418 protein-coding genes, 1 tRNA gene, 1 other RNA gene and 2 pseudogenes (2 of these 422 only partly in view) are annotated in these 455,502 nt (G+C 63.1%); 214 read left to right on the top strand and 208 right to left on the bottom strand.

Features of this window, described 5'->3' with window-relative positions; all coding sequences use genetic code 11:
- The 4 genes from GYA95_RS19380 to dmeF all read right to left on the bottom strand — a co-directional run.
- Positions 1-417, bottom strand: the start of a protein-coding gene (locus tag GYA95_RS19380) for a hypothetical protein (RefSeq protein ID WP_015271821.1). 561 nt of this gene lie to the left of the window's left edge; the window shows 417 of its 978 coding nt (coding positions 1-417); its start codon is at positions 415-417; the stop codon falls past the left edge of the window.
- 10 nt (positions 418-427) lie between these two features.
- Entirely contained in the window at positions 428-916 is a 489-nt protein-coding gene (locus GYA95_RS19375; protein ID WP_003258410.1) for an Hcp family type VI secretion system effector, read from the bottom strand.
- 307 nt (positions 917-1,223) lie between these two features.
- Positions 1,224-1,568, bottom strand: a complete 345-nt coding sequence (locus GYA95_RS19370; RefSeq protein ID WP_003258412.1) for a cupin domain-containing protein — start codon at positions 1,566-1,568, stop codon at positions 1,224-1,226.
- A gap of 96 nt (positions 1,569-1,664) precedes the next feature.
- Positions 1,665-2,606, bottom strand: a complete 942-nt coding sequence (dmeF, locus tag GYA95_RS19365) for a CDF family Co(II)/Ni(II) efflux transporter DmeF (RefSeq protein WP_015271820.1) — start codon at positions 2,604-2,606, stop codon at positions 1,665-1,667.
- A gap of 70 nt (positions 2,607-2,676) precedes the next feature.
- On the opposite strand from dmeF, the gene GYA95_RS19360 reads away from it, so the two are divergent.
- Positions 2,677-2,952 (top strand): metal/formaldehyde-sensitive transcriptional repressor, encoded by a 276-nt coding sequence (locus GYA95_RS19360; RefSeq protein WP_015271819.1) that lies wholly within the window; start codon positions 2,677-2,679, stop codon positions 2,950-2,952.
- 216 nt (positions 2,953-3,168) lie between these two features.
- On the opposite strand, the gene GYA95_RS19355 is transcribed toward GYA95_RS19360, so the two are convergent.
- The 7 genes from GYA95_RS19355 to GYA95_RS19325 form a co-directional block, all read right to left on the bottom strand.
- Positions 3,169-4,101, bottom strand: a complete 933-nt coding sequence (locus tag GYA95_RS19355; protein WP_015271818.1) for a phosphatidate cytidylyltransferase — start codon at positions 4,099-4,101, stop codon at positions 3,169-3,171.
- 1 nt (position 4,102) lies between these two features.
- Positions 4,103-4,726, bottom strand: coding sequence for a lysophospholipid acyltransferase family protein (locus GYA95_RS19350; protein ID WP_015271817.1), 624 nt, complete (start codon positions 4,724-4,726; stop codon positions 4,103-4,105).
- 10 nt (positions 4,727-4,736) lie between these two features.
- Positions 4,737-5,168, bottom strand: coding sequence for a hypothetical protein (locus GYA95_RS19345; protein WP_015271816.1), 432 nt, complete (start codon positions 5,166-5,168; stop codon positions 4,737-4,739).
- A complete protein-coding gene (locus GYA95_RS19340; RefSeq protein WP_015271815.1) occupies positions 5,165-6,496 on the bottom strand; it encodes a phosphatase PAP2/dual specificity phosphatase family protein in 1,332 nt (443 codons plus the stop codon). The genes GYA95_RS19345 and GYA95_RS19340 overlap by 4 nt, the downstream gene beginning before the upstream one ends.
- Positions 6,497-8,251 carry a bifunctional alpha/beta hydrolase/class I SAM-dependent methyltransferase gene (locus GYA95_RS19335; RefSeq protein WP_015271814.1) on the bottom strand — a complete coding sequence of 585 codons (1,755 nt, stop codon included), beginning with the start codon at positions 8,249-8,251 and terminating at the stop codon, positions 6,497-6,499.
- Between the two features lie 30 nt (positions 8,252-8,281).
- Positions 8,282-8,887, bottom strand: coding sequence for a CDP-alcohol phosphatidyltransferase family protein (locus GYA95_RS19330; protein ID WP_015271813.1), 606 nt, complete (start codon positions 8,885-8,887; stop codon positions 8,282-8,284).
- A 133-nt stretch (positions 8,888-9,020) separates the two neighbouring features.
- A complete protein-coding gene (locus GYA95_RS19325) occupies positions 9,021-9,902 on the bottom strand; it encodes a LysR substrate-binding domain-containing protein (RefSeq protein WP_015271812.1) in 882 nt (293 codons plus the stop codon).
- A 77-nt stretch (positions 9,903-9,979) separates the two neighbouring features.
- Between GYA95_RS19325 and GYA95_RS19320 the strand changes: the two genes are divergently transcribed.
- Complete coding sequence (locus tag GYA95_RS19320) at positions 9,980-10,744, top strand: sulfite exporter TauE/SafE family protein (RefSeq protein ID WP_015271811.1); 765 nt, start codon at positions 9,980-9,982, stop codon at positions 10,742-10,744.
- On the opposite strand, the gene GYA95_RS19315 is transcribed toward GYA95_RS19320, so the two are convergent.
- Entirely contained in the window at positions 10,734-11,048 is a 315-nt protein-coding gene (locus GYA95_RS19315; RefSeq protein ID WP_003258316.1) for a putative quinol monooxygenase, read from the bottom strand. The two genes, GYA95_RS19320 and GYA95_RS19315, sit on opposite strands and share 11 nt — an antisense overlap.
- 156 nt (positions 11,049-11,204) lie before the next feature.
- Between GYA95_RS19315 and GYA95_RS19310 the strand changes: the two genes are divergently transcribed.
- The 3 genes from GYA95_RS19310 (at position 11,205) to ggt (ending at position 14,549) form a co-directional block, all read left to right on the top strand.
- Positions 11,205-11,795 carry an NAD(P)H-dependent oxidoreductase gene (locus GYA95_RS19310; protein WP_015271810.1) on the top strand — a complete coding sequence of 197 codons (591 nt, stop codon included), beginning with the start codon at positions 11,205-11,207 and terminating at the stop codon, positions 11,793-11,795.
- A 72-nt stretch (positions 11,796-11,867) separates the two neighbouring features.
- Positions 11,868-12,764 (top strand): LysR family transcriptional regulator, encoded by an 897-nt coding sequence (locus tag GYA95_RS19305; protein WP_015271809.1) that lies wholly within the window; start codon positions 11,868-11,870, stop codon positions 12,762-12,764.
- Between the two features lie 117 nt (positions 12,765-12,881).
- Entirely contained in the window at positions 12,882-14,549 is a 1,668-nt protein-coding gene (gene ggt, locus GYA95_RS19300; protein WP_015271808.1) for a gamma-glutamyltransferase, read from the top strand.
- Between the two features lie 134 nt (positions 14,550-14,683).
- Here ggt and GYA95_RS28455 read toward each other — a convergent pair whose 3' ends face one another.
- The 3 genes and pseudogenes from GYA95_RS28455 to ypfJ form a co-directional block, all read right to left on the bottom strand.
- Complete coding sequence (locus tag GYA95_RS28455; protein WP_408003946.1) at positions 14,684-15,547, bottom strand: methyl-accepting chemotaxis protein; 864 nt, start codon at positions 15,545-15,547, stop codon at positions 14,684-14,686.
- A pseudogene (locus GYA95_RS28450) lies at positions 15,539-16,468 on the bottom strand (methyl-accepting chemotaxis protein); the annotation flags it as partial. The pseudogene GYA95_RS28450 and the gene GYA95_RS28455, both read right to left, overlap by 9 nt.
- A gap of 381 nt (positions 16,469-16,849) precedes the next feature.
- Positions 16,850-17,737 (bottom strand): KPN_02809 family neutral zinc metallopeptidase, encoded by an 888-nt coding sequence (ypfJ, locus tag GYA95_RS19290; protein WP_015271806.1) that lies wholly within the window; start codon positions 17,735-17,737, stop codon positions 16,850-16,852.
- A 227-nt stretch (positions 17,738-17,964) separates the two neighbouring features.
- Between ypfJ and pcaH the strand changes: the two genes are divergently transcribed.
- Together pcaH and pcaG are read left to right on the top strand one after the other, a co-directional pair.
- Positions 17,965-18,684, top strand: a complete 720-nt coding sequence (gene pcaH, locus GYA95_RS19285; protein ID WP_003251597.1) for a protocatechuate 3,4-dioxygenase subunit beta — start codon at positions 17,965-17,967, stop codon at positions 18,682-18,684.
- A 10-nt stretch (positions 18,685-18,694) separates the two neighbouring features.
- Positions 18,695-19,300, top strand: a complete 606-nt coding sequence (pcaG, locus tag GYA95_RS19280) for a protocatechuate 3,4-dioxygenase subunit alpha (protein WP_015271805.1) — start codon at positions 18,695-18,697, stop codon at positions 19,298-19,300.
- 127 nt (positions 19,301-19,427) lie between these two features.
- On the opposite strand, the gene trmA is transcribed toward pcaG, so the two are convergent.
- The 3 genes from trmA to GYA95_RS19265 all read right to left on the bottom strand — a co-directional run bounded on the left by trmA (position 19,428) and on the right by GYA95_RS19265 (position 23,307).
- On the bottom strand, positions 19,428-20,513 hold the full coding sequence (gene trmA, locus GYA95_RS19275) for a tRNA (uridine(54)-C5)-methyltransferase TrmA (RefSeq protein WP_015271804.1): 1,086 nt from the start codon (positions 20,511-20,513) through the stop codon (positions 19,428-19,430).
- Positions 20,510-21,805: an NCS2 family permease gene (locus GYA95_RS19270; RefSeq protein WP_015271803.1), complete on the bottom strand. Its 1,296-nt coding sequence runs from the start codon at positions 21,803-21,805 to the stop codon at positions 20,510-20,512. The genes trmA and GYA95_RS19270 overlap by 4 nt, the downstream gene beginning before the upstream one ends.
- 281 nt (positions 21,806-22,086) lie before the next feature.
- Positions 22,087-23,307: an MFS transporter gene (locus GYA95_RS19265; protein WP_015271802.1), complete on the bottom strand. Its 1,221-nt coding sequence runs from the start codon at positions 23,305-23,307 to the stop codon at positions 22,087-22,089.
- Between the two features lie 344 nt (positions 23,308-23,651).
- Here GYA95_RS19265 and GYA95_RS19260 point away from each other — a divergent pair, with 344 nt between their 5' ends.
- Genes GYA95_RS19260 through GYA95_RS19250 form a run of 3 tightly spaced genes read left to right on the top strand, consistent with a single transcriptional unit; the run spans position 23,652 to position 26,264 of the window.
- Positions 23,652-25,088, top strand: a complete 1,437-nt coding sequence (locus GYA95_RS19260) for a cytochrome ubiquinol oxidase subunit I (RefSeq protein WP_015271801.1) — start codon at positions 23,652-23,654, stop codon at positions 25,086-25,088.
- 3 nt (positions 25,089-25,091) lie between these two features.
- Positions 25,092-26,099, top strand: a complete 1,008-nt coding sequence (gene cydB, locus GYA95_RS19255) for a cytochrome d ubiquinol oxidase subunit II (protein WP_015271800.1) — start codon at positions 25,092-25,094, stop codon at positions 26,097-26,099.
- A gap of 9 nt (positions 26,100-26,108) precedes the next feature.
- A complete protein-coding gene (locus tag GYA95_RS19250; protein ID WP_013974218.1) occupies positions 26,109-26,264 on the top strand; it encodes a DUF2474 domain-containing protein in 156 nt (51 codons plus the stop codon).
- Positions 26,265-26,583: 319 nt separating this feature from the next.
- Here the strand turns inward: GYA95_RS19250 and GYA95_RS19245 are convergent, their stop codons facing one another.
- Complete coding sequence (locus tag GYA95_RS19245; RefSeq protein WP_015271799.1) at positions 26,584-27,708, bottom strand: methyltransferase; 1,125 nt, start codon at positions 27,706-27,708, stop codon at positions 26,584-26,586.
- 96 nt (positions 27,709-27,804) lie between these two features.
- A complete protein-coding gene (locus tag GYA95_RS19240) occupies positions 27,805-28,512 on the bottom strand; it encodes an autoinducer binding domain-containing protein (protein ID WP_015271798.1) in 708 nt (235 codons plus the stop codon).
- Positions 28,513-28,724: 212 nt separating this feature from the next.
- On the opposite strand from GYA95_RS19240, the gene GYA95_RS19235 reads away from it, so the two are divergent.
- The gene (locus GYA95_RS19235) at positions 28,725-29,501 is read left to right on the top strand and encodes a ferredoxin--NADP reductase (RefSeq protein WP_015271797.1); all 777 of its coding nucleotides are present in this window, start codon (positions 28,725-28,727) and stop codon (positions 29,499-29,501) included.
- A gap of 134 nt (positions 29,502-29,635) precedes the next feature.
- Here GYA95_RS19235 and mscL read toward each other — a convergent pair whose 3' ends face one another.
- Positions 29,636-30,055 carry a large-conductance mechanosensitive channel protein MscL gene (mscL, locus tag GYA95_RS19230; protein ID WP_015271796.1) on the bottom strand — a complete coding sequence of 140 codons (420 nt, stop codon included), beginning with the start codon at positions 30,053-30,055 and terminating at the stop codon, positions 29,636-29,638.
- A 177-nt stretch (positions 30,056-30,232) separates the two neighbouring features.
- Here mscL and radA point away from each other — a divergent pair, with 177 nt between their 5' ends.
- The gene (gene radA, locus GYA95_RS19225) at positions 30,233-31,603 is read left to right on the top strand and encodes a DNA repair protein RadA (RefSeq protein WP_015271795.1); all 1,371 of its coding nucleotides are present in this window, start codon (positions 30,233-30,235) and stop codon (positions 31,601-31,603) included.
- Positions 31,604-31,779: 176 nt separating this feature from the next.
- Here the strand turns inward: radA and GYA95_RS19220 are convergent, their stop codons facing one another.
- Complete coding sequence (locus tag GYA95_RS19220; protein WP_013974213.1) at positions 31,780-33,297, bottom strand: nucleobase:cation symporter-2 family protein; 1,518 nt, start codon at positions 33,295-33,297, stop codon at positions 31,780-31,782.
- A gap of 263 nt (positions 33,298-33,560) precedes the next feature.
- On the bottom strand, positions 33,561-33,923 hold the full coding sequence (locus tag GYA95_RS19215) for a PilZ domain-containing protein (protein ID WP_013974212.1): 363 nt from the start codon (positions 33,921-33,923) through the stop codon (positions 33,561-33,563).
- 178 nt (positions 33,924-34,101) lie between these two features.
- On the opposite strand from GYA95_RS19215, the gene GYA95_RS19210 reads away from it, so the two are divergent.
- The 3 genes from GYA95_RS19210 (at position 34,102) to yjiA (ending at position 37,542) form a co-directional block, all read left to right on the top strand.
- The gene (locus GYA95_RS19210) at positions 34,102-36,168 is read left to right on the top strand and encodes a carbon starvation CstA family protein (protein WP_015271794.1); all 2,067 of its coding nucleotides are present in this window, start codon (positions 34,102-34,104) and stop codon (positions 36,166-36,168) included.
- 13 nt (positions 36,169-36,181) lie between these two features.
- Positions 36,182-36,379, top strand: a complete 198-nt coding sequence (locus GYA95_RS19205) for a YbdD/YjiX family protein (protein WP_013974210.1) — start codon at positions 36,182-36,184, stop codon at positions 36,377-36,379.
- A gap of 185 nt (positions 36,380-36,564) precedes the next feature.
- Positions 36,565-37,542, top strand: a complete 978-nt coding sequence (yjiA, locus tag GYA95_RS19200; protein ID WP_015271793.1) for a GTPase — start codon at positions 36,565-36,567, stop codon at positions 37,540-37,542.
- Here yjiA and GYA95_RS19195 read toward each other — a convergent pair.
- On the bottom strand, positions 37,502-38,989 hold the full coding sequence (locus GYA95_RS19195; RefSeq protein WP_015271792.1) for a methylenetetrahydrofolate reductase C-terminal domain-containing protein: 1,488 nt from the start codon (positions 38,987-38,989) through the stop codon (positions 37,502-37,504). The two genes, yjiA and GYA95_RS19195, sit on opposite strands and share 41 nt — an antisense overlap.
- A 315-nt stretch (positions 38,990-39,304) precedes the next feature.
- On the opposite strand from GYA95_RS19195, the gene metE reads away from it, so the two are divergent.
- A complete protein-coding gene (gene metE / locus GYA95_RS19190; protein ID WP_015271791.1) occupies positions 39,305-41,596 on the top strand; it encodes a 5-methyltetrahydropteroyltriglutamate--homocysteine S-methyltransferase in 2,292 nt (763 codons plus the stop codon).
- A 136-nt stretch (positions 41,597-41,732) separates the two neighbouring features.
- Here the strand turns inward: metE and GYA95_RS19185 are convergent, their stop codons facing one another.
- On the bottom strand, positions 41,733-42,911 hold the full coding sequence (locus GYA95_RS19185) for an acetyl-CoA C-acetyltransferase (protein WP_015271790.1): 1,179 nt from the start codon (positions 42,909-42,911) through the stop codon (positions 41,733-41,735).
- Positions 42,912-43,087: 176 nt separating this feature from the next.
- On the opposite strand from GYA95_RS19185, the gene GYA95_RS19180 reads away from it, so the two are divergent.
- The 4 genes from GYA95_RS19180 to GYA95_RS19165 all read left to right on the top strand — a co-directional run bounded on the left by GYA95_RS19180 (position 43,088) and on the right by GYA95_RS19165 (position 46,415).
- Positions 43,088-43,354, top strand: coding sequence for a PepSY domain-containing protein (locus GYA95_RS19180; RefSeq protein WP_043936270.1), 267 nt, complete (start codon positions 43,088-43,090; stop codon positions 43,352-43,354).
- Positions 43,351-43,884 carry a cytochrome b/b6 domain-containing protein gene (locus GYA95_RS19175; protein ID WP_015271788.1) on the top strand — a complete coding sequence of 178 codons (534 nt, stop codon included), beginning with the start codon at positions 43,351-43,353 and terminating at the stop codon, positions 43,882-43,884. The genes GYA95_RS19180 and GYA95_RS19175 overlap by 4 nt, the downstream gene beginning before the upstream one ends.
- Before the next feature lie 243 nt (positions 43,885-44,127).
- On the top strand, positions 44,128-45,339 hold the full coding sequence (gene fabV, locus GYA95_RS19170; RefSeq protein WP_015271787.1) for an enoyl-ACP reductase FabV: 1,212 nt from the start codon (positions 44,128-44,130) through the stop codon (positions 45,337-45,339).
- 167 nt (positions 45,340-45,506) lie between these two features.
- Positions 45,507-46,415, top strand: coding sequence for an alpha/beta hydrolase family protein (locus tag GYA95_RS19165; RefSeq protein WP_015271786.1), 909 nt, complete (start codon positions 45,507-45,509; stop codon positions 46,413-46,415).
- 128 nt (positions 46,416-46,543) lie between these two features.
- On the opposite strand, the gene GYA95_RS19160 is transcribed toward GYA95_RS19165, so the two are convergent.
- The 4 genes from GYA95_RS19160 to GYA95_RS19145 are packed head-to-tail and all read right to left on the bottom strand — an operon-like array spanning position 46,544 to position 48,515.
- Positions 46,544-46,885, bottom strand: coding sequence for a HopJ type III effector protein (locus tag GYA95_RS19160; protein WP_003260709.1), 342 nt, complete (start codon positions 46,883-46,885; stop codon positions 46,544-46,546).
- Entirely contained in the window at positions 46,878-47,174 is a 297-nt protein-coding gene (locus GYA95_RS19155) for a DUF1244 domain-containing protein (protein ID WP_003260708.1), read from the bottom strand. Before GYA95_RS19155 ends, GYA95_RS19160 begins: the two co-directional genes overlap by 8 nt.
- A gap of 9 nt (positions 47,175-47,183) precedes the next feature.
- Positions 47,184-47,921 (bottom strand): dihydromonapterin reductase, encoded by a 738-nt coding sequence (gene folM, locus GYA95_RS19150; RefSeq protein WP_015271785.1) that lies wholly within the window; start codon positions 47,919-47,921, stop codon positions 47,184-47,186.
- Positions 47,922-47,954: 33 nt separating this feature from the next.
- Entirely contained in the window at positions 47,955-48,515 is a 561-nt protein-coding gene (locus GYA95_RS19145) for a hypothetical protein (protein ID WP_015271784.1), read from the bottom strand.
- Positions 48,516-48,734: 219 nt separating this feature from the next.
- Between GYA95_RS19145 and GYA95_RS19140 the strand changes: the two genes are divergently transcribed.
- A complete protein-coding gene (locus GYA95_RS19140; RefSeq protein ID WP_015271783.1) occupies positions 48,735-49,667 on the top strand; it encodes a MerR family transcriptional regulator in 933 nt (310 codons plus the stop codon).
- Here the strand turns inward: GYA95_RS19140 and GYA95_RS19135 are convergent.
- Together GYA95_RS19135 and GYA95_RS19130 are read right to left on the bottom strand one after the other, a co-directional pair.
- The gene (locus tag GYA95_RS19135; RefSeq protein ID WP_015271782.1) at positions 49,652-50,269 is read right to left on the bottom strand and encodes a hypothetical protein; all 618 of its coding nucleotides are present in this window, start codon (positions 50,267-50,269) and stop codon (positions 49,652-49,654) included. The genes GYA95_RS19140 and GYA95_RS19135 overlap by 16 nt on opposite strands.
- Before the next feature lie 56 nt (positions 50,270-50,325).
- On the bottom strand, positions 50,326-50,754 hold the full coding sequence (locus tag GYA95_RS19130; RefSeq protein ID WP_015271781.1) for a PAS domain S-box protein: 429 nt from the start codon (positions 50,752-50,754) through the stop codon (positions 50,326-50,328).
- 128 nt (positions 50,755-50,882) lie between these two features.
- On the opposite strand from GYA95_RS19130, the gene GYA95_RS19125 reads away from it, so the two are divergent.
- Positions 50,883-51,338 carry a flavodoxin gene (locus tag GYA95_RS19125; protein WP_015271780.1) on the top strand — a complete coding sequence of 152 codons (456 nt, stop codon included), beginning with the start codon at positions 50,883-50,885 and terminating at the stop codon, positions 51,336-51,338.
- Positions 51,339-51,485: 147 nt separating this feature from the next.
- Here GYA95_RS19125 and GYA95_RS19120 read toward each other — a convergent pair whose 3' ends face one another.
- Complete coding sequence (locus GYA95_RS19120) at positions 51,486-52,367, bottom strand: LysR family transcriptional regulator (RefSeq protein ID WP_015271779.1); 882 nt, start codon at positions 52,365-52,367, stop codon at positions 51,486-51,488.
- Between the two features lie 96 nt (positions 52,368-52,463).
- On the opposite strand from GYA95_RS19120, the gene GYA95_RS19115 reads away from it, so the two are divergent.
- From GYA95_RS19115 to GYA95_RS19100, 4 genes are all read left to right on the top strand, one after another.
- Complete coding sequence (locus tag GYA95_RS19115; protein ID WP_015271778.1) at positions 52,464-52,850, top strand: CidA/LrgA family protein; 387 nt, start codon at positions 52,464-52,466, stop codon at positions 52,848-52,850.
- Positions 52,840-53,526: an LrgB family protein gene (locus GYA95_RS19110; RefSeq protein ID WP_015271777.1), complete on the top strand. Its 687-nt coding sequence runs from the start codon at positions 52,840-52,842 to the stop codon at positions 53,524-53,526. The genes GYA95_RS19115 and GYA95_RS19110 overlap by 11 nt, the downstream gene beginning before the upstream one ends.
- Positions 53,527-53,702: 176 nt before the next feature.
- Positions 53,703-54,608: an alpha/beta fold hydrolase gene (locus GYA95_RS19105; RefSeq protein WP_039613040.1), complete on the top strand. Its 906-nt coding sequence runs from the start codon at positions 53,703-53,705 to the stop codon at positions 54,606-54,608.
- A 220-nt stretch (positions 54,609-54,828) separates the two neighbouring features.
- Positions 54,829-55,743: an SDR family oxidoreductase gene (locus GYA95_RS19100; protein WP_015271775.1), complete on the top strand. Its 915-nt coding sequence runs from the start codon at positions 54,829-54,831 to the stop codon at positions 55,741-55,743.
- Between the two features lie 353 nt (positions 55,744-56,096).
- On the opposite strand, the gene GYA95_RS19095 is transcribed toward GYA95_RS19100, so the two are convergent.
- Positions 56,097-56,879 (bottom strand): IclR family transcriptional regulator, encoded by a 783-nt coding sequence (locus tag GYA95_RS19095; protein WP_015271774.1) that lies wholly within the window; start codon positions 56,877-56,879, stop codon positions 56,097-56,099.
- 174 nt (positions 56,880-57,053) lie between these two features.
- Between GYA95_RS19095 and hmgA the strand changes: the two genes are divergently transcribed.
- The 3 genes from hmgA to maiA are packed head-to-tail and all read left to right on the top strand — an operon-like array spanning position 57,054 to position 60,296.
- Positions 57,054-58,355 carry a homogentisate 1,2-dioxygenase gene (hmgA, locus tag GYA95_RS19090; protein ID WP_015271773.1) on the top strand — a complete coding sequence of 434 codons (1,302 nt, stop codon included), beginning with the start codon at positions 57,054-57,056 and terminating at the stop codon, positions 58,353-58,355.
- A 3-nt stretch (positions 58,356-58,358) separates the two neighbouring features.
- Entirely contained in the window at positions 58,359-59,651 is a 1,293-nt protein-coding gene (gene fahA, locus GYA95_RS19085; protein WP_015271772.1) for a fumarylacetoacetase, read from the top strand.
- Positions 59,652-59,663: 12 nt separating this feature from the next.
- Entirely contained in the window at positions 59,664-60,296 is a 633-nt protein-coding gene (gene maiA, locus GYA95_RS19080) for a maleylacetoacetate isomerase (RefSeq protein WP_015271771.1), read from the top strand.
- Here the strand turns inward: maiA and GYA95_RS19075 are convergent.
- The gene (locus tag GYA95_RS19075; protein ID WP_013974185.1) at positions 60,290-61,096 is read right to left on the bottom strand and encodes a SirB1 family protein; all 807 of its coding nucleotides are present in this window, start codon (positions 61,094-61,096) and stop codon (positions 60,290-60,292) included. The two genes, maiA and GYA95_RS19075, sit on opposite strands and share 7 nt — an antisense overlap.
- A gap of 124 nt (positions 61,097-61,220) precedes the next feature.
- On the opposite strand from GYA95_RS19075, the gene GYA95_RS19070 reads away from it, so the two are divergent.
- Positions 61,221-62,240 carry a Leu/Phe/Val dehydrogenase gene (locus tag GYA95_RS19070; protein WP_015271770.1) on the top strand — a complete coding sequence of 340 codons (1,020 nt, stop codon included), beginning with the start codon at positions 61,221-61,223 and terminating at the stop codon, positions 62,238-62,240.
- A gap of 238 nt (positions 62,241-62,478) precedes the next feature.
- Here GYA95_RS19070 and GYA95_RS19065 read toward each other — a convergent pair whose 3' ends face one another.
- Positions 62,479-62,742, bottom strand: coding sequence for a YebG family protein (locus tag GYA95_RS19065; RefSeq protein ID WP_003260692.1), 264 nt, complete (start codon positions 62,740-62,742; stop codon positions 62,479-62,481).
- Between the two features lie 600 nt (positions 62,743-63,342).
- On the opposite strand from GYA95_RS19065, the gene GYA95_RS19060 reads away from it, so the two are divergent.
- Entirely contained in the window at positions 63,343-63,813 is a 471-nt protein-coding gene (locus GYA95_RS19060; protein ID WP_013974183.1) for a phosphate-starvation-inducible protein PsiE, read from the top strand.
- 3 nt (positions 63,814-63,816) lie between these two features.
- Here the strand turns inward: GYA95_RS19060 and GYA95_RS19055 are convergent, their stop codons facing one another.
- Both GYA95_RS19055 and GYA95_RS19050 read right to left on the bottom strand, forming a co-directional pair.
- Entirely contained in the window at positions 63,817-64,107 is a 291-nt protein-coding gene (locus GYA95_RS19055; RefSeq protein WP_015271769.1) for a DUF3509 domain-containing protein, read from the bottom strand.
- Positions 64,108-64,228: 121 nt separating this feature from the next.
- Complete coding sequence (locus GYA95_RS19050) at positions 64,229-64,576, bottom strand: HPF/RaiA family ribosome-associated protein (protein ID WP_003260689.1); 348 nt, start codon at positions 64,574-64,576, stop codon at positions 64,229-64,231.
- A gap of 233 nt (positions 64,577-64,809) precedes the next feature.
- Here GYA95_RS19050 and GYA95_RS19045 point away from each other — a divergent pair, with 233 nt between their 5' ends.
- From GYA95_RS19045 to GYA95_RS19020, 6 genes are all read left to right on the top strand, one after another.
- Positions 64,810-65,115 (top strand): DUF3649 domain-containing protein, encoded by a 306-nt coding sequence (locus GYA95_RS19045; RefSeq protein WP_013974181.1) that lies wholly within the window; start codon positions 64,810-64,812, stop codon positions 65,113-65,115.
- Positions 65,112-66,689 carry a PepSY-associated TM helix domain-containing protein gene (locus tag GYA95_RS19040; protein ID WP_015271768.1) on the top strand — a complete coding sequence of 526 codons (1,578 nt, stop codon included), beginning with the start codon at positions 65,112-65,114 and terminating at the stop codon, positions 66,687-66,689. The genes GYA95_RS19045 and GYA95_RS19040 overlap by 4 nt, the downstream gene beginning before the upstream one ends.
- Positions 66,689-67,027, top strand: coding sequence for a DUF3325 domain-containing protein (locus tag GYA95_RS19035; RefSeq protein ID WP_161551461.1), 339 nt, complete (start codon positions 66,689-66,691; stop codon positions 67,025-67,027). Before GYA95_RS19040 ends, GYA95_RS19035 begins: the two co-directional genes overlap by 1 nt.
- 22 nt (positions 67,028-67,049) lie before the next feature.
- The gene (locus tag GYA95_RS19030; RefSeq protein WP_015271766.1) at positions 67,050-67,607 is read left to right on the top strand and encodes an RNA polymerase sigma factor; all 558 of its coding nucleotides are present in this window, start codon (positions 67,050-67,052) and stop codon (positions 67,605-67,607) included.
- Entirely contained in the window at positions 67,604-68,587 is a 984-nt protein-coding gene (locus GYA95_RS19025; protein WP_015271765.1) for a FecR family protein, read from the top strand. The genes GYA95_RS19030 and GYA95_RS19025 overlap by 4 nt, the downstream gene beginning before the upstream one ends.
- A 137-nt stretch (positions 68,588-68,724) precedes the next feature.
- Complete coding sequence (locus GYA95_RS19020; protein ID WP_015271764.1) at positions 68,725-71,115, top strand: TonB-dependent siderophore receptor; 2,391 nt, start codon at positions 68,725-68,727, stop codon at positions 71,113-71,115.
- 90 nt (positions 71,116-71,205) lie between these two features.
- On the opposite strand, the gene GYA95_RS19015 is transcribed toward GYA95_RS19020, so the two are convergent.
- Complete coding sequence (locus GYA95_RS19015) at positions 71,206-72,081, bottom strand: helix-turn-helix transcriptional regulator (protein WP_015271763.1); 876 nt, start codon at positions 72,079-72,081, stop codon at positions 71,206-71,208.
- 273 nt (positions 72,082-72,354) lie between these two features.
- Between GYA95_RS19015 and GYA95_RS19010 the strand changes: the two genes are divergently transcribed.
- Positions 72,355-73,257 carry a DMT family transporter gene (locus GYA95_RS19010; protein WP_015271762.1) on the top strand — a complete coding sequence of 301 codons (903 nt, stop codon included), beginning with the start codon at positions 72,355-72,357 and terminating at the stop codon, positions 73,255-73,257.
- Positions 73,258-73,383: 126 nt separating this feature from the next.
- Here GYA95_RS19010 and GYA95_RS19005 read toward each other — a convergent pair whose 3' ends face one another.
- From GYA95_RS19005 to GYA95_RS18995, 3 genes are all read right to left on the bottom strand, one after another.
- The gene (locus GYA95_RS19005) at positions 73,384-73,929 is read right to left on the bottom strand and encodes a hypothetical protein (RefSeq protein WP_015271761.1); all 546 of its coding nucleotides are present in this window, start codon (positions 73,927-73,929) and stop codon (positions 73,384-73,386) included.
- A gap of 202 nt (positions 73,930-74,131) precedes the next feature.
- Complete coding sequence (locus GYA95_RS19000) at positions 74,132-75,106, bottom strand: 2-hydroxyacid dehydrogenase (protein ID WP_015271760.1); 975 nt, start codon at positions 75,104-75,106, stop codon at positions 74,132-74,134.
- Between the two features lie 216 nt (positions 75,107-75,322).
- Positions 75,323-76,270: a LysR family transcriptional regulator gene (locus GYA95_RS18995; RefSeq protein WP_015271759.1), complete on the bottom strand. Its 948-nt coding sequence runs from the start codon at positions 76,268-76,270 to the stop codon at positions 75,323-75,325.
- Positions 76,271-76,461: 191 nt separating this feature from the next.
- Between GYA95_RS18995 and GYA95_RS18990 the strand changes: the two genes are divergently transcribed.
- Genes GYA95_RS18990 through GYA95_RS18975 form a run of 4 tightly spaced genes read left to right on the top strand, consistent with a single transcriptional unit; the run spans position 76,462 to position 81,241 of the window.
- Positions 76,462-77,991 carry an efflux transporter outer membrane subunit gene (locus GYA95_RS18990; RefSeq protein ID WP_015271758.1) on the top strand — a complete coding sequence of 510 codons (1,530 nt, stop codon included), beginning with the start codon at positions 76,462-76,464 and terminating at the stop codon, positions 77,989-77,991.
- On the top strand, positions 77,988-80,165 hold the full coding sequence (locus GYA95_RS18985; protein ID WP_015271757.1) for an FUSC family protein: 2,178 nt from the start codon (positions 77,988-77,990) through the stop codon (positions 80,163-80,165). The genes GYA95_RS18990 and GYA95_RS18985 overlap by 4 nt, the downstream gene beginning before the upstream one ends.
- A 4-nt stretch (positions 80,166-80,169) precedes the next feature.
- Positions 80,170-80,370: a DUF1656 domain-containing protein gene (locus GYA95_RS18980; RefSeq protein ID WP_003257154.1), complete on the top strand. Its 201-nt coding sequence runs from the start codon at positions 80,170-80,172 to the stop codon at positions 80,368-80,370.
- A 10-nt stretch (positions 80,371-80,380) separates the two neighbouring features.
- Complete coding sequence (locus GYA95_RS18975) at positions 80,381-81,241, top strand: efflux RND transporter periplasmic adaptor subunit (protein ID WP_013974168.1); 861 nt, start codon at positions 80,381-80,383, stop codon at positions 81,239-81,241.
- A 105-nt stretch (positions 81,242-81,346) separates the two neighbouring features.
- Here the strand turns inward: GYA95_RS18975 and GYA95_RS18970 are convergent, their stop codons facing one another.
- The gene (locus GYA95_RS18970) at positions 81,347-81,796 is read right to left on the bottom strand and encodes a universal stress protein (protein ID WP_015271756.1); all 450 of its coding nucleotides are present in this window, start codon (positions 81,794-81,796) and stop codon (positions 81,347-81,349) included.
- Between the two features lie 272 nt (positions 81,797-82,068).
- Between GYA95_RS18970 and GYA95_RS18965 the strand changes: the two genes are divergently transcribed.
- From GYA95_RS18965 to GYA95_RS18945, 5 genes are all read left to right on the top strand, one after another.
- On the top strand, positions 82,069-82,977 hold the full coding sequence (locus GYA95_RS18965; RefSeq protein WP_015271755.1) for a LysR family transcriptional regulator: 909 nt from the start codon (positions 82,069-82,071) through the stop codon (positions 82,975-82,977).
- Positions 82,978-83,204: 227 nt separating this feature from the next.
- Entirely contained in the window at positions 83,205-84,746 is a 1,542-nt protein-coding gene (locus tag GYA95_RS18960) for an MFS transporter (protein ID WP_015271754.1), read from the top strand.
- Between the two features lie 28 nt (positions 84,747-84,774).
- A complete protein-coding gene (locus GYA95_RS18955; protein ID WP_015271753.1) occupies positions 84,775-85,836 on the top strand; it encodes an HlyD family secretion protein in 1,062 nt (353 codons plus the stop codon).
- Positions 85,833-87,284: an efflux transporter outer membrane subunit gene (locus tag GYA95_RS18950; protein WP_015271752.1), complete on the top strand. Its 1,452-nt coding sequence runs from the start codon at positions 85,833-85,835 to the stop codon at positions 87,282-87,284. Before GYA95_RS18955 ends, GYA95_RS18950 begins: the two co-directional genes overlap by 4 nt.
- A gap of 136 nt (positions 87,285-87,420) precedes the next feature.
- On the top strand, positions 87,421-88,215 hold the full coding sequence (locus tag GYA95_RS18945; RefSeq protein WP_015271751.1) for an SDR family NAD(P)-dependent oxidoreductase: 795 nt from the start codon (positions 87,421-87,423) through the stop codon (positions 88,213-88,215).
- A 68-nt stretch (positions 88,216-88,283) separates the two neighbouring features.
- On the opposite strand, the gene GYA95_RS18940 is transcribed toward GYA95_RS18945, so the two are convergent.
- The 15 genes from GYA95_RS18940 to yaaA form a co-directional block, all read right to left on the bottom strand.
- Entirely contained in the window at positions 88,284-89,096 is an 813-nt protein-coding gene (locus tag GYA95_RS18940; protein ID WP_015271750.1) for an SDR family oxidoreductase, read from the bottom strand.
- Positions 89,097-89,247: 151 nt separating this feature from the next.
- Positions 89,248-89,712, bottom strand: coding sequence for a hypothetical protein (locus GYA95_RS18935; RefSeq protein ID WP_015271749.1), 465 nt, complete (start codon positions 89,710-89,712; stop codon positions 89,248-89,250).
- A gap of 97 nt (positions 89,713-89,809) precedes the next feature.
- The gene (locus tag GYA95_RS18930) at positions 89,810-91,264 is read right to left on the bottom strand and encodes a mannose-1-phosphate guanylyltransferase/mannose-6-phosphate isomerase (RefSeq protein WP_161551484.1); all 1,455 of its coding nucleotides are present in this window, start codon (positions 91,262-91,264) and stop codon (positions 89,810-89,812) included.
- 35 nt (positions 91,265-91,299) lie between these two features.
- Entirely contained in the window at positions 91,300-91,947 is a 648-nt protein-coding gene (locus tag GYA95_RS18925; protein ID WP_013974158.1) for an alginate O-acetyltransferase AlgF, read from the bottom strand.
- A 16-nt stretch (positions 91,948-91,963) separates the two neighbouring features.
- Entirely contained in the window at positions 91,964-93,121 is a 1,158-nt protein-coding gene (locus GYA95_RS18920; RefSeq protein WP_015271747.1) for an alginate O-acetyltransferase, read from the bottom strand.
- A gap of 10 nt (positions 93,122-93,131) precedes the next feature.
- The gene (locus tag GYA95_RS18915) at positions 93,132-94,589 is read right to left on the bottom strand and encodes an MBOAT family O-acyltransferase (RefSeq protein WP_015271746.1); all 1,458 of its coding nucleotides are present in this window, start codon (positions 94,587-94,589) and stop codon (positions 93,132-93,134) included.
- A gap of 197 nt (positions 94,590-94,786) precedes the next feature.
- On the bottom strand, positions 94,787-95,890 hold the full coding sequence (locus GYA95_RS18910; RefSeq protein ID WP_015271745.1) for a mannuronate-specific alginate lyase: 1,104 nt from the start codon (positions 95,888-95,890) through the stop codon (positions 94,787-94,789).
- Positions 95,891-95,897: 7 nt separating this feature from the next.
- Positions 95,898-97,340: an alginate O-acetyltransferase gene (locus tag GYA95_RS18905; RefSeq protein WP_015271744.1), complete on the bottom strand. Its 1,443-nt coding sequence runs from the start codon at positions 97,338-97,340 to the stop codon at positions 95,898-95,900.
- A gap of 13 nt (positions 97,341-97,353) precedes the next feature.
- Positions 97,354-98,913, bottom strand: coding sequence for a mannuronan 5-epimerase AlgG (algG, locus tag GYA95_RS18900; protein ID WP_015271743.1), 1,560 nt, complete (start codon positions 98,911-98,913; stop codon positions 97,354-97,356).
- A 15-nt stretch (positions 98,914-98,928) separates the two neighbouring features.
- On the bottom strand, positions 98,929-100,407 hold the full coding sequence (locus tag GYA95_RS18895; RefSeq protein ID WP_013974153.1) for an alginate export family protein: 1,479 nt from the start codon (positions 100,405-100,407) through the stop codon (positions 98,929-98,931).
- Complete coding sequence (algK, locus tag GYA95_RS18890; RefSeq protein ID WP_043936268.1) at positions 100,404-101,783, bottom strand: alginate biosynthesis TPR repeat lipoprotein AlgK; 1,380 nt, start codon at positions 101,781-101,783, stop codon at positions 100,404-100,406. The genes GYA95_RS18895 and algK overlap by 4 nt, the downstream gene beginning before the upstream one ends.
- Before the next feature lie 165 nt (positions 101,784-101,948).
- Entirely contained in the window at positions 101,949-103,115 is a 1,167-nt protein-coding gene (locus tag GYA95_RS18885) for an alginate biosynthesis protein Alg44 (RefSeq protein ID WP_015271741.1), read from the bottom strand.
- A 36-nt stretch (positions 103,116-103,151) separates the two neighbouring features.
- On the bottom strand, positions 103,152-104,633 hold the full coding sequence (locus tag GYA95_RS18880) for a glycosyltransferase family 2 protein (RefSeq protein ID WP_031324250.1): 1,482 nt from the start codon (positions 104,631-104,633) through the stop codon (positions 103,152-103,154).
- A gap of 73 nt (positions 104,634-104,706) precedes the next feature.
- The gene (locus GYA95_RS18875) at positions 104,707-106,023 is read right to left on the bottom strand and encodes a nucleotide sugar dehydrogenase (protein ID WP_003257136.1); all 1,317 of its coding nucleotides are present in this window, start codon (positions 106,021-106,023) and stop codon (positions 104,707-104,709) included.
- Positions 106,024-106,927: 904 nt separating this feature from the next.
- Complete coding sequence (gene yaaA, locus GYA95_RS18870) at positions 106,928-107,707, bottom strand: peroxide stress protein YaaA (RefSeq protein ID WP_013974148.1); 780 nt, start codon at positions 107,705-107,707, stop codon at positions 106,928-106,930.
- A gap of 136 nt (positions 107,708-107,843) precedes the next feature.
- On the opposite strand from yaaA, the gene GYA95_RS18865 reads away from it, so the two are divergent.
- The 5 genes from GYA95_RS18865 (at position 107,844) to moaE (ending at position 112,108) form a co-directional block, all read left to right on the top strand.
- Positions 107,844-108,971: a polysaccharide deacetylase family protein gene (locus GYA95_RS18865; RefSeq protein ID WP_015271740.1), complete on the top strand. Its 1,128-nt coding sequence runs from the start codon at positions 107,844-107,846 to the stop codon at positions 108,969-108,971.
- Between the two features lie 461 nt (positions 108,972-109,432).
- Complete coding sequence (locus GYA95_RS18860) at positions 109,433-110,827, top strand: PhoH family protein (protein ID WP_013974146.1); 1,395 nt, start codon at positions 109,433-109,435, stop codon at positions 110,825-110,827.
- A 116-nt stretch (positions 110,828-110,943) separates the two neighbouring features.
- Positions 110,944-111,414: a cyclic pyranopterin monophosphate synthase MoaC gene (moaC, locus tag GYA95_RS18855; protein ID WP_013974145.1), complete on the top strand. Its 471-nt coding sequence runs from the start codon at positions 110,944-110,946 to the stop codon at positions 111,412-111,414.
- Positions 111,414-111,659, top strand: a complete 246-nt coding sequence (gene moaD, locus GYA95_RS18850) for a molybdopterin converting factor subunit 1 (protein WP_015271739.1) — start codon at positions 111,414-111,416, stop codon at positions 111,657-111,659. The genes moaC and moaD overlap by 1 nt, the downstream gene beginning before the upstream one ends.
- Before the next feature lie 2 nt (positions 111,660-111,661).
- Positions 111,662-112,108 (top strand): molybdopterin synthase catalytic subunit MoaE, encoded by a 447-nt coding sequence (moaE, locus tag GYA95_RS18845; protein ID WP_013974144.1) that lies wholly within the window; start codon positions 111,662-111,664, stop codon positions 112,106-112,108.
- 128 nt (positions 112,109-112,236) lie between these two features.
- Here moaE and rhlB read toward each other — a convergent pair whose 3' ends face one another.
- Positions 112,237-113,700 carry an ATP-dependent RNA helicase RhlB gene (gene rhlB, locus GYA95_RS18840; protein ID WP_054573302.1) on the bottom strand — a complete coding sequence of 488 codons (1,464 nt, stop codon included), beginning with the start codon at positions 113,698-113,700 and terminating at the stop codon, positions 112,237-112,239.
- 101 nt (positions 113,701-113,801) lie between these two features.
- Positions 113,802-114,458, bottom strand: coding sequence for an alpha/beta hydrolase (locus tag GYA95_RS18835; protein WP_015271737.1), 657 nt, complete (start codon positions 114,456-114,458; stop codon positions 113,802-113,804).
- A gap of 331 nt (positions 114,459-114,789) precedes the next feature.
- Here GYA95_RS18835 and GYA95_RS18830 point away from each other — a divergent pair, with 331 nt between their 5' ends.
- From GYA95_RS18830 to GYA95_RS18815, 4 genes are all read left to right on the top strand, one after another.
- Positions 114,790-115,818, top strand: coding sequence for an amino acid ABC transporter substrate-binding protein (locus GYA95_RS18830; protein WP_015271736.1), 1,029 nt, complete (start codon positions 114,790-114,792; stop codon positions 115,816-115,818).
- Positions 115,819-115,885: 67 nt separating this feature from the next.
- Positions 115,886-117,064, top strand: a complete 1,179-nt coding sequence (locus GYA95_RS18825) for an amino acid ABC transporter permease (RefSeq protein WP_015271735.1) — start codon at positions 115,886-115,888, stop codon at positions 117,062-117,064.
- A gap of 10 nt (positions 117,065-117,074) precedes the next feature.
- Complete coding sequence (locus tag GYA95_RS18820) at positions 117,075-118,172, top strand: amino acid ABC transporter permease (protein ID WP_013974139.1); 1,098 nt, start codon at positions 117,075-117,077, stop codon at positions 118,170-118,172.
- Positions 118,173-118,182: 10 nt separating this feature from the next.
- The gene (locus GYA95_RS18815; RefSeq protein ID WP_003251792.1) at positions 118,183-118,947 is read left to right on the top strand and encodes an amino acid ABC transporter ATP-binding protein; all 765 of its coding nucleotides are present in this window, start codon (positions 118,183-118,185) and stop codon (positions 118,945-118,947) included.
- 121 nt (positions 118,948-119,068) lie between these two features.
- On the opposite strand, the gene algW is transcribed toward GYA95_RS18815, so the two are convergent.
- The gene (gene algW / locus GYA95_RS18810) at positions 119,069-120,229 is read right to left on the bottom strand and encodes a Do family serine endopeptidase AlgW (RefSeq protein ID WP_015271734.1); all 1,161 of its coding nucleotides are present in this window, start codon (positions 120,227-120,229) and stop codon (positions 119,069-119,071) included.
- 167 nt (positions 120,230-120,396) lie between these two features.
- Between algW and GYA95_RS18805 the strand changes: the two genes are divergently transcribed.
- The 3 genes from GYA95_RS18805 to cysN all read left to right on the top strand — a co-directional run bounded on the left by GYA95_RS18805 (position 120,397) and on the right by cysN (position 124,304).
- The gene (locus GYA95_RS18805) at positions 120,397-121,155 is read left to right on the top strand and encodes a Nif3-like dinuclear metal center hexameric protein (RefSeq protein ID WP_015271733.1); all 759 of its coding nucleotides are present in this window, start codon (positions 120,397-120,399) and stop codon (positions 121,153-121,155) included.
- 313 nt (positions 121,156-121,468) lie between these two features.
- Positions 121,469-122,386 (top strand): sulfate adenylyltransferase subunit CysD, encoded by a 918-nt coding sequence (gene cysD / locus GYA95_RS18800; RefSeq protein ID WP_013974136.1) that lies wholly within the window; start codon positions 121,469-121,471, stop codon positions 122,384-122,386.
- A gap of 16 nt (positions 122,387-122,402) precedes the next feature.
- Positions 122,403-124,304 carry a sulfate adenylyltransferase subunit CysN gene (gene cysN, locus GYA95_RS18795; protein WP_015271732.1) on the top strand — a complete coding sequence of 634 codons (1,902 nt, stop codon included), beginning with the start codon at positions 122,403-122,405 and terminating at the stop codon, positions 124,302-124,304.
- A gap of 212 nt (positions 124,305-124,516) precedes the next feature.
- On the opposite strand, the gene GYA95_RS18790 is transcribed toward cysN, so the two are convergent.
- The 3 genes from GYA95_RS18790 to GYA95_RS18780 form a co-directional block, all read right to left on the bottom strand.
- Entirely contained in the window at positions 124,517-124,780 is a 264-nt protein-coding gene (locus GYA95_RS18790; RefSeq protein ID WP_015271731.1) for a bacteriocin immunity protein, read from the bottom strand.
- Complete coding sequence (locus tag GYA95_RS18785) at positions 124,777-127,035, bottom strand: S-type pyocin domain-containing protein (RefSeq protein WP_015271730.1); 2,259 nt, start codon at positions 127,033-127,035, stop codon at positions 124,777-124,779. Before GYA95_RS18785 ends, GYA95_RS18790 begins: the two co-directional genes overlap by 4 nt.
- A 112-nt stretch (positions 127,036-127,147) precedes the next feature.
- A complete protein-coding gene (locus tag GYA95_RS18780) occupies positions 127,148-127,627 on the bottom strand; it encodes an Lrp/AsnC family transcriptional regulator (RefSeq protein WP_015271729.1) in 480 nt (159 codons plus the stop codon).
- A 127-nt stretch (positions 127,628-127,754) separates the two neighbouring features.
- On the opposite strand from GYA95_RS18780, the gene GYA95_RS18775 reads away from it, so the two are divergent.
- Positions 127,755-128,951 (top strand): methionine gamma-lyase, encoded by a 1,197-nt coding sequence (locus GYA95_RS18775; RefSeq protein WP_015271728.1) that lies wholly within the window; start codon positions 127,755-127,757, stop codon positions 128,949-128,951.
- A 162-nt stretch (positions 128,952-129,113) separates the two neighbouring features.
- Here GYA95_RS18775 and GYA95_RS18770 read toward each other — a convergent pair whose 3' ends face one another.
- Complete coding sequence (locus GYA95_RS18770) at positions 129,114-129,548, bottom strand: Z-ring associated ZapG family protein (protein ID WP_003257164.1); 435 nt, start codon at positions 129,546-129,548, stop codon at positions 129,114-129,116.
- Positions 129,549-129,683: 135 nt separating this feature from the next.
- Between GYA95_RS18770 and GYA95_RS18765 the strand changes: the two genes are divergently transcribed.
- The 3 genes from GYA95_RS18765 to zapE all read left to right on the top strand — a co-directional run bounded on the left by GYA95_RS18765 (position 129,684) and on the right by zapE (position 132,955).
- The gene (locus tag GYA95_RS18765; protein ID WP_015271727.1) at positions 129,684-130,319 is read left to right on the top strand and encodes an alpha/beta hydrolase; all 636 of its coding nucleotides are present in this window, start codon (positions 129,684-129,686) and stop codon (positions 130,317-130,319) included.
- Positions 130,320-130,344: 25 nt separating this feature from the next.
- Complete coding sequence (locus GYA95_RS18760) at positions 130,345-131,694, top strand: tryptophan--tRNA ligase (protein WP_015271726.1); 1,350 nt, start codon at positions 130,345-130,347, stop codon at positions 131,692-131,694.
- A 166-nt stretch (positions 131,695-131,860) separates the two neighbouring features.
- Complete coding sequence (zapE, locus tag GYA95_RS18755) at positions 131,861-132,955, top strand: cell division protein ZapE (RefSeq protein ID WP_015271725.1); 1,095 nt, start codon at positions 131,861-131,863, stop codon at positions 132,953-132,955.
- A 119-nt stretch (positions 132,956-133,074) separates the two neighbouring features.
- Here zapE and GYA95_RS18750 read toward each other — a convergent pair whose 3' ends face one another.
- Positions 133,075-133,995: a GlxA family transcriptional regulator gene (locus GYA95_RS18750; protein WP_169774643.1), complete on the bottom strand. Its 921-nt coding sequence runs from the start codon at positions 133,993-133,995 to the stop codon at positions 133,075-133,077.
- Positions 133,996-134,305: 310 nt separating this feature from the next.
- Positions 134,306-135,346 carry an NADP(H)-dependent aldo-keto reductase gene (locus GYA95_RS18745; protein ID WP_015271724.1) on the bottom strand — a complete coding sequence of 347 codons (1,041 nt, stop codon included), beginning with the start codon at positions 135,344-135,346 and terminating at the stop codon, positions 134,306-134,308.
- Between the two features lie 257 nt (positions 135,347-135,603).
- Here GYA95_RS18745 and rplM point away from each other — a divergent pair, with 257 nt between their 5' ends.
- The 7 genes from rplM (at position 135,604) to GYA95_RS18710 (ending at position 140,468) form a co-directional block, all read left to right on the top strand.
- Entirely contained in the window at positions 135,604-136,032 is a 429-nt protein-coding gene (rplM, locus tag GYA95_RS18740; protein WP_003260798.1) for a 50S ribosomal protein L13, read from the top strand.
- 14 nt (positions 136,033-136,046) lie between these two features.
- Complete coding sequence (gene rpsI, locus GYA95_RS18735; RefSeq protein ID WP_003260797.1) at positions 136,047-136,439, top strand: 30S ribosomal protein S9; 393 nt, start codon at positions 136,047-136,049, stop codon at positions 136,437-136,439.
- Between the two features lie 262 nt (positions 136,440-136,701).
- On the top strand, positions 136,702-137,295 hold the full coding sequence (gene petA, locus GYA95_RS18730; RefSeq protein WP_015271723.1) for a ubiquinol-cytochrome c reductase iron-sulfur subunit: 594 nt from the start codon (positions 136,702-136,704) through the stop codon (positions 137,293-137,295).
- Complete coding sequence (locus GYA95_RS18725; protein ID WP_003260795.1) at positions 137,295-138,506, top strand: cytochrome b; 1,212 nt, start codon at positions 137,295-137,297, stop codon at positions 138,504-138,506. Before petA ends, GYA95_RS18725 begins: the two co-directional genes overlap by 1 nt.
- Positions 138,506-139,285 (top strand): cytochrome c1, encoded by a 780-nt coding sequence (locus GYA95_RS18720; protein WP_013974125.1) that lies wholly within the window; start codon positions 138,506-138,508, stop codon positions 139,283-139,285. The genes GYA95_RS18725 and GYA95_RS18720 overlap by 1 nt, the downstream gene beginning before the upstream one ends.
- 117 nt (positions 139,286-139,402) lie before the next feature.
- Positions 139,403-140,026 (top strand): glutathione S-transferase N-terminal domain-containing protein, encoded by a 624-nt coding sequence (locus GYA95_RS18715; RefSeq protein WP_015271722.1) that lies wholly within the window; start codon positions 139,403-139,405, stop codon positions 140,024-140,026.
- A 10-nt stretch (positions 140,027-140,036) separates the two neighbouring features.
- Positions 140,037-140,468, top strand: coding sequence for a ClpXP protease specificity-enhancing factor (locus GYA95_RS18710; RefSeq protein ID WP_015271721.1), 432 nt, complete (start codon positions 140,037-140,039; stop codon positions 140,466-140,468).
- A gap of 51 nt (positions 140,469-140,519) precedes the next feature.
- On the opposite strand, the gene GYA95_RS18705 is transcribed toward GYA95_RS18710, so the two are convergent.
- The 5 genes from GYA95_RS18705 to GYA95_RS18685 all read right to left on the bottom strand — a co-directional run bounded on the left by GYA95_RS18705 (position 140,520) and on the right by GYA95_RS18685 (position 144,345).
- Positions 140,520-140,738, bottom strand: a complete 219-nt coding sequence (locus GYA95_RS18705) for a YgdI/YgdR family lipoprotein (RefSeq protein WP_003260792.1) — start codon at positions 140,736-140,738, stop codon at positions 140,520-140,522.
- A 163-nt stretch (positions 140,739-140,901) separates the two neighbouring features.
- Entirely contained in the window at positions 140,902-141,480 is a 579-nt protein-coding gene (locus GYA95_RS18700) for a BON domain-containing protein (RefSeq protein ID WP_015271720.1), read from the bottom strand.
- Positions 141,477-142,070, bottom strand: coding sequence for a phosphoheptose isomerase (locus GYA95_RS18695; protein WP_012274070.1), 594 nt, complete (start codon positions 142,068-142,070; stop codon positions 141,477-141,479). Before GYA95_RS18695 ends, GYA95_RS18700 begins: the two co-directional genes overlap by 4 nt.
- An 86-nt stretch (positions 142,071-142,156) precedes the next feature.
- Complete coding sequence (locus GYA95_RS18690; protein ID WP_015271718.1) at positions 142,157-142,528, bottom strand: YraN family protein; 372 nt, start codon at positions 142,526-142,528, stop codon at positions 142,157-142,159.
- Positions 142,528-144,345 carry a penicillin-binding protein activator gene (locus GYA95_RS18685; protein ID WP_015271717.1) on the bottom strand — a complete coding sequence of 606 codons (1,818 nt, stop codon included), beginning with the start codon at positions 144,343-144,345 and terminating at the stop codon, positions 142,528-142,530. Before GYA95_RS18685 ends, GYA95_RS18690 begins: the two co-directional genes overlap by 1 nt.
- A 186-nt stretch (positions 144,346-144,531) precedes the next feature.
- Here GYA95_RS18685 and rsmI point away from each other — a divergent pair, with 186 nt between their 5' ends.
- The 18 genes from rsmI to lpxC all read left to right on the top strand — a co-directional run bounded on the left by rsmI (position 144,532) and on the right by lpxC (position 163,951).
- The gene (gene rsmI, locus GYA95_RS18680; RefSeq protein ID WP_043935900.1) at positions 144,532-145,407 is read left to right on the top strand and encodes a 16S rRNA (cytidine(1402)-2'-O)-methyltransferase; all 876 of its coding nucleotides are present in this window, start codon (positions 144,532-144,534) and stop codon (positions 145,405-145,407) included.
- 67 nt (positions 145,408-145,474) lie between these two features.
- Positions 145,475-145,834: RNase P RNA component class A (gene rnpB / locus GYA95_RS18675), an RNA gene on the top strand.
- A 308-nt stretch (positions 145,835-146,142) separates the two neighbouring features.
- A complete protein-coding gene (gene mraZ / locus GYA95_RS18670; RefSeq protein ID WP_004575120.1) occupies positions 146,143-146,598 on the top strand; it encodes a division/cell wall cluster transcriptional repressor MraZ in 456 nt (151 codons plus the stop codon).
- Entirely contained in the window at positions 146,595-147,542 is a 948-nt protein-coding gene (rsmH, locus tag GYA95_RS18665; RefSeq protein WP_015271715.1) for a 16S rRNA (cytosine(1402)-N(4))-methyltransferase RsmH, read from the top strand. The genes mraZ and rsmH overlap by 4 nt, the downstream gene beginning before the upstream one ends.
- Positions 147,539-147,832 (top strand): cell division protein FtsL, encoded by a 294-nt coding sequence (gene ftsL, locus GYA95_RS18660; protein ID WP_003260787.1) that lies wholly within the window; start codon positions 147,539-147,541, stop codon positions 147,830-147,832. The genes rsmH and ftsL overlap by 4 nt, the downstream gene beginning before the upstream one ends.
- On the top strand, positions 147,832-149,574 hold the full coding sequence (locus GYA95_RS18655) for a peptidoglycan D,D-transpeptidase FtsI family protein (protein ID WP_161551483.1): 1,743 nt from the start codon (positions 147,832-147,834) through the stop codon (positions 149,572-149,574). Before ftsL ends, GYA95_RS18655 begins: the two co-directional genes overlap by 1 nt.
- Positions 149,571-151,061 (top strand): UDP-N-acetylmuramoyl-L-alanyl-D-glutamate--2,6-diaminopimelate ligase, encoded by a 1,491-nt coding sequence (murE, locus tag GYA95_RS18650; protein ID WP_170976258.1) that lies wholly within the window; start codon positions 149,571-149,573, stop codon positions 151,059-151,061. Before GYA95_RS18655 ends, murE begins: the two co-directional genes overlap by 4 nt.
- Positions 151,054-152,421: a UDP-N-acetylmuramoyl-tripeptide--D-alanyl-D-alanine ligase gene (locus GYA95_RS18645; RefSeq protein WP_015271712.1), complete on the top strand. Its 1,368-nt coding sequence runs from the start codon at positions 151,054-151,056 to the stop codon at positions 152,419-152,421. The genes murE and GYA95_RS18645 overlap by 8 nt, the downstream gene beginning before the upstream one ends.
- Positions 152,421-153,503, top strand: coding sequence for a phospho-N-acetylmuramoyl-pentapeptide-transferase (mraY, locus tag GYA95_RS18640; RefSeq protein ID WP_015271711.1), 1,083 nt, complete (start codon positions 152,421-152,423; stop codon positions 153,501-153,503). The genes GYA95_RS18645 and mraY overlap by 1 nt, the downstream gene beginning before the upstream one ends.
- Before the next feature lie 6 nt (positions 153,504-153,509).
- Positions 153,510-154,856 (top strand): UDP-N-acetylmuramoyl-L-alanine--D-glutamate ligase, encoded by a 1,347-nt coding sequence (gene murD / locus GYA95_RS18635; RefSeq protein WP_015271710.1) that lies wholly within the window; start codon positions 153,510-153,512, stop codon positions 154,854-154,856.
- Positions 154,853-156,067 carry a putative lipid II flippase FtsW gene (gene ftsW, locus GYA95_RS18630; RefSeq protein WP_015271709.1) on the top strand — a complete coding sequence of 405 codons (1,215 nt, stop codon included), beginning with the start codon at positions 154,853-154,855 and terminating at the stop codon, positions 156,065-156,067. The genes murD and ftsW overlap by 4 nt, the downstream gene beginning before the upstream one ends.
- On the top strand, positions 156,057-157,136 hold the full coding sequence (gene murG, locus GYA95_RS18625; protein ID WP_015271708.1) for an undecaprenyldiphospho-muramoylpentapeptide beta-N-acetylglucosaminyltransferase: 1,080 nt from the start codon (positions 156,057-156,059) through the stop codon (positions 157,134-157,136). Before ftsW ends, murG begins: the two co-directional genes overlap by 11 nt.
- Positions 157,129-158,577 (top strand): UDP-N-acetylmuramate--L-alanine ligase, encoded by a 1,449-nt coding sequence (gene murC, locus GYA95_RS18620; RefSeq protein ID WP_013974110.1) that lies wholly within the window; start codon positions 157,129-157,131, stop codon positions 158,575-158,577. Before murG ends, murC begins: the two co-directional genes overlap by 8 nt.
- Positions 158,574-159,530, top strand: a complete 957-nt coding sequence (locus tag GYA95_RS18615) for a D-alanine--D-alanine ligase (protein ID WP_015271707.1) — start codon at positions 158,574-158,576, stop codon at positions 159,528-159,530. The genes murC and GYA95_RS18615 overlap by 4 nt, the downstream gene beginning before the upstream one ends.
- A gap of 4 nt (positions 159,531-159,534) precedes the next feature.
- Positions 159,535-160,404: a cell division protein FtsQ/DivIB gene (locus GYA95_RS18610; RefSeq protein WP_012274056.1), complete on the top strand. Its 870-nt coding sequence runs from the start codon at positions 159,535-159,537 to the stop codon at positions 160,402-160,404.
- A gap of 14 nt (positions 160,405-160,418) precedes the next feature.
- Positions 160,419-161,675 carry a cell division protein FtsA gene (ftsA, locus tag GYA95_RS18605; RefSeq protein WP_015271706.1) on the top strand — a complete coding sequence of 419 codons (1,257 nt, stop codon included), beginning with the start codon at positions 160,419-160,421 and terminating at the stop codon, positions 161,673-161,675.
- Between the two features lie 55 nt (positions 161,676-161,730).
- Positions 161,731-162,927 carry a cell division protein FtsZ gene (ftsZ, locus tag GYA95_RS18600; protein ID WP_003260772.1) on the top strand — a complete coding sequence of 399 codons (1,197 nt, stop codon included), beginning with the start codon at positions 161,731-161,733 and terminating at the stop codon, positions 162,925-162,927.
- Positions 162,928-163,039: 112 nt separating this feature from the next.
- Positions 163,040-163,951 (top strand): UDP-3-O-acyl-N-acetylglucosamine deacetylase, encoded by a 912-nt coding sequence (lpxC, locus tag GYA95_RS18595; RefSeq protein ID WP_003260771.1) that lies wholly within the window; start codon positions 163,040-163,042, stop codon positions 163,949-163,951.
- 47 nt (positions 163,952-163,998) lie between these two features.
- Here the strand turns inward: lpxC and GYA95_RS18590 are convergent, their stop codons facing one another.
- Positions 163,999-164,454 carry a DUF721 domain-containing protein gene (locus tag GYA95_RS18590; protein WP_161551460.1) on the bottom strand — a complete coding sequence of 152 codons (456 nt, stop codon included), beginning with the start codon at positions 164,452-164,454 and terminating at the stop codon, positions 163,999-164,001.
- A gap of 392 nt (positions 164,455-164,846) precedes the next feature.
- On the opposite strand from GYA95_RS18590, the gene secA reads away from it, so the two are divergent.
- From secA to GYA95_RS18570, 4 genes are all read left to right on the top strand, one after another.
- Complete coding sequence (secA, locus tag GYA95_RS18585; RefSeq protein WP_015271704.1) at positions 164,847-167,582, top strand: preprotein translocase subunit SecA; 2,736 nt, start codon at positions 164,847-164,849, stop codon at positions 167,580-167,582.
- A 196-nt stretch (positions 167,583-167,778) separates the two neighbouring features.
- Positions 167,779-168,996: a bifunctional glutamate N-acetyltransferase/amino-acid acetyltransferase ArgJ gene (argJ, locus tag GYA95_RS18580; protein ID WP_015271703.1), complete on the top strand. Its 1,218-nt coding sequence runs from the start codon at positions 167,779-167,781 to the stop codon at positions 168,994-168,996.
- Between the two features lie 144 nt (positions 168,997-169,140).
- Positions 169,141-169,773 (top strand): glutathione S-transferase family protein, encoded by a 633-nt coding sequence (locus tag GYA95_RS18575; RefSeq protein ID WP_015271702.1) that lies wholly within the window; start codon positions 169,141-169,143, stop codon positions 169,771-169,773.
- Positions 169,770-170,714 (top strand): Nudix family hydrolase, encoded by a 945-nt coding sequence (locus GYA95_RS18570; RefSeq protein ID WP_015271701.1) that lies wholly within the window; start codon positions 169,770-169,772, stop codon positions 170,712-170,714. The genes GYA95_RS18575 and GYA95_RS18570 overlap by 4 nt, the downstream gene beginning before the upstream one ends.
- Positions 170,715-170,857: 143 nt before the next feature.
- On the opposite strand, the gene GYA95_RS18565 is transcribed toward GYA95_RS18570, so the two are convergent.
- Genes GYA95_RS18565 through GYA95_RS18555 form a run of 3 tightly spaced genes read right to left on the bottom strand, consistent with a single transcriptional unit; the run spans position 170,858 to position 174,412 of the window.
- Complete coding sequence (locus GYA95_RS18565) at positions 170,858-171,424, bottom strand: cob(I)yrinic acid a,c-diamide adenosyltransferase (protein ID WP_015271700.1); 567 nt, start codon at positions 171,422-171,424, stop codon at positions 170,858-170,860.
- Position 171,425: 1 nt separating this feature from the next.
- Positions 171,426-173,456 carry a sensor histidine kinase gene (locus tag GYA95_RS18560; RefSeq protein ID WP_013974101.1) on the bottom strand — a complete coding sequence of 677 codons (2,031 nt, stop codon included), beginning with the start codon at positions 173,454-173,456 and terminating at the stop codon, positions 171,426-171,428.
- Positions 173,457-173,494: 38 nt separating this feature from the next.
- Positions 173,495-174,412 (bottom strand): putative 2-dehydropantoate 2-reductase, encoded by a 918-nt coding sequence (locus tag GYA95_RS18555; RefSeq protein ID WP_015271699.1) that lies wholly within the window; start codon positions 174,410-174,412, stop codon positions 173,495-173,497.
- A gap of 100 nt (positions 174,413-174,512) precedes the next feature.
- Between GYA95_RS18555 and GYA95_RS18550 the strand changes: the two genes are divergently transcribed.
- The 3 genes from GYA95_RS18550 (at position 174,513) to GYA95_RS18540 (ending at position 177,411) form a co-directional block, all read left to right on the top strand.
- Positions 174,513-174,998 carry a YajQ family cyclic di-GMP-binding protein gene (locus GYA95_RS18550; protein ID WP_013974099.1) on the top strand — a complete coding sequence of 162 codons (486 nt, stop codon included), beginning with the start codon at positions 174,513-174,515 and terminating at the stop codon, positions 174,996-174,998.
- Positions 174,999-175,112: 114 nt separating this feature from the next.
- Positions 175,113-175,955: a mechanosensitive ion channel family protein gene (locus GYA95_RS18545; RefSeq protein ID WP_015271698.1), complete on the top strand. Its 843-nt coding sequence runs from the start codon at positions 175,113-175,115 to the stop codon at positions 175,953-175,955.
- A 211-nt stretch (positions 175,956-176,166) separates the two neighbouring features.
- Positions 176,167-177,411, top strand: a complete 1,245-nt coding sequence (locus tag GYA95_RS18540; protein WP_015271697.1) for an MFS transporter — start codon at positions 176,167-176,169, stop codon at positions 177,409-177,411.
- 115 nt (positions 177,412-177,526) lie between these two features.
- Here the strand turns inward: GYA95_RS18540 and GYA95_RS18535 are convergent, their stop codons facing one another.
- Together GYA95_RS18535 and GYA95_RS18530 are read right to left on the bottom strand one after the other, a co-directional pair.
- On the bottom strand, positions 177,527-179,074 hold the full coding sequence (locus tag GYA95_RS18535; protein WP_013974096.1) for an AmpG family muropeptide MFS transporter: 1,548 nt from the start codon (positions 179,072-179,074) through the stop codon (positions 177,527-177,529).
- Positions 179,075-179,117: 43 nt separating this feature from the next.
- Positions 179,118-179,471: an MGMT family protein gene (locus tag GYA95_RS18530; RefSeq protein ID WP_003260756.1), complete on the bottom strand. Its 354-nt coding sequence runs from the start codon at positions 179,469-179,471 to the stop codon at positions 179,118-179,120.
- A gap of 166 nt (positions 179,472-179,637) precedes the next feature.
- Here GYA95_RS18530 and GYA95_RS18525 point away from each other — a divergent pair, with 166 nt between their 5' ends.
- The 5 genes from GYA95_RS18525 (at position 179,638) to groL (ending at position 184,288) form a co-directional block, all read left to right on the top strand.
- The gene (locus GYA95_RS18525; protein ID WP_043935899.1) at positions 179,638-180,648 is read left to right on the top strand and encodes a DUF481 domain-containing protein; all 1,011 of its coding nucleotides are present in this window, start codon (positions 179,638-179,640) and stop codon (positions 180,646-180,648) included.
- Between the two features lie 149 nt (positions 180,649-180,797).
- Complete coding sequence (locus GYA95_RS18520) at positions 180,798-181,529, top strand: HugZ family pyridoxamine 5'-phosphate oxidase (RefSeq protein ID WP_015271695.1); 732 nt, start codon at positions 180,798-180,800, stop codon at positions 181,527-181,529.
- Between the two features lie 67 nt (positions 181,530-181,596).
- Positions 181,597-182,058 carry an FxsA family protein gene (locus GYA95_RS18515; RefSeq protein WP_015271694.1) on the top strand — a complete coding sequence of 154 codons (462 nt, stop codon included), beginning with the start codon at positions 181,597-181,599 and terminating at the stop codon, positions 182,056-182,058.
- 247 nt (positions 182,059-182,305) lie between these two features.
- Positions 182,306-182,599 carry a co-chaperone GroES gene (locus GYA95_RS18510; protein ID WP_003260750.1) on the top strand — a complete coding sequence of 98 codons (294 nt, stop codon included), beginning with the start codon at positions 182,306-182,308 and terminating at the stop codon, positions 182,597-182,599.
- A 48-nt stretch (positions 182,600-182,647) separates the two neighbouring features.
- Positions 182,648-184,288, top strand: coding sequence for a chaperonin GroEL (groL, locus tag GYA95_RS18505; protein ID WP_013974091.1), 1,641 nt, complete (start codon positions 182,648-182,650; stop codon positions 184,286-184,288).
- Positions 184,289-184,489: 201 nt separating this feature from the next.
- Here the strand turns inward: groL and GYA95_RS18500 are convergent, their stop codons facing one another.
- Positions 184,490-185,218 carry a phosphatase PAP2 family protein gene (locus GYA95_RS18500; RefSeq protein WP_015271693.1) on the bottom strand — a complete coding sequence of 243 codons (729 nt, stop codon included), beginning with the start codon at positions 185,216-185,218 and terminating at the stop codon, positions 184,490-184,492.
- 183 nt (positions 185,219-185,401) lie between these two features.
- On the opposite strand from GYA95_RS18500, the gene colR reads away from it, so the two are divergent.
- The 5 genes from colR to GYA95_RS18475 all read left to right on the top strand — a co-directional run bounded on the left by colR (position 185,402) and on the right by GYA95_RS18475 (position 189,114).
- On the top strand, positions 185,402-186,085 hold the full coding sequence (gene colR, locus GYA95_RS18495) for a two-component system response regulator ColR (RefSeq protein ID WP_003255215.1): 684 nt from the start codon (positions 185,402-185,404) through the stop codon (positions 186,083-186,085).
- Positions 186,075-187,385, top strand: a complete 1,311-nt coding sequence (locus GYA95_RS18490; protein WP_015271692.1) for a sensor histidine kinase — start codon at positions 186,075-186,077, stop codon at positions 187,383-187,385. Before colR ends, GYA95_RS18490 begins: the two co-directional genes overlap by 11 nt.
- Before the next feature lie 107 nt (positions 187,386-187,492).
- The gene (locus GYA95_RS18485) at positions 187,493-188,176 is read left to right on the top strand and encodes a class I SAM-dependent methyltransferase (RefSeq protein WP_013974088.1); all 684 of its coding nucleotides are present in this window, start codon (positions 187,493-187,495) and stop codon (positions 188,174-188,176) included.
- Between the two features lie 6 nt (positions 188,177-188,182).
- Positions 188,183-188,884 (top strand): lipopolysaccharide kinase InaA family protein, encoded by a 702-nt coding sequence (locus GYA95_RS18480; protein ID WP_013974087.1) that lies wholly within the window; start codon positions 188,183-188,185, stop codon positions 188,882-188,884.
- Positions 188,881-189,114 (top strand): hypothetical protein, encoded by a 234-nt coding sequence (locus GYA95_RS18475; RefSeq protein WP_025340525.1) that lies wholly within the window; start codon positions 188,881-188,883, stop codon positions 189,112-189,114. Before GYA95_RS18480 ends, GYA95_RS18475 begins: the two co-directional genes overlap by 4 nt.
- Positions 189,115-189,221: 107 nt before the next feature.
- Here the strand turns inward: GYA95_RS18475 and GYA95_RS18470 are convergent, their stop codons facing one another.
- From GYA95_RS18470 to GYA95_RS18420, 11 genes are all read right to left on the bottom strand, one after another.
- A complete protein-coding gene (locus tag GYA95_RS18470) occupies positions 189,222-192,266 on the bottom strand; it encodes a multidrug efflux RND transporter permease subunit (RefSeq protein WP_015271690.1) in 3,045 nt (1,014 codons plus the stop codon).
- A 12-nt stretch (positions 192,267-192,278) separates the two neighbouring features.
- Positions 192,279-193,427, bottom strand: coding sequence for an efflux RND transporter periplasmic adaptor subunit (locus GYA95_RS18465; protein ID WP_015271689.1), 1,149 nt, complete (start codon positions 193,425-193,427; stop codon positions 192,279-192,281).
- 233 nt (positions 193,428-193,660) lie between these two features.
- Entirely contained in the window at positions 193,661-194,758 is a 1,098-nt protein-coding gene (locus tag GYA95_RS18460; RefSeq protein WP_015271688.1) for a DUF1513 domain-containing protein, read from the bottom strand.
- A gap of 2 nt (positions 194,759-194,760) precedes the next feature.
- The gene (locus GYA95_RS18455; protein WP_015271687.1) at positions 194,761-195,825 is read right to left on the bottom strand and encodes an imelysin family protein; all 1,065 of its coding nucleotides are present in this window, start codon (positions 195,823-195,825) and stop codon (positions 194,761-194,763) included.
- 20 nt (positions 195,826-195,845) lie between these two features.
- On the bottom strand, positions 195,846-197,273 hold the full coding sequence (locus GYA95_RS18450) for a di-heme oxidoreductase family protein (protein ID WP_015271686.1): 1,428 nt from the start codon (positions 197,271-197,273) through the stop codon (positions 195,846-195,848).
- Between the two features lie 277 nt (positions 197,274-197,550).
- Positions 197,551-198,888, bottom strand: coding sequence for an imelysin family protein (locus GYA95_RS18445; protein WP_013974080.1), 1,338 nt, complete (start codon positions 198,886-198,888; stop codon positions 197,551-197,553).
- A gap of 156 nt (positions 198,889-199,044) precedes the next feature.
- Complete coding sequence (locus GYA95_RS18440; protein ID WP_015271685.1) at positions 199,045-201,099, bottom strand: putative bifunctional diguanylate cyclase/phosphodiesterase; 2,055 nt, start codon at positions 201,097-201,099, stop codon at positions 199,045-199,047.
- A gap of 425 nt (positions 201,100-201,524) precedes the next feature.
- Positions 201,525-202,493, bottom strand: a complete 969-nt coding sequence (locus GYA95_RS18435; RefSeq protein WP_161551459.1) for a TauD/TfdA family dioxygenase — start codon at positions 202,491-202,493, stop codon at positions 201,525-201,527.
- Between the two features lie 29 nt (positions 202,494-202,522).
- Positions 202,523-203,260, bottom strand: a complete 738-nt coding sequence (locus GYA95_RS18430) for a TSUP family transporter (RefSeq protein ID WP_043935892.1) — start codon at positions 203,258-203,260, stop codon at positions 202,523-202,525.
- A 190-nt stretch (positions 203,261-203,450) separates the two neighbouring features.
- A complete protein-coding gene (locus GYA95_RS18425) occupies positions 203,451-205,907 on the bottom strand; it encodes a membrane-bound PQQ-dependent dehydrogenase, glucose/quinate/shikimate family (protein ID WP_015271682.1) in 2,457 nt (818 codons plus the stop codon).
- A gap of 212 nt (positions 205,908-206,119) precedes the next feature.
- Positions 206,120-207,022 carry a GntR family transcriptional regulator gene (locus GYA95_RS18420; protein WP_161551458.1) on the bottom strand — a complete coding sequence of 301 codons (903 nt, stop codon included), beginning with the start codon at positions 207,020-207,022 and terminating at the stop codon, positions 206,120-206,122.
- Between the two features lie 92 nt (positions 207,023-207,114).
- On the opposite strand from GYA95_RS18420, the gene GYA95_RS18415 reads away from it, so the two are divergent.
- Positions 207,115-207,864 (top strand): hydroxypyruvate isomerase family protein, encoded by a 750-nt coding sequence (locus GYA95_RS18415; RefSeq protein ID WP_054573318.1) that lies wholly within the window; start codon positions 207,115-207,117, stop codon positions 207,862-207,864.
- Positions 207,865-207,981: 117 nt separating this feature from the next.
- Here the strand turns inward: GYA95_RS18415 and GYA95_RS18410 are convergent, their stop codons facing one another.
- Positions 207,982-208,578, bottom strand: a complete 597-nt coding sequence (locus GYA95_RS18410; RefSeq protein WP_013974076.1) for a superoxide dismutase — start codon at positions 208,576-208,578, stop codon at positions 207,982-207,984.
- 283 nt (positions 208,579-208,861) lie between these two features.
- Positions 208,862-209,461, bottom strand: coding sequence for a LysE/ArgO family amino acid transporter (locus GYA95_RS18405; RefSeq protein ID WP_003258234.1), 600 nt, complete (start codon positions 209,459-209,461; stop codon positions 208,862-208,864).
- A gap of 97 nt (positions 209,462-209,558) precedes the next feature.
- On the opposite strand from GYA95_RS18405, the gene GYA95_RS18400 reads away from it, so the two are divergent.
- From GYA95_RS18400 to GYA95_RS18390, 3 genes are all read left to right on the top strand, one after another.
- On the top strand, positions 209,559-210,449 hold the full coding sequence (locus tag GYA95_RS18400; protein WP_015271679.1) for a LysR family transcriptional regulator ArgP: 891 nt from the start codon (positions 209,559-209,561) through the stop codon (positions 210,447-210,449).
- A gap of 49 nt (positions 210,450-210,498) precedes the next feature.
- Complete coding sequence (locus tag GYA95_RS18395; RefSeq protein ID WP_015271678.1) at positions 210,499-211,494, top strand: NAD-dependent epimerase/dehydratase family protein; 996 nt, start codon at positions 210,499-210,501, stop codon at positions 211,492-211,494.
- A gap of 87 nt (positions 211,495-211,581) precedes the next feature.
- On the top strand, positions 211,582-212,451 hold the full coding sequence (locus GYA95_RS18390) for a hypothetical protein (protein ID WP_015271677.1): 870 nt from the start codon (positions 211,582-211,584) through the stop codon (positions 212,449-212,451).
- A 123-nt stretch (positions 212,452-212,574) separates the two neighbouring features.
- Here the strand turns inward: GYA95_RS18390 and GYA95_RS18385 are convergent, their stop codons facing one another.
- Positions 212,575-213,624 carry an alkene reductase gene (locus tag GYA95_RS18385; RefSeq protein WP_015271676.1) on the bottom strand — a complete coding sequence of 350 codons (1,050 nt, stop codon included), beginning with the start codon at positions 213,622-213,624 and terminating at the stop codon, positions 212,575-212,577.
- 17 nt (positions 213,625-213,641) lie between these two features.
- Complete coding sequence (locus GYA95_RS18380) at positions 213,642-213,944, bottom strand: ArsR/SmtB family transcription factor (protein ID WP_015271675.1); 303 nt, start codon at positions 213,942-213,944, stop codon at positions 213,642-213,644.
- A gap of 150 nt (positions 213,945-214,094) precedes the next feature.
- Here GYA95_RS18380 and GYA95_RS18375 point away from each other — a divergent pair, with 150 nt between their 5' ends.
- Entirely contained in the window at positions 214,095-214,679 is a 585-nt protein-coding gene (locus tag GYA95_RS18375; protein WP_015271674.1) for an acyl carrier protein phosphodiesterase, read from the top strand.
- A 61-nt stretch (positions 214,680-214,740) separates the two neighbouring features.
- Here the strand turns inward: GYA95_RS18375 and GYA95_RS18370 are convergent, their stop codons facing one another.
- The gene (locus tag GYA95_RS18370) at positions 214,741-215,529 is read right to left on the bottom strand and encodes a lysophospholipid acyltransferase family protein (RefSeq protein WP_015271673.1); all 789 of its coding nucleotides are present in this window, start codon (positions 215,527-215,529) and stop codon (positions 214,741-214,743) included.
- On the bottom strand, positions 215,529-216,284 hold the full coding sequence (gene olsB / locus GYA95_RS18365) for an L-ornithine N(alpha)-acyltransferase (RefSeq protein WP_015271672.1): 756 nt from the start codon (positions 216,282-216,284) through the stop codon (positions 215,529-215,531). The genes GYA95_RS18370 and olsB overlap by 1 nt, the downstream gene beginning before the upstream one ends.
- A gap of 160 nt (positions 216,285-216,444) precedes the next feature.
- Here olsB and GYA95_RS18360 point away from each other — a divergent pair, with 160 nt between their 5' ends.
- From GYA95_RS18360 to GYA95_RS18335, 6 genes are all read left to right on the top strand, one after another.
- Positions 216,445-217,332, top strand: a complete 888-nt coding sequence (locus GYA95_RS18360; protein WP_015271671.1) for an acyl-CoA dehydrogenase middle domain-containing protein — start codon at positions 216,445-216,447, stop codon at positions 217,330-217,332.
- Positions 217,333-217,504: 172 nt separating this feature from the next.
- Positions 217,505-218,584, top strand: a complete 1,080-nt coding sequence (locus GYA95_RS18355; RefSeq protein WP_015271670.1) for a serine hydrolase domain-containing protein — start codon at positions 217,505-217,507, stop codon at positions 218,582-218,584.
- Positions 218,581-218,877, top strand: coding sequence for a hypothetical protein (locus tag GYA95_RS18350; RefSeq protein ID WP_013974066.1), 297 nt, complete (start codon positions 218,581-218,583; stop codon positions 218,875-218,877). The genes GYA95_RS18355 and GYA95_RS18350 overlap by 4 nt, the downstream gene beginning before the upstream one ends.
- Positions 218,878-218,921: 44 nt before the next feature.
- On the top strand, positions 218,922-219,503 hold the full coding sequence (locus GYA95_RS18345) for a YceI family protein (RefSeq protein WP_015271669.1): 582 nt from the start codon (positions 218,922-218,924) through the stop codon (positions 219,501-219,503).
- A 1-nt stretch (position 219,504) separates the two neighbouring features.
- Entirely contained in the window at positions 219,505-220,662 is a 1,158-nt protein-coding gene (locus tag GYA95_RS18340; RefSeq protein ID WP_015271668.1) for a phospholipase D-like domain-containing protein, read from the top strand.
- Positions 220,663-220,713: 51 nt separating this feature from the next.
- Entirely contained in the window at positions 220,714-221,292 is a 579-nt protein-coding gene (locus tag GYA95_RS18335) for a DJ-1/PfpI family protein (protein ID WP_015271667.1), read from the top strand.
- 124 nt (positions 221,293-221,416) lie between these two features.
- On the opposite strand, the gene GYA95_RS18330 is transcribed toward GYA95_RS18335, so the two are convergent.
- Positions 221,417-221,815 carry a nuclear transport factor 2 family protein gene (locus tag GYA95_RS18330; protein WP_015271666.1) on the bottom strand — a complete coding sequence of 133 codons (399 nt, stop codon included), beginning with the start codon at positions 221,813-221,815 and terminating at the stop codon, positions 221,417-221,419.
- A gap of 115 nt (positions 221,816-221,930) precedes the next feature.
- Between GYA95_RS18330 and GYA95_RS18325 the strand changes: the two genes are divergently transcribed.
- The gene (locus GYA95_RS18325; RefSeq protein ID WP_013974061.1) at positions 221,931-222,521 is read left to right on the top strand and encodes a GNAT family N-acetyltransferase; all 591 of its coding nucleotides are present in this window, start codon (positions 221,931-221,933) and stop codon (positions 222,519-222,521) included.
- Positions 222,518-223,396, top strand: a complete 879-nt coding sequence (locus GYA95_RS18320) for a carbon-nitrogen hydrolase family protein (protein ID WP_015271665.1) — start codon at positions 222,518-222,520, stop codon at positions 223,394-223,396. Before GYA95_RS18325 ends, GYA95_RS18320 begins: the two co-directional genes overlap by 4 nt.
- A 121-nt stretch (positions 223,397-223,517) precedes the next feature.
- Here the strand turns inward: GYA95_RS18320 and GYA95_RS18315 are convergent, their stop codons facing one another.
- The gene (locus GYA95_RS18315; protein ID WP_013974059.1) at positions 223,518-225,041 is read right to left on the bottom strand and encodes a fumarate hydratase; all 1,524 of its coding nucleotides are present in this window, start codon (positions 225,039-225,041) and stop codon (positions 223,518-223,520) included.
- A 248-nt stretch (positions 225,042-225,289) separates the two neighbouring features.
- Here GYA95_RS18315 and GYA95_RS18310 point away from each other — a divergent pair, with 248 nt between their 5' ends.
- Positions 225,290-226,210 (top strand): iron-sulfur-binding ferredoxin reductase, encoded by a 921-nt coding sequence (locus tag GYA95_RS18310; RefSeq protein WP_015271664.1) that lies wholly within the window; start codon positions 225,290-225,292, stop codon positions 226,208-226,210.
- A gap of 139 nt (positions 226,211-226,349) precedes the next feature.
- On the opposite strand, the gene pyk is transcribed toward GYA95_RS18310, so the two are convergent.
- A complete protein-coding gene (gene pyk, locus GYA95_RS18305; RefSeq protein WP_013974057.1) occupies positions 226,350-227,804 on the bottom strand; it encodes a pyruvate kinase in 1,455 nt (484 codons plus the stop codon).
- A gap of 179 nt (positions 227,805-227,983) precedes the next feature.
- Between pyk and GYA95_RS18300 the strand changes: the two genes are divergently transcribed.
- From GYA95_RS18300 to sbcB, 3 genes are all read left to right on the top strand, one after another.
- A complete protein-coding gene (locus GYA95_RS18300) occupies positions 227,984-228,370 on the top strand; it encodes a tol-pal system YbgF family protein (RefSeq protein ID WP_003259593.1) in 387 nt (128 codons plus the stop codon).
- Positions 228,371-228,493: 123 nt separating this feature from the next.
- Positions 228,494-228,853, top strand: a complete 360-nt coding sequence (locus GYA95_RS18295) for a PilZ domain-containing protein (RefSeq protein WP_003259592.1) — start codon at positions 228,494-228,496, stop codon at positions 228,851-228,853.
- Between the two features lie 71 nt (positions 228,854-228,924).
- The gene (gene sbcB, locus GYA95_RS18290) at positions 228,925-230,358 is read left to right on the top strand and encodes an exodeoxyribonuclease I (RefSeq protein WP_015271663.1); all 1,434 of its coding nucleotides are present in this window, start codon (positions 228,925-228,927) and stop codon (positions 230,356-230,358) included.
- Positions 230,359-230,443: 85 nt separating this feature from the next.
- Here the strand turns inward: sbcB and mvaT are convergent, their stop codons facing one another.
- Positions 230,444-230,821 (bottom strand): histone-like nucleoid-structuring protein MvaT, encoded by a 378-nt coding sequence (gene mvaT / locus GYA95_RS18285; protein WP_015271662.1) that lies wholly within the window; start codon positions 230,819-230,821, stop codon positions 230,444-230,446.
- Positions 230,822-231,105: 284 nt separating this feature from the next.
- On the opposite strand from mvaT, the gene purU reads away from it, so the two are divergent.
- Positions 231,106-231,957: a formyltetrahydrofolate deformylase gene (gene purU / locus GYA95_RS18280; RefSeq protein WP_015271661.1), complete on the top strand. Its 852-nt coding sequence runs from the start codon at positions 231,106-231,108 to the stop codon at positions 231,955-231,957.
- Positions 231,958-232,243: 286 nt separating this feature from the next.
- On the opposite strand, the gene GYA95_RS18275 is transcribed toward purU, so the two are convergent.
- The 5 genes and pseudogenes from GYA95_RS18275 to GYA95_RS28370 form a co-directional block, all read right to left on the bottom strand.
- Positions 232,244-233,236: a lysylphosphatidylglycerol synthase transmembrane domain-containing protein gene (locus GYA95_RS18275; protein ID WP_015271660.1), complete on the bottom strand. Its 993-nt coding sequence runs from the start codon at positions 233,234-233,236 to the stop codon at positions 232,244-232,246.
- On the bottom strand, positions 233,233-233,997 hold the full coding sequence (locus GYA95_RS18270) for a DUF2334 domain-containing protein (protein WP_015271659.1): 765 nt from the start codon (positions 233,995-233,997) through the stop codon (positions 233,233-233,235). The genes GYA95_RS18275 and GYA95_RS18270 overlap by 4 nt, the downstream gene beginning before the upstream one ends.
- Positions 233,990-235,111 (bottom strand): glycosyltransferase family 4 protein, encoded by a 1,122-nt coding sequence (locus GYA95_RS18265; protein ID WP_015271658.1) that lies wholly within the window; start codon positions 235,109-235,111, stop codon positions 233,990-233,992. Before GYA95_RS18265 ends, GYA95_RS18270 begins: the two co-directional genes overlap by 8 nt.
- 251 nt (positions 235,112-235,362) lie before the next feature.
- On the bottom strand, positions 235,363-236,127 hold the full coding sequence (locus GYA95_RS28375; RefSeq protein ID WP_370464237.1) for a methyl-accepting chemotaxis protein: 765 nt from the start codon (positions 236,125-236,127) through the stop codon (positions 235,363-235,365).
- A 93-nt stretch (positions 236,128-236,220) separates the two neighbouring features.
- Positions 236,221-237,237, bottom strand: a pseudogene (locus GYA95_RS28370) (cache domain-containing protein); the annotation flags it as partial.
- 169 nt (positions 237,238-237,406) lie between these two features.
- On the opposite strand from GYA95_RS28370, the gene GYA95_RS18255 reads away from it, so the two are divergent.
- Complete coding sequence (locus GYA95_RS18255; RefSeq protein WP_015271656.1) at positions 237,407-238,882, top strand: helicase HerA-like domain-containing protein; 1,476 nt, start codon at positions 237,407-237,409, stop codon at positions 238,880-238,882.
- A gap of 224 nt (positions 238,883-239,106) precedes the next feature.
- On the opposite strand, the gene GYA95_RS18250 is transcribed toward GYA95_RS18255, so the two are convergent.
- Positions 239,107-240,579, bottom strand: a complete 1,473-nt coding sequence (locus tag GYA95_RS18250; RefSeq protein WP_013974049.1) for an inorganic phosphate transporter — start codon at positions 240,577-240,579, stop codon at positions 239,107-239,109.
- 311 nt (positions 240,580-240,890) lie between these two features.
- A complete protein-coding gene (locus GYA95_RS27710; protein WP_003259583.1) occupies positions 240,891-241,091 on the bottom strand; it encodes a hypothetical protein in 201 nt (66 codons plus the stop codon).
- 489 nt (positions 241,092-241,580) lie between these two features.
- Here GYA95_RS27710 and pcaR point away from each other — a divergent pair, with 489 nt between their 5' ends.
- The 9 genes from pcaR to pcaC all read left to right on the top strand — a co-directional run bounded on the left by pcaR (position 241,581) and on the right by pcaC (position 251,265).
- On the top strand, positions 241,581-242,471 hold the full coding sequence (gene pcaR, locus GYA95_RS18240) for a pca regulon transcriptional regulator PcaR (RefSeq protein WP_013974048.1): 891 nt from the start codon (positions 241,581-241,583) through the stop codon (positions 242,469-242,471).
- Positions 242,472-242,799: 328 nt separating this feature from the next.
- Positions 242,800-244,146 (top strand): MFS transporter, encoded by a 1,347-nt coding sequence (locus GYA95_RS18235; protein WP_015271655.1) that lies wholly within the window; start codon positions 242,800-242,802, stop codon positions 244,144-244,146.
- A 230-nt stretch (positions 244,147-244,376) separates the two neighbouring features.
- A complete protein-coding gene (locus GYA95_RS18230) occupies positions 244,377-245,237 on the top strand; it encodes a CoA transferase subunit A (RefSeq protein WP_015271654.1) in 861 nt (286 codons plus the stop codon).
- Positions 245,234-246,013, top strand: a complete 780-nt coding sequence (locus tag GYA95_RS18225) for a CoA-transferase subunit beta (protein ID WP_015271653.1) — start codon at positions 245,234-245,236, stop codon at positions 246,011-246,013. Before GYA95_RS18230 ends, GYA95_RS18225 begins: the two co-directional genes overlap by 4 nt.
- A complete protein-coding gene (gene pcaF / locus GYA95_RS18220) occupies positions 246,010-247,215 on the top strand; it encodes a 3-oxoadipyl-CoA thiolase (RefSeq protein ID WP_169774743.1) in 1,206 nt (401 codons plus the stop codon). Before GYA95_RS18225 ends, pcaF begins: the two co-directional genes overlap by 4 nt.
- A gap of 189 nt (positions 247,216-247,404) precedes the next feature.
- Positions 247,405-248,694 (top strand): MFS family transporter, encoded by a 1,290-nt coding sequence (locus GYA95_RS18215; RefSeq protein ID WP_015271652.1) that lies wholly within the window; start codon positions 247,405-247,407, stop codon positions 248,692-248,694.
- Between the two features lie 9 nt (positions 248,695-248,703).
- Positions 248,704-250,056, top strand: coding sequence for a 3-carboxy-cis,cis-muconate cycloisomerase (locus GYA95_RS18210; protein WP_015271651.1), 1,353 nt, complete (start codon positions 248,704-248,706; stop codon positions 250,054-250,056).
- Positions 250,057-250,067: 11 nt separating this feature from the next.
- Entirely contained in the window at positions 250,068-250,859 is a 792-nt protein-coding gene (gene pcaD / locus GYA95_RS18205) for a 3-oxoadipate enol-lactonase (protein ID WP_015271650.1), read from the top strand.
- Positions 250,860-250,869: 10 nt separating this feature from the next.
- On the top strand, positions 250,870-251,265 hold the full coding sequence (gene pcaC, locus GYA95_RS18200; RefSeq protein WP_015271649.1) for a 4-carboxymuconolactone decarboxylase: 396 nt from the start codon (positions 250,870-250,872) through the stop codon (positions 251,263-251,265).
- A 113-nt stretch (positions 251,266-251,378) separates the two neighbouring features.
- On the opposite strand, the gene GYA95_RS18195 is transcribed toward pcaC, so the two are convergent.
- From GYA95_RS18195 to ttgA, 6 genes are all read right to left on the bottom strand, one after another.
- Complete coding sequence (locus tag GYA95_RS18195) at positions 251,379-251,903, bottom strand: Mpo1 family 2-hydroxy fatty acid dioxygenase (RefSeq protein ID WP_015271648.1); 525 nt, start codon at positions 251,901-251,903, stop codon at positions 251,379-251,381.
- A gap of 192 nt (positions 251,904-252,095) precedes the next feature.
- Positions 252,096-253,019 carry a LysR family transcriptional regulator gene (locus tag GYA95_RS18190; RefSeq protein ID WP_015271647.1) on the bottom strand — a complete coding sequence of 308 codons (924 nt, stop codon included), beginning with the start codon at positions 253,017-253,019 and terminating at the stop codon, positions 252,096-252,098.
- A gap of 183 nt (positions 253,020-253,202) precedes the next feature.
- Positions 253,203-254,459, bottom strand: coding sequence for an OprD family porin (locus GYA95_RS18185; RefSeq protein ID WP_015271646.1), 1,257 nt, complete (start codon positions 254,457-254,459; stop codon positions 253,203-253,205).
- A gap of 299 nt (positions 254,460-254,758) precedes the next feature.
- Entirely contained in the window at positions 254,759-256,216 is a 1,458-nt protein-coding gene (locus GYA95_RS18180; RefSeq protein WP_013974037.1) for an AdeC/AdeK/OprM family multidrug efflux complex outer membrane factor, read from the bottom strand.
- The gene (gene ttgB / locus GYA95_RS18175; RefSeq protein ID WP_015271645.1) at positions 256,213-259,365 is read right to left on the bottom strand and encodes a multidrug efflux RND transporter permease subunit TtgB; all 3,153 of its coding nucleotides are present in this window, start codon (positions 259,363-259,365) and stop codon (positions 256,213-256,215) included. The genes GYA95_RS18180 and ttgB overlap by 4 nt, the downstream gene beginning before the upstream one ends.
- Before the next feature lie 3 nt (positions 259,366-259,368).
- A complete protein-coding gene (gene ttgA / locus GYA95_RS18170; protein WP_013974035.1) occupies positions 259,369-260,523 on the bottom strand; it encodes a toluene efflux RND transporter periplasmic adaptor subunit TtgA in 1,155 nt (384 codons plus the stop codon).
- A 258-nt stretch (positions 260,524-260,781) separates the two neighbouring features.
- Between ttgA and ttgR the strand changes: the two genes are divergently transcribed.
- On the top strand, positions 260,782-261,414 hold the full coding sequence (gene ttgR, locus GYA95_RS18165; RefSeq protein ID WP_013974034.1) for an efflux transport transcriptional regulator TtgR: 633 nt from the start codon (positions 260,782-260,784) through the stop codon (positions 261,412-261,414).
- A 221-nt stretch (positions 261,415-261,635) separates the two neighbouring features.
- Here ttgR and GYA95_RS18160 read toward each other — a convergent pair whose 3' ends face one another.
- Positions 261,636-263,087 (bottom strand): MDR family MFS transporter, encoded by a 1,452-nt coding sequence (locus GYA95_RS18160; protein WP_015271644.1) that lies wholly within the window; start codon positions 263,085-263,087, stop codon positions 261,636-261,638.
- 440 nt (positions 263,088-263,527) lie between these two features.
- On the opposite strand from GYA95_RS18160, the gene GYA95_RS18155 reads away from it, so the two are divergent.
- Positions 263,528-264,397: an isocitrate lyase/PEP mutase family protein gene (locus GYA95_RS18155; RefSeq protein WP_003259571.1), complete on the top strand. Its 870-nt coding sequence runs from the start codon at positions 263,528-263,530 to the stop codon at positions 264,395-264,397.
- Positions 264,398-264,422: 25 nt separating this feature from the next.
- Here GYA95_RS18155 and GYA95_RS18150 read toward each other — a convergent pair whose 3' ends face one another.
- Positions 264,423-265,328, bottom strand: coding sequence for a LysR family transcriptional regulator (locus GYA95_RS18150; RefSeq protein ID WP_015271643.1), 906 nt, complete (start codon positions 265,326-265,328; stop codon positions 264,423-264,425).
- Positions 265,329-265,431: 103 nt separating this feature from the next.
- Here GYA95_RS18150 and GYA95_RS18145 point away from each other — a divergent pair, with 103 nt between their 5' ends.
- Positions 265,432-266,307 (top strand): MBL fold metallo-hydrolase, encoded by an 876-nt coding sequence (locus GYA95_RS18145; RefSeq protein WP_054571989.1) that lies wholly within the window; start codon positions 265,432-265,434, stop codon positions 266,305-266,307.
- A gap of 27 nt (positions 266,308-266,334) precedes the next feature.
- Positions 266,335-266,949: an NAD(P)-dependent oxidoreductase gene (locus GYA95_RS18140; protein WP_015271641.1), complete on the top strand. Its 615-nt coding sequence runs from the start codon at positions 266,335-266,337 to the stop codon at positions 266,947-266,949.
- 36 nt (positions 266,950-266,985) lie between these two features.
- Here the strand turns inward: GYA95_RS18140 and GYA95_RS18135 are convergent, their stop codons facing one another.
- Positions 266,986-267,861 carry a LysR substrate-binding domain-containing protein gene (locus GYA95_RS18135; RefSeq protein ID WP_015271640.1) on the bottom strand — a complete coding sequence of 292 codons (876 nt, stop codon included), beginning with the start codon at positions 267,859-267,861 and terminating at the stop codon, positions 266,986-266,988.
- A gap of 114 nt (positions 267,862-267,975) precedes the next feature.
- Between GYA95_RS18135 and GYA95_RS18130 the strand changes: the two genes are divergently transcribed.
- Positions 267,976-269,613 carry a 5-guanidino-2-oxopentanoate decarboxylase gene (locus tag GYA95_RS18130; RefSeq protein ID WP_015271639.1) on the top strand — a complete coding sequence of 546 codons (1,638 nt, stop codon included), beginning with the start codon at positions 267,976-267,978 and terminating at the stop codon, positions 269,611-269,613.
- 135 nt (positions 269,614-269,748) lie between these two features.
- On the opposite strand, the gene GYA95_RS18125 is transcribed toward GYA95_RS18130, so the two are convergent.
- On the bottom strand, positions 269,749-270,669 hold the full coding sequence (locus GYA95_RS18125) for an AraC family transcriptional regulator (RefSeq protein WP_003258430.1): 921 nt from the start codon (positions 270,667-270,669) through the stop codon (positions 269,749-269,751).
- A 202-nt stretch (positions 270,670-270,871) separates the two neighbouring features.
- On the opposite strand from GYA95_RS18125, the gene GYA95_RS18120 reads away from it, so the two are divergent.
- Both GYA95_RS18120 and GYA95_RS18115 read left to right on the top strand, forming a co-directional pair.
- Positions 270,872-271,165, top strand: a complete 294-nt coding sequence (locus GYA95_RS18120) for a putative quinol monooxygenase (protein ID WP_015271638.1) — start codon at positions 270,872-270,874, stop codon at positions 271,163-271,165.
- Between the two features lie 130 nt (positions 271,166-271,295).
- On the top strand, positions 271,296-271,562 hold the full coding sequence (locus GYA95_RS18115) for a hypothetical protein (RefSeq protein WP_015271637.1): 267 nt from the start codon (positions 271,296-271,298) through the stop codon (positions 271,560-271,562).
- On the opposite strand, the gene GYA95_RS18110 is transcribed toward GYA95_RS18115, so the two are convergent.
- Entirely contained in the window at positions 271,563-272,168 is a 606-nt protein-coding gene (locus GYA95_RS18110) for a flavin reductase family protein (protein ID WP_013974025.1), read from the bottom strand.
- Between the two features lie 118 nt (positions 272,169-272,286).
- Positions 272,287-272,652 (bottom strand): hypothetical protein, encoded by a 366-nt coding sequence (locus tag GYA95_RS18105; RefSeq protein ID WP_015271636.1) that lies wholly within the window; start codon positions 272,650-272,652, stop codon positions 272,287-272,289.
- 344 nt (positions 272,653-272,996) lie between these two features.
- On the opposite strand from GYA95_RS18105, the gene GYA95_RS18100 reads away from it, so the two are divergent.
- Entirely contained in the window at positions 272,997-273,749 is a 753-nt protein-coding gene (locus GYA95_RS18100; RefSeq protein WP_013974024.1) for a COG4705 family protein, read from the top strand.
- Positions 273,750-274,016: 267 nt separating this feature from the next.
- Here GYA95_RS18100 and GYA95_RS18095 read toward each other — a convergent pair whose 3' ends face one another.
- The 4 genes from GYA95_RS18095 to bglX all read right to left on the bottom strand — a co-directional run bounded on the left by GYA95_RS18095 (position 274,017) and on the right by bglX (position 281,078).
- Positions 274,017-275,336: an MFS transporter gene (locus GYA95_RS18095; protein ID WP_003258436.1), complete on the bottom strand. Its 1,320-nt coding sequence runs from the start codon at positions 275,334-275,336 to the stop codon at positions 274,017-274,019.
- A gap of 278 nt (positions 275,337-275,614) precedes the next feature.
- Positions 275,615-276,949: a sigma-54-dependent transcriptional regulator gene (locus GYA95_RS18090; RefSeq protein WP_015271635.1), complete on the bottom strand. Its 1,335-nt coding sequence runs from the start codon at positions 276,947-276,949 to the stop codon at positions 275,615-275,617.
- Positions 276,943-278,700: a sensor histidine kinase gene (locus GYA95_RS18085; protein WP_015271634.1), complete on the bottom strand. Its 1,758-nt coding sequence runs from the start codon at positions 278,698-278,700 to the stop codon at positions 276,943-276,945. Before GYA95_RS18085 ends, GYA95_RS18090 begins: the two co-directional genes overlap by 7 nt.
- Before the next feature lie 86 nt (positions 278,701-278,786).
- The gene (gene bglX, locus GYA95_RS18080) at positions 278,787-281,078 is read right to left on the bottom strand and encodes a beta-glucosidase BglX (RefSeq protein ID WP_043935888.1); all 2,292 of its coding nucleotides are present in this window, start codon (positions 281,076-281,078) and stop codon (positions 278,787-278,789) included.
- Positions 281,079-281,264: 186 nt separating this feature from the next.
- Here bglX and GYA95_RS18075 point away from each other — a divergent pair, with 186 nt between their 5' ends.
- The 4 genes from GYA95_RS18075 (at position 281,265) to GYA95_RS18060 (ending at position 284,331) form a co-directional block, all read left to right on the top strand.
- Complete coding sequence (locus GYA95_RS18075) at positions 281,265-281,882, top strand: TPM domain-containing protein (RefSeq protein WP_015271632.1); 618 nt, start codon at positions 281,265-281,267, stop codon at positions 281,880-281,882.
- Between the two features lie 258 nt (positions 281,883-282,140).
- Positions 282,141-283,355, top strand: coding sequence for a class I SAM-dependent methyltransferase (locus tag GYA95_RS18070; RefSeq protein ID WP_015271631.1), 1,215 nt, complete (start codon positions 282,141-282,143; stop codon positions 283,353-283,355).
- A 194-nt stretch (positions 283,356-283,549) separates the two neighbouring features.
- Positions 283,550-283,825: a hypothetical protein gene (locus GYA95_RS27975; protein WP_080604900.1), complete on the top strand. Its 276-nt coding sequence runs from the start codon at positions 283,550-283,552 to the stop codon at positions 283,823-283,825.
- Between the two features lie 5 nt (positions 283,826-283,830).
- A complete protein-coding gene (locus GYA95_RS18060; RefSeq protein WP_015271630.1) occupies positions 283,831-284,331 on the top strand; it encodes a helix-turn-helix transcriptional regulator in 501 nt (166 codons plus the stop codon).
- Here the strand turns inward: GYA95_RS18060 and GYA95_RS18055 are convergent.
- Positions 284,316-285,194 carry a response regulator transcription factor gene (locus tag GYA95_RS18055; protein ID WP_061303741.1) on the bottom strand — a complete coding sequence of 293 codons (879 nt, stop codon included), beginning with the start codon at positions 285,192-285,194 and terminating at the stop codon, positions 284,316-284,318. The two genes, GYA95_RS18060 and GYA95_RS18055, sit on opposite strands and share 16 nt — an antisense overlap.
- Positions 285,195-285,642: 448 nt before the next feature.
- Between GYA95_RS18055 and GYA95_RS18050 the strand changes: the two genes are divergently transcribed.
- The 14 genes from GYA95_RS18050 to GYA95_RS17985 all read left to right on the top strand — a co-directional run bounded on the left by GYA95_RS18050 (position 285,643) and on the right by GYA95_RS17985 (position 298,440).
- Positions 285,643-285,834, top strand: coding sequence for a Flp family type IVb pilin (locus tag GYA95_RS18050; protein WP_015271628.1), 192 nt, complete (start codon positions 285,643-285,645; stop codon positions 285,832-285,834).
- Positions 285,835-285,863: 29 nt separating this feature from the next.
- The gene (locus GYA95_RS18045) at positions 285,864-286,382 is read left to right on the top strand and encodes an A24 family peptidase (protein WP_015271627.1); all 519 of its coding nucleotides are present in this window, start codon (positions 285,864-285,866) and stop codon (positions 286,380-286,382) included.
- 15 nt (positions 286,383-286,397) lie between these two features.
- Complete coding sequence (locus tag GYA95_RS18040; protein WP_015271626.1) at positions 286,398-287,732, top strand: DEAD/DEAH box-containing ATP-dependent helicase; 1,335 nt, start codon at positions 286,398-286,400, stop codon at positions 287,730-287,732.
- 12 nt (positions 287,733-287,744) lie between these two features.
- Positions 287,745-288,557 (top strand): Flp pilus assembly protein CpaB, encoded by an 813-nt coding sequence (cpaB, locus tag GYA95_RS18035; RefSeq protein WP_015271625.1) that lies wholly within the window; start codon positions 287,745-287,747, stop codon positions 288,555-288,557.
- Positions 288,558-288,644: 87 nt separating this feature from the next.
- Complete coding sequence (locus GYA95_RS18030) at positions 288,645-290,132, top strand: type II and III secretion system protein family protein (protein WP_015271624.1); 1,488 nt, start codon at positions 288,645-288,647, stop codon at positions 290,130-290,132.
- A 15-nt stretch (positions 290,133-290,147) separates the two neighbouring features.
- Positions 290,148-290,423: a hypothetical protein gene (locus GYA95_RS18025; RefSeq protein ID WP_043935887.1), complete on the top strand. Its 276-nt coding sequence runs from the start codon at positions 290,148-290,150 to the stop codon at positions 290,421-290,423.
- A 31-nt stretch (positions 290,424-290,454) separates the two neighbouring features.
- Complete coding sequence (locus GYA95_RS18020; RefSeq protein WP_015271622.1) at positions 290,455-291,777, top strand: TadE/TadG family type IV pilus assembly protein; 1,323 nt, start codon at positions 290,455-290,457, stop codon at positions 291,775-291,777.
- Between the two features lie 9 nt (positions 291,778-291,786).
- The gene (locus GYA95_RS18015; RefSeq protein WP_015271621.1) at positions 291,787-292,257 is read left to right on the top strand and encodes a TadE/TadG family type IV pilus assembly protein; all 471 of its coding nucleotides are present in this window, start codon (positions 291,787-291,789) and stop codon (positions 292,255-292,257) included.
- A complete protein-coding gene (locus GYA95_RS18010) occupies positions 292,257-292,760 on the top strand; it encodes a TadE/TadG family type IV pilus assembly protein (protein WP_015271620.1) in 504 nt (167 codons plus the stop codon). Before GYA95_RS18015 ends, GYA95_RS18010 begins: the two co-directional genes overlap by 1 nt.
- On the top strand, positions 292,754-293,971 hold the full coding sequence (locus GYA95_RS18005) for an AAA family ATPase (RefSeq protein WP_043935884.1): 1,218 nt from the start codon (positions 292,754-292,756) through the stop codon (positions 293,969-293,971). Before GYA95_RS18010 ends, GYA95_RS18005 begins: the two co-directional genes overlap by 7 nt.
- A gap of 3 nt (positions 293,972-293,974) precedes the next feature.
- Complete coding sequence (locus GYA95_RS18000; protein ID WP_043935883.1) at positions 293,975-295,417, top strand: CpaF family protein; 1,443 nt, start codon at positions 293,975-293,977, stop codon at positions 295,415-295,417.
- Positions 295,414-296,400, top strand: a complete 987-nt coding sequence (locus tag GYA95_RS17995; RefSeq protein WP_015271617.1) for a type II secretion system F family protein — start codon at positions 295,414-295,416, stop codon at positions 296,398-296,400. The genes GYA95_RS18000 and GYA95_RS17995 overlap by 4 nt, the downstream gene beginning before the upstream one ends.
- Before the next feature lie 26 nt (positions 296,401-296,426).
- Positions 296,427-297,395: a type II secretion system F family protein gene (locus GYA95_RS17990; protein ID WP_015271616.1), complete on the top strand. Its 969-nt coding sequence runs from the start codon at positions 296,427-296,429 to the stop codon at positions 297,393-297,395.
- A gap of 1 nt (position 297,396) precedes the next feature.
- Positions 297,397-298,440, top strand: coding sequence for a tetratricopeptide repeat protein (locus GYA95_RS17985; RefSeq protein ID WP_015271615.1), 1,044 nt, complete (start codon positions 297,397-297,399; stop codon positions 298,438-298,440).
- Between the two features lie 378 nt (positions 298,441-298,818).
- Here the strand turns inward: GYA95_RS17985 and GYA95_RS17980 are convergent, their stop codons facing one another.
- The 6 genes from GYA95_RS17980 to GYA95_RS17955 all read right to left on the bottom strand — a co-directional run bounded on the left by GYA95_RS17980 (position 298,819) and on the right by GYA95_RS17955 (position 304,334).
- Positions 298,819-299,829, bottom strand: coding sequence for a DUF4917 family protein (locus GYA95_RS17980; protein WP_015271614.1), 1,011 nt, complete (start codon positions 299,827-299,829; stop codon positions 298,819-298,821).
- 215 nt (positions 299,830-300,044) lie between these two features.
- Positions 300,045-301,751: a SulP family inorganic anion transporter gene (locus GYA95_RS17975; protein ID WP_015271613.1), complete on the bottom strand. Its 1,707-nt coding sequence runs from the start codon at positions 301,749-301,751 to the stop codon at positions 300,045-300,047.
- Between the two features lie 165 nt (positions 301,752-301,916).
- Positions 301,917-301,990, bottom strand: a tRNA-Gly gene (locus GYA95_RS17970).
- Positions 301,991-302,101: 111 nt separating this feature from the next.
- On the bottom strand, positions 302,102-302,989 hold the full coding sequence (locus tag GYA95_RS17965; protein WP_013974016.1) for an alpha/beta fold hydrolase: 888 nt from the start codon (positions 302,987-302,989) through the stop codon (positions 302,102-302,104).
- Between the two features lie 430 nt (positions 302,990-303,419).
- Complete coding sequence (locus GYA95_RS17960; RefSeq protein ID WP_015271612.1) at positions 303,420-304,112, bottom strand: pseudouridine synthase; 693 nt, start codon at positions 304,110-304,112, stop codon at positions 303,420-303,422.
- 9 nt (positions 304,113-304,121) lie between these two features.
- Positions 304,122-304,334 (bottom strand): cysteine-rich CWC family protein, encoded by a 213-nt coding sequence (locus tag GYA95_RS17955; protein WP_015271611.1) that lies wholly within the window; start codon positions 304,332-304,334, stop codon positions 304,122-304,124.
- A 143-nt stretch (positions 304,335-304,477) separates the two neighbouring features.
- Here GYA95_RS17955 and GYA95_RS17950 point away from each other — a divergent pair, with 143 nt between their 5' ends.
- The gene (locus tag GYA95_RS17950) at positions 304,478-304,930 is read left to right on the top strand and encodes a lipoprotein (RefSeq protein WP_015271610.1); all 453 of its coding nucleotides are present in this window, start codon (positions 304,478-304,480) and stop codon (positions 304,928-304,930) included.
- Positions 304,931-305,077: 147 nt separating this feature from the next.
- Here GYA95_RS17950 and GYA95_RS17945 read toward each other — a convergent pair whose 3' ends face one another.
- Positions 305,078-306,184 (bottom strand): enoyl-CoA hydratase/isomerase family protein, encoded by a 1,107-nt coding sequence (locus tag GYA95_RS17945; RefSeq protein WP_015271609.1) that lies wholly within the window; start codon positions 306,182-306,184, stop codon positions 305,078-305,080.
- Between the two features lie 126 nt (positions 306,185-306,310).
- Between GYA95_RS17945 and ung the strand changes: the two genes are divergently transcribed.
- A complete protein-coding gene (gene ung, locus GYA95_RS17940) occupies positions 306,311-307,003 on the top strand; it encodes a uracil-DNA glycosylase (RefSeq protein WP_015271608.1) in 693 nt (230 codons plus the stop codon).
- A 120-nt stretch (positions 307,004-307,123) separates the two neighbouring features.
- Here ung and GYA95_RS17935 read toward each other — a convergent pair whose 3' ends face one another.
- The 5 genes from GYA95_RS17935 to GYA95_RS17915 form a co-directional block, all read right to left on the bottom strand.
- Positions 307,124-308,155, bottom strand: coding sequence for an AbrB family transcriptional regulator (locus GYA95_RS17935; protein WP_015271607.1), 1,032 nt, complete (start codon positions 308,153-308,155; stop codon positions 307,124-307,126).
- Positions 308,148-309,662 carry a tripartite tricarboxylate transporter permease gene (locus GYA95_RS17930; RefSeq protein WP_013974009.1) on the bottom strand — a complete coding sequence of 505 codons (1,515 nt, stop codon included), beginning with the start codon at positions 309,660-309,662 and terminating at the stop codon, positions 308,148-308,150. Before GYA95_RS17930 ends, GYA95_RS17935 begins: the two co-directional genes overlap by 8 nt.
- A 3-nt stretch (positions 309,663-309,665) precedes the next feature.
- Positions 309,666-310,124 carry a tripartite tricarboxylate transporter TctB family protein gene (locus tag GYA95_RS17925; protein ID WP_015271606.1) on the bottom strand — a complete coding sequence of 153 codons (459 nt, stop codon included), beginning with the start codon at positions 310,122-310,124 and terminating at the stop codon, positions 309,666-309,668.
- A gap of 178 nt (positions 310,125-310,302) precedes the next feature.
- Positions 310,303-311,283 (bottom strand): Bug family tripartite tricarboxylate transporter substrate binding protein, encoded by a 981-nt coding sequence (locus tag GYA95_RS17920; RefSeq protein WP_013974007.1) that lies wholly within the window; start codon positions 311,281-311,283, stop codon positions 310,303-310,305.
- Positions 311,284-311,329: 46 nt separating this feature from the next.
- A complete protein-coding gene (locus GYA95_RS17915) occupies positions 311,330-312,619 on the bottom strand; it encodes an OprD family porin (RefSeq protein ID WP_015271605.1) in 1,290 nt (429 codons plus the stop codon).
- A 200-nt stretch (positions 312,620-312,819) separates the two neighbouring features.
- Between GYA95_RS17915 and GYA95_RS17910 the strand changes: the two genes are divergently transcribed.
- Entirely contained in the window at positions 312,820-313,491 is a 672-nt protein-coding gene (locus GYA95_RS17910) for a response regulator (protein WP_013974005.1), read from the top strand.
- Positions 313,484-314,863: a sensor histidine kinase gene (locus GYA95_RS17905; RefSeq protein ID WP_015271604.1), complete on the top strand. Its 1,380-nt coding sequence runs from the start codon at positions 313,484-313,486 to the stop codon at positions 314,861-314,863. The genes GYA95_RS17910 and GYA95_RS17905 overlap by 8 nt, the downstream gene beginning before the upstream one ends.
- Positions 314,864-314,989: 126 nt before the next feature.
- On the opposite strand, the gene GYA95_RS17900 is transcribed toward GYA95_RS17905, so the two are convergent.
- Complete coding sequence (locus GYA95_RS17900; RefSeq protein WP_015271603.1) at positions 314,990-315,796, bottom strand: HDOD domain-containing protein; 807 nt, start codon at positions 315,794-315,796, stop codon at positions 314,990-314,992.
- A gap of 55 nt (positions 315,797-315,851) precedes the next feature.
- Positions 315,852-316,793 (bottom strand): CAF17-like 4Fe-4S cluster assembly/insertion protein YgfZ, encoded by a 942-nt coding sequence (ygfZ, locus tag GYA95_RS17895; protein WP_015271602.1) that lies wholly within the window; start codon positions 316,791-316,793, stop codon positions 315,852-315,854.
- A 133-nt stretch (positions 316,794-316,926) separates the two neighbouring features.
- Here ygfZ and GYA95_RS17890 point away from each other — a divergent pair, with 133 nt between their 5' ends.
- Together GYA95_RS17890 and GYA95_RS17885 are read left to right on the top strand one after the other, a co-directional pair.
- Positions 316,927-317,181 carry an FAD assembly factor SdhE gene (locus GYA95_RS17890; protein WP_003252043.1) on the top strand — a complete coding sequence of 85 codons (255 nt, stop codon included), beginning with the start codon at positions 316,927-316,929 and terminating at the stop codon, positions 317,179-317,181.
- Positions 317,165-317,629 carry a protein YgfX gene (locus GYA95_RS17885; protein ID WP_015271601.1) on the top strand — a complete coding sequence of 155 codons (465 nt, stop codon included), beginning with the start codon at positions 317,165-317,167 and terminating at the stop codon, positions 317,627-317,629. Before GYA95_RS17890 ends, GYA95_RS17885 begins: the two co-directional genes overlap by 17 nt.
- Before the next feature lie 100 nt (positions 317,630-317,729).
- Here the strand turns inward: GYA95_RS17885 and nadB are convergent, their stop codons facing one another.
- A complete protein-coding gene (gene nadB / locus GYA95_RS17880) occupies positions 317,730-319,334 on the bottom strand; it encodes an L-aspartate oxidase (RefSeq protein WP_013974000.1) in 1,605 nt (534 codons plus the stop codon).
- A 434-nt stretch (positions 319,335-319,768) separates the two neighbouring features.
- Here nadB and rpoE point away from each other — a divergent pair, with 434 nt between their 5' ends.
- The 4 genes from rpoE to GYA95_RS17860 all read left to right on the top strand — a co-directional run bounded on the left by rpoE (position 319,769) and on the right by GYA95_RS17860 (position 323,570).
- A complete protein-coding gene (gene rpoE, locus GYA95_RS17875) occupies positions 319,769-320,350 on the top strand; it encodes an RNA polymerase sigma factor RpoE (protein ID WP_003252049.1) in 582 nt (193 codons plus the stop codon).
- A 31-nt stretch (positions 320,351-320,381) separates the two neighbouring features.
- The gene (locus GYA95_RS17870; RefSeq protein WP_015271600.1) at positions 320,382-320,972 is read left to right on the top strand and encodes a sigma-E factor negative regulatory protein; all 591 of its coding nucleotides are present in this window, start codon (positions 320,382-320,384) and stop codon (positions 320,970-320,972) included.
- Between the two features lie 12 nt (positions 320,973-320,984).
- Positions 320,985-321,947 (top strand): MucB/RseB C-terminal domain-containing protein, encoded by a 963-nt coding sequence (locus tag GYA95_RS17865; protein WP_015271599.1) that lies wholly within the window; start codon positions 320,985-320,987, stop codon positions 321,945-321,947.
- A gap of 222 nt (positions 321,948-322,169) precedes the next feature.
- On the top strand, positions 322,170-323,570 hold the full coding sequence (locus GYA95_RS17860; RefSeq protein WP_370290353.1) for a DegQ family serine endoprotease: 1,401 nt from the start codon (positions 322,170-322,172) through the stop codon (positions 323,568-323,570).
- A gap of 79 nt (positions 323,571-323,649) precedes the next feature.
- On the opposite strand, the gene GYA95_RS17855 is transcribed toward GYA95_RS17860, so the two are convergent.
- Positions 323,650-324,843 carry a hypothetical protein gene (locus tag GYA95_RS17855; protein WP_015271597.1) on the bottom strand — a complete coding sequence of 398 codons (1,194 nt, stop codon included), beginning with the start codon at positions 324,841-324,843 and terminating at the stop codon, positions 323,650-323,652.
- A 202-nt stretch (positions 324,844-325,045) separates the two neighbouring features.
- Here GYA95_RS17855 and lepA point away from each other — a divergent pair, with 202 nt between their 5' ends.
- The 6 genes from lepA (at position 325,046) to pdxJ (ending at position 331,089) form a co-directional block, all read left to right on the top strand.
- Positions 325,046-326,845, top strand: a complete 1,800-nt coding sequence (lepA, locus tag GYA95_RS17850; RefSeq protein ID WP_013973995.1) for a translation elongation factor 4 — start codon at positions 325,046-325,048, stop codon at positions 326,843-326,845.
- Positions 326,846-326,850: 5 nt separating this feature from the next.
- A complete protein-coding gene (lepB, locus tag GYA95_RS17845) occupies positions 326,851-327,705 on the top strand; it encodes a signal peptidase I (protein WP_003258486.1) in 855 nt (284 codons plus the stop codon).
- A 161-nt stretch (positions 327,706-327,866) separates the two neighbouring features.
- A complete protein-coding gene (rnc, locus tag GYA95_RS17840; protein WP_003258487.1) occupies positions 327,867-328,556 on the top strand; it encodes a ribonuclease III in 690 nt (229 codons plus the stop codon).
- Positions 328,549-329,451 carry a GTPase Era gene (era, locus tag GYA95_RS17835; protein WP_015271595.1) on the top strand — a complete coding sequence of 301 codons (903 nt, stop codon included), beginning with the start codon at positions 328,549-328,551 and terminating at the stop codon, positions 329,449-329,451. Before rnc ends, era begins: the two co-directional genes overlap by 8 nt.
- A gap of 170 nt (positions 329,452-329,621) precedes the next feature.
- Positions 329,622-330,305 (top strand): DNA repair protein RecO, encoded by a 684-nt coding sequence (gene recO, locus GYA95_RS17830; protein WP_015271594.1) that lies wholly within the window; start codon positions 329,622-329,624, stop codon positions 330,303-330,305.
- A gap of 61 nt (positions 330,306-330,366) precedes the next feature.
- Positions 330,367-331,089 carry a pyridoxine 5'-phosphate synthase gene (gene pdxJ / locus GYA95_RS17825; protein ID WP_153670549.1) on the top strand — a complete coding sequence of 241 codons (723 nt, stop codon included), beginning with the start codon at positions 330,367-330,369 and terminating at the stop codon, positions 331,087-331,089.
- Positions 331,090-331,154: 65 nt separating this feature from the next.
- Here the strand turns inward: pdxJ and GYA95_RS17820 are convergent, their stop codons facing one another.
- Positions 331,155-332,537, bottom strand: a complete 1,383-nt coding sequence (locus GYA95_RS17820) for a heavy metal sensor histidine kinase (RefSeq protein ID WP_015271592.1) — start codon at positions 332,535-332,537, stop codon at positions 331,155-331,157.
- Positions 332,534-333,208, bottom strand: a complete 675-nt coding sequence (locus tag GYA95_RS17815; protein ID WP_003258489.1) for a heavy metal response regulator transcription factor — start codon at positions 333,206-333,208, stop codon at positions 332,534-332,536. The genes GYA95_RS17820 and GYA95_RS17815 overlap by 4 nt, the downstream gene beginning before the upstream one ends.
- 349 nt (positions 333,209-333,557) lie before the next feature.
- Between GYA95_RS17815 and GYA95_RS17810 the strand changes: the two genes are divergently transcribed.
- Positions 333,558-333,761, top strand: a complete 204-nt coding sequence (locus tag GYA95_RS17810; protein ID WP_015271591.1) for a hypothetical protein — start codon at positions 333,558-333,560, stop codon at positions 333,759-333,761.
- A gap of 69 nt (positions 333,762-333,830) precedes the next feature.
- Here the strand turns inward: GYA95_RS17810 and cmoB are convergent, their stop codons facing one another.
- The 7 genes from cmoB to GYA95_RS17775 form a co-directional block, all read right to left on the bottom strand.
- Positions 333,831-334,787 (bottom strand): tRNA 5-methoxyuridine(34)/uridine 5-oxyacetic acid(34) synthase CmoB, encoded by a 957-nt coding sequence (gene cmoB / locus GYA95_RS17805; protein ID WP_015271590.1) that lies wholly within the window; start codon positions 334,785-334,787, stop codon positions 333,831-333,833.
- Positions 334,784-335,527, bottom strand: a complete 744-nt coding sequence (gene cmoA, locus GYA95_RS17800; RefSeq protein ID WP_015271589.1) for a carboxy-S-adenosyl-L-methionine synthase CmoA — start codon at positions 335,525-335,527, stop codon at positions 334,784-334,786. Before cmoA ends, cmoB begins: the two co-directional genes overlap by 4 nt.
- A 147-nt stretch (positions 335,528-335,674) precedes the next feature.
- On the bottom strand, positions 335,675-336,067 hold the full coding sequence (locus GYA95_RS17795) for a protease inhibitor I42 family protein (protein ID WP_015271588.1): 393 nt from the start codon (positions 336,065-336,067) through the stop codon (positions 335,675-335,677).
- A gap of 170 nt (positions 336,068-336,237) precedes the next feature.
- The gene (lon, locus tag GYA95_RS17790) at positions 336,238-338,658 is read right to left on the bottom strand and encodes an endopeptidase La (protein WP_054573742.1); all 2,421 of its coding nucleotides are present in this window, start codon (positions 338,656-338,658) and stop codon (positions 336,238-336,240) included.
- Between the two features lie 236 nt (positions 338,659-338,894).
- Positions 338,895-341,306, bottom strand: coding sequence for a glucose/quinate/shikimate family membrane-bound PQQ-dependent dehydrogenase (locus GYA95_RS17785; protein ID WP_013973985.1), 2,412 nt, complete (start codon positions 341,304-341,306; stop codon positions 338,895-338,897).
- 30 nt (positions 341,307-341,336) lie between these two features.
- Positions 341,337-342,671, bottom strand: a complete 1,335-nt coding sequence (locus GYA95_RS17780) for a carbohydrate porin (RefSeq protein ID WP_013973984.1) — start codon at positions 342,669-342,671, stop codon at positions 341,337-341,339.
- A gap of 315 nt (positions 342,672-342,986) precedes the next feature.
- A complete protein-coding gene (locus tag GYA95_RS17775) occupies positions 342,987-345,038 on the bottom strand; it encodes a TonB-dependent receptor (RefSeq protein ID WP_015271586.1) in 2,052 nt (683 codons plus the stop codon).
- A gap of 165 nt (positions 345,039-345,203) precedes the next feature.
- Between GYA95_RS17775 and GYA95_RS17770 the strand changes: the two genes are divergently transcribed.
- Together GYA95_RS17770 and GYA95_RS17765 are read left to right on the top strand one after the other, a co-directional pair.
- Positions 345,204-345,425 carry a VF530 family protein gene (locus tag GYA95_RS17770; RefSeq protein WP_003252112.1) on the top strand — a complete coding sequence of 74 codons (222 nt, stop codon included), beginning with the start codon at positions 345,204-345,206 and terminating at the stop codon, positions 345,423-345,425.
- A gap of 1 nt (position 345,426) precedes the next feature.
- Positions 345,427-346,062 carry a Pr6Pr family membrane protein gene (locus GYA95_RS17765; RefSeq protein WP_015271585.1) on the top strand — a complete coding sequence of 212 codons (636 nt, stop codon included), beginning with the start codon at positions 345,427-345,429 and terminating at the stop codon, positions 346,060-346,062.
- Between the two features lie 283 nt (positions 346,063-346,345).
- On the opposite strand, the gene GYA95_RS17760 is transcribed toward GYA95_RS17765, so the two are convergent.
- The 3 genes from GYA95_RS17760 to GYA95_RS17750 all read right to left on the bottom strand — a co-directional run bounded on the left by GYA95_RS17760 (position 346,346) and on the right by GYA95_RS17750 (position 350,884).
- Complete coding sequence (locus tag GYA95_RS17760; protein WP_015271584.1) at positions 346,346-347,107, bottom strand: siderophore-interacting protein; 762 nt, start codon at positions 347,105-347,107, stop codon at positions 346,346-346,348.
- On the bottom strand, positions 347,100-347,645 hold the full coding sequence (locus GYA95_RS17755) for a PadR family transcriptional regulator (RefSeq protein WP_015271583.1): 546 nt from the start codon (positions 347,643-347,645) through the stop codon (positions 347,100-347,102). The genes GYA95_RS17760 and GYA95_RS17755 overlap by 8 nt, the downstream gene beginning before the upstream one ends.
- Before the next feature lie 89 nt (positions 347,646-347,734).
- Positions 347,735-350,884, bottom strand: a complete 3,150-nt coding sequence (locus GYA95_RS17750; protein ID WP_024087671.1) for a transglycosylase domain-containing protein — start codon at positions 350,882-350,884, stop codon at positions 347,735-347,737.
- Positions 350,885-351,361: 477 nt separating this feature from the next.
- Between GYA95_RS17750 and GYA95_RS17745 the strand changes: the two genes are divergently transcribed.
- Positions 351,362-352,780, top strand: coding sequence for an amino acid permease (locus tag GYA95_RS17745; protein ID WP_013973978.1), 1,419 nt, complete (start codon positions 351,362-351,364; stop codon positions 352,778-352,780).
- 143 nt (positions 352,781-352,923) lie between these two features.
- Here the strand turns inward: GYA95_RS17745 and GYA95_RS17740 are convergent, their stop codons facing one another.
- On the bottom strand, positions 352,924-354,543 hold the full coding sequence (locus GYA95_RS17740; protein WP_015271581.1) for an FMN-binding glutamate synthase family protein: 1,620 nt from the start codon (positions 354,541-354,543) through the stop codon (positions 352,924-352,926).
- Positions 354,544-354,820: 277 nt separating this feature from the next.
- Positions 354,821-359,089, bottom strand: a complete 4,269-nt coding sequence (locus tag GYA95_RS17735; protein WP_015271580.1) for a DEAD/DEAH box helicase — start codon at positions 359,087-359,089, stop codon at positions 354,821-354,823.
- A gap of 226 nt (positions 359,090-359,315) precedes the next feature.
- Here GYA95_RS17735 and GYA95_RS17730 point away from each other — a divergent pair, with 226 nt between their 5' ends.
- A complete protein-coding gene (locus tag GYA95_RS17730) occupies positions 359,316-359,729 on the top strand; it encodes an NUDIX hydrolase (RefSeq protein WP_015271579.1) in 414 nt (137 codons plus the stop codon).
- Here GYA95_RS17730 and metR read toward each other — a convergent pair.
- A complete protein-coding gene (metR, locus tag GYA95_RS17725; RefSeq protein ID WP_003258025.1) occupies positions 359,713-360,630 on the bottom strand; it encodes a transcriptional regulator MetR in 918 nt (305 codons plus the stop codon). The two genes, GYA95_RS17730 and metR, sit on opposite strands and share 17 nt — an antisense overlap.
- Before the next feature lie 196 nt (positions 360,631-360,826).
- Here metR and GYA95_RS17720 point away from each other — a divergent pair, with 196 nt between their 5' ends.
- Positions 360,827-361,822, top strand: coding sequence for an alpha/beta fold hydrolase (locus tag GYA95_RS17720; protein ID WP_015271578.1), 996 nt, complete (start codon positions 360,827-360,829; stop codon positions 361,820-361,822).
- Positions 361,823-361,990: 168 nt separating this feature from the next.
- On the opposite strand, the gene GYA95_RS17715 is transcribed toward GYA95_RS17720, so the two are convergent.
- The 12 genes from GYA95_RS17715 to GYA95_RS17660 form a co-directional block, all read right to left on the bottom strand.
- Positions 361,991-362,326, bottom strand: a complete 336-nt coding sequence (locus tag GYA95_RS17715; RefSeq protein WP_015271577.1) for a GlpM family protein — start codon at positions 362,324-362,326, stop codon at positions 361,991-361,993.
- Between the two features lie 25 nt (positions 362,327-362,351).
- Positions 362,352-363,680: a two-component response regulator AauR gene (aauR, locus tag GYA95_RS17710; RefSeq protein ID WP_013973972.1), complete on the bottom strand. Its 1,329-nt coding sequence runs from the start codon at positions 363,678-363,680 to the stop codon at positions 362,352-362,354.
- Positions 363,677-365,581: a two-component sensor histidine kinase AauS gene (gene aauS / locus GYA95_RS17705; RefSeq protein ID WP_015271576.1), complete on the bottom strand. Its 1,905-nt coding sequence runs from the start codon at positions 365,579-365,581 to the stop codon at positions 363,677-363,679. The genes aauR and aauS overlap by 4 nt, the downstream gene beginning before the upstream one ends.
- A 72-nt stretch (positions 365,582-365,653) precedes the next feature.
- Complete coding sequence (locus tag GYA95_RS17700) at positions 365,654-366,388, bottom strand: amino acid ABC transporter ATP-binding protein (protein WP_015271575.1); 735 nt, start codon at positions 366,386-366,388, stop codon at positions 365,654-365,656.
- Positions 366,385-367,056 carry an amino acid ABC transporter permease gene (locus GYA95_RS17695; RefSeq protein ID WP_013973970.1) on the bottom strand — a complete coding sequence of 224 codons (672 nt, stop codon included), beginning with the start codon at positions 367,054-367,056 and terminating at the stop codon, positions 366,385-366,387. The genes GYA95_RS17700 and GYA95_RS17695 overlap by 4 nt, the downstream gene beginning before the upstream one ends.
- A complete protein-coding gene (locus GYA95_RS17690; protein WP_015271574.1) occupies positions 367,057-367,803 on the bottom strand; it encodes an amino acid ABC transporter permease in 747 nt (248 codons plus the stop codon). It abuts the gene before it with no gap.
- Positions 367,804-367,944: 141 nt separating this feature from the next.
- Positions 367,945-368,862 (bottom strand): glutamate/aspartate ABC transporter substrate-binding protein, encoded by a 918-nt coding sequence (locus GYA95_RS17685; protein WP_015271573.1) that lies wholly within the window; start codon positions 368,860-368,862, stop codon positions 367,945-367,947.
- A 321-nt stretch (positions 368,863-369,183) separates the two neighbouring features.
- A complete protein-coding gene (locus GYA95_RS17680) occupies positions 369,184-373,332 on the bottom strand; it encodes an NEL-type E3 ubiquitin ligase domain-containing protein (RefSeq protein WP_161551457.1) in 4,149 nt (1,382 codons plus the stop codon).
- 119 nt (positions 373,333-373,451) lie between these two features.
- Positions 373,452-374,984: a glycerol-3-phosphate dehydrogenase gene (gene glpD, locus GYA95_RS17675; protein ID WP_015271571.1), complete on the bottom strand. Its 1,533-nt coding sequence runs from the start codon at positions 374,982-374,984 to the stop codon at positions 373,452-373,454.
- Between the two features lie 252 nt (positions 374,985-375,236).
- A complete protein-coding gene (glpR, locus tag GYA95_RS17670; protein WP_015271570.1) occupies positions 375,237-375,992 on the bottom strand; it encodes a DNA-binding transcriptional repressor GlpR in 756 nt (251 codons plus the stop codon).
- A 276-nt stretch (positions 375,993-376,268) separates the two neighbouring features.
- On the bottom strand, positions 376,269-377,768 hold the full coding sequence (gene glpK, locus GYA95_RS17665) for a glycerol kinase GlpK (RefSeq protein WP_015271569.1): 1,500 nt from the start codon (positions 377,766-377,768) through the stop codon (positions 376,269-376,271).
- Between the two features lie 51 nt (positions 377,769-377,819).
- Positions 377,820-378,671, bottom strand: a complete 852-nt coding sequence (locus GYA95_RS17660; RefSeq protein ID WP_015271568.1) for an MIP/aquaporin family protein — start codon at positions 378,669-378,671, stop codon at positions 377,820-377,822.
- Between the two features lie 304 nt (positions 378,672-378,975).
- Here GYA95_RS17660 and ybaK point away from each other — a divergent pair, with 304 nt between their 5' ends.
- Positions 378,976-379,446 (top strand): Cys-tRNA(Pro) deacylase, encoded by a 471-nt coding sequence (gene ybaK / locus GYA95_RS17655; RefSeq protein ID WP_015271567.1) that lies wholly within the window; start codon positions 378,976-378,978, stop codon positions 379,444-379,446.
- A 121-nt stretch (positions 379,447-379,567) separates the two neighbouring features.
- Here ybaK and GYA95_RS17650 read toward each other — a convergent pair whose 3' ends face one another.
- The gene (locus GYA95_RS17650) at positions 379,568-380,677 is read right to left on the bottom strand and encodes an ABC transporter ATP-binding protein (RefSeq protein ID WP_015271566.1); all 1,110 of its coding nucleotides are present in this window, start codon (positions 380,675-380,677) and stop codon (positions 379,568-379,570) included.
- A complete protein-coding gene (gene argF / locus GYA95_RS17645; protein ID WP_015271565.1) occupies positions 380,674-381,594 on the bottom strand; it encodes an ornithine carbamoyltransferase in 921 nt (306 codons plus the stop codon). Before argF ends, GYA95_RS17650 begins: the two co-directional genes overlap by 4 nt.
- Positions 381,595-381,991: 397 nt before the next feature.
- Here argF and GYA95_RS17640 point away from each other — a divergent pair, with 397 nt between their 5' ends.
- Both GYA95_RS17640 and grxD read left to right on the top strand, forming a co-directional pair.
- Positions 381,992-384,100 carry a molybdopterin oxidoreductase family protein gene (locus GYA95_RS17640; protein ID WP_015271564.1) on the top strand — a complete coding sequence of 703 codons (2,109 nt, stop codon included), beginning with the start codon at positions 381,992-381,994 and terminating at the stop codon, positions 384,098-384,100.
- Positions 384,101-384,191: 91 nt separating this feature from the next.
- The gene (grxD, locus tag GYA95_RS17635; protein WP_003254949.1) at positions 384,192-384,527 is read left to right on the top strand and encodes a Grx4 family monothiol glutaredoxin; all 336 of its coding nucleotides are present in this window, start codon (positions 384,192-384,194) and stop codon (positions 384,525-384,527) included.
- A gap of 57 nt (positions 384,528-384,584) precedes the next feature.
- Here the strand turns inward: grxD and bfr are convergent, their stop codons facing one another.
- Both bfr and GYA95_RS17625 read right to left on the bottom strand, forming a co-directional pair.
- Positions 384,585-385,058: a bacterioferritin gene (gene bfr, locus GYA95_RS17630; protein ID WP_003258014.1), complete on the bottom strand. Its 474-nt coding sequence runs from the start codon at positions 385,056-385,058 to the stop codon at positions 384,585-384,587.
- A 201-nt stretch (positions 385,059-385,259) separates the two neighbouring features.
- Positions 385,260-385,478, bottom strand: coding sequence for a bacterioferritin-associated ferredoxin (locus GYA95_RS17625; protein ID WP_003254947.1), 219 nt, complete (start codon positions 385,476-385,478; stop codon positions 385,260-385,262).
- A 224-nt stretch (positions 385,479-385,702) separates the two neighbouring features.
- On the opposite strand from GYA95_RS17625, the gene GYA95_RS17620 reads away from it, so the two are divergent.
- A complete protein-coding gene (locus tag GYA95_RS17620; RefSeq protein WP_003254945.1) occupies positions 385,703-386,305 on the top strand; it encodes a peroxiredoxin in 603 nt (200 codons plus the stop codon).
- Positions 386,306-386,464: 159 nt separating this feature from the next.
- Here GYA95_RS17620 and rnt read toward each other — a convergent pair whose 3' ends face one another.
- Together rnt and pyrC are read right to left on the bottom strand one after the other, a co-directional pair.
- Positions 386,465-387,076: a ribonuclease T gene (rnt, locus tag GYA95_RS17615; RefSeq protein WP_230388460.1), complete on the bottom strand. Its 612-nt coding sequence runs from the start codon at positions 387,074-387,076 to the stop codon at positions 386,465-386,467.
- 59 nt (positions 387,077-387,135) lie between these two features.
- Positions 387,136-388,182, bottom strand: a complete 1,047-nt coding sequence (pyrC, locus tag GYA95_RS17610) for a dihydroorotase (RefSeq protein ID WP_015271562.1) — start codon at positions 388,180-388,182, stop codon at positions 387,136-387,138.
- Between the two features lie 130 nt (positions 388,183-388,312).
- On the opposite strand from pyrC, the gene GYA95_RS17605 reads away from it, so the two are divergent.
- Positions 388,313-389,230 (top strand): flagellar protein MotY, encoded by a 918-nt coding sequence (locus tag GYA95_RS17605; protein ID WP_015271561.1) that lies wholly within the window; start codon positions 388,313-388,315, stop codon positions 389,228-389,230.
- 156 nt (positions 389,231-389,386) lie between these two features.
- Positions 389,387-390,604, top strand: a complete 1,218-nt coding sequence (locus tag GYA95_RS17600; RefSeq protein ID WP_013973956.1) for an argininosuccinate synthase — start codon at positions 389,387-389,389, stop codon at positions 390,602-390,604.
- 58 nt (positions 390,605-390,662) lie between these two features.
- Here the strand turns inward: GYA95_RS17600 and GYA95_RS17595 are convergent, their stop codons facing one another.
- A complete protein-coding gene (locus tag GYA95_RS17595) occupies positions 390,663-391,145 on the bottom strand; it encodes a hypothetical protein (RefSeq protein ID WP_015271560.1) in 483 nt (160 codons plus the stop codon).
- Positions 391,146-391,507: 362 nt separating this feature from the next.
- Between GYA95_RS17595 and GYA95_RS17590 the strand changes: the two genes are divergently transcribed.
- A complete protein-coding gene (locus GYA95_RS17590) occupies positions 391,508-392,128 on the top strand; it encodes a response regulator transcription factor (RefSeq protein WP_015271559.1) in 621 nt (206 codons plus the stop codon).
- A gap of 43 nt (positions 392,129-392,171) precedes the next feature.
- Here the strand turns inward: GYA95_RS17590 and GYA95_RS27705 are convergent, their stop codons facing one another.
- The 7 genes from GYA95_RS27705 to metG form a co-directional block, all read right to left on the bottom strand.
- Positions 392,172-392,348: a PA3496 family putative envelope integrity protein gene (locus GYA95_RS27705; RefSeq protein ID WP_003258006.1), complete on the bottom strand. Its 177-nt coding sequence runs from the start codon at positions 392,346-392,348 to the stop codon at positions 392,172-392,174.
- A 104-nt stretch (positions 392,349-392,452) separates the two neighbouring features.
- The gene (nth, locus tag GYA95_RS17585; protein ID WP_013973953.1) at positions 392,453-393,091 is read right to left on the bottom strand and encodes an endonuclease III; all 639 of its coding nucleotides are present in this window, start codon (positions 393,089-393,091) and stop codon (positions 392,453-392,455) included.
- Positions 393,092-393,095: 4 nt separating this feature from the next.
- Positions 393,096-393,620: an Rnf-Nqr domain containing protein gene (locus GYA95_RS17580; RefSeq protein ID WP_015271558.1), complete on the bottom strand. Its 525-nt coding sequence runs from the start codon at positions 393,618-393,620 to the stop codon at positions 393,096-393,098.
- Entirely contained in the window at positions 393,613-394,215 is a 603-nt protein-coding gene (locus GYA95_RS17575; RefSeq protein WP_015271557.1) for an RnfABCDGE type electron transport complex subunit G, read from the bottom strand. Before GYA95_RS17575 ends, GYA95_RS17580 begins: the two co-directional genes overlap by 8 nt.
- Positions 394,212-395,186, bottom strand: a complete 975-nt coding sequence (locus GYA95_RS17570; RefSeq protein WP_013973950.1) for an RnfABCDGE type electron transport complex subunit D — start codon at positions 395,184-395,186, stop codon at positions 394,212-394,214. The genes GYA95_RS17575 and GYA95_RS17570 overlap by 4 nt, the downstream gene beginning before the upstream one ends.
- On the bottom strand, positions 395,183-395,731 hold the full coding sequence (locus tag GYA95_RS17565) for an Rnf-Nqr domain containing protein (protein WP_015271556.1): 549 nt from the start codon (positions 395,729-395,731) through the stop codon (positions 395,183-395,185). The genes GYA95_RS17570 and GYA95_RS17565 overlap by 4 nt, the downstream gene beginning before the upstream one ends.
- A 165-nt stretch (positions 395,732-395,896) precedes the next feature.
- Positions 395,897-397,936 (bottom strand): methionine--tRNA ligase, encoded by a 2,040-nt coding sequence (metG, locus tag GYA95_RS17560; RefSeq protein WP_015271555.1) that lies wholly within the window; start codon positions 397,934-397,936, stop codon positions 395,897-395,899.
- 158 nt (positions 397,937-398,094) lie between these two features.
- On the opposite strand from metG, the gene apbC reads away from it, so the two are divergent.
- Positions 398,095-399,189 (top strand): iron-sulfur cluster carrier protein ApbC, encoded by a 1,095-nt coding sequence (apbC, locus tag GYA95_RS17555; RefSeq protein WP_015271554.1) that lies wholly within the window; start codon positions 398,095-398,097, stop codon positions 399,187-399,189.
- A 124-nt stretch (positions 399,190-399,313) separates the two neighbouring features.
- Here apbC and GYA95_RS17550 read toward each other — a convergent pair whose 3' ends face one another.
- On the bottom strand, positions 399,314-399,523 hold the full coding sequence (locus GYA95_RS17550) for a cold-shock protein (RefSeq protein WP_003254922.1): 210 nt from the start codon (positions 399,521-399,523) through the stop codon (positions 399,314-399,316).
- A 328-nt stretch (positions 399,524-399,851) separates the two neighbouring features.
- Here GYA95_RS17550 and dcd point away from each other — a divergent pair, with 328 nt between their 5' ends.
- Both dcd and GYA95_RS17540 read left to right on the top strand, forming a co-directional pair.
- On the top strand, positions 399,852-400,418 hold the full coding sequence (gene dcd, locus GYA95_RS17545) for a dCTP deaminase (protein WP_003258001.1): 567 nt from the start codon (positions 399,852-399,854) through the stop codon (positions 400,416-400,418).
- Between the two features lie 93 nt (positions 400,419-400,511).
- A complete protein-coding gene (locus GYA95_RS17540; RefSeq protein ID WP_015271553.1) occupies positions 400,512-400,739 on the top strand; it encodes a hypothetical protein in 228 nt (75 codons plus the stop codon).
- 10 nt (positions 400,740-400,749) lie between these two features.
- Here GYA95_RS17540 and pdeM read toward each other — a convergent pair whose 3' ends face one another.
- The 8 genes from pdeM to GYA95_RS17500 all read right to left on the bottom strand — a co-directional run bounded on the left by pdeM (position 400,750) and on the right by GYA95_RS17500 (position 412,637).
- Positions 400,750-401,403 (bottom strand): ligase-associated DNA damage response endonuclease PdeM, encoded by a 654-nt coding sequence (gene pdeM, locus GYA95_RS17535; protein ID WP_015271552.1) that lies wholly within the window; start codon positions 401,401-401,403, stop codon positions 400,750-400,752.
- Complete coding sequence (locus GYA95_RS17530; protein ID WP_015271551.1) at positions 401,400-403,853, bottom strand: ligase-associated DNA damage response DEXH box helicase; 2,454 nt, start codon at positions 403,851-403,853, stop codon at positions 401,400-401,402. Before GYA95_RS17530 ends, pdeM begins: the two co-directional genes overlap by 4 nt.
- A gap of 67 nt (positions 403,854-403,920) precedes the next feature.
- Positions 403,921-405,036, bottom strand: coding sequence for a succinylglutamate desuccinylase/aspartoacylase family protein (locus tag GYA95_RS17525; RefSeq protein WP_015271550.1), 1,116 nt, complete (start codon positions 405,034-405,036; stop codon positions 403,921-403,923).
- A gap of 223 nt (positions 405,037-405,259) precedes the next feature.
- Positions 405,260-406,918: an ATP-dependent DNA ligase gene (locus GYA95_RS17520; protein WP_015271549.1), complete on the bottom strand. Its 1,659-nt coding sequence runs from the start codon at positions 406,916-406,918 to the stop codon at positions 405,260-405,262.
- Complete coding sequence (locus GYA95_RS17515; RefSeq protein ID WP_015271548.1) at positions 406,915-407,931, bottom strand: ligase-associated DNA damage response exonuclease; 1,017 nt, start codon at positions 407,929-407,931, stop codon at positions 406,915-406,917. Before GYA95_RS17515 ends, GYA95_RS17520 begins: the two co-directional genes overlap by 4 nt.
- A gap of 98 nt (positions 407,932-408,029) precedes the next feature.
- Positions 408,030-408,371, bottom strand: a complete 342-nt coding sequence (locus GYA95_RS17510; RefSeq protein WP_161551456.1) for a hypothetical protein — start codon at positions 408,369-408,371, stop codon at positions 408,030-408,032.
- A 105-nt stretch (positions 408,372-408,476) separates the two neighbouring features.
- On the bottom strand, positions 408,477-410,918 hold the full coding sequence (locus GYA95_RS17505; RefSeq protein ID WP_015271546.1) for a penicillin acylase family protein: 2,442 nt from the start codon (positions 410,916-410,918) through the stop codon (positions 408,477-408,479).
- A 378-nt stretch (positions 410,919-411,296) separates the two neighbouring features.
- Positions 411,297-412,637 (bottom strand): aminotransferase-like domain-containing protein, encoded by a 1,341-nt coding sequence (locus GYA95_RS17500; RefSeq protein WP_015271545.1) that lies wholly within the window; start codon positions 412,635-412,637, stop codon positions 411,297-411,299.
- Positions 412,638-412,791: 154 nt separating this feature from the next.
- On the opposite strand from GYA95_RS17500, the gene GYA95_RS17495 reads away from it, so the two are divergent.
- The gene (locus GYA95_RS17495) at positions 412,792-413,988 is read left to right on the top strand and encodes an MFS transporter (RefSeq protein ID WP_015271544.1); all 1,197 of its coding nucleotides are present in this window, start codon (positions 412,792-412,794) and stop codon (positions 413,986-413,988) included.
- A 54-nt stretch (positions 413,989-414,042) separates the two neighbouring features.
- On the opposite strand, the gene GYA95_RS17490 is transcribed toward GYA95_RS17495, so the two are convergent.
- Genes GYA95_RS17490 through GYA95_RS17475 form a run of 4 tightly spaced genes read right to left on the bottom strand, consistent with a single transcriptional unit; the run spans position 414,043 to position 415,709 of the window.
- Positions 414,043-414,240, bottom strand: a complete 198-nt coding sequence (locus GYA95_RS17490) for an SEC-C metal-binding domain-containing protein (RefSeq protein WP_003258907.1) — start codon at positions 414,238-414,240, stop codon at positions 414,043-414,045.
- A gap of 7 nt (positions 414,241-414,247) precedes the next feature.
- Entirely contained in the window at positions 414,248-414,733 is a 486-nt protein-coding gene (locus GYA95_RS17485; protein ID WP_015271543.1) for an LEA/WHy family protein, read from the bottom strand.
- A 2-nt stretch (positions 414,734-414,735) separates the two neighbouring features.
- Positions 414,736-415,212, bottom strand: coding sequence for a YchJ family protein (locus GYA95_RS17480; RefSeq protein ID WP_015271542.1), 477 nt, complete (start codon positions 415,210-415,212; stop codon positions 414,736-414,738).
- A gap of 2 nt (positions 415,213-415,214) precedes the next feature.
- Positions 415,215-415,709, bottom strand: coding sequence for a DUF6231 family protein (locus GYA95_RS17475; protein WP_015271541.1), 495 nt, complete (start codon positions 415,707-415,709; stop codon positions 415,215-415,217).
- Positions 415,710-415,868: 159 nt separating this feature from the next.
- On the opposite strand from GYA95_RS17475, the gene GYA95_RS17470 reads away from it, so the two are divergent.
- The 4 genes from GYA95_RS17470 (at position 415,869) to GYA95_RS17455 (ending at position 418,495) form a co-directional block, all read left to right on the top strand.
- Positions 415,869-416,561 carry an OmpA family protein gene (locus GYA95_RS17470; RefSeq protein ID WP_003258902.1) on the top strand — a complete coding sequence of 231 codons (693 nt, stop codon included), beginning with the start codon at positions 415,869-415,871 and terminating at the stop codon, positions 416,559-416,561.
- A gap of 89 nt (positions 416,562-416,650) precedes the next feature.
- A complete protein-coding gene (locus GYA95_RS17465) occupies positions 416,651-417,370 on the top strand; it encodes an OmpA family protein (protein ID WP_015271540.1) in 720 nt (239 codons plus the stop codon).
- Positions 417,371-417,468: 98 nt separating this feature from the next.
- The gene (locus tag GYA95_RS17460; RefSeq protein WP_013973933.1) at positions 417,469-417,744 is read left to right on the top strand and encodes a DUF1145 domain-containing protein; all 276 of its coding nucleotides are present in this window, start codon (positions 417,469-417,471) and stop codon (positions 417,742-417,744) included.
- A complete protein-coding gene (locus GYA95_RS17455) occupies positions 417,737-418,495 on the top strand; it encodes a hypothetical protein (protein ID WP_015271539.1) in 759 nt (252 codons plus the stop codon). The genes GYA95_RS17460 and GYA95_RS17455 overlap by 8 nt, the downstream gene beginning before the upstream one ends.
- Before the next feature lie 151 nt (positions 418,496-418,646).
- Here the strand turns inward: GYA95_RS17455 and GYA95_RS17450 are convergent, their stop codons facing one another.
- Entirely contained in the window at positions 418,647-419,111 is a 465-nt protein-coding gene (locus GYA95_RS17450) for a CopD family protein (protein ID WP_015271538.1), read from the bottom strand.
- A 98-nt stretch (positions 419,112-419,209) separates the two neighbouring features.
- On the opposite strand from GYA95_RS17450, the gene dinG reads away from it, so the two are divergent.
- The 5 genes from dinG to pdxH all read left to right on the top strand — a co-directional run bounded on the left by dinG (position 419,210) and on the right by pdxH (position 426,816).
- A complete protein-coding gene (dinG, locus tag GYA95_RS17445; protein ID WP_013973931.1) occupies positions 419,210-421,354 on the top strand; it encodes an ATP-dependent DNA helicase DinG in 2,145 nt (714 codons plus the stop codon).
- 81 nt (positions 421,355-421,435) lie between these two features.
- The gene (locus GYA95_RS17440; RefSeq protein WP_015271537.1) at positions 421,436-423,670 is read left to right on the top strand and encodes a beta-galactosidase; all 2,235 of its coding nucleotides are present in this window, start codon (positions 421,436-421,438) and stop codon (positions 423,668-423,670) included.
- A 257-nt stretch (positions 423,671-423,927) separates the two neighbouring features.
- Complete coding sequence (locus GYA95_RS17435) at positions 423,928-425,073, top strand: EstA family serine hydrolase (protein WP_015271536.1); 1,146 nt, start codon at positions 423,928-423,930, stop codon at positions 425,071-425,073.
- Positions 425,074-425,172: 99 nt separating this feature from the next.
- A complete protein-coding gene (locus GYA95_RS17430) occupies positions 425,173-426,150 on the top strand; it encodes an OmpA family protein (RefSeq protein ID WP_015271535.1) in 978 nt (325 codons plus the stop codon).
- An 18-nt stretch (positions 426,151-426,168) separates the two neighbouring features.
- Positions 426,169-426,816, top strand: a complete 648-nt coding sequence (pdxH, locus tag GYA95_RS17425; protein ID WP_015271534.1) for a pyridoxamine 5'-phosphate oxidase — start codon at positions 426,169-426,171, stop codon at positions 426,814-426,816.
- A 40-nt stretch (positions 426,817-426,856) separates the two neighbouring features.
- Here the strand turns inward: pdxH and GYA95_RS17420 are convergent, their stop codons facing one another.
- Complete coding sequence (locus tag GYA95_RS17420; protein WP_015271533.1) at positions 426,857-427,090, bottom strand: hypothetical protein; 234 nt, start codon at positions 427,088-427,090, stop codon at positions 426,857-426,859.
- Between the two features lie 146 nt (positions 427,091-427,236).
- Between GYA95_RS17420 and GYA95_RS17415 the strand changes: the two genes are divergently transcribed.
- Positions 427,237-427,701, top strand: a complete 465-nt coding sequence (locus GYA95_RS17415) for an outer membrane lipoprotein (RefSeq protein WP_013973925.1) — start codon at positions 427,237-427,239, stop codon at positions 427,699-427,701.
- Positions 427,702-427,770: 69 nt separating this feature from the next.
- Here GYA95_RS17415 and nhaA read toward each other — a convergent pair whose 3' ends face one another.
- The 8 genes from nhaA to GYA95_RS17375 all read right to left on the bottom strand — a co-directional run bounded on the left by nhaA (position 427,771) and on the right by GYA95_RS17375 (position 436,768).
- On the bottom strand, positions 427,771-428,946 hold the full coding sequence (nhaA, locus tag GYA95_RS17410; RefSeq protein ID WP_015271532.1) for a Na+/H+ antiporter NhaA: 1,176 nt from the start codon (positions 428,944-428,946) through the stop codon (positions 427,771-427,773).
- Between the two features lie 249 nt (positions 428,947-429,195).
- Positions 429,196-430,803 (bottom strand): NAD(P)/FAD-dependent oxidoreductase, encoded by a 1,608-nt coding sequence (locus tag GYA95_RS17405; RefSeq protein ID WP_015271531.1) that lies wholly within the window; start codon positions 430,801-430,803, stop codon positions 429,196-429,198.
- Between the two features lie 103 nt (positions 430,804-430,906).
- Positions 430,907-431,581 (bottom strand): COG3650 family protein, encoded by a 675-nt coding sequence (locus GYA95_RS17400; RefSeq protein WP_015271530.1) that lies wholly within the window; start codon positions 431,579-431,581, stop codon positions 430,907-430,909.
- A 243-nt stretch (positions 431,582-431,824) separates the two neighbouring features.
- On the bottom strand, positions 431,825-432,526 hold the full coding sequence (locus tag GYA95_RS17395; RefSeq protein ID WP_013973921.1) for an ABC transporter ATP-binding protein: 702 nt from the start codon (positions 432,524-432,526) through the stop codon (positions 431,825-431,827).
- On the bottom strand, positions 432,527-433,294 hold the full coding sequence (livG, locus tag GYA95_RS17390; protein WP_013973920.1) for a high-affinity branched-chain amino acid ABC transporter ATP-binding protein LivG: 768 nt from the start codon (positions 433,292-433,294) through the stop codon (positions 432,527-432,529). It abuts the gene before it with no gap.
- On the bottom strand, positions 433,291-434,547 hold the full coding sequence (locus GYA95_RS17385) for a high-affinity branched-chain amino acid ABC transporter permease LivM (protein WP_015271529.1): 1,257 nt from the start codon (positions 434,545-434,547) through the stop codon (positions 433,291-433,293). The genes livG and GYA95_RS17385 overlap by 4 nt, the downstream gene beginning before the upstream one ends.
- Positions 434,544-435,467 carry a high-affinity branched-chain amino acid ABC transporter permease LivH gene (gene livH, locus GYA95_RS17380; RefSeq protein ID WP_013973918.1) on the bottom strand — a complete coding sequence of 308 codons (924 nt, stop codon included), beginning with the start codon at positions 435,465-435,467 and terminating at the stop codon, positions 434,544-434,546. The genes GYA95_RS17385 and livH overlap by 4 nt, the downstream gene beginning before the upstream one ends.
- A gap of 185 nt (positions 435,468-435,652) precedes the next feature.
- On the bottom strand, positions 435,653-436,768 hold the full coding sequence (locus tag GYA95_RS17375; RefSeq protein WP_015271528.1) for a branched-chain amino acid ABC transporter substrate-binding protein: 1,116 nt from the start codon (positions 436,766-436,768) through the stop codon (positions 435,653-435,655).
- Positions 436,769-437,127: 359 nt separating this feature from the next.
- On the opposite strand from GYA95_RS17375, the gene GYA95_RS17370 reads away from it, so the two are divergent.
- Both GYA95_RS17370 and GYA95_RS17365 read left to right on the top strand, forming a co-directional pair.
- Positions 437,128-437,439: a DUF2288 domain-containing protein gene (locus GYA95_RS17370; RefSeq protein ID WP_003258939.1), complete on the top strand. Its 312-nt coding sequence runs from the start codon at positions 437,128-437,130 to the stop codon at positions 437,437-437,439.
- Between the two features lie 308 nt (positions 437,440-437,747).
- Positions 437,748-438,635, top strand: coding sequence for an NAD(P)-dependent oxidoreductase (locus GYA95_RS17365; protein WP_015271527.1), 888 nt, complete (start codon positions 437,748-437,750; stop codon positions 438,633-438,635).
- Here the strand turns inward: GYA95_RS17365 and GYA95_RS17360 are convergent.
- Positions 438,535-440,799 carry a putative bifunctional diguanylate cyclase/phosphodiesterase gene (locus GYA95_RS17360; RefSeq protein WP_102059507.1) on the bottom strand — a complete coding sequence of 755 codons (2,265 nt, stop codon included), beginning with the start codon at positions 440,797-440,799 and terminating at the stop codon, positions 438,535-438,537. The two genes, GYA95_RS17365 and GYA95_RS17360, sit on opposite strands and share 101 nt — an antisense overlap.
- A 291-nt stretch (positions 440,800-441,090) precedes the next feature.
- Entirely contained in the window at positions 441,091-443,937 is a 2,847-nt protein-coding gene (gene rapA / locus GYA95_RS17355; RefSeq protein WP_015271526.1) for an RNA polymerase-associated protein RapA, read from the bottom strand.
- A gap of 161 nt (positions 443,938-444,098) precedes the next feature.
- Between rapA and GYA95_RS17350 the strand changes: the two genes are divergently transcribed.
- The 7 genes from GYA95_RS17350 to GYA95_RS17330 all read left to right on the top strand — a co-directional run bounded on the left by GYA95_RS17350 (position 444,099) and on the right by GYA95_RS17330 (position 449,004).
- Entirely contained in the window at positions 444,099-444,794 is a 696-nt protein-coding gene (locus tag GYA95_RS17350) for a M949_RS01915 family surface polysaccharide biosynthesis protein (protein WP_015271525.1), read from the top strand.
- Positions 444,795-444,857: 63 nt separating this feature from the next.
- Positions 444,858-445,187 (top strand): hypothetical protein, encoded by a 330-nt coding sequence (locus GYA95_RS17345; protein WP_015271524.1) that lies wholly within the window; start codon positions 444,858-444,860, stop codon positions 445,185-445,187.
- Between the two features lie 67 nt (positions 445,188-445,254).
- Positions 445,255-445,416 (top strand): hypothetical protein, encoded by a 162-nt coding sequence (locus GYA95_RS27700; protein ID WP_003258944.1) that lies wholly within the window; start codon positions 445,255-445,257, stop codon positions 445,414-445,416.
- Between the two features lie 135 nt (positions 445,417-445,551).
- A complete protein-coding gene (ccoM, locus tag GYA95_RS28215; RefSeq protein WP_003254862.1) occupies positions 445,552-445,668 on the top strand; it encodes a cytochrome c oxidase subunit CcoM in 117 nt (38 codons plus the stop codon).
- Between the two features lie 272 nt (positions 445,669-445,940).
- Positions 445,941-447,929: an FUSC family protein gene (locus GYA95_RS17340; protein ID WP_054573717.1), complete on the top strand. Its 1,989-nt coding sequence runs from the start codon at positions 445,941-445,943 to the stop codon at positions 447,927-447,929.
- Positions 447,916-448,122 (top strand): DUF1656 domain-containing protein, encoded by a 207-nt coding sequence (locus GYA95_RS17335; protein WP_013973910.1) that lies wholly within the window; start codon positions 447,916-447,918, stop codon positions 448,120-448,122. Before GYA95_RS17340 ends, GYA95_RS17335 begins: the two co-directional genes overlap by 14 nt.
- A gap of 12 nt (positions 448,123-448,134) precedes the next feature.
- Positions 448,135-449,004 (top strand): efflux RND transporter periplasmic adaptor subunit, encoded by an 870-nt coding sequence (locus tag GYA95_RS17330; protein WP_015271522.1) that lies wholly within the window; start codon positions 448,135-448,137, stop codon positions 449,002-449,004.
- A gap of 39 nt (positions 449,005-449,043) precedes the next feature.
- Here GYA95_RS17330 and GYA95_RS17325 read toward each other — a convergent pair whose 3' ends face one another.
- Positions 449,044-449,802: an SDR family NAD(P)-dependent oxidoreductase gene (locus GYA95_RS17325; protein ID WP_015271521.1), complete on the bottom strand. Its 759-nt coding sequence runs from the start codon at positions 449,800-449,802 to the stop codon at positions 449,044-449,046.
- A 112-nt stretch (positions 449,803-449,914) separates the two neighbouring features.
- Between GYA95_RS17325 and GYA95_RS17320 the strand changes: the two genes are divergently transcribed.
- Together GYA95_RS17320 and GYA95_RS17315 are read left to right on the top strand one after the other, a co-directional pair.
- On the top strand, positions 449,915-450,823 hold the full coding sequence (locus tag GYA95_RS17320; protein WP_015271520.1) for a LysR family transcriptional regulator: 909 nt from the start codon (positions 449,915-449,917) through the stop codon (positions 450,821-450,823).
- 123 nt (positions 450,824-450,946) lie between these two features.
- Positions 450,947-451,276: a DUF2025 family protein gene (locus GYA95_RS17315; RefSeq protein WP_015271519.1), complete on the top strand. Its 330-nt coding sequence runs from the start codon at positions 450,947-450,949 to the stop codon at positions 451,274-451,276.
- 42 nt (positions 451,277-451,318) lie between these two features.
- On the opposite strand, the gene GYA95_RS17310 is transcribed toward GYA95_RS17315, so the two are convergent.
- Together GYA95_RS17310 and GYA95_RS17305 are read right to left on the bottom strand one after the other, a co-directional pair.
- Complete coding sequence (locus GYA95_RS17310; protein WP_015271518.1) at positions 451,319-453,904, bottom strand: bifunctional diguanylate cyclase/phosphodiesterase; 2,586 nt, start codon at positions 453,902-453,904, stop codon at positions 451,319-451,321.
- A gap of 51 nt (positions 453,905-453,955) precedes the next feature.
- Positions 453,956-455,029: a diguanylate cyclase gene (locus GYA95_RS17305; RefSeq protein WP_043936262.1), complete on the bottom strand. Its 1,074-nt coding sequence runs from the start codon at positions 455,027-455,029 to the stop codon at positions 453,956-453,958.
- 130 nt (positions 455,030-455,159) lie between these two features.
- Between GYA95_RS17305 and GYA95_RS17300 the strand changes: the two genes are divergently transcribed.
- Positions 455,160-455,502, top strand: partial view of an MBL fold metallo-hydrolase gene (locus GYA95_RS17300; protein WP_015271516.1) — the start only. The gene runs 749 nt beyond the window's last position; the window shows 343 of its 1,092 coding nt (coding positions 1-343); it begins with the start codon at positions 455,160-455,162; its stop codon lies beyond the right edge, outside the window.

The raw sequence follows: 455,502 nt of genomic DNA, 5'->3' as shown, positions 1-455,502 counted from the left end.
CCCTGACCCGAGATGCTGTTGATGCAGCTTCTCGATATCCATCAAGGTGGCCTCGATAGCTTTCAGGTGCTTGCTCCACCCTTCACTGACTACACCAGCGCCCACAGATGCATGCGCGATGAGGCTCTTCAAGGTCTCGAAATTGTCCAGGAAAAAGTTATCCACACCTTGGCCGTTGCGCATCAGCCCCATGTGCGCAATCGTCGCCTGTCTCATCATCCAGGCTTCCTGGCTGGTGCAGGAAGCCGTGGTGGGATCGCCGATGATGATAAGTTCACCGCTACGGACCACAGTATTGGCGATGTGCGAATTCAGCACGTCAAACTTTTCCAGGGAATGACCGGTCAGCGCCAGGTCGGATTTCAGCCTATGATAGTTTTGCAGCTTGAGATTGAGAAACGCCCGGGCTTCAGACATAGCCTTGTCCTCACGCGTATTTCTTGTTGCCGATCCGGTCCCAGCCGCCGGCGATATTGCCGCCACCGGCACCATCAATGCGCCGCTGCTGGGTATAGGTGGTCTTGATCCGGCCGTAGTTGAGCTGCACTACTTCAAGCGGTACGCCGGTGTCCACGCTCTGCGAATACTCGGCGATGATCACTTCCTCGAGGATGATTTCGTAGTACTTGAGTTTGTCACCACCCGCGCGGCAGAGTGCCAGTTTCACTTCCTTGAGGTGCTGCCCGGTGCAACTGGCCTCCATCAGTTTGCAACTGGCACTGTCGAGGTATTTGGTGAAAGTGAAGTTGGTGACAGAGGTACGGCCGGAAGTGGCTCCGCCAGTAGAACTTGCAGTGGCAGATGTGCTTTGGCTGACGCCGAAATCGTAGCCAAGCACTTCAATCCATTTGCTGTATTGCTTGTCCAGTGCTTCGCCTGGAATGTTGTCGATCTGAATGTAGGCGTCGAAAGCCACGTTTTCTTCTCCCTGGCAATTGAATCAATTGGGTATTGCTGCCCGGTGACCCGGATGATGTGCAGAGCCTAGGCCTGCGATGAGTCGGGGGCAATACTTCAGGGGATGAAGAGGTGCAGTTCAGAAATGGACTACAAATGAAGGGGGGAAGCTGAATTCATATGTCAAAAAATGTAACTGTTATCCTTGCAATAGGGTGATGTTTATTAAACTTCTGGTTGCCTTATTCATCATGTTGAATTGCGAGCAGAGTCATGTGGGAGTTTTCACTCATCCCACATGACCCAAACCAAGGTCCGCTTATGAATCAAGCAAAGACAAAGTACTTGCGCACGGTCTCGACCACTTCCCAGGTGCCTTTCATCCCCGGTTCGATCACGAACACATCACCCGCTTTCAGGTGCTTCGGCTCTTCGCCTTCCGGGGTGATGATGCAGTAGCCATCAAGGAAGTGGCAGAACTCCCACTTCTCGTAGTTGACCTCGAACTTGCCCGGGGTGCAGATCCAGGTGCCCATGATCTTGCTGCCGTCGGCCGACAGGTAGGCGTTGAGGTTGACGGTGTGCGGATCGCCGCCGATGCGCTTCCACTTGGTGGCGTCCACGACCGGCGTCGGGCAGGTTTCGCGCAGGACGGTGATGAAATCGGACATGGCACAACTCCTGGTGACTGGCTGAATGACTCGTCACCATAGGGCCATCGGCCGAGCCGCAGTTGCCTGGGCTCGACGTCCAGCTGTCTGGTCGCGCTATGCCAGGCGGTTGACCTCGACGGTGATGTGTGCCAGTTCTTCGTGTACGCCCAGGGACTGGCGCACGCTGTCGGCGCTGAGTTCGGCCCGGGCGGCCAGGCCGAGAATGCAGGCGTACTGGTCTTTGCCCACGCGCCACACGTGCAGGTCGGTGATGCTGGCCGGCACCGGCAGCTGCGCGACCACCTCGCGGATTTCCTCCACTACCGGCGCGTCCATCTCCGCATCCAGCAGCACTCGCCCGGTATCGCGCAGTAGCCCGCGGGCCCACAGCGCCACCAGCAGCGCACCGACCAGGCCCATGACCGGGTCGAGCCAGCCGGCGCCCCAGTACTTGCCGGCCAGCAGGGCGACGATAGCCAGCACCGAGGTCGCGGCGTCGGCCATCACGTGCAGGTAGGCCGAGCGCAGGTTCAGGTCGTGGTGATGGTGGCCATGGTCATGGTGATGGTCGTGGCCATGGTGGTGATGATCGTGATGGTGATGGTCGTCACGCAGCAGCCAGGCGCAGATCAGGTTTACGGCCAGGCCCACGGCGGCGATGAAGATCGCCTCGTCATAGTGGATCGGCCCCGGTGCCAGCAGGCGCTCCACCGACTGGAATGCCATCAGCCCGGCCACGCCCAGCAACAGCAGGGCGCTGGAGTAGCCGCCGAGAATCTCGATCTTCCAGGTGCCGAAGGCAAAGCGCCGGTCGCCGGCATAACGCCGCGCGGCGGCATAGGCCAGCAGCGACAGGCCCAGGGCCAGGGCGTGGGAGCTCATGTGCCAGCCGTCGGCTAGCAACGCCATGGAATTGAAGAACCAGCCCCCGGTAATTTCCGCCACCATCATTACCGCGGTCAGCCACACGGCCAGGCGCGTCTTGCGCTCGGCGCTCAGGTTGCTGGTATGGAACTGGTGGCTGTGCTGCCAGCGGTCTGAGGTTTGTGTTGCCATGGTTTATCATGCTCCCGGAACGTCGAGAAATATACTATACCCCAGTATACCTAGCATGGTGTGAAACCCAATGGCACATACCCTGAAGAGCAAGAAGCAGCTGCTGACCCGGGTGCGCAAGATCAAAGGCCAGGCCGCCGCCCTGGAGACAGCGCTGGAGCAGGACAAGGACTGCCTGGCGATACTGCAGCAGATCGCCGCCGTGCGCGGTGCGGTGAACGGGCTGATGGCCGAAGTGATGGAAGGGCATATCCGCGAACACCTGGTGGCGGAAGGGCTGAGTGCCGAGGAGCGGCAGGACGAGGCGGACAAGGTGGCGACGTTGCTGCGGTCGTACCTCAAGTAGCAGACCGGCCAAGCTATGGCGATACGGATACTCCTGGGGGGTATAGGTGCCCGATGGTACTTGCTGATTTCTTACGTGTCAGAAGGCATGTGCTTACTTTGCCATCCGATCAGTCCGCTTAGTGCTCGCCTTTAGTTTTCTAGTGCCTGTGAGATCGAGCGCCGCGCGGGCGGCGCTCGATCTTACGGGTACTAGAAAGTTCAAGGCGAACACGTTCTACGCCCACCAATACCGCACAAAGTGGAAGAACACCGGCGCGGCAAAGCACACCGAATCCATGCGGTCGAGCATGCCGCCGTGGCCTTCGATCATGTGCCCCCAGTCCTTCACCCCACGGTCGCGCTTGATCGCCGACATCACCAGCCCGCCGAAGAAGCCCATGGCGTTCACCGCCAACGCCATCAGCGCGGCCTGCCAGAAGGTGAACGGGGTGATCCAGCACAGCAGGGCGCCGATCAGGGTGGCCAGTGCCACGCCGCCGGCCAGGCCTTCGACGGTCTTGGATGGCGACAGGTTGGGCGCTACCTTGTGCTTGCCGAACAGCTTGCCGCACACGTACTGCAGCACGTCGCTGATCTGCACCACAAGGATCAGCCAGGCAATCAGCAACAGGTTGCGGCCCTCGTAACCCGGGATGTCCAGGGTCATCAATGCCGGCACCGACGACACGCAGTACACCGCGATCATCAGCCCCCACTGCACCTTCGAGGCGCGCTCGAGAAAGCGCGTGGTGTCGCCGCCGAAGCTGGCCAGGATCGGCAGCAACAGGAACAGGTACACCGGGATGAAGATACTGAACAACCCGTACCAGTCCATGGCGATCAGCACGTACTGCACCGGCAGTGCCACATAGAACGCAGCCACCAGTGCCGGGTAGTCGCTGCGCCGGGTCGGGGTGAGCGTCATGAACTCGCGCAAAGCATAGAACGACACGCCGTAGAACAGCACGATCACGCCGTACTTGCCGAACAGGAAGGCGATGCCGATCACCAGCACCATCACCCACCAGGCGTTGATGCGGGCGTTGAGGTTGTCGATCACCGCGTGCGGTGCCGGGCCGGCGCGCCATTTGAGCAGGCGGCCGATCACGCTGGCGAGCAGCAGCAGGGCGCCGATGCCGGCAAACAGGGAAAGGGTATTGTCGTCCATCTCAGGCATCCTTGGGGGCCAGGTTCAGCAGGGCCTGGCTGGCCCGCTCGAGAAAGGCTTGCTTGCTTTCATCCGCCTGCAGGTGCAGCGGCTCGCCAAAGCTCAATGTGCACAACAACGGCAACGGCAGGGCGCGCCCCTTGGGCATCACCCGGTTGAGATTGGCGATCCACACCGGCACCAGTTCGACTCCAGGGTTGGCTGCTGCCAAGTGATACAACCCGCTCCTGAACGGCATCAGCGGCTCGTCGCCGAGATTGCGGGTGCCCTCCGGAAAGAAGATCAGCGAGTCGCCCTGGGCCACTGCTTCGAGGATCGGCTGCAACGGGCTGCCCTGGCCGGGGCTGTGTTGCCGGTTGATCAGCACACCGTTGAAGACCTTGCGGATAAGAAAATCGCGAATGCCCGGCTTGGCCCAGTAATCGGCACCGGCTACCGGACGGGTACGCTTGCGCAGCGGCTGCGGCAGCGAGGCCCACAGCAGTACGAAATCACCATGGCTGCTGTGGTTGGCGAAATACAGGCGCTGCACCGGCAGCGGCGTGCAGCCCAGCCACAGGGCGCGGGCGCCGGTGATCAGGCGGGCGGCGGAAGTGATGAGGTAGGCGGTCAGGTTGGCGAGCATGGATCGGTAGTCATCCCTTCAAAGGCAGTGTCAGCAGGGTAGCCAAGGCCAGCGACAGCTGCAGGCCCAGGTACACTGCCTGGCGGCGTAACAGGGTCAGCGCGGCCCGGCTACGGGCAGGCCATGCTCGGGTGTCGGCGGCCTGCGGTTTGAGTTTCAGCTCGAACAGTGCGTGGTCCAGGGCCTGGGTGTCCGCCGCCAGGTCGCGGCTGGCGGCGAGGTGGGCGAACAATTGGGCATCGATGGCCACACGGATGGCCCAGTACTTGTGCAGCACGCCTAGTACCAGCAGCGCAATGCACAGCAGGCTGGCCAGCGGTTGCAACTGGGCTCCCAGCAAGGGCGCCAGGCCGTAGGCCAGGGCCAGCAGGGTGAGGCCGTCCGACAGGCGTTCCAGTTGTTTGCCACAGCCCAGCAGGCTGGCCACCACGTACAGCGTCATGGTTGTGTCCCTAGCCGTTGCAAGGCTTGGCGATGTGCGCTGTGCAGGACCACGCCGGGGCGGGCCTTGCGGATCAGCGCCTCGGCCTGGCGAGCATCACTGCAGCGGCCCGTGAGTACCAGCCAGGCTGCCACGGCGCTGGCGCTGCGCGAATAGCCCAGGGCGCAGCAGACCAGCACCGGGCCTTGCGAGCGCAGGCGTTCGATGGTGACGGCGGCTTGGTGCAGCAATGGGCTTTCCGGGGCGATCAGGTCCAGGGTAGGAAAACATGCGTAGCCAACGGCGGACGCGACCTGTGTAGGAGCGCTGTCCTGAACATGGCACGGTAGCTCTGCGCACAAATCGACTACCGCAGCGAACTGCGCGTCACACCCAGGAATCCGCCCAAGGTAGACGCCATCACACACTTCATCCGCCTGCGTGTGCCGCCATGTCCACAACCGCGAGTTGACCCACGCCCCAATCAGGTAGGGTGCCAGCAGCCAGCTGGCTGCATTCGACAAGCGCCCATCGGCGCCTTTCTGGAACCCGCCCGCACCGAGCACGCCATAGTTCAGCGCCACCAAAGCCAGCGACACGGCCGGCCAGGTCAACCACAGCCAGGCGCCGCCCAACGCAACGGCAGGCACTGCGCACAGCAGCCCACCCACTGTATAGAACAACGCCAACCGCCAACACTTGGCATCCCGCGCAAGGCGCACCTGCTGCCAGGGCAGTTGCCCTTGATGTGGCCACAACCAGACGCAGACGAACCCCGCCAATGCCCCTGTCGGCACGTCGATGAAATGGTGCTGCCAGGTGGTCAGTACCGAGACCCCGATCAGTGCCATCCAGCCATGCATCAGCCAACGCCAGGGCTGGCGCTGCACGTGCCGGGCAAACATCGTCCAGATGATCACCAGCAGGGCAATATGCAGCGAAGGCGCCTGGTTGAACGGCTTGTCGAAGCCCATCAGCACATCGAACATCCAGCCGAACACCCCGCCCAGTTCCGGCCGCTCGAAGGTGAAGCGCAGCGGCCAGAGCAGGAAGCAGCTGACGCTGATCAGCTGCGCGGTTAGCAGCGCCAGCGCGTGCCGGTCCATTTCCTGGCGCGTGCGTGGCAGCAGGAAGGACAAACCGTAGAGCAGGTCGATCGACCAGTACGGGATGATCGTCCACGGCCACAACGGCATGCGGCTTTCCCAGCCGAACACCAGGCTGCCGACATCACTGCGCCCGGCGGTATGGTTGTTCGCCAGCCCGTAACTAAGAAAAAACAGCGGCCCCAGCAAAAGAAGCCAGAACACGCCTCGGCGGATCAGCCGGGGCTCGCGTGATGGGCTCATTCAGCGCACCCGTTGTGCCAGGCTGACGCTGAAAATGCCCCATTCATCGATGCGTTGGGCCAGCTTGCGGAACCCCGCCGCTTCTACCAACTGGTCCATTTCGGCCTGGCTGCGGCGACGCATGACCCAGGCCTCCCCGCCGCGGTGGCTGGTGAGGGCGCGGGCGATCATTTCCAGTTGCGGGTGCCACGGCTGGCCGGTGTAGACCAAATAGCTGCCATCTTCCAGCGCATCGGCCAGGCCGGCCAGCGAGTTACCTACCAACTGGTTGCTGGCGAACAGTTCGTACAGGCCGGAGACCACGGCCAGGGTCGGTGGTTGTTCCAGGGTCGCCAGGCTCTGGCGGTCGAAGGCATCGCCCTGGACGAAGCGGGCGATGTCGGTCAGGCCTTTTTCTGCAATCAGTGCGCTGCCTTGCTGCACGTTCAGTTCGCTGTAGTCACGCAGCAGGATCGAATCCGGCAGTTGTTCGAGCTCCTGCAGGGCCTCGAGAATGTAGCGGCCATGGCCGGCGGCGATATCGACGATGTGCACCGGCCGCTGCTGGTCGCGCAGGCGGACGATGGCCAGGCGCAGCAGTTCCTCTACGTGCAGCTTGCGCTGGCGGATGCCGCGCCAGCCGATGGCGTCGAGGTAGTTCTGGTCGATCAGGCGACCGAGCTTGCCTTTGCCGGTCGGCTGGTTGCGGTACACGTAGTCCAGGGTACTGCCCGAATCGAAACCGGTATCGAAACCCAGCTTCACACCTTCGGACAGCCCCTTGCCCAGCCGCAGCCCGGCACGGGTAGCACGCCAGTAAAGGTCGCGGGGCGAGTTGCGCGGCAGCGGTGCGGCCAGGCTTTCGGCCTCGGCGCAGCTGGCGCCGGTCTTGTCGGCATCGAGCAGTGATGGCAGGGCGGCGGGGCTGGCGAAGCAATGTTCGACAAACCGCTCGATGCGCCGCAAGGCATGGGCCCTGTCACGCTCGCCAAGGGTGTCGTGGAAAAAACCTGGCAGGATGTGCATTTCCTTGCGCGCACTGCCCAGGCGTTCGAAGAAGCGTTCCTGCGGTTGGCGTTCGACCACGAAGTCGGCACCGGACACCAGCAGTTGGGTTGGCAACTGAATGGCCTGGGCATCCGCCACCACCCGGTCGGCGGCTTCGTACAGGCCCAGCAGCATGGTTACCGAAATCGGCCGGCTGATCAGCGGGTCGGCCACGTACGACATGACCCGTTCGGGGTCGTGGGTGAGCAGGCGGGGCTTGACGTAGCTGTTTACGAAGAAGTTTCCGCGCAAGGCTTTCAGCAGTTTCAGGCCGGTGCGGGCGAACGGCACATACAGTTTGACCTTGAACGCTGGCGAGGCCAGCACCAGGCAGCGCACCTTGGGCGCGTAGTCGTGGGCCCAGGTGGCGACGAGCACGGCCCCTACGCTCTGCGCCAGCACCACCAGGTCCTGTTCGGCGATGCCATGGCTGGCCTGGATGTGCTCGATGAAGGTCTGCACATCGCGCACGCTGGTGGCGAAGCCCGGGCTGTCGCCACGCGCGCCCGGCGAATGGCCGTGGCCGCGGGCATCCCAGGCGAAGAAATCGTAGCCCGGCATGTCCAGCTCGTCGGCCAGGTGTGCCATGCGCCCGCCGTGTTCGTGGCCGCGATGGAACATCACCACGGCCCGGCGTGGCTGGTGTTGGTTACGCGTGGCAGGCCAGTGACGGTAATACAGCTCGACGCCGTCATGGGTGGAGAAGTGCAGCGCTTGCGCTTGGCGCATGGTCGACATCCTTTTGCGACGGCAGTGGGCTCAGCGGGTTTCGGCCAGCCCCTGGCGAACCCGGTTGTAGAGGGTATAGAGCGAGAGTGCGAGGATGACCAGCAACAAGCCGTTGAGCCAGGTGCCATTCAGCAGGCCTAGGGCGACACCGGTACCCAGCACACCGAAGGCAAAGGCCCGGTCGCTCTTGCCCATTGGGCCATCGTAGCGCCGTGAAGCACCGGCCAGTGGGCCCATGACACCGGCGTATTCGCTGAAGGTGGCGCTGAGCACCACGAGCACGACCAAGGTTGGCGATACACCGGCCAGCAGGGCGAAGGGCAGGTACAGCGCGGCATCGGCGATCACGTCGCACAGTTCGTTGAGGTAGGCACCGAGGGTGGATTGCTGGCCGAACTCACGGGCGAGCATGCCGTCGACGGCGTTCAGTGCCATGCGCAGCAGCATCCAGACTGGCACCAGAATGAACAGCCAGGTGAGATGGGGCAGGGCAGCCAGCAGCAGGCCCAGCAGGATCGACAGCAGGGCGGCGGCGACAGTGACCTGGTTGGCGGTGACACCGCGGTCGTGGAGGCGCTGGACAGCAGGGCGGAGCATGGCCTGGAAGCGCGGTTTGAGCTGGTAGATCGATGCCACTGGAAAGTCCTTTTCGGTGGTGCGATGGGAGGATTGTGTGCGAGCGGCTAAAAAAATGCACTTACTGTGCACGCTCCTACATCGATCGCGTTGGCTTCAAGTCATGCGCAGTACATGCAACATACTGATCGGGTCAGCGGGTGAGGGTGGTTACCAACCCTCCGGCATACCCCGGCAATGCCGCAAAATCGCGTGCACACACCAGCAACCGGCGATTGGCCCATGGTTCCGTCAGCGCCACCCAGTGCAACGGCAACACCCCTTGCCAACGCTTCACCGCAGCCAGCGGCACCACCCCCACCCCGGCCCCGCCCGCAACCATGCGGATCACGCCATCGAACCCTTCGGCACGCACCCGAACCCGCATGCGCCGCCCCTCGCGCAGCGCCTGCTCTTCCAGGTACAACGCCAGTGCACTGCCGGCACCCAGGCCGACATAGCCATGGGCCAGGCTATCGATAAAGCTCGGCGCTACCTCGCTGGCCAGTGGATGGCGCTGCGGCGTTACAAGCACCAGTGGGTCTTCGCGAAACGGCCGGGTCTGCAGGTGCTCGCTGGGGGCGGCGGTCGAAACTATGCCCAGGTCCGCCATGCCCTGGGTAATCGACTGCACGATGCGCAGGCTCGGCAACTCCTGCACATCCACGCTGACGCCTGGGTTTTCAGCCAGGTAGCCGGCCAGCAGCTCCGGCAGGTACTCCGTGAGTGCAGCCGTGTTGCACAGCAGGCGCACCTGGCCCTGCTGCCCTTGAACGTACTGGCCCAGGTCGAACTGCAGGCGCTCGACCTGCTGCGATATCAGCCGGGCATGCTGCAGCAGTGCCTGGCCGGCCAGAGTTGCTTGCACGCCACGGCGGTTGCGTTCCAGCAAAGGGATGCCCAGCGAAGCCTCCATGGCGCGGATCCGCGCACTGGCTGCTGCCAGCGAAAGATGGCTGCGGCTGGCACCGGCGGTGATGTTGCCGCACTCCAGGGTGTGCTGGAACAGCCTGAGGTCGATCAGATCGAAATGCATGTGGCTCTGTCCTGGCAAGAGTCTGGCTGAGTATATGGCAGATTTTCAGCCCGGCTGGCGCACGCCATTATCGGCCTATGAATACCTTGCTCGCTTTCTACCAGAACATTGGCCCAGCGCTGTCGCTGCTGGTGGTACTGACTTTCCTGCTGGCCGGCGCGGTGAAGGGCTTGATCGGCCTCGGCCTGCCGACAATCGCCATGGGCCTGCTGGGCCTGGCTATGTCACCGGCGCAGGCTGCGGCATTGCTGATTGTGCCTTCGACCCTCACCAACCTCTGGCAGCTGGCCAGTGGGGGGCACCTGCGGAGGTTGCTGGCACGCCTGTGGCCGATGCTGGCGATGATCTTCGTCGGTACCTTGCTGGGCAGCGCCTGGCTGGGGATCAACAGCGGCCCTTGGGCCGCACATGCACTGGGCGCGGCCTTGATGGTGTATGCGCTGTACGGGCTGGTCGGTCCGGGTCTGCGCCTGGCACCGGGGCGGGAGCCTTGGCTGGCGCCGCTTTGCGGGCTGGTCACGGGCGTGGTCACGGCGGCGACCGGGGTGTTCGTGATACCGGCTGTGCCCTACCTGCAGAGCCTGGGTTTGAATCGGGATCAGATGGTCCAGGCCCTGGGCCTGTCGTTCACGGTTTCGACCCTGGCCCTGGCCGTTGGCCTGGCCGGGCAGCATGTCCTGGGTGGCCAGGCGCTGGGTGCTTCGCTGCTGATGCTGGCGCCGGCCTTAGTCGGCATGCTGGCCGGCCAGTGGCTGCGTCAGCGCATCAGTACGCCGCTGTTCAAACGGTGCTTCTTCATCGGCCTGGCCGCGCTCGGCGGCCATTTGCTGATCAGCGGTTAGCGCTTGATGCGCTGAGCATGTCGATCATCTGGATGTCGAAATCGCGTTCCAGGTAGTCCATGCGTTTTTCGAAGAACGCGGTCATGTGCGGCAGTGCCGAATGCACATCCAGCGCTGCCTTGTCGGCCCAGACCTCGAAGAACACGAACAGGCTCGGGTCCTGCTTGTCGCGCAGCATGTGGTACTCGATGCAGCCCGGCTCCTGGCGGCTTGGCTCGACGTAAGCGCGGAACAGCGTTTCGAACGCTTCAGCCATTTCCGGGCGGGTCTTGGCTTTGAGGATGAAGGCGTACTGCTCACTCATGGGTCGCTACTCGGTGATGGGAGGTGATGCGATTCTAAGGCAATAATGCATTATTGATTCGTGACTTCAGGTCAATTGTATTTTGCCGCTGCATTACTGTATCCCGCGCCCGCGAGCCCCTAACCTGCCGGCCTGAATTTTTTCCGCGAGGCCCGCATGAAGAAGATCCTTTTGCTCAACGGTGGTAAACAGTTCGCCCACTCCGACGGCCGTCTGAACACGACCTTGCACGAAGCGGCCATCGCTCACCTGGACCGGGCCGGTTTCGATGTACGCCAGACCTTCATCGACGGTGGCTATGATGCCCAGGAAGAGGTGGAGAAGTTCCTCTGGGCCGATGTGGTCATCTACCAGATGCCCGGCTGGTGGATGGGTGCGCCATGGACCGTTAAAAAGTACATCGACGAGGTGTTCACCGCCGGCCACGGTAGCTTGTATGCCAACGACGGCCGTACCCGTGCGGACCACTCGCAGAAGTACGGCAGTGGTGGCCTGGTGCACGGCAAGCAGTACATGCTTTCGCTGACCTGGAATGCACCGCAGCAGGCATTCGACGACCCTAGCGATTTCTTCGAGGGCAAGGGGGTGGATGCGGTGTACTTCCCATTCCACAAGGCCAACCAGTTCCTCGGCATGACCGGGTTGCCGACTTTCCTGGCGGTGGATGTGATGAAGCGGCCTGATGTGCCGGCTGCTTTGGCAGCCTATGAGGCGCATCTGGACAAGGTGTTTGGCAAGGCACAGTAAGGTTTTTCTGTGCTGGACTTGGCCTAGACAAGCGGCTATCTATTCCGGCAGAGACCAACCGCAGGCGCAGATGTGAAAACCCGATCCGAAGAGCTCCAGGTATTCGTCACCGTCATCGACTGCGGCTCGATTTCCGCTGCTGCCGAGCAGATGGGCCAGACCCCGTCTGCCGTCAGCCGTACCCTGTCGCGCCTTGAAGGCAAGCTGGGTACCACGCTGGTCAACCGCACCACCCGGCGCATGGACCTGACCGAGGAGGGCCGCTTCTTCCTCGAGCGCGCGCGGTTGATCCTGGAACAGATGGACGAGATGGAAGAGCGACTGTCGATGAACCGCCAGACCCCTACCGGGCGCCTGCGCATCAACGCCGCCGCGCCGTTCATGCTGCATGCCATCCTGCCGTGGATCGGCGAGTTCCGCCGCCAATACCCTGGTATCGAACTGGAACTCAATACCGACGACTTGATCATCGACCTGCTGGAGCAAAGCACCGATGTGGCGATCCGCATCGGTGAACTGGCCGACTCCAGCCTGCACGCACGCAGCCTGGGATGCAGCCCGGTACAGGTGCTGGCCAGCCCGGCCTACCTCGAGCAACACGGCACGCCGCAGCGGGTCGAGGACCTGGCCAACCACTGCCTGCTCGGCTTCAGCCAGCCCGAATCGCTCAACCATTGGCCACTGCGCCATGCCCAGGGGGACCGCTGGAGCATTCGCCCGTCGCTGATCGCCTCCAGCGGCGAGACCTTGCGCCAATTGGCGCTGGCCGGCGAGGGCATCGTCAGCCTGTCGCACTTCATGACCCACGAGGACATTCGCGCCGGGCGCCTGCAAGTGCTGCTGAGCGAAGCCAACAACGGCTATCGCCAGCCGATCCATGCGGTGTACTACCGCAACACCCAGCTGGCGCTGCGTATCCAGTGCTTCCTCGATTTCATCCAGCGCAAGTTGGCGATGTACGCCAGCTGAGTTGCCTGAACGCGACAGATCCTGTCCACAGGCGGCGAACTTTCCTGCGATTGATTGCACAGTCGAAGCGCTTCGGCCTTACTGACTGCTCAACAAAAACAACACCAAGGAAGTGTCATGCGTATTGCTCCGTTCCAGTACCTGGCTCTCGCAGCCGCGATCCTGAGCTGTTCCTCGGTTCATGCCGCCAACCTTGAGGGCGGCGCGGTGGCCGCGCCCGATCAATATGGTGCACAGGTGGCCGCCGACATCCTCAAGAAAGGCGGCAACGCGGTGGATGCGGCAGTGGCCACGGCTTTCACCCTGGCGGTGACTTATCCCGAGGCCGGCAACATCGGTGGTGGCGGGTTCATGACCCTGTTCGTCGACGGCAAACCTTACTTCCTCGACTACCGCGAAGTCGCGCCCCAGGCCGCCACGCGCAACATGTACCTGGACGAAAAGGGTGAGGTCATCGAAAACCTCAGCCTGGTCGGGGCACGTGCTGCTGGCGTTCCGGGCACGGTGATGGGTTTGTGGGAGGCGCATCAGAAGTTCGGCAAGCTGCCCTGGAGCGAACTGCTGACCCCGGCCATCGGCTATGCGAAAAACGGCTTCAAGGTTGCGGCCAAGCAGTACCAGTACCGCAACGACGCCCAGGGCATGTTCAAGACCGCGACCAATTTCAACGACTACTTCGGCAACATGAAGGTCGGCGAGCTGTTCAAGCAACCGGAAATGGCCCAGACCCTGGAGCGCATCGCCGACAAGGGCGTGAGCGAGTTCTACCAGGGCAAGACTGCAGACCTGCTGGTGGCGCAGATGCAGTCCGACAAGGGCCTGATCACCAAACAGGACCTCAAGGACTACAAAGCCGTATGGCGTGAGCCGATGGCCGTGAGCTGGCGTGGCAACGTGGTGTATACCGCACCACCGCCTAGCTCCGGTGGTGTCGCCCTGGCCCAGCTGCTGGGTATCAAGGAAAACCGCGCGGCGGACTTCAAGGGTGTGGCGCACAACTCGGCGCAGTACATTCACCTGTTGGCCGAGATCGAGAAGCGCGTGTTCGCCGACCGCGCCGACTACCTTGGCGACCCGGCCTTCACCAAAGTGCCGGTGGATCAGCTGGTGGCCAAGGACTACCTGGCCAAGCGCGCCGCGCAGGTCAACCCGAAGGCCATTTCCGATACCGACAAGGTCAAGCCGGGCCTGGAACCGCACCAGACCACGCACTTCTCGATCGTCGACAAGCAGGGCAATGCGGTCAGCAACACCTACACCCTCAACCTCGACTACGGCAGTGGTGTGGTGGTGAAAGGCGCCGGCTTCCTGCTCAACGACGAGATGGACGATTTCAGCGCCAAGCCGGGGGCGGCGAACGCCTTTGGTGTAATAGGTGGCGATGCCAATGCTATCGCCCCGGGCAAGCGCATGCTGTCGTCCATGAGCCCCAGCCTGATGACCCGCGATGGCAAGGTCGAGCTGGTCATCGGCACTCCGGGTGGCTCGCGGATCTTCACCTCGATCTTCCAGGTGATGAACAACCTGTACGACTACGACATGCCGCTGGACAAGGCGGTGGCGGCGCAGCGCGTGCACCATCAGTTGCTGCCCAAGGACACCATCTACTTCGACAGCTATGCGCCGCTGACCGGGCCGGTGGCTGATGAACTGAAGAAGATGGGCTATGTGCTGGAGGACCAGGGCTGGGAGATGGGGGATATCCAGGCGATCCGGGTTGATGGGACGAAGCTGGAGACCGCTTCGGATCCGCGTGGGCGTGGGGTGGGGATGATCGTCAAGTAAGCGGTCGTCAGTGCCGGCCCTATCGCCGGCAAGCCAGCTCCCACAGGTACGGCGCAGCCCCGAGGCTTGTGCTATTCCTGTGGGAGCCTGGCTTGCCGGCGATGGGCCGCAAAGCGGCCCCCGGGGTCTTCAGGTCAGACGCGGAACTGGCTGACCAACGTCTGCAACTGCCCACCCAACCGCGCCAACTCCACGCTGGACGCCGCCGTCTCGTCACTGGCAGCCGCCGTCTGCTCCGACACATCGCGCACATTCAGGATGCTGCGGCTGATCTCCTCCGCCACCGCACTCTGCTGCTCCGCCGCCGCGGCAATCTGCTGGTTCATCGACTGGATGCTCGACACCGTGCTGGTGATGCTCTCCAGCGAAGCCCCGGCCTTGCGCGCCAGCTCGACGCTGCTGTCGGTCAGGGTACGGCTGCCGTGCATGGCCGTAGCCACTTGCTGGGTCCCATGCTGCAGGCTGGCGATCAGTTCTTCGATCTCTTCGGTGGATTTCTGTGTGCGCTGGGCCAGGCCGCGCACTTCATCGGCGACCACGGCAAAACCACGGCCGGCCTCGCCGGCACGCGCCGCCTCGATCGCTGCGTTCAGCGCCAGCAGGTTGGTCTGTTCGGCCACCGACTTGATCACGTCCATCACGCTGCCGATCTTCTGGCTTTCCTGCTGCAGCAAGTTCATGGCTTCGGTGGAGCGGTGCATGTCCTCGGCCAGGCGTTCGATCTGGCCAATTGCTTCGCCCACCACGCGGTCGCCGGCACGGGCTTCGTCATCTGCACCGGTGGCGGCATGCGAGGCCTGTTCGGCATTGCGCGCCACTTCCTGAACGGTAGCGGCCATTTCGTGCATGGCGGTGGCCACTTGGTCGGTCTCGACCTTCTGGCTGTTGGCGCCGGCGCTGGTCTGCTCGGTCACCGCCGACAGTTCCTCGGCAGCGCTGGCGATCTGGGTGACGCCGTCGCGGATGCCGCTGATCAGCTCGCGCAAGGTGGTGCCCATGCGGGCGATGCCTTGTTGCAGCACGCCCAGTTCGTCGCGGCGGGTGACGCGCAGATGCTGGGTGAGGTCGCCGCTGGCGATCTTTTCCACTGCCACCATGGTGTCGCGCAGCGGGCGGGTGATCTGCCGGGTGATCAGCACTGCCGCCAGCACGCCGACCAGCAGCGCCAGCAGCGTGGCGATGGCCTGCAGGCTGCGGGCCTGGGTACTTTCCATGTCGCGGCGCTGCAGCTGGATCTGGTACAGAGCGTCGCTGCGCTTGACGATGTCGGCACCCTGAACGGTCATCTCGGCGCGCGCAGTGGTGATGTTGGCGACCGCATCGCGGAATTGACGCACGGCTTCACGGTAGGCCAGCACCGAGCCTTCGAACTGTCGCAGGCGCGTGTCTTCGGCCGGCAGCTGGCGCTTGAGGTTGTCGATTTCGGCCAGGGCGGTGTCCAGCTGGCGCAGGGCTGCCTGCTCGTTGGCAGCGCTGTTTTCGGCAATGTAGCCGCGTACGTCGATGCGCACCTGCAGCAGTTGCTGGCGGGCCTTGCTGATCAGCTGGTACTGGGCCAGGCGCACGCTGTCGGCTTCGGGGCGCGCCATGACTTCCTGGCTGAGGGCGTCCATGGCCTGGTCGGCACGGCTGGCCGAGCCGTCCATGGCCGTGCGCGCGGTGCGGGTGGCATCGTAGCCCTGGCGCATCTTGTTCAGCGACACCTTGTAGGCGCTGATGGTCTCGCCCAGTTCACCCAGCAGCTTGATGTTTTCCGGGCTCTTGAAGGTGCTGGCCAGGTAGGCCTGTTGCTTGCTGAAGGCGTCAAGCTTGGTCTGGGTGTTGGCGGCGGCAGCATCGTCACCGTTGGCGATCATGTACTGCAGGCGCGCAATGCGCAGGTCGGTCAGGTCCTTGTTGAGCTGGCCGATATCGCCCATCCAGTTGCTGCGGTCAATCAGGCTGCCCAGGCTGGTCCAGCCGGTCAGGGCCAGCAGGCCGGTGAGGATCAGTACTAGGCCGAAGCCCAGGCCGAGTTTGAGGTTGACGCTGATGTTGGCGAACCAGCTGTTCATGCACGCTCTCCAGAAGTTGTTTTCGCTCGCTTGATCTTCGATCGCCAGGCGTTGTTGTTCTGGATGCCCGCTGATTCGTGCAGGGGTTATCGGCAGTGATGGAGGAAGCTGAAACGCTTTTTCAGCAGATTTGTAACTGGCTTGATTGGGGCTGCCTTGCAGCCCTTCGCGGTGGATGGCACCGGCTTTGCCGGTGTTCGCGGCTAAAGCCGCTCCTACAGGGATCGCGTCGGTTTTGGAAGCTATTCAAAGGTTGCGCGCGCTGAAGGTATCGCAGCGGTTCACCTCACCCTCGGCAAACCCGGTCTTGAACCAGCGCACCCGTTGCGCTGAGGTGCCGTGGGTGAACGAGTCTGGTACCACGCGCCCGCGGCCTTGCTGCTGCAGGCGGTCATCGCCGATGGCATTGGCCGCGTTCAGGGCCTCTTCGACGTCGCCCGGCTCCAGCCAGTTCAGGCGCTTCTGCGCCTGGTAGGCCCATACACCGGCCAGGCAGTCGGCCTGCAGTTCCTGACGCACCAGCAGGCCATTGTCGCCTTCCATGCGCTGGCCGCTGCGGCGCGCGGCATCGACCTTGGCCGACACGCCCAGCAGGGTCTGCACGTGATGGCCGATTTCGTGGGCGATCACGTAGGCCTGGGCAAAGTCGCCGGCGGCGGCGAAGCGGGTTTCCATTTCGCGGAAGAACGACATGTCCAGGTAGACCCGTTGGTCTGCCGGGCAGTAGAACGGCCCCACCGCCGCCGAGGCAAAGCCACAGGCCGAATTGACCTGGCCGCTGAACAGCACCAGCTTGGGGTCGCGGTACTGCTTGCCGCCCTCGGCGAACAGGGCTTTCCAGGTGTCTTCGGTATCGCCCAGGATCGAGGCGACGAACTCGGCCTGCTGGTCGTTGGCCGGCGGCGCCTTGCCGCCCGCGCTGCTCGGTGCCTGCTGTTGTTGTTGCTCCATCTGGCCGGCGAGCTGGCCAAGAATCTGCAACGGGTCCTGGCCGGTGAGCCAGCCGATGCCGACAATCAGCAGCACCGCACCAAGCCCCAGCCCCTTGCCGCCGCCGAAACGCATGCCGCCGCCACCACCTTCGCCTCGGGCATCGACCACATTGTCGCTGCGTCGACCTTTTCGCCAATCCATGAATACTCTCCGGAGCGTGAAACAAGAAGACAAAGATTAGTCCACGACAGCGGCGAGTGTCAGGCCAAGGTGCTTATGCATAACCAAATGGTTATGTTTGATGTTGCTGATTTCAATATTCATTGCGCGCTACCTGCCTGAAACTGCATGTGGGAGCGGGCTTGCCCGCGACAGGGTTTCAAATAATCCCCCCGCGCATTTCCATAATTCCAAGAGAGGAAACCGGCATGCCCGCCCAGGACAACAGCCGCTTCGTGATCCGTGATCGCAACTGGCACCCGAAAGCTCTTACGCCTGACTACAAGACGTCCATTGCCCGTTCGCCACGCCAGGCACTGGTCAGCATCCCGCAGTCGATCAGCGAAACTACCGGCCCGGACTTTTCCCACCTGGGCTTCGGCGCCCATGACCATGACCTGCTGCTGAACTTCAACAACGGCGGCTTGCCGATCGGCGAGCGCATCATCGTTGCCGGCCGTGTCGTCGACCAGTACGGCAAGCCTGTGCCGAACACCCTGGTGGAAATGTGGCAAGCCAACGCCGGCGGCCGCTACCGTCACAAGAACGACCGCTACCTGGCGCCGCTGGACCCGAACTTCGGTGGCGTCGGCCGCTGCCTGACCGACCGTGATGGCTACTACAGCTTCCGCACCATCAAGCCGGGCCCGTACCCATGGCGCAACGGCCCGAACGACTGGCGCCCGGCGCACATCCACTTCGCCATCAGCGGCCCGTCGATCGCCACCAAGCTGATTACCCAGCTGTACTTCGAGGGTGACCCGCTGATCCCGATGTGCCCGATCGTCAAGTCGATCGCCAACCCGCAAGCCGTGCAGCAGTTGATCGCCAAGCTCGACATGAGCAACGCCAACCCGATGGACTGCCTGGCCTACCGCTTCGACATCGTGCTGCGCGGCCAGCGCAAGACCCACTTCGAAAACTGCTGAGGACCCCGCCATGCCAATCGAACTGCTGCCGGAAACCCCTTCGCAGACCGCCGGCCCCTACGTACACATCGGCCTGGCCCTGGAAGCGGCCGGCAACCCGACCCGCGACCAGGAAATCTGGAACCGCCTGGCCAAGCCGGACGCGCCGGGCGAGCACATCCTGCTGATCGGCCAGGTGTATGACGGTAACGGCCACCTGGTGCGCGATTCGTTCCTGGAAGTGTGGCAAGCCGATGCCAACGGCGAGTACCAGGATGCCTACAACCTGGAAAACGCCTTCAACAGCTTTGGCCGCACTGCCACCACCTTCGATGCAGGTGAATGGACCCTGCACACGGTCAAGCCGGGTGTGGTGAACAACGCTGCGGGCGTGCCGATGGCGCCGCACATCAACATCAGCCTGTTTGCCCGGGGGATCAACATCCACCTGCACACGCGGCTGTATTTCGATGACGAGGCCGAGGCCAATGCCAAGTGCCCGGTGCTCAACCTGATCGAGCAGCCGCAGCGGCGCGAGACCCTGGTGGCCAAGCGTTGCGAGGTGGACGGGAAGACGGCATATCGCTTCGATATCCGTATTCAGGGGGAAGGGGAGACGGTGTTCTTCGACTTCTGAGTTGGACCTCGGGGGCCGCTTTGCGGCCCATCGCGACACAAGGCCGCTCCTACAGGGAATCGCGTTCCTCCTGTAGGAGCGGCCTTGTGTCGCGATGGGCTGCAAAGCAGCCCCGGCGATCCGAAGGTCAGCGCCGAACCAGCAAAACCCCACTCTCCATATGGTGGGTATACGGGAACTGGTCAAACAACGCACACCGCTCGATGCGGTGAGTGTCCTGCAGCTGGGCAATGTTCGCCGCCAGCGTCTCCGGGTTGCACGAGATGTACAGGATCCGCTCGAAACGCCGGGTCAGCTCGCAGGTATCCGGGTCCATCCCCGCCCGCGGCGGGTCGACGAACACCGTACCGAACTCGTAGCTCTTAAGGTCGATGCCTTCCAGCCGGCGGAACGGCCGCACCTCATTCAGCGCCTGGGTCAGCTCTTCTGCCGACAGGCGCACCAGCCGCACGTTATCTACAGCGTTCTCGTCGAGGTTGCTCAGCGCGGCATTGACCGAGGTCTTGCTGATTTCCGTGGCCAGCACCTGGCGCACGCGGGTGGCCAGCGGCAGGGTGAAGTTGCCGTTGCCGCAGTAAAGCTCCAGAAGGTCGTCCTTGCGTTCGCCCATGGCCTCGAAGGCCCAGCTCAGCATCTTCTGGTTCACCGCGCCGTTGGGCTGGGTGAACGCGCCTTCCGGCTGGCGGTAGCTGAACACACGGCCAGCGACTTCGAGTTTTTCCACCGCGTAGTCTCGGCCGATGACCAGGCGTTTGCCCTTGGAGCGGCCGATAATGCTGACGCCCAGGTCTTCGGCCAGCTGCCGTGCGGCCGTTTCCCACGCCTCGTCCAGCGGGCGGTGGTAGCACAGGGTGACCATGGCATCGCCAGCCAGGGTGGTGAGGAACTCCACCTGGAACAGGCGGTTGCCCAGCTCCTCGCTGGCCTGCCAGGCCGCCTTCAGGCGCGGCATCAGTGCATTGATGCGCTGGCTGGCGATAGGGAAGTCCTCGATCAGGATCGCCTTGTGCTTCTCGCCCGGGGCGAACATGGCGTAGTGGCGCTGGCCATCCTCGCGCCACAGGCGGAATTCGGCGCGCAGGCGGTAATGCTCGCGCGGCGAGTCGAAAACAGCCGGCTCCGGCGCGCCGAACGGCGCCAGCAGCTCGCGCAGCCGGGCCACCTTGGCGTCCAGCTGGGTGGTGTAGGAGGAGGGGTCGAAAGCAGCACTCATGCGTTGAACCAGCCCAGCTTGATGACGAACAGGATGGAAAGGATCACCAGGGCCGGGTTCAGGTCGCGGTGGCGGCCGGAGATCAGCTTGACGGCGGTCCAGGAAATGAAGCCGAAGGCGATGCCGTTGGCGATCGAGTAGGTCAGCGGCATGGCCAGGGCGGTCACTACCACCGGTGCGGCTTCGGTGACGTCGTCCCAGTTTATTTCCGCCAGGCCCGAGGCCATCAGCACCGCGACGAACAGCAGCGCCGGGGCGGTGGCGAAGGCCGGCACGCTACCGGCCAGCGGGGCGAAGAACAGCGCCAGCAGGAACAGCACGGCGACCACGATGGCGGTCAGGCCGGTGCGGCCACCGGCGCTCACGCCCGCTGCGGATTCGATGTAGCTGGTAGTGGTCGAGGTGCCCAGCAGGGAACCGGCCATGGCGGCGGTACTGTCGGCGATCAGGGCACGGCCCATTTTCGGCATGTGGCCGTCCTTGCCCATCAGCCCGGCGCGCTTGGCCACACCGATCAGGGTGCCGGAGTTGTCGAACAGGTCGACGAACAGGAAGGCGAAGATCACGCTGACCAGGCCCACGTCCAGCGCGCCGGCGATGTCCAGTTGCAGGAAGGTCGGGGCCAGCGAAGGCGGCATGGAGACCACGCCGCCGAAGGGCGTCACGCCCATCAGGATCGAGGCGATGGTTACGGCGAGAATGCCGATCAGCACGGCACCGCGCACTTTCAGCGACTCAAGGCCGACGATCAGGAAGAAGCCCAGGGTGGCGAGGATCGGTGCCGGCTGCTTGAGGTCGCCCAGGCCCACCAGGGTGGCTGGGTTATCGACGACGATGCCTGCGTTATGCAGGGCGATCAGTGCCAGGAACAGGCCGATACCCGCGGCAATGGCCGAACGCAGCGGCAGCGGGATGCTGTTCACGATCCATTCGCGGATGCGGAAGATCGACAGCAGGAAGAACATCACCGCCGACAGGAACACCGCACCCAGTGCCACCTGCCAGGTGTGGCCCATGTGCAGGACCACGGTGTAGGTGAAGAACGCGTTCAGGCCCATGCCCGGCGCCAGGGCGATCGGGTAGTTGGCGATCAGGCCCATGGTCACCGAGCCGATGGCCGCGGCCAGGCAGGTGGCGACGAAGATCGCGCCCTTGTCCATGCCGGTCTCGCCGAGGATGCTCGGGTTGACGAACAGGATGTAGGCCATGGCCAGGAAGGTGGTGACGCCCGCGAGAATCTCGGTGCGCACATTGGTGTTGTGTGCTTTTAGTTGAAACAGCCTTTCCAGCATGCCCGCTCCCCAAGGCGCCCCCGGCGCCATGAATATATCGACCCCATCAGCAAAGCACAGACCGTACCGGTTGCCGTGGTTTTGTGTGGGGCGGAAAAAAGCCGCGCATCATACCAGCATGCTCGGCGGGGGCCTATGGCCGTTGGGGAATGGGTTCTCTATAGCCTGTACCGGCCCTATCGCCGGCAAGCCAGCTCCCACAAGTACTGCACAGGGTTCGGAAACTGTGGTGTACCTGTGGGAGCTGGCTTGCCGGCGATAGGGCCAGAACAGGCCTACGATCAACCGTTATGCAATCGATCTCGCTTGGCCAGTGTCGGGAACAGCTTTATCCACACCCCAGTCACCACCAAAGTGCCCACCCCACCCAGCACCACCGCCGGCACTGTGCCAAACCAGTGCGCGGTCACCCCCGATTCGAACTCGCCGAGCTGATTCGAGGCACCAATGAACAAGCCGTTCACCGCACTCACCCGCCCGCGCATTTCATCCGGCGTCTCCAATTGCACCAAAGCGCCGCGGATGACCATGCTGATCATGTCCGCCGCGCCCAGCACCACCAGCACTGCCAGCGAGAACCAGAACGAGGTAGACAGGCCGAAGGCAATGGTCGCCACGCCGAACACGCCCACTGCCGTGAACATGGTCCGCCCCACGTTGCGCTCGAACGGGAAGCGCGCCAGCCACAGCGACATCAGCAACGCCCCCACCGCTGGCGCAGAGCGCAGCAGGCCGAGGCCCAGCGGGCCGGTCAGCAGGATGTCCTTGGCGAACACGGGCAGCAGCGCGGTGGCCCCACCCAGCAGTACGGCGAACAGGTCCAGCGAGATGGCGCCGAGGATGTCGGGCCGGCTGCGGATGAAGCGGATGCCGGCCAGCAACGATTCGATGCTGGCGCGCCCGCGCTGTGCCACCTGGCCGCGTGCCTGCAGGCTCAGGGTCAGCACGCAGGCGATGGCGTAAAGGGCCACGGTGGGGCCGTATACCCAGATGCTGCCGAAGGCATACAGGAAGCCGCCTACCGCCGGCGCCACGATGGTTGCCGATTGGGTGGCCGATGCCGAAGCCGCCACCGCGCGTGGGAAGAGCCCGGCTGGTACCACGTTGGGCAGCAGCGCCTGGGTCGCCGGCATTTCGAACGAACGCGTGGCACCGAGCAGGAAGGCAAGAGCAAAGATCAGCTCGCGGGTAACGTTGTCGGTGGCACTGCCCAGCGCCAATGCCAGGGCTATCAGCCCCTGCAGGCTCTGGCACAGCGCAGCGACCTTGCGCCGGTCATAGCGGTCGGCGACATGCCCGGTGTGCAGCATGAACAGCACCCGTGGGGCGAATTCGACCAGGCCGACCAGGCCCAGGTCCAGCACATTGCCGGTCAGCTGGTAGAGGTGCCAGCCAATGGCCACGGTGAGCATCTGGAAGCCGCTGGCGGTGAACACGCGGGCCAGCCAGAAGGCCAGGAAAGGGCGGTGGTGACGCAACAACTGCGGTGCGGAATCGGACATCGGAAACCAGGGGCCTCGGCGCAGTAGAGGGGGGCGCAGCGTATCATCTGTTTGTAACAAACAGTTACTGTTTGCCGGGGACGGCACTTTTTCTCGTCTCATGAAAGGGGGTGGGGCAACCGGTCACGCGGCAATCAACCACACGGCCCGGCGGGCCATTCAGGACTATGCTTCCTAGCAATCGTTGATCTGGGTCAATCGTTCCAGATGTAACGATCGGGCCCTTGGGCCGAAATCCCTGCGATCGAACAGAACAATTCCAACGCGCCGCACTCGACTACCGTGGGGGCAGTGGGCGACGGGGCCAGCGGCCCGGACGCCGGATTATCTGAAGAGGAAGCACCATGTTCGGAATAGAGGCCTTAGAGCTCGCCCGAATGCAGTTTGCCTTTACCGTGTCGTTCCATATCCTGTTCCCGGCCATCACCATTGGCCTGGCGAGCTACCTGGCAGTCCTCGAAGGCCTCTGGCTGCGGACCAATAACCAGGTCTACCGTGACCTCTATCACTTCTGGTCGAAAATCTTCGCCGTCAACTTCGGCATGGGGGTGGTCTCCGGCCTGGTCATGGCCTACCAGTTCGGTACCAACTGGAGTCGTTTCTCCGACTTCGCCGGCGCTATCACCGGCCCGCTGCTCACCTACGAGGTATTGACCGCGTTCTTCCTCGAGGCTGGCTTCCTGGGGGTCATGCTGTTTGGCTGGAACCGTGTCGGCCGTGGCCTGCACTTCTTCTCCACGGTGATGGTGGCGCTCGGCACCTTGGTCTCGACCTTCTGGATCCTCGCCTCCAACAGTTGGATGCAGACCCCGCAAGGTCACGAGATCATCGACGGCCGGGTTGTGCCGGTGGACTGGCTGGCAGTGGTATTCAACCCCTCGTTCCCCTACCGCCTGATGCACATGGCCACTGCCGCGTTCGTTTCCACCGCGTTCTTCGTCGGTGCCTCGGCGGCCTGGCACCTGCTGCGCGGGCGTGACAACCCGGCCGTGCGCAAGATGCTGTCGATGGCCATGTGGATGGCGCTGATCGTCGCCCCGATCCAGGCGGTGATCGGTGACTTCCATGGCCTGAACACTCTCAAGCACCAGCCGGTGAAAATTGCCGCGATCGAAGGCCACTGGGAGAACGTGCCCGGCGAGCCGACCCCGCTGATCTTGTTCGGCATCCCCGACATGCAGGCCGAAACCACCCGCTTCAAGCTCGAGATCCCGGCACTCGGCAGCCTGATCCTGACCCACAGCCTGGACAAGCAGGTGCCGGCGATGAAGGAGTTTCCGCCCGAAGACCGGCCCAACTCGACCATCGTCTTCTGGTCGTTCCGGATCATGGTCGGGCTGGGTTTCCTGATGATCTTCGTCGGCCTGTGGAGCCTCTGGCTGCGCAAGCGCGGCACGCTTTACACCTCGCGGCCGTTCCTGTACGTGGCCCTGTGGATGGGCCCTTCCGGGTTGATCGCGCTGCTGGCCGGCTGGTTCACCACCGAAATCGGCCGCCAGCCTTGGGTGGTGTATGGCCTGATGCGCACCGCAGACGGTGTGTCCAACCATAGCTACGCCCAGCTCGGCTTCACCCTGGTGGCCTTCGTGGTCGTGTACTTCGCCCTGTTCGGCACCGGCCTTGGCTACATGATGCGCCTGGTGCGCAAAGGGCCGCGGACCGGTGAGGGAGACGAGCACAACCCTGGTGGCCCTGGCACCAAACGCACGCCGGCGCGACCGCTGTCCGCCGCCGATGATGGCCGAGAGGCCAACTCCGCCAGCCTGAGCAAGGGGAACTGAGCCATGGGTATCGACCTTCCGCTGATCTGGGCCGTGATCATTATCTTCGGCGTCATGATGTACGTGGTGATGGATGGTTTCGACCTGGGGATCGGCATGCTCTTCCCGTTCGTCAAGGGCGAGCATGACCGTGATGTGATGATGAACACCGTCGCCCCCGTTTGGGATGGTAACGAGACCTGGCTGGTGCTGGGCGGTGCCGGGCTGTTCGGGGCGTTCCCGATGGCTTACTCGGTGGTGCTGGAGGCCCTGTACCTGCCATTGATCCTGATGCTGATCGGTCTGATCTTCCGCGGCGTGGCCTTCGAGTTCCGCTTCAAGGCCAAGGCCGACAAGCGCCACATCTGGGACAAGGCGTTCATCTGGGGCTCGTTGATCGCCACCTTCTTCCAGGGCGTGGCGCTGGGTGCATTCCTCGAGGGTTTCAAGGTGGTCGACCGGCATTTCGCCGGTGGCACCCTTGACTGGCTGACCCCGTTCAGCCTGTTCTGTGGCCTGGGGCTGATCGTTGCCTACACCCTGCTGGGCTGCACTTGGCTGATCATGAAGACCGAAGGGGCGCTGCAGCAGAAGATGCACGACATTGCCCGGCCGCTGGCGCTGGTGCTGCTGGTGGTGATCGGCATTGTCAGCCTGTGGACACCGATCGCCTACCCGCAGATCGCCGAGCGCTGGTTCAGCATGCCTAATCTGGTCTGGTTCATGCCAGTGCCGATCCTGGTGCTGGTAACCTTCTACGGGTTGCTCAAGGCGGTGGCGCGCAATGCGCACTACACGCCGTTCCTGCTGACGTTGGTGCTGATCTTCCTCGGCTACAGCGGCCTGGGCATCAGTCTGTGGCCGAACATCATCCCGCCATCGATCTCGATCTGGGATGCCGCGGCGCCACCGCAGAGCCAGGGCTTCATGCTGGTGGGCACACTGTTCATCCTGCCGTTCATCCTCATGTATACCTTCTGGAGCTACTACGTGTTCCGCGGCAAGGTGACCCATGAAGACGGCTATCACTAGGAGGGCTGCATGATGACCGGCAAGCCTGGCTTGGAGGAGAAGAAACCCCTGTGGCAGCGGTTGGGCTGGCTGCTGCTGATCTGGGCGATGAGCGTGGCGGCCCTGGGCGTGGCGGCCTACGTGATGCGCCTGTTCATGGGGGCTGCGGGGCTGACCACCCATTGAGGTAAGCCTGCTCTGGCCCTATCGCCGGCAAGCCAGCTCCCACAGGTAAGTCACTGTCCTTGAATGCAGTGCAGTACCTGTGGGAGATTACCCAGCCCTTTTGGGCTGCGCTGTCGCGCAGAGAACAAATATCGCTCGTTTGACGCGGCCTTTGTAGGAGCAGCCTTGTGCTGCGAAGAGGCCGGTACAAGCAACAGACAGGCTTTGTCAGTACCGGCCTCTTCGCAGCACAAGGCTGCTCCTACAGAACCTCGCCGAACCAATGAGTCATGTGTTGTTCCATGAGAGCTGGCTTGCCGGTGATAGGGCCGGTACAGGCTTACTTGCGGGCTTTCAGGATAACGAACTTGGGCGTTGCCGCCACCTGTTCCACCCCCCGGAACAACCGCGCCAGCTTGCTGTGATAGCCCAGGTGCCGGTTACCCACGATATACAGCGCCCCGCCCACCACCAACGCCTCACGCGCCTGCTGGAACATGCGCCAGGCGAGGAAATCGCCCACCACCTGCTGCTGGTGGAACGGCGGGTTGCACAGCACCACGTCCAGCGACTGCTTCTCTACCCCCGCCAACCCATCGGCTGCCTCGAACACCGCCGGGCGCTCGCCCAGCGCGGCCTGCCAGTTCTCCCGCGCCGATTGCACCGCCATGTACGACTCGTCGACCAGGGTGTACTGGGCATCCGGGTTGGCCAGGGCGCTGGCTATCGCCAGCACGCCGTTGCCGCAGCCCAGGTCCGCCACCCGCGCGCGGCCCAATTCGCGGGGCAGGTGCGGCAGGAACGCCCGCGTGCCGATATCGAGCCCCTCCCGGCAGAACACGTTGGCGTGGTTGAGCAGCTCCAGCGCCGGCGCGTCGAGGCGGTAGCGGCTAGGGTAGGGCGAGCGGGCGACCGGCCGTTCGGCCACCGTCGCGGTCAGCAAGCGGGCCTTTTTCTGCGCCAGCGAGGCTTGCACCGGGCCGATGTACTTCTCCATCAGGTCTCCGGCCGCCCGTGGCAGGTGCTTTATCATCGCCCCGGCAATCACCTGCGCACCGGGTGCCAGGTGGCCCTGCAGGCGGATCAGCTGTTCTTCGAGCAGGGCCAGGGTCTTGGGCACGCGCACCAGTACCCGGTCGAACGGGCCTTGCCAATGTTCGCTGGCCGGCACGAACGGCACGCTGTCGAACGGCAGGCCATTGCGTGCCAGGTTCTTTTCCAGTGCCAGGTGCGCCAGGTGCGAATCGCCACTGCTGACCACCTGCAGCTTGCCTGCCAGGCTGGCGGCCAGGGCGCCGAAGCTGTCATTGAGCACCAGCACCCGGCAGTCGGCCCCTGGGGCCTGTTCGTGCAGCTGCGCAAGCAGGTACTCGTCGGCGGCATCGAAAGCCTGCAGTGGGTCGTTGGCCTGTTCCGGCTGGCGGATCAGGTCGAGTTCGGCGTAGGGGGTGGTCAACAGGGGCATGGCGTCTGGCTCGGGTACGAAACTGCCCGTTGCGGTTCGCCCCGGGCTTTGCCGGGCGATTCTACAGGGCTTTGCCCAAGGTCGCAGGTTTGAAGGTCAGATCCAGCCACGCATGACGGCGATGGCGATGGCGCCGGCCTTGTTGGCGGCGTTGGTCTTGGTGATGACACTGCGGATATGGAAGTTCACCGTGCTTTGCGACAGTGACAGGATGCAGGCGCACTCGGCGGCGGTCTTGCCGGCGGCCGACCATTTCAGCACTTCCAGCTCCCGCTCGCTCAGTTTCGGCTGCGGCGGGCATAGTGCAGTGAGGTGATGTGCGCTGATCACCTCATGCAGTTTGTGACTCAACCACTGCACATTGCCGGCCTTTCTGTAGAGTTCGACAATACTGATGGGCCTGGTGGACCTGGCCACGCTTATCTGGCTTTCGTTGTGCTGCTGGTCATGCAATGACTGCGTCCAGCCATGGCGCAAACCGCTCTGGCAGGCAGCTTCACGAAATAGCGGAGCCCCGCGATACAGGTCATCGGTCCATAGCACAGGCATGGTGGATTTGTGGCTCAAATCGGCAGCCGGGTCCTGCTTGTGCAGGTCATCGCGCTGGTAGCGCTCGATCCATTCTTGGGGGTAGTTGCTGTACAGGAACAGGTGGGGTGTTTGCGTAGCGATCTGGATGCGAATGTTCAACCCCAGGTACTCCATGCCCAGATCCTGCACCATATGTACGGCCATGCCGAACAACTTCTGTGGGCAGCGTTCGGCGTCGAACGCACGAAGATACTCGGGTTTCCAGTGGCGCATCTGAAATACTCCTAGAGCCTCAGGTCCAGTCCGTTTGGGTGCCCGCATGATTGTAGGAAAAGACCTACCAATGTGCTGAGATTTTTTTGTTATAGCGGTCAGGATCCGATGCGACTTGGGCAGGATCGCCGCAGACGAGGCCCTACAAAGCAGTGGTTTTTATCCGCGTCACTTTGCGCGACACTGTGCGTACGCCAAACCTGGAGCCCGATATGACCGCTAGCGCCGAAAAGTTCACCCGCCAGACCCTGCTCGATGTTCAGCCACTCACGCCGAACCTCTTCAGCCTGCGGGTTACGCGCGATGCGGGGTTCCGCTTCCGTTCCGGCCAGTTTGCCCGCCTGGGTGTGACCAAGGCTGATGGCAGTGTGGTGTGGCGCGCTTATTCCATGGTCAGCGCGCCCCATGACGAGCACCTCGATTTTTTCTCCATCGTGGTGCCAGGCGGGGAGTTCACCAGCGAACTGAGCCGGCTGGGGGCAGGCGATACCCTGCTGATCGACCGCCAGGCCTTCGGCTTCCTTACCCTCGACCGCTTCGTTGGTGGCCGTGACCTGTGGTTGCTGGCGACCGGTACTGGTATTGCGCCGTTCATGTCGATCCTGCAGGACTTCGAGGCCTGGGAGCGTTTCGACAACATCAAGCTTGTGTACTCGGTGCGCGAAGCGAAAGAGCTGGCCTATGTGGACGAGATTGCCGGGCTGGAGCAGCGCGATTACCTGTCCGAATTCGCCGGCAAGTTGCAGTTCATTCCGGTGGTGACCCGTGAACAGCACCCAGGGGCGTTGAACCAGCGGATTACCACGCTGATCGAGAATGGCGAGCTGGAGAAGGCGGCGGGGCTGGAACTGTCGCCGGAACATTCGCGGGTGATGCTGTGTGGCAACCCGGAGATGATTGATGAGACGCGCAAGGTACTGAAGGCGCGCGACCTGCAATTGAGCCTGAGCAAGCGGCCGGGGCAGGTGGCTGTGGAAAACTACTGGTAAGGCCGTTGGGGCCGCTTTGCGGCCCATCGCGACACAAGGCCGCTCCTACAGGAACCGCGATTCCTGGGAGATGCAAAAACCTTGTAGGAGCGGCCTTGTGTCGCGATAGGGCTGCAAGGCAGCCCCCGGCAATCTCAAGGCAAGCGGTTCTGGTTCTGCGCCTTGAGAAGGTCGCGAATCTCGGTCAGCAAGGTCTCTTCTGCAGTTGGCACAGGCGGTGCAGTCGGCGCCACGGCCTCTTCACGCTTGAGCTGGTTGATCGCCTTCACCCCCATGAAGATGGCAAAGGCCACGATCAGGAAGTCGATCACGGTCTGGATGAACTTGCCATACGCCAGCATCACCGCCGGAACGTCACCTTCGGCAGCCTTCAGGGTAATTGCCAGGTCGCTGAAGTCCACGCCACCGATCAACAGGCCCAATGGCGGCATGACCACGTCACCGACGAAAGACGAGACGATCTTGCCGAAGGCCGCGCCGATGATGATACCAACCGCCATGTCGACGACATTGCCTTTGACCGCGAAGGCCTTGAATTCACTGATCATGCCCATGTTTGGTTCCTTGTAACAAAAGGTAAGGTTTACGCAGTGTAAGCCACTCAAACGCTTCATGCGTTGTGCTCAGGGCCACAGACTGCTGTTAGAACGAATAGTTTTGTCGCATCCCGAGGCGTTCGAGGCACGTCCAGCTCGGCTATCATGGCGGTTTTTTTCCAGGAGACCCCAGCCATGGCCAAGGCCAAGCGCTTGTATGGCTGCACCGAGTGCGGTGCGACCTTCCCCAAATGGGCCGGCCAGTGTGGCGAATGCGGGGCCTGGAACACCCTGGTCGAGACCATGATCGAAAGCGGCGGTGCCGCTGCGCCCAGTACCGGCCGTGCCGGCTGGACCGGGCAGCAGGCGCAGATCAAGACCCTGGCCGAAGTCAGCGTCGAGGAGATCCCGCGCTTCACCACCAGCAGCACCGAACTGGACCGCGTGCTGGGCGGTGGCCTGGTGGATGGCTCGGTGGTGTTGATCGGTGGTGACCCCGGCATCGGCAAATCGACCATCCTGCTGCAGACCTTGTGCAACATTGCCGTGGGCATGCCGGCGCTGTATGTGACCGGCGAGGAGTCGCAGCAGCAGGTGGCCATGCGCTCCCGGCGCCTGGGCCTGCCCCAGGACCAGCTCAAGGTGATGACCGAAACCTGCATCGAGACCATCATCGCCACGGCCCGCGTCGAGAAACCGCGGGTCATGGTGATCGACTCGATCCAGACCATTTTCACCGAGCAGCTGCAATCGGCACCCGGCGGCGTGGCCCAGGTGCGCGAAAGCACGGCGTTGCTGGTGCGCTACGCCAAGCAGAGCGGCACGGCGATCTTCCTGGTCGGCCATGTGACCAAGGAAGGTTCGCTGGCCGGCCCGCGGGTACTCGAGCACATGGTCGACACCGTGCTGTATTTCGAGGGCGAGTCCGATGGCCGCCTGCGCCTGCTGCGGGCAGTCAAGAACCGCTTTGGCGCGGTCAACGAGCTGGGTGTGTTCGGCATGACCGACCGGGGCCTGAAGGAGGTGTCCAACCCCTCGGCGATCTTCCTCAACCGCACCCAGGAGGAAGTACCGGGCAGCGTGGTGATGGCGACCTGGGAGGGCACCCGACCGATGCTGGTGGAGGTGCAGGCGCTGGTCGACGACAGCCACCTGGCCAACCCGCGCCGGGTGACCCTGGGCCTGGACCAGAATCGCCTGGCCATGTTGCTGGCAGTGCTGCACCGCCACGGCGGTATTCCCACCCATGACCAAGACGTGTTCCTCAACGTGGTGGGCGGGGTGAAGGTGCTGGAAACCGCTTCTGACCTGGCGTTGCTGGCGGCGGTGATGTCCAGCCTGCGCAACCGGCCCCTGGCCCATGGCCTGCTGGTGTTTGGCGAGATCGGCCTGTCTGGCGAGGTACGGCCGGTGCCCAGTGGTCAGGAGCGTTTGAAGGAGGCCGCCAAGCATGGTTTCAAGCGGGCCATCGTGCCCAAGGGCAATGCCCCGAAAGAGGCTCCGGCCGGGTTGCAGGTGATTGCCGTTACCCGGCTGGAGCAGGCTCTGGATGCGTTGTTCGAATAGTTTGTCGCCTGTACCGGCCTCTTCGCGGGTACGCCCGCTCCCACAGGATCACCTCAGTCTCCGAAACTTGTGCAGTCCCTGTGGGAGCGGGCGCGCCCGCGAAGAGGCCGGTACAGGTAAATGAAAAAGGGGCCGACGATGCGCATCGGCCCCCCACCTCACCGCTCAGTCAGCGGTCAATGCTCGGCAACCGCACTGCGCCTGACCGTTTCATTGCCATGCTCGTCCAGTTCCAGCATCGGCACCTCATTACCCTCGGCATCGAACAGCTTGCCATCCTTGAAGTAGTCGCCATCACGCAGCGCTGAAATGTCCGAGTACTGGATGGTGCGCTCGTACGCGGCGGCAAACACCGACTGCTGGTCCGAGTTGCCGGCGGTGAAGTGGTTGAAGATCAGGTTCAGCAGGATGGCCATGATCGCCGCCGAGCTGATGCCCGAGTGGAAGATGGTCTCGAACCAGTTCGGGAAGTGGTGGTAGAAGGTCGGTGCGGCAATCGGGATCATGCCGAAGCCCAGCGAGGCAGCGACGATGATCAGGTTGACGTTGTTCTTGTAGCTGACCTTGGACAAGGTGCGGATACCGCTGGCTGCCACGGTGCCAAACAGCACGATGCCCGCGCCACCCAGTACCGGAGTAGGGACTGCGGCAATCACCCGGCCCATGATCGGCAGCAGGCCGAGCACCACCAGGATCAAGCCACCGGTGGCCACCACGTAGCGGCTCTTGACCCCGGTCACGGCTACCAGGCCGACGTTCTGGGCGAACGCGCTCTGGGTGAACGAGCCGAAGATTGGCGCCAGGATGCTCGATGCCATGTCGGCGCGCAGGCCATTGCCCAGGCGTTTGGAGTCGACCTTGGTGTCGATGATCTCACCCACGGCGAGGATGTCGGCCGAGGTTTCCACCAAGGTCACCATGATCACGATGCACATCGACAGGATCGCGGCGATGTGGAATTCCGGCATGCCGAAATGGAACGGCGTGGGGAAGGCGAACATCGGGCCCTCTGTGACCTTGCTGAAGTCGGCCATGCCCAGCGCCCAGGCGATCAGGGTGCCGACCACCATGGCCAGCAGGATCGACAGGCGTGAAATCGCCGCGCTGCCCAGCTTGCTCAGCAGCAGCACGATGGCGAAGGTCAGGGCCGCCAGGCCGATGTTGGCCACGCTGCCGAATTCCGGCGAGGCGCTGTTGCCACCCATCACCCAGCGAGCGGCCACGGGCATCAGGGTCAGGCCGATGGTGGTGATGACGATGCCGGTCACCAGCGGCGGGAAGAACTTGGTGATGCGCGAGAACACCGGGGTGATCAGAAAGCCGATCAGCGATGCTGCCATGACCGCACCGAGCACGCCCGGCAGACCACCGCCGCCCTCGCTGCTGAGGATTGCACCCATGGTTGCCACGCCGGCGAACGAAACGCCCTGCACCAGCGGCAACTGGCAGCCGAAGAACGGCAGACCGAGGGTTTGCAGCAGGGTGGCCAGGCCACCGGCAAACAGCGAAGCGGCGATCAGCATGCCGATTTCGGCACCGTTCAGGCCCGCGGCCTGCCCCAGGATCAGGGGTACCGCGACGATCCCCCCGTACATGGTCAGCACATGCTGCAGACCATAGGCCAGGTTGGCACCAAGGCCGAGGTTTTCATCCTCGGGGCGCTTGGCGGGAGACGTGCTAGGGGACGTAGTCATGGAGCAGGCTCTCTGTTTATTGTTGTGGTGCTACTGTAGACACTTCCTACAAATGATTGCCACAAGAATTGTATACAATATTTTGATCGGAGCGCGCACAAGAGCGCCCGCAAGGTGTGCGAGAGCTCAATGCAGAAGGCGTACCAACTTGTCAGAGGCTGTACTAGAGGGGTGTGTACAAAGCGCTGCTACCCAGGCTTAAAGCTGTCTGGGTAGACAGGAAACAAAAGGTGGGGAAGCGATTAGCTAGCTAAGAGATTTCATTATTCGATCAGTTCGCGCAGCTCACGCATCATTTCGGTGCTGTCGGCCACGTTCAATTCCACAAGACGGTGCAGATGGCTCATCGAATCGAGGTCGATGTACAAGCAGATGAAACCCAGGCGGTCTGGTTCCTCATGGCGTAGTTCAACCTGCATCTGCACGCGTGCATCGGGGCCCAGGTGAATGATGGCATCGAAGTCCTGGGTCAGGTCGACATCCCAATTGGCCGGTCGTTCGATCAGCAAACCCTTGAGGGAAAGGTCCAGCAGCTTCGCAGGCCAGCGTCGCAGGCCCTGGCGCAGCTCGGTGGGGGCGTCGAAATCGATGCGCTGGAAACGGCGGCGTTCGTCGTGGTCGCTCATGGGTTAGATCCTCGCATAGGTCTTCAGGTGACATCCTGACTATAGTTAGAGTGGTATGTACATCAGGTACCGCAATCTGGCCGCAGAGGCTCTAGACCAAAGCAAGTGTGGCAATGCGCGATGACTCGCCCTAGACTCGATGGGCGGTCTTTTCCAATCCACCAGCTGGAAGCAAACCATGAACAACAATAATAGCCTGCTACGCCACATTCCGTGGCTGGCGCTGGCAGTCATAGGAGCCTGTGCGCTGGGTGTGGTTGCCCTGCGTCGCGGCGAGGCGATCAATGCCTTGTGGATCGTGGTCGCGGCAGTGGCCATCTACCTGGTCGCCTATCGTTACTACAGCCTGTTCATCGCCACCAAGGTGATGCAGCTCGACCCTCGCCGTGCCACCCCGGCGGTGCTCAACAACGACGGCCTGGACTACGTTCCGACCAACAAACACATCCTCTTCGGTCACCATTTCGCCGCCATCGCTGGCGCAGGCCCCTTGGTCGGCCCGGTACTCGCCGCGCAGATGGGCTACCTGCCCGGTACGCTGTGGCTGATCGCCGGCGTGGTGCTGGCTGGTGCGGTGCAGGACTTCATGGTCCTGTTCCTGTCCACCCGCCGCAACGGCCGCTCGCTGGGCGACATGGTGCGCGAGGAGATGGGCCGCATTCCAGGCACCATCGCGCTGTTCGGTTGCTTCCTGATCATGATCATCATCCTTGCGGTGCTGGCATTGATCGTGGTCAAGGCCCTGGCCGAAAGCCCTTGGGGCATGTTCACGGTGATGGCGACCATCCCGATCGCGATGTTCATGGGCATCTACATGCGCTACATCCGTCCGGGCCATATCGGTGAGATATCGGTCATCGGCGTGGTGCTGCTGCTGGCTTCGATCTGGCTGGGGGGCCAGATTGCCGCAGACCCGACCTGGGGCCCGGCGTTTACCTTTACCGGTGTGCAGATCACCTGGATGCTGGTGGGCTACGGTTTCGTCGCCGCGGTACTGCCTGTATGGCTGGTACTTGCGCCACGTGACTACCTGTCGACCTTCCTCAAGATCGGCACCATCGTCGGCCTGGCCATCGGTATCCTGATCATCGCGCCCGAGCTGAAGATGCCGGCGCTGACCCAGTTCACCGACGGCACTGGCCCGGTGTGGAAGGGCACCCTGTTCCCGTTCCTGTTCATCACCATCGCCTGTGGTGCGGTGTCCGGCTTCCACGCGCTGATCTCCTCGGGGACCACGCCGAAGCTGCTGGACAACGAAACCAACGCTCGCTACATCGGCTACGGCGGCATGCTGATGGAATCGTTCGTTGCCATCATGGCCATGGTCGCCGCCTCGGTGATCGAACCAGGCGTGTACTTCGCCATGAACAGCCCGGCCGCGGTGGTCGGTGCCGATGTGGCGTCGGTGGCGCAGACGGTCAGCAGCTGGGGCTTCCTGATCACCCCTGAGCAACTCGAGGCCACTGCCCGCGACATTGGCGAGCACACCGTGCTGGCTCGTGCCGGTGGTGCGCCGACCCTGGCTGTGGGTATCGCGCAGATCCTGCACCAGGTGCTGCCGGGTGAAAACACCATGGCCTTCTGGTACCACTTCGCGATCCTGTTCGAGGCGCTGTTCATCCTCACCGCAGTGGACGCCGGCACCCGTGCCGGGCGCTTCATGCTGCAGGACCTGCTGGGCAGCTTCGTGCCGGCGCTCAAGCGCACCGAATCGTGGACTGCCAACCTGATCGGTACTGCCGGCTGCGTGGCCCTGTGGGGCTACCTGCTGTACCAGGGCGTGATCGACCCGCTGGGTGGCATCAATACCCTGTGGCCGCTGTTCGGCATTTCCAACCAGATGCTGGCGGGTATCGCCCTGATGCTCGGCACCGTGGTGCTGATCAAGATGAAGCGTCAGCGCTACGTCTGGGTCACCCTGCTGCCGGCCGTGTGGCTGCTGATCTGCACCACCACTGCCGGCCTGATCAAGCTGTTCGATCCGAACCCGGCAGTGGGCTTCCTGGCCCTGGCCAAGAAGTACAGCGCCGCGCTGGACGCCGGCCAGGTACTGGCCCCGGCCAAGGACATCGGGCAGATGCAGCACGTGATCTTCAACGCCTACACCAATGCCGGCCTGACCGTGCTGTTCCTGGTGGTGGTGTTCAGCGTGCTGTTCTTCGCTGTAAAGGTCGGCTTCGCCGCCCTCGGCCGCAAAGAGCGCACCGACAAGGAAACCCCGTTCCAGGCCCTGCCTGACGCTTGAGAGGACTGCTGCGATGTTCAACGACCTGGGTCGACTGGGTAAATACCTGGGGCAGGCAGCCCGCCTGATGGTCGGCATGCCCGACTACGACAACTACGTCGAGCACATGCAGACCAAGCACCCGGACAAGCCGGTCATGACGTACGAGGAGTTCTTCCGCGAACGCCAGGAGGCGCGTTACGGCGGCAAGTCCGGGCCCAAGTGCTGCTAAGTCCAGGCTAGCGCGGTGCTATGTAGGAGCGGCCTTGTGTCGCGATCGGGCCGCAACGCGGCCCCGGCAATTTTGGCTGCGAAGCTGAAAATCCGGGGCCGCGTTGCGGCCCGATCGCGACACAAGGCCGCTCCTACATGGATCGCGCTCTCCCCGTCCATTTCACTGCACAGGAGATGTTCTGCGTGCAGACGCCTATCCCCGTAACCGTACTCACTGGCTTCCTCGGTGCCGGCAAGACCACCTTGCTCAAGCACATGCTCAAGGCCGAGCACGGCCTGAAGATCGCCGTGATCGAAAACGAATTCAGCGAGGCCGGCATCGACAGCCAGCTGCTGGGCGACGAGCCGGTGCAGGTGATGACCCTGGCCAATGGCTGCGTGTGCTGCAGCATCCACGGCGACCTGACCCGCGCCTTGTACCTGCTGCTCGAACGCCTGGATGCCGGCGAGATCGCCTTCGACCGCCTGGTAATCGAATGCACCGGCCTGGCCGACCCGGCGCCGGTGGCCCAAACCTTCTTCATCGACGAGGAACTGCGTGAGCGCTACATCCTCGATGGCATCATCACCCTGGTCGATGCCGCCCACGCCGAGCTGCACCTGACCCAGACCATCGCCCAGGCCCAGGTCGGCTTTGCCGATCGCCTGCTGCTGAGCAAGACCGACCTGGTCGAGCCCGCTGCGGTGGAGGCCCTGCGCGAGCGCCTGGCCCGCATCAATGGCCGGGCGGCGATCCGCGTGGTCGAGCATGGTCGCATCGACCTGGCCGAGCTGCTGGATGTGCGTGGTTTCAACCTCAACCCCGATCTGGGCGCGAACCTGAAGCCAGCGCTACGCCCGTTGCTCAAGCCCGCTACCCCGGACCGGATCTCCACCTTGGTGCTGCGCACGGAAAGCGCGCTGGACATCGACCGCCTCAGCGACTTCATGAACGAACTGCTGGAAACCCACGGCAAGCAGCTGCTGCGCTACAAGGGCGTGCTGAACATTGCCGGTGAAGCGCGCAAGCTGGTGTTCCAGGGTGTGCTCAAGCTCTATGGCTTTGACTGGGACGCCGAGTGGGCCGAGGGTGAAACTCGCGAGAGCGTGATGGTGTTCATCGCTGACGAATTGCCCGAGGCTACGATTCGGGCTGGGTTCGAGGCGCTGGCTGCGGGCTGAGCTGACGCGGCGTCTGGGCCTGGAACCACTGCGGCCATGAGCTGCGGTGGCGTGTCTCGAGCTCGATGCACGGGATCAGGCGCTCGGTCAGCAGCGCCGTCTGCCGCACCGCCTTGGCGGTGCGGTACTTGACGCTGTGGATGCATTCGCGGTCGCCGAACTCGCAGCGGTTCAGCGCGGTGCCGCCGCAGGGGCCGTTGGCCAGGCCCTTGGGGCAGGTTTCCGGGCAGATGTACAGGGTGTCTTCCAGGCGGCAGCGGCCACAGGTTTCGCAGCCTACCAGCGGGTGCTTAACCGCGTGTTCCACCTTGTGCAGCACCTGTGCGCCAAGGCGGGTAGCCCACATCGGTTGGCGCACGGCCCAGCCAAATGCCTTGCTCAGGCTATTGCGGCGGCTGAACAGCAGCGAATGCATGCCGTGCATCAGGTGATAGCGCGCTTTCTCCTTGAACGAGGCATCGACCCGTGACTCGCCCTGGCGCCAGCTTGCCTGCGGCGGATGGAAGCTGACTGCCGGCAGGCCGGGCATCTGCCAGCTGGCCTGCCAGGCCGGCGCCCATTGTTCCAGTGTGTGGATTTGCGCCTGCCAGTGCTCGATGCGTGCCTCCAGGGCCAGCAGTTGCTTGAGTTCGTGAACCCCCGACAGATGCACGCCGGCGTAGCCCATCAGCTTCACGCCGATGATCTGCAAGGCCAGGCGGTCGACGCTGCGCGCCTGGGCAAAGGCCTTGGACTGCGCCGCTTCCGCTTCCAGCATGTCGCGCATGGACGGCGTGACGGTCACGCCGGCCACGTGTTCGAGCATCGTCGCGCGCCCGTGAGTGAGGCTCATCAGGCAGGCCAGCATCGGCCTGGGCGCGGCCTGGCGGTTCATCCAATGCATGGCTTCCTGGTGTTTGCCGGCATCGAAGCCCAGTTGCAGGGTGAGGAAGTCGGCGCCCGCCGCCAGTTTTTTCTCGGCCTTGAAGTATTGGGCACCGCCTTCGTCCTCGCAGTACTTGAACGGGTTGAGCGCCGCGCCAAGCAGCCAGTGTGGGCAGGCCTGGCGGGCGATCTGCAGGGCTGCGACCGATTCCAGGTAGCGCACCGGGCGTTGGCCAGGCTGGTGGCCGGGCAGGCGGTCGCCGGTAAGCAGCAACAGTTGGTCGAGGCCTGCGGCATCCATGCGTTGCAGTTGGGCGAGCAGGTGGTGGCGTTCGCGGTCCTTGCCGGAGAAGTGCGGCAGGGCGGGTACCGGGTTGCTGAACGAGGCGAGGGCGTCCAGTGGCGACATGTCCAGCGGGCTGCCGACGCGGTCGCCGATTGCCACGGTCATCGGCCAGCCGCACAGGTGCGCACGGGCCAGGATCGCGTCCATGGCGGCGAAGCGCTCTGTGGAGGGCTTGGGGACGAACTCCATGACGCAGACGAAGGTTTTTTCGCGCAGCGCGGTTTTCAGCAGGCTCATGGGGCCGGGTACCTGATTTGGTCAGGCTGGCATTGTGCGGCAGAAGGCGGGTGCGGTCATGTCCGGATGCGCAGGCTGGTGCTCTGAATGAGACATCCGGGCTTGCCTGTGCCGGCCCTTTCGCGGCTAAAGCCGCTCCCGCAGGGTGGCGCGGTACCTGTAGGAGCGGCTTTAGCCGCGAAAGGGCCCGTACAGGCAGTACAAATTCACGAACATGAATAAATCTTGAGTTCATATCAAATTTAATGAGTTTGTCTCAAGATGAAAGTGCCCGGAAAATCCCCTCATTCATTTATGCATGCTGAGGGACAAGACATGGCACTGGCACACAACCTGGGCTTTCCACGTATCGGCCGCGACCGCGAGCTGAAAAAGGCCCAGGAAGCCTTCTGGAAGGGCGAACTCGACGAAGCCGGCCTGCGCGCCGTCGGCCGCGAGCTGCGTGCCCGCCACTGGCAGGTGCAGAAAGACGCTGGCATCGAACTGCTGCCGGTTGGCGACTTCGCCTGGTACGACCAGGTGCTCACCCACTCGCTGACCTTCGGCGTGATCCCGCAGCGCTTCCGCAGCCACGACGCTGCCAGGCCCACTCTCCAGACCCTGTTCGCCATGGCCCGTGGCGCCGTGGGTGACAATTGCTGCGGCGGCGCGCACGCCCAGGAAATGACCAAGTGGTTCGACACCAACTACCACTACCTGGTCCCCGAATTCACTGCCGACCAACAGTTTGCCCTGAGCTGGGAGCAACTGTTCGAAGAAGTGGCTGAAGCCCAGGCCCTGGGCCATGCGGTCAAACCGGTGGTAATCGGCCCGCTGACCTACCTGTGGCTGGGCAAGGCCAAAGGTGGCAATTTCGACAAGCTGGAGCTGCTCGACCGCCTGCTGCCGCTGTATGACCAGATCCTCAACCGCCTGGCTGCCCAGGGCGTGGAGTGGGTGCAGATCGATGAGCCGATCCTGGCCCTGGACCTGCCTCAGGACTGGAAGAATGCCTACGAGCGCGTCTACAACATCCTTCAGCGGGCGCCACTGAAGAAGCTGATCGCCACCTACTTCGGCGGCCTGGAAGACAACCTGGGCCTGGCCGCCAACCTTCCAGTCGATGGCCTGCACATCGACCTGGTGCGGGCGCCCGAGCAGTACCCGACCATCCTCGACCGCCTGCCGGCCTACAAGGTGCTGTCGCTGGGCCTGGTCAACGGCCGCAACGTCTGGCGCTGCGACCTGGAAAAGGCGCTGGAGGTACTGCGCCATGCCCATGAGCGCCTGGGTGAGCGGCTGTGGGTGGCGCCGTCCTGCTCGCTGCTGCACAGCCCGGTGGACCTGGACCGTGAAGACCAGCTCGATGCCGAACTGCACAGCTGGCTGGCCTTCGCCGTGCAGAAGTGCCAGGAAGTGGCGCTGCTGGCCAAGGCCATCAATGCCCCGCACGCCGCCGACGTGGCCGCCGCATTGGCCCAGAGCCAGGCCGTGCAGGCCAGCCGCGCCGCTTCGCCGCGTATTCACAAGCCTGGCGTGCAGGCCCGCCTGGCAGCCATCAAGCCCGCTGACAGCCAGCGAAAATCAGCCTTTGCCCAACGTATCGTCAAGCAACGTGCGGGGCTCGACCTGCCGGCGTTCCCGACCACCACCATCGGTTCGTTCCCGCAGACCTCGGCGATTCGTCTGGCACGCCAGGCCTACAGGCAGGGCAAGCTGACCGAGGCCGATTACGTCGAGGCCATGCACAGCGAGATCCGCCATGCGGTGAAAATCCAGGAGGACCTGGGCCTGGATGTGCTGGTGCACGGCGAGGCCGAGCGCAACGACATGGTCGAGTACTTCGCCGAGCAGATCGATGGCTATGTATTCACCCGCTTTGGTTGGGTGCAGAGCTATGGTTCGCGATGTGTGAAGCCTGCGGTGATCGTTGGCGACCTGAGCCGGCCGAAGGCCATGACCGTGGAGTGGATCACTTATGCCCAGGGCCTGACCAGCAAGGTGATGAAGGGCATGCTGACCGGCCCGGTGACCATGCTGATGTGGTCGTTCCCGCGTGAGGACGTGAGCCGCGAAGTGCAGGCGCGCCAGCTGGCGCTGGCGATCCGCGACGAAGTGGTCGACCTGGAAGCGGCGGGTATCAGGATCGTGCAGATCGACGAAGCGGCGTTCCGTGAAGGCTTGCCGCTACGCCACGGCGCCTGGGCCCATTATCTGGAGTGGGCCACCGAGGCCTTCCGCCTGTGTGCTTCGGGGGTGCGTGACGAAACCCAGATTCACACCCACATGTGCTACAGCGAGTTCAACGACGTGATTGAGTCGATCGCGGCGATGGATGCCGACGTCATCACCATCGAGACCTCGCGGTCCGACATGGAACTGCTGGCGGCTTTCGAACGGTTCGCCTACCCCAACGAGATCGGCCCGGGTGTGTATGACATTCACTCGCCACGGGTGCCGACCCGTGAGGAAATGGTCAAGCTGCTGCACAAGGCTGCCCAGCGTATCCCGGCCGAGCGCCTGTGGGTCAACCCGGATTGCGGGCTGAAGACCCGCGGCTGGCCGGAGACCGAGGCAGCGCTGGTGAACATGGTCGCAGCTGCCCGCGAGCTGCGTGCCACTGCCTGATTTTCTTGTTGCCTGTACCGGCCTCTTCGCGGGCTTGCCCGCTCCAACAGGGATATCACTGGATTCAGCTCAGTGGGGTCCCTGTGGGAGCGGGCAAGCCCGCGAAGAGGCCGAGCCTGCTTGAGTCAGTCCGAGATCACCGCTCGATTGCCAAGGCCACGCCTTGCCCGCCACCAATGCACAGGGTTGCCAGGCCTTTCCTGGCGTCCCGCTTGATCATCTCGTGCAGCAGGGTCACCAGCACCCGGCACCCGGACGCACCAATCGGGTGGCCAAGGGCAATCGCCCCGCCATTCACGTTGACCCGCGTGGCATCCCATTCCAGCGCCTTGCCCACGGCCAGCGCCTGCGCGGCAAAGGCTTCGTTGGCTTCGATCAGGTCCAGATCGGCCAGTTGCCAGCCGGCCTTGTCCAGGCAGCGCTGGGTGGCCGACACCGGGCCGATGCCCATGATCGCCGGATCTACACCGGCACTGGCGTAAGCCGCGATCCTGGCCAGCACCGGCAGGCCCAGGGCCTTGGCCTTGGCGGCGCTCATCAGCAGTACGGCGGCGGCACCGTCATTCAGGCTCGAGGCGTTGCCAGCGGTGACGCTGCCGTCCTTCTTGAACGCCGGGCGAAGTTTGCCCAGGGATTCAGCGGTGGTATCCGGGCGTGGCTGTTCGTCCCGCGCGAACACCTTGGGTTCTCCCTTCTTCTGCGGCAGCACGATCGGGGTGATTTCATCATCGAAGCGGCCGGCTTCCATCGCCGCCACCGCCTTGCGCTGCGACTCGGCGGCAAAGGCATCCTGCTGCTCACGGCTGAGGCCGTACTGGTCCACCAGGTTTTCGGCGGTGATACCCATGTGGTAGTCGTTGAAGGCATCCCACAGGCCGTCGCTGATCATGCTGTCGATCAGCTGGCCATGGCCCATGCGCTGGCCGGTGCGGGCTGAAGGCATCACATAAGGGGCAAGGCTCATGTTCTCCTGGCCGCCGGCGATGACCACCTCGGCATCACCGCAGCGAATGGCCTGAGCGGCCAGGTGCAGTGCCTTCAGGCCCGAGCCGCAGACCTTGTTCAGGGTCATTGCCGGCACGCTGAAGGGCAGGCCGGCCTTGATCGCGGCCTGGCGTGCCGGGTTCTGCCCGGCGCCGGCGGTAAGCACCTGGCCGAGGATGACTTCATCGACCTGCGCCGGGGCCAACCCGGTCTGTTCCAGCAGGCGCTTGATCACGGCGGCACCGAGGTCTACTGCAGGCACAGTGGCCAAGGCGCCCTGGAAGCTGCCGATGGCGGTACGGGTTGCGGCGACGATGACCACGTCGTTCATGTTGTTGTTCTCCGTGCGATGGGCGTAATGCCTCAAGCATCGGTGGCTTTGGCTCATTTGTTAAGTTTGTTTTTCTTTGCGATTGATGTGTAAAGCAAATGAATGAGCGCGAAGCGACCTGCGGAACTATGCTCAGGGATGCGCTATTACACTCATCTGGATGGGAGCACATGCCCATGCGTACATTGATCGCCATGACCCTCCTGATCGGCAGCAGCGCTGCATTCGCCGCCACCGAATGCACCACCGCTGACAAAAACACCTGGCAGGATCAGGAAAAATTCCAGGCGCAGCTCAAGGAGCAGGGCTACAAGATCAACAAGTTCAAGGTCACCAAGGGTAACTGCTACGAGATCTACGGTTTCGACAAGGATGGCAAGAAGGTCGAGATCTACCATGACCCAGTGACGGGCAAGGCAGTCAAGACCGAGTACCACGATTGAACAGCGACGGCACGGTACAGCTGTGGGACCCCCTGCTGCGGCTGTGCCACTGGTCGATCGCCGTGGTGTTCTTCGCCAACTACTTCTTCAACGAAGAGGGTGAAGGCTGGCACCAGTGGCTGGGCTACTACGCACTAGCCGTTGTGGTGGTGCGTGTGGTCTGGGGCTTTGTCGGGCCACGCAGCGCGCGCTGGGCCGATTTCTGGCCATCCCCGGCAAGCCTGGTCGGACATGCCCGTGCGCTGCTGCATGGGGGGCTTGACCATCATATGGGGCATTCGCCGATTGGCGCCCTGGTGATGGTGCTGATGCTGACTTGTATCGCCGGCCTGGGCCTTACCGGGTGGGCGTCGCAGGAGGTGGACGCACTGTTTGGTGTCGACTGGCCGATGGACCTGCACAGCTGGCTGGCCAACGCGCTGCTGGTGCTGGTTTGCGTGCATGTGCTGGCGGCCATCTACGAGAGCGTGCGCATGCGGGAAAACCTGCCGTGGTCGATGATCACGGGGCGCCGTCGGCACCGCGATTGACGTTGGCAGCCACTTCCCGGCTGAACCTGCTCCCACAGCTACTGCGCAGCCCTCAAGATCTGCGCGGTCTCTGTGGGCAGGTTTACCCGCGAGGAGGCCGGCACAGGCAAACCTTGGTTTTGAATCCCTTTGATCACCCCGTAATATGTGTCGGATAACCTGCGGGGGTAGTCTCACCCTCTGATCAACCGGAATCGCCCATGGCGGCGCTTCCCCCGGCATAAACCTGACGAGGTACAGACATTGGCCATCATTCATCCTAAGGTCCGCGGTTTCATCTGCACCACGACTCACCCGAAGGGCTGCGAGCTCAACGTCCGTGACCAGATCGAAGCCACCCGCAAGCTGGGCGTGCGCGAGGATGGCCCGAAGAAGGTTCTGGTCATCGGTGCTTCCAGCGGCTACGGCCTGGCAGCTCGCATCACCGCGGCGTTCGGCTTCAAGGCCGACACCTTGGGCGTGTTCTTCGAAAAACCAGGCACCGAGACCAAGGCCGGCACCGCTGGCTGGTACAACGCTGCAGCCTTCGACAAGTTCGCCAAGGCCGAGGGCCTGTACAGCAAATCGATCAATGGTGACGCCTTCTCCGACGAAGCTCGTGCCAAGGTCATCGAACTGATCAAGAACGAAATGGGCGGCAAGGTCGACCTGGTCATCTACTCGCTGGCCTCGCCAGTGCGCAAGCTGCCGCAGACCGGTGAACTGGTGCGTTCGGCCCTGAAGCCGATCGGCCAGCCGTACAAGTCGACCGCCATCGACACCAACAAGGACACCATCATCGAGGCCAGCATCGAGCCGGCTACCGAGCAGGAAATCGCCGATACCGTCACCGTCATGGGTGGCCAGGACTGGCAGTTGTGGATCGACGCCCTGGCTGGCGCCAACGTGCTGGCCGAAGGCGCCCGCACCGTGGCCTTCAGCTACATCGGCAGCGACATCACCTGGCCGATCTACTGGCACGGTGCGCTGGGCCAGGCCAAGCAGGACCTGGACGAAACCGCCCTGCGCCTGGACAAGAAGCTGGCCGGTGAAGTCAAGGGCGGCGCCAACGTGGCGGTGCTGAAGTCGGTGGTTACCCAGGCCAGCTCGGCAATCCCGGTGATGCCGCTGTACCTGTCGATGGTGTTCAAGATCATGCAGGAGAAGGGTGTTCACGAAGGCACCCAGGACCAGCTGGACCGCATGTACCGCGACCGCATGTACCGTGCCGACGGCGCGCCGGCCGAGGTCGACGAGAAGGGCCGCCTGCGCCTGGACGACTGGGAACTGCGTGATGACGTGCAGGACGCTTGCAAGGCGCTGTGGCCACAGGTGACCACCGAGAACCTGTTCGAGCTGACCGACTATGCCGGTTACAAGAAGCAGTTCCTCAACCTGTTCGGCTTCGAGCGCGCTGACGTCAACTACGACGAAGACGTGGCTACCGATGTGAAGTTCGACTGCATCGAGCTGTAATCGATGCCGGCCTGTACCGGCCCTTTCGCGGGTAAACCCGCTCCCACAGGGATCCCTTTTAACTTGAGGGAGATGGAGTACCTGTAGGAGCGGGTTTACCCGCGAAGAGGCCGGTACAGGCTATAAAATCTTTGCTAGCTTTGGCGCACAACAACAGGGAATGTGCCATGAGCAGCCTCACCCAACCCGCCACTGCCTTTCGCCACACCGCAGCCGACGGCTACAGCCTCGGCGGTTTCCGCTGGCGCCACGCCCGACCTGACCCCCAGCGCCCGCTGGTGATCATCAACGCTGCCACTTCGGTACGCTGCCACTACTACTCGCGTTTCGCCGACTACCTGTTCGCCCAGGGGTGCGATGTGCTGACATACGACTACCGTGGCATTGGCGAATCCCGCCCGGCCTCGCTGCGTGGCTTCCAGGCATCCTGGAGCGACTGGGGCCGGCTGGATTTCGAAGCCATGCTGGTGAATGCCGCAGAACATTTCCCCGGCCAGCCGGTGGATGTGGTGGGGCACAGTTTTGGCGGCTGCGCAGTGGGGCTGGCACCGTCGGCGCACAAGGTACGCCGGGTGGTGATGGTTGGCGCGCAATTCGCCTACTGGCGCGATTATGCGGCTGACCAGCGTTGGCAGCTGTTCTGCAAGTGGCATGTGGTAATGCCGCTGCTCACCCGTGTGTTCGGTTATTTTCCCGGCAAGCGTCTGGGTTGGCTGGAGGACACGCCATCCGGCGTGGTGCACGATTGGACCACCCGTACCCCGCGCTATGAGCACCGACCCAGCGGGCGTGCACTGGAGGCACTACCGTTCGCCCAGGTGCGGGCGGCGACGCTGGCCATCAGCCTGACCGATGATCCCTTTGGTACCGTGGCGGCGACCGAGCGTTTGCTGGGTTATCTGCAGGGCGCCGAGCGCCAGCACCTGCGTATTGCGCCTGTGGATATCTCGGTCGATGAAATTGGCCATTTCGCGTTCTTCCATGACCGCTTTCGCGAAAGTTTGTGGCCGGTGGCCTTGCAGTGGTTGCAGCAGGGTGGCTTGGCGGGAGGGGTGCCGGGAACCATCATCAGCTGAGGTTGGTTTCGAGATTTTGGGGCCGCTCTGCGGCCCTATCGCGACACAAGGCCGCTCCTACAAGGGAACGCGGTCTTCTGTAGGAGCGGCCTTGTGTCGCGATGGGCTGCAAAGCAGCCCCGGCTATCTCAAGCCTTGCGCGCAAGCGGCAGCTCGGCGAACTTGACGCCCGCCAGCCCATGCTTGATCAGCGCACGGATATTGCCATGGTCGCTGCCCTCGGGCGTGGCCACCACGTCACGGTAGTGCTCGCCAAAGGCCAGCAGCGCTTCCTGGTCGCTCAGCCCTTCCAGCAGCGCCAGGCCCAGGGTCTTGCACGAACCTTCGTTCTGCCCGGCTGCATTCGCCACGCCGCCATTGTCGAAGGCCTGTGGCTGGTAGCTGTAGTTGTCGGCAATGAACGCCAGGGTGTCGGCAAACACGTGTTGGCCGCTGGCCAGGCTGGCGCGCAGGGTGTTCAGGTCAGTCACGAGGTTTTCCTTTTTCGAACGCCGCTTGTTGGTCGGCGCTGGCTTCTTTCTGGTATTGGGCTTTCCACTCGGCGTAAGGCATGCCGTACACCGCTTCGCGGGCGTCATCCAGGCTCAGGTCGAGCTGGCGCTCGTCAGCCGCGGCCTTGTACCACTTGGACAGGCAGTTGCGGCAGAAGCCGGACAGGTTCATCAGGTCGATGTTCTGCACGTCGGTGCGCTTCTGCAGGTGTTCGACCAGGCGCCGGAACGCGGCGGCCTCGAGTTCGAGCTGTTGCTGTGGGGTCATGGGCTTCTCTCAGGTCATGCGGTTCTTCAGGTGGCGGCCACCGTTGATGACCACCTGGCTGCCGGTGCTGTACTGGCTGGCGAGCAGGTACTTGACCGTCTCGATCAGCGGGCCGGCGCCGGGTTCGAACTCCAGCAGGGCCTTTTTCAGGGTCTGCTGGCGGTAGGTTTCGTCACCCCCTTCCTTGAGGATCAGCAGCCCGGGCAGGATACCGTTCACACGCACCTTGGGCGCATATTTTTCGGCGAAAGACAGCACCATGTTCTGCAACGCGGCCTTGGTCGCGGCGTAGCCGATGTGGCTTTTGCTGCCGCGCGAAGAGGTTTCGTCGCAAATGTGGATGATGTCGGCCTTTTCCACCTTGGCCAGCAGGTCGCCCAAGGCCAGGTTGAGGTGGTAGGGCGCTTCGACGTGAAGGCGGAACATGGTCTCGAGGTTGTCGAGGCCATCGTCGAGCCACAACGAGGCGTTGTGGATGATCGCGCGCAGGCCGTCGTAATGGTTGTGCAAGTAGTCGATCAGGGCCTGTCGATCGGCCAGCTGGCACAGGTCAGCCTGGAACTGCACGATGTTCGGGTGAGCCGCTTGTGGCTGGACGCTGCGGCTGGCACTGACCACCGTATGGCCGGCCTGCGCCAGTTCAAGGGCCAGGGCCAGCCCGACGCGCTGGCTGGCTCCGGTAACGAGAATGGGGCTGTTCATGTTCGGGGCGGTCAACTTGTCTGTCCTTTGGTTGCCGCCCAGCATACCCGAACTGTCTACCGCGTGTACGGCCTGGCCTCAGCGGCTGCGCAGGGCGCCGGCAGGGGCGGGGGACGCATGCAGCCAGCCGGCCAGCAGACGGGTGGACAGGGGGATGAACAGGTAGACCATCACCGGCGTCAGGCCCAGGGTGCTGAGCAATACCCGTGGTACCAGGTCCAGCGCAGCGAGCCAGTGGCCGAACACCAGGTTGAACACCAGCGAGACCGGGAAGAAGGCCAGCCAGATGGCCACAGCCTGCTTCCAGCGTGGTGGTTTTTGCACCATGTTGGTGCCAAACCAGTCGTCGATGCCGCTCACGCGCGCTTCCTTGGGGCGTTCGAAAAGGCCGTTGCCGCGTTGCAACCAGGCCCGACGCGAGGCGGAATGTTCCCAGGCATGCAGAGTCGGCTCGTCGCTGAAACGAAAGATGATCTGGAATTCGTCGCTGTCGCGGGGTGGCGCGAGGATGCCCGAGCCAAGGTAGCCGGGGAAGTCGGTGGCCAGCTGCTCGCCTTCATGCAGCCAGGCCAGCAGGTCCTGGTAGCGGCCATGGGCGGCGCGGCGCGACACCATCAAGGTGACGGGTGGGGTAGACATCGTGTATCTCCTGGCAACGGGGCTGGCGGGTAGCCGGCCCCTTTGGCTGAGTGGCCCGGGGTGGTGGGCGACACAGGCATGCATGCAAGAATCGGGCGCGGATTATCGCCCATCTGCGATCTTCGGCAACTGTAAGCCGGCAAACGGTTGCGCCCCAGCGCCTGGTATTGCCGTAGTAGACTAGGTGTTCAACTTGGACACACAGGGAACCCCGTGCAGATGAACGAACAGGGACTGAATCCGGTAATCGATGCGGGCCTCGCGCAGGACCTGTTTCCGATCCGTGAGGTTTCCCGCCTGACTGGCGTCAATGCCGTGACCTTGCGCGCCTGGGAGCGCCGCCACGGTCTGATCCAGCCTACCCGCACCGACAGCGGCCACCGCCTGTATTCCCAGGCCGACATCGATGACATCCGCCGCATCCTTGGCTGGCTGGAGCGCGGCGTTGCGGTAAGCAAGGTTGCCAGCATCCTCGCGCGCGACCATGCCCGTGCCGGGCAGGCAGGTGTCGCGACTGGCGCATGGGGGCGCTGGCAGCAGCAAATTCGCCAGGCGTTACAACGTTTTGACCTTGTCGGCCTGGACCGCCTGTTCGACGAGGTATTTGCCGCCTGCACCCTGGACCAGGTATTCAGTGAAGTGTTCATGCCTGTGTGGCATGACCTGGCGGCCGGTCAGGGCGGCTACGGGCAGGCCAGCGAGTGGCTGTTCCTCGATCAGTTCCTGCGTGGCCGGGTGTATACCCGCTTGCAACTCGCCCGCGCGCCGCGCAGCCGCATGGTGCTGCTGGCGCCATTGCCGGGGCAGTGCCACGAGTTGGATTTGCTGGTGACCAGCCTGACCTTGGGCTGCGATGAAGTTGGCGTGACGCCACTGGCGAGCGCGCAGCCGCTGGCAGAACTGGCACTGGTCTGCGAACGCCTGAAACCGGATGCCCTGGTGCTGTTTTCCCATCAGCCGCCCACGACGGAGCTCACACGGCGGCTGACGCGCCTGGTGGCTGGGCTGGAGTGCCCGTTGTTACTGGCGGGTGAAGCGGCGGAACTGGCACAGGACAGCCTGGCTGGCAGCCCGATCGCTTGCCTGGGTGCGCAGGGTAGCGTGATGCGCCAGCGTTTGCGGCAGTTTCTGGCCGGTCAGTTCGATACCTGAGTGTGTAGCTCGGGGTGGGCCCGGCGATGGGCCTGGAGGATGTAGTCGCGCAGGCGTTCGATCTCTTCGGCCGGGCTTTGGCTGAGGTCGTAGGCTGCCAGGTCCGGGCCGATGCGCCGGCCCAGCACGCCATGCAGTTCGATGGGGGGGATGCCATCAGGGGCGAAGCGCAATTCGAAGTGGGCTGGTGCCGCTGGCAGGCCACGGACTTCCAGCAATGTACCCTTGAACGAGATCTCGCGAACCCACAGGCCAGTTTCCTGCCCATGGGCATCGAGCAGTGCGCTCGGCTTCTCCATCGACAGGCGCCAGGGGCGCAGCATGGGGCCGTCCTCGTAGATTTCCGGTGAGCCCAGTTGCAGGTGCAGGGCGTGGAACTCGTCTTCCACCAGTTGCAGCGGGAAGCTGATTTGCTGGTTGTTGAACTGGGCCTGCAGGGTTACCTGCTCGTTGGCCACCAAGCGGGTGAGCAAGCTCTGGATGCGGCGGTCGCCATTGACCAGCAGGCTCGACATGGGGTCGGCCAGGTTCAACTGCGGCGAATGCTGCATGTTCTGTATGAAATCCAGCTCGTCCTGGGTCAGGAGCGCTTCTGCTTGCATGATCGAACTCGATGGCGATTTCTTCAACGGGATTGACCGTGCGTGGCGTACTTGGTTCAGGTGCGTTCGTCGGGTTTCCGACGAACGCGCAGTTGCGCCAGTTCCCGCTCCAGTTCGACCTGGCGAGTGACGTCTTTCTGGATACCGATGAAGTAGGTGCGCTGTTCGGCGTCGTGCCTTACCGGGGTGATCGACAGTTCGTTCCAGAAAGCGCTGCCATCCTTGCGGTAGTTGCGCAGCACTTCGCGGCACGGTCGGCCTTCGGCCAGGGCCTTGCGGATGCGGGCGCGGCCAAGCTGGTCGCGGTCGTCGGCCTGCAGGAAGCGGCAATCCTGGTAGAGGATTTCGTCACGGCTGTAGCCGGTCAGGCGTTCGAAGGCCGCGTTCACGTAGATGAGGATGGTGTCGTCGCCTTCCTGTTCGGCGACCACGATGCCGTCATTGGACGCATCGACCATGGATTGCAGTAGTTGCGCGTTGATCATGTTCGGGCCATTGAATAAACAAGGGTGCGAAGCAGGGCTTAGGATGGTGACTTTGGTAGAGGCGGCCTTTTGCCAGCGCCGGATGCTAGTATCCTACGTTTTCACTCAGTTTCGGAATCCACTACCCGATGAAAGTCGCCATTATTTCCGGATCGGTCTACGGCACCGCCGAAGAAGTCGCCCGTCACGCTGAATCGCTGCTCAAGGCTGCGGGCCTGGAGGCCTGGCATGCGGCGCGCGCCACCTTGCAGGACCTTGAAGGTTTCGCCCCCGACGCCTTGCTGGCCGTGACCTCGACCACTGGCATGGGCGAACTGCCGGACAACCTCATGCCGTTGTATTGCAGCATTCGCGATACCCTGCCTGCGGCCTGGCGTGGTCTGCCGGGTGCGGTGATTGCCTTGGGCGACAGCAGTTATGGCGATACCTATTGCGGTGGTGGCGAGCAGATGCGCGAACTTTTTGCCGAACTGGGCGTGCGCGAAGTGCAACCGATGTTGCGCCTGGATGCCAGCGAGACGGTGACTCCGGAGGCGGATGCAGAGCCTTGGTTGGCTGAGCTTGTTCAAGCACTGAAGGCCTGACTCGAGGCTTCACGCGAGCCCTTGTAGGAGCGGCCTTGTGTCGCGAAAGGGCTGCAAAGCAGCCCCTGGATTCGGCAGCGCAGCAGATATTGCTGGGGCTGCTTTGCAGCCCTTTCGCGACACAAGGCCGCTCCTACAGGGATCGCGTCAGCCGTGATGTTTGCGTAGTAAAGACAACCACGCCTGCGCCGCCCGTGACAGATACGCCCCGCGCCGCCAGATGAACGCGATATCCCAACGCAAATCCGCCGGTGAGCGAAGGGGCAGGCGCACCACACCGGGGCGCCCCAGCGCTTTCGCCACCACACGGGGCAGCAACACCACACCCTGGCCCGCCGCTGCCAGCGCCGTGAGGAAATCCGCCTGGCCACTGCGACCGCCTTCCTTGGGGGTAAAACCCTGCTGCTGGCACGCCTTCAGCAGCCGGTCATTGAGCACGAAGCTGCGTTGGTAAAGCAGGAACGGGGTATCGGCCAGCTGCCACAGATCTACCGCTTCCTGGCCTGCCAGCTCGTGCCCGGCAGGCAACAGTGCATCCATTGGCTCGTTGCAGAACGGCTGGTAGTCGAACGCCTCGTCACTGGGCGTCAGGCTGCCTCCCAGTTCCAGTTCGCCACTTCTGACCGCCTGTTCGATGCTGCGACTGCCACCTTCTAGCAAGTGGATTGCAATGTTCGGGTGACGCCGCCGATATTCGGCGAACAACCCGGCGAACAGCGCGTCGCTGCCCAGCATCGGCAGGCCCAGCCGCAGTTCGCCGCGGCTCATCTGGCTGAGGTCGTCCAGTTCGCCGAGCAATGCCTGACGTTGACGCAGCAAGGCTTCGCCGCGCTCCAGGACGATGCGCCCGGCAGCGGTCAGGTGCAACTGCGAGGCCTGGCGCTCCAGCAGCGGCTGGCCCACATCTTGCTCCAACTGAGCCACCTGCTTGCTCACCGCCGACTGGCTGATGTGCAGGGTCTGCGCGGCCTGGGTAAAACCGCCGCGGTGGACCACTTCGATAAAGCTGCGCAGCTGTTTGAATTCCATGATCACAATTCCATTCTGGAATGTTGTTCAGTCTAACAATTCGCTTCTGGCCTAGGCAGCCAAAACTTAAAATGAGGGCCTGTAGAGGACCCCCCCATGAAACCTGCGTTGTTGAAAAAAGCCCTGCGCCTGCTCGTCGAGCTGGCGATCCTCTGTGCTCTGTTCCTGCTCGGTGGCCAGCTTGCCACTTGGTTGGGCTGGCCGATTCCTGGCGGAGTGATGGGCTTGGCATTGCTGCTGTTGCTGTTTGCCTCAGGTGTGCTCAAGCCAGCCATGCTGCAACTGGGCGCAGGCTGGCTGATGGCTGAGATGCTGCTGTTCTTCATTCCGGCGCTGATGAGCCTGCTCGATTATGGCGCTCTGATCCGTGACGAGGGCTGGCGCATCCTGCTGGTGATTGCCGTGAGCACCCTGACGGTAATGGTGGTGACCGCGTTGACTGTGGAACTGGTGTGCCGCTGGAGGTTGCGCCATGAGCCTTGAACCCATGCCGCTGTTCTGGCTGGCCCTGACCTTGCTGGCGTACCTGGGCAGCCGCTGGCTGTACCGGCGCAGCGGGCGCTACCTGCTGTCGCCGCTGATCCTGGTGCCGGTACTGTTGCTGGCGGTGGCCGTGCCGCTGCACACCGCTTATGCCGAGTACGCCCGCAACACCCACTGGCTGATGAGTGTGCTTGGCCCGGTGACCGTGGCATTTGCGGTGCCGATCTGGCAGCAACGGGCCATGCTGGCGCGCCACTGGCCGGCACTGATGATGGGTATGGTCGCCGGTAGTAGCGCTTCGATCGCCAGTTCCTGGGGGTTGGCTCATATGTTGGCGCTGGACAGCGCGACCAGCCTGTCGCTGGTGCCGCGTTCTATCACCACGCCCTTTGCCATGCCACTGGCCCATGACCTGGGTGGCGTACCGGAGCTCACGGCGGTGTTCGTGATGTTCACCGGCGTACTGGGCGCCATGCTCGGCGGCGTGCTACTGCGCTGGTTGCCGTTGCGCACGCCGCTGGCGCGGGGCGCGCTGTTCGGTGTGGGCGCCCATGGTGCCGGTGTCAGCCGGGCACAGGAGGTAGGCCGGGAGGAGGGTTCGGTGGCCGGCCTGGTCATGGTCCTGACCGGGCTGTTGAACCTGTTCGCGGCACCGCTGCTGGCTGTGCTGCTCTGACCGTTCGTGCCACTGACTCGCCAAGTCATCAAGCTGGCTGGCAACGCAAGTTCCAGCCCATGGGCTGCTGGCTAGACTCAGCCTCGACATAGAGAGCACATGTAAGTGCCGAGGTGACATGCAATGACCGCAGCCTTGCTCTATTCCGCCAACACCACTTCACCGGGACCGTTCTGATGCCCATGGCCGAAATTCCATTGTGCGTCTGGCGTACCCGGGGACAGAGTTTCAGCTTCCGGGGCCAGAGCATCCGTTACTGGACCGCAGGGCAAGGAGAGCCCCTGCTTCTGTTGCACGGTTTCCCCACCGCCAGCTGGGATTGGCACTACCTTTGGGGGCCTTTGGCCCAGCGCTTCCGGGTTATCGCCTGTGACATGCTCGGCTTTGGCGATTCGGCCAAACCGGTCGATCACGTGTATAGCCTGATGGAGCAGGCCGACCTGCAGCAGGCTTTGCTCGCCGAGCTGAAGGTCGACCAGCCGGTGCATCTGTTGGCCCATGACTACGGCGGCAGTGTGGCCCAGGAAATGCTGGCGCGGCATCATGAACAGCGCGCCAGCATTGCCAGCTGCGTGTTCCTCAACAGCGGGCTGTTCCCCGAAAGCTGCCGCATGCTGCTGGTACAGAAGCTGTTGCTCAGCCGCCTGGGCTGGCTGGTAGGGCGCTCGTTCGGTCGCGACGACCTGGTGCGCAACGTGACCCAGGTCTACGGCCCTTGCACCCACCCTAGTGAAAGTGCGCTGGATGACTTCTGGAGCCTGATAGCCGCCAACCGTGGCACGCGCATCCTGCACAAGCTGGTGGGTTATATGCCAGAGCGCAGGTTGCACCGGGACCGCTGGGTTGGCGCGATGCAGCACGAAGGCGTGCCGCTGCGTTTCATCAATGGCGTGGACGACCCGCTTTCCGGCGCACACATGGTGGAGCGCTACCGGCAACTGGTGCCGGAGCCGGACACCGTGCAGTTGCAGGGCATCGGCCATTACCCGCATACCGAAGCGCCGGTGCAGGTGCTACGCCATTACCTGGCCTTTCGTGAACAACCGCTGAGCTGTTTCCAGCAGAAAGTGGCGTGGTCCTGACAGGGCCTCATCGCCGGCAAGGCGGCTCCCACAGGTACAGCGCATGCCTGGAGGCCGGCGCGGTTGGTGTGGGAGCTGGCTTGCCGGCGATGGGCCGCAAAGCGGCCCCATAACCATCGTGCTGCGTTATTGCCAGGCATTCAGCCTGCGTGAGCTTGATTGTCCGCCCGCCGCTGGCGGCGGACACTCGGCCTACCTGAACCTGCCTGGAGCCATGAGCATGAGCGAGCCTGTCTGTCTGCAAGATCGCGTGGTGATAGTCACCGGAGCCGGGGGCGGCCTGGGCCGTGCCCATGCGCTGCTGTTCGCTGCCCGTGGTGCGCGGGTGGTGGTCAACGACCTCGGCGGGTCCACCCACGGTGAAGGTGCCAGCGCCTCCGCCGCCGACCGGGTAGTAGAGGAGATCCGCGCTGCCGGGGGCAGTGCCATTGCCAACCATGATTCGGTCAGCCACGGCGCGCGTATTGTCGAGCAGGCCCTGGACAGCTTCGGCCGGGTCGATGTGCTGGTGAACAATGCCGGCATCCTGCGTGACAAAACCTTCCACAAGATGGAAGACAGCGACTGGGAGCAGGTGTATCAGGTGCATGTCGAGGGGGCTTACAAGGTCACCCGCGCCGCCTGGCCGCACCTGCGCGAGCAGAACTGGGGGCGGGTGATCTTCACCGCTTCCACGTCCGGCATCTACGGCAACTTCGGCCAGGCCAATTACGGCATGGCCAAACTGGGCCTGTATGGGCTGACACGTACCCTGGCGATCGAAGGGCGCAAGCACGGCATCCTGGTCAACGCCATCGCCCCCACGGGTGGCACCCGCATGACCGAAGGGTTGATCCCGCCCCAGGTGTTCGAGCGGCTCAAGCCTGAGCTGGTCAGCCCGCTGGTGGTGTATTTGGGCAGCGAGCAGTGCCAGGGCAGTGGTGAGCTGTTCGAAGTGGGTGGCGGTTGGGTGGGCAAGGTGCGTTGGGAGCGCAGCCTGGGGGTAGGCTTCGATCCGCGTGAAGGCTTTACTCCGGAGCAGGTGGCGGAGAACTGGGCACGGATTGGCGACTTCGACGGGGCAGTGCACCCACAGGACAGCTTGCAGGCGTTGCAGCAGATGATGGCGAACTTGCAGAAGTATCCGCTGGGCTGAGCTTTGTACTACCTGTGCTGGCCTCTTCGCGGGCTTGCCCGCTCCCACAGGGATATCACTGCCCTCAGGCTTGGTGATATCCCTGTGGGAGCGGGCCAGCCCGCGAAGAGGCCAGCACAGGCGACGGAAATTTTCAGGGCAAATAAAAAAGGCCGCTGCAAGCCGCAGCGGCCAATCGAGACGTCAGATCAAGGAGCTTCAAAATCTACGTCGGTGAACCTCGCAGGCCTGAAAGGCGGGGGGGAGAGCCCTTCATGCCGGCCAGTGAGGTAAGAATAAGCGCCTGATCCTGCAGGAAAAATAGCCGCTTATGACATTCACCTTTACGTATCGGGCAATAGTGCCGAAGGCGCTCAGTTGGCGGGCGAATAGCCCATGCGCCAGCTGGTTTCCCGTGCTGCTGCCAGCAACCGTTGCGCCGCCGGACCATGCTCGTCGGCATGGAAGATCGAGGTCGGCCCGACCACCGTCATCACCGCGGCGATCTGCCCCATGGCATTGAACACCGGGGCCGACAGCGCATCCACGCCCGGCATCAACAGCCCGTGCACATGGTGCAGGCCACGTTCACGAATGCCCGCCAGTACTGCCTGGTAGTCGGCGGCGCTGTGCTGCAGGGCGGCCAGTTCCCGGTCACGCAATTCCACGGTCTCGCGCTGGGGAAGATAGGCGGCGAACACCAGCCCGGTGGACGAAGTGAGCAGCGGCAGAACCGAGCCGATCTGCGTTACCACCGTGACCGCGCGTACTGCCGGCTCGATGCTGACCACTGTCGCGCCCTGGTTGCCCCATACGGCAACGAAGCAGCTCTCGTTCAGTTCATCGCGCAGCTGTGACAATGGCAGCGCGGCAATCTTCAGCACATCGATGCTGCCCAGCGCCGCCAGCCCTACCCGAAGAGCCTCGCGCCCCAGGGCGTAATGGTTGGTGGCCGCATCCTGTTCGGCAAAACCGCTGGCGATCAACGCCTGCAGGTAACGGTGCACCTTGCTCGCTGGCATCTGCACATGTTCCGCCAGACGCGACAGGGAGGTGGACGGGGAGAGCTCGGCAAGAGCCTTCAGGATGTCGGTGCCGACCTCCGCCGAGCGGACTTTCTGCTTGCCGTTGTCGGCGGGGGAGCTGGCTTTTGCCATGGACATCTTCTTCCGGATTCTTCGAGTCGCGCCTTTATAGCTTGACGCATTGCCCGTAGCAAATTACGTTATTCGTAATCTGATTACGATAAAAACAATGCAGACGCGCTGCCACCCCGCCCCGGGCCAGCAGCCAGCTGCCAGCAACGGCTCGGCCAGAGCCCGGAGGCATCGATGAATCGCGATACGTCACCCGACCTTCACTACCTCAGCGGCTTCGGCAACGAGTTTGCCAGCGAAGCGCTGCCAGGGGCCTTGCCGGTCGGGCAGAACTCGCCGCAGAAGGCGCCCTATGGGCTGTACGCCGAGCTGCTCTCGGGGACGGCGTTCACCATGACCCGCAGCGAACTGCGCCGCACGTGGCTGTACCGTATTCGCCCATCTGCCTTGCATCCCCGTTTCGAGCGCCTGGCGCGCCAGCCGCTGACCGGCCCGCTGGGGGCCATCACCCCCAACCGCCTGCGCTGGAACCCCCAGCCGATCCCCGTCGAACCGACCGATTTCATCGAGGGCTGGCTGCCCATGGTGGCCAACGCCGCTGCGGAAAAACCGGCCGGCGTGAGCATCTACATCTACCGCGCCAACCGGTCGATGGAGCGGGTGTTCTTCAACGCCGACGGTGAACTACTGCTGGTGCCGCAACAGGGCCGCCTGCGCATTGCCACCGAACTGGGGGTGATGGAAGTCGAGCCGCTGGAAATCGCGGTCATCCCGCGTGGCATGAAGTTTCGGGTGGAACTGCTCGACGGCGAGGCCCGCGGCTATATCGCCGAAAACCACGGCGCGCCGCTGCGCATCCCGGACCTGGGCCCGATCGGCAGCAACGGGCTGGCCAACCCGCGCGACTTCCTCACCCCTGTGGCGCGCTACGAAGAGGCCGATGGCCCGGTGCAGCTGGTGCAGAAGTTCCTGGGCGAACATTGGGCCTGCGAACTGCAGCACTCGCCACTGGACGTGGTCGCCTGGCATGGCAGCAACGTGCCGTACAAGTACGACCTGCGTCGCTTCAACACCATCGGTACGGTCAGCTTCGACCACCCGGACCCGTCGATCTTCACTGTGCTGACCTCGCCGACCAGCGTGCATGGCATGGCCAACATGGACTTCGTGATCTTCCCGCCACGCTGGATGGTGGCCGAGAACACCTTCCGTCCACCATGGTTCCACCGCAACCTGATGAACGAGTTCATGGGCCTGATCAATGGTGCCTACGACGCCAAGGCCGAGGGCTTCCTGCCGGGTGGCGCCTCGCTGCACGGGGTTATGAGCGCCCATGGCCCCGACGCCGAAACCTGCGAAAAGGCTATTGCTGCCGACCTGGCACCGCACAAGATCGACAACACCATGGCCTTCATGTTCGAGACCAGCCAGGTGCTGCGCCCGAGCCTGCAAGCCCTTGAATGCCCGCAGTTGCAGGCCGACTACGATAGTTGCTGGGCCACCTTGCCGAGCACCTTCAACCCGAACCGGAGATAACCCATGAATCAGACCGCCATTGCCCGTAGCTGGGTCGAGCACGCCAACGGGCACAGCGACTTCCCGCTGCAGAACCTGCCGTTGGGCATCTTCAGCCGGCCGGGTGAAGCCAAGCGCTGTGGCGTGGCCATCGGCGACGCGATCCTCGACCTGGAGGCGGTGCTGGCCGCAGGCCTGTTCGACGGTGCCGCCAAGGCCGCGGTCGAGGCCACCCGTGGTGGGGTCTTGAACGCATTCTTCGCCCTCGGCCGCGGTGCCCGCGTCGCCCTGCGCGAGCGCCTGCTGGTGCTGCTGGGCGAACACAGTGAACATAAGGCGGCACTGCAGGCCGCCCTGTACCCGGCCAGCGCCTGCCAGCTGCATGTACCGGCGCAGATCGGTGACTACACCGACTTCTACGTGGGCATCGAGCACGCCAAGAACGTGGGCAAGCTGTTCCGCCCCGACAACCCGCTGCTGCCCAACTACAAGTACGTGCCGATCGGTTATCACGGCCGTGCCTCGACCATCCGCCCGTCCGGCACCGATGTGCGCCGGCCCAAGGGCCAGACGCTGCCGGCCGGGCACACCGAGCCAAGCTTCGGCCCCTGCGCGCGCCTGGACTACGAGCTGGAGCTGGGTATCTGGATCGGCCAGGGCAACGACATTGGTCAGGCGATCCCGGTAGGCGATGCCGCCGAGCACGTGGCTGGCCTGTGCCTGCTCAACGACTGGTCGGCGCGCGATATCCAGGCCTGGGAATACCAGCCGCTGGGGCCGTTCCTGTCCAAGAGCTTCATCACCACCATCTCGCCTTGGGTAGTTACCGCCGAAGCGCTTGAGCCGTTCCGTTGTGCCCAGCCCTCACGCCCGGAAGGCGACCCGCAGCCACTTTCGTACCTGCTGGACAAGCGCGACCAGGCCGCTGGTGCATTCGATATCGAGCTTGAGGTACTGCTGCTGACCGAGCGCATGCGCGAGCAGGATCTTGCCCCGCACCGCCTGACCCTGAGCAACACCCGCAGCATGTACTGGACCGTGGCGCAGCTGGTCGCGCACCACAGCGTCAACGGCTGCCAGTTGCAACCGGGCGACCTGTTCGGTTCGGGCACGCTGTCGGGCGCCACTCCAGGTTCGTTCGGCAGCCTGCTGGAGATAACCGAAGGGGGCAAGCACCCGGTGGAACTGGCCAGTGGCGAGGTGCGCAAGTTCCTCGAAGACGGCGACGAGATCATCCTGCGTGCCCGCTGCGTGCGTGATGGCGTGGCCAGCATCGGTTTCGGTGAATGCCGCGGCACGGTCATCGCGGCCAACTGAGGAGGCACGGGCATGGAGCTGTACACCTATTACCGTTCCACCTCGTCCTACCGGGTGCGCATTGCCCTGGCGCTGAAGGGGCTGGCCTACCAGTCCGTGCCGGTCAACCTGTTGCAGGGTGAGCAGCGCGGTTCGGGCTATGTCGCGGTCAACCCGCAGGGCCGCGTGCCGGCCTTGCGCACCGATGGCGGTGAGCTGCTGGTGCAGTCGCCGGCGATCATCGAGTACCTGGAGGAGGTTTATCCACAGCCCGCGCTGCTGCCTTCTGCGGCCGAGGCGCGCGCCAAGGTACGGGGCGTGGCGGCGATCATCGGCTGCGACATCCACCCGCTGCACAACGTAAGCGTGCTCAACCGGCTGCGCCAGGCCGGCCAGGACGAAAGCCAGGTCAACCAGTGGATTGGTCACTGGATCAGCCAAGGGCTGGCGGCAGTTGAGCAACTGATAGGCGATCATGGCTTCTGCTTCGGCGATGAGCCGGGCCTGGCGGATGTCTATCTGATCCCGCAGTTGTACGCGGCCGAACGCTTCAACATCGACCTCGACAGTTTCCCGCGCATCCTTCGGGTTGCCGCCCTTGCGGCCGAGCACGCGGCGTTCGCCCAGGCCCACCCCGCCCTGCAGCCGGACAGCCCGGCTCAGTGAATGGAACGGTTCGCCGCCGGAAGCTTGCCGATACGTTCGGAAAGCTTCAGGCGCTGGACCGGGTCCTCTGTCAGCAATAACGCATGCTCCAGATCAAAGCGCTCGGCCTGCGGGCAATCCAGATGCTGGTATAGCGAAGCGCGAGTCACATAGTCGCTGACCTGCACCGGGCCCAGTTGCATGACCCGCTCGGCATCGATCAGTGCCGCCAGGTGGTTGTCGTTGCTTATATGCAACTGGCGCAGGTTGCGTGACAGGCGTTGCAGCATCTGCAGCGGGCTGGCACTGCGCATGTGTTCGGCAGTCAGCGCTACATGCGGGCCGAACTGGCGAGCCAGCAGCTCACGGCAGTCGTTGGGGTAGAGACGCCGGCCGCCACAGGGGTCAAGCAGGTGATCGGCACCCGGCACGCGCAGCAGGAAATGGCCAGGGAAGCCTACGCCCTCAAGGGGTATGGACAGACGCCGGGCCAGTTCCAGGGCGAGGATGGCAAGTGTCAGTGGTTGGCCACGGCGGCGTTGCAGCACCTTGTCCATCATCGCGGCATGCGGGCGCAGCGGGTGATATTCATCCTGCTGGAAGCCCAGGGCATTGAGTTGGCGCAGCAGTGGCTGTGCCAGTTCGCACAGCGGCAGCATCGGCAGATTGGTGCTTATCTCACGCTGCAGGTCATGCAGCTTGGCAAGGCTGGCCGCGGGCTCGACGCTTCGGTCGTGCTCGGCGGCAATCCATAATGCGGCTTCCAGCAGGGCGACGGGCTCGCGTTCCAGGCAGGCCAGGCAGGCTTGACGTGGCTTCATGGGGCTTCTCCACACACGTTTGAGTATTAGCCGTGGCGCGCGGTTTCGTCCAGTGGTCCGGCGGCGCTACCAGCCCAAGGGCCGTGCCTATACTGGAAAGAGCACCTCGTAGGGGAGCCTGTCGATGTTCGCGCTGATGCAAAGCACCCGTACCCAGTCGCTGCACTTGTTCACCGATCCGCCTACCGGCCTGAAGGCTGTGGTGGTGATCCACAGCGAGCAGTTGGGCCCCGCCATGGGCGGTTGCCGCTACCTGCCTTATGCCGATGATGAAAGCGCCATGACAGACGCCATTCGCCTTGCCCAGGGTATGAGCTACAAGGCGGCGCTGGCTGGCCTGCCATTGGGGGGCGGCAAGGCGGTGATCATGCGCAACCCGCATGTGGAAAACCGTGCCGCGCTGTTCGAGGCCTTTGGCCGCTTCATCGACACCTTGCAAGGGCGCTTCATCATCGCCGTGGACAGCGGCACCTCGACCCTGGACATGGACTGCATTGCCCAGAGCACACCGCATGTGACCAGCACCACGGCCTCGGGTGACCCCTCACCGCATGCGGCGATGGGGGTTTTTGCTGGCATTCGTGCCACCACTTCGTTCCGCCTTGGCAGTGATGACCTGCAAGGGCTGCGGGTTGCGGTGCAAGGGCTGGGCAATGTCGGTTATGCGCTGGCGGAGCAGCTGCATGCGGCAGGGGCGGACCTGCTGGTGAGCGATCTGGACCCTGGACGAGTGCGGCTGGCGGTGGAGCAGTTCAATGCCCATCCGGTGACCAACGATGCGTTGATCAGCACCCCTTGCGACATCTTTGCCCCTTGCGGTGTGGGGCCGGTGTTGAACGGGCAGAGCGTGATGCAGTTGCGTTGTGCGGCCGTGGCGGGGGCGGCGAACAACCAGCTGACCACCTTGCAGGTAGCCGACCAGTTGGAGTCGCGCGGGATACTGTATGCGCCCGATTACGTGATCAATGCCGGTGGGTTGATCTACGTGGCACTTACCCATCGTGGCGAAGACCTGGGCACCATCACCGCGCACCTGGCGCGGATACCTTCACGGCTGACCGAAGTGTTTGGCCATGCACAGGCAGAGAAGCGCTCGCCGGCGCGGGTGGCGCAGATGTTGGCGGAGCGGTTGCTCTACGGCTGATGTAATTTGTGTTCTTGCACTGGCCCTATCGCCGGCAAGCCAGCGCCCACCCCTGTCGCGCCGACTTGTAGGAGCAGCCTTGCGCTGCGAAGAGGCCATTACTGCCGAAGAATATCTGTTGCTCAACTACCCTCTTCGCAGCACAAGGCTGCTCCTACAGGGTAATGAGGTGACCTGAGCAATGGAGCAAGCCATGTACCCCCGTGGAGCTTGCTGGCGATGAGGCCAGTGCAGGCAATTACTCGGCCGCTGGCGCTTCGAGCAACTCGGCCAGCGCATCCGGCTGGCTCTTGAACGCCCGGGCGAACACATCGCGGTTTTTGGCCATGTAGATACCGGCTTCCTCGACCTGTTTCTCGCTCAGCGAGGGCACTGCCTTGTGCAGTACTTCGGCCAGGCGCTCGGCCAGTTCGAGCATCTTGTCGTGACGGTCTGCTTCGGCCTTATCCATGAACAAGCGCTCCGGGTCGCGGCTGCTGCGGTACACCACTTCGACGGCCATTCATCACCTCTATGCCTTTTGCTGGTTGCGTTTCGATTTGCTGTATCTATATACAGTAATGGCAATGTTGATTGCTTCGCAAGCAGAAATTGTAGCGTGGTGCAGAGCGCTTACTGCTTCATGCCCAACTCAGCATCATCCATCAGCGCCTGGCCATCCGGGCACTTTCGCGGGTTTACCCGCGAAGAGGCCAGCCCAGACAACGCAACACTCAAACCTCAGTGCAAACTCCGAGGCTCAGCGGGCATCTGCACCTGAACCAGTGCCGACTCAAGCAAAGCCCGCAACGTCTCCAGCTCATGCATTGAGGTCATCATCAAATCAAAGCCGGTCGCTGTTTGGCAGCGACGATCCGAGACTAGTGCTCATCCCCGAACACCACAATGGCAGGGAGTATCTTTGGGAAATGCCCTACAAGGAAGGGGTTAAATCTGATTTTTCCCCAGCGCATGGTCGTGTTTCTGGCAACTTGCCACGCCTCAAGGTGCCTTGCGGCAATCGGTCGCCTTCCAAGGCAGGGGCCTGGCCCTTTAACTGCATGGCACAAGCGTCACACCGGTGACGCATCATCCTTCAAGACGTATCGGGGAATGGAACATCGTGAACATCAAATGGGCAGAAAAGCTGCGAAAGGGGCTGCACGGCTCGGCCGACTCGCTGGGAAACCTGTGCGTCGAGGCATTCCATTACCTGGCGCTGTTCGGCATTGGCGCGATCACCGCCTATGCGGCGGTGATGACGTTCCTCGACATGCTCGGCAAGGGCGGGGTCAGTGTCGATGACATCCTGCTGCTGTTCATCTACCTGGAGCTGGGGGCGATGGTCGGTATCTACTTCAAGACCAACCACATGCCGATCCGCTTCCTGCTGTACGTGGCCATCACCGCGCTGACCCGCCTGCTGATCGGCGACGTCTCGCACCACAAGGCGCCGGACGTAGGGCTGTTGTACCTGTGCGGTGGCATCCTGTTGCTGGCGTTCGCGATCCTGGTGGTGCGCTACGCCTCGTACCGCTACCCCTCGACCAAGGTACTGGATGCCAGCGGCAAGGAAGTGGAGGAGGGCAAGTAGCCCTCAGTTGGCGATGAAAAGGCGCGGCTCGTGGCGGGCGTCACGGGTCAGCGCGGCCAGCACCTGAAGGGGGTTCTGGTTGTGCTCGATGGCCAGGCCCAGGCGGATGCTGTCGATCACCCGCTGCAGGCGCACCGGGTCATTGCGCTGGGCCTGGGTGATGAGGCGCTTGGCGACCACGCCAGCGTCGTCGGACAGGGTCAGCATGATGCTGCCGTCGAGGTTTGCAATGCTCAGGTTGACCCGGTATTCGGGGGCGAATGCAGCACTGATTCGTTCGAATGGGTTGTTCATGGTCATGCTTCTGCGCTGAATGAATGCAGAAGTTGACCGGGGAAATTACCTGTTGGTTCAGCGCCATCGATCGATACAAACGAAAACGCCCGGCATCAGGCCGGGCGTCTTGTGTTGCCGATCAGGCGTCTGGGTCACTCAGTTCCAGGGCGCCGCGCTTGCTGCGCAGTTTGCCGTAGAAGTGTTCCAGCGCGTGGTTGAGCTTGGTGGCGGCACCATCGACCGCCTGGTCCAGCGAAGTGGCGGTGTGGGTCACGGAAATCGGTTGATGGCCTTTGGGGCGAGCCTCCATCTGGCAGCGTTTGTCATGCGGTCCGGGCTTGGCGCCGTTCTCGTCGCGCAGGTGGACCTCGATGCGGGTGAGGTCGTCTTCGTAACGTTCCAGCGAGTTCTGCAGTGTGCTGCGGACCCACTGGTCGAGCCGGGCGTTGCCTTCGAAATGGTTGCTGCTGTTGACCTGGATTTGCATGATTCAATCCTTATTCAGCTTGCTCGCATGGAGACGCGCCTAGGCCTCTGAGACCCTTGGTATTTCTGCGTCTCTTGACTCTAAGGTCAGGCAACGGCGAAACGAATTCAAGCCCTTTTTGAAAATAAATTTCTTGTTGCATTCAAGGCAGCAGGCGACTCATCGCGTGGCCTTTGCTTATGAGAATTGAAATCATTATTATTGCAGCCCCGAAAACGCCCGGACCATCGCACATGACGCGCAAAACCGCCGGTCTCTCGCTCAGCTATCGCCTGGCCGTGACGTCACGCAGCCTTGCCGCGCTGCTGGGTGGCTACCTGCTGGCGTCCGTGGCCAGCGTCTGCATTTCCCTGGTAGCGCCGCTGCCACGGGTCGATGCCACGCTCACCGGCCTGCTGCTGTCATTCGTTTTCTACCTGCTGGCGTTCATCTGGTGCTTTGCCTGCCGCAGCGCTTTGCGCGCCTGGCTGGGCGTACTGGCGCCAAGCGTGCTGCTGGGGGTGATCAGCGGGTTGGCATACTGGATGAAAACCCCATGAAAGAAGGCTTCCGCCAGGCCATGGCCTGGCTGCACACCTGGACCGGCCTGATCTTCGGCTGGCTGTTGTTCGCCATCTTCCTCACCGGCACGCTGTCGTATTTCAAGGAAGAAATCACCCACTGGTCGCAGCCAGAAGTGCGCAGCCATGCATTGGACCCGACCCATAGCCTGGAGGTGGCCCAGCGGTACCTGCAGGACAACGCCGGGCATTCGGGCACCTGGCTGATCCGCATGCCCAACGCACGCGAGGCCGCCTTGAACGTGGGTTATCGCGACCCAAATGGCGGGCCACGCGGTTTCGTCACCAAGACCCTTGATACCCAGACCGGGCAGCCGGTGGCGGCACGCGACAGTCGCGGTGGCGAGTTCTTCTACCGTTTCCACTTCCAGTTGCAGATGCCACACCCTTTCGGCCGATGGCTATCGACGTTGTGCGCCTTCATCATGCTGTTGGGGCTGGTCACCGGCATCATCACCCATAAGAAAATCTTCAAGGAGTTCTTCACTTTCCGTCCAGGCAAGGGCCAGCGCTCCTGGCTGGACGGGCACAACGCCATTGGCGTGCTGGTGCTGCCCTTCCACCTGATGATCAGCTACAGCAGCCTGGTGTTGTTCATGTACATGGTGATGCCGGCGGGCATCATGGCCAGCTACGGCAACGACACCGGCAAGTACTTCAACGAACTGTTCGGCCGTAACAATGCGCCCAAGGCGGCCCATGTGGCCGCGCCGCTGGTACCGTTGCCGAGCCTCTATGCCAAGGTGCAGGACCTGCAACCGGGCGCGCGTATCGGCCGTATCCAGGTGGAAAATGCCGGCGACAGCAATGCCCGCGTTACCTTCACGCAATCGGCTGCCGACCACGTGGCTTACCGGCGTAGCGCCAACTGGACCTTCGATGGCGTCAGCGGTGCTCTGCTGGGCCAGGGCAAACCGGAGAGTGGGGCAATGATGACCGCCTTCAGCTTTGCTGGCCTGCACATGGGCAATTTCGCCGGGCCCTGGCTGCGCTGGCTGTACTTCTTCTTTGGCGTGGCCGGTACTGCGGTGATTGGCACCGGCCTGGTGATGTGGCTGGGCAAGCGCCAGCTCAAGCATGCCAGAAGCGAACGCCTGCCGGGCGAACTGCGCCTGGTCGAGGTGCTCAATATCGCCAGCATGAGCGGCCTGTTGCTGGCCGTGGCGGGCTTCTTCTGGGCCAACCGCCTGATCCCGATGGGCGTCGAAGGCCGGGCCGACTGGGAGGTCAACGCCTTCTTCACCGTCTGGGGCCTGTCGCTGGTGCATGCCGTGTTGCGCAGTGGGCGACGGGCATGGGGCGAGCAACTGGCACTGGGCGCGCTGGCCTTCGCCTTGCTGCCGCTGCTTAACGGCCTGACCACCGGCCAGGGCCTGAACCATTCGCTACCTGCGGGTGACTGGGCCATGGCTGGTTTCGACCTGACAGCGCTGGGCACCGGCCTGTTCCTGGCCTGGTTGGCCGGCAAGATGTTACACAGCCCGAAGGCTGTGGCCATGCGGGCCCCTCGTGCGGCAAGGAAGCCAAGCACTGAGACGGCGGAGGCGAGCTGATGCTGGGTAATGCACTGATCGCTTACGCCGGCTTCGTTGCCCTGTGCCTGGCCATGGAGAAGCACTTCGTCGACCTGCTCGGGCGCAAGCCGCGCCCCGGGCAGTTGCGCCTGTTGCGCAGCGCCGGTTGGCTGTTGCTGGTGCTGTCGCTGGTGCTGTCGCTGGTGCTCAGCGTGCACCTGCGGGGCTGGGCCCATGGCTTGGTGGAGTGGACCGCAGTGATGATGGCCGGGGTGACCCTGTGGGTGTTCGGCCTGCCATACCAGCCCCGCCTGTTGCTGGGCCTGGCCGCCGCCAGCGTGGTGCTGGGGCCGTTGCTGGCCGTGTTCGCCGAGTGACCAGGTGAGCGAGCCGGGCGACATGATCGAGGCGGATGCCGAAAGCGGCGGTGGGCGTGCGCGCTTCGTCCAGGTGTTCCAGGCCCAGCGGGCACGCATGGAGGCCCTGGTGAGCCGCCGGGTAGGCTGCCGGGCCACGGCATCGGACCTGGTCCAGGAGCTGTTCCTGCGCTTCTGGCGTCGCCCTGAGGTCAAGGTCGAGGCGCTGGATACCTACCTGCTGCGTTGCGCCGGGAACCTCGCCATCGACCACCTGCGCAGCGAAGGCAGCCGCGAGCGCGCAGCCGAAGCTGTGTTGCCGCTGGATGAAGCGGCCATGGCCCAGGCCCCGGAACAGGCCGTGGAGGTCGATCACGACTTGCAGCGCATCGACGCTGCCTTGCGCGCCTTGCCCGAGCGCACCCGGCAGATCTTCCTGCTCAACCGTATCCACGGCTGCAAGTACGGCGAGATCGCCAAGGCCATGCAACTGTCCCAGAGTGCTGTGGAAAAGCATATGATGCGCGCCCTCGAAGCGTGCAAGGCGAGTGTTGCCGAGCCCGCGTCCACCCCACGCCGGCCAGGGAGTGCCCGTCGATGAGCCGATTACCGCCGATCACCGAGGCGCAGTCCCGGGCTGCACTGCAATGGCTCAGCCGCATCAACGAGCAGCCTGCGCAAGCCGAGGGCTCGGCGTTCAAGCGCTGGCTGCTGGCCGAACCTGGGCACCGTGAGGCCTACGCCCAGGCCCAGGCGCTGTGGCAGAACAGCGCCGCCCCGGCGGCGCGCCTGGCCGCTGAAGAACAGGAAAGCCTGCAACGTTACCTGGATGCGATGGCCACGCCACCGGCCAGGCACCCCTGGCGGCAGCGGGTCGCGGCGCTGGCGGTGGCTGCGTGCCTGGTACTGGCCGTGGGCGTTGCCGGTGGTTGGCACCCGGCCCTGTGGCTGCAGGACCTGCAGGCCGACTACAGCAGTGCTGGTCAAGTTCGCCAGGTGACCTTGGCCGACCAGTCGCAGGTGACGCTGGATGCGGGGAGCGCGATTGCAGTCGATTTTGTGCAGGGCGAGCGCCGCGTGCGGTTGTTGCATGGCGCGGCGTACTTCCAGGTCACGCATACCGGCACGCCGTTCGTAGTGGAAGCTGCCGGTGGCGAGGTGCGCGTGCTTGGCACCCAGTTCGAAGTGCGCGAGCAGGACGAGGGAGCCCAGGTCACTGTGAGCAGCGGGCGGGTGGCGGTGAGCCCGGCGCCGGGCGCAGCAGCGCGTGAACTGACGGCCAACCAGCAGGTGGCCTATGCTGCCGGCCAAGTCGGCGACACCCTGGCGGTGGATAGTGACAACCGCCTGGCCTGGCGCCAGGGCTGGCTGAATTACTACCAGGTGCCGCTGGCTCAGGTGGTCGAAGACCTGGGGCGCTATTACCCGGGGCGCATCCTGTTGCTCGAGGATGAGTTGGGGCAGCGCAAGGTCAGTGGCAGTTTCCCCGTGGCCGAGCCGTTGCTGGCGCTGGATTCGCTGGGCAAGGTGATGGGCTTTTCGCGGCAGACTTTGCTGGGGCGGTTGACTGTCATCCGTTAGTCGCCTGTGCCGGCCTCTTCGCGGGCACAGGGAAAAAATTTTTTCAGGCAACGGGTGAGGTAACAGGACGTGGCATCCGTGTAATGAGTGGAAGTGCGATTCATTCGCAGTCACATCCCTCTCACAGGTCAGCGTCCATGAAGTTCACCCCGCGTTGCGTCCCTCTCTGGTTCGGCCTTTCCGCGTTCCCGGCATTCGCTGCCGCTCCCCTGGCCTGCGCCGTCGAGCAACAGCAGGTGTACCCCTTCGCCCAGCCGGCGCAACCCCTTGCCCAGGCACTCAGCGCCTTCAGCCGCACCACCGGCCAGAGCGTGGTCTACACCCTGGAACTGCCAGGTGTGCAGGCGCCGGCATTGAACGGCAGGTTCAGCGCCGAACAGGCCCTGCAACAGCTGCTGGGCACTACCGGGCTGGCCTGGCGCCGCGTCGATGCACGCACGCTCACCCTCGAAGCAGTGGACACCTCCGGCGCCCTCAACCTGCAGGCCATCACCGTGACCTCGCAACTGGACGACTACAGCTACCAGCCCCCGGCTACCGCCTCGATCATGCGCGGGCAGGGCCCGAGCCAGGACATCCCCCAGGCCATCAATGTGGTGCCGGCCCAGGTCATCCGTGACCAGGCCCCACGCAATCTTGATGACGCTCTGGCCAATGTCAGCGGCATCACCCAGGGCAACAATTTCGGTGGCACCTCCGATACCGTGATGAAGCGCGGCTTCGGCGACAACCGCGACGGCTCGATCATGCGCGATGGCATGCCCATCGTGCAGGGCCGCAGCCTCAACGCCAGCACCGAGCGGGTCGAAGTGCTCAAGGGCCCGGCCTCGCTGCTGTACGGCATCCAGGACCCGGGCGGGGTGATCAACGTGGTCAGCAAGCGCCCGCAACTCGAGCAGTACAACGCCCTGACCGTGCGCGGGTCGACCTACGGCAGCGGCAAGAACGGCAGCGGTGGCGGGTTCGACAGCACCGGCGCGCTGGGCGACAGCAACTTCGCCTATCGCCTGATCGTCGACCACGAAGATGAGGACTACTGGCGCAACTACGGCGTGCACCGCGAATCGCTGGTAGCGCCGTCGCTGGCCTGGCTGGGCGAAGACACCCAGGTGGTACTGGCCTACGAGCATCGCGAGTTTCTCTACCCCTTCGACCGTGGCACGGCGTTCGGCAACAACGGCCACCCGCTGGACATCCCTGCCACGCGGCGCCTGGACGAGCCCTTCAACGACATGGAAGGGCGCTCCGACCTGTACCGTCTGGAAGTCGACCACCGGTTTGCCGATGACTGGAAGCTGCACTTCGGCTACAGCTTCAACCGCGAAACCTATGATGCCAGCCAGGTGCGGGTGACCGGCGTGAATGAAAAAAGCGGCACGCTGTCGCGCAGCATCGACGGCACCCACAACGCCATGAGCCGTGACCAGTTCGCCACCCTGAGCCTGGCCGGTAATGTGCAACTGGCCGGGATGCAGAACGACCTGCTGTTCGGCATCGATCACGAGGACCGCAAGATTTTCCGCGGTGACATGATCCGGCAGACCGCCCAATCCACCTTCAGCTATATGAACCCGGTCTACGGGCAGGAAGTGGAGGGCACCACCGTCAAAGCCAGTGACAGCGACCAGACCGACAAGCTGCGCACCGACGCGTTGTTCGTGCAGGACGCGCTGCACCTGGATGATCACTGGATCCTGGTGGCTGGTGCGCGCTTCCAGCAGTTCGACCAGTACGCTGGCCGTGGCCGCCCTTTCAAGGCCAACACCGACATCAATGGCCAGGCGTGGGTGCCGCATGCAGGTATCGTCTACAAGGTCGATGATCAACTGTCGTTTTATGGCAGCTATAGCGAGTCGTTCAAGCCCAACTCGACTATCGCGCCGCTGGTCGGCAATGTGGTGCTCGACTCGTCGGTGGCGCCGGAGGAGGGCAAATCGTGGGAACTGGGCGCCAAGCTCGACATGCCGGGCCGCCTGACAGGCACTCTGGCGTTGTTCGATATCACCAAGCGCAACGTGCTGGTTTCCAACTTTGATACCAGTACTCGTGAAACGGTGTACAGCAATGCCGGGGAGGTCGGTTCACGGGGCGTTGAGCTGGACCTGACTGGCCAGCTGAGCGAGCGATGGAGCCTGATTGGCAGCTATGCCTACACCGATGCCAAGGTGACCAAGGACCCGGCCCTGCAGGGCAACCGCCTGCAGAACGTGGCCCGGCACAGTGGTTCGCTGTCGGCGGTGTATGACTACGGCAGCCTGTTCGGTGGCGACCGCTTGCGTCTCGGTGCCGGTGCAAGGTATGTCGGCGAGCGCGCGGGTAACTCGACCAACACCTTCGACCTGCCGTCCTATACCGTGGCCGATGCCTTTGCCAGCTACGAGACCAGGCTCGACGAGCACAAGGTGCTGCTGCAGCTGAACGTGAAGAACCTGTTCGACAAAGTTTACTACAGCTCGGCGGTGAACCAGTACTTTGTGGCCATTGGCGATGCGCGGCAGGTGAGCTTGTCCAGTACCTTCGAGTTCTAGGCCAGCCTGAACCGGCCTCTTCGCGGCTAAAGCCGCTCCCACAGGTACTGCACTGCCCTTGAGGGTGGCGCGGTCCCTGTGGGAGCGGCTTTAGCCGCGAATGGCCGTACGGTATTCGCCAGGCGTTGCTCCGACCGCCTGGCGGAACCGGTTGCTGAAATGGCTGGCACTGGCAAACCCGCACAACAGGGCAATTTCCCCCAGCGGCATTACCCCCAGCCGCAGTAGCTGGCAGGCCCGATGCAGCCGCCGGGCCAGCAGGTACTGATGCGGCGGCAGCCCGAAACTGGCGCGGAACATGCGCGCAAAGTGGTATTCGGACAGGTTGCAGCGCAAGGCCAGTTCACCCAGGGTGATGGGCTGGTCGAGATGCGCTTCGATGTAGTCGACCATTTGCCGGCGCAGGCTCGGTGCCAGCCCGCCTTTCAGGCGCAGGCCCTGGCGCAGCCCAACCTGGTTGAGCAGCGCATGGTCGACGATCTCGTGCGCCAGGCTGCTGGCCAGCAAGCGTTCGCCAGGTTCATCCCAGTCCAGGGTTATCAGCTGGCGAAAGCGCTTGGCTTGCTGCGGGTCGTCGAGAAAGGTCGCTTCCCGCAGTTGCAGCTCACGCGGTTCACGGTCGAGCAGGCGCACGCAGCCCAGGGCGAATTGCGTTTCGCTGACATACAGGTGCGCCAGGCGGATCGCGCCATTGACCACCCAGTTCGATTCCTGCCCGGCCGGCATCACGCACAGCTTGTCGGGCGCCCCTTTATCGCCGGGGCGCTGGCGGCGGAAGGTGCCGGTGCCGTCGGCGATGTAGCACGACAGGGTGTGATGGCTCGGTGCCTGGTAGTCGCGGGCATCGTCGCGGTTGCTCCACAACGCCGCCGCCAGCCCGTCGCCCAGGTGCGCGCTCAGCTCCAGCCGGGCGTGGGGCGAGGCGTGCATGGCGTTGAACACTTGCAGCTGGGTGAGTGGGGTCATGGGCGGTTCCTCTTGCCAGCCATCCTACTGCGCCTTGGGCAGGCTTACAGCAACCCGCGGGACAAATGCGCAAGTTTGTGCAAGCCGGGGAGGGGCCCCCGGAAGAAACTGGAGGCCTCGGCGAGGGCTGCGCCCTCGATCGCAGGCAAGCCAGCTCCTACAGGGACCGCGCCAGCCTGGAGCTTGGCGCTGTACTTGTGGGAGCTGGCTTGCCGGCGATTGGCCGCATCGCGGCCCCGGGATGCATGGTCGATCGCCTGAGGAGCTCCACCGATGAACCTGTCACTCTACTTGCTAACGGTCCTGATCTGGGGCACTACCTGGATCGCCCTGAAACTCCAATTGGGCGTGGTCGCCATTCCGGTCTCGATCGTCTACCGCTTCGCCCTGGCCGGGCTGATCCTGTTCGCCTTCCTGCTGCTCACCCGCCGCCTGCAGCCAATGAACCGGCGTGGCCACCAGATCTGTCTGGCCCAGGGCCTGTGCCTGTTCTGCGTCAACTTCATCTGCTTCCTCAGCGCCAGCCAGTGGATTGCCAGCGGCCTGATCGCCGTGGTGTTCTCCACCGCCACCCTGTGGAATGCGCTCAACGCGCGGATCTTCTTCGGCCAGAAGATCGCCAGCAATGTGCTCGGCGGCGGCGCCCTGGGGCTCCTTGGCCTGGGGCTGCTGTTCTGGCCCGAGCTGTCCCACCACGCGGCCAGCCGCGAAATCCTGTACGGCCTTGGCCTGGCCCTGCTCGGCACGCTGTGCTTCTCGGCTGGCAACATGCTGTCGAGCATGCAGCAGAAGGCCGGGCTCAAGCCCATGACCACCAATGCCTGGGGCATGGTCTACGGGGCGGTGATGCTGGCGGTGTTCTGCGTGGTCAGCGGTGTGCCATTCAGCATGGAGTGGAACGTGCGGTACATCGGCTCGTTGCTTTACCTGGTGGTGCCGGGCTCGGTGATCGCCTTTACCGCCTACCTGACCCTGGTCGGGCGCATGGGGCCGGAGCGGGCAGCTTACTGCACCGTGCTGTTCCCGTTGGTGGCATTGAATGTGTCGGCGGTGGCCGAGGGGTATCAGTGGACGGCGCCGGCCTTGTTGGGATTGGTGGCGGTGATGGCGGGGAATGTGCTGGTGTTTCGCAAGCCCAAGAGCCGAGTCATTAAGGCCGCTGGGCTAGCGAAGTGAAGCGTACATAGCTTGCACCGGGCACCTCTTGAGCTTGCCAAGAGGTGCCTAGTGCAGGAAGTTCTCAAAAGAGATTGTTCTTGACTCCGGGGCCTCGAGCCATAAGCAGCTCTGCCGCGGGAATATCTAGTCAGCGTCAAGGATGATTACTGCAAACCCCGGAATTTTATCGTGGCGTTTGTCGAATGCAAGAATGGCTGTAGGTGTAGGCTGGTCGCCGGAACTATAGTAATCGCCGTTCTGCTTCATTCGGCCATTACCGGCCAGTGTATACCAAGCTGTATGTTCTTCTGGGACTTTCGTCCATCCGCTATCGAAGATGTTTACGAGAAATTCCAGCCGTTTCTGGTCGTTGTCGGTCTTTAGCTCAAGCTTGTAACTGACCGGTCGAGGGAGGTTGGATATTAGTATGGTCGCATTGTAATATTTTCCATCTTCGAAAGCCGTCACAATGTCCTTTTTGAAAAACGAAATGATATCGGAGCTATCTCCCTTTGCAATACTATCTGGGGCGGTGTAAGTGGCAGCTCCTCCGTCCTTTCCCAGCAGTGTCCCTAGCTTCTCTCCTTCTAGAACCCATTCTGGGTTCTTCAAGGATGAAAAGAGGCTGATTTCGTATTGCGGGCTTACAAAGCTAATGTCTGGTCTGATAGTGCCAAGATTAGATTCCATCATACACCTCCAATTTTTGAGGTGTTATTGTTGCTGCGGTTCGCTAGAAGATGAACTGGCAGTTTTATCAGTTGCGGAACAGCTTCAGATACGTTCCTGTCGCGTATGGCTTTGAATCTTATTCGTGGCGCGCTCCGTACACACACACACAGAGCGCGCCGTAAAAGTTAGGTGGCCCGTTTCAACAGATGTGGGGAAGCGATCAACTCCTCCACACCTGCGGGTTCACGAGGTCCCGCGGCCGTTCACCCAGCAGCGCCGCACGCAGGTTGTCGATTGCCCGGTTGGCCATGGCCTCGCGGGTTTCGGCAGTGGCCGAGCCAACGTGTGGCAAGGTCAGGGCATTGGGCAGTTTGAACAGCGGCGAGTCGCTCAGCGGCTCTTTCTCGTATACATCCAGGCCCGCACCGCGAATGGTGCCGTTCTGAAGCGCCTCTATCAGCGCCGCCTCGTCCACCACCGGCCCGCGGGCGATGTTGATCAGGAATGCGCTTGGCTTCATCAGTTGCAACTCACGCGCACCGATCAGCTTGCGGGTGGCATCGGACAACGGCACAACGATGCAGACGAAGTCGGCTTCGGCCAGCAGTTGCTCCAGGCTGCGAAACTGCGCGCCCAGCTCTTGTTCCAGCGCGGTCTTGCGGCTATTGCCGGAATAGATCACCGGCATGTTGAAACCGAACCGGCCGCGACGTGCAATGGCGGCACCGATGTTGCCCATGCCGACGATACCCAGGGTCTTGCCGTGCACATCGCTGCCGAAATGGGCCGGACCTACGGTGGCCTGCCAGTTGCCGGCCTTGGTCCAGGCATCCAGCTCGGCGGTGCGGCGGGCGCAGCCCATGATCAGCGAGAAGCCCAGGTCGGCGGTGCTTTCGGTCAGCACGTCGGGGGTATTGGTCAGGGCGATGCCGCGTTCGTTGAAGTAGTCCAGGTCGTAGTTGTCGTAACCGACCGACACGCTGGATACCACCTCCAGCCTGGCCGCCCCTTCGAGTTGCGCCCGGCCGAGCTTGCGGCCAACGCCGATCAGGCCATGGGCCTCGGGCAGGGCTTCGTTGAACTGGGCGTTGATATCGCCGAGCTTGGGGTTCGGCACGATCACGTTGAAGTCTTGCTGCAGGCGTTCGGCCATGGCCGGGGTGATACGGCTGAAGGCCAGGACGGTCTTTTTCATCGGCAACTTCTTCTCTGCAAGGCTAGGGGAATGCCGGGCAGTTGACCGCGATGCGGTCATTCGCAGCACAAGGCTGCTCCTACAAGGGGCAGGCGCTGGGCCTTCTGTAGGAGCAGCCTTGTGCTGCGAATGGAGGGCGGAGCCCTCCCAGGGGCCTGGCGCTGGAAACAATGGTTAGCAACCTACCATTGTCCGCCCCCGCAATGCAGCAGCTTTTTAGTTGGCGATCATCACCTGATGGGTTTTCAGGTCTGCCTCATGCGCCGCGAGAATCTCCGGCAGCGAGTTGCGCAGGTACTCCACCCAGGTCTTGATCTTGGCATCCAGGTACTGCCGCGACGGGTAGATGGCGTACAGGTTCAGCTCCTGCAGCCGGTACTCGGGCAGCACCCGTACCAGGCTGCCATCGCGCAGGCCGTCGATGGCCGAATAGATCGGCAGCACGCCCACGCCCATGCCGCTGCGGATGGCGGTCTTCATGGCATCGGCAGTATTGACCATGAACGGCGAGCTGGTGATGTTGACCATCTCCTGGCCTTCCGGCCCGTCGAACAGCCATTTCTCCAACGGGATCACCGGGCTGACCATGCGCAGGCAGGCGTGCTTGAGCAGGTCGGCAGGCTTGTGCGCAACGCCGTGGCGGGCAATGTAGGCGGGCGAGGCGCAGACGATGCTGTAGGTGATGCCCAGGCGCTGGGACACGAACCCCGAGTCGGGCAGTTCGGTGGCCAGCACGATGGACACGTCATAGCCCTCGTCGAGCAGGTCAGGCACGCGGTTGGCCATGGTCAGGTCGAAGGTCACGTCCGGGTGCGATTCGCGGTAGCGGGCGATGGCGTCGACCACGAAGTGCTGACCGACCCCGGTCATCGAGTGCACCTTCAACATCCCGGCCGGGCGGGCATGGGCGTCGCTGGCCTCGGCCTCGGCTTCTTCGACATAGGTAAGAATCTGTTCGCAACGCATCAGGTACCGCTTGCCGGCTTCGGTCAGCGCAATGCGGCGGGTGGTACGGTTGAGCAGCCTTGTTTGCAGATGGGCTTCCAGGTTGGAGACCGCCCGCGACACGTTCGCGGTGGTCGTATCCAGTTGCCCGGCGGCAGCGGTAAAGCTGCCGAGTTGGGCTACGCAACTGAAAGCACGCATGTTTTGCAGGGTGTCCATGGGTCACTCTCGATGTAGAGGACAAAATTGTGTCACGAAGTAACGTAAAAGAGATGAAAAGTTGCCTTCGACCAAAGGCGGATTATCGCCGTTTTGGTAACAAAGATTCGCAGGAATCCACGCTTATCGCCAGTGCTGACGCCCCCTAGAATTGCCCGGCCTCTTCACCTCTTCCTCGGGAAATCGCAGCTGTGCCGCGTCGCATCATCAGAACGCTCAATGCGTTCAGTGCCTGTGCCCTTGCCCTCACCTTGAGCGGCTGTATCGGAACCTGGGGCATTGCCCCGCAAAGCAAGACGCTGCAAGCCAACACCCTGACCACCGACGCGGCCATACGCGAAGCCGCGACCGACGCCCACTGGCCCGATCAACAATGGTGGCGCGCCTATGGCGACCCACAGCTGGACCGCTGGGTTGCCCTGGCCGTGGCCGGCAGCCCGAGCCTGGCCATGGCTGCGGCGCGGGTACGCGAAGCCAGGGCCATGGCCGGTGTGGTCGAATCGGCGGAAAAGCTCCAGGCCAATGGCCAGGCCGCGCTCAAGCGCCACAACTGGCCTGAAGACCAGTTCTACGGCCCGGGCGCACTGTCCGGCGCCAACACCTGGGACAACAACGCCGCGATTGGCTTCAGCTACGCGCTCGACCTGTGGGGCCGCGAACGCAATGCCAGCGAGCAGGCCGTGGACCAGGCGCACATGAGCGTGGCCGAAGCCCGCCAGGCGCAGCTGGAGCTGCAGAACAACGTGGTGCGCGCCTACATTCAGCTGAGCCTGCACTTCGCCCAGCGCGATATCGTCAAGGCCGAGCTGGAACAGCAGGAGCAGATCCTGGCCCTGGCCAAGCGCCGTCTGGATGCCGGCATCGGCACCCACTTCGAAGTCAGCCAGGCTGAAGCGCCGTTGCCGGAAACCCACCGCCAGCTCGACAGCCTGGACGAAGAAATTGCCCTGGCCCGCAACCAGCTGGCCGCCCTGGCCGGCAAGGGCCCGGGGGAGGGCGCGCAGTTGCAGCGCCCGAGCCTGGCCCTGGCCGCGCCGCTGAAGCTGCCGTCGAACCTGCCGGCCGAACTGGTCGGCCAGCGCCCCGACGTGGTCGCCAGCCGTTGGCAGGTGGCCGCCCAGGCGCGTGGCATCGATGTTGCCCACGCCGGCTTCTTCCCCAACGTCGACCTGGTCGGCGGCCTTGGCTTCATGGCAACCGGTGGTGGCCCGCTGGAATTCCTCACCGGGCGCAAGTTCAACTACAACGTCGGCCCGGCCATCAGCCTGCCGGTCTTCGATGGTGGCCGCCTGCGTTCGCAACTGGGCGTGGCTTCGGCGGGCTATGACGTGGCCGTGGCGCGCTACAACCAGACCGTGGTCGGTGCGCTGAAGAACATCTCCGACCAGCTGATCCGCCGTGAGTCGATGAAGGAGCAGTCGCACTTCGCCGCCGAGTCGGTCGCGGCCGCGCAGAAAACCTACGACATCGCCATGGTTGCCTTCCAGCGTGGCCTTACCGACTACCTCAACGTGCTCAATGCGCAGACTTTGCTGTTCCGCCAGCAGCAGGTGCAGCAGCAGGTGCAGGCCGCGCGCCTGATTGCCCATGCCGAGCTGGTCACTGCCCTGGGCGGTGGCTTGCAGGCTGGTCAGGATGCGCCGAAAGAGGAGCGCCAGGCCGCACCGAAAACCCCGGCCACCCTGGCCATTTTCGACAAGAAGCCGGATAACGCCGAATGAGCACTTCCAGTTTGCCCGTGCGCTGGCTGCAGAGCCTGGAATGGCGCCGGGGTTTCTTTGCCTGGGCGCGCACCGACGGGGTGACCTGGGTGTACATCTTCAAAGTGCTGGCCGCTGCGTTCATCACCCTGTGGCTGGCCATGCGCCTGGAGTTGCCGCAACCGCGCACGGCGATGATCACCGTGTTCATCGTCATGCAGCCGCAAAGCGGGCATGTGTTCGCCAAGAGCTTCTACCGAGTGCTCGGCACCCTGGCCGGCTCGGCGATGATGGTGGCGCTGATCGCCATATTCCCGCAGAACACCGAGCTGTTCCTGCCCAGCCTGGCCCTGTGGGTAGGCCTGTGCTCGGCCGGTGCCATGCGCTACCGCACTTTCCGCGCCTATGGCTTCGTGCTGGCCGGCTATACAGCGGCGATGATCGGCCTGCCGGTGCTGCAGCACCCCGACCAGGCTTTCATGGCGGCGGTATGGCGGGTGCTGGAAATTGCCCTGGGCATTCTGGTGTCGACCTTTGTCAGCGCCGCGATCCTGCCGCAGTCGGCCAGTGCCGCCATGCGCAACGCCCTGTACCAGCGCTTTGGCGTTTTCGCGGGGGTGGTGGTCGAGGCCCTGCGCGGCGAAAGCCAGCGGGACCGCTTCGAGAGCAGCAACGTGCGCTTCGTCGCTGAAGCAGTGGGCCTCGAGAGCCTGCGCAACGTCACCGCCTTCGAAGACCCGCACATGCGCCGGCGCTCTGGTCGCCTGGTGCGCATGAATAGCGAGTTCATGGCCATCACCACGCGCTTCAATGCCCTGCACCGTTTGCTGGAACGCCTTCGCGCCCGCGGCCCGCTGCAGATCGTCGGCGCCATCGAGCCAGGCCTGAACACCCTGGTGGAGCTGTTGCAGCCTTACGTGGGCCGGGCGCTGACCGACGCCGATGCGCTGCGCCTGACCCTGGAGCTGGCCGCCTACAAGGAAGGCTTGCAGGCACAGGTGCGCGGCTTGCGCGCCGAGTACCTGGCAACCGAGCCGAGCGAGTCCGACCTGCTCGACTTCCACACTGCCTTCGAGCTGCTCTACCGCTTCGTCGACGAGATGTACAGTTATGCCGAAACCCATGCCTCGCTAGCCGCGCACCGGCACGAACGCGAGCAGTGGGATGAGCCCTACGTGGCGCAGACCAGCTGGCTGGTATCGTTGGCCGCCGGTGTGCGCGCCTCGGCGGTGCTGTTGTTGCTGGGCAGCTATTGGCTGCTCAGCGACTGGCCCAGCGGCGCCATGATGACCCTGATCGCCACCGTCACCGTGGGCCTGTCGGCGGCCTCGCCGAACCCCAAGCGCATGTCGTTCCAGATGGCCTGCGGCACGGCGATTGGTGCCGTCGTCGGCTTCTTCGAAACCTTCTTCGTGTTCCCCTGGATCGACGGTTTCCCACTGCTTTGCATGGTCCTGGCGCCGGTGTTCGTGCTGGGCGCGTTCCTTTCGTCTCGGCCGGCGTATGCCGGCTACGGCATCGGCCTGCTGGTGTTCTTCGCCATCGGCTCGGTGCCGAACAACCTCACCGTGTATGACCCGTACACCTTCATCAACGACTACATCGGCATGGTCATCGGCATGTTCGTCTGTGCCGCTGCCGGGGCGATCATCCTGCCGCCCAACAGCCGCTGGCTGTGGAGCCGCCTGGAGCAGGAACTGCGCGAGCAGGTGCTGTTCGCCATCAGCGGGCGCCTGCGCGGCCTGGGTTCAGCCTTCGAAAGCCGCACCCGTGACCTGCTGCACCAGGCCTATGGCCTGGCAGCCGGCAAGCCACAGGTACAGAGCCAGTTGATGGGCTGGATGTTCACCGTGCTGGAAATCGGCCATGCCATCATCGAGCTGCGCAAGGAGCAGGCCCGCGCGCCGGTGCATCCGGCCTACGCCGAGTCGCAGCCCTGGCGCCAGGCGATCCGCGTGATGGGCCGTGCCCTGGCCCGGTTGTTCCTGCAGCCCAGCGCCAGCAACCACGAACGCGCGCTGGTGGCAGTGGACCACGCCATCGCCCGCGTGCAGGCCACCGACGAGCCCTTCGCCCGCCACTTCGACACTTCGGTGCTGCGCCGCGCGCAAAGCTACCTGCACTTCATCCGATCTTCCCTGCTCGACCCACAGTCGCCGTTGGCACCGGCGAAAGGACTGCACGATGCTCCCTGAAACCATGCCCCGTGAAATCGCCTTCCATGGCGTGTACATGCCCACCATGACCTTGATGTTCCTGTTCGCCCTGGGCCTGGCCTGGGGCCTGGACCGGTACATCGCCAGCCATGATGGCTACCGCTTCTTCTGGCACCCGGCGCTGCTGCGCCTGAGCCTGTTCGTCTGCCTGTTCGGCGCCCTGGCGCTGTCGCTCTACTGGTGAGAATCCTTCGATGAAAAAGTTCTTCAGCCTGATCGCCACCCTGTTGGTGCTTGCCGCTGCCGTGGTGATCGGTCGCCAGTTGTGGCTGCATTACATGACCACGCCTTGGACTCGCGACGGCCGTGTGCGTGCCGACATCATCAACGTCGCTGCCGACGTGCCTGGTTATGTGGTGGATGTGCCGGTCAAGGACAACCAGCGGGTGAAGAAGGGCGACCTGCTGATCCAGATCGACCCTGAGCACTACCAGCTGGCGGTCGACCAGGCAAAGGCGCAGGTTGCGTCGCGCAAGGCCACCTGGGAGATGCGCAAGGTCAACGCCAAGCGCCGTGCCGACATGGACAACCTGGTGATCTCCAAGGAAAACCGCGACGACGCCAGCAACATCGCCAACTCCGCCCAGGCGGACTACCAGCAGGCCCTTGCCGAGCTGGCTGCCGCCGAACTGAACCTCAAGCGCACCCATATCGTGGCCACGGTGGACGGCTACGTGACCAACCTGAATATCCACAAGGGTGACTATGCGCGTACCGGTGAAGCGGTGATGGCGGTGGTCGACGAGAATTCGTTCTGGGTATACGGGTTCTTCGAGGAGACCAAGCTGCCGCATGTGAAGGTGGGTGACCAGGCCGAGCTGCAGATGATGAGCGGCGAGCGCATCAAGGGCCATGTGGAGAGCATCGCCCGCGGCATCTACGACCGCGACAACCCACAAAGCCGCGAGTTGATCGCCGATGTGAACCCGACCTTCAACTGGGTTCGGCTGGCGCAGCGGGTGCCGGTGCGCATTCATATCGATGAAGTGCCGGACGGGTTTTTGCTGGCGGCGGGGACGACTTGTACGGTGGTGGTGAAGCCGAGCGAGGGATGATCCGGGGTGAGGTGGTGCAGCTACTGGCCTCTTCGCGGGCTTGCCCGCTCCCACAAGTGATGCGCCGCTCTTGGGGCTGGCGCAAATCCTGTGGGAGCGGTGCAGTTAGCTCGCTGCCCCTACCAATACTGGCACCTTCACCCGATCAATCACCTTCGTGCTGATCGACGGGTCCAGCATCCGCCCCAACCGCGACAGGTGGCGGTGGCCCATGATGATCAGTTCACAATTCAGTTCCTGCGCCTTGGCCACGATCGCCTCGACCGGATGCCCGGCCACCATGCAGCCCTGGCTGGCGAAGCCGGCTTGCTGCAACTCGCGCACCGCCTCGGCCACGGCCTGGTCGGCCTGGTGCTGCTCTTTGCAGGCGGCGGGGTATTCTTCCAGTTCTTCTGTGGTGTAAGGCGCGGGTTGGTCGTGGACGGCGAAGGTAGAGTCGATGGCCAGCAGCACATGCAGTTCGTGTTCGCCGGGGCGGCAGTAGTGGCGGGCGAGGGTGAGCAGGGCAGTGGATGCAGGGGAGGCGTCGATGGCGATCAGGACGGGGCTGGGCATGCGGAATCCTTGTTTCAGGCTGGCTAATCATTTGCCTGTACCGGCCCTATCGCCGGCAAGCCGGCTCCCACAGGTACTCCGCATTGCCCAAGGGCTGTGTTGACCCCGTGGGAGCTGGCTTGCCGGCGATAGGGCCAGTACAGGCACTGCAAATCTTATGACCCAATCACCGTCCAAAATAAATGCCCCACCACGCACGAGCGCATTGCGTCTGGTGCAATCCAGCAACCTGCTACCATCGCCATCTCCCACAGCTGTAACGGAAAACGGCCATGCAACTCCCGGACATGAACCTGCTCGTCGCCCTCGATGCCCTGCTCGACGAAGGCAGCGTGGTCGGCGCGGCGCAGCGCATGAACCTCAGCCCGGCGGCGATGAGCCGGACCCTGGGGCGTATCCGCGATGCATTGGGTGACCCGATCCTGGTGCGCGCCGGCCGTGGCCTGGTGCCGACGCCGCGGGCGCTGGCCCTGCGCGAGCAGGTGGCGGCGTTGGTGGAGCAGGCCGGCGAGGTGTTCCGCAGTGGCGACGAGGTCGACCTGCCCAAGCTTGACCGGGCCTTCAACATCCGCACCAACGACCTGTTCATCGCCCTGTACGGTGCCCAGTTGCTGCGGCGCATGCACGAGCAGGCACCGCGCACGGTGCTGCGCTTCGTGCCGGAAAGCCCCGGCGGCGATGACGACAGCGTGCTGCGCGACGGGCGTACCGACCTGATCATCAGCTCGACCGTGGACCTGGGGCCGGAGATCAAGGTACAGAGCCTGTTCCAGACCTACTATGTGGGCCTGGCGCGGCGCGACCACCCGATCTTCGAGCAGCCGATCACGGCGCACAGTTTTGCCAGTTATCCACAGATCAGCGTGTCCCGCCGTGGACGGGCCAATGGGCCGATCGATGTGGAGCTGGCCAACTTCAAGGTGCAGCGGCGGGTGGCGCTGATTACCCCGAGTTTTCACTCGGCGCTTTTCTCGCTGCCGGATTCCGACCTGATCCTGCCGATGCCGGCCAACATCCTCAACAGCGTGCACAAGCTCGGGCTGCCGCTGCGCTCGTTCGAGATCCCGGTGCCGCTGGAGCGAGTGACCGTGCTGCAGGCATGGCACCCACGGTTTCACAATGACCCGGCACATCGGTGGTTGCGGCAGACCCTGAAGGCCTGTTGCAGCGTTGACCCTTGATTGCCTATGAGGGCCTCATCGCCGGCAAGCCAGCTCCCACAGGATCGTTGCATATCTCGAAAACTACGCAGTACCTGTGGGAGCTGGCTTGCCGGCGATAGGGCCAGACCTGCAAAAGGCGGATTGCGTCCAGCGCAACATAAACCTACCGATAAGTCAGTTTTCGTCAGCATTCGACCTTCTTAGACTTGCTCCAGTCGCAAATTTGTTGCTGGAGATGTCTGCCCATGAGTTCCCTGTCCGCCCCGTCTGCCGCGATTGCCGCCGCCCCCGCGCCGGCCGCGCCTGCGCAGACTGCGTTCGGCCTGCAGGTAGTGGTCGGGCTGTTCGGTGTGCTGCTGGCCGTGTTGTGCGCGGGCCTCAACGAGTCGGTAACCAAAATCTCCCTGGCCGATATCCGTGGGGCCATGGGCATCGGTGCCGACGAAGGCGCCTGGCTGCTGGCGGCCTACAGCGCCGCCTCGGTTTCGGCCATGGCCTTCGCGCCATGGCTGGCCACCACGTTCTCGCTGCGGCGCTTCACCATGAGCGCCATCGGCCTGTTCGCCGTGCTCGGCCTGCTGCAACCGTTCGCCCCCAACCTGCACAGCCTGATGCTGCTGCGTGTGCTCCAGGGCTTCGCCTCTGGCGCCTTGCCGCCGATGTTGATGAGCGTGGCCCTGCGCTTCCTGCCTCCGGGCATCAAGGTCTATGGCCTGGCCTGCTATGCCCTCACCGCCACCTTCGGCCCCAACCTCGGCACACCGCTGGCAGGGCTGTGGACCGAATACGTCGGTTGGCAGTGGGCGTTCTGGCAGATCATCCTGCCCTCGGCGCTGGCCATGTTCTGCGTCGGTTGGGGCCTGCCGCAGGACCCGCTGCGCCTGGAGCGCTTCAAGCAGTTCGACTGGCGCGGCGTGCTGCTCGGCCTGCCCGCCATCAGCTGCATCGTACTGGGCCTGTCGCTGGGTGACCGCTGGGGCTGGTTCGATTCCCCGCTGATCTGCTGGCTGCTCGGCGGTGGCCTGCTGTTGCTGGTGCTGTTCATGTACAACGAATGGTCCGAGCCGTTGCCATTCTTCCAGTTGCGCATGCTGTCGCGGCGCAACCTGAGTTTCGCTCTGGTGACCCTGGCCGGTGTGCTGATCGTGCTCTCGGGCGTGGGCAGCATTCCGTCGGCCTATCTGGCGCAGATTCAGGGCTACCGCCCGGCGCAGACCAGCCCGCTGATGATGCTGGTGGCCATGCCGCAGCTGGTGGCCCTGCCGTTGACGGCGGCGCTGTGCAATATCCGCGCAGTGGACTGCCGCTGGGTGCTGGGGATAGGCCTGGCGATGCTGGCTGTGTCCTGTGCCGGCAGCAGCCTGCTGACCAGCGAGTGGATCCGTGGCGATTTCTACCCGTTCTACCTGCTGCAGGTGTTCGGCCAGCCAATGGCAGTGCTGCCGCTGCTGATGCTGTCCACCAACGGCATGACCCCGCAGGAAGGCCCGTTCGCCTCCAGCTGGTTCAACACCGTCAAGGGCCTGGCCGCGGTGATCGCCGGTGGCCTGCTGGACGCCCTTGGCACCCTGCGCCGGCACTTCCATTCCAACCACCTGGTGGACAGCCTGGGCAACGCCCCGCTGGTCGACGGTAACGCAGCCGGCCTGGCCAGGCGCATCCACGACCAGGCGCTGGTGCTGACCTCGGCCGACCTCTACCTGGTCATGGCCTGCATTGCCGTGGCCCTGATCTGCCTGATTCCTTTCGTGCCTACCCGGGTCTATCCGCCGCGCGCGGTGGCCTGAACCCTGGATGAATTCGAGAACCACTTAAATGACCAACAACCGCAAAACCCTGTTCATCGGCTCGGTGCTTGCCGTGGCCGTCCTGGCTGCCATCGTCGGCCCGTGGATGTTCGGCAGCGACCACCGCCAGAGCACCAATGACGCGTATGTTGTCGCCGACTACACCGTGGTCGCGCCCAAGATCGCCGGTTTCATCAAGGAAGTGCTGGTGGAGGACAACCAGCAGGTCAAGGCTGGCCAGTTGCTGGCTACCATCGATGCCCGTGACTACCAGGCCGCGCTGGATGCCGCGCAGGCGCAGTTGCTGGTGGCCCAGGCGCAAAGCGCCGATGCCCGTGCCACGCTCGAGCGCCAGGCGTCGCTGATTGCCCAGGCTGAGGCTGCAGTGAAAGCGGCCCAGGCCGAAGCTGCGTTCGCCGACCATGAGGTCAACCGCTACAGCCGCCTGGCCGAGCAAGGTGCCGGCACCGTGCAGAACGCCCAGCAGGCACGCAGTGGGGTCGACCAGGCCCGCGCACGCCTGGCCAATGCCCAGGCGGCACTGGTCGCGGCGCGCAAGCAGGTGGATATCCTTACCGCCCAGGTGGCCAGTGCCGACGGCCAGCTGAAGCGGGCCGAGGCAGGGCTGGAAAAGGCCCAGCTCGATCTGTCCTACACCCGCATCACCGCACCGGTGGACGGCATGGTCGGCGAGCGTGCCTTGCGTGTCGGTGCCTACGTCAACCCGGGCGCCCGCCTGCTGTCGGTGGTGCCGTTGCAGCAGGCCTACGTGGTCGGAAACTTCCAGGAAACCCAGCTGACCCACGTACAGCCTGGCCAGGCCGTGAGCATCAGCGTCGACACCTTTGCCGGTGAGAAGCTGCAAGGCCATGTGGAAAGCATCGCCCCGGCCACCGGCGTGACCTTCGCCGCGGTCAAGCCGGACAACGCTACCGGCAACTTCACCAAGGTGGTGCAGCGCATCCCGGTGAAGATCGTTTTCGATGACGGCCAGCCGCTGCTTGCCCGCCTGCGCGTGGGCATGTCGGTGGAAGCGACCATCGACACCCGTGGTGACAAGCTGGACGGCAAAGAGGTAAGTGCACGATGAAAGCGGCGTTACGCTTGAGCCCGTTGCTGCTGGCCGTATTGATGGCCGGCTGCACCTTGGGCCCTGACTTCCAGCGCCCTGACAGCCAGGCCCCGCAACAGTGGGCGCCGCTGCAAGGCGAGGCGGCGGCCAGCCAGCCCCAGGCCGAACCGCTGGAACTGCGCTGGTGGGAGAGCTTCCACGACGCCCGCCTGAGTGCTTTGATCCAACGCGTTGCCGAGCGCAACCTCGACCTGCAGATGGCCAGCGCCCGCCTGCTGCAAAGCCGCGCCCTGCGCAGCACCGTGGCTGCCGACGAAGTACCGTCAGTGGACGTGAACGCCGGCTACAGCCGCTCGCGCAATAGTGCCGAAGGCCTGAGTGACCCGTCCGGCAAGGCGGGCAAGGAAGCCTTCAACCTCTGGCAGGGTGACCTTGTGGCCGGCTGGGAGCTGGACCTGTGGGGCCGTGTGCGGCGCCAGGTCGAGGCAGCCGATGCCACGGTCGAAGTGGCCGAGAACGACCGCCGCGGCGTGCTGTTGGCATTGCTTTCGGAAACCGCCGGCAACTATATCCAGTTGCGCGCTGTGCAGCACACCATCGATGTGACCCGCGACAACCTCAAGGTCGCCCAGCACAGCCTGAAATTGTCCGAAAACCGCCAGGCCGAAGGTGTCGCCACGCGCCTGGACGTGGCTCAGGCCAGTGCCCAGGTCGCCTCTATCGAGTCACGCCTGCCTAGTCTGGAAGCGCGGCGCGACGACCTGATCAACGCCCTCAGCCTGCTTGCCGCCGAACCACCGCGCAGCCTGCAGGCCGAGTTGCTGCAGGGCGGCGAACTGCCTGCGCCACAGCAGAAGTTCGCCATTGGCTTGCCGTCCGAACTGGCCGAACGCCGCCCGGACATTCGCCAGGCCGAGGCTCGTTTGCATGCTGCCACCGCCAGCATTGGCGTGGCCAAGGCCGACTTCTACCCCAGCATCCGGCTGTCGGGCAGTGTCGGGTTCCAGGCCATGCAGCTGTCCGATTTCGGCGCCTGGGATTCACGCCGCTTCGCCTTCGGGCCGCAGCTGTCGCTGCCGATCTTCGAGGGTGGCCGGCTCAAGGGCACCTTGGAGCTGCGCGAGGCGCAGCAGCAGGAAGCGGCGCTGAACTACCGCAAGGTGGTGCTGGGTGCCTGGCATGAAATCGACGATGTGCTGCGCCTGTACAACGCCAGCCAGCTGCGCCGCGACCACTTGGCCGAGGCGGTGCGGCAGAACCGCATCGCCCTGGAAACTGCCCAGCGCCAGTATGTGGAAGGGGCGGTGGACTTTCTCAATGTACTGACGGTGCAGGGGGCTTTGCTGGCCAGCGAGGAGCAGTGGATCGACAGTTCTGCGGCGGTGTCGCAGGCGCTGGTGGGGCTGTACAAGGCCCTGGGTGGTGGCTGGCAGGCGTTTGACGAGCAGCCTGTGAAGAAAGTGTGATGTTTTGGGGCCGCTTTGCGGCCCATCGCGACACAAGGCCGCTCCAGGAGATCGCGTCCGCATGTAGGAGCGGCCTTGTGTCGCGATGGGCTGCAAAGCAGCCCCGGCAATTGTCCTGATTACCGAGGAGGCACAGATGCACATTTCCCTGAACGGCAAGCGCGCCATCGTCAGCGGCTCCACCGCCGGCATCGGCCTGGCCATCGCCATCGGCCTGGCCGAGGCGGGGGCCGAAGTGGTCCTCAACGGTCGCACCCAGGCCCGGGTCGACGAAGCCCTCAAAGTAGTGCGCGAGCGCCTGCCGCAGGCGCGCATCATCGGCATCGCTGCCGACCTGAGCACCCAGGCCGGTGCGCAGACGCTTTTCAAGCAGGTGCCGCACACCGACATCCTGGTCAACAACCTGGGCATCTTCGAGCCCAAGCCGTTCTTCGAGATCGAGGATGAGGACTGGCAGCGTTTCTTCGACGTCAATGTGCTCAGTGCCGTTCGCCTGTCACGCCACTATGCCCCGGGCATGGCCGAACGCAAATGGGGGCGAGTGGTGTTCCTGTCCAGTGAGTCGGCGCTGCAGATCCCGACCGAGATGATTCATTACGGCATGACCAAGACTGCGTTGCTGGCGGTGTCGCGCGGGCTGGCCGAGACCCTGGCCGGCACCGGGGTGACGGTGAATTCGGTGCTGCCGGGGCCTACGCGTTCGGAAGGTGTGGGCGACTTCTTTGCCAAGCTGGCCGAGGAGCAGGGGGTGTCGACTGAAGAGCTGGAGGCCAACTTCCTTGCCGAGCACCGGCCGACCTCGCTGATCAAGCGACTGGCGACAGTGGAGGAGGTGGCGAACATGGTGGTGTACCTGGCGTCGATGCAGGCCAGTGCCACTACCGGGGCTGCCTTGCGGGTGGATGGCGGGGTGCTGCGTTCCATTGCCTGATCTGTTTTGCCTGTACTGGCCTCTTCGCGGGTTTACCCGCGAAGAGGCCAGTACAGGCAACCAATCAATCAGAGCGGGCGCAGCAGGCCAAACCGCTTGCGCAACGCCCAATCCAGCACCCGTCGCGGCAGTAACCGGGCCATCAACGGCAAAGCCGTACTGCCGTTGCCCAACCGCACCACCGCCGGCACCGGCGACTTCCCGACCGCTGCCAACACGCCCTGGGCAAACACTGCCGCCGAGGTGGGCTTGTCCTGCGAAGCCCGTGCCCGTGCCTGCACGTGCTCGCGCAACGGCCACCACGCCGAATCCGCCGCCAGCACCTGCTCGGCCTGGCGCTGGGCATTGCTGGCGAACTGCGAGGCAATCGCCCCTGGCTGCACTTCCATAACCTGCACACCAAACGGCGCCAGTTCCAGGCGCAAAGCATCGCTCAGGGCATGCACGGCGGCTTTCGAGGCGCAGTAGGCGCCGGCGAACGGAGTGACCAGCACGCCTGATACGCTGCCGATGTTCACCACCAGGCCCCGTGAGCGGCGTAGCTGTGGGAACAATGCGCGGGTAACGCCGACCACGGCGAATACGTTGGTTTCGAACTGCTGGCGCAGGGCATCCACACCGCCATCGAGCAGCGGGCCCATGGCGCCGTAGCCGGCGTTGTTGATCAGGATATCGAGGTTTACCAGATCCTCGGCCAGGCGGGCCAGCGCCTCGCTGTCGTTCACATCAAGTTGCCGGGCGGTGAAGCCGGCGGCGTTCAGTTGCTCGACATCCTCAGGTTTGCGGGCGGTGGCCCAGACGTGGTGGCCGGCATCGCGGAAGGCGTCGGCCAGGGCGCGGCCGATGCCGCTGGAACAACCGGTGATCAGGACGGTGGGCATGGTTGGGGCCTGTTGTCAGGGGAAGTTGGTGTTGCCTGTGCCGGCCCTTTCGCGGGCTTGCCCGCTCCCACAGGAACTCCACAGCTCTTGAGTACTGTGCAGTACCTGTGGGAGCGGGCAAGCCCGCGAAAGGGCCGGCACAGGCGATAGATTAGTTGGCAAACGTACCTTGCAGATGCTCTGCACGAAACTCCAGGGTCTGCGGCCTGTACCCGGAGCGCAGTGGCGGCAGTGGCAGGCAGTCCTTCCACTCGGCCCCTGGCTGCAGTTCACCCGGCCCACGGTAGCGCGGGGCGTTGTAGGTGTTCTCCGCCAGGTTCACGGTATCGCCCGGCGCATACGCCGCCACCCGCCAGCGCAGTTCGGTCAGCGGCACGTCGTTGCCGTTCTTCATGCGCACCTGCAGGGCACGGTCGGCGGGGCAGTGTTCGGGGGCGTAGGTCAGGCGTAGGTCCAGGCGGGCCAGTTGCGAGGTTTCGCGGGTGTCCTGCCAGACGACGAACAGGGCCACCAGGCCCAGGCCACAAACGGCTGCCAGCGAGATCGGCAGGGCCTTGGCCGGGTAGCGCAACAGCAGCACCAGCCAGGTGAGGATGAGGAAGGCACCGATGATCATGGGACGTGCAGACCTTGATTGCGCGGGGTCTGACCATCGTAGCCCGAAATGGAGAGTGGCTCAAAAAGCGGGGCCGCAAAGCGGCCCCAGGGTTGCATTACTGCGCGATGGTCTTCACCGAAACACCCCGTTCGATCGGAGTGGAGGTACGCCCGTAAACGTCCTCGAAGCGCTCGATGTCATCCTCGCCGAGGTAGCTGCCGGACTGCACTTCGATGATCTCCAGCGGGATCTTGCCCGGGTTGCGCAGGCGGTGCACCGATGCGATCGGGATGTAGGTCGACTGGTTTTCGGTCAGCAGGAACACGTTCTCGTCACAGGTCACCTCGGCGGTGCCGGACACCACGATCCAGTGCTCGGCACGGTGGTGGTGCATCTGCAGCGACAGGCTGGCGCCCGGCTTGACGGTGATGTGCTTGACCTGGAAGCGGCCGCCCATGTCCACCGAGTCGTACGAGCCCCACGGGCGATACACTTCCAGGTGGTTCTGGGTTTCGCTGCGGCCCTGCTCGTCGAGGGTCTTGACCATCTGCTTGACGCCCTGGACCTTGTCCTTGTGGGCAATCATCATGGCGTCCTTGGTCTCGACCACCACGATGTTCTCCAGGCCGATCACCGACACCAGCTTGCCGTTGCCGTGGATCATGCAGTTGTGGCTGTCCTGCACCACCACATCGCCCTTGGTGACGTTGCCGTTGTCGTCCTTCTCGTGCACTTCCCACAGCGACGACCAGCAGCCCACGTCGCTCCAGCCGGCCGACATCGGCACCACGCAGGCGCGCTGGGTCTTTTCCATCACCGCGTAGTCGATGGAGTTGTCCGGGCAGCAGGCGAAGGTGGCTTCGTCGATGCTCAGCACATCACCGTCTTCCTGGCTGCGCTCCAGGGCCAGCACGCAGGTGTCGTAGATGTCGCCGTCGTGCTTCTTCAGCTCTTCGAGGAAGCGGCTGGCACGGAACAGGAACATGCCGCTGTTCCAGAAGTAGCCGCCGGCCTGGACGAACTCGGCGGCGCGTTTTTCGTCGGGCTTTTCGACGAACTGCGCCACGCGCGCCACGCCTTCAGGCAGCAGGGCGTCCTGGCTGGAACGGATGTAGCCGTAGCCGGTTTCCGGCTTGGTCGCCGGCACGCCGAACAGCACCATCTCGCCACGCTCGGCGGCCACGGTGGCCAGGGCCAATGCGCGCTGCAGGGCCTTCTGGTCATCGATCACGTGGTCGGCGGGCAGCACCAGCATCAGCTCGTCGCGGCCTTCGTTGACCAGTTTCATGGCAGTCATGGCCACGGCCGGCGCGGTATTGCGGCCGAACGGTTCCATCAGGATGCCTTGGGTTTGCAGCTTCAGTGCGGCCAGTTGCTCCTGGACGATGAACTTGTGGTCCTTGTTGCAGACCACGATCGGTGTGTCCATGCCTTCGAACACCAGGCGCTCGAGGGTTTGCTGGAACAGTGTGTGCTCACCGGTCAGGGCCAGGAACTGCTTGGGGAACTGCTTTCGCGACAGAGGCCACAGACGGGAACCGCTACCACCAGAAAGAATTACCGGGATCATCATGTTTCTCCAATAGTCGTTGAGAGGCAGGGGAATCAGTTGCTAGCCACGGGGCGAGTTACCCACACCGGCGACAAGGCGTTGCCGGAACCCGTTACGTACAGCACTGCGGCTTCGCCGCGCTCCAGGGCGACGGGTTTGACGTCACCCACTTTCTTGTCTCCTTGGAACAGCGCCAGGTTGACCTTGACCGGGTTGATTTCGCGTTCGCCGCGGCCGTTGGCGGCAACCGGCTTGACCACTTCGGTCTTGCCGTCGGCGGTCTTCAGGGTCAGTTGCTGGTCACTCAGGTTCTGCACGCGAACCAGGGCTTTCTGCTTGTTCTTGAACGGCGGCTCTTCGATCAACTGCGGGTTGCCGCTGGCGCTGTTGACCAGGGTGTAGTACTTGTCCGCAGCCAGCTTGACCGGCACGCTCTTGCCACCGACCTGAGCGGTGTAGTCACCCCCTGGCAGGAAGCTGAAGTCACTGCTGCCCTGTGCACCAACCTGTTTGATCTGGGTGTTGCCGACCGAAGCTGCCGCCGGTGCGCTGGAAGCGTTGTAAAGGCGCACGAAGGTCGAGCCTTTCGGTGCGCTCGGGCCATACAGCGCGGCGTCGGCGCCGGCGAAGGCCTGCATGGAGGCCAGGGACAGGCCGGCAGCGAGGGTGAGGGCTTTGGCAATGGAAGTCTTGGTAGTCATATGTAGGTTCCTCTGATTAGTGGTTAGTCCGGGTGGACGACAAAGCCAGGTTTTCTTCGGATTTACGGGTGTTCTTCAGCTGGGCGATCCACTGTGGATCGAAGCTGCTGAGGTCGTTCTTCATTGGCAGATAACGTTCGGGGAATTCCCACACCACCACTTGGGGTGCGGCGTTCTTGAAGGCATCGCTTTGCAGGTACTTGAGCATCGGCAGCAGCGGGCCATGGCCGTCTTCGGCGTAGTTGGCCACATCGCTGCGCAGGGCCTGCTGCAGCGCGCCGAGGAAGTTCCAGTGCGGGTTGGCGCTGTAGCTGGTGCCCACCAGTGCAACCGGGATCTGCGTGTCGGCGAACAGTGCGTCACCGGCTTCACCTTCGGTCTCGACCGGGCGAGTGGTGCGCTGCTGCAGGTTGTCCGGGGCCGGCAGCAGGTTGCTGAACAGCGGGTCCAGTGGCAGGAAGTTGGTCAGGTCGCCCTTGTATGGCGCGGTGCTGCCGGCTTCGGTGATGAACGCCTGCGGGTCGCCGTTGAGCAGGCTCTGGCGGCTGACCGCTTCGGCCAGTGCCTGCGCAGCCACTTCGGCGCCCATCGGCGTCCAGTGGGTGTCGGTGCGCAGGAACACCTGGCCGCGCGCCTTGGCCTGCTCCATGGGTGCCAACAGGTCCGGGGCGAACACGTTGGCCTGGCGTGCCTGGGCATGGAACTGGTTGTACAGGTCGTCATGCAGACTGGTCGGCAGTTCCGTGCCCAGGTATTCGGCGTACACCCGCGCCTTGGCTGGCACGATCGCCAATACAAGCTGGCTGCCGTGCTGCTGCAAGGTGTCACGCACGCCACGGATCAGCGCCAGGTTTTCCTGCATCAGCTGCTCGGCACCGGCGGTGGGCTTGAACTCTTCGTCACTGAACAGCCACTGGTCGCGGCCCAGTACCACGCCGGGGCGGCCTTCGTTGAACAGCTTGAAGTCCATCGCCGCCCAAAGGTTGGTGCCCAGGCGCTTGATCGGGAACTGCTCGTCGTAGTGGGTCTCGGCAGCCTTGGCCAGCTTGCCGTTGAGCAGGGTCATCTGCTCGGTACGCTGGAAGCTTTGCAGGCCACCGGTGGACCAGACGCCCATGCCCACCAGCAGGCCGAGGAACGACAGCGAATAGGTAATGCGTAATGTCCGGGTCATGTCATCAACCTCAGAACTGGAAGTAAAGGAACGGCGAGTAGCTCTGCGCCGAAAGCTTGAGGATCGAGGCCACGAACAGCAGCAGCACCAGGGCGCGGGTCATCACCCGGGTCCAGTCCAGGCCGATCGAACCGTCGCTGTTGACCTGCACCGGGGTGGCCTTGGGCGTTGGCCGGGCGTTGCGGTAGAAGTCGCGCAGGCCGAAGAACGCCAGGGTGATGTAGGCGACCACCAGGGTGGCTACCTGCAGGCCGGTGAGCTGGGCACGGTTGAGTTCCGACAGCTGCCAGTCGCCGAAGCTGAACATGGCGCCGTACATGCGACCGGCCACTTCCAGGTTCTCGGCACGGAAGATCACCCAGCCGACCACCACCAGCAGGAAGGTGAATGCCCACTTCACCGGGTTGAAACGCTGCGGGTTGGTGTCGATGCCCAGCGCGCGCTCGATGGCCAGCCACATGCCGTGCCAGGCGCCCCAGATGATGTAGGTGAAGTTGGCGCCGTGCCACAGGCCACCCAGCAGCATGGTCAGGAACAGGTTGCGGTAGGTGTTGAAGGTGCCTTTGCGGTTACCGCCCAGGGTGATGTACAGGTAGTCGCGCAGCCAGGTCGACAGGCTGATGTGCCAGCGCCGCCAGAACTCGGTGATCGACTGGCTGATGTACGGCTGCTTGAAGTTCTCCATGAAGCGGAAGCCCATCATCAGGCCCAGGCCGATGGCCATGTCGCTGTAGCCGCTGAAGTCGAAGTACAGCTGCGCGGTGTAGGCCAAAGCGCCGAGCCAGGCATCCCCGGTGGTCGGGTTCTGCAGGGCGAAGCAGTGGTCGGCCACTACCGCCAGGGTATCGGCGATGAACACTTTCTTGATGAAGCCCTGCATGAAGCGGGTGCAGCCTTCGGAGAACTTGTCCAGGGTGTGGGTGCGGTTGTTGAACTGGTCGACCAGGTCCTTGAAGCGCAGCACGGGGCCGGCGATCAGGTGCGGGAAGATCGCCACGAACGCCGCGAAGTCGATCAGGTTGCGGGTGGCCGGGGTGTCGCCGCGGTACACGTCGATGATGTAGCTGATCGACTCGAAGATGTAGAACGAGATACCGATCGGCAGCAGCACGTGGGTGAGGATGAACGGCTCCAGGCCGAACGAGGAGATGATCGCGTTGAGGCTGTCGACGCCGAAGTTGGCGTACTTGAAGTAGCCGAGAATCGCCAGGTCCACACCGACGCCGAGCAGCAGCCAGCGCTGTGCCGGCTTGGTACGCACGCCGGCGGCGCCGACTTTCAGGCCGATCCAGTAGTTCCACAGGGTCACGCCGGCGAACAGGGCGAGGAAGTCGACCCGCCACCAGGCGTAGAAGATGTAGCTGGCGACCAGCAGCAGCAGGTTGCGATAGCGTTGCCCGCTCAAGTAGTACAGGCCGAGGAAGATCGGCAAGAACAGGAACAGGAACACGTTGGACGAGAAGACCATCCCGGTTCTCCTTTTTGTTCACAGCATCCGGGGCAAAGCGCCCCCCAAACCCCCCAGTGCAAGACTGGAAGGCAACCTAGTACCTCTGTGGGAGCTGGCTTGCCGGCGAAGCCTTGCCCAGCGGTAGACAGCGGCTGCTACGCAGCCCATCGCCGGCAAGCCGGCTCCCACAGGTTTCACCCCCACATTGGGGTGTGTTACTTCTTGCTCTCTGCGCTCGGGTCATAGACCCGGGTCAGGTCGCCGCCCAGCCGGAAGCTGTTGAACGGCTGCATACCGCGCTTGCGCTGCAGGGTGTCGCCACCGCACGCATACAGGCTGCAATAGGGCTCCATCCACGAGTACTTGCTGTCGATCTTCAGGTCTTTCATGTCCTGTTTCTCGCCATTGCGGGCCTTGAACGCGCTTGGGTCCTTCGAACCGTTCAGTACCCGCTGCGCCAGGCGCTGCAGGGCGTTGTTGTTCTCGCCGCGCACGTCCACGCCATTGACCTGGGCGAAGCTGGCGATCATCGTCAACGGCGGCAGGGCGTAGTTGTGGTAGGCCAGGGCGCGTTGCTTGCGCTTCAGTTCGTTGGGCAGGAAGCCCTGCTCGTCTACCTGGTTGGCGCCAACCCTGTATTCCTTCACGGCCCAGTCGAACAGGTCGCGACGGTCGGTAGCCACGGCGGTGGCCATTACCGCCCAGGCAGCCCAGTAGCTGTGGTTGTTGATCTTCTCCAGTGGCAGGTCGCTCCAGTCGCGCACGGTCTGCTCGGCCAGGCGGGCGAACCATTTTTCGATCAGCTCGGCCTCGGCCTGGTGCGCGGCCAACGGCTGCGAATTGGAGAACTTCAGGCGCAGCCACGAACCACTCATGCTGCCCAGCGCCCATTTGCGCATCGACTTGCCGGTGTGGTTGTAGTCGGTGGACATCAGCGCATCGGCGCGGGCCCAGCTGCCCAGCCAGGCCAGGGTGCAGTCGAGTTGCGCCGGGCGGCCGTCACGCATGTACTGGCCGATCATCTTGCTCACGCCTTTCTCAAGGGTGGTGATGTCTTCGGTGGACTTGCGAAAGGCCTTTTCCGAGTCGGCGTTGAGTGTTGCCCGCGCCTTGTCCGAGCCTTCGTACTTGCTGCGGAACTGCAGGGCACCGGTATACGGTTTGGGGGCAGCTTCGCAGCGGAAGTTACCGTCGCCGGTCTTGAGCTTTTCGATCCCCTCGTAGTAACCCTGGGGCGGTACCAGCGCGGCGTGCGCGGCACCGCCGCACAACGCCAGGGCGAGCAGGGCGGGGCGGGAAATTCGCTTGAACGGGATCATGGTCGCCTCACTGGCCGGCCTGCGCGGTCTGCGCAGGCACGGCGAAGTTGTTGCGTTTGCAGAGCTTGGCTTCGACCTTCTGGGTACCGCTTTCCGGTCCCTGCACCTCGAACGCCAGCAGGCTCTGGCTGGCCCAGTCCTCGTCTTCGCGCATCTGGAAGACGAAGCGGCCGTCGGTGTCGGAGGTTTCCGGTTTTTCCAGCTTGATGTCCTCGTGGCGGCCGTTGAGGTACCAGAGGGTCGCTTGCAGCACCTTCACCGACGGGTCTTCGAACTTGACGTCCATCTGCATGTTGCGGTTGATCAGGTCTTTGATCACGCCGCCCTTGCCATTGACCATCAGCTCGTTCTTGCCGGGCTTGAGGGTGGCGCTGGCGCTCATCAGGGCCGGGCGGTTATCGCAGCCGTCGTCGAGCAGGCCAAGGATTTGCCGCCAGATGGTTTCCTGGTCCAGGCGATACAGCGGGGAGAATTCCCAGATCAGGATCTTCGGCGGGTTCTTCTGGAATTCTTCGCTGCCCAGGTACTGGATCATCGAACCTTCCAGGCCACCACCAGGGAAGGCCACGTTGAGCACGTCGGCGCCGATGTACTGCTCGAGGAACCCGGAGAAGTTGTAGTTCTTGCCACTGTGGCTGGTGCCGACCAGGGTGATCTGCGCGTTGCCGCCGTCACCGAACAGGTCGTCGCCGCCGCCGGTGGAACCTTTTGGTTCGGTGGCGAACTGGTCCATGTACTGGACGGCATAGCTGGTGCCGCACAGCTGGCCGGCCACGTTATGCAGGGTGCCGGTCTTGCCCATGCGCCCGGACTTTTTCGTTTCGAATTCCTTGCGCGGGATGCCTTCGAAGGCCGGCATCTTGTGCACGGTATCGGCCACGATCCTGGCCGCGCGCTCGGCGCCATAAGGCGTCCAGTGCTGGTCGCCACGGAAGTAGAAGTCCTTGCCCTGGTCGGCAGCGGCCAGTTGCTCATTGGTCAGCGGCGACAGGTCGGGCACGTTGTAGCCCATGCTGGCAAAGCGCTTGAGCATGGCCTGGTAGTTGCCCAGGGCCTTCTGGTAGTCGAAGGCAGCCTTTTCCGCCGGGTTGAGCATGTTGCGGTTCACCAGGCCGCGGGTCGGCTGGTACACCACCACCAGTTCCACACCGCGCTTCTTGAATGCGTCGTGCACTTGCTGCAGGCGCTTGTAGCCGGCCGGGGTGGTATTGAACTCGGTGCGCAGGTCTTCGCGGGTACGGAACAGCCAGTCGCCCTTCGCCTGCACCAGCGTGGTGAAGTTCTGCTGGTAACGGGTTGTGTAGCGGCTTGGGTCGTGCGCTTCAGGGCACAGCTGGCAGCAAGGCTCGGCGCTGAAGGTGGGGGCCTTGACGTCTTCGGCGCGCACGCCCTGGCTGATCGCCAGAAGGGCGGCGGACAGGCCCAGCAGTTTCATCAGATGTGGAGTCATGGTCTGGGCTTCCTTAATCGATCATTTCGGTCTGGCGTTCGACCGGGTCGATCAGCACAGCCTTTTGCTGGCGTACCAGCAGGTCGAGGATTTCGTCCTGGCGTTCGCCGAGGATGCCGTTGAGGCTGATGCCGTTGGCCTTGCGCGGGGCGAGCATGGATACCTTGTAAAGCTCGACCGACAGCGGCGAGTCGATCGACAGCGGGCCGGAGCCGTTGGCCGCCAGTTCGCCACCGACCAGGATCAGCGACACCTTGGTGTCGAACGGGTCGAGGGCGATGTCGCGGTCGGTGTTGGACAGGTCCTTGATGTGGCCGTACACGCCGACCAGGCCGTTGGCTATTGCGACGTTTTCGTACAGGCGGATGTTCACGCTGTTACGTACGCGGATGCCGTGGCGGCGGTTGTTGATCAGCTTGTTGCCCCAGATCAGGTTGTCGCCACTTTCGTACAGGGTGATGCCGTCGGTGTGGTTGCGGTAGATCTCGTTGTAGGCAATCAGGTTGTTGACGCTGTTACGGTCGATCACCACGCCCGAGAGCTTGTTGTCGAAGCTCTTGTTGTTGATGATCCAGCTGTCGTTGACCTCACGCGAGACGATGATGCCGTGCTTCTTCTTGGTGCCGTACACCGTGTTGCCGGCGATGATCAGCCGGTGCGAGCGGTCGTGCGGGTCGATGCCGTAGACGATGTTGTCGCGGTAGGTGCTGTCCTTGACCACGAAGTCCTGGGTCTCGTAGCAGTAGAAGCCGTACCACATGTCGCTGAACTCAGAGCCGATGATCCAGCCGGTGGGTTCCGGGCGGCCCATGCGCTTGGCCATGTTCGGCGTGTACTGCGAGATGCTCACGCCGTACGACTTGGACTTGGCGTAGCCGAAGCTGGCCATTTTGGTGTTGACGATGTAGGTCTCGGTACCGCCCCACGACAGCAGGAACGGGCGGAACTCCTTGGGCGAGCGGAAGGTTGCCGGGCCGTTTTCCTTTTCCCGCCAGCCGGTCACCTGGGTGTCGGTGACGAACAGCTTGCCGTCGTTGACCAGGAACGAACCGCCTTCCTGGGACAGGCGCAGTTGCTTGACCTTGCCGTCGATCTCGAGGATGCCCTTCTGCCCGACCACGATCGGCAGGCGCGCCAGGTAGACCCCTGGCTCGACTTCGCTGAGGTACTGCTTGGGTACCTTCTTGCTCAGCTCGACCAGGTCGACATGGCCGTCATCGACGAAGATCGCCTGCGGAATGCCATGCTGGCGCTGGACCCACTCGGCCGCCTTGTTGTCGCCGCCAACGAATTCCTTGAGGGTGTCCTCCTGGAACATGCGGCGCAGGCTGACCTTGCCTTTGTGGCGACGGTCGATTTTCTTCTGCACCGCCTCGGCGGTGTAGCCGGTCAGGTCAGGCAGCTTCGGCGGGTCCATGTGCAGCGGCTCGACCGGTGCACTGGAGACCGTGTAGGTCTTGGCCTGCTGCAGTTCCTTGGCGATCACCTGGGGCTCTGCGGCAGCGACCAGGCCACTGGCCAGCAGCAGGGCGCTGGCCAGGAGGCTGTGACGTAAGTGCGGGTGAAGGTTCATCAGGGTCTCCCGGCCTCAGAAGCGCCAGATCACGTCGACGAAGGCGCGGTGCATGTACGAGTCCGCTTCCTTGCCGTAGGCGTCACCCGGCTTGAACACACCGGCGCGCAGGCGCACCAGGGCAGATGGCTCGTCGATGGCCTGGCTCATCGAAGCCGGCAGCAGGCCTTGCTTGAAGTACTTGGTCACGACCACGTCCATTTCCTGGCCAAGGTCTTTTTCACCATCGACCAGCGGGCGGTTCACGCCGTTGTCATTGACTACCGCGTTGATGCCGCTGGAACCGATGTTCTGGTTGCCATCGACACGCCAGAACTTGTGGTAGATGAAGCTGGCGTCGTAGTCGTCGCGCAGCTGCCAGGAGGCGAACAGGGTGGCCGCCTGCAGGTTGCCCAGCTCGCCACGGAAGGCTTCACCGAAGCGGTGCACGCGCGAACGGGTGCCGGTGTAATTGGAGCGGTTGCTCTCGAGGCCGGTCTGCTCGTAGTTGCTCGAACCGTCGTCGCCACCACCACCGCTGCCACGGGCGTAGGCCGCACCGACCTGCCATTGCGGGTCGAGGCGCAGGCGGATGCCGAGGTCGGTGGCCCAGGCGTTGACGTCACCGCTCTGCTTGCCGGTGGCCACGGTTTCGTCACCGACGACCTGGCTGCTGAGGGTGTCGCGGTCACCGGTCAGCCAGGTGACGCTGCCCCAGTAGTTGACGGTGTGGTCGTTGCGCCAGTTGTAGGCGTCGCTGTTGGCTTCCAGGCCCAGCCAGGTGAGGTCGCCGGTGCGGGTCTTGTCCAGCGCATCGACGGTTTCGCCCGGGTTCTTCAGGCTGCCGCCGTCGTGGGTGTGGTGGGCGCGAACGCCGACCCAGTGGCCAGGGGTCCACTGCGTGGCGACGTTGCCGTAGAGGTGTGTGCGGTCCTTGTCTTCCGGGGCCAGTTCGGTGAGGTCGGTGCGGTATTCGCTGAAGCGCTGGGCCACGCCCAGGTCGGCCTTGAGCAGGGTGGTGTCGAAGGTCCAGTTCAGCGCCTCGATATTGGTGTCACGCCACATGCCATCGTCGCTGCGCAGGCGCTGGCGGCCGAAACGCAGCTGCTCGCCGGGGTAGGCGGTCAGGCCGCTGTAGCCGACCCAGAATTCGCGCATGGCCAGGTAGCTCTTGTCCTGTTCACGGCCGTCGGCAGCGGTATCGGTACTGGTGCCGTCGTCGTTCTGGCGCAGGGTGTCGGTTTCGATGGTGTCGGTGGCGGTGACTGCCTGGCCCATGGCATAGGCGCTCCAGTTGCCACGCTCGCCATATACCCAAGGGCGCAGATCAAGACCGAGGCCGTTGACGTCGCCGCCGGAGCGGGTGCCCAGGTCACGGTCGTCTTCCGACTGGCCGGTGATCTTCACATCCAGGCCGAAGTTCTTTTCAGCGGTCATTTCCGCCAGGGTCGGGCAGGACCACAGCAGGGCGAAGCTCAGGCCGATGCCAGCTTTCACGAAGGGATTGAGCGTCATAGCGAGTCCTCACCGGTTACTTCTTTTTCGTCGTCTTGCAGGGCTTCGATGGCCAGGGTGCTGTTTGCGCCTTGCGCCATGCTGCCGCGCGCCTGCTTCTCTTGTGCCAGCAGTTGCTGGGCCTGGCTGCGTTGGTCAGGCGTAAGTTGCTGATCGAGCTGCTGCAACAGTTCAGCGGACTGCGGCGACGGGTTGGCCTGGGCCAGCTGGGCGAATACCCAGGCGTTACCTGGTTGCGGGCGAATGCCGTGGCCTTCGCTGAACAGCTGGGCCAAGGCGTAGTCGGCGCTGTTCTGTCCGCCACGGGCGGCGGCCAGCAGGTGGTCGACGGCCTTCTGCGGCTCGACGTTGCCCAGGTAACCGCGGCGGTACAGCTGGCCCAGGTAGTAATGGGCGCTGACTTCGCCGGCGTCGGCGGCAGCCTGCAGGTGTTCTTCGGCTTTGGGCGCGTCCGCAGGCACGGTCTTGCCTTCGTAGTACAGGCGGCCCAGCAACAGTTCGGCGCGTGGCTGTTCGGCTTCGCGGCCCTTGTCGATGTAGGCCATCAGCTGGTCGGTATCACCCAGCTCGGGGAAGTCGTACACCAGTTGCGCCAGGCTGACCCAGGACGCCGGGTTGGCCGGGGCCACCTGCTCGAGCAGGTCCTTGGCGGTTTTTTCGTCGGTCTGGCCGAGGCTGCGGTCAGCCAGTACCCGGGCAACGCTGTCGACCCGGGTGGCCGGCACTGCGCCACGGGCGTAGGCAGCCTTGAGTTGGCCGAGCAGGGCAGCCTGCTGGTCGGCCTGGCCACGCTTCTGGTACACGGTGGCCAGTTCGACGTAGCAGATGTCGGTGGTGTTCAGGGCGGCCTTGCAGATTTTCTCCACTTCGCCCAGGTGCTGGTCGTAGGTGCCCTGGGTGCGGTACAGCAGCACCTGGGCCAGGCCCGCTTCCGGGTTACCGGCGGCGCGCCACTGGTCGATCTGCTGCTGCGCGTTGACCTTGGGGAAGCTCTGCGGGTAGGTCAGGTAGAGCATCGCCAGCGGGATCAGGGTGTTGCTTTCGCCCTGCTTGGCGGCTTGCTTGAGCAGGGTTTCGGCTTCTTCGCGCTCGGCCTGGGTGCTGTCGGGCTTGGCCACCAGCAGGCGGCCAAGGCGCGCCTGGGCACGCGGCGAAATGGCGGCCGCGGCGCGGTAGGTGGCCTCGGCTTCCTTGATTTTCGCCGGATCGCGGGTGGCGACCTTGATGTCGGCCAGGCCCACTTGCGCTTCGCTGTAGCCCAGGTCGGCCAGCGCCTTGTAGTTGCGCTCGGCCAGTGCCGTGTCACCGCGCTTCATGGCTTCGTTGGCCAGGCGCTGGTCGGGCAGGCCTGCACAGCCGGCCAAGGCGATGGCCATGGCCAGGCCACACAAACCAAGGTTCACACGAACCCTGTGGGAGCTGGCTTGCCGGCGATTGGCCAGTGCAGGCGATACATCTGCTGGGCGAGTGCTGCGCACTCGATCGCCGGCAAGCCAGCTCCCACAGGTATCGGGTTGTCTGCTAGTCATAGGCTTGTCCTCTTACAGCCCACGGGCCATGGCTTTGTCGATCAGCCAGTTCAGCGATGGGCCACGGTCGCTGTTGACCGAAGCCGGGCGACCGGCGAGTTCGGCGGGCAGGGCGCTGTCGGGCTTGATCTGCACGCGGATGTCGGCGGCCAGGTCTTCGCTGTTGAGGCTGGCGCTGCTGACGATCTGGCCGGTGCGTACTTCGTCTTCGCCGGCTACCTGGAAGTTGACCCGGGTACCTGGCTTGACCTCGTCGAACTGGCGGTAGGTGAAGCGCGCCTCGATCATCGGGTTGGTGGTGCGCGGGATCAGCTGGAAGATCGGCTGGCCCTTGGCGGCGTACTGGCCGTTGTCCACCAGCTGGCGGGCAACCACGCAATCACACGGGCTGGTGAGGGTGCCGGACAGCTGCTTGCCGAACAGTTCCTCGATCTTCGCCGGCTCCAGTTGTGCGTCTTCCAGGTTGCCCTTGAGCATGTCCAGCATGCTGGTGGTGAAACTGGCCAGTGGCGCGCCCTTGGCGATCTGCCCACCGCTTTCGACCAGGCTGTTCACGGTGCCGTCGCGCGGCATGGTGACGTTGGTGGTGGGTACCGCGACCACGCCGGCTTCGGCATGGCTGACGAAGTACATGCCGTACAGCGACTTGGCGATGAAGCCGAAGGCGGCGACACCGACCACGAACACGCCGAGGGTGACGGTGACCGCCTTGAGGCGGCCGAAGGCGCTCAGGCCGGCACCGCCGTCCTTTTGCTTGCGCGCCTTGGTGAAGTTGTCGCGCTGCAGGGTGCTGAGCACATCGCCAGCAGTGATCAGCTCACCCGACAGGTGCGAGGTGATGATGTGGCGCAGCGTGGCGATGTCGCGGAGCTCGAGGTTCTGGAACTGCGCGCCGGTACGGCCGCTGCCCGGGTTGTAGGAGCGCACCTGGAACTCGATGTCCATCGACAGGCCGAGGTTGTCGACCGTGAACTGCAGCCGCCCGCGGAGCACGTCGCCAACCGACAGTTGTTGCTTGGTGTGGAAGCTCAGGCCACCGGCGGAGAGGTCGTCGACCTTCACATCGTGGGCCTGGCGCTGAGGGTCGAGGAACCGCAGCTTGGCGGGGATGCGTACCCGGGCATGCTGGCGCTGGGCTTCGGACTCATGCACGACGTTGACGTTCACGGCGGTATTCATGTGGTTTGTTCCTGTTAGTTCCGATCCGGGTTGGGCTCACACGACCATGAACAGCACAGCAACGAAGATGCTGGCAGCCGAGAAGGTCATGGTCCGCGAGGACCAGGTGTTGAACCATTGTTGAAAGCTGGCGAGGTCACGCTTGAGGGCAGTGGGCTGACGCGTCCAGGACTGCTTGTCGAGGCGGAAGAACACGTAGATCTTCATCAGCGCGCCGATGATCTGGTTGTAATAGAGAATCAGCGGGTAGGCCGGGCCTACGTTGTGGCCGGAGCACAGCAGCATGATGGTGAGGATCAGGCGGGTGATGCCGATCCACAGCAGATACACCAGCAGGAAGCCCAGGCCGAACTTGAGGCTGGCGATCACCGCCACGGTCAGGCCCAGCAGGCTGGTCCACATCGACACGCGCTGGTCGAACAGCACGATGCTGGTGAACAGCCCCAGGCGGCGCAGGCCCAGGCCAAGCGCGCGGGAGTTCTGCCGCAGGTTGTTGCCGTACCAGCGGTACATCAGCTTGCGGCTGGCCTTGAGGAAGCTCTTCTCCGGCGGGTGCTCGACCGTGTTGATGGCGGCGTCCGGCACGTAGAAGGTGTCGTAGCCCAGGCGCATCAGGCTGAACCAGCTGGACTTGTCGTCACCGGTGAGGAACTTGAAGCGGCCCAGGCGCCAGTGCATCAGCGAGTCGCTTTCGACGTCGGCGATGAACTCGGGGTTGGTCACCACGCTGGCGCGGAACATCGACATGCGTCCGGTCATGGTCAGCACGCGCTTGGACAGGGCCATCGAGCACATGTTGATGTGGCGCTGGGCGAAGCGCAGCTTGTGCCACTCGCTCATGATGTAGCCGCCACGCACTTCGCAGAACTCGTTGGTGGTCAGGCCGCCGACGTTGGGGAACAGCTTGAACCACGGCACGGTCTTGCGTACCACGCCATCGCCCAGCACGGTGTCACCGTCGATTACCGCCACCACGGCGTTCTCGTCCGGCAGCATGCGCGAGATCGCACGGAAACCGTAGGCCAGGCCGTCACGCTTGCCGGTACCGGCGATGCGCACGATGTCCAGTTTCACATGGGCTGGCGGGTTGTATTTGGCCCACAGGCTTTTCACCAGCAGTTCGTCCGACATCTCCACCAGCGAACAGACCACGGTGGTGGGGAAGCCACAGTTGATCGCCTCGCGGATCACCGAGCTGTACACCTGAGCAGTGGTGAGAGCTTCGATGCGGAAGCTGGTCACCATCAGGTACACGTGGGACGGGTCGGCGTCCTTGCCCATTTTCTGAACCTTGCGGCGCAGGTACGGGTATACGCCGTAGAGGAAGATCATGCCGCGGATGAAATGGGTGGCGCCCATGGAGTAGCGCCAGATGCCGACTGCGCCGACCAGGAAGATGAAGTGCTTCGACTGCGAGTCGAAGATATCGGCTGGCAGGGCCAGGGCGATCAGCATGAGCAGACTCACGTAGAGCAGCCAACCGGCGCACTGCAACAGCACTGTCTGGATCCTTTGCATGTTCAGCATCCGTCGAGAATTCGGGAAAAGGTGGGCAGCGGGGGTGGGGAGGCCCCCGCTGCCCGGCCAGCACTTACCAGCAGATGCCTTCGGTGCGGCTGGTAGCGCAGGTCGGTTTGCTCATGAAACCGACCAGGTCGATCACGTGCTTGCCGGCCGGCGCTTGCTGGGCCAGTGCACGGAACTGCTCGTCACGGTTGCCCAGGACGATGATGTCGGCGTTGTCGATCACCTTCTGGAAGTCGGCGTTGAGCAGCGACGACACGTGCGGGATCTTCGACTCGATGTAGTCCTTGTTGGCGCCGTGTACGCGGGCGTACTGGACGTTCTCGTCGTAGATATCCAGCTGGTAGCCCTTGCCGATCAGGCGTTCGGCCAGTTCCACCAGCGGGCTTTCACGGAGGTCGTCGGTGCCGGCCTTGAAGCTCAGGCCGAGCAGGGCGACCTTGCGCTTGTCGTGGGCTTCGATCAGCTCGAAGGCGTTCTGCACCTGCGATTCGTTGCTGCGCATCAGCGAGTCGAGCAGCGGTGCGCGTACATCGAGGCTGGCGGCGCGATAGGTGAGGGCGCGCACATCCTTGGGCAGGCACGAGCCGCCGAAGGCGAAGCCAGGGCGCATGTAGTACTGGGACAGGTTCAGCACTTTGTCCTGGCAGACCACGTCCATCACGTCACGGCCATCCACGCCTACGGCCTTGGCGATGTTGCCGATCTCGTTGGCGAAGGTGACCTTGGTGGCGTGCCACACGTTGCAGGTGTACTTGATCATCTCGGCCACTTCGATCGGCTTGCGGATGATCGGTGCGTCGAGCTCTTCGTACAGGGCCTGCAGGATGTCGCCGCTGGCGCTGTCCAGTTCGCCGATGACGGTCATCGGTGGCTGGTCGTAGTCCTTGATCGCGGTGCTTTCACGCAGGAATTCCGGGTTGACCGCGACGCCGAAGTCGACGCCGGCTTTCTTGCCCGAGCAGTCTTCGAGGATCGGGATCACCACGTTCTTCACGGTGCCCGGCAGCACGGTGCTGCGTACCACGATGGTGTGGCGGCGCTCGCTGTCACGCAGCACGTAGCCGATTTCTCGGCACACCGACTCGATGTATTCGAGGCCCAGGTCGCCGTTCTTCTTGCTTGGGGTACCCACGCAGATCATCGATACGTCGCTGGCACGGATGGCTTCGGCGAAATCGGTAGTACCGCGCAGGCGGCCGTTGGCGATGCCCTGTTGCAGCAGTGCTTCCAGGCCAGGTTCGACGATGGGCGACTTGCCCTGATTGATCAGGTCGATCTTGGTGCTGGACACGTCCACACCGATCACTTCATGGCCACGCGCCGTCAGGCAGCCTGCACAGACTGCACCCACATAACCCAAACCAAAGATGCTGATACGCATCGCTATCACCTCATGTGTTTATCACGCCGGCGCCTCCGGAGAGAGCCGGACTGGGTTGATTAACAACAGTTTTCGGGCGCACGGATCCATGGCGAAATGCACACTTCGCCGAGCGCAGGCAAAATAAATCCGGAGCGCAAAAAGTTATGCACTCAAATGTGGCAGTAAAAAGCCATTAATTAAAAAACGTGCCCTGGAATGCAGCCGTCTTTATTGCAATGCGCTACGTGGCGCTTTGCTGTGCTTGTTTTTTCAAGTGGAAAAATCCTTTGAAATCAACCACTAGGACGAATTGAAAGGGACGCGTCTCTCCTGCATGGACAGGTCTTCGGGGGTTGCCCGTCATACCTGTCGAAGTTGTTGAGGCCGGTAGTGGATACCTGCCGTTGTCATATGTAAGTCATCTCTCACAGCCCAAGGGCAGGAAAATCGTTACGGCACTATGAGCGAATCGTCGTAGCAGAAGTTCCGAGGTGGGTTCGACGTGGATGAAAGATTTCTAAATATTTTTTCAGTGGCGGACAATTTCAATCTGATAGCACTCGGGGGTTTTGCCCCGATATATAAAGGGCGAAACTGTTGCGAGATATTTTTATGCCAGCATCGAAAAATATTTTGAAAAAATAGTCAAAAAAGCTACGAACGGTCTTATGGCGTTTGGCTATAAGTGGTGGTGTGTCGATTTTTTGGCGTCGGATTTGTGGCGTGATGGCGCTTTGCGTCGTGCCCTGTTGCGGGGCGGAGGGGGTAAGGAGGGAGGCGCTTTTTGTAGGAGCGGCCTTGTGTCGCGAAAGGGCCGCGCAGCGGCCCCAGGATTTCAACATCAAAGCAGAAATTGCCGGGGCCGCTATGCGGCCCTTTCGCGACACAAGGCCGCTCCTACAGGGGATTGTGTATTGCCTGACTATTCGGAAGGATGATCCCGCAGGAACACCAGGTGGTCCGGCTTCGACTGTTCGGCACTGTAGTAGTACCCCTGCACATCGAATTGCTTGAGCTGCTCCGGGTCGCTGATGCGCTGCTGGATCACGAAGCGGCTCATCATGCCGCGGGCTTTCTTGGCGTAGAAGCTGATGATCTTGTACTGGCCGTTCTTCAGGTCCTTGAAGTCGACGTTGATCACCCGGGCCTTGAGCGCACTGCGTTTCACCGCGCTGAAATACTCGTTGCTGGCCAGGTTCAGCAGCACGTCATCGCCCTGTTCGGCCAAGGCCTGGTTCAGCCATTCGCTGATGCGCGTGCCCCAGAACGCATACAGATCCTTGCCGCGGGCGTTGGCCAGCTTGGTGCCCATTTCCAGGCGGTAAGGTTGCATCAGGTCGAGCGGGCGCAGCAGGCCATACAGGCCCGAAAGCATGCGCAAGTGCTGCTGGGCATAGCTGAAATCGTCCTCGCCCAGGCTTTCGGCGTCGAGGCCGGTATACACGTCACCCTTGAACGCCAGCAGCGCCTGCTTGGCATTGGCCGGGGTGAAGTCCGGGGTCCAGCTGCCGAAGCGCGCGGCATTCAGGCCGGCGAGCTTGTCGGACAGGTGCATCAGTTCGCTGATCTGCGCTGGCGACAGGTCGCGCAACTGCTGGATCAGCTCCTGAGAGTCGTCCAGGTACTGGGGCAGGGTGAAACGCTCGGTCACCGGCGGGGTTTCGTAGTCGAGGGTCTTGGCGGGTGATATCACCGTCAGCATCGGGTCGGCTCCTGGCATCGTAGGCCGGGAATTCTACGGGCTGGGCGGTGCAAGTCCAAACTATGGCGACGATAGTCACAGACCATGGCCGGTGCAGAGGCTATAGTGCGCGTTTCGCCGTTGCGGAGCTTCAACCGTGCGTATTGCCTCTGCCTTGTTGGCCGCTCTGCTGAGCCTGGCCGTGCAAGCCGCCCCTTCAACCCAGGTGAGTTTGGACCGCAGCCTGTGGCCCGAAAAGCTGGACAGCCCGGCGTTGTTCGATGTGGCCTCGCGGGCCGAGATCCTCTCGTTCGCCCAGGTGCTGCATGAAAGCGAACTGCTGGACGACGCGGCGCTGGCGGCACGCTTGGGGCTACGGCAGGTCAACCTGCAGAAGGTGCGCCTGGTGCGGGCGCGCATGTGGCAGCGGTTGTGGGAAGGTTATCAACAGGCGCAGCGCAGTTGCGAACAGGATGCGTCGTTCTGCTATCCGGTTACGTCGATGGCGGAGTTGCGCACACAGGCAGCGACGTTCGCTGCCGATGTCGGCACGTTCTACACGGGCTGGATCGAGCCGAGCCACCAGTTCCATGTGCGGTACCTGGACGAACAACTGCGCAAGGCTGCGTTGCTGCCGCAGACCAGCAGCGAGGTGGAGCGGTTGTCCTCACGCGAGCGCAATGGGGATGAGCTGAACGATCGCATGTTCCTGCTGACCTTCGTCGGCGGGCCCGGGCCGGATGGCGGCAGTACCGATCTGCTGACTGATTATCTGCGCCGGCAAAAGCTTGAAGGCACGTTCTTCGTGCTCGGCAACCGCCTGCAGCAACGCCGCGACGCCGGTGCGGCAGATGCCTTGCGCCAGCTCTATCGTGGGCATTGCGTGGGGATTCAGGGTTGGGAGTACCGCTCCCATGCGCAGTGGACAGACTGGCAGGATTCATTGCGGCGCAGCCAGGCTCGGGTGCAGGCCGACTTGCCGGAGCAGTATGTACCGTTGTTTCGGCCGCCCTACGGGCAGCGCCGGGCCGATGGCGAGGCGTTCATGGCCAGCCAGCAGTTGCAAGTGTCGTTGTGGGACATCGATGCCCAGGATGATGGCGCACTGAGCGCCGAGGCCTCTGCCCAGCGGGTGCTGACCTTGATGCTGCTGTGGCGCAAGGGGGTGATCCAGTTCCATGACAGCCTGCCCAGGGCGCAGCCGGCGGTGGAGTGGTTGTTGCGCAATACGGCGCAGAGCGGGATTGGTTGGGAAGATTGCCAGGGATATGCCAACCGGGGGTGAGAGGGGGCTGCTGCGCAGCCCATCGCCGGCAAGCCAGCTCCCACCTCGACCGCATCGGCCTCAAGCCATGCGCTGTCCCTGTGGGAGCTGGCTTGCTGGCGATGAGGCCAGTACAGGCAACACAACACAGTTGCTCTTACAGGTTAGGTGCATGGCTTGCTGGCGTTGACCCATGCAATGGCAGCCTGATTTTTGACTGTAGTCCTCGCGCGCCCCCTCGCCAACCCCTGTTCGTCATTTGGAAAAATAAACTTCACCTGCACGTAAAAAGACTTTTTTTAGTCATCATTTTTGCGGTATGAAGAAACCAGACAGCCGATTCCTGCAGCACAGGTGGCGTCATCCAGGCCCACCTAGCCAGGTTCGCTTCCCGCCCGTAACAACGCGGATACGGGGACAGCGGCAGTCACTCTGCGGCGTAACAGACCACGCCGTGTGGCTTCGACATAAGGTGACCGAGTATGGATGACCAAGGACGCAACCCTTCCTCCAGCAAGCCTATCCTGTATGTGCTCGATACCAACGTCCTGATTCACGACCCCAACGCGTTACTGAACTTCGAGGAGCACCATGTCGCCATCCCGATGACGGTGCTGGAGGAACTCGACAAGCTCAAGACCGGCAAACAGACCATCGCCGCCGAATGCCGCCAGGCCATTCGCCTGATCGACCAGACCCTTGGTGACGCCTCGCCCAGCGATGTCGAGCAGGGCGTGCCGATCCAGCGTGGCAAGAGCGGGCCCAAGGGCTTCCTGTCCATCCTGATGACTCCGCGCAACGAGCCGAACAAGCTGCTGCCGGAAAACCTCAACGACAACATCATCATCAACCAGTTGCTCGAAGTACGGGCCCGGCGCACCGACCTGGACGTTGTGCTGGTCACCAAAGACATCAACATGCGCCTGAAGGCACGTGCCTGTGGCATCGCGGCCGAGGACTACAGCACCGACCAACTGGTCGATGACGTGTCATTGCTGTCCAAGGGCTACCATTCGGTCACCGGCTCGTTCTGGGACCGGGTGAGCAAGGTCGATACCCGCCAGGAGCGCGGCCGCACCTGGCACCGCGTGCAATTGATCGACAACCTGCCGGCGGTTCACGTCAACGAGTTCATCATCGATGAACAGGGCTTCGTCGGCTGGATCAAGGGTATCCGCAACGATGAGCTGCTATTGCTCGACCTGCACCAGGAACCGCTGCTGCACCAGGAAGCCTGGGGCCTGAAGCCGCGTGACATCCACCAGAGCCTGGCGCTGTTCGCCCTGCTCGACCCGGATATCCACCTGGTCAACCTGACCGGCGCCGCCGGTTCCGGCAAGACCATCCTGGCCCTGGCCGCGGCCATCGAACAGACCATGGTCAGCAAGCGCTACCGGCGCATCATCGCCACTCGCAGCGTGCAGGGGCTGGACCAGGAGATCGGCTTCCTGCCGGGCACCGAGGCCGAGAAGATGGAACCGTGGCTGGGCGCCATTACCGACAACCTCGAAGCCTTGCACATGGATGACGAGAGCACCCATGGCAGCGTCGAGTACATCCTCGAGCGCGTGCCGCTGCAGTTCAAGTCACTGAACTACATCCGTGGCCGTAGCTTCCAGCAGAGCCTGATCCTGATCGACGAGTGCCAGAACCTGACGCCGCACCAGATGAAAACCATCATCACCCGTGCCGGCTCCGGGTCCAAGGTGGTCTGCCTGGGCAACCTGGCGCAGATCGATACCCCCTACCTGTCCGCGACCAGCTCGGGCCTGACCTACCTGACCGAGCGCTTCAAGGACTTCCCCCATGGCGTGCACATCACCCTGCAGGGCGTGCCACGCTCGGTGCTGGCCGAGTACGCCGAGTCGCATCTGTAACCCTCTCCGCCGGGCGGTTCGCCGCCCGGCTTTTTCGCGGGCACGGTTGACGCACCCCTCTGCTCAAACCTGACTCACAGGTTTACACTGCGAGTTCCCTTCACAGGAGCAGAGCAGTGCTGACACATCTTGATTCCCAGGGGCGGGCCAACATGGTCGACGTCACTGAAAAGGCCGTGACCGAGCGTGAGGCCACCGCCGAGGCGCGGGTGCGCATGTTGCCGCAGACCTTGCAGATGATCGTCGACGGTGAACACCCCAAGGGCGACGTGTTCGCCGTGGCGCGCATTGCCGGGATCCAGGCGGCGAAGAAGACCAGCGAACTGATCCCGCTGTGCCACCCGCTGATGCTGACCAGCGTCAAGGTCGAGCTGAGTGCCGAGGGGCAGGACGCTGTGCGTATCGTCGCCCGCTGCAAGCTGGCCGGGCAGACCGGCGTGGAGATGGAGGCGCTGACTGCAGCCAGCGTGGCTGCGCTGACGATCTATGACATGTGCAAGGCTGTGGATAAAGGTATGGTCATCGAGCAGGTGCGCCTGCTGGAAAAACTCGGCGGCAAGAGTGGCCACTACAAGGTGGAGGCGTGATGAAGGTCAAGGTGATGTACTTCGCCCGTTACCGCGAATTGTTGGGCGTGGATGCCGAGCGGGTGGAGGGTGCGTTCAAGGTGCTCGACGATGTGCGCCAGGCCTTGGTGGCCAAGGGCGGGCAGTATGAAGTGCTGGCCGAGCGGAACCTGATGTGTGCGCGCAACGAAGAACTGTGCAAGCTCGATGAGCCGCTGGAAGAGGGCGATGAAGTGGCGTTCTTCCCGCCGGTGACCGGAGGCTGAACATGGCTGTGCGAGTACAGGAGGGCGCGTTCGATCCGGGAGCCGAGACCAATGCCATGCACGCGGCGAATGTCGGTGTGGGCGCGGTGGTCGGTTTTGTCGGCTACGTGCGGGATTTCAACGATGGCCGCGAGGTGGCGGGGATGTTCCTCGAGCACTATCCGGGCATGACCGAAAAGGCCTTGGCCAAGATCGTGGTGGAGGCAGAGCAGCGCTGGCCGTTGCTCAAGGTGGAGGTGCTGCACCGCATCGGTGCGCTCGAGCCGGGTGAGCCGATCGTGTTCGTCGGCGTGGCCAGTGCCCATCGGCAGGCGGCGTTCGATGCCTGCAACTTCATCATGGACTATCTGAAGACGCGGGCGCCGTTCTGGAAGAAGGAAAATACCCAGGAAGGGGCGCGGTGGGTGGAAGGGAAGCAGAGTGATCAGGATGCGGCGGAGCGCTGGTAGACAGAGTATTTCTGGCCGGGGCTTTGCCCCGGTTCGCGGGCTTGCCCGCTCCCACAGGGGCTCCACAGCTTCCGGAAGCTGTGGAGCCCCTGTGGGAGCGGGCAAGCCCGCGAAGAATCCAACACCACTCAGTGGTGCTTGCGCGGCACCGGCTTCAGCAGTTCATCCGGCGGCATTTCACACTTGATCTTGCGCCCCAGCAGCTCTTCGATCGCTGGCAGCTGGTACGAGTCATCCTCACCGGCAAAGCTGATCGACACACCACTGGTGCCAGCACGGCCTGTCCGGCCAATGCGGTGCACGTAGTCGTCCGGGTCTTCCGGCAGGGTGAAGTTGATCACGTGGCTGATGCCATCGATATGAATGCCCCGCCCCGCCACGTCGGTGGCCACCAGCACGGTGATGCGCCCTTCGCGGAAGTTTTCCAGGGTACGGATACGCTTGTGCTGCGGCACGTCACCCGACAACTGCGCGGCATTGATGCCGTCGCGCACCAGTTTTTCCTCGATGCGCCGCACTTCGTCCTTGCGGTTGGCGAACACCATCACCCGTTCCCACTTGTTCTGGGTCACCAGGTTGTACAGCAGCTTGTACTTGTCGCTGCCGGCCACCGCATAGACGTGCTGCTCCACCGTTTCGCTGGCAACGTTCTCCGGCTCGATCTCGACGATGGCCGGGTTGGTGGTCCACTGCTTGGCCAGGTTCATCACGTCGTCGGTGAAGGTGGCGGAGAACAGCAGGGTCTGGCGCTCGCTTTTCGGCGGCGTCTGGCGAATGATCTGACGCACCTGGGGGATGAAACCCATGTCGAGCATGCGGTCGGCTTCGTCCAGCACCATCACTTCGACCATGTCCAGGTGCACCTCACCGCGCTGGTTGAAGTCCAGCAGGCGCCCCGGAGTGGCCACCAGGATGTCGCAATGGCGCGCTTCCAGGGCCTTGAGCTGCTTGTCGAAGTCCATGCCGCCGACGAAGCTCATCACGTTCAGGCCGGTGTACTTGGTCAGGGCGATGGCGTCCTTGGCGATCTGCACCACCAGCTCACGGGTGGGCGCGATGATCAGCGCACGTGGCTCGCCCATGTAGCGTTCCTTCGGCGGCGGCGTCTGCTGCAGCTGGGAAATGATCGAGATCAGGAACGCCGCAGTCTTGCCGGTACCGGTCTGGGCCCGGCCGATGGCATCCTGACCGCGCAGGGTGTAGCCCAGCACCTGTGCCTGGATCGGCGTGCAATACGGGAAGCCCAGGTCGTGGATGGCATGCATCAGTTCGTTGGACAGCTTGAAGTCGTGGAAGCGGGTCTTGCCTTCCTGTGGCTCGACCACGAAGTCTTCCGGTTTCCACAGGCTGGCCTGCGGCTTGGGCTTGCGCTCGCGACGCGGTTTGTCCTTGGCCGGCTTGTCGGCGGCTGGCGTAACGGCGGCAGGCTGTTCGGCCTGGGGAGTGGGGGTGGCGCGTGGTGCGGCCGGTTTTTCCGCAGGCCGGGCCTCGCTGGTGGGTGCGGGCGCAGGCGGCGTCACGCTGGCAGCAGGAGCGACGGCCTGTGGCGCGGCGTCTCCCTTGCCGAAAATTTTCTTGAGTGCCTTGAGCACGATCGTCTCATCAACTGGTTAAGGAATGTACGCCGGGCAGTGTAATGCAAGATTCAGGCGCGGCGTAGTGGAATAGCCTTACAACTACAGACAGCCCTGGCTTATTGCAATTGCTTGCTCAGCCAGTCGTGGATGTCGCTCAACTCTTCCACCACCACTTCGTGTTCCATCGGGTATTCGTGCCAGCGGGCGGCAACGCCCCAGGTATTGAGGTACTCGAAGGCGGTGCGGCCCATGGAAGGGATCACCACCGGGTCGTGCACACCATGCAGGCACAGGGCCGGGGTGCGTTGCTGGCAGGCGCTCAACTGATGCTGGTCGTTGAAGGTGGGGGCGTAGGTGGACAAGGCGATCACGCCACCCAGCGCTTCTTGCCACTTTATATAGGCAGTGTGCAGCACCACCGCGCCACCCTGGGAGAAGCCAGCCAGGAAGATCCGCGACAGGCTGATGCCTTTGGCCTGCTCGGCCTTGATCATGCTGATGACCTGTTCGGCCGATTCCTCCAGCTGCGCCTCGTCGATGGCGCGGGCCGGGGTCATGGCCTTGATGTCGTACCAGCTGGGCATGGCGTAGCCGCCGTTGATGGTTACCGGGCGGGTGGGAGCCTGGGGCATGACGAAACGGGTGCTGAGCAGGCGTTCCTGCATGAATTCGGCCACTGGTAGGAAGTCGTAACGGTCGGCACCCAGGCCGTGCAACCAGATCACACAGGCGTCTGCGGTTTTCTGCGGTTCGAGAATCAGCGGGTTGGTCATGACTGCTCCGAAAGTGTGCGGGTCTTGTTATGGCGTGCGTGAAAAGAAGGCGCTGGAAATGATTGTCGGAAAAAGAATGTCGCAACGATACAACTTTCCCTACTTGACGAGCGCTTAAACGCTACAGCCGTAAATTCTGGTACGCGCTTTGCAATTCAACCAATGATGCAAAGGGCAGGCCGTGACGGTAACACCCTTTGCACGCGAAGGCTGTCACAGAACAGTCCATTGCGCCATTGACCCAATAACAAGCCAATACGGGTCGGATACGCCTCAAAAGGGTGCGGTGCAATTCCGGCTCGATACAACAAGAGCGATTTGGAGGTTGTGAATGAAGATGTTGAAAACCACCCTGGCAGTCCTGACCGCTGCCGCCGCGCTGGGCGCCGTGAGCAACGCCCAGGCCGGCGCCACCCTGGATGCGGTAAAGAAGAAGGGCTTCGTCCAGTGTGGCGTGAGCGACGGTCTTCCAGGCTTCTCGGTACCTGATGCGCAGGGCAAGATCGTTGGTATCGACGCCGACGTGTGCCGCGCCGTAGCCGCCGCTGTATTCGGCGATGCGACCAAGGTCAAGTTCAGCCAGCTCAACGCCAAGGAACGCTTCACCGCACTGCAGTCGGGCGAAGTCGACGTACTGTCGCGCAACACCACCTGGACCAGCTCGCGTGATGCCGGCATGGGCCTGGTGTTCGCCGGTGTTACCTACTATGACGGCGTCGGCTTCCTGGTCAACAAGAAACTCGGTGTTTCCAGCGCCAAGGAGCTTGATGGCGCGACCATCTGCATCCAGGCCGGTACCACCACCGAGCTGAATGTGTCGGACTTCTTCCGCGCCAATGGTCTGAAGTACACGCCGATCACTTTCGATACCTCCGACGAAAGCGCCAAGTCGCTTGAGTCCGGCCGTTGCGACGTGCTGACCTCGGACAAGTCGCAGCTGTTCGCCCAACGCTCCAAGCTGGCCGCGCCGACCGAATACGTGGTACTGCCGGAAACCATCTCCAAGGAGCCGCTGGGCCCGGTGGTGCGCAAAGGCGATGAGGAGTGGTTCAGCATCGTCAAGTGGACCCTGTTCGCCATGCTCAACGCCGAAGAGGCAGGCATCACCTCGAAGAACGTCGAGGCCGAGGCCAAAGGCACCAAGAACCCGGACGTTGCTCGCCTGCTGGGGGCGGACGGCGAGTATGGCAAGGACCTCAAGCTGCCCAAGGACTGGGTAGTGCAGATCGTCAAGCAAGTCGGCAACTATGGCGAAGTGTTCGAGAAGAACCTGGGCCAGGGCACCGACCTGAAGATCGACCGTGGCATGAACGCCCTGTGGAACAACGGCGGCATCCAGTACGCGCCACCTGTGCGCTGATGGCTGCACCCTGCGGCGGCATCCCGCCGCCGCAGGCTGTTCGGAACCCTACTTTCCGGGGCACTTCATGCAAAATCGAATCGGCGCACAAAAGGGTTTATCCCTGAGCGATCCACGTGTGCGCGCGTGGCTGTTCCAGATTCTCACGATAGTCTTCGTGGTCGGTCTGGGCTGGTATCTGTTCCACAACACGCAAACCAACCTGCAACACCGGGGTATCACCTCGGGCTTCGACTTTCTCGACCGCAGTGCCGGCTTCGGCATCGCCCAGCACCTGATCCCCTACGTGGAATCAGACAGCTATGCGCGGGTGTTCGTCATCGGCCTGCTCAACACCTTGCTGGTGACGTTCATCGGCGTGGTGCTGGCGACCATCCTTGGCTTCATCATCGGTGTGGCGCGGTTGTCGCCGAACTGGATGATCAACAAGCTGGCGACCGTGTATGTGGAAACCTTCCGCAACATCCCGCCGTTGTTGCAGATCCTGTTCTGGTACTTCGCCGTGTTCCTGACCCTGCCGGGACCGCGGGGCAGCATCAATATCGACGACACCTTCTTCATCAGCAACCGTGGCCTGAACATGCCCGGCGCGTCCATGGCCGAAGGCTTCTGGCCGTTCGTCGTGGCCCTGGTCCTGGCGCTGCTGGCCATCGTGGTGATGGTGCGTTATGCCAACAAGCGTTTCGACGAGACGGGTGAGCCATTCCACAAGTTCTGGGTGGGGCTGGCGCTGTTCATCGCCATCCCAGGCGTTTGCGCACTGCTGTTCGGCAGCCCGGTGCACTGGGAAGTGCCGCAATTGAAAGGATTCAACTTCGTCGGTGGCTGGGTACTGATCCCCGAGCTGCTGGCGCTGACCCTGGCGTTGACCATCTACACCGCTGCGTTCATCGCCGAGATCGTGCGCTCCGGTATCCGTTCGGTCAGCCATGGCCAGACCGAGGCCGCGCGTTCGCTGGGCCTGCGCGAGGGGCCGACCCTGCGCAAGGTGATCATCCCCCAGGCACTGCGGGTGATCATTCCGCCGCTGACCAGCCAGTACCTGAACCTGGCGAAGAACTCGTCGCTGGCGGCCGGTATCGGCTATCCGGAGATGGTCTCGCTGTTCGCCGGTACCGTGCTCAACCAGACCGGCCAGGCCATCGAGGTGATCGCCATCACCATGAGTGTCTATCTCGCCATCAGCATCAGTATTTCGCTGCTGATGAACTGGTACAACAAGCGCATTGCGCTGATCGAGCGGTGAGGATACGCCCGTGAATGCCCATGTTTTCAAACCCGACATGCCGCCACCGGTGAAAACCGTCGGCGTGCTCGCATGGATGCGTGCCAATCTGTTCTCCAGCTGGCTCAATACGCTGCTGACCCTGTTTGCCATCTACCTGGTTTGGCTGATCGTGCCGCCGCTGCTGCAGTGGGCGTTGCTTGATGCCAACTGGGTCGGCACCACCCGCGCCGACTGCACCAAGGAGGGCGCCTGCTGGGTGTTCGTGCAGCAGCGTTTCGGCCAGTTCATGTACGGCTACTACCCGGCCGAGTTGCGCTGGCGCGTGGACCTGACCGTGTGGCTTGCCGTGCTTGGCGCCGCCCCGCTGTTCATCAAACGCTTCCCACGCAAGGCCTTCTACGGCCTTGGCTTCCTGGTGGTGTACCCGCTGCTGGCCTACACCCTGCTGCACGGGGGCATGCTGGGCCTGGAAAGCGTACCTACCAGCCAGTGGGGCGGGCTGATGCTGACCCTGGTGATTGCCACCGTGGGCATTGTCGGCGCATTGCCGCTGGGAATCCTGCTGGCCCTGGGGCGGCGCTCGAAAATGCCTGCGGTGAAGGTGGTGTGCGTGACCTTCATCGAGTTCTGGCGCGGCGTGCCGCTGATCACCGTGCTGTTCATGTCATCGGTGATGCTGCCGTTGTTCCTGCCTGAGGGCATGAGCTTCGACAAGCTGCTGCGGGCGATGATCGGCGTGATCCTGTTCCAGTCGGCGTATATCGCCGAGGTGGTGCGTGGCGGCCTCCAGGCCATCCCCAAGGGCCAGTACGAAGCTGCCGCGGCCATGGGCCTTGGCTACTGGCGGGCGATGGGCCTGGTGATTCTGCCGCAGGCGCTCAAGCTGGTAATTCCCGGCATCGTCAACACCTTCATTGCCCTGTTCAAGGACACCAGCCTGGTGATCATCATCGGCCTGTTCGACCTGCTGAACAGCGTCAAGCAAGCTGCTGCCGACCCGGCCTGGCTGGGTATGGCTACCGAGGGCTACGTGTTCGCCGCCCTGGTGTTCTGGATTTTCTGTTTCGGTATGTCCCGCTACTCCATGCATCTGGAGCGCAAGCTGGACACTGGCCACAAGCGTTAGGAGTTTCGAAATGAGTGAAGCGATCAAGCAGCCTGCCGGCCCCGAAGGCATCATCCAGATGCAGGGCGTGAACAAGTGGTACGGCCAGTTCCATGTGCTCAAGGACATCAATCTGAACGTGCGCCAGGGCGAGCGCATCGTGCTGTGCGGGCCGTCCGGCTCTGGCAAGTCCACCACCATCCGTTGTCTCAACCGCCTTGAAGAGCACCAGCAGGGGCGCATCGTGGTCGATGGTGTGGAGCTGACCAACGACCTCAAGCAGATCGAGGCCATCCGCCGCGAAGTGGGCATGGTGTTCCAGCACTTCAACCTGTTCCCGCACCTGAGCATCCTGGAGAACTGCACCCTGGCGCCGATGTGGGTGCGCAAGATGCCGCGGCGCAAGGCCGAGGAAATCGCCATGCACTACCTGGAGCGGGTGCGTATTCCGGAGCAGGCGCACAAGTACCCGGGGCAGTTGTCCGGTGGTCAGCAGCAGCGTGTGGCGATTGCCCGCGCGTTGTGCATGAAACCGAAGATTATGCTGTTCGACGAACCGACCTCGGCGCTGGACCCGGAAATGGTCAAGGAAGTGCTCGATACCATGGTGGGCCTGGCCGAGGACGGCATGACCATGCTCTGCGTGACCCACGAGATGGGCTTTGCCCGGACCGTGGCGAACCGGGTGATCTTCATGGACAAGGGCGAGATCGTCGAGCAGGCGGCGCCGGATGACTTCTTCGACCGGCCACGCAGTGACCGGACCAAGTTGTTCCTGAGCCAGATCCTGCATTGATGTAGCCGGGGCCGCTTTGCGGCCCATTCGCAGCACAAGGCTGCTCCTACAAGGGAAATGCGATCTCCTGTAGGAGCAGCCTCGTGCTGCGAAGCAGCCCCCCAGAGACCAGATCGCAGCCTTACTTCTCTTCCTTGGCGACTGCCGGCGCCGGTGGTGGCCGCAGGCCCACCTCGGCGATCAGCTTCAACTGCTGCCCATTGCGCATCACCTCGATGGTGATCTTCTCGTTGGGCTTGATCCGCGCCACCTGGTTCATCGACTTGCGCCCGTCACCGGCCGGCTCGCCGTTGATGCTCAGGATCACGTCACCCAGCTGCAGCCCGGCCTTTGCCGCCGGCCCTTCGCGGAAGATGCCCGCCACCACGATGCCCGGGCGGTCCTTCATGCCGAACGATTCGGCCAGTTCCTGGCTCAGTGGCTGTACTTCGATGCCCAGCCAGCCACGGATCACCTGGCCGTGCTCGATGATCGACTTCATCACCTCCAGTGCCAGTTTCACCGGGATGGCGAAGCCGATACCTTGCGAACCGCCGGACTTGGAGAAGATCGCCGTGTTGATGCCGATCAGGTTGCCGTTGGCATCCACAAGCGCACCGCCGGAGTTACCCGGGTTGATCGCCGCGTCGGTCTGGATGAAATCTTCGTAGTTGTTCAGGCCCAGCTGGTTGCGGCCAGTGGCGCTGATGATGCCCATGGTCACGGTCTGGCCGACCCCGAACGGGTTACCGATGGCCAGCGACACGTCACCGATGTGAATGTTGTCGGAGCGGCCGATGGTGATTGCCGGCAGGCTCTTCAGGTCTATCTTCAGCACCGCCAGGTCGGTTTCCGGGTCGCTGCCGATGACCCGGGCCAATGTCTCGCGGCCATCCTTCAGGGCCACGACGATCTGGTCGGCGCCGCTGGTGACATGGTTGTTGGTCAGCAGGTAGCCTTCGGGGCTCATGATCACCGCCGAGCCCAGGCTCGACTCCCAGCGGCGCTGCTTGGGCAGGTTGTCGCCGAAGAAACGGCGGAACTGCGGGTCTTCGAACAGCGGGTGGGCGCTCTTGTTCACCACCTTGGTGGTGTACAGGTTGACCACCGCCGGGGCGGCCAGGGTCACGGCGTCGGCGTAGGATACCGGGCCCTGCATGATCCGCGTGGTCTGCGGTGCCTGCTGCAGGTTGACGTCCTGGCTGGGCAGGCCGACCCACTCCGGGAAGCGCTGGATGATCAGCATGGCGATCAGTACGCCGGTAAGCAGGGGCCAGCCAAAATAACGCAAAGCCTTGAACATGAATGAATCCTGGAAATAGCCGGGGACGATGACCGTGCGGTGGGCATGAGCGCGCGCGATCATACACCGGTTCCCCCAGTGCCGGCGACGGCCCATAATGGCCGGCATTATACGGGCGTTGCATGGGCGTTGTGCCCGAGAAAAACGCAGATTTCGAGGAGATTTTCATGGCCGTCGCTCTGAACACCCTGGTCGAGGAAGCCGAGCGTTACCTGGGCAGCGCGAAGATCCAGGATTATTGCCCCAACGGCCTGCAGGTCGAAGGCCGGCCGCAGGTCAGCCGCATCGTCAGCGGCGTTACCGCCAGCCAGGCGTTGCTGGATGCGGCAGTCGAAGCCGAGGCCGACCTGGTGCTGGTGCACCATGGCTACTTCTGGAAGGGAGAGAACCCTTGCGTCACCGGCATCCGGCAGCGCCGGCTGAAAACCCTGTTGAACAACGACATCAGTCTGCTGGCGTTCCACCTGCCGCTGGACGTGCACCCGGACGTGGGCAACAACGTGCAACTGGCGCGGCAACTGGACATCACCGTCGAAGGGCCGCTGGACCCGGAGAACCCCAAGGTGGTCGGCCTGGTCGGCTCGCTGGCCGAGCCGATGACTGCGCTCGACTTCGCCCGGCGAGTGCGGGAGGTTCTGGGGCGTGAGCCTTTGCTGGTAGAGGGTGAGCAGATGATCCGGCGGGTCGGCTGGTGCACCGGAGGCGGGCAGGGCTACATCGACACGGCGATCGCGGCCGGGGTGGACCTGTACCTGACCGGCGAGGCGTCGGAGCAGACCTACCATAGTGCCCGCGAGAATGGCGTCAGCTTCATTGCCGCCGGGCACCATGCCACCGAGCGGTATGGGGTGCAGGCGCTGGGTGATTACCTGGCGCGGCGCTTTGCCGTGGAGCACCTGTTCATCGATTGCCCAAACCCGATCTGACATCGGCGTCGCCTTCTTCGCGGATACAGTGTTGATGGCGCGGTCCCTGTAGGAGCAGCCTTGTGCTGCGAAGAGGCCAGTGAGGCAAAAGAGCTTTTTGGGCAGTAACGGCCTCTTCGCAGCACAAGGCTGCTCCTACAGATCCTGTGCATGTCCAGAGACCAATACCGGGCCTGCCAGCCCAAACCCCCAGTCATATCGTTAGACTTTTTCGATCTAGCCAGCCTCCTAAATAGAAGCAGCCGCTGTGATAAAGTGGCTCGCTCGAACACGGCCCGCAGGCCGTCCATAAGATCGTTTTTCGTGAGTAGCCATGGTCGACAAACTGACGCACTTGAAACAGCTGGAGGCGGAGAGCATCCACATCATCCGCGAGGTGGCCGCCGAGTTCGACAACCCGGTGATGCTGTACTCGATCGGCAAGGACTCCGCCGTGATGCTGCACCTGGCGCGCAAGGCCTTTTTCCCAGGCAAGTTGCCGTTCCCGGTGATGCACGTCGACACCCAGTGGAAATTCCAGGAGATGTACAGCTTCCGCGACAAGATGGTCGAGGAAATGGGCCTGGAGCTGATCACCCACGTCAACCCCGAGGGTGTGGCGCAGGGCATCAACCCGTTCACCCATGGCAGCTCCAAGCACACCGACATCATGAAGACCCAGGGCCTGAAGCAGGCGCTGGACAAGCATGGTTTCGATGCCGCCTTCGGTGGTGCGCGCCGCGACGAAGAGAAGTCGCGGGCCAAGGAGCGCGTGTACTCGTTCCGTGACAGCAAGCACCGCTGGGACCCGAAGAACCAGCGCCCGGAACTGTGGAACGTGTACAACGGCAAGGTCAACAAGGGCGAGTCGATCCGCGTCTTCCCGCTGTCGAACTGGACCGAGCTGGACATCTGGCAGTACATCTACCTCGAAGGCATCCCGATCGTGCCGCTGTACTTCGCCGCCGAGCGTGAAGTCATCGAGAAGAACGGCACCCTGATCATGATCGACGACGAGCGCATCCTCGAACATCTTACCGATGAAGAGAAAGCGCGCATCGTCAAGAAAAAGGTGCGTTTCCGTACCCTTGGCTGCTACCCGTTGACGGGTGCTGTCGAGTCGGAAGCCGAGACGCTCACCGACATCATTCAGGAAATGCTCCTGACGCGCACTTCAGAGCGCCAGGGCCGAGTCATCGACCACGATGGCGCCGGTTCCATGGAAGACAAGAAACGTCAGGGCTACTTCTAATTTTCAGGGTTACTCCATGTCGCACCAATCCGATTTGATCAGCGAAGACATCCTCGCTTATCTGGCTCAGCACGAGCGCAAAGAACTGCTGCGTTTTCTCACCTGCGGCAACGTGGATGACGGCAAGAGCACCCTGATCGGGCGCTTGCTGCATGACTCGAAGATGATCTACGAGGACCACCTCGAGGCCATCACTCGCGATTCGAAAAAGGTCGGCACCACCGGCGAGGAAGTCGACCTGGCGCTGCTGGTCGACGGTCTGCAGGCCGAGCGCGAGCAGGGCATCACCATCGATGTCGCCTACCGCTATTTCTCCACCGCCAAGCGCAAGTTCATCATTGCCGACACCCCGGGCCACGAGCAGTACACCCGCAACATGGCTACCGGCGCGTCCACCTGCGACCTGGCGATCATCCTGGTCGATGCCCGCTACGGCGTGCAGACCCAGACACGCCGCCACAGCTACATTGCCTCGTTGCTGGGCATCAAGCACATCGTCGTCGCGGTCAACAAGATGGACCTCAAGGGCTTCGATCAGGGCGTTTTCGAATCGATCAAGGCCGACTACCTGAAGTTCGCCGAAGCCATCAACCTGGTGCCGAGCAGCCTGCACTTCGTGCCGATGTCGGCGCTCAAGGGCGACAACGTGGTCAACCACAGCGAGCGTTCGCCGTGGTATACCGGCCCGACGTTGATGGAAATCCTCGAAACCGTCGAAGTGTCGGCCGACCGCAACTTCACCGACCTGCGCTTCCCGGTGCAGTACGTCAACCGTCCCAACCTGAACTTCCGCGGTTTCGCCGGCACCATCGCCAGCGGCGTGGTGCACAAGGGTGACGAAATCGTCGTGCTGCCGTCGGGCAAGAGCAGCCGCGTCAAGTCCATCGTCACCTACGAAGGCGAGCTGGAAAACGCAGGCCCCGGCCAGGCCGTGACCCTGACCATGGAAGACGAGATCGACATCTCCCGTGGCGATCTGCTGGTGCATGCCGACAACGTCCCGCCGGTCACCGACCAGTTCGACGCCATGCTGGTGTGGATGGCCGAGGAGCCGATGCTCCCGGGCAAGAAATACGACATCAAGCGCGCCACCAGCTACGTGCCGGGCTCGATTGCCAGCATCACCCACAAGGTCGATGTGAACACCCTGGAGCAGGGCGCTGCCAGCGCGCTGCAGCTGAACGAGATCGGCCGCGTCAAGGTGTCCCTGGACGCCTCGATTGCCCTGGACGGTTACGAAAGCAACCGCACCACCGGTGCGTTCATCGTCATCGACCGGCTGACCAACGGCACGGTCGGCGCCGGCATGATCATCGCCCCGCCAGTCCTGCCGCACGGTAGCACCGGCCATCATGGCAAGCTGTGCCATGTGGCCACCGAAGAGCGCGCCCTGCGCTTCGGCCAGCAGCCTGCCACCGTGCTGTTCAGTGGCCTGTCCGGCGCTGGCAAGAGCACCCTGGCCTACGCCGTGGAGCGCAAGCTGTTCGACATGGGCCGTGCAGTGTACGTGCTCGACGGCCAGAACCTGCGCCATGACCTGAACAAGGGCTTGCCGCAGGACCGTGCCGGCCGCACCGAGAACTGGCGCCGCGCCGCCCATGTGGCGCGCCAGTTCAACGAAGCCGGTCTGCTGACTCTGGCCGCGTTCGTGGCCCCGGATGCAGAAGGCCGGGAACAGGCCAAGGCATTGATCGGCAAGGAGCGCCTGGTGACCGTTTACGTCCAGGCCTCGCCGCTGGCCTGCCGTGAGCGTGACCCGCAAGGCTTGTACGCTGCTGGTGGCGACAACATCCCGGGCGAAAGCTTCCCGTACGATGTGCCGCTGGATGCCGACCTTGTGATCGATACCCAGGCCACGAGCGTGGATGAGGGCGTGAAGCAGGTGCTGGACGTGCTGCGTCAGCGTGGCGCGATCTAAGCGCCCCTGCAAGAAAAAACCCGCCTCGGCGGGTTTTTTTATCCTGCTATTTATAGCCGCCAAAGCCAGCGGCCTTGAGATACTGGTCGGTAAATAGGCGACCGTTGCGGCCATTGCCCAAAACGCGCTTGGCGCAGCCTTCCTGTGGATGTTTGGAAATTTTTACTGAGTTGCGCTTTGGTGGTACACCCCGCGTGAGCGGGGTGTCGAATTCATTCTGGTTTGAATCCTGGCTTGCCGTTGGCTGCACGCCACTCTTTTATTATGCGTAGAATTTCTTCAGGCGTGTCAAGGCCGTCTGCTTCAGGCCAATAAATTAGGTCTGACCCGTTGGGGTGTTCGCTCAGAGTCTTGAATGCCATGATTTGTGCATCAAGTTCTTGATCGCTTATGTTGTCTGGTGGGTTGATTATTGATTTGATGAAATTCAAGAAGTCAAGTTCTGTATATTCGGAGATCGTGGCTTTTTGAGTCATTCGGAGGCCCCATAGTGAATGGCATGATGCGCCGCTGGTGTAACTACTCTTAAGTTGTCTACGTCGTATACAGCCCCGCTCTCGGAAATTGGAATCACGTGGTGGAGTATGAAGGTTGCGTGACCTTTGTGGTGATCTTTGTCACGCGCTCTGGGCGCGCGCCCTTTGGCGATGAGACTCTTGTTTGCATCATTGAATTGGCTAGAAAGCTCTGGGGTATCGGATAACGCCTTCCAGAATGCGGTTCTGAACTCATCGAAGTCTCGAAACTCTCTTCCCCTCAGCGCATTTGCAATTTGTGTCGGGATTTTTGCTCCGGCCCCTCTGGTTATGTCCCCAAGCCAGATGCCATCGATCTCCGCCCCTGAGCCCATGACAATACCTGGCTCATATCGCGGACTCTTGAACACCACCAGAATAGGCGGTAATCCCGAGTCCATGGGGAAGGTAATGATCAGTCGTTCCTGATCCAGCAGATCAAGCGCGGGGTAGCCTTCCTGTTCGTTATTCACAGGGTTCAGGCTGCTACCGGCATAGACGATGGTGCCTGGGGGTAGTTGCGGAAGGCTGGTGGAACTTCCTTGCTCACCACCCGGAGCACTGGCAGGTGTCCACGTCAGAATCCGCTGAGGATTGTCCAGCGCCAGGCTGTACACCTGCCGTTCCGTGTCGAACGTTGCTGCACGAACCGCTACCGGTTTGCCGCCTGGCACCACATACAGGTCCAGGGTGTCTTCGCTTTCGGCCCCTGCCATGAGATACGGTAAGTCGATACTGGTGGATGTTGCGGCCAACGCGGCAATGTCTGGCCCGTCAGGTGGTACCAGGCTGGATAGTGGGGTGCTGATGAGGTAGTGGCGTTCGCTGTTGCCCAGTGTCGACGGCCAGGCCATTGCGAGGGTGCCAACGGAAAGCGAGCGAAGAGAAACAGCAACCAGACGACTGATCGCCGAAGTTATTGCTTTGCTCAACGCTGTGTACGATGTTTCGGCAATTGCAAAGGTTGCAGCGCCGATGGGGATTACGGCTGGCGCTGATCCTGCAAGCTGCGCCTGGTGGTTATAGCGCACGCGCTGGCGTATAGCCTCCTGCCATTGTTGCTCGGCTTCCGCCGCCGAGCGCTCAGCTTCGGCCTGCTGGCGCGCAGCTTCTTCTTGTGCGGCGAGTTGCCCTTGCAGGCTCTCTACCTCAACGGCGCGCTGCACCAGGTTTTGCGTGGCACTTGTGTAGACACCCAGAAACCGGATCGATTCGGTCAGAGCAAGCGCCTGGTGATACTCCTTCCAGCGTGGACCGGCACGCCGTAACCGCTGCTCATCCACGAGGTGCGGAAGCCCTTCGAGTTGCGGCTTTGACAGAGGGCCATTGATTTGAGGGTTTTGGTCCGGGTATGACGGGATTTGCGATTGTTTGCCCTGGATCAGGGCAACAGCAGTGGCTAGATAAGCACTGAGTGCCTGAACGAGCGAGAGTGCGTCGTCAATGACTGTCTGCCCCAACTCGTGCTGAATAACACTGGGCAAGCAGTTGAAATGAATTTGCCGCTCTGCATGGATTTGCGCTGTTCTTCGGGCAATGGCCTGCGACAAGTCCATCGGCTGATGACTCAGCTCATCCTGATCCACTTGTGTTGCCAGGCTTTCCAGGTCATCTGCCAGTGCCTGAATCTTGAGTGCTTCAAGATGCAGACGATAGGCGCCATCCCATGAACTGTGCAGTTTGGCGCCCCATTCTGCCCCCAGTTCTTCACCCGTTGTTGCGGCGAAAAAGCCCGGGTCGAGAAATCGGCTCATCATTGAATCACCGCGTTTATAGAACGCGGGTGCGCCGAAATAACTGTTGGCGTCGGGCAGGATCTGTAGATAAAGATCACGCATCTCATTGATGCGTGTGGTGAGAATGACCTGCTCGGCTGATGCCGCTGTCAGAGGGGCGCCTGCCTGGCTCGCTTCCGCTTTTATTTGGGACTTCAATGCTGCAATTGTGCTTGGCAGCTGGTTCGTCTCTTGACGGTATTTTTCCAAATAATCTTTTTCAATGACATGGTATTCCTCTGCGAACACCTTTCGAGTGGAAATTACGCGTGCAATATCGCTTTTGGTTGGACTGGTCCCGCGAGGATACCCGTCGCTAAGCCCCCAGCCACCTCCCCCCGGCCCACCACCACCGCCAATATAATGCAGCTCAATGCCCGTTGGTGGCTGCGCACTGATGTATAGCGCTTCATCGAGATAATATGCGTTGTCTTTAGCCATGTAGGTTCTCCTGATCGCTACATGGGCTAGCTTTCCGTAAATGTAACTCGCTGTATGTCGGCTGCGGTTCGGTAATCAGTAGGACCGTTCCTGGCGTGCTGAAAGACCTGTCCTAGATATGTTTTTCCGACACCGGTATCACCCGTTTTTCCTTCACCGCTTTGTACGAAAAACTCGAATAGATCTCCTTCACCCCCGGTAACCGCTGCAGCACTTCGCGGGTGAATTCGCCGAACGACTCCAGGTCCCGCGCCAGGATCTCCAGCAGAAAATCATACCTCCCGGAAATGTTGTGGCAGGCAACGATCTCGGGAATCTCCATCAACCGCTGCTCGAACGCCAGCGCCATGTCCTTGGTGTGCGAGTCCATCATGATGCTGACGAACGCGGTCACGCCAAATCCCAGCGACTTGGGCGAGAGGATGGCCTGGTAGCCGGTGATGTAGCCGTTGTCCTCCAGCAACTTGACCCGCCGCCAGCACGGCGAGGTTGTTAGCGCTACCTGGTCGGCAAGTTCGGCAACGGTGAGGCGGGCATTGTCCTGCAGGGCAGCGAGCAGGGCGCGGTCGGTGCGGTCGAGGCGTGAAGGCATGTTTTGCCCTCCTGGTCCGGTAATTATTGTTTTTATTCCAACAAGTACGCGTATGCGTGGGCCATTTTGGAAAAAATCGGGCAGCTCGGTGGCATAAGCTTATAGCAAACCACAAGAGGCTGTTGCCATGCGCGACTCCCATAACAACACCGGTTTTTCCACGCGGGCCATTCACCATGGCTACGATCCGCTTTCCCACAATGGCGCCCTGGTGCCGCCGGTGTACCAGACCGCTACCTATGCCTTCCCCACAGTCGAATACGGTGCTGCTTGCTTCGCCGGGGAGGAGCCGGGGCATTTCTACAGCCGCATTTCCAACCCTACCTTGGCTCTGCTGGAGCAGCGCATGGCCTCGCTGGAGGGCGGCGAGGCGGGGCTGGCATTGGCGTCGGGCATGGGGGCCATCACCTCGACGATCTGGACCCTGTTGCGCCCTGGTGATGAGCTGATCGTCGGGCGCACATTGTACGGCTGCACTTTTGCTTTCCTGCACCATGGCATTGGTGAATTCGGGGTGAAGATCCGCCATGTCGACCTGAACGATGCCAAGGCCCTGAAAGCGGCGATCAACAGCAAGACGCGGATGATCTACTTCGAAACGCCGGCCAACCCCAACATGCAGCTGGTGGATATCGCCGCGGTGGCCCAGGCGGTGCGCGGGCATGATGTGCATGTCGTGGTCGACAACACCTACTGCACGCCCTACCTGCAGCGGCCGCTGGAGCTGGGAGCGGACCTGGTGGTGCATTCGGCGACCAAGTACCTGAGTGGCCACGGCGATATCACTGCCGGTCTGGTGGTGGGGCGCAAGGCGCTGGTCGACCGCATTCGCCTGGAAGGGCTGAAGGACATGACCGGGGCGGTGCTGTCACCCCACGATGCGGCGCTGCTGATGCGCGGTATCAAGACCTTGGCCCTGCGCATGGACCGACATTGCGCCAATGCCCAGCAGGTGGCGGAGTTTCTGGCTCGGCAGCCGCAGGTGGAGCTGATTCACTACCCAGGTTTGCCGTCGTTTGCCCAGTACGAGCTGGCGCAGCGGCAGATGCGTTTGCCGGGCGGGATGATCGCCTTCGAGCTCAAGGGGGGGATCGAGGCCGGGCGCAGGTTCATGAATGCTCTGCAACTGTTTGCGCGGGCGGTGAGCCTGGGCGATGCCGAGTCGCTGGCGCAGCATCCGGCGAGCATGACGCACTCCAGCTATACCGCGAAGGAGCGGGCGCATCACGGGATATCGGAGGGGCTGGTGCGCCTGTCGGTGGGGCTGGAGGACTTGGAGGACCTGCTGGCGGATGTCGAGCAGGCATTGCAGGCCTGCAGCTAGGTTGCCTGGGCTGACCTCTTCGTGGGTAAACCCGCTCCTACAGGTCAGGCGCAGTATTTGAAACCTGCGCCGCCCCTGTGGGAGCGGGTTCACCCGCGAAGAGGCCAGTGAATCCAGCCCATGAAAAAGGCCTCTTGCGAGGCCTTTGTCATTTTCTGCAGATCAGCGCTTCAGCCCGTAGCTCTCGTCAAGCATGCCCGGCGAGTTCGGTGCTTTCGGCGCGTAGTCGCGTGGCACTTCGGCGTCCTTCGGCGGGGTCAAACGGTCGCGTGGGCCTTGCGCTGCCTCGGAGTGCAGGGCTGCCAGCAAGCGTTGGCGAGTGACGTCGTCCAGGGCCAGGCTGTTGGCGCCTTCGGCCAGGTGGTCCTGCACGTCCTGATAGCTTTGGGTCAGTTTCTTGACCAGCACGGCCGTGCTGTTGAAATGAGTAACCACTTCGTTCTGATAGCTGTCGAAGCGCTTCTGGATATCATCCAGTTGACGCTGGGTGCTGCTCGGCGCGGCATTGGGCAGCAGGCGAGCGACGACGAACCCAACCACCACGCCGATGACCAGGGCCAGGGTCGGCAACAACCAAACAAGGAGCGAGAGTTCCACGAGTCCTTCCTCTATAAACGGCTTTGCTTTACGTTAACGGCTCAGACCTGCGCTGTATACCGCGAGCGATCGCAAATCAGAACAGAATTCCTCATCTAGACGAATCGACCCCTCCCGAGGTCACGGAGTAGTGCCTTGCTTGTCCGCGAAACCCCCTTGTTCATCGATGGCCCCAGCGGCCAGCTGGAAGCCTTGTACCTGGACGTGGCCAATGCCCGTGGCGTGGTGCTGATCTGCCACCCCAACCCGGTCCAGGGCGGCACCATGCTCAACAAGGTGGTCTCGACCCTGCAGCGCACCGCCCGTGACGCCGGCTATGTGACCCTGCGTTTCAACTACCGTGGCGTCGGGCAGAGCGCCGGCAGTCATGACATGGGTGCTGGCGAAGTGGCCGATGCCGAGGCCGCTGCGGCCTGGCTGCGCGAAAAGCACCTGGGCCTGCCGCTGGTGCTGATGGGTTTCTCGTTCGGCGGCTTCGTCGCCACCAGCCTGGCCGGCCGCCTGGAAGCTGCCGGAGTAGAGCTGCAACAGCTGTTCATGATCGCCCCGGCGGTCATGCGCCTGACGGCGGAGTTCCCGCTGCCGCAGCGCTGCCCGATCACCGTGGTGCAGCCGGACGCCGACGAAGTCGTCGCGCCGCAGCTGGTTTACGATTGGTCCGACAGCCTGTCGCGCCCCCATGAGCTGCTGAAAGTGGCAGAATGCGGACACTTCTTCCATGGCAAGCTGACCGATCTGAAGGATCTGCTGCTGCCGCGCCTTTCGAACTGAGCCAAGCCTGAATAAGCGAACACCCATGACCACGCGCATTCTCACCGGTATCACCACCACCGGCACTCCGCACCTGGGCAACTACGCCGGCGCCATCCGCCCGGCGATCCGTGCCAGCCAGCAGCCCGGTGTCGACTCGTTCTACTTCCTGGCCGACTACCACGCCCTGATCAAGTGCGACGACCCGCTGCGCATCCAGCGTTCGCGCCTGGAAATCGCCGCCACCTGGCTGGCCGGCGGTCTCGATGCGGACAAGGTGACCTTCTACCGCCAGTCCGATATCCCGGAAATCCCCGAGCTGACCTGGCTGCTGACCTGCGTCAGCGCCAAGGGCCTGCTCAACCGTGCACACGCCTACAAGGCCTCGGTGGACAAGAACCTGGAAAATGGCGAAGACCCGGATGCCGGCGTGACCATGGGCCTGTACAGCTACCCGGTGCTGATGGCTGCGGACATCCTGATGTTCAATGCCAACAAGGTGCCGGTCGGTCGTGACCAGATCCAGCACGTGGAAATGGCCCGCGACATCGGTCAGCGCTTCAACCACCTGTTCGGCCAGGGCAAGGACTTCTTCGCCCTGCCGGAAGCGGTGATCGAGGAGAGCGTGGCGACCCTGCCGGGCCTGGACGGGCGCAAGATGTCCAAGAGCTACGACAACACCATCCCGCTATTCACCAGCGCCAAGGAGATGAAAGACGCCATCTCGCGCATCGTCACCGACTCGCGTGCGCCTGGCGAAGCCAAAGACCCGGACAACGCGCACCTGTTCACCCTGTTCCAGGCCTTCTCTACGCCGGCGCAGTGCGCGGAGTTCCGTGACGAGCTGCTGCAGGGCCTGGGCTGGGGCGAGGCCAAGCAGCGGCTGTTCCAGCTGCTGGACGGCCAGCTGGCCGAGAAGCGCGAGTACTACCACCAGCTGATCGCCCGTCCGGCGGACCTGGAAGACATCCTGCTGGCCGGCGCTGCCAAGGCTCGCAAGATCGCCACGCCATTCCTCGAGCAGCTGCGCGAGGCCGTTGGCCTGCGTTCGTTCCGTAGCAGCGTGCAGGCCAGCACCGAAGTGAAGAAGAAGGCCGCCAAGAGTGCGCGTTTCGTCAGTTTCCGCGATGAAGACGGCAGCTTCCGCTTCCGTCTGCTTGCCGCTGATGGCGAGCAACTGCTGCTGTCGCGCAGCTTCGCCGACGGCAAGAGCGCCGGCGCCGTGAGCAAGCAGCTGCAGCAAGGTGGCGAGGCGGATGTACGCGTCGAAGGCCTGGGTTTCGGTCTGTGGCTGAACGGTGAACAGGTTGCCGACGGGCCGCAGTTCGACAGCGCCGAAGCCCGTGATTCGGCCATCGAAAGCCTGCGTGCAGCGCTTGCGCCACAACCGGACTGAAGATGGTGAAACTGTGGGAGCGGGCGTGCCCGCGAAACAGGCGCCGCGTTGCATGGCACCGGCTTTGCCGGTGTTCGCGGGCACGCCCGCTCCCACAGACTGATTGCCATTAAGCGGGCCTGTCGCTACAGTGACGGCCCGTTTTTTGTTGCCTCGCTAACGAATCATGACGCCCCTAGAACGATATCAAGCAGATCTGAAACGTCCCGACTTCTTCCATGACGCGGCGCAGGAAACTGCGGTGCGTCACCTGCAGCGCCTGTACGATGACCTGGTACACGCGCAGAACAACAAGCCGGGCGTGTTCGGCAAGCTGTTCGGCAAGAAGGAGCAGACCCCCGTCAAGGGCCTGTACTTCTGGGGTGGGGTAGGGCGCGGCAAGACCTATCTGGTCGATACCTTCTTCGAGGCGCTGCCGTTCAAGCAGAAGATGCGCACGCACTTCCACCGCTTCATGAAGCGTGTGCACGAGGAAATGAAAACCCTCAAGGGCGAGAAGAACCCGCTGACCATCATTGCCAAGCGCTTCAGCGAAGAAGCCAAGGTCATCTGTTTCGACGAATTCTTCGTGTCGGACATTACCGACGCGATGATTCTCGGCACCCTGATGGAAGAGTTGTTCAAGAACGGCGTATCGCTGGTGGCTACCTCCAACATCGTGCCTGACGGCCTGTACAAGGACGGCCTGCAGCGCGCGCGCTTCCTGCCGGCCATCGCCATGATCAAGCAGTACACCGACGTGGTGAACGTCGACAGCGGGGTCGACTATCGTCTGCGTCACCTCGAGCAGGCCGAACTGTACCACTACCCGCTCGATGAGGCGGCGCACCAGAGCCTGCGCGCCAGCTTCAAGGCCTTGACTCCTGAGTGCACCCAGGCGGTCGAGAACGACGTGCTGATGATCGAGAATCGCCCGATCCAGGCCCTGCTGACCTGTGACGATGTGGCCTGGTTCGACTTCCGCGCGCTGTGCGACGGCCCTCGTAGCCAGAACGACTACATCGAACTGGGCAAGATCTTCCATGCCGTGCTGTTGAGCAACGTGGAGCAGATGGGCGTCACCACCGACGACATCGCCCGCCGCTTCATCAACATGGTGGACGAGTTCTACGACCGCAACGTCAAGCTGATCATCTCGGCCGAGGTGGAGCTGAAGGACCTGTATACCGGTGGGCGCTTGGCCTTCGAGTTCCAGCGTACCCTGAGCCGCTTGCTGGAGATGCAGTCGCACGAGTTCCTGGCGCGGGCGCACAAGCCCTGAAATTGCCGGGGCCGCTTTGCGGCCCTTTTGCGACACAAGGCCGCTCCTACAGGATCACGCGATTCCATGTAGGAGCGGCCTTGTGTCGCGAAAGGGCTGCAAAGCAGCCCCAGAAGGCCTCAAGCCTCCTGCATGAACTGCTGCCGATACTGGTTCGGCGACAGCTCGGTATGCTGACGAAACAGCCGCGCAAAGAAACTGGCATCGTCATAGCCCACCTCATAACTGATGGTCTTGATGCTCTTGCGCGTGCTCGACAACAAGCCCTTGGCCGTCTCGATCCTCAACCGTTGCAGGTAGTGCAGCGGCTTGTCACCCGTAGCGCTCTGGAAACGCCGCATGAAATTGCGAATACTCATGCCGTGGTTGCGAGCCACGTCCTCGAAGCGGAACTTGTCGGCGAAGTGTTCTTCCAGCCAGTGCTGTATCTGCAGGATGATCAGGTCCTGGTGCAGCTTCTGCCCGCCAAAGCCCATGCGTCCCGGGGTGTAATTGCGCTGCACTTCGTAGAGGATGTCGCGGGACACGGCGCGGGCCACGTTGGCGCCGCAGAAGCGTTCGATCAGGTAGATGTACAGGTCGCAGGCTGAAGTGGTCCCGCCGGCGCAATAGAGGTTGTCTGCATCAGTCAGATGCTTGTCCTGGTTCAGCCGGATCTTCGGGAAGCGTTCGGCAAAGCTGTTGAAGAAGCGCCAGTAGGTGGTCGCTTCCTTGCCATCGAGCAGGCCGGACTCGGCCAGCCAGAATACGCCACTGGCCTCGGCGCACAGCACCGAGCCACGGGCATGCTGTTCACGCAGCCAAGGCAGTACCTGTGGATAACGTTGCAGCAGGTTGTCGAAGTCATCCCAGAAGGCCGGAAGGATGATCACGTCTGCGTCGTCAAGGCCGCCTTCGACTGGCAACTGCACATTGCTGAAGCTGTCCACGGGCTGGCCGTCCGGGCTCACCAGGCGAATCTCGAACATGGGCTGCAGGCCCAGGCCCAGTTGCTTGCTGTAGCGCAAGCTGGCGAGGTGGAAGAAATCCTTGGCCTGCATCAAGGTCGAAGCGAACACCTTGTCAATGGCCAGGATGCTGACGCGCCGCAGCGACGCGGAGGGTTGGGTAAACATCATTGTCATTGTTCTTATAGGGTAGAGTGGTCAATCACCGGCTGGATCGTCTTATTTTTTGGCGATTGTGTCTAGCCTGTGCAGCAGAGGGGCAGCGCCAACCGGTAGGAGCAGCCTTGTGCTGCGAAGAGGCCATTACTGCCACAGGCAACCTTCAGCCATACAGACCTCTTCGCAGCACAAGGGCTGCTCCTGCAGGTGTCCCACAGGCCTCGAAGTGGGCACAGGGTCCGGCTCAAGGCGCCGGGTTCGGTTGCTCCTGGTGAATCGCCTCGATCGCCGCCAGCAGTTCATCACTCAGGCTCAGCTCGAGGCTGGCAAGGTTGCTGTCCAGCTGTTCGAGGCTGGTCGCGCCAATGATATTGCTGGTCACGAACGGCTGCCGGGTAACGAACGCCAGGGCCATCTGCGCCGGGTCCAGGCCGTGCTCGCGGGCCAGCTGCACATAGCGGCTGCAGGCCGCCACGGTCTGTGGGTTGGAATAGCGGGCAAAGCGGCTGAACAGGGTCAGGCGTGCGTTTTCCGGGCGTGCGCCGTTCTCGTATTTGCCGGAGAGCATGCCGAACGCCAGCGGCGAATAGGCCAGCAGGCCGCATTGCTCGCGGATGGCCACTTCCGCAAGGCCCACCTCGAAGCTGCGGTTGAGCAGGTTGTAAGGGTTCTGGATTGATACCGCTCGCGGCCAGCCGCGGCTTTCAGCCAGTTGCAGGAACTTCATGGTGCCCCACGGCGTTTCGTTGGACAGGCCGATGTGGCGGATCTTGCCCGCGCGTACCTGCTCGTCGAGCACTTCGAGGGTTTCTTCCAGCGGGGTGAAGTGGTCCTGTGGCAAATGCTGGTAGCCCAGCTTGCCGAAGAAGTTGGTGCTGCGCTCGGGCCAGTGCAGCTGGTACAGGTCGATGCGGTCGGTCTGCAGGCGCTTGAGACTCTCGTCCAGCGCCGCGACGATATGCTGGCGGTTATGCTTGAGCTGGCCGTCGCGAATGTGGCTGATGCCGTTGCCGGGGCCGGCGACCTTGCTGGCCAGCACCCAGTCGTCGCGATCGCCATTGTCACGGAACCAGTTGCCTATGATGCGCTCGGTGGCGGCGTAGGTTTCGGGGCGGGGCGGCACCGGGTACATTTCGGCGGTGTCGATGAAGTTGACCCCGGCGGCCTTGGCCCGGGCAATCTGCTCGAAGGCCTCGGCCTGACTGTTCTGTTCGCCCCAGGTCATGGTTCCAAGGCACAGGGCGCTGACATTGAGGTCGGTACGGCCAAGCTGGCGGTATTCCATCGGATAGACACTCCTTGGCAAAGAAGCCCATCAAAGCAGGTTGAAATTTTTCGCGCAATCTGGATAATTCGGCACCTCTCCGTGTGGCGGAAGTGATGCACCACCACGCAGGAAGAACCCCGTCGAACATTGGCGTGCCTGACCCGAGCCCCCAAAAGCGTCAGCGTTCGGCTGCGCGCTTGCCCTTGGCAAGCTGTGCACTATCCAGTAAGATTCGCCGTCTATTTTTCGCTGGGCGGCCTCTGAGGCTTTAGAGAATGAAAACTTTTACTGCTAAACCGGAAACAGTAAAGCGCGAGTGGTTCGTAGTCGACGCCGCTGGCCAGACCCTGGGTCGTCTGGCTACCGAAATCGCTAGCCGTCTGCGTGGCAAACACAAGCCAGAATACACCCCTCACGTTGACACCGGCGACTACATCGTCGTTATCAACGCCGAGCAGGTTCGTGTGACTGGTGCCAAGTCTTCCGACAAGATGTACTACTCCCACTCCGGTTTCCCGGGCGGTATCAAGGAAATCAACTTCGAGAAGTTGATCGCCAAGGCCCCTGAGCGTGTTATCGAAACTGCGGTCAAAGGCATGCTGCCGAAGAACCCGCTGGGTCGCGACATGTACCGCAAGCTGAAAGTGTACGCGGGTGCTGCTCACCCACACACTGCTCAGCAGCCTCAAGAACTGAAGATCTAACGGGATAGTTCATTATGTCGGCGACTCAAAACTACGGCACTGGCCGTCGCAAGACCGCAACCGCTCGCGTATTCCTGCGTCCGGGTACTGGTAACATTTCCATCAACAACCGTTCTCTGGACGTGTTCTTCGGTCGCGAAACCGCTCGCATGGTTGTTCGTCAGCCGCTCGAGCTGACCGAAACCGTTGAGAAGTTCGACATCTACGTCACCGTTTCCGGTGGTGGTGTCAGCGGTCAAGCCGGTGCGATCCGTCACGGTATCACCCGCGCTCTGATGGAATACGACGAAACCCTGCGTGGCGCTCTGCGTCGTGCTGGCTACGTCACCCGCGACGCTCGTGAAGTCGAGCGTAAGAAAGTGGGTCTGCGTAAAGCGCGTAAGCGTCCTCAGTACTCCAAGCGTTAATACCGCTTCGGCAGTCGAAAAAAGCCCGGTTCTTTGGAACCGGGCTTTTTTTATGTCTTGAACTAACCTGTCAGCATGTCCGTGACGACTTGCCGCATAGACGCAGATCAAGCAAAGCGAGGGTTGTAGCCCGTTCCCCGGGTAATCACCTTGTCAGTGTGTGGATTTGTTTCTTACCATGGCGGCCAATTTTTAGTGCACAGACATTACCTAAGTACAGGCCAGGTCCAACTGGTCAAGCAAGCTGATGGGAGAGGACTGAATGAGCAATGACGGCGTCAACGCAGGCCGGCGCCGCTTCCTCGTAGCCGCGACATCCGTAGTCGGGGCGGCGGGGGCAGTGGGGGCTGCGGTACCGTTCGTGGGGTCATGGTTTCCCAGTGCCAAGGCGAAAGCCGCGGGTGCACCGGTGAAGGTCAATATCGCCAAGGTCGAGGCCGGCCAGCAGATGGTGGCCGAGTGGCGCGGTCAACCAGTGTTCATCGTGCGGCGAACGGACGAGATCCTCGGTAACCTGAAAAAGGTCGTAGGTGATCTGGCTGACCCCGAGTCCAAGGCCTCGGTGCAGCCCACCTACGTCGATCCGCAGGTTCGTTCGATCAAGCCGGAAATCCTCATCCTTGTTGGCCTGTGCACACACCTGGGCTGCTCGCCCACCTTCCGCCCGGAAGTCGCACCCGCTGACCTTGGCCCGAAATGGGTAGGTGGCTATTTCTGCCCGTGCCACGGTTCCCACTACGACCTGGCCGGCCGTGTCTACAAGTCGCAGCCGGCGCCACTCAACCTGCCCGTGCCACCGCACTCTTACGAGTCGGACGAGATCGTCGTCATCGGCGTTGACCAGGAGAACGCATGATGAGCAAGTTCATGGACTGGATTGATGCTCGCTTCCCCGCGACCAAGATGTGGGAAGACCACCTGAGCAAGTATTACGCACCCAAGAACTTCAACTTCCTGTACTTCTTCGGCTCGCTGGCGTTGCTGGTACTGGTCAACCAGATCGTCACCGGTGTGTGGCTGACCATGAGCTTCACACCCTCGGCAGAAGAGGCGTTCGCCTCGGTCGAGTACATCATGCGCGATGTGGAATACGGCTGGATCCTGCGCTACCTGCACTCCACCGGTGCATCGGCGTTCTTCATCGTCGTCTACCTGCACATGTTCCGCGGCCTGCTCTACGGTTCCTACCAGAAGCCGCGTGAACTGGTGTGGCTGTTCGGCATGCTGATCTACCTGGCGCTGATGGCCGAAGCCTTCATGGGCTACCTGCTGCCGTGGGGCCAGATGTCGTACTGGGGTGCCCAGGTGATCATCTCGCTGTTCGGTGCCATTCCGGTGATCGGTGGCGACCTTACCCAGTGGATCCGTGGTGACTACCTGATCTCGGGTATCACTCTGAACCGCTTCTTCGCCCTGCACGTGGTTGCCTTGCCGATCGTGATTCTCGGCCTGGTGGTCCTGCACATCCTCGCCCTTCACGAAGTGGGTTCGAACAACCCCGATGGCGTCGACATCAAGAAGAAAAAGGACGAAAACGGTATCCCGCTGGACGGTATCCCGTTCCACCCGTACTACACCGTCAAGGATATTGTCGGCGTGGTGGTGTTCCTGTTCGTGTTCTGCGCCGTGGTGTTCTTCTTCCCGGAAATGGGTGGTTACTTCCTGGAGAAACCTAACTTCGAGCAGGCGAACGCCTTCAAGACCCCCGAGCACATTGCGCCGGTGTGGTACTTCACGCCGTTCTACGCGATCCTGCGTGCGGTGCCTGACAAGCTGATGGGCGTCATCGCCATGGGTGCGGCCATTGCCGTGTTGTTCGTCCTGCCCTGGCTCGACCGCAGCCCGGTCCGCTCCATGCGCTACAAGGGCTGGATCAGCAAGCTCTTCCTGCTGGTGTTCTGCGTGGCCTTCGTCATCCTCGGCATACTGGGCGTGCTGGCGCCGACACCTGGGCGTACCTTGCTGTCGCAGGTGTGCACGGTGTTGTACTTCGCCTACTTCCTGCTGATGCCGTTCTACACAAGGCTCGAGAAGACCAAACCGGTTCCGGAAAGGGTGACTGGCTGATGAAAAAGTTGATTGCAGTATTTTTGCTGGCAGTGATGCCTGCCTTTTCCTTCGCGGCCGAAACGGGCCTGGAGCTGGACAAGGTCGACATCGACCTGAGCGACAAGGCCGCCATGCAGGACGGTGCGCGTACCTTTGCCAACTATTGCATGGGCTGCCACAGTGCGAAGTTCCAGCGTTACGAGCGGGTTGCCGATGACCTGGGCATCCCCCACGAGCTGATGCTCGAGAAGCTGGTGTTCACCGGTGCCAAGATCGGTGACCACATGCAGATCGGCATGAAGCCCAGTGACGCCAAGACCTGGTTCGGCGCCGCACCGCCCGACCTGACCCTGGTGGCCCGTGTGCGTGGCACCGACTGGTTGTACACCTACCTGCGCAGTTTCTATGAGGACCCGTCACGGCCTTATGGGGTGAACAACAAGGTGTTCCCGAACGTCGGCATGCCTAACGTGCTGGTCGGCTTGCAGGGCAACCAGGTGGTTGGCTGCAAGCAGGTGCAGACCGTGACCGATGGCAAGAAGCAATTCGACCCACTGACTGGTAGCCCGCTGACTCATGAAGCCTGCGACCAGCTGACCATTACGCCGAATTCCGGTACCCTGACGACCGAGCAGTTCGACGAGAAGGTCAAGAACCTGGTGACCTTCCTGGCCTATTCGGCCAACCCGGTCAAACTGGAAAGCCAGCGCATCGGTACCTATGTGTTGCTGTACCTGGCTTTCTTCTTCGTATTCGCCTACTTGCTCAAGCGTGAATACTGGAAGGACGTGCACTGATCACGCAGTAGTTTCTGGTTGTTGAACGCGCCCGTGGTGGCCTGGCAGATCTGCCAGGTCACCACGGGCGCGTTTTCATTTACAGTTTTACAAGCATCCCGTACGAGGAGGCGCTACATGGGCGCAACCAACAGGTTAGCCTGCTATTCCGACCCCGCTGATCACTATTCTCATCGGGTACGCCTCGTGCTGGCCGAGAAGGGCATCAGCGTGCAGGTCATCGATGTCGATCCCGGTCGACTGCCGCCCAAGCTGGTCGAGGTGAATCCTTACGGCAGCGTGCCGACCCTGGTCGACCGTGACCTGGCGCTGTATGAATCGACCGTGGTGATGGAGTACCTCGAGGAGCGTTATCCACATCCGCCGCTAATGCCGGTGTACCCGGTTGCGCGGGGGAACAGTCGCTTGCTGATGCACCGCATCCAGCGCGACTGGTGCTCCCTGGCCGATACCGTGCTCGATCCGCGCAGTAGCGAGGCTGCCCGAACCGAAGCGCGCAAGGCATTGCGTGAGAGCCTGACCGGGGTCTCGCCGTTGTTCGGCGAGTACGCCTGCTTCATGAGTGAGGAGCAAAGCCTGGTCGATTGTTGTCTACTGCCCATCCTCTGGCGTCTGCCGGTGTTGGGTATCGAGTTGCCGCGGCAAGCCAAGCCGCTGCTGGATTACATGGAGCGGCAGTTCGCCCGCGAGCCTTTCCAGGCGAGCCTGTCCTCTGTAGAACGTGAAATGCGCAAGCTTTAAGGAGCCGTTGATGAACTCCAGTCGCCCCTATCTGGTTCGAGCACTGTACGAGTGGATCGTCGACAACGATTGCACGCCCCATATGCTGGTCAATGCCGAATTCCCGAAGGTCCAGGTGCCGGACGGTTTCGCCAGTGATGGCCAGATCGTCTTGAACATCTCGCCAAGTGCCGTGCGCAGCCTGCACATGGACAACGACGCGGTCAGCTTCGAGGGCCGCTTCGGTGGCGTGGCTCACTCGCTGTACGTGCCGGTTGGTGCCATTCTGGGTATTTACGCCCGCGAGAATGGCCAGGGTATGGTCTTCGAGCTGGAGTCGTCCATGATGGATGACGATGAGCAGGAAGATGATGAAGTGCAGCCGGATGACGATGGCCCGCCAGAGGGTGGTGGCCAGCCGCCACGCCCGACTGGTCGACCAAGTCTGAAAGTGGTCAAGTAATAAAAAAGGCGATCCAACCGGATCGCCTTTTTTTAATTACGCCAGCCCTGCTTACAGGTCGCTGATGGTACGTACCTGGTCCTTGTTGATGCGGGTACGCTTGCCGTCGAGTTGCTGGAACTCATAGAAGCCGGCGTCACGGTCGAACTTCGGTACGTCGACGGCCTGGATTTCACGGCCATCGTTGAGGGTGATCAGGCTTGGTGTAGAGCAGCCGGCCAGGGTGGCGAAAGTGCCGAACAGCAGGGCAGGCAGCAGAAGCTTTTTCATGCGGTGTTTCCTGGATTTCTGAAGGCTGGGGCAGTGTTGTCGCCTGTGCTGGCCTTTTCGCGGGTAAACCCGCTCCCACAGGAATACAACAAGTCTCGAAAGCTGTGAGATCCCTGTGGGGGCGGGTTTACCCGCGAAGAGGCCGGTGCAGGCAATCAGTGAATCAGTCGATGTACTCGAACAGCTTGACGATCTTCTGCACACCCGACACGCCCTGTACCACGGCAGTGGCCGAGTTGGCCTCCTGCTGGGTCACCAGGCCGAGCAGGTAAACGATGCCATTCTCGGTAATCACCTTGATGCGCGAGCTGGGCACGGCATTGTCGGTCAGCATCTGGGTCTTGATCTTGGTGGTCAGCCAGGCGTCGTTGTTGCGCGCCAGGATGGAGGAGGGTTGCATCACCTGCAGCTCGTTGTGCACTTTCTTGACGCGCTGTACCTGGCTGGCAGTCTGCTCGGCGAGGCTCTTGAGGTCGGCGCGCGGTGTCTGGCCGGCCAGCAGGACGATGCCGTTGTAGCTGCTGACAACGATGTGCGAACCTTTGTCCAGGTCAGGGCTGGCCTTGGCGATGTTGACCGAAGCCTTGGTTTCGATCAGCGAGTCGTCGATCTTGCTGCCGATGGTGCGCGTTCCGCGATCGTCCTCGATCGGCGAATTGCGGGTAGAGGTCAGTACCGAGCTGCAACCAGTGACGCTCAGGCACAGTGTCAGGGCCATAAGGCCGAGGCGCATAGGGGTCATTCTTCACTCCCGAACAGTTGGCTGTCGATCAGATCACACAGGCAGTGGATCGCCAGCAGGTGGACTTCCTGGATACGCGCGGTAACCGTCGAAGGTACGCGGATTTCCACGTCTTCGGGCAGCAGCAGCGAAGCCATGCCGCCGCCATCGCGACCAGTCAATGCTACGACAATCATTTCGCGGTCATGTGCGGCCTGGATCGCCTGGATCACGTTGGCCGAGTTGCCGCTGGTGGAGATCGCCAGCAGAACGTCACCGGGCTGGCCCAGCGCGCGGATCTGCTTGGAAAAGACTTCGTTGTAGCTGTAGTCGTTGGCGATCGAGGTCAAGGTCGAGCTGTCGGTGGTCAGCGCGATGGCCGGCAGGCTCGGGCGTTCGCGCTCGAAGCGGTTGAGCAGCTCGGAGGAAAAGTGCTGGGCATCGCCGGCCGAGCCGCCGTTGCCACAGGCGAGCATCTTGCCCTCGTTGAGCAGCGCGTTGACCATGACCAGGCTGGCCTGCTCGATGTGCGGTGCCAGGATGTCCATTGCCTGTTGCTTGGTATCGATGCTGGCCTGGAATAGCCGGCGAATTCGGGATTGCATGTCCATCTGGTGACCTTAAGTGGGGCGGTGGCCTTTGCTACGCGCAACAACGACCAGCCCGCGAAACATAGAGCAAAAAAATCGGAATGGGTTCAGCATTCGAAGGCGTTTTTCAGCCATTGAAGCGGTCTGCCTGCATGGTGGCTGCCCTGTAGGGCGACTACGTCGAAGCGGCAGGGGTGGTTGCCCCAGTGGGGCTCCTTCTGCAGGAACAGGCTGGCGGCGAGCACCAACCGTTTCTGCTTGCGCCCGTCGATACTGCCAAGGGCGCCACCGAAGCCCGCGTGCAACCGGTAGCGGACTTCGACGAATACTACTGTATCGGCGTCGAGCATGACCAGATCAAGCTCACCGCCTTTGCATCGCCAGTTGCGCGCCAGCAGTTGCAGGCCATGCCCTTGAAGATATTCAAGGGCCTGGCTTTCCGCTGCCTGCCCGGCGCTGGTGGGCGACGCTGCTGCCATCAGCGAGGAGTGTCAGGCAGGCGCTGGACCTGGCCACCGACGAACTCGGCCCAAGGTAGCTGGCGCTCGACACGCTGGTTGGCGTTCATGCTCAGGCTGCCCGAAAGGCCCAGTACGCGGTTGTCCGGTAGTGCTTTCAGCTGGCCCAGGCGCGGCGCCAGGCTGTAGGCGTCGACGCCCATGGCATACAGGCGGCCCAGGCTGCCTGCCGCTTGCGGCCATTGCTGCACGACCTGCTGGCGCAGGCTGTTGCTGGTATCGAGCAGCCACGGGGTTTCGCAGAAGCGGATACCGTTCATGTCGTTGTACTGGTTGACGTCACCACTGGCGCTGTACAGGTTCGAGGTGGCGTAGACCGGTACGTCACCGGCGTACTGGAAGTTCAGGGTCGGCTTGATCTGCTGGGCCTGTTGCGGGGTCGAGGCGAGGAAGATGAAGTCGATGTCCTGGCGGCGCGACGGCTGCGCGGCGATGCTGCCACCTACCGTGCTCTGCAGGCTCTTGGCGCGGCCTTCGCTCTGGCGCAGCTGGAACAGGTCGGCAATCTGCTGGGCCAATGCGACCGGCTGGGCGATGCGTTCGGCGGCGAGCAGAGTGCCACCGTTGCCTTCCCAGTCCTGGCGGAAGGCGGCAAGCACACGATCGCCCCATTCGCCGCTCGGCACCAGGGCAACTGCGCGGACCATGCCATCGGCGCGGGCGCGACGGGCCACTTCACGGGCTTCGTCTTCGGCAGCGAGGCCGAACTGGAACAGCTGCGGTGGAGCCTTCTGGCCGGCGTCGGCGTAGTTCAGGGCCAGGGTGGTGATCGGCAGTTGTGGCTTGGCAGCCAGTTGCTTGACCAGCGGTTTTTCCAGCGGGCCGATGACCAGCTGTACGCCTGCGGCCTGGGCCTGGCGATAGAAGTCGTCGAGCGAGCCGATGCGCGAGCTGTCGAATACCTGCACGGCTGGCGCCTGCTGGCCGGCTTGCTGGGCCTGGAAGTGTGCAGCCATGAAGCCGTCACGCAGGGCGCGGGCAACACCGGCAAGCGGGCCTTCCTGAGGCAGCAGCAGGGCAATTTTGGTCAGCGGTTGGCTGGCCAGCTCCTTGAGCTTGGTCAGAGCCAGCGGCAGTTGCTGGGCGGCCGGGTGGTCCGGGTGCTGCTTGACCCAGGCGTCGATCGCCGCTTGCTGCTGCTCCAGGGTGCCGGCGCTTTTTACCGCGAAGGCCAGGCTGGTCCAGCCGGCAAGGGGCTGGTCGTTGCCTGGCTGCTGCAGTTGCTCTGCCGGCAGCGAGGCGACCAGTGCCCAGATGGCGTCATTGTTGGCGCTGGCGGCCTGGCCGCTGAGCAGCGGGGCCAGCAGCACGCGCTGTTGCGCGGCGGCGAGGGCCTGGCCATCGGCTTCGAGGGCGGCCGCGTGCACGCTGTAGGTGCGCGCTTGCTGTTCTTGCGGCAGTTCGGCGACGCGCTGCAGGCTGGGGTGGGCCAGGGCAGCCAGGGCAGCCTTGGGCTGGTTGCGGCTCATGGCCAGCTCGGCTCCGAGGGTGCTGGCGAACACTTGCTGGGCCGGCTTGAGCGTGTCCAGCGGCACCTGCTCGAGGATGCGTGCGGCGCGTGGGAAGTCCTTCTGCCTGTAGGCCAGGTCGGCTGCGCTCAGGCGCAGCAGGGCGGCGTCTTCCGCGGACTTGCTGGAAGCAGCCTTTTCGAGCAGTTGCTCGATGCTGGCGTCCGGGGTGCGTGGCAGTTCGCCCAGGCTGGATGAGGGCGAGCTGGCGCAGGCTGCCAGCAAGGCAGCAAGGCAGAGGGCTGTGAACAGCCGCAGGCAAGCGATCATGTAAAGGTCCTGTTACTCGATCAAGGTGGCCGGCAATTGTACCCAAGCGCTGGCCGGGGCGCGATGTTGCCGTGTCGATCCTTCACTATAGGAGGCCTGCCATCGGTCGTCGGCGAAGTTCTTTGCGCCCTGTTGCAGGCGCTCGGGCTACAATGGCGCCTTTGATCCGAACGACAGGTGTGCGCAGTGACTGATGTGGCAGGGGCTTCGAAATCCACGGTGGGGACGCTGTATGTGGTCGCAACCCCTATCGGCAACCTCGACGACATGAGTGCCCGGGCGCTGAAGGTGCTGGCGGACGTGGCCCTGATCGCGGCGGAAGATACCCGTCATTCGATCCGTCTGCTGCAGCACTTCGGCATCGACACGCCGCTGGCGGCCTGCCATGAACACAACGAGCGTGACGAGGGCGGGCGTTTTCTCACCAAGCTGCTGGCGGGCGAGAATGTGGCGTTGGTTTCCGATGCCGGCACGCCGCTGATTTCCGATCCGGGGTACCACCTGGTGCGCCAGGCGCGTGCTGCGGGGGTAAATGTGGTCCCGGTGCCGGGCGCCTGCGCTCTGATCGCCGCGCTGTCGGCAGCCGGCCTGCCGTCGGACCGTTTCATCTTCGAAGGCTTCCTGCCGGCCAAGGCGGCGGGACGGCGGGCGCGCCTGGAGCAGGTAAAGGAAGAACCGCGCACGCTGATCTTCTACGAGGCCCCGCACCGTATCCTGGAATGCCTTGAAGACATGGAAGCGGTATTCGGTGGCGAGCGCCCGGCGTTGTTGGCGCGTGAACTGACCAAGACCTTCGAGACCCTCAAGGGCCTGCCCCTGGCCGAGCTTCGCGCCTTCGTTGCTGGTGACAGCAACCAGCAGCGCGGTGAGTGCGTGGTACTGGTTGGTGGCTGGAGTGCGCCGGAGGGCGAACAGGCGATCAGTGCCGAAGCGCAACGGGTGCTCGACCTGCTGCTGGCCGAGCTGCCACTCAAGCGGGCGGCGGCGCTGGCTGCGGAAATTACCGGGGTGCGCAAGAACCTGCTGTATCAACTTGCACTGGAAAAGCAGAAAGCCGAATAGTGGCATATTGATATAAATGCCGGTATTGCTTGTTCTTGGGCGCGCGTGCCGTTAATCTTGGCGGCGGAGAGTCGATCGGACAGTCGCTGCCTGCTTTTGTTCCGCAAAAGCAGGGGGAGGAAAGTCCGGGCTCCATAGGGCAGAGTGCCAGGTAACGCCTGGGAGGCGCGAGCCTACGGAAAGTGCCACAGAAAATAACCGCCTAAGCACTTCGGTGCCGGTAAGGGTGAAAAGGTGCGGTAAGAGCGCACCGCACGGCTGGCAACAGTTCGTGGCTAGGTAAACCCCACTCGGAGCAAGACCAAATAGGGTTCCATCAGGCGTGGCCCGCGTCGGAACCGGGTAGGTTGCTAGAGGCGTCCAGTGATGGCCGTCGTAGAGGAATGACTGTCCTCGACAAAACCCGGCTTACAGATCGACTCTCCACCTTTCCCTCCCTGCTTTATTCGATAGCAGATGCCCTCTGGTAATACCGAAAAAATCTTACTCTTAATAAATCACTTTAACTTCGAACTCCATTCGCCTGCGTGGGTTTGATTTTTCTCGTGTTTTTTTCTGCTCGGTAGTCCTTCCGCATTCCTTTATTGCGCTAAATCTCGGTCCTGTAAGGCTTTTCCTTCCGAACGTGCCTTGACGGTGCTGCGGGCGGATTCCTATAGTGTGCGCAAGTGGCAGAAAGTGGGATGAAGTGGGTTTTCTGGCACAAAAAAGCTAACATTGTGGGGAATCGCAGCCGTGTTCCGCGGAGCCAACGCCGTCAGCCTCGATGCCAAGGGCCGTCTCGCCATGCCGAGCCGGTACCGTGACGAGCTCGATTCGCGTTGCAATGGTCAGCTGATCGTGACCATCGACGCCGTTGACCCCTGCTTGTGTGTTTATCCCCTCGATGAGTGGGAACAGATAGAAGCCAAGTTGCGTGCTTTGCCATCGTTGCGTGAGGAAAACCGCCGCCTTCAGCGTTTGCTGATCGGTAACGCGGTTGACCTGGAGCTCGATGGCAGTGGGCGTTTCCTGGTACCGCCCCGTCTGCGTGAGTACGCCAAGCTCGACAAGAAGGCGATGCTGGTGGGGCAACTGAACAAATTCCAGCTGTGGGATGAAGATGCCTGGAACGCGGTTTCGGCAGCAGACCTTGCAGCTATTCAACAACCGGGCGCCATGCCCGACGAATTGCGTGACCTGATCCTGTGACCATAGATAGCGGCTTCAACCACATTACCGTCCTGCTCGACGAAGCTGTCGAGGCATTGGCCCTGCGCGCCGACGGTTGCTATCTGGACGGCACCTTTGGCCGTGGCGGGCACAGCCGGCTGATTCTCAGCAAGCTCGGGCCGCAAGGGCGGCTGCTGGGTTTCGACAAAGATCCACAGGCGATTGCCACGGGGCAAGCGCTGGCGGCCGAAGACGGCCGCTTTGTCATTGTGCAGCGCAGCTTTGCCGAGCTGGGCGCGGAAGTGGCCGAGCGTGGCCTGGATGGCAAGGTCAGCGGCGTATTGCTGGACTTGGGCGTTTCCTCGCCGCAGCTGGATGACCCCGAGCGGGGCTTCAGCTTCCTCAATGATGGCCCGCTCGACATGCGCATGAACCCGGACCAGGGCATCAGCGCCGCCGAGTTCATCGCCACTGCACCTGAAGAAGAAATAGCCCGTGTGTTCAAGGAGTACGGCGAAGAGCGTTTCGCCAAGCGCATGGCTCGCGCCGTGGTGCAACGCCGCGAACAGCAACCGTTCACCCGCACCGGCGACCTCGCCGAGGTGCTGAAGGTGGCCAACCCGGCCTGGGAGAAGGGCAAGAACCCGGCGACCCGCGCTTTCCAGGGCCTGCGTATTCACGTCAACAACGAATTGGGTGATCTCGAGGCAGGCCTGGAGGCCGCGATCGATGCGCTGGAAGTGGGCGGCCGCCTGGCAGTGATCAGCTTCCATTCGCTGGAAGACCGCATCGTCAAGCTGTTCATGCGCAGGCTGGCCAAGGGCGAGGCTGACAACCTGCCGCGCAACCTGCCGGTACAGCACAAGGTCTTCGAGCCGAAAATCAAGCTCATCGGCAAGGCTCAGTTCGCTTCCGACGCCGAGCTCAAGGCCAACCCGCGGGCGCGCAGCGCCGTTATGCGGGTGGCGGAGAAGCTGCGGTGAGCAGGCTGTTTGCCAAACCTTTGCCAGGCGGAAGCTTCCTGATGCTTCTGCTGTTCGTTGCCGTGCTGGTTTCGGCCATCGCCGTGTCCTACAGCGCGCACTGGAACCGTCAGTTGCTCAACACGCTGTACGGCGAATTGAACGAACGTGACAAGGCCCAGGCCGAATGGGGCCGGCTGATTCTCGAACAAAGCACCTGGACCGCCGCCAGTCGCATCGAGAACCTGGCTTCCGAGCAACTGAAGATGCGCGTACCTTCGGCTGACGAAGTGCGGATGGTGGCGCCATGATGAAGCTCGAAGGCGCACTCTACCCCTGGCGCTTCCGCGTGGTGATCGGCTTGCTGGCGCTGATGGTCGGTGCCATCTGCTGGCGCATCATCGACCTGCAGGTAGTCGACCGTGATTTCCTCAAGGGGCAGGGCGATGCGCGCAGCCTGCGTCACATCCCTATCCCGGCTCACCGCGGCCTGATCACCGACCGTAACGGTGAACCGTTGGCGGTCAGTACCCCGGTCACCACCCTGTGGGCCAACCCCAAGGAAATGCAGGCCTCCAAGGACCGCTGGCCGCAGCTGGCAGCAGCACTGGGGCAGAACCCGCAGCAGCTGACCGAGCGCCTGACCCAGCAGGCCAGCAAAGAGTTCATCTACCTGGTCCGCGGCCTGACCCCGGAGCAGGGCCAGCATGTGCTCGACCTGAAAGTGCCGGGCGTGTATGGCCTGGAAGAATTCCGCCGCTTCTACCCGGCCGGTGATGTCACCGCGCACATGGTCGGCTTCACCGACCTCGACGACCACGGTCGCGAAGGGGTGGAGCTGGCCTATGACGAATGGCTGGCTGGCGTACCCGGCAAGCGGCAGGTCATCAAGGACCGGCGCGGCCGGCTGATCAAGGACATCCAGGTAACCAAGAACGCCAAGGCCGGGAAGACCTTGGCGTTGTCGATAGACCTGCGCCTGCAGTACCTGGCCACCCGCGAGCTGCGCAACGCCATTGCCGAACAGGATGCCAAGGCCGGCAGCCTGGTGATCATGGACGTCAAGACCGGTGAGGTCCTGGCCATGGTCAACCAGCCGACCTACAACCCCAACAACCGCCGCAGCATGTTCCCGGCCGCCATGCGTAACCGCGCGATCATCGACGTGTTCGAGCCGGGCTCCACGGTCAAGCCGATCTCCATGAGTGCGGCACTGGAAAGTGGCCGCTGGAAGCCGACCGACAAGGTCGAGGTGTACCCGGGCAGCCTGCAAATTGGTCGCTACACCATCAAGGACGTGTCCAGGAGCGAAGGCCCGATCCTCGACCTGACCGGTATCCTGATCAACTCCAGTAACGTCGGCATGAGCAAGATCGCCTTCGACATCGGCGGCGAGGCCATCTACCGGGTCATGTCCCAGGTCGGCCTGGGTCAGTACACCGGCCTTGGCTTCCCCGGCGAGCGCGTCGGCAACCTGCCCAACCATCGCGAGTGGCGCAAGGCCGAGACTGCGACCCTGTCCTATGGCTATGGCGTGTCGGTGACCGCCCTGCAGCTGGTGCATGCATACGCGGCGCTGGCCAACGACGGCAAGATGGTGCCGCTGTCGATCCTCAAGGTCGACAAGGCCCCGGAAGCGGTGCAGGCCATTCCGAAGGAAACCGCCGAAACCATTCAGGGCATGCTGCAGCAGGTGATCGAAGCGCCGCGCGGGGTGTTCCGTGCCCAGGTTCCGTTCTACCACGTGGCCGGCAAGTCAGGTACCGCCCGTAAGGCCACCGTCGGTTCCAAGGGCTACACCGAAAACGCCTACCGCTCGCTGTTCGCCGGCTTCGGGCCGATGAGCGACCCGCGCTATGCCATCGTCGTGGTAATCGATGAGCCTGGCAAGGGCGGTTACTTCGGTGGCCTGGTTTCGGCACCGGTGTTCAGCAAGGTCATGTCCGGCACTCTGCGCCTGATGAACGTTCCGCCAGACAACCTGCCTCCACCGGCACCTGTAGAACAATCGCAAGTCAATGCTGCTGCAACCGCCAAGGGAGGGCGTGGATGATGACAATGCCATTGAGCAAGCTTTTCGCTCACGCCAGCCGTGACCCGTTGATCCGTGAACTGACGCTGGACAGCCGCAATGTGCGTCCGGGTGATCTGTTCCTGGCTGTTCCGGGCGCCAAGGTCGATGGCCGCGAGCATATCGCCGATGCCCTGGCGCGTGGCGCTGCCGCTGTAGCCTATGAAGAGCAGGGCACGAGCGTCCTGCCAATCACCGATGTGCCGCTCATCCCGGTCAAGGGCCTGATCGCCCAGCTTTCGGATATCGCAGGTCGCTTCTATGGCGAACCGAGCCGCCAGCTGAACCTGGTGGGCGTTACCGGTACCAACGGCAAGACCAGCGTCACCCAGCTGGTGGCCCAGGCGCTGGACTTGCTTGGCCAGCGTTGCGGCCTGATCGGCACCCTGGGTACCGGCTTCTATGGTGAGCTGCAGAGTGGTCGCCTGACCACGCCCGACCCGATCGCCGTACAGTCGACCCTCAACGACCTCAAGAAAGGTGGCGCCAAGGCCGTGGCCATGGAGGTTTCCTCCCACGCCCTGGAGCAGGGCCGGGTCGCCGCTCTGGAATTCGACATCGCGGTCATGACCAACCTGTCCCGCGACCACCTGGACTACCACGGCAGCATGGAGGCCTACGAGGCCGCCAAGGCCAAGCTGTTCGCCTGGCCGAGCCTGCGTTGCCAGGTGGTCAACCTGGATGACGATTTCGGCCGTCGCCTGGCCGCCGATTTTGCCCGCCGCCCGAGTGTCGACCATATCGAGACCCGGTTGCTCAGCTACAGCCTGGAGAACCCGGAGGCCTCGCTGTACTGCCGTGAAGCCGTGTTCAATGACGATGGCGTGCGCGCCACCCTGGTCACCGCCCAAGGCGAACGTACCCTGCGCAGCCAGTTGCTGGGCCGCTTCAACCTGAGCAACATGCTCGCCGCCGTGGCGACCCTGTTGGCGCTGGACTACGCGCTGGACGAAATCCTCAAGGTCACCCCGCAGCTGCAGGGGCCGATCGGCCGCATGCAGCGCCTGGGTGGGGGCGACAAGCCGCTGGTGGTGGTCGACTATGCGCACACCCCGGACGCCCTGGAGAAAGTGCTCGAAGCCCTGCGCCCGCATGCGCACGGCAAGCTGCTGTGCCTGTTCGGCTGCGGCGGCGACCGAGACCGCGGCAAGCGTCCGCTGATGGCCGAAGTGGCCGAGCGCCTGGCCGACCGCGTGCTGGTAACTGACGACAACCCGCGTACTGAAGACCCGCTGCGCATCTTTGACGACATCCGCCCGGGTTTCGCCAAGCCTGCCGAGGTCGAGTTCGTTGCCGGTCGTGGCGAAGCCATTGCGCACCTGATCGCCACCGCCGCTGCCGACGATGTGATCGTGCTGGCCGGCAAGGGGCACGAGGATTACCAGGAGATCAATGGCGAGCGCCATGATTTCTCCGATTTGACCGAGGCCGAAAAGGCACTTGCAGCCTGGGAGGCTCCACATGCTTAAGCCGATGTCACTCAGCCAGCTGACCAAAGCGCTGGGTGGTCAACAAGTCGGTGCCGACGCCACCTTCACCGGCGTCAGCATAGACAGCCGCAGTGTTGGCGCCGGGCAACTGTTCGTGGCCCTGGCCGGCCCGCGCTTCGATGGCCACGACTACCTGGCCGATGTGAAGGCCAAGGGCGCTGTCGCTGCCCTGGTCGAGCGTGAAGTGGCCGATGTCGACCTGCCGCAGCTGCTGGTCGCCGATTGCCGCCTGGCCCTCGGCCAGCTTGGCGCGCTGAACCGTGCTGCATTCGACAAACCGGTGGTGGCCATCACCGGTTCCAGCGGCAAGACCACGGTCAAGGAGATGCTCGCCAGCATCCTGCGCACCCGTGGCCTGGTGCACGCCACCCGCGGCAACCTGAACAACGACCTCGGCGCGCCGCTGACCCTGCTGGAGATCGCTCCCGAGCACAGCGCCGCGGTGATCGAGCTGGGCGCCTCGCGCATTGGCGAGATCCGCTACACCGTCGGCCTGACCCGGCCCCAGGTGGTCATCATCAACAACGCCGGCACCGCCCACGTTGGCGAGTTCGGCGGCCCGGAAAAGATCGTCGAAGCCAAGGGCGAGATTCTCGAAGGCCTGGGCGAGGGCGGTATCGCCATCCTCAACCTGGACGACAAGGCCTTTGATATATGGAAGGCACGTGCCGGCGCGCACAAAGTCTTCAGCTTTGCCCGCAACAATCCAAAGGCCGATTTCCATGCCTCTGACATCGGCCGCGATGCCCGTGGTTGCCCTTCGTTCAAGCTGCATGGCGCTGGCGACACGGTAGACGTGCAACTCAATGTGCTCGGTGAGCACAACGTCAGCAATGCCCTGGCCGCCGCTGCCGCTGCCCATGCCGTTGGTCTGAGCCTGAGCGGCATCGCCGCAGGCTTGGCTGCCGTGCAACCGGTCAAGGGCCGTACCGTGGCGCAGATCGCGCCGAACGGCGTGCGGGTGATCGACGACAGTTACAACGCAAATCCCACCTCCATGTGCGCGGCCATTGATATACTCGCCGGCTTTTCCGGGCGCACCGTCTTGGTGCTTGGGGATATCGGCGAACTGGGGCAATGGGCGGAAGAAGGCCACCGTCAGGTGGGTGACTACGCGCGTGGCAAGGTCGACGCCCTGTACGCAGTGGGTTCCAACATGACACACGCGGTCAAGGCATTCGGAGCCAATGGCCGCCATTTCGCTACTCAAGCTGAGCTGATCGACGCGGTTGGCGCCGAGAATGCCAGCGACACCACTATCTTGATCAAGGGCTCGCGCAGTGCTGCGATGGAAAACGTCGTGGCGGCATTGTGCGGTGCCAGCGGGGAGAAACATTAATGCTGCTGCTGTTGGCCGAGTATCTGCAACAGTTCCACAAAGGCTTCGCGGTCTTCCAGTACCTGTCCCTGCGCGGGATTCTGGGTGTGCTGACCGCGTTGTCCCTGGCGCTGTGGCTGGGGCCGTGGATGATCCGTACCCTGCAAATCCGCCAGATCGGCCAGGCCGTGCGTAACGACGGCCCGCAATCGCACCTGTCCAAGTCCGGCACCCCGACCATGGGTGGGGCGCTGATCCTGTCCGCCATCGCCGTCAGCACGCTGCTGTGGGCCGACCTGACCAACCGCTATGTGTGGGTGGTGCTGATCGTTACCCTGGCATTCGGTGCCATCGGCTGGGTCGATGACTACCGCAAGGTGATCGAAAAGAACTCGCGTGGCCTGCCAAGCCGCTGGAAGTACTTCTGGCAGTCGGTGTTCGGCCTGGCTGCAGCCGTCTTCCTGTACAAGACCGCGCCGACCAGCGTCGAAACCACGCTGATCCTGCCGTTCATCAAGGATGTCACCATTCCGCTGGGCATCGGCTTCGTCGTGCTGACCTACTTCGTCATTGTCGGTTCGAGCAACGCGGTCAACCTCACTGACGGCCTCGACGGCCTGGCGATCATGCCGACGGTGATGGTCGGCGGCGCCCTGGGCATCTTCTGCTACCTGTCGGGCAACGTTAAGTTCGCCGAATACCTGCTGATCCCCTATGTGCCGGGCTCGGGCGAGCTGATCGTGTTCTGCGGCGCGCTGATCGGTGCCGGCCTGGGCTTCCTGTGGTTCAACACCTACCCGGCGCAGGTATTCATGGGTGACGTCGGCGCGCTGGCGCTGGGCGCCGCGCTGGGCACCATCGCCGTGATCGTTCGCCAGGAAATCGTGCTGTTCATCATGGGCGGCGTGTTCGTCATGGAAACCCTGTCGGTGGTGATCCAGGTTGCCTCCTTCAAGCTGACCGGCAAGCGCGTGTTCCGCATGGCGCCGATCCACCACCACTTTGAACTCAAGGGCTGGCCAGAGCCACGGGTGATCGTCCGCTTCTGGATCATCACCGTGATCCTGGTGCTGATCGGCCTTGCAACCCTGAAACTGAGGTAGATGAGCGTGTCCTTGATCGCTTCCGACCAATTCCGCATCGTTGTCGGCCTCGGCAAGAGCGGCATGTCCCTGGTTCGCTTCCTGGCGAGCCGGGGCACTGCCTTTGCGGTCGCCGACACCCGCGAGCAACCGCCGGAACTGGACACCCTGCGCCGTGATTACCCGCAGGTGGAAGTGCGCTGTGGTGAACTGGACGTGGACTTCCTGTGCCGCGCCAACGAGCTGTATGTCAGCCCCGGCCTGGCCCTTGCCACCCCGGCCCTGCAGCAGGCGGCCGCGCGTGGGGTGAAGTTGTCCGGTGACATCGAACTGTTCGCCCGCCACGCCAAGGCCCCGATCATTGCCATCAGCGGCTCCAACGCCAAGAGCACCGTCACCACCCTGGTGGGCGAAATGGCCGCCAAGGCGGGCAAGCGCGTGGCGGTGGGCGGCAACCTCGGTACCCCGGCGCTGGACCTGTTGGCCGATGATGTCGAGCTGTACGTGCTGGAACTGTCCAGCTTCCAGCTGGAAACCACCGATCAGCTCAACGCCGAAGTGGCCACCGTGCTGAACATCAGCGAAGACCATATGGACCGCTACAGCGGCCTGCCGGCTTACCACCTGGCCAAGCACCGGATCTTCCGTGGTGCCCGCCAGGTCGTGGTCAACCGCCAGGATGCCCTGTCCCGGCCGCTGCCGGTGGAAGGCCGCCCATGCTGGACCTTCGGTCTCAACCAACCGGATTTCAAGGCCTTCGGCCTGCGTGAAGTGGACGGCGAAAAATACCTGGCGTTCGAGTTCCAGGCGCTGATGCCGGCACGTGAGCTGAAGATTCGTGGCGCCCACAATCAGAGCAACGCCCTGGCGGCTCTGGCTCTGGGGCACGCTGCCGGCCTGCCGTTCGAACCGATGCTCGAGGCACTGCGCGAGTTCGGCGGCCTGGCCCACCGTTGCCAGTGGGTGCGCGAGCGCAACGGCGTGAACTGGTACGACGATTCCAAGGCCACCAACGTCGGTGCTGCCCTGGCCGCGATCGAAGGCCTGGGTTCCGACATCGAAGGCAAACTGGTGCTGATCGCCGGTGGCGACGGCAAGGGCGCCGACTTCGCCGCGTTGCGCGAGCCGGTCAAGCGCTTCTGCCGCGCCGTGGTGCTGCTTGGCCGTGATGCCGAGCGCCTGGCCGAAGCCCTGGGCGATGGCGTGCAACTGGTCCGCGTGAAGTCTCTCGACGAGGCTGTACAGCAATGCGCCGAACTGGCCCGGCCGGGTGATGCCGTGCTGCTGTCGCCGGCGTGTGCCAGCCTCGACATGTTCAAGAACTTCGAAGAGCGCGGGCGCCTGTTCGCCCAGGCAGCGGGAGGCCTTGCATGATCTTTGGCATCCTCAAGCCCTATCCGTCGCCGCTGATCAGCGGCCGTGGCATCGACCTGGACTTCGCGATGCTCGCCGGCTGCCTGGCTTTGCTGGGCCTGGGCCTGGTGATGATCACCTCGGCGTCCTCGGAAGTGGCTGCGGTGCAGTCTGGCAACCCGCTTTACCACATGTTCCGCCACTTGGTGTACGTGTTCCTCGGCCTGGTCGCCTGTGGCGCCACCATGCTGGTGCCGATCGCCACCTGGCAGCGCATGGGCTTCCTGATGCTGCTGGGGGCCTTCGGCCTGCTGGTGCTGGTGCTGGTGCCGGGCATCGGCCGCGAAGTGAACGGTTCCATGCGCTGGATCGGCTTCAGCTTCTTCAACGTGCAGCCTTCGGAAATTGCCAAGGTGTTCGTGGTCATCTACCTGGCCGGCTACCTGGTGCGCCGGCAGACCGAGGTACGCGAAACCTGGATGGGCTTCTTCAAGCCATTCATCGTGCTGCTGCCCATGGCTGCCCTGCTGCTGATGGAGCCGGACTTCGGTGCCACCGTGGTGATGATGGGCGCGGCGGCGGCCATGCTGTTCCTCGGCGGGGTGGGGCTGTTCCGCTTCAGCCTGATGGTGGTGTTGGCGGTCGTTGCGGTGTTCGTCCTGGTACAGGCGCAGCCTTACCGTATGGCGCGCCTGATTACCTTTACCGACCCGTGGTCCGACCAGTTCGGCTCGGGCTACCAGCTGACCCAGGCGCTGATTGCCTTCGGCCGTGGCGAGTGGTTCGGCGTTGGTCTGGGCAACAGCGTGCAGAAGCAGTTCTACCTGCCTGAAGCGCACACCGACTTCGTGTTCTCGGTACTGGCCGAAGAACTTGGCGTGGTCGGCTCGCTGCTGACTATTGCTCTGTTCGTATTCGTGACTGTGCGTGCCCTGTATATCGGCCTGTGGGCGGAAAAAGCCAAACAGTTCTTTGCCGCTTATGTTGCGTTCGGCCTGGCCTTCCTGTGGATCGGCCAGTTCCTGATCAACATCGGTGTGAACGTCGGCCTGCTGCCGACCAAGGGCCTGACCCTGCCGTTCCTCAGCTACGGGGGCAGCTCGCTGGTGATCTGCTGTGCCTGCGTGGGCCTGTTGCTGCGCATCGAGTGGGAAAGCCGTACGCACCTGGGTAGTGAGGAGCACGAATTCAGCGAAAGCGATTTTGCCGAGGAGACCAATCATGGCCGCTGACGGCAGGAACGTACTGATCATGGCGGGCGGAACCGGGGGCCACGTGTTCCCGGCCCTGGCCTGCGCTCGTGAATTCCAGGCGCGCGGTTACAGCGTGCACTGGCTGGGCACCCCGCGTGGCATCGAGAACGAACTGGTGCCCCAGGCCGGCCTGCCGTTGCATCTGATCCAGGTCAGCGGCCTTCGCGGCAAGGGCAAGCTGTCGTTGCTCAAGGCGCCGTTCACCCTGGTCAAGGCCGTGCTGCAGGCGCGGCGTATCGTGCGTGAGCTCAAGCCGGTATGCGTGGTCGGCTTCGGTGGCTATGTGACCGGCCCAGGCGGCGTGGCCGCACGCCTGTGCGGCGTACCGCTGGTGATCCACGAGCAGAACGCGCGCGCCGGTACTACCAACCGCCTGCTGCTGCCGCTGGCTGCGCGTGTTTGCGAAGCCTTCCCGGCCACCTTCGCCGCCAGCGACAAACTGCGCACCACCGGCAACCCGGTGCGCCCGGAGCTGTTCATGGACGCCCTGCGCGCGCCGCTGGCCGAGCGCCGTGCGCGCCTGCTGGTGATGGGCGGCAGCCTGGGGGCGGAACCATTGAACAAATTGTTGCCTAAGGCCCTGTCCGAAGTGCCCCCCGCGCTGCGGCCAGAGGTATTCCACCAGGCCGGCAAGCAACACGCGCCAGCCACCGCCGAGCGTTATCGCGAGGCGGGCGTCGAGGCTCAGGTAGAGCCCTTCATCAAGGACATGGCCCAAGCCTATGGCTGGGCCGACATTGTGGTGTGCCGGGCCGGCGCCTTGACCGTCAGTGAGCTGGCGGCAGCGGGCCTGCCTTCGATGCTGGTGCCATTGCCCCATGCGATCGACGACCACCAGACCCACAACGCCCAATATCTGGCCCGGGAAGGCGCTGCCTTCCTGATGCCACAAGCGACAACTGGCGCAGCGCAGCTCGCTGAACGCCTGAACGAGGTGCTGATGCAACCCGAGAAACTCAACGTCATGGCAGGCACCGCACGGCGCCTGGCCAAACCTGCCGCAACCAGCACCGTGGTCGATATCTGCCTGGAGGTGGCCCATGGTTGAAAGCCAGAAAGCCATGCCCCAGCCAAAGATGGGCCGTATCCGCCGTATCCACTTCGTCGGTATCGGCGGCGTGGGCATGTGCGGCATTGCCGAAGTGTTGCTGAACCTGGGCTATGAAGTGTCCGGTTCCGACCTGAAGGCTTCGCCGGTCACCGAGCGCCTGGAGTCGTTCGGCGCCGAGATCTTCGTCGGCCACCGTGCCGAGAACGCCGCCACCGCCGATGTGCTGGTGGTGTCCAGCGCCATCAACCCGGCCAACCCGGAAGTCGCCACCGCTCTCGAGCGGCGCATTCCGGTGGTGCCGCGTGCCGAGATGCTCGCCGAGCTGATGCGCTATCGCCATGGCGTGGCCGTTGCCGGCACCCACGGCAAGACCACCACCACCAGCCTGCTGGCCTCGGTGTTCGCCGCTGGCGGCCTGGACCCGACCTTCGTCATCGGTGGCCGCCTGACCGCTGCCGGCACCAATGCCCAGCTGGGTACCAGCCGCTACCTGATTGCCGAAGCGGACGAGAGCGATGCGAGCTTCCTGCACCTGCAGCCGATGGTGGCCGTGGTCACCAACATCGACGCCGACCACATGGCGACCTACGAAGGTGACTTCAACAAGTTGAAGAAAACCTTCGTCGAGTTCCTGCACAACCTGCCGTTCTACGGCCTGGCCGTGATGTGCCTGGACGACCCGGTGGTGCGCGAGATCCTGCCACAGGTCAAGCGCCCGACCGTGACCTATGGCTTCAGCGACGAGGCCGACATCCGCGCCATCAACGTGCGCCAGATGGGCATGCAGACCCACTTCACCGTGCTGCGTCGTGATCGCGAGCCGCTGGAGGTGTCGGTGAACATGCCCGGCAACCACAACGTGCTCAATGCCTTGGCCACCATCGCCATCGCCACCGACGAAGGCATCACCGACGAAGCCATTGTCCAAGGCCTGTCCGGCTTCCAGGGCGTCGGCCGCCGCTTCCAGGTGTACGGCGAACTGCCGGTCGAAGGCGGCAGCGTGATGCTGGTCGACGACTACGGCCACCACCCGACCGAAGTGGCTGCGGTGATCCAGGCCGTGCGCGGCGGTTGGCCAAGCCGTCGCCTGGTGATCGTCTACCAGCCGCACCGCTACAGCCGTACCCGCGACCTGTACGACGATTTCGTCCAGGTTCTGGGCGATGCCAACGTGCTGCTGCTGATGGAGGTCTACCCGGCCGGCGAAGAGCCGATCCCCGGCGCCGACAGCCGCCAGCTGTGCCACAGCATCCGCCAGCGCGGCAAGCTGGACCCGATCTACATCGAGCGTGGCGTCGACCTGGCGCCGCTGGTCAAGCCACTGCTGCGCGCCGGCGACATCCTGATCTGCCAGGGTGCCGGTGATGTCGGCGGACTGGCCCCTCAATTGATGAAAAGCCCGCTGTTCGCTGGCGCCAAGCAGGAGAAGTCGAAATGACCAGCGCCTACGACAAGCTGCACTCGACCCTGGACGTCAAGGCGTTCGGCCGCGTCGCGGTGCTGTACGGCGGCAAGAGCGCCGAGCGCGAAGTGTCGCTCAAGTCCGGTGCCGCAGTGATCGACGCGCTGACCACCGCCGGTGTCGACGTGGTCGCCATCGACGTGGGTGACGACCTGCTCGACCGCCTGCAAAGCGAGAAGATCGACCGCGCCTTCATCATCCTCCACGGCCGTGGCGGTGAAGACGGCAGCATGCAAGGCCTGCTCGAGTGCCTGGGCATCCCCTACACCGGCAGTGGCATCCTTGCCTCGGCACTGGCCATGGACAAGCTACGCACCAAGCAAGTGTGGCAGAGCCTGGGCATTCCGACCCCGCGCCACGCGGTGCTGGCGAGCGAAAGCGATTGTTTGCAGGCCAGTACGGAACTGGGCTTCCCGCTTATCGTCAAACCCGCCCATGAAGGTTCCAGCATCGGCATGGCCAAGGTGAACAGCGCCCAGGAACTGGTCGCCGCCTGGCAGGATGCCGCCCGATACGATTCCCAGGTACTGGTGGAGCAGTGGATCCACGGGCCGGAGTTCACCGTCGCGGTATTGCGCGGCCAGGTGCTGCCGCCGATCGCCCTGGGTACGCCGCACGTGTTCTACGACTACGACGCCAAGTACATCGCCAACGATACCCAGTACCGCATTCCCTGCGGCCTGGACAGCGTCAAGGAACAGGAACTGATCGACCTGACCGCGCGTGCCTGCGATGCCATCGGCATCGAAGGCTGGGGGCGGCTGGACGTGATGCAGGACGAGCAGGGCCGGTTCTGGCTGCTCGAAGTCAACACCGCACCCGGCATGACCGACCATAGTCTGGTGCCCATGGCGGCCCGCGCGGCCGGCCTGGACTTCCAGCAACTGGTGCTGGCGATCCTGGCCGAGAGCGTGGCGACGCGAGGTTAAAACCATGCAAGGCGCGATGATACGTCAGCAGCAACCCGTTACCGGCCGTAGCAAGCCGGTGCCGCGTGGTGCCAGCCGTCTGGTGGCCGACGAGCCCGTATCGGCGCGCCTGCCGCGGCCAAGCCTGGGTGGTCTCAAGCGCCTGCTGTGGCCGGTGCTGCTGGTGGCGGCCGGGTTTGGCGCCTACGAGGGCGCCATTCGCCTGATGCCGTATGCGGACCGGCCGATCACCAAGATCGACGTGCAGGGCGACCTCAGCTACATCAGCCAGCAGTCGGTGCAGCAGCGTATCGCGCCCTATGTGGCAGCGAGCTTCTTCAGTGTCGACCTGCCGGCGATGCGCGCAGAGCTCGAGCAGATGCCGTGGATCGCCCACGCCGAAGTGCGCCGGGTGTGGCCCGACGAGGTGGTGATCCGCCTGGAAGAACAGTTGCCGGTAGCGCGCTGGGGTGACGAAGCCTTGCTCAACAACCAGGGCCAGGCCTTCACCCCGCGCGAACTGGCCAACTACGAGCACCTGCCGCAGCTGGCCGGGCCGCAGCGTGCTCAGCAACAAGTCATGCAGCAGTATCAGGTATTGAGCCAGATGCTGCGCCCCCTGGGCTTTTCCATCGCTCGCCTGGAGCTGCGCGAGCGAGGCAGCTGGTTCCTGACCACGGGCGCGAGCAGCGCCGGGCCGGGCATCGAGCTGCTGCTGGGGCGCGACCATCTGGTGGAGAAGATGCGCCGTTTCATTGCCATTTACGACAAGACACTCAAAGACCAGATCACCACTATCGCCCGCATTGATCTGCGTTACTCCAACGGACTTGCCGTTGGTTGGCGGGAACCGATTGCACCGACGACGGCCCAACCCGCCGTTGCGAAGAATTAGAGAGAGGCAGGACCATGGCAAACGCGCATAGCGGCAAAATGATCGTCGGGCTGGACATCGGCACCTCCAAGGTGGTGGCGCTGGTGGGTGAAGTGGGCGAGGACGGCACCCTGGAAATCGTCGGGATCGGTACTCATCCGTCCCGCGGCCTGAAAAAAGGCGTGGTGGTGAACATCGAGTCCACCGTGCAGTCGATCCAGCGCGCCGTGGAAGAAGCGCAGCTGATGGCCGGCTGCCGCATCCACTCGGCCTTCGTCGGCGTGGCCGGCAACCACATCCGCAGCCTGAACTCCCACGGCATCGTCGCCATCCGCGACCGCGAGGTCAGCCTGGCCGACCTGGAGCGCGTACTCGACGCCGCCCAGGCCGTTGCCATCCCGGCCGACCAGCGCGTGCTGCACACCCTGCCGCAGGACTACGTGATCGACAACCAGGAAGGCGTGCGCGAGCCGCTGGGCATGTCTGGCGTACGTCTGGAAGCCAAGGTCCACGTGGTCACCTGCGCGGTCAACGCGGCGCAGAACATCGAGAAGTGCGTACGCCGTTGCGGCCTGGAAATCGACGACATCATCCTCGAGCAGCTGGCCTCGGCCTACTCGGTGCTGACCGACGATGAAAAAGAGCTGGGCGTGTGCCTGGTGGACATCGGCGGTGGCACTACCGACATCGCCATCTTCACCGAGGGCGCGATCCGTCACACCGCGGTGATCCCGATTGCCGGCGACCAGGTGACCAACGACATCGCCATGGCGCTGCGTACTCCGACCCAGTACGCCGAAGAAATCAAGATCCGCTACGCCTGCGCCTTGGCCAAACTGGCTGGCGCCGGCGAGACCATCAAGGTGCCGAGCGTGGGCGATCGCCCACCGCGCGAGCTGTCGCGCCAGGCCCTGGCCGAGGTGGTGGAGCCACGTTACGACGAGCTCTTCACCCTGATCCAGGCCGAACTGCGCCGCAGTGGCTACGAGGACCTGGTGCCGGCCGGCATCGTTCTCACCGGCGGCACCGCGAAGATGGAAGGCGCCGTGGAACTGGCCGAGGAAATCTTCCACATGCCGGTACGCCTGGGCGTACCGCACAGCGTTCGGGGGCTCAGCGACGTGGTTCGCAACCCGATCTATTCCACCGGCGTGGGCTTGCTCACCTACGGCCTGCAGAAGCAGACCGAAGACCTGCCCCTGACCGGTAACAGCAGCAACAACAGCTATGGCGATGAACCGAAGGCTCCAGTGCTTGAACGCTTCAAGCGCTGGGTCCAGGGCAATTTCTAAGTTTCAAAGCAGTAGTGGTAGGCGCGACAACTAGAGAACTGTAAGGAGAGGGAAAATGTTCGAGCTCGTAGACAACGTCCCGCAAAGCCCGGTCATCAAAGTGATCGGTGTTGGCGGTGGTGGCGGCAACGCCGTCAACCACATGGTCAAGAGCAGCATCGAAGGCGTGGAATTCATCTGCGCCAACACCGATGCCCAGGCGCTGAAGAACATCGGCGCGCGCACCATCCTGCAATTGGGTACTGGTGTGACCAAGGGCCTGGGTGCCGGTGCCAATCCGGAAGTCGGCCGTCAGGCCGCGCTGGAAGACCGTGAGCGCATCGCTGAAGTGCTGCAGGGCACCAACATGGTGTTCATCACCACTGGCATGGGTGGCGGTACCGGTACCGGTGCAGCGCCGATCATCGCCGAAGTGGCCAAGGAAATGGGCATTCTCACCGTTGCCGTGGTGACCCGTCCGTTCCCGTTCGAAGGCCGCAAGCGCATGCAGATCGCCGATGAAGGCATCCGCATGCTGGCCGAAAGCGTCGACTCGTTGATCACCATCCCCAACGAGAAGCTGCTGACCATCCTGGGCAAGGATGCCAGCCTGCTGTCTGCCTTCGCCAAGGCCGACGACGTACTGGCCGGTGCCGTGCGCGGTATCTCCGATATCATCAAGCGCCCGGGCATGATCAACGTCGACTTCGCCGACGTGCGTACCGTGATGGGTGAAATGGGCATGGCCATGATGGGTACTGGCTGTGCCAGCGGCCCGAACCGTGCGCGTGAAGCCACCGAGGCAGCGATCCGCAACCCGCTGCTGGAAGACGTCAACCTGCAGGGCGCCCGCGGCATCCTGGTGAACATCACCGCAGGCCCTGACCTGTCGCTGGGTGAGTACTCCGATGTGGGTAGCATCATCGAAGCCTTCGCCTCCGACCACGCCATGGTCAAGGTCGGCACCGTGATCGACCCGGACATGCGTGACGAGCTGCACGTGACCGTGGTGGCTACTGGCCTGGGCGCGCGCATCGAGAAGCCTGTGAAGGTGGTCGACAACACCCTGCAGACTGCCCAGCAGGTGTACGAGGCCTCCAACCCGGCGCCGGTTCGCCAAGAGCAGCCTGCGGTCAACTACCGTGACCTGGAGCGCCCGACCGTAATGCGCAACCAGGCTCATGCAGGTGCTGCTGCAGCCGCTAAACTGAACCCTCAGGATGACCTGGACTACCTCGATATCCCGGCATTCCTGCGTCGTCAGGCTGATTAATGGAATTTATCAGGGGTATAAAGGTGATTGGTATTCATCAAAGGTTGGGTCTGTTATCATCCCCAGCCTTTGTTGATACCTGTTCGCAATTTGCGCTGAAGCGGCCAATGCCATGATTAAACAACGCACCCTGAAGAATACCATCCGTGCCACAGGTGTCGGTCTGCACTCCGGGGAGAAGGTTTACCTGACCCTCAAGCCTGCACCTGTTGACACCGGCATCGTCTTCCGCCGCGCCGACCTCGACCCTGTGGTCGAAATCCCGGCGCGCGCGGCCAACGTCGGCGAGACAACCATGTCGACGACGCTGGTCAACGGTGACGTCAAGGTCGATACGGTCGAGCACCTGCTCTCCGCCATGGCGGGCCTGGGCATCGATAACGCCTACGTCGAGCTCTCCGCCTCGGAAGTGCCGATCATGGATGGCAGCGCCGGACCCTTTGTATTTCTGATTCAGTCTGCCGGCCTGGAAGAACAGGACGCAGCCAAGAAGTTCATCCGCATCCTGCGTGAGGTAACCGTGGAAGAGGGCGACAAGCGCGCCACTTTCCTGCCTTTCGACGGCTTCAAGGTGAGCTTCGAGATCGACTTCGATCATCCGGTCCTCAAGGGCCAGACCCAGAGTGCGGTCGTCGACTTCTCCAGCACCTCGTTCGTGAAGGAAGTCAGCCGCGCCCGTACCTTCGGCTTCATGCGTGACATCGAGTACCTGCGCAAGCACAACCTTGCGCTGGGTGGCAGTGTCGAGAACGCCATCGTGGTCGACGAGACCGGTGTGCTCAACGAAGACGGCCTTCGTTCCGATGACGAATTCGTCAAGCACAAGATCCTCGACGCCATTGGCGACCTTTATCTGCTGGGCAACAGCCTGATCGGCGAGTTCAAGGGCTACAAGTCCGGCCACGCGCTGAACAACCAGCTGTTGCGCAAGCTGATTGCCGAAACCGATGCCTGGGAAGTGGTCACCTTCGAAGATGCCAGCACGGCACCGATCTCGTACATGCGCCCTGTTGCGGCCGTGTAAGTTCGAACACTCTCTAGTTCATTAAGGCCACCTTCGGGTGGCCTTTTTTATGGCTTGTCCCGGGCGTGGGCGGCCAATCGTTCCAGTGCTGCGCGCAGCTTGGGGTCAGTGATGCCCTCGGCGGTATCGCGCAGGCTCTCGGCTGCGTTATTGGACAGTTCTGCGGCATTGCCGCCACGCTTGGCTGGCACCGGCGGGGGCTGGACCTTGTACAGGATGCGCCTGAGGTTGGCGAATGCCTCCATGGCCTGTAATGCAGAGATCAAGCGTTTCTGCTGATAGCGCAGGCGGGTTGCCCAATGGCCGTCGGTCACCACCAGCAACAATGTGCCATCGCGCCACGACGCCACATGGCAGTGCTCGCGGGCGGCCGGTTGCAGCTGGCTTTCCAGCAGGCGCTGCAGGTGCTCCAGGCGTTCGGCCTGGTTCAGCAGCAGGCGCAGCGGGCGGACCTGGCGGAGCAGGGCCGAGGGCGGCTGGGCGGGGGAGGGTTTGTAGGCCATGGGTATGTGCATGAGGTTACAAGATCGGCAGTTTAACACCTCTTGTAGCCTGTGCCGGCCTCTTCGCGGGCTTGCCCGCTCCCACAGGTATTACGCAACACTTGAGACCTGTGGTGATCTTGTGGGAGCGGGCAAGCCCGCGAAGAGGCCGACACAGGCAACCAAGGACAAGACTCATTCTCGATACGTTTCATCTTCCCGAACCTTGAACTCAGGGAAAATGCCCCTATCTAAAACAAGCCCCCGCCAAAACGCTGTCCAAGCATCGTGGAAATCCACCACTTTCCTCACCATCGTTTCCGGGTAGAATGCTCGTTCGCATGCGGCCTCAGGGCTGCACGGGCGACTCATGGGGCCGCCCTCCATCCCTACGTGTGGAAGATCCTGCCGATATGTTTGCGCCTTTGTTAAAGAAACTTTTTGGAAGCAAGAACGAGCGTGAAGTCAAACGCATGCTCAAGACGGTGAACATCGTCAATGCTCTCGAAGAGAAGATGGTGGCCCTCTCCGACGAGCAACTGCGGGGCAAGACCGCAGAGTTCAAGGAGCGCCTGGCCAAAGGCGAGACACTGGACCAGTTGCTGCCTGAAGCCTTCGCCGTGGCCCGTGAGGCCGGCAAGCGCGTGATGGGCATGCGCCACTTCGACGTGCAGCTGATCGGTGGCATGACCCTGCACGAGGGCATGATCGCAGAAATGCGTACCGGTGAAGGCAAGACCTTGGTCGGTACCCTGGCCGTGTACCTCAACGCATTGTCCGGCAAGGGCGTGCACGTGGTCACCGTCAACGACTACCTGGCCCGCCGCGACGCCAACTGGATGCGCCCGCTGTACGAGTTCCTCGGCCTGTCGGTCGGCATCGTCTCGGCCTTCCAGCCGCCGGAAGAAAAGCGTGCCGCCTACGCGTCCGACATCACCTACGGCACCAACAACGAATTCGGTTTCGACTACCTGCGCGACAACATGGCGTTCAGCCAGGAAGAGAAGTTCCAGCGTGAACTGAACTTCGCCGTGATCGACGAAGTCGACTCCATCCTCATCGACGAAGCGCGTACCCCGCTGATCATTTCCGGCCAGGCCGAGGACAGCTCCAAGCTGTACATCGAGATCAACCGTCTGATCCCGCGCCTTACCCAGCACATCGAGGAGGTGGAAGGCCAGGTCACCCAGGAAGGCCACTTCACCATTGACGAAAAGAGCCGTCAGGTCGAGCTGAACGAAGCCGGTCACCAGTTCATCGAAGAGATGCTCACCCAGTCCGGCCTGCTGGCCGAGGGCGAGAGCCTGTATTCGGCGCATAACCTGAGCCTGCTGACCCACGTCTATGCTGGCCTGCGCGCGCACAAGCTGTTCCACCGCAACATCGAATACATCGTCCAGGACGGCCAGGTCCTGCTGATCGACGAGCACACCGGCCGTACCATGCCAGGCCGTCGTCTGTCCGAAGGCTTGCACCAGGCCATCGAAGCCAAAGAGAACCTGAACATCCAGGCCGAGAGCCAGACCCTGGCTTCGACTACCTTCCAGAACTACTTCCGCCTGTACACCAAGCTGTCCGGCATGACCGGTACCGCTGACACCGAAGCGTTCGAGTTCCAGTCGATCTATGGTCTCAACGTGATGGTCATTCCGCCGAACAAACCGTTGGCACGTAAAGACTTCAACGACCTGGTGTACCTGACCGCCGACGAGAAATACGCCGCGATCATCGCCGACATCAAAGAAAGCATGAAGCAGGGTCGCCCGGTGCTGGTGGGTACTGCGACCATCGAAACCTCCGAGCACATGTCCAACCTCCTGAAGAAGGAAGGTATCGACCACAAGGTGCTCAACGCCAAGTACCACGAGAAGGAAGCCGAGATCATCGCGCAAGCCGGTGCGCCAGGTGCCCTGACCATCGCCACCAACATGGCCGGCCGTGGTACCGACATTCTGCTGGGCGGTAACTGGGAAGCCGAAGTGGCAGCCCTGGAAAACCCGACCGCCGAGCAGATCGCCCAGATCAAGGCCGACTGGCAGAAACGTCACCAGCAGGTGATCGAGTCGGGTGGCCTGCACGTGATCGCTTCCGAGCGCCACGAATCGCGCCGTATCGACAACCAGCTGCGTGGCCGTTCCGGCCGTCAGGGCGACCCGGGCTCCAGCCGCTTCTACCTGTCGCTGGAAGACAGCCTGATGCGTATCTTCGCCTCTGACCGGGTGAAGAACTTCATGAAAGCGCTGGGCATGCAGTCCGGCGAGGCCATCGAGCACCGCATGGTCACCAACGCCATCGAGAAGGCCCAGCGCAAGGTCGAAGGCCGCAACTTCGACATCCGCAAGCAGTTGCTGGAATACGACGACGTGGCCAACGAGCAGCGCAAGGTGATCTACCACATGCGCAACAGCCTGCTGGCCGCCGAGAACATCGGCGACACCATCGTCGAATTCCGCAAGGAAGTCCTGGACGCTACCATCAGCCAGCACATTCCGCCGCAGTCGCTGCCGGAACAGTGGGACGTGGCCGGCCTGGAGGCTTCGCTGGCCAGCGATTTCGCCATGAAGCTGCCGATCCAGCAGTGGCTCGACGAGGACGATCACCTCTACGAAGAGACCCTGCGCGAGAAGCTGCTGAACGAAATCACCACCGCGTACACCGAGAAGGAAGACCAGGCCGGTATCGAAGCCCTGCGTACCTTCGAGAAGCAGATCCTGCTGCGTGTGCTGGATGACCTGTGGAAAGACCACCTGTCGACCATGGACCACCTGCGTCACGGTATCCACCTGCGTGGTTATGCGCAGAAAAACCCGAAGCAGGAGTACAAGCGCGAATCCTTCAGCCTGTTCCAGGAGCTGCTCGAGTCGATCAAGCGCGACACCATCCGCGTGCTGTCGCACGTTCAGGTACGCCGCGAAGACCCGGTCGAAGAGGAAGCCCGCCTGCGCCGCGAGGCCGAGGAACTGGCCAGCCGCATGCAGTTCCAGCATGCCGCTGCTCCGGGCCTGGAAAGCGAGCAGCTGAACGAGGAGGGCGCCGAAGTGGCTGTTGCCTCGGCACCGGTGCGCAACGAGCAGAAGCTGGGCCGCAACGAGCCGTGCTGGTGTGGTTCGGGCAAGAAGTTCAAGCATTGCCACGGGCAGATCGAGTGATCTGACCAGGCTGTTGTAACCTGAAACATCCGGGGCCGCTTTGCGGCCCATTCGCGGCACAAGGCCGCTCCTACAGGGACCGCGCCCGCCCCAATGGTTGCGATGTCCTTGTAGGAGCGGCCTTGTGCCGCGAATGGGGCGCGAAGCGGCCCCGCTCTTCCATCACCTGTTCACCGTATTTTCTAGGAGCGCTCTAATGGCTGTTGGTCTTGGTCCTTTGCCCACCCTGCACCCGGTTCCGGGTTTTGAACTCGGCATCGCTTCTGCCGGCATCAAGCGCCCGGGGCGCAAGGATGTGGTGGTCATGCGCTGCGCCGAAGGCTCCAGCGTGGCTGGTGTGTTCACCCTCAACGCCTTCTGCGCAGCGCCGGTGATCCTGTCCAAGCAGCGTGTGCAGGGCACCGTGCGCTATCTGCTGACCAACACTGGTAACGCCAACGCCGGCACCGGCGCGCCAGGCCTGGCCGCCGCCGAGCGCACCTGCGCCAAGCTGGCCGAACTGGCCGGCGTACCGGCCGAGTCGGTACTGCCATTCTCCACCGGCGTGATCGGCGAGCCGCTGCCGGTCGAGAAGATCGAAGGCGCACTGCAGGCCGCCCTCGACAACCTGTCGGAAAACCACTGGGCTGAAGCTGCCACCGGCATCATGACCACCGACACCCTGCCCAAGGGGGGCAGCCGCCAGTTCCAGCACGATGGCGTGACGGTTACCGTCACCGGCATCAGCAAGGGTGCAGGCATGATCCGCCCGAACATGGCCACCATGCTCGGCTACATCGCCACCGACGCCAAGGTTGCCCCGGCGGTGCTCAAGGACCTGATGCTGGACGGCGCCAACAAGTCGTTCAACCGCATCACCATCGATGGCGACACCTCGACCAACGACTGCTGCATGCTGATTGCCACTGGCAAGGCCAACCTGCCGGAAGTCACCGAAGCCAGCGGCGCACTGTTCGAAGCGCTGAAGAAGGCAGTGTTCGAAGTGTGCATGGAAGTGGCCCAGGCCATCGTCCGTGACGGCGAAGGCGCCACCAAGTTCGTTACCGTACAGGTCAACGGCGGTGGCAACCACCAGGAATGCCTGGACGTCGGCTACGCCGTGGCCCACTCGCCGCTGATCAAGACTGCGCTGTTCGCTTCCGACCCCAACTGGGGCCGTATCCTCGCCGCCGTCGGCCGTGCCGGCGTACCGGAGCTGGACGTGAGCCTGATTGATGTGTACCTGGACAGCGTTTGCATTGCCAGCAAAGGCGGCCGTAGCCCGAGCTACACCGAAGACCAGGGTGCCAAGGTTATGGCCCAGGAAGAGATCACCATCCGTATCGAGCTGGGCCGTGGCCAGTGCAGCGAAACCATCTGGACCACCGACCTGTCCCACGAGTACGTGAAGATCAACGCCGAGTACCGTACCTGATGTAGCTGGGGCCGCTTTGCGGCCCGATCGCGACACAAGGCCGCTCCCACAAGCACCTGCTTACACCGCCCCATGTGGGAGCGGCCTTGTGTCGCGAAAGGGCTGCAAAGCAGCCCCAGAATTCCCAAACGATGGAGCCGAACCATGAGCTATCACCTGATCATCGGCGACAAGCTGTATTCCTCCTGGTCGCTGCGTGGCGCCCTGGCCCTCGAGCTGGCTGGCGTGCCTTACGAAGAAACACTGATCAAGCTGAACCAGCCTGACACCCGTCAGCGCATCCTCGCCTTCTCGGCTACTGGCAAGGTACCGCTGCTCAAGACAGAGCACGGTGTGATCGCCGACTCGCTGGCCATTGCCGAATACCTCAACGAACGCCACCCCGACGCGCAGCTGTGGCCTGCCGACGTGGCGGCCCGGGCCCAGGCCCGTTCGGCCTGCGCGCAGATGCACAGCGGCTTCTTCGCCCTGCGCGGCGCGATGCCGTTCGACCTGTCGCGCGACCAGGCGCTGGACAGCGTGCCGCTGGAGGTTCAAATCGATATCGACCGTATCGTTGCACTGTGGTCGGAATGTCGCCTTGCGGCCAAGGACAGCGGCCCGTTCCTGTTCGGCAGGCCGAGCCTGGCTGATGCCTTCTTCGCCCCGGTGGCGGTGCGCCTGCGCACCTACCGTGTGGAAGTGCCTGCGGAGGCGGCGACTTATATCGAGACCATTTATCAGTGGCCAGCCTTCCAGGCCTGGCAAAAGGCTGGCCTGGCGGAGCGTGAAGGGTGAAACGGATTCATGTTGTAGCTGCTGTCATTCGCGGTACTGACGGCCGTATTCTGATCGCGCGGCGCGCCGATACCCAGCACCAGGGCGGTCTGTGGGAATTCCCGGGCGGCAAGGTAGAAGAGGGTGAGGGCGTCGAGGCGGCGCTGGCCCGCGAGCTGCGAGAGGAGCTGGGTATCGAGGTGAGTCGTTCGCGCGCGCTGATCAAGGTCAGCCACGATTACCCGGACAAGCAGGTGCTGCTGGATGTGCGCGAAGTCGAGGCATTCACCGGCGAGCCGCATGGCGCCGAAGGGCAGCCGCTGGAATGGGTTGCTCCACGCGATTTGCCCCAATACGAATTCCCCGAGGCCAACAAGCCGATCGTTGCAGCCGCGCGCCTGCCGGATCAGTACCTGGTCACCCCCGATGGCCTGGAAGTGCCGCAGATGCTCAAGGGCATCCAGAAGGCAGTGGCAAGTGGCATTCGCCTGATCCAGTTGCGTGCCCCGGACATGTACGATCCCAAGTATCGCGATGTGGCGGTGGATGCGGTCGGCCTTTGCGCGGGCAAGGCGCAGCTGATGCTCAAGGGGCCGCTGGAGTGGCTGGGTGACTTCCCAGCCGCGGGTTGGCACCTGACGGCTGCACAACTGCGCAAGTATGCCGCCAACGGCCGGCCGTTCCCCAAGGAGCGCTGGCTGGCGGCGTCCTGCCACAGTGCCGAAGAGCTGGCGCTGGCGGAGCAGATGGGCGTGGACTTTGTCACTTTGTCGCCGGTGCAGGCAACCCGGACACATCCTGAGGCGGTGCCGCTGGGGTGGGACGAGGCGCAACGTTTGATTGCCGGGTTCAACAAGCCGGTCTACCTGTTGGGTGGGGTAGGGCCGGGTGAGCGCGAGCAGGCCTGGGAAGCAGGGGCACAGGGTGTGGCCGGGATCCGGGCGTTCTGGCCTGAGATCTGAGCCGCCTGAAATTGGGGCCGCTTTGCGGCCCATCGCGACACAAGGCCGCTCCTACAAAGGAATCGCGTAATCCTGAATGAATCGCGACCCCCCTGTAGGAGCGGCCTTGTGTCGCGACGGGCTGCAAAGCAGCCCCGGCACTTTCAGCCTTTAGGCTTTTCAGCAGGTTGCCACAAAACCTCAGCCACCCCCTGCCGCCGCCCAATGATCCGCGCCGCCACAAACAGCAGATCCGAAAGCCGGTTGATATACGCCAACCCAACCCCCGCCAACGGCTCCAGCGCATTCAGCTGCTGGCACCGCCGCTCCGCACTGCGCGCCAGGCTCCGGCACACATGCGCCTGCGCCACCAGCGCCGAGCCACTGGGCAAGATAAAGTTTTTCAACGGCCCCAGCTCTTCATTCCACACATCGATCGCTGCCTCAAGCCGCGCCACCTCCGCCAGGTCCAACGCCTGATAACTGGGCATCGCCAGCTCACCGCCCAGGTCGAACAGGCGGTGCTGGCACGGCGCCAAAACCGCGCTCACTTCATCCAGCCCTTGTTCGGCCAGCCCCGCCAGCAGCAAACCCAGCTGGCTGTTCAGGCTGTCCACCTCGCCAATCGCCTCGATCCGCGGGTGATCCTTGGGCACCCGGCGCCCATCGCCCAGGCCGGTTTCGCCTTTGTCGCCGGTGCGGGTGTAGATCTTCGACAGGCGGTAGCCCATGTCATTTCTCCATTTTGGCCGGCGCCACCGCTGCCGGCTGGCCAAGGGGCAAGCGCAGGGTGAAGCAGGTGCCCTGGCCGGGCGTGGACTGCACTTCCATCTGGCCCTTGTGGTTGTTGGTGATGATGAAGTACGAGACCGACAGCCCCAGCCCGGTACCCTGGCCGATTTCCTTGGTGGTGAAGAACGGCTCGAAGGTGCGCTTGCGCACCCCTTCGGGCATGCCGACGCCGTTGTCCTCGACCTGGATTTCCGCCCATGGCGGGCTCAAGCGGGTACGCAGAGTGATGCGCCCGGGCTCGCTCGGCTGCGGCCGCTGGTGGATGGCCTGGGCCGCGTTTTTCAGCAGGTTGAGCAGCACCTGCTCCAATTCGTTGGCGGTGCACGGCACCGGCCCCAGGTCGGGGTCGAACTGACGCACGATGGCCTGGCCCTTGAAATCGAAGCCTATGGCCAGGTCGAAGTCGTTGCTGGCAATCTCCACCGCCTGATCGATCAGCGCCGGCAGGTCGCACGGCGCCAGCTGACGGTTGCTGCGGCGGCTGAAGCTGAGCATGTGGGTGACGATCTTCGCTGCCCGGGCACCGGCCTGCTGGATGCCGTCGAGCAATTGTGGCACTTCGCGGCTCTCCAGGTAGCGGTTGACCGTGGGCAGGTCGATGCCCAGCTCCTCTGCCTGTTCCTGATTGCGCGGCAGTTCTGGTGACAGGCGCCGGCGGATGTTCTGCACGTTATGCAGGATCGCGCCCAGCGGATTGTTGATCTCGTGGGCCATGCCGGCGGCCAGGCCGCCGACCGAAAGCATCTTTTCCGATTGCACCATCATTTCTTCCAGCGACAGGCGCTGGGTGATGTCGTCGATACGGATGACAACGCCACGGCCGCCGCCACCGGTCAGCGGGTAGAAGGTCAGGGCGTAGTGGCGCAGGTCGTCACCCTTGGGCCAGGTGACCCGTTCGATCTTCGCCACCCGGTGCTTTTCCACTGTTTCCTTCAGTTGCGGCAGGAACGGCTTGAGCGGTTCGAAGGCAATGAAGATCGGCTGATTCAGCGCCTCGTCCAGAGGCGTGCCGGAAAGTACCGTGGCTTCGTGGTTCCATTGGGTCACGTAGAGCTGCTCATCGAGGGCGATCAGTGCCGAGGGCATCGAGTCGATGATGCTGTTGAGGTAGTTCTGGAAGCCGGTGAGTTTTTTCTCGATCTTGCTGCGCACCTGAACTTCCAGTTCCAGCTTGCGGTTGGTGTGGCGGGTTTCCTCGGCCAGGCCCTGGGCCTGGTCGTAGGCCTCCTGAAACTCGTCGCGGGTGCGCTTGAGTTGCTGTTCGCGGGCTTCGATGCGCGAGAGCATGGTGTTGAACGCTTCGGCCAGGCTGCCGATTTCGTCGTCGTTACCGCGCTGCGCACGCAAGGCATAGCTCTCTTCGCGGGTGACCTGGCGGCTGAGCTCTTCGAGCTGGTTGATCGGCTGGGTGATCAGGCGTTTTATCTGTCGGGCTATGACGATCCACAGAAGGATGCTGAACACCAGGATGCCCAGGCTGGCGCTGAGGGTGCCGGTGTAGAAAGCCGTGGGCAGTTCACTGCTGGCCACCAGCAGCAGGTGTGCGGGCGGGTTGGCGTCACGTGGCATGCGGATCAGCTGGGTGCTGCGAAACTCCATCAGGCGCCAGCCGTCGATGTTGCGAAAACGCTTGGGCAGTGCCAGCGGCTCGCCGTGCTGCAGCTGCGCCAACATGCGGCCATCGCCACCGTAGACGGCAGCGGCGCGCAGCGGCGTGTAGCTGTCCAGCTCCTTCAGCAGGGCGCTGGCGGTGTCCGGTGTATCGCCGGCGCGCGCTGCCAGTTGCGGGTTGGCCACCAGCCGGCCGATGGTGTGCAGCGCCTGTGGCGCCATGCTTTCCTGGGTGATCCAGTAGGCGGCGCTGATGAAGGTGAGGTTGGCCACCAACAGGATGGTCACCAGCAACACCAGCAGGGCCGCCAGCAGCTTCTGCCCGACCGGGAGGTTTTCCAGGCGTTGGCGCAAGGTCATGGGCTAGGCAATATCCGTATCCGGTTGAAAGGGCTGCGTCAGTCGCAGGGCAAACCACGCACACGCAGGTTATCGACCAAGTGCTGCAGCAGGCGTTCCAGCTCTGGCAGCTGCAGGCCATGACGGCCGGCGGCGCGGCAGGCATGGCCAAGCAGGTAGTGCACCTCGGTGCGGCGGCCTGCGCGTACATCCTGGTACATGGAAGAGTAGTTGGCCGCAGTGGCGAGGATCACCCGCTGCACTTCTTCGTTCAGCCCGTCTGCCGCTTCTGGCTGGCCACAGCGGTGCAGCAGTTGGGCCAGCTCGGCGCACAGCGCATCCACTTCGCCCAGGTGCCCCAGCAGCCCGCCGTTCTGGCAGTCGTGCAGCACGGTCAGCGGGTTGATGGCGCAATTGAGTGCCAGCTTGCGCCACAGGCGGGTGAGGATATCCACCGTCCACTCGGCAGGGATGCCAGCCTGATGCAGGTCATCGAACCAGGCCGGGATCGTCGGGTTGCGTGGGTCACCCAGCCAGTTGAAGCCGTGGCCGGCAAAGCGTACCTGCCAATCTCCCTCGCGGAATGCGCCTTCGGTACTGGAGGCGAAGATGCAGCGTGCATGGGGCACCAGGTCGGCGACCTCGTCCTGGCTGCCCAGGCCGTTCTGCAGCAGAACCACCTCAGCGTCTTCGGCCAGGCGAGGTGCCACGCCGGCGATGGCCGGGGCGGCGTCGTAGGCCTTGCAGGCCACCAGCAGGCGATGGATCGGGCCGCGTGCCTGCGCGGTTTCGGCGGGGATGGCGTAGTGGCGGGACTGGTCCTGTTCGACCAGGGTCAGGCCGCCGGCCTGCTGGTAGGCCTGCAGCCGCTGCCCGTCACGCAGGATCAGGCGCACTGCCTTGCCCGCGCGCGCCAGGCGGCAAGCCCACAGGCTGCCCAGGCTACCGGCGCCGAGAATATGCCAGGTGCTGCTCATATGCGTTTCGCAACCCGTTATAATGAGCCCGCATTTTAACCGTCAAACCCAGCGCGCTCCATCTTCAGCCTGAGCGCGCTTTTATTTTGGGAGAACAACCATGCCTTCGTTCGACGTGGTATCGGAACTGGACAAGCACGAAGTGCAGAACGCGGTCGACAACGCCATCAAGGACCTGGACCGTCGCTACGACCTCAAGGGCAAGGGCACCTTCGAGTTCAAGGACAAAGAGCAGACCGTGATGCTCACCGCCGAGGAAGAGTTCCAGCTCGAAGCGATGTTGGAAATCCTGCGCCTGGCGCTGGTCAAGCGCAAGATCGACGTGAAGTGCCTGGAAACCAAGGACCCGTACGCCTCGGGCAAGGAAAAGAAACAGGAAGCCAAGTTCCGCGAAGGTATCGACAAGGATCTGGCGAAGAAGATCGTCGCCACCATCAAGGATGCCAAGCTGAAAGTGCAGGCCGCCATCCAGGGCGAGCAGGTACGCGTTACCGGCAAAAAGCGCGACGACCTGCAGGAAGCCATTGCGCTGCTGCGTACCAAGGAATTCGACATGCCATTGCAGTTCAACAACTTCCGCGACTGATGTGGGCATCGCCCGGAACCCCGATGGCCAAATGATGTCCATGGGGACCGGGGCTGCGCCATCGCGCGTGGCCAGTTCTACCGTGTACTTGCCGCTCGGCATCAGGAGATGAATATGGATTTGAACGCTGAAGTCGATCAGCTGGTCCGCCAATCCCAGACCTGGATCCCCTTGATCATGGAATATGGCAGCCGTGTGCTGCTGGCGCTGCTGACCTTGGCGGTCGGCTGGTGGATCATCAACAAGGTCAGCGCCCGCCTGGGCAAGCTGGTTGGCCTGCGCAACGCCGACCTGGCGCTGCAGGGCTTCATCAGCACCTTGTCGAATATCGTGCTGAAGGTGCTGCTGTTCGTCAGCGTGGCGTCGATGATCGGTATCGAGACCACCTCGTTCGTTGCCGCCATCGGTGCCGCGGGCCTGGCCATCGGCCTGGCCTTGCAGGGCAGCCTGGCGAACTTCGCCGGCGGTGTGCTGATCCTGATGTTTCGCCCGTTCCGCATCGGTGACTGGATCGAGGCGCAAGGCGTGGCCGGCACCGTCGACAGCATCCAGATCTTCCACACCGTGCTGCGCACTGGTGACAACAAGACGGTGATCATGCCCAACGGCAGCCTGTCCAACGGCATCATCACCAACACCAACCGCCAGCCGACGCGCAAGGTGGTGTTCGATGTGGGCGTGGACTACGAGGCCGACCTGCAGAAGGCCCGCAACGTGCTGCTGGAGCTGGCGCAGGACCCGCGCGTGCTGCCCGACCCGGCGCCGCAGGCGGTGGTCGCGACCCTGGGCGACAGCTCGATCACAGTGTCCTTGCGCTTGTGGACCAAGACCGCCGATTACTGGGATGTGATGTTCATGCTCAACGAGCATGCGCGTGACCGGTTGAAGGCCGAAGGGATCGACATTCCGTTCCCGCAGCGGGTGATTCGCGTGGTGCAGGAGACTGCAGCGCAGTAATACCGCGTTGAAGCCGGGGCCGCTTCGCGCCCCATCGCCGGCAAGCCAGCTCCCACAGGGTTATCACAGTCTTCAGGCCTGTGTCCCTGTGGGAGCTGGCTTGCCGGCGATGGGGCGCGAAGCGGCCCCGACTTTTTACACTTGTTCACAGCAATACCCCGCCATTTCTGGCATATAGCCTGACCCCACCTGCCACACCCGATACGCCATCATGAAACCACTGCTGTACATCACCCCCCTGCGTGCCTTGCTGTTCGGCCTGACCCTGGCCCTGTTCGAGCTGCTCACCTACCTGGCCAGCGATGCCGTCATGCCGGCCATGCCGGTGGTGGTCGGCGACCTGGATGCCAGCCCCGAATACATTCCCCACGCCCTCAACCTGTACCTGCTGGGGGGCGTGGTGCTGCAATGGCTGATCGGCCCGTTGGCCGACCGCTATGGCCGGCGCCCGTTGCTGCTGATCGGCTGCGCGTTCTTCGGCCTGGCCTGCCTGGCCACCTTCTGGGTCCACGACATCGGCCTGTTCAACTTGCTGCGCCTGCTGCAAGGCATCGGCCTGGGGTTTGTGGTCACGGTCAGCTACCCGGCCCTGAACGAAGCCTTCAGCGAAGCCGACGCCGTGCGCATGATGGCCCTGCTGGCCAATATCGCCTTGCTCTCGCCTTTGCTCGGGCCGTTGGTGGGCACCTTGCTGTTGCAGTGGCTGGACTGGCGTTGGCTGTTCGTGGCCTTCGCCATTGGCGCGGTTGTGGCCTGGCTGCTGCTGTACCGGCTGATGCCGGAGACCTTGGGCGTGGAGCGCCGTGACGGCTCGCGCCTGGCATTCACGCCGATCCACCTGCTGCCACTGCTGGCCGGCTACGGCCAGTTGCTGGGCAACCGCCGCTTTGTCGCTGGCAGCGCGGCCCTGGGCCTGGTCGGTCTGCCGCTGATTGGCTGGATCGGCCTGTCGCCGGTGCTGCTGATCCACGACGAGGGGCTGAGCACCATGGAGTACGCCTTGTGGCAGTTGCCGGTGTTTGGCGGGCTGATCCTGGGCAACCTGATCATCAACCGCATTGCCGATCGCTATCCGTTGGCGGCGCTGGTGCGTGGTGCATTGTGGCCATACCTGGCCGGCCTGTGCCTGATGGGACTGGCGACATGGTACTGGCCGAGTGTGACCAGCGTGGTGGCGGGCATGTCGCTGTACGCGCTGGGGTTGGGCGTGGCCAACGCGGTGCTGTATCGCATGACGCTGTTCGCCAGCGAGCAGAGCAAGGGCCTGGTCTCGGCCATGCTGGGGATGATCACCATTGCCTTGCTGGGGTTGGGTGGGGCGCTGCTGGCGATGATTGGGGCCGGGACCAGCTTGCTGCACTTTGCCCTGGCGGCGGGTGTGGCGGGGGCCTTGGCGCTGTGGCCGCTGTGGTTTGTGGTGGGTGGAAGGCCTGGTGAGGGGGCTGTTGCTCAGTAAACTTTATTGCCTGTACCGGCCTCTTCGCAGCACAAGGCTGCTCCTACAGAGCTGTGGTGTATCTGTAGGAGCAGCCTTGTGCTGCGAAGAGGCCGGTACAGGCAATACAAAACTGTCAGGGCCGCTCGGCCGCCGAACCTTCCTCTGCAACCGGTTTGCCCGGCCCGGCCTCCTGGCGCCACTGCAGGGCAATCAGGATCAGGGTCGGCACGCCAAGGAGGGCAGTGATCAGGAAGAAGTCGTGGTAACCGAATTTCTCCACCATGACCCCCGAATAACCCCCGATCAGCCTTGGCAACAGCAGCATGATCGAGCTGAGCAACGCGTACTGGGTAGCCGAGAACTTCAGGTTGGTCAGGCTCGACAGGTAGGCAACGAAGGCCGAGGTGGCCAGGCCGGAGCTGAAGTTGTCCAGCGAGATGGTCACCACCAGCATTTGCAAGTTCGGGCCCATGTCGGCCAGCATCAGGAACAGAATGTTGGTGCCCGCGGAGGCCGCACCGCCGATGAACAGGATCGGCATGATGCCGAAGCGCACGATCAGCAGGCCGCCAACACCGGCGCCGACCAGGGTCATGATCAGGCCGAAGATCTTGCTGACGCTGGCGATCTGGTCCTTGGTGAAGCCCATGTCGATGTAGAACACGTTGGCCATCACGCCCATTACCGTGTCCGACATGCGATAGGTGGCGATCAGGCCGAGCAACAGCAGGGCCTGCCAGCGGTAGCGGGCGATGAAGTCGTTGACCGGGGTCAGCACCGGCGCGAGGCCGCGACGGCCCAGGCTCGACAGGCACGCCCATGTCAGCAGCACATAGAGGATCAGGCGCAGGAAGGCGCGGTCTTCCAGCAGCAGGTCCAGTGGCGTTGCATCACCGGAGATGACGCTGGACCAGCCGGTATTGAACATCTGGGTGAAGCTGGCCGGTACCGATACCAGCAAGATTATCAGCACGAACACCGAGGCCAGCTGGTGCACCAGCCCATAGCGCGCTGCCGACAGCTGGGTACGCATGGGTACGGGCGGTTCGCGCATGATCAGGGTGGTGAACACGGCGGGCAGCATCATCACCGCGAACATGACGTAGGTGCCGGCCCAGGCCTTGTGCAGGTAGCTGAAGCCAGTGGAGCCGAACCACTCGGCGAAGAACAGGGCACCAGCCGTGGCCAGCAGGGCCGCCACGCGGTAGCCGGCCATATAGCTGGCGGCGAGTGCAGCCTGGCGCTGGTCGTCGGCGATTTCCAGGCGGTAGGCATCGACCGCGATGTCCTGGGTGGCCGAAGCGAAGGCCACCAACACCGCCAGGGCGATCAGCCAAGACAGATGCTGCTGCGGGTCGCACAGGCTCATGCCGACCAGCCCGATCACCACCAGCGCTTGCGACAGCAGCAACCACGAACGCCGGCGCCCCAGGCTGCCGAGCAGCGGCAGGCGCCATTGGTCGAGCAGTGGCGACCACACCCACTTGAAGGCGTACGCCAGGCCGATCAGGCTGGCGTAACCAATGGTCTCGCGGGCCACGCCAGCTTCGCGCAACCACACCGAAAGGGTGGAGAACACCAGCATATAGGGCAGACCGGCGGCGAAGCCGAGCAGCAAAAGTACCAAGGTTGACGGGCTGGCATAGGCAGCAAGCGCAGCGCGCCAGGTTTTACGGGGCATGGGCCAACATCTGCCTCAAGTTTGCGAAAACAAAGCGCGCACTCTAACCGCTGTGCTCCATCGGGCGCCAGCCATGGCGCGTCATATCCACACGATTGTTGGTTACATTTACACCCTCCGCACGCAGGCGCGCCCGTTGTTCATCCCCAGACGGGGTACCCAGTGCCAGGCTCAGGCGGCCGCCTGCGCCGAGCACCCGGTGCCAGGGCAGGCGAGTGTCCGCGGGCAGTTGCCCGAGGGTACGTCCGACCCAGCGTGCCGCCCGCCCAAGCCCTGCCAGTTCGGCCAGTTGGCCATAGCTGACCACCTTGCCGGCCGGAACTTGGCCAAGTACCGAATACAGCACCGTCCGTCGGCCCTCGGCGGAGTCGAGGGCGTGCTCATATCCGTCAGACATCAGGCCCCCTCTGGGCTGCAGATGAAACCGGACCGGCGGTCTGGCAAATGAGAGTTGAACTCAACGGCATGCTCCCGGTCTTTTCTTGCTCTGGTCGTCGTTATCCGGATAATGCCCGGCTTTTTTCGCCAAATCGAACCTGTAGTCCGAAAATCATAGCCCGCTTATGTATTCTAGATCCTTGTTGTGCCTGCTTGCTGCTTCCCTATGCGCCTCCCCGGTGTTCGCCGACACCGTATGGATGAAGAACGGTGACCGGCTCAGCGGCAAGATCAAAGTCTTCGACGGCGGCAAGCTGCTGCTGGAAACCCCCTATGGCGGTTCCATCGCCCTGGACTGGAAAGAGGTCCAGACCCTGGAGAGCGACCAGGAGATGCTGGTCAAGCAGGACGCCTACAGCGGTGAGCGCGCCAAGGCGCTGAAGGCCGCCGAGCCCGGCAAGGTGACCTTGGCCAATGGCGAGGCGCCAAAGACCGTGGAGCTGGCCAGCATTGAGCAGATCATGAAGCCCAAGCCCCTGGTCGAGGATTTCGTGTGGAAGGGCAACGTCGACGTGGCGCTGGACTACAAGCGCGCCGAGAACGACACCGACGACTACGACGTCGGCTTCAAGACCAGCGCCCGCCATGGCCGCTGGCGGCACAATGCCGAAGGCGAATACAACCGCGAGACCAAGGACGACGTCACCACCACAGACAACTGGAGTGCCGAGTATGCCCTGGACCGCTTCCTCACCGAGAAGTGGTTCTGGCAAGGGCGCATGGAGTACAAGCGCGACCGCATCGAAGACCTTGCTCGCCAGCGCACCGTGGGTACCGGCCCGGGTTACCAGTTCTGGGACAACGAACTGGGCGCGTTTTCGCTGGGGTCGCTGATCAACCGCACCGACTTTGAATACCAGGATGGCGCCAAGGACAACTTCTATTCTGCGGCGGTGAAGTGGGACTACACCCGCTACCTGATTGGCAAGAACGTGCAGCTGTTCACCAACGGCGAGTTCGCCAAGCCGCTGGGTGGCGTGGCCGACTATGCGCTGGATGCCGAGGTTGGCCTGCGCTACAAGGTCACTGAATGGGCCTCGCTCAACCTCAAGGCGGAGAAGGACATCATCACCGGTACCCGTGAGAGTGACCTGGACAAGACCCGCTATACCGCAGGCTTCGGCGTTACCTGGTAAATCTTTGCGGCCCATCGCGACACAGGATGTACGCGATCCCTTGTAGGAGCGGCCTTGTGTCGCGATGGGCTGCAAAGCAGCCCCATTGGCACTGGATCTGATAATGCTTATCTTGTCCCATCCAGCCCGATATCAGGAGCCGCCCCCAAGTGAGTACCAATGCCATCCGTCCCGCCCGGGAGCTGCTGCTCAAGGAATACCGCGGCGTGCTCTCGACCCATTCCAAGTCGATGCCCGGCTACCCCTTCGGCTCGGTCGTGCCGTACTGCCTGGACGCCCAGGGCAACCCGTTGATCCTCATCAGCCGCATCGCCCAGCACACGCACAACCTGCAGAAGGATCCCAAGTGCTCGCTGCTGGTAGGTGAGCGCGAAGCCGAGGACGTGCAGGCCGTGGGGCGCCTGACGGTGATGGCCGAGGCGCACAAGCTGGTGGAGGAGGCCGCCATCGAGGCTGCCGCAGAGCGTTACTACCGCTATTTCCCGGACGCGGCCAACTACCACAAGGCCCACGACTTCGACTTCTGGGTGCTGCAGCCGGTGCGCCACCGCTACATCGGCGGCTTCGGCGCGATCCACTGGCTTGACCAGGTAACTCTGGCCAACCCGTTCGCCGGTAAAGCCGAGGCAAGCATGGTCGAGCATATGAACAGCGACCACGCCAACGCCATCGCCCACTATGTGCAACTGACCGAGCTGCCAAGCCATGCGCCAGCGCAGATGGTCGGGGTAGACAGCGAAGGCATGCACCTGCGTATCGGCCAGGCGGTGCACTGGTTGCCCTTCCCAAGTACTTGCAACACGCCGACACAAGTCCGCGAAGCCCTGGTTTTGCTGGCTCGCGCCGACCAGTGGCCGGTTGCGACGGAAGTCGAGGGTTGAAAACCCGAGCGCACGCATCCATCTGTTGGTCTTACAGGAAGGTTCTCTTCCGACGAGGAATGCTTTGATGCGTGCTTTTCTACTGCTGTTTCTCCTGTTTCCCGTGCTGGAGCTGTTCGTCTTCGTGAAGGTCAGTGCCGCCATCGGTTTCTTCCCAGCACTGCTGCTGATCATCGCCGGCTCCGCCCTGGGTGTGCTGGTGATGCGCGTGGCCGGGCTGGCAACCGCACTGCGCGCCCGTGAAAGCCTGCAGCGTGGCGAACTGCCCGCCGAGGACATGTTTCAGGGCATGATGCTGGCCGTTGGTGGTGGCCTGCTGTTGCTGCCAGGTTTCATCAGCGACGTGCTGGGCTTGCTCTGCCTGCTGCCATTCACCCGTCACCTGGCCGCGCGCAAGATGCGCGAGCGTGCCGAGGCCCAGGCCATGCGACAGCGCGCCTTCCAGGACGACCCGTTCCAGGCCCGGCCGAGTGATGGCGGGCATAGGCCGAATGTGATCGAAGGCGAGTACGAGCGCCGCGACAAGTAATAACCGGGGGCCGCTTTGCGGCCCCAGCTTTTTGCGGGGCCAAGGCGCTAATGAAAAATTTTCTGAAGCAAGCCTTGTAATTGAATATGGCGGCCTCATGTAGTGGTCACCGCAAGGTTTCTGGTGGCAACACCAGGCATAACTCAGGTGGTTCGCCCATTGCGGGCCACCCCGGCAACGCCGGACAGCAACAACCCGCCGGTGTCGACACCGGCCGATGAAAACCACAATTTGGGAGAGATCGACAATGAAGCTTCGTCCTCTGCATGACCGCGTCGTTATCCGTCGCAGCGAAGAAGAATCGAAAACCGCTGGCGGTATCGTCCTGCCGGGTTCGGCCGCTGAAAAACCAAACCGCGGCGAAGTCGTCGCCGTCGGCACCGGTCGCATCCTGGACAACGGCGAAGTTCGCGCACTGGCCGTGAAAGTGGGTGACAAAGTGGTTTTCGGCCCTTACTCGGGCAGCAACACCGTGAAAGTCGATGGCGAAGACCTGCTGGTAATGGCCGAGAACGAAATCCTCGCCGTTATCGAAGGCTGATTTCCCCGACTTCCCGTTACTCCAAAGAATTCCAAGGATTAAACGATCATGGCTGCTAAAGACGTAAAATTCGGCGATTCCGCTCGTAAGAAAATGCTGGTTGGTGTCAACGTTCTGGCTGACGCGGTAAAAGCGACCCTGGGCCCGAAAGGCCGTAACGTGGTGCTGGCCAAGAGCTTCGGCGCTCCGACCATCACCAAGGACGGCGTTTCCGTCGCCAAGGAAATCGAGCTGAAAGACGCCTTCGAGAACATGGGCGCCCAACTGGTCAAGGAAGTTGCTTCCAAGGCCAACGACGCTGCCGGTGACGGCACCACCACCGCTACCGTCCTGGCTCAGGCCATCGTCAACGAAGGCCTGAAAGCCGTCGCTGCCGGCATGAACCCGATGGACCTGAAGCGCGGCATCGACAAGGCCACCGCTGCCGTCGTCGCCGAGCTGAAGAACCTGTCCAAGCCATGCGCCGACTCCAAGGCCATCGCCCAGGTAGGTACCATCTCCGCCAACTCCGACAACTCCATCGGTGAAATCATCGCCGAAGCCATGGAAAAAGTCGGTAAAGAAGGCGTGATCACCGTTGAAGAAGGCTCGGGCCTGGAAAACGAACTGTCGGTCGTTGAAGGCATGCAGTTCGACCGCGGCTACCTGTCCCCGTACTTCGTCAACAAGCCGGACACCATGGTTGCCGAGCTGGAAGGCCCGCTGCTGCTGCTGGTCGACAAGAAGATCTCCAACATCCGTGAGCTGCTGCCAGTTCTGGAAGCCGTTGCCAAGGCCGGCCGCCCACTGCTGATCGTTGCCGAAGACGTTGAAGGTGAAGCCCTGGCTACCCTGGTAGTCAACAACATGCGCGGCATCGTCAAGGTTGCTGCGGTCAAGGCTCCGGGCTTCGGCGACCGCCGCAAGGCCATGCTGCAGGACATCGCCGTCCTGACTGGCGGCCAGGTCATCTCCGAAGAAATCGGCCTGTCGCTGGAAACTGCTACCCTGGAGCACCTGGGTAACGCCAAGCGCGTCATCCTGTCCAAGGAAAACACCACCATCATCGACGGCGCTGGCGCCGACACCGAGATCGAAGCACGCGTCAAGCAGATCCGTGCCCAGATCGAAGAGACTTCCTCGGACTACGACCGTGAGAAGCTGCAAGAGCGTCTGGCCAAACTGGCTGGCGGTGTTGCCGTGATCAAGGTCGGTGCCGGCACCGAAGTTGAAATGAAAGAGAAGAAAGCCCGCGTTGAAGACGCCCTGCACGCAACCCGTGCAGCCGTTGAAGAAGGCGTGGTACCTGGCGGTGGTGTAGCCCTGGTTCGCTCCCTGGCTGCCATTGCCAACCTCAAAGGCGACAACGAAGACCAGAACGTCGGTATCGCCCTGCTGCGTCGCGCTGTTGAAGCGCCGCTGCGCCAGATCACTGCCAACGCCGGCGACGAGCCAAGCGTTGTCGCTGACAAGGTCAAGCAAGGTTCGGGTAACTTCGGTTACAACGCTGCTACCGGCGAATACGGCGACATGATCGAGATGGGTATCCTGGACCCAGCCAAAGTCACCCGCTCGGCGCTGCAAGCTGCTGCTTCGATCGGCGGTCTGATGATCACCACCGAAGCCATGGTCGCTGACCTGCCAGAAGACAAGCCAGCTGCTGGCATGCCTGACATGGGCGGCATGGGTGGCATGGGCGGCATGATGTAAGCCAGCCTTACCCCCTGCACCATGAAAAGCCCCGGTTCGCGAGAACCGGGGCTTTTTTGTTTTCCTGTGAGGGCCATTGGGGCTGCTTTGCAGCCCATCGCGACACAAGGCCGCTCCTACAGGATTGCGCCAACACTGGGACTTGCGCTGTACCTGTGGGAGCTGGCTTGCCGGCGAAAGGGCCGCAAAGCGGCCCCTGGGTCAGGCAACGCTACGCTCGGCAGCAGGCACCTCAGCCATTCCCCGCCGATACAGAACCAGGTAATACGACCCCAAGCCGATCAACCAGCAGAACACCGCCGTCCACACGTTGTGCGACAGGAAGTGCGCTCCCTGCATCATCCGCCCCAGCGACAGCACCGACCCGGCGACGAAGGCCACCGTCAACGCCACTCGCGCCAGCCTTGGCTTGCGATCACGCAACATGAAGAACAGCCCGAACAGGCAGAACCCGGTGGCGGCATGCCCGCCCGGCCAGCACAGCCCGGGCTTGTCGGTTGCCGGCCGCGGCTCCAGCAGCTTGCTGTAGGTTTCCTTCCCGCCAAACTGGGTCAGGCTCCACGGGCATTGCACCTGGGTCACTTTCTTCAGCGGTGTGACAAACGCCGTGGAAAGGCCCAGTGCCAGCACCAGGCAGCCCAGCTCACGGCGCCAGCCGAACAGGCGCTTCCAGAAGAAGCTGGCAGCAAAGGTCACCAGCGACATCACTCCCAGCAGGATCACCCCCTGCTTGACCCTGTCATGCAGGATGTTCTCCAGCAAATAGCTGTGGCGGCCGATGAACTGCCCGGCAGCAGGGTCGAAGAACAGGTTGGCAATGTCCATGTCGACCGAGGTCAGTTCCAGCAGAATCAGGCCGATTGCGGTCGCCAGGGGTAGCCCCAGATAAAGCCAGAAATTGATCGGGCGGGGGCGATTTGGTTGCTGCATGGCGGCTCCAGGGCGCGAAAAAGATCGGGCATTGTCGGCCGCCCGCTATCCTGTGTCCGTGAAGGATCAGTGAAAAAACCGTCAAGTGCGCTGAATTTTCCCTGGGGCTGGCACCCTGCAGGCATAGGCCTTAAGCTGCGCCTGCCGCGCACCACAGCGAGAAGCGCCGCACAGGAGAAACCGATGCGCATTCTTTTGGTTGAAGACAACCGCGATATCCTGGCCAACCTGGCCGATTACCTGGGCATGAAAGGCTATACCGTCGACTGTGCCCAGGATGGCCTGTCCGGCCTGCACCTGGCTGCCACCGAGCACTACGACCTGATCGTGCTCGACATCATGTTGCCGGGCATCGACGGCTACACCCTGTGCAAGCGCCTGCGCGAAGACGCCCGCCGCGACACGCCGGTGATCATGCTCACCGCCCGCGACCAATTGGACGACCGCCTGCAAGGCTTCCGCTCCGGTGCCGACGACTACCTGCTCAAGCCCTTCGCCCTGTCGGAGCTGGCCGCCCGCATCGAAGCGGTGCTGCGCCGGGCCCAGGGCGGTGGGCGCCGCACCTTGCAGGTGGCCGACCTCAGTTATGACCTGGACACCCTCGAGGTCACCCGCCAGGGCCGCTTGCTCAAGCTCAACCCGGTCGGCCTCAAGCTGTTGGCGGTGCTGATGCAGAAAAGCCCGCACGTATTGCGTCGCGAAGTGCTGGAAGAAGCCCTGTGGGGAGATGATTGCCCTGACAGCGACAGCCTGCGCAGCCACGTGCACCAGCTGCGCCAGGTGATCGACAAGCCGTTTGAAAAACCGCTGCTGCATACCGTCCATGGCGTCGGCTATCGCCTCGCCGAGGGCCGTGATGGAGTTTAAGCAAAGCCTTGCCCAGCGCATCATCATCGCCTTTGCCCTGATGAGCGCGCTGGTGGCCGGGGCCTTCGCCTTTGGCATCGTCGGCACCGTGCACCTGGTCGAAGAGCGGCTGATTTCCTCGGTGCTGGGCGGTGACTTGCAGCGCTTGCTGCGCATGGACAGCGTCAGCGACTGGAGCCACCGCCCCCGCCCCGACCAACTGTTCTATTTCAGCGGCGGGCGCGACGACTTCGAACTTCCCAAGGACCTGCGCCACCTTGACCGCGGCTTCCACGAGGTATTCCGCGATCAACTGTCGTACCACGCCATGGTCGAGATCGTTGATGGCCGTCGCTATGTGCTGTTGCAGGACCAGAGCGACTTCGAAGAGCGCGAGCGCTTGCTGTTCGCTGTGGTGGTGGTGGGCTTCGTGCTCAGCCTGGTACTGGCGGTGATCCTCGGCTGGCTGGTGGCGCGCCGGGTGATGGCGCCGGTGATCCGCCTGGCGCGCCAGGTACGCCACCGTGACCAGTTGCTGGGGCTGGCCCCGCCGCTGGCACCGGACTATGCCGCGGACGAAGTCGGCCAGCTGGCGGTAGCCTTCGACGATACCCTGGGCCGCCTGCGCGATGCCCTGACCCGCGAACGGTTGTTCACCAGCGACGTCAGCCATGAATTGCGCACACCCTTGATGGTGCTGGCCACCTCGTGTGAGCTGCTGATGGAAAACCCGACGCTGGACGCCCGCTCGCGCAGCCAGGTGGAGCGTGTGGCGCGGGCCACGGAAGAAATGCGCGAGCTGGTCAAGACCTTCCTGATGCTGGCCCGGGCACAGCGCGACGAGGGTGCGGTGGCATCGCGGGCCACCCTGCGGGAGGTGGCTGACGAACTGGTCGGGGTTTGGCGCGACACCATCGAGCAGAAGGGCCTGGCCTTGTATTACGATGGCCGCGTCAGTGCCAGCCCGGTACTGTACAACGCCACCTTCCTGCAGTCGGTAATGGGCAACCTGCTGCGTAATGCCGCGCACTACACCGACAGCGGCTACATCCGCCTGAGCCTGGAAGCCAACGGCTTCAGCGTGGAGGACAGTGGCGTGGGTATCCCGGAGGAACAGCGCGAGGCGATGTTCCGGCCGTTCGTGCGCGGCGATGAGCGGCGCGGTGAGGGCCTGGGCCTGGGCCTGTCGTTGGTACAGCGCATCTGCGATGACCAAGGTTGGCATGTCACCCTCACATCAACCTTGCCCCACGGCTGCCGTTTCGTGGTCGACCTGAGCAATACCGCGGCCAAGGGCGATCCGGAGGCTTTGGTCGAGTAATCTGTGGTAACAGGTCATTCGGCGCTCAACATATTTTTCACACCAGCATGACCTGATTCATACGCTTGCTTACCTAATGTGGGCGGAATGGAGTCAGGAGATGCCCAATGCGTAGCCCCATCAAGCTTGAATTTTCCGAGAAGTACGACAAAGAACATGCCCGCGAGTACTTTCTCAAGCACCAGGATGGCCTGGCGCGACGCCTTTCCCACAAGCGTGATGAGCAACTGGCGCGTCGTGCCTTGGCATTGGCTGGTGAGCCTGGGCTGGTCCTCGACCTGCCATGCGGTGCTGGCCGCTTCTGGCCGTTGCTGGCAGAAAAGCCCAACCGGGTGATCATCGGCGCCGACAACTCAGAAGCGATGATCGAGACAGCCTGTACCGCGCAAGCGCCAGAGGTGGTGGCACGGGTACGCCCTTTGCAGACTTCGGCATTTGCCATCGACTTGCCGGACAATTCGGTGGACAGCATCTTCTGCATGCGCTTGTTCCACCACATCGGCGAAGCGGCGCACAGAAAGACCATTCTTTCGGAGTTTCAACGGGTTAGCCGTGATAGTGTGATCCTGTCATTGTGGGTGGATGGTAATTTCAAGGCCTGGCGCCGGAAAAAACTGGAACAGCGCCGCAGGTCCAGGAAGGGCGACCAGGACAACTACCAGAACCGTTTTGTGTTACCGGCCGATACGGTCGAAGAAGAATTCCGAGCCGCCGGCTTCAGAATCCAGGAACGCCTCGATTTCCTGCCGTTCTATGCCATGTGGAGGGTATATGTATTGCGTAAGGGGTAGTGTTTGATGGCTGTAGCCCAGAGCGGGGAGTCGCGGTTCGATTTTTACTGGCGCCAGCAGGGCGAGTGGGTCGAGGAGCCTAACCAGCGCCGTGGTGGCGAGAGCGGTGTGCAACGCCTCGACGATGGCAATGGCAAGCTGCTGTATGCCAAGCGCCAGGTCGGGCATATCTACCGTAGCCTGCTGCACCCTTTCGGCCGGCCGACCGTATTGCGTGAGCTCGATGCGTTGAACAGCTTCGAGCAACTGGGGGTGCGTGTACCGCGCATCGTCTTCTGTGGCGCCGAACGTGGTGCCGACAAGCAGTGGCGTGCGCTATTGGTGAGCGAAGCACTCGACGGTTTCGTCGAACTCGATACCTGGCATGCCGAAGGTGCCCGCGAGCGTTACCCGCAGGTGGTGCATGAGCGCATGCTCAAGGACCTGGCGGACAACCTGGCGCGCATGCACCTGGGGCACTGGCAGCACGGTTGCCTGTATGGCAAGCATGTGTTCGTCAAGGTGATTGGCGAGGGCGAGCAGGCCCGGGTCGAAGTCGCGCTGCTGGACCTGGAAAAATGCCGTCGGCGCATCAGCTGCCAGCGTGCGGCGGGCAATGACCTGCGCCAGCTGCGCCGCCATTCGTCGATGAATGACGCGGAATGGCAAACACTGCTCTATTTTTACCAGATGGCGTTTGGCAGCGCTGTCAAAGGGTTAGGGCAATGAAACTAGAAATAGCTCGAGCTTTGTTCCTGGTAGCTGGCCTGGCGGTGACCACCGTGGCGGTGGCTGCCTGGGAGGAGCCGAGGCCGACGGTGTTCAGCAAGGCCGAACTGGCCGACCAGTGCGCGTTGCCGCGGGATGTGAAACCGCAGCAACAGGCCGAGGCCGCGCCGGATCAGGACCTGTTGCTGTTCCTGTTCGGCATGCGCCAGGGGTTGCGGCCGTTCGGTTGAACCCGGTGGTAGGTGGGAATGCCAGAGGCCTCGCGATCGCGGGGCCTATGGCATTTTTGCCTCTGCCTTGCCGGCCTCTTCGCGGGTTTACCCGCGAAGAGGCCGTTTCAGGCAACCGATGTTTCCCTGGCAACCGCCTTGTGCGCCAGCAGGGTGTAGATACAAGGCAACACGAACAGGGTAAATAGCGTACCAATCGACATCCCGGTGGCAATCACCGTACCGATGTCAAAGCGGCTGACCGCCCCCGCACCAGTCGCCAGGATCAGCGGTACCATGCCAAATACCATCGCTGCCGTAGTCATCAGCACCGGCCGCAGCCGAATCGCCGCGGCTTCCTCGATCGCCTCGCGCACACTCATGCCGCGCTCCTCACGTAACTGGTTGGCGAACTCGACAATCAGGATGCCGTGCTTGCTGATCAGCCCAATCAGTGTCACCAGCCCGACCTGGGTGTAGATATTCATGCTCGATACGCCAAGGAACAGTGGCAGCAGCGCGCCACAGATCGACAACGGCACCGTCACCAGTATTACCAGTGGGTCGCGGAAGCTTTCGAACTGCGCCGCCAGCACCAGGAAGATGATCGCCAATGCCAGGCCGAAGGTCACCCACAGCGCGCTGCCTTCCTGCACGTACTGGCGCGCCACGCCGGCATAGTCGAAGGCGAAACCTTCCGGAGCCTCCTCGCGGGCGAGGCCCTGTACGGTCTGCAGCGCCTCGCCCAGGCTGACCATGGGCACGCCCTGGATGATCGCCGAGTTCAGCTGCTGGAACTGGTTGAGCTGGCGCGGGCGGGCGCGGTCGGTGAGGGTGATCAGGGTGGATAGTGGCAGCAGCTGGCCCTGGTCGTTCTTCACGTAGTAGTTGTTCAGCCAGCCGGGGTTGTCGCGGTAAGGCCGCTCGACCTGGGCAATCACCTTGTAGCTGCGGCCTTCGAGGGTGAAGCGGTTGATTTCCGCCTCGCCCAGCAAGGTCGCCAGGGTGCTGCCCAAGGTGTCCATCGACACCCCCATCTGCGCCGCCTTGGCCCGGTCGATATCCACCACCACCTCGGGCTTGTCGAAGGCCAGGTCGATGTCGAGGAAGGCGAACTTGCCGGATTCCTGGGCGCGGGCCTTGATGCGCTGGGCCACATCCAGCAGTGCCGGGTAGTCGCCAGCGCTGTTGATCACGAACTGGAATGGCAGGCCCTCGCCGGTGCCGGGCAGCGACGGCAGGTTGAAGCCGAAGATCTGCAGGCCACTGATTTCTTCGAGCTTGCTCTGCACCAGCGGCAGCAGCTCCATCTGCGTGCGCTCGCGCTCGTTCCAGGGTTTGAGCAGGAAGCCGCCGATGCCGGTCTGCACGCCATTGAAACCGTTGATCTGGAACGACGAGTAATACTCGGGGAAAGCCTTGAACAGCGGGGTGAATTCGTCGGTATAGGCGTTGAGGTAATCAAGGTTGGCCGGCTGGGGTGAACTGCTCATCATGAAGATCACCCCCTGGTCTTCGTTGGGCGCCAGTTCGTTCTGGGTGAACTTCAGCAGTACCGGAATCAGGCACAGAATGATCACGGCAAACACCAGCACGACGGGCCGGCTGTCGAGGGTGGTGTGCAGCAGGCGCTGGTAGCGCACCTTCAGGCGTTCGAACAGCACGTCCAGGCGGTGGGCCAGGCCGCTGGGGTTCTGTTCCTGACGCAGCAGCAGCGCGCACATCATTGGTGACAGGGTGAGGGCAACGATGCCGGATATGATCACCGCACCGGCCAGGGTCAGGGCAAATTCCTTGAACAATGCGCCGGTCAGCCCGGTGAGGAAGCCGATCGGTGCATACACCGCCGCCAGGGTGATGGTCATCGACACCACCGGCATGGCGATTTCGCGGGCGCCCTCGAGGGCGGCGTCGAACGGCGACTTGCCTTCTTCCATGTGCCGGTGGATGTTCTCCACCACGACAATCGCGTCGTCCACCACCAGCCCGATGGCCAGCACCATGGCCAGCAGGGTCAGCAGATTGAGCGAATAGCCCATCATCTGCATGAAGAACAGCACGCCGATCATCGACAGCGGAATGGTCACCACCGGAATCAGCACCGAACGCAGGGCACCGAGGAACAGGAACACCACCACGATGACGATCAGTACAGCTTCGCCGAGGGTCTTGATCACTTCGTCGATGGAGGCCTGGATGAAAAGCGTGGCGTCATAGGCGATCGATACCTTCAGCGCCGAGGGCAGCTGGCTTTCCAGCTCGGGCATGATGCGCCGCACTTCCTTGATGACGTCCAGCGGGTTGGCGGCTGGTGTGGCCTTGATGCCGATGTACACCGATGGGGTGCCGTCGAACGAGCTGACCGTATCGTAGTTTTCCGCCCCCATCTCGACCCGCGCCACATCGCCAAGCAGCACGCGGCTGTCGCCACTGGTCTTGACCGGCAGGGCGGCGAACGCCTCGGCCGACTTCAGCTCGGTGCTGGCGTTGATGCTGGTGACCACGTATTCACCCTTCACCTCGCCGGCCGCGGAAAGGAAGTTGTAGCGGCGCACGGCATTGGTCACGTCGATGGCAGACAGGCCATAGCCCGCCAGTTTCACCGGGTCGATCCAGATGCGCATGGCGAATACCTGGTTGCCGAGGATTTCCGCTTCGGCCATGCCCGGCAGGGTCGCCAGCTTGGGCTGGATCACCCGCGACAGGTAGTCGGTGATTTGCGGGTTGCTCATCTCTTTGCTGTAGAAACTGATGTACATAAGCGCCGAAGCATCGGCGGCTTCCTTGCTCAGTACCGGGTCTTCCGAGTCCTGGGGCAGCTTGTTGCGCACTTCGTTGGCCTTGGCCAGCAGTTCGGTGAACAACCGGTCGCTGTCGGCGCCGATGCGGGCGTAGATGGAAATGATCGAGAAGTTCTGTCTGCTCACCGAGGTCATGTAGTCGATGCCTTCGGCGCTGGCCAGGCTTTGCTGCAGCGGCTGGGTGATATAGCCCTGGATGGTCTCGGCGTTGGCGCCGGGGTAGGCGGTGGTTACCGTGATCAGGGCATTTTCCATTTGCGGATACTGGCGGATCTGCAGCTTGTTCCAGGCCTGGAAGCCCAGCAGCAGGATCAGCAGGCTCACCACGCTGGCCAGCACCGGGCGGCGGATGAACGGGTCGGTGAACGCCATGCCAGCCTCCTGTCAGTCCTTGCCCGGCGTGCCCTGTGCGGGCTTGAGGGCTTTGTCCTGGCCGATGCGGATCGCGGCGCCGGGGGTGAGCTTCAGTTGGCCGGCGGTGACCACCTGTTCCCCGGCCTGCAGGCCCTTGCTGACCACCACCACGCCGTCACGGCGCTCGCCGGTCTGCACCGCGCGCTGCTCGGCGGTGAGCTGCGGCTGGCCCTTGTCGTCGTTTAGTGGCTTGCCGTCCTTGTCCTTTTTCGGCGTTGCGACATACACCGAGTTGCCATACAGGGTGTAGGTGATGGCGCTTTCAGGCACCACCACTTGTGGCTGCGGGTTGGGTAACAGGATCAGCAGGCTGGCGAACATGCCCGGCAGCAGCTTGCTGTCCGGGTTGGCCATGGTTGCGCGCACCAGCAGGTTGCGCGTGGTTTCCTCGACCTTGGGGTTGATGGCGCTGAGGCTGGCGGGGAAGGTCTGGCCCGGGTAGGCGGCCACCTGCACCAGCACCTGCTGGCCCAGGCTGAGGTGTGGCAGGGCCTGTTCCGGTACGTTGAAGTCGACGTAGAGGCTGGATGTGTCCTGCAGGGTGGCGATCACCGTGCCGGCGGCCAGATAGTCGCCGACGTCCACTTGGCGAATGCCGATGGTGCCGCTGAACGGAGCGCTGATGCTCTTCTTGGTCTTCGATGCCTTGAGCTGGTCGACCACCGCCTGATTGCGCCGGTACTGGGCGGTGAGGCGGTCGAATTCGCCGCGGGAGATGGCCGAGTCGCCGACCAGCTGGCTGCCACGGCCGAAATCTACCTTGGCCAGGCCCAGGTCGGCCTGGGCGGTGCCGAGCAGGGCGGTTTCCTGGTCGTCGTTGAGTTGCAGCAACAGTTGCCCGGCCTTGACCTGCTGGCCTGAGTCGAAATGCAGGGCCTTGACGATGCCTTCCACTTCCAGGCTCAGTTCAACGCCCTGTAGCGCCTTGAGGCTGCCGACGGCGGGCAGGCGCTCTTGCCACGGGCGCTGTTCGGCCAAGGCGGCCGCCACGGTGATGGGCGGCTTGGGGGCAGTGAACATCTGGATCTGCTGGTAGATCGAAAAGGCTTTGTAGCCCCCCAGGGCCAGCACGATCAGCAGAACCACGGCCAACATGATGAGCATGCGGCGGCGCAGCATAGGTCCGGTTCCTTGGATGCGGTTGTTATTCGCTTAGACACGACAACGGGCGATCCTGCCCACGTGTGGATGGGGGAAGTATTGACTGTTTTTTGGGGGAAGGGGAGTGGAATGCCTGGGCCGGCCCCTTCGCGGCTAAAGCCGCTCCCGCAGGGGCCGCGCAGTCAGCGGGTTGCGCTATTCCTGTGGGAGCGGCTTTAGCCGCGAAGGGGCCAGTACAGCCAACCCGAAAATCAGACGAGATGCAGGTGGTTGTCCCAGAAACCGGACGGCAGGTTCATCGGTTGCCCGACCAGTTCGGCCTTGCGGCAATCATAGAACCGGCAACGGCCCTGCCCGGAGGTGACGACAAAGCCGTCCTGTACCGCGCCCACCCCCGCGCAATCGGGCATTGGCGCATCCAGCCGCACCGCGCCGCTGTCCAGGTCCCAGACAAACAGGCGGTTGGCCCGTGGCGCGGTCAGCGCGACCAGCCGCAGCTCGCTGTGGATAGCCACGCTGGCGGTGTACTGGGCCATGGCCTGCAACTGCCGCTCCGGTACCGGGAAGGCCTTGAACGGCTCGCCAGGGCGCTTGATCGCCAGCAATTCGGCGGTTTCATCGGCATCGCCCATGAACTGCTGGCAGGCGGCGATGGTGCCATCGCTGCCCACCGCCAGGTGGCGCACGCTGTTCATCTGCTGGGCCAGGGTTTCCTTGCTCAGCAGGGTGCCGTCGCGCTGCATCAGCACCAGGCTCGGTTCCATGGCGTCGAGGTTCATCTCCACCCGGCTTTCGGCTTCGGTGCGGATACCGCCGTTGGCCACGATCAGCGTTTCGCCGTCCGGCAGCCAGGCCACTTCGTGCGGGCCGATGCCGTGGGTCGGAATCTCCCCGCTGTGCACCAGGCGCTCGCCTTCGAAGCGGTACACGCCGAGTACGCCACGCCCCGGGTCGGTGGTGTCGTTCTCGGTGGCATACAGCCATTCGCCACCTTTGTGGATGACCGCGTGGCCGTAGAAGTGCCGGTTCGGCTGCGAGGTGACGGTTTGCAGCAGGCGCCCGTCGCGCAGGTCGACCAGGTAGCTTTCGGTGCCGGGACGGCGGGCGACGAACAGGGCGATCGGCAGGTCCGGGTGATGGATGATGGCATGGCAACGTTGGGCGACCTGGGTGCTGAACACCTGGGTGCCGTCCAGGCGGAACGCGACCGCATAGTGCTTGCCGTCGCCGTCGTCACGCGCCGACAGCAGCAGGGGCTCGCTGCCTTTGTTGCGGAACAGGCTCCAGCCGCCCAGGGTGAGGGCGCTGAGCAATACGCTACCGAGTTTGAGGGCCTGGCGTCGCAGCATGATCAGTCACCGTCGTTGGCATTGAAGCCCAGCTGGATGTTCAACGCCTTGGCCAGCTCGCCTTCGTGCAGGCGGTGGACGACGTTGAGGCTGTCGTAGATCTGGTTCAGGGTTTGCTGGCCAGCGTCGTCGGCCAGCAGCTCGCCCAAGGTTTTCTGGTTGTCGGCCAGCAGTTTGAGCGAGGCAGCGTAGGCGACGTCGATCTTGTCTGCCAGGGCTTTCTGATCGCTGGACAGCAAGCCGCGCAGGCCTTGGTTGTCGACCCCGACCCAGACCGCTTCGGCGGCCTTGAGGCTGGCCTCCAGGCTCTTGAGCGAGCTGTGGCTGCGCCAGGCTTCGGCCTGCAGTGGCTGCGGAATGCCCTTGCTCTGGCGGCCCATCGGCGCACCGAGCTTTTTCTTCAGGCTGTCCAGGGCGGTGACCTGGGCGCGCAGCAGGTCGGCGATGGCCTCGTGGGAGTCGGCGTAGCGCTGGTTGGGGAACTTGGTCATCTGCGAGAGCATGCCGTCGGTGCTGTTCCAGCCCTTGAGGATCTCTTCGGCCAGGGTTTTCTGGTGTTCACCGATGGCCACCAGCAACGGGCAGTAGCGGGCTTTCTGCTCGGCAGTGGCGATGTCCGGCTTGCTGTCGAACAGGATGTACTCGTAGGCCGACAGGCCACGCACCACCACGCTGGCCTTGCCCAAGGCCGCGGCATCGACCGGCTGGTCTGCGTTGACCAGCTGCTCGACCTGGCGGCCGACCAGGTTCTTCTTGTCGGGCCAGAACTGTACTTGCCAGGCGCGGTTGCCTTCGGCCAGCGGGCCGACCAGCAGCGGTTGCAGCTCGGCCCAGGCTTTTTGCGCATTGAGGAAGTCGGCACGGGCCTTGTCCAGGGTTTCCTTGCCTTCGCAGTAGGCCAGGGCGCTGGCGGCCAGCGTGCGGTCGGCTTCGACCCAGCGGCTGTAGGTGGGCAGGATCACCTGCTTGGCGATGGCAGCGGAGGTCACGGCTTGCGGGTCCTGCGGCGAGCAGGCGCCGAGGGCGAGTGCGGCGAGGCTGGTGAACAACAGTTTGGGTCGGAACATGCCCGGCTCCTTTGCGCTTTTTAAAGTGAGTTCAGGAAAGCCAGCAACGCGGCACGCTGCTCGGCATTGAAAGTGAGTACGAAATTGCGTGCCGACTCGGCCTCGCCACCGTGCCAGAGCACGGCCTCGAGCAGGTTGCGGGCGCGGCCGTCGTGCAGGAACTGGCTGTGGCCACTGACCGTTTCGCTCAGGCCGATGCCCCACAGTGGCGGGGTGCGCCAGTCCTGGCCGTTGGCGGCGAATTCGGTGCGCTCGTCGGCCAGGCCCGGGCCCATGTCATGCAACAGCAGGTCGCTGTAAGGACGGATCAACTGGTTGGCCAGCTCCGGCTCGGCGGCATTGGCGGCTGTGGTGAACTGCGGTGTATGGCAGCCCTGGCAGCCGGCCTGGTAGAACAGGTTCTTGCCCGCCAGCACCTGCGGCGAGCCCACGTCGCGTCGGGCCGGTACGGCCAGGTTGCGCGTGTAGAAGGTAACCAGGCGCAGGATGTTGTCGCTGACCTCCTTTTCGCCATCGGCACCGTCGCCGTTGGGCGCGGCCAGGCAGTCGGACTGCGCCTGGGTGCAGTCATCGTTGGGCTGCAGGGTGGTGGTCAGGCCCATGTCGCCGGCAAAGGCATGCACGTTCTGCTGGTTGACGTTGGGCTGCCCGGCCTTCCAGCCGAAGCGGCCGACCACGGTTTTGCCCTGGGCGTCATCCCACACCCGGTTGGCCCGGCCGCGGATGCCGTCGCGGTTGCGGTCGTCGGGATCCTCGTTGGCCAGCAGGTCGGCCTCGGGGATGGCTTCGAGCAGGCCCAAGCCGATCATCGGCGGCGCCACCCGCGCCGAAAAGCGCGTGTCGGGGTGCATCACGCCATAGCCGAGCTGGGTGATCTGCAGGGCCGGCTTGCGCAGCTCGACCTGGTGGCCATCCTCGAACGACACCGTTTCGCTGGTGTAGCTGACCCGCACCTTGCCTTCCGGCGTCACGCCGGGGATGGCCATGTCCTGCAGCTGGGTGCCATAGACCGGCTCCGGCACCACGCCGAGGCGTTCGACCACCTTGGCCAGGTAGGGCTGGTCGGGGATCGACAGGCGTACCAGCATCGATACGGCGTTGCTGTCGCCCGGCTCTGGCGGGTGGCCGCGGCCGTCGCGCACGTGGCAGTTCTGGCAGGCATTGGTATTGAACAGCGGCCCCAGGCCGTCACGGGCGGTGGTAGTGGACGGGGCGATCACCCAGGGGTTGCGGAAGAAACTGTTGCCTACGGCGAAATCCAGGCGCCGCTCGGGCGAGAGGTTGGCCGAGGGCAGGGAATAGGCATTGCGGTCAGTGCGCTGCACGGTGGCTTTGCCGCCCGACAACGCTTCGCCGGGCTCGGCCTGGGTGAAACGCGGGGCGTCATCGCAGGCGGCAAGGGCAAAGGCCAGCAGCAGGGGGGAGAGTCGGGACAGCGACAAGGACATCGAAAATCCTGGGCGTGAGCGAAAAACCGGCGTGCAAGCTTAGCAGGGTGAGGGAGTTTGAATAAGAGCAATTTGCAATTGCTGGATGAAATCGGTGTCAGTTGGCCATGGTTTGTGGTTGCCTGGTCGGGCCCTATCGCCGGCAAGCCAGCTCCCACAGGTACCCCACAGCCTCTGAGCCCAGTGGGGAACCTGTGGGAGCTGGCTTGCCGGCGATAGGGCCGGAAGCAAAAAAGGCGACCCGAAGGCCGCCTCTTTCAGAACCGCTACAGCAGGATCAGAACTCGTGATCCGCGGTATCCGGGTTCAGGTTGGCAATGCCCAGCTTGCCCGCGGCCTGCTCGATCGCACCGGTCTGCTTGACCAGGGAGGCGATGGCGTCACGCACGATCTGGTTGCCGGCTGCGTTGTCGGCAGCGATCAGCTGGTCGTAGTGCTCGCCCTTGAGCGCGTGGTCGACGATCACCTGGATCTTGGCTTCGGTGGCTTCCAGGTCGGCCTTGAGGGTGGCGTCGGCAGCCGGGTCTACTTTGGCCACCAGCGACGACAGGCTCGGGCCGGTCACCTTGCTGCCGTCCGGGCGGGTGTACTCGCCCAGGTAGACGTTGCGGATGCCCTTGGCATCGTAGAAGTGCGAGTAGTGGGTGTTGTCGCTGAAGCAGTCGTGCTCGTCTTCCGGCGAGTTGGCCTCCAGCGAAACCTTCATGCGCTCGCCAGCCAGTTCGCCCAGCGACAGGCTGCCCATGCCGAACAGCATCTTGCGCAGGCCGTCGTTGACCGACTCGGCTTCCAGCTTGGCGCGGTAGTTGTCGGCAACGTTCGGTGCCCAGTTGCCGACCATCTCTTCGAGGTCCTTGACCAGCAGGTCGGTGACCGCTTTCAGGTAGGCACGGCGGCGGTCGTTGTGGCCACCGGTGGCGCCCTTGCCTTCCAGGTAGTCCGACGCCGGACGGTTGCCAGCGCCCGGGCCGGTGCCGTTCAGGTCCTGGCCCCAGAGCAGGAACTCGATGGCGTGGTAGCCGGTGGCGACGTTGGCTTCAGAGCCGCCCAGTTCGTTTAGGCTGGCCAGCTTCTCGGGGGTGATGTCCTTGACGTCGATCTTCTCTTCGCCCACCTGGATCTCGGTGTTGGCGATGATGTTGGCGTTGGCCGCCGGGTTGCCCAGGGCGTGCTCATAGCTCTTGTCGACGTAGTCGATCAGGCCTTCGTCCAGCGGCCAGGCGTTCACCTGGCCTTCCCAGTCGTCGATGATGGTGTTGCCGAAGCGGAATACTTCGCTCTGCAGGTACGGTACGCGCGAGGCGACCCAGGCTTCCCTGGCTGCTTTCAGAGTTTCGTCGTTCGGCTTGGCCAGGAACGCGTCGACTGCGGTCTGCAGGGTCTTGGCGGTGCTCAGCGAGTCGCTGTACACGGCGTAGACCAGCTCGGCGTAATGCTTGACCACGGCTTTGCCGGCGGCTTCGTCGACAGCCCCGGGCGCTGCAGCGGTGGTGCTGGCGGCAGCAGGTGCCTGGGCTTGCGGCGCGGCGGCCTTGTCGTCCTTGCCTTCGCCGCAACCGGCGAGAGCGATGGCAATGGCCAGCAGACTGGCGGAGGCCAGAGGCATTCGAATCATTATTGGTTTCCTGCGTCGTGTGGTTAAACCAAGGGGTGGACGGTGCGCCGAGGCACGCGAAACGACAACATCATGCGAAAGATTTGCATTTGCTGTAAAGGGGCGGGCATGCAATTCGTGTAAATGCCGGTCACGGGCTGTAATCGGGCAGGCGGCTCAGAACATCGAAACCTGGTTTCGCTGTGCCTGCTTGAGGAAGTTGGTCAGCTCACGGGCCGACAGCGGCTTGCTGTAGTGGTAGCCCTGGCCCTCGTGGCAGCCCTGGGCGACGATGTAGGTTTCTTGTTCGGCGGTTTCCACGCCTTCGGCGATTACCTGCATTCCCAGGCTCTTGCCCAGCTGGATGATGGCGCGGACGATGGTGGCGTCGTCATCGTCGTCCAGCAGGTCCTGGACGAAGCTCTTGTCGATCTTGATCTTGTCCAGCGGCAGCGATTTCAAGTAGCTGAGCGACGAGTAGCCGGTGCCGAAGTCGTCGATGGCAATCAGTGCTCCGGAGCGGCGCAGGCTCAGCAGGTGCTGGGCGGCGGTGCTGATGTCTTCCATCAGGCCGGTTTCGGTGACTTCCAGTTCCAGGCTGCGTGGTGGCAGGCGGTAAGCCTGCAGCAGGTTGTTGACCACCCGCGGCAGCTCGTTGTGGTGCAGCTGTACGGTGGACAGGTTGACCGCCATGCGCAGGTCGCTGAAGCCCATGTCGTGCCATTCGCGCAATTGCCGGCACGCCTGGTCGAGCACCCATTCGCCGATGCCGATGATGCTGCCGTTCTGTTCGGCCAGGGGGATGAACTGGTCCGGGGGCACCATGCCCAGCTCCGGATGTTGCCAGCGCAGCAGTGCTTCGACACCGACCACGCGGTGGTCGCGGTAGCTGATCTGTGGCTGATACACCAGGTACAGCTGGTTGCGTGGCAGGGCTTCGCGCAGGTCCTTTTCCAGTTCGCGACGGCGGCGCATCTCGCTGTCGACGCTGGCGATGTAGAACTGGTAGCGGTTGCGTGAACGGGCCTTGGCCAAGGTCATGGTCTGTTCGGCTTTCTGCAGCAGCTTCTCGGTGCTGTCGCCGTCTTCCGGGAACAGGGTGATGCCGATGGTGGCGCGCAGGCGGATCTGCTGGTGGTGGTCGAGGTCGAACGGCACTTCCAGGTCGTCGAGGATACTCTGCGCCAGTTCGGCGGCCTCGTAGGGCTGCTCGATATTGGCCTGCACCAGGGCGAACTGGTCACCGCCCAGGCGTGCCAGGGCGCCCAGTCGGCCGCTGTGGGCGCGCAGGCGGTCGGCCAGGGCCAGCAGCAACTGGTCGCCGACCTGGTAGCTGAACTGCTCGTTGATGCCCTTGAAGTCGTCCAGGCCTACGCACAGTACCGCCACGCGGTGTTGCAGGCGGCCACCGTCGACGAGGATCTTGTCCAGTTGCTGCTGCAGTTGCTGGCGGTTGGGCAGGCCGGTGAGGAAGTCGTACTGGGCCATGCGTTGCAGGCTGTTTTCCGCCTCGTGACGCAGATGGGTGTTGCGCTCGATCGAGGCCAGCAGCTGGTTGGCGGTATTTACCCACAGGCCCAGCTCGTTTTTCTCGTGGCCCTTGAGCAGCGGTAGCTGATGCTGGCTGGGGCGGTCGGGGTTGATCTGGGTGAGGTGCTCGATGATCTTCGACAGCGGTTTGGTCAGCAGCCAGTGGTAGACCAGGTACAGCACCAGGCCCATGGCCAGGGCCCGCAGCACGCCGGAAATGAAGATGATCACGGCGTTGATCAGGAAATCTTCGCCGTAGGACGAGGTGTCGAGGGTGATGCTCAGGTCGCCGTAGTATTCGCTGTAGGGGCCGCGGCCGACCAGTTGCGTGCTGTAGGTACGTTCCTGGCCGAGGATCAGGTCGGTCAGCCAGCGCATGGACATGTCCTGCAGCGGGCGGGACTTTTCTGCGAGCATGGTTTCGTTGGGGTGGCCAATGGAGGCCATGCGTACCGATTCATCCTGGAACAGGCCTTCAATCACCTGCATGCCCATTTCGCGGTCGAGGCTATATACCGCCTGGGTCGAGGGGTCGCGGAACATGTCGAGGATGCGTTGGGCATCGCTGTTCACGGCTTGGCGGGTCTTGTAGGTGTCGTAGACGATTTGCGCACAGCTGAGCACGACACCGACCGCTAGCGCCGACAGCAGCACGACCCTGAGCAACTTGACCGACAAGCTGTTCCGCAATTCCAGCTTCAATGGGGGTTTCCTTAATCCATGCGCATGGCATCATTTTGCCATCAGCGATGACGATACACTATCGGCCGACCATCAGAAGTGTATCGGTTGCCTGACCCCGCAACTTGAATGCGCCGTGACAATCTTCCAGAGGTTTGATGTTAGCGTGGTATGCGGGCTGAGCAAGCGTTTTGCGGGTGGGGCGTGGATGAAAACCGTGTCGACCGCTTCGCGGGCAAGCCCGCCCCCTCAGGCATGGCACATTCCTCCAAATGGAGTAGCGCCTGTGGGGCGGGTCTGATTTGCACGCCGCTGGAGAAGCGGACGGATCCCTGCGATGAAAGGCAACCACCTGTGTACGCATGCAGACGAGCACAGCATCCGCCATCAGGCAGGCACTGTGAAGGCACGCGTTATCGGGCAGTTACAGTAGTGCGGGGAAAGGGTTATTGGCGATTGGCACTGCTGGCCGGCCATTGTTCAAGTTCGGCACAGGGCGGGGTCAGGAACATGTCCGACTGAAACCGAATCCCGCAACTGTAATCGATGAAGGCAGGCGCGTTCTCGGCGGCGGCAATATTGTATTTCTGGAACGGCAACATGGCCCTGCGCACCGGCGACTGGTTGAGAATATTCTTGAATACCATGCTGGTGTCATCGGCAATCCACAGCCGACGGACTTTTCTTTTCATGTTGCCGTCAGTGAACTGGTGGCGTGCATGCAATACTCGCAAGTTGTCCATGACCAGGATTTCGCCGGGTTCCAGGCTAATGTTGGTGATGTAGTCCGGGTTGGTTGAATATTCATCCTGGATATACTGGAAGGCGGAACTGGCCCATTCCGGACTGAACGCAGTGCTGTCATACCGGTAGCGAATACGCAGTTTGTTCTCATTGATCTTTTCGAAGACAGAACAATCGATCGACAGCAGGTCATCACGGCAGTACGTGACACTGCCACTGGTCATCAGGATCCTCAGGATGTCGGGATGATTCACCAGCAGGTCATTATAAATGCGTTGCCCATCCACCAGGAAGTTGTCACCGCCAAACTGCGGTTTGGAAACGCACTGCAGAATGACGTATTTGGGCGGGGTAATCTTTCTGGCAACCCCATCGATATACGCCATGCCATTGAGGAACGAGCCATCCGTATGGGGATAGAAGTCGCTCGACAGTTCGCCGTGGTAGTCGTCCCTGAACGCTTGCCAGTCCTTGTTGATCGGATCGCCGCCGCCGACCACGCCAGTCTTGTCGGATTTGGTATGGAACTGGATCAGGCCGAACCGGCCTGCAACCGCGCGAAAGGCCTCGAGCGAATCGTCCTCGGGGTTGATTACGCAATATCCATGTTCATGAAGAAAAGTCGAGATCCCCTGGCTGTCCTTGGAATCAAACTTTTTACGCGCGATCATTTCAAACTCCTTGTTTGAATGGATGAAGCTCAGACGTTTTGAATAAAGTGGTCCACAATCATTTTCAAACCGAAGAACGTCACCCCGGCTTTAAGCAGGATGGCGCCAACACGTTGCGATATTCGGTTTCGAAGAAAGCCGCCCAGGTAGGAACCGGCGGTGGAGGCGGTGATCATGATGATGATCAACTGGGCATAGTCCATGAAGGCAAAGCCGGCAAAGACAAAGGCAGCTACTTTCAGGCCGTGCAATACACTCATCTGCATGGCGTGGGTGACGATGACCTGATCCTTGTTGATGTTCATCCTCATCAGGATCGGCTGGGAAATAAGCCCGGTGACGGCAACGAACAGTGATAGAAACGTTTGCAGGAAACCAACGATGGCAAAGTTTTTCAGGACAAAGCCGAGCGAGGCGACCAGCTTGGTCCAGGTAATCGCCAGGATGAAGATGCCGAGAATCAACGACAGGTACTTTTCCGGGAAATGCCCAATGAAGAAGTAACCGATGGCTGCCCCTGAAAGGCAGCCGATGACATAACGCGGGAGAATCTCGATTTTTGCGTGCTTGTAATCGAAGGCGAAGCGGCTGCCGTTGCTGACCATCTGAATCAGGCCATGCACTGGCACAACGGCAGAAATGGGCAGGAACTGCGGCATGACTGCCAATAGGCCAATCCCGCCGCCTACGCCGATAGCGGCAGTCATCAAAGAAGTTAGAAAACTGACGCCCACCAAAACATATAGGCCAGCGGATAGTTCAAACATTGTCACTCCTGTCTGATTGACATGAATTCAAGCGGGCACTTCTGTACCGCAGTTGCTCGTTGCTGTTTGTGGCGCGCACGCAGCCACCCGACGGCGCACGGCGCGCCATCGGCTGTCGATGATTGGTTGATAGCGGGTATGTCAGCGCCTGGCTTTCAGTGCCGAGCAGCGCCTTTACGCAGCGGGCGCGCTATTTTTCCGGCAGCGCCCAGGCAATGATGCTGTCACCCAGCTTGGTCGGAATCCGGTCATGCCCGCCGACCACGGCAACAACGTACTGCCGCCCTTCGCTCATGTAGGTCAGGGGCGAAGCCTGGTTGCCGGCCGGTAGGCGCTCTTCCCACAGCAATTCACCACTTTCGCTGTTGTAGGCGCGCATGAAACGGTCGATGGCAGCGCCAATGAAGGTCACGCCTCCTGCTGTAGCCACGCCAGTAGCGTCGCTCGGAGTGCCGATTTCGAAGCGCAGTTTCGAGGCGATGCCCAAGGGCCCACTGTCATAGCCGGTGCCGAACGGGCGGCTCCAGCGCACTTCACGTGTGCGCAGGTCGATAGCGGAGATGAACCCCCAGGGTGGTGCGATGCACGGCTGTTCCAGCGCTGACATCCATGGGTCCTTGATTGCCCCGAACGGCAGACCGGCCTGGACGCGGAACCCCTGGTTATTGCCCGGCGACTCCTGAAACGACTTGGCATTGATCGCATCGAGCTGTTCGCGTGGAACCAGCCCCTGCATGTACGGCAACCGCTGGTTGTTGATGATCAGCAGGCCTCGCTGCAGGTCCACCATCACTCCGCCCCAGTTCAGGCCGCCGTGATGGCCGGGAAAGATCAGGCTTTGCTGGCCGACTACCGGCGGTGTAAAGATCCCTTCGTAACGCGCCTGGCGAAACTCGATGCGGCATTGCAACTGATCGAACGGCGTCAGGCCCCAGGCGTCGGCTTCGGTCAGCACTTCCGGTCTTTTCGATGGGCGGCCCATGGTGCTCGGCATGCTTGGTGACAGCGGCTGCGTCGCCGCGGTGTAGTCTCCAGGGGCAGTGCCCTGCGGGACGGCAGCCTGCACCACGTCGACCAGCGGTTCGCCGGTGGCGCGGTCGAGGACGAACAACTGGCCCGATTTGGTCGCTTGAATGACGGCCGGGCGTGGGCCGCTGCTCGTGGGGAAATCGATCAGCGCCGGTTGTGGGCTCAGGTCGTAGTCCCAGAGGTCGTGATGGACGGTCTGGAAATGCCATTTGACCTTGCCGGTGAGCGCATCCAGGGCCACCAGTGAAGAGCTGAACTTGTCTTCCTGTTCGGTACGGGTACCGCCATAGAAGTCGCCTGCAGCATTGCCGGTGGTGATGTAGACCAGCCCCAGTTCGTCGTCGGCGGAAATCGGCGCCCATGAGTTGGGCGTGCTGAGCGTATAGGTTTCATCGGCGTCGGCAGGCGCAGTGCTGTCGGGGCGACCGAGGTCCCAGGCCCACTTCTGTTTGCCGCTGACTGCGTCGTAGGCGCGAACCACACCTGATGGCGCCGGGCGCACATCCGAGTCAAGCACGCGGCCACCGGTAATGACCACACCACGGATTACCAGTGGTGCAGAAGTGATGCCGGTGGAGCCTTTGCGGAACGTGCCCAGGCCGTCCTTGAGGTCGGCAAAGCCTGCCGTGCCGAAATCTGGGCAGGCCTGCCCGGTGAGCGCATCAACTGCACCCAGGCGGATGTCGTTGGTGCCCCAGATGATGCGTTTGGCGCATAGGCCACTGGCATTGGGTACTTCGTAGTACGAGACACCACGGCAATAGGCACCACCGTTGGCGAAATAGTCCGGGTCGACTTTCGAGTCGTAGCGCCAGTTCTCTTTGCCGGTAGTGGCGCTCAACGAAATGATGATTTGCTTGGGCGTGCAGGTATACAGCGAGTCGCCAACCTTGATTGGCGTGGCCTCGTTCAGATACTTGGTTTTTTCGCCAGGCTGTTTCACATCGCCATGATGATACTCCCAGGCCTTGACCAGGCCGGAAACGTTGCTTGGGGTAATCTGCGCCGCAGCGGAATAGTGGTTGCCGAGGTTGGAGCCGGCATAGGCGGTCCAGTTGGTCTTGTCGTGGGACGCGGCGACATTGGCGTCCGGTGAGGTCACGGTACTGCGGCTGAAGGGTTGCTGTGTATGCGCGGTGATAGCGGGCGAGTCGGCCAGGTGAACGGTGTTGGGGAAGAACAGCGGTGTCAGGATGGTGGCCGCCATCAGCAGCGGCAGCCCCCCCATGATGCTGAAATACAGTGCCTTGTTGACTTTGGCAAAGTCGCGCCGGACAAGAGGCCAGAAGGCCAGAAAGATCACACTGAGAAGTACCAGCCATGCCAGACGTGGGATATAGGCCCAGCCGTTGTAGCCGGATTCCCAGATTGCCCAGCCGTAGGTGGCCAGGGATGCTGCACCGTAGAGATAGATGCCGAGCGACTTCTTCAGGCCCATGAGTGCGGCTGACAGCAGCAATGCGGTACCCATCATTGCGTAGTAAGGCGAGCCGCCGGCACTGACCAGCGTGCTTCCCTGACAGGCCAGCGTCAGGCCAAGCAGGGCCAGCAGAATCGTGTACACCCCGAACAGCAGGCTGGAGACCCCCGTCCCGTTAGCCAACGTTCCTTGTTTCATTGCAATCATCCCTGTGTGATTCGGTGCCACAGTGCGTCCGAGCGGCGCGCATAATTGCTTATTCTTACAATGAAATACAATAAGTGGCGCGAAATTTACTCCTGGCGCTGAATCTCAGGGCGGTTTTGTATCTTGCGTAAAAAGAAGGCAATGTCTAAGCTGCCTTCCCTGATCTGAACGCGCGGGTAATGAAAGGAAGGCGGGGGAAGGGGTTACGCCTGCTGGCTTTCCAGCAAGGCATCCTGACGGGTCTTGAGCCGGCCGACTTCGTCCAGATGTTTCCAGAGAAACTGAGCGGCTTCTTCACGCCGACCGGACTCGATCAAGTCGAGCAGGTGCAGGTGCTCCAGGCATTGCGTCATCAGGCGACTGCGGTCGACGTTGGCTTTGTAGCTCATGAAGCGTCTGAACTGGTTTTGCCGACGTATGGCATCTATGAAGAAGAGATTGCCCGAGCACTGCACGATCATTTCGTGAAACTGGGCGCCAATTTCGAACAGTTGGGCACGTGACAGCTGGTGAATTTCGCCGTCGAGCATGGCCTGCTGTTGCTCCCGGGCTTTGGCAAATGCGGCCTGGTTGACCTTGTAGCCTGGTTCGCGCAGTGCGGCCGGCTCGATGGCCATGCGGAAGCGGTAGCTCTGGATGTGGGTCTGGGCGTTGTGTACGAATTCGTTAAGGCTCCAGCCTTGCCCGGGCTTGCGCTCGACCATGGCTTCGCTGGCCAGCCGGTTGAGGACCTTGAGCAGTTGCCCGCGGGGCACGGAGTAGCGTCGCAGTAATTGGGCCTCAAAGAATTCGGCAGGGACTTCCCCGCTGAGGATGTCGTCCACCACGCGCAGGTAGAAGTCTTCGAATGGGTCGCAGGTGGGCGGTACAGTGGTTTCCTGGATCTGCCCGGCGTCCTGTTTCAGAAAGTAGCCGCGATTGGGCTCCTGCACCGCGATGTTCCACTCGGCGAGCAGGGCAAATACCCTGCGAATGGGGGAGCGGGAGACATCGAAGGCTTGGGCGAAGGTCTGCTCGCGCAATGGCTCGCCGGCCTTCATCGACCGGGCGCGGATCATCTCGATGACGCGAGGGGCCAACTGCAGGGCGAGATCTTTCTTTATCACAGGCTGTATTCCGAATGGTTATCTTCAGTCGATCCAGCAGATTCGGGTCGGACTGGGGCAGGAAAATACCACACACGGATGGATCTATACGCATGCTCAAATTCAATGCTCATCTCGGCTTCCAGTTCAATGAACTGCCTTTTCTGCAGCGTATCGAAGCCGCTGCCGCCGCCGGATTTCGCGCGGTGGAATTCCCGTCACCCTATGAATTCGACGCGAGTTTGTTGGCTGATCAACTGGCGCAATATGGGTTGCCATTGGTCCAGTTCGCTGCGCCGGCTGGCGTTTCCAAGGGTATTGCCGCGGTGGCGGGCAAGGAGCCCGAGTTCCGTGACGGGTTACGCCAGGCCGTCAGCTATGCCCGCGCACTGGCGTGTGCGGATGTGCACCTGATGTCCGGGGTAACCCACGAGGATGGCGCCGACAAGGTGTACGCGAGCAACCTGGACTATGCCGTGAAGTATTTTGAAGACCAGGGGCTGCGGCCATTGATCGAGGTGATCTGCACGCAGGCAATGCCGGGGTATTACATGTCCGACTTCGGCAAGGCGCAGCGGGTGCTGGAGGCGCATCCCGGTATGGGGCTGATCCTTGATCTTTATCATGCACAGTTGCTGACCGGAAATGCTGCCGATGTGCTGGCGCAGTTCTTTGAACGGACGGTGCATGTGCAGGTGGCCGACTGCCCGGGGCGGCATCAGCCGGGGACGGGGCAGATGGATGTTGCAGGGTTGCTGGCGGCGCTGGAGCAGCGCGGGTATGCAGGGTGGGTTGGATGTGAGTATCGGCCTACGGGTGCCACTGTAGATAGCCTTGGCTGGCTTGATCGGTACGTTTCCTGAAAATACGGCGTTCTGGCCCCTCGCATGCCCCGAAAAAAATCCGATACCAGAGGACTGGCATCGGATTTTCGAAGAGCCCCGGCGTGGCGCCGGGGTTCTGTCTCAAGGCTGGATGACTCAGGCCTTGAAGGTCTTGCCTTCGAACTGTTCGGCAACGAAGGCCCAGTTGACCAGGTTCCAGAACGCCTCGACGTACTTCGGACGCAGGTTGCGGTAGTCGATGTAGTAGGCGTGTTCCCAGACGTCGCAGGTCAGCAGCGGGGTGTCGCCGCTGGTCAGCGGGCAGCCGGCGCCGATGGTGCTGGCCAGGGCCAGGGAACCGTCAGCCTTCTTCACCAGCCAGCCCCAGCCGGAACCGAAGGTGCCAACCGAAGTCTTGGTGAACTCTTCCTTGAACTTGTCGAAGGAACCGAAAGCGGCGTTGATGGCGTCAGCCAGGGCACCGGTCGGCTGGCCACCGGCGTTTGGTGCCAGGCAGTTCCAGTAGAAGGTGTGGTTCCAGACTTGAGCGGCGTTGTTGAAGATGCCGCCCGAAGAGCTCTTGACGATCTCTTCCAGGGTCTTGCCTTCGAATTCGGTGCCTGGGACCAGGTTGTTCAGGTTCACGACATAGGTGTTGTGGTGTTTGTCGTGGTGATACTCCAGGGTTTCCTTGGAGATGTGCGGCTGCAGGGCATCGTGGGCGTACGGCAGCGGCGGCAATTCAAAAGCCATGGTGGATCTCCTGATTCAGGTCTGTTTGCGGTTTGCGCAAGGCCGATCACGGGCGGCCCGATGAGCGTCGGCGAGTTTGTACTCTTTGCGACGCAAGGGCTGGATCATAGCACCGGGCCCGGCGCATAACCACGCAACAAAGATAGGGAATAGAGGTTCCAGAGCGGTTGGGGTGTGCCGACCGGTGGTGTTCGGCTTACCCCTTGTGGCGCCTGGCAGATCGAGCGCCGCCCGCGCGGCGCTCGATCTGCCAGGCGCTAGAAATGTTGTGACAAGCCCAGGGTCAGTTGAAGATCAACTGCGCCGCCACCGCGAACATCATCACCGCCACCATCAGGTCGAGCATGCGCCAGGTCGCCGGCCTGGCCAGCCACGGCGCCAGCCAGGCCGCACCGATCGCCAGGGTCGAGAACCACAGCAGCGAGGCGCTGGCAGCGCCGGCCACGTAGGCGCCAGGCGCAGCCTGCTGGGCGCCCAGCGAGCCGATCAGCAGCACCGTGTCGAGGTACACGTGCGGGTTCAACAGGGTCACCGCCAGGGCACTGAGCAACACCGCGCGGCGTGAGCGCGCACCCTGGCCTTGCTGGTGCTGCAGGCTCTGCCTGGAGCAGGCGCTGCGCAAAGCCTTGGCGCCGTACCAGATCAGGAACACCGCGCCGCCCCAGCGGGCGATCGCCAGCAAGGTCGGGTTGTGCGCCAGCACGGTGGCCAGGCCGAACACTCCGGCAGCCACCAGGATGGCGTCACAGACGATGCACAGTGCCGCCACCGGCAAATGATGCTCGCGGCGCAAGCTCTGGGCGAGGACGAAAGCGTTCTGTGCACCGATGGCCATGATCAGGCCGAAGGCCACGAGCATGCCGTTGAGATAGCTTTGCCACATGGCGCGCTCTCCAAAGCGTCTAAAAGATGCTGGCCATTGTGATGAACCACGCTGTATAAGAAAAACAAATAGAGCTGATCCGTCATTAGGAAAATCGATGTTCGACTACAAGCTGCTGGCCGCCCTCGCCGCCGTGATCGAGCAGGGTGGTTTCGAACGCGCGGCGCAGGTGCTGGGCTTGTCGCAGTCGGCCATTTCCCAGCGCATCAAGCTGCTTGAGGCGCGGGTCGGCCAGCCGGTGCTGGTGCGTGCCACGCCGCCAAGCCCGACCGAAGTCGGCCGCCAGTTGCTCAACCATGTGCAGCAGGTGCGCCTGCTTGAGCGCGACCTGCAGCGCCAGGTGCCGGCGCTGGACGAGGAGGGCATGCCGGAGCGCTTGCGCATCGCCCTCAATGCCGACAGCCTGGCCACTTGGTGGGCCGGTGCGGTGGGTAACTTCTGCGCACAGCAGAATGTGCTGACCGACCTCGTGGTGGAAGACCAGGAAGTGGGCCTGAAACGCATGCGTGCGGGCGAGGTGGCGGCCTGCCTGTGTGGCAGCGAGCGGCCAGTGGCCGGGGCGCGCAGCCTGCCACTGGGTGCCATGCGCTACCGGGCGCTGGCCAGCCCCGGGTTCATGGCGCGGCATTTTCCGCAGGGCTTCGCCGCCAGCCGCCTGGCCCGTACCCCGGCGATCGTGTACGGCCCGGACGACTTCCTGCAACACCGCTACCTGGCATCGCTGGGCATCGAGGATGGCTTCCTGCACCACCTGTGCCCGTCGTCCGAAGGCTTCCTGCGCATGACCGAAGCTGGCCTGGGCTGGGGCCTGGTGCCTGAACTGCAGGCCCGCGAGCAACTGGCCAGCGGCCGGCTGGTGGAAATCTGCAGCGATACCCCCATCGATGTGCCGCTGTACTGGCATCATTGGCGCAATGGCGGGCAACTGCTCGCGCAACTGACCGACCACCTGCGGCACTCCGCACGGCAATGGCTGGTGCCCTTGTAGCCACGGCTGGCGTCAGTTGCATCTGAAATCTGGCAAGACGGAGTCTTACATGCGAATTCTGGTCACCGGCGCGAGTGGCTTCATTGGCGGGCGCTTTGCGCGCTTTGCCCTGGAGCAGGGCCTGGACGTGCGGGTCAGCGGCCGTCGAGCCGAAGGGGTCGAGCACCTGGTCAAGCGCGGCGCCCAGTTCATCCCCGGCGACCTGGGGGATGCCGAGCTGGCCCGCCGCCTGTGCCAGGGCGTCGAGGCGGTAGTGCACTGCGCTGGCGCAGTGGGCAACTGGGGGCGCTACCAGGACTTCTATCAAGGCAATGTGGTGGTCACCGAAAACGTGGTCGAGGGCTGCTTGAAGGAGCACGTACGGCGGCTGGTACACCTGTCGTCGCCGTCGATCTACTTCAATGGCCGCTCGCGCCTGGACATCCGTGAAGACCAGGTGCCTCGCCGCTTCCACGACCACTACGGGCAGACCAAGTACATGGCCGAGCAGAAAGTGTTCGGTGCCCAGGAGTTCGGCCTCGAGGTGCTGGCGCTGCGCCCACGCTTCGTCACCGGCGCTGGCGATGCCAGTATCTTCCCGCGGCTGATGCAGATGCAGCGCAAGGGGCGCGTGGCGATCATCGGCAACGGCCTGAACAAAGTCGATTTCACCAGCGTGCACAACCTTAACGAAGCACTGCTCAGTGCCCTGTTCGCTGACGACCGGGCGCTGGGCCAGGCTTACAACATCAGTAACGGCCAGCCGCTGCCGCTGTGGGATGTGGTCAACTACGTGATGCGCCAGATGCAGCTGCCGCAGGTTACCCGTTACCGTTCCTACGGCCTGGCCTACAGCCTGGCCGCGCTGAACGAGGCGGCCTGCATGTTGTGGCCGGGACGCCCGCAACCGACCCTGTCGCGCCTGGGGATGCAGGTGATGAGCCGCGATTTCACCCTGGATATCAGCCGCGCCCGACAGTACCTGGACTACCAGCCCAAGGTCAGCCTGTGGACGGCATTGGATGAATTCTGTGCCTGGTGGAAGCACCAGCCGCCGGGGCAGTAAAGCCGGCCGGCCGACAATGGTCATCAACGCGCCGCGCTGGCGGTTTATACTCGTGCCTCTTTGCGACTACCGCGGTTGAATGTATCCATGCGTAACCATGCTCACGATGACTACGATGACGTGCCTAGCCTGCGGGCGGGCACCCATGACGATGACGAACTGATGCCGGCGCACGTGGTGCGCAGCCGCCAGAAGGCCGCTCGCGGTGCCAGCACGGCGCCGCTGTGGGCATTGCTCGGGGCCTCGTTCATCGCCTTGGCGGGCCTTGGCTGGTGGAGCTTCCAGCAGATCTCGCTGATGGAGCAGCAACTGGTGGCGACCCAGGAAAGCTTCGCTCGCATCAGCGAAGAGGCTGCCGGGCGCCTGCAGGCGATCAGCGGCAAGGTGGCGGCCAGCGAATCCGGCGCCACTACCAACAGCGAGGCGTTGAAGCTGCAACTGCGTCAGTTGCAGCAGGGGGTGGCCGGGCAGACCGGCGATCTGGGCAAGCGCCTGGAGCAGGTACTGGCTGATACCCGCGAACAGCAGAAGGCCGTGACCCAGCTGCAAACCCAGTTGCAGGCGCAACTGAAGGCGGTGAATGGTGAGCTGGCCGCATTGCGCTCGGGCCAGGTCGATGGTGGCAAGCTGGATACCCAGTTCAAGGGCCTGAACGAACAGGTTGCTGCGCTGAAGGCCGCGCAGGTGGATGGCGCCAAGCTGGATGCGCAGCTCAAGAGCCTGGGCAGCGAGGTTGCTGCGCTGAAGAAGCAGGGTAACCCGAGCGCGGCCATCCAGGACCTGGAGCAGGACATCCTGGTGCTCAAGAGCCAGATCGATAACCGCCCGGCCGCGGCGGCGTCCAGTGGTGCTTCGGTGCAGGAATTCGACGCCTTCCGGGCGCAGACGACACGCAACCTTAATACCTTGCAGAGCCAGATCCAGAACCTGCAGCAGCAGATCAATGCCCGGCCGTGACATTGCAGGGGAGGGCTTTGCCCTCCTATCGCGACACAAGGCCGCTCCTACAGGAAATCGCGTTCCCCTGTAGGAGCGGCCTTGTGTCGCGATAGGGCCGTAAAGCGGCCCCGGCGATTTCAGTTACAACCGCGGATAGTCGATGTACCCCACCGGCCCCTTGCCATAGAAAGTCTCCGGCCGCGCCTCGTTCAACGGCGCATCCGCCGCCAGCCGCGCCGGCAGGTCAGGGTTGGCGATGAACGGCACGCCAAACGCCACGGCGTCGGCCTTGCCGCTGGCCAGGGCGGCATTGGCACTGGCCTTGTCAAACCGCTCGTTGACGATGTACGGGCCGCCGAACGCTTCCTTGATCAGCGGGCCGATACTGTCATCGGCTTCCTTTTCCCGCGAGCAGATGAAGGCAATACCACGCTTGCCCAGCTCACGGGCCACGTAGGTAAAGGTTTCGGCACGGTCGGCATCGCCCATGTCATGGGCATCGGCCCGCGGCGCCAGGTGCACGCCCACGCGGTTTGCGCCCCACACCTCAATGGCCGCATCGGTCACTTCCAGCAGCAGCCGCGCACGGTTTTCCAGCGAACCGCCGTAGCGGTCGGTGCGCTGGTTGGTGCTGCTCTGCAGGAACTGGTCGAGCAGGTAGCCGTTGGCGCCGTGGATTTCCACGCCATCGAAACCGGCAGCCTTGGCATTCTCGGCACCGCTGCGGTAGGCCTCGACGATGTCGATGATTTCTTCGGTTTCCAGCGCGCGTGGGGTGGGGTAGTCACTGAGCGGGCGCACCAGGCTTACATGGCCTTTGGGCTGGATCGCGCTGGGGGCCACCGGCAGCTCGCCGTTCAGGTAGCTGGGGTGGGAGATGCGGCCAACATGCCACAGCTGCAGGAAGATGCGCCCGCCGGCGGCATGCACGGCCTTGGTCACGTTGTTCCAGCCACGCACCTGTTCGTCGTTCCAGATACCAGGGGTATCCGGGTAGCCGACGCCCATGGCGCTGACCGAGGTCGCCTCGCTGAGGATCAGCCCGGCGCTGGCGCGCTGTACGTAATACTCGGCCATCAGCGCGTTGGGCACGCGGCCTTCGTCGGCCCGGCAGCGGGTGAGCGGGGCCATGATGATGCGGTTGGGCAGTTGCAGGTCGCCCAGGGTGATCGGATCGAAAAGCGTGGTCATTACGGTTACCTGCCTGTTCAGAGTGCTTGGCGCAGTTGTTCGAGAAACGCCTGGATGGTGGCTTCGTTGCGTTTGAAGAAATGCCATTGGCCGATCTTCTGGCTGCTGATCAGCCCGGCGCGCTGCAAGGTGGCCAGGTGGGCGGAGACGGTCGACTGCGACAGACCGCAGCGTTGGTCTATCTGCCCGGCACATACACCGTTCTCGGTGCTGTGGTACTGGTCGGGGAATTGTGTCGCCGGGTCCTTCAGCCAGCTGAGGATTTCTCGCCTGACCGGGTGGGCCAGCGCTTTTATGATTTCGTCGAGATCGATAGGCATGGGTTGAGGCTCGTTGTAGCGGTATATCGCGATAGAACGAAATGTAAATCGTGGTTTCCCGATATACAAATATGAAGAGGTTCTGAGCTGAGCACGAATCGCTATATCGCGTTATAACGATATATGGGCCGGCGGTGCTAGACTGCGCTCATGAACTACCTCGCACACCTGCACCTTGGCGGCCCGGCGCCGCACCAACTGCTTGGCAGCCTGTATGGCGACTTCGTCAAAGGCTCGCTGGAAGGGCGCTTCCCGCCAGCGCTGGAGGCGGCCATCCGGCTGCACCGGCATATCGACAGCTATACCGACCAGCACCCGTTGGTGTTGGCGGCTCTTGCGCGTTTTCCGCGTGAGCGGCGGCGCTTTGCCGGTATCGTTCTGGATGTGTTTTTCGACCATTGCCTGGCCCGGCATTGGCAGGATTATGCCGAGCAGCCGCTGGAGCAGTTCACCGGGGACTTTTATCGGGTATTGCTGGCGGAGCCCGAGTTGCCGGGGCGGCTGGCGCGGATTGCGCCGTTCATGGCGGCGGATGACTGGCTGGGGGCGTATGGCGATTTTGCCACGCTGGAGCAGGTGTTCAACGGTATTGCCCGGCGCTTGTCGCGGCCGGAGGGGATGGTTGGGGTGATGGGGGAGCTGGAGCGGCTGTATGAGCCATTGCTGGCGGACTTCAGGGAGTTTTATCCACAGTTGCAGGCGTTTGCAGCGGCTGGCCGGTTGTCTGGCAGTTAGTCCTGCGCTGGCCTCTTCGCGGGCAAGCCCGCGAAGAGGCCGGTACTGGCAGTGCAAGAGTTCAGGCAGCCCGCGCCTGCCGCCGTGGCGCCAGCTCGACTTCTTCAACCCCGAACAACGCCAGGTGAATCGCCTGCTGCGCCTGCAACGCCAGCACCGCTCGCTCCTTGCCCACGCTGCCGATCGGCTGCAGCAGGTGAATGCATACCTCGCCCCGCGGCAGGGCAAACAGGCGCATCAGGTGCGACACCAGGTCATCGTCACCAATGAACGGTGCAATCGGGTCGATCTGGCCATCGCGCAGGTACTGGATAGCGACCGGCTGCACCGCCACGCCACGGTCGATGGCACCTGCCAGCAGGCGACCATGGAAGGTGCGCAGGGTACGGCCACTTGTGGTGGTGCCCTCCGGGAAGATCAGTAGCGGCCGGGAAAGACCCAGTTGCCCGGCGATCTGCTCACGCAGGCGCTGGCTGTCGCCCCCGCCACGGCGGATGAACAAAGTGCCGGCCTTTTCCGCCAGCCAGCCGGCCACCGGCCAGTGCCGCACTTCGGCCTTTGACAGGAACGACAGCGGCAGCAGCATGCCAAGCAACGGGATATCGGTCCAGGACACGTGGTTGCTGACCCACAGCATTGGCCGTTGGGGCAGCTCTCCGATCACCCGCACATCGAAGGGAAGGGCCGCGACCAGGCGCTTCATGAACAGGCAGGTCCAGCGCTGGCGGCGCTCGATGGGCGCCTTGAACCCCAGGCGTTCGCCCAGGGCGATCACGCTGGCCATCAGCATGCCCAGCAGCAGTACCAGCAGCAGTCGAGTCAGGCGGGCCATTACCCGCAGCTTCGGCATCAGACCGCTGCCTTGAAGTGGCGGGCGTAGCGTGGGCACAGTTCGTCGCGCTTGAGCAGGATGAACACATCGGCCACCTGGAAGTCTTCGTCCCAGCACGGCTCGCCGCAGATCTTCGCGCCCAGGCGCATGTACGCCTTGAGCAGCGGTGGCATCTCGGCGATGACGTTGTTCGGCAGGGCCAGGTTGGGCAACGGGTTCTTCGGCTCGGCGCGCAGGTGCTCGGTGCACAGGTAGCGGTCACGCAGGCGCTGCATCACCGCGTGGGCCTGCACCCCGCCATCTTGCATGGGGATGCTGGCGCAGCCCATCAGGTAGCTGTAGCGGCCTTCGTTGAGCACTTCGGCCAGTTCGCCCCAGAGCACGGCGATGGTGCCGCCGTTGCGGTAGTCGGGAGCTACGCAGGTTCGGCCCAGCTCCAGGATCGGGCCCTGCAGCTGCAACAGGCCGTGCAGGCTGAATTCTTCTTCGCTATAGAAGCGGCCCAGGCTGCTGGCGGCCTGATGGTCGAGCAGGCGGGTGGTGGCAACCAGCTCGCCGGTGCTCAGGTCGCGTACGCCAATGTGGCGGCAGTGCACGTCGTAGTCGTCCATGTCCAGGCCTTGCTCGGCTCCTTTGAGCTTGGCCTTGAATTCGGCGCTGAACACTTTGTAGCGCAGGGCCTGGGCTTCCTGCAGGGCCGCGGCGCCAACCAGGCGTTCGGCTTGCAGACGGCGTTCGGTGCTGTTGTCGCCAGCGTGAGCGATCCGAGTCATTACGAGTCTCCATAAGCCAGCCATGAAGGGTTGCGGCCGGTCGGCTTTGTTGTGCAAAGTCAGCCTAGGTAGATGGGGTGTCACCCCTGTGAATCTTTGGTGATGCTTGCGTGACACCCCCTGAGCCACAACTGAAAGCCCTTCAGCAAGGAGCCGACCGATGGCCTGGTTGCAACGACTCAACGACCCGCTTCGCCAAGCGCTGGCGGGCACCCTGGGCGAAACCTATGCCGCGCTGCTCGAGCGCCTTGGCCCGGTTGCCCCGTTCGAACTGGCGGTGCTCGGCGGGCGCGCGATGGCCACCCCCGGCCTGGCCTTCCTGGTCGGCTACCAGGCCGCCTTGCGCGTGCTGTGGCCCAGTGCTCCACCCAGCCTCGGCGCCCTGTGCGCCACCGAACGGCGCAGCGTGCGGCCGGCGGACATGCGCACGCGCCTGGACGGCTTGCGGCTGACCGGCAGCAAGGACTTCGTCACTGCAGGCCTGGAGGCGGAATGGCTGCTGGTGGCGGCGCGCTGCGAGGCGACGGGCGCGGCGCCGCAGTTGAACCTGGCGGTGGTCTACCCCGGGGAGCCAGGTGTGACGCTGGAAGCGCTGCCGACCCTGCCGCTGATGCCGGAGGTAGGCCATGGGCGACTGGTGCTGGAGCACGCGGCGTGCGAGTTATTGGCCGGTGATGGTTGGGATGCCTATGTGAAGCCGTTCCGTTCGCTTGAGGACTTGTATGTGCTTACGGCGTTGACGGCCTGGCTCTATGGCGTGGGGCAGGAGTGCGCCTGGCCGCAGGCCCTGCGCCTGCAGCTGCTTGGGCTGCTGGCCGGGTGTGCCGAAGGTAGCCGGCAGTGCGCCGATAGCGTTGGTTGCCATTTGTTGCTGGGAGGATTGTTTGCACAGTTCCAGGCGCTGCGAGGGGAGATCGATGCCGCGTTGGCGGCGGGGCCGGCGCAGTGGGCGCAGATCTGGCAGCGTGACCAGGGGGTGATGGCGCTGGCGGCGGCGGCGCGGGAGAAGCGGCTGAACAAGGCTTGGGCTGCTGCGGGATTGTCATGAATGCCTGATAGGTTTGTGTGATCCGATGAATCCTGGGGCCGCTTTGCGGCCCTTTCGCGACACAAGGCCGCTCCTACAGGGGAACGCGTCAAGTTCAGGCTGACGCTGTACCTGTAGGAGCGGCCTTGTGTCGCGATAGGGCTGCGCAGCGGCCCCAATAACGGCGATCACGATGAAGGTACTGTTGATCATCCTGATAATGGCTGCGGGTTGTGCCCGGGCCGAAGACTGGCCTGAACCCGACTGGCCAATCGACAACACCCCCCTCGACTGGCAAGCCGTCGACGCCTACGCCTTCCCCGCACGCACCACCCCCGAACGCAGCGGCATCCGCACCGACGCCCTGCTGATCATCCGCGACGGCCGCATCCTCCACGAACGCTACGCCGCCCCCAGCACTGCCGCCACCGCCCACCTGACCTGGTCGATCAGCAAGAGCGTACTCGCCACGCTATTGGGCATAGCCCAGGGCGAAGGCCGCTTCCAGCTGCAGGACCCGGTGACCCGTTTCTACCCGGCCATGCACGCCCATCCCGGCGTGCGCATGGCCGATCTGCTGCATTGGGCCAGCGGCCTGGACTGGCAGGAAGACTACGAGTACGCCCCGCTCAAGTCCTCGGTGGTGGCCATGCTGTATACCCGTGGCCGCGAGGACATGGCGGCCTACGCCGCGGCGCGGGAAGCGGTGGCCAGCCCGGGCCAGCGGTTTCTCTATTCCAGTGGCGACAGCAACCTGCTGGCCGCGGCGTTGCGCGGCATGCTCGATGCCGGTCAGTACCCCGACTACCCCTGGCATGCGCTGTTCATTCCGTTGGGGATCGACAGCGCGGTATGGGAGCGGGACCGCGCGGGTACCTATGTGGGTTCGTCCTACCTGTACCTCAGCGCTCGCGACCTGGCGCGCATCGGCCTGCTGATGCAGCGCGACGGGCGTTGGCAGGATCGGCAATTGCTGCCCAAGCCCTGGGTGGCTTTCAACCGCACGCCGTTTGCCAAAGCCGAAGCACTGCCCGGCGAGGCCAACCCCGGTGGCCACTGGTGGCTCAATCAGCCGCTGGTCGGCGCTGCCCGGCCTTGGCCGAGTGCTCCCGCGGACACCTACGCAGCCCTTGGCCACTGGGGCCAGGCGCTGTACGTGCTGCCCGCGCAAAAGCTGGTGATCGTGCGTTACGCCGATGACCGCGACGGCAGCTACCAGCACGATGAACTGCTCAAGCGGATACTCGCGGCGCTGGCTGGGGAGGGGGCATGAAGCGGGTGCTGCTGGTGGTGCTGCTGGGGGTGGTCTACTGGGCCTGGCATGAGCGCCAGGCCCTGGCGGACTTCCCCGGTATCCTTTCGGCCTACTCGGCCAAGGAATATTGCTCGTGCCGCTTCGTCATGGGGTTCGAGCCGGCGTATTGCCAAGGCTACGTGAAGCAATGGCTGCCGCTGAGCCTGCTGGAGGAAGACAGCCAACAGCGGCAGGTCACCGCCGAAGGCCTGGGCCGTCGCAATCAGGCTGCCTGGCAAGGCCCGCGCGAGGGCTGCCGCTTGCTGCCGTGAAGGCGGGCGGGTAAGGTTGGCGGCCTGGTTTCACGAGATCTGTCATGTTCAAGCTGCCCCGCCTGCTGCCCGCTTTGTTGCTGGCTTTTTGCCTGCCCGCCCACGCCAACTGGCACCTCGATGGCGAGTCTTCGCGCCTTTCGTTCATTACCGGCAAGAACGGTAACACCGCCGAAGTGCACCGCTTCCTGGTGCTGCATGGAACGGTCGACCGCAAGGGAGTGGCCGCGTTGAGCATCGAGATGGACTCGGTGAGCAGCGGTATTCCGCTGCGTGATGAACGCATGCGCGAGGACCTGTTCGAGGTCGAGCGCTTTGCCGAAGCCAAGGTGCAGGCGCAACTGGACCTACGGCCGATCAACGACCTGGCCAACGGTGCCCAGATCGAACTACGCCTGCCATTGACCGTGACGCTGCATGGCCAGTCCCACAGCTACAACGCCCTGCTGCTGGCCACCCGCCTGGACGAGCGACGCTTCCAGGTGGTGACCCTGGAGCCCTTGGTGCTGCGCGCCGAGGATTTCGGCCTGCTGCCGGGGCTGCAACGCCTGCGCAAGTTCGCCGGACTCAAGTCCATCAACCCGTCGGTGCCGGTTAGCGCGGTGCTGATCTTCACCGCCCGCTGACATGCCGGGGCCGGTCTTTCCCTGGCGGGATGGCAACCAGTTCGAACTGCTGATCGACGGCCCCGAGTTTTTTCCGCGCATGCTCCTGGCGATCATGCGCGCCGAATTCCAGGTCGACCTGGAACTGTACCTGGTCGAGGCCGGTGACTGCGCGGATGCGGTGGTCGAAGCGCTGGAGCAGGCTGCCCGACGTGGCGTGCGGGTGCGCTGCCTGTTCGACGACTATGGCTCGCTGGCCTTCAACAGCAAGTTGCGTCAGCGCCTGCTGGACGCAGGTGTGTACCTGCGCTGGTACAACCGCCTGCGCTGGAAGCGTGGCTTGCGCAACCTGTACCGCGATCACCGCAAGTTGCTGCTGGTGGACGAACGCTGGGCAGTGGTGGGCGGCACGGGCGTCACCGACGAGTTCTGGACGCCGGGCGAGGCGACCAGTGAATGGCACGAGGTGATGGTGCAGATGCAGGGGCCGGTGGTAAGCGACTGGCAGTTACTGTTCGACCGCCAGTGGCACGCCAACAACCGTCGCACAGCCTGGCGCCCCGCCGAGGGCTTTGGCCTGCCGCGCCTGCCCAAGGTGCCTGCACAGGGGCAGGGCATGGGCCGGGTAGCCTATGCCGACGCCCGCCAGCACCAGGACATCCTGCATTCGCTGGTGCGCGCGATCAACAGCGGCAAGCAGCGAGTGTGGCTGGCCACGCCTTACTTCCTGCCGACCTGGAGCGTGCGCCGGTCGCTGCGCCGGGCTGCCGGCAAGGGGGTTGATGTGCGGCTGCTGCTGACCGGGCCGCGCACCGATCATCCATCGGTACGTTACGCCGGGCATCGCTATTACCCGCGTCTGCTGCGCGCCGGGGTGCGTATCTACGAGTACCAGCCGTGTTTCCTGCACCTGAAGATGGTGTTGATCGACGATTGGGTCAGTATCGGCTCATGCAACTTCGATCACTGGAACCTGCGCTTCAACCTCGAGGCCAATATCGAGGCACTCGACCCGCCGCTGACGGCTGCCGTGCAGGCCAGTTTCGAGCGTGATTTCGCCTTGAGCGAGGTGGTCGACCTGGGCCACTGGAATGCCCGGCCGCTGTGGCGCCGGGTGAAGCAGCGGTTGTGGGGGTGGCTGGACCGGTTGGTGGTCAACTTGCTCGACCGTCGCGACTGAGACCAGCTATCGTGCAGTGATTGGCTCAAGGCAATCGAAGGAGTGGGTGCGATGACGGCAAAGAAAATTCTCATGTTGGTCGGCGACTACGTCGAAGATTACGAAGTCATGGTGCCGTTCCAGGCGCTGAGCATGGTCGGGCACACGGTGCATGCGGTATGCCCGGAAAAGGTCGCGGGGCAGACCGTGCGTACCGCGATTCATGATTTCGAGGGCGAACAGACCTACAGCGAAAAGCCGGGGCACAACTTTGCCTTGAATTATGACTTCGTGCGTGTACGGCCCGAGAGTTACGACGCGCTGCTGATCCCGGGTGGTCGTGCACCGGAGTACCTGCGCCTGGATGAGCGGGTGCTGGAGCTGGTGCGGGCGTTCGACCAGGCCGGCAAGCCGATCGCGGCGGTTTGCCATGGTGCCCAGTTGCTGGCGGCGGCCGGCGTGCTGGAAGGGCGCGAATGCAGTGCGTACCCGGCGTGCGCCCCGGAAGTGCGCTTGGCGGGCGGGACATTCATCGATATCGCGGTGGACCAGGCGCATGTGGACGGCAACCTGGTGACGGCACCGGCATGGCCGGCGCATCCGGCGTGGTTGGCGGCATTCCTCAAGGTGCTTGGTACCCGTATTGCCTGATACGGCCTTATCGCCGGCAAGCCAGCTCCCACAGGTTTAGCGAAGGTTTCAAGACCTGTGGAGTACCTGTGGGAGCTGGCTTGCCGGCGATGAGGCCAGTGCAGGCAACACAGCTCAACCAGGCTTAACCCACCTGCTCGACCCAGTCATTGAGGTTGTAGTAGTTGGTCACCCGGGCAATCTTCCCGCAATGGATATAGAAGAACGCCCCTGCCGGCAGCACATAGGTCTGCCCGTTGGCCGCCGGCAACCCTTCGTCATCGGCCAGATATTCCCCATGCACGGTGAACTCCGCCGCCGCGCGGCTGCCGTCGGCGTTCTGCATCACCACGATATCGGCCAGGCGCTCGCGGTAGCAGCGGTTCATCTTGTCCATGAACGCTGCAAACCGGGCCTTGCCCATCTGCCGCTCGCCCTGGTTGATGTCGTGGATCACATCCTCGCTGAGCAGGGCGAGAAAGGCCGGCATGTCGCCCGCATTGAAGGCGGCGTAGTAAGCATTTACCAGTTCGGTAGCGGTCATGGAACAATACCTGTCGTGGAGGGAAAAGGCGGGTCGTCGCTCCGGATGATAGGGTTTCCCCTCAAGCCCGGCTTAGCCGAGCGCGTCATCCACATCGACAAAACGACCGCCAAGCATGGAAATACGCCTGTTGCACGGCGCCGCTATCGCGCCTTACATCGATGACCTCGCTCGCCTGCGCCTTACCGTGTTTCGCGAGTTTCCCTACCTTTATGACGGCACCCCGGAGTACGAGGCCGACTACCTGGCCACTTATGCCCGCTCCGGGCGCAGCCTGGTGGTGCTGGCGCTGGACGACGGCAAGGTGGTCGGTGCCTCCACCGGCCTGCCGCTGGTGGATGTCGCCCCCGAGTTCCAGCAGCCGTTCCTGGCCCAGGGGCGCGACCCGGCCAGCGTGTACTACTTTGGTGAATCGGTGGTACTGCCCGAGTACCGTGGCCAGGGCCTGGGGGTGCGCTTTTTCATCGAGCGCGAGTCCTACGCACACAAGCTGGCCGAGTTCGACTATTGCGCGTTCTGTGCGGTCGAGCGGCCAGGTGTGCATCCGCGGCGGCCTGCGGACTACAAGCCGTTGCATGGCTTCTGGCGTAACCGCGGCTTCCTGCACGACCCGTCGCTGCGCACCAGCTACGCCTGGCGCGACCTGGACGAGCAGGAAAGCTCCGACAAGCTGATGTCGTTCTGGCTCAAGGAACTGCCGATATGATCCGCCTGGCGGCCTGCCAGTACGCCATCGAGCTGCATGAAACCTGGGAGGCCTACGCCGATCATCTGCAAGCCCTGTGCGCCAAGGCGGTGGACGCGGGGGCCCGCTTGCTGCTGTTGCCGGAGTACGCCGGCCTGGTGCTCAGCGGGCAGCTGAGTGCCGAGCAGCGGGGTGACCTGAAGGCTTCCATCGCCGGTATCCAGCCGCTGATCGAACCCTGGAGGGCCTTGTGCGAGAGCCTTGCCCGGCGCTGGGGTATCTACCTGCAACCGGGTAGCGTACCGGTGCTGGACAGCGATGGGCGCTACCGCAACCGTGCCTGGCTGTTCGGCCCCCAAGGTGTGCTGGGCTACCAGGACAAACTGATGATGACCCGTTTCGAACGGGAGCAGTGGGACATAGCCGCGGGCCAGGGGCTGCAGGTGTTCGACACTGAACTGGGGCGCCTGGGCATCCTGATCTGCTACGACAACGAATTCCCGATGCTGGCGCGGCGCCTGGCGGAGGGTGGTGCCGACCTGATCCTGGCGCCGAGCTGTACCGACACCGAGGCGGGTTACCACCGGGTGCGCATCGGTGCCCAGGCGCGGGCGCTGGAGAACCAGATTGCGGTGTTGCAGAGCCCCACGGTCGGGCTGGCGCCCTGGTCGCCGGCGCTGGACGAGAATATCGGCCGGGCAGGGCTGTTCGTGCCGCCGGATCATGGGATGCCGGGGGATGGGGTGGTGGCCTTGAGTGAAGAATCGAGCCCTGCCACTAGTCAGTGGCTGGTCTGTGAGGTGGACCTTGAGGAAGTACGGAGGGTGAGGCGGGAAGGGCAGGTGTTTACCCGCAGGGACTGGCCGGAGCAGTTTGACCGGATCTGCCCCCTGTAGGAGCAGCCTTGTGCTGCTAATGGGCCTGTGCTCACCCAAATATCTGTGGGTGACACAAGGCCTCTTCGCAGCACAAGGCTGCTCCTACAAAGAGCAGGGCCGTGACGCTTTTGCAGCAGATTTACTTCACTTCGACTGCCAGGCTCTGGGCAATCTTGCTCTGCCACAGGGCAGGGCCAGTGATGTGTACCGACTCACCGTTGCTGTCCACGGCGACGGTCACCGGCATGTCCTTGACCTCGAACTCGTAGATCGCTTCCATGCCCAGCTCGGCGAAGGCCAGGACCTTCGACTTGCGGATGGCCTGGGCCACCAGGTAGGCAGCACCGCCGACGGCCATCAGGTACACGGCCTTGTTGTCCTTGATCGCTTCGATGGCGGCAGGGCCGCGCTCGGACTTGCCGATCATGCCGAGCAGGCCGGTCTGCTCGAGGATCTGGCGGGTGAACTTGTCCATGCGGGTGGCGGTGGTCGGGCCGGCTGGGCCTACCACTTCGTCACCGACCGGGTCGACCGGGCCAACGTAGTAGATGAAGCGGCCTTTCAGGTCCACCGGCAGCTCTTCGCCACGGTTGAGCATTTCGACCATGCGCTTGTGCGCGGCATCGCGGCCGGTCAGCATCTTGCCGTTGAGCAGGATGGTTTCGCCCGGCTTCCAGCTGGCGACTTCTTCCGGGGTGATGGCGTCGAGGTTGACGCGACGGGCGCTCGGGCCGGCTTCCCAGACGATTTCCGGGTAGGCGTCCAACGACGGCGCTTCCAGCTCGGCCGGGCCGGAGCCATCGAGCACGAAGTGGGCGTGGCGGGTGGCGGCGCAGTTGGGGATCATGCACACCGGCAGCGAAGCGGCGTGGGTCGGGTAGTCCATGATCTTGACGTCGAGCACGGTGGTCAGGCCACCCAGGCCCTGGGCGCCGATGCCCAGCTGGTTGACCTTCTCGAACAGCTCCAGACGGATTTCTTCCAGGCGGTTCTGCGGGCCACGGGCTTTCAGTTCGTGGATGTCGATGGACTCCATCAACACTTCCTTGGCCATGACGGCGGCCTTCTCGGCGGTACCGCCGATGCCGATGCCGAGCATGCCAGGCGGGCACCAGCCAGCGCCCATGGTCGGGACGGTCTTCAGTACCCAGTCGACGATCGAGTCGGACGGGTTGAGCATGGCCATCTTCGACTTGTTCTCCGAGCCGCCGCCCTTGGCTGCGACATCGACCTCGACCTTGTCGCCGGGGACGATGGAGTAGTGGATCACTGCCGGGGTGTTGTCCTTGGTGTTCTTGCGGGCACCGGCCGGGTCGGCCAGGATCGAAGCGCGCAGGACGTTTTCAGGCAGATTGTAGGCGCGACGCACACCTTCGTTGATCATGTCGTCGACGCTCATGGTGGCGCCGTCCCAGCGCACGTCCATGCCCACGCGGATGAACACGGTGACGATACCGGTGTCCTGGCAGATCGGGCGATGGCCAGTGGCGCACATGCGCGAGTTGATCAGGATCTGGGCGATGGAATCGCGCGCAGCAGGCGATTCTTCACGCAGATAGGCCTCGTGCATGGCCTGGATGAAATCGACGGGGTGGTAGTACGAGATGAATTGCAGGGCGTCGGCGACGCTCTGAATCAGGTCGTCTTGCTTGATCACGGTCATGCAGCGCGCTCCTCTTAAAGACGGGAACATTCATTACGGCGCTCGACGGTGCCGACCAGCGTGTCGAAGCGCCTTGCAAGGCGCCGGCAGGTCAGGCCGACGGAAAAAGGCGCGGCAGTATAGCGCGCATCCGTGCCGGGCACACCTGCGGTCGGTCTGGACCATGGTCGGCAGTGGTTGGGCATCCTTTTTGCTGCCGTTGCGTGCTTGGCTTAAAGTGCACTGTGATATGTGGAGAAAGACCGACCATGCCCGTACTTTGCGTGGGCGAGCGCCGCTGGGCGGTGCCGACCGGCAGCAACCTGCTCGATGCCTTGAACGAGGCCGGGCTGAACGTACCCTACAGTTGCCGCGCCGGCAGTTGCCATGCCTGCCTGGTGCACTGCCTGGGCGGGCAACCGCTGGATGCCATGCCCGAGGCCCTGGCGCCGGACAAGCATGCCCAGGGCTGGCGGCTGGCCTGTCAGTGTCGGGTAGTCGAAGATCTGCGCGTGGCGCTGTTCGACCCGCAGCAGGATGGCCTGCCGGCGCAGGTCTGTGCCCTGGACTGGTTCGGCGATGTGCTGCGCGTGCGGCTGCGGCCCGAACGGGCAATGCGTTACCAGGCGGGGCAGCATGTGGTGCTGTGGAATGGCGCGGTGGCGCGGCCTTACTCCTTGGCCAGCTTGCCGGGCGAAGATGATTTCCTCGAGTTTCATATCGACTGCCAGCACCCCGGCGCCTTTTGTGACAAGGCCCGTGGCTTGCAGCTGGGTGATGTGCTGCGCCTGGGCGAGCTCAGGGGAGGGGCCTTGCACTACGACCCGGACTGGCAACAGCGGCCGCTGTGGTTGCTGGCGGCGGGGACCGGGCTGGCGCCGTTGTGGGGCATCTTGCGCGAGGCTCTGCGGCAGGGGCACCAAGGGGAAATCAGGGTCATGCATGTGGCGCACGAGGACGCTGGGCATTATCTGGCCGAGCCGTTGCGCAAGATGGCGGATGTGAGTGTCGAGTTGGTACTGGCAGAGCGGCTGGATGAAGCGTTGGCCGGGTTGCGGCCGTCATCGCGGCAGACGGTGGCGCTGGTGTGCGGAGCGCCGGGGAGTGTCGAGCGGTTTGCCCGGCGGCTGTTCATTGCCGGGGTGCCACGGGGGCAGGTGTTTGCCGATGTGTTTGTCGAGCATGCCTGAGGCATTTGTGTAATCTGGGCTGGCCCCATCGCCGGCAAGCCAGCTCCCACAGGATTGCAACAGACCTGGGCCTGCGCAGTAACCTGTGGGAGCTGGCTTGTCGGCGATGGGGCCGCAGTGCGGCCCCGTTTGGAGCAGATCAACCGACCAGCGGATCACCGACATGCAGGATCTTCATGCCATTGGTGCCACCGATGGTGTGGTAGCTGTCACCCTTGGTCAGGATTACCCAGTCACCTTGCTCCACCAGGCCACGCTTGAGCAGTTCGTCGACCGCTGCCTGACTCACCTTGTCGGCCGGCAGCGAGGCCGGATCGAAGGCAATCGGGTACACGCCGCGGAACATGTTGGCACGTGCCTGGGTAGCGCGGTGCGGCGACAGGGCGAAGATCGGCACGTGCGAACGCAGGCGCGACATGATCAGCGGGGTGTAGCCACTCTCGGTCAGCGCAATGATCGCCTTCACGCCCGGGAAGTGGTTGGCGGTGTACATGGCCGCCAGCGCGATGCTCTCGTCGCAGCGCTCGAAGGTAGTGTGCAGGCGGTGGCTGGACTTCTGGCTGGTCGGGTGCTTTTCGGCACCCAGGCAGATACGGGCCATGGCCTGGACAGCTTCGATCGGGTAGGCACCGGCGGCACTCTCGGCCGACAGCATCACCGCGTCGGTGTTGTCCAGCACGGCGTTGGCCACGTCGGACACTTCGGCACGGGTCGGCATCGGGTTCTGGATCATCGACTCCATCATCTGGGTCGCCACGATCACTGCCTTGTTGTTGCGGCGGGCGTGCTGGATGATCTTCTTCTGGATGGCGATCAGCTCGGCGTCGCCGATTTCCACGCCCAGGTCGCCACGGGCGACCATGACGGCGTCGGATGCGAGGATCAGCTTGTCGAGGGTCTCGTCGTCGGCCACCGCTTCGGCGCGTTCGATCTTGGCCACCAGCCAGGCGCTGCCGCCAGCTTCGTCACGCAGCTTGCGGGCGTATTCCATGTCGCTGGCGTCACGCGGGAAGGACACGGCCAGGTAGTCCAGGTCCATTTCCGCGGCCAGCTTGATGTCGGCCTTGTCTTTCTCGGTCAGGGCCGGTGCGGTAAGGCCGCCACCTTTACGGTTGATGCCTTTGTGGTCCGACAGCGGGCCACCGATGATCACCACGCAGTGCAGGGCATCTGCGGTGGCGGTCTCGACGCGCATCACCACGCGGCCATCGTCGAGCAGCAACTCGTCACCAACGCCGCAGTCCTTGACCAGGTCGGGGTAGTCGATACCGACGATGTCCTGGTTGCCTTCGGTCAGCGGGTGGGCGGTGGAGAAGGTGAACTTGTCACCGATCTTCAATTCGATACGCTTGTTGGCGAACTTGGCGATGCGGATCTTCGGACCCTGCAGGTCGCCCAGCAGTGCAACATGGCGGCCGTTCTTGGCGGCGATGTCACGGATCAGGCGCGCGCGGGCCTTGTGCTCGTCCGGAGTGCCGTGGGAGAAGTTCAGGCGTGCCACGTCCAGGCCGGCGAGGATCAGCTGTTCGATCACTTCCGGCGAGTTGCTGGCGGGGCCAAGGGTGGCGACGATTTTGGTACGGCGGATGCTCATGCACAGACTCCTATAGTGAAGCGCAGCGAAAGGCTACTCCTGAATCTCGCTGTAGTCATTGTTCCGTTGCACTACCTGCGACCGAGGCAGGGTGGCATTTGAACGGGCAGGGCATCATTGCAAAAGGGTGTGAAGATTTGCCGGCAAAGGCCGATACACTGGCATCAAAGGAGACCCCCATGCGAGCCCTGATCGTTTTAGCCCTGGCGGCCAGCGCCGTCGGTTGCACCCGCTGGTCCATGGACCACCACCTGAACAATGCCTACCGTGCCTACGACCGTGGCGATTGCGCGCGGGTCATGCTCGAGCTGTCGCAGGTCGACCGCACCAGCCGTGCACGACCGTTCATCCACCCCGAGGTGTCGCTGCTGCGCGGCCAGTGCCTGGAGCGCCAGGCCTTGTACGTGGATGCGGCGCAGACCTACCAGTACCTGATCCAGCAGTACCCGGGCAATGAATACGCGTATCGTGCCCAGGCACGCCTGCAGACCCTGGAGAAACTCGGCCATTTGCGCGGCACCGAAGCCGCCGTGGCGAACCCGGTGACCGCCGCACCTTGGCGTTAACACCAAGGTGTGATTTATTTCACGGGATTTGCCGCGCGCGCTGCGCTAATCTGTAACTCAGTTGTTACAACAACCGCCAGTTCCACGTATTCCTGGCATCGGATACGGACTGCACTTGCGATCATGTTCAACAAGCGCCACATCGAACGCCATCAGCTACCTTGTGTTCTCAAGGTGTTCAACCGCATTACCGGCCAGGCCATCGGCCAGCTGGGTAACGCCTCTGAAGACGGGCTGATGCTGATAAGCCAGCTACCTGTGCTGGTCGGGCCCGACTATGATCTGCAATTACGCCTGCCGCTGCTTGGTGGCGGGCATCAATTCGTCAACCTTACCGCCAGCTGCCTGTGGTGCCGTGAAGACCAGACGCCCGGGCACTACGATTCCGGTTTCATGCTGCTGCAGGCCCCCCGCGAGTACGATGAATTCGTCCGTTCGTTGCGCGACTATTTCAGTTTCCGCCCCGCCAACGCATCTGCCTGAGCCTGCTGAGCCCCGGGCCCAGCTTCTGGAATCGCGCTAGAATCGGGTCGACCTCGATACAGGACGACCCCGTGACCTCCAGCATTTTCTGGCACGACTACGAAACCACCGGCATCAACCCGCGCTGTGACCGGCCGTTGCAGGTTGCCGGTGTGCGCACCGACTTCGACCTCAACGAAATCGACGAGCCGATCAGCCTTTATTGCCGGCCCTCCGACGATATCCTGCCGCACCCGGCCGCCTGCCTGGTGACTGGCATCACCCCACAACTGCTGGCCGAGCAGGGTTTGTGCGAAGCGGAGTTCATGACCCGGGTGCACGCACAACTGGCGCACCCTGGTACCTGTGGCGCCGGCTACAACACCCTGCGCTTCGACGACGAAGTGACCCGCTACAGCCTGTACCGCAACTTTTTCGACCCTTATGCCCGAGAGTGGCAGGGCGGCAACAGCCGCTGGGACCTGATCGACATCGTGCGCACGGCCTATGCACTGCGCCCGGACGGCATCGAGTGGCCGCAGCAGGACGGGCGCACCAGCCTGCGCCTGGAGCTGCTGAGCAAGGCCAATGGCATCGACCATGGGCATGCCCACGAAGCGCTTTCCGACGTGCGGGCAACCATCGCCCTGGCCCGCCTGATCCGGCAAAAACAGCCCAAGTTGTATGACTGGCTGTTTCAGTTGCGCAGCAAGCATAAAGTGATGGAGCAGATCCGTTTGTTGCAGCCACTGGTGCATATATCCGGGCGCTTCTCGGCGGCACGCAATTACCTTGGTGTCGTATTGCCGCTGGCCTGGCACCCGCGTAATCGCAATGCACTGATTGTGTGCGACCTGCATCAGGAAACCCTACCGTTACTACGGGAAAGTGCTGAAGTTCTACGCCGGCGTTTGTATACCCGCCATGAAGAACTGGCCGAAGGCGAATTACCCGTGCCGCTCAAATTGGTGCAGGTCAATCGCTGCCCGGTAGTGGCGCCACTTTCGGTATTACGCCCGGCCGATCAACAGCGGTTGGGTCTGGACTTGACGTTGTTACAATTGCGCGGCGAAGAATTGGCCGAGCAACAGGCGCAATGGCAAGACAAGCTGGAACACATCTACGGCAAGGAAGACTTCGCCCCGAGTGAAGACCCGGAACAACAGTTGTATGACGGTTTTCTGGGGGACCGTGACCGCCGCTTATGCGAGCAAGTTCGTGCACTGGAACCGGCGCAGTTGAGCCATGGGCAGTGGATGTTCGATGACCTGCGCTTGCCTGAATTGTTGTTCCGCTATAGGGCACGCAACTTCCCCGAGACCCTGACCGGCGAAGAGCGGCAACGCTGGTTCAGCTTCTGCCAGCAGCGCCTGAGCGACCCGCAGTGGGGCGCGCCGAATACGCTGGGCGACTTCGAACAGGCGCGGCAGCAGGCCTGGGAGGGCGCTGACGATGCGGGGCGGCGGGTGCTGGATGCCTGGCAGGTACATGCCCGGCAATTGCAGGCACAGTATGCAGTTGGCTGAGCGCTGACACAAAACGCGGACAAACAAAAACGCCGGCAATATGCCGGCGTTCTTGTTGCGATAAGCAGCAGGCGTGTGCGGACAATCAGTCCAGCAGGGTCGCCCAGCTTTCAACCACATCGCCACCCCACTTGGCTTTCCATTCTTTCAGGGTCTTGTGGTTGCCGCCTTTGGTTTCGATCACTTCATTGTTGTGCGGGTTCTTGTATTGCTTGACCTTGCGCGCACGCTTGGTGGCGGTAGTCTTGACTGCACCACGAGGGGCCTTGCTCAGTTTCGACTCTGGGTCGAGCAGGGCAATCACGTCGCGCAGCGACTTGGAGTACTCGCCCATCAGTGCGCGCAATTTGCCTTCGAACTCCAGTTCTTTCTTCAGCTTGTCATCCTGCGACAGGTTGGCCAGGCGGGCCTGAAGTTCCTTGATGGCTTCTTCGGTAGCGCGGTACTCGTTGATCAGGGACATGGAGTGTTCCTTAATGCGTGTTCAGAAATGTGTGGGGCAATAATAGACAGGCAATACTCGCAAGTAAACATATTGTTGGGCAATTAACTGTTAACTAAGCTGTGACAACCATTTCTCTACGTGAACAAAAATTTACAATTAACCCTGCATTTCGTCATGTCTGTCAGAGAATGCCGGTAGTGCATCTCGTCAGGAACACAGGCCACGGCCGCTGCGATCAATACTGCGTTTTTCCTGGCGGGCCGCTAGAATGAGCGCCTTTGCGAAGTTCTGGAGTCTCATTCATGCGCACCTATCGTCTGGTGATCGCCTGCCCCGACCGTGTTGGCATCGTGGCGAAAGTCAGTAATTTCCTGGCCTTGTACAATGGCTGGATCAACGAAGCCAGCCACCACTCCGATGAGCAGAGCGGTTGGTTCTTCATGCGCCATGAAATCCGCGCCGAATCGCTGCCGTTCGGTATCGAAGCCTTCCGCGAGGCGTTTGCGCCGATCGCCGAAGAGTTCTCCATGACCTGGCGCATTACCGACTCGGCGCAGAAAAAGCGCGTGGTACTGATGGCCAGCCGCGAGTCGCACTGCCTGGCGGACCTGCTGCACCGCTGGCACACCGATGAACTGGACTGCGAGATCCCTTGCGTGATCTCCAACCACAACGACCTGCGCAGCATGGTCGAGTGGCACGGTATTCCGTTCTTCCATGTACCGGTCGACCCCAAGGACAAGGCATCGGCCTTTGCCGAAGTTTCGCGCCTGGTGCAGGAGCACGCCGCCGACGTGGTGGTGCTGGCCCGCTACATGCAGATCCTGCCGCCGCAACTGTGCCAGGACTATGCTGAAAAGGTGATCAATATCCACCACAGCTTCCTGCCGTCGTTCGTCGGCGCCAAGCCGTATCACCAGGCGGCCCTGCGTGGTGTGAAACTGATCGGCGCGACCTGCCACTACGTTACCGAAGAGCTGGACGCCGGCCCGATCATCGAGCAGGACGTGGTGCGTGTCAGCCATGCCGACAGCATCGATGACATGGTCCGCTTTGGCCGTGATGTGGAGAAGATGGTGTTGGCCCGTGGCCTGCGTTATCACCTGGAAGACCGGGTGCTGGTGCATGGCAACAAGACTGTAGTTTTTGATTGACGGCCTTGGGGCTGCTTTGCAGCCCATCGCCGGCAGGCCAGCTCCCACAGGTTTGCACATGGCTTGAGGTCGATGCGGTCGGTGTGGGAGCTGGCTTGCCGGCGAAAGGGGCGCAAAGCGCCCCCCGGCAATCTTGAGGGATACGTAATGGCGAAGACTCGCAACAACCCCACCGCCTCACCCCCACCCACCCTCGGTGAAGGCTGCCTGGCCCGCTACGACCCCGAAGCCCTGGCCGACACCGATGGCACCGATTTCCCCGGCGCTGCGGAACTTTGGCAGCAGCTCAACCCGCCTGACGCCGCCAACGCGCCAGCAGCGGGCGCGCCAGCAGGCACACAAACACCGGCCCACCCGCCAGCAGATAAAAGTAGTAAGTGACCGCCCGCCATATCAGGATCGCCGCAGCCGCGGTCGAACTGCCCACCAGTGGCGTCAGCAAGCTGGCCGAAGTCAGCTCGGCGGCACCGGCACCGCCAGGCAGCAGGCTGAACTGGCCGGCACTGAGCGAGAGCATCTGCACCAAAAAGCTGGGGATCCACGCCAGGTCTACCCCCAACCCCCTCAATACCAGGTACAACACGCTGTAGCGCAGGCCCCAGTGGGCGCAGGTCAGGGTGAACACCAAGGTCAGCGTACGCTTGGGCAGGCGCCAAGTCTGCGCCAGTGCATCGATGAAGCGTAGCAGTTTGCGTGCCCAGCGCCGCTTGCGCTGGCGGCTCATGCCCAGGCGGCGCAGCAACCTGCCGTTCACGCGCATCACCGTGCGCCGGTAGCGCAGCAGGCCGATCACTCCGGCCAGTGCCGTGCACAGCAGCAACGCGCTGCCCAGCAACATGCTCTCCTGGCTGCGGCCCAGGCTGTGGAACAGTGCATAACCGGCAATAGCCAGCATCGCGCAGAAAAAGAACACCAGGTCGTTCAGCTGATCCATGGCAAACACCGCGCCGCTGCGCGCCGGGCCTATCCGGTCACGTGCCAGCAGGGCCATCAGGGTCAAGGGGCCGCCGCTGCCGCCGGGGGTGGTACAGATGGCGAACTCGGTAGCCATCACCACACCCAGGCTGCGCAGGCGCCCAAGCCTTGCTCCTTGCTGGCCGAGCAACAGGCGCAAGCGGATGGCGTTGATGACCCAGCAAAGCAGGATCATGCCCAGCAGGGTCAGCATGAGGCTGGGGGCGAAGCGCTGCAGCCTCGGTAGCAGCTCGCTGCCACCGAGCAGTGCCGGTACCAGCATGGCACCCAGCAGTGCCAGGGCCAGCCAGGCCAGGCGGTTCATACGCTGGCCTGGCGGTCGAGCCAGGTGGATTTGGTCAGCGGCTCTCGGCCCTGTGCCAGTAGCGTGTGCAAGGTGTTCAGCCAATAGTCGCGGGACGCGCGATGGCGCATGTCCACCGGGTGCAGGCCCAGGCGCAGGGTCTGGGCGTCGCGCCAGCGCCGGCATTGCCAGTCGCACAGCACCCGTGACAGGCCACGGCGCCAGGCGCTGCGTGCACTCCAGACAAGCCCTGGGGCCTTGATCGCGGTGAAGTCCGGTAAACGATACAGGTGCTGTGGCGTGCTGGTGTAGCGCAGCGGCAGACGGCGCAGTGCCTGGCGGGTGCCTTCGCTCATCAGCCAGGCAGGCGCGACGAAGCCTGCCACTGGCCAGCCCTGCTGGGCGAACAGTGCCAGGCCGTGCTCCAGTCGTTGCAGGGCCTGCTGCTGGTCAAGGGCGTAGAATTCCCCTTCGTGGGTATAGATGCGGCGCATGAAGTATTCGCCGGGTGTGCGCGGTGGTGGCCCGCTGTCGGCATGGTAGAAACCGTGCAGGGCAAGCTCGTCGCCCTGGGCCAGGCGCCGTTCGAGCAAGCGGCAGAAGGTAGGCGAGCGTTGCAGCGGGTTGCGGTGGTGAAAGTCCGGCACCACCAGCCAGGTCATGGGGATGCCGCCGATGGCGTCGACGGCCTGGACGAAGGGCTGGTAGTCGGGCCAGGTTTCGGGCGCGACATCGTGCAGCACCAGCATCAGGCTGCGCGATGCCGGTAGCGGCTCAGCCATGGGCACGTACCTGTGGCTGGTGGCCGAGCACAGCCTGGTAGTGTTGCAGCAGGCCGGCGACGACGTTGTCCCACGAATAGTGCTGCTCGGCATGGCGACGGGCCTGTACCCCAAGCGTGCGCACACCGGCTTCGAACGCCTCTTGCACGGCCGTCGCCATGGCCTGGCTATCGTTGGGGCGGCACAAGCGCCCGCATTGTTCGTTGACGATTTCGCCGAAAGCACCTGCGCGCACGGCCACTACCGGCGTGGCGCTGGCCATCGCTTCGAGAATGACCAGGCCGAAGGTTTCCTGGTCACCGGCATGCACCAGCAGGTCGGCGCTGGCCATCAGCCGGGCGACTTCCGGTGCCGGGCAGAAGTGATCGATCACACTGACGTTCCGCGGTACGTTGGCCGGCATGTTCGAACCCACCAACAGCAAGTGGTAGGGGTGGCCCAGGTGCTGCATGCAGTCGAGCAGCACCGGCAGGTTCTTTTCTCGCGAGCCACGGCCGGCGTAGATCAGCAGGCGACTGGTTTCGGCAATACCCAGTTCGGCACGCAGCTGCGGGTCGCGCTGGTTGGGGTGGAAGGTGGCCAGGTCGACGCCCAGGCGCTGCACGTGCACATCGCGCACGCCCAGGCGGCGCAACTTGTCTGCCATGACCTGGCTGGGGGCCAGGACCCGGTCGAAATTGCCGTACAGCTTGCTGACATAGGCCTCGACATTGGGGGTGAACCAGTTGCCCATGCGGTTGCTGACCAGCAGCGGCAGGTCGGAATGGTAGAAGCCGATTACCGGCACATCGAGCTTGCGCCGCGCTTCCAGCGCAGCCCAGGCGGTCAGGTAGGGGTCGCCGACTTCGATCAGGTCGGGCTTGAGCCTGCGCAGCACATTGCACCAAGGGGCCAGGCGTACCGGGAAGCGGTAGCCATTGCCGAACGGCAGTGGCGGTGCGGGCACCTGGTATATGCCATCGGCGTGCTGGGCGCTGGCACCGGGTATCAGCAAGCTGTGGCGGACGCCCTGGATGGCGTCGAGGCGGTGGTGTTTGGCATCAAGATAGGTACGTACGCCACCACTGGCGGGGGCGTAGAACATGGTGATGTCGGCGATGTGCACGATCAGCATCCCTCCGGGATCGTCTTCGGGTCTGTCATCCGGCGTTAACGGGCCGGCGATGACGCGCCTAAAGGTTGACCTATCAGAAGGATAGTTTGTTCGATCGGGGTTGGGTGGGGTTGGGAAGAGGGTAGGCTGCACAAGCGTTGTAGGAGCAGCCTTGTGCTGCGAAGGGGCCAGAGAAGGCAACACAGTTGTATTGCCTGTACTGGCCTCTTCGCAGCACAAGGCTGCTCCTACAAAGAGAGGAGTAGCACTTGTCAGATGCGGAAGCTGCCCACCAGGTGCTTCAGGCGGCCGGCCTGCTGCTCCAGGTCGGAGCAGGCGCGCAGGGTGGCCTGCAGGTTTTCCACGCCCTCCTGGTTGAGCATGTTGATTTCGTTGATGTCCATGTTGATCGCTTCGACCACGGCGGTCTGCTCTTCGGTGGCGGTGGCTACCGACTGGTTCATGCCGTCGATCTCGCCGATGCGCACGGTAACGCTGTCCAGCCGTTCACCGGCCTGGTTGGCGATCTGCATGCTGTCCTGGCTGTGGCGCTGGCTCTGGTCCATGGTCTCGACCGATTCGCGCGCGCCGACCTGCAGTTCTTCGATCATGGTCTGCACCTGTTGCGCCGACTCCTGGGTGCGGTGCGCCAGGTTGCGTACTTCATCGGCGACTACGGCAAAACCACGCCCGGCTTCACCGGCACGGGCCGCTTCGATGGCCGCGTTCAGCGCCAGCAGGTTGGTCTGCTGGGAAATGCTGGTGATCACCTCAAGGATCTGACCGATGTTGACGGTCTTGCTGTTCAGCGTCTCGATGTGCGCGCTGGAAGTGACGATCAGGTCGGACAGGCGGTTCATTGCCGCAATGTTGCGTTCCACCACCTGCTGCCCTTCTTCGGCCAGCAACCGCGCCGAACTGGCGTGCTGCGAGGCCTGGGCGGCGTTGCCGGCAATTTCCTGGGCGGCGGCGCCCAGTTCGTTGATGGCGGCGGCCACGCTGTTGGTACGGTTGGACTGTTCGTCGGAGTTGGTCATCGACGAGTTCGAGGCACTGATGACCCGCAGGGCAACTTCGTTGACCTGCTCGGTGGCCGAGGACACTTCGCGGATCGAACTGTGTATACGTTCGACAAAACGGTTGAAGGCGCTGCCCAGGACGCCGAACTCGTCATGGTTGTGGATGCGCAGGCGCTTGGTCAGGTCGCCTTCACCCTCGGCAATATCTTCCATGGCACGGGTCATGGTGTGCAGCGGCTGCATCAGCACGCGGATCAGCAGCCCGAGCAGGCCGATGATGATCACCACCGCCACCAGCGTGGCGATCACCGCTGACGTGCGGAAGGTGCTCAGCATCGAGAAGGCCTTGTCCTTGTCCACCGACAGGCCGATGTACCAGTTGGCCGACGGCAGGCCGGTGATCGGGGTGAAGGTCAGCAGGCGGGCCTGGCCGTCGCTCTGCACTTCGGTCAGCTCACCGCTCAGTTTCGGCGTGTGCTGCGGGAACAGGTCCGACAGCGACTTCATCACCAGGTCTTTGTCCGGGTGCACCAAGATCTTGCCTTGATCGTTGACCAGGAAGGCATAGCCCATGCCGCCGAAGTTCAGCGAGTTGATGATCTGCGCCAGGCCGTCCAGGGCCAGGTCGCCACCGACGACACCGACACTGCCGGACACTTTGTTGATGATGCCGATGACCATCCTGTTGGTGGCCATGTCGATGTATGGCTCGGTCAGGATCGGGCCTGCGGCGTTCATGCCGTCCTTGTACCAGGGACGGATACGTGGGTCGTAGCCGTCAGGCATCTTCGTGTCAGGACGCACGCTGAAGCCACCGTCGACCTTGCCCACGTAAACCGTGAGAAAGCTCGAGATCAGCGCATTCTGGCCCATCAGGGTTTCGGCGTTGGTCGGGTCCTGGGCTATGTTCTGTGCCAGGTTTTCCACCAGCTTGATACGGCCTTCGAACAGGTTGCGGATATTGGTCGAAGTGGAAGCGCCCATTTCAGCCAGATAGTTCTCGAGGTCCTCGCGGATCGCATTACGCTGGAGGTAATCGTTGTAGAGCGTGAAAAGGCTGAAGGCGAGTATCACGATCAGTGATGCTGCCAAAAGAATCTTGTGGCTGAAACGAAGGCTTTTGTTCATGGCGTAATCGGTTCCGCTAAGGTTTCATATCAGGCGTTTGCACGCGTGGAGTCGCAAAGCAGTGCAATATCCCGAAAAGTCCCTTTTCGGTTGTTCCTCTCTATTAAGGCGAATATCACCCACAGGTATCGGCCGAATTACGGTAAAGCTTGAGCAGAGGATTTAAGAGATGTCGGAAATTTCGACCATCGTTGTAGGTGCTGGCCCGGATGGCCAGCCGGTTGGGCAAGCTATGAGGTTGGCCAACCGCCATGGCCTGGTAGCGGGCGCTACGGGTACTGGCAAGACCGTCACCTTGCAGCATCTGGCGGAAGCGTTCAGTGACGCGGGGGTTGCGGTGTTCGCCGCCGATGTCAAAGGCGACCTGTGCGGCCTGGGCGCTGCTGGTGCGCCGCAAGGCAAGGTGGCCGAGCGCATCGCCGGCATGCCCTGGCTGGGGCACAGGCCCCAGGCTTACCCGGTGAGCCTGTGGGACATTGCCGGGCAGTCCGGCCACCCGCTGCGTACCACCCTCAGTGAAATGGGGCCGCTGCTGCTGGGCAACCTGTTGGAACTGACCGACAGCCAACAGGCGGCGCTGTATGCGGCGTTCAAGGTAGCCGACCGTGAAGGCCTGCTGCTGCTGGACCTCAAGGACCTCAAGGCGCTGCTCGCGCACCTGAAGGACAACCCGCAACTGCTGGGCGAAGACAGCGCGCTGATGACAACGGCCTCCACTCAGGCGCTTTTGCGCCGGTTGGCGACCCTGGAGCAGCAGGGCGCCGAGGCGTTGTTCGGTGAACCGGGGTTGCAGCTCGAGGACCTCCTGCGGCCAGACCCGGATGGCCGTGGGCGTATCCACCTGCTGGACGCCAGCCGGTTGGTTCACGATGCACCGAAGGTGTACGCGACCTTCCTGTTGTGGCTGCTGGCCGAGTTGTTCGAGCAACTGCCCGAGCGCGGTGATGCCGATAAGCCGGTGCTGGCGTTGTTCTTCGATGAAGCGCACTTGTTGTTCAACGATACACCCAAGGCATTGCAGGATCGCCTGGAGCAGGTGGTGCGGCTGATTCGTTCCAAGGGCGTGGGTGTGTACTTCGTCACCCAGTCGCCGGGGGACTTGCCAGATGCGGTGCTGGCCCAGTTGGGCTTGCGCATTCAGCATGGCTTGCGGGCGTTTACCGCCAAGGAGCAGAAGTCGCTGCGGGCGGTGGCTGATGGCTTCCGCCCCAACCCGGTGTTCGACACCCTGGCGGTGCTGACCGATCTGGGTATTGGCGAGGCGCTGGTGGGGACACTGGAAGAGAAGGGCACGCCAGCGATGGTGCAACGTGTGCTGATTGCACCGCCGCAGTCGCGTATCGGGCCGTTGAGCGCGGCTGAGCGCAGTGCGCTGATTGCCAATTCGCCGCTGGCGGGGCGTTACGACAAGCCGGTGGACCGTGAATCGGCCTATGAGATGCTGACCCAGCGCAAGGGCGAGCCGGTGGAGCCCGTGCCGCAACCCAAGGCGGATGAAGAGAGCTTTGCCGACAAGGCTGGTGAGTTCTTGCAGAGTGCGGCAGGGCAGGCAATCAAGTCGGCGGTGCGCCAGGCGGCCAACCAGTTGGGGCGGCAGTTGGTGCGAGGGTTGATGGGGTCGTTGCTGGGGGGCAAGAAAAGGTAGGTTGCCTGTACCGGCCCCATCCACAGGCCTGCGCTGTACCTGTAGGAGCGGCCTTGTGTCGCGAAAGGGCTGCGAAGCAGCCCCGGGATTTCAGCGCAGATGCGCAAATTGCCGGGGCTGCTCTGCAGCCCTTTCGCGACACAAGGCCGCTCCTACAAGAGGCGTGTGTGTTTGCGGATACGAAAAAGGCGCCCGAGGGCGCCTTCTTCTTATTGCGGTATCACTCAGCCAATGGCTTTGGACGCCAGCCAGAACAGGCCGGCCGCCAGGCCCATCGACGCAGGCAGGGTCAGTACCCAGGCCAGCAGGATGGTCTTCACGGTGCCGCCTTGCAGGCCGCTCTTGTTGGCGACCATGGTGCCGGCCACACCGGACGACAGCACGTGGGTGGTCGATACCGGCAGGGCGAAGATGTTGGCCATGCCGATGGCACAGGCCGCGGTGATCTGTGCCGACATGCCCTGGGCATAGGTCATGCCCTGCTTGCCGATCTTCTCGCCAACGGTCAGTACCACGCGCTTCCAGCCGACCATGGTACCCAGGCCCAGGGCCAGGGCGACGGCCACGATCACCCAGAACGGGGCGTACTCGGTAGTGGCGGTCAGGTCTTTGCGCAGTTTTTCCAGATCGGCCTTTTCACGGGCTTCCAGACCTGGCAGCTTGCCGACCTTCTTCGCCGTGTCGTCCAGGCACAGCAGGTAGCGGCGCACTTCGACACGCTTGTCGGCACTCAGGCTGTGGTAGTCGGTCACGCCCTGCAGCGAGGACTGCAGCGCGGCAATGGTCGGCTCGGTCTGCTGCGGGTTGCAGCTGAACTGCTCCGGCAGGTCGCTGGACTTGGCCTTGCCCAGTGCCAGGAACTCGCCCAGGGTGGCGGCGTTGCGCTGGTAGAACTGGCTCATGTGCAAGGTGGCGTCGCGGGTACGCTCGATCTGGTAGGTGGTGCTGTTCAGGTCGAGGACGAATTTGGCCGGGACGATACCGATCAGCACCAGCATGATCAGGCCGATGCCTTTCTGGCCGTCGTTGGAGCCGTGCACGAAGCTCACACCCATGGCCGAAACCACCAGTACCAGGCGGTTCCAGAACGGTGGGTGCTTCTTGTCGTCGAGCTTGCGGCGCTGCTCGGGGGTCTTGTGCATCTTCGACAGCGGGCGCCACCACTTGAGGCCGATCAGCACCATAGCGGCAACGGCGAAGCCGGCCATCGGCGAGACCACCAGCGACATGGCGATGTCGATAGCCTTCTGCCAGTTGACACCGTCGCCCAGCGGGATGTCGTTGATCAGGGCGTTGGCCAGGCCGACGCCGAGGATGGAGCCGATCAGCGTGTGCGAGCTGGAGGCGGGGATACCGAAGTACCAGGTGCCCAGGTTCCAGGTGATGGCCGCAGCCAGCAGCGAGAAGACCATGGCCAGGCCGTGTCCGGTGTTCACATTGATCAGCAGCTCTACTGGCAGCAGGTGCACGATGGCATAGGCCACCCCGACACCGCCGAGCAGAACGCCAAGGAAGTTGAACACGCCGGAGAAGAACACGGCGAGGTGCGGCGGCATGGCTTTGGTATAGATGACGGTAGCTACCGCGTTGGCGGTGTCATGAAAGCCATTGATGAACTCGAAGGCGAGCACGAAGGTCAAGGCGAGCAGCAGGCTCACCAACACCCAGGCATCCAGTCCGCTGAATAATTCGATCATGAAGGTTGTCTGGCGGTCTTAGGGGGGCGGGATTATGCCAGAAAACGTTGGCAATCGATGCATTTGCGACAGACCGACGGCAATCTTCCTGACGCGAGCGTGATGTGCACGGTGCGACGTGCCGGCAGGGAAATATCCGCTAAAGCGCGTAAAAGCTGGCGAAAACCGGCAAAAAGCTGGAAAAAAAGCCGCTTCGCTTCTTTTCAAACGGGCGTATGAAATTTGTGTAATTCCATTTCACCTTCGGCCGGACAGTAAAGATCGACCGCGCCCGGGCTGGCCGGGCGACGACGCGCTGGCGTGGTCCCGGGTCAGGGAGTGTCGCTGCGCAGTTCCTTTTCCATACGTTCCAGTTCCTGGCTGAAGGCCTGGTCGCGCACGCTGGCGCGCTTGCGCCAAGGTTTGCGTTCCGGATCCGGTTGTGCGGCGTAAGTGGTGACTTCGCCACCATAAACATCCTTGTAACGTTCAGCCTGGCGCTCGAGTTCCGCGCGCAGTTCATCTTTCGTCACAGTAGTACCTGAATTAAGTTTGATGACAGTTGTTAAGCGTTGTGCAGCGTGCACATGCCTTGCTGGCCGCAACGGCTTGATACAGCGGAGGGTTCCATTACCACGGCATCGTCGAGGCCTGCGCAATCGATTATAGCAATCGATATTCGCCGAACATCGTAATTTACCCAACCCTGACATCACAAGACGCAAGTAATGGAATGCATTCGATGACAGTTTGGGCCTTTCGTACAAGTTTGAAAGGCAATACGGACAAAAGTTCGTTGCAGTGCAGCAGCGGGACAGTCGACCGGGAGGGTAATGAAAAACGGCCTCGCCAAAAGGCGAGGCCGTTGCCTGGGGACTTCTACGGTGGGTACCTGACCAGTCTCTCCAAAGAAGCCACAAGTGGCATGAGAAAGGTATAAGTAAAAGTGTCAGCGGTCAATTGCGATTATCGGCCGTTTGTTCGATAATCGCACGAGTGGGCGTTTTTTTCTGAGGTGTGCGATGAGTGACGAAACCTTGGCCAGCGATTCCGTCAATCCAGAGTCGGTCAACCTGGAGCAGGGGCGACCTGCCTCGGCAGCCCTGGCACCACCGATCGTGGCGTCACCGGCCAAGCGCATCCAGGCCTTTACCGGCGACCCGGACTTCATGACCTCCCTGGCGCGAGGCCTGGCAGTCATCCAGGCCTTCCAGGAACGCAAGCGCCACCTGACCATCGCCCAGATCAGCCACCGCACCGAAATCCCCCGTGCTGCGGTACGCCGTTGTCTGCACACGTTGATCAAGCTGGGTTACGCCACCACCGACGGGCGCACCTATTCGCTGTTGCCCAAAGTGCTGACGCTGGGGCATGCGTACCTGTCGTCGACGCCGCTGGCGATTTCCGCCCAGCCTTACCTGGACCGCATCAGCGACCAGCTGCACGAGGCGGCCAACATGGCCACGCTGGAAGGTGACGACATCCTTTATATAGCCCGTTCGGCGACCGTGGAGCGGTTGATTTCGGTCGACCTGTCGGTGGGCGGGCGCCTGCCGGCCTATTGCACATCGATGGGGCGTATTCTGTTGGCGGCCATGGACGACACCAGCCTGCGTGAATACCTGGAGCGTGCCGACCTGAAGGCGCGTACCAGCCGTACCTTGCACGACCCCGAGTCGCTGTTCGCCTGTATCCAGCAGGTGCGTGCCCAGGGCTGGTGCGTGGTAGACCAGGAGCTGGAGCAGGGGCTGCGCTCGATTGCGGTGCCGGTGTATGACGCCTCGGGGCAGGTGCTGGCGGCTTTGAATGTGAGTACCCATGTCGGGCGGGTGACGCGCAGTGAGCTGGAGCAGCGGTTCTTGCCGATCCTGCTGGCGGCCAGCCGGGACCTATGTCATCAGTTGTTTGGTTGAGCCCCGAAGGGGCGCACAGCGCGCCACTTTCAAATTTAGAACAGGCAAAACCCTTTCCTGTGCGATAAACGCACAGTGTCGTTCGCGGTGAATTGCGCCGCCTCCGCTCGCTGATTAATGTCTCTCGCAACGGTCGGCTGTGCCGACCGAACAAGAAAAACATAAGAGGCACTTAACATGAATACTGTCCCCTCGCTGCCGCGGCCGCACCCGCGCGCAGTACCGTTATATCCAGGCTGACGCCGGCTGCATTCCCCAAATCATCGTCCTCTGTACCGTTTGATCGCGTGCAGTGGGCTGGCTGTGCCCATCATTCTGGAAAACAATAATGAATCAAGCGCAAACCAACGTCGGCAATAGCCTCGACGTCCAGTCGTTCATCAATCAGCAGCCGCTGTCCCGCTACCAATGGCGGGTGGTGTTGCTGTGCTTCCTGATCGTCTTCCTCGATGGCCTGGACACCGCCGCCATGGGCTTCATCGCCCCGGCCCTTTCGCAGGAGTGGGGGATAGACCGCGCCAGCCTCGGCCCGGTCATGAGTGCTGCATTGATCGGTATGGTTTTCGGTGCCCTCGGCTCCGGCCCGCTGGCGGACCGTTTTGGCCGCAAGGGCGTGCTGGTGGGCGCAGTGCTGGTATTCGGTGGCTTCAGTCTGGCCTCGGCCTATGCCACCAACGTCGATCAGTTGCTGGTGTTGCGCTTCCTGACTGGCCTGGGCCTTGGTGCAGGTATGCCCAACGCCACCACGCTATTGTCTGAATATACCCCCGAGCGCCTCAAGTCGCTGCTGGTGACCAGCATGTTCTGCGGCTTCAACCTGGGCATGGCCGGTGGTGGTTTCATTTCCGCCAAGATGATCCCGGCCTACGGCTGGCACAGCCTGCTGGTGATCGGTGGCGTGCTGCCGTTGCTGCTGGCGCTGGTGCTGATGGTGTGGCTGCCGGAGTCGGCGCGGTTCCTGGTGGTGCGCAATCGGGGCACCGACAAGGTGCGCCAGACCTTGTCGCCCATCGCGCCGCAGGTGGTGGCCGAGGCGGGCAGTTTCAGCGTGCCGGAACAGAAGGCGGTGGCCGCGCGCAACGTGTTCGCGCTGATCTTCTCCGGTACCTACGGCATGGGCACCATGCTGTTGTGGCTGACCTACTTCATGGGCCTGGTGATCGTCTATCTGCTGACCAGCTGGTTGCCAACCTTGATGCGCGACAGCGGCGCGAGCATGGAACAGGCCGCCTTCATCGGCGCACTGTTCCAGTTCGGTGGCGTGCTGAGTGCCGTCGGTGTGGGTTGGGCCATGGACCGCTTCAATCCGCACAAGGTGATCGGCATTTTCTACCTGCTGGCCGGGGTGTTCGCCTACGCCGTGGGGCAGAGCCTGGGCAACATCACCGTATTGGCCACGCTGGTGCTGGTTGCCGGCATGTGCGTGAACGGCGCCCAATCGGCGATGCCTTCGCTGGCGGCGCGCTTCTATCCGACACAGGGCCGCGCCACAGGGGTATCGTGGATGCTGGGTATAGGCCGCTTCGGTGCGATTCTCGGGGCCTGGAGTGGTGCGACGCTGCTGGGGCTGGGCTGGAACTTCGAACAGGTGCTCACGGCATTGCTGGTGCCGGCGGGGCTGGCGACCGTGGGTGTGATCGTGAAAGGGCTGGTGAGCCACGCTGACGCGACCTGAAGCCCGAGGGCCGCTGTGCGGCCCTTCGCAGCACAAGGCTGCTCCTATAACGGCGACGCCGCCCTCTGTAGGAGCAGCCTTGTGCTGCGAAGAATTCGACACGGTAGTGAATGAGTAGCAGGACAACAAATGGTTCGATAATCGCACAAATAGTCGATTATCGGATTGTAAGCCACCCACCAGTCTCCTTAATCTGAGCTCACCGAAGCACCCTGACCAGGAGTCTCCAAATGGCTGCAATTCTCCCGCTTCACGAAGCCGTGAAGCAGTTCATCCAGGATGGCGATACCGTCGCCCTCGAAGGTTTCACCCACCTGATCCCGACTGCCGCCGGCCACGAGATCATCCGTCAGGGCAAGCGCGACCTGACCCTGGTGCGCATGACTCCGGACCTTATCTACGACCAGCTGATCGGCGCCGGCTGCGCCAGCAAGCTGATCTTCTCCTGGGGTGGTAACCCAGGTGTCGGCTCGCTGCACCGCCTGCGTGATGCCGTCGAGAAGCAGTGGCCACACGCCATCGAAATCGAAGAACACAGCCATGCCGACCTGGCAAACGCCTATGTCGCCGGTGCTTCTGGCCTGCCGTTCGCCGTGCTGCGTGCCTACGCCGGCTCCGACCTGCCGAAGGTCAACCCGCTGATCAAGAGCGTCACCTGCCCGTTCACCGGTGAAGTGCTGGCAGCCGTGCCGTCGGTGCGCCCGGATGTGACCGTGATCCACGCGCAAAAGGCCGACCGCAAAGGCAATGTGCTGCTGTGGGGCATCCTCGGCGTGCAGAAGGAAGCCGCCCTGGCCGCCAAGCGCTGCATCGTCACCGTCGAGGAAATCGTCGACGACTTGCAGGCCCCGATGAACGCCTGTGTGCTGCCGACCTGGGCCCTGAGCGCGGTATGCCTGGTACCTGGCGGTGCGCACCCGTCCTATGCCCACGGCTACTACGAGCGTGACAACCGCTTCTACCAGGCCTGGGACCCGATCGCGCGTAGCCGCGAATCGTTCACCGCCTGGATCGACACCTACATCCGTGGCACTGCCGATTTCAACGAATTCAAGGCCAAGCTGGCCAGCACTGCGGAGGCCGCACAATGAGCTACTCCACTTCCGAAATGATGACCGTCGCTGCAGCACGTCGCCTGCGCAACGGTGCTGTGTGCTTCGTCGGCATCGGCCTGCCGTCCAAGGCTGCCAACCTGGCGCGCCTGACATCGTCGCCAGACGTGGTGCTGATCTACGAATCCGGCCCGATCGGCGCCAAGCCAAGTGTGCTGCCGCTGTCTATCGGCGACGGCGAGCTGGCCGAAACCGCTGACACCGTGGTGCCGACCGGCGAGATCTTCCGCTACTGGCTGCAAGGTGGGCGCATCGACGTCGGCTTCCTCGGCGCTGCCCAGGTCGACCGCTTCGGCAACATCAACACTACCGTCGTCGGTGATTACCACGCCCCGAAAACCCGCCTGCCAGGTGCTGGTGGTGCACCGGAAATCGCTGGTTCTGCCAAGCAGGTACTGATCATCCTCAAGCAGTCGCCGCGTGCCTTTGTCGACAAGCTGGACTTCATCACCTCGGTTGGCCACGGTGAAGGCGGCGACTCGCGCAAACGCCTTGGCCTGCCAGGCGACGGCCCGGTCGGCATTATCACCGACCTGTGCATCATGGAGCCGGAAGCCGGGACCCACGAATTCGTCGTCACTGCGATCCACCCGGGTGTGACCCGCGAGCAGATCATCGCCGCCACTGGCTGGGCGATCCGCTTTGCCGACGATGTGCAGACCACCGCCGAACCGACCGAAGTCGAGCTGTCCGCTCTGCGTGACCTCGAAGCCCGTACCGCCGCGGCCCATGGCCAGGTCGCAGGAGAAGCTTGATGCGCGACGTATTCATCTGTGACGCCATTCGCACCCCGATCGGCCGCTTCGGTGGCGCCCTGGCCGGCGTGCGGGCCGACGACCTGGCCGCCGTACCGCTGAAGGCGCTGATCGAGCGCAACCCGACCGTGCAGTGGGATCAGGTTGACGAAGTGTTCTTCGGCTGCGCCAACCAGGCTGGTGAAGACAACCGCAACGTGGCACGCATGGCGCTGCTGCTGGCCGGCCTGCCGGAGAGCATTCCGGGTGTCACCCTGAATCGCCTGTGCGCGTCGGGCATGGATGCCATCGGCACTGCCTTCCGCGCCATTGCCAGCGGCGAAATGGAGCTGGCTATTGCCGGCGGCGTCGAGTCGATGTCGCGTGCCCCGTTCGTCATGGGCAAGGCCGAAAGCGGCTATTCGCGCAACATGAAGCTCGAAGACACCACCATCGGCTGGCGTTTCATCAACCCGCTGATGAAGAGCCAGTACGGTGTGGACTCCATGCCGGAAACCGCCGACAACGTGGCCGACGATTACCAGGTTTCGCGTGCCGACCAGGACGCGTTCGCCCTGCGCAGCCAGCAGAAGGCAGCTGCGGCCCAGGCCGCCGGCTTCTTCGCCGAAGAGATCGTGCCGGTGCGTATCGCGCACAAGAAGGGCGAGACCATCGTCGAGCGTGACGAACACCTGCGCCCGGAAACCACGCTGGAAGCCTTGACCAAGCTCAAGCCGGTCAACGGCCCGGACAAGACCGTCACCGCTGGCAATGCCTCGGGCGTGAACGACGGTGCCGCGGCGTTGATCCTGGCTTCGGCCGAGGCTGTGAAGAAACACGGCCTGACCCCACGTGCCCGCGTACTGGGCATGGCCAGCGCCGGTGTTGCACCGCGAGTGATGGGCATTGGTCCGGTGCCGGCAGTGCGCAAGCTGACCGAGCGCCTGGGTGTGGCGGTGAATGATTTCGATGTGATCGAGCTCAACGAAGCCTTTGCCAGCCAAGGTCTGGCGGTGCTGCGTGAGCTGGGTGTGGCCGACGATGCACCGCAGGTGAACCCCAACGGCGGTGCCATCGCCCTGGGCCACCCGCTGGGCATGAGCGGTGCGCGCCTGGTGTTGACTGCGCTTCACCAGCTGGAGAAGAGCGGTGGGCGTAAGGGCCTGGCGACCATGTGTGTGGGCGTAGGCCAAGGTTTGGCGCTGGCCATCGAGCGGGTTTGACTTGTACCGGCCTCTTCGCGGGTAAATCCGCTCCCACAGGGGGAACCACGCCTCCCGCTGTGGGAGCGGGCTTGCCCGCGAAGAGGCCGGTCCTGCCAGACTCAAGGCCAGTTGCCAGCCAGATAGCGGAACGAGTGTGTTACCAGGTGTGTCTAGAATTACCTGCGACCCTCCAGGAGTAAACTCACCATGACCTCAACCTATTACACCGGCGAAGAACGCAGCAAACGCATCTTCGCTATCGTTGGTGCCTCTTCAGGCAACCTGGTGGAATGGTTCGACTTCTACGTCTATGCCTTCTGCGCGATCTACTTTGCCCCGGCTTTCTTCCCCTCCGACGACCCCACCGTGCAGTTGTTGAACACGGCAGGCGTGTTCGCCGCGGGCTTTCTGATGCGCCCCATCGGTGGCTGGATCTTCGGCCGCCTCGCTGACCGCCATGGTCGCAAGAATTCCCTGATGATCTCGGTGCTGATGATGTGCTTCGGCTCCCTGATGATCGCCTGCCTGCCTACCTATGCCAGCATCGGCACCTGGGCCCCGGCGCTGCTTTTGCTGGCCCGGTTGATCCAGGGCCTGTCGGTAGGCGGCGAGTACGGCACCACTGCCACTTACATGAGTGAAGTAGCCCTGCGCGGCCAGCGCGGTTTCTTTGCCTCGTTCCAGTACGTGACCCTGATCGGCGGCCAGTTGCTGGCGGTGCTGGTGGTGGTGATCCTGCAGCAACTGCTCACCGAAGAAGAGCTGCGCGCCTGGGGCTGGCGCATTCCGTTCGTGGTCGGTGCCATTGCCGCACTGATCTCGCTGATGCTGCGCCGCTCGCTGCATGAGACCAGCAGCGCCGAAACCCGCCAGGACAAGGATGCCGGCACCATCAAGGGCCTGTTCCGCGACCATGCGGCGGCCTTCATCACCGTGCTCGGCTATACCGCGGGCGGTTCGCTGATCTTCTATACCTTCACCACCTACATGCAGAAGTACCTGGTCAACACCGCTGGCATGACCGCGAAGAACGCCAGCTATGTGATGACCGGTGCGCTGTTCCTGTTCATGGTGCTACAGCCGTTCTTTGGCATGCTCTCCGACCGCATCGGTCGGCGTAATTCGATGATGCTGTTCGGTGCCCTGGGGACGCTGTTTACCGTGCCGTTGCTGATGGCGCTGAAAACCGTGAGCAGCCCGTTCATGGCCTTCGTGCTGATTACCCTGGCGTTGTGTATCGTCAGTTTCTATACCTCGATCAGCGGCCTGGTGAAGGCCGAGATGTTCCCGCCGCAGGTGCGCGCACTGGGCGTGGGCCTGGCCTATGCAGTGGCGAACGCGGCGTTCGGCGGTTCGGCCGAGTACGTGGCCCTGGGCCTGAAGACCCTGGGCATGGAAAACACTTTCTACTGGTACGTGACGGCGATGATGGCGATTGCCTTCCTGTTCAGCCTGCGCCTGCCGAAGCAGGCGGCCTACCTGCACCACGATAATTAAGGACGTGGCATGACCAACCAACTGTTCGACGCCTACTTCACCGCACCGGCCATGCGCGAGATCTTCTCCGACCGTGGCCGCCTGCAGGGCATGCTCGATTTCGAGGCGGCGCTGGCGCGTGCCGAGGCGGCTGCCGGGCTGGTCCCGCATAGCGCTGTAGCGGCCATCGAGGCGGCGTGCCACGCCGAGCGCTATGACGTTGGCGCGCTGGCCAATGCCATCGCCACTGCTGGCAACTCGGCGATCCCGCTGGTGAAGGCGTTGGGCAAGGTGATTGCCAGTGGCGTGCCCGAAACCGAGCGCTATGTGCACCTGGGCGCCACCAGCCAGGACGCGATGGACACCGGGCTGGTCCTGCAACTGCGTGCTGCCCTCGACCTGATCGAAGCCGATCTAGGCAAGCTCGCCGATACCCTGTCGCGCCAGGCTTTGCAGCACGCCGACACGCCGCTGGTGGGGCGCACCTGGCTGCAGCACGCCACCCCCGTGACCTTGGGGATGAAACTGGCCGGCGTGCTGGGCGCCTTGACCCGTCACCGCCAGCGCTTGCAGGAGCTGCGCCCACGCTTGCTGGTGCTGCAGTTCGGCGGCGCCTCGGGCAGCCTGGCGGCGTTGGGCAGCAAGGCGATGCCGGTAGCCGAAGCCCTGGCCGAGCAGCTCAAGCTGACCCTGCCCGAGCAGCCCTGGCACACCCAGCGCGACCGCCTGGTGGAGTTTGCCTCGGTGCTGGGCCTGATCGCTGGTAGCCTGGGCAAGTTCGGCCGCGATGTCAGCTTGCTGATGCAGACCGAGGCGGGGGAACTGTTCGAGCCTTCCGCGCCGGGCAAGGGTGGGTCTTCGACCATGCCGCACAAGCGCAACCCTGTCGGCGCCGCGGTGCTGATCGGCGCCGCGACCCGCGTGCCGGGGCTGGTCTCTACGCTGTTCGCCGCCATGCCCCAGGAGCACGAGCGCAGCCTCGGTCTGTGGCATGCCGAATGGGAAACCCTGCCGGACATCTGCTGCCTGGTATCTGGTGCGCTGCGCCAGGCCCAGGTGATTGCCGAGGGCATGGAAGTGGATGCCGCGCGCATGCGCCGTAACCTCGACCTGACCCAGGGCCTGGTGCTGGCCGAAGCGGTGAGCATCGTCCTCGCCCAGCGCCTGGGCCGCGACCACGCCCATCACCTGCTGGAGCAGTGCTGCCAGCGCGCTGTGGCCGAACAGCGCCACCTGCGCACCGTGCTGGGTGAAGAGCCGCAGGTCAGTGCCGAGCTGTCTGCCGAAGAACTCGATCGCTTGCTCGACCCTGCCCATTACCTGGGCCAGGCCCGCGTCTGGGTGGCGCGCGCCGTGTCCGAACATCAACGTTTCACTGCCTGAAGGAGACCGCTGTGGCGCACTTGCAACTGGCCGATGGCGTTTTGAATTACCAGATCGATGGCCCGGAAAACGCCCCGGTGCTGGTCCTGTCCAACTCGCTGGGCACCGACCTGGGCATGTGGGACACGCAGATTCCACTGTGGAGCCAGCACTTGCGCGTGCTGCGCTACGACACCCGTGGCCACGGTGGGTCGCTGGTCACTGAAGGCCCCTACAGCATCGAACAGCTGGGCCGTGACGTGCTGGCCCTGCTCGATGGCCTGGATATCGCCAAGGCGCACTTCGTCGGCCTGTCGATGGGCGGCTTGATCGGCCAGTGGCTGGGCATCAACGCCGGCGAGCGCCTGCACAGCCTGACCCTGTGCAACACCGCCGCCAAGATCGCCAACGACGAGGTGTGGAACACCCGTATCGACACCGTGCTCAAGGGCGGGCAGCAGGCCATGGTCGACCTGCGCGATGCCTCCATCGCCCGCTGGTTCACCCCAGGCTTCGCCCAGGCCCAGCCAGCGCAGGCCCAGCGCATCTGCCAGATGCTGGCGCAAACCAGCCCGCAAGGTTATGCCGGCAACTGCGCGGCGGTGCGTGATGCCGATTACCGCGAGCAACTGGGCCGTATCCAGGTGCCGGCGCTGATCGTTGCCGGTACCGAGGACGTGGTGACCACTCCGGAGCACGGCCGCTTCATGCAGGCCGGTATCGCGGGTGCCGAGTACGTCGACTTCCCGGCGGCGCACCTGTCCAACGTCGAGATCGGCGAGGCGTTCAGCCGCCGTGTGCTCGACTTCCTGCTGGCTCACTGAGGATACCGCCATGGACGAGAAACAACGTTACGACGCCGGCATGCAAGTACGCCGCGCAGTGCTTGGCGATGCCCACGTGGACCGCAGCCTGGAGAAGCTCAACGAATTCAACGGCGAGTTCCAGGAGATGATCACCCGCCACGCCTGGGGTGACATCTGGACCCGCCCGGGCCTGCCGCGCCATACCCGTAGCCTGATCACCATCGCCATGCTGATTGGCATGAACCGCAACGACGAGCTGAGGCTGCACCTGCGCGCGGCGGCCAACAACGGCGTGACCCGCGACGAGATCAAGGAAGTGCTGATGCAGAGCGCGATCTATTGCGGCATTCCGGCGGCCAATGCCACCTTCCACATGGCTGAGTCGGTGTGGGATGAGCTGGGTGTGGAGTCGCGACAGCAGTAATGGCTGTACCGGCCCAATCGCCGGCAAGCCAGCTCCCACAGGGATTGCATCAGGCTTGAGGGCAGTGCAGTTCCTGTGGGAGCTGGCTTGCCGGCGATTGGGCCATGGAATGTTTACATGGCCGCATTCTTCTGCCGCATGGCCACTGGGCCGGCGTTGCTTTCCACGGCTTGCTTCAGGGCCGGGCACAGGCCGAGCATGAATGCCGCTTCTGCCACCACGAACAACGGCCCGATGATCAATCCGCTGACATCGTCGACAAACGCCGGTTTGCGGCCTTCGTAGTAATGGCCGACGAACTGGATGATCCAGCCCACCACGAACGCTCCCAGCCCGGTGCCGAGCCACAGCGCTGTCGTCTGCATCGCCAGCACCTGGCCGACCCACAGGCATAGCCCAAGCAACAACCCCATCACCAGGCCGAAGCGCAGGTCCAGGCGCAGGTAGAACCAGACCGAGGCCGCCGCCGCAGGCAGGGCAGGGGACAGCCACATGCCGGCTACCTCCCAGCCTGGGCGCGACAGCAGGATAGTGACCGCCAGCACGATCATCGGGATGCCGACGAAGTGGGTGGCGATGTTGCGTGGGTCGCGGTGGTAGCTGGCGTACTGGCTCAGGTGGTCGACGAGGGTTTTCATTGTTGTGCCTCCCTGGTTGCCTGATCGAGGTGTATTGCTGTTCCGGCCTCTTCGCGGGTAAATCCGCTCCCACAGAGTCACTACAACTCCTGAGGGCTGCGCTGTACCTGTGGGAGCGGGTTCACCCGCGAATGGGGCGGTACAGGCGACCGATATAGCTCAGGATAGCCCGCTCCTGCCACCATCATCAGCTCAGCGAATGGCAGCAGCCCGCACTGGCATATCCAGCCCCACCAGCGTCTCGATCATCGCTCGCGCCGCCGGCGACAGCCGGTAACCGCTGCGGCTGACCACGCCACAGCGCACACTCAGCACTTCCAGCGCCGGTGGCAGGTTGCGCCAGTGCAGGCGCACCAGCCGGCCGCTGGCCAGGTCTTCGGCAACTGCTTCCTCGCTGGCGGTGCCGATGGCATCGCTGGCTTGCACCACACTGCGCAGCACGGCCAGGTGCTCGGTTTGCAGGTGCGGGGTGAAATCGCTGCGCCCGCTCAGGTTGGCCAGGCGCTTGCGCACACCGGGGGCGAGCAGGGCGCTGGCCAGCGGGTAGCTGAACAGGTCGTTGGTCGACAGGCTGTCCTTGGCCAGCAATGGGTGCCCCGGGCGGCAGAAGAACAGGCCGGGGCGCGTTGAAAGGGGCTCGGTGTGAAAGTTGGGATCGGCTTCGAACGGTCGGATATCGTCGACGAAAAATTCGATCTGCTCGCGGCGCAGGGCCTGGCCGAGGCGTTCGGCGTTGTCTACCAGCAGTGAGGTGCGGATGCCCGGGTGGCGTTCGAGAAAGTGGCGCAGGGCATCGGGCACCAGGCGCACGGCCAGCGCCGGGCCGCTGCCGAAATGCAACTCGCCGGCGTCGAGCTTGGTCATCTGCAGCACTTCGTTGCTCAGCTGCGCGGCACCTTGTACCAGGCGCCGGGCATGTTGCAGCACCACCAGGCCTTCGGGGGTGGGCGGCAGGGCTTTGCTGGCGCGGTCGACCAGTGGGCAGCCGAAGCTGTGTTCCAGACTCTGTATGGCACGGCTGAAGGCGGGTTGGGTGATGCCCATGGCCTCGGCGGCACGGACGAAGCTGCGGTATTCGGTGAGGGCGATGAAGTAGCGCAGCTGACGGAGGTCCATGTCATGGCTCTGGGGCGGGGATCAGGGGCCTATTCAAGCGGTTGCTGCATATGTCGTCAAAGAAGGTTTATTGCTTTGTTTATAGCTTAGGGTTATTTGTTGTAGCTTCTGGCCTCTTCGCGGGCATGCCCGCTCCCACAGGGACCGCACAGGTTTCAAGGCTGGTGCGGTCCCGCGAAGAATTCAGAGGAGATTCAGCGGGTAACTCAGGATCAACCGGTTCTCATCGAACGAGTTGGTGCTGAAGTCCCGGCGCATGGTGGAGTTGCGCCACTTCACCGACAGGTCCTTGAAGCTGCCCGACTGCACCACATAGGCCAACTCGGTTTCCCGCGCCCATTCCTTGCCATCGTCCACACCGCCTGCGGTCACGTTGTCACCCTTGATGTAGCGGTTCATCAGGGTCAGGCCTGGCACGCCGACGGTGGCGAAGTTGAAGTCATGGCGCACCTGCCATGAGCGTTCCTTGGCGTTGTCGAAGCTGGAGTTGTAGCTGTCGTTTGCCAGAGTGCCGCCGCTGGTGCCGTTCACCCGCATCCAGGCGTCGTCGCCGCTGACTTTCTGCAGGCCGACGTAGATGGTGTGGCCCTGATAGCGTGCCGAGAGCATGGCCGAGGCTGTGCGGTTGTCCAGTTCGCCAGCGCGTTCGGCGCCGTCTTCCTTGCCGATGAAGTAGCCCAGGTTGGCGCCCAGGGTCCAGTCGCCCAGGGGTTGGCTGTGCACCAGGTTGAGGTACTGCTGGCGGTAGATGTCCTTGAGCTGAGCATTCCACAGGCCGATCATGGTGCGCTTGTCGTTGAAGGTGTATTCGCCGCCGCCAAAGTTGAAACGGTCGGAGGTGAACGCTGCCTTGCCGTTCATCGACATGTCTTCCATGCTGGCGTCGTTGCGCGGGCTGTTGCCGCGGAACTGGCCGGCGTACAGGGTCAGTCCGGCGATTTCCTTCGAGGTCAGCTGGCCGCCGCGGAAGGTCTGCGGCAGCGAGCGGCCATCGTCCGAGCGCAGGATCGGCAGTACCGGCATCCATTCACCTACTTTCAGCTCGGTTTCGGACAGCTTGGCTTTCAGTGCCACGCCCAGGCGGCCGAAGTCATCGGCCGGGCGGCCATCATCGTGCACCGGCAGCAGGTGGGTGTTGGTGGTGCCTTTGCCGCCGTCGAGCTTGACCGAGTACAGGCCCAGTACGTCCACGCCGAAACCGACGGTGCCCTGGGTGAAGCCGGAGCGGGCGTCGAGGATGAAGCTCTGCGTCCACTCCTCGGCCTTGGCCTGCGGGTGGGCCGGGTCGACGAAGTTGCGGTTGATGTAGAAGTTGCGCAGGTTGAGGGTGGCCTTGGCGTCCTCCAGGAAACCACCTTCGTCGGCGGCGAACACGGGGAGTGCGCAGGACATGGCCAACAGGCCGGGCAGCAGCTGGCGTGCGGGTTGCAAAGTGCTCATCTGTCGTGGATCTCTTGTTTTTATGGGCGAGCCGGTACGCTGCAGGATGCGGCCTGCAGGTGCGGGTCTTTTGGGATGAACCGGGGCAACGTTGCGTGGGGAGGATGGTGCGGGGTAGGGCAGGGGTGAGGCAATTCGCCACAAACGGAAACGGGCGATAATCGAACGGAATGTTCTGGTTGGTTAATTGTTTTTCCTGTGCTGGCCTCTTCGCGGGCGAGCCCGCGAAGAGGCTGGTCCAGGCAACACAAAACAAAAAGCCCACCGCGAGGGTGGGCTTGATGCTTTGACAGCTTCAATCAGCTCTTCGGTGCTTCCACCGCTGCCTGCTGGTTGTTGGCCTGCCCGGTCTGCTCGTACCAACCACCGCCAAGCGCCTTGTACAGGTTGACCTCGCTGGTCAGCTGCGACAAGCGGTCGCCGATCAGTGCCTGCTGGGCGCTGAACAGGTTGCGCTGCGCGTCGAGGAAGGTCAGGTTGCTGTCGATACCGATGCGATAGCGGCGTTCGGCCAGGCGGTAGTAGTCCTGGTTCGCCTGCACCAGGTCGCGTTGCGCCTGCAGCTGCTCTTCGAAGGTCTTGCGCGCCGCCAGGCCATCGGAGACTTCCTGGAACGCGGTCTGGATGGTCTTTTCGTACTTGGCGACGTTGATGTCCTTCTGGATCTTCGAGTAGTCCAGGCTGGCCTTCAGGCTGCCGGCGTTGAAGATCGGCAGGTTGATCTGCGGCTGGAACAGCCAGGTGCCCTGGCCGCCCGAGAACAGGTGGCCCATGTCGGGGCTCAGGCTGCCGGCATTGGCGGTCAGGCTGATGCTCGGGAAGAACGCTGCGCGGGCCGCGCCAATGTTGGCATTGGCGGCCTTGAGCAGGTGCTCGGCTTCCTGGATGTCCGGGCGACGCTGGAGGATGTCCGACGGCAGGCCGGCCGGTACTTCGGCCAGTTGGTCGGCATTGAGCTCCAGCGGCTTGGCCAGGTCGGCGGGAATGCCGGTGCCCAGCAGCACGGTCAGGCTGTTGACGTCCTGGGCGACCAGGCGCTGGTACTGCGAGTACTTGACCCGGGCGCCTTCCACGGCGGTACGCGCCTGGCTGACGTCGAGTGCCGAGGCTACGCCGACTTCGTTGCTGCGACGGGTGAGGTTGTAGCTTTCCTCGTAGGTCTTCAGCGTTTCTTCGGTCAGCTTGAACAGCGCCTGGTCGGCCTGCCAGGTGTAGTAGGCGTTGGCCACGCTGGCCACCAGGCTGATCTGCGTGGAGCGACGCGCCTGTTCGCTGGACAGGTAGGTTTCCAGGGCCTGCTCGGTCAGGCTGCGTACGCGGCCGAACAGGTCCAGCTCATAGGCGCTGACGCCCAGGGTGGCCGAGTACTGGCTGGTGATGCCCGCTTCGCCCGTCTGCGACATGTTCGCCGGTACGCGCTGGCGGCTGCCGCTACCGTTGGCCGAAACCGCAGGGAACAGGTCGGCACGCTGGATGCGGTACTGCGCACGGTAGGCGTCGATGTTCAACGCGGCAACGCGCAGGTCGCGGTTGTTCACCAGCGCGGTCTGGATCAGCTGCTGCAGGGCCGGGTCGTGGAAGAACTGACGCCAGCCCTGTTCGGCGGCGGCAACCTCCGCCGACTGCGTCGGCGAGTAAGCCGGGCCTTGCGGCCACTGCGCAGCCACCGGCGATTCCGGGGTCTGGTAGTCAGGGATCAGCGAGCAGCCGCCAAGAATGAAAGCGGTTACTGCCAGGGACAACAAAGACTTGGTCATTGCCCAGCCTCATAACGTGGAGTTTCAGGGGTGACGTCTTTTTCCGGCTCTTTGCTGCCGAACAGTGACGACACTGCGACGAAGAACAGTGGTACCCAGAAGATAGCCAGCACGGTCGCACTGATCATGCCGCCGATCACGCCAGTACCGATGGCATGCTGGCTGCCGGCGCCGGCGCCGCTGGCGATAGTCAACGGTACCACGCCGAGGATGAACGCCAGCGAGGTCATGATGATCGGGCGCAGACGCATGCGGCACGCCTCGATCGCCGCGTCGTACAGGCTGCGGCCTTGCTCGTGCAGTTCCTTGGCGAACTCGACGATCAGAATGGCGTTTTTCGCCGCCAGGCCGATGGTGGTCAACAGGCCGACCAGGAAGTACACGTCGTTGGACAACCCGCGCAGGCTGGTGGCGATCAGGGCACCGATGATACCCAGCGGTACTACCAGTACCACGGCGATCGGGATCGACCAGCTTTCGTACAGGGCTGCCAGGCACAGGAACACGAACAGTACCGAGAGGGCGAACAGTGCCGGCATCTGCGAACCGGAGAGTTTTTCCTCGTAGGACATGCCGGTCCAGGAGAAGCCGATGCCGCTTGGCAGTTCGCCAGCAATGCGCTCGACCTCGGCCATGGCTTCACCGGTGCTGTAGCCCGGGGCCGGAGCACCGAGGATTTCCATTGCCTCGACGCCGTTGTAACGCGACAGCTTCGGCGAACCGTAGGTCCATTCGCCCTTGGCGAAGGAGGAGAACGGCACCATTTCGCCGGCGCCATTGCGCACGTACCACTTCTGCAGGTCTTCCGGGCTCATCCGCGCGTTCGGCTCGCCCTGGATATACACCTTCTTGACCCGGCCACGGTCGATGAAGTCGTTGACGTAGCTGGCACCCAAGGCAATCGACAGGGTGTTGTTGATGTCGGCGATGGTCACACCCAGGGCGCTGGCACGCTCGTCATCGATGGTCAGCTGGTACTGCGGCTCGTCGTTCAGACCGTTCGGGCGCACGGCGCTGAGGATCTTGCTCTGCGCGGCCTTGGCCAGGAACTGGTTGCGCGCTTCCATCAGCTTGGTATGGCCGACACCGCCGCGGTCCTGCAGGAACACGTCGAAGCCGGTGGCGTTACCCAGTTCGAGCACCGCAGGCGGGGCAAAGGCGAACACCATCGCATCGCGGAAGGTGAAGAAGTGCTGCTGGGCGCGCTGGGCAAGGGCGAACACGCTGTTTTCCTTGGAGCGTTCATCCCACGGCTTGAGCATGATGAATGCCATACCCGAGCTCTGGCCACGGCCGGCGAAGTTGAAGCCGTTGACGGTGAACACCGAAGCCACGGTGTCGGCCTCTTCGCTGAGCAGGTACTCACGCATCTGGTCGACCACCACCTGGGTGCGCTCGGCACTGGAGCCGGCCGGGGTCTGTACCTGGGCGAACAATACGCCCTGGTCTTCTTCCGGCAGGAACGCGGTAGGGATGCGGGCGAACAGCCAGATCATGCCGACCACGATCAGCGCGTAGGCCAGCAGGAACGGTACCTTGTTGCGCAGGATGGTGCCCACGCTGCGCTCGTAGCCGGTTACGCTGCGGTCGAAGTTGCGGTTGAACCAGCCAAAGAAGCCGCGCTTGGCCACATGGTGCTCGCCCTTCTTCAGCGGCTTGAGCATGGTGGCGCACAGGGCCGGGGTGAAGATGAGCGCCACCAGCACCGACAGGCCCATGGCCGAGACGATGGTGATGGAGAACTGCCGGTAGATCACACCTGTGGAGCCGCCGAAGAACGCCATGGGCAGCAGTACCGCCGACAGCACCAGGGCGATACCCACCAGGGCACCCTGGATCTGCTCCATCGAGCGCTTGGTCGCTTCCTTGGGCGGCAAGCCTTCCTCGGACATCACCCGCTCGACGTTCTCCACCACGACGATGGCGTCGTCCACCAGCAAGCCGATGGCCAGGACCATGGCGAACATGGTCAGGGTGTTGATGCTGAAGCCGGCAGCGGCAAGGATGCCGAAGGTACCCAGCAACACAACCGGTACGGTCATGGTGGTGATGATGGTGGCGCGGAAGTTCTGCAGGAACAGGTACATCACCAGGAACACCAGGACCACGGCTTCGATCAGGGTGTGGATAACGCCACTGATCGATTCGGTGACCACCGGGGTGGTGTCATACGGGAATACCGCTTTCACCCCAGGCGGGAAGAACGGTTCCAGGTCGGCGATGGTCTGGCGCAGGGCCTTGGCGGTGTCCAGGGCGTTGGCACCGGTAGCCAGTTTAACTGCCAGGCCGGAGGCCGGCTTGCCGTTGAACTGGGCGCTGACGGCATAGTTTTCACCACCCAGGCCAACCTGGGCGACATCACCCAGACGCACCTGCGAACCGTCGCTGTTGACCTTGAGCAGGATTTTCTCGAACTGCTCGGCAGTCTGCAGGCGGGTCTTGCCGATGATGGTAGCGTTCAGCTGGGTACCCGGCATGGCCGGCAGGCCGCCGAGCTGGCCGGAGGATACCTGCACGTTCTGCGCGGCCACGGCGGTCTTGACGTCGACCGGGGTCAGCTGGAACTTGTTCAGCTTGGCCGGATCGAGCCAGATACGCATGGCGTACTGCGCACCGAACACCTGGAAGTCACCCACACCCGCGGTACGCGAGATCGGGTCCTGCATGTTGGAGACGATGTAGTTGGCCAGGTCGTCCTTGGTCATGCTGCCGTCTTCGGACACCAGGCCGATCACCAGAAGGAAGTTCTTCACTGCCTTGGTGACGCGGATACCTTGCTGCTGCACTTCCTGCGGCAGCAGCGGGGTAGCCAGGTTCAGCTTGTTCTGCACCTGCACCTGCGCGGTGTCTGGGTTGGTGCCCTGCTCGAAGGTGGCGGTAATGGTCATGCTGCCGTCAGAGTTACTTTCCGACGACACATAACGCAGGTTGTCGATACCGTTGAGCTGCTGCTCGATCACCTGTACCACGGTGTCCTGTACGGTTTGCGCCGAGGCGCCCGGGTAGGTCACGGCGATGGCGATGGCCGGCGGCGCGATGCTGGGGTACTGGTTGATCGGCAGCTTCAGGATCGACAAGGCGCCGACCAGCATGATCACCAGGGCGATCACCCAGGCGAAGATCGGGCGATCGATAAAGAACTTCGACATGGTTTACTCCGCTTTGGCGTCTGCTTTCGCCGCGTTGGCCTGAACAGGGCTGGCCGGCTTCTTGACGTTGGTGGCTTCGCTGACCTTGACCTCGACGCCCGGGCGCACGTACTGCAGCCCTTCGGTGATCAGGCGGTCACCCGGGTTCAGGCCTTCCTCGATCAGCCAGTCGCTGCCCAGGGTACGGTTGGCCTTGAGCTGGCGCAGTTCGACCTTGTTCTCCTGGTTGACCACCAGCGCGGTCGGCGCGCCTTTCAGGTCGCGGGTCACGCCCTGTTGCGGGGCCAGGATGGCGTTGGCGTTGACCCCGGCCTTGAGCCGCGCATGCACGAACATGCCTGGCAGCAGGGTGTGATCGGGGTTGGGGAAGAGGGCGCGCAGGGTGACCGAGCCGGTGGTCTCGTCGACCGCGACTTCGGAGAACTCCAGGCGGCCTTCCTGCTTGAACAGGCTGCCGTCTTCCAGCACCAGCTGCACCGAGGCGGCGTTGTCGCCGGCCTTCTGCAGCTGGCCGCTTTCCAGGTCACGGCGCAGCTTGAGGAGTTCGGCGGTGGACTGGGTGACGTCGACGTAGATCGGGTCGAGTTGCTGGATGGTGGCCATGGCGTTGGCCTGGCCATTGCTCACCAGTGCACCTTCGGTGAACGAAGAACGGCCGATACGGCCGCTGATCGGTGCCAGGACCTTGGTGTAGCGCAGGTCGATCTGCGCGCTTTTGAGCGAAGCCTCGGCCTGCAATCGTTTGGCATTGGCGTCGTCGTATTCCTGCTTGGAGACAGCCTGTTCGTCGATCAGCTGCTTGTAGCGCTCGGCCAGCGAGCGGGTGGCCTGCAGGTTGGCCTGGGCATTGGCCAGGTTGGCTTCGTACACGGCAGGGTCGATCTGGTACAGCTGCTGGCCTTCCTTGACCTCACTGCCTTCCTTGAACAGGCGCTTGAGGATGATGCCGTTGACCTGCGGGCGCACTTCGGCGACGCGGTAGGCAGTGGTACGCCCCGGCAATTCCGAGGTCAGGGTGAAGGCTTGGGGCTGGATGGTCACGACGCCGACCTGAGGAGCCTGCGCCGCTGGCGCTGCTTCTTCTTTCTTACAGCCACTGAGCAGGGTTGCCAGGGCGACGGCGGAAACCAGAGCGGTAACGGCTGGCTTGAATTGCATGAGGATCCTCGGGTCGCTGGAGCTGGGAGACGCTCAAGAGTAATGGAAGAGTCTTGATCTGGAAAAATTGCTATCCGGTGGATAAATAGCTTGCTAAGGAATATACTTACATTCATGGTTGTTTGTAAATACCGCTGGGTTGTACTCGGGTACTGCCACAGCTCTTGATTAGCTCCCCCGCGAGGCACCCTGCAGAGGTGCCCCCGGAGTGTTCCCCGCACGCGCCGCGCGTTCGGGGCAGATGAGGTTTGTACTGCCATGGTCCGTCGAACCAAAGAAGAAGCCCAGGAAACCCGCGCCCAGATCATCGAGGCGGCGGAAAAGGCCTTCTACAAGCGCGGGGTTGCGCGAACCACCCTGGCCGACATCGCCGAACTGGCGGGTGTGACGCGAGGAGCGATCTACTGGCATTTCAACAACAAGGCCGAGTTGGTGCAGGCGTTGCTCGACAGCCTGCATGAAACCCATGACCACCTGGCGCGGGCGAGCGAAAGCGAGGACGAAGTGGACCCGCTTGGCTGCATGCGCAAGCTGTTGCTGCAAGTGTTCAACGAGCTGGTGCTCGATGCCCGAACCAGGCGTATCAACGAAATCCTGCATCACAAGTGCGAGTTCACCGATGACATGTGTGAAATTCGCCAGCAGCGCCAGGCTGCTGTGCTGGATTGCCACAAGGGCATCACCCTGGCGTTGGCCAATGCCGTGCGCCGGGGCCAGTTGCCAGGCGAGCTTGATGTCGAGCGCGCGGCGGTGGCCATGTTCGCCTATGTCGATGGCCTGATCGGGCGCTGGCTGTTGCTGCCTGACAGTGTCGATTTGTTGAAGGATGTCGAAAAATGGGTCGACACCGGGCTGGATATGCTGCGCTTGAGCCCGGCTCTGCGCAAATGACACTTTGTTAAGGATTGTGAGGGAGTGTTACCCCTTTGTGTTAAGGGGGGATTAATGCTTCCGGATGACCTTGAACAAATCACAGATCCTGTGGGAGCGGCCTTGTGTCGCGATAGGGCTGCGCAGCAGCCCCGGCAATTTGTGCATCACTGCTGAAATCCTGGGGCCGCGTCGCGGCCCTTTCGCGACACAAGGCCGCTCCCACAGAGATCGCGTAGCTTCTAGCGTCCGCGCAGTTGCCGGTCGGGCAATGCAAACGCTGCAAACAGTCCCAGCACGGCTACCCCGGCACTCCCCATCAACAACTGCCGGAACGTCTCGAGCAACCGCCCCTGTGTCACCAGGTCCACTTCACCGGCCTTCAGGCTCCCCAGCAACGGATTACCCAGCGACTCGAACCCGCCCTGGTGCAGCAGCGCCAGCAGCAGGCTGGACATGCACGCCACCCCCATGGCCCCACCTAGCGAGCGGAACAGGTTGGTGGTGCTGGTGGCCACGCCGATGTCCTTGCTGTCCACCGCGCTTTGTGTGCCTACCAGCGAGGTCGGAAACTGCAGCCCGCAAGCGATGCCGGTCAGCAGCATGAACAGTGCACTGAGCAAGACCGACTGCGGCGGGGTCAGCGCCATGGCGAAAATGGCCAGTGGCATCAGCAGTGCGCCGGCCAGAATCTGCGGCTTGTAGCGCCCGGTCAGACTAGTCATGCGCCCGCCGGTGAAGGCACCCATGGGCAGCCCCATCACCAGCGGCAGGAGGTGCAGGGCAGCACTGTCGGCGCCGGCACCGGTGATGCCCTGGTAGCGCAACGGCATAAGCATGGTCAGGGAGATCGACTGGAAGCTTGCGAAGAAGATCACGCCCCAGCACAGCACCGCCACGCGATTGCCGAACAGGCCGAGCGGCAGCAGCGGCTCCGGGCAGCGGCGCTCATGGGCGATGAACAGCATCAAGCCCAGCGCGGCGCAGGCGAACAAGGCCAGCACGGCCGGGTCGACCCAGGCGTGGCCCTGGCCGACCAGGGTAATGCCCAGCAACAGGCTACCCAGGCCGAGAATCAGCAAAACGGCACCCAGGTAATCCACCTGCGCCTCGCGGCGCTGCACCGGCATGCCGCCGAGGGCGCGGCGGATCGCCCACAGTGCAACCAGCCCCAGCGGCAGGTTGATCCAGAACACCCAGCGCCATGACAGGTATTCGGTCAACCAGCCGCCCAGCACCGGGCCGGCGACACTGGCCACCGCGTACATGCTGCTGAAGTATCCCTGGTAGCGGCCGCGCTCTCGTGGGGGTACGAAGTCGCCGATGATCGCCTGGCTCACCGAGACCATGCCACCGGCACCGATGCCCTGCAGTACCCGGGCCAGCACCAGCTGTTGCATGTCCTGGGCCAGGGCGCAGGCGATCGAGGCCAGGGTGAACAGGCTGATGCCGGTGAGGATCATCCTGCGCCGCCCGTACAGGTCGCCCAGCTTGCCGTAGATCGGCACGGCCACGGTCATCGCCACCATGTAGCCGGAGATGACCCAGGCCAGCAGGCCGACATCGTTGAACTGCGCCGAGATCGCCGGCAGGGAGACGGCAACGATGGTCTGGTCCAGGGCGCCGAGGAAGATCGCCAGCATCAGGGCGGTGAGCACGTTGCGCAGGGTGGTGGGGGGCAGGGCGGCGGTCACGGGGATACCTTGTTTATCGGTTGAGGCCTCTTCGCGGGCACGCCCGCTCCCACAGGTACAACACAGGGCTTGAAGGCTGTGGTGTACCTGTGGGAGCGGGCGTGCCCGCGAAGGGGCCCCGAAATTGTAACCTGAGTTAGGTAGCTTCCTATCCACTATCTGCATCCCCTATGCAAGATCGGCATTGGCGCATTCGTTCAGTGCTGCATGGCTGCGTGATATCGTTGGTATGCCACAGAGGCTGAAAATCGGGGCTTTGCACCACCTTGGTGCAACATTATGCCGCAGGTTTTTGCGCCGCTGTCTCCCACACCTTTTATTCCTCTGCCTGCATGTCGAGCATGACCGCCCAGATGGCGACGGTTGGAACAGGCCAGGTAGACCCGATTACAGGGGTCGGTAGTTACCGTTCGAATTTCAACTTATTTTGCGGAGTGATCATGCCCAAGGCTTCCCATCAAGATCTGCGTTTTGCCTTCCGCGAGCTGCTCGCTTCAGGTTCCTGTTATCACACCGCATCGGTGTTCGACCCGATGTCGGCACGCATTGCCGCAGACCTGGGCTTCGAGGTCGGCATCCTCGGTGGCTCCGTCGCTTCGCTGCAGGTACTGGCTGCACCGGACTTCGCCCTGATCACCCTCAGCGAGTTCGTCGAGCAGGCCACCCGAATTGGTCGTGTGGCACAACTGCCGGTGCTGGCTGACGCCGACCATGGCTATGGCAACGCGCTGAACGTCATGCGCACGGTCATCGAACTGGAGCGCGCCGGCGTGGCTGCGCTGACCATCGAGGACACCCTGCTGCCTGCCCAGTTCGGGCGCAAGTCCACCGACCTGATCCCGGTTGAAGAGGGCGTAGGCAAGATCCGTGCGGCGCTGGAGGCACGGGTCGATTCGTCGCTGTCGATCATTGCCCGGACCAACGCTGGCGTGCTCACCACCGAAGAAATCATCGTGCGTACCCAGAGCTACCAGAAGGCCGGAGCCGATGGCATCTGCATGGTGGGGGTGAAGGACTTCGAGCAACTCGAGCAGATTGCCGAGCACCTGACGGTGCCATTGATGCTGGTGACCTACGGCAACCCGAACCTGCGTGACGACGAGCGCCTGGCACGCCTGGGCGTGCGCATCGTAGTCGATGGTCACGCGGCCTACTTTGCCGCCATCAAGGCCACCTACGATTGCCTGCGGCTGCAGCGCGGCCAGCAGAACAAGTCGGAAAACCTCAGCGCCACCGAACTCTCGCACACCTACACCCAGCCCGAGGACTACATCCGCTGGGCCAAGGAGTACATGAGCGTCGAGGAGTGACAGTGCCATTCCTGTAGGAGCGGCCTTACAAGTCCTGATCCCACTCCGGTTCGTCCTTGAACCGCTGCACAAGAAAATCCAGCATGCTGCGCAAGGTCGCCGGCATGTGCTTGCGTGAGGTGTATACCGCATTCAGGTTCAGCTCGCGTGGCCTGGCTTCGGGCAGCAGGCGCACCAGTTCACCCCGGCGCAGGGCCTGCGCGGCCTGGTAGGTCGGCAGCATGGCGATACCTGCGCCGGCCAGCGCCGCCTTCTGCAGTGTCATCGCCTCGTTGGCACTGATGTTCCCCGCCACTGGCACGGCGACTTGCTGGCCGGCTACCTCGAAATGCCACAGGCTGTGGCCGAAGTAGGCATGTGTCAGGCAGTTGTGCCGGCTCAGTTCCTCGACCCGTTGCGGCGTGCCGTGCTCGCGCAGGTAGGCCGGTGCCGCACACACAGCCGAGCGGCATACGCTCAGGCGCCGGGCGATCAGGTTGGGGTCCAGGTCATTGCTGGTGCGTATGGCCAGGTCGATGCGCTCGTCCACCAGGTTGACCGTGCGATCGAGCATCTGTAGTTCCACCTTCACCCCGGGGTAGCGTCGGACGTAATCGGCCACAGCATCCACCAGTTGGGCCTGGCCGAATGAGGTGCTGACGCTGATGCGCAGCGCGCCCTTGGGCGCGTCATCCGGCTGCTGCACCGCGGCCTGCAGGTCGCCAGCCAATTCCAGCAATTGCCGGCAGCGGGGCAGGGTTTCCTGGCCGGCGGCGGTGAGGCTGAGCTTGCGTGTGGTGCGCTGCATCAGCCGTGCGCCAACCCAGTCTTCCAGCTCTGCCAGGTAGCGCGAAACCACCGGCCGGGACAGTTGCAGATGATCCGCCGCCGCCGACTGGCTGCCCAGGTCGACGACGGTGACGAAAACGCGCATGGCGTTGAGACGGTCCATGATTTGCCCGGTTTCAGAAACAAACTATGTTCGAGCATCGCATTTTTTGTCACGGATTAGGCAACTAAGCTGTTGGGCATTGTTCATCTGACGGGCGTTTGCGATGTCTCTTTTCACTCCTCTGCGTGGCCTGCTGCTGGCCTGTGTGACCCTGGCCGGCCCGGCGCTGGCTGCCGACCCCTTGCGGCTGGAGGTTTACAACCCCGGGCATGAGGCGATCTTCCCGGTCAGTTCGGTGATCGTCAGCGGCGAGCACGACGCCATCCTCGTCGATGCCCAGTTCGGCAAGGCCCAGGCCGAGCAGCTGGTGCAGCGCCTGCGGGCAGGCGGCAAGCAGCTGACCACTATCTACATCAGCCATGGCGACCCGGACTACTACTTCGGCCTGGATACCCTGACCCAGGCCTTCCCGGACGCCAAGGTGCTGGCGTCGGCCGCCACGGTTGCCCATATCCGCCAGACCAAGGATGCCAAGCTGGCCTACTGGGGCCCGCAGATGGGCGCGGACAAGCCGGCGCGGCTGGTGCTGCCACAGGTGCTCGAAGGCAACCGCCTGACGCTGGAAGGGCAGGACCTTGAGGTGGTCGGCCTCGACGGCTCGCAACCTGACCGCAGTTTTGTGTGGATCCCGTCGATCAAGGCGGTGGTCGGTGGCGTGGTGGTGTCGGAGAACATTCATGTGTGGATGGCCGACACGCAAACGACCAAGTCCCACGCCGACTGGCTCGGCACCCTGGCGCACATCGAAGCGCTGGCGCCGCGTACGGTCATCCCCGGACATTACCTGGGGGGCAGCAGTCGATCGCTGGAGGCCGTGCATTTCACGGCGAACTACATTCGTGACTTCGATGCCGAGACCGCCCAGGCGAAAGACGCCGGTGCGTTGATCGCGGCGATGAAGCGACGTTACCCGAGCCTGGCCGATGAAAGCTCGCTGGAGCTGGGGGCCAAGGTCGCCAAGGGCGAGATGAAGTGGTAGTTCCGTTCAACTGATGGAGAGTATCCCATGAGCAAGATTGCAATCATCGGTGCCACCGGCCGCGCTGGCAGCCAGTTGCTGGAGGAGGCCCTGCGCCGTGGTCACAGTGTGCTGGCCATCGCCCGCGACCCGTCGCGGTTGCAGGGGCGGGAGGGGGTGACCGTCAAGGCGCTGGATGCCAAGGACAGCGCAGCCCTGCAAGCGGCGGTCGCGGGTGTGGATGCGGTGCTGAGTGCGGCGCATTTCTCGACCATCGAGCCACACGCCATCATCGAGCCGGTCAAGCGGGCCAGGGTCAGGCGCCTGCTGGTGGTAGGTGGGGCCGGCAGCCTGTTGCTGCCGTCTGGGCATCGGGTGATCGACAGCCCGGACTTCCCCGAGGCATACAAGGCCGAGGCCACTGCCGGGGTGCGTTTTCTGGAAGCGTTGCAACGGGAGCCGAACCTGGACTGGACCTTCCTGTCGCCGTCGGCGGAGTTCGTTGAAGGTGAGCGCAGCGGGCATTACAAGCTGGGCAAGGATCATCTGTTGATCGGCGCGGATGGCAAGAGCTGGATCACCTTTGCCGATTACGCGATTGCCATGCTCGACGAACTGGAAAAGCCGGCGCATTCGCGGCAGCGTTTCACTGTCGGCTATTGAGTCGCCTGCTTCGCGGGCGTGCCCGCGAAGAGGCCCTCACTGGCTGGCCTGGTGTTCCAGCCAATCCAGCAACTCCCCCAACCCCGCCGGCAAGCTCTTGGCCTGGCTCACCAGGTAATACCCCTTGCCGGTCATCACCTTCAGCGCAAACGGCATGCACAACCGCCCCCCGCGCAAGTCATCGCCGATCAGCGACCAGTCGCCGATGGCCACACCGGTGCCCTGCGAGGCCATGGCCATTGCCATGTCCAGCGTCTCGAAATGCTGCTTCGGGCCTTGAATGGCCAGCGTTGCCCCGGCTGCCTGCAGCCACAACCGCCAGTCATGCTCATTCCGCGAGGGGTGCAGCAGCATGTGTCGCGCCAGGTCCTCGACCTGCTGCAACGGCACCGGCCCCTCGCGCAGTGACGGCGCGCACACCGGCGTCAGCTGCTCATCGAACAGCTTGCGCACGCGCAGCCCGTGGTTCGGCGCATCGCCATACACCACCGCCGCATCGAAACCCTCGCGGCGAAAGTCAACTCCATGTTGCACCGTGGTGGTCAGCTCCACCGGTACATCCGGGCGTAGCGCCTGCCATTCCATCAGGCGTGGCAGCAGCCAGCGCATCACGCAGGTCGGTGCCTTGAGCTGCAAGGTAGTGCTGCGCCCACCCACCTCGCGCACCCCTTGTTCAATCAGCGCAAATACCTGTTGCACCCTTGGCAGCCAGTCCTGGCCTTCACGGGTCAGGCTCAACCCACGGGCCTGGCGCTGGAACAAGGCATAGCCCAGATGCTCTTCGAGGGCCGCGATCTGCCGGCTGACGGCGCCCTGGGTGATATGCAACTGCTGCCCGGCACGGGTGAAATTGCAGTGCTGGGCAGTGACCAGGAAGGTATGCAGGGCGGGCAGGGGCGGGAGGCGTTTCATTGTGCTGAGCCATGATTGCAGGACATGGCTAGTATGTGTTTTTTTGCATTGTGGCGATAGCCGTGGCTGGGTCCAATAGGGGCATAACCCAACCAAGATTCACGGTGAAACCCAATGGCGACCTGCGGCGAAGTACTGGTAAAACTCCTTGAAGGCTATGGTGTTGACCATGTCTTCGGCATTCCTGGTGTACATACCGTGGAGCTCTACCGCGGCCTGGCGGGTTCGTCCATCCGCCATGTCACCCCGCGCCACGAGCAGGGTGCCGGGTTCATGGCCGACGGCTATGCGCGGACCCGCGGTAAACCGGGGGTGTGCTTCATCATCACCGGCCCGGGGATGACCAACATCACCACCGCCATGGGCCAGGCCTATGCCGACTCGATCCCGATGCTGGTGATTTCCAGCGTGCAATCCCGCGACCAGCTGGGCGGTGGCCGTGGCAAGCTGCATGAGTTGCCCAACCAGGCCGCGCTGGTGTCGGGTGTGGCGGCGTTTTCCCATACCCTGATGAGTGCCGATGACCTGCCGCAGGTGCTGGCTCGGGCATTCGCCGTGTTCGAAGGCGCCCGACCGCGCCCGGTGCATATCGAGATCCCGCTCGACGTGCTGGTCGAACCGGCCGATCACCTGCTGCCGGGGCGCGTGGTGCGCAGTACCCGGGCAGGGGCAGCGCCGCAGGCCGTGGCGCAGATGGCCGAGCGCCTGGCCAATGCAAGGCGGCCATTGATCCTGGCCGGGGGCGGTGCATTGGCCGCGGGCGCTGCGCTGGCGCGCCTGGCCGAACAGCTGCAGGCGCCGGTGGCGCTGACCATCAATGCCAAGGGGCTGCTGCCGGCCAGCCACCCCCTGCAGATCGGCTCGACCCAGTCACTGCCAGCCACACGGGCGCTGGTGGCCGAGGCCGATGTGGTGCTGGCGATCGGCACCGAACTGGCCGAAACAGACTATGACGTCACCTTCAAAGGTGGTTTCGAGATCCCGGGCAGCCTGTTGCGCATCGACATCGACCCGGACCAGACCGTGCGCAATTACCTGCCGGCGCTGTCGCTGGTGGCCGATGCCGAACTGGCCGCCGAGGCGCTGCTCGGTGCCTTGCAGGCGCTGCCGCAATCCGTGCGTGAGAGCACGTGGGGCAAGGCCCGGGTGGCCAAGCTGCGCCAGGCACTGGCGGCGGGTTGGGACCAGCCGACCTTGAGCCAGACGCGTCTGCTGAGTGCGATTCTCGAGCGTCTGCCCAATGCCATTCTGGTGGGCGATTCGACCCAGCCGGTGTACACCGGCAACCTGACCCTGGACATGGACCAGCCACGCCGTTGGTTTAACGCATCGACCGGCTACGGCACCTTGGGTTACGCATTGCCGGCGGCCATGGGCGCCTGGCTGGGCAGCGCGGAGCAGGTCGGTGAGCGTGCCCCTGCGGTGTGCCTGATTGGTGATGGCGGTTTGCAGTTCACCTTGCCGGAGCTGGCCAGCGCGGTGGAAGCGCAGGTGCCGCTGATCGTGCTGCTGTGGAACAACCAGGGGTACGAGGAAATCAAGAAGTACATGGTCAACCGGGCTATCGAGCCGGTCGGGGTGGATATACATACGCCGGACTTCATCGGTGTGGCGCGGGCCCTGGGCGCGGCGGCGGAGCAGGTGGCAGATGTGGCGCAGCTGCAGGTGGCGTTGGGGCAGGCAGTGGAGCGCAAGGGGCCGACCTTGATCCAGGTTGACCAGAATCAGTGGCAGGGGGCTGTGTCGGGTTGAAGTAAATCTATTGCCAGTATCGGCCCTTTCGCGGGCTTGCCCGCTCCCACAGGTTTTTGCACAGGCTTTGAGTATTGTGCTGTACCTGTGGGAGCGGGCGAGCCCGCGAAAGGGCCGGTACTGCCGTTCAAAACTTCAGCCAGCAGTCGCCCGCAATCTGGCCACATCACGAATCGGCGGCGCGCCATACAGCCGGCTGTATTCACGGCTGAACTGTGACGGGCTTTCATACCCCACCCGGTAGGCCGCCACCGCTGCCTCGAGGCCGTCATTGAGCATCAATCGCCGCGCCTCCTGCAGGCGCAGTTGCTTCTGGTACTGCAACGGGCTCATCGACGTCACGGCCTTGAACCGGTGGTGCAAGGTCGAGGTGCTGAGGTTGACTTCACGCGCCAGATCCTCGATGCGCAAAGGCCGCTGGTAGTTCTGGTTGAGCCAGGTGATGGCCTGACAAACGCGGTGGGTCTGGCTGTTGGCCAAGGCAATTTCGTACAACCGATAGCCCTGCGGCCCTCGCAGCAGACGGTACAGAATCTCCCGGCGGAACAGCGGCGCCAGCATCGCGATGTCGCGCGGGGTGTCCAGCAGGCGTATCAGCCGCAGCAAGGCGTCGAGCAACGCGGCGTCGGTTCTCTCCACATACAAGCCACGACCGGAAGGCCGGTTGGGCACCAGCATCGGCCCGCTTTCGGCGATCAGCTGGCTTATTTCGGCTGGGTCCAGGTCCATGCGCAGGCCAAGGCTCGGGTGCTCGGGGCTGGCGTCGAGCTTTACGCCGCTAAGCGGCAAGGTTACCGAGACCACCATGTAGTGCAGCGGGTCGTAGGCGTACTGCTCGTCACCCAGGAACAGGCTTTTGCTGCCCTGGGCGAGGATGCACAGCGCGGGTTGCGCCAGGGTCGGTACCGAGCGCACGTTTTCGGTGTAGCGCACCAGGTACAGGTCATCGATGGCCGATGCCGGGCCATGAGGCTCCCCGGCGTGGCGGCGGATCAGCTCGGCCAGCTCCTGGCGTTGCAGTTCCAGGCTTGGGTCGATGGACGTGGCGATAGTCATGATGGCTTTCCTCTGCTGACCGACGCAGCATAGGTTTGGGCAATGGCGGGCGCTAGTCAAAAGCTGCACGCCGATTGCCTGATCCTGCCGCGCTGCAGGATCAGGCAATCGGCGTGCAGTAATGGCCTAACGCGTCGCGCGGGCGAGGCCCTAACCTTGGCAGCCTGGCTTTTTCGTCCGCCTGCTTCAAGGAGATTGTGCAATGACCCCGACACAACCGGTCACCCACCTTGCTTTCATCCGTGCCAGCAGCGGGCGCTCGGCGGAGCTGGGCGCGCGCCTGCGTGACCTGCTCGAGCCCTCGTTGCGGGCACCGGGCTGCCTGAGTTTTTCGGTGCAGCGTTCGCAGGCTGATGCCGATTTATGGTTGCTCAGTGGCAGCTGGCAAGACCAGCAGGCGATGAGTGGCTATTTTGCTTCGCCAACGCTGGAAGTGTTTGGTGAGTTGGTACAGGCGCAGGTGGTCAGCAGCCTGGATCTGCATACCTTTGATTGAGGTGTTGCCTATTCTGGCCTCATCGCCGGCAAGCCAGCTCCCACAGGTTTATCGCAGGTTTCGAGAGCGGTGCAGCACCTGTGGGAGCTGGCTTGCCGGCGATAGGGCCGGTACAGGTGAATAGGGTAAGATGCTGCCCTTGATCAACCAGGTAGATAGCAACATGGCACGTAGGGAATTCCCGCATTTCGAAGCGGTTTCGGCGATGGTCCCGGTGGAAGGTGGCGGCTACAACGCGGCCATCGCAGTCAAGGCCCTGGGCATGGGCGGCGCGCCGCGCTTTCACAAGATTCTCGACGGCCAGGTGTTCAAGGGCGCCGTGGCCGCCGATGAAGCGGCCACGGCCGAGCTGCAACGCCTGCAGGGCGTCAGCGAAGAGGGTGAGCTGATCTGGTGATCAGGCCGGTGGGCGGGCCATCTTGAACAGGTTGCCCAGCTCGAAATAGTCTGCCGGGCCACCACCACGCAGGATCGGCTCGGCGGCAGCGGTATCGTAGATACCGTTCTTCAACAGGTGCTCGGCAATGTGCACCGCCACCACTTCACCCAGGATCAACCAGCTGGGCACCAGTTCCTGGTCGGCCCGCTTGAGCTGGACGATCTGGCTGACCTTGCACTCGAAGGCCACTGGGGTTTCGCCGACACGCGGCACATTGACGATGCTCGATGGCGTGGCGGTGAGGCCGCTCAATTCGAATTCGCTTACCTCGGCGGCAACCGGTGCGCAGCTCTGGTTCATCTGCTCGGCCAACGTGCGAGTGGCCAGGTTCCAGACGAACTCGCCGGTCTGCTCGATGTTGTTCAGGCTGTCTTTGCGCCCGACGCTGCAGAAACCGATGATTGGCGGGATGTAGTTGAAGGCGTTGAAGAAGCTGTAGGGCGCCAGGTTCAGGCGGCCTTCGCGGTCCTGTGAGGAAATCCAGCCGATAGGGCGGGGGCCGACGATGGCGTTGAACGGGTCGTGGGGCAGGCCGTGGCCTTTTGCGGGTTCGTAGTAATACATCTGTGCTGGGCTTGCTGGCCCTACCTCCTGGTGGACAAGGCGCCTAGTGTGCCAAGCCTGTGCCCGCCTGAAAATGATCAAGCCCGGCCGAAGCCGGGCTGGGTGCTCGCATCAGGGATCAGCTGATGCGGTGGGCGTTGGTGCGGTTGAAGCCGTCTTCGGCGAAGCGCTGGCCACCAGTGCGGTCGAAGCCGTCTTCGGCGAAGCGTTGACCACCAGTGCGGTCGAAGCCGTCTTCGGCGAAGCGCTGGCCACCGGTGCGGTCGAAGCCGTCTTCGGCGAAGCGCTGGCCACCAGTGCGGTCGAAGCCATCTTCAGCGAAGCGCTGGCCGCCAGTACGGTCGAAACCATCTTCAGCGTAGGCAGCGGATTGGCTCTGGGTCGCTGCGAAGGTGTGGGCGTTGGTGCGGTTGAAGCCATCTTCGGCGAAAGCGCCAGCAGCGAAAACCGAGAGGGCCAGGGTAAGGATCAGTTTGTTTTTCATGGTCGTTGCTCCAGGGGTTTTTGAGGTTGTTTTGTTTCTATGGGTTTAATCCTACTCCGATTAATTTGATTAAAAAGCGCAAATAGTAGTGCTTAAAAATCGAATAATTCGATATGTTTTGACGTGCATCTTGTGGCTCGGGCAGCGGTTCTGGCTCAGGATGTGTCCGCCCATGCGCCGACGTTCTGCCAGCCATTTCAGCTTGAGGCGGTGGAATTAATGGGGCGTTAAGGATGAAAAATTTGTCATTGAAGGCTGCTGAACGCATTTTTCATACATCACCAACCGATTTTTCAAATGCAGCTCAGCACCATCGCCGCACCTCAAACCGGAGCGGCACAACAATGAACAAACTTCCGCAAATCACCTTGGCCTTCTGGGTCATGAAGATCTGCGCTACCACCCTTGGCGAAACGGCGGGGGATTTGCTGTCGATGACCCTGAACATCGGCTATGCCCTCAGTTCGTTGCTGCTTGTCAGCGTGTTCCTGCTGACCTTGCTCGGCCAGCTGTACTCGCGCCGCTACCACCCGATGCTGTACTGGCTGGTGATCCTCTCCACCAGCACCGCCGGCACCACCATGTCCGACTTCATGGACCGCACCCTGGGCCTGGGCTACGCCGCGGGTTCGGCCATCCTCATCGGCATCTTGCTGCTGACCTTCCTGGTATGGCGCCTGAGCGGCAACCCGCTGGATGTCACCCGCATCAAGAACCGCACGGGGGAATTGTTCTACTGGGTGGCGATCCTGTTTTCCAACACCCTCGGCACGGCGCTGGGTGATTACCTGGCCGATGACTCGGGGCTCGGTTTTGCCGGTGGCGCACTGTTGATAGGCAGTGCCATCGCCTTGGTAGTGGTGGCCCGCTACTGGACACGCATCCCTGGCGTGGTGTTGTTCTGGGTCGCGTTCGTGCTTACCCGCCCGTTCGGCGCCACCTTGGGCGATTTCCTCACCAAGCCCCACGAGAAGGGCGGTTTGGACTTCGGCACGGTCGGCTCTTCGGCGGTGCTGGGAGGGGTGTTGTTGGTACTGGTGCTGATGGCCACCTGGTACCAGCGCCGTGAGCCGCGTCAGGCGTTGGAGATGTCCTGAGCCTGCTTTCCGATACCAGTGAGCCGATTAATTGGGCTATTCGGCTCACATGTTGAGCCGAACAGGATTTCTAATCGGCTCATCAGAAGGCTTCGGAGGTATGGCTTGATGTTTGCGCTGTTGCTGAAATCGAGCGCCGTCCGCGCGGTGCGTCTCGCATGCGCTGGAGCCCTAAAACCGTACACCTGGATTGCATGACGCATTCGCATGTATGAAAAAAGGCGCCCCGATAACGGGGCGCCCTTCTTGATTACGGCAAGCTCACACTCACTCAGTGGTAATCCGCGAGTGCTGCTTGGTGTCCTTCATGGTTGCGTAAACCAGCAGCGAGCAGGCGATGCAGGCGGTCACGTACCAGTAGAAGCCACTCTCCATGCCGGCGCTCTTGAACCACAGGGCCACGTACTCGGCGGTGCCGCCGAAGATCGACACGGTCAGCGCGTACGGCAGGCCCACGCCCAGGGCGCGGATTTCGGTGGGGAACAGCTCGGCTTTGACCACGGCGTTGATCGAGGTGTAGCCGCTGACGATGATCAGCGCCGCCATGATCAGGAAGAACGCGCCCCACCAGGTCTGGATGGTGTGCAGGGTGCTGAGGATCGGTACGGTGAACAGGGTGCCGAGCACGCCGAAGGCGATCAGGATCGGGCGTCGACCGATCTTGTCGGACAGGCCGCCGATCACCGGCTGCAGGCACATGAACAGGAACAGCGTGGCGGCCGAGATGGTGGTCGAGTCGCTGATACTCATGCCAACGGTGTTGACCAGGTACTTCTGCATGTAGGTGGTGTAGGTGTAGAAGGCCAGGGTGCCGCCCATGGTCAGCCCGACCACGGTCATCAGCTCCTTGGGGTGGCGCAGCAGGGTGCGCATCAGGCTTTCCTTGGCCTTTTCCTTCTTGGTGAAGGAGGCGGTTTCTTCCATGCCGCGACGCAGGTACAGGGCCACCACGGCGCACAGCGCACCGATCACGAACGGTACGCGCCAGCCCCAGGCATACAGCTGCTCGGTGGTCAGGGTCTGTTGCAGGACGATCAGTACCGCCAGGGCGATGAGCTGGCCGGAGATCAGGGTGACGTACTGGAAGCTGGAAAAGAAGCCACGGCGGTCCTTGCTGGCCATCTCGCTGAGGTAGGTGGCCGAGGTGCCGTATTCACCACCCACCGACAGGCCCTGCATCAGGCGTGCAATGACCAGCAGGATGGGTGCGGCGACTCCGATGGTTTCGTAACCCGGGGTCAGGGCGATGACCAGCGAGCCTGCGCACATCAACAGTACCGAGGCCATCAATGCGGCCTTGCGGCCTTTGCGGTCGGCGTACAGACCCATCAACCAGCCACCGATCGGGCGCATGAGGAAGCCCACGGCGAAGATCGCGGCGGTATTGAGCAATTGTGCGGTGGAATCGCCGGCCGGGAAGAAGGCCTTGGCGAAGTACAGCGAGAATGCGGCGTAGACGTACCAGTCGTACCATTCGACCATGTTGCCGATGGACCCGCTGAAGATCGACTTCAGGCGGCTGGCGGTGGTTTTTTCTGTGGCAGGCGCGGTGGACGCCCCGGCTGGCAGGGAGGTGGCATTATCCATCAGGGATACCTTCTCGTTGTTTTTGTGGAGCGCGCCGTGGCGCAGCTTGCACAGGTGATTGCAGAAGGTGTGCCAAATGGGTGCATTGGGCTTCAAATGGGGGCGCTGCGCGCCCCTTCGCGGGCACGCCCGCTCCCACAGAAGCCGCGTTATTCCTGACGTGGCGCATTTCCTTGTGGGAGCGGGCGTGCCCGCGAAGGGCTGCAAAGCAGCCCCGGAAAATCAGATTAATGAGCGGTTTTTTGCTTGCTGATTGAGCGAGATAAGCGGATTTCCGCTCATTCCCGCTCGATGAAGTCCTCGCGCACCAACCCATGCCGCTGCATCTTTTCGTTCAGCGTGCGCCGCGGCAGCTGCAAGGCCTCCATCACCGCCTTGATTTCGCCCCCGTGCTGGCGCAGCGCCGCGCGCAGGCATTGCGCCTCGAACGCTTCCATCTGTTCGCTCAACGACTGCCCGGCAGGCGTCACCTCGATGTTCGGCGAGCCCAGCCCCAATGCATGCCGTTCCGCCGCGTTGGCCAGCTCACGCACGTTGCCCGGCCAGTCATGCGACAGCAGCTGCGCCAGTTGCGCGCCCGACAGTGGCGGGGCTGCGCGACCAAGCTTTTCGCCGGCGGCACGGGCAAAGTGCTCGAACAGCAGTGGAATGTCCTCACGCCGTTCACGCAACGGCGCCAGGCGCAACTCGGCCACGTTCAGGCGATAGGCAAGGTCTTCGCGGAAGCGCCCGGCGCGGGCTTCTTCGAGCAGGTCGGGCTTGGTCGCGGCAATGATGCGCAGGTCGACGCTGATGCTCTGGTTGGCCCCCAGGCGTTCCAGCTTCTGTTCCTGGATCACCCGCAGCAGCTTGGCCTGTTGGGCCAGTGGCATGCTTTCGATTTCGTCGAGGAACACCGTGCCACCGTTGGCGTACTCCAGCTTGCCGATGCGCTTGCCTTGGGCACCGGTAAAAGCGCCGCTTTCATGGCCGAACAGCTCGGCCTCGAACAGCGACTCGGGGATGGCTGCACAGTTGAGGGCGACGAACGGCTTGCCGGCGCGTGGGCCAAAATCGTGCAGGCAGCGGGCCACGCGCTCTTTGCCACTGCCGGTTTCGCCGCGGATCAGCACATTGACCGGCAGGCTGGCCAGGTCCAGCACTTGCCGACGCAGCTGTTGCAGGCCCTGGGACATACCCAGCAGTGTGCCTTCCAGGCGTGACTTGAGATCGGCCTGCTCGTGCAGCCGGCGGTTTTCCAAGACCAGCTGGCGCTTTTCCAGGGCCCTGCGCAGGCTGCCCAGCAGGTGCTGCGGGGTAAAGGGTTTTTCCAGGAAGTCGTAGGCCCCGCTGCGCATGGCTTCCACTGCCATGGGCACATCGCCGTGGCCGGTCAGCAGGATCACCGGCAAGTCGGGGTCGTCCGCCTGCAGGCGTTCGAGCAACTGCAGGCCATCCATGCCCGGCATGCGTACATCGCTGATGATCACCCCGGGAAAGTGCCGTGGCAGGTGTGCCAGGCATTCTTCGGCGCGGGCGAACAGTTGCACGCTGAAGCCCGACAGGCTCAGCCATTGCTCGACCGCCGTGCGGATACTGGCTTCATCATCGACGACGATCACTGAATTCAACATGCAGGCTCCAGGTCACGGGGCAGGGTAAGGCTCAGGCGCGCGCCGCCAGGCAGGTTTTCGGCCTGCAGCTTGCCGCCGGCCTCGTGGACAATGCCGTAGGAAATGGCTAGCCCCAGCCCAAGGCCTTCACCCACCGGCTTGGTGGTGAAGAATGGGTCGAAGACCTTGGCCAGGTTGGCCTCGGCAATGCCGCCACCCGAATCCAGCACGCTCAGGCGCCATAGCTCGCCGTCGGGCTCGATGCGGATCTCCAGGCGTTTGTAGCGCTTGTCGGCCATGGCGTCGAGGGCATTGCGCAGCAGGTTGATCAGCACCTGCTCCAGGCGAATGGCATCGCCGCGCACCCAGGCCGGGCGCGCCAGGTACAGGGCTACCTCCACTTCTTCGCTGCGAATACGCGCCTCCAGCAGGTGCAGTGCCTGGTCGACCACGGTGGCCAGGTCGAGGCGTTCGCGCAGGCCGACCGGGCTGTTGCGGGCGAAGGTTTTCAGGTGACTGGTGAGCGCGGCCATGCGCGTGAGCATCTGCTCCAGCGGCTCCAGTGCCTGGCGTGCTTCGTCATATCGGCCATGGTCGAGCAGCAGACGCAGGGTTTCCAGTTGCATGCGCTGGGTGGTCAGCGGCTGGTTGATTTCATGGGCCATGGCCGCCGACATTTGCCCAAGCGCCGCCAGCTTGGCCGATTGCACCAGCCCCTCCTGGGCGGTGCGCAGCTCACGGGTGCGTTCCTCGACCTGGCGCTTGAGCTCCTCCCGGCTACGCTGGCGCAGGCGGGCAAGGCGCAGGCGCTGGCTGACGAACAGCGCAGCGAACACCAGGCTCAGCCATACGGCGGCGGCGCCGAGGGCGGCATTGCGACCGTCGGCGGCCACCTGCGGCTTGCGCAGCAGATGCAAGGTCCAGTTTTCACTTTCCAGCGGCAGGCTTTCCCACAGGTACTCGGCGCTACCCTCCGGGCCTTGCACGCGGCTGAGGGTGCTGTTGGCGGCAAAGCGGGTCAGCACCTGGTGCTGCAGCGGCACCAGCGGTTGCTTGTCGTACTGACGGGTTTCGGCCAGTTCGGCACGGTCGGCACCATTGAGCGGCTGCAGCTCGCGGTAGCGCCAGCCGTCCTGGTTGGCGATGAAGGTGATGCCACGGGCATCGCTGACCAGCAGGATGTCGCTGCCCTGGCGCCACTCGCGCTCCAGTTCGGGGAACTCCAGCTTAACCACCATGGCGCCGAGGAAGCGGCCATGCTCGTCGTTCACCGCGCTGGCGAGGAAGTAGCCCGGCACGCCACTGGTCACGCCCACGGCGTAGAAGCGGCCACTGCCTTGGCTGCGGGTTTGCTTGAAGTAGGGGCGGAAACCGTAGTTGGAGCCCACATAGCTGCTGGGCAGCCGCCAGTTGCTGGCGGCGATGGCCAGGCCGGTGCGGTCGAGCAGTTCGAGGGTGGAGGAGTTGGCAGCGCCGTTGATGCGTTCGAGTTTGCGGTTCAAGGCGTCCTGCACCGGTTCGCTGACCGGGCCGCGCAGGGCGGCGATCAGTTCCGGGTCCAGCGCCAGCACGGCGGGCAGGGCGCGGTAGCGGTCGATCAGCGTGTGCAGGGCATTGGCATACAGGCCCAACTGCTGGCTGGCACGCTGGGCGTCGGCTTCCATGGCCTGGCGCTTGGCCTGGTGCATGGCCCAGCCGGCGCTGAGGGCGGTGCCCAGCACGATCAGCAGGGAGATCAGCCCCAGACGCAGGGCGCGAACGGAAAAGGGCATGGGGCGGATCCGGATGAATGGGATATCAGGGCCGGCCTCTTCGCGGGCAAGCCCGCGAAGAGGCCGGTACAGGCAAAACCAGTCAGTTACAGCAGTTCAAAGCTCTGCTGCTGTACCGCCTGGGAATCCAGCCCGACCTGTACATTGAATTCCCCCGGCTCGGCAACTCGCTGCAGTTGGCCATTGTAGAACTTCAGGTCTTCCTCGCTGATGCGGAAGCTCAACGTGCGCGACTCGCCAGGCTTGAGCATCAGCTTCTGGAAGTTCTTCAGTTCCTTCACCGGGCGGCTCATCGATGCCGATACATCCTGCAGGTACAGCTGCACCACGGTCTCGCCTGCCACCTTGCCGGTGTTCTTCACCGTCACCTTGGCTTCCAGCGTGTCGCCACGCTTGAGGTCCTTGTTCGACAGCTTCAGCCCCGACAGCTCGAAGCTGCTGTAGCTCAGGCCATAGCCGAACGGGTACAGCGGGCCATTGGGCTCTTCGAAGTACTGCGAGGTGTAGTTGCCCGGCTTGCCCGGTGTGAAGGGCCGGCCGATACGGGTGTGGTTGTAGTACATCGGGATCTGCCCGACCGAACGCGGGAAGGTGATGGCCAGCTTGCCGGACGGGTTGTAATCGCCGAACAGTACGTCGGCGATCGCGTTGCCGCCTTCGGTACCGGCAAACCAGGTTTCCAGAATGGCGTCGGCCTGCTCGCGTTCCCAGGCAATCGACAGTGGGCGGCCGTTCATCAGCACCAGCACCAGCGGCTTGCCGGTGGCCTTCAGGGCCTTGATCAGCTCCCGCTGGCTGGCCGGGATTTCCAGGGTGGTGCGGCTCGACGACTCGTGGGACATGCCGCGGGATTCGCCGACCACTGCCACCACCACATCGGACTGCTTCGCCGCCTTCACCGCCTCGTCGATCAGCACCGCAGGCGGGCGCGGGTCGTCGACGATTTCCGGAGCATCGAAGTTGAGGAAGTTCAGGTAATCGAACATCGCCTTGTCGCCGGTGACATTGGAGCCTTTGGCGTAGACCAGCTTGGCCTTGCCCTCCACGGCGCGGCGCAGGCCTTCGCGCACGGTCACCGAGTGCATCGGTTTGCCGTCGGCAGCCCAGCTGCCCATCATGTCGATCGGGGCATCGGCCAGTGGGCCGACCAAGGCGATGGTGCCGGCCTTTTTCAGCGGCAGCGTCTGGTTGCGGTTTTCCAGCAGCACCAGGCTGCGGCGCGCCACGTCACGTGCGGCGTCGCGGTGCAGGCGGTCGTTGCCGTAGTAGTCCTTCAGGTCGGTTTCGGCCTTGCCGATGCGCACGTACGGGTCCTTGAACAGGCCCATGTCGTACTTGGCACCCAGCACTTCGCGCACTGCCTGGTCCAGTTCGGCCTGGGTCACTTCGCCAGACTTCAGCAGGCCTGGCAGCTCTTCGCCGTACAGGGTGTCGTTCATGCTCATGTCGATGCCGGCCTTGATCGCCAGCTTGGCGGCTTCGCGCCCGTCGCGGGCGACGCCATGGCGGATCAGTTCCTGGATGGCACCGTGGTCGCTGATGGTCACGCCCTTGAAGCCCCACTCCTTGCGCAGCAGGTCGTTCATCAGCCAGGTGTTGGAGGTGGCCGGCACGCCGTTGATCGAGTTCAGCGCCACCATCACTCCGCCGGCACCAGCGTCGAGCGCGGCGCGATAGGGTGGCAGGTAGTCGTTGTACATTTTCGGCAGGCTCATATCGACCGTGTTGTAGTCGCGCCCGCCTTCCACCGCGCCATACAGGGCGAAGTGCTTGACGATGGCCATGATGCTGTCGGGGTTGGCCGGGCTGCTGCCCTGGAACGAGCGGACCATCACCTGGCCGATCTTCGAGGTCAGGTAGGTGTCCTCGCCGAAGCCTTCACTGGTGCGGCCCCAGCGCGGGTCGCGGGCGATGTCGACCATCGGTGCGAAGGTCATGTCCAGGGCGTCCGCCGCGGCTTCGATGGCGGCGGTGCGGCCGACCTTGGCGACGGCGTCCATGTCCCAGGTCGCGGCCATGCCCAGGCCGATCGGGAAAATGGTGCGTTCGCCGTGGACGGTGTCGTAGGCGAAGAACATCGGAATCTTCAGCCGGCTACGCATCGCCGCGTCCTGCATGGGGCGGTTCTCGGGGGCCGTGCGTGAGTTGAAGGTACCGCCGATGCGCCCGGCGGCAATTTCCTCGCGGATCTTATCCTTGGGCATTTCCGGCCCGATACTGATCAGGCGCAGTTGGCCGATCTTCTCGGCTTCGGTCATCTGGCTGATCAGATGGTCGATGAACGCCTGCTTGTCCTGCAGGGGCGGGGCGGAGGGGGCGGCGAGTGCCGCCTGACTGGCAAGGCCCATGGCCAGGCCCAGCAAAGACAGTTTCATCATCAATTCCGTTGTGAGGCCTGTGCCGTATCCACGGTGATACGCGCGCGGCCGAAGTTTTCAGGCGGCTATTGTTGTACGATTTGCAGGCATTTCTTCCAGCGGCGGATTATGCCTGAATATGTCGCCTGCGGATGAAGCCCCGAATGCCGGGAGAACAACTATAAGAACGCTCAAGAGACCGATGGCATGACCCCCCTCGATGAATACCATCAGCGCCAGATCGCCGAAGCCATTGCCCGTGCCGAACGGCGCACCGATGCCGAACTGGTGACGGTGCTGGCCCGCCGGGCCGACGATTATGCCTACTGGCCGTTGTTCTGGGCCGCCGTGCTGGCGCTGGCCGTGCCGGCCCTGTTGCACTGGCTGCTGGGTTGGCCCGGAGTGCGTGGCTTGCTGGTGGCCAATGTGCTGCTGTTCGTAGGCTTGTGTCTGCTGTTGCGCAGCCCACGCCTGGCCGGCTGGGTGATCCCCCGGGCCCTGCGCCGCTGGCGTGCTTCGCGCCTGGCCCGCCAGCAGTTTCGCGAACAGAACCTGCAGCGCACTGCCGGTGCCACGGGCGTACTGATCTTCGTCAGCGAGGCGGAGCGGCATGTGGAGATCCTTGTCGACCGCGGTATCGAGCGCCATCTGGATGCCACTGCCCGCGCGGCCATCGTCGCCCGCCTTGCTGAACAGGTACGCCAGGGCCGCACCTTGCAGGGGTTTGTCGAGTGCATCGAGGCATGCGGCGAACTGCTCAGCGAACATGTGCCGCCTACCCATGCACGTAACGAGTTGCCCAACCGGTTGGTGATTCTCGATTGAGCCGAACCCCGATGGCTTGACGCGCCCCCTGTAGGAGCGGCTTTAGCCGCGAACACCGGCGCAGCCGGGGCCATGCACCGCGTTGGATTCTTCGCGGCTAAAGCCGCTCCCACAGGGTACGCGTACCGCTTGCGAATTCAGTTCCCTACGCGACAGCGCAGCCCAAAGGACTGGGCGATCTCCCACAGGAAGTTAGCCACCCTGTAGAATGCGTGCATTGCGCCATGCGCTCCCCGCTATCCGAGGCACCGTTTTTCCATGTCCGCCAGTTCTTCTGCCCCATCCGCGCCGGATGCGCGCACCCAGTTTCTCGACCTGCTGACCGCCGCCCTGCATGGCAATACCCTGGTCAAACTGGTATTGGCGCGCCATGTCGGTGCCGACCAGACCCTGCAACGGATCATTGCCAAGCCGCTGCAGGTCAAGGGCCAGCCGTGCCTGTCGCTGGTCTATCGCCACCAGACCCGCGACATCACCCGCAATCTGGCGCTGGAGCAGGCCCAGGCGCTGGTCGCCGAGCTGCTACCGGACAGCTTCCGCAACGCGCACCTGTTCGATGCCGACGGTGAAGTGCAGTTGACCTTCAGCAAGAAGGGCAAGCCCATGCTCCAGCGCCACGGCGCACAGGCGCCACGCGAAGCTGCCAGTCGCAGCGGCCATGACCGCGAGAAGAAGCGCTATCTGGAGCTTTCACGGCCGTTCCTGCGGGACCTCGGCGTGACTGACGCACAAGGCGCGCTGATACCGTCGATGTCGCGCAAGTGGAAGCAGATCAACAAGTTCATCGAAGTCTTCGACCACGCCCTGGCCAGTGCACCGGTGCCGGCGGAGCAGGCGCTACGGGTGGCCGACTTCGGCTCAGGCAAGGGCTACCTGACCTTTGCCATGCACGACTACCTGCACAATAGCCTGGGCCGCGAAGCACAGGTAACCGGCGTCGAGCTGCGCCAGGACATGGTCGACCTGTGCAACGCCGCCGCCTTGCGTCTGGAGCACCCGGGCCTGGAGTTCCAGTGTGGTGACGTGCGTAGCGTGGTGCCCGAGGCCATCGAAGTGATGATTGCCCTGCATGCCTGCGACATCGCCACCGACTACGCCATCCACACCGGCATCCGCTGCAACGCCGCGATCATCATGTGCTCGCCGTGCTGCCACAAGCAGATCCGCCCGCAACTGCACAGCCCGGGGTTGTTGCAACCGATGCTGCAGTACGGCCTGCACATGGGCCAGCAGGCCGAAATGCTGACCGACAGCCTGCGCGCGCTGTACCTGGAAGCTTGCGGGTACGAGACCAAGGTGTTCGAGTTCATTTCGCTGGAGCACACCAACAAGAACAAGATGATTCTTGCGGTGAAGCGGCGCCAGGCAGGGGACAACGGCGCGTTGCTGGAGAAGATCGGACAGCTCAAGGCGTTTTACGGGGTGCAGGAGCATTGCCTGGAGACGTTGTTGCAGGCGGACGGGTTGCTCTGATAGCACTGCTTGCTTCTACGGGCCTCTAAAACATTCTTCGGGTCGAAGTCTCGATTCCGCGTAGGAAAATTCCCAACAGTTACTTACAGCGACTCCCAGCATCATCAATTCTGTAGTGTGGCGTGCACGCTTGCCGATTGGGTGGTTGTCATTTGACAACCTTTGGCATGCAAGTCCACACTGGAGAAAATCTGATGTCACGCCCCAGTCACGCCAGGAAGGAGGTTGAGCAGGCCTTGAGGCACGCTGAGTCAAAGGGATGGAGAGTAGTGGTGGGTGGGGGGCATTGTTGGGGGAAAATGTACTGCCCGTGGAACGATGCCCATTGTCGGTGTGGGGAGTTTTGCATTACCAGTATCTGGAGCACCCCGAGGAGCCCTGGCAATTTGGCGCGTCAGCTGAGGCGTGTGGTTGATAACTGTTCGGGCAGCAAAGTTGCCTTAGGCGCACCAAATGCCGGAGAGGAGTAGAAGCAGTGGAATATGAGTTCACCCTCAAGTATCAATTGAGCGAAAACGAAGACACCGATGCGCTACTGGAGCGTCTGGCTGAAGGCGGATGCGATGATGCGGTGGTTGGCGTAGGTCAACCGGGCCGCTTGGCGCTTGCCTTCATCCGCGAGTCCCCTACTGCGAAAGAGGCTATCGAGAGCGCTTTGAGAGATGTTTGCAGAGTGGTGCCAGGCGCTCGCCTTATCGAAGCGACCCCCGATCTTGTAGGGCTATCCGATGTGGCTGAAATCATAGGCGTATCTCGGCAAAACATGCGGAAATTAATGTTGGCGCATTCACATAACTTCCCTGCCCCCGTGCACGATGGCAGCACTGCTCTCTGGCATCTTGCCGACATTCTGGTTTGGTTGCAGGCGCGGGGTAGTTACTCAATTGGCCAGGGCACCCTTGAACTGGCTCGCATAGCGATGGCAGTCAATATTTCAAGCGCATATGAACGGGTAGTGCTTCAGCGATACTTTTGAGTCCCCGCACCCTGCAACAAATTGTCTGCCACGGCTGCATTGGTATCTTTCAAGGGCTCGGTTTCGCTGGCCGTCGCTTCGAGCTGGCGGGCCTGGCGGTATTCGCTGGGCGTGCAGTTGCTGACCTGCTTGAAGGCACGGGCGAAGTAGGATGGGTCCTTGAAGCCGGCCTCATAGCCGATGCTGGTAATCGGCATCTGGCTGTTGACGAGCAGGTCCATGGCCAGGTTCATGCGCTTGCTCAGGATGTAATCCAGAAACCCAACGCCGTTGACTTCCTTGAACAGGCGGCTGAAGCGGGCCGTGGTCATGCCGCAGCGCTGTGCGATGTCCTTTTGGTCGATGCATTCGCGAAAATGCTGGTCGATGTATGGCATGACCTTGCTGAGCGCCTGGTGCTTGTGGTGTTCGCCGGTCAGGCGAATGCTGTCCGGCAAAGAGGGAAGGTGGTCGATGCGCTGCGCATTGCCTGAGGTCTTGCTGGCGCGGCGTATGTCGCAAAGCTGCTTGAGGACATCGATGTAGCGACTTTTCTCACCGCTTGTCAGCGGCAATACCAGATACTCCCAGACCCGCGAACGCATGGCCCAGACAGCCAGCTCTTCGGAGTGCTGCACGGTGAACATGGTGATCGGTATGGACGGTGAGTTGCGTTTCACTTCCAGCAGCAGGTTGAGGTTGAGCGTGTCGGGACGATCGAAATGCATGCAGATCATGTCTGCCTGCTGGCGTTCGGAATGCGCCACGGCCTTCGCCAGTTTGCAATCGCAGACATGACTGAACTGTGCCATCAGCGCTTCGGTGGAATGATCGCGTGTCAGATCGAACCACAACAGCAGCGGCTTTGTGCCCGGGTTAGACATCGTGACTTAACCTTATGCTGGGCAGTTTCCCTACGAGCAGCAGTATTGTCAAAACATTATTAAGTCGCCGAGCAATTTGGTTATTACCTTAGATCGTTTTTGCTTAGGGGGTTCTATGCGTTTTGTAAAACCCTGATGTTAGACAGGTTCCGCAGTCAGGCTGGTCTTTGATCATGACGACCGCTTGTCGGCTTTGAACAAACGTGCCAGAACCTTTCCCTGAGCCGGCTGCAAATGCGTACGAAAGTGCTTCTCATATTGACGCTTGCTACCTGTTTTCCTGGTGGCATTGTCACTTTTTGGATGCTGGCCAATGGCCGCAAAAAAGTCCTAGCGATTCGCAAAAATCTCCTAACGACTGTCGTCTCCCCCTGACTAGGATTCCCATCAGGTAGTGCAACCGCCACTGCCTGGGAAGAAAGATAATGTCCTTAGCGAGGTGAGCGAAATGACTCTGCAAACAATCAAGGCTTCGGTTATGAAGTTCGTCAAAGATGAGGATGGTCTGACCATCGTGGAATATGCCGTGGCAGGTGGCCTGGTAACTCTGGCTGTTGCCGCCTCATTCGATACTTTGGCGGGTGCCATAACCACTGCTCTCGGTAGGTTGTCGACTTGCATGGCCGGTAATGCCTGCTAACAAGCCTGACGCAATTGGGGGATGGGGCGATGTCCATAGAGCAGATGTCTACTTCAATCATGTTGTTAGTGCTGCTCGGTATTGCGGTGGTGAGCGACCTTCGTTGCCACCGCATTCCCAATCTACTGATTGTTGTTGGACTGGCTTTGGGCCTGATAAGCCAGGCCTATGCAAGCGGGGTCGACGGGCTTGGTAATGCTGCATTGGCCACCCTGATCGGCTTTGCGGTTTTGTTGCCCATGTACGCTCTGGGCGGGATGGCTGCCGGCGATGTTAAGTTAATGGCCATGGTCGGTAGTTTCCTGACCCCATTCAGCGCGTTGTGGGCTGTTTTTTTCAGTTTGATGGCCGGTGCGCTGTGCGGTGTGCTGATTGTCCTGTTTCGCGGCCAACTAAAGCAAACCTTGGCGCGCTATTGGCTGATAGCAAGTGCACGAGCTTACTTGGCACCGGCGGCAAATGAAGTAGCCGGCAAGCCGTTCCCTTACTCCGTGGCAATTTTGCTCGGAACTCTGGCCAGTGGCTATTGGCTTTATATCGGTCGGTAGCCTAGGAGGCTAGCCATGTATGCGATCAGCGACAGCAGTACCTACTTCAATGATCGGGAAACGGTACAGCGCCTTGCACCACAGCCGCGGACCGTCCATGAGACTGGCCTGACGGAAAGCTTTCTCGGTGATTTGCTGTGCAAGCACCTGCACGATGCCGGTACGCTGGACCTGTCGCGTTTGGTCGAGCGCCTGGCACTGACCGGTGCGGTGGTAGAAGAAGTGCTGGCCTTTCTGCGCAAGGATGGCCGCGTCGAAGTGCTGGGCCAGGTCGGTGTGCAAACGGGGGGGCAGGTGCTGCGATACGGCTTGACCGAGCGCGGCCGCGGTACCGCCCGGGATGCACTGGCGCGCAGCGGCTACATCGGCGCGGCGCCCTTCCCGGTAAGTGCCTACCGTGACCTGCTCAAGCTGCAGACCATTCACCATGGCCGCATCAGTACGCAGGACATGCACGCGGCGTTCGCTGGCGTAGTGCTCTCGGAGAGCATGCTCGATCAACTGGGCGTAGCGTTGAACTCCGGGCGCGCGATCATGATTTACGGCCCCGCAGGCACCGGCAAGACCTACGTCAGCAGCCGGTTGATTCGACTGTTCGTCGAGTCCATCTGGGTACCCCATGCCATCGAGATCAACGAGTCGGTCATCGAGGTGTATGACCCCCAGGTGCATCAACGCCTGGAGGAGGAGAGTCAACCCACCAGCCTGTTGCTGAACGAAGGCATCGATCGCCGGCTGGTGCGCTGCAAACGCCCGGTTGTGATCACTGGCGGTGAGTTGGGCATGGAGCAACTGGACGTCCGCTTCGATCCCAGTACCCGTCAGTACCAGGCCTCCTTGCAACTCAAGGCCAGCAACGGCCTGTTCATCATCGACGACATGGGGCGCCAGCGCATGGCCCCGGCCGAACTGCTCAACCGCTGGATCGTGCCGATGGAAGAGAAGCGCGACTTCCTCAACCTGGGTGGCGGGCGCCATTGCGAACTGCCGTTCGATCTGGTGCTGGTGTTCTCCACCAACCTGAATCCCCTGGAGCTGGCCGACGAAGCCTTCTTGCGGCGCATCGGCTACAAGCTGCAGTTCAGCTACCTGAAGGTCGATGAATACGAACGTATCTGGCGCCAGGAGTGCGAGCGCCTGGGCCTGGCTTACGACCCACTGCTGTTGCGCCATGCGCTACAGGCGCTGTACGAGGCCGAAGGCGTGCCGCTGGTGCCCTGCCACCCGCGCGACCTGCTGAGCATGGCGCTCGACCGCCAGCGTTACCTGGGGGGCGAGGGGGCGCTGTCGCCGCAGGAGCTGGATTGGGCCTGGCGTAGCTACTTCGTCCAGATCGACTTCCTTGGATAAGGAGATGCAGACATGAGTGCCCGTACGCTGATCCTCATTGCCGTTTCCCTGACCCTGGGGCTCGGTGCCGCCTTGATGGCCAACAACTGGCTTGATGGCCGGCTCAACGCGGCCCCGGATGACAAGATGAAGAACGTGGTGGTCGCCGCGGTGGAAATTCCATTCGGGCAGATGATCGAGGCCCAGCAGGTCGCCATTGTGCGCATGCCCAAGGATGCGGTGCCTGACGATGCCTTCGACAGCAATGAAAAGGTGATTGGCAAGATCGCCACCTTCGCCCTGCTGCGCGGCGACGTGCTGCGCAGCGCACGTGTGGCTGAGCACCTGGGTGGCAGTACCCTGGCTTCGCTGATCGCCCCGGACAAACGAGCCATTTCGGTGCGTGTGGATGACGTGGTCGGGGTGGGGGGGTTCCTGTTGCCGGGCAACCGGGTCGATGTACTGGCGACCAAGCGCAGCGACGGTAGCAGTAATGACTCAGAGTCCAGGACCATTCTCCAGGACTTGCGCGTGCTGGCAGTGGACCAGACGGCGGGGACGGACAAGACACAACCTGTAGTGGTGCGTGCCGTGACCCTGGAAATGTCGGCCAAAGAGGCCGAGGTACTGGTCAAGGCGCAATCGGAAGGGAAGTTGCAACTGGCCCTGCGTAACCCGCTGGATGCTCAGAAGCAACCGCAAGCCGTTGCCGCTGCCGCACCGGTCCAGGCTGCGCCGCCAGTAGCCAAACCCCAACCAAAACCGGTGGCAAAGGGTAACGGTGGAGTAGGCGCGGTCACCATTATCCGGGGGACTGAAGTTGAAGTAGCGAAAGCAAGGTTTTAAGGCGGCAGGCGTCCGAATGGCTAACGTTCGGCAGGAACAAGAATACCTCGCAAGGAGTTGTGCATGAATACTTTGCAGAGACTAGGGATGTACCTGTTGTGCGGGCTGGGTACGCAACTGCTGTTCGTCGGTGTGACGCAGGCTGCAGAACCGGGATCGGGATACAGCGCCATGTCGGCGGCCAGCACCAATATGGTCCAGGTGCCCATCTACAAGTCGCGGACGATCAGCGCTCGTACGCCGGTGAGGAAAATCTCGGTCGGCAACCCGGATATCGCCGATATCCTGATCACCAGCCCGACCCAGCTCTACCTGCTCGGCCGTTCCCTCGGCACTACCAACGTATTGCTGTGGGACAGCAACAACCGCTTGATCGAGACCATGGATGTGGAGGTCGTGCATGACCTCACCGGGCTCAAGACCAAACTGCACCAGCTGCTGCCCGAGGAGAACATCGAGGTGTTCAGCGCACAAGGCGCGTTGGTACTGCGTGGTCAGGTGCGCAGCGCCGCGGCCATGGACACAGCGATGAAAGTGGCCAAGACCTATGCCGCGCAGACCTCGAGTGTGGTGCAAGGCAAGGGTGAAGCCGCCGAGGCGGCACCAGCCCAGTCGCTGGAGGTGATCAACCTGCTCAGCGTCGGTGGCAGCCAGCAGGTGATGCTGGAAGTGAAAGTGGCAGAGATGCAGCGCAGCCTGATCAAGAACCTCAACGTGCGCTTCAATGCCCTTGGCTCATCCGGCAACTGGAGCGGTGGCGGGTTCAACAATGGTCAAGGACTGGGCCTGACTCCGGGCGGCGGGTCGATCCTTTCGCCAGGTTCGCTGATTGGTGGCGGCAAAGGCTTGTTCGCCCAGTTCCTGTCCGACGATTTCCTCTTCAATGTGGTGCTGGAAGCGTCCAAGGACAATGGTTCGGCCAAGGTGCTGGCCGAGCCAACGCTCACCACTCTTACCGGCCAGCAGGCGGAGTTCATTTCCGGTGGCGAGTTCCCGATCCCGATCACCGAGGATGATGGCATCACCATCGAGTACAAGGAATTCGGTGTCGGCGTGAAGTTCCTGCCGGTGGTGCTCGACTCCGGTCGTATCAACCTCAACCTGAATGTCTCGGTGAGCGAGCTTTCCAACGTCAACTCGCTGGTACTCGACACTGGCCTGAACAGTATTCTGGGCGATGGTGTTACCCAGGTCATTCCGTCGCTGACCAAGCGCAGCGCCGAGTCCACGGTCGAACTTGGCAATGGCCAGACCATCGCCATTGCCGGTCTTATCAGCGAAAACACCCGCGATTTCGTCAGCCGTTTCCCTGGGCTGGGGGACCTGCCGATACTCGGGCACCTGTTCCGCAGCCAGTCGTTCATCAACGGTGAAACCGAACTGGTGATCCTGGTGACGCCGCACCTCGCCAAGCCCGTGGATGCCAAGGCGGTGCGCCTGCCCACCGAGAAATTCGTCGAGCCCAGTGACCTGGACTTCTACCTGCTCGGCAAGACCAAGGGCAGCGAGCCCGGGCGCGCGGTGCCCGTCAGCCTAGGGGTCAGCGGTGGCAACTTTGGCCATGACCTGAACTGATCGGAGAGAACCAGCATGAGAAGCATGATCGTGTGTTGCGCGCTGCTGTCGGGGTTGTCGGGTTGCATGTCCTACGACGAAGGGCGCGTTGGCCCGCTGGGCTACAGCGTCTACCAGACCACCTACCAGCAAATTGCCGATAAAGAGGTAGCTGCAAACCCAGGTATCGAACTGCCCGCTGTGGGCGCCGATGGGCCATTGCTGGAGAAGGTGATGAATAGTTATCGGGGGACGACCGGCGATGCCCAGCAGGTCGGTCAGCCGATTCAGATCCAACTGAGTAATGATTGAGGGCGTGACCATGACTCCTCGAGCTCAACGGATGTTCACCGCGCCGCCAGGTCAACAGCGGGGGGCAGTGACTGTCATCATCGTGATCGCTCTGGTTGCGATTTTGATGATGGCCGCGTTGGTGCTCGATGGCGGTCACATGTTGTTGAACAAGACCCGGCTGCAAAATGCCGTGGATGCCGCTGCTCTCAGTGGCGCAAAAACCCTTAGTCAGGTGATGGGCACTGGCAATGCTGCCAGTACCACGCGTGATGCCGCGCTCTCCACTCTGCAAAAAAATGCCAGTGCCACCGGCAACCAGGAGCTGGCGGCGGCAATCGGCGGCAACCCTGGCGGATTCGCGGTGGTGGAGTTGGCAGACAATGTTTATGGGCCTTTCTCCTACCCGGGACCGGCCAATGCCACCTACGTACGGGTCTCGGTGGCGAATTATTCACTGGCGGGATTTTTCTGGAACTTTGCCCAGTCATTCACCGAGGGCGCCGCTACTACCAAGAGTGTGACGGCAATTGCCACCGCCGGACCGAGTCCGACCAGCCCCTGTGATCTTGCACCACTGCTGGTCTGTGGCAACCCGGCTCAATACAACCCGGATGCAGGCATGTTCTGGGGGTATCGCTTTGGTGACCTGGAGGTCTTGAAATCGGCTGCCAAGAACAGCGACCCGATTGGCCCGGGCAACTTCCAGCTGCTCGATTTCGGCGCTGGTGGCAAGACCGTTGGCGACCTGATGGCCGGCGGCGGTTCGGTTTGCCGCAATGTCGGTGACAACGCGGACACCAAGCCTGGCAACACGGTTGGCCCGTCCGTCAAAGGTCTGAATACCCGATTCGGCGAGTACTCCGGGTCGTTGAAGAGTTCGGATTATCCACCCGACCTGGTGACGACCTATAGCAACCCGGTGATGAAGTACAACGACAAGACCACGCCTCACCAGGTGGAGCAGCAGGGGCAACTTGTCACGTCGAGCAATGGCAACCTGTCTGCTGGCGGTACACCGCTGTTCGACTACAACGACTATGCCGCGCAGACCGCCGCATGTGTCGCCGGCGGGGGGGCGGGGTGCCAGTCGAACGGGGTTTTCGAGCGGCGCATGTTGAAGATCGTGGTGGGGGACTGCTCCGGCAAGAACTCGGGAGCCTCGTCGATTCCGGTCATCGGTTTCGGTTGTTTCTTTGTGGTGCAGCCGGCCGACAACTCGGGTGGGGATTCGCAGATCTTCGGCCAGTTCGTCAAGCAATGTGAAGGCGACGGTGTGCCCGGGCCTACGCCGCAGGACGATTCCGGCCCGCAGATCATCCAGCTGTACAAAACCTTTATCAGTGGCAGTGGCACACCGAGCACCGACTCCTAGGAGCGCGTCATGGAACTTCATCGGCTCAAGCGTGCGCAGCGCCAGCAAGGGGTGGCAATCGTCGAATTCACCATCACCCTGCCGCTGATGCTCCTGACCTTGCTGGCCTTCGGCGAATTCGGCCGAATGCTTTACCAGTACAACAGCCTGCTGCAGGGCAGCCGTGATGCCGCGCGCTTCGTCGCCAGCCAGGCCTGGAGCTCGACCCTTGGCAAGGTCGAGGTGAGCGCCGATCTCGAGTGCATGACCAAGTACGTGGCGGTGCATGGTGCGCCTTCCACGCCGCCCTGCAGCCTGACCGGGATGCCCGCCAACACTACCGTGCAGGTTGCCAAGGTGGCGGGTACCAACGACCACGTGCAGGTGACCATCAGCGCGGTCTTTTCCCCGCTGATCGCCAGCGGTATTCCGGCATTTATCGGCAACGGCACGGCGCTGAACTTCCCGTTGGTCGCTACCACCGTGATGAGGGCACTGTGATGAAGCGCAGAAGCATGCAGGGCGTTTACGTGGTGGAGTTCGCCATTGTCAGTGCGTTGATGTTCACGCTGCTGTTCGGGGTGCTGGAAATAGGCCGGCTGTACTACACCGTGAACGTCTTGAATGAGTCCGTGCGGCGTGGCGCACGCCTGGCTGCGGTGTGCAATATCAGCGATCCAGTGGTGCTGCGCAGGGCCATATTCAACAGTGCGGGCGACAGTGGTGCCAGCACCCTGCTGGCCGGCCTGGACACCTCGGACCTGACCCTGCGTTACCTGGACAAGAACGGTGCACAGGTCGCCAACCCCGGTGATCTGGTAAGTGCAACCGGGTTTGCCGCCGTCCGCTATGTGCAGCTGACGCTGCAGAACTTTCAATTCAGCCTGTTTATTCCAGGTTTTGGGGTGCCCATTACCCTGCCAGTATTCAAGGCGACCTTACCTCGAGAGAGCCTCGGGCGTCATACCGAGGCGGATGTCGTACCGGAGATCACGCCATGCTGAATCTTAGGGAATCTTCCGTATCCGCTACCTCCATCAAACCCGGGATGCGTCTGTTGATCAGCAGCTCCGACGCCTTGGCCTTGCGCCAGCTGCAAGAAATCTGTCAGCGCATCGCCGGTCTGGAGGTGAATGTTCGCCAGGTCAGCAATGGGCATTGCGACCCGTTGTACGGGCTGGACCGGATGCCCGATTTCCTGCTGCTGCGCGTTGGTCAGCTGTGGCATGAGGAACTGGCGGCCCTGTTGCAACGCCCGGCCCATGAGCGCCCGCCGCTGTTGGTGTGTGGCCTGCTGGACGATCGGGAAGGCATGCGCCTGGCGATGCAGGCCGGTGCGCGCGACTTTCTGCCGGAGCCCATCGTTGCCACGGAGCTTATCGCTGCCTTGAACCGTATGGTCATGGAAACCCAGACCAACAGCACGGCAACAGGCAAACTGGTCGCGGTGATAAATGCCAAGGGTGGCTCCGGCGGCACGGTGCTGGCCTGCAACCTGGCGCATCAGCTCAGCCTCAAGGGCAACACCCTGTTGCTTGACCTGGACCTGCAGTTTGGCAGCGTGTCGCATCATCTGGATGTGGCGCAGTCGCACAGTCAACTGGACGTGTTGCAGCAGATAAAAGAAATGGATGGTGTTGCACTTCGCGGCTTCTGCAGCCATTTCAGCCCGTCCTTGCATGTGCTTGGCAGCCGCGCCAATGAGCTGTGCCTGCCGCAGGATGTCCAGGCCGAACAGCTCGATGCGCTGCTGCAGCTGGCCCGGGCCAACTATGACTGGGTTGTGGCGGACTTGCCGCGGCAGATCGACCATATCACCGCTTCGGTGCTGGAGCAGGCCGACCGGGTGTATGTCGTGGTGCAGCAGAGCGTCAACCACTTGCGCGACGCCAGTTCCCTGGCGCGCATTCTGCGCGATGACCTGGGCGTACGCGGCAACCAGCTGGAGGTGGTGGTCAACCGCTACGACAAGGCGGCGCCGGTCAGCCTCAAGGATATCGGCGAGGCGCTGCGTTGCACCAATATCGTGAAACTGCCGAATGACTTCAGCGTTATCAATCAGAGCCAGAACACAGGTGTGCCATTAGGCCTGCAAGCACCTCGCTCCGCGATCACCCAAGCGCTGCGTGGGCTGGCCGAGGAATTGGTGGGCAAGCAGGTGGCCACAGACAGCGGACTGTTCAAACGCGCCTTCAAACGTGTTTTTCGGGGGTGAACCATGCTTAGCGATTTCCGTAACCGTTTGCGCAAACAGGCAGTCACCTCCGAGGCATCGACGCCGTCGAAGCAGGGTGGCGGCGCTAAGGACCCGGCAGAGGCGCTGATGGCGTGGGAACATTCGGCACCGGATGTTCTGTTTGAAACGAAAAGCCAGGTCACATCGGTGGAAGCCGAGTGGCGGGAGAAAACCTATCAGCAACTGCTCAAGGTCATGGACCTTTCCTTGCTCGACTCGCTCGAGCAGGCCGAGGCCGTGCGGCAGATCCGTGATATCTGCCAGCGTCTGCTCGATGAGCATTCGGCGCCGGTAAGCTCAGCCAGTCGCCAGTTGATCATCAAGCAGATCACCGACGAAGTGCTTGGCCTTGGCCCGCTGGAGCCACTGCTGGCCGACCACACGGTGTCCGATATCCTGGTCAACGGGCATGACTCTGTGTACGTCGAACGGTTCGGCAAGTTGCAGCGCACCGATGTGCGTTTTCGCGATGATCAGCACCTGCTGAACATTATCGACCGCATCGTCTCCAGCCTCGGCCGGCGTATCGACGAGTCTTCGCCGTTGGTCGATGCACGCCTCAAAGACGGTTCACGGGTCAATGCGATCATCCCGCCGCTTGCCATCGACGGGCCAAGTATCTCGATACGCCGCTTTGCGGTGGACCTGCTCAATACCGACAGCCTGATCCAGGCGGGCGCGCTGACGCCGGCCATCGCCTTGCTGCTCAAGGCGATCGTGCGGGGCCGGCTGAACGTGCTGATCTCCGGCGGCACCGGCTGCGGCAAGACCACCATGCTCAATGTGCTGTCCAGTTTCATTCCGCATAACGAGCGCATCGTCACCATCGAGGACTCGGCCGAACTGCAGCTGCAGCAGCCACATGTGGTGCGCCTGGAAACACGGCCTGCGAACATCGAGGGGCGTGGCGAGGTGGGCCAGCGTGAGCTGGTGCGCAACAGCCTGCGGATGCGCCCAGACCGTATCGTGATCGGTGAGGTGCGTGGCGCCGAGGCGCTGGACATGCTGACGGCGATGAACACCGGGCACGATGGCTCACTGACTACCATCCACGCCAACACCGCGCGCGATGCGTTGGGCCGGGTCGAGAACATGGTCTTGATGTCTGGCGCTACATTCCCGATCAAGGCCATGCGCCAGCAGATCGCCTCGGCCATCGATGTGGTGATCCAGCTGGAGCGGCAGGAAGACGGCAAGCGGCGGTTGGTCAGTGTGCAGGAGATCAACGGCATGGAGGGTGAAATCATCACCATGACCGAGATCTTCTCTTTTGTTCGCAGTGGCGTGGGCGAGCAGGGCCAGGTGCTTGGTGACTTTCGGCCAAGTGGCATGGTCCCGGCTTTTCGCGATGCCTTGGCCAAGCGCGGGATCGAGTTGCCTTTGTCGATGTTCAGGCCTGAATGGATGGAGGCTCGTCAATCATGAGCCAGATACCTGGTGAATACATCCTGATATTTCTTGGCATGGTGTTCGTTGCCGTGTTTCTTCTCAGCCAAGGCCTGGTGGTCCCGGTGTTCGGCGAGGCGGGCAAGGTACGCAAGCGTATCCGCAGCCGACTTGTGCTCCTGGAGCGGGCAAGCCATCTGCCGAACATGCAGACCGTGCTGCGGCAGAAATACCTGACGCGCTTGTCGCCGCTGGAGGCGCGGCTCGAGCAATTGCCCTTCATGGCGACGCTGACGCAACTGATCGAGCAGGCCGGCCATGAGTACCGGGCCTATCGGGTACTGCTGCTGGGGTTGGCTCTGGCAGCGGCTGCCGGGATGCTGGCCTGGATGTTCTTCCCTTACTGGTGGCTGGCGCTGGCGGCAGCGTTCGTGGCGTTCTGGCTGCCACTGCTGAAAATCTCCCATGACCGTGGCAGGCGTTTCGCCAAGTTCGAGGAGGGCTTGCCCGATGCGCTGGAAGCCATGTGCCGGGCGTTGCGCGCCGGGCACCCCTTCAATGAAACCCTGCGTTTGGTGGCAGATGAACACAAGGGACCTGTTGCGCATGAATTCGGTCTGACTTTCGCCGATATCAATTACGGTAATGATGTACGCAGGGCCATGCTTGGCCTTCTGGAGCGGATGCCAAGCATGACGGTGATGATGCTGGTCACCTCGATCCTCATTCACCGTGAGACTGGCGGCAACCTGACGGAAGTACTGGAACGGCTGAGCAATTTGATACGCGGGCGTTTCCGGTTTCAGCGCAAGATCAAGACAATGTCGGCCGAGGGGCGAATGTCAGCCTGGGTGTTGATAGCCATACCCTTTGTATTGGCGGCTGCGATCGTTGTCATGAACCCCGCGTACTTGACGTTGCTGGTCAAGGATCCCGTTGGGCAAAAGCTGATCATTGGGGCTTTTGGCTCCATGTTGGTGGGGATTTTCTGGATTCGTAAAATCATTCGTATCCAGGTTTAGGCAGTTCTCGCATGAGGGCGTAGGTCATGGATTATTTGATCGGTTTGTTGAGCCAGGTCACGGACAACGAGGCACTGACTCGCATGCTGCTCATTGGTGCGATCGGGATGAGCACGGTCATTGCGGTGATCACTGTGACGTTACTGGTGCTGGGGCTGCAGAGCCCTCTTCAACGTCGTCTTGCATTGATCAAACGTGGCCACGCTAGCGCTGCGACTGGGCGGGAGGCACCAGGCAACCTGCAGCTTCTACTGGAGCGGGTCGGTCGGCGCCTTGGCCCTGCTGCGGAAGGGGAGGTATCAACCACCCGAACCCTGTTGACCCACGCGGGGTATGGCTCGGCGTCAGCGGTACAGGTGTATTGGGCGGTGCGTTTGCTGTTGCCGCTGATACTTGTTGGTGTCTCGCTGTTGACACTACCACTGGTTCCCAACTTTTCCTCGACCAAGATTATCGTCGTGGTGGTGATGGGGGCTGCTGTCGGATGGCTGCTGCCGGCAGTGTATGTCGACAAGCGCAAGAAGGCTCGTCAAGAGCGGTTGCGTGCGGCCTTTCCTGATGCGCTGGATTTGATGGTGGTTTGCGTGGAGTCGGGCCTGGCGTTGCCACAGGCTATCGAGCGGGTGGCTGAAGAAATGTCAGTCAGCCAGGCCGAGTTGGCTGAGGAACTGGCCTTGGTCAATGCGCAGATCCGCGCCGGTGTTTCCAGTACTGAAGCGCTCAGGCAACTGGCGGAGCGCACCGGTCTTGAAGACATTCAGGGCCTGGTCAGCCTGTTGGCACAGAGCATCCGCTTCGGCACCAGCGTAGCGGCCACCTTGCGCATCTATGCCGAGGAGTTTCGTGACCGGCGCATGCAGGCCGCGGAGGAAATGGGCGCGAAAATCGGAACAAAGCTAGTTTTTCCGCTAATTTTCTGTCTGTGGCCAAGCTTTTTTCTGGTTGCCATCGGCCCGGTGATCATCGGGATACTTAGAATGTTCGGGAAGCTATGACATGAACAGGATCAGCTTGCTGTTGACCATGATAGCCGTGCTTTCGGGGTGCCAGAGCACAGGGCCTGACCTGAACGGGGTGCGTTCTGTCTACTCCGGTGGCAATTCGGTGCTCTACCAGGTGCAGTCGCAGAGCAACTCGCCCGACCAGGCAATGCAGATGGCCGCGATGGCTTACCAGGCCGGTGACCTGGACCAAGCACTGTACCAGTACCTGCGCGTCCTCGAGCTGGCGCCCGAACGTTATGAGGCCTTGGTCTGGGTTGGCCGTATCCACCGCGAACGGGGCAATAACCAGCTTGCCGAGATGGCCTTCACCGAGGTACTGGGCAAGGCACCTGAAAACCCCGATGCCCTGACGGAAATGGGCCTGCTGAATCTGTCCATGCGTAAACATGAGCAGGCCAAGGTAATGCTGTTGAAAGCAGTTGCCGTGGATCAGAAACGCTTCGTCAAGGACCCGGCCAACAGCCAGACAGGGGCGGCTGCGCTCAGGGTCGACAGCAAGTCACCGCTCAAGGCCTATAACGGGCTGGGGGTGTTGGCGGATCTGGCCGACAACTTCGCCGAGGCGCAAACCTACTACCGCCTGGCCGAACTCATCGATCCACGTTCGGCGTTGGTGCAGAACAGCCTGGGGTATTCCTACTACATGGCCGGGCAATGGTCTGAAGCTGAACTCAGGTACAAGCGAGGGGTGAGCTACGACGGCACCTACAAGCCGCTGTGGCGCAACTATGGACTGCTGCTGGCTCGCATGGGGCGCTATGAGGAGGCTGTGTCTGCCTTCGAACAGGTCGAAAAGCGTGCCGAGGCCAGCAATGATGTCGGCTATGTCTGCCTGGTGGAAGGCAAGCTGGATGTGGCCGAGCAGTTTTTCCGCAGCGCGATCGAGTTGTCGCCGGGGCACTACCCCGTCGCCTGGGAAAACCTGAACAGGGTCCAGCAGATTCGGCAAATCCGCCAGCTGGGCGGCGATGTAGCGATGCCCGAGCCGGTTGCAGTTGGCCCGGCCGTGCAGGTGACAACCGCGTCGGCGCCTTGATGGGGTTCCGCGGGCAAGCGCTGATGCCTGTCAGATAGCGTAAACGGGGCTGCTACGCAGCCCATCGCCGGCAAGCCGGCTCCCACAGGTACCGCGCAGAATTCAGGAGTTGCGCGATCCCTGTGGGAGATTGCCCAGCCCTTTTGGGCTGCGCTGTCGCGCAGAGAACATATTTCGCTCGTCTGACGCGTCCTTTGTAGGAGCAGCCTTGTGCTGCGAAGAGGCCGGTACTGACAAAGCCTGTCTGTTGCTTGTACCGGCCTCTTCGCAGCACAAGGCTGCTCCTACAGAACCTCGCCGAACCAATGAGTCAGGTGTTGTTCTACGAGAGCTGGCTTGCCGGCGTTGGGCCGCCAAGCGGCCCCCAATTGGTCCACTTCACCTGTGGGTGAGCGGTGCTTCAATAGCCAACGCTGCTGGCCCCAACGGATGCGTACTGGCATCAAAGAAGTGCAGCACTGTCCCCGGCATATCCCCGAACCTGTCGACAAAATGCTGCTTCTGGTTGATCACCGATGCCTCGCTCAATGGCCGTATGGCAATCGACAGATGCTTCGGCCGGGCCTGTCGGATGGCTTCGAGCAGATGCTGGTCACTGCTGTCCAGGTGCAGCCCGAACAGGCATAGCCCCTGGCTTTCCCGCGCCAGTTGCCCCAGGCACCAGCCCAGGTAGTCAGAGTTGCGGATGGCGCGCAGCTTCTCGTCGCTGCGGTCTTCGTTGACGAACAGCGGCACTTCGCCCGGGATGTTCACGGCAAAACCATCGAGCAGTTCGGCGCTGTCGGCACTGCGTTGGCGGGTGGTGCCGTCGGGCAGCTTGAGCAGGTGCAGGCCGCCATGCAGGTGCAGTACCCGCGTGCCTTCGCCGTTGGTGCGGCGCACGTCGAAAAAGCCTTGCTCGTCGAACAGTTCGGCGAAACCCTGCGGGGCGTGTTGCACGGCCCACGGTAGCAGCAGGTCGTAGTTGCTGGTGTAGACGCTGCGGTAGCCACGCAGCGCCTGGTTGAGGGTAGCCAGGGTCGTGGCCGGCATGAGTGGCCACGGCAGGTGCACCGTGCGTACGGCGTGGATCAGCGCTTCCTTGATCGAGTAGTAGCGGTTCAGCGGCGCGGTGGAGTTGATGGCCAGCGCGGCGTTGGTGCGCACGGTGGTGTTGAGGGCGCTGAGCACCGGCTCGAACAGTTCCGTACCCAGTGACTTGAACAGTGCCTGGTCGCTGACGGCCAGGCCTTTCTTGCGCCCGGCACGTTGCGCTTCCTCGAACAGCGAGAAGTAGCCGAACGGCTTCCACAGCACGCGGCTGGCGCCGTTGCCCAGCAGCAGGGCGTCGCAAGGGTGGCGGGCGGCGAGTTCCGGCCAGGGGGTGAGGGTGGCGTCTAGTGCGGGCATGCTGGGGTCCGTTGGGTGGAGCGGGAACGGGGGCGACTTTAGCATGTCATGCAAAGTGTGCGAGGGTTGGTGTCCAGGCAACTGCTTTGTGCAGCCTGTACTGGCCCTATCGCCGGCAAGCCAGCTCCCACGGTTCGCCACAGGCCTTGAGAGCAGTGCAGTACCTGTGGGAGCCGGCTTGCTGGCGATATGGCCAGTAGCAACGACGCAATGCTTCAACCTTGTTCAGCCCGTTGCTCAACGCGACTCCTGTTACGCCAAACCCGATAGGCGCGAATGCCCGCCCGCACCGAGCCGAACAGCAGTTTGTCTTCCATCTCCCGGGCCATCCCCGAGCGCACCAGCATGCGCAGGAAGGTGCCGCGAGCGCGGGCGATGGCAAAGAAGATGCCCTGCGCGGCCAGGGTGTCGCGCACTTCGCGCAGGGCGGCGATGCCGCTGACGTCGATGCTGGTTACCGCTTCGGCATCGAACAGCACGGCCCTGGGCCGTTCCTGGCTCTGCACCGCTTCGAGCAGGCGCATCTTGAAGTAGTCGGCGTTGAAGAACAGGATCGCGTCGTCGAAGCGGTACACCACAAGGCCTGGCACGGTGCGGGCATCCTTGTGTTTGCGGATGTCCACCTGGCCTTCGGTGCCGGGCAGCCAGCCAAGCACCGCGTCGGTGGGCTGATAGATGCTGTACAGCAGGCGCAGGATCGCCAGGGTCACGGCAAACACGATGCCGGGCAGCACACCCAGGGTCAGCACACCGACCGTGGTCAGCAGGCACAGCCAGAACTCGAAGCGGCTCAGGCGGCGGATATGCTTCAGCGACTTGATGTCGATCAGCCCCCAGCCTGCCATCAGCAGCACGGCACCCAGCGCGGCCTGCGGGATCCACGCCATCGGCGCGGTGAAGAACAACAGGATCAGGGCGATGACCAGTGCTGCGATGATGCCCACCAGTTGGCTCTTGCCACCGACCATGTCGTTGACCGCAGTGCGCGAGTCTGCACCGCTGATGGCAAAGCCCTGGGAAACCCCGGCAGCCAGGTTGCTTACGCCCAGGGCGACGAATTCGTGGTTGGCGTTGATCGCGTAGCCGTGCCGGGCGGCAAAGCTGCGTGCGGTGAGCATGGCGCTGCAGAAGCTGACGGTGGCGATACCCAGGGCGTCGCGCAGCAGGCTTTTCATTTCTGCCAGGTTACTGTGTGGCCAGGCCAGCTGCGGGATGCCGGCAGGTACCGGGCCGAGAATGGCGACGCCAAAGCGGTCAAGGCCGAGCAGCCCGACCAGCAGCATGAACAGCGCCACTACAGTTAGCGCCGCAGGCAGGTGGGGGTAGCGTCGTGGCAACCAGATCAGCAGGCCCAGTGCGGCGATGCCGATGAGCAGCGTCACCCAGTGGATTTCGCCCAGGCGCTGGAAGAAGTTGATCAGGCTGAGGATGAAACCGTCGCCCTCGATCTTGAACCCCACCACCTTGGACAACTGCCCGGCGATCAGGCTCAGGCCGATACCGTTGAGATAACCGATCAGGATCGGCCGCGAGAAGAAGCTGGCGATGAACCCCGCCCGGGCCACCCCAGCCGCGATCAGCATTACCCCGACCAGCAAGGTGACGATCACCGACAGCTCGGCAATCCGGTGCGGTTCGCCCATGGCCAACGGCGCCACGGCGCCGGCGATCATCGCGCAAGTGGCGGCGTCTGGGCCGACCATCAGCTGGCGCGAGCTTCCGATCAGGGCATAGACCATCATCGGCAGCACACAGGCATACAGGCCGTACTGCGGCGGTAGGCCGACGATCTGCGCGTAGGCGATGGCAATGGGAATCTGGATCGCCGCCACCGAGAGGCCGGCCTGCAGGTCGGCGTGGAACCACTCGCGGCGGTAGTGCAGCAGGTTGGCAAGGCCCGGTAGCCAGCGGGAGAGAAACATGCGTCGTCCTTTCGAAATGCTTCACGAATCCATCCACGCATTGAAGCGGATCGGCAGGCAAATGGCCATGGGGCAGGTCAAAGGGAGGGGGGAGAAACGAAAAAAGGAGCCTGGGCTCCTTTTGACAGCGATGACGTTGCTGGAACGCCATGCGGGAATGCGATGTGGAGCGGGTAGAGGGAATCGAACCCTCAACTAAAGCTTGGGAAGCTTTCGTTTTACCACTAAACTATACCCGCGTTTGCGCAGCACTTTTTACCAGAACCCTCAACGAATTAGAAGCCCAAGTTATTAAAAAGCTTGTCGGCGCCCCATGGTTTGCGGGTTTGAGCCACACGACGCCGAGTTGCTCAGATGGCCAATGCATGCTGCTCCTGTTTTACAGGCTGGTAACGTTGACGAGGTTCACGCACGGTTGGCTTCAGGAACCCCAGCATGACACTGCGAGTGTCCTCGCAAGCGGCCTTGTGTTCCATATCCAGGAAGTGGCCTGCATCGCGGATCACGCTGAAGTGGCTGCGTCCCACGTGCTTGCTGAACTGCCGCGCATCTTCGACCGTGGTGTACTCGTCGCGGTCACCATTGATGAAAAGTACCGGGATGTCGATATTGCGTGCACCATCCAGCGCCCGCCCCAGGTCATGTTGCAGCACCTCGTTGATGTGGAAGTGCATCTGCGCATACTCGTGGCTGTCCAGGCTGCTGACATGGCGGTAGTTGAAGCGCTTGAACAGTGACGGCAGGTGCTTGCCGATGGTGTCGTTGATCAGGTTGCCGACCTGATAACGGTCGCAGGCGGCCAGGTACTGGCAACCACGGTCCAGGTAGTCGCGCATCGGTTCGTTGATCACCGGTGAGAACGAACTCACCACTGCCTTCTTCACGCCCCGCGGCTGGTGCGCCAGCGCCAGCAGCGTACTTGCGCCACCCCACGAGAACGACATCACGTGGTCTGCCTGGAAGTGCTCGATCAGCTCGAGGAGAATATGCGCTTCGGTCTCCTTGCTGATAAAGCGTTCCTGGCGATTGTGCGGCTTGGATTTGCCAGCGTATGGCTGGTCGAACAGTACAACGTTGAACTGCGGGTGCAGGTTACGTACCGTCTGGGCGAACGAGGCCGTGGTGGCAAGCGAGCCATTGATCAGGATGATCGTATTCTCGGCCGCATCCGCGCGATAGAACTCCGTGTAAACCCGATACTGACCTTGGATATCAAGTACAGCGATTTCTGGCCTCATGTCATCGACTCCTGGCGCAAAAAGGGTATTCGCGTCACCTAGGGTGCACGTTCTTTATGACAGGTAGGCATTTGCCTGAAGAGAAACCGGGGGGCCCTGTGTCGATCCTTGGCACGTGCGTCGACGGTATTGTTTTTGGCGGGCAATTCGCCGTGCCCCAAGGCATCGAGGCCTTGGGTGGCCGGCAAAAAGTGTCTTCGACTGCGGTCGTGACTTGGTAGTCACATGCAGACTGACGATTTGGATTCAAGCAGTGGGTCGGGAATCCCGCAAGTGCCGTTCGGGGGGAAATGTGACTTTTGTCGCTGAGCGGTCGTATGACGACCCTGATCTGTCTGGTCCGGCCCTTTCCACGTTTCGAGTCAGGCTTTGCGTGCTACGCGGCCCCTGTGGGAGCGGGCGAGCCCGCGAAGAGGCCGGAACAGCCAACCTAGACCGTCGCTATTTCATCCGCCGTCAGCTCACGAAACGCCCCTGGCGCCAACCCCGGGTCCAGCCGGATCGCCCCCATGCTCTCCCGATGCAACCCCACCACCTTGTTGTCGAAATGGCCGAACATGCGCTTCACCTGGTGATAGCGCCCTTCGACGATCGACAGCCGTGCCTGGCGCGGCCCGAGGATGTCCAGCTGGGCGGGCAGGGTGGTGAGGTCTTCGAAAGCGAAGTAGAAGCCCTCGAGGAACTTGGCCACATAGTGCTCGCCAATCTCGTCCTCGGTTTGCACCAGGTAGTGCTTGGGCAGCTTGGTCGCGGGCTGGGTAAGCCGGCGTGACCATTGGCCATCGTTGGTCAGGATCATCAAGCCCGTGGTGTTGAAGTCCAGGCGCCCGGCAATGTGCAGGTCCTCACGCAAACCGGCTGGCAGCAGGTCGAGCACGGTGCGGTGTTGCGGGTCCTGGGTGGCGCTGACGCAGCCTGCGGGCTTGTGCAACATCAGGTAGCGTGCCGGGCGGCCAGCCTGCAGCAGCTGGTCGTCCAGCTCCACGCGGCTGAATTCGCGCACTTCGGCCAGTGGGTCGCTGACCACTTGGCCATCCACCCGCACGCGGCGTTGCGCCAGCATCAGACGGACTTGCTGGCGGTTGTGGCTGGGCAGGTTGGCGAGGAAACGGTCGAGGCGCATGGCAAACGGTCAGTCGGAAGCGGGGGAGCGAAGTTGTTCTTCGACGGCGGCGCAGCGCGGGCACAGGCAGGCTTTGTCGCGCAGCTCGGCGGGCAGGGCCTCGAGCACGGCAGGGTCGATGGTCACGCTGTAACACCAGCAGGCCTGGGTGGCCCGGCGCGGATCGGCCAAGCTGCACTGGTTGAGGGCGCCACAAGCGGGGCAGTGCTGGTTGTCGGGCATGGCTGCCGCTCACCTGTATCAAATTGTTGCAGAAATGGCACTGCACCTTGGCGGCACTGTCTTATTCAACGTCGATGATCGCATTTCGCATCGATGCTCGCCAGCGCCGCTGTTCGGGCACTCCAGCGGTCCAGGAGGCCGCCATGTCCTATCGAATCCTGTTGATCGCCCTGCTGGGGCTGATGACTTCCGCCTGCGTTCCGTACTACGAGAGCGGGGGCTATTACCGATCGGACCACTACTACTCCGACCGTTATGTGTCACCGGATTATTACCGCTATGACCGCTATTACGTAGCGCCGCAGCCCCGTTATTACTATCAGCCTGCGCCACGCTACTACTACCGCTCGGCGCCCGCGCCTCACTACCGGTCTCATCCGCAGCCGGGGATGAAGCAATGGTATGGCAACCCACGAAACGACTATGGCAACCGCCAGCGGTATGACTATGGGCGCGACCGGGACCGTCATGATTATCGCGGTGGCAGCCAGCGCTACCAGCAGAATGACCGTTGGCACTCTAGCGGGCGGGGGGATAGTGACCGACGCGGGGACGGGCGGCGTGGGCACGGGCAAGGGGGGAACTGGCAGCGGTAGGTGAATTGAAAACCGGGGGCGCGTTGCGCCCCTTTCGCGACGCAAGGCCGCTCCCACAGGTACGGCGCAGCATTGGAAACCATCGCTGTACCTGTGGGAGCGGCCTTGTGTCGCGATGGGCTGCAATGCAGCCCCAACTTCTCGAAGCTACCCGAGATCCGCCAGCGGATGCCGCCCCTCCCACACCTTGGCAAAATGCGCCTCCACCACCGCCGCCGGCACTTGCGCCACATCGGGCCAGTGCCAGTGCGGCTGGTTGTCCTTGTCCAGCAAGCGCGCACGCACGCCTTCGCTGAATTCCGGGTGGCGGCAGCAGTTCAGGCTCATGCTGTATTCCATCTGAAACACCTGCGCCAACGACAGCTGCCGTGCCCGGCGGATCTGTTCCCACACCAGGTGTGCGGTCAGCGGGCAACCTTCATGCAACCGTTGGCCGGCATCTGCCAGCAGCGGGTCGTCGTGGTGCTTGAGCCCCTCCAGCGCACGCCAGGCGGCTGCTGCGTCGGCCACGTCGAGTAACTGATCGATTACCTGTCGCCGCGGCAGCCACTGGGCCTGGGGCAACTCGGCGCAGGCGCGGTGCTGTTCGGCCTTGAGCAGGCTGTTCAGTTGCAGGGTAGTTTGTTCCTGCCAGTTCAGCTGCAGCAGTTCCTCGATCAGCGCCTCTTGCTGGTGCTCACCCAGAAAGCGGTCGGCCAGGCCCAGGTCCAGGGCGTCGTGGGCATTGATCGGCGCGCCTGTCAGGCCGAGGAACAACCCCAGCTTGCCCGGCAGGCGGGCAAGGAACCAGCTGGCGCCCACGTCCGGGTACAGGCCGATGCTGATTTCCGGCATGGCCAGCCGACTGCTGGGGGTGACAATACGCACATTGGCGCCCTGCAGCAGGCCCATGCCACCACCCAGCACATGCCCGTGCCCCCAGCACAGCAACGGCTTGGGATAGGTGTGCAGGGCAAAGTCCAGGCGGTATTCGGCGGCGAAGAAGGTGGCGGCCAGCGGGGGCACGCTACCAGGGTGGTCGCGGCAGGCTTGTACCAGCGCACGCACATCACCGCCGGCACAGAAGGCCTTGGCACCGTTGCCGCGCAGCAGCACGCAGACGATTCCCGGGTCGCGAGCCCAGGCGTGCAACTGTTCGCCCAATACCTCGATCATCGGCAGGCTCAGCGCATTGAGCGCCTTGGGCGCATCCAGGGTGGCGATGCCGATGCGGGCGCCATCGGCGCCGGTGAGTACCTCGCAATGAATGGCCATGGACTACCTCGCGCAAGTCATCGCCCAAGTATGGCTTGCCTGGCCGAACATGCCGGTCGTCGGTCGGATCGTTTGACAAGCGGGAAGGGCTTACCTAGTGTCGCGCCATTGTTTATGGAAGGCCCCATGACTGACGACGATCGCATCAAACTCGAACCCAGCTGGAAGGCCGCCTTGCGCGCGGAATTCGACCAGCCCTACATGCATCAGTTGCGCGAGTTCCTGCGCAGCGAGTACGCCGCCGGCAAAGAGATCTACCCGCCAGGGCCGTTGATCTTCAACGCGCTCAACTCGACGCCGCTGGAGCAGGTGAAGGTGGTCATCCTTGGCCAGGACCCTTACCACGGGCCGGGTCAGGCGCATGGCCTGTGCTTCTCGGTGCAACCGGGCGTGGCCACGCCACCTTCGCTGGTCAACATCTACAAGGAGCTGCAGCGCGACCTGAACATCCCGATTGCCAGTCATGGCTACCTGCAGAGCTGGGCCGAGCAGGGCGTGCTTTTGCTCAACACGACCATGACCGTGGAGCGTGCCAATGCCGCGTCGCATGCCAAGAAGGGCTGGGAGTTCTTTACCGACCGGATCATCCAGGTGGTTAGCGAGCAGTGCCCGAACGTGGTGTTCCTGCTGTGGGGCTCGCATGCGCAAAGCAAGCAGAAGCTGATCGACGGGACCAAGCACCTGGTGCTGAAATCGGTGCATCCATCACCGTTGTCGGCTTACCGTGGGTTCCTGGGGTGCGGGCATTTCAGCCGGGCCAACAGTTTCCTCCAGCAGCGCGGGCTGGCGCCGATCAACTGGGCATTGCCACCGCTGTGATCACCTGAAAGAACGCGTCGCCTGCTTCGCGGGCTTGCCCGCTCCCACAGGGATAGCACCTGCCTTGAGGGCGATGCAGTACCTGTGGGAGCGGGCAAGCCCGCGAAGCAGGCGACGCGATTATTCCGGGTTGGCGTTCCACACCCGGAACAACGGCTCTGCCAGAAACAGCACAAACAACAAGCGCATCACCTGCAGCGCCGTCACCAGCGGCACCGACAGCTGCAGGGTCTCCGCCGTCAGGCTCATCTCGGCAATTCCGCCCGGCATCATCCCCAATGTCAGCGAACGCAGATCCAGCGCGGTCATCATGCTCAGCACCCATGCGGCACTGCCGGCAATCGCCATGCACAACGCCGTGGCCACCAGGGTGCGGCAAAGGAACGACGGTGCGCGGCGGAAGAACGCGCGGTTGAAGTGGCAGGCCAGGCCGCTGCCGATCAACCACTGGCCGATCTGGCTGGCGCCATTGGGCAGGGTTATCTGCAGGTCGCCCGCCAGGCTCACGGTGGCTGCGACCAACAATGGCCCGAACAACCACGGGTTGGGCTGGCGCAAGCGCTGCCACAGCAGGGCGACGGCAACGCCCAGCGGTGCAGTCAGCGCCAGCCAGCCCCAGCTCACACTGCCGGTGTGATTCAGCGGTACCCCGTCACCCAGCAGGAACTTGAACAGCGCCGGCACGCACAGTACCACCGCCAGTACGCGCAGGCTTTGCGCCGCCGCCACCTGGCTGAGCACTGCGCCATTGCGGGCGCCAAGGTTGACCATCTCCCCCGAACCGCCCGGCATGCTGGCGAAGAACGCCGTGGCACGGTCTTCACCGGTGCGCCGCAGCAGCCATACGCTGATCACGCTGGACAAGGTGGTGAACAGCGCGCCGAAGAAGATCAGTGCGAAATGGCTGGCCACCTGCTCGATCACCGCCGGGGTGAAGTGCAGGCCAATGCCGATACCGATGATGCATTGCCCGCATTTGCGGCCATTGGGGATTTCCGGCAGCTGCCAGGGTGTCAGGCAGCGCACCAGGATGATCGCCAGCAACGAGCCGACCATCCACGGCAAAGGCCAGCCGACCTTGCTGGCGGCAAAACCGCCAGCAAGGCCGACCAGCCCGGTCGCGACAAACAACGGCAACGAGCGATCAGGCATCGGCCATCGCCCGGCGCTGCAGGCTGCGTTTGCGCCAGATGCGCAGCAGCGGCAGGGTCAGCATGCAAATGGTCAGTACCCATACCGACATGCTGATCGGGCTCGACCAGAGGATGCCCAGTTCGCCGTTGGAGATCGACAGCGCCCGGCGCAGGTTCTGCTCCATCAACCCACCGAGGATGAAACCGAGCAGGATCGGCGACAGCGGGAAGTCCAGCTTGCGCAGGATATAGCCCATGATGCCGATACCGACCATCAGGAACAGGTCGAAGGTAGTGGCATGCACGGCGTAAACGCCGATCGCGGTGATGATGGCGATCACCGGTACCAGCGCCCAGTTTGGCACGGCGAGGATGCGGGTGAAGATGCGGATCATCGGGATGTTGAGGATCACCAGCATGATGTTGGCGACGAACAGCGAGGCGATCAGGCCCCAGACGATGTCTGGCTGCTGTTCGAACAACAGCGGGCCTGGGGTGATGTTGTACAAGGTCAGCGCGCCGATCATCACCGCGGTGGTGCCCGAGCCAGGTACGCCCAGGGTCAGCATCGGTACCAGGGCGCCACAGCAGGAGGCGCCGATGGCGGTTTCCGGTGCGGCCAGGCCGCGGGCGTCGCCCTTGCCGAACTTGCCCTTGTCGCCCGCCAGGCGTTTTTCGGTCATGTAGGCCACGGCGCTCGCCAGTGTTGCACCGGCACCAGGCAGCACACCCATGATGAAGCCAAGCAAGCCGCAGCGGATATTGACCACGAACACCGAGGCCGCTTCCTTGAAGTTGAACAGCATGCGGCCGGTGGCTTTGACTGCCTGGTGGCCATGGTGGGTCTTTTCCAGCAGCAGGAGGATTTCGCTGATGGAGAACAGGCCCAGCACCAGTACCACGAACTGGATGCCGTCGGCCAGGTGCACGCTGTCGCCGGTGAAGCGGTACACGCCACTGTTGGCATCGATGCCGACTGCCGACAGGAACAGGCCGATCAAAGCGGCAATGAAGGTTTTCAGCGGCTTGTCGCCGGCCATGCCGCCGAGGGCGACGATGGCGAACACCATCAGCACGAAGTACTCCGCCGGGCCGAAGGCGATTGCCCATTTCGCCAGCAGCGGTGCGAACAGCACCATGCCGCAGGTGGCGATCAGCGCACCGATGAACGAACTCCAGGCCGACAGCGACAGCGCTACGCCAGCCAGACCATTGCGGGCCATCGGGTAGCCATCGAGAGTGGTCATCACGGTCGAGGCTTCGCCGGGGATGTTCAGCAGGATCGAACTGATGCGTCCGCCGTACTCGCAGCCCAGGTACACCGCTGCCAGCAGGATCAGCGCCGATTCCGGCGGCAGGCCGAGGGCGAAGGCGATGGGGATCAGCAAGGCCACGCCGTTGATCGGGCCCAGGCCCGGCAGCAGGCCGACCACGGTACCGATCAGCGTGCCGGTGAGGGCGGTGACCAGGTTGTAAGGGGACAGGGCGACGCCGAAGCCCTGGCCCAGGTAGCTCAAGGTATCCATGTGTCAGTTCTCCAGTACGCTCAGCAGGCCAAGGGGCAGGGGCACGTCCATCACGCGGTCGAACAGCCAGTAGAGAAACAGGCTCATGCCCGCCACCACGATGGCGCTGTGCAGCCAGCGGCCGCCGTACAGGCGGGCCATGGGCACGCCGACCAGGATGGCGCTGAGGATGAAGCCCAGGGCTTCGAAGGTGCTGGCGAACACGATCAGCAGGCCGACGCAGGCGGCGATCTTGATCAGGGTCTCGCGGTCCAGTTCCGGTTCGTCGTCCTTGCGCACGATGGGGGTGGGACGGAACACCAGGTACAGCAGGCCCAGGCCGAGCAGGCCGAGCGTCAACAGCGGGTAGGCGCGCGGGCCCACCGGTTCATAGGAAAACGCCGCCTGGTAAGGCCAGGCCATCACGGCCAGGGCGGCGCACACCGCCAGCAGGGCCAGGGCGAAGATGCGTTGCAGGATCATGAAGGAATCCTCGTTGTTCATCGGCAAGACGCAGATCCTTTGTAGGAGCGGCCTTGTGTCGCGATGGGTCGCAAGGCGGCCCCAGGATTTCAGCATCGCTGCACAAATCGCTGGGGCTGCTTCGCAGCCCTTTCGCGACACAAGGCCGCTCCTACATGGAGCGAACGGCGTTGGCGTGTTACTGGATCAGGCCAAACTCCCTGGCCAGTGTCTTGTAGTCAGCCACTTGCTTCTTCACATAGCCGTCCAGCTCTGCACCGGTCATGGCGAACGGGAACAGTTCGCGCTGGTCACGCAACTTGGCGAAGTCTTCCGAAGCCAGCATCTTGTCGAATGACTGCTTCCACCAGGCGTATTCCTCGTCGCTCACCTTTGGCCCCAGGTAGAAGCCGCGTACCACTGGCCAGACGATGTCGTAACCCTGTTCCTTGGCGGTGGGGATGTCTTTCATCTCGGGCTCGTCCAGGCGCTTTTCCGAGAACACCGCGAGGATGCGCATGTTGCCGCTCTGAATGTGCGGCATGGAGTCGGAGATGTCGGTCGAGCCTACCTGGATATGCCCGCCCAGCAACGCCGTGGCGATCTCGCCGCCACCTTCCAGGGCGACGTAACGCAGGTCACGCGGGTTGATGCCGGCGGCCTTGGCAATCAGGGCGGTCTGCATCCAGTCCTGGCTGCCGACGGTACCGCCGGAGCCGATTACCACCTTGCTCGGGTCTTTCTTCAACGCTGCGACCAGGTCGTCGAGGGTCTTGTAGGGCGAGTCGCTTTTCACTGCGATGGCGCCATAGCTGGTGCCGACGGCGGCCAGCCATTTCACCGCGTTCTCGTCGAAGCGGCCGAACTTGCCCTGGGCCAGGTTCAGCAGCGAACCGCTGGACCAGGCCACCAGGGTGCCGGCATCGGCCGGGCGCTGGGCGACCACGGCGTTGTAGGCCACCGCACCGACACCGCCGGGCATGTAGGTGACGCGCATCGGCTTGGTGAGGATTTTTTCCTGCACCAGGGCGCTCTGCACCAGCTTGCAGGTCAGGTCGAAGCCGCCGCCGGGCGAGGCGGGAGCAATGCATTCGGGGCGTTTCGGTTCGGCAGCGAGGGCGTTGCCGGCCAACAGCAGGCAGCCGGTAGCGAGGACGAGGCGGCGCAGTGAGTAGGTCATCGTCTTTCTCCGTGAGCGTTGTTGTTATCAAGTTATCGCTATGGGGTTACCACAGCGCCACGCTGTAGCTCACCAGCAGCCGCACCTCGTCCGCGTCGCGGGCGAAGTTGGAGCGGAAGGTGGCGTTGCGCAGGCGCACGGCGACGTTCTTCAACGGGCCGCTTTGTACCACGTACTTCATCTCGGTATCGCGTTCCCACTCCTTGCCCTCGCCACCGGCGGCGCGGCTGACGTTGTCGCCGCTGATGTAGCGGGTCATGAAGGTCAGGCCGGGCACGCCGAGCGCGGCGAAGTTGTAGTCGTAGCGCGCCTGCCAGGAGCGTTCGTCGGCGCCTGCGAAGTCGTTGATCTGGACGAAGTTGACCAGGTACGGGTCGGCACCATCGACGTACGGGAAGGCGCTGTCGCCTGACAATTGCTGCCAGGCGGCGCTGACCTTGTGCCCGCCCAGGGCGTAGCTGAGCATGCCATTGAAGGTGGTGTTGTCGATGTTGCCGGCCTTGGCGGCGCCGGCGTCGTCACTCACGGCCAGGCGCAGGTCGGCGCCCAAGGTGCCGGGGCCCCATGGCTGGGTGGCGACCATGCCGATGAAGTGCTGGCGGTAGATATCGTCGAGCTGGGCAAAGTGGTAGCTGCCGGTGATGCGATCGGTGAACTGGTAGTCGAGGCCGGCCAGGTCCAGGTTGTCGGCGCTGAACGAGCCACCGAAGCGGCCGTTCTTGTTGTTCAGGGCCAGGTCTTCCCAGTTGGTGTCGTTGCGGTCCTTGGCCTTGTCCAGTCGGCCTCCGGTGAAGGTCAGGCCCTTGACCTCCTTCGAGGTGAGCAGGCCGCCTTCGAAGGTTTGCGGCAGGATGCGCCCATCGTTGGGCTGCAGGGTCGGCAGTTCGGGGATCAGAGTGCCGATCTTCAGTTCGGTCTGCGACACCTTCACCTTGCCGGTCAGGCCGAGCTTGGAGTACTCGTCGGCGGCCTTGCCGTCATCGTGCGTCGGCAGCAGGCCGGTGTCGGTGCGGTCGGGGCTGGAGTCGAGCTTGATGCCGAGCATGCCCAGCGCATCCAGGCCGAAGCCTACGGTGCCATCGGTGTAGCCAGACTCGAAGTTGAGCATGAAGCCCTGGGCCCACTCGTCGCGCTTGGATTGCTGTGCACTGGTGCCGTCGCGGAAATCGCGGTTGAAGTACATGTTGCGGGTTTCGAAGGTGGCCGTGCTGTCTTCGAAGAAGGCGGCCTGGCTCATCGGCGCGACACCGGCAAGCGCAAGGGCACTGACGATGGCGGAAGGGCGTGCGGCAAAGGAACGGGTAGGCGCGAACGCCTGTGGCTGCGATGACAGCATCACTGATGGCTCCGTTTATTGTTCTTATTCGTTGCACCTTGCTGGTGCTTTTTTTCGGCGCGTAGGGCGACCGTGGTGCGATGCTAGGTAACCAACCTTTCGCTAACCTTTCAGCGTGAAAGGTTTGTCGACAGGGCTTCACAGGCCTGCCGACAGCGGTACACTCCGCGCCACCGTCCCACCCGAGCAGGGAGAATCCGATGCGTGTGCTGCTGGTCGAAGACCACCTGCAACTGGCTGAAAGCGTGGCCCAGGCCTTGAAAAGCCATGGCCTGACCGTGGATGTGCTGCATGACGGCGTGGCCGCCGACCTGGCCCTGGCCAGCGAGGAGTACGCCGTGGCCGTGCTGGATGTCGGCTTGCCGCGCATGGACGGCTTCGAGGTGCTGGCGCGTCTGCGCGGCCGTGGCAAGACCCTGCCGGTGCTGATGCTGACCGCGCGCAGCGACGTCAAGGACCGGGTTCATGGGCTGAACCTGGGCGCCGACGACTACCTGGCCAAGCCGTTCGAGCTGACCGAGCTGGAAGCACGGGTCAAGGCCCTGTTGCGGCGCAGCGTGCTCGGTGGCGAGCGCCAGCAACGCTGCGGGCCGTTGGTATACGATCTGGATACCCGGCGCTTCACCTTGGGTGGCGACAACCTGACACTGACTTCTCGCGAACAAAGCGTACTGGAAGCGCTGATCGCCCGCCCGGGCCGGGTGATGAGCAAGGAGCAACTGGCCGCCCAGGTGTTCGGCCTGGACGAAGAAGCCAGCCCTGATGCCATCGAAATCTACATCCACCGCCTGCGCAAGAAGCTCGACGGCCACCCGGTGGCGATTGTCACCTTCCGTGGCCTGGGCTACCTGCTCGAGCACCGCGATGCGTGACAACGGCAGCCTGCGTGGGCGCTTGCTCGGCAACCTGGCCTTGCTGCTGGTGGTGTTGATGCTGGCCAGCGGCCTGAGCGCCTACTGGAACGGCCGTGAGGCCGCCGACACCGCCTACGATCGGACCCTGCTGGCCTCGGCAAGGACCATTGCCGCAGGCCTGTCCCAGCGTGACGGTTCGCTGAGCGCGGATGTGCCCTACGTGGCCCTGGACACCTTCGCCTACGACAGTGCCGGGCGAATCTACTACCAGGTGCTGGACATCCAGCAGCGGCTGATTTCCGGCTACGAGAACCTGCCAGCGCCGCCGCCGGGCACGCCGCGTACCGACGATTACCCGGCGCTGGCGCGGTTCTACAACGCCACCTACCTGGGCCAGGACGTGCGCGTGGTCAGCCTGTTGAAGCCGGTGAGCGAGCCGAACATGAACGGCATGGCGGAAATCCGTGTGGCCGAGACCGAGGAAGCGCGGGTGCGCATGGCCCGTGGCCTGATGGCCGATACCCTGCTGCGCCTGGGGATGCTGGCGCTGGGCGCGCTGGTGATGGTGTGGTTTGCCGTGAGTGCCGCGTTGCGACCGCTGGAGCGCCTGCGCACGGCGGTGGAAGAGCGCCAGCCGGACGACCTGAGGGCCTTGCCGGTGGTGCAGGTGCAGCGTGAGCTGGGCCCACTGGTGCGGGCTTTGAACCATTTCACTGAGCGTTTGCGAGGCCAGTTCGAGCGCCAAGCGCAGTTCATCGCGGACGCTGCCCACGAGTTGCGCACGCCACTGGCAGCGCTGAAGGCACGTGTCGAGCTGGGCCTGCGTTCGGCCGAGCCGCAGGAGTGGCGGCAGACACTGGAGTCCGCGGCCCAGGGCACCGACCGGCTGACCCATCTGGCCAACCAGCTGCTGTCGCTGGCGCGGGTCGAGAACGGTGCGCGGGCGATTGCAGAAGGCGGCGCGCAGCGCCTGGACCTGAGTCAGTTGGCTCGTGAGCTGGGCATGGCCATGGCACCGCTGGCGCACAAACGCGGGGTGGCGCTGGCCCTGGAGGCCGAGGCGCCGGTGTGGCTGAAGGGGGAGCCGACGCTGCTCAACGAGCTGTTGAGCAACCTGGTGGACAATGCCTTGGCGCATACGCCGACTGGCGGCAACGTGATCTTGCGAGTGCTGACGCCGGCGGTACTGGAGGTGGAGGATGACGGACCGGGGATTCCCGAGGCCGAGCGTGAGCGGGTGTTCGAGCGCTTCTACCGGCGCAGTGCGCAGGGCAGTGGGCTTGGCTTGGCGATTGTCGGCGAGATCTGCCGGGCGCACCTGGCACAGGTGAGCCTGCATGACGGTGCGAAGGGCGGGTTGCGGGTGCGGGTGAGTTTTATCGCGGATTGATGTGTTGCCTGTACCGGCCCTATCGCCGGCAAGCCAGCTCCCACCTCGACTGCATTGACCTCAAGTCATGTGCTATCCCTGTGGGAGCTGGCTTGCCGGCGATAGGTCCGAACAGGCTGACACCGGTCAGCGCAACATGCTCCGCGCCTCGATCAGTTCACCCACTTCAAGCTCGGTGCCGTACGGCAGGCCCAGGTGGCGGTATGCCGGCAGTGCCGCCAGCGGCCGGTGGCGGCCTCGCTGGCTGATGCAGCGGGCGATCTGCACGATGTCGATGTAGTCGATCTTGTCAGTCTGCCGGTCCAGGTCCTGCACCTGGCTCGGCAGGTTGACCAGTTGCTCCGGAAACTCCCAGGCCTTGAGGATCTTGTCGCCCAGCACTGGCTGGATCTGCTCGATCACATAATGCAGGCACACTGGGTCCGACAGCAGTTCGTTGTGCTCTTCGGCGTAGATCAGTACCGGCAGCGCGCCAATCTGGTTGACCAGCCCGCCGAGGGTGGCCTGGTCGGGTTTGAGTTGTGTAAAGCGTCGGCAGATTTCGTAGCTGATGCCCGCCACATCCAGGCTGTTGGCCCAGATATCGCGTAACTTCTGCTCCACAGCCGGCGCCCGTGCGTGGAAAATCTGCTCGATCACCAGGCCAATGGCCAGGTTGCAGCTGTAGTTGATGCCCAGCCGCGTGATGGCGGTGTGCAGGTCGGTGACCTCGACCGCCGCGCGCAGCAGCGGGCTGTTGACGACTTTGATCAGGCGCGCTGAAAGGGCCGCATCGCGACCGATCACCTTGCTCAGGGCCGCTACGCTGATCTCGCTGTCTTCCGCCGCCTCGCGGATGCTCAAGGCAACCTCCGGCAGGGTCGGCAGGACCAGGTCATCCTTTTCGATGGCATCGAGCAACTGTGCTTGAACCATCTCGGCCAGCTTGTTCATGGGCGTGTCTACCGCAGTGGTGGTGCGGCCCCGCCATGTAGGCGGGGCAGGCTGGTCAGCGCTGGATTTCCCGGTCGCGGTCCAGTTCGTAGGGCAGGGTCAACACCTGCAGGCTTGGGCCATCGAGGCTGCCCAGGTGCAGGTTGTCGTCTTCCACCGCTTCGGCGCTGAGCACCGCGAGCAGTTCGCAGCCTGTGCCGTTGCTGGCAGCAATGACCACTTCACCGACCGACGAACCATGGGTGGGCGAGAAAATCTCGACGCCCGGGGCCGGAATGGCCTGCTGGTCCAGTGCCAGGCGGTACTGGCGGCGCTTGAGCTTGCCCAGGTACTGCATGCGGGCAACGATTTCCTGACCGGTGTAGCAGCCTTTCTTGAAGCTGACGCCGTCGACGGCCTGCAGGTTGATCATCTGCGGGATGAACAGCTCGCGGGTCGGCCCCATGACCTGGCCTATACCGGCGCGAATCTGACCCAGCAGCCAGTCGTCCAGGCTGCCTTCGGGCAGCGCGGTGGCCAGCGCCTGGCGAACGCGGTCGGCGTTGTCTGCCGGTACCCACAGTTCCACGCGGTCGGCGGACACGGCGATGGCGATCAACCCGTCGTGGCGCACGGTGCTACCGGCTGCCGCAGGCACATCGAGCCCCAGGGCCTGCAGCGCCGCATCGCCGCCTTGCAGGCCGAAGCGTGCCCAGGCAGCGCTTTCATCGGTCAGCGTGGCCTTGGAGAACACGGCGTACTTCTTGAGGTCGACCAGCTGGGCGTCGAGCAGCTCGCTGGCCATGGCCAGCAGGTAGCCGTTGCCTTCGGGCAGGATGCGGAAACTCGACTGCATGCGCCCCTTGACCATGCAGCGGGCGCCGAGGCTGGCGTGTTCCGGGCTGAGGTAGTTGATGTTGCAGGTCAGCTGGCCTTGCAGGAACTTGCCTGCATCGGAGCCGCGGACGGCGAGGATGCCCTCGTGGGACAGGGGGCAGAAGAAAGCGGAATCGGCCATGGGTCATCGCGGTGGCTAAAGACTGGCGGCCATCATAGAACGCCGGTAACAAAATAGGTAGTTGACTAGACCAACGCCCGGTGTCGCTTCGCTCGCCTGGCTGTATACTGGCGGGCCATTCGAGGAGGGCCCCATGGTCGAACAAACTGAACTCAACCGGCTTTTCTGGCACAGCCGCCGCGGCATGCTGGAACTGGACGTACTGCTGGTGCCTTTCACCCAGGAAGTCTACCCCACGCTCAACGAAACCGACCGCGAACTCTACGTGCGTCTGTTGAGCTGCGAGGATCAGGACATGTTCGGCTGGTTCATGGAGCGCACCGAGTCCGAAGACCCGGAGCTGCAGCGCATGGTCCGCATCATCCTGGATCGTGTCCAGCCCAAGTGAGTGCTTCGAGTGCCGCTGGCAAGGCTCGCGCCTGCTGCTGGCGGTCTACCTGGGTTGCCAGGTACTGGCGTGGTTCGCCGTATGGGCGAGCCCGCTGCCCGGGTGGTCGGCCCTTGCAGTTGTCGCCGCCTGTATTGCCCACGCTGGCTGGGCCATTCCCCGACGTATTCTGCTGACGCATGAGCATGCCGTTGTCGGCCTGCGCCGTGATGTGCGCGGCTGGCAGGTGTTCAGCCGTGCCCGTGGCTGGCAGCCGGTGCGCTTGTGCCGGGACAGCGTGGCGTTGCCGGCGCTGGTGGTGTTGCGCTTTGTGCGGGCGGGGCGCTGGTTGGGGGAGAGCCAATGTGTGCCGCGTGATGCGCTGGGGGCTGATGAGCACCGGCGTTTGCGGGTGCGGTTGAAGTTCAGCCGGCGCAGGTGGGCAGGGGTGGGGGCGAGTCAGGGCTGACAGGTGTTCGTCGTGGCAACTTCAGCGCCTGCAAGATCGAGCGCCGCGCGGGCGGCGCTCGATCTCGCAGGCGCTGAAATTGCCGCGCCAGGGGCCGGACTTAGATCGGACTAAGGATGGTGTCCTTGGCCTCGTCCAGCATCCCCGGGTAATCCAGTGTGTAATGCAGTCCGCGGCTTTCCTTGCGCTGCATGGCCGACAGGATCATCAACTCGGCCACCTGCGCCAGGTTGCGCAATTCGATCAGGTCGCGGCTGACCTTGTAGTTGCTGTAGAACTCGTCGATTTCGTCCAGCAGCAGGCGAATGCGATGCTGCGCTCGCTGCAGGCGCTTGCTGGTTCGCACGATGCCTACGTAGTCCCACATGAAGCGCCGCAGTTCGTCCCAGTTGTGCGCAATGATCACGTCCTCGTCCGAGTCGGTGACCTGGCTGGCGTCCCAGCCGGGCAAGGCCTTGGGCATGGTCACCTCATCCAGGTGCGCCTGGATGTCGGCGGCGGCGGCACGGCCATAGACGAAGCATTCCAGCAGCGAGTTGCTGGCCATGCGGTTGGCGCCGTGCAGGCCGGTGAAGCTGGTTTCGCCAATGGCATACAGGCCCGGCACGTCGGTGTGGCCGCGGTCGTCGACCATCACCCCTCCGCAGGTGTAGTGCGCCGCTGGCACCACCGGGATCGGCTGACGGGTGATGTCGATGCCGAAGGCCAGGCAGCGCTCATACACGGTGGGAAAGTGGCTCTTGATGAAGTCGACCGGCTTGTGGGTGATATCCAGGTATACGCAGTCCACGCCCAGGCGCTTCATCTCGTGGTCGATGGCGCGGGCCACGATGTCGCGCGGCGCCAGTTCTTCGCGCGGGTCGAAGCGTGGCATGAAGCGTTCGCCATTGGGCAGGCGCAGCAGGGCACCTTCGCCACGCAGGGCTTCGGTGATCAGGAAGCTCTTGGCCTGTGGGTGGTACAGGCAAGTCGGGTGAAACTGGTTGAACTCCAGGTTCGCCACCCGGCAGCCAGCCCGCCAAGCCATGGCGATGCCGTCGCCGCAGGCACCGTCGGGATTGCTGGTATACAGGTACACCTTGGCCGCACCGCCAGTGGCCAGCACGGTGAAGCGCGCACCGAAGGTGTCCACTTCGCCGGTGTTGCGGTCGAGCACGTAGGCTCCCAGGCAGCGCTCGCCGGGCAGGCCGAGGCGGCGTTCGGTGATCAGGTCGACCGCCACGCGCTGCTCCAGCAACTGGATATTCGGGCGTTTGCGGGCCTGCTCCAGCAGCGTGGTGAAGATGGCTGCGCCGGTGGCGTCGGCGGCGTGGATGATGCGCCGGTGGCTATGGCCGCCTTCGCGGGTCAGGTGGAACTCGAAGCCGCCGTCGTCGACGCTGTAGTGCTCGTCGCGGGTAAAGGGCACGCCTTGCTCGATCAGCCACTCGATGGCCTCGCGGCTGTGCTCGACGGTAAAGCGCACGGCGTCTTCATGGCAAAGGCCGCCGCCGGCATTGAGGGTGTCCTCGACATGCGACTGCACGGTATCGGTATTGTCCAGCACCGCCGCGACACCGCCCTGGGCCCAGAAGGTCGAGCCGTTGGCCAGGTCGCCCTTGCTGAGTACGGCGACTCGAAGGTGGCTGGGGAGGTTCAGTGCCAGGCTGAGACCGGCGGCACCGCTGCCGATCACCAGGACATCATGTTGGAATTGTTGGCTCATGTCGGGACACTAGTATTCTTTGGAAGGGGCGCGGCACAATAGTCACGCGCCGATGGCATTGTGAAACTATCGTAAAAGCTGGCCGGGTTGCCTTTATAGCAGCCCCGGGTGGCCAATTTCCATGCCACTTGCCTGGTCGCGACAACCTTTGTGGGAACTTTCCGACATGGCCGGAAATCCTATGAAGGCTGCCCACGCGCCACAACTTGCCGCGGCGACGCAGGGCGGCAGGCCTGTCCGGGCTGTCCCTGCGTACTCGAAACCTGATTATCGACGTAGCCGGCCGTGACCGTGCCGCGTCTTTCGTGCAAGCCGACCAAGGGCTGCAGGAAACTTGCTTGGAGGGGAGAACTTTTGCGCAAAGCCCGAGTCTATGGTTGCAAGCCTGAACGATGGCTGATGCAACGCTCCTTCGAGTTCACTGAGGAGTGTTCATGCTAACCCAGGAAGAGGATCAGCAGCTTGTCGAGCGCGTTCAGCGTGGTGACAGGCGAGCGTTCGATCTGTTGGTGCTGAAGTATCAGCACAAGATTCTCGGGTTGATCGTGCGGTTCGTTCACGACACCCACGAGGCCCAGGATGTAGCACAGGAAGCCTTCATCAAGGCCTACCGTGCGCTTGGCAACTTCCGCGGAGACAGTGCGTTCTATACGTGGCTGTACCGCATCGCCATCAACACGGCGAAGAACTACCTGGTGTCCCGTGGAAGACGGCCGCCAGACAGTGATGTGAGCTCCGAGGATGCGGAGTTTTACGACGGCGATCATGGTCTCAAGGATCTCGAGTCCCCAGAGCGCTCGTTGTTGCGGGATGAAATCGAAGGCACTGTCCATCGCACCATCCAGCAACTGCCTGAAGACCTGCGCACGGCGCTGACCCTGCGCGAGTTCGACGGGCTGAGTTACGAAGACATTGCCAGTGTCATGCAATGTCCGGTGGGTACCGTGCGCTCTCGAATCTTCCGCGCTCGGGAGGCAATAGACAAAGCCCTGCAACCTTTGCTGCAGGAAACCTGAGACAGCGGCGACAGCCAAGAGAGGAACCGCCATGAGTCGTGAAGCTTTGCAGGAATCGCTGTCCGCGGTGATGGATAACGAAGCGGACGAGCTTGAACTGCGTCGTGTGTTGAACGCCGTAGACGATGCTGAAACCCGTGCCACCTGGTCGCGTTACCAGGTAGCCCGCGCAGCCATGCACAAGGAGCTGCTGCTGCCTAACCTGGATATCGCCTCGGCGGTGTCTGCAGCGCTGGCTGACGAAGCCGTGCCGGCCAAGGTCAAGAAAGGGCCATGGCGCAGCATTGGCCGCCTGGCGGTAGCTGCTTCGGTCACCGTAGCGGTGCTGGCCGGTGTGCGCATGTACAACCAGGACGAGATCACTGGCGCCGAGCTTGCTGCCCAGCAACCTGCCCAGCAAGGCCTGAGTGTGCCACAAGCACAAGGCCCTGCCGTTTTGGCAGGCTATAGTGAGAGCAGTGAGCAACCGACCGGGCCGATGGCCAACGGCGTGCTGCAGAACCAGGCCGGCTGGGATCAGCGTCTGCCAGGCTACCTGCGCCAGCATGCCCAGGAATCTGCGCTCAAGGGCACTGAAACCGCATTGCCGTATGCCCGCGCCGCCAGCCTGGAAAACCGTTAAGTAAGGAGGATCATGCGCGCGCTACCTCTCCTGTCGCTGCTGATTGGCAGCTGCGTGACGGTGCCAGCATTGGCGGCCAATTCTTCGCCCGAGGCAAGCGAGTGGCTGAGCAAGCTGGCACAGGCCGAGCAAAAGCAGAGCTACCAAGGCTCTTTTGTCTACGAACGGAACGGCAGTTTCTCTTCCCACGAGATCTGGCACAGGGTCGACGACGGCAAGGTCAGCGAGCGGCTGTTGCAGCTCGATGGTGCCGCTCAGGAGATCGTGCGCGTGGATGGCAAGGTGGAGTGCGTCAGCGGGGCCTTGGTCAGTGGAGTGACGACGCCCCCGAACACTACGCAGCGTGTACTTGATCCGCTGAAACTGATGGGCTGGTATGACTTGAGCGTGGCGGGCAGGTCGCGGGTCGCCGGACGCGATGCCGTGATCGTGACGCTCACCCCGCGCGACCAGCACCGCTATGCCTTCGAATTGCACCTGGACCGCACTACTGGCCTGCCGCTGCGCTCGTTGATGATCAACGACAAGGGGCAGTTGCTGGAGCGCTTCCAGATGACCCGTCTCGATACTGACGCACCCAGCGATGATGACCTGCGCGCCAGTGCTGCATGCAAGCCGGTGCAGCATGTGGCTGCTGCCGCCAATGACACGGTCGCCGGCTGGCGTTCGGACTGGCTGCCGCCCGGCTTCGAGCTGGTCAACAGCTCGGTACGCCGCGACCCCAAGAATGACAGCACGGTCAGCAGCCTGATGTATGACGATGGCCTGGCGCGCTTCTCGGTGTTCCTCGAGCCGGTAAAGGATGAGGGCGGGACCGACATGCGCACCCAGCTTGGCCCGACCTCGGCGGTCTCGCGTCGGCTGAACACGCCCAAAGGCAAGGTCATGGTCACTGTGGTCGGCGAGATTCCGCTGGGTACCGCAGAGCGTGTGGCGCTGTCGATGCGCCCCCAGGATGGCCAGGCGCGCCAGTGATGGCGTGCATTTGCGGGCATGGCGTGCAGGCCATGCCAAGGCGTGCGGACATGCCGCTGAAATGAAATTAAAGCATTGTCATTTGCAATCCATCGGCAAATTTTCTATAGGTCAGGCTTCTAGGAGTCTGGCCTTTCCTGTTTTGTGCAGGGGCCTTTCTAAACTACCGCTCGTTGTGACGGGAGCCGTATGTCAATACCACGCTTGAAATCCTACCTATCGATGTTCGCCGCCGTGCTGATGCTCGGCCAGGTGCTCAGCGCCCAGGCCGAGGAAGCCCTGCCGGACTTCACTACCCTGGTCGAGCAGGCCTCGCCAGCCGTGGTCAACATCAGTACCAAGCAGAAACTGCCGGACCGCCGCATGGCCGCCGGGCAGATGCCCGACCTGGAAGGCCTGCCGCCGATGTTCCGCGAGTTCTTCGAGCGCAACATGCCGCAGCAACCGCGCTCACCGCGTGGCGACCGCCAGCGCGAGGCCCAGTCGCTGGGTTCGGGCTTCATCATTTCCAGTGATGGCTACGTACTGACCAACAACCACGTGGTAGCCGATGCCGACGAGATCATCGTCCGCCTGTCGGACCGCAGCGAGCTGCAGGCCAAACTGGTCGGCACCGACCCGCGCACCGACGTGGCCCTGCTCAAGGTCGAGGGCAAGAACCTGCCGACCGTCAAGCTGGGTGATTCCGAGAAGCTCAAGGTGGGCGAGTGGGTGCTGGCCATCGGTTCGCCGTTCGGCTTTGACCATTCGGTGACCAAAGGTATCGTCAGTGCCAAGGGCCGTACCCTGCCCAATGACACCTACGTACCGTTCATCCAGACGGACGTGGCCATCAACCCCGGAAACTCCGGCGGCCCGCTGTTCAACATGAATGGCGAAGTAGTGGGTATCAACTCGCAGATATTCACCCGTTCCGGTGGTTTCATGGGCCTTTCGTTCGCCATCCCGATCGATGTGGCGATCGATGTCTCCAATCAGCTGAAGAAAGACGGCAAGGTCAGCCGCGGCTGGCTGGGCGTGGTGATCCAGGAGGTCAACAAGGACCTGGCTGAATCGTTCGGCCTGGACAAGCCGGCCGGTGCCCTGGTGGCACAGGTGCTGGAAAACGGCCCTGCAGCCAAGGGCGGCCTGCAGGTGGGTGACGTGATCCTGAGCATGAACGGCCAGCCGATCATCATGTCGGCCGACTTGCCGCATCTGGTCGGCAGCCTCAAGGATGGCGAAAAGGCCAAGCTGGAGATCATCCGCAACGGCAAGCGCCAGAACCTCGACATCAGCGTTGGCGCACTGCCCGACGAAGATGCCGACATCGGTACCGGCGCCGAAGGCAGCGCCGAGCGTAGCAGCAACCGCCTGGGCGTCTCGGTTGCCGACCTGACCGCCGAACAGAAGAAAGCCCTCGAACTCAAGGGTGGTGTGGTCATCAAGGAAGTTCAGGATGGCCCGGCCGCGATGATCGGCCTGCGTCCGGGTGATGTGATCAGTCACCTGAACAACCAAGCTATCGGTTCGGCCAAGGAATTCACCGAAATCGCCAAGGAACTGCCGAAGAACCGTTCGGTGTCGATGCGCGTACTGCGTCAGGGCCGTGCCAGCTTCATTACTTTCAAGCTGGCTGAATAAGGTGTAGTTGCCTTCGCAGGCATTGTCCGGCTTGACAAGCCCGGTGCGTGAGCGCCGGGCTTTGTCATTCAGGGGGGGCTCAGTTGAAAATGGACATCAACGTGCCGAGGTATCCAGCAACTGCGGTTGAGTTGAAACCGATCACAGTGCGCTGCCCGTTATCCAGGCAAGTCATGGCATCGGGTATGCCGACGAGATCATTGATCGGTCGGAAGGATGTATCAATGGAGCCATCCGCAAGAAAGCGACGGTTTTCCAGGCTCCTGCCCAGGCCGAACGCAAACAGCCGATGTTGCTCATCGATGGCCACTGCACACCAATCTGTCAGACCTGAGTCGTCCAGTATCGGTGCACCGCCGTTAAATGTCGGGTCCTTCGCGCCACTGGCATCGAACTGCCAGAGCAATGCTTGTGATGAATTGTCTCCGGTTGTCGCTTTACCGGCGACCAGCAGCTGTCCTTCCGGCCTGGCTAGCAGCGCGTTGAGTTCGGTAGCGAAACCCTCAGCCCGGAAATACACTGTGCCGCCTTCACCGAAGGCTGAATCCAGCTCGCCGTCGTGACGGTAGCGAGCGAGAAAGCTTTCTGCGGGCTGCCCCTGCTGCGAGCGGGTTCCGCTGACCACGAACCCGTCAGGCAACTGAACGATTCCGGCGACAGCAATTTGGCCTGCGTCCGGTAGAATATCGATGAATTCCTGAAGCCCTGCTGCTGGCTGGCCGGTGTGTTCCCGCAGGTACACCCTGGCCATCGTGGAACGCGCGCCTTGAGCCTTTTGGAGGTTCAAGGAAACCATGAGGTATGGCCCGTCGCTTGTAAGGCGACCGCTACCAATCACCATGCCCATATCCGGCGGCACGCTCAGGAGCTGGTGTTCACCTCCTCGGCCATCGCGGTCGTAACAGGTGAGCCTGGGCTTTGCCAGTAGGTTCGAGGTAGGGGCACTCCATCCCAGCACTGTGAAGCGTTGGTCAGCCAGTACCGTTAGCGCTTCAGTCGATGCATGTTCGTCAATCACGTAACGGCCAACGATCACGCCGCCCTGTGCAAAGTCGTTGTCAACTGAACCGTTTGCGGTAAAGCGGGTCAGGGCAAAATGACGCCCCCCGGAGGAGTCAAAGGCAAGCGCGCTGACAAGCAGGCTGCTCCCTTGTAGCGCCATGCCAGTCAGGTTTCGGCCTATTGAAGCGCCATGGAACGAAGGGAGCTCGGCCCTGCCATTCATTCCAAATGCAGGGTCGTAATCCCCCGGTGTCATGTGTTGTTCGGGCATGCTGGTCACCTTGGTCGAGAGGTTTGCAAGGATGGTCGACTCCCGATGCGGTGAGTACTGGCAGAAATGTCAGGTAGCACCTCTGTCAGGCAACCGTGTTCACCAACGGCCGGATGGCGTGGCGGCCTGCTGCGGCTTAAGGTACAATTCCCGGCTATTTTTCGGCGGGCGTCCGGCTCGCAGCCTTTTCGAGTGTTGACCCGTGAGTGATTTGAGTCATATCCGCAATTTCTCCATCATCGCCCACATCGACCATGGCAAGTCGACGCTGGCCGACCGTTTCATCCAGATGTGCGGTGGCCTGTCGGCACGCGAGATGGAAGCCCAGGTGCTCGATTCCATGGACCTGGAGCGTGAGCGCGGTATCACCATCAAGGCCCACAGCGTCACGCTCAACTACAAGGCGCAGGACGGCAAGGTCTACCAGCTGAACTTCATCGATACTCCTGGCCACGTCGACTTCACCTACGAAGTCTCGCGTTCGCTGGCGGCCTGTGAGGGCGCGCTGCTGGTGGTGGATGCCGGCCAGGGCGTCGAGGCCCAGTCTGTGGCCAACTGCTATACCGCCATCGAGCAGGGCCTTGAGGTCATGCCGGTACTGAACAAGATGGACCTGCCCCAGGCCGATCCGGATCGCGTCAAGGACGAGATCGAGAAGATCATCGGCATCGACGCCACCGACGCCGTGGCCTGCAGTGCCAAGAGTGGCATGGGCGTGGACGAGGTGCTCGAGCGCCTGGTGCAGACCATTCCCGCGCCGGAAGGCGATATCGAGGCGCCGCTGCAGGCGCTGATCATCGACTCCTGGTTCGACAACTACCTGGGTGTGGTCTCGCTGGTGCGCGTGCGACACGGTCGCGTCAAGAAAGGCGACAAGATCCTGGTCAAGTCCACCGGCAAGGTGCACCTGGTCGACAGCGTGGGCGTGTTTACCCCGAAGCACACCCAGACCGCCGACCTGAAGGCCGGCGAAGTGGGCTTCATCATCGCCAGCATCAAGGACATTCACGGTGCCCCGGTCGGTGACACCCTGACCCTGTCCGCGACCCCTGAGGTCGAAGTGCTGCCAGGCTTCAAGAAGATTCAGCCGCAGGTCTACGCCGGCCTGTTCCCGGTCAGCTCCGACGACTTCGAGGACTTCCGCGATGCGCTGCAGAAGCTGACCCTGAACGACTCGTCGCTGCAATACATGCCGGAAAGCTCCGACGCCCTGGGCTTCGGCTTCCGTTGCGGCTTCCTCGGCATGCTGCACATGGAGATCATCCAGGAGCGCCTGGAGCGCGAATACGACCTGGACCTGATCACCACCGCGCCAAGCGTGATCTATGAGCTGGAACTGAAAACCGGCGAGACCATCACCGTCGACAACCCGTCGAAGCTGCCAGACGTCTCGGCTGTCGCCGATTTCCGCGAGCCGATCGTCACCGCCACCATCCTGGTGCCGCAGGAGCACCTGGGCAACGTCATCACCCTGTGCATCGAGAAGCGTGGCGTGCAGCGCGACATGCAGTTCCTCGGTAGCCAGGTGCAGGTGCGCTACGACCTGCCGATGAACGAAGTGGTGCTGGACTTCTTCGACCGCCTCAAGTCCACCAGCCGCGGCTATGCTTCGCTGGACTATCATTTCGATCGCTACCAGTCGGCCAATCTGGTCAAGCTGGACGTACTGATCAACGGCGACAAGGTCGATGCCCTGGCATTGATCGTGCACCGCGACAACGCGGCCTACAAGGGCCGTGCGTTGACCGAAAAGATGAAGGAACTGATCCCTCGGCAGATGTTCGACGTGGCGATCCAGGCAGCTATCGGCGGCCAGATCATTGCGCGGACAACCGTCAAGGCGCTCAGAAAGAACGTACTGGCCAAGTGCTACGGTGGCGACGTCAGCCGTAAGAAGAAGCTGCTGGAGAAGCAGAAGGCCGGTAAGAAACGCATGAAACAGGTGGGTAACGTGGAAATTCCACAGGAAGCCTTCCTCGCCGTGCTCAGGTTGGATAGCTAGGTCCTATGTCGCTAAATTTCCCGCTGTTGCTAGTCATCGCCGTCTTCGTCTGCGGCCTGCTGGGCTTGATCGACCTGCTGTTCCTGGCCCCGCGCCGGCGTGCGGCAATCGCCAACTACCAGGGCAGCGTCAGCCAGCCCGAGATGGCGGTGGTCGAGCGCCTGGGCAAAGAGCCGTTGCTGGTCGAGTACGGCAAGTCGTTCTTCCCGGTGCTGTTCATCGTGCTGGTGCTGCGTTCGTTCCTGGTCGAGCCGTTCCAGATCCCTTCGGGGTCGATGAAACCGACCCTGGAAGTGGGCGACTTCATCCTGGTGAACAAGTTCTCGTACGGCATTCGCCTGCCGGTGATCGACAAGAAGGTCATCGAGGTGGGTGACCCGCAACGCGGTGATGTGATGGTGTTCCGCTACCCTAGCGACCCGAACGTCAACTACATCAAGCGTGTGGTCGGCCTGCCGGGCGACCAGGTGCGCTACACCAGCGACAAGCGGTTGTTCGTCAACGGCCAGCCGATTGCCGAGCAACTGGTGGGCACCGAGCCGGGCACTTTGGGCAGCGCCGAGCTGTACAAGGAAAAGCTCGGCGAGGCCGAACACCTGATTCGCAAGGAAATGAGCCGTTATCGCATGCCGCCGGACCAGCAATGGACCGTGCCAGCAGGCCATTACTTCATGATGGGCGACAACCGCGACAACTCCAACGACAGCCGTTACTGGGATGACCCGAACATCCCGAAGGAACTGCACGGCATGGTTCCCGACCGGAACATCGTCGGCAAGGCCTTCGCGGTGTGGATGAGCTGGCCAGAGCCCAAGCTCAGCCACCTGCCCAACCTGTCGCGGGTCGGTCTGATCCATTGATACCCATCGGCGCTGGCCTGCAGGCAGCGCCGAATGCATTTCTGACATAGGCTGTGTTCTCAGGGATCGGGAGATTCGTCGCACATCGCGGCGGGCCACAGCCAAACAGTCTTTCAGGATGTTGATTTGAACAACGCGTTGAACAACGAACGGGTGGCTGCATGAGTGCTCCCCTTGCCCGTCTGGAGCGAAAGCTCGGTTATACCTTCAAGAACCAGGACCAGATGCTCCTGGCACTGACCCATCGCAGCTACGCCGGGCGCAACAATGAGCGCCTGGAGTTTCTCGGTGACGCCATTCTCAACTTCGTCGCCGGCGAAGCGCTGTTCGAGCGCTTCCCGCAGGCCCGCGAAGGCCAGCTGTCGCGCTTGCGCGCGCGCCTGGTCAAGGGTGAGACCCTGGCCCGCCTGGCCCGTGGTTTCGACCTGGGCGATCACCTGCGCCTGGGCTCGGGGGAGCTCAAGAGCGGTGGCTTCCGCCGCGAGTCGATCCTGGCCGACGCCCTGGAGGCGCTGATTGGCGCCATCTACCTGGACGCCGACATGGAAACGGCCCGGGAGCGCGTGCTGGCCTGGCTGGCCGATGAATTCGAAGGCCTGACCCTGGTTGATACCAACAAGGACCCGAAAACCCGCCTGCAGGAGTTCCTGCAGTCGCGCAGCTGTGAGCTGCCGCGTTACGAAGTGGTGGATATCCAGGGCGAACCGCACTGCCGGACCTTCTTCGTCGAATGCGAAGTGGTGCTGCTGAACAACAAGAGCCGTGGCCAGGGCGTTAGCCGGCGTATCGCCGAGCAAGTCGCCGCCGCGTCTGCACTGATCGCCCTGGGCGTGGAGAATGGCAATGACTGATAGCAACCCGACCCGCTGCGGCTACGTGGCCATTGTCGGCCGCCCGAACGTGGGCAAGTCGACCCTGCTCAACCACATCCTCGGCCAGAAGCTGGCGATCACCTCGCGCAAGCCGCAGACCACCCGTCACAACATGCTCGGCATCAAGACCGAGGGTGACGTGCAGGCGATCTACGTCGATACCCCCGGTATGCACAAGGCCAATGACAAGGCCTTGAACCGCTACATGAACCGCAATGCCTCGGCGGCCCTGAAGGACGTCGACGTGGTGATCTTCGTGGTCGACCGCACCAAATGGACCGACGAGGACCAACTGGTGCTGGAGCGCGTGCAGTACGTGACGGGCCCACTGATCATCGCGGTCAACAAGACCGACCGCATGGAAGAGAAGGCCGAACTGATCCCGCACCTGCAATGGCTCCAGGAGCAGTTGCCGAACGCCGAAGTGATGCCTATTTCCGCGCAGCAGGGGCACAACCTGCAGGCGCTGGAAGCACAGATCGCCAAGCACCTGCCCGAGAACGAGCACTTCTTCCCCGAAGATCAGATCACCGATCGCAGCAGCCGCTTCCTGGCCGCCGAACTGGTGCGCGAAAAGATCATGCGCCAGCTGGGTGCGGAATTGCCGTACCAGATCACCGTGGAAATTGAAGAATTCAAGCAGCAGGGCCACGTGCTGCACATCCACGCGCTGATCCTGGTCGAGCGCGATGGCCAGAAGAAGATCATCATTGGCGACAAGGGTGAGCGCATCAAACGCATCGGCTCCGAGGCGCGCAAGGACATGGAGGTGCTGTTCGACTCCAAGGTCATGCTCAACCTGTGGGTCAAGGTGAAAGGCGGCTGGTCCGATGACGAGCGCGCCCTCCGCTCGCTGGGCTACGGCGACCTCTAAGCAATACTATTGGGGCCGCGGTGTGGCCCATCGCCGGCAAGCCGGCTCCCACCCCGATCGCATCGACTTCAAGCCATGCGCCGTACCTGTGGGAGCTGGCTTGCCGGCGATGGGCTGCAGAGCAGCCCCAATATGCAGTTTACCGAGCCACAGGGAGCCAGTGATCTTCCATGGAACAACCTGTCGGCCAGCCAGCCTACGTGCTGCACAGCCGCGCCTACAAGGAAACCAGCGCGCTGGTGGACTTCTTCACCCCGCAGGGCCGCATGCGTGCCGTGCTGCGCCGTGCGCGTGGCAAGGGTGGCAGCCTGGTGCGGCCGTTCGTGCCGCTGGAACTGGAGCTGCGCGGGCGTGGCGAGCTGAAGAATGTCGGTCGCATGGACAGCGCTGGCATCGCCGCCTGGCTGCATGGCGATGCCCTGTTCAGCGGGTTGTACCTCAACGAACTGCTCATGCGCCTGCTGCCCGCCGAAGCGCCTTTCCCGGCGCTGTTCGAGCACTACACCCTGACCTTGCAGGCCTTGGCCGCCGGTCGCCCGCTGGAGCCGCTGCTGCGCTCCTTCGAATGGCGGCTGCTGGACGAGCTCGGTTACGCGTTTTCGTTGCACCACGACGTCAATGACCAGGCGATCGCGGTCGATGGCCTGTACCGCTTGCGTGTGGATGCCGGCCTGGAGCGGGTCGAGCTGGTGCAACCCGGGCTGTTCCGCGGCACCGAACTGCTGGCCCTGGCCGAAGCCGACTGGGATGCGCCAGGTGCCTTGCTCGCTGCCAAGCGCCTGATGCGCCAGGCACTGGCGGTTCATCTGGGGGCAAAACCGCTGGTCAGCCGGGAACTGTTTCGCAAGCGCTGATCACGACGTATGCTGTGGGGCTCAATCTTCAGGAGAGCCTTTCGTGACTCACAGCAACCGCATGCTTCTCGGCGTAAACATCGACCACGTGGCGACCCTGCGCCAGGCCCGGGGCACGCGTTACCCCGATCCGGTCAAGGCTGCCCTGGATGCCGAGGAAGCGGGCGCCGATGGCATCACCGTGCATCTGCGTGAAGACCGTCGGCACATCCAGGAGCGTGATGTGGTGCTGCTGAAGGACGTGCTGCAGACGCGCATGAACTTCGAGATGGGCGTCACCGAAGAGATGATGGCCTTTGCCGAGAAGATCCGACCGGCGCACATCTGCCTGGTACCCGAAACCCGTCAGGAACTGACCACCGAAGGCGGCCTTGACGTGGCGGGCCAGGAGGCACGGATCAAGGCTGCGGTTGAGCGGCTGTCGCGTACCGGTGCCGAAGTGTCGCTGTTCATCGATGCCGACGAGCGGCAGATCGAGGCGTCGCGTCGCGTTGGTGCGCCTGCCATCGAACTGCACACCGGGCGTTACGCCGATGCCGAAACCCCGACCGAAGTGGCCGAGGAGCTCAAGCGTATCGTCGATGGCGTGGCGTTTGGCGTGGGGCAGGGGTTGATCGTCAATGCTGGCCACGGGCTGCACTACCACAACGTGGAGGCGGTGGCGGCGATCAAGGGCATCAATGAGCTGAACATCGGTCATGCGCTGGTGGCGCATGCGCTGTTCGTCGGCTTCAAGGCCGCTGTGGCCGAGATGAAGGCGCTGATCGTGGCGGCTTCGCGCTAATCTCTGGTCGCCTGTACCGGCCTCTTCGCGGGTAAACCCGCGAAGAGGCCGGCACAAGCGATGTATTACTCGGCAGGAAATACCAGGGTAAACCGGGTCGGCCCCAAGGGCCTGCTGCTGACCTCGACCCGCCCACCATGCAACTGCATGATCGATTTCACGATCGCCAGCCCCAACCCGGTCCCTCCCTCCAGCCGCGAGCGCCCCGAGCCCACCCGGTAAAACCGCTCGAACAAGCGCGACTGGTGCTTTTCAGCAATACCAGGCCCCTGGTTTTCCACCGAAAGCCTGACTTCGCTGCCCACGCGCTCGATGCACAGTTCCACAGGTTTGCCATCCGGACAGTGCCGAATGGCATTGCTCAACAGGTTCGACAGTGCCCGCTGAAACATCAGCCGATCACCCTGCGCCGTCCCCCAGCCTTGCACACGCAACTCAACCCCTTTCAGCTCGGCACTGAACGCAAACAGCTCGACAACCCGCGCCGTCTCGTCGGCCAATGCCATGGGCTTGAGCGCGACCTGGGCCTGGGGTTGGCTGACCTGGGCGAGAAACAGCATGTCATTGATGATGCGGTTGAGCCGGGTCAGTTCTTCGATGCTGTCTTCCAGCACTTCCCGGTAATTCGCGTTGTCCCGTTCGCGGGCCAGCGTCACTTGCGCCTTGCCCATCAGGTTGCTCAACGGTGTGCGCAGTTCATGGGCCAGATCATCGGAAAACTGCGACAGCTGGCTGACGCCCTGATCGAGGCGGTCGAGCATCACGTTGATGCTGCTGGCCAGCTCTGCCAGCTCCAGCGGCAGGCCGGTAGCGGGAAGGCGATGTTGCAGGTCCTGGGCCGACACCCGCCCGGCAATGCGCCGGAAGTGCCGCAGTGGCCTCAGGCCGCGCTGCATCAGCCACCAGGCACCGGCCCCGATCAGCAACAGCAGCAACGGCAGCGCGAGCAAGGTGGAATGCAGATAGGCCTGCAGCAGGGCGTTGTCGTCGGCGCGGTTGAGCGACATCATCACCTTGACCGGGGTGTCGTCGCGCAGGCGCATCAGCCGGGTCGCGGTGAGTATCTGGTTGCCATTGCTGTCGCGCCACGCATGAAAGGCCAGACGGGCATCGGTGCGCAGCTCGCCTACCTGTGATTCCAGCGCCGGCCCGAGGCTGAGCAGGTGCGGGTGGCGGCCTTCGAGAGCCAGCACGCTGAGGCTGAGGTTATCGTGCCCCATCACCAGGTCGAGCAAGGGATGGGCGCGGCTGCCCAGGTCTTCGCTACGCAGGTCGACGCGCAGGTTGTGCTCGACCTGCAGCATCTTGCGCGCCAGGTCCTTGCGTGCGCGGCTGTCCAGTTCGTGATCGAGGGCGAACACGGCCAGGCAGGCCAGCAGCAGTACCAGTGCGGCGCCCATCAGCGTCACGCTCAGGCCCAGGCGCAGTGACAGACTGGCGTTTTTCAAAAGCGTGCCTCGAGCACGTAGCCGACGCCACGCAGGGTATGGATCAGCTTGTTGTCGAACGGGTCGTCGATCTTGGCCCGCAGGCGCCGGATCGAAACCTCGACCACATTGGTGTCGCAGTCGAAATTCATGTCCCACACCAGCGAGATGATCTGGGTGCGCGACAGCACCTCGCCGGTCTGACGCATCAGCAGGTGCAGCAGGGCGAATTCCTTGGCGGTCAGGTCGATACGCTGCCCGGCGCGGTAGGCGCGGTGGCGGCCGGGGTCCAGCTCCAGATCGGCGACGCGCAGGGTGCTGGGCTGCAGTTGCTGGTCGTTGCGGCGCAGCAGGCTGCGGATACGGGCCAGCAGTTCCGGGAACTCGAAAGGTTTGAGCAGGTAATCGTCGGCACCCAGGTCCAGGCCCTTGACTCGGTCGGCCAGGCGGCCATGGGCGGTCAGCATCATGATGCGCGTGGCCGATTCGGCGCGCAGCCGCTGCAGCACGGTCCAGCCATCGAGCTCGGGCAGGTTGACGTCGAGAATGACCAGGTCGTAGGGCTGCTGGCGGGCCAGGTGCAGGCCATCGGTGCCGGTGTGGGCGCAGTCGACCACGTAGCCGTTCTCGCGCAGGCCCTGCTGCAGGTAGTCGGCGGTGCGCAGTTCGTCCTCGATGATCAGTAGACGCATGGATGGGCTCGGTGTGATGAAAGGGGGCGATTCTCGACCCTGTAGTGGCATCAGGGTCAAGGAGCGGGATGTTACGGCATGAGTAAGGGCGCGCGGCGCAGATAACGGATTTGTAATGCTGCCGTTATCTGGCTGTCTGTTAGGGCCCTATCGCCGGCAAGCCAGCTCCCACAGGTACTGCACAGTTTCCAAGACCTGTGGTGATCCTGTAGGAGCTGGCTTGCCGGCGATAGGGCCCGAACAGGCGAAACAAGGCCACATTGCAAGACTGTAATCCCCGCCTCACCTTGCCGTTAGCTGGCCCTCGCTAGGATGGCCGTATCTGATCGGCTATCACGAGGCAACCACGATGAACCTGACCAAATTCCTGCTGTTGGCCACCCTTGCCCTGGGCAGCGCCAGTGTTCACGCCGAGGGCGGTGCGGAACGTTCGAAACAATTCTGGCAAGCGTTCCGCGAAGACCAGCAGCGCCTGTACGGCGACAAGCAACAGGCCGTCGCAGAGCGTGAGCGCAAGGCACAGGAGAAGGCCCGCGAGTTGGCCAAGGATTGAGGTAACAACACCTGCGCCGCGACAGCTCCTCGGCGCGGGTGCATTCAGGCGCCCAACCGGGCGCCTTTTTCATTTGCGTGCCAGCAGGGTGGCGCGGCGTGGAGCCGGCAGGCCTTCGATGGTCTTGCTGTGGTCGTTCGGGTCAAGGAAGTCGCCCAACGACTGGTAGCGCATCCACTCGGTGCTGCGCTGTTCCTCGACGCTGGTCACGCTCACGTCGACGCATCGCACATCGCTGAAACCGGCGCGGCGCAACCAGCGCTCCAAGGCCGGTACCGACGGCAGGTACCAGACGTTGCGCATCTGTGCATAGCGGTCCTCAGGTACCAGCACCTGGTTTTCGTCACCCTCGATCACCAGGGTTTCCAGCACCAGTTCCCCGCCTTTTACCAGGCAGTCCTTCAGCGCCAGCAGGTGCTCGATGGGCGAGCGGCGGTGATAGAACACCCCCATGGAAAACACCGTGTCGAAACCTTCAAGGTTGGCCGGCAGGTCTTCCAGGGCGAACGGCAGGTGCCAGGCGGGCAGCTCTGGCAGGTATTGCTGGACGGCCTGGAACTGGCAGAAGAACAGCCAGTTGGGATCGACGCCAATCACCATGTCGGCACCGGCACCGAGCATGCGCCACTGGTAGTAGCCGTTGCCGCAGCCCACGTCGAGCACGCGCTTGCCCTTGAGGTCCAGGTGCGGGCCAACCCGCGACCATTTCCAGTCTGAACGCCATTCGGTGTCCACATGCACGCCGAACAGGTCGAAGGGGCCTTTGCGCCAGGGCGACAGTCCCATTAGTGCATGATGCATCTGCGCGCGGGTCGCGTCGTCGCAATCGCAGTCCAGGCGCAGCCCGTTGACCAGGTCGACTTCGCTCGGCTGCAGGGCGGGCAGGGCTTCCAGCGCACCGCGCCAGCGGTCGAGGTCACCGTGGCCCTTCTCCAGCTTTGCTTCCAGTTGCGCTTGCAGGCCTTGCGACCAGGAAGCCAGGGGCGTGCCCGCCAGGCGGCGGACTAGGGGGGACAGATCGATCATGGCAGGGCAATCAACGAGGCGAAGTTAAGGCATTGGAACCAGGGCACCACCTTCGAGAAACCGGCTGCGCGCAGGCGCGCCTGGTGGGCTTCGAGGGTGTCGGGCTTCATCACGTTCTCGATGGCGCTGCGCTTCTGGGCAATTTCCAGTTCGCTGTAGCCATTGGCACGTTTGAAGTCCAGGTGCAGTTCATTGAGCAGGTCCTGCTGTTCCGCATCGGCGAAGCGCAGTTTTTCCGAGAGGATCAGCGCACCACCGGGCAAAAGCGCCTGGCGGATGCGGCCAAGCAGTTCCAGGCGCTGGTCGGGGGCGACGAATTGCAGGGTGAAGTTCATCGCCACCACCGAGGCGGGCTCGAATGGCAGGGCCAGGATGTCGGCTTCCAGCACCTGCACTGGCAGCAGTTCCTGGAACATCGAGTCCTGGGCAGTGAGGTATTGGCGGCAACGCTCGACCATCGCCGCGGAGTTGTCCACGGCAATCACCCGGCAGCCATCACTGCGCACATGGCGGCGCAGCGACTGGGTAACGGCACCCAACGAGGCACCGAGGTCGTACAACGCGGTGTGCGGCTGGGCGAAGCGCGCGGCCAGCACGCCGAGGTTCTCGACGATGGTCGGGTAGCCTGGCACCGAGCGCTTGATCATGTCCGGGAACACGCGCACCACATCCTCGTTGAAGGCGAAGTCGGGCACTTGCTCCAGGGGCTGGGCGAAAAGGCGGTCGGGTTGTTTGCTCACGGGAGGGCTCGATACAGGGTGAAACGGAGACGCATTTTAGCCAAAGGCCGCGATTCTTGCCATGGCGGCGCTCAAGGGGCGGGGCGCCGAGGGGCCTCTGCCCCTAACAAGTGGCCGTTCAGGTTGCCCGGGACGGAGCTGCGGCCTTTAGCGGACGATGATCTTGCAGTCGAAGGTTTGTACGGGCGCAATATCTGCGGCCCACGGCTGCTGGTACACAAGCACCAACTGGCCATCGCCGGTACCGCTGGCCTGGTAGCGCCAGGTGGAGACACCGGCATTGCCGACCAGGTCTTCCTCCTCGGGAGCGCTGTACACCTCCGGGCCAAGGCTGCGCAGTACATTGGCGGCGGGTTTTTCGACGCGCCAGCGATAGCCGGTGGATGGGTTGCTGGGCAGGGTCAGTGTCAGCACCTGGCCAACCTGCAGGCGTGTCGGGCATTCGCTTTCGGCGTCCAGTTCGACGGGTTGCGTAGGCTGTTGAGCGCAGGCGGAAATCAGGGCGAAGCTCAGGGGAACGAGCAGACGAGGGGCGGTCATGTTGGCTCCGGAGGCTGGCGATGGCCTGAGGATAACCGATGATCGAGGAGATTTGTGTTGCCTGTGCCGGCCTCTTCGCGGGCTTGCCCGCTCCAACAGGTATTGCACAGTAATTGAAAACTGTGATTTCCCTGTAGGAGCGGGCAAGCCCGCGAAGGGGCCGGAGCAGCTCAGAACAGGACTTTGGCCACGTCGGCAAAGCGCTTGGCGAAATGCACGGTCAGGCCTTCGCGCAGGTAGTCCGGCAGTTCTTCATAGTCCCCGCGGTTAGGCTCCGGCAAGATCAGCTCGAAGATCTTCTGCCGCCGTGCTGCAATCACCTTCTCGCGCACACCGCCAATCGGCAGTACCTGCCCGGTCAGGGTCAGCTCGCCAGTCATGGCCACCCCTTTCTTCGGCGCCTGGTCACGGGCCAGCGACAGCAGGGCGCTGGCCATGGTGATACCGGCACTTGGGCCGTCCTTGGGCGTGGCGCCTTCGGGCACGTGCAGGTGAATGAACGCTTCGTTGAAGAAACCTGGGTCACCACCAAACTGCTTGAGGTTGGAGCTGACGTAGCTATAGGCGATTTCGGCCGACTCTTTCATCACCTCACCCAGCTTGCCGGTCAGCTTGAAGCCGCGGTTGAGGCTGTGGATGCGGGTGGCTTCGATCGGCAGCGTGGCGCCGCCCATGCTGGTCCAGGCCAGGCCAGTGATCACGCCTTTGCCGGCCAGCACCTGCTCGCTGCGGAACACGGGCATGCCGAGCGCAGCTTCCAGGTCCTTGGTGCCGATCTTCAGCTTGGCTTCGGGGTTGTCCAGCAGCTTGACCACGGCCTTGCGCACCAGCTTGCCCAGTTGTTTCTCCAATTGGCGTACCCCGGCTTCGCGGGCATAGCCTTCGATCACCGCACGCAGGGCGCTGTCGCTGATGCCGAGGCTGGTCTTGGCCACGCCAGCCTTTTCCAGCTGCTTGGGCCACAGGTGGCGCTTGGCGATAGCCAGTTTCTCTTCGGTGATATAGCCGGACAGGCGGATCACTTCCATACGGTCGAGCAATGGCCCGGGGATCGAGTCCAGGGTGTTGGCGGTGCACACGAACAGCACCTTGGACAGGTCCAGGCGCAGGTCGAGGTAGTGGTCGAGGAAGTCGACGTTCTGCTCTGGGTCCAGAGTTTCCAGCAGCGCTGAAGCCGGGTCGCCCTGATAGCTCTGGCCCATCTTGTCGATCTCGTCGAGCATGATCACCGGGTTCATCACTTCGACGTCCTTCAGGGCCTGCACCAGCTTGCCGGGCTGGGCGCCGATGTAGGTGCGGCGATGTCCCTTGATCTCGGCCTCGTCACGCATGCCGCCGACACTGAAGCGGTAGAACGGCCGGCCGAGCGATTCGGCGATGGATTTGCCGATGCTGGTCTTGCCTACCCCAGGCGGGCCCACCAGCAGCACGATCGAGCCGCTGATCTCGCCTTTCCAGGCGCCCACGGCAAGGAACTCGAGAATGCGCTCCTTGATGTCATCGAGGCCGGCGTGGTGCTGGTCGAGGACTTTGCGCGCGTGGTTGAGGTCGAGCTTGTCCTTGCCGTACACACCCCAGGGCAGGGCGGTTGCCCAGTCCAGGTAGTTGCGGGTGACGGCGTATTCGGGCGAGCCGGTTTCGAGGATGGCCAGCTTGCCCATCTCTTCGTCGATGCGCTTGCGCGCCTGGTCCGGCAGGGTCTTGCCCTCGAGGCGCTGCTCGAACTGCTCCAGGTCGGCGCTGCGGTCGTCCTTGGTCAGGCCCAGCTCCTGCTGGATGACCTTGAGCTGTTCCTTGAGGAAGAACTCGCGCTGGTGCTCGCCGATCTGCCGGTTGACTTCGGCCGAGATCTCGTTCTGCAGGCGCGCGACCTCGACCTCTTTGCGCAGCATCGGCAGGACCTTTTCCATGCGTTTGAGCATGGGGACGCAGTCGAGCACTTCCTGCAACTGGTTGCCGGTGGCCGAAGTGAGGGCGGCGGCGAAGTCGGTGAGCGGCGACGGGTCGTTGGGGCTGAAGCGGTTGAGGTAGTTCTTCAGCTCTTCGCTGTACAGCGGGTTGAGTGGCAGCAGTTCCTTGATCGCGTTGATCAGCGCCATGCCGTAGGCCTTGACCTCGTCGGTCGGCTCGGCGTGCTGGCGCGGGTATTCGACCTCTACAAGATACGGCGGGCGGTGGTGCTTGAGCCAGGTACGGATGCGTACCCGGGTCAGGCCCTGGGCGACGAACTGCAGCTTGCCGTTTTCGCGGCTGGCGTGGTGCACCTTTACCAGCGTGCCGTACTGCGGCAGCGCCGAGGTATCGAAGTGGCGGTGGTCTTCTGGCGGGGTATCCATGAAGAACAGGGCCAGGCTGTGGTCTGGCGACTTGGCTACCAGGTCCAGGGTTTCTGCCCAAGGGTCTTCATTGACTATGACCGGCAGCACCTGGGCCGGGAAGAACGGACGGTTGTGGATCGGGATCACGTAGACCTTGTCCGGCAGCTGCTGGCCGGGCAGGGCGAGGGCGTGGCCGGTTTCGGCTTGGGGTGTGGTGTGTTCGACTTCGCTGTGTTCGTCGGGATGTTCCGGGAAATCCTGCTGGTCGCTCATGGGGCACCTGCGTGAATGACTATGGTGCTTAGATGGGGCGCGGGGGGATGGGTTTCAATGGTAGATGATGGCAGGAGGGAGGGGATCGTTGGTGGCCTGTTCTGGCCCTATCGCCGGCAAGCCAGCTCCCACAGGTGGCCCACTGCTTTCAAGGCTAATGGAGTACCTGTGGGAGCTGGCTTGCCGGCGATGAGGCCACTACAACGAGTGAGCCCCGCTGGCGGGGCTCGGCAACTTTACTCAGCCAGTTTGTAGGCGATGATGTAGTCGCCCATCCTGGTGCCCAACGAGCCATGCCCGCCGGCAGTCACCAGCACGTACTGCTTGCCATCCTTGCCGGTGTAGGTCATCGGCGTGGCCTGGCCACCCGCGGGCAGGCGGGCTTTCCACAGTTCCTTGCCGTTGTTCACGTCATAGGCGCGCAGGTACTGGTCCAGGGTGCCGCTGAGGAAACCGACGCCACCAGCGGTGACGATCGAGCCGCCCATGCTCGGCACGCCAACCGGCAGGCCGATCGGTACCGGGGTGCTGTCGCGGGTGGTGCCGTTCTTGTGCTTCCACACCACCTTGTTGGTGAACAGGTCGATGGCGGCGACATAGCCCCAGGCCGGGGCCTGGCACGGTACGCCCAGGGGCGACATGAACGGGTGCATGGTCACTGCGTACGGTGCGCCGGTGTTCGGCTGCACGCCGCTGGTCTCGCTTTCGCGCTTGCTGCCCTCGGCCACCTGCTCACGCGGGATCATCTTCGACACGAAGGCCATGTAGTTGGGCGAGGTGAACAGCAGTTGGCGCACCGGGTCGACCGACACGCTACCCCAGTTGAACACACCGACGTTGCCCGGGTAGACCAGCGAGCCTTGCTCGGACGGTGGAGTGTATTGGCCTTCGTAACGCAGTTCGCGGAACTGGATGCGGCACAGCATCTGGTCGAACGGCGTGGCGCCCCACATGGCCTGTTCGGTCAGCTCAGGGCCGAGCAGGTTGAGGTCGGAGCGGGCCTGGGTCGGCGAGGTGTGGTCACCCTTCACCGCACCTTGAGGGGTGGGGATCTCGCGGATCGGCACGATCGGCGTACCGTCGCGGCGGTCGAGCACGTACAGGCTGCCTTGCTTGGTCGGCACGATGATTGCCGGCTTCACGCCATCGTCGGTCTTCAGGTGGACCAGGGTCGGCTGGCTGCCGACGTCCATGTCCCACAGGTCGTGGTGGGTGAACTGGTAGTTCCAGCGAGCCTTGCCGGTGGCCAGGTCGAGTGCGACCACGCCGGCGCTGTACTTCTCGGCGCCCGGGGTGCGGTCGGCGCCCCACTGGTCCGGGGTCTGGTTGCCCAGTGGCAGGTAGATCATGCCGAGGTCTTCATCGACGCTGGCGATCGACCACATGTTGGCCGAGTTGCGGCTGTACATCTTGCCGGGGGCCAGTGGCTGGGTGTCGTCCGGGTTGTTGCTGTCCCAGTTCCACACCAGGTGACCATCGTGTACATCGTAAGCGCGGATCACGCCGGATGGCTCGTTGGTCGATTCGTTGTCGGTGACGTGGCCACCGATGATCACCAGGTCACGGGTGATTGCGGCTGGCGAGGTGGAGTAGTAGCCGCCAGCGGTGAACGGGCCGATGCCGGTGGTGAGGTCGATCACGCCCTGGTTGGCGAAGCCTTCGCAGACCTTGCCGTTGTCGGCATTGATGGCGATCAGGCGGGCGTCCGCAGTCGGCAGGTAGAGGCGGCGAGGGCAGGCCTGGGCCACCGCTTGGCCGGCGTCGGTAATTTTCGGTGCCGGGCTGCCGTCGCGGCTGACGTAACGGTTTTCGTCATAGTACGAAACGCCACGGCAGGTCATGTGGGCAAAGCCTTTGAAGGTGCCGACGGGGCTCTTGACCTGTGGATCAAAGCGCCAGATTTCCGCGCCGGTGTCCGGGTCCAGGGCCAGCAAGCGGCTATGCGCGGTGCAGGCATAGAGCATGCCGTTGACCTTCAGTGGGGTGTTCTGGTTGGTCAGCTCCACAGGGTCGTTTTCGGTCGGCAGGTCACCGGTGCGGATGCGCCAGGCCTCTTCGAGGCGGTAGGCGTTCTGCGGGGTGATCTGGCGCAGTGGCGAATAGCGGTCGCCATGCTCGGTGCGGCCGTAGGCCTGCCATTCACCGTCGGGCATGGCCGGGGCGGCGCTGGCCATTTCGCTGCTGTCGCGGCCCAGTTCGCCAAACACTTCACCGGGGTGGGTGAACTGGCTGCCCAGGGCACAAGCGCCAGATGCTACCACTGCAACGCCGAGCAGCGCAGTGTTGGCCTTGCTGGCCGGGCCGACCAGCGGACGACGCGCCCAAGGCAGCAGCAGGACCACGCCGATGGCAAACCAGATGGCCAGGCGTGGCACCAGTTGCCACCAGTCCAGGCCCACTTCGAACAGGGCCCATGCGGTGCTGCCCAGCAGTACCAGGCCGTACAGGCCCAGGGCGATGCGGCGTTGGGCCAGCAGCAGGATACCAGACAGGGCAAAGCCGATTCCGGCGATCAGGTAGTACAGCGATCCGCCCAGCTGGCTCAGCTTGATGCCGCCAGCCAGCAGGGCCAGGCCCATCAGCAACAGCAGCGCGCCGATCAGGCGCGGTAGCCAGCGGCTTCCATTGTTGGCACCTTCAGTGCTCATCGTAGGTTCTCCGTCAGGTCAAGAAAGGGGTTAGAAACTGCTCTGGATCTTCAGGCCGCCGATCAGGGCGCCATCGACTTGCGACACCCCGCCTGGGTGGCGGATGTACTGCAGGTTGGGGCGTACCGTGAGCCAGTCGGCCAAGTGGATGCCGTAATACAGCTCGGCGCTGTACTCGGTGTCCTGTACCGGCAGGAAACCGGGGTTGTCATAGTCGTCGATGCCGGCGGCCTGGTTGACCAGACGCGCGTTCTTGCGATAGGCAGGGTTGACGTGCACGCGGGCGAGGGCGAAACCGATGTCGTCCTTGGCGCGGGCGTCGAATGGCCCTTTGTATACCAGTCCTGCCTGAACATAGTTGTCGATGGCATTGGTCTTCTTGTCGTGCACCGTGGCGTTGGCGAACAGGCTCAGGCCACGCGACTGGTCGGACGCCAGCGAAGTCACCTGCTGCTGGGCGCCGAGCCACAAGCCGTGCTTGCTCGAACTGCTGCGGTAGGCGGCGCCGCTGAGGGCTGCCGGCTGGCCATTGCTGTCCTTGAGAACATCCTGTGCCTTGGCATTACTGTAGTAGTAGCCGGCGCGATATTCCCCTTTCAGGCCATTGACCTGTGGGCTCCATACCAGTTCGATCGGCATTACCGCGCCTTGGGTGCCGCTGCCGCTGAGCTTGAAGCCGTTGCCCGACTCCAGGTTGGAGGGGTTCTGCTCGTACACGCCGACCTGGGCGTAGAGCGCATCGCTGAGGTTGTAGCGGACGCGCAGGGCCCACTGGCTGACCGGCCAGTTGTACCAGATGCCACCTACCCAGTTGCCTACCTGCGAGCCGCAGAAGGCCAGGTTCTGGAAGTCGCAGGGGAAGCTGTTGAAGTCTTCGCCTTCGCCGAAACGGCCGAATTTCACATCCAGTGCGCCATCGAAGTACTTCTGCTTGATCCACATCTGCGTCAGCCGCCAGGTTTCGCCACGGCCCCAGACCTCCTGGGCCGAGGTGAAGCCGCCGACACGCGGGTCGTTGATACGGTCGTTGCTGATGTTGTCGCCGTGGCGCTCGGTAATGGTCAGCTGGAATTCGGTGTCGTTCCAGCCGAGGATCTTCTCCAGGTCCAGGTGGCTGCCGAAGGTGAACTGGTCGCTGTAGCGCGCGGTGCGGTCGTGGTCGTAGCCACCATGCAGGTTGCTGCCCATCTCGCCGGTGTAGCCGAGGGTGAAGTCGTAGCCTTTTTCCAGCAGTTCGCTGCGGGTGCCACCCCAGTCGCCGAGCATCCATGGCGAATCGCTGGCGAACATCTCGCTGGCGCTGCTGGGAGCCGCCAGGGCGCTGAGGGCTAGGCCGATGTAACAGGTTTTGGGCAGTTGGAGCATGAGATAGCGCTATCTTCTGATTGTTGAATAAACGGCAAGCGCATCGAAGGGCGGGCCCTTCAATGGAAATGGCGACAAGATGGTTTCAATGAAGCGATTCAGCTTGCGGCGGGGAGGATATAGGGGAAGTTGTAAGAAAAAAAGACAAATTGTCGCAGTGGATTGTTGTTCGACAGGTAATAATTGGCTGCAGAGGCGGCTGCTTTGCAGCCCAATCGCCGGCAAGCCAGCTCCCACAGGATGGCGTTGCACTTGAGGCAGAAGCAATACCGGTGGGGCTTGCCGGCGAAAGGGGCGCGAAGCGCCCCCACGATTTCAGAAGGTGGTACGCAGACCCACTTCCACACTACGCCCCGGCGCCGGGGCGATGTCGCGCAGGATCGAGCTGGCATAGCGCACGGTCTGGTCCGTCAGGTTTTCGCCGCGCACAAACGCCAGCCACTGGCTCTGGCCAACTTCGAAGCGGTAACCAACGCTGGCCCCTAGCGTGGTATAGCCATCAGTGCTGGTTTCGTTGGCCGGTTTGCGATGCTGAGACGCAGCGTGTTGCACGTCGACCCGCGCCTGCCAGCGGTCCAGCTCCCAGACCAGACCGCTGTTCAGGCGCAGCGGGGCGATGCGGGGCAGCGGCTCGCCACTGTCCAGGTTCTTGGCCCGGGTGTAGTCACCAGACACTTCCAACGAGAAGCTGCCGTAACGGTTCTCGGCCAGCTGCCAGCGATCCTGGGCCTCGATGCCATAGAATCGCGCCCGCACGCCCTGATACTGGTACTCCGGGAAACCGCCGTGGTCATGATCGTGATCATGGTCGTGGTCATCCTCATCATGATCGTGGTCATGCCCCTCGCGGATGTTGCCGGTGCTGATCAGGCCGATGTAGTTGCGGAAGTGGCTGTAGAACACCCCGACACTGCCCTTGTGGGTGCCGTTGTCGAAACGCAGGGCCAGGTCGGCGGAAACGGCTTTTTCCTTGTTCAGGCTGGCATCGCCGACTTCAAAGGCTCCGGTGGCCACGTGGGCACCATTGGCATACAGCTCGTAGAAGGTCGGGGCGCGCTCGGTGTAGCCGAGGTTGGCGGCCAGCGACCAGACTGGGTCGAGCTGGTACACCGCCCCGGAAGACAGGCTGAAGGTGTTGAAACTGCTGGCGCTGTCGGCGTCGGCGAAGTTCTCGTTGCCTTTGGCATCCGGATCGACCCGGGTGTGCTCCATGCGTGCACCCAGGCTCAGGTTGAGGCGCTCGGTGGCTTGCCACTGCTCCAGCATGAACAGCGCCAGGCTGTCGGTGTCGGTGTGCGGGACGAAGGCTTCCTCGCCCAACGCGGAGAATTCGTTGCGGCTGACCTGGGCGCCAATCACGCCTTCTACCGGCCCGAGCGGTTGGTGGCGAGCTTCGATACGTGCTTCATAGCCCTTGTTCCTGAAGGTGGTGTGGACCTCGCCTTCTTCGATTTCACGATGCTCGTAGTCGGTGTAGCCGGCATCGACCTTGATCGAAGTGAAGGGGCCGTCCAGGTCACGCAGCTCGGAGGCGAAGGCGTAATGGTCCTGCTTCATGTCCAGGCGCACACCTGGCTCGGCCACCGAGCCATAGTTACTGTCGTAGCGGCTGTACGACAGGCCGGCGTAACCGTGGTCCCAATGGTAGGCGCCACCCAGGGCGCCACCGTCCTGGCGGCCGTCGCTGTTTTCCAGGCGGTGCTTGCTGCCGGGTTCGTCGGCATCGCGCACCTTGGAACTGCGCGCGTAAGCGGGGATGCGCAGGTCGTTGAACTGGCGGCTGTTGGCATCCAGGTGCAGGGCGAAGGCACCGTTGCCGGCCTCCAGCTTGCCAGCGCTGCTGCGGGTGGTATCGGCGCCGCCGTAGCGCAGTTCACCGGCACCGTGGATGCCCTCGATGGGGGCATCCGGGATGCGGTTGTCGAAGGTATTGACCACGCCGCCGATGGCGTTGCCGCCGTAGAGCAGGGCGGCCGGGCCACGGACGATCTCGACACGGTCGACGGTCACCGGGTCCAGCGGCACGGCGTGGTCGTAGGACAGTGATGAAGCGTCGAGGGCGCCGACGCCATTGCGCAGGATGCGAATGCGGTCGCCATCCAGGCCACGAATTACCGGGCGACTGGCGCCAGGGCCGAACCAGGTGGAGGCGACTCCGGGCTGCTTGTTCAGGGTTTCACCGAGGCTGCCGTGCTGCTGTTGCAGCAGGTCGTCGCCTTCGAGCACGGTGCTGGGGGCGGCCAGCTGGCTGTTACCCAAAGGGTTGGCGGTGATGACCTGGGGCTCGAGCTCCACCGCTTGGCTGGGTGGTGCGGCAAGCCAGAGCGCGACGGCGAGGGGAGAGAGGCGAAGCGGTGTGTACAGCATGGGGATGGGGCGTTCCTTGGCAGATGCTTTTGTATTGTTACAATATAACATCTCTATTTCAGCACAGAGGTTTTGCGCCTGGCCAGCGGTTTTTCTGTTGACTCACCTGATCCCACCCACCACTACACTCGTGTAAGGTGCGCATCTTTCCTACGGAGCACTGGCATGAGCACGGCCCAACACAACGCGCTGCACGGCAAGACCCTCGAACAGATCCTCACCGAGCTGGTGGCGCACTACCAATGGCAGGGCCTGGCCGAGCGCATCGATGTGCGCTGCTTCAAAAGCAACCCGACCATCAAGTCGAGCCTGACCTTCCTGCGCAAGACGCCGTGGGCACGGGAAAAGGTCGAGCAGCTGTACGTGAAGCTGCAGCGCCAGGCCTGACATGCCGCGTCGCCCCTGGCTGACCGGCATGGCCGTGCTGGGCTGGTTCGGCCTGACCGTGCAGGTGTATCTGGTGCTGCTGGCGCGTTGGCAGGAGCAGGCCAGCCTGGTGGGTGGTCTGATCAATGTGTTCGGGTATTTCACCGTGTTGACCAACACCCTGGTGGCAACGGTGCTCAGTTATGCGGCGTTTGGCCGGGAAGGCCGTGCCAAACGCTTTTTCCTGTCGCCTTCGGTGAGTTCCGCAGTGGCTGCCAGCATCGTGCTGGTGGCATTGGCCTACAGCGTGCTTTTGCGTCACTTGTGGCAACCGCAGGGCTGGCAATGGCTGGCGGACGAGTTGCTGCACGATGTGATGCCCGTGCTATATGCCTTGTACTGGTGGTGCGAGGTGCCCAAAGGTAGGTTGCGGCTATGGCATCTGCTGGTCTGGGCGGTTTATCCGGCGACGTATTTTGCCTACGCGCTGTGGCGTGGGAGCGAGATTGGCGTGTATGCCTACCCGTTCATCGACGTGGCGAGCCTGGGGTATGGGCAGGTAGTGCTCAATGCCCTGGGGGTGTTGGCGGGGTTCTGGGGGATTGGGCTGGTGTTGCTGGGGCTGGATCGGTGGCGGGGGCTGCACAGATTGGCTTGACCTGCACTGGCCCTATCGCCGGCAAGCCAGCTCTCATAGAACAACACATGACTCATTGGTTCGGCGAGGTTCTGTAGGAGCAGCCTTGTGCTGCGAAAAGGCCGGTGCTGACAAAGCCTGTCTATTGGCTGTACCGGCCTTTTCGCAGCACAAGGCTGCTCCTACAAAGGATGCGTCAGACGTGCGATATTGGTTCTCTGCACGACAGCGCAGCCCTTGAGCGCTGCGGGGGACCTGTGGGAGCCGGCTTGCCGGCGATAGGGCCCATGCAGGCAATAAACAATCATTCGTCGTCCGCAGTCCCGTCGGCACGCCAGTAGGCCACAGCCTTGAGCGCATCCTCAGGCAAGCCTTTCTCCAGCAACAGTGCTTTGGCCTGCCGGCTCAGGGCTTTTTCCAGTGCCACCCAGCCGTACAACCGGCCCTGCGGCAAGGTCAGGTTCTTCACCAGTGCCAGCAAGTCCTCCTGTTGGCGACGTACCCAGATCACCTCCACCTGTGCCTTGCTAGGCAGTGGCTGGCGTTCCTGCTCGTCTTCGATCTGGATAACCGCCAGCACCTGACGGCCCGCAGGCAACTCCTCCAGGCGGCGGCCAATGGCCGGGATGGCAGTTTCGTCACCGATCAGCAGGTAGCTGTCGAAGATGTCCGGCACCACCATCGAAGCCCGCGGCCCGGCGATGTTCAGGGTTTGCCCGGGTGCCGCCTGGGCGGCCCAGGTGGATGCAGGGCCATCGCCGTGCAGCACGAAGTCGATATCCAGTTCATTGGCCACCAGGTCGATGCGCCGTGGCGTGTATTCGCGCATGGTAGGCCGTGCGCCACCTTCTCGGCCCAGGTTGCGAGCCTCGATGGCTTGCTGTTGCTCCGGCGTTTCGGCGAACAACAGCTTGATATGGTCATCGCTGCCCACGCTGGTGAAACCTTGCAGCTCGGCACCCCCGAGAGTGATGCGGCGCATGCGCGGGGTCAGTTCGGTGACCCGCAGCACCTGCAGGTGGCGTTGGCGGATTTCGTGGTTGACGCGGTGAATGGTGTCACTCATGGGGTGTCTCCCTGGCAGGTTCAGCCGGCGAGGAGGCGATGGCCTTGGCGGCGTGGTTGAGCAGGTCGCGGACCCGCTCGATTTCTTCCGGAGTCCAGCGGCCACTGTGCATGTGCAGTGCGTGGCGCAGGTTGCCGACCGCTTCATGAATCTCTGGTGGGCGGTCGTGGCCGCGCAGGGCGCGCTTGCTGACTTCGATGCGCATGCGCACGCCGTCCAGCGCGACGGCCTGTTCGGCCAGGGCGGTGCGGCCGGCTTCGGTGATGGCATAGAGGCGTTTGCTGCCCTGCACCTGGCCGCTGATCAGCTCGGCCTCCTCGAGGAAGTTGAGGGTGGGGTAGATCACCCCGGGGCTTGGGCTGTAGCTACCGTCGAACAGGTTTTCGATTTGGCGGATCAGGTCGTAGCCGTGGCCTGGCTGCTCGGCGAGCAGGGCCAGCATCAGCAGCTTGAGGTCGCCGGGAGCGAAGACGCGCGGGCCGCGTTCGCCACGACCTGGGCGCCGCTCGAAGGGGTCATGGGGGGTATGTTCGCGCATGGGGGCAGGGCTCCGTCGTTTGCGATATATCGTAAGATATTACTCAAGATATATCTAAAGACAAGCCCTCAATTGCAGATGATTATCATCTATTCGTTCGATGTATCCCCTTGCGGTGTGGCTGTATGCACGGCAACCTGCGGCGGCTTGCACTCGTTCGGATTACCCGGTTGCAGGTAAGGCATGAGAATCGGAGCCATGCCCTTGAGCACCTGCACCGGCAGCGCCGAGGTGAACTTGAAGGCCTCTGCCGAGCGCCCCGGCACGAATGCGGTCAAGGTGCCGAAATGGTTGTCGCCCAGGAAGAACACGAAGGTGGCGGTTCGGTTCAGCGAGCGCGAGCCGATCAGTCGGCCGCCAGCACCAAAGCTTTCGATGCGGTTGTCACCGGTACCGGTCTTGCCGCCCATCACCAGTGGCGTGCCGTCCTGCAGCTTGAAACTGCCGGAAATACGCCGCGCGGTGCCCGCATCCACCACCTGCGACATGGCGCCTTTGAGGGCGCGCGCCACTTCGACCGGCAGAATCCGCACACCCCGGTCCGGGTCGGTGACCAGCTTGGTCTCGTAAGGCGTATTGGCTGCGAAGTGCAGGGTGTCGATCCGCAAGGTCGGCAGGCGCACACCGTCGTTCTGAATGATGCCGACCAGCTCGGAGAGGGCGGCGGGGCGGTCGCCCGAGCTGCCGATGGCGGTGGCCAGCGAGGGTACCAGGTGGTCGAACGGATAGCCCACGCGCTTCCAGCGCTGATGAATGTCGAGGAACGCTTCGATCTCCACCATGGTGCGAATGCGGCTGTCACGGGCGCCCTGATGACGGCTCTTGAACAGCCAACCGTATACCTCCTGGCGCTCGAAGCGGCTGGCATTGACCATTTCGGTCAAGGTCGAACCGGGGTTCTTCAGCAGGTAACCCAACAGCCACAAGTCCAGCGGGTGGACCTTGGCGATATAGCCCTGGTCGGGCAGGTCGTACTTGCCCGGGCCATAGGCGTCGTACATCTCCGACAGGCGGCCATCGGTCAGTTTGCCCAGGACGATCTTGTCACCCTTGAGGTGGGCGCGGACGAAGGCGTTGAAGGTTTCCTGGCCAGCCTCGGGGAACAGGTAGCGGTGCACGGCCGCCAACCGTTGCGGGGTCACGCGCATGCTGTCGAGGAAGGTGTCCAGGCGCTGCTGCGAGGTCTTGCGCTGGTATTTCTTCCAGAAGCGCATCAGGTAGTTGGTGCCTTCCTTGTCGGCGAAACGGGCCAGGTATTCCTGGCGGCGCGGGTCGGAGTCGTCCTTGAGCAGCGGCACGCGGTTGTACGGTTGCTGGTAGGTCACGTAGCGCACCAGGTCGCGCATCAGGCGGATGAACGGCAGGTTGATCGACTCGCGCAATGCATCCTTGAGGGTTGGGTTGCGGCTGTTGTCTTCCTTGCGGAAGTTGTTGAACACATGCATGCCGCCGCCGGTGAAGAAGGCTTCGCCAGTGTTGGCCGAATACTTGCGTTCCAGTGCGGCATCGAGCATGGCGTCCAGGCTCTGGTTCTTGCTGTTCTGCGCCAGCCATTCCAGCGACCACTGGCTGATGCGGTCTAGCTCGGCGACTTCGACTTTCTTCAACTCGGCGGCTGGCTTGCCGGCGTATTTGTCGTGCAGTTCGGCGATGATCTCCAGGTAGGTGGTGAGCACCCGCAACTTGGCGGTTGAACCCAGCTCCAGCTTGCTGCCTTCGTTGATGTCGAATGGCTGGTCGGTGCTGTCGGTCTGCACCCGCACCCGCGAGCCGTCGGCGGTGCGCTCGAACAAGGTGAAGCTGTAGCTCACCTGATCGGTGGTCTTGGCGGTGAGCAGGCGTTCGCCGATCAAGCCGATCTGCGCCGCGAATTCAGGATCGGCAAGGTTTTTCAGGTACTGGCTGACCTGCAGTTGCAGGTCGGACTGCAGGGTGCTGGTGGCCGACAGATCCAGCCGGTCGAGATCGTACAGCGGGCGGTTGAGCATGGCCGCCAGGCGGTTGCGTGCCAGGCTGATGCCCTTGTTGGTGACGATCGGCACGATGGTCGGTTGCGCCACCCAGTCGCGGTATACCGCCTTGCTGGCCAGTGCAGCGTCGGCCAGTGGCTGCTCGATGACTTTGTTGGCGGCCAGCACGCGGATGTGCGCGTCGGTCAGTTCGGCCAGTTCGAGCCGCCCCTTGGACAGGTAGTGCGACGGCCGGCGCTGGGCAATCATCAGCGACAGCACCTGGCGCAGGGCCAGGCCGCGTGCGGCCATGCTCTCAGGGTCGCTGGCGGTGGAACTCAGGGCCTGGTTGACCTGGTCGAAATCGGCGCCGTACCACACCCGCAGGCCTTCGGCCATGCCATGCACTTCGCCATGCCCAGGTACTGCCGACAGCGGCACGCTGTTGAGGTAGTCCCGCACGATGCGCTGGCGCGCCTCGGTTGTATCAGGGCCGCCCTGATAGGCACGCACGCTGGCGGAAATCATCTGGCGGATCTTCTCGGCGCCGGAAACGGTCAGGCCGTCCGGTGAGTGGCGGTACTTTTCCAGCTGCGTGGCCAGGGTGCTACCGCCAGCGGACTGGCCGGGCAGGGCCAGGTACTTGGCCACCTGGCTGTAGGCGGCCTTGGCGAAGCGCGGCCAGTCCACGGCCGGGTTGTTGCGCGGGTCCTTGGTGTCGAGCAGGTCGCGGTTCTCGATGAACAGCAGGCTGTTGACGATCACCGGCGGGATCGCCGCAAAGTCCGGGTACAAGTGTTGCGGGTAGTTGTACTGGTACAGCATGTCGCCACGGCAGTCGGTGATCGACAGGCCAGCCTGGATTTTCTCGATATAGGGGGCGAACAGCCCATGATCGACGTAGTTCATCAGCGCCGGCGAGAACTTCACCTGCTCGCTGATCAGGTAGTCGCGCTTGAGAAGCCGTGGCAGGAATTCGCCCAGGGCACTGTAGCCCAGGCGTTTGTCGAACGGCCCTTCGCCGGGGTAGACGATGGCATCGCTGGGGCCTGGTTGCAGCGAATAGGTGAGGGTGCTCGCCAGCTTGCTGAATTCCCGCGACTGCAGGTTGGAGGTGCGGAATTCGTCATATGCAGCGAAGCCGATGGCCACCAGCGCCACCAGCAGGATGAGGATGATCAGCCGCCACCATAGCCGACGCTGACGGGGGGACTTTGGTTGTGGCGTCTCGGCCGGAGGTATCTCGGGTGCTTCCGTTCTGCTTGGTTCCGATTGCCACAGTGCGCCCATAGTCTTCTATCCGGCCAGGTATTTTCGTCTTGCTTGTCTGAAGCTTAGACGTTGAGCGGGTCAGGTGAAAAATTTGTAAGAGACGGAGAAGAGTGGCGTAGGGCTATGCGGCTTTGGTGTGGGTTTCTTCATACGGCGATGTTGCTATGGTGGCCGGGCGATTTGGGGCCGCTTCGCGCCCCATTCGCAGCACAAGGCTGCTCCTATCAGGGGAATGCGTATCCATTGTAGGAGCAGCCTTGTGCTGCGAATGGGGTGCGAAGCGGCCCCAGAGATCTAGCTGAATATTCCTGTTTATACAGCGAAAAAACCTGCAAGGGTCTTCCTATACTGCTCGCCCCCTTCGCCTCGCCGGGCGCTCTATTCCGGCACTCGGGCCGGCCCACAAGGCCAGTTCGGCAAGCCAATGCCACGCCTATCGGCCTGGCTGGAGCTGCACGAAGGTCAAATCCAATAACAAAATGAGGTTGTATTGCTATGCCAGTCGGCAACCACTCTGCCCACGGCCAGGCCGCTGAAGGCGGCCCGCTCAAGCGTGAACTGGGCGAACGGCACATCCGCCTGATGGCGCTGGGCGCCTGTATCGGTGTCGGTCTTTTCCTCGGTTCGGCCAAGGCCATCGAAATGGCCGGCCCCGCCATCATGTTGTCCTATATCATCGGCGGCCTGGCCATCCTGGTGATCATGCGCGCCCTTGGCGAAATGGCCGTGCACAACCCTGTCGCTGGCTCGTTCAGCCGTTATGCCCAGGACTATCTAGGCCCGCTGGCGGGCTTCCTTACCGGCTGGAACTACTGGTTCCTGTGGCTGGTGACCTGCGTTGCCGAAATCACCGCGGTGGCCATCTACATGGGTATCTGGTTCCCTGACGTACCACGCTGGATCTGGGCCCTGGCGGCGCTGGGCAGCATGGGGGCGGTCAACCTGGTGGCCGTCAAGGCCTTTGGTGAATTCGAGTTCTGGTTCGCCCTGATCAAGATCGTCACCATCATCGCCATGGTCCTTGGCGGCATCGGCATCATTGCCTTTGGCTTCGGCAATGACGGCGTGGCAGTGGGTATTTCCAACCTTTGGAGCAACGGCGGCTTCATGCCCAATGGCGTGACCGGCGTGCTGATGTCGCTGCAAATGGTCATGTTCGCCTACCTGGGCGTGGAAATGATCGGCCTGACCGCCGGTGAAGCACGCAACCCGCAAAAGACCATCCCGCAGGCCATCGGCTCGGTGTTCTGGCGCATTCTGCTGTTCTATGTCGGTGCGCTGTTCGTGATCCTGTCGATCTACCCTTGGAGCGAAATCGGCAGCCAGGGCAGCCCGTTCGTCATGACCTTCGAGCGCCTGGGCATCAAGACCGCCGCCGGCATCATCAACTTCGTGGTCATCACTGCAGCGCTGTCGTCGTGCAACGGCGGCATCTTCAGCACCGGGCGCATGCTCTACAGCCTGGCGCAGAACGGCCAGGCCCCGGCGGCCTTCGCCCGTACGTCGAAGAACGGCGTGCCGCGCAACGCGCTGCTGCTGTCGATCGGCGCGCTGCTGCTGGGCGTGCTGGCCAACTACCTGGTGCCGGAGAAGGTCTTCGTCTGGGTGACTTCGATCGCCACCTTCGGCGCGATCTGGACCTGGGTGATGATCCTGCTGGCGCAACTGAAGTTCCGCGCCGGCCTGAGCTCCACTGAACGCAAGGCGCTGAAATACCGCATGTGGCTGTGGCCGTTGAGCTCGTATCTGGCACTGGCCTTCCTGGTGCTGGTGGTCGGCCTGATGGCGTACTTCGAGGATACCCGCGTGGCGCTGTACATCGGCCCGGCGTTCCTGGTGCTGCTGACGGTGCTGTACTACGCGTTCCGCCTGGCGCCGAAAGACGCGCAGGGTGTGGCCAGTACTGCTTCCTGATCTGAAATGGCTGGGGCCGCTTTGCGGCCCTTTCGCGACACAAGGCCGCTCCTACAGGCGACCGCAGCCAGCTGCATGGGTCGCGGTCGCCTGTAGGAGCGGCCTTGTGTCGCGATGGGCTGCGTAGCAGCCCCAGGGTTCTATCAGGCCGCCACTTCGCTGTTCGGTTCAAAGCTGTCCGCCCGCGCCAGCTGCCACATGCGCGAATAGAACTGCCCGTTCACCTCGCCAGTCAGCAGTTCACCCGGCTTCAAGAACACATGCATCTGCGAGAACAGTTTGATCTCGGTGGCCGAGATGCGCCGTACCAGGTGCTTGGCTTCCAGCTGCGCCGGGTGCTCCAGGCCCGCTGCCGCAAGCATTTCGGCCAGGGCACGCAAGGTATTGTGGTGGAAGTTCAACACCCGCTGGGCTTTGTCCGGCACCACCAGCGCACGCTGGCGCAGAGGGTCTTGCGTGGCCACACCGGTCGGGCACTTGTTGGTGTGGCAGCTCTGCGACTGAATGCAGCCGATGGCGAACATGAAGCCGCGCGCCGAGTTGGCCCAATCAGCGCCAATGGCCAGCACGCTGGCAATGTCGAACGCGCTGACGATCTTGCCGCTGGCGCCCAGCTTGATCTTGTCGCGCAGGTTCAGGCCAACCAGGGTGTTGTGCACGAACAGCAACCCTTCGCGCAGCGGTACGCCAATGTGGTCGGTGAACTCCACCGGCGCCGCGCCGGTGCCGCCTTCCTTGCCGTCGACGACGATGAAGTCGGGCAGGATGCCGGTTTCCAGCATGGCCTTGGCGATGCCCATGAACTCCCACGGGTGGCCCAGGCAGAACTTGAAACCTACCGGTTTGCCGCCAGACAGCTCACGCAACTGGGCGATGAACTGCATCATCTCGATGGGTGTGGAGAAGGCGCTGTGGCGCGACGGCGATATGCAGTCTTCGCCCATCAGCACGCCACGGGTTTCGGCGATTTCCCGGGTCACCTTGTGCTTGGGCAGGATGCCGCCATGGCCGGGCTTGGCGCCTTGGCTCATCTTGATTTCGATCATCCGCACCTGCGGGCTGCGTGCCTGGGCGGCAAAGCGTTCGGGGTCGAAGCGCCCGTCTGGCGTGCGGCACCCGAAGTAGCCGCTGCCCAGTTCCCAGACCAGGTCGCCGCCATGCTCGCGGTGATAGGGGCTGATGCTGCCTTCGCCGGTGTCATGGTGGAAGTTGCCCAGCTTGGCGCCCTGGTTGAGGGCGCGGATGGCGTTGGCGCTGAGCGAGCCAAAGCTCATCGCCGATATGTTGAAGATCGACGCCGAGTATGGCTGGCTGCATTGCGGCCCGCCGACGATGACCCGGAAGCTTGCCGGGTCGGCCAATGGCGCCGGGCGCATGGAGTGGCCGATGAATTCGAAGCCGGACTCGTACACGTCGATCAGGGTGCCGAAGGGTTTGTCCGAGGCTTCGTTCTTCGCCCTTGCGTAAACCAGCGAGCGCTGGGCGCGGGAGAACGGCAGGGCGTCGCTGTCCGCCTCCAGCAGGTACTGGCGAATTTCCGGGCGAATGGCCTCGACCAGATAGCGGATGTTGCCCAGGATCGGGTAGTTGCGGCGTACTGCGTGGCGTTGCTGCAACAGGTCGAACAGACCGATGAGGCTGAGGATGCCGGTGCTCAGGGTGAACGGCCACAGCCATTCGTGGTGGGTGAACGGCAGGCTCGCCAGGGTGAACAGCACACAGGCGGCGAAGAAGGCATAGCGACTGAGAAGTGACAGGCTCATACAGGGTCCTTGCGATGGCGCGGTCAGGCTCAGGGCCTGGGGCAAACCCCGACCATAGCCAAGTTGCTCGGCTGTGCAAATTAAAATCGGGGTAGCGAAAATCATTCTCGCAGAGCCTGGCGATAGTCTTCAGGCCAACACGGGCTTTTGTAGGAGCAGCCTTGTGCTGCGAAGAGGCCAGTAGGGAAACAGATTGTCTTCGGCAATAATGGCCTCTTCGCAGCACAAGGCTGCTCCTACAGGTGCTGTGCATGCCCTGAAGTCAGCAACAAGGGATTCAGATAGTGTCGCGCAGCAGCTTCTGCCGCCAGCTTTCCTGCTCTTGTGCCGGCGCTTCGACCAGGTACGAATAGTGCCCTGCCACCCGCATCGCCACTGGCACCCCGTCGCGGTACAGCAGGCGGTTGCCACTCACCGCCGGCACTTTCGCCCCCGGCAGCAACGACCCGACCAGGTTCAGCGGGTCACTGGCACTCACCACCACCAGAGTCCCGTCCAATTCACGCCGCCGCACCTGCCGCAGCAGCCCCACCGCCTCAGGCAAGGCGAACTGTTCGCCGGCCAGCCCGGCAATGAAGCGCCCGCCACGAATCTCGCCACGCGCTTCCAGCCGGTGATAGCAGCGCAGCAGTTCGCGCCAGGGCGGCAGCACATCGCTTTCGCGCTCCAGCAGGCGCCAGCACACCACGCCATAGCGCCGAAGCAGGGCCCGGGCGATGTGCTCCAGGCGCTGGCCGTCGTCTACAGCACCCCTGCGCAGCAACGCCCAGCGCCCGGCATGGGACATGCTGCTGGACAGCGGTGGGTGGCCGCGTCGGCTGTTGCGCGATGTGCGTTTCGCCGCCGGGGTGATCAGGCTGCGCAGGCCGGTGAAGCTGTCGGCCCCCACCAGGCCTGCTCCTACCAGCTCTTGCAAGGCCGTCTCCAGTTCGCTGGGCAGCAGGTGGGCGTCGTGTGCCAGCTCGTCGAAGAACAGCGCGCCATGTGCGTTCAGCACCTCGTGGACGCGTTGCGCCCGTGCGCCGAGGCTATCCAGAGCGGGTACGGGGGCAAGGCTGCGCCACAACCCAAGATGCTCGCGCGGCAGCAGCACCAGCGGTGTGCTCGACAAGGTGTTGCTCGACACGGTCGCCGCCAGCCGGCTCCAGGCAAACTGCCCGCTACGGCAGGCATCGTCGAGCCAGTGCGGGCTGTAGTCCTTGATACGTGCCGGCAGCAGTTCGGCCTCCCAGGCTCCGGCTGCACTCGGGAACCCTTGCAACTGGCCAAGTACCTCGGCCACGGCTTGCGGGCCGCGCAGGCGCGTGTCGTCAGCCAGGTGCTGCCAGTCGAACAGAAAGCGCACGAAGTCCTGCAGGCTGACCGGCTCGATCTCCCGGCGCAGGCGTTTGACCGTGTAGCGGTGGATGCGCGCAAGCAGATGGCGTTCGCACCATTGCAGTTCGCTTGCGCCGGGGCTGAAATGCCCACGCAGCACATAGCCTTCGGTCTCCAGGTGGGCCAGGGCCTGTTCGATGGCTTGCGGCGGTTTGCCAAGTGCTACCGCAATCTGCGCGCGGGTCAGCGGGCCATGGCCGCTCAGGCGGGCTCGCAACAGTTCGACCAGCGCAATGTCCGGCTCGATGGCCTGATCGAAGCCTGGCAGTACCTGCAACGCAGGTTCCAGCCGGGAGCCGGGATACAGCACCTGCAGCAGACTCGACCGCTCGCGTGCCAGCCACAGTTTTTCATCCACCAGGCGCAAGGCCCGGCCAGCCTTGGCCAATTGTCTGAGCAGCAGCTCCCAGCCGGCATTGCCCTGCACTTCGTCCTGGCTGATGACACCCAGGCCCATCAACGCTTCATGCATTTCGTCGGCGTTGCCCGGTTGCGGCCAGGCCTCTGCCGTCACGGCGGCAATCGCATCGGCGTCCAGCGCGCCCAGGTCGTCGCCGTTCTGCACCTCGTTCCAGCGCCGGTTGAGCACTGCCTGTGTGCGACGCTCTTCCAGTGGCGCGTCATCCAGGAAGGCATATGGCCGTGCATTGAGGATGGCCGCCGCCAACGGCGAAGGGGCGGGCAGATCGCGGCACAGCAGGCGTACCGTGCCGCTTTCCATGCGCCGCAAAAGTGCTAGCCAGCCTTCGCTATCCATCGCCTCGTGCAAGCAGTCGTCGAGGGTTTGCTCGACCAGCGGATGATCGGGAATCTGCCGCTCGCCGACGATGTTCTCCAGGCAGGCGATCTGGTCGGGGAACACGGCGGCAATCAGGTCTTCACTCTTCATCCGCTGGATCTGTGGCGCCACCTTGCGACCGCCGACAAAGCGCGGCAAGGCCATGGTCACGCTGGCGTTCCAGCGCCAGCGCACGCCGAACAGCGGCGCATCGAGCAGTGCCTGGACAAGGATCGACTCGGCGTTGCGGCTATTCAGGTAACGCCACACGTCGTCCAGTTCGAAGCTGTGGCTGGAGGACAGCGACAGCACGATGGCGTCCTCGCTGGCCGCCGCCTGCAACTCGAAGTTGAAGGTGCGGCAGAAACGCTTGCGCAGGGCCAGGCCCCAGGCGCGGTTGATGCGGCTGCCGTAGGGCGAATGGATGATCAACTGGGTACCGCCGGACTCATCGAAGAAGCGCTCCATCACCAGCGTGCCCTGCGAGGGCAGGGCACCAAGCACTTCGCGGGTGCGGGCCAGGTAGTCGAGCAACTGGCCGGCGGCGTCTTCACTCAGTTCGAAGGTGGCCTGCAACCATGCCAGCACCTCGGCCTGGTTGTTGTCAGCCAGCTGTTGGTCGATCTGCGCCTGCAGCCGGGCCACCGCGGCGGACAGCTCGTCGCTGCGCCCCGGCGCCTCGCCCAGCCAGAATGGAATGGTCGGTGGCAGGCCATGGGCATCCTCCACCCGCACCCGGCCCGGCTCGACCCGCAGGATTCGATAGGAGGCATTGCCAAGCTGGAAGATGTCGCCGGCGATGCTTTCCACGGCGAAGTCTTCGTTGACGCTGCCGATGTTCAGCGCCTGCGGTTCGAGCAGCACGGCGTAGTCGGCGTTGTCGGGGATTGTGCCGCCGCTGGTCAGGGCGGTCAGCTGGCTGCCACGGCGGCCACGCAGGGTGCCGCTCACCGCATCGCGGTGCAGATAGGCACTGCGCACGCCCTGGCGGCCGTTGTAGCCCTCGGCGAGCATGCGCAGCAGGGCCTGGTAATGTTGCTGGTCGAGTTCGGCATAGGGCGTGGCCTGGCGCAGGCAGTCGAACAGGGCTTGTTCGTGCCAGGGCTGGTTGCTGGCTTCGGCGACGATCTGCTGGGCCAGCACGTCCAGCGGCGCCCGGGGAATGTGCAGCTCGTCCAGCTCGCCCCGGCGTATGCAGTCGAGCAGGGCCACGCATTCGATCAGGTCATCGCGCGAGGTCGGGAACAAGCGGCCCTTTGGCACGCCATCGACCTGGTGGCTGGCGCGGCCGACCCGCTGCAGAAAGGCCGCTATCGAACCTGGTGAGGCGATCTGGCAGACCAGATCGATGTCACCGATATCGATGCCCAGCTCCAGCGATGCAGTGGCCACCAGCACCTGCAACTGGCCATTCTTCAGGCGTTGTTCGGCATCCAGGCGTAGTTCCTTGGCCAGGCTGCCGTGGTGCGCGGCAACCGCCTCCTTGCTCAGCCGGTCGCTGAGGTGGCGGGTGATGCGCTCGGCCAGGCGCCGGGTGTTGACGAACACCAGGGTGGTGCGGTGTTCGCGCGCCAGGGTGGCCAGGCGGTCATAGACCAGGCCCCAGACATCGGTGGACATCACTGCACCCAGCGGCACTGGCGGCACCTCGATGGCCAGGTCGCGCTGCCGAGCATGGCCGACATCGACGATTGCGCAGGGGCGGCCGTTGCCGACCAGAAATTGCGCCACCCGCTCGACCGGGCGTTGCGTGGCCGACAGGCCGATGCGCCGCAACGGCCGGTTGCACAGGGCCTGCAGGCGCTCCAGGGTGAGTGCCAGGTGGGCGCCGCGCTTGTTGCCTGCCAGGGCATGGATTTCGTCGACGATTACCGTGTGCACGCTGGCCAGGCCTTTACGGCCAGAAGCCGAGCCCATCAGCACGTAGAGCGATTCGGGGGTGGTCACCAGGATGTGCGGCGCCAGCTTGCGCATGGCGGCACGCTCCTTCTGCGGGGTGTCGCCGCTGCGCACGGCCGTGGTGATGCGCGGGGCGTTCAGGCCCTGGTCCGCGAGGGCCTGGCTGATGCCTTCGAGCGGGGCTTGCAGGTTCAGGCGGATATCGTTGGACAGCGCCTTGAGTGGCGAAACGTAGACCACCTGGGTTTGCGCTGGTAGCTCGCCTTGGTGCTCCAGGCCTTGGCGGAACAGTTCGTCGAGCACGGCCAGGAACGCACTGAGGGTCTTGCCCGAGCCGGTCGGTGCGGCTAGCAGCATCGACTGGCCCGCATGGATCAACGGCCAGGCCTGGGCCTGGGCATCGGTCACCGTAGCGAAGTGGCGACGGAACCAGGTGCGCACGGCGGGGTGGAACAGCTCGAGCACCGGGTGGTGTTTGGCGGGCAGGTTCATGTGTTGGTTATGGAGGGTGTGGGGCGGGTTGGCAAGGGGCCGTTCGTCTGCTGGATCGGCTATGACCTGTGCCGGCCTCTTCGCGGGTACTGCGCCGCTCTCTGGCCTTGTGGTGCACCTGTGGGAGCGGGTTCACCCGCGAAGAGGCCGGCACATGAGACACTGGCCTTGTCAGGGCAAGGACCCCCATGGGATCCTCCCCGGCCATTGTTTCAGGTGAGCCCCCATGCCCAACACCATCCGCATAGCCGCGGCCCTGTTGATCGACCCCCAAGGCCGCACCCTGCTGGTACGCAAGCGCGGCACCCAGGCTTTCATGCAGCCCGGCGGCAAGATCGATGCTGGCGAAACCCCGGTGCAGGCGCTGGTGCGCGAGCTGCATGAGGAACTAGGCCTGCACATCGACCCAGCTCAGGCCGTGCACCTGGGCCGGTTCAGCGCCCCGGCCGCCAACGAGCCGGGCTTCGAGGTACAGGCCGAACTGTTCCGTGTCGACAGCGCCGCAGCCGTGCTGCCGGCCGCGGAGATCGAGGAGGTGGTGTGGCTGGCCGCAGACCAGGCACCCGCCATGCAGCTTGCACCCCTGACCCGCGACCTGATCCTGCCGCTATACCGCCAGGCCGTCAGCGCACCGCGCTGACGCCATCAAGGGTGGCGAACGAGGTGTCCTTGGCCGTGAGCAAGAAGTCGCGCATATATGGCGCATCGAGCATGTCGGTGCGCACGGCGGCATAAAGCGTGGCGAACAGGCCTTTCTCACCCAGGCGCTTGCCCTTCACATACCCGCGCGAACTGTACTCGTGCAGCGCCCAGTGCGGCATGCCGCAAACGCCACGGCCACTGGCCACAAGTTGCATCATCATCACCGTCAGCTCCGATGTGCGCACGGCGGCGGGCTCGATGTCGGCTGGCTCCAGGAAGCGGGTGAAGATGTCCAGGCGGTCGCGCTCCACCGGGTAGGTGATGAGGGTCTGGTCGAGCAGGTCCTGCGGCACGATGTAGGGCTTGCTGGCCAACGGATGCTGGTTGGCCACCGCCAGCATCGCCTCGTAGGTGAACAGAGGCACGTAGGTGATGCCCGCCAGGTCCAGCGGGTCGGAGGTCACCACCAGGTCGAGGTCGCCGCGGGCCAGGGCCGGCAGTGGTGCGAAGGCAAAGCCGGAGGCCAGGTCCAGCTCCACCTCCGGCCAGGCGTCACGGAACTGGTCGATGGTCGGCATCAGCCACTGGAAGCAGCTGTGGCATTCGATGGCCATGTGCAGACGACCGGCGGTGCCGCCGGCCAGGCGCGCGATGTCACGTTCGGCGCCGCGCAGCAGCGGCAGGGTGGCATCGGCCAGTTGCAGCAGACGCAACCCGGCGCTGGTGAAGCGGATCGGCTTGGTCTTGCGCACGAACAGTGGCAGGCCCAGGCGTTCTTCCAGCTCCTTGAACTGGTGCGACAGCGCCGACTGAGTCAGGTGCAGGCGCTCGGCAGCCTCCACGAGGCTGTCAGCCTCGCGCAGGGCATGAAGGGTTTTCAGGTGACGGATCTCCAGCACAGCTGACTCCGGTGTGTGGACTTGAGGAAACAGGGTATGAGTTGAGTTTCCCTCATGTTGCCGCGCCTGTCGACTGGGCGTACCGCCGCACCGCCTGGCGGGAGTCATCAAACTGTCACTGAACTGTGGCAGCGCGCCCGAACAGAATTCATCAGACTCGCGCTCTACTGGGGATCTGCATTCTGGTGTTTCTTTCATGCGGGCTTTTTGGCTTTTTCTTTTCTTTGTATTCGGCGTACCTGCAAGTTTCGCTGAACAGCGTTGTGACGCCCACGTGCCGGTGCAGCGTGCCGAGCTGGGCGCGGTCAGCCTTGTCTACCAGAGCGTCGGTGCGCCACGCGACCCGGCCTTGCTGCTGGTGATGGGCCTTGGAGGGCAGCTGATCCACTGGCCGGACGACGTGGTCGAAGCGTTGTGCCGCCAGGGCTTTCGGGTGATCCGCTATGACAACCGCGATGTCGGCCTGTCACGCTGGAACCAGTTGCCACCGACGGCCAACCTGACGGTCGAACTGCTGCGCTACAAGCTGGGCCTGTCGGTGGCTGCGCCCTATACGCTGACCGACATGGCGGACGATGGCCTGCGCTTGATGGATGCGTTGGGCGTGCGCCAGTTTCATGTGCTGGGGGTGAGCATGGGCGGCATGATTGCCCAGCACCTGGCTGCCATGGCGCCCGAGCGCGTGCGCAGCCTGACGCTGGTCATGTCCAGTTCAGGGGCGGCGGGGTTGCCGGCACCGGATCCGGCGCTGGTGCAGTTGCTGGCCCGGCGCAGCGCGCCGAACCGCGAAGTGGCCATCGAGCAGCAGGCTGATCTGCTGGCGGCGCTGGGTAGCCCCGAGGTGCGTGACGACCGTGCGGCCTTGCTGCAGCAAGCGGCCGTGGCCTACGACCGGGCGTTCAACCCTGAAGGGGCCAAGCGCCAGATCATGGCGATACTGGCCGAGCCGAGCAGGGTCGAGTTGCTTAACCAGTTGCGGGTGCCGACCCTGGTAGTGCATGGCACGGCCGACCCGTTGCTGCCGGTGATGCATGGCGTGCACCTGGCGGCGCATATCCGGGGCAGCCAGCTGCGTTTGATACCGGGGTTGGCGCACCGCTTCCAGGAGCCGTTCAAGGCGCCGTTGCTGGGGGCGGTGTTGCCCTACCTGCAGGCACATCGGCAGGATGTCACGCATATCGCAGGGCTCTGAATTTCCATGCTTCCAGGCTGATGCTATCCCCTGTAGGAGCGGCCTTGTGTCGCGAAAGCGCCGCAAAGCGGCCCCGGCAACATTCGTTGCGAAGCTGAAATCGGGGGCCGCTACGCGCCCCATCGCGACACAAGGCCGCTCCTACACGGACCGCGTCAGCCGACTGCCTCAGTGCATCCGCACCCACAGGGTCACCAGCACGGTCGCAGCCATCAGCCAGGCCACCGTGGCCAGCGCCAGCGATGCCTCAAGGCGCATGCGGTCGACCAGTACATACAAGGTCGCCAGGTACACGAAGTACGGAATGATCGACCACATGCCGAACAGGATGGTGGTCTTCAGGTCGGCAATGCTGCGCCCCTTGCCGACAATGTAGTGGGCAATCAGGGCGAAGGTGGGGAACAGCGGCACCAGTCCGGCGATGTAGTAATTGCGTGTCTTCGACAGCACCGCCAGCAGCAGTACCACACCAGCACCCAAGGCAGCTTTGAATACCAGGTCCATGTTGTCTTTCCAGGTTGGGTTGAGGTCAGCCGAGGCCGTATTTCTTCACTTTGTCGAACAACGTGGTCTTGGCCATGCCCAGCTCCTGGCTGGCCTGGCTCAGGTTGCCACCAGTACGTTGCAGGGCATCGCTGAGCAGGTTGCGCTCGAACGCTTCCACCGCCTCGGCAAAGCCCAAGCCTTGGCTGGCACCACCGCTGGGGCCTTTCTTGAACGCAGGCAGGCCGAGGGCATAGCGTTCGGCGACGTTGCGCAGTTCACGCACGTTGCCGGGCCAGTCGTGGGCCATCAGGCGCGACAGGGTCTGGCTGTCCAGCGCAGGTGTTTCACGGTCGAAGCGCAGGGCCGACTGCTGCAGGAAGTGTTCGAACAGCTGCAGGATATCTTCGCGGCGCTCGCGCAGCGGCGGCAGCTCCAGTGTCACCACGTTCAGCCGGTAATACAGGTCGCTGCGGAACTGGCCACTCTGGCCCATGGCATCCAGGTCAGACTTGGTGGCGGCGATCACCCGGCAGTCCACCGGAATGCTCTGGTTCGAGCCCAGCCGCTCCAGGGTGCGCTCCTGCAGCACGCGCAACAGCTTGATCTGCAGGTTGATCGGCATGCTCTCCACTTCGTCGAGGAACAGCGTGCCGCCGTTGGCGTGTTCGATCTTGCCGATGCGGCGTTTGCCGGCACCGGTGAAGGCGTTGGCCTCGTGGCCGAAAATCTCGCTTTCGAACAGGTTTTCCGGCAAGCCGCCACAGTTAAGTGCCACGAACGGCTGGCCCTGACGACGGCTGAAGTCGTGCAGGCAGCGGGCGACCAGTTCCTTGCCGGTACCGGTTTCGCCTTCGATCAGCACGTTGGCCGAGGTATCGGCGACGTTGGCGATGAGCTCGCGCAGGTGCTCCATGGCCGGCGAACGGCCAATGATGCGCCCTTCCAGGCTGCTTTGCTCCGCCAACTGGCGGCGCAGGGCCACCACTTCGCGCGACAGCCCGCGCTGTTCGAGGGCGCGGCGCACCACGTCGACCAGGCGCTCCGGGGAGAAGGGTTTTTCCATGAAGTCGTAGGCGCCATTGCGCATGGCGCCCACCGCCATGTCGATATCGCCGTGGCCGGTGATCAGTACCACCGGCAGGCTGCGGTCGCGGGCCTTGAGGCGGTTGAGCAGCTCCAGGCCATCGATGCCCGGCAGGCGTATATCGCTGACGACGATGCCGGCGAAGTCGTCGCCGATGCGCTCCAGCGCCTGCTCGGCGCTGCCCACACCTTCACAGGCGATGTCTTCCAGGGCCAGCGCCTGTTGGCAGCCGAGCAGCACATGCGGGTCGTCTTCGACGATCAGGACGGTAAGAGGCGCTTGGTTCATGGGTGCTCTGCCGATTCGCTAGGGGGTGAGACCAGGGGCAGGGCCAGGACGAAGGCCGTACCGCCGCTGGCGGGATGCTCGACGTTGAGGCTGCCCTTGGCGGCGGCGGCAAGGCTCGCCGACAGGGTCAGGCCCAGGCCCAGGCCGTGTTCGCCCGGCTTGGTGGTGAAGAAAGGTTCGAACAGGTGCTTGCGCGCCTCGGCGTCGATGCCGTGGCCATTGTCGCGCACCTGCAAACGGTACTTGTCGCCCTGCAGCTCGCCCTCCAGCCACAGTTGCGGCAGCGGTTGGGCGGCCATGGCATCCAGGGCGTTGCCGATCAGGTTGACCAGGATCTGCTCCAGGCGGGTCTGGTCGATGGCAAGCTGCTGGTCCTCGAACTGATTGTGCAACTGCAGGTGGCAGGCGCTGATGCGGTTGGCCAGCACCTGCAAGGTAGCGTCCACCGCCTTGGCCAGCGAAGCCTGGCCACTGTCGTCGCTGCGTCGGGCGAACGAGCGCAGGCTGGCGGTGATTCGGCCCATGCGGTCGATCAGGTCGTTCATGGTACGCAGGTTGGTGCTGGCGGTTTCCAGCGCCCCGCGTTCGAGGAAGCGCACGGTGTTGCCGGACAACGTACGCAGCGCGGCCAGCGGTTGGTTCAGTTCGTGGGCAATGCTGGTGGACATCTGCCCGATGGCGGCCAGCTTGCCGGCCTGTACCAGTTCGTCCTGTGCGTGGCGCAGGGTCTGCTCGGCATGCCGGCGCTCGCGAATCTGACCCTTCAGGCGTTCATTGCTGGCACGCAGGTCGGCCGTGCGTTCGGTAATCCGTCGCTCCAGCTGGCTGTTGGCTTCCTGCAGGGCCTCGCGGGCTGCCAGGCGAGTGGCGATGACCTTGCGCCGTTCGTTCCAGGCGATGCCGAGGATCGCCAACAAGGCGAAGGCCACGCCCACCAGGATGCCCTGTACCATGGATTCGCGGCGCAGGTCCTGCAGCGGGGTCAGCAGGGTGAAATGCCAGGGCGTGTCGACCAGGCGCCGGGTCTGGGCCAGGTAGGCCATTTCGCGGGCCTTGCCCTGTGCGGTTTCGCTGTTGGCCGGGAAGGTCAGCTTTTCTACACCATCGGCCAGGGTCTCCCGTGCCAGCGGCTGCAGTTCGTTCAGCGGCCACCAGTAGTACTGCAGGCTGCGAGCCAGGCGCTCCTTGATCTGCGGGGTCAGCGGGCGTACCGACTTCAGGCGCCGGGCAGGGTCGCTGGAGAGGATGATGATGCCGTTCTCGTCGCTGACGAACGCCTCCAGGCGGGCACGCTGCCAGCGCTCTTCGAGGGTGTCCAGGCGCACTTTGATCACCGCCACGCCAATGATCTTGCCATGCTCCTCCAGGCCGTGGGCCAGGTAATAGCCGGCCTCGCCGGTTGTACTGCCTATACCGTAGAAACGCCCGGGTTCGCCGCGCACGGCAGTCTGGAAGTAGGCCCGGAACGACAGGTCCTCGCCGAGGAACGAGTCGGCATCGCGCCAGTTGCTGGTAGCCTGGACACGGCCGTTGGTGTCGAGGACGAAGATGGCCCGGCTGCGGCTGCGCCGGTTCAGGCCTTCGAGGTATTCGTTGACGGTCTGCCGCGAGCCGCCGTCAGGGTCGGTGAGCAGATGCGAGACGCTGTCTTCCAGCTCCAGCAGGCTCGGCAGGTAGGTGTACTTGCTGATTTCGCTCTCGACCGTGCGCGCGTGCAGCTCCAGCTGGCGCTCGCCGTTTTCGCTGAGGGTGCGGATGCCGCTGCTCTCGCTGATCAGGTAGCCAGCCATTCCCAGGCCGACCATCAGCAGAATGATCAGTGGCGGTAACAGCAATTGGCGGAGCAGGCGGGATTTCACGGCAGGCTTGGCAGGGAGAAGAAGCGAAGGATCGCATTTCATCACAGTGGCCTTGTCACGGCCAGCGCCTGCTGCCCGAAGGGCAGCGGCGCCGACCGCTTCAGTGAAGCAAAATCAGTGTTGCAGGATCTTGCTGAGGAAGTGCTGGGTACGTTCGTGGCGGGCACTCGGGTTGCCGAAGAAGTCTTCCTTCTGGCAATCCTCGATGATGTTGCCCTTGTCCATGAAGATCACGCGGTTGGCCACCTTGCGGGCGAAGCCCATTTCGTGGGTCACGCACATCATGGTCATGCCTTCGTGGGCCAGCTCGACCATCACGTCCAGTACTTCGTTGACCATTTCCGGGTCCAGGGCCGAGGTCGGTTCGTCGAACAGCATGACGATCGGGTCCATCGACAGGGCGCGGGCGATGGCCACGCGCTGCTGCTGGCCGCCGGACAGCTGGCCGGGGTGCTTCTTGGCGTGGGCACCGAGGCCGACGCGGTCGAGCAGGGCCAGGCCCTTCTTGGTCGCTTCTGCTTCGCTACGGCCAAGCACCTTGCGCTGGGCAATGGTCAGGTTCTCGGTGATGGTCAGGTGCGGGAACAGCTCGAAGTGCTGGAACACCATGCCAACGCGTGAACGCAGCTTGGGCAGGTTGGTCTTGGGGTCGGCGATGGAGGTGCCGTCGACCACGATGTCACCTTTCTGGAACGGCTCCAGGGCGTTGACGCACTTGATCAGGGTGGACTTGCCCGAGCCCGACGGGCCGCAGACCACCACCACTTCACCCTTCTTGACCTCGGTGCTGCAGTCGGTCAGTACCTGGAAGTCCCCGTACCACTTGTTTACGTTCTTGATGGAAATCATACGGCGATCCTTTTTTGCAGGCGCTTGACCAGCCACGAAGCGGAGAAGCTGATGAGGAAGTACACGACACCGGCGAAGATCAGGAACTCATGGGAGCGCCCGATGATGTCGCCGTTGGAGCGTGCCGAGTTGAGGAAGTCCACCAGGCCCACGGTGTAGACCAGCGAGGTGTCCTGGAACAGGATGATGCTCTGCTGCAAAAGCAGCGGCGTCATCTTGCGGAAGGCCTGGGGCAAGATGATCAGGCGCATGGTCTGGCCGTAGGTCATGCCCAGGGCCTGGGCGGCGCCCATCTGGCCTTTGGAGATCGACTGCACGCCGGCGCGGACGATTTCGCAGAAGTACGCGGCCTCGAACATCATGAATGCCACCACGCAGGAGGTGAAAGCACCTACCGGGGTGTCCTCGCCGGTAATCCAGCGCAGCACGAATGGTACTGCCAGGTAGAACCAGGTGATTACCAGCAGCAGCGGGATCGAGCGGAAGTAGTTGACGTAGGCGCCGGCCACGTTCGACAGCAGCTTGCTCGACGACAGGCGCATCAGGGCCAGGATGGTCCCCAGTACAATGCCGCCAACCACGCCCATTATCATCAGCTGCAGGGTCATGACCATGCCTTCCCAAAGGGCAGGCAGGGCCGGGATGATTTCGCTGAAATCCATGTCCATTTATTTGCCCCCTACGGAAATCAGGCCGGGCACCGAGACTTTTTTCTCGACCATGCGCATCAGCAGCATCAGGCCCATGTTCAGGGTGAAGTAGATCAGCGTGGCCAAGGTGAAGGCCTCGAACAGGTTCGCCGAGAACTCAGCGGTCTGCTTGGTTTGTGCCAGCAGTTCCATCAGGCCGATAAGCGACGCCACCGACGAGTTCTTGAACACGTTCAGGAATTCCGAGGTGAGCGGCGGAATGATGATCCGGTAGGCTTGTGGCAGCAGCACGTTGGTGTAGATCTGCGACAGGCTGAAGCCCATGGCGCGGGCGGCGGCTTCCTGGCCGCGGGGCAGCGCCTGGATGCCGGTACGCACCTGCTCGCACACGCGGGCGGCAGTGAACAGGCCCAGGCAGATGACCACGCTGATCAGCGCCGAGGTGGTCGGGTTGAGGTCCTGCTTGAACCATTCCTGCAGGCCTTCTGGCAACAGGTCTGGCACCAGGAAGTACCAGATGAACAGCTGCACCAGCAGCGGTACATTGCGGAACAGCTCCACATAGGCGGTGGCGATACCCGATACCAAACGGTTCGGCACGGTGCGCATGACACCGAGGACCGAGCCCAGCAGCAAGGCGATGACCCAGGCGGAGATGGCGATGGCGATGGTCCAGCCCAGGCCGGTGACGTACCAGTCCAGATAGGTTTCGCTGCCCACGCCGGTGGACTTGAAGAACACGCCCCAGTCCCAGTTGTAATTCATCGGGATTTCCCCTCAGACGGTTGTTTCACGGGCACCTTCCAACATCCGAGGGCATAAGCCCTCGGATGAAAGGTTAGACACTAACGGGTGGCCTGCAGGTTTAATTCGCGCTTTGCAGCGCAACAGGCCATGGGCTGGTGGTCAGGACTTTTTCTCGTCCGCAGCCTTGTCGGTCGGCTCGGCGATCAGTTTCTTCAGCTCGTCGCTCATCGGGAACTGCAGGTTCAGACCCTTCGGCGGGATTGGCTGTTGGAACCATTTGTCGTAGCTCTTGTTGACTTCGCCCGACTTGAAGTAGCCGACGATGGCGTCATCGACTGCTTTCTTGAAGGCCGCGTCATCCTTGCGCACCATGCAGCCGTAGATCTCGTAGGACTGCGGGGTACCGGTGATGACCCAGTCCGACGGCTTGCGAGCCTTGGCCATTTCGCCGGCGAGCAGGGCGTCGTCCATCATGAAGGCCACGGCGCGGCCGCTTTCGAGCATGTTGAAGGCTTCACCGTGGTCCTTGGCGGAAATCACGTTCATCTTCATCTGCTTGTCGGCGTTCATCGCCTTGAGGATGCGCTCGGAGGTGGTACCTGCGGTGGTTACCACGTTCTTGCCGGCCAGGTCCGGGAAGTCCTTGTATGCCGGCTGACCGTCCTTGACCTTGGTCAGCAGGCGGGTACCGACTTCGAAGATACCGACCGAGAAGCCGACTTGCTGCTGGCGCTCGACGTTGTTGGTGGTGGAGCCGCACTCGAGGTCTACGGTGCCGTTCTGCACCAGCGGGATGCGGGTCTGGGAGGTGACGAGGTTGTAGCGGACCTTGATGTCCGTGCCCAGCTGCTTCTTCAGGGCGTCGACGACAGCCAGCTGGATGTCATGCGAGTAGCCCACGGGCTCTGGCTTGCCGGCCAGGTAGGAAAACGGGATGGAGGAGTCGCGGTGGCCCAGGGTGATGGTGCCCGACTCCTTGATCTTCTTCAGGGTGCCGGTCAGTTCTTCGGCCATGGCCGGCGAAGCGATCACGGCGGCCGCGATGGCGGCGCCCAGCAATTGACGAACGATGCGCATCAAATTTTCCTCGACGTGTTTGTTTTTTTTATGGAGCCGTTGGCGGACTCTTCGTTCAACGAATACAGAAATAAACGATTGCATTCGGCTACCAAGTGTAGAGCATGAGTCGTGCCAAGCTCTGGCATTGATCATAACGCCTCGAATTCATTGGGAATCAACCTTTCGCACTCATCGTGCGACGGTAAGTTTCATTCGCCATACCGAATGAATAGCGGTTAATCGTTCGGAAATCCGAACGGATTGCCAGCCCTGCATCGCAATGCACGAGCGATCAGGACCGCTGCCATGCTGAGCCTGATCGCAGTGCTGCCAGCCTGGTCAGTGGGGCATGAGCCGCTCTTTCGGCGTCTGGTTCCAGCGCGCCCAGGCCTCGGTAGTGAGGGTGCGTATCAGCACTGACTCCTCGGCGGCAAGTTCGCGCATCAAAACCCTGGCCTGGTCTTCATAGCCCGCTTCCTGGCCGGCCACGGCCCGTGCCTCGAGCGCTTCCATTCGCTCGTGATAAGGCCTTGCGGTCGCCTCGAAACGGTCAGCATAGGTTTCTCGCAGGTAGTTCTGCCAGTAAGGGCGGCCTGCAAGCGCGTCCAGCATCGACAAGGTGCTGTAGCTTTGCAGTACTTCTATTTCTGCTGCATTCAGATCCCGCGTTGTCACGTGGGCGAATGATGCGAAGTGCATCTCATCCGGTGGTGCTGGCAAGTCAAGTGGCCCTGTCAGCCGCAGGCGATAGAAAAGCCGAACTTCGATTTCATCTACTCTGCGTCCTGCTTCGCGCAGGGCCTGGATGTGCCGGTTGGCAATATCGTCAAGCAGGTCCAGGCGGTGCAGCTGGCCGCCCAGATACAGCAGGCGGCTCTCTCTCATTTCCGCTGGCACCCCTTCGATGCCCTGGAAGGCCAGCACGCCCACTTCCATCTGGTTGAGCAGCAGCAACAGGCGATCCTCGCAGGTACGCGGCCCGTCGGCCTCGCGAAACAACTGCTCGCGTAACGCTTCATTGTTTTCGCAGGCTTCGAGGATGTGCCAGAGACGGCGTCGAAAATGCCGCGGATGGGCCTCGAAGTCTTCGCTCTGGGCAAAGTCGGCCAGGAACCTGAACAGGCCTCCAGAGCCCGGCTCCTCGCTCAGGCGGTCCCAGGCTGCCTCCCGTTCTGCACGGAGGAGCTCGTTTCTGGATGCTACCCAGGTTGCACGGGTTTCTTCATCTATTGGCTCGTGGGCATACGACGCGCTGCCTCGGGCGCCTGTTTCGCTGGCACCCTGTGCTTCGTCCAGATACTCGATGCTGCCTTCGCTCAACGGATTGTCATGCAGGTTCAGCCTTTGCAGGCGCAGGCGCAAGCCGCGCATCTCGCGCTGCAACTCGCTGATTCTGTTGTTGCGCAAGTCGATATGGGTGCGTAGCGCTACGCTCTGGTGGACCAGGCCAATATCCGCCTGGCCCGTTGCTCGCAGGCGCAGGTCCCGCACATGTGGCAAGGCCGAGAGGTCGGGCATGCCGTTGAGGGGGTTGTAATTGAGTATCAGGGTATCCAGCCGCTGCAACTGAGCCAGGCGGCTACTACCTGCTGCGTCCATCGCAATCAGGTTGTTGCTCAGGTTCAAGCGCCGTAGCTGGCTGAGGCCCTCGATGCCCTCGGGAACCAATGTCAGCTGGTTGCCGCTCAGGTCCAGGTCCACGACGTTGGGGAACAGCCTTAGGAAGCGCGCATCGATCTGCTGCAGGCGCATGTTGCGTAACGTCAGCCGGCGCACGTGTCGGTATTCCACACCCTCCGGCAGGTCTGGCAAGGCATCGATGTGCTCGCCGTCTATGGTCAGTTCATATTGGTCGTTGCCGTCCACCAGTTTGCGCCGCCAACTGCGGCGAAGGGTATCGGCTACCCGGCGTCTGCGAATGGCGTCGATCGGAGATTGCCAACCGGCCTGCCAGACCCGAAGTGTTTCGCGCAGGTCGGCAAGCTGGCGTTGCAGCGCCTGGTAATGGTCCCACAAGCTCTCCCCGCGCTGGCGGACTGCTTCGAGGTAAGCGTCCAGTTGCAGTTCGGAGAGTGTGGGGAATATTTGATGGATCCCTCGGCGAATAGCGCTTTGGCTGCTTTCACCACCGCCGCTGAGTGTATAGGCCAGCCTGCCGTCGGCGAAACGCCGGGGCGGCCTGATAGTTGCGCGGATGCCGGGCAGGTCGAGCAGGCTAGCCGTGGAGTCGCGATCCTGTTCGGCTGCCATGGCCAGTTTGTCGCGCAGTTCCCTGAGCTGCAGGTTGCGGTTCCCCAACCGGGTTTTCTGCTCGTCGTCCAGGCACCGCAGGAGCGCTGCCAGCAAGGACTTGCCCTGGGTTTCTTCGCCAGCCAGGGCGTAGCCTTGCTCATTTTTGACAATGGTGCGCACCTTCTGCGCGGTCTCGCTCTGGCTGGCGAATATCTGTAATCCCTCCGGGCCGCCGTGGCGTAATTCGACCCGTACTGAGTCTGGCCACGGGGCTTCCCGCTCGATGAGGCGTAGCGCCAGTATTTCGCTATCGGTGTTGGTCAGGTTCTGTAGGCGCAAGCCGAGACAAGCTCGGTCAATACGGCTGGCATGTTCATACCATCGTGCATGTTGCGCCATGCTCAGTGGTATCCGCCCGGAAGCATGCAACTGTTCTATCTGGGCGCTACTGCAATGGTCGATGACTTCCTGGGCGCCCCTTGGCGACAGCCCCCGAAAGGCGCCGATCAGCTTGGCCTGGTCGATGGATAGCGGTGTTTGCCATGCCTGAAGTTTTTGTTCGAAGGCCAGCCCTTTCAGGGTCGGATCCTGCTGGTGCAACTTGATCCGGTCGTGGATGTCTAGCAGCCGCGCGGGTGGTGGAGCGTTCTCCAGGCAAAGTCGGCGCAGTTGGTCCACGGACAGGCCTGTGACCTGCAGAAGCATCCGGCCATGGTCTGACAACGTGTCGGCAAAGTGCTCCCCTTGCAGGCCTTCCAATAATACCGAGACATTTTCCTCGGCAGGCAGGTAGCGGAGGTTTCTGGTCAGCCTTACGCCGCGGCCGGGCAACACCGTTGGCGCAAGCGTGTCGACAAAAGGTGTTCGTCGCAGCGTATGCAGCGCACCTGCAGTCAGGCCTGTGGTCGCCAAACCCTGGGCTACGTTGAACAAGTGGTCCAATGCACCTTGGCGATCACCTAGCTGCCAGTCCTGGTAGCCTTCGTAGACTTCATCGAGCAATTGCGCCGCGCTGACGACCAGCAGCAGGTCTCCCAATACCGGTACGACCAGAGCTGCCAGCCCCAGCAGGTCCAACCCGGCGCTGAGCATGCCCTGCAAGCGCTGATGTCTGCTCAGGCGGTCTTCGACGTCCGTGGGCACAGCCAGGTAGGCTGCATCATCGAACATTCGTCCGAGCAAAAGCGCTCGTACATGTGCGAACACATCCCCCTCTATGGGCAGGTTTCGCCCGTCGAGCTGCAGTTTCTTTGCTCCAGGCGACGCTACCAGCCGTTGTGCAAGTTCCTTGTCGAAAGCGCTTGTGTCCCGCGCCTTGATGAAACGCTTGAAAAACCTGCGGAATGGCTGCTGTTTGAGGCGAGTGGCCAGGTCGCTGTACACATCGTTCCAACTGTCGTAAAAGCACAGGCTTTGCCCGGGGGCATCGGGTATCCAGACGATGATCTCGTCGATGTCGGCAGCCAAGGCAGGGCGCCATTCGAGAGTGATGACCCCCGTCACGCACTTGCCGAGCAGATAGAGTTGGCGAGGTGTCAGCGTGCCTTTGCCATAGGGTGTGAGCGCAGGGGTTTCCAGCATCGACCGCAGCCGAAGCAGATCCCGCTCATCCAGTTGCCGCTTGAACCTGGCCTCGTAAACCGCTGCTTGCATGCGCGTTCGTACGCCGGTTTCAAACAGGTGCCTTATTGTCGTGCGCGCCTGATCGCCCGGCTGGCCACGCCCAGCCTTGGGCTCGAGCACTGTCTTGAGCAGCACCTGATACTTGCCGCCCAGATCCAGCGAGCGGCACAGGCGAACGAATTGCTCGAAGGTCATGGCCAGCTTTTCGCCTTTCTCGTTTTCCAGATGCGCTTTACGCAACAGCCACGGTTCAGCTTCGTGTGCTTCGAAGTTATGCAGGGCGGCAGCCAGCAGGGTTTGTCGTGTGCTATGGATTACGGTCGGCTTGTAGAAATGCTCTGCGGCCGAAGGTAGTTGGAACTCTTCGCTCACGACCACGTGACCCCGTCGCGCGTCGATATGCCCCAGTCTCTGCTCACGCAGCGCGCGTTCGAGCAGGGGCAGGGCGAAGTCTTCGAGGCGAGGGATTCTTTCGAGCAGATGGCGAAGACTGTCCGCTGCCTGTTGTTGTGCACCCAAGGCCTTGCCGTAGGCTTGCAGGTGCGTTGTGTCGGCGCCGGTCAACCAGTCAGGCAGTTGCTGGGCGATCAGGGCGTCGACTGAATAGGACGGGTTGTATTCGGTGGGTGGCACGTGATGTTCTCCGGGGTTTTAAAGACCCCAGAGCATCACGCCGGTAATGTGGTTTGGCGGTAGTTACTGCTGCGTCGAATGGCCCGCTTGCGCCTGGCGCGTGTGGGCGGGCCGGGGAGTCACGCTGCCTGGGTGCGCGCCTGCTGCTCTTGTTGCAGGTAGTCTGCAAGCACCTGTTGTTCGCCCGCGCTGGTGAACAGGCCCAGCTTGGTGCGGCGCCAGAGAATGTCTTCAGCGCTGCAGGCCCATTCGTTGCTAGCGAGGTAGTCCACCTCTCGAGCGAACAACCCACCACCAATTGCCTGGCCCAGGTCTTCCGGCCCTTGCACGCCCTCCAGCAACTGCCATACACGGCTGCCATAGGTCAGCACCCAGCGCCTGGCGATATCGACCGGCAACCAGCCACAGCGCGCCAGCACCGCATCTACCAGAGCCTGCACCGTGGTCATTTGCTCACCACCAGGTAGCGGCGCGCCAGCGGTCCAGCTGCCGCGCATCTGTGGGAAGTGCGGCTTGAGCTCGGCCATCGCCGATTCGGCCAGTTTGCGGTAGGTGGTCAGCTTGCCACCGAATACCGACAGCAACGGCGCTTGCCCTTCACTGGCGGACAGCGCCAGGGTGTAGTCGCGGGTGACCGCGGACGGATTGTCCGATTCGTCGTTGCACAGTGGGCGCACGCCGGAATAGGTGTGCACGATGTCGCTGCGGCTGATCTGGTGGTTGAAATGGGCGTTGACCACTTTGAGCAGATAATCGGTTTCCTGCTCGGTGATCGCGACTTTGGCGGGGTCGCCGCTGTACTCGCGATCGGTGGTGCCGATCAGCGTGAAACGCTCCAGGTACGGGATGCAGAAGACGATGCGCTGGTCCTCGTTCTGCAGGATGTAGGCATGTTCGCCTTCGTACATGCGCGGCACGATGATGTGGCTGCCCTGGATCAGGCGGATGCCGTAGGGGGCATCGAGCTTGAGGTCGTCCTTGATGAAGCTGGCCACCCACGGCCCGGCGGCATTGACCAGGGCACGGGCGCGAATGGTCTGCAGGCGGCCGTCAGCGTGCTGCAACTCCACTTGCCACAGGCCATCCACACGCTCCGCGCGCAGGCAGCGAGTGCGGGTATGGATATGGGCACCTTTTTCCCGTGCGGCCATCGCATTCAGCACTACCAGGCGGGCATCGTCCACCGCGCAGTCGGCATATTCGAAGCCACGGCTGATTGCAGGCTTGAGCGGGTAACCCGGGCCGAAGCGCAGGCTGCGCGAAGCCCCCAGGCGCTTGCGCTTGCCCAGGTGATCGTAGAGGAACAGGCCGGCGCGAATCATCCAGGCCGGGCGCAAGTGCGGGCGGTGCGGCAGCACGAAGCGCATCGGCTTGACGATGTGCGGGGCTTTGGCCAGCAGCACTTCGCGCTCGGCCAGCGCTTCACGCACCAGGCGGAACTCGTAGTGCTCCAGGTAGCGCAGGCCGCCGTGGATCAGTTTGCTGCTGGCCGACGAGGTGTGCTGGGCCAGGTCGTCCTTTTCGCAGAGGAATACGTTGAGGCCACGCCCGGCGGCGTCGGCAGCGATGCCCACGCCATTGATGCCGCCGCCGATCACGGCGAGGTCATAGCAGTCGGCGACTGGGGGCTGGGACGAAACGGGCTGGGACACGGGCAAGGCCTCCTGGGGCTGTTCACATCGAATATGAACATTGATGTTCGTTTTCGAAAATACTAGCGCAACAGAAAGCTGGTCGCCAGTCAGTCTTCATAGAAAAAACTGATCAGATGACAATGAAATGAACATTTACGAAAGTTTTGGATGATCGGTTTGAAAGGTATCGCGCCTGTGAGATCGAGCGCGGCGCGGGCGACGCTCGATCTCACAGGCGCGACAAACCTTGCGGCATGCGCCTGTCAGCCCTCAAACCACCTCAAGCCGGATCTTGTACTGGTTCAGCAGCTGGGTGAGGGTGGGAGTTGGCGCCTGGTCGGTCACCAGGCAGTCGACCAGGCTGATCGAGCCCATGCGCACCATGGCGTTGCGCCCGAACTTGCTGGAGTCGGCGGCAAGGATCACTTGTCGGGCATTGGCGATGATTGCCTGGGATACCCGCACTTCCTGGTAATCGAAATCGAGCAGGCTGCCATCTTCGTCGATGCCGCTGATGCCCACCAGGGCGAAGTCGACCTTGAACTGGTTGATGAAGTCGACACTGGCCTGGCCGACGACGCCGCCATCACGGCGAACCGTGCCACCTGCCACCAGCACTTCGAAATCGTCCTTGGCGGCTAGGATCGCGGCCACGTGCAGGTTGTTGGTGATGACTTTCAGGTGGTTGTGGTTGAGCAGTGCCCGGGCGATGGATTCGGTGGTGGTGCCGATGTTGATGAACAGCGAGGCATGGTCGGGAATCTGCCGTGCCACGGCTTCGGCGATGCGTTGCTTTTCGTCGCGCATCTGATCGGCGCGCATGGCGTAGGCGGTGTTCTCGATGCTCGAGTCGTAGGCCGCGCCCCCGTGGTAGCGGCGTAGCAGATTGAGCTCGGCCAGCTGGTTGATATCACGGCGGATGGTTTGCGGTGTGACGACGAACAGCTGCGCCATTTCTTCGATACTGACGTAACCGCGTTCGCGCACCAGTTCGAGGATTTGTTGTTGGCGAGGGGGCAGATTCATGGGCGGTCCTTTGGGGCTGCCGGACAAATGCTGCAATGATGCCGTAGGACGCGGACTACGACCAGTAGACTATCGGGGCGGCGGCGGGGACAAATGCCCTGCATCGATTTTGTGGCCTGCGCTGGCGCTTCTTTGTAGGAGCGGCCTTGTGTCGCGAAAGGGCCGTGAAGCGGCCCCAGGATTTTCGCGTCATAGCAAATGCTGCTGGGGCCGCTTCGCGGCCCTTTCGCGACATAAGGCCGCTCCTACACGTGGTGTAGCGCCTGTCAGGTAGGATCAGGCCTCGTGATCTTCCCAGTCACGGGTACGGTCGACTGCCTTCTTCCAGCCTGCGTACAGCTTCTCTTTCTGCGTTTCATCCAGCTGCGGGCTGAACTCGCGCTCGATGATCGCCTTGTCGCGCAGTTCGTCCAGGCCGCTCCAGAAGCCACAGGCCAGGCCTGCCAGGTAGGCCGCCCCCAGCGCCGTGGTTTCGCGCATCTTCGGCCGCTCCACGCAGGTGCCGAGGATGTCGGCCTGGAACTGCATGAGGAAGTTGTTGGCCACCGCGCCGCCGTCCACGCGCAGCTCGGACAGGCGCTGGCCGCAATCCTGCTGCATTGCGTCAAGCACGTCGCGAGTCTGGTAGGCGATCGATTCCAGCGCGGCGCGGATGATGTGGTCCACCTTCACGCCACGGGTCAGGCCGAACAGTGCGCCACGGGCATACGGGTCCCAGTACGGGGCACCCAGGCCGGTGAAGGCAGGCACCAGGTATACGCCGTTGCTGTCCTTGACCTTGCTGGCGAAGTATTCGGTATCCAGTGCGTCGTTGACGATCTTCAGTTCGTCACGCAGCCACTGCACGGTGGAACCACCATTGAACACTGCACCCTCCAGCGCATAGGCCACTTCACCACGCGGGCCGCAGGCGATGGTGGTTAGCAGGCCATGGGACGACTTCACCGCCTGGTCACCGGTGTTCATCAGCAGGAAGCAGCCGGTGCCATAGGTGTTCTTGGCCTGGCCCGGTTCCACGCACATCTGGCCGAACAGTGCCGATTGCTGATCACCGGCGATACCGGCAATGGCGATACCGCTCTTGGTATGGCCGTAGACCTCGGAGGAAGGGCGTACCTCGGGCAGCATCTGCCGTGGGATGCCGAGGATTTCCAGGAGCTTGTCGTCCCACTGCAGGCTGTGGATGTTGAACATCAGCGTGCGCGAGGCGTTGGTGTAATCAGTGACATGCACCTTGCCGCCGGAGAACTTCCAGATCAGCCAGGTATCGATGGTGCCGAACAGCAGCTCGCCGCGCTCGGCGCGTTCGCGGGCACCCTCGACATTGTCGAGGATCCACTTCAGCTTGGTGCCGGAGAAGTATGGGTCGGTGACCAGGCCAGTGGTTTCGCGAATGTAGTCTTCATGGCCGTCGCGCTTGAGCTGGGCGCAGATCTCCGTGCTGCGGCGGCACTGCCAGACGATGGCATTGTACACCGGGCGGCCGGTTTCCTTGTCCCACACCACGGTGGTTTCACGTTGGTTGGTGATACCCAGTGCGGCGACCTGGGCGTGGCTGATGCCCGCCTGGGCCAAGGCCTCGACCATGGTCGCGCTCTGCGTGGCAAAGATTTCCATCGGGTCGTGCTCGACCCAGCCCGCCTGCGGGTAGTGCTGGGCGAACTCGCGCTGGGAGGTCCCCACCACATTGGCGTCGCGGTCGAAAATAATGGCCCGCGAACTGGTGGTGCCCTGGTCCAGGGCGATGATGTAGTTCTTATCCTGGGTGTCTGTCATGGTCGTAGGCCTTGCGAAAATAGGGGGTCAGGGCTGGGCGTGATGCCGGCGTCAGTTGACTTGAGTATCGCCCTGGCGATTGTCATTTGTCTCAGGGTTCACGGCGGCTGCCATTGGCAGGTTGCGTGCGATCAGGCCGCGATAGGTCGCGGCACCCAGGCAGGCGCCAAGGATCGGTGCGAACACCGGAACCAGGAAATAAGGCATGTCCCGACCGCCAGTGAAGGCGATTTCGCCCCAACCGGCCAGGAAGGTCATGAGTTTTGGCCCGAAATCGCGGGCCGGGTTCATGGCAAAGCCGGTCAACGGGCCCATGGCGCTGCCGATCACGGCGATCAGCAGGCCGATCAGCAGCGGGGCCATGGCGCCGCGCGGCAGGCCGTTGTTGTCGTCGGTCAGGGCCATGATCACGGCCATCAGGATGGCGGTGATGATCACCTCGACCAGAAACGCCTGGCCGGTGGACAGCGATGGGTGCGGATAGGTGGAGAAGACCGAGGCCAGTTCCAGGCTGGCTTCGCTACCGCGCAACATGGCGTGGGCCTGTTCGAAATCGAAGAACAGGTTGCTGTACAGGGTGTAGACCAACGCTGCGCCACAGAACGCGCCGCATACCTGGGCCAGCATGTAGAAGGGCAGCTTGCGCTTGTCGAAGCCGGCGAACAGTGTGAGGGCGATGCTCACCGCGGGGTTCAGGTGTGCGCCGGAAATACCGGCGGTGAGGTAGATCGCCATGCTGACGCCCACGCCCCAGATGATACTGATTTCCCAAAGGCCGAAGCTTGCGCCCGCGACCTTGAGCGCGGCGACGCAGCCGGTACCGAAAAAGATGAGCAGTGCAGTGCCCAGGAACTCGGCCAGGCATTGGCTGGAAAGCGTGGGTTGGCGTAGAGCAGTCGTCATGTATGACCTCGTTTTTTTTTGTTGTGAGGCGCGTGGCGCTCGACAGCAAAGCCCGGAGTCTATCCCCGTTGACCCGGGCAGATGTTGGGAAATGCACCTTAAAAGTGCACCATTTTATTCAGAAACGAAAAAATATAGACAAGAAACGCTGATGTCAAAGGTCGAAAGTGAACGGTCGGTCACGATCTGGATGCTGATTTCAGGTGCGGATCCGCGTACTAGAGCCGCGCAATTGCGGTGCGCTGGCTGCGGTGTGGGAATTGTCCTAAAGTAGCCGCCGAGCTGTCCCGACCGGAGCCCCCGCATGACCCCCGCCCTAGACTTGTTGAAGAAACACCGTGCCGAGCATCGTGTGCACAGTTACGAACATGACCCCAAATCGGCGTCATATGGCCTGGAAGCGGCGGAGAAACTTGGTCTCGACCCGCAGCAGGTGTTCAAGACCTTGCTGGCGAGCAGTGAGAAGGGTGAATTGCTGGTGGCGGTGGTACCTGTGGTGGGTACGCTCGACCTCAAGGCCCTGGCCCAGGCTGCCGGGGTGAAAAAGTGCGAGATGGCCGACCCGGCGTCGGCGCAGCGAGCCACGGGGTACCTGGTGGGCGGGATCAGCCCGCTGGGGCAGAAGAAGCGCCTGCGCACCTTCATCGATGACTCGGCGCAGAACTTTGCAACCATCCATGTCAGCGCCGGGCGGCGTGGGCTGGAGGTGGAGTTGGCGGCGGTGGTGCTGGCTGAGTACACCCAGGGCAAGTTTGCCGGGATTGGTCGGGGCTGAGATTTCTGGGGCTGCTTTGCAGCCCTTCGCGGCACAAGGCCGCTCCTACAGGGGGAATACGTACCCTTGTAGGAGCGGCCTTGTGTCGCGATGGGCCGCAGAGCGGCCCCAAAATTTCGAATCAGGTCGCCGAGCTGTACCGGCGAACGCCGTTGTCCTGCCGCGGCAACTGCGCCGCCACGCTGCCCGGCACCGGGAATAGCACCAGGTGATCGGCCTTGACCGCAATCCCCACATCCTCACCGACCTGACGGTCGTCATGGCTAGGGAAGATCGCCTCGAGCTGGCTGCCGGTCGGCAATTGCAGGCGGTACAGGGTCGATGCCCCAAGGAAGCTCTTGCCGACGATGTTCGCCTGCAGCGCACTGCCCGGTGCGTGGACGATATCGTCAGGGCGCAGCAGTACATCCACCGAGCTGCCCGGCGCCATGATGTAGGCACGGTTGCCGCGTAATTCACCCAGCTCGGTATTGACCGCCTCGTGGCTGATCATCTGCCCACGGATGAAATACCCCTGGCCAATGAAGCTGGCCACGAACGGCGTCTGCGGCTCGTGGTAAAGGTTGTAGGGCGTGTCCCACTGCTCCAGGCGGCCTTCCTTGAACACGCCAACCTGGTCGCTGACGGCAAAGGCTTCTTCCTGGTCATGGGTCACCAGGATGGCGCTGGTGCCGCGGCTCTTTAGAATGTCGCGAACCTCATGGCTCAAGCGCCGGCGCAGCTCTACGTCGAGGTTGGAAAATGGCTCGTCGAGCAGCAGCAGTTGCGGCTCCGGTGCCAGTGCACGGGCCAGGGCGACCCGTTGCTGCTGGCCGCCGGACAGTTCATGCGGGTAGCGCCCGCCCAGGCCGCCCAGCTTGACCAGCTCGAGCATCTCTTCGATGACCTCGGCCTGGCGGGGGTGCTTGGCGATGCCGAAGGCAACGTTCTGCGCCACGGTCAGGTGCGGGAACAGCGCGTAATCCTGGAACACCATGCCGATGCGGCGTTTTTCCGGGGCCAGTGTGAACCCGGCCCGGGAAATGACTTCCCCAGCCAACTGGATCTCGCCGTCGTGTATCGGTTCGAAACCGGCGATGGCGCGCAGGGTGGTGGTCTTGCCGCAACCGGATGAACCCAGCAGGCAACCGATGTCGCCTGCGTTCAGGTGCAGATTGAGGTTCTGAACGATGCGCTGGTCGCCATAGCCGCAGGCGAGGTTGCGCAGGTTGAGCAGTAGGGGTTGACTCATGCGTGGTGGTAAGCCGGTTCTACAAGGAATTCGAGAAGGGCCTTCTGTGCATGCAGGCGGTTTTCAGCCTGGTCCCAGGCGACCGAACGTGGGTCGTCGAGCAGGTCATGGCTGATTTCCTCACCACGGTGGGCTGGCAGGCAGTGCATGAACAGGGCGTCGGGTGCCGCCAGGTCGAGCAGCTCGCGGGTGACCTGGTAAGGCGCGAAATGCGCCAGGCGCCGTGCAGTTTCCTCCTCCTGACCCATGGAAGTCCAGACATCCGTGGTTACCAGATGGGCGCCGCGCACGGCTTCCTTCGGGTCACGCACGATCTGCACGTGGTCACCACCAATGGCCATGAAGCGTGGGTCCGGCTCGTAGCCTTCCGGGCAGGCAATGCGCAGCTGGAAGTCGAACTGCCTGGCTGCCTCGATGTACGAGTTGCACATGTTGAAGCCATCGCCGATCCAGGCGACGGTCTTGCCCTGGATCGAGCCGCGATGTTCGAGGAAGGTCTGCATGTCGGCCAGCAGCTGGCACGGGTGCGACTCGTCGGACAGCGCGTTGATCACCGGCACACGCGAGTTGGCGGCGAATTCGGTCAGGGTGCTGTGGGCGTGGGTACGGATCATCACCACGTCGAGCATGCTCGACAGCACGATGGCGCTATCGCTTATCGGCTCGCCACGGCCCAGCTGGGTGTCGCGCGGGGACAGGAAGATGGCCTGGCCGCCGAGCTGGATCATGCCTGCCTCGAATGACACGCGGGTACGGGTCGAGGACTTTTCGAAGATCATGCCCAGCACGCGGTTCTTCAGGGGCTCGAACAGCACGCCTCGCTTGCGCAGGTCCTTCAGCTCGATGCCGCGGCGGATCACACCGAGCAATTCGTCGGTGGTGAAGTCCAGCAGGGAGAGAAAGTGCCTAGCGCTCATGATTGACTACCTTATCTGCAACGGTATGCAGGTCGACCGTATGGTTTTTTTTGACAACGGGAGTGACCTGCGGCGTAAGCCGCACGGGGGCGGACGAAATAGGGAAAGGCGCAATACTATAAGTAAATGTCGCCTGAAGCCAAGAGGGGAAACAGCTGCCCAGTACCAAAGGGTGTTGCAAAGGGTGTCTTTACCCGACGGGCAGTGCTGTTTTTTATTTGCTACAGAGGTTTGTACACGGCTTGCCAGCAATTTGGCAAATGGCTGTCGCAAATCGTGTGCCTGATGTCGGCGGATTCACACCGCGAAGTGCGCTGGCCGGTGGCGGGGGCTGGGCGCATAGTCGATGTTCGACAACCTTCTACACATCCTCCACAACAACAAGGCAGAGGCGGCCATGACCAAGACCCTGCATCACCGTGCCTGTCACCTGTGCGAAGCGATCTGTGGGCTGAACATTGAAGTCAGCCATGACGACGATGGGCGGGCGCTGATCAGTTCGATCAAGGGCGACCCCCAGGACCCGTTCAGCCGCGGCCATGTCTGCCCAAAGGCCGTGGCCCTGCAGGACATCCAGAACGACCCCGACCGCCTGCGCCAACCGCACAAGCGGGTGGGCGAGCACTGGCAGGCCATCGGCTGGGACGAGGCCTTTGCCCTGGCCGCCGACAGGCTGTGGGCGATCCAGCAGGTCCATGGGCGCAATGCCGTGGCGGTGTACCAAGGCAACCCGAGCGTGCACAACTACGGCCTGATGACCCACAGCAACTACTTCCTGGGCCTGCTGAAAACCCGCAACCGCTTCTCTGCCACCTCGGTGGACCAGTTGCCGCAGCACCTGGTCAGCCACCTGATGTACGGCCATGGCCTGCTGCTGCCGATCCCGGACATCGACCAGACCGGTTTCATGTTGATCCTCGGCGGCAACCCGCTGGCCTCCAACGGCAGCATCATGACCGTGCCGGACGTGGAAAAACGCCTGAAAGCCCTGCAGGCCCGGGGTGGGCGCCTGGTGGTGGTGGACCCGCGGCGCAGCGAAACGGCGGCGATGGCCGACAGTCACCTGTTCATTCGCCCTGGAGGGGATGCGGCCTTGTTGTGTGGCTTGCTCAACACCCTGTTCACTGAAGGCCTGGCGCGCGGCTCGCACTTGCCGGTCATCGGCTTGCAGCAGGTGCGCGAAGCGATCGCGCCGTTCAGCGCGGAGGCCATGAGCGCGCACTGTGGCATTGCCGCGACAGACATTCGCCAGCTGGCAAGGGACTTTGCCGCGGCCGACAGGGCGGTGTGCTACGGCCGCATGGGGGTTTCGACCCAAGCCTACGGCACCCTTTGCCACTGGCTGGTGCAACTGATCAACCTGGTAACCGGCAACCTTGACCGTGAAGGCGGCGCGTTGTGCACCGAGCCTGCCGTCGACCTGGTAGCGACCACCTCGGGTGGCCATTTCAACGCCTGGCAGAGCCGGGTGTCGGGCTTGCCCGAGTACGGCGGCGAACTGCCCGTGGCGGCCTTGGCCGAGGAAATGCTGACGCCAGGCGAAGGGCAGGTGCGTGCGCTGGTGACGGTGGCTGGCAACCCCGTGCTCTCAACGCCCAATGGCCGCCAGCTGGATGTGGCGCTGGAGGGGTTGGAGTTCATGCTCAGCATTGACCTGTACATCAACGAAACCACCCGCCATGCCGACCTGATCCTGCCCTCCACCTCGGCGCTGGAAAACGACCATTACGACAGCACATTCAACTTGCTGGCCGTGCGCAACGTGACCCGCTTCAACCGGGCGATCCTGGCCAAGCCCGAAGGGGCATTGCATGACTGGGAGATTTTTGTCGGGCTGGCACAAGCGTTCGCCAAACGCGCCGAGCTGGAGTTGAAACCGACCTGGGCGCCAGCGCAGATGATCGACCTGGCCCTGCGCAAGGGGCGTTATGGTGAAACGACACCCTGGCAGCTTTCGCTGGCAGCGCTGGACGAGCACCCGCATGGCCTCGACCTGGGGCCATTGCGCGCCAACCTCGCTGCGCGCCTGACGACTGCCAGCAAGGCCGTCGAAGCGGCGCCCCAGGTGCTGCTGGATGACTTGGGGCGACTGGCGCAACAGGCTCCTCCGGTGCCGGGCGAACTGCTGCTGATCGGCCGTCGCCATGTTCGCAGCAACAATTCATGGATGCACAACTTTCATCGACTGGTGAAAGGCAAACCGCGCCATCAGTTGTTGATGCATCCGCAGGACCTGCAGCATCGTCAGTTGCAGGACGGCCAGCGAGTTCGTATCCGCTCGCGTACCGGGGATCTTGAAGTCGAGGTTCAGGCCTGCGAGGACATGATGCCCGGTGTAGTCAGCCTGCCCCATGGCTTCGGTCACTCTCGTCAAGGCGTGCACATGCAGATCGCCAAGGCGCAACCTGGGGTGAGTGCCAACGACCTCACCGATGAGCGCCTGCGTGATCAGGTTTCCGGCAACGCCGCCCTCAATGGCGTACCCGTGCAGGTAGAGGCCGCGTAAGGAATGGTAAGGCCGAGCATGCTGCTCGGCTTTCCGTTACAATGCGTCACCGTGCCGACGACCGCGTCGGAAAGTTCAGCCGAGGTGCTACATGGATATCATCGAAACGATCAAAGAGCAGATTGCCAACAACACCATTCTGCTTTACATGAAAGGCTCGCCGAATGCCCCGCAGTGTGGCTTCTCTGCGCGTGCATCGCAGGCCGTGATGGGTTGTGGCGAGAAGTTCGCCTACGTCGACATCCTGCAGAACCCGGAAATCCGTGCGAACCTGCCAAAATACGCCAACTGGCCGACCTTCCCGCAGCTGTGGGTAGCCGGTGAACTGGTCGGCGGCAGCGACATCATGCTGGAAATGTTCGAGAAGGGTGAGCTGCAGACCCTGATCAAGGAAGCGGCTGCCAAGGCCAAGGCTTCCGAGGCCTGAATTTCCGGCAAGCATGAAAAAACCCGCTGATCGCGGGTTTTTTCATGGGGCGAATATTTATTCTTCGCCCATCTGCGACTGCAGGTAGTTCTCGATACCAATCTTGTCGATCAGCCCCAGCTGGGTTTCCAGCCAGTCGATGTGCTCTTCCTCGGACTCGAGGATATCTTCGAGCATGTCACGCGAGCCAAAGTCGCCAGCGGTTTCGCAATGGGCGATGGCCGCTTTCAGGTCGACCAGGCCTTTCTGTTCGATCTTCAGGTCGCATTCGAGCATCTCTTTGGTGTGCTCGCCAATCAGCAGCTTGCCCAGGTCCTGGACGTTGGGGATGCCTTCGAGGAAGAGAATACGCTTGATCAGTTTGTCAGCGTGCTTCATCTCGTCGATGGATTCCTTGTACTCGTGCTTGCCGAGTTTGTTCAGGCCCCAATCTTCGTACATGCGTGCGTGCAGGAAGTACTGGTTGATCGCGACCAGCTCGTTTCCGAGGATCTTGTTGAGATGCTGGATGACGCTTACGTCGCCTTTCATGTCGGGTTCCTGCCCTGTAGAAGTGTGCCAATACAGTGAAGTTTGAGCCCGATACTTAGGTGTGTCAAACCTAAGTTCTTGAATAATAAGTGAAAATTAATGGAAATAAGAATGTTTGTGAACCGCGTTGGAGCGCTAACTTATTGAATTGCGGGCATAAAAAAACCGGACGCAAGGTCCGGTTCTTCGAATTCTTTGTTATCAGGCTGCGGTAAATTCCACGGGGTAGGGCAGGGCTGCCTGGCTGACCTGAAGCTCGGTCAGGGTCTCGCGGACCACCTGCTTGGCAACGCAGGCACATTTGCCGCACTGGCTGGCGACGTTTGTGGCGGCTCGCACTTCCTTGTAGCTGCAGCATCCTTCATAGATCGCATCGCGGATCTGTCCGTCGGTAACGCCGACACAAAGACACACATACATAAAGGCTGACCATCGTTGGTGGGCTCGATGGAGTGGAGCTTAATGTTAATGAGAATGCTTGTCAAAGGGGTTTCTGAAAGGGCCGTGCTTGAGCGACCGGCGGTTGCTTCGTCGTTGGAGTCGGCCTGTCACCAGAAGCCGTGTATGATGGACGGCCTTTGTTGGATGTCGGGCAAGCCCGTCTGGCCCGGCAAACGGTTTTTCACCCTCATCAGGAGATTACAATGAGCGTACTCGTTGGTAAGAAAGCCCCCGATTTCACCGTTCCGGCCGTGCTGGGCAACGGCGAGATCGTCGACAGCTTCAACCTGGCTTCGGCCATCAAGGGCAAGTACGGCCTGGTGTTCTTCTACCCGCTGGACTTCACCTTCGTCTGCCCGTCCGAGCTGATCGCCCTGGACAACCGCATCCCTGACTTCCAGGCGCGCAACGTGGAAGTGATCGGCGTGTCGATCGACTCGCACTTCACCCACAACGCCTGGCGTAACACCCCGGTCAACAACGGTGGTATCGGCCAGGTCAAGTACACCCTGGCTGCCGACATGACCCACGAAATCTGCAAGGCCTACGACGTCGAGTCCGAAGGCGGCGTAGCCTTCCGTGGCGCCTTCCTGATCGACACCAACGGTGTTGTTCGTTCGCAGATCGTCAACGACCTGCCACTGGGCCGCAACATGGACGAGCTGCTGCGCCTGGTCGACGCCCTGCAGTTCCACGAAGAGCACGGCGAAGTCTGCCCTGCCAACTGGAAAAAAGGCGACAAAGGCATGAACGCTTCGCCGGAAGGCGTTGCTGCCTACCTGAGCGAGAACGCTGGCAAGCTGTAATTGCCGCGTGCATGAAAAAACCGGCCCTTGTGGCCGGTTTTTTTGTGCCGTCCTGTGCCGGCCTTTTCGCGGGCTTGCCCGCTCCCACAGGAATAGCACAATGGCTGAGGCCACTGCAGTACCGGTGGGAGCGGGAATGCGCGCGAACGCTTTTGCAGATCAATCGTTGAAATCGCGCCAGCCGCCCATCTCTTTCCAGCGGTTGACGATGCCGCAGAACAGCTCGGCCGTCTTCTCGGTGTCATAGCGCGCCGAGTGCGCCTCACGTCCGTCGAAGTCGATGTCGGCGCTCTGGCAGGCCCGCGCCAGTACGGTCTGGCCATAAGCCAGGCCCGCCAGGGTAGCGGTGTCGAAGCTGGAGAACGGGTGGAACGGGTTGCGCTTCAGGTCATTGCGCGTCACCGCCGCATTGAGGAAGCCCAGGTCAAAGCTGCTGTTGTGGCCGACCAGGATCGCCCGCTTGCAACCATTGGCCTTGAGCGCCTTGCGTACGCCACGGAAGATGTCGGTCAGCGCACTTTCTTCGCTGACTGCCATACGCAGCGGGTGGTCCAGCTTGATCCCGGTGAATTCCAGCGCGGCCGCCTCGATGTTGGCGCCCTCGAATGGCTCCACGCGGTGGAAGTAGGTGTGCTCGGGGAACAGGAAGCCCTTTTCGTCCATGCCGATGGTGACTGCGGCAATTTCCAGCAGGGCATCGGTAGCGCTGTTGAAGCCGCCGGTTTCAACGTCTACCACTACCGGCAGATAGCCGCGGAAACGCTCGGCCATCGGATGGCGCGAGCCGCTGCTGCCTTGGGTGTCGAGGTCGTCTTCGTAGAGGTCTTCGCTCACGCGTTTTCCTCCAGCAGGCGCCAGCGCAGTTTTTCGCCGGCGCGCAGCGGGACTACGGTCTGCTCGCCAAACGGCAGGCTATCCGGGGCGGTCCATTCTTCGCGGACCAGGGTAATGGTGTCGGTGTTTGCCGGCAGGCCGTAGAACGCCGGGCCGTGCAGGCTGGCAAAGCCTTCCAGCTTGTCCAGCGCGTTACGCTGCTCGAACGCTTCGGCGTACATCTCGATGGCTGCGTAGGCGGTGTAGCAACCGGCGCAACCGCAGGCGGCTTCCTTGGCGTGTCGGGCGTGTGGGGCCGAGTCGGTACCCAGGAAGAACTTCGGGTTGCCGCTGGTGGCCGCATCCAGCAACGCCACCTGATGGGTGTTGCGCTTGAGGATCGGCAGGCAGTAGAAGTGCGGGCGAATGCCGCCAACCAGCATGTGGTTGCGGTTGTACAGCAGGTGCTGCGCGGTGATGGTCGCGCCGACGTTGGCCGGGGCCTCGGTGACGAACTGCGCGGCATCGCTGGTGGTGATGTGCTCGAACACCACCTTCAGTGTCGGGAAGCGCTCGACCACACGGCGCATATGCTCGTCGATGAAGCGCTTCTCGCGGTCGAACACGTCGATCTCGCTACGGGTCACTTCGCCATGCACCAGTAGCGGCATGCCAACTTCCGCCAGCGCCTCGATGGCCGGGAAGATGTTGTCGATGCTGGTCACGCCCGAGTCTGAATTGGTGGTGGCGCCAGCAGGGTACAGCTTGGCGGCATACACGAAACCGCTGGCCTTGGCCGCGCGGATGTCCTCGGGGCTGGTGCGGTCGGTGAGGTACAACACCATCAGCGGCTCGAAGCGGCTGCCAGCCGGGCGGGCGGCCAGGATGCGCTCACGGTAGGCGCCGGCCTCTACGGCATTGCGTACCGGCGGAACCAGGTTGGGCATGATGATGGCACGGGCGAAAGTACGCGCCACATCGCCAACGGTGTGGGGCAGGACGGCACCATCGCGCAGATGGATGTGCCAGTCGTCGGGACGCAGGAGGGTCAGGCGATCGGACATTGGGGATTCCAGGCGGGTCGAACTCAAGCCCCAATGCTACCGGAAAACCCTGGGTGGAGCACGGCTATCAAGTTTTCCGCCAGGCGTCCGATAGCCTGCAGGTAAGCCGTCAGAATTTGTGGAGCCGCCCGTGCGCCAGCGTTACCTAGCCCTGTTGACCCTGTTCGCCAGCCTGCCGGCCGGTGCGCTGACCTTCCAGACGCGCATGGAAAACATTGCCTGGAAGGTCGAGGGTGACCAGTTCGAATGCCGGCTGATCCAGCCGATCGACGGTTTCGGCAGTGGCGAGTTCGTGCGCCGCGCGGGCGAGCAACCGGTGTTCCAGTTGCGCTCGGACAGCAACGTACTGGGGGCGGGCACGGCCACATTGCTGGCAGCTGCTGCGCCGTGGCAGCCTGGGCGCAGCGACATCAATCTGGGCAGCGTGCGCATGGCCCGTACCGGGGTGTTGTTCAGTTCTTCCCAGGGCCAGGCCAGTCGCCTGATCAACGGCCTGCTCGATGGGCGCAGCACGGTGGTACGCAATTATGCCGGCGAGGCGGGCAGGCCGATGGAAGTGCGTGTGCTGCCGGTCAGCTTCGCCAAGGCCTACAACGACTATCAGGCCTGTGCCGGCAAGCTGCTGCCGATGAACTACGATCAGGTGCGTCAGACCCAGGTGGGCTTCCCCGGGGGAGGCTTCGAGCTGGATGGCGCGGCCAAGGCACGGCTGGACGTGATCCTCGACTACATCAAGGCTGACCCGACAGTTAACCATGTAGAGCTCAACGGCCACTCCGACAACAGTGGCAATCGCCTGACCAATCGCGACATGTCGCGCCGCCGGGCACTGGCGGTAGCCGACTACCTCAAGGCCCATGGCGTTCCGGAAGAGCAGATTACCGTGCGTTTCCATGGCGAGCGTTATCCATTGGCGAAGAACACCAATGCTGCCAACCGGGCGCGTAATCGTCGGGTGAATATCGAACTGGATCGGGTTGCGGTAATCGAGAAGCCGGTTGAGAAGCCTGTCGAAAAGGCCCCTGAGCCAACACCTGCCAAGTCCTGAAGGCTGCTCCCACACGGCATTTCATAATTTCCGACGGTAAGTCGCCCTTCCGAAACTTCTTGTCGCTTTGTCGTCAGAAGCTGTCGCCCCACTGTAAATTTATCCGTAACGTCGTTAGAATCGATCCCTTTCCGTACAACCCCGTGGAGTGATGGCATGGCGGACGTAAAAAAGGTCGTACTGGCGTATTCCGGCGGCCTTGATACTTCGGTGATTCTCAAGTGGCTGCAGGATACCTACAACTGCGAAGTGGTGACCTTCACCGCTGACCTGGGGCAGGGCGAAGAGGTCGAGCCGGCTCGTGCCAAGGCCCAGGCAATGGGCGTTAAAGAGATCTACATCGACGACCTGCGCGAAGAATTCGTGCGTGATTTCGTGTTCCCGATGTTCCGCGCCAACACCGTCTACGAGGGCGAGTACCTGCTGGGTACTTCCATCGCCCGTCCGCTGATCGCCAAGCGCCTGATCGAAATTGCCAACGAAACCGGCGCCGACGCCATTTCCCACGGCGCCACCGGCAAAGGCAACGACCAGGTGCGTTTCGAACTGGGTGCCTACGCGCTGAAGCCAGGCGTCAAGGTAATCGCCCCATGGCGTGAGTGGGACCTGCTGTCCCGCGAGAAGCTGATGGACTACGCCGAGAAGCACGGCATCCCGATCGAGCGCCACGGCAAGAAGAAGTCGCCGTACTCGATGGACGCCAACCTGCTGCACATCTCCTACGAAGGCGGTGTCCTGGAAGATACCTGGACCGAGCACGAAGAAGACATGTGGCGCTGGAGTGTCTCGCCTGAGAACGCCCCGGATCAGGCTACCTACATCGAGCTGACCTACCGCAACGGTGACATCGTTGCCATCGACGGTGTCGAGAAGACTCCGGCCACCGTCCTGGCCGACCTGAACCGTATCGGTGGTGCCAATGGCATCGGCCGTCTGGATATCGTCGAGAACCGTTACGTCGGCATGAAGTCGCGCGGTTGCTACGAGACCCCTGGTGGCACCATCATGCTCAAGGCCCACCGTGCCATCGAGTCGATCACCCTGGACCGCGAAGTCGCTCACCTGAAGGATGAGCTGATGCCGAAGTACGCCAGCCTGATCTACACCGGCTACTGGTGGAGCCCGGAGCGTCTGATGCTGCAACAGATGATCGACGCTTCGCAGGTCAACGTGAACGGCGTGGTACGCCTGAAGCTGTACAAGGGCAACGTCACCGTTGTCGGCCGCAAGTCGGACGACTCGCTGTTCGACGCCAACATCGCTACCTTCGAGGAAGATGGCGGCGCCTACAACCAGGCGGATGCAGCTGGCTTCATCAAGCTCAACGCCCTGCGTATGCGCATTGCTGCCAACAAGGGCCGCTCGCTGCTCTGATTACCGTCATGTGCGGCAAGAACCCCGGCTCAGGCCGGGGTTTTTTTTGTCCGTGGAATCAATGGCCGTCGTTCGCCACCTGTTCATCAAGCGCGCTGATCGATAGTTGCGCGCACTGGCGTCTGTCCAGGTTGCAAAAGCGCCAGGTGCGAGATTGCTGAGGCGGTTGGGCGAGGGCGGACAGCAATTGCTGCTCCATCATGCGATAGGCATCGGGGCCGGAAAACATGAACGTGACAGGCTCGCCCTGCAGCGCTTCGCCGGTACTACCGGGCATTGCATGCTTGGACACATCACTCGGTGTCGATGTGTTGTCGTTTGTCGTCCTGTTTGGCGACGGGTCGTAGAACGACTTGTAATTGAAGTTGAGCGTGAGGAAGAACAGTGCCGTCAGGAAGAATGGGAAGCCCACCAGAAACCAAGTATAGAGCTTTTGACTGGACTCGCTGAGAAACGGCAATGTGGCAAGGGCGGAGGCTTCGATAATCCCTGCGAAGATGGCAATGATCGTCAGCGGGGCGACAGGTTGTACTTGGTGCATATGGGTCGTCTCCAGCGATTTTGCATATCTTTGCCTTACCGCGCTGCTCAACTAAAGACTGGATTGTTTCCCGTGAGAATAATCGCTCGAAATCCTGGTGATGTTGCCTGTTCAGGCATTTGAATTGAACATTTCCCGAGGTATCGGCCGGTTTTCAACTGGTGCACTTTTACAGGCCGGTGATACCGTTCATTCGGTAACAGGGAATTTGATTGTTACAAGTACATCAGTTGAGTGTAGGAAATTTCTGTAAGTGTTGTAGGTTCCATCTGTTCATATATTTCGCCGGTAAATCACCGCGCCAGCAGGCGCTCTGTAGGTTATCTTGGCGGGCCAAAGCAAAAGCAATGAATGGATATCGCATGAATAAAGTGCTTATCGTGGATGATCATCCGGTCATACGCCTGGCCGTACGCATGCTGATGGAGCGGCATGGGTATGACGTCGTGGCGGAAACCGACAACGGAGTGGCTGCGCTGCAACTGACACGGCAACACCTGCCGGATATCGTGGTGCTCGATATCGGCATCCCCAAGCTGGATGGCCTGGAAGTAATCACCCGCATGACGGCCTTCAGCCCGGGCAGCAAGGTGCTGGTGCTGACATCGCAGGCCCCCGGCAACTTCTCGATGCGCTGCATGCAGGCGGGGGCGGCGGGGTATGTGTGCAAGCAGCAGGAACTCACCGAACTGCTGAGCGCCATCAAGGCCGTACTGTCGGGCTACAGCTACTTCCCCAACCAGGCCCTGCACGTATCACGTGGAAGGGGGGGGAGCGAGACGGATATGGTCAACCGCCTCTCGGCAAGGGAGATGACCGTGTTGCAGCAGCTGGCGCGAGGGCGTTCCAACAAGGAAATTGCCGACAGCATGTTCCTCAGCAACAAGACGGTCAGTACCTACAAGTCGCGCCTGTTGCTCAAGCTCAATGCACGGTCGCTGGTCGACTTGATCGAGCTGGCGCAACGGCAAGGGTTAAGCTGATCACCAAGGCCGTAAAGCCTCCAGCCAGGAGGCTTTGCCAAGGTTACAGATCGTAGTCGAAGTCGGCCAACTGCTTCTGCAGGCGCCTTTCCTCCAGCATATTGTCGATGGTGCGGCGCTTGCTCAGGTTGGTCTTTGCGGTTTCCACCTGGGGTTCCGCTTCGTCATCTGCGGCAACAAAATCATCTTCGATCGACAGGTCGTCTTTATCGCTACTCATGAGTCGCTCCAAGCCAAGGGGCCATTGGCCGTCCTTATAACCAGAAAGCAGACGCTGGTAAAAAAGATTTTTTCAATCGCAGTGGGTGGTTTCGAGCTATCGACTCAATCGTCGGAGGTCTTGTGCTTGTACTCGCACAAGTCTTCAATCCGGCAACTGCCGCAGCGTGGCTTGCGTGCCTGGCACACATAGCGCCCGTGCAGGATCAGCCAGTGGTGGGCGTCGAGCAGGTAATCCTTTGGCACGAACTTGATCAGCTTTTTCTCCACTTCCAGCACCGTCTTGCCTGGCGCAATGCCCGTACGGTTGCTGACCCGGAAGATATGGGTATCCACGGCCATGGTCGGCTGGCGGAACGCTGTGTTGAGCACTACGTTGGCGGTCTTGCGGCCAACGCCGGGTAGCGCCTCCAGGGCTTCGCGTGTCTGCGGGACCTGGCTGTCATGGCGTTCGATCAGCAGCCGGCAGGCTTCGATAACGTTTTTCGCCTTGCTGTTGTACAAGCCAATGGTCTTGATGTACTCACTCAGGCCTTCGACGCCCAGCGCATAGATGGCCTCGGGGGTGTTGGCGACCGGGAACAGGCGTGCGGTAGCCTTGTTGACGCCGACATCGGTGGATTGCGCAGACAGTGTCACGGCGACCAGCAACTCGAACGGGGTGGTGTACGCCAGTTCGGTCTTCGGGTCGGGGTTGTCTTCGTGCAGCCTGCGAAAGATCTCCAGGCGTTTGGCGGCATTCATGAAATCAGAGCTTTCCTTGATGACGTGATTGGGCAGGGCCCGGACGCAGACGATTGTACAAGGCCAACAGCAGTCCGAGCAGTAGCAAGGCGCCCGGGGCCAGGCTGGCCAGGTGCAGGCCGATACCGTCGGCCAGCCATTGGCGGCTGGCACCAAGCAGCAGGCATGTGGCAAACAACGCGCAAAGGTGGCCGGCGAGCAGGCGCCAGCGCCCTTGATCGGGCAGCAGGTAGTCAATGGCCAGGCATTGCAGGCACAGCAGTGCGGGATAGTGGCCGAGGGCGAGTGCCAGTGGCAGCAGCCAGGCACGCAGTGCCAGTTGCAAGCAACTGGCCAGGGCCGCCAGAACCAGCAGGCTGGCCAGTACATAGGTCCAGGTGGCGGACCGTCGGCGCAGGGGTGCCATTGATAGCTGGTGAAGGCTGCTCAGCAGCACTGCGCACACGCCTATGGTGGCGCCTTCGCTCAGTGTTCGGGTGGCGCCCAGCAGAGGCACCAGGCTTGCGCCGAGCAGGTAGAGCCTATTCATGCGTGGCGCCCTCCAGCAATACGCTGCGCTGCTCATCGAAGTAGCTCAGCGCTTCCTGTAGCGCGACGATCACTGCACGTGAGGTCACGGTTGCGCCGGCCAACTGGTCAAAGTCGCCCTGGTCGCGCTTCAGCGCCCAGTGGTCGCCCAGCTGACGGTTGGCAAATTGCCCCAGCCAGTTCAGCTGCGCATCACCCAGGCGTGCACCCAGCCCAGGGCTTTCCTGGTGCTCGACCACCTGGCTGCCGATCAGTCGGCCGTCCGCTGCGATGGCCACGCTCAACACGATAGGCCCGGCATAGCCCTGGGCCTTTGTGACCAGTATGACGGCGGCCGGTTTACCCGCCAGCGTTGCCCGGTAAGCTGCCAGGATGCGGCTGTTTGGCCGCTGTGCGGCGGGCCTGGGCAACGGGCTGTCCAAAGGTTGGTTGTCGTAACTGCCTTCTGGCAACACCGCCAGCCGCTGGCGGCTATTCAGTTGCTTCTCGGCGTCGGCGATGGCTGCGCTGGTCCAGTGCCGCCAGGCCAAAGTGGTCGACAGCGCCAGTGCTCCGGTCAGGAGCAACAAACCCACATCACGTACCAGGCGCTTCATCGGGCAACCTGCTGGCGCTGCAGAGCCAGGCGTTCGAGGCTCGGCGCCATGAGGTTCATGAGCAGGACGGCGAACGCTGTACCGTCCGGGTAGCTACCCCAGGTGCGGATCAGATAGATCAGCAGGCCCGCCCCCAGGCCGAAACCCAGCTTCGCCCACTCCTGCCGGGGCCCGGACACCGGTTCGGTGGCAATGAAGAACGCCGCCATCATTGTCGAGCCGGAGAACAGGTGCACCAGGGGAGAGCCGTTGGAGTCCGAGCCCGAGCCATTCCAGCCCAGCAGGCTGAACAGGAACAACCCAGCCAGCAGACCGGCCGGCGCATGCCAACTGATAACCTTGCGTTGCAGCAGGAACAGGCCGCCCAGCAGGAACGCCAGGTTGACCCATTCGCTGCCCCGTCCACCGATGCTGCCGAAACCCGGGTGACCGGCGAACAGTTCATCGATGGTCAGGCTGTGGTTGTGGCGAAGGCCGTCGAGCAGCGTCGGCCTGGCCCAGGCATCGATCTGCTCGCCGCCGGCGAACACCAGCTGCAGGCTGTCGAGCAGGCCTGGTGCCGGCCCCGGCCAATGGTTCATCTGCAACGGGAAGCTCAGCAGCACGAAGGCGTAGCCGACCATGGCCGGGTTGAACAGGTTGCGCCCAACCCCGCCAAAGGCCTGCTTGCCGATGCCGATGGCAACGCTGGTAGCGACCACCGGCAACCACCAGGGTGCCAAGGTGGGCAGGGCGGCGGCCAGAAGCACGGCGGTCACCAGCGCGCTGCCGTCGTTCAGCGCCGTGCGCAGCGGTTGTGCTCGCAAGGTAAGCAACAGCGCCTCGCACAGCAGCGCGGTGCTGGCGCACAGCAACAGGTTCAGTAGCAAACTCCAGCCATGAAGCCAGAACAGCGCCAGCAGGCCAGGTACGCAGGCCAGCAACACCAGGCCCATGCTGGTGCGTAGCCGCGGGTCGGGCTTGGCGGTCATTGGGCAAACAGCCCGTTGAAGCCGGAAAACGCCATGGCCATTACTCCGGCCCCAAGCAGTTCGATGGGCAGGCCGCGCATTGCCCCGGGGACGTCGGCATGAGCGCTGCGCTGGCGCAGGTCGGCGAACAGCACCAACGCCAGCCAGAAGCCGCCGCCGGCCAGCAGGCCTTGCAGCAAGGTAGCGAGCCATGTGCTTTCGTCGCTTGCCTGTTGCAGGGTCAAGCCCAGTACTACCGCGTTGCTCAACAGCAGCGCGGGCAGTTGCGTCACCGGCCAGCTCGGGCGCCATCTTGTCAGTAGCCATGGTACGCCCCAGGCAAGCACGGCCAGCCAGGGCAACAACAGGAACAGGGCAAGGTCCTGGGCTTGCAGTGGGGCAAGCACCCCGCGCACCAGTAGTTGTGCGCCGATCACGCCCAAGGCAATGCACAGTGCGCAGGCGAGGCCGTGCACGTGGAGGTGCAGCCTTGGGAATGGCTGTTGTTGCAGGCACAGGTGATTGACCAGCGCAGCGCTGATCAGTACCAGGATGTAGTCGCTCATGAGATGACGATAGCCGGGAATCGGGGCGATTGTCCGGGTTTGGCATCAAGGTGCCGGAGTCATTGTGAGAGCGGGCGTGCCCGCGAGCACCGGCAACGCCAGTGCCATGCACCGCGTAGTCAGTTTCGCGGGCACGCCCGCTCCCACAAGGTCCAGCAGGTTTTGTTACTTGATGCGCTGGCCTGGCTTGGCACCGCTGTCCGGGCTCAGCAGGTAGATCTCTTCACCGCCAGGCCCGGCCGCCATGACCATCCCTTCGGACACCCCAAAGCGCATCTTCCGTGGTTTGAGGTTGGCCACCATCATGGTCAGCCGGCCTTCCAGCTGGGACGGGTCGGGGTACGCCGACTTGATGCCGGAAAACACGTTGCGGCGCTCGTCACCGATGTCCAGGGTCAGTTGCAGCAGCTTGTCCGCGCCCGGTACGGCCTCGGCCTTGACGATCAGTGCCACGCGCAGATCGACGGCAGCGAAGGTGTCGAACTCGATTTCCGCCGACAGCGGGTCCTTGGCCAGCTCGCCATTGCCGGCCGGGGCCTTGGCTTCGGCGGCCAGCAGGTCTTCCTTGCTGGCGGCGACCATGGCTTCGACCTTGGCCGGTTCGATGCGGCTCATCAGCGCCTTGAACGGGTTCAATTGGTGGTTTTCCAGGCGCGACAGGTGGTCGTTCCAGGTCAGTGGTGCCACGTTGAGGAAGGCCTCGGCATCGGCAGCCAGTACCGGCAGCACCGGCTTGAGGAAGATCACCAGCTGACGGAACAAGTTGATGCCTTGGGCGCAGATGGCCTGAACTTCATCCTGCTTGCCTTCCTGTTTGGCCAGCGACCATGGGGCCTTGTCAGCGATCCAGGCGTTGGCGCGATCGGCCAGCGCCATGATTTCGCGCATGGCACGGCCGAAGTCGCGGCCTTCATAGGCGTCGGCGATCGACGGGGCGGCCGCCAGGAAGGCTTCGGTCAGCTCCGGTGCAGCATCGCCAGCCACCATCACGCCTTCATTGCCCTTGTGGATGAAACCGGCGCAGCGGCTGGCGATGTTAACCACCTTGCCAACCAGGTCGGAGTTGACCTTCTGTACGAAGTCTTCCAGGTTCAGGTCCAGGTCATCGACGCCACGGCCCAGCTTGGCGGCGTAGTAGTAGCGCAGGTATTCCGGCTGCAGGTGGTCGAGGTAGGTGCGGGCCTTGATGAAGGTACCGCGCGACTTGGACATCTTGGCGCCGTTCACGGTCAGGTAGCCGTGCACGTTGACCGCGCTCGGCTTGCGGAAGCCCGCGCCTTCGAGCATGGCTGGCCAGAACAGGGCGTGGAAGTTGACGATGTCCTTGCCGATGAAGTGGTACAGCTCGGCCTTGGAGCCTTCGTTCCAGAACGCGTCGAAGTCCAGCTCCGGGCGGCGTGCACAAAGGTTCTTGAAGCTGGCCATGTAGCCGATCGGTGCATCCAGCCACACGTAGAAGTACTTGCCTGGCTCGCCTGGGATCTCGAAGCCGAAGTACGGCGCGTCGCGCGAGATGTCCCACTCCTGCAGGCCCGAGTCCAGCCATTCGGCCAGCTTGTTGGCTACCGCGTCCTGCAGCGTGCCGCTACGGGTCCACTGCTGCAGCATGGCCTGGAAGTCCGGCAGCTTGAAGAAGAAGTGCTGGGAATCACGCAATACCGGGGTGGCACCAGAGATGGCCGACTTGGGGTTCTTCAGCTCGGTGGGCGCGTAGGTGGCGCCGCATTTCTCGCAGTTGTCGCCGTACTGGTCTTCGGCCGCGCACTTGGGGCAGGTGCCCTTGATGAAGCGGTCGGCGAGGAACATGCCCTTTTCCGGGTCGAAATACTGGGTTACCGAACGGGTGGCGATGTGCCCGGCGTCTCGCAGGCGCGCGTAGATCAGGCCCGACAGTTCGCGGTTTTCTTCGCTGTGGGTAGAGTGGAAGTTGTCGAAGTCCACCAGGAAGTCGGCGAAGTCGCTGCTGTGTTCGGCCTGGACGTTGGCGATCAGCTGTTCCGGGGTGATGCCTTCTTTCTCGGCGCGCAGCATGATGGCCGAACCGTGGGCGTCGTCGGCGCAGACGTAGATGCACTGGTTGCCGCGCAGCTTCTGGAAGCGGACCCACATGTCTGTCTGGATGTACTCGAGCATATGGCCAAGGTGGATCGATCCGTTGGCATAGGGCAAGGCGCTGGTGACGAGAATCTGACGTGGCTCGGACATGGTGGCTCGGCTACTTATCTGGCGACGGGGTAAAAATGAGGTTGATCGGCCACTATAAAGGGCTGGCGAAGATATTTCACCCCGCATGCGCATCTGCTGACGATTGACGGGTTAGGATAGGCGTCTGTTTTACATTCAGTTTGCCATTGGGAGTCTCCATGAGTGCCGTCACCCGTGCCGCCGTCGAAGGCGTGCTTCGCCAGTACACCGACCCCTACCTGAACCAGGACCCGATCAGCGCCGGCTGTGTGCGCGCAATCGATATCCAGGGCGGCCAGGTCAGCGTGCAATTGCAACTGGGTTATGCCGCAGGGCTGTTCAAGAACGGCTGGGCCCAGGTGCTGCAGACCGCCATCGGCAACCTGGAGGGCGTCAGCAGTGCCCAGGTGTCGATCGACTGCGTGGTGGCTGCGCACAAGGCCCAGGCCCAGGTGCCGGCAATGGCCAACGTCAAGAACATCATCGCCGTGGCCTCGGGCAAGGGCGGTGTGGGCAAGTCGACCACCGCTGCCAACCTGGCCCTGGCGCTGGCTCGCGAGGGCGCGCGAGTGGGTATTCTCGATGCCGATATCTATGGCCCCAGCCAGGGCGTGATGTTCGGCATCGCCGAAGGCACCCGCCCGCAGATTCGCGAGCAGAAGTGGTTCGTGCCGATCAAGGCCCATGGCGTGGAAGTCATGTCCATGGCGTTCCTTACCGACGACAACACGCCGATGGTATGGCGTGGCCCTATGGTTTCCGGCGCGCTGCTGCAGCTGGTGACCCAGACTGCCTGGGACGACCTGGATTACCTGGTGATCGACATGCCGCCGGGCACCGGTGACATCCAGCTGACCCTGGCGCAGAAGGTACCGGTTGCCGGTTCGGTCATCGTCACCACCCCGCAGGACCTGGCCCTGCTGGATGCCAAGAAGGGCGTGGAGATGTTCCGCAAGGTCAACATCCCGGTGCTGGGCGTGGTGGAGAACATGGCCGTGCACATCTGCTCGAACTGCGGTCATGCCGAGCACCTGTTCGGCGAAGGCGGTGGCGAGAAGCTGGCGAGCCAGTATGGCGTCGACCTGTTGGCGTCGTTGCCGCTGTCGATGCTGATTCGCGAGCAGGCCGATAGTGGCAAGCCGACGGCGATCGCCGAGCCGGAAAGCCAGATTGCGATGGTCTATCAGGAGCTGGCCCGTCAGGTGGGCGCGCGGATCGTGCTGCAGGAAGCTGCTGCGCCGGCGATGCCTAGCATTACCATCAGCGAAGATTGATCTGTCAGATCGCGTCGCTCTCTTCGCGGGCAAGCCCGCGAAGCAGGCGACACGGTCTTTCGGCCAGGCATAAAAAAACCCGCCGGAAGGCGGGTTTTTTGAAAGCTAGGAAGCTTCGATCGACTTAGGCGATCTGAACTTCTTCAGCCTGCATGCCTTTCTGGCCGCGGGTAGCGACGAAAGTAACAGCCTGGCCTTCTTTCAGGGTTTTGAAGCCGTCAGCTTGGATGGCTTTGAAGTGCACGAACAGGTCGTCGCCCGACTGAGGGGTGATGAAGCCGTAGCCTTTCTCATCGTTGAACCACTTAACAACACCGGATTGACGGTTGGACATTTTTCTGTCTCCTTGGACAATTTGATAACGGTCAGGAAAAACCCTGGCCGGGACTGAGCGCAAAGAGAGCAGAAAATTCAGCGATGGGCCGATCAGGATCGTGCATCAAACTAGAGATTCTCGGTGTCACGTGCAGCACAGTGGCGCCACCTTACCCCACTTTCCGCAACCTGCCAATGGTCAGAAGGCGCTTTACGCAAATTCGGATCGACGGCGGCTGAAGCCCCCGCCCGGCGCGGGATGAGGCATGGAACTTTAACCTGGGCGCCGGGACCGGTAAGATGCGCGTCTCGAATTTTCACCTCGCAACTCTTCAGGACACCCCGCCATGAGCATCAAATCGGACAAGTGGATTCGCCGCATGGCGCAGGAACACGGCATGATCGAACCGTTCGTCGAGCGCCAGGTGCGCGGCGAACAGGACAGCCGGGTGATCTCCTTCGGCGTCTCCAGCTACGGCTACGACGTGCGCTGCGCCGACGAATTCAAGGTGTTTACCAATATCAACTCGGCCACCGTCGACCCGAAGAACTTCGATGCAGGCAGTTTCGTCGACATCAAGAGCGACGTGTGCATCATCCCGCCAAACTCCTTCGCCCTGGCGCGTACCGTCGAGTATTTCCGCATTCCGCGTGATGTGTTGACCATTTGCCTGGGCAAGAGCACCTACGCCCGTTGCGGCATCATCGTCAATGTCACCCCGCTCGAGCCCGAGTGGGAAGGCCATGTGACACTGGAGTTCTCCAATACCACCACGCTGCCGGCGAAGATCTACGCCAACGAAGGTGTGGCCCAGATGCTGTTCCTGCAGTCCGACGAAGAATGTGAAGTGTCGTACAAGGACCGTGGCGGCAAGTACCAGGGCCAGCGCGGCGTCACCCTGCCGCGTACCTGAGCCGACAAGCGCGGGGAATTCCCCGCGCCTTTGGTACTCCAACTGGATAACGCCGGTACGCATGACGCGTAGCGGCCTTGCCAGGAGCAGCCAATGAAACTCCACCCCGCAATCAGTGCCAAGCTGGCAGGCCTGCAGCCCAACCACGTCGGGTTGCTACCATGGTCACTGCTGGCACACCCGCTGCCGATGCAGGCGGGGGGCGTGCCCCACCAGCCTGACCCGGATACCCCGCAACCGCCGGAGCCCGGTGATACACCACCCATGGAGCCGGGCGAGCCGACCCTGCCGGACGAGCCTCCACCGGCACCTGTAGCCTGAGTGATCCGGGCTAGAGCGGCCAGACGCGGTCTGCACCGGTCAGGAACACCCGGCTGGCGCCCGTGGGGGCGATTTCCCAACCCCCGGTAAACTCACCGAACGCCGGCAGCAGGCTGACCTGTCCATCGATCAGGAAGCAGGGCAATCGCAGGCGTTGCCGAGCCTTGCCGCGCAGGACGAATACCGGGTGTACGTGCCCTGCCAACACCGGTTGGGTCGGGTGGGGGCGGGGTTCGTGCTGTAGCGCAAAGGGTTCCAACAGCCAAGGTTCGCTCACGACTTCGATACCAAGTGACGCGGGCGGGTCACCGGCGTTTCGATCGTGATTGCCGCGGATCAGCACGATTTTCAGGGTTCTGTGGCGCTCTCGCCAGGCCTGCAGCGTTGCCAAAGTTGCCGGCGCCTGCGCTGCGCGCGCATGCAGAAAATCGCCAAGAATGATCAGTTGCTCGCAATCATGCCTTGCCAGCAATGCATCCAGGCGGGAGAGTGTCGCCTCGGTGGTGCCGCGCGGTACCGGTTGGTGCAAGGCGCGATAGCTTGCTGCCTTGCCGATGTGCACGTCGGCCACCAGCAGAGCATGACGGGCTGGCCAGTAGATGGCCTTGTCCGAAAGCAGCCAGAGCACTTGGCCATGGTGTTCGATGGGTAGAAGGTTGGTCATTCCGTAGCGTCCGCCGCACTGTTCAGCTCCGCGACCATCCTCGCAATCCGGTCCGCCAGTCTCTCGGTGCTCAACGTTTCGCGCATGCCTTCCACCAGCAAGGCAAATGCCAACGGTCCGGGCCGTTTGAGTGGTCGCAGTTCCAGCTGTAACTGGCCCATCTTCAGCAATTGCCGGTGCAACCGCTCGATCTCCAGTTCCTCATTCAGCACCTCGTCCCGTGCCTGGGCCAGCAGCAGGTTGCCGGTGTCATGCTTGCGAAATACCTCATAGAACAAGCCGCTGGAGGCCTGGATCTGCCTGAGGCTTTTCTGCGCCGCCGGATACCCGCCAAACACCAACCCGGCAATCTGTGCGATCTCGCGAAAACGACGCAACGCCATTTCTCCTGCGTTGAGGCTGGCCAGCACATCATCCAGCAGGTGTTCGGTACCAAGTGCCTGCGGCAGGTGCGTCGTCCAGTCCACCTTGCCTGGACTGAGCAGTTCGAAACCGTAGTCATTGACCGCAATCGAAACCGAAAGCGGCTGCACGCGGCTCACCCGCCAGGCGATCAGGTTGGCCAGTCCAAGGTTGGCCATGCGCCCGGCGAACGGATACAGGAACAGGTGCCAACCCTGGCGCGACTTGAAGGTTTCTGCCAGCAGCGTTTCGGGGGTGGGCAGCGCCGACCATTGCGCCTGCAAGGCCAGCAGGGGGCGTACTGCACGCATCTCCGGGCTTTGAAAGCGCCCTTGGGATGCTGCGCCGAGCTGCTCGACCAGTGCGTCGGCCAGTTCGCTGGAGAGCGGCATGCGGCCACCATTCCAGCGTGCAACCGCTGCCTTGCGCGCGGTACTGCGGCGTACGTAGGCCGTCATGTTTTCCACGCGCACCAGTTCCAGCACTCGCCCGGCGAACACCAAGGTGTCGCCAGGGCGCAAACGGGCAATGAACGCCTCTTCGACGCTGCCCAGCGCCTTGCCCCCACCACCCTTGCTCCAGTACTTGAGCTGCAGGCTGGCGTCGCTGACGATGGTACCGATACTCATGCGGTGGCGACGTGCCAAACGTTCGCTGGCAACCTTGTAAGTGCCGTCGGGCTGGCGCTCGACGCGCTGGTAGTCTGGGTAGGCGCTGAGTGAGCTGCCGCCATGGCAGACGAAGTCCAGCGCCCATTGCCACTGGCTGTCACGCAATTCGCTGAAGGCCCAGGTACTGCGCACTTCGGCCAGCAACTGCTGCGGGTGAAAGCCGCTGCCCAAAGCCATGCTTACCAAGTGTTGCACCAGCACGTCCATGCACAAGCGCGGCGAATGCCGGGCTTCGATGTGCCCGGCTGCCAGGGCGTGCCTGGCGGCGGCTGCTTCCACCAGTTCCAGGCTGTGGGTGGGCACCAGAGTCACCCGGGAGCGCCGCCCCGGCGCATGGCCGGAGCGCCCGGCCCGTTGCACGAGGCGGGCAATGCCCTTGGCGGAACCGATCTGCAGTACTCGCTCCACGGGCAGGAAGTCCACCCCCAGGTCCAGGCTGGAGGTGCAGATCACTGCCTTCAGGTTGCCTTGCTTGAGGCTGCGCTCGACCCAGTCACGGGTATCGCGGGCCAGTGAGGCATGGTGCAAGGCAATCAGCCCGGCCCACTCGGGGCGTACCTCGAGCAGGGCCTGGTACCAGAGTTCGGCCTGCGCCCGAGTGTTGGTGAAGACAAGGCAACTAGTGCTGGCATCGATCTCCCGGCTGACCTGATCGAGCATCTTCAAACCCATGTGCCCGGCCCAGGGGAAGCGCTCGATGGCCGTTGGCAGCAGGGTATCGACCTGCAACTGCTTGTCCTGTCGGCCTTGTACCAGCAGGCCGCCTTGTGGCAGCAATACGTCCAGCGCATGTTGGAGATTGCCGAGGGTCGCGGACAGGCCCCAGGTCGGCAGGCTCGGGTGCCAGTGGCGCAGGCGGGCCAAAGCCAGTTGCAGTTGTACTCCACGCTTGTTGCCCAGTAGTTCGTGCCATTCGTCCACCACTACCAGGCGCAGTGTGGCGAAGTCTTCGCGAGCTTGTGCCCGGGTCAACAGCAGCGTAAGGCTTTCAGGGGTAGTGACCAGTACGCTGGGCAGGCGCCGTGCTTGCCGGGCACGTTCGGCACTGCCGGTGTCGCCGCTGCGAATGCCCACGCTCCAGGGCAGGCCCAGGTCGTCCAGCGGCATCTGCAGTGCGCGGGCGGTGTCGGCGGCCAAGGCTCGCATGGGGGTAACCCACACCACCTGCAAGGGTGCAGCATGACGTCCTTGGGCTTCGGCCTTGAAGGCCCTCAGTGCGGCGAGCCATACCGCGTAGGTCTTGCCGGCACCGGTACTGGCATGCAGCAAGCCGGATTCGCCCCGTTCCACGGCGGCCCAGACGCGGCGCTGGAAAGCGAAAGGCTTCCAGCCACGCTTGGCGAACCAGGCCTTGGCGAGGTCGGTGGCGGCGGGCATGGGGCATAGGGTCCTTCGGTGGCTGTGTTTCTACAGACAACCAGCCAGGCGCAATGGTTTTACCGGATCAGTTTGCCAGCAGATAGCCGCTGCGGCACACCTGCTCGCCTGCGACGTGGGCGATGACCATGCCTGCGGTAGCCATGCGCCGTACGTTACGTGCATACAGCAGGCCGGGCTGGCTGTTGCGGATGGCCGTCACCCGGTCGCTGAGCGGGTCGATGACTTCAGCGATCAACTGGCCCGCCTCCAGGTGCTGGCCTGGCCGGGCGTGGTACACCAGCAACCCGCCCAGTGGCGTTATCACCGGTTCTACTGCGGCCAGTGGTGTGGCCGGGCAGCGCAAGGCGGGCAGGGCCGGGCTTGCGCCTTCGATGACCCCCGCATGGGTAAGGAAGTCGAGGATCGCCTGGCAGTCCTTGCTGGCCAGGTCGTGGCTGACATCGGCCTGGCCGCGCAACTCGACGGTGACCGAGCAGCAGCCCAGCGGAATCGGGAAACGTTTGCCGAAGCGTTGTTGCAGCTGCCACCAGACCAGGCTGAAGCATTCATCGAACGACTGCCCGCCAGAGTCGGTGGCAAGCAGGCTGGCTTGGGCACCCAGGTAGCGGGCCAGAGGTTCGATCTGCGGCCAGGCGTCTGGCGTGGTGTACAGGTGCTCGACCGCCTCGAAGTCGCAGTGCAGGTCCAGCACCATGTCGGCATCGCAGGCAAGGCGCTGCAATATCAGGCGTTGGGCCTGCAGCGGTGTGCGCGCCGGGTGTGCGTCCAGCCCCCGCCGCAGGTATTCGCGGATCAGCGCGAGGTTGTGTGCCGGGTCTTCGGTCAGGTGTTCTTCGATCTGGTCGCCGATGCTGTCGGAAAGATCGACGAAGTTACGGTTGAAGTTCTCGCCGCTTTGCAGTTCGAATCGTCCCAGCGGCGCGTCCAGCAGCACTTGTTCCAGGCCGACCGGGTTGGCCACCGGCACCAGGATGATCTCGCGCTGCAGGCGGCCTTGCTGTTCCAGTTCACCCAGGCGGCTTTTGAGGTGCCAGGCCACCAGCATGCCGGGCAGCTCGTCGGCATGCAGCGAGGCCTGGATATAGACTTTGCCGCCACCGCGAGGTCCGAAGTGGAAGCTGTGCAACTGGCGGGTGATGCCCGGAACGGGCGAGAGCAGGTCGTGAGTTGAGTGGTGCATGGTGGTCCTGGGTGCGTGGCGAAAACGGTCTGCGACACAGTCGGCACAAAGATGGAAGCACAGTTTTCGGGCTTGCGCCTCCTTCGATTGCGCCCCGATTACCCCGTCGGCTTCTTCGCGGGCGTGCCTGCTCCCACAAGGAACCTCACAATCCTCCCGGCCTGTGATGAACCTGCGGGAGCGGGCGTGCCCGCGAAAAAGCCAACGCCGTATCGAAATGGTTTCAGGCCAGCAGCGCCTGCAATGTAGCCAGGTCATCCGCTTCTTCCACTGGCTTGTCCAGCCGCCAGCGCAGCATCCGCGGAAAGCGCACGGCGATGCCGCTCTTGTGCCTCCTGGACAGGGCGATGCCCTCGAAGCCCAACTCGAACACCAGCGTCGGCGTCACGCTGCGCACCGGCCCGAAGGTTTCAACCGTGGTCTTGCGAATGATGGCGTCGACCTTGCGCATTTCTTCGTCACTGAGCCCTGAATAGGCCTTGGCAAAGGGGACCAGTGCCCGACCCGGCGTACCGGCTGGCGCGTCCCACACGGCGAAGGTGTAGTCGCTGTACAAGCTGGCCCGCCGGCCGTGGCCGCGCTGAGCATAGATCAGCACGGCATCGACGCTGAACGGGTCGATCTTCCACTTCCACCAGGTGCCCATGTCCTTGGTGCGCCCCACGCCATACAACGCCTCTCGCTGTTTCAGCATCAGCCCTTCCACCCCCAGGCTGCGGGACTGTTCGCGCTGGCGGGCAAGGTCGGCCCAGTCCTGGCCTTCGAGCAGAGGCGAGAGCAATACCGGGGCCAATGGGTGCTGCTCAAGTACCTGCTCCAACTGCTGGCGGCGTACATGCTGCGGGCGGCTGCGCCAGTCCTCGCCTTGCCATTCCAGCAGGTCGTAGGCCTGCAGCACGACCGGGGCGTCGCTCAGCAGCTTCTTGCCCAAGGTCTTGCGTCCCAGGCGCTGCTGCAACAGGGCAAATGGCTGCACAGCCAGCTCAGCCGCTGAGCCACCAGGTTTCCAAACCAGGATCTCGCCATCGAGCACGACACCGTCGGGTAACGTCTGCGCCAGGCTGTGCAATTCGGGGAAGCGTTCGGTGACCAGTTCCTCACCGCGCGACCAGACCCACAGCTGGCCTTCGCGCTTGACCACCTGGGCGCGAATGCCGTCCCATTTCCACTCGATTTGCCATTCGCTCGGCGGCCCGAGCAGTGTATCGAGCTGTTCGGTTGATACCTGCAGGGGGTGGGCCAGGAGAAACGGGTAGGGCTGGCCGCCACGCAAGCTATGTTCATCGTCTGATTCCGGGGCTATCAGCCGTTGATAGCTGGCTGCCGTCGGGCGGTGGCTGATGTCGGTGTAGCCAACCAGGCGCTGGGCCACGCGTTTGGCATCCAGCCCGGCCAGTTGCGCGAGGGCGCGAGTGACCAACAGCTTCGATACGCCCACGCGAAAGCTGCCAGTGATGAGTTTCAGGCAGAGCATCAGGCTGGGGCGGTCCAGCTGGGCCCAAAGAGGCGGCAGGCGTTGCTGGATCTCCTCGACCGGCAGGTTCCGCAATGGCAGCAGATGGGCTTCGACCCAGCGGGCGAGGCCGTCGTCGCCAGGGTGGCGGCTTTCCGGAACCAGCAGGGAAATGGTTTCGGCCAGGTCGCCAACGGCCTGGTAGCACTCCTCGAAAAGCCAGTCAGGCAGCCCCGCCAACCTGCCGGCCAGCTCCCGCAGCACGCGTGTAGGCACCAGCTGGCGGGGGCGGCCACCTGCCAGGAAGTACACCGCCCAGGCGGCATCCACAGGCGGGGCGGTGTTGAAGTAGTCGCGTAGCGCCTTGAGCTTTGCAGTGCTGGAGGTGGTCGCATCCAGCCTCATGTACAGCTCGGCGAATGCTTTCATGCGCCTGGCTCCGTGGTCACAATGTCATCTTCCTCACCGTACTCGGTCACGAAGGCGCGGGCATCGAGGCCTTGTTCGATGAGGTAGCGCACCAGCACATTGACCGAACCATGGGTGACCATCACGCGTTCTGCGCCGGTCTGGCCGATGGCCCAGAGCAATCCCGGCCAATCGGCATGGTCCGAGAGCACGAAACCTCGGTCTACCCCACGCCGGCGTCGGGTGCCGCGCAACAGCATCCAGCCACTGGCAAAGGCATCGCTGTAGTCGCCGAAACGGCGCATCCAACTGCTGCCACCCGCCGAAGGCGGTGCCAGGACCAGTGCCTGGCGCAGCAGCGGGTCGTTGCGAGGGATATCGCCGACATAGCGGGTTTGCGGAAGGTAGACGCCAGCGTCCCGGTAAACCCGGTTGAGTGGTTCGACAGCACCATGCACGAGGACAGGGCCAATGTTGGCGTCCAGCCCGTGGAGGATTCGCTGGGCCTTGCCGAAGGCATAGCAGAACAGCACGCTGGCTTTGCCCTGTTCGCTATTGGCGCGCCACCAGTTATTAATGCCGGTGAAAATCTCGCCCTGGCTGGGCCAACGGTAGATGGGCAGGCCGAAGGTCGATTCGCTGATGAACGTGTGGCAGCGCACCGGTTCGAACGGCGTGCAGGTGCCGTCGGGTTCCACTTTGTAGTCGCCGGAGGCGACCCAGACCTCGCCCTGGTACTCCAGGCGCACTTGCGCCGAGCCCAGTACATGCCCGGCCGGGTGCAGGCTCAGGGTTACGCCATGGTGCAGCAGGCGTTCGCCGTACGGCAGGGTTTGCAGGTGGATGTCCTGGCCCAGGCGGCTGCGCAGGATGCCGGCGCCTGAGGCGGCGGTGAGGTAATGGCGGTTGCCGACGCGGGCATGGTCGCCGTGACCATGGGTAATAACAGCGCGGTCTACGGGGCGCCACGGGTCGATGTAGAAATCACCGGGCGGGCAGTACAGGCCTTCGGGGCGGGCGATGACGAGGTCCATGGCTCAACGTCTGGAGTAGGGCTTGCTAGGTCAGAGTGGCGAGGCCTGCGACAAGTTCTATGTGTGAGGCAGCCCTCTTGAGGGCTGCCAGACCCGCGTCAGGAAATAGCGACCTTCCAGCCCGATTTTCGGGCTTCTTCGATGCTGATCTTGGCGACGCGGGCGATGTTCAGGCGTTTGCCGTCATGCATCAGATATGGCGAAGCGCGGAAGTGATCCCAAGTGGTATCGACGCTGTCGGGCAGTAGGTCCTCGGAGTCATAAGTGATTTCCAGGGTGACGGGTGAAGAAACCGCAGGGGCGCTGGCATCTCCGTCGCTGATCATGCGGTAGTCGGCGATTGCGGTTCCCAGCCAAAGTTGTGCATTGACGGTAGCGCCAGCTGGAACTTTGAGCGTATCAGGCCAGGAAATTTCAATTTTCAGGGTTTCTGTAGCCATGTTCATCATCCTCTTGATGGAAAGTGTGCCGCACCTGTCCGGGAACAGTGCGGCACCGAGGATGCTAGGTAGCTGGGTGGCTGCCGGTAAGGAGGAAAGGCTCCACTAGCGCCCAGGCACCAACGTCAAACGCTGGTTGCCATACGCCCGCCCGAAGTTCTGCTGCTGCAGTGGCAGGCTCATGAAGCGCCCTTTGAACCAGGCATCCAGCCCATCGCTGTAATGCGTGCTGGCCGGGTTGCCGGACTGCCCGCTGCTGGTCAGCACCTGCAACGGCTCGGCCTGGCCGAAGTCGACGATCATCCGTGCCGAGGCCGGCAGGCGGGTGTCGAAGTCGCTGCCCCAAGCGTATGGCGTCAGGGCCAGGGTGGTAAAGTCGCCACCGGCAGCCAGCGGCGGGCGACCGAGGGCATCGCCCAGGCCATGGTAGGCCGGTGCAGGCCAGCGGTACTGGTGCAGCTTGCCCCACTGCCAGGCGCGGCGGTCGGCTCCCAGTTGAGCGGTGCCGGCATCCACAGCACCAGCCAGGCTGCGGGCGAGAATGGCCGGCTTGTCTTCTTTCTGCGGGGTATTGCGGTCATCCCAGAGCGGGCTGTCGTCGCGGCCCAGCAGGTGGTCGGCCTGCGCCGAGAACGACAAGCGGGCATTGCTGACGAACGCCTGCCAGGCCGGGCCGGATTCCGGGCCCAGGTCATCAAGGAAGGTTTGCCGGGCGACTTCCTGGAGGAACAGTTCGTACAGTGCGGCATCGGCCGACACCGGGCTCAGGCGGCCATCGAAGGCCTTGAGCCGGGCCAGCGCGTCGCTGGCCTTGTCGCGCTGTGCGGCGGGCAGGGCGTCGATCGCCTGCTTGAGCGGCTGGGCCATGCCCGGGGCGTCGAACATCTGCTTGAGCTTGTCGGCCAGCAGGGTGGTCTGGTCGTTCTGCAGGGCCATCAGGCTGCGGCTGTCGTGGCGGCCATTGCCGGCCAACTGGGCCAGGCGCTCGGCGCGTTCTGGGTAGTACCAGGTGCTGGACAGCTGCATGCCATAGCCACGCGGAAGGCTGCGCTGGTTGGCGTGGCCGATCCAGCCGGCGGGCGGGTCCTGATCGTAAGGGTGCAGCATCGGGTCGGCATAGCCGTCCCAGTCGTAGCGCCCGTCCCAGCCAGGCGACGGCAGCAGGCCCTGGCCTTCGCGGCGGTTGGGGTAGCGGCCACTGACTTGCCAGCCGATGTGCTCGGGTTCGGCGAAGACGAAGTTGAGGGCGGCGGCGGTCACTTCACGGGTACTGTCGAAGGCACGCTCCACGCTCTTGGCACGGGTCAGGTCGAACAGCGCATCCAGGCTGCGGTCGCCCTTGAACTGTGGCAGGTTCAGCGCCAGGCCCAGGCTGGCATTGCCTGGCTGGGCCAGCAGGGTGCCGTGGCGGGTGTCGTACATCACCTCGCGCAGCGGGCGCTGGCCGCGGACGAAGAAGGTTTCGCTACGGGCGCGGGCCGGCAGCCATTTGCCGTCGGCGAGGTAGCTCAGTTGGCTGCCCTGGTGGCGCAGTTGCTCCAGATACAAGTCCTGGTTGTCGGCCATGACCGCGCTGCTGCTCCAGGCCAGCTTGCCGTTGTAGCCGGCCAGCACGATCGGCAGGCCAGGCAACGACAGGCCGGCGACCTGGTACTTGCCGGTGTGGATCTGCACCGGGCTCAGGGCCCAGGCGGCTCGGCTGTCGCAGGCCAGCAAGCTTTTGCCGCTGCGGCTGCGCTGCGGCGCCAGGGCCAGGTTGGCCGAGCCCGGGCTGCCCAGAAGGTCGAGGTCGGCCAGCTTCTGGCTGGCGGCTGCCAGGGCTGGCAGCCCCGGCAACTGGCTGGCCAGGTTCAGGCCCTTGAGCTTGTCCACTTCGGCTTCGGCCAACGGCTCGTCCGGGGCACCGGGTAGCAGCCAGGCCAGCTTGTCGCTGCCGGCTTTTTGCGCCAGGGTCAGGGCGCTCAGTTCTTCCTGCAGGTTCACCGACTGGCTGAACGCATACAGGCTGAAGATCAGTGCCGAGTCCTCGGGCTTCCAGTATTCGGGGCGGTATCCACTGCTGGCCAGGCCGGCGGGCAGCTTGTCGCGGTAGCGGAACAGGTAGGCGTTGACCCCGCGTGCATACACTTCGAAGAAGCGCTTGAGCCGTGGCGACGCGTCGGCGTACTGCTGGGCGGCGCTTTGCTTGAGGTTGGCCGCGCGCATCAGGCGGTCGATGTCCAGCGCGTCGCTGCCGGCCAGTTCTGCCAGGCGGCCCTGGGCCAGCAGGCGCATGGCGACCATCTGCTCGATGCGGTCGCCGGCATGCACATAGCCCAGGCTGAACAGGGCGTCATGGAAGCTGCTGCTTTCGATCAGTGGTGCGCCCATTGCGTTGCGCCGTACCGAGACGTTCTGCGCCAGGCCCTTGAGCGGCTGCACGCCGCTGGTCGGTGGCACGCTGCCCTGGTAGCCGCCCGTCTGGCAGCCGGCCAGCCCGAGCATGCCGAGCAGCGTGGCAGCGGTTGCGAACCGCGGGCGGAATGGAGGAAAGGCGGAGGCGGCCATGACAAGGGCTCCTGCAAGGCGTGGCGGGTTTCGAAAGGCGCTAAGGTAGTGAGCGCGCAGGCGCCGTGCAAGGTCCCTGGGCGGTTTATTTTTTGTGCTTGGCGTGGGGTGTGTGGTGCCTGTGAGATCGAGCGCCGCCCGCGCGGCGCTTCGCAGCACAAGGCTGCTCCTACATTTGTTTCAGGCCAATTATTCCTGTGAGGTTTGTGCGCGAACGCTTTGGCGCATGGCTCGATATCGCGTTGTACGAACAAGGCGGTCGCGTGCACTGGCATAGGCATTACTGGCCCGAAACAGATGTAGGAGCAGCCTTGTGCTGCGAAGCGCCGCGCGGGCGGCGCTCGATTTGCGCGCCACCTCAAAAATCAAGACATGCACTCAAACCTTGAAATGTTCGGCCACGGCGTCGGAAAAGTGCGTGCAATTGATGCGAGCAAGGCGTTGATAGTCACGGCTGACGGCGAAGGCCGAGCCTGGCATCAATAGCACCTTGTGCTGTTCCAGGCGACGCATGAAGGGCTGCAGGTCGGCCAGTTCGGGGTGGTAGACCCACAGGAACATGCCACCTTGGGGCGTTATGTCGAATTGCCAGCCACGCGCCCGCAACAACTGCTGGGTCTGCGCCTGCTGCCGGATCAGGCGCTGCTGCAGGTCTTGCATGTGCCGGGCATAGGTGCCGTCGGACAAGATGGTGTTGACGAAGCGCTCGCAAAACGCCGGTACCGCCACGCAGGTCAGCAGCTTCAGGCGTGTCAGCGGCTCCATCAGCTCTGCCGAGCAGGCGATGTAGCCCACGCGCAATGAGGCGGACAGGCATTTCGAGAAGCTGCCGATGTAGATGACCCGCTCAAGGTTGTCCAGTTCGGCAAAGGTCTGGCGCACACCCGGGCTGAAGTCGCCGTAGACATCGTCCTCGACCACGAAGAAGTCGTGTTCCACCGCCAGGCGCAGGACGCTGAAGGCATTGTGCGGGCTGATGTTGCCGCCGGTCGGGTTGTGGAAGGTGCTGTTGCAGAAGAGTGCCTTGACCTTGTGCCTGGCCAGGTGCTCCTTCATGTCTTCAACGTTCGGTCCGTCCTGGGTTCGGCGCACCCCGACCACATGGCCGCCGGCCAACTGGATCAGCTTGATCAGGTTGCCATTGCCAGGCTCGTCGACGAACACGTGATCGCCTGGCTTGATCAACAACCGCGCCACCAGGTCCAGCGCTTGTGTGGCGCCCAGCGTAGTCAGCAACTGACTTGGCCGGGCATCCACACGGGTCAGGCGTTTCAGGTGCACGCACAACTGCTTGCGCATGGGCAGGTAGCCCTGGATGTCGCCATATTCTGCCAGCGAACTCTGCTCCAGGCGTGCCGTGCGCCGAATTGCCCTGGCCAGCAGCTCGGTGTCTCGCCAGGCGGGTGGCAGCCAGCCGCTGCCCAGTTTGGTGTAGTGCTGGCCCCCCTGCAGCAACTTGAACAGCGGGTCGTCGGCCATGCCTGCGGGCGTATCCACTGTGCCGGTTTGCCGTGTGTGGCTGGCGACGAAGTAGCCGCGGCCAGGAATGGCGGTCAACACACCTTCGCTTACCAATCGGGCATAGCTGGAGACGACATCGTGGTAGCTGCAGCCAACCGCCGCCGTCAGCTTGCGGATGGACGGCATGCGCTGGCCAGGCAGCCATTCGCCGGCTTCGAGGCGCTGTTTCAACTGGTCATGAAGGCTGTGCGGGCGCATGGCGGGTCCAGCAGCTGTTAGAAAAAACAGCCTAACAGTTAACTGGAAAGCGCGTCGACTGTTCGAACTACAGGGCGCGGCAGATGCCACCATGCACCTGTCGGCATCTTTCCAATGCAGAATTCCACCCGTCCACCAACCGTGAGCACACGCCATGTCGAGCCCCCTTCCACGGCGCACGTACCTGTATTTCACCGCGCAATCGATCAACCTGACGACTGCGGTCATGTCCGTGACCATGGCGGCCATTGTCGGGGCGGCGCTGGCGCCTGCTGCCACATGGTCCACTTTGCCCTATGGGTTCCAGTTCCTTTGCCTGATGCTGGCTACCTATCCGGTCTCCAGGCTGATGAGCCGCATTGGCCGCAAGCGCGCCTTCATGCTGGGCTCGGTCCCTTTGGCGGTGTCTGGCATCAGTGGTTACCTGGCGGTGCAGTACCAGCACTTCCCGACGCTGGTGATCAGCCATTCGGCATTGGGCATCTACATTGCGTTTGCCAACTTCAATCGCTTCGCGGCCACCGACAATCTGGCCCAGAACCTGAAGCCCAAGGCGCTTTCCCTGGTGGTGGCCGGTGGGGTGATCGCTGCCGTGGTCGGGCCGGCGCTCACCGAGTGGCTGAGGGACGTTGGTGGGTATCCGCTGTTTTCGCTGTGCTACGCCGCTTTTGTCGGCCTGGCGGTGATGTCGTTGCTGACAGCGGCCTGCCTGCCCGGCGATACCGGCACCGCCAGTAACGACCGTGCAGCGAAACCGGCTGGCACGACCGCCGAGCCGCTGAGCCCGGTGGTTGCCGTGGCCATGGCGGTGGCCGCGCTGGGCTACGGCATCATGAATTTGCTGATGATCCAGGCGTCCATGCACATGAAACACATGCATGAGGACTTTTCCGACGTTCGCTTGGCGATTCAATGGCATGTGATTGCCATGTTTGCGCCGTCGTTCTTCACCGGCGCCATCATCCACAAGCTCGGCATCAGGGCCACCATCTGTCTCGGCCTGTGCCTGCTGATCGGTTGCACGGCCATGAACATGTGGTCGCACAGCTACGCGATGATGACCTTGTCACTGATAGCCCTGGGCCTGGGTTGGAACCTGACCTACGTGGGCGGTGGGGCGCTGTTGGCGCAGACGCTGCAAAACAGCCCGGCAGCGATGCAGATGCAGGGGAAGAACGATCTGGCCATTGCGGTGTTCGCGACCGTTGGTGCATTCAGCCCATCGCTGTTGCTGGGTACGGTCGGCTGGGATGGCACCAATGCCATTTGCATGGCCCTCTGCATCGTGCTGCTCATGGCCACCGCAGGGTTGCTGCAGCGCAAGGTTTCAGGGCCTGCCAGGGCCAGTTAGACCCCGGCTACCCTCCGCGCGGCCCGCAGCAGGGACGCGCGAGTGCTGTTCAGGTCAGGCGCCGTGGCACTTCTTGAACTTTTTCTGGCTACCGCACGGGCATGGGTCGTTACGGCCAACGTCCTTCAGGGCGTTGCGTACCGGCTCCTGGTGGCCGTGGTTGCAGTGCGGGCCGTGTACATGGCCATGATCGTGGTGGTGATCATGATCGTGGTTGCAGTCAGGGCCATGAACGTGGGGTTGCTGGGACATTGCAGGGTCACTCCGGTTTGTAATCGCCGGGGATTATCTCACCACTGCGCGACAAGTGCAGGTCCCGATGGATGAGCAACCCGGTCGCCAGCTCGCCCTGCAGGCTGTAATGCAGTGGTTGTTCGCTTTTCAGCAGCTTGGCCAGCGGTTTCAGGTGCTGCCACAGGTTGGTCCGTGCGGTGATCTTGAAAGTACGCCGGGCATGCCCGCCGACACTGCGCCACACGCTGGTTTCATCCTGCACCAGCAACAGGTCGTTGAGGCGTATGGCATACGACAGGTTGCGGATGAACAGGCGGCTGTCATTGGGGTTGTCGATTCGCAGATGCAGCACGAACTCCTGCTCCAGCAACCTGGCCTTGACCGTCTCCACCTCGACCAGGTGCACCTCGGGTTCGCGCCAGTCGTCACCGCCCCAGCTGGCGCAGCCCGCCAGCAGTGCAAGCCATGCCATCAGGGTGGCGAGCAGCAGCGGGCGGGTGCGGGCGATCATGGTCAGCTACCCACGTAACTGGCGCAGCATTTCTTGAACTTCTGGCCGCTGGCGCAGGGGCAGGGGTCGTTGCGCCCGGCCTTGAGCCCGACCGTGGGGTCGATGAAGTACCAGCGCCCGGCGTGCTGGACGAATGCCGAGCGCTCGCGGTGCTGATGGTCACCCTCCTGGTCGTGCCAGCGTGCAGTGAAGGTGACAAAACCGTGCTCTGGCTGGCCGCCCAGCACCTCTGCGCTTTCCACCTCCAGGCCCAGCCAGGTGCTCTGGGCGCTCCAGGCGGCCATGGCGGCACGGTCCAGGCCGGCTTGCTGGGCCGGCAGGGTGGTGGCCACCAGGTAGTCGACCAGGCCCAGCACGTAGGCACTGTAGCGTGAGCGCATCAGCGCCTGGGCATCCGGCGCCGGGGTGCCGGCATGGTAGTGCCCGCAGCAGGCGTCGAGCAGGTTGCCACTGCCACAAGGGCAGACCGAGACACTCATCATCACCACCAGTACTTGCCGAAGTTTTCAGGGTTGGCCCAGAACTTGGCATTCAGCCAGTCCGGTACCTGCTTGTAGTCATGTAGATCATAGGTGAACAGGCTCAATACCTGCTGGTCACGGCGGAATTTCTCGCTGGCCGACAGGGCAAGGGCAAAGAAATCGGTGTCCTGCCAGCCACAGGCGGCCAGGTCGGCCAGCACAGCGACCCGGCTGGCATTGAGGTTGCGAATGCCACCGAGCAATTCCAGGCCGGTGCGTTTTGGCAGGTGCTCCAGGCAGTCCACCAGTACCGCCAGGTCAAAGCGCTGGGCTGCCAGTTCTGCCGGCAGCGGGCCTGGGGCGGCCGTGGCGATGGTTACCTGTGGGTGCGCCTGGGCGAAGGCGTCCAGCGCCGGGAAGCGCGTGCCCACCAGCAGCAGGCGTTGCGGAGTGAAGCGATCGAGCAGGGCCGCCAAGGCCTGCTGCGGGGTGCGCTGGGAAAAACCGTCGGTCATTGCCAATCCTCGTTGAAGTCATCCAAGACTAGCGGGCCGCAGCGTGCGGGCAAAGAGGCATGTGACTGTGTCGTGGCTTATTGGTGGCAGGGATCAGATGCTCGGTCTTTACTCCCTGAAATCGGCCTTATGCCGATTCCCCCTAGGAGAAGCAATGAAATGAGCATAGTACGCACAGCGATACCCCTGGTTCTGCTCACCAGTGTGTTGACTGGTTGTGCAGGTTTGCAAAAGACCGACTGGCCGAAATGTGCCGCCGTCGGGGGTGTAAGCGGCGCTGCCCTGGGCGCCATCGAGAGCTCCAGCTGGGCTGGTTGGGGCGCGTTGCTGGGCGGTGGCCTGGCGGCGGGCTATTGCTGGGCCCATGGCGATGGCGACGAGGATGGTGACGGTGTGCCGGACAGCCGTGACAAGTGCCCAGGCACCCCGCGCGGTGTGCAGGTCGATGCCAACGGCTGCCCACCGGAGCCGGCCGCGGTGGTCGAGGAAGTGGTGGTGCAGAAGGAAGAAGTCATCGTCATCCGCGATGTGCACTTCGAGTTCGACTCTGCGCGCCTGACCGCCAGCGACAAGGAGCGCCTCAACACCATTGCCACGCGCCTGAAACAGGAGGCGCCGTCCGCCCGCCTGAGCGTCAGCGGCCATACCGATAGCGTCGGCTCCGACAGCTACAACCAGAAACTGTCCGAGCGCCGTGCCCACTCGGTGACCGATTACCTGGTCGAGAGCGGTGTGCCGCGCAGCAGCTTCGTGTCGGTGGTCGGTGCTGGTGAAACCCAGCCGGTGGCAGACAACGCCACGGCCGAGGGGCGTGCCATGAACCGCCGTACCGAGATCAAGATCCAGCGGTAGACCGGCGTGCGCCCGTGCCTTGAGCAGTGGCACGGGCGCGTCTTCACGGCGGTCAGCCGTCCGTGGCCAATGACACAGGAGCATTCAGCATGAGTGTGACGTCGAAGGCGGCGCTGCCGCTGTTGGTGGCTGCCAGCCTGCTAGCGGGCTGCGCCACCCACAGCGATGGCAGCGCGCCGCTCAACCAGAGGACCTGGCCCATCTGCAGCCTGCTCGGCGGCCTGGTCGGTGGTGGCCTGGGCGCCATCGAAAGTTCGAGTTGGGCGGCTGGCGGCGGTGCCCTTGGCGCCATCGCCGGGGGCCTGATCTGTTACGCCCAGGATGGCGACGAAGATGGCGACGGCATTTTCGACCGCCGTGATCGTTGCCCCGATACCCCCGCCAACACTGCGGTCGACCACATGGGTTGCCCGTTGAGGGTGTACCCCGCATCGCCGCCTGCCACTGAACCTGAACCCTCGCCGGAGGTGATCATCCTGGATGACAACGGCGCGGTGATGTTCGCCTTCGATTCCGCCGAGCTGACCCCGGCGGCCCAGCAGCGTCTGCAAGGCCTGGTGGCAAAACTCGATTCACCGACGGTGGCCAAGGTAAGCGTGATCGGGCATACCGACAACGTCGGCTCCGACAGCTACAACCAGGCACTTTCCGAACGCCGCGCCAGCAGCGTGGCCGTTTACCTGATCGGCCAGGGGCTGGAGGCGGGCAAGGTCACCAGCCAGGGGCGCGGCGAGAGTGAACCGCTCACCGACAACGAAAGCGAGGAGGGCCGTGCCCGCAACCGACGGGTGGAACTGCACCTCAACTGAGTGGTGCTGGCGCCTGTCCGGGCATTGCAGTTAATGTTGGTCGCACGGCCCGCTCGAACGGGCCGTCTCGACATAACAACAATCCATGGGGGCGGGATATGAAGTTCATCCTGGGCTTGGGCAAGGTCCTGACTGTCGCTTTCTGGGGGGTGGTGCTGTTCAATCAGTTCATGCCACAACCCTTGCCCTTCAACCTGCTGATCAACGCCGCCGGCATCACCTTGCTGGGCCTGCACCTGCTTGAAGTGCTGTTCTTCAATGGCAGCTTGCGCGGCCGCAGCCACCGCTGGTTCGATCGTTTGCAGATCCTGTTGACGGGTATCTTCCATGTCATGTCCATCCCCCGTGTGCAGGAGGCGCCGCGAAATGCGTAATCTGATGTTATTGGCCATGTTGGCCGCTCCCCTGGCCCAGGCCGAAAGCCTGGAGGTCGCTGCCAATTCCATGCTGCGCCTGCCCGACAAGTCTGCCAGCGTGCACCTGGCACAGTTGCGTGTCGCCGATGCCGCAACCCTGCTGCTGCCTGCCACGCTCGCGGAATTGAAGGTCGACCAGCTGGAGCTGGGGCGCGATGCGCGTATCGCCATTGCACCTTCCGATAGCCCGTTGCTGATCGAGGCGCGCAGTGCGCGGCTGGGTGAGGGTAGCGAATTCAGTGCGCCGGGAGCGGCGGGTACTTACCAGCGGGGGGCCCGGTCAGGCCGCAGCCTGGACCTGAAACTGGCTGAAGTGGATGCCGAGCGCCTGGCCATCGATGCCCGTGGCGGTGCCGGTGCGCCGGGGTACGTGGGGCTGGATGGCGCCAACGGCCAGGCCGGTGGCTGCACCTGGGGCCAGGCCAGCCGCGGTGCCAACGGCGATGACGGCGGCAACGGGCACGATGGCGCGCCGGGTGGGCGCATCCGCCTGAGCGTGCCGCAGGGCTTCCCGCAGGAACGCATCGTGGTCCGCCTGGACGGCGGCGCACCGGGCAAGGCCGGGGCTGCTGGCAAGGCCGGCAAGGGCGGCGCTAGCAAGGGTTGCCTGGTTTACCGCACAGACGCCGGCGCCAACGGCCGGCCGGGGCAGCCGGGCCAACCTGGGTTGGCCGGCGCTGTAGGTGAGCTGATTCTGCAGCGCCTCTGAAGCCTTGCCGCGCCCCCCTGTAGGAGCGGCCTTGTGTCGCGATGGGCTGCGCAGCAGCCCCAGGATTTCAGCGCCTTCGCACAAATTGCCGGGGCTGCTGCGCAGCCCATCGCGACACAAGGCCGCTCCTACAGGGGCCGAGCAGATCCTGTCAGAGCATCAGCCGCGAACTGGCCACGGCTACCACCGCCAGACCGAGCAGCAGGTTGATCCCCACCATCCGCCGAATCCGTCCCAGCACTGCCGCACCCGCCGGCCAGTCCTCGGCCTGCACTGCCCCCCTCAATTCCGGCAGCAGCAGCGCCTGGATGCGCATGAACAGGGCAAACATGGCGATGCCCCCACCGATCATCACCTGCACATATTTCGGTGCAGTCTCGAAGCCGCTGAAGCGCATGTGCAACATGCCGATACCACTTATCGCCAAAATCGCCACTGCCAGCCAGACCCAACCGAAGAAGCGTCGGAAAACTTCCACCCACAAGCGCAGCCGGGCAGGCCCTTCAAGGGCTGCAACCGTTGCCGGGCGCAGCACCAGCCAGGCGAAGAACATGCCGCCGACCCACACCAGGGCGGCCAGGACATGCAGTGTGTAGGGCAGGGCAAAGGCAAGCATCCGGATCTCCATGCGGCATAAAGGGCAATAGCGGGGTATGATAGCCGCCCCATGCGAAACACTGAAAATATATCCAGCCCTCCGGGCGCCTGCAGACCATGATCAGCAACGAACTCAAAGCCACCATCCAGGGCGCCTATACGCGTTTTCTCGAAGCCAAGAGCCTCAAGCCGCGCTATGGCCAGCGCCTGATGATCGCCGAAGTGGCCAAGGTGCTCGGCGACATCGCCTGCGACGAAGAAGGCCGCCGTGCCGGCGAGCCTGCCGTGGTGGCAGTGGAGGCGGGCACCGGTACCGGCAAGACGGTGGCCTACAGCCTGGCTGCCATTCCGGCCGCCAAGGCCGCCGGCAAGCGTTTGGTGATCGCCACCGCCACCGTGGCGCTGCAGGAGCAGATTGTCTTCAAGGACCTGCCCGACCTGATGCGCAGCAGCGGGCTGAACTTCAGCTTCGCCCTGGCCAAGGGCCGTGGCCGCTACCTGTGCCTGTCCAAGCTCGACATCCTGCTGCAGGAGGGCCACGCCCAGTCGGCCACCGCCCAGCTGTTCGAGGAAGAAGGCTTCCACATCGAAGTCGACGAGCGCAGCCAGAAGCTGTTCAACAGCATGATCGAGAAGCTTGCCGGCAACCGCTGGGACGGTGACCGCGACAGCTGGCCCGAAGCCCTGGAAGACCAGGACTGGGCGCGCCTGACCACCGACCACAGCCAGTGTACCGGCCGTCATTGCCCGAACTTCCAGCAGTGCGTGTTCTACAAGGCCCGCGAAGGCATGGGCAAGGTCGACGTGATCGTCACCAACCACGACATGGTGCTGGCCGACCTGGCCCTGGGCGGCGGCGCGGTATTGCCCGACCCGCGCGACACCATGTACGTGTTCGACGAAGGCCACCACCTGCCGGACAAGGCTATCGGCCATTTCGCCCACTATTCGCGCCTGCGCTCTACTGCCGACTGGCTGGAGCAGACCGCCAAGAACCTGACCAAGCTGCTGGCCCAGCACCCGCTGCCCGGTGACCTGGGCAAGTACATCGAGCAGGTGCCGGAGCTTGCGCGGGAAGTGCGCACCCAGCAGCAGTTCATGTTCACCCTGTGCGAGCAGGTTGCCGACTTCCGCCCCAGCGAGGACAACGAAGGCCGTGAGCGCCCGCGCTACCGCTTTGAAGGCGGCGTGGTGCCGGAGCAGATTCGCGAAGTGGGCATCGAGCTGAAAAAAGGCTTTGCCCGCCTCAACGACCTGTTCACCCGCTTGGCCGACCTGCTCAAGGAAGGCATGGACGGTGAGGTCAACATCGGCATCGCCAGCCACCAGGCCGAGGAGTGGTACCCGCTGTTCGGTAGCCTGGTCACCCGTGCCCAGGGCAACTGGGAACTGTGGACGGCCTTTACCGCCGAAGATCCGGAAGACAGCCCACCCATGGCCCGTTGGCTGACCCTGGCCGAGAGCGGTGCGCTGTTCGACATCGAAGTCAATGCCAGCCCCATCCTGGCCGCCGAAATGCTTCGCCGCAGCCTGTGGAGCGTGGCACATGGCGCACTGGTGACCTCGGCGACGCTGACTGCGCTGGGCAAGTTCGACCGCTTCCGCATGCGCTCGGGGTTGCCCCGTGACGCGGTCACTTGCGTGGTGCCCAGCCCGTTCGTGCATGGCGATGCCGGCCTGCTGCGGGTCCCCGACCTAAAGGCCGACCCGCGCGATGCGGCGGCGCATACCGCAGCGATCATCCGCGAACTGCCGAACATCGTCGAAGATGCCCGTGGCGCGCTGGTGCTGTTCTCCTCGCGCAAGCAGATGCAGGACGTGTTCGATGGCCTGGACCGTGACTGGCGCAAGCTAGTGCTGATCCAAGGCAACCTGTCCAAGCAGGAAACCCTGAACAAGCACAAGGCACGGGTCGACGATGGCCAGCACAGCGTGCTGTTCGGCCTGGCCAGCTTTGCCGAGGGTGTCGACCTGCCGGGTGCCTACTGCGAGCACGTGGTTATCGCCAAGATTCCTTTTGCCGTGCCTGATGATCCGGTCGAAGCGGCGTTGGCCGAGTGGATCGAAGCTCGCGGCGGCAACCCGTTCATGGAAATTGCCGTGCCCGATGCCTCGCTGCGGCTGATCCAGGCCTGCGGCCGCCTGCTGCGAACCGAACAGGACCGCGGTGTTATCACCTTGCTTGACCGGCGCCTGGTCACCCAGCGCTACGGCAAGGCTATTCTCAATGCGCTGCCGCCGTTCCGGCGGGAGATTTCCTGACCGCCGGAGCACACTTGCTCCGGTGCGTTGTCCATTACTCAGTCGTGGGCCATGAGGGCCCTGAAGGAGAGCCCCAGCCTTATGGTCCGCCGTACCCTGCCCGCCGTTTTTGCCCTGTTGTTCAGCTCGCCGTTGCTGGCTGGGCAGCAGACGCTTTTCAGCTTCGTGCGCCCGGCCTCGGTGGTCAATGTGGCGACCGAGGATGCCGGCATGCCGCAGTACAACGCGGAGCAGACGGCCGAAGGTGAAGTGTTGCGGCGCGTGGTGTTCAACCCGGCCGAGCGGCCGACCCTGCGCCTGAGCCCGCAAAGCGGTGTGTGGGACTGGTCCGGCGGTCAGTTCCTGACTTTGCGCCTGCAAAGCGCGATGGATTGGGCGCTGACCGTGGACGTGGTGGTGCAGGGCAGTGATGGGCGCACGTTGACCAGCCGCATCGACCTTCCGGCCGGTCCTGCACAAACCGTGATGGTACCGCTGACGGCCAGTTCGCCATTGAGCCAAGGCATGCGCGCCGGCCCGCCCATGCCCTGGAACCATGGCGGCCAGCGCCTGCTGCTGACCAGCAGCGCGGGTGCGGTCGACCTCAAGCAGGTGACGTCGGTCAGCCTGAGTATCCCCAACCCCAAGGTGGCGCAGAACCTGCTGATCGAGCGGGTGGGCATCCAGGATGACGACCAGGCATACAAGGCGGCCTACCAGGAACTGATCGATGCCTATGGCCAGTCCACCCGCGGCCATTGGCCAGAAAAGGTTACCAATGACGAGCAGCTCAAGGCGGCCGATGTACGCGAGCAGCAACAGCTCAAAGGCTGGCTGGCAGAGCGTGGCAAGCAGCAGCTGGACGCTTACGGAGGCCTGCTGGCCGGGCCGGCGTTCGAGGCCAAAGGCTTCTTCCGCACCGAAAAGCGTGACGGCCGCTGGTACCTGGTAACGCCCGAGGGGCATCCGTTCTATTCCCTGGGGGTGAATGCCGTCGCCGCGGATGGCGGGCGTACCTACGTCGCCGGGCGTGAGGGGATGTTCAAGGGGTTGCCGGTTGAGGGGGATGCACTGGCCGCATTCTATGGTGATGGCAACAACGACGATGGCAACCCCTCGTCGCAAGGTCGCAACTTCAAGCAGGGGCGCTGGTTCGATTTCTATGCCGCCAACCTGCAGCGCACCTATGGCAAACCCTGCCCGCCCGCGGTAGAGGGGCAGCCAGCAAGCTGCCCACCATTGGCGCTGGATACCGCCCGCTGGCAGGCGCATGCGCTCGACCGCCTGCAGGCCTGGGGTTTCAACACGGTCGGCAACTGGAGCGAACCGGCCCTGGGCCAGACCAGGCGCATGCCGTACACCTTGCCGCTATCGATCGTGGGGGATTACGCCAGCATCAGCACTGGCATGGACTGGTGGGGCCGCATGCCCGACCCGTTCGACCCGCGTTTTGCCATGGCCACCGAGCGCGCCGTGGCCATTGCCGCCCGCGATCACCGTGACGACCCCTGGCTGATCGGCTATTTCGCCGACAACGAACTGGCCTGGGCCGCCCCCGGTAGCGACCCAAAGGCGCGTTACGGCCTGGCCTACGGAACCTTGCGCCTGACTACCGACGTACCGGCCAAGCGCGCCTTCCTCAAGCAACTGCGTGACAAGTACCGCAACCAGGAAGGGTTGTCCAAGGCCTGGGGCATCGAGCTGAGCGCCTGGGAACTGATGGAGGACCCGGGTTTCGAGGCACCGTTGCCGAACCCGGAGCACCCGGAAATCGAGCGTGACTACCAGCACTTCCAGCAGGTGTTCGCCGAAACCTACTTCAGGACCATTGCCGACTCGTTGAAGTGGCATGCGCCCAATCACTTGCTGCTGGGTGGCCGCTATGCCGTCAGCACGCCGGAGGCGGTCAAGGCCTGCGCCGAGTTCTGCGATGTGCTCAGCTTCAACTTCTATACCCTCAAGCCGCAGGATGGCTACGACTTCACCCGCCTGGCCGAGCTGGACAAGCCGGTGTTGGTGTCCGAGTTCCAGTTCGGCTCGCGCGATCGCGGGCCGTTCTGGCCGGGGCCGCTGGAAGTGGCGCGGGAAGAGGACCGTGGCCCGGCCTACGGCAACTTCCTCAAGGCGGCCCTGGCGCAGCCGATGATCGTTGGCGCGCACTGGTTCCAGTACCTCGACCAGCCGGCCAGCGGCCGCCTGCTCGATGGCGAGAACGGTCACCTAGGGTTGGTGGCGATCACCGATATGCCATACCCGGGGTTTGTCGATGCCGTGCGCAAGAGCAACTTGCAGGCAATGAGCCAGCTGCGCGTCCAACTGGAAAAACCGGCGCCCTAGCAACCGGCTGACGCGGTCTTGTGTAGGAGCGGCCTTGTGTCGCGATGGGCTGCACAGCAGCCCCAGGATCTCAGCCGCAATGCACAAATTACCGGGGCTGCTGCGCAGCCCATCGCGACGCAAGGCCGCTCCTACAGGGGCACCGTTCGTCCTGGCTGCCATTCGTCGCGACCACTTGGCCCAAGCCAGTTTGCAAAACACGCAACTACTGAAACAATGCACACCATTTTCGGAATTGGTCGTACGGAGAACAGCGGGTGCAGATCCAGGGTCACTATGAGCTGAAGTTCGAAGCAGTGCGCGAAGCCTTCGCCGCGCTGTTCGATGATCCCCAGGAGCGTGGCGCCGCGCTGTGCATCCAGGTTGGTGGCGAAACCGTGGTCGACCTGTGGGCCGGCAGTGCCGACAAGGACGGCCAGCAGGCCTGGCACAGCGATACCATCGCCAACCTGTTTTCCTGCACCAAGACCTTCACCGCTGTCACCGCCCTGCAACTGGTCGGCGAGGGCAAGCTGGCGCTTGATGCGCCGGTGGCCAACTACTGGCCCGAGTTCGCCCAGGCAGGCAAACAGGCGATTACCCTGCGCCAGCTGCTCAGCCACCGCGCCGGCTTGCCGGCCATCCGTGAGCTGCTGCCGGCCGAGGCACTGTATGACTGGCAGGCCATGGTCGATGCGCTGGCTGCCGAAACGCCCTGGTGGACACCCGGCACCGAGCATGGCTATGCCGCAATTACCTACGGCTGGCTGATTGGCGAGCTGATCCGCCGTGCCGACGGCCGTGGCCCCGGCGACTCGATCGTGGCCCGTACCGCTCGGCCGTTGGGGCTGGATTTTCATATCGGCCTGGCGGACGATGAGTTTCATCGCGTAGCGCATATCGCCCGTGGCAAGGGCAACGCCGGGGACGCTGCGGCTCAGCGCCTGCTGCAGGTGACCATGCGCGAGCCCGAGGCTCTGTCGACCCGTGCCTTCACCAACCCGCCGGCGATCCTGACCAGTACCAACAAGCCGGAGTGGCGGCGCATGCAGCAGCCAGCGGCCAATGGCCATGGCAATGCGCGCAGCCTGGCGGGCTTCTATGCCGGGCTGTTGGACGGTAGCCTGCTCGAATCAGAGCTGCTCGACGAACTCACCCGTGAGCACAGCCTCGGCCAGGATCGTACTCTGCTCACCCAGACCCGTTTTGGCCTGGGCTGCATGCTCGACCAGCCAGACGTGGCCAATGCCACGTTCGGCCTCGGGGCCCGCGCCTTCGGCCACCCAGGCGCCGGCGGCTCGGTTGGTTTCGCTGACCCGGAACACGATGTGGCCTTCGGTTTCGTGGTCAATACCCTTGGCCCTTATGTGCTCATGGACCCGCGAGCCCAGAAACTGGTACGCGTCCTTGCCAATTGCCTTTGATCGGGTAATGCGGGTATTGCCCCAGCCCTTTGACTATCCTCAATGCCAACGCCTGAAGGGCGTAAGCAAAATTTCTTTCTATTTCATGGTGTATCGCTGATGTCTTCACACAAAACCTTAGCACTCGCCCTGTGCCTGACCGCCGTTACCGGCTGCGCCAGTCACCCCCAGGACGGCTCGAAGGACAGCGCCTCTAGCTGGTGGCCCTTCGGTTCGGACAAGGTTGCCGAGCAGGAAGTGAAGCAAGCCGTCACGGAAAATGTGGCCAAGGCCGACGCCAAGTCCGACAACGCCAGCCGTTGGTGGTGGCCGTTCGGCGGTGAAGAGAAGCAGGCCAAGGGGCCGGTGGTGCCGAAGGTCGACCAGAAGGCCACCCAGGCCTGGCTGGACGAGTACGAGCCAAAGCTGCGTGAGGCGATCAAGGGCAGCAAGCTGGAGCTGGAGCGTCGTGACAACGTGCTGGCCGTAACCATCCCGGTGGACAGTTCGTACAACCCCGATCGTCCGAACATGCTGCTGCCGATGACCCTGGGCCCGATTACTCGTGTGGCCAAGACTGTCGAAGGCGATGCCAAGACCGCCGTGCTGGTGCTCGGCCATGCCGACAGCAGCGGGGTCGCTGCCGCCAACCAGAAGCTCAGCCTGGAGCGCGCCGCTTCGGTGTCGGCCATCTTCCGCCTCAGCGGCCTGCAGCGTGACCGTCTGAACCTCAAGGGCATGGGCTCGGAAATGCCGCGCGCCGCCAACGACAGCGCCGAGGGCCGTGCCCTGAACCGCCGTGTGGAAATGCTGTTGACCCCGCAGAACACCATGGTCGCCCTGCTGGCCAAGTACCAGCAAGCCGCCCCGGCGCGCGCGCCAATGGTGGCGGTGCAAGATGTCAAAGCACCTGCTGCCAAGCCTGCCGACAGCAAGCCGGCCATCAAGGCTGCGGCGAAGAAGCCTGTGACCAAAGCCAAGGCCAAGGCGCCAGCCAAGACCACGGCCAAGAAAAAAGCTGCACCGGCCAAGCCGGTTGCCAAGAAAGCTACCACTGAAAAGAAAGTAGCTGCCAACAGCCCTGCGAAGACCAACTGATCGTCAAGGAACGCAGCAATGACCCAATCCCTGGCCGATATGCGCCGCGACTACACCCGTGATGGCCTGGCCGAATCCCAGGCCCCGGGAGAGCCGTTCGCCCTGTTCCACCAGTGGTTCGCCGAAGCGGTGAAAACCGAGCAGGTGCCGGTGGAAGCCAACGCCATGACCTTGGCCACTGTCGACGGTGAAGGCCGCCCGCACTGCCGTATCTTGTTGCTGAAGGGGCTCGATGAGCGTGGCTTCACTTTCTTCACCAACTACGATAGTGCCAAGGGCCAGCAACTGCTGGTCAACCCTTTCGCCGCCATGACCTTCTTCTGGCCGGCGCTGGAGCGCCAGGTGCGCATCGAAGGGCGGGTGGAAAAGGTCACCCCCCAGGAGTCTGACGCCTACTACCAGGTGCGCCCGCTGGGTAGCCGCCTAGGTGCTTGGGCTTCGCCACAGAGCCAGGTGATTGCCGGTCGTGAGGAGCTGGAGGGACTGGTCAAGGCCACTGAGGCGCGCTTTTCCGACACCCAGCCGCATTGTCCGGAGCATTGGGGTGGGTATCGTTTGCTACCTGAGCGCATCGAGTTCTGGCAGGGGCGGGCCAGCCGCCTGCATGACCGACTGAACTACCGGCTGGTGGATGGGCAATGGCTGCGGGAGCGGTTGGCGCCCTGAGTTTGTCGGGGCCGCTTTGCGGCCCCGGCGCTCCATCAGGCTACCCCGGATACCCTGTAGCCTGCCGTTCCAACCACCCCGCCAACTGCTTGCGCCCCACCTTCTCCACCCGCGCCTGCTCCAGCCTTTGCAGCATATACGCGCGTTTTTCCGGGTCCGCCCCTGCCAGCGACAACGCCAGGTCACGGTCCATCCAGCGGCGCATGCGCACATACAGCCACCAGTGGAAATACAGCCCCGCAACGGTGGTGACCACGACGATGAAGTAATCCATGGCTATCCTTGGTCTCACTTGAAAGGCCTCGACACAGCCGTGCAGGCTGTCCCTTGGCTGAATGAAAACAATTTTATTACGTTTGTACCGTGACAGCCGTCAACGTGCAGCGTCTAATGAGCACCTGACTTATGGAGACCTTACCCATGCGTAAATCCGCTTTGCTGGTGGCGACCTTTACCACCATGTCGCTGTTGCTGGGTGGCTGTGCCTCGAGCCTGACCGGTGACAGCTACTCCCGTGATGAGGCCCGCCGCGTGCAAACTGTGCGCATGGGCACTATCGAGTCCCTGCGTCCGGTCAAGATCGAAGGCACCAAGACCCCGATCGGTGGCGGTGCTGGCGCCATCGTGGGTGGCGTGGCCGGGAGCGCCGTGGGTGGTGGCCGTGGCAGCATCGTCGCCGCCGTGATCGGTGCCGTTGCCGGTGGCCTGGCCGGTTCCGCCGCCGAAGAGGGCCTGACCCGTACCCAGGGTGTCGAGATCACCGTGCGTGAGGACGATGGCAGCATGCGTGCCTATGTGCAGGCCGTGCAGCAGAACGAGATCTTCCGCGTTGGCGACCGCGTGCGCATCATGACCGTCGATGGCACCAGCCGCGTCACGCACTGACCGTAGCCCAACAAGAAAAAACCCCGACATGGCGCTCGCCAGTCGGGGTTTTTTCATGCTGCGGCCAGGTCAGCCGACGTTGGACTTGCGGCTGGCCATGGCGGTTACTGCATAGCCGAACACGGCGGCGAAGAACGATCCGGTGAGAATACCCATGCGGTCCATCCCGGCGTAATCACTGCTTCCAGGCACAAAGGCGAGCGAGCCGACGAACAGGCTCATGGTGAAGCCGATACCGCAAAGTATCGCCACACCCAGCAATTGCCCCCAACTGGCGCCTGCAGGCAGTGCGGCCAGGCGCAGCTTGACCGCGACCCATGTCAGGCCGAAGACACCCACGGTCTTGCCCAGCAACAGCCCCACGGCGATGCCCAGTGGCACCGGGTGGGTGAAGCTTTCTAAGGTCACGCCTGACAGCGATACACCGGCGTTGGCGAAAGCGAACAGCGGCAGGATGGCGTAGGCAACCCAAGGATGCAGGGCTTGTTCCAGGGCAAGCAGTGGTGAGCGTTCGGCATGGCGCGTGCGCAGCGGGATGCACAGGGCCAGGGCGACGCCGGCCAGGGTGGCATGCACGCCGCTCTTGAGCACGCAGACCCACAGGATCAGGCCAACGACCATGTAGGGCCCAAGCTTGACCACGCCAAGCCGATTCATCGACACCAGCAATACCAGGCAGGCGGCAGCCAGCAGCAGCGACATGCTCGACAGGGTGCCCGAGTAGAACAGGGCAATGACGATGATCGCACCCAGGTCGTCGATGATCGCCAGGGTCATCAGGAACAGTTTCAGCGACACCGGCACGCGCTTGCCCAGCAGGGCCAGTACGCCGAGGGCGAAGGCGATGTCGGTGGCTGTGGGGATAGCCCAGCCGGCTATGGCGGCAGGGTTGTCACGGTTGATGAACCAGTAGATCAGTGCCGGTATCACCATGCCGCCCACGGCGGCGGTGGCTGGCAGGATTACCTGGGAGGGCTTGGACAGGTGGCCGTCGACTACCTCGCGCTTGACCTCCAGGCCGATCAGCAGGAAGAACAGGGCCATCAGGCCGTCGTTGATCCAAAGCAACAGCGGTTTGGCGATGTGCAGCGCACCGACCTGAACGGCGACGGGAACGTCGAGCAGGCCGCTGTACAGGTAGGACAGCGGCGAGTTGTTGATTATCAGGGCCAGGATGGCCGCAGCGATCAGCAACAGGCCACTGGCGGCTTCGAGCTGGAAGAAGCGGGTGAACAGGCTACGCACGGGCTATAGGCTCTCCATGAGCAGTTGACAATGGAACGGGCGTACACCCTAGCCTTTGGCGATATGCTTTCAAACAAAAACCATATTCGTTTTTGTTATATGGTATTGCTGGCTGGGCTGCGGGAAAGCCTAGACGCAGATGGGGAAGGAGTGGGGAGGGGAAGTCTGATCTTTGTTGTGGATTTTTCTGATGTCTGCAGTGGCCCTTTCGCGGTTTTACCCGCGAAGAGGCCCTGGCATGTAAAAGGCTCAGAGGCCGAGCATATCCCGCGCCACCGCCTCAGCGATGCGAATCCCATCGACACCCGCCGACAGGATTCCGCCCGCATACCCGGCCCCTTCACCCGCCGGGAACAGCCCCTTGAGGTTCAGGCTCTGGAAGTCCTCACCGCGGGTAATGCGCAGCGGCGAGGAGGTGCGGGTCTCGATCCCGGTCAGCACTGCATCATGCAGGTTGTAGCCCTTGATCTGCCGGTCGAACGCTGGCAGCGCCTCGCGAATGGCTTCGATGGCGAAGTCCGGCAGGCTCGGCGCCAGGTCGCCCAGGGTCACGCCCGGTTTGTAGGACGGCTCGACACTGCCCAGTGCAGTCGACGGCCGGCCAGCGACGAAGTCACCCACCAGCTGTGCCGGGGCCTGGTAGTTGCTGCCGCCCATCACGTAGGCGTGGGCTTCCAGGCGTTCCTGCAGCTCGATGCCGGCCAGCGGGCCGCCCGGGTAATCGCGCTCGGGGTCGATGCCGACGACGATGCCTGAGTTGGCGTTGCGCTCGTTACGCGAGTACTGGCTCATGCCGTTGGTAACCACCCGGCCTGGCTCGCTGGTTGCTGCGACCACGGTGCCGCCCGGGCACATGCAGAAGCTGTACACAGAGCGGCCATTCTTGGCGTGATACACCAGTTTGTAGTCGGCGGCACCGAGTTTCGGGTGACCGGCGTACTTGCCTAGGCGAGCCTTGTCGATCAGCGTTTGCGGGTGCTCGATACGGAAGCCCACCGAGAACGGCTTGGCTTCCATGTACACGCCTTTGGCGTGCAGCATGCGGAAGGTGTCGCGGGCACTGTGGCCCAGTGCCAGCACCACATGGCGCGAGTGCAGCTGTTCGCCGCTCTCCAGCACCACGCCGGTCAGTTGCCCATCCTCGATCAGCAGGTCGGTGACCTTCTGCTGGAAGCGCACTTCGGCGCCAAGGGCAATCATGTCCTGACGCATCTGCTCGACCATGCCGGTGAGGCGGAAGGTGCCGATGTGCGGTTTGTTGATGTACAGGATCTCGTCCGGTGCACCGGCCTTGACGAACTCTTCCAGCACCTTGCGGCCGTGGTGCTGCGGGTCCTTGATCTGGCTGTACAGCTTGCCGTCGGAGAAGGTACCGGCGCCGCCTTCGCCGAACTGCACGTTGGACTCGGGGTTGAGCACGCTCTTGCGCCACAGGCCCCAGGTGTCCTTGGTGCGCTGGCGTACTTCCTTGCCGCGCTCGAGGATGATCGGCTTGAAGCCCATCTGTGCCAGCAACAGGCCGGCGAAGATGCCGCACGGGCCGAAGCCGACCACGATCGGGCGCTCCTGCAGATCGGCAGGGGCCTTGCCGACGAACTTGTAGGTTACGTCTGGCGCCGGGCCGATATTGCGATCGTCGGCGAACTTGCTGAGCAGCTCGGCTTCGTTGCTGGCTTCCAGGTCGATGGTGTAGATGAACAGCAGTTCGCTGTTCTTCTTGCGCGCATCGTAGCTGCGCTTGAACAGGTTGAAGCTGAGCAGTTGCTCGTCGCGGATGCCCAGGCGCTGGACGATCGCTTCACGCAGGGCTTCGTCGGGATGGTCCAGGGGCAGCTTCAGTTCGGTGATTCGTAGCATGGCAGGGTCCAGTATCCCGGCCATGGGCGGCCGGCGGCTTTACACAAACCGCCAAGTATAAGCTGTTCGCCGCCCCGACTGGCAGGATAAAAGCGCCCGGCGATCAGTTGTCGCGTGCACCGCCATAGTAACCGCAGCCCAGCAGGGTCTTGCCGTCGATGCGCAGTTCGGCACGTAAGTGGTGGATGGCACCGGTGGCGGTGTCTACACAGCGTTGTGGCGCGACCCACAGCTCCACGTGCTGGCCGTTGGCTTCGCTGGTCAGGGTCAGGCCGCCGCCGGGCACTTCTTCTTCCAGAAAGGGCAGGGGCAGGGGATCCTGGCCGACGCGGTTGAGCACCATGCCTTTGCCGCTGGCCTTGATGTCCCATTCCGGCTCATGGCCGTTGGCGCGCAGGGTCAGCTGCTTGAAGTTGGGGTCTTCACAGGCGCGGGTGGAAGGTTCCAGGCGGTACAGGCGGCGAACTTCAAGCTGGCCGTCGTTGTTGGCCTGCCTGCTGCCGGTGAGGCGGCCACGGACGTCGGCGAACAGTTTGTCGTTGGCGTCCTTGGCGAGGTTGGCGGCTTCCTGCAGGATGCCGGTTGCGGCGACGTCGTTGATCACGAAAGTGCGGTTTTCGCTGCACGGCTTGAACAGCAGCTGGCCACCGCCGGCACGCAGCTCGCCCTGCATGCGCGTAGTGCCGATGTTCGGGTCGCTGGGGGTGTCAGCCATGAGCTGGCAGCCTGCGAACAAGGGCAGCAGGGCGGTGAGCAGCAGGGTGGGGGTGAGGCGCATGGGGCGGGCTCCGGGGAAATCTTTGCCATGAAAGCCGGCCACGTTACTCAGGCTGGCGCTGGATCACAAGTTAATGGTTGCCTGTGCTGGCCCTATCGCCGGCAAGCCAGCTCCCACAGGCCCCCACAACTTTCAGGAACTGTGGGGGTACCTGTGGGAGCTGGCTTGCCGGCGATAGGGCCAGTACAGGCAATACATTTCTGACAGGTAGAAAAAAGGGCCAGTAGATGGCCCTTTTCCCGGTCAACCCCCCAGGTACGCGTCGCGCACCTTCGGGTCGGTCAACAGTGCTTCCCCAGTACCCTGCATCACCACCCGGCCGTTCTCCAGCACATACGCCCGGTCAGCGATCTTCAGCGCCTGGTTGGCGTTCTGCTCCACCAGGAACACCGTCACGCCATCACGGCGCAGCTGTTCGATGATGTCGAAGATCTGCTGGATGATGATTGGCGCCAGGCCCAGCGATGGCTCGTCGAGCAGCAGCAGCTTGGGCTTGCTCATCAGCGCCCGGCCAATGGCGAGCATCTGCTGCTCGCCACCGGACATGGTGCCGCCACGCTGGATATAACGCTCCTTCAGGCGCGGGAACAGCTGCAACACCTTGTCCAGCTGCTCCTGGTAATCGCCCTTGTCGGTGAAGAAACCACCCATTGCCAGGTTTTCCTCGACGGTCAGGCGGGAGAACACGCGGCGGCCTTCCGGTACCACCGCGATGCTCTTGCGCATGATGTGCGAAGACGGCTGGCCGACCAGCTCTTCACCCAGGTACTTGATGCTGCCGCTGTGCGCCTGCGGCGAGCCGCACAAGGTCATCAGCAAGGTCGACTTGCCGGCGCCGTTGGCGCCGATCAGGGTGACGATCTCACCCTGGTTGATCTCCACATTGACGCTGTGCAGCGCCTGGATCTTGCCGTAGAAGGTGGAAACGTTCTCGAACTTCAGCATTTACGCTTCCCCCAGGTAGGCTTTGATCACATCAGGGTTGTCGCGGATCTCTTCCGGTGTGCCGTGGGCCAGGGGTGTGCCCTGGTTGATCACCACGATATGGTCGGAAATGCTCATCACCAGCTTCATGTCGTGCTCGATCAGCAGCACGGTGACGTTGTGCGACTCACGCAGGTAGGCGATCAGCGCCTTGAGGTCTTCGGTTTCCTTCGGGTTCAGGCCCGCAGCCGGTTCGTCGAGCATGATGATGCGCGGTTGGGTCATCATGCAGCGGGCGATTTCCAGGCGGCGCTGCTGCCCGTAGGCGAGGGTGCCGGCGGTACGGTTGGCGAACTCGGTCAGGTTGACCTTCTCCAGCCAGTACTGCGCGCGCTCCATGGCCTCCTTCTCGCTGCGGCGGAAGCTTGGGGTCTTGAACAGGCCGGCGAAGAAGTTGGTGTTGAGGTGGCGGTGCTGGGCGATCAGCAGGTTTTCCAGCGCGGTCATTTCCTTGAACAGGCGCACGTTCTGGAATGTCCGCACCACGCCCTTGCGGGCGATCTGATGCCCGGCCAGGCCCTGGATCGGCTGGCCATCGAGCAGGATGGTGCCGCCGCTGGGCTTGTAGAAGCCGGTCAGGCAGTTGAACACGGTGGTCTTGCCGGCGCCGTTCGGGCCGATCAGTGCCACCACCTGTTTTTCCTTGACGGTCAGGCCCACGCCGTTGACCGCCAACAAGCCGCCGAAGCGCATGCTCAGGCCGCTGACTTGCAGAATTTCGCGGCTCATCGACGCAGCTCCATGTGTGGACGTTGCATAGGCAGCAGGCCTTGCGGACGCCAGATCATCATCAACACCATCAGCGCACCGAACATCAGCATCCGGTATTCGCTGAACTCACGCATCAGCTCGGGCAGCAGGATCATCACGATGGCCGCGAGGATCACGCCCAGTTGTGAGCCCATGCCGCCGAGCACGACGATGGCGAGGATGATCGCCGACTCGATGAAGGTGAACGACTCCGGCGTCACCAGGCCTTGGCGCGCAGCGAAGAAGCTGCCGGCGAAACCGGCGAAGCAGGCGCCCAGGGTGAATGCCGACAGCTTGATCACGGTCGGGTTCAGGCCCAGAGCGCGGCAGGCGATCTCGTCTTCGCGCAGGGCTTCCCAGGCGCGGCCGATCGGCATGCGCAGCAGGCGGTTGATCACGAACAGCGCCAGCAGGGCCAGCAGCAGGGCCACCAGATAGAGGAAGATGACCTTGTTGATCGAGTTGTATTCAAGCCCGAAGAACTCATGGAACGTCTGCATGCCTTCGGCGGCACGGCGTTCGAAGGTCAGGCCGAAGAACTCCGGCTTGGGAATGTTGCTGATGCCGTTGGGGCCGCCGGTCCAGTCGGTGAGGTTACGCAGGAACAGGCGGATGATCTCGCCGAAGCCGAGGGTCACGATCGCCAGGTAGTCACCGCGCAGGCGCAGCACCGGGAAGCCGAGCAGGAAGCCGAAGGTAGCGGCCATGAGGCCGGCGATCGGCAGGCATACCCAGAAGCTCCAGCCCAGGTAGTGCGAGAGCATGGCGTAGCTGTAGGCACCGACGGCGTAGAAGCCGACGTAACCAAGGTCGAGCAGGCCTGCCAAACCGACCACGATGTTCAGGCCCAGGCCCAGCAACACGTAGATCAGGATCAGCGTGGCAATGTCGACCGCGCCGCGCGAGCCGAAGAACGGCCACACCAGTGCCGCGACGATCAGGCCCATGATCACGTAGCGCTGGGTTTTCGGCAGGGTCAGGTAGTTGCTGACCGCTGGCGGGATCAGCTTGCGATCCGAGCGGCGGCCCATCACCGAGCTCCACTGCTTGTCGAACAGCACGCGCAGGAACATCAACACCGAACACACGGCGATGATGCCGATGGTGAACGAGCCCTGGCTGTGCACCACCAGGCTGATGCCATCGATGCTCAGTTTCAGGCCCAGTACCGGGAAGGCCACGGCCCATACCAGCAAGGCGCTGAAGAACGCCTGTTTGAGATTTCTGTTCATACTTTTTCAACCTCCGGGCGGCCCAGGATGCCAGTCGGCCGGAATAGCAGGACAAGAACCAACAAGCCGAATGCCACAACGTCCTTGTACTGGTCGCCGAAGATATCGGCACCGAACGCTTCGGCCACGCCCAGCACCAGCCCGCCGAGCATGGCGCCCGGAATGCTGCCAATGCCACCCAGCACCGCCGCGGTGAAGGCCTTCAGGCCCACCAGGAAACCGGCGTTGGGGTTGATCACCCCGTACTGCATGCTCAGCAGCACGGCCGCCACCGCCGCCAGGGCGGCACCGATGACGAAGGTGAGGGCGATGATGTTGTTGGTGTTGATGCCCAGCAGGTTGGCCATCTTGATGTCCTCGGCGCAGGCGCGGCAGGCGCGGCCCAGGCGGGAACGGGAGATGAACAGGGTGAGGCAGGTCATGGCCACCAGGGTGACCACGAACACCAGGATCTGCATGTAGCTGATCAGTACTTCCTCCGCGCCGCCTGGCCCGAACGAGAAGCTTCCGGGGATCAGGTTGGGGATGGACTTGTCCTTGGAATCTTGCGACAGCAGGACGGTGTTCTGCAGGAAGATCGACATGCCGATGGCGGAAATCAGCGGGATCAGGCGGTTGCTGTTGCGCAGGGGGCGGTAGGCAACCCGTTCGATGCTGTAGCCATAGGCACTGGTGACGAAGATCGTCGCGACAAAGGCGACGGTCATCAGGACAGGCAGCGAATGGATACCCATCATGGCCAGGCCCGCCAGGGCGATGAAGGCCACGTAGGAACCGATCATGTACACCTCGCCGTGGGCGAAGTTGATCATGCCAATGATGCCGTACACCATCGTGTAGCCGATGGCGATCAAGGCATAGGTGCTGCCGATGGTCAATCCATTAACCAGTTGTTGGAAGAAATGGTAGATCTCAGGCATTACAGCGCTCCTAAAAACCTGATTTGCATTTCGCTGGCGGGGGTAGGCCAGGAAACCGCGGGTGACGGTTTTAAGATTTTCAGGTGAGCCCGCCCCCGGATCGCGGGGATCAGGCCCATGAACCTCGTAAAACAAAGCCCACTGCTCGCACAGTGGGCTTCTACGGTCAGCTATTAGTCACGCAGTTACTGAGGGGAGACTTCGGTCTTCGGCTTGCCGAAGTGCCATTCGTAGACCACGAACTTGAAGTCTTTCAGGTCGCCTTTGTCGTCGAACGACAGGTCACCGGTCGGGGTCTTGAAGGTACCTTCGTGGATGGCGGCTGCCACCTTGTCGGCATCTTCGGACTTGGCTTTCTTGATGCCTTGGGCGATCAGCTCGACAGCCGAGTAGGCCGGGAACACGAACGGGCCGCTTGGGTCCTTGCCGTCAGCCTTGATGGCGTCGACGATCTTCTTGTTCGCAGGGTCCGCATCGAACGACTTCGGCAGGGTCACCAGCAGGCCTTCGGAGGCGTTCTGGGCGATCTGCGAGATGGAGTCGTTGCCCACGCCTTCCGGGCCCATGAACTTGGCTTTCAGGCCCTTTTCCTGAGCCTGGCGCAGGATCAGGCCCAGCTCTGGGTGGTAGCCGCCGTAGTAGACGAAGTCGACGTTGTTCTGCTTGAGCTTCTGGATGATCGAGGAGAAGTCCTTGTCACCGGCGTTCAGGCCTTCGAACACGGCAACCTTGGTGCCTTTGCCTTCCAGGGTCTGCTTGACCGCGGTGGCGATGCCTTCACCGTACTGCTGCTTGTCGTGCAGAACGGCGACAACCTTCGGCTTGACGTGGTCGGCGATGTAGTTGCCGGCAGCCGGGCCCTGGGCGCTGTCCAGACCGATGGTGCGGAAGATCAGCTTGTAGCCACGTGCGGTGATTTCCGGGGAGGTCGCGGCCGGGGTGATCATGATCACGCCTTCGTCTTCGTAGATGTCGGACGCAGGCTGGGTAGAGCTGGAGCACAGGTGACCAATGACGAACTTGACGCCGTCGTTGACCACTTTGTTGGCGACTGCCACGGCCTGTTTAGGATCGCAGGCGTCGTCGTATTCCTTGGCTTCGAGCATCTTGCCATCCACGCCGCCCGCGGCGTTGATATCCTTGATGGCTTGCTTTGCGCCGATGAACTGCATGTCGCCGTACTGGGTCACAGGGCCGGTCTTGGGGCCGGCAATCCCGATCTTGATGGTATCGGCGGCAAACGAATGGCTGGCTACCCCTGCCAGAACCATTGCGGCGAACAGCTTGGAAATCTTGATCATAGTGCTCCACTCATTCTGTTGTAATTCTTATAGTCCTGGCGGCCAGGGCTACAGACCGGGCGGGATTTGCGGCGTGGCCATGCCAACGCGCAAGCCCACCTTCCCCCGGAACATGTCCCGGAACTGTACCGGTACAGTGTAGAGCGCTGTTCGAGCGCTTGAAAAGCGGTCGAAAAGTGCCTGCTTCCTGGGTTGTCGCATGGTCGACACAAAGATACAGAAAGGCGCCATCAAACTGCCTGCATCTGCGACCCCGCCCCACAAGTTCGGGATCAATCGACCAAATTACATATTTGAAACCGGGTTTTTCTGCAAAAATGCCGACCTTTTTTATTGGCCGATTTTTGCGGAAACCACCCATGACTGATCAAACAAGCACCCTCTATGCCAAATTGCTTGGCGAGACGGCAATCATCGAGTGGAAAGCGCTGGAGCGTTTCTGGGCCAAGGGTGACCTGATTTGGGTCGACCCGAGCCTCGACCTGATTGCCGTTGCCGAGGCGATGGCCGAGAATCGCAGCGAGATCTTCGCCAAGTGGCGTAGTGATGGCACTGTTGGTCCGGTAACCGCCGAGCAGGCCCTGGACCTGCAAAGCCGCGATCCAGAGATCTGGGCGGTGGTGGTTTCGCCGTTCATCGTGATTCAGGCAAAGCGCCCGACAGAGGCATGATCGCTTTTGGTGCGCAAAAATGCGCAGCAGCCCCGTTTTGGTGCTTGAAGGCGCTCAAGGCGGGTGGAGGGAAGTAACAATTCGGCGTGGCGGTAACAGTTTACGGGATGCGTAATGCCCCACCGTTCTGCCAGGCAACGCGAAACCTGTAGGAGCGGCCTTGTGTCGCGATGGGCTGCGCAGCAGCCCCGGCATTTTTTGCATCGATGCGGAGATCTGGGGCTGCTGCGCAGCCCATCGCGACACAAGGCCGCTCCTACAGGTTCCTGGCCCGCATGGGTAAAGTTCGAACCAGTCAGGAGTCATTGATGAGCACTGCACTACCTTCGCTTGGATTCGCCGGCATCGGCCTGATGGGCCTGCCCATGTGTCGGCGCCTGCTGGCAGCGGGTTACCCGCTGACGGTATGGAACCGCAGCCCGGACAAGTGCACTGCACTGGTCGCGGCTGGCGCGCGCCTGGCCAGCAGCCCTGCCGAACTGTGCCGCGACAGCGACATGGTGCTGCTGTGCCTGGCCGACACGGCCGTGGTCCGCGAGGTGGTGTTCGGCGAGCAAGGCATTGCCCAGGGCGGACGCAGCGGCCAGTTACTGGTCGATTTCTCCAGCCTGGAGCCAACCGCCACTCGTGAAATGGCCGCCGAACTGGCAGCGCTGTGCGGCATGGCCTGGCTGGACGCGCCAGTGTCCGGGGGCACCCCCGGGGCCGAAGCCGGCACCCTGGCGATCATGGTCGGTGGCGAGGCAGCCGACCTGGCGCGTGCGCGCCCGGTACTGCAGGTACTTGGCCAGCGCGTGACGCATATGGGCGCGGTGGGCGCAGGCCAGGTGACCAAGGCCTGCAACCAGATGATCGTGGCCTGCAATGCTCTGGTAATCGCCGAAGTGGTTGCCTTGGCTGAACAGTCCGGTGTCGACGCGACGCTGATCGCCGAAGCGCTGGCGGGCGGTTTTGCCGACTCCAGACCGTTGCAGATCCTCGCTCCGCAAATGGCCGAGAGCCGCTTCGAGCCGATCAAGTGGCATGTGCGCACGCTGCTCAAGGACCTCGATGGCGCGGTCAAATTCTCCCGCGAGCAAGGCTCGGCGACGCCGCTCAGTGGCCTTGCCGCACAATTGATGCGCCTGCACGCAAGCCAGGGGTACCTGCAAAAGGATCCGGCGACCCTGGTTGAGCTGTATCGCAGCAAGGGCTGAACACGCCGCCCTTGTGCCGAACCTGCTCCAGTAGCGAGCGTAGTTCGGCAAGCGGCTCCGGGCGGCCCAGCAGGTAGCCCTGCAGGTAGTCGCAGCCGTGGGCTTGGAGAAACGCCAGCTGTTCGGCGGTTTCCACGCCCTCGCTGACCACCTGCAGATGCAGGGTATGCGCCATGACGATGATCGCCTGGACAATTTCGCGATCCTTCTGGCTGCCCGGCACATCCTGCAGGAAGCTGCGGTCGACCTTAAGCACGTCCAGCGGCAGGCGCTTGAGGTAGGCCAGCGACGAGTAGCCGGTGCCGAAGTCATCGATCGACAGCGCCACGCCCAGGGCGCGTATGCGCGTGAGCAGGTTTACCGTGCGCTGGATGTCACCCATCAAGGCGTTCTCGGTCACTTCCAGTTCCAGCTGTCGGGGTGCGAGCCCGGCGTGGAACAGCGCCTTTTCCACTTCGTTGGGCAGTTCGTCGTGACTGAGGGTGACGGCCGAACAATTGACCGTGACCTTGAGGTTTCCATGACCGTGGCGCTGCAGATAGGCCAGGTCGGCGCAGGCGTGGCGCAGCACCCACAGATCGAGGTCGATGATCAGCCCGTTGGCCTCGGCGATGGCGACAAAACGATCGGGCCCGAGCAGGCCGTGTTGCGGGTGTTGCCAGCGCACCAGGGCCTCAAGTTTGGCCACTTGCCTGCTGCGCAGGTCGAAGATCGGCTGGTAGTGCACGCATAGCCCATGTTCCTCGAGCAGCGCCACCCGCAGTTCCTCTTCCAGTTGCAGAGCAATCGAGGCCTGGGTCTTCAGGCTGTCGTTGAAGAAGTTCAGGCTGTTGCGCCCGTTACCCTTGGACTGGTACAGGGCAAGGTCTGCATGCTTGAGCAGCTCTTCGGCGGTGGTGCCGTCGTCGGGGAAGATGCTGATGCCGATGCTGGTGGTCATGACCATGCGCCGGCCGCCCAGGTTTATGGGCTCTTTCATCCTCTGCATGATGCGCTGGGCCAGGTGGCGGGCTTCGTCGCGGTTTGTGAGGCTGGTGACCACGCAGAACTCGTCGCCGCCCAGGCGTGCGACCAGGTCGCGGTTTCGGGTGGCGGCCTTGATGTGTCCGGCGATCACTTTGAGCAGTTCGTCGCCGGCGTCGTGACCGAGGCTGTCGTTTATGCGCTTGAAATGGTCGATGTCGAGGAACATCACCGCCAGGTGGCTTTGCGTGGCCTGGTGCTCGGCCAGGCGTTCGGCGAACACCTGGTTGAAACCGCGGCGGTTGACCAGGTTGGTCAGGGCGTCGTAGTGCGCGGCCTGCTGCAGCGAAGCGCGGGCCTGGTCCAGTTGGCTGAGCAGCACGCTGACCCGGCGCAGGTCGTGCTCCTTGCTTTGCAGCTTCTTGTCGGCCAGTGCGGTACTGATGCTGGCAGCACTGATCAGCATGGTGATGAAGCCGATGCCCAGTGCCAGTTGCAGGCTGTTGTCGCCAGAGGGCAGGCGCAGGGCGGTGTCGGCCGGGATGACCAGGGTCATGGCCGACATCGCGGTAAAGTGGGTGGCAACGATACCACCAGCCATCAGCAGGCTGGCGCCGTACTTCATGGCCTGGTGCAAGGTACCGCTGCCCTGCCGGAAGTAGCGGGCCAGGTATAGCGCGGTCAGGCTGGTGAGCAGGGCAATGGTGGCCGAGGCCAGCAGCAGGCCGGTCTGGTAGTACTGGCGGGCACCGGTTTCCAGGGCGGCCATGCCTACGAAGTGCATCAGGATGATGCCCAGGCCGATCAGTACCGCACTTCGCAGGTAATGGATTGCGCGCATCTGGCTGCGGTCGAGGCTGTGCATGGCCAGCCAGGCGACGGCCAGTGCGATGAGCAGCGAAAGGATGGTCAGGGACGCGTCGTAGTGCACTTCCACTGGTGCCCGGAAGGCCAGCATGCTGATGAAATGCATGGCCCAGATGCCACCTGCCAGGCAGCAGGCACCGAGCATGTTCCATTGTCGGTGGGCGGTGGGGTCTTCGCTGTGGGATTGTCGCTCGGCCATGTCCAGCGTGGCGAAGCAGGCCGCACAGGCGACGAGGTAGGCAAGCAGAACCAGGAACGGTTCATGCCGGCAATCGATGACGATGCGCCCGGTTGCCGGCAGGTCGGCGAACAGTTGCAGCCCCAGCCATTCCATGGAATGCCTCATGATCGAGTTTTCACTCGTCTGCGCTGAACCCTGTGCAGACTGTCCAGAGGCAGTATAGGAAGAGGTGTTTAAGCCTTCCTGACTAATGGCACATTGATTCCTACGATTTGGTTATGGAATCAATCGCCGCCAAGAATATTGGCTCGCATTTGTAGGAGCGGCCTTGTGTCGCGATGGGCTGCGCAGCAGCCCCAGATTTCTGCACTACCGCAAAAATGCTGGGGCTGCTGCGCAGCCCATCGCGACACAAGGCCGCTCCTACACGGGTGCGGGGAAAGACTAGCCAGCCACCAGCACGCGAATGGCTTCCAGGCGCAAGGCGGCCTTTTCCAGCATCGCCAGGCCCTCTTCACGCTGCTTGCGCAGCGCTTCGATCTCGCTGTCGCGCACGCTCGGGTTGACCGCTTGCAGGGCGACCAGACGGGCCAGTTCTTCGTCGGCCTCCGCTGTCAGGCGGCGCTGGGCCTCGGCCACGCGCTCGACGTGGGCCGGCATGACCTTGGCCTCGCCGCTGCCGATGCGCTGGGCCAGCACGTCACGCTGGGCCTGGACGAACTTGTTGGCGCTGGCGCGTGGCACGCTTTCCAGCTGGTCGTTGAGGGTTTCGAAGGCCACGCGGGACGCCAGGTCGTTGCCGTTGGCATCGAGCAGGCAGCGCAATGCCGCCGGTGGCAGGTAACGCCCCAGTTGCAGGCTGCGCGGTGCCACCACCTCGCTGACGAACAGCATTTCAAGCAGCACGGTCCCGGGTTTGAGCGCCTTGTTCTTGATCAGCGCCACGGCGGTGTTGCCCATCGAGCCGGACAGCACCAGGTCCATGCCGCCTTGTACCATCGGGTGTTCCCAGGTGAGGAACTGCATGTCCTCGCGCGACAGCGCCTGGCCACGGTCGTAGGTGATGGTCACGCCTTCGTCGTCACCCAGCGGGAAGCTGGCGTCGAGCATCTTTTCGCTCGGCTTGAGGATCAGGGCGTTCTCGGAATGGTCTTCGCTGTCGATGCCGAAGGCGTCGAACAGGGTTTCCATGTAGATCGGCAGGGCGAACTGGTCGTCCTGTTCGAGAATGTCCTCGACCAGCGCCTGGCCTTCGCCGGCACCGCCGGAGTTGAGCTCCAGCAGACGGTCACGGCCGGTATGCAGTTCGGCTTCCAGGCGTTCGCGTTCGCTGCGGGCGTCGGCCACCAGGGCTTCCCAGGCCTTGCTTTCGCCACCTTCAAGCAGTGGCAGCAGGCGCGGGCCGAACTGATGTTGCAGGGCGTTGCCGGTAGGGCAGGTGTTGAGGAAGGCGTTGAGGCCTTCGTGGTACCACTGGAACAGGCGCTCTTGCGGGCTGTCCTGCAGGTACGGGATATGCAGCTGGATGGTGTGCTTCTGGCCGATACGGTCGAGGCGGCCGATGCGCTGTTCGAGCAGGTCGGGGTGCGCTGGCAGGTCGAACATCACCAGATGGTGGGCAAACTGGAAGTTGCGGCCTTCACTGCCGATCTCGGAGCAGATCAGCACCTGCGCGCCGAACTCTTCGTCAGCGAAGTAGGCGGCGGCGCGGTCGCGTTCGAGGATGCTCATGCCCTCATGGAACACCGAGGCCGGGATGCCGGAGCGCACGCGCAGGGCGTCCTCCAGGTCCATCGCGGTTTCGGCATGGGCGCAGATCACCAGCACCTTGGTACGCTTGAGCATCTTCAGGGTGTCGATCAGCCAGTCGACGCGCGGGTCGAAACGCCACCAGCGCTCGTCATCGGCCACCTCGCCCTGGGCCTGGAAGGCGACTTCCGGGTACAGCTCGGCATGTTCGCCGGCTGGCAGGTCGCGGTACTGCTCGGGCGTCGCCAGTGGGTAAGGGTGCAGCTGGCGCTCAGGGAAGCCCTGGATCGCCGCGCGGGTGTTACGGAATAGCACGCGGCCGGTGCCGTGGCGGTCGAGCAGCTCACGGATCAGGCGCGCGCTGGCCTGGGTATCGCCGTCGCTGACCGCAGCCAGCAAGGCTTCGCCTTCGGCACCCAGGAAGCCCTGGATGGTGGCGTGGGCCTTGGGCGACAGGCGGCCTTCGTCGAGCAGTTCCTGTACGGCTTCGGCCACCGGGCGATAGTGCTCGCTCTCGGCGCGGAAGGCGGCCAGGTCGTGGAAACGGTTGGGGTCGAGCAGGCGCAGGCGGGCGAAGTGACTGTCCTGGCCGAGCTGCTCGGGGGTGGCGGTGAGCAGCAGCACGCCCGGGATCACCTGGGCCAGCTGTTCGACCAGGCCGTATTCGGCGCTTACCTGGTCTTCGTGCCAGACAAGGTGGTGGGCTTCGTCCACCACCATCAGGTCCCAGCCAGCGGCGAACAGCGCGTCCTGGGCCTTTTCGTCTTCTACCAGCCACTCCAGGGCCACCAGCGCCAGCTGGGCATCCTCGAACGGGTTGCTGGCATCGCTTTCGATGAAACGCTCAGCGTCGAACAAGGCCACCTGCAGGTTGAAGCGGCGGCGCATTTCCACCAGCCACTGGTGCTGGAGGTTTTCCGGTACCAGGATCAGTACGCGGCTGGCGCGGCCAGACAGCAGCTGGCGGTGGATCACCAGGCCGGCTTCGATGGTTTTGCCCAGGCCTACTTCGTCGGCCAGCAAGACGCGCGGCGCGCTGCGGTCGGCGACTTCGCGGGCGATGTGCAACTGGTGGGCGATGGGTTGGGCACGGCAGCCGCCCAGGCCCCACAGCGCCGACTGCATCTGCTTGCTGGTGTGCTGCAGGGTGTTGTAGCGCAGGCTGAACCACGACAGCGGGTCGATCTGCCCGGCGAACAGGCGGTCGCTGGCCAGGCGGAACTGGATGAAGTTCGACAACTGGGTTTCTGGCAGGGTGCGCGGCTGGTTCTGCCCGTCCAGGCCGTGGTAGACCATCAGCCCGTCGATGTCCTCGACCTCGCGCACGGTCAACTTCCAGCCTTCGAAGTGGGTGATCTGGTCACCTGGCGAGAAGCGCACGCGGGTCAGCGGCGCATTGCGCAGGGAATACTGGCGGGTGTCGCCAGTGGCCGGGTAGAGCACGGTCAACAGGCGGCCATCCTGCGCCAGGATGGTACCCAGGCCGAGCTCGGCTTCGCTGTCGCTGATCCAGCGTTGCCCCGGTTGATACTGCTGCGCCATACTGCCTGAACTCCCGCGATGAAAAAGCCGGTTATGTTAACGGATCGGCCGGTCAGACCAAAGTGCCGAGCGCATCGAAAGGTGCCGAAGTGCGATAGGTAGCAACAGTCTAGCCGCTTCATCGTCCCCCACCGTGCTGCCGACGAGGGCTCCGGATCAACATGTCTGCCAAGCACCGCTGGATCAGCGCTTCGATGGCCGTGGGCAGCCTGTTGCTGCTGGCCGCCTGCGAGCAGAAAAACTTCGAGACCTTGCCCGCCATCCCGATCGAGCAGCTCGAGGTGCTGGGCGTGCAGACGCCGATCAAGAGCGTGCACTTTCTTGACCGCGACGGTGAAGGCCTGCTGGTGTTGAGCCGCAGCGATGGCCAGGCCAGCGACCCGGAAAGCGAGCAGGAAGTTGACAAGGTTGTACTCAAGGCCACGCTGTACGGGCGCAAGGCCGAAAATGACGCTTTCAAGGCGCGCTGGCAGATCGAACAGGAAACCACCTGCCCGGGCCTGGACCTGGATGTGGACTTCTATAACGACGTCAGCGATGTCGGCGACCTGAACAAGGACGGCGTCGCCGAGGTGACGGTTGCCAGCCACGCATTCTGTGGCGGTGGCATCGACCCGCACGACATCGCCATCGAGATGCGCGAAGGGCAGGCCAGCTACAGCATCACCGGCCAGTCGCTGATCACCCCGGCAGGTGAAGAGCCGATCGGCGGTGAGCGTGAGGACAGCGCCTCGCTCAAGGGCGCGCCGCAGGTGCTGCGCGAGCACATGGACGCGGTCTGGCAGCAGGTGTATAAGCGGCCCTGGAGTGAGGCCAGCCCGCCAAGCGACGACAACCCTGACGACGAAGCCGAATAAGTGTTGTGCATGCCATCAAGGTAAACCCGCGCCTGCCGATACAGGGGGCATAGGAGAACGTCCATGCTGCCACCGATCATTCCGCTCAGTGCCGCCCCGGTGACCTCGCAACAGGACCCGGTCAAGCCGACACCCGACATCAAGCCGGTGGTGCCGACCCAGCCTGCATCCGGTGAAAGTGCCATCGACCTCAAGCAGCAGCGTGACCCGCAGGAGCAGGCGCTGCTGCTGCGCGACGAGCAGCGCCGCCAGCAGCAACGTCGGCAGAAGGGCGAGGACGAACGCTACAGTGCAATGCCGGGTGACGAGGTCAACGCCGACAATACCGTGCCGGTGGCGCCGTTGATGGGCGAGCATGTACGCCAGGGGCTGCTGGTGGACATCGAAGTCTGACATGGGGCTGGTCAGCGCCAGCGCCTGGCTTCATCATGCAAGTCTCAGTTGATCGTCGAGCCCACCCATGAGCCAAGACAACCTCATCGATTTCGATGCCGAACGCGCCAAGCGCGTCCACGACCTCAAGGAAAAGCGCCTGAACGAAATGCGCAATGCGTTCGAGCAGGCCCTGCCGTTGAACAGTGCCAAGAAAAAGAAGCCCAAGGGCAAGCCGAAGAAGCGCTGAAACTTGACGCAGGTCAACCCTGCACTCGCCTCGCGTGCCCGGCCCCGGGCACCATTGACACCGATCAATTTTCCCCGCCTCCACATTGGTTAACTTGCACCCATCGGACAACGGCAAACGAATGGGGAGGCCAGCATGTTCTTCGACAACGTGGTTATCGCCGGAGTGGTAACGGTCGGGTTGATGGTCGCATTCTTTGCCGGTCTGGGCATTTTCATCTGGAAGGACTCGAACAAGCGCAAACCGCGCTGACCTTCCGGGTACACGAGCACGCAAGGCATTTAGGGCGACTTCGGTCGCCCATTTTTTTGCCTGCAATTTTTGTGTCGCCTGTCCCGGCCCTTTCGCAGCACAAGGCTGCTCCTACACAGTTTCTGTAGGAGCAGCCTTGTGCTGCGAAAGGGCCGGGACAGGACCATCTGCACCTCTTATAAAGATGATTAGCTAGCTAATTAATCGTTTCCGCTTTATCCTTCCCACCATTGTCTATCTTTCTACAAGACCATCCCCTCAAGGTCCGTCTCGTGCCCATCACCTTCCAGGCCCTGTTCGCTCCCAGCAGCCTCGCCCTCAAGTTCGCCATCAAGACCCTGCTCGGTGGCGGCCTGGCCCTGTGGCTGGCGATGCGCTGGGGCCTGGAGCAACCGTCCTGGGCCCTGATGACCGCTTTCATCGTCGCCCAGCCGTTGTCAGGCATGGTGGTGCAGAAGGGCCTGGCGCGGCTGGCCGGCACCCTGGTCGGCACATTTATGTCGGTGCTGTTCATCGGTCTGTTTGCCCAGACCCCCGGTCTGTTCCTGCTCACCTTGGCCCTGTGGCTGGCCCTGTGTACCGCCGCCTCCACACAGTTGCGCAGCGCCTGGGCCTATGCCTTCGTGTTGGCAGGCTACACGGCGGCGATCATTGCCCTGCCGGCCATCGATCACCCATTGCAGGTGTTCGACCAGGCCGTGGCGCGCTGCACCGAGATCTGCCTGGGTATCTTCTGTGCCACCGCCAGCAGCGCCTTGCTCTGGCCCATGCGGGTAGAGCAGCAACTGGGCGGGCAGGCCCGTCAGGCCTGGCAGAACGGCCTGCAGGCCGCCAGTGCCATGCTGGGCGGTGAAGACGAGGCGCGCAAAGGCCTGCTGGAGAGCCTGGGGCGTATCGTTGCCATCGACAGCCAACGCGAACACGCCTGGTTCGAAGGCAATCGCGGGCGCCAACGCGCTCGTGCCATTCGCGGCCTGAGCCAGAAACTGATGGTGCTGCTGCGCATTTCCCGTTCGGTGCGCCGCCAGTGGCGGCAACTTGATGAGGGCGAGGCCGAACGCCTGGCGCCCTGGCTGGAGGAGGTGCGCGCACTGTTGGGCAAGCCCGATCAGCCGAGCCTTTTGCTTCTGCGCCAGCGTATCTGGGATGCTGCCCACGATGATCAGATCAGCCCGGCGGAGCACTTTTGCCTGGCACGCATGGCACTGCTGCTGGATTACGCCATGGCTGCCAGCCAGGCGCTGGAGGATGTGGAGGCGGGCAGGGCGCCCAAGGATGTGTCTCAGGGCCTGGCCGCGCACCGCGACTGGTCGCTGGCCTTGCTGTTCGGCTCACGCAGTGCGCTGGCCTTTCTGGTGATGAGTGGTTTCTGGCTGGCCACCGCCTGGCCTTCGGCACCGGGTGGCCTGGTGCTGACCTGTGTGGTCTGCAGCCTGTTCGCCAGCCGCGAGAATGGCGCGCAGATCGGCCTGAGCTTTTTACGAGGGATCCTCCTGGCAATACCGGCGGCGTTTCTGGTCGGGCAAATTCTGCTGCCGCAATGGAGCAGCTTCGCCATGCTCTGCCTGGGCATGGGGGTGCCGCTGTTTCTTGGTGCGCTGGGCATGGCTCACCCGCGGACCGGGGCCACGGCTACTTCTTATTGCCTGCATTTCATCGTGCTGGTGTCGCCGCTCAACGCCATGCAGTTCGGCGTGGCCACCATGCTCAACAGTGCCTTGGCCATGCTGGTGGGTGTGTCGGCGGCGGTGATGGCCTTCCGCTTGTTGGTGTTTCGCCACCCGGCCTGGCTGGGCCAGCGCCTGCGCGCGGCGACCCAGAATGACCTGGTGCGCCTGACCCGGCGCGACCTGCGCGGGGCCGACAGTTGGTTTGGCGGGCGCATGGCCGACCGCCTGATGCAACTGGCGCGGCATGCCGGCGACCTGCCCGAGAGCGAACGCAAGCGCTGGGACGACGGCCTGCACGGCCTGGATATCGGCGACGAACTGGTGCATTTGCGCATGTGCCTGGCGGTCGCCCAGGCCCCGTTGGGACGGGCCGAGCGCGAATACCTGCAGCAGGTAGAGGCAGTGCTGGCCAAAGGGCCGGCGCCAGGGTGTGGGCAGAGCCTGGATGCCGCAAGCGAACAGTTCATTGGCGCCTTGCGCCGTCTACCCTCCAGCGATCCGCTGCGGTTGGCCGAAGGGGCGGTGCTGCAACTGCAAAAAAGCTGGGGCAAGTGGTGCCGTTGGCAGGAGGAATCCCATGGGGTTGCGTGAGTGGGAATTGGGCGGCGTGCTGTTCAGCCCTTTCCTGGTTTATGTGTTGATGGCGCTGGTGCTTACCGGCGTGTTGCGTCTGGTGGTGCAGGCCACGCCGTTGGGGCGCTGGATCTGGCATGAAGCGCTGTTCGATGCGGCGTTGTTCGTTTGTGTGTTGTTCCTGGTAGTGCGACTGCTGGGAGCTTTATAAAGGAGTGTTTCGATGCGTGCGGCCGTACGTACCCTGGTCACCTTGTGTGTGGTGGCCCTTGCCGTCTTCGCCGGCTATCAGCTGTGGCAGTACTACATGCTCACCCCCTGGACCCGCGATGCCCGTGTGCGCGCCGATGTGGTGGTGATCGCCCCCGATGTGTCCGGCTGGGTGCGCGAGCTGAAGGCCCGTGACAATCAGCAGGTCAAGGCCGGCGACCTGCTGATGAGCATCGACCGCGAACGCTTCCAGGCTGCTTTCGACCAAGCCAGCGCGGTGACCGAAACCCGCAGCCAGCAACTGCGCCTGCGCGAGCGTGAAGCGGCCCGGCGTACCGCACTTGGGCCGGAGGCGATCAGTGCCGAATTGCGGGAAAACGCCCAGATCAATGCGGCCATCGCCCGCGGTGAGCTGCATGAGGCCGAGGCACAATTGCAGGTCGCCAAAATCAACCTGGCGCGCAGTGAAGTGCGGGCGCCGCGCAGCGGGCATATCACCAACCTGCGCCTGGCCGAGGGCAACTATGTGAACACCGGGGAGGCGGTGATGGCCCTGGTGGACGATTCAACCTTCTATATCCAGGCCTATTTCGAGGAAACCAAGCTGCCACGCATTCGTGTGGGGGATGCGGTGAAGGTCTGGCTGATGGGCGCGGGCGAACCGATGCAAGGGCATGTGGAAAGCATCAGCCGTGGTATCACCGACCGCAACAGCAACCCCGACAGCCAGTTGCTGCCGGAGGTCGAGCCGACCTTCAACTGGGTGCGATTGGCGCAGCGGATACCGGTAAGGATTCGCCTGGACCAGGTGCCGGAGGGGGTGACCCTGAGTGCGGGAATGACGGCCAGTGTGCAGGTGCATGAGGAGCAGAGTCGGCCGTGAGGGCCAAAGGGGCTGCTAAGCAGCCCCAGATCCTCGATTTCAGAGGAACATCCCGCCCGAAACCTCCAGCCGTTGCCCGTTGATCCAGCCGTTGCCATCTTCCAGCAACAGCGCAATCGCTGCCCCGATATCATCCGGCAAGCCCACCCGCCCCAGCGCCGTGTTGCCGGCAATGTATTCATTAACCTGTCGGTTATCCCGCACCACGCCGCCGCCAAAATCGGTCTCGATCGCCCCCGGCGCCAGAATGTTCACACGGATCCCACGTGCTCCCAGTTCCTTGGCCTGATAGCGGGTCAGCACCTCCATCGCCCCCTTCATCGCGGCATAGGCGGCATACCCCGGTAGCGCAAAGCGCGCCAGGCCAGTGGAAATGTTGACGATGCGGCCATTGTCGACCAGCAACGGCAGCAGGCGCTGGGTAAGGAAGAACGGACCTTTCAGCTGGATTTTCAGCAACTGGTCGAACTGTGCCTCGCTGGTTTCGGTGTATGGCACGTTCAATCCGATCCCGGCATTGTTCACCAGAAAGTCGAAGCGCTCGTGGCCAAAGTGTTGCTGCAGGGTTGCGCCGAGGCATTCGGCGAAGCCGGCAAAGCTGGCGCTGTCGCTGACGTCCAGTTGCAGCATGATGGCCTTGACCCCGGCCTGCTCCAGCCGGGCGGCGACGGCATGGGCTTCCTCCGCCTTGCTGTGGTAAGTGCCGATGACATCGATGCCGCGTGCGGCCAGGTGTTCTGCGGTGTTGCGGCCCAGGCCGCGGCTGGCGCCAGTGATCAGGGCAATCTTGCGGGTCATGGTGAAAACCTCATGGTGGGCTGATGAGCACAGGTTATTGGTCGGTGTGGTGCTGTTAAATCCAGCGAATATGGAAATACTGTTCGGTAAAACCGGATAGACGAGGGCTGAATTGAACAAGCTGGAGTTGTTGCGCACCTTTGTTCGTGTCTGCGAGGTCAGCAGTTTCACCCTGGCTGCCGAGAGCTTGGGGCTGCCCCGTTCGACTGTGTCGGAGCAGGTCAGGGCGCTCGAGCGTTTGCTGGGTACGCAGCTGTTCAACCGCACCACCCGCCGGGTACAGGCGACCCAGGATGGCGCCTTGCTGTACGAGCGCAGCAAGGACCTGCTGTCGGGCATGGACGAAATCGAGGGCTTGTTCCGCGCCGACGATGCCGAGCTGGCCGGGCGCCTGCGCGTCGATCTGCCGACAATGATGGCCCGGCGGGTCATCATCCCGGCGTTGCCGCAGTTTCTGCAGCGCTTCCCGCGCCTGGAGGTGGAGCTCAGTTGTACCGACCGCCAGGTCGACCTGCTGCGTGAAGGCTTCGATTGCGTGATGCGCATTGGTGCCCTGCATGACCTGGATGTGGTGGCGCGCCCGGTCGGCCAACTGAGCATGCGCAACTGTGCCAGCCCTGCCTACCTTGCACGCTACGGCGTGCCGCGCACGCTGCAGGACCTGGCCGAGCATCACTTGGTGCATTACGTGCGCACTCTGGGGGGGCGTAGTGCCGGTTTCGAATTTCTGCAGGACGGTGAACTGCATTTCCAGGCCATGGCCGGCGTGGTCACAGTGAACAATGCCGAGGCCTACTCGGCGGCCTGCCTGGCCGGGCTGGGGCTGATCCAGGTACCGGCGGTGGGCGTGGCCGAGCACCTGCAGCGCGGTGAGCTGGTTTCGGTACTGGAAGGCTGGCAGGCGCCGGCCATGCCCGTATCACTGCTTTATGCCCGGCAACGGCACGTGCCACGCCGGGTGCAGGCCTTCATGCAATGGTTGGGCGAGGTGCTGCATTCACAGGTTGACGGTGGTCGCTGATCGATGAAAACCGTGGCGCCTGTGTGATGGCTTGCGTTAGGCTGCCAGTCACGAGTTGCCCGGCAGAGGCAACCCTTTCCCGCCTGGCGTGCGTATCTTCCGATTTCATTGCGAGGTTACGTCATGGCCATCACTTCACAGGACATCTGCAACGCTGCCGACCAGCTCAAGGGCTTTGTCGGTTTTCATGGCAAGCGCGGCGTGCATATCGTGCGTTTTTCCGAAGACTCTTTCGGCATGGACGTGGCCGATGCCAGCATCACGCCCTGCAGCGAGTTTGTCTGGCGGCCCGAGCAAGGGCAGCGCATGGCTCTTTGCCGCGAACGGCTGGCGCTGTTGCTGGAGCAGCATGTGGATGACCGTTTGAACATCGGTGAACCGCTGCGCACCTACCTGCGCCGGCGCGACCTGCCGGAAATCGTGGCTGAGCGCAGCTTGCGGCAGCTGTGCTGAAAATCCCTGTAGGAGCGGGCTGCGCAAGCTTTCAAACTTACGCTACAGGTAGGGCGCCGAGCGCTGGGATGCCTGCTGCAACAACGCCTCGAGCCCCGCACTGTTCAGAGGCCTGCTCAGGTAATAGCCTTGCACTTCATGGCAACGGTCCTTCTGCAGTGCCCTGAGCTGCTGCTCGCTTTCCACTCCTTCGGCCGTCACCGTCAGCCCCATCGCTTCGCCCAGGTTGATGATGGCCTGGACCACGGCGCGGTCGCTGCCAGCGGTGTTGTTCAGCCCGCCGATAAAGCGTTTGTCGATCTTGATGCTGTCGAACGGGTAGGTGCGCAAGTAGCCCAGCGACGAGTAGCCGGTGCCGAAGTCGTCCATGTTCAGGCGAACGCCGAGCTCCTTGAGCGACAGCATTGTGCCCAGTGCGCCTTCGATGTCATTGAGCATCACGTTCTCGGTAATTTCCAGCTCCAGGCGCTGTGCGGGGAAAGCGGTTTCCAGCAGGATCTCGCGTACATCCGCCACCACATCGCTGCGCTGGAACTGCGCAGGTGACAGGTTCACAGACACCAGAACATCGGCGGGCCAGTCATGGGCAGTGCGGCAGGCTTCGCGCAACACCCAGCGGCCCAGCGCGACAATGATGTCACTCTGTTCGGCCAAGGGGATGAAGGTGTCCGGCCCCAGCAACCCTTCCTGCGGATGCTGCCAGCGCAGCAAGGCCTCGACTGCGACGATGCGCAGGTCGCTGAGGCGGTAGCGCGGCTGGTAGTGCAGCTCGAATTCCTGGTTGCGCAGGGCTCGCCGCATGTCGTTCTCCAGTTGGCGGCGGTACTGGATCTGCTGGTTCATTTCGGCAGCGAAATAGCGCCAGGTGCTCTTGCCGTCGGCCTTGGCCTGGTACAGGGCGATATCGGCGCAGCGGATCAGCTCGCCGGCATCGAAGCCCTGGGTACGGGTCTGGGCGACTCCGATGCTGGCGCCAACGTGCAGGGGCTGGTTATCGAAGATGATCGGTTGTTGCAGCAGGCTGATCAGGCGCGCACAGAAACGGTCGATCTCGCTGCGGTTGTCCATGCCGCCGAGCACCAGGAGGAACTCGTCGCCGCCCAAACGCGCGACCAGGTCGCCGTCGCGGGTAGTGTCGCGCAGGCGGTTCGCTACCTCCTGCAGCACCGCGTCACCGGCGGCATGGCCGAGAGAGTCGTTGATCGGCTTGAAGTTGTCCAGGTCCAGCAGCAGCAAGGTCAGTGGTGGCGAGTCGCTCCCACGTAACAGCGCCTGTTCCAGGTGGCGGGCTAGCTTGTTGCGGTTGGCCAGGCCGGTCAGCGGGTCGTGCAGCGACAGGTGCTGGATGCGTGCATGGGCATCGACTTCGTCGGTGATGTCACTGGCGGTGCCACGGAAACCGACGGGCTTGTCGTCGTACCAGATGGCGCGGGCCGAAATCCGGCAGTAGCGGTTCTGGCCATTCTGGTCGCGGTAGGTGCAGCGCAGGTTGGCCAGTTGTTGCGGGTCGGCCGCGGCCAGGGCATCCAGCCACGGCGAGAGCGGCGTGGTATCGCAGGCCAGTAACTGATTGAGCGGGTGGCCGAGCCAGTCGTCCACCGGGTAACCGGTAACGTTGACAAAACGTTGTGACAGATAGGTGAGGCGTTGCTGCCGATCAGTTTCCCAGATCCAGTCGGATGCCGACTCGGCCACCGCGCGAAAACGCTGCTCGCTGGCCTCCAGGGCCTGGTTGCTCTGCTGCAGATCGGCGAGCGTGAGGTCGATCGCGCGCGAACTGCGCAAGGCATGACGGAACAGGTAGAGCATGACCAGGCCAAGTATCAGCAAGGCTCCCGACAGCGGGGGCAACACAGCACGCAGCAACTGGTGCCCTGGCAGCGGGCTGCTCCAGGACAGGTGGTAGCCGGTATCGCCGAGGTCGATGCGCAGGTGGCCGTGCTCGCCCACATCATCTTTCTCCACGTGCATGCCGGTCAGGCCGGCACCGCTGCTCAGTTGCGCCAGCTTGTCCTCGGTGAGCTGGTCGACAAACAGCATTACCGGCGCCTGGCTGACCTCGCTCTCGGTAACATCCCGGTCCGGGCGCACCGCCGCAGCACTGAGCACGGCCGGCCAACCGTTGAACAGGACGAAACGGGTGATCTGTTCACGTGGGATGGCCGCCGCCCGGGCCTGGTCGATGATTGGCTGCAGCGCTGCATCGATATAGGTATTGGCCGCCGCCTGGGTAGGCTGGCCTCTGAACAAGGCGTAGGTGGTGCGTGCGTCCTCCACCACGAACACTCCCTCATAGCCGCTGGCGCTGTACAGCGACTCGCCCACGTTCTTTTCTTCGTAGGCCCATTTCCAGTCGGCCTGCCCCGCCAGGTGTTCGAAGGCAGCATCCCATACGGCGTAGCTGGACAGGAATTGGCGCGATGCGAGCAACCGTTGCTCCAGCGCCTTGGATGCCTGCGAGGCGCTGCGCTGGCGCTCCTGATGGTCAAGAGTACCCGCGATATTGAACAGGGCGCCGACGATGACCAGGCAAGCCAGGCCGAAAACTGCGCTGAAGCCGGCAATCAAGCGACGCACCTGGAAGCGCGGGGTGGGGCTGGCGGGTGGAGGGTTGGCGGTCCTGGCCATGCGCGAGCGGCTCCTTCAGGCAGCCTCCCGCCAGTTAGTCAGGAAGGAGGTTCAATCAGGATAGGCCAGCCTGAGCGTTGCAGCGTCGCTGCGGGCAAAATTGACCTGGTCGCGCCCGGCATGCTTGGCGGTATACAGCGCCTTGTCCGCCTGTTCGAGCCAGTGCTCGGGTGACTCCAGGTCGGCCTCGAATGCCGAAAGGCCGATGCTCAGGCTGATGCGCAGGTGCGGCAACTGCGGGTTGCGGTAGCTGGCGACCCGCTCGCGCAGGCGCTCCATGGCCAGGCACGCTTCGGCTTCGCTGGTATCCGGCAAGATTACGCAGAATTCGTCACCGCCGTAGCGCCCGGCCTGGTCGCCTTCGCGTAGGTTGTGCCGCAGCTCGGCGCCGAGTTGGCGCAGCACACAGTCGCCGACAACGTGACCGAACGTGTCGTTGATGGTCTTGAAGTGGTCGATGTCGATCAGGGCAATCACCGCGTGCCCCTTTTGCTGCTGGCAGGCCTGGAACTTCAGCAGCAGCAGGTCTTTCCAGGCACCGTGGTTGAGCAGGCCGGTCAGGCTGTCGGTGAGGCTCAGGGTGCTCAGTCGGCGCTTGTGGTCGGCCAGCTTGATCGCCAGCTGGTAGCAGACCCAGCCTAGCGCCAGTGGATAGAGCGTCAGCATCGGCAGGCAGGCATAGACCTGCAGGGGTGTGGCATTCAGTTGCAGGCCGGGGCCCAGCAACAATGTGGCGATGAGCATGCCGGCCAACTGGGCCAGCATCCCGCGAACGACCATGCGTTTGCCGCCGGCGGCGACGTTGTTCATGGTCATCATCGAAAGCACGGTCACACTGGGCAATGGATTGAAATGCATGGCGGCGGTCCAGAACCCACCCATCAGGGAGTCCAGAACCAGGTTGCGCTGTTCTGCCTGGTAGGGCGTGGCCGAACGGGCTGCCCACAGGTAGGCCACATGTGGCCACAACAGGCCGTTGAACAGCACCAGCAGCCATGCCCAGATGGGCGGTGACAGCGGCGCCATGGCGGCCATGACACTGAACAGGCCGATTCCCAGGCCGATGACCCGCGGCAGGTAGATGCGTTTGGCGAATGAAAGTCCTTTGCCGCTGCGTTTATCCATCTTGATCATCGTTCTTCTGCTGAAGCACCGTTTATCGCATAACTCGCATGAATATTGTTGAACAGTGTTTCATCGACGAAAAATGACCTTACAAGCCAATTCATGGTTGATCCGATCACTGTGGGGTAGCATGAAGGCTTTCCTGTTGCTCGGAGTGTTGCTGATGGTCCCTTTGGCCAACCCCGCCGGCGAGCCGGCGCCACAGCGGGAAGGGCGTTTTCACAACCAGGCGTCGTTGCCACAGGATGGCGTATTGAAGAAGCTGCGCATCGGGCTCAAATACCTGTTCCTGCGCAAACCGCCGGAAACCCGGCCGGCCACACCGGTCAGCCTCCAGCCCATGACCCGCCAGCAGGTGCTCGATGCGCCCGACCGCAGCCTGTGGCGCCTGGGCCATTCCACAGTATTGCTCAAGCTGCGTGGGCGCTTCTTTATTACCGACCCGGTATTCGCCGAGCGCGCCTCGCCAGTGC

Source organism: Pseudomonas asiatica, assembly GCF_009932335.1.
GTDB lineage: Bacteria > Pseudomonadota > Gammaproteobacteria > Pseudomonadales > Pseudomonadaceae > Aquipseudomonas > Aquipseudomonas asiatica.
Note: the sequence above shows the minus strand (reverse complement) of the source record. Positions and strands in the feature narration are given on the sequence as shown.

Coding starts and splice junctions, on each gene's coding strand:
- GYA95_RS19370 (WP_003258412.1), bottom strand. CDS start 1,568: ATGTCCGATTTCATCACCGTCCTGCGCGAAACCTGCCCGACGCCGGTC.
- dmeF (WP_015271820.1), bottom strand. CDS start 2,606: ATGGCAACACAAACCTCAGACCGCTGGCAGCACAGCCACCAGTTCCAT.
- GYA95_RS19360 (WP_015271819.1), top strand. CDS start 2,677: ATGGCACATACCCTGAAGAGCAAGAAGCAGCTGCTGACCCGGGTGCGC.
- GYA95_RS19355 (WP_015271818.1), bottom strand. CDS start 4,101: ATGGACGACAATACCCTTTCCCTGTTTGCCGGCATCGGCGCCCTGCTG.
- GYA95_RS19350 (WP_015271817.1), bottom strand. CDS start 4,726: ATGCTCGCCAACCTGACCGCCTACCTCATCACTTCCGCCGCCCGCCTG.
- GYA95_RS19345 (WP_015271816.1), bottom strand. CDS start 5,168: ATGACGCTGTACGTGGTGGCCAGCCTGCTGGGCTGTGGCAAACAACTG.
- GYA95_RS19340 (WP_015271815.1), bottom strand. CDS start 6,496: ATGAGCCCATCACGCGAGCCCCGGCTGATCCGCCGAGGCGTGTTCTGG.
- GYA95_RS19335 (WP_015271814.1), bottom strand. CDS start 8,251: ATGCGCCAAGCGCAAGCGCTGCACTTCTCCACCCATGACGGCGTCGAG.
- GYA95_RS19325 (WP_015271812.1), bottom strand. CDS start 9,902: ATGCATTTCGATCTGATCGACCTCAGGCTGTTCCAGCACACCCTGGAG.
- GYA95_RS19320 (WP_015271811.1), top strand. CDS start 9,980: ATGAATACCTTGCTCGCTTTCTACCAGAACATTGGCCCAGCGCTGTCG.
- GYA95_RS19315 (WP_003258316.1), bottom strand. CDS start 11,048: ATGAGTGAGCAGTACGCCTTCATCCTCAAAGCCAAGACCCGCCCGGAA.
- GYA95_RS19310 (WP_015271810.1), top strand. CDS start 11,205: ATGAAGAAGATCCTTTTGCTCAACGGTGGTAAACAGTTCGCCCACTCC.
- ggt (WP_015271808.1), top strand. CDS start 12,882: ATGCGTATTGCTCCGTTCCAGTACCTGGCTCTCGCAGCCGCGATCCTG.
- GYA95_RS28455 (WP_408003946.1), bottom strand. CDS start 15,547: ATGGGCACCACCTTGCGCGAGCTGATCAGCGGCATCCGCGACGGCGTC.
- ypfJ (WP_015271806.1), bottom strand. CDS start 17,737: ATGGATTGGCGAAAAGGTCGACGCAGCGACAATGTGGTCGATGCCCGA.
- pcaH (WP_003251597.1), top strand. CDS start 17,965: ATGCCCGCCCAGGACAACAGCCGCTTCGTGATCCGTGATCGCAACTGG.
- pcaG (WP_015271805.1), top strand. CDS start 18,695: ATGCCAATCGAACTGCTGCCGGAAACCCCTTCGCAGACCGCCGGCCCC.
- trmA (WP_015271804.1), bottom strand. CDS start 20,513: ATGAGTGCTGCTTTCGACCCCTCCTCCTACACCACCCAGCTGGACGCC.
- GYA95_RS19270 (WP_015271803.1), bottom strand. CDS start 21,805: ATGCTGGAAAGGCTGTTTCAACTAAAAGCACACAACACCAATGTGCGC.
- GYA95_RS19265 (WP_015271802.1), bottom strand. CDS start 23,307: ATGTCCGATTCCGCACCGCAGTTGTTGCGTCACCACCGCCCTTTCCTG.
- GYA95_RS19260 (WP_015271801.1), top strand. CDS start 23,652: ATGTTCGGAATAGAGGCCTTAGAGCTCGCCCGAATGCAGTTTGCCTTT.
- cydB (WP_015271800.1), top strand. CDS start 25,092: ATGGGTATCGACCTTCCGCTGATCTGGGCCGTGATCATTATCTTCGGC.
- GYA95_RS19250 (WP_013974218.1), top strand. CDS start 26,109: ATGATGACCGGCAAGCCTGGCTTGGAGGAGAAGAAACCCCTGTGGCAG.
- GYA95_RS19245 (WP_015271799.1), bottom strand. CDS start 27,708: ATGCCCCTGTTGACCACCCCCTACGCCGAACTCGACCTGATCCGCCAG.
- GYA95_RS19240 (WP_015271798.1), bottom strand. CDS start 28,512: ATGCGCCACTGGAAACCCGAGTATCTTCGTGCGTTCGACGCCGAACGC.
- GYA95_RS19235 (WP_015271797.1), top strand. CDS start 28,725: ATGACCGCTAGCGCCGAAAAGTTCACCCGCCAGACCCTGCTCGATGTT.
- mscL (WP_015271796.1), bottom strand. CDS start 30,055: ATGGGCATGATCAGTGAATTCAAGGCCTTCGCGGTCAAAGGCAATGTC.
- radA (WP_015271795.1), top strand. CDS start 30,233: ATGGCCAAGGCCAAGCGCTTGTATGGCTGCACCGAGTGCGGTGCGACC.
- GYA95_RS19220 (WP_013974213.1), bottom strand. CDS start 33,297: ATGACTACGTCCCCTAGCACGTCTCCCGCCAAGCGCCCCGAGGATGAA.
- GYA95_RS19215 (WP_013974212.1), bottom strand. CDS start 33,923: ATGAGCGACCACGACGAACGCCGCCGTTTCCAGCGCATCGATTTCGAC.
- GYA95_RS19210 (WP_015271794.1), top strand. CDS start 34,102: ATGAACAACAATAATAGCCTGCTACGCCACATTCCGTGGCTGGCGCTG.
- GYA95_RS19205 (WP_013974210.1), top strand. CDS start 36,182: ATGTTCAACGACCTGGGTCGACTGGGTAAATACCTGGGGCAGGCAGCC.
- GYA95_RS19195 (WP_015271792.1), bottom strand. CDS start 38,989: ATGAGCCTGCTGAAAACCGCGCTGCGCGAAAAAACCTTCGTCTGCGTC.
- metE (WP_015271791.1), top strand. CDS start 39,305: ATGGCACTGGCACACAACCTGGGCTTTCCACGTATCGGCCGCGACCGC.
- GYA95_RS19185 (WP_015271790.1), bottom strand. CDS start 42,911: ATGAACGACGTGGTCATCGTCGCCGCAACCCGTACCGCCATCGGCAGC.
- GYA95_RS19180 (WP_043936270.1), top strand. CDS start 43,088: ATGCGTACATTGATCGCCATGACCCTCCTGATCGGCAGCAGCGCTGCA.
- GYA95_RS19165 (WP_015271786.1), top strand. CDS start 45,507: ATGAGCAGCCTCACCCAACCCGCCACTGCCTTTCGCCACACCGCAGCC.
- GYA95_RS19155 (WP_003260708.1), bottom strand. CDS start 47,174: ATGACCCCACAGCAACAGCTCGAACTCGAGGCCGCCGCGTTCCGGCGC.
- folM (WP_015271785.1), bottom strand. CDS start 47,921: ATGCTGGGCGGCAACCAAAGGACAGACAAGTTGACCGCCCCGAACATG.
- GYA95_RS19145 (WP_015271784.1), bottom strand. CDS start 48,515: ATGTCTACCCCACCCGTCACCTTGATGGTGTCGCGCCGCGCCGCCCAT.
- GYA95_RS19140 (WP_015271783.1), top strand. CDS start 48,735: ATGAACGAACAGGGACTGAATCCGGTAATCGATGCGGGCCTCGCGCAG.
- GYA95_RS19135 (WP_015271782.1), bottom strand. CDS start 50,269: ATGCAAGCAGAAGCGCTCCTGACCCAGGACGAGCTGGATTTCATACAG.
- GYA95_RS19130 (WP_015271781.1), bottom strand. CDS start 50,754: ATGATCAACGCGCAACTACTGCAATCCATGGTCGATGCGTCCAATGAC.
- GYA95_RS19125 (WP_015271780.1), top strand. CDS start 50,883: ATGAAAGTCGCCATTATTTCCGGATCGGTCTACGGCACCGCCGAAGAA.
- GYA95_RS19120 (WP_015271779.1), bottom strand. CDS start 52,367: ATGGAATTCAAACAGCTGCGCAGCTTTATCGAAGTGGTCCACCGCGGC.
- GYA95_RS19115 (WP_015271778.1), top strand. CDS start 52,464: ATGAAACCTGCGTTGTTGAAAAAAGCCCTGCGCCTGCTCGTCGAGCTG.
- GYA95_RS19110 (WP_015271777.1), top strand. CDS start 52,840: ATGAGCCTTGAACCCATGCCGCTGTTCTGGCTGGCCCTGACCTTGCTG.
- GYA95_RS19105 (WP_039613040.1), top strand. CDS start 53,703: ATGCCCATGGCCGAAATTCCATTGTGCGTCTGGCGTACCCGGGGACAG.
- GYA95_RS19100 (WP_015271775.1), top strand. CDS start 54,829: ATGAGCGAGCCTGTCTGTCTGCAAGATCGCGTGGTGATAGTCACCGGA.
- GYA95_RS19095 (WP_015271774.1), bottom strand. CDS start 56,879: ATGGCAAAAGCCAGCTCCCCCGCCGACAACGGCAAGCAGAAAGTCCGC.
- hmgA (WP_015271773.1), top strand. CDS start 57,054: ATGAATCGCGATACGTCACCCGACCTTCACTACCTCAGCGGCTTCGGC.
- fahA (WP_015271772.1), top strand. CDS start 58,359: ATGAATCAGACCGCCATTGCCCGTAGCTGGGTCGAGCACGCCAACGGG.
- maiA (WP_015271771.1), top strand. CDS start 59,664: ATGGAGCTGTACACCTATTACCGTTCCACCTCGTCCTACCGGGTGCGC.
- GYA95_RS19075 (WP_013974185.1), bottom strand. CDS start 61,096: ATGAAGCCACGTCAAGCCTGCCTGGCCTGCCTGGAACGCGAGCCCGTC.
- GYA95_RS19070 (WP_015271770.1), top strand. CDS start 61,221: ATGTTCGCGCTGATGCAAAGCACCCGTACCCAGTCGCTGCACTTGTTC.
- GYA95_RS19065 (WP_003260692.1), bottom strand. CDS start 62,742: ATGGCCGTCGAAGTGGTGTACCGCAGCAGCCGCGACCCGGAGCGCTTG.
- GYA95_RS19055 (WP_015271769.1), bottom strand. CDS start 64,107: ATGAACAACCCATTCGAACGAATCAGTGCTGCATTCGCCCCCGAATAC.
- GYA95_RS19050 (WP_003260689.1), bottom strand. CDS start 64,576: ATGCAAATCCAGGTCAACAGCAGCAACCATTTCGAAGGCAACGCCCGG.
- GYA95_RS19045 (WP_013974181.1), top strand. CDS start 64,810: ATGACGCGCAAAACCGCCGGTCTCTCGCTCAGCTATCGCCTGGCCGTG.
- GYA95_RS19040 (WP_015271768.1), top strand. CDS start 65,112: ATGAAAGAAGGCTTCCGCCAGGCCATGGCCTGGCTGCACACCTGGACC.
- GYA95_RS19035 (WP_161551461.1), top strand. CDS start 66,689: ATGCTGGGTAATGCACTGATCGCTTACGCCGGCTTCGTTGCCCTGTGC.
- GYA95_RS19030 (WP_015271766.1), top strand. CDS start 67,050: ATGATCGAGGCGGATGCCGAAAGCGGCGGTGGGCGTGCGCGCTTCGTC.
- GYA95_RS19025 (WP_015271765.1), top strand. CDS start 67,604: ATGAGCCGATTACCGCCGATCACCGAGGCGCAGTCCCGGGCTGCACTG.
- GYA95_RS19020 (WP_015271764.1), top strand. CDS start 68,725: ATGAAGTTCACCCCGCGTTGCGTCCCTCTCTGGTTCGGCCTTTCCGCG.
- GYA95_RS19015 (WP_015271763.1), bottom strand. CDS start 72,081: ATGACCCCACTCACCCAGCTGCAAGTGTTCAACGCCATGCACGCCTCG.
- GYA95_RS19010 (WP_015271762.1), top strand. CDS start 72,355: ATGAACCTGTCACTCTACTTGCTAACGGTCCTGATCTGGGGCACTACC.
- GYA95_RS19005 (WP_015271761.1), bottom strand. CDS start 73,929: ATGGAATCTAATCTTGGCACTATCAGACCAGACATTAGCTTTGTAAGC.
- GYA95_RS19000 (WP_015271760.1), bottom strand. CDS start 75,106: ATGAAAAAGACCGTCCTGGCCTTCAGCCGTATCACCCCGGCCATGGCC.
- GYA95_RS18995 (WP_015271759.1), bottom strand. CDS start 76,270: ATGGACACCCTGCAAAACATGCGTGCTTTCAGTTGCGTAGCCCAACTC.
- GYA95_RS18985 (WP_015271757.1), top strand. CDS start 77,988: ATGAGCACTTCCAGTTTGCCCGTGCGCTGGCTGCAGAGCCTGGAATGG.
- GYA95_RS18980 (WP_003257154.1), top strand. CDS start 80,170: ATGCCCCGTGAAATCGCCTTCCATGGCGTGTACATGCCCACCATGACC.
- GYA95_RS18975 (WP_013974168.1), top strand. CDS start 80,381: ATGAAAAAGTTCTTCAGCCTGATCGCCACCCTGTTGGTGCTTGCCGCT.
- GYA95_RS18970 (WP_015271756.1), bottom strand. CDS start 81,796: ATGCCCAGCCCCGTCCTGATCGCCATCGACGCCTCCCCTGCATCCACT.
- GYA95_RS18965 (WP_015271755.1), top strand. CDS start 82,069: ATGCAACTCCCGGACATGAACCTGCTCGTCGCCCTCGATGCCCTGCTC.
- GYA95_RS18960 (WP_015271754.1), top strand. CDS start 83,205: ATGAGTTCCCTGTCCGCCCCGTCTGCCGCGATTGCCGCCGCCCCCGCG.
- GYA95_RS18955 (WP_015271753.1), top strand. CDS start 84,775: ATGACCAACAACCGCAAAACCCTGTTCATCGGCTCGGTGCTTGCCGTG.
- GYA95_RS18950 (WP_015271752.1), top strand. CDS start 85,833: ATGAAAGCGGCGTTACGCTTGAGCCCGTTGCTGCTGGCCGTATTGATG.
- GYA95_RS18945 (WP_015271751.1), top strand. CDS start 87,421: ATGCACATTTCCCTGAACGGCAAGCGCGCCATCGTCAGCGGCTCCACC.
- GYA95_RS18940 (WP_015271750.1), bottom strand. CDS start 89,096: ATGCCCACCGTCCTGATCACCGGTTGTTCCAGCGGCATCGGCCGCGCC.
- GYA95_RS18935 (WP_015271749.1), bottom strand. CDS start 89,712: ATGATCATCGGTGCCTTCCTCATCCTCACCTGGCTGGTGCTGCTGTTG.
- GYA95_RS18930 (WP_161551484.1), bottom strand. CDS start 91,264: ATGATCCCGGTAATTCTTTCTGGTGGTAGCGGTTCCCGTCTGTGGCCT.
- GYA95_RS18925 (WP_013974158.1), bottom strand. CDS start 91,947: ATGACTACCAAGACTTCCATTGCCAAAGCCCTCACCCTCGCTGCCGGC.
- GYA95_RS18920 (WP_015271747.1), bottom strand. CDS start 93,121: ATGACCCGGACATTACGCATTACCTATTCGCTGTCGTTCCTCGGCCTG.
- GYA95_RS18915 (WP_015271746.1), bottom strand. CDS start 94,589: ATGGTCTTCTCGTCCAACGTGTTCCTGTTCCTGTTCTTGCCGATCTTC.
- GYA95_RS18910 (WP_015271745.1), bottom strand. CDS start 95,890: ATGATCCCGTTCAAGCGAATTTCCCGCCCCGCCCTGCTCGCCCTGGCG.
- GYA95_RS18905 (WP_015271744.1), bottom strand. CDS start 97,340: ATGACTCCACATCTGATGAAACTGCTGGGCCTGTCCGCCGCCCTTCTG.
- algG (WP_015271743.1), bottom strand. CDS start 98,913: ATGAACCTTCACCCGCACTTACGTCACAGCCTCCTGGCCAGCGCCCTG.
- GYA95_RS18895 (WP_013974153.1), bottom strand. CDS start 100,407: ATGACGCTCAATCCCTTCGTGAAAGCTGGCATCGGCCTGAGCTTCGCC.
- algK (WP_043936268.1), bottom strand. CDS start 101,783: ATGGCCATCGCCTTGGCCGGCTGTGCAGGCCTGCCCGACCAGCGCCTG.
- GYA95_RS18885 (WP_015271741.1), bottom strand. CDS start 103,115: ATGAATACCGCCGTGAACGTCAACGTCGTGCATGAGTCCGAAGCCCAG.
- GYA95_RS18880 (WP_031324250.1), bottom strand. CDS start 104,633: ATGCAAAGGATCCAGACAGTGCTGTTGCAGTGCGCCGGTTGGCTGCTC.
- GYA95_RS18875 (WP_003257136.1), bottom strand. CDS start 106,023: ATGCGTATCAGCATCTTTGGTTTGGGTTATGTGGGTGCAGTCTGTGCA.
- yaaA (WP_013974148.1), bottom strand. CDS start 107,707: ATGCTGACGGTGATATCACCCGCCAAGACCCTCGACTACGAAACCCCG.
- GYA95_RS18860 (WP_013974146.1), top strand. CDS start 109,433: ATGGATGACCAAGGACGCAACCCTTCCTCCAGCAAGCCTATCCTGTAT.
- moaD (WP_015271739.1), top strand. CDS start 111,414: ATGAAGGTCAAGGTGATGTACTTCGCCCGTTACCGCGAATTGTTGGGC.
- moaE (WP_013974144.1), top strand. CDS start 111,662: ATGGCTGTGCGAGTACAGGAGGGCGCGTTCGATCCGGGAGCCGAGACC.
- GYA95_RS18835 (WP_015271737.1), bottom strand. CDS start 114,458: ATGACCAACCCGCTGATTCTCGAACCGCAGAAAACCGCAGACGCCTGT.
- GYA95_RS18830 (WP_015271736.1), top strand. CDS start 114,790: ATGAAGATGTTGAAAACCACCCTGGCAGTCCTGACCGCTGCCGCCGCG.
- GYA95_RS18825 (WP_015271735.1), top strand. CDS start 115,886: ATGCAAAATCGAATCGGCGCACAAAAGGGTTTATCCCTGAGCGATCCA.
- GYA95_RS18815 (WP_003251792.1), top strand. CDS start 118,183: ATGAGTGAAGCGATCAAGCAGCCTGCCGGCCCCGAAGGCATCATCCAG.
- algW (WP_015271734.1), bottom strand. CDS start 120,229: ATGTTCAAGGCTTTGCGTTATTTTGGCTGGCCCCTGCTTACCGGCGTA.
- GYA95_RS18805 (WP_015271733.1), top strand. CDS start 120,397: ATGGCCGTCGCTCTGAACACCCTGGTCGAGGAAGCCGAGCGTTACCTG.
- cysD (WP_013974136.1), top strand. CDS start 121,469: ATGGTCGACAAACTGACGCACTTGAAACAGCTGGAGGCGGAGAGCATC.
- cysN (WP_015271732.1), top strand. CDS start 122,403: ATGTCGCACCAATCCGATTTGATCAGCGAAGACATCCTCGCTTATCTG.
- GYA95_RS18790 (WP_015271731.1), bottom strand. CDS start 124,780: ATGACTCAAAAAGCCACGATCTCCGAATATACAGAACTTGACTTCTTG.
- GYA95_RS18785 (WP_015271730.1), bottom strand. CDS start 127,035: ATGGCTAAAGACAACGCATATTATCTCGATGAAGCGCTATACATCAGT.
- GYA95_RS18780 (WP_015271729.1), bottom strand. CDS start 127,627: ATGCCTTCACGCCTCGACCGCACCGACCGCGCCCTGCTCGCTGCCCTG.
- GYA95_RS18775 (WP_015271728.1), top strand. CDS start 127,755: ATGCGCGACTCCCATAACAACACCGGTTTTTCCACGCGGGCCATTCAC.
- GYA95_RS18760 (WP_015271726.1), top strand. CDS start 130,345: ATGACCACGCGCATTCTCACCGGTATCACCACCACCGGCACTCCGCAC.
- zapE (WP_015271725.1), top strand. CDS start 131,861: ATGACGCCCCTAGAACGATATCAAGCAGATCTGAAACGTCCCGACTTC.
- GYA95_RS18750 (WP_169774643.1), bottom strand. CDS start 133,995: ATGCAGGCCAAGGATTTCTTCCACCTCGCCAGCTTGCGCTACAGCAAG.
- GYA95_RS18745 (WP_015271724.1), bottom strand. CDS start 135,346: ATGGAATACCGCCAGCTTGGCCGTACCGACCTCAATGTCAGCGCCCTG.
- rplM (WP_003260798.1), top strand. CDS start 135,604: ATGAAAACTTTTACTGCTAAACCGGAAACAGTAAAGCGCGAGTGGTTC.
- rpsI (WP_003260797.1), top strand. CDS start 136,047: ATGTCGGCGACTCAAAACTACGGCACTGGCCGTCGCAAGACCGCAACC.
- petA (WP_015271723.1), top strand. CDS start 136,702: ATGAGCAATGACGGCGTCAACGCAGGCCGGCGCCGCTTCCTCGTAGCC.
- GYA95_RS18725 (WP_003260795.1), top strand. CDS start 137,295: ATGAGCAAGTTCATGGACTGGATTGATGCTCGCTTCCCCGCGACCAAG.
- GYA95_RS18720 (WP_013974125.1), top strand. CDS start 138,506: ATGAAAAAGTTGATTGCAGTATTTTTGCTGGCAGTGATGCCTGCCTTT.
- GYA95_RS18715 (WP_015271722.1), top strand. CDS start 139,403: ATGGGCGCAACCAACAGGTTAGCCTGCTATTCCGACCCCGCTGATCAC.
- GYA95_RS18710 (WP_015271721.1), top strand. CDS start 140,037: ATGAACTCCAGTCGCCCCTATCTGGTTCGAGCACTGTACGAGTGGATC.
- GYA95_RS18705 (WP_003260792.1), bottom strand. CDS start 140,738: ATGAAAAAGCTTCTGCTGCCTGCCCTGCTGTTCGGCACTTTCGCCACC.
- GYA95_RS18700 (WP_015271720.1), bottom strand. CDS start 141,480: ATGACCCCTATGCGCCTCGGCCTTATGGCCCTGACACTGTGCCTGAGC.
- GYA95_RS18695 (WP_012274070.1), bottom strand. CDS start 142,070: ATGGACATGCAATCCCGAATTCGCCGGCTATTCCAGGCCAGCATCGAT.
- GYA95_RS18690 (WP_015271718.1), bottom strand. CDS start 142,528: ATGGCAGCAGCGTCGCCCACCAGCGCCGGGCAGGCAGCGGAAAGCCAG.
- GYA95_RS18685 (WP_015271717.1), bottom strand. CDS start 144,345: ATGATCGCTTGCCTGCGGCTGTTCACAGCCCTCTGCCTTGCTGCCTTG.
- GYA95_RS18655 (WP_161551483.1), top strand. CDS start 147,832: ATGAAGCTCGAAGGCGCACTCTACCCCTGGCGCTTCCGCGTGGTGATC.
- murE (WP_170976258.1), top strand. CDS start 149,571: ATGATGACAATGCCATTGAGCAAGCTTTTCGCTCACGCCAGCCGTGAC.
- GYA95_RS18645 (WP_015271712.1), top strand. CDS start 151,054: ATGCTTAAGCCGATGTCACTCAGCCAGCTGACCAAAGCGCTGGGTGGT.
- mraY (WP_015271711.1), top strand. CDS start 152,421: ATGCTGCTGCTGTTGGCCGAGTATCTGCAACAGTTCCACAAAGGCTTC.
- ftsW (WP_015271709.1), top strand. CDS start 154,853: ATGATCTTTGGCATCCTCAAGCCCTATCCGTCGCCGCTGATCAGCGGC.
- murG (WP_015271708.1), top strand. CDS start 156,057: ATGGCCGCTGACGGCAGGAACGTACTGATCATGGCGGGCGGAACCGGG.
- murC (WP_013974110.1), top strand. CDS start 157,129: ATGGTTGAAAGCCAGAAAGCCATGCCCCAGCCAAAGATGGGCCGTATC.
- GYA95_RS18615 (WP_015271707.1), top strand. CDS start 158,574: ATGACCAGCGCCTACGACAAGCTGCACTCGACCCTGGACGTCAAGGCG.
- GYA95_RS18610 (WP_012274056.1), top strand. CDS start 159,535: ATGCAAGGCGCGATGATACGTCAGCAGCAACCCGTTACCGGCCGTAGC.
- ftsA (WP_015271706.1), top strand. CDS start 160,419: ATGGCAAACGCGCATAGCGGCAAAATGATCGTCGGGCTGGACATCGGC.
- ftsZ (WP_003260772.1), top strand. CDS start 161,731: ATGTTCGAGCTCGTAGACAACGTCCCGCAAAGCCCGGTCATCAAAGTG.
- lpxC (WP_003260771.1), top strand. CDS start 163,040: ATGATTAAACAACGCACCCTGAAGAATACCATCCGTGCCACAGGTGTC.
- GYA95_RS18590 (WP_161551460.1), bottom strand. CDS start 164,454: ATGGCCTACAAACCCTCCCCCGCCCAGCCGCCCTCGGCCCTGCTCCGC.
- secA (WP_015271704.1), top strand. CDS start 164,847: ATGTTTGCGCCTTTGTTAAAGAAACTTTTTGGAAGCAAGAACGAGCGT.
- argJ (WP_015271703.1), top strand. CDS start 167,779: ATGGCTGTTGGTCTTGGTCCTTTGCCCACCCTGCACCCGGTTCCGGGT.
- GYA95_RS18575 (WP_015271702.1), top strand. CDS start 169,141: ATGAGCTATCACCTGATCATCGGCGACAAGCTGTATTCCTCCTGGTCG.
- GYA95_RS18565 (WP_015271700.1), bottom strand. CDS start 171,424: ATGGGCTACCGCCTGTCGAAGATCTACACCCGCACCGGCGACAAAGGC.
- GYA95_RS18560 (WP_013974101.1), bottom strand. CDS start 173,456: ATGACCTTGCGCCAACGCCTGGAAAACCTCCCGGTCGGGCAGAAGCTG.
- GYA95_RS18555 (WP_015271699.1), bottom strand. CDS start 174,412: ATGAGCAGCACCTGGCATATTCTCGGCGCCGGTAGCCTGGGCAGCCTG.
- GYA95_RS18550 (WP_013974099.1), top strand. CDS start 174,513: ATGCCTTCGTTCGACGTGGTATCGGAACTGGACAAGCACGAAGTGCAG.
- GYA95_RS18545 (WP_015271698.1), top strand. CDS start 175,113: ATGGATTTGAACGCTGAAGTCGATCAGCTGGTCCGCCAATCCCAGACC.
- GYA95_RS18540 (WP_015271697.1), top strand. CDS start 176,167: ATGAAACCACTGCTGTACATCACCCCCCTGCGTGCCTTGCTGTTCGGC.
- GYA95_RS18535 (WP_013974096.1), bottom strand. CDS start 179,074: ATGCCCCGTAAAACCTGGCGCGCTGCGCTTGCTGCCTATGCCAGCCCG.
- GYA95_RS18530 (WP_003260756.1), bottom strand. CDS start 179,471: ATGTCTGACGGATATGAGCACGCCCTCGACTCCGCCGAGGGCCGACGG.
- GYA95_RS18525 (WP_043935899.1), top strand. CDS start 179,638: ATGTATTCTAGATCCTTGTTGTGCCTGCTTGCTGCTTCCCTATGCGCC.
- GYA95_RS18515 (WP_015271694.1), top strand. CDS start 181,597: ATGCGTGCTTTTCTACTGCTGTTTCTCCTGTTTCCCGTGCTGGAGCTG.
- GYA95_RS18510 (WP_003260750.1), top strand. CDS start 182,306: ATGAAGCTTCGTCCTCTGCATGACCGCGTCGTTATCCGTCGCAGCGAA.
- groL (WP_013974091.1), top strand. CDS start 182,648: ATGGCTGCTAAAGACGTAAAATTCGGCGATTCCGCTCGTAAGAAAATG.
- GYA95_RS18500 (WP_015271693.1), bottom strand. CDS start 185,218: ATGCAGCAACCAAATCGCCCCCGCCCGATCAATTTCTGGCTTTATCTG.
- colR (WP_003255215.1), top strand. CDS start 185,402: ATGCGCATTCTTTTGGTTGAAGACAACCGCGATATCCTGGCCAACCTG.
- GYA95_RS18490 (WP_015271692.1), top strand. CDS start 186,075: ATGGAGTTTAAGCAAAGCCTTGCCCAGCGCATCATCATCGCCTTTGCC.
- GYA95_RS18485 (WP_013974088.1), top strand. CDS start 187,493: ATGCGTAGCCCCATCAAGCTTGAATTTTCCGAGAAGTACGACAAAGAA.
- GYA95_RS18480 (WP_013974087.1), top strand. CDS start 188,183: ATGGCTGTAGCCCAGAGCGGGGAGTCGCGGTTCGATTTTTACTGGCGC.
- GYA95_RS18475 (WP_025340525.1), top strand. CDS start 188,881: ATGAAACTAGAAATAGCTCGAGCTTTGTTCCTGGTAGCTGGCCTGGCG.
- GYA95_RS18470 (WP_015271690.1), bottom strand. CDS start 192,266: ATGGCGTTCACCGACCCGTTCATCCGCCGCCCGGTGCTGGCCAGCGTG.
- GYA95_RS18465 (WP_015271689.1), bottom strand. CDS start 193,427: ATGCTGCGCCGCCGCATGCTCATCATGTTGGCCGTGGTTCTGCTGATC.
- GYA95_RS18460 (WP_015271688.1), bottom strand. CDS start 194,758: ATGCTGCGACGCCAGGCCCTCAAACTCGGTAGCGTATTGCTCAGCGCC.
- GYA95_RS18455 (WP_015271687.1), bottom strand. CDS start 195,825: ATGTTCCGACCCAAACTGTTGTTCACCAGCCTCGCCGCACTCGCCCTC.
- GYA95_RS18450 (WP_015271686.1), bottom strand. CDS start 197,273: ATGTCCTTGTCGCTGTCCCGACTCTCCCCCCTGCTGCTGGCCTTTGCC.
- GYA95_RS18445 (WP_013974080.1), bottom strand. CDS start 198,888: ATGATTCGAATGCCTCTGGCCTCCGCCAGTCTGCTGGCCATTGCCATC.
- GYA95_RS18435 (WP_161551459.1), bottom strand. CDS start 202,493: ATGATCGCGCGTAAAAAGTTTGATTCCAAGGACAGCCAGGGGATCTCG.
- GYA95_RS18430 (WP_043935892.1), bottom strand. CDS start 203,260: ATGTTTGAACTATCCGCTGGCCTATATGTTTTGGTGGGCGTCAGTTTT.
- GYA95_RS18425 (WP_015271682.1), bottom strand. CDS start 205,907: ATGAAACAAGGAACGTTGGCTAACGGGACGGGGGTCTCCAGCCTGCTG.
- GYA95_RS18415 (WP_054573318.1), top strand. CDS start 207,115: ATGCTCAAATTCAATGCTCATCTCGGCTTCCAGTTCAATGAACTGCCT.
- GYA95_RS18410 (WP_013974076.1), bottom strand. CDS start 208,578: ATGGCTTTTGAATTGCCGCCGCTGCCGTACGCCCACGATGCCCTGCAG.
- GYA95_RS18405 (WP_003258234.1), bottom strand. CDS start 209,461: ATGTGGCAAAGCTATCTCAACGGCATGCTCGTGGCCTTCGGCCTGATC.
- GYA95_RS18400 (WP_015271679.1), top strand. CDS start 209,559: ATGTTCGACTACAAGCTGCTGGCCGCCCTCGCCGCCGTGATCGAGCAG.
- GYA95_RS18395 (WP_015271678.1), top strand. CDS start 210,499: ATGCGAATTCTGGTCACCGGCGCGAGTGGCTTCATTGGCGGGCGCTTT.
- GYA95_RS18390 (WP_015271677.1), top strand. CDS start 211,582: ATGCGTAACCATGCTCACGATGACTACGATGACGTGCCTAGCCTGCGG.
- GYA95_RS18385 (WP_015271676.1), bottom strand. CDS start 213,624: ATGACCACGCTTTTCGATCCGATCACCCTGGGCGACCTGCAACTGCCC.
- GYA95_RS18380 (WP_015271675.1), bottom strand. CDS start 213,944: ATGCCTATCGATCTCGACGAAATCATAAAAGCGCTGGCCCACCCGGTC.
- GYA95_RS18375 (WP_015271674.1), top strand. CDS start 214,095: ATGAACTACCTCGCACACCTGCACCTTGGCGGCCCGGCGCCGCACCAA.
- GYA95_RS18370 (WP_015271673.1), bottom strand. CDS start 215,529: ATGCCGAAGCTGCGGGTAATGGCCCGCCTGACTCGACTGCTGCTGGTA.
- olsB (WP_015271672.1), bottom strand. CDS start 216,284: ATGACTCGGATCGCTCACGCTGGCGACAACAGCACCGAACGCCGTCTG.
- GYA95_RS18360 (WP_015271671.1), top strand. CDS start 216,445: ATGGCCTGGTTGCAACGACTCAACGACCCGCTTCGCCAAGCGCTGGCG.
- GYA95_RS18355 (WP_015271670.1), top strand. CDS start 217,505: ATGAAGGTACTGTTGATCATCCTGATAATGGCTGCGGGTTGTGCCCGG.
- GYA95_RS18350 (WP_013974066.1), top strand. CDS start 218,581: ATGAAGCGGGTGCTGCTGGTGGTGCTGCTGGGGGTGGTCTACTGGGCC.
- GYA95_RS18345 (WP_015271669.1), top strand. CDS start 218,922: ATGTTCAAGCTGCCCCGCCTGCTGCCCGCTTTGTTGCTGGCTTTTTGC.
- GYA95_RS18340 (WP_015271668.1), top strand. CDS start 219,505: ATGCCGGGGCCGGTCTTTCCCTGGCGGGATGGCAACCAGTTCGAACTG.
- GYA95_RS18335 (WP_015271667.1), top strand. CDS start 220,714: ATGACGGCAAAGAAAATTCTCATGTTGGTCGGCGACTACGTCGAAGAT.
- GYA95_RS18330 (WP_015271666.1), bottom strand. CDS start 221,815: ATGACCGCTACCGAACTGGTAAATGCTTACTACGCCGCCTTCAATGCG.
- GYA95_RS18325 (WP_013974061.1), top strand. CDS start 221,931: ATGGAAATACGCCTGTTGCACGGCGCCGCTATCGCGCCTTACATCGAT.
- GYA95_RS18320 (WP_015271665.1), top strand. CDS start 222,518: ATGATCCGCCTGGCGGCCTGCCAGTACGCCATCGAGCTGCATGAAACC.
- GYA95_RS18315 (WP_013974059.1), bottom strand. CDS start 225,041: ATGACCGTGATCAAGCAAGACGACCTGATTCAGAGCGTCGCCGACGCC.
- GYA95_RS18310 (WP_015271664.1), top strand. CDS start 225,290: ATGCCCGTACTTTGCGTGGGCGAGCGCCGCTGGGCGGTGCCGACCGGC.
- pyk (WP_013974057.1), bottom strand. CDS start 227,804: ATGAGCATCCGCCGTACCAAAATCGTCGCCACCCTTGGCCCCGCCAGC.
- GYA95_RS18300 (WP_003259593.1), top strand. CDS start 227,984: ATGCGAGCCCTGATCGTTTTAGCCCTGGCGGCCAGCGCCGTCGGTTGC.
- GYA95_RS18295 (WP_003259592.1), top strand. CDS start 228,494: ATGTTCAACAAGCGCCACATCGAACGCCATCAGCTACCTTGTGTTCTC.
- mvaT (WP_015271662.1), bottom strand. CDS start 230,821: ATGTCCCTGATCAACGAGTACCGCGCTACCGAAGAAGCCATCAAGGAA.
- purU (WP_015271661.1), top strand. CDS start 231,106: ATGCGCACCTATCGTCTGGTGATCGCCTGCCCCGACCGTGTTGGCATC.
- GYA95_RS18275 (WP_015271660.1), bottom strand. CDS start 233,236: ATGAACCGCCTGGCCTGGCTGGCCCTGGCACTGCTGGGTGCCATGCTG.
- GYA95_RS18270 (WP_015271659.1), bottom strand. CDS start 233,997: ATGGCTGAGCCGCTACCGGCATCGCGCAGCCTGATGCTGGTGCTGCAC.
- GYA95_RS18265 (WP_015271658.1), bottom strand. CDS start 235,111: ATGCTGATCGTGCACATCGCCGACATCACCATGTTCTACGCCCCCGCC.
- GYA95_RS28375 (WP_370464237.1), bottom strand. CDS start 236,127: ATGACCAACTCCGACGAACAGTCCAACCGTACCAACAGCGTGGCCGCC.
- GYA95_RS18255 (WP_015271656.1), top strand. CDS start 237,407: ATGTCGGAAATTTCGACCATCGTTGTAGGTGCTGGCCCGGATGGCCAG.
- GYA95_RS18250 (WP_013974049.1), bottom strand. CDS start 240,579: ATGATCGAATTATTCAGCGGACTGGATGCCTGGGTGTTGGTGAGCCTG.
- pcaR (WP_013974048.1), top strand. CDS start 241,581: ATGAGTGACGAAACCTTGGCCAGCGATTCCGTCAATCCAGAGTCGGTC.
- GYA95_RS18235 (WP_015271655.1), top strand. CDS start 242,800: ATGAATCAAGCGCAAACCAACGTCGGCAATAGCCTCGACGTCCAGTCG.
- GYA95_RS18230 (WP_015271654.1), top strand. CDS start 244,377: ATGGCTGCAATTCTCCCGCTTCACGAAGCCGTGAAGCAGTTCATCCAG.
- GYA95_RS18225 (WP_015271653.1), top strand. CDS start 245,234: ATGAGCTACTCCACTTCCGAAATGATGACCGTCGCTGCAGCACGTCGC.
- GYA95_RS18215 (WP_015271652.1), top strand. CDS start 247,405: ATGACCTCAACCTATTACACCGGCGAAGAACGCAGCAAACGCATCTTC.
- GYA95_RS18210 (WP_015271651.1), top strand. CDS start 248,704: ATGACCAACCAACTGTTCGACGCCTACTTCACCGCACCGGCCATGCGC.
- pcaC (WP_015271649.1), top strand. CDS start 250,870: ATGGACGAGAAACAACGTTACGACGCCGGCATGCAAGTACGCCGCGCA.
- GYA95_RS18195 (WP_015271648.1), bottom strand. CDS start 251,903: ATGAAAACCCTCGTCGACCACCTGAGCCAGTACGCCAGCTACCACCGC.
- GYA95_RS18190 (WP_015271647.1), bottom strand. CDS start 253,019: ATGGACCTCCGTCAGCTGCGCTACTTCATCGCCCTCACCGAATACCGC.
- GYA95_RS18185 (WP_015271646.1), bottom strand. CDS start 254,459: ATGAGCACTTTGCAACCCGCACGCCAGCTGCTGCCCGGCCTGTTGGCC.
- GYA95_RS18180 (WP_013974037.1), bottom strand. CDS start 256,216: ATGACCAAGTCTTTGTTGTCCCTGGCAGTAACCGCTTTCATTCTTGGC.
- ttgB (WP_015271645.1), bottom strand. CDS start 259,365: ATGTCGAAGTTCTTTATCGATCGCCCGATCTTCGCCTGGGTGATCGCC.
- ttgA (WP_013974035.1), bottom strand. CDS start 260,523: ATGCAATTCAAGCCAGCCGTTACCGCTCTGGTTTCCGCCGTCGCCCTG.
- ttgR (WP_013974034.1), top strand. CDS start 260,782: ATGGTCCGTCGAACCAAAGAAGAAGCCCAGGAAACCCGCGCCCAGATC.
- GYA95_RS18155 (WP_003259571.1), top strand. CDS start 263,528: ATGCCCAAGGCTTCCCATCAAGATCTGCGTTTTGCCTTCCGCGAGCTG.
- GYA95_RS18150 (WP_015271643.1), bottom strand. CDS start 265,328: ATGGACCGTCTCAACGCCATGCGCGTTTTCGTCACCGTCGTCGACCTG.
- GYA95_RS18145 (WP_054571989.1), top strand. CDS start 265,432: ATGTCTCTTTTCACTCCTCTGCGTGGCCTGCTGCTGGCCTGTGTGACC.
- GYA95_RS18140 (WP_015271641.1), top strand. CDS start 266,335: ATGAGCAAGATTGCAATCATCGGTGCCACCGGCCGCGCTGGCAGCCAG.
- GYA95_RS18135 (WP_015271640.1), bottom strand. CDS start 267,861: ATGAAACGCCTCCCGCCCCTGCCCGCCCTGCATACCTTCCTGGTCACT.
- GYA95_RS18130 (WP_015271639.1), top strand. CDS start 267,976: ATGGCGACCTGCGGCGAAGTACTGGTAAAACTCCTTGAAGGCTATGGT.
- GYA95_RS18125 (WP_003258430.1), bottom strand. CDS start 270,669: ATGACTATCGCCACGTCCATCGACCCAAGCCTGGAACTGCAACGCCAG.
- GYA95_RS18120 (WP_015271638.1), top strand. CDS start 270,872: ATGACCCCGACACAACCGGTCACCCACCTTGCTTTCATCCGTGCCAGC.
- GYA95_RS18115 (WP_015271637.1), top strand. CDS start 271,296: ATGCTGCCCTTGATCAACCAGGTAGATAGCAACATGGCACGTAGGGAA.
- GYA95_RS18110 (WP_013974025.1), bottom strand. CDS start 272,168: ATGTATTACTACGAACCCGCAAAAGGCCACGGCCTGCCCCACGACCCG.
- GYA95_RS18105 (WP_015271636.1), bottom strand. CDS start 272,652: ATGAAAAACAAACTGATCCTTACCCTGGCCCTCTCGGTTTTCGCTGCT.
- GYA95_RS18100 (WP_013974024.1), top strand. CDS start 272,997: ATGAACAAACTTCCGCAAATCACCTTGGCCTTCTGGGTCATGAAGATC.
- GYA95_RS18095 (WP_003258436.1), bottom strand. CDS start 275,336: ATGGATAATGCCACCTCCCTGCCAGCCGGGGCGTCCACCGCGCCTGCC.
- GYA95_RS18090 (WP_015271635.1), bottom strand. CDS start 276,949: ATGTTGAATTCAGTGATCGTCGTCGATGATGAAGCCAGTATCCGCACG.
- GYA95_RS18085 (WP_015271634.1), bottom strand. CDS start 278,700: ATGCCCTTTTCCGTTCGCGCCCTGCGTCTGGGGCTGATCTCCCTGCTG.
- bglX (WP_043935888.1), bottom strand. CDS start 281,078: ATGATGAAACTGTCTTTGCTGGGCCTGGCCATGGGCCTTGCCAGTCAG.
- GYA95_RS18075 (WP_015271632.1), top strand. CDS start 281,265: ATGACCCCCCTCGATGAATACCATCAGCGCCAGATCGCCGAAGCCATT.
- GYA95_RS18070 (WP_015271631.1), top strand. CDS start 282,141: ATGTCCGCCAGTTCTTCTGCCCCATCCGCGCCGGATGCGCGCACCCAG.
- GYA95_RS27975 (WP_080604900.1), top strand. CDS start 283,550: ATGTCACGCCCCAGTCACGCCAGGAAGGAGGTTGAGCAGGCCTTGAGG.
- GYA95_RS18055 (WP_061303741.1), bottom strand. CDS start 285,194: ATGTCTAACCCGGGCACAAAGCCGCTGCTGTTGTGGTTCGATCTGACA.
- GYA95_RS18050 (WP_015271628.1), top strand. CDS start 285,643: ATGACTCTGCAAACAATCAAGGCTTCGGTTATGAAGTTCGTCAAAGAT.
- GYA95_RS18045 (WP_015271627.1), top strand. CDS start 285,864: ATGTCCATAGAGCAGATGTCTACTTCAATCATGTTGTTAGTGCTGCTC.
- GYA95_RS18040 (WP_015271626.1), top strand. CDS start 286,398: ATGTATGCGATCAGCGACAGCAGTACCTACTTCAATGATCGGGAAACG.
- cpaB (WP_015271625.1), top strand. CDS start 287,745: ATGAGTGCCCGTACGCTGATCCTCATTGCCGTTTCCCTGACCCTGGGG.
- GYA95_RS18030 (WP_015271624.1), top strand. CDS start 288,645: ATGTACCTGTTGTGCGGGCTGGGTACGCAACTGCTGTTCGTCGGTGTG.
- GYA95_RS18025 (WP_043935887.1), top strand. CDS start 290,148: ATGAGAAGCATGATCGTGTGTTGCGCGCTGCTGTCGGGGTTGTCGGGT.
- GYA95_RS18020 (WP_015271622.1), top strand. CDS start 290,455: ATGTTCACCGCGCCGCCAGGTCAACAGCGGGGGGCAGTGACTGTCATC.
- GYA95_RS18015 (WP_015271621.1), top strand. CDS start 291,787: ATGGAACTTCATCGGCTCAAGCGTGCGCAGCGCCAGCAAGGGGTGGCA.
- GYA95_RS18010 (WP_015271620.1), top strand. CDS start 292,257: ATGAAGCGCAGAAGCATGCAGGGCGTTTACGTGGTGGAGTTCGCCATT.
- GYA95_RS18005 (WP_043935884.1), top strand. CDS start 292,754: ATGCTGAATCTTAGGGAATCTTCCGTATCCGCTACCTCCATCAAACCC.
- GYA95_RS18000 (WP_043935883.1), top strand. CDS start 293,975: ATGCTTAGCGATTTCCGTAACCGTTTGCGCAAACAGGCAGTCACCTCC.
- GYA95_RS17995 (WP_015271617.1), top strand. CDS start 295,414: ATGAGCCAGATACCTGGTGAATACATCCTGATATTTCTTGGCATGGTG.
- GYA95_RS17990 (WP_015271616.1), top strand. CDS start 296,427: ATGGATTATTTGATCGGTTTGTTGAGCCAGGTCACGGACAACGAGGCA.
- GYA95_RS17985 (WP_015271615.1), top strand. CDS start 297,397: ATGAACAGGATCAGCTTGCTGTTGACCATGATAGCCGTGCTTTCGGGG.
- GYA95_RS17980 (WP_015271614.1), bottom strand. CDS start 299,829: ATGCCCGCACTAGACGCCACCCTCACCCCCTGGCCGGAACTCGCCGCC.
- GYA95_RS17975 (WP_015271613.1), bottom strand. CDS start 301,751: ATGTTTCTCTCCCGCTGGCTACCGGGCCTTGCCAACCTGCTGCACTAC.
- GYA95_RS17965 (WP_013974016.1), bottom strand. CDS start 302,989: ATGAGGCCAGAAATCGCTGTACTTGATATCCAAGGTCAGTATCGGGTT.
- GYA95_RS17960 (WP_015271612.1), bottom strand. CDS start 304,112: ATGCGCCTCGACCGTTTCCTCGCCAACCTGCCCAGCCACAACCGCCAG.
- GYA95_RS17955 (WP_015271611.1), bottom strand. CDS start 304,334: ATGCCCGACAACCAGCACTGCCCCGCTTGTGGCGCCCTCAACCAGTGC.
- GYA95_RS17950 (WP_015271610.1), top strand. CDS start 304,478: ATGTCCTATCGAATCCTGTTGATCGCCCTGCTGGGGCTGATGACTTCC.
- GYA95_RS17945 (WP_015271609.1), bottom strand. CDS start 306,184: ATGGCCATTCATTGCGAGGTACTCACCGGCGCCGATGGCGCCCGCATC.
- ung (WP_015271608.1), top strand. CDS start 306,311: ATGACTGACGACGATCGCATCAAACTCGAACCCAGCTGGAAGGCCGCC.
- GYA95_RS17935 (WP_015271607.1), bottom strand. CDS start 308,155: ATGCCTGATCGCTCGTTGCCGTTGTTTGTCGCGACCGGGCTGGTCGGC.
- GYA95_RS17930 (WP_013974009.1), bottom strand. CDS start 309,662: ATGGATACCTTGAGCTACCTGGGCCAGGGCTTCGGCGTCGCCCTGTCC.
- GYA95_RS17925 (WP_015271606.1), bottom strand. CDS start 310,124: ATGATCCTGCAACGCATCTTCGCCCTGGCCCTGCTGGCGGTGTGCGCC.
- GYA95_RS17920 (WP_013974007.1), bottom strand. CDS start 311,283: ATGACCTACTCACTGCGCCGCCTCGTCCTCGCTACCGGCTGCCTGCTG.
- GYA95_RS17915 (WP_015271605.1), bottom strand. CDS start 312,619: ATGCTGTCATCGCAGCCACAGGCGTTCGCGCCTACCCGTTCCTTTGCC.
- GYA95_RS17910 (WP_013974005.1), top strand. CDS start 312,820: ATGCGTGTGCTGCTGGTCGAAGACCACCTGCAACTGGCTGAAAGCGTG.
- GYA95_RS17905 (WP_015271604.1), top strand. CDS start 313,484: ATGCGTGACAACGGCAGCCTGCGTGGGCGCTTGCTCGGCAACCTGGCC.
- GYA95_RS17900 (WP_015271603.1), bottom strand. CDS start 315,796: ATGAACAAGCTGGCCGAGATGGTTCAAGCACAGTTGCTCGATGCCATC.
- ygfZ (WP_015271602.1), bottom strand. CDS start 316,793: ATGGCCGATTCCGCTTTCTTCTGCCCCCTGTCCCACGAGGGCATCCTC.
- GYA95_RS17890 (WP_003252043.1), top strand. CDS start 316,927: ATGGTCGAACAAACTGAACTCAACCGGCTTTTCTGGCACAGCCGCCGC.
- nadB (WP_013974000.1), bottom strand. CDS start 319,334: ATGAGCCAACAATTCCAACATGATGTCCTGGTGATCGGCAGCGGTGCC.
- rpoE (WP_003252049.1), top strand. CDS start 319,769: ATGCTAACCCAGGAAGAGGATCAGCAGCTTGTCGAGCGCGTTCAGCGT.
- GYA95_RS17870 (WP_015271600.1), top strand. CDS start 320,382: ATGAGTCGTGAAGCTTTGCAGGAATCGCTGTCCGCGGTGATGGATAAC.
- GYA95_RS17865 (WP_015271599.1), top strand. CDS start 320,985: ATGCGCGCGCTACCTCTCCTGTCGCTGCTGATTGGCAGCTGCGTGACG.
- GYA95_RS17860 (WP_370290353.1), top strand. CDS start 322,170: ATGTTCGCCGCCGTGCTGATGCTCGGCCAGGTGCTCAGCGCCCAGGCC.
- GYA95_RS17855 (WP_015271597.1), bottom strand. CDS start 324,843: ATGCCCGAACAACACATGACACCGGGGGATTACGACCCTGCATTTGGA.
- lepB (WP_003258486.1), top strand. CDS start 326,851: ATGTCGCTAAATTTCCCGCTGTTGCTAGTCATCGCCGTCTTCGTCTGC.
- rnc (WP_003258487.1), top strand. CDS start 327,867: ATGAGTGCTCCCCTTGCCCGTCTGGAGCGAAAGCTCGGTTATACCTTC.
- era (WP_015271595.1), top strand. CDS start 328,549: ATGACTGATAGCAACCCGACCCGCTGCGGCTACGTGGCCATTGTCGGC.
- recO (WP_015271594.1), top strand. CDS start 329,622: ATGGAACAACCTGTCGGCCAGCCAGCCTACGTGCTGCACAGCCGCGCC.
- pdxJ (WP_153670549.1), top strand. CDS start 330,367: ATGCTTCTCGGCGTAAACATCGACCACGTGGCGACCCTGCGCCAGGCC.
- GYA95_RS17815 (WP_003258489.1), bottom strand. CDS start 333,208: ATGCGTCTACTGATCATCGAGGACGAACTGCGCACCGCCGACTACCTG.
- GYA95_RS17810 (WP_015271591.1), top strand. CDS start 333,558: ATGAACCTGACCAAATTCCTGCTGTTGGCCACCCTTGCCCTGGGCAGC.
- cmoB (WP_015271590.1), bottom strand. CDS start 334,787: ATGATCGATCTGTCCCCCCTAGTCCGCCGCCTGGCGGGCACGCCCCTG.
- GYA95_RS17795 (WP_015271588.1), bottom strand. CDS start 336,067: ATGACCGCCCCTCGTCTGCTCGTTCCCCTGAGCTTCGCCCTGATTTCC.
- lon (WP_054573742.1), bottom strand. CDS start 338,658: ATGAGCGACCAGCAGGATTTCCCGGAACATCCCGACGAACACAGCGAA.
- GYA95_RS17785 (WP_013973985.1), bottom strand. CDS start 341,306: ATGAGCACTGAAGGTGCCAACAATGGAAGCCGCTGGCTACCGCGCCTG.
- GYA95_RS17780 (WP_013973984.1), bottom strand. CDS start 342,671: ATGCTCCAACTGCCCAAAACCTGTTACATCGGCCTAGCCCTCAGCGCC.
- GYA95_RS17775 (WP_015271586.1), bottom strand. CDS start 345,038: ATGCTGTACACACCGCTTCGCCTCTCTCCCCTCGCCGTCGCGCTCTGG.
- GYA95_RS17770 (WP_003252112.1), top strand. CDS start 345,204: ATGAGCACGGCCCAACACAACGCGCTGCACGGCAAGACCCTCGAACAG.
- GYA95_RS17765 (WP_015271585.1), top strand. CDS start 345,427: ATGCCGCGTCGCCCCTGGCTGACCGGCATGGCCGTGCTGGGCTGGTTC.
- GYA95_RS17760 (WP_015271584.1), bottom strand. CDS start 347,107: ATGAGTGACACCATTCACCGCGTCAACCACGAAATCCGCCAACGCCAC.
- GYA95_RS17755 (WP_015271583.1), bottom strand. CDS start 347,645: ATGCGCGAACATACCCCCCATGACCCCTTCGAGCGGCGCCCAGGTCGT.
- GYA95_RS17750 (WP_024087671.1), bottom strand. CDS start 350,884: ATGGGCGCACTGTGGCAATCGGAACCAAGCAGAACGGAAGCACCCGAG.
- GYA95_RS17745 (WP_013973978.1), top strand. CDS start 351,362: ATGCCAGTCGGCAACCACTCTGCCCACGGCCAGGCCGCTGAAGGCGGC.
- GYA95_RS17740 (WP_015271581.1), bottom strand. CDS start 354,543: ATGAGCCTGTCACTTCTCAGTCGCTATGCCTTCTTCGCCGCCTGTGTG.
- GYA95_RS17735 (WP_015271580.1), bottom strand. CDS start 359,089: ATGAACCTGCCCGCCAAACACCACCCGGTGCTCGAGCTGTTCCACCCC.
- GYA95_RS17730 (WP_015271579.1), top strand. CDS start 359,316: ATGCCCAACACCATCCGCATAGCCGCGGCCCTGTTGATCGACCCCCAA.
- GYA95_RS17720 (WP_015271578.1), top strand. CDS start 360,827: ATGCGGGCTTTTTGGCTTTTTCTTTTCTTTGTATTCGGCGTACCTGCA.
- GYA95_RS17715 (WP_015271577.1), bottom strand. CDS start 362,326: ATGGACCTGGTATTCAAAGCTGCCTTGGGTGCTGGTGTGGTACTGCTG.
- aauR (WP_013973972.1), bottom strand. CDS start 363,680: ATGAACCAAGCGCCTCTTACCGTCCTGATCGTCGAAGACGACCCGCAT.
- aauS (WP_015271576.1), bottom strand. CDS start 365,581: ATGAAATGCGATCCTTCGCTTCTTCTCCCTGCCAAGCCTGCCGTGAAA.
- GYA95_RS17700 (WP_015271575.1), bottom strand. CDS start 366,388: ATGATTTCCATCAAGAACGTAAACAAGTGGTACGGGGACTTCCAGGTA.
- GYA95_RS17695 (WP_013973970.1), bottom strand. CDS start 367,056: ATGGACATGGATTTCAGCGAAATCATCCCGGCCCTGCCTGCCCTTTGG.
- GYA95_RS17690 (WP_015271574.1), bottom strand. CDS start 367,803: ATGAATTACAACTGGGACTGGGGCGTGTTCTTCAAGTCCACCGGCGTG.
- GYA95_RS17685 (WP_015271573.1), bottom strand. CDS start 368,862: ATGCGCATCGTTCGTCAATTGCTGGGCGCCGCCATCGCGGCCGCCGTG.
- glpR (WP_015271570.1), bottom strand. CDS start 375,992: ATGAATCTGCCCCCTCGCCAACAACAAATCCTCGAACTGGTGCGCGAA.
- glpK (WP_015271569.1), bottom strand. CDS start 377,768: ATGACAGACACCCAGGATAAGAACTACATCATCGCCCTGGACCAGGGC.
- GYA95_RS17660 (WP_015271568.1), bottom strand. CDS start 378,671: ATGACGACTGCTCTACGCCAACCCACGCTTTCCAGCCAATGCCTGGCC.
- ybaK (WP_015271567.1), top strand. CDS start 378,976: ATGACCCCCGCCCTAGACTTGTTGAAGAAACACCGTGCCGAGCATCGT.
- GYA95_RS17650 (WP_015271566.1), bottom strand. CDS start 380,677: ATGAGTCAACCCCTACTGCTCAACCTGCGCAACCTCGCCTGCGGCTAT.
- argF (WP_015271565.1), bottom strand. CDS start 381,594: ATGAGCGCTAGGCACTTTCTCTCCCTGCTGGACTTCACCACCGACGAA.
- GYA95_RS17640 (WP_015271564.1), top strand. CDS start 381,992: ATGACCAAGACCCTGCATCACCGTGCCTGTCACCTGTGCGAAGCGATC.
- grxD (WP_003254949.1), top strand. CDS start 384,192: ATGGATATCATCGAAACGATCAAAGAGCAGATTGCCAACAACACCATT.
- bfr (WP_003258014.1), bottom strand. CDS start 385,058: ATGAAAGGCGACGTAAGCGTCATCCAGCATCTCAACAAGATCCTCGGA.
- GYA95_RS17625 (WP_003254947.1), bottom strand. CDS start 385,478: ATGTATGTGTGTCTTTGTGTCGGCGTTACCGACGGACAGATCCGCGAT.
- GYA95_RS17620 (WP_003254945.1), top strand. CDS start 385,703: ATGAGCGTACTCGTTGGTAAGAAAGCCCCCGATTTCACCGTTCCGGCC.
- rnt (WP_230388460.1), bottom strand. CDS start 387,076: ATGGCCGAGCGTTTCCGCGGCTATCTGCCGGTAGTGGTAGACGTTGAA.
- pyrC (WP_015271562.1), bottom strand. CDS start 388,182: ATGTCCGATCGCCTGACCCTCCTGCGTCCCGACGACTGGCACATCCAT.
- GYA95_RS17600 (WP_013973956.1), top strand. CDS start 389,387: ATGGCGGACGTAAAAAAGGTCGTACTGGCGTATTCCGGCGGCCTTGAT.
- GYA95_RS17595 (WP_015271560.1), bottom strand. CDS start 391,145: ATGCACCAAGTACAACCTGTCGCCCCGCTGACGATCATTGCCATCTTC.
- GYA95_RS17590 (WP_015271559.1), top strand. CDS start 391,508: ATGAATAAAGTGCTTATCGTGGATGATCATCCGGTCATACGCCTGGCC.
- GYA95_RS27705 (WP_003258006.1), bottom strand. CDS start 392,348: ATGAGTAGCGATAAAGACGACCTGTCGATCGAAGATGATTTTGTTGCC.
- nth (WP_013973953.1), bottom strand. CDS start 393,091: ATGAATGCCGCCAAACGCCTGGAGATCTTTCGCAGGCTGCACGAAGAC.
- GYA95_RS17580 (WP_015271558.1), bottom strand. CDS start 393,620: ATGAATAGGCTCTACCTGCTCGGCGCAAGCCTGGTGCCTCTGCTGGGC.
- GYA95_RS17575 (WP_015271557.1), bottom strand. CDS start 394,215: ATGAAGCGCCTGGTACGTGATGTGGGTTTGTTGCTCCTGACCGGAGCA.
- GYA95_RS17570 (WP_013973950.1), bottom strand. CDS start 395,186: ATGACCGCCAAGCCCGACCCGCGGCTACGCACCAGCATGGGCCTGGTG.
- GYA95_RS17565 (WP_015271556.1), bottom strand. CDS start 395,731: ATGAGCGACTACATCCTGGTACTGATCAGCGCTGCGCTGGTCAATCAC.
- metG (WP_015271555.1), bottom strand. CDS start 397,936: ATGTCCGAGCCACGTCAGATTCTCGTCACCAGCGCCTTGCCCTATGCC.
- apbC (WP_015271554.1), top strand. CDS start 398,095: ATGAGTGCCGTCACCCGTGCCGCCGTCGAAGGCGTGCTTCGCCAGTAC.
- GYA95_RS17550 (WP_003254922.1), bottom strand. CDS start 399,523: ATGTCCAACCGTCAATCCGGTGTTGTTAAGTGGTTCAACGATGAGAAA.
- dcd (WP_003258001.1), top strand. CDS start 399,852: ATGAGCATCAAATCGGACAAGTGGATTCGCCGCATGGCGCAGGAACAC.
- GYA95_RS17540 (WP_015271553.1), top strand. CDS start 400,512: ATGAAACTCCACCCCGCAATCAGTGCCAAGCTGGCAGGCCTGCAGCCC.
- pdeM (WP_015271552.1), bottom strand. CDS start 401,403: ATGACCAACCTTCTACCCATCGAACACCATGGCCAAGTGCTCTGGCTG.
- GYA95_RS17530 (WP_015271551.1), bottom strand. CDS start 403,853: ATGCCCGCCGCCACCGACCTCGCCAAGGCCTGGTTCGCCAAGCGTGGC.
- GYA95_RS17525 (WP_015271550.1), bottom strand. CDS start 405,036: ATGCACCACTCAACTCACGACCTGCTCTCGCCCGTTCCGGGCATCACC.
- GYA95_RS17520 (WP_015271549.1), bottom strand. CDS start 406,918: ATGAAAGCATTCGCCGAGCTGTACATGAGGCTGGATGCGACCACCTCC.
- GYA95_RS17515 (WP_015271548.1), bottom strand. CDS start 407,931: ATGGACCTCGTCATCGCCCGCCCCGAAGGCCTGTACTGCCCGCCCGGT.
- GYA95_RS17510 (WP_161551456.1), bottom strand. CDS start 408,371: ATGGCTACAGAAACCCTGAAAATTGAAATTTCCTGGCCTGATACGCTC.
- GYA95_RS17505 (WP_015271546.1), bottom strand. CDS start 410,918: ATGGCCGCCTCCGCCTTTCCTCCATTCCGCCCGCGGTTCGCAACCGCT.
- GYA95_RS17500 (WP_015271545.1), bottom strand. CDS start 412,637: ATGCGCCCGCACAGCCTTCATGACCAGTTGAAACAGCGCCTCGAAGCC.
- GYA95_RS17495 (WP_015271544.1), top strand. CDS start 412,792: ATGTCGAGCCCCCTTCCACGGCGCACGTACCTGTATTTCACCGCGCAA.
- GYA95_RS17490 (WP_003258907.1), bottom strand. CDS start 414,240: ATGTCCCAGCAACCCCACGTTCATGGCCCTGACTGCAACCACGATCAT.
- GYA95_RS17485 (WP_015271543.1), bottom strand. CDS start 414,733: ATGATCGCCCGCACCCGCCCGCTGCTGCTCGCCACCCTGATGGCATGG.
- GYA95_RS17480 (WP_015271542.1), bottom strand. CDS start 415,212: ATGAGTGTCTCGGTCTGCCCTTGTGGCAGTGGCAACCTGCTCGACGCC.
- GYA95_RS17475 (WP_015271541.1), bottom strand. CDS start 415,709: ATGACCGACGGTTTTTCCCAGCGCACCCCGCAGCAGGCCTTGGCGGCC.
- GYA95_RS17470 (WP_003258902.1), top strand. CDS start 415,869: ATGAGCATAGTACGCACAGCGATACCCCTGGTTCTGCTCACCAGTGTG.
- GYA95_RS17465 (WP_015271540.1), top strand. CDS start 416,651: ATGAGTGTGACGTCGAAGGCGGCGCTGCCGCTGTTGGTGGCTGCCAGC.
- GYA95_RS17460 (WP_013973933.1), top strand. CDS start 417,469: ATGAAGTTCATCCTGGGCTTGGGCAAGGTCCTGACTGTCGCTTTCTGG.
- GYA95_RS17455 (WP_015271539.1), top strand. CDS start 417,737: ATGCGTAATCTGATGTTATTGGCCATGTTGGCCGCTCCCCTGGCCCAG.
- GYA95_RS17450 (WP_015271538.1), bottom strand. CDS start 419,111: ATGCTTGCCTTTGCCCTGCCCTACACACTGCATGTCCTGGCCGCCCTG.
- dinG (WP_013973931.1), top strand. CDS start 419,210: ATGATCAGCAACGAACTCAAAGCCACCATCCAGGGCGCCTATACGCGT.
- GYA95_RS17440 (WP_015271537.1), top strand. CDS start 421,436: ATGGTCCGCCGTACCCTGCCCGCCGTTTTTGCCCTGTTGTTCAGCTCG.
- GYA95_RS17430 (WP_015271535.1), top strand. CDS start 425,173: ATGTCTTCACACAAAACCTTAGCACTCGCCCTGTGCCTGACCGCCGTT.
- pdxH (WP_015271534.1), top strand. CDS start 426,169: ATGACCCAATCCCTGGCCGATATGCGCCGCGACTACACCCGTGATGGC.
- GYA95_RS17420 (WP_015271533.1), bottom strand. CDS start 427,090: ATGGATTACTTCATCGTCGTGGTCACCACCGTTGCGGGGCTGTATTTC.
- GYA95_RS17415 (WP_013973925.1), top strand. CDS start 427,237: ATGCGTAAATCCGCTTTGCTGGTGGCGACCTTTACCACCATGTCGCTG.
- GYA95_RS17405 (WP_015271531.1), bottom strand. CDS start 430,803: ATGCTACGAATCACCGAACTGAAGCTGCCCCTGGACCATCCCGACGAA.
- GYA95_RS17400 (WP_015271530.1), bottom strand. CDS start 431,581: ATGCGCCTCACCCCCACCCTGCTGCTCACCGCCCTGCTGCCCTTGTTC.
- GYA95_RS17395 (WP_013973921.1), bottom strand. CDS start 432,526: ATGCTGAAGTTCGAGAACGTTTCCACCTTCTACGGCAAGATCCAGGCG.
- livG (WP_013973920.1), bottom strand. CDS start 433,294: ATGAGCCGCGAAATTCTGCAAGTCAGCGGCCTGAGCATGCGCTTCGGC.
- GYA95_RS17385 (WP_015271529.1), bottom strand. CDS start 434,547: ATGAACAGAAATCTCAAACAGGCGTTCTTCAGCGCCTTGCTGGTATGG.
- livH (WP_013973918.1), bottom strand. CDS start 435,467: ATGCCTGAGATCTACCATTTCTTCCAACAACTGGTTAATGGATTGACC.
- GYA95_RS17375 (WP_015271528.1), bottom strand. CDS start 436,768: ATGATCAAGATTTCCAAGCTGTTCGCCGCAATGGTTCTGGCAGGGGTA.
- GYA95_RS17370 (WP_003258939.1), top strand. CDS start 437,128: ATGACTGATCAAACAAGCACCCTCTATGCCAAATTGCTTGGCGAGACG.
- GYA95_RS17365 (WP_015271527.1), top strand. CDS start 437,748: ATGAGCACTGCACTACCTTCGCTTGGATTCGCCGGCATCGGCCTGATG.
- GYA95_RS17360 (WP_102059507.1), bottom strand. CDS start 440,799: ATGGAATGGCTGGGGCTGCAACTGTTCGCCGACCTGCCGGCAACCGGG.
- rapA (WP_015271526.1), bottom strand. CDS start 443,937: ATGGCGCAGCAGTATCAACCGGGGCAACGCTGGATCAGCGACAGCGAA.
- GYA95_RS17350 (WP_015271525.1), top strand. CDS start 444,099: ATGTCTGCCAAGCACCGCTGGATCAGCGCTTCGATGGCCGTGGGCAGC.
- GYA95_RS17345 (WP_015271524.1), top strand. CDS start 444,858: ATGCTGCCACCGATCATTCCGCTCAGTGCCGCCCCGGTGACCTCGCAA.
- GYA95_RS27700 (WP_003258944.1), top strand. CDS start 445,255: ATGAGCCAAGACAACCTCATCGATTTCGATGCCGAACGCGCCAAGCGC.
- ccoM (WP_003254862.1), top strand. CDS start 445,552: ATGTTCTTCGACAACGTGGTTATCGCCGGAGTGGTAACGGTCGGGTTG.
- GYA95_RS17335 (WP_013973910.1), top strand. CDS start 447,916: ATGGGGTTGCGTGAGTGGGAATTGGGCGGCGTGCTGTTCAGCCCTTTC.
- GYA95_RS17330 (WP_015271522.1), top strand. CDS start 448,135: ATGCGTGCGGCCGTACGTACCCTGGTCACCTTGTGTGTGGTGGCCCTT.
- GYA95_RS17325 (WP_015271521.1), bottom strand. CDS start 449,802: ATGACCCGCAAGATTGCCCTGATCACTGGCGCCAGCCGCGGCCTGGGC.
- GYA95_RS17315 (WP_015271519.1), top strand. CDS start 450,947: ATGGCCATCACTTCACAGGACATCTGCAACGCTGCCGACCAGCTCAAG.
- GYA95_RS17310 (WP_015271518.1), bottom strand. CDS start 453,904: ATGGCCAGGACCGCCAACCCTCCACCCGCCAGCCCCACCCCGCGCTTC.
- GYA95_RS17305 (WP_043936262.1), bottom strand. CDS start 455,029: ATGGATAAACGCAGCGGCAAAGGACTTTCATTCGCCAAACGCATCTAC.